Origin of the sequence: Atlantibacter subterraneus (assembly GCF_007570865.1) — a bacterium.
Lineage (GTDB): Bacteria > Pseudomonadota > Gammaproteobacteria > Enterobacterales > Enterobacteriaceae > Atlantibacter > Atlantibacter subterraneus.
In genome coordinates this window covers 749,731-1,087,888 of record NZ_VLPS01000001.1, presented here as the reverse complement: position 1 = coordinate 1,087,888, position 338,158 = coordinate 749,731, and the positions used below count along the sequence as shown (strand labels likewise).

Below are 338,158 nucleotides of genomic sequence, written 5' to 3'. Positions count from 1 at the left end.
GGGGCCGCCGCGAGCGGCGTTCAAATTTGCTCCCGGCAAATTTGTCCTCGGCTTATCGCGTCCGGCTTCGGGTCGGGCGCGATGCTACATCCTGTAGCTCGCACCCTCTGGCGGCATCCATGCCGCCAGCCCCGGCCTCCCGCGAACGCCTCGGCGATTTCGATGGGGAGGAAAACCCCCGCGATACGTTCAGGTTTTCAATGAAACCAATATGTCGCTGACAGTTTTTAAATAGAACTCACAGCGACAAAGATATGTCAGTAAAAAATAAAAATCTCAAAGTTGGGGTAGTTGAGTCCGGCATCAAAATCGCCGAGGCGTAATTGACGAGCCAGGTCAGGCCCGCAGGGATGCGGGGCTGAGGTCGTGAGCTACAGGATGTAGCATCACGACCGACCTGAAGCGAGGAGATGGAGCCGAGGGCAGCGGCGAAGCCGCCGATTTTGCTGGCCGGGAGCGGGGATTGCAAAGGGGAGTGCGGAACTCCCCTTTGCCCGTTCGCGTACTACGGAGTTACGTTGAGCCACGAACGCCTGGCGAACGGAACAACGCCACCGAACGGAACCCTTCCACCGAGCAGCCCCAAATAGAACAATCTCACTGAAACATTCCCCTTCAGCTCCCCCACATCTATGTCATAGTGTCCCCACAACAACAACCAGGAAGACGACAATGCAAACGATTGATTTCTACATGATTGACGCGTTCAGCAATAAAACCTTCGGCGGAAACGCGGCGGCGGTGTGTCCCTTAACCGAATGGCTACCCGACGAAACGCTATTACAGATGGCGAAACAGCATAACCAGTCGGAAACCGCCTACTTTGTCCGCACCGATACCGGCTTTGAGCTGCGCTGGTTTACCACCCAGTACGAAATCAACCTGTGCGGCCACGCCACGCTTGCCGCCGCGCATGTGATTTTTGAATATCTCGATTACCCGGATACAGAAATTAAATTCTCCACCCGCTTTGTCGGCGAACTCACCGTGACCCGTAAAGGGGAGTGGCTGACCCTCGATTTCCCGGCCTGGCAAACCGAATCCGCCGACGCGCCGGATTTGCTGTTTGAAAAGCTCGGTATCGACCGCAGCGAGGTAAAAGAAACCCGCGTGGCCCGCGACTGGCTGGTGGTGATGAACGATCCACAGCGTCTGCAAGCGTTAACGCCGGATATTCACGGTCTCGCGCCGCTGGGGAAAATGGTTTGCATCACCGCTCAGGGTGAACATGACGATTTTGTCAGCCGCTTTTTCTGCCCCGGCGAGGCGGTGGCGGAGGACCCGGTCACCGGATCTACCCACAGCATGTTAATCCCGTACTGGGCCGAAAAGCTGGGTAAAACCGAGATGCTGGCGCATCAGGTATCGGCGCGCGGCGGGGAATTGCGCTGCCAGTTGCACGGTGACCGGGTGCTGATTGGCGGTAGGGCGACGACCTATTTGATTGGCAAAGTGATGCTGCGCTAGAACATAATATCCTGTCCCTGGTTTACAGGGACAGGGAACGACATTATCGCGCCAGGATTGTGGCGCTTTTCTCAATATCGATCATGTTGTTTTCACTCCATAACCGACACTGATTTCTACCGTTTTGCTTACCGAAATACATGGCTTTATCGGCGCGATCGATAATCGCCTGCAGTTCATCGCCTTCCCGCACCGTTGTGGTTCCACAGGTGACCGTAATTTTGATTGCCTTGCCGGGAATAATAAAATCATGCGTCCTGACGATATTCATTATACGCAGCATCACTGCGGTAAAATCACTGTAATTCTGGCATTCCTGCAGGACAATAAACTCTTCACCACCGAATCGATAACATCTGTCTACCATCCTGACATTTGAAGCCAGCAGTTGACCTAATTCTTTGAGAATAATATCCCCAACGTTATGCCCCCAGGTATCGTTAACCGCTTTAAAATAATCGATATCGATAAGCGACAGATAAAACGTAGAGCCTTTAAGATGGCGCAAATTCGCTATCCGGGAAAAATCCTTATACAGCAGCTGCCTGAGCGGTAAACCCGTTAATGTGTCGTAGCAATTGCGCAGTGAAATCAGCTCGGTTTTATACCTGTCCGTGGCTTCAAGAAAATGTATTTGCGCATGAAAATAATTATTGAGCTTTTCGCGTAGCGCCCGCGGATTGCCTATGCAGTGAATGACTTCACGCATGGCGTCATGCATGATTTCATGGGTGGCTTCAATGGCCAGTAACGCCGCGGTATTTTCTTCGGATGACGTAAGTTGCAAACGAAGCCAGTGACCAAAAGCGCAAATCTCATGGGATTTGGGGTCGGTAAAACTGTTATCCATTCGGTCATCAAATAAAGAAAATTCGATCAGCTTATTTGCCCATGCGAAATGATCGCGTATCGCCTGGTTAAGCGTGATGAGTTCAATATCGATTTCCGAAATCATTGCTTTTTGCAACATATGAATGTCTTCTGAAAAATGGGAAGGCGGATGATATTTAATCAGCCCAGATATTTCTTGGTAAGAAATGCTGTAAAAAAAGACAAATTTATTAATCGAGTTAACAGATTAACCCGTTTGTAATAATAAAGGTGCAATACAAGGTAAAATAACGTTTTAAAATTGTAAATTAAGAGGCGTAATAACATGCCCCAGCCATCTTCGCCAGGGCAGGAAACGTTAATCGCACCGGGGCAGCAGATCGATAAACGCATCTAACTGGCGCGAGCGGGTACCGCGCCGCCAGATAAGCCAGGTATTCAGCCAGCGCCATTTTTCCGCCAGCGGCCAGGCCTCAACCTGATGATGCCCCGGCATACTCTCCAGCATACTGCGCGGCATGAGCGCCAGCCCCGCGCCTGCCACTACGCAGGCCAGCATGCCATGGTAAGACTCCATTTCGTGGATTTTGCCCGGCATGGCGTGATCGGCATTAAACCAGCTCTCAAAGTGCCGCCGGTACGAACAGTTGGCGCGAAAGGCGTAGATGCTCGCGCCGTTGATTTCCCGCGCCCGGCTCACTTTGTGATGCCCAACGGCGGCAACCAGCATCATTTCTTCCCGGTAAACCGGTAATCCGTCCAGCGACGGGTGCAGCACCGGGCCGTCAACGAACGCGGCGCTGAGCGTGCCTTCCAGCACGCCGTCAATCATGGTGCCGGAGGGGCCGGTGGCGAGATCGAACTGAATGCGCGGATAGCGTTGGTTATAGGTTGCCAGCACGCCGGGAATACGCACGGCGGCGGTGCTTTCCAGCGAACCCAGCGAAAACACGCCCTGTGGCTCGTCACCGGAGACCACGCTGCGCGCCTCGCTCACCAGGTCGAGAATTTTTTTACTGTACTCCAGGAAGCTGTAACCGGCAGGGGCCAGGCGCAGGCGCTGATTTTCCCGGATAAACAGCTCCACCCCTAAATCGTCTTCAAGCTGACGCAGGCGGGTAGTGAGATTCGAGGGCACGCGGTGCACTTTACGGGCGGCGGCGGTGATGCTGCCGGTTTCCGCCACGGCGTTGAACATTTCAAGCTGCGTCAGATCCATAGTTTTCTCGTATCAAGAATGGGATGGTTAATATTATTCACTTTTCATAAATAGCATCCCGACCCACACTGAAGCAATGTTTCACTGCAAAAGAGAATAGCGATGACCGCCAATCCCCAGACTCACGCGATAACCGTAGACCCAACCACCGGCCAGACCCTGGCGGCCTGGCCCTTTACGAGCGCGCCGCAGCGCGAGGCGATCCTGGCCCGCAGCGCAGCGGCGTATCGCGAATGGCGAACGCTGCCCTGCGAACAGCGCGCCCAGCGGCTACGTGATTTTGGCGCGGCGCTGCGCCAGCGTGGCGAGGAGATGGCGCAGCTGATGACCCGCGAAATGGGCAAGCCGATTCGCCAGGCGCGCGCTGAAGTGGCCAAATCCGCCGCGCTGTGCGACTGGTATGCGCAACACGGTCCGGCAATGCTGGCGGCGGAACCGACTCAGGTGCCTGATGCGGTGATTGAATACCGGCCCATTGGCACTATCCTGGCGGTGATGCCCTGGAACTTCCCGCTGTGGCAGGTGCTGCGCGGCATGGTGCCGATCCTGTTGGCGGGTAACGGCTATCTGTTAAAACACGCGCCGTCGGTGATGGGCTGCGCGCAGTTGATTGCGGAGATCGCCCGCGCGGCGGGGCTCCCGGAGGGCGTATTCAGCGTGATTAACGCCACGAATGAAGACGTGGGCGAGTTAATTCGCGATCCGCGCATCGCGGCGGTCACCGTGACCGGAAGCGGTCGCGCGGGCGCGGCGATTGGCGCGCAGGCCGGGGCGGCGCTGAAAAAATGTGTGCTGGAGCTGGGCGGTTCGGATCCTTTTATCGTGCTCAACGATGCCGATCTTGACGAAGCGGTTAACGCTGCGGTCGCGGGGCGCTATCAGAATACCGGACAGGTGTGCGCAGCGGCCAAGCGCTTTATCGTCGAAGCCGGGATTGCGCCGCGCTTTACCGCGCTGTTTGTCGAGCGCGCGGCGGCGCTGCGGATGGGCGATCCGCAGGATGAAGAAACGTATATCGGGCCAATGGCTCGGGCAGATCTGCGTGATGAACTGCACCGCCAGGTTGAAGCCTCACTTGCGCAGGGCGCAACGCTGCTGCTGGGCGGTGAAAAACCGGCGGGCGAGGGGAATTTCTATCCGCCGACGGTGCTGGGCAATGTCACCCCGCACATGACCGCGTTTCGCGAAGAGCTGTTTGGCCCGGTGGCGGCTATCACGGTGGCCGAGGATGCGGAACACGCGCTGGCGTTAGCTAATGACAGTGAATACGGGTTAAGCGCCACGATCTACACTGCCGATGAGCAGCGCGCCCGCTGGTTTGCCGGCCAGCTGGAATGCGGCGGGGTGTTTATTAACGGTTACAGCGCATCGGATGCCCGGGTAGCGTTTGGTGGCGTGAAGAAAAGCGGCTTTGGCCGCGAATTATCTCACTTTGGCCTGCATGAGTTCTGCAACGCCCAGACCGTATGGCGCAACCGCAAAGGATGATTGTCATCTAAGTGCAATGATTCTGTCATTTTCGCTCAGTAGACTCGCGGCGTTAACGGTTTTTACTGAAGAAAATCATGAATCTAAGTGAAATTTTCCGCAAGCTGACCCGTCCGTTCAGCCGGGTCCAGTTCCGCTTACTGAGCGCGATCCTGTGTGCGATCGCGCTTTTCTCCGCACTGCAAATTTTATCGACCTTAATGCTCTCCTCGCTGCTCCATGATACCGAACGGGATCTGGCGCGCCGGGAGCAGCTTCAGCAACAGCAGTCCTGGATGGAACAGGCAAGGGTATCGCTGCTGAGGGCCAGCGATTTGCTCAACCGCGCGGGCGTCTATTTTATGCAGGATGCCGCCACCGGCTCCGAGGGGAGTTGGCAGAGCCTGATGGATGAAGCGCAGCAGGCGTTAAGCCATTCCCATCAGGCGTTTGTTCGCTATCGGCAACACGCCGCGCCTCAGGACGAGAGCCTGTTAGCCAGCTACCAGGCGTTTTATCAGGCGCTTAAAGAGCAGGCGGACGGGCTGGTCGCCACTAACAGCATCGACGCCTTTTTCAGCGTGCCGGTTCAGGCGTTCCAGGCGGATTTTAATCTGCGCTGGGCGGAGTATCAGAGCCAGATAGAGACCCGTAACGCGCAACACAGCCAGCAACTGCTGGCCGGATTAGCCACGGCGCAGAAAAGTTTTATCGCCGCGCTGGGGATGTTACTGGTGATAGCCGTTGCCGTATGGCTTGGCATGTCCGCGTGGGTGATCACGCCGCTGCGTAAGTTAATCCATCATCTGCACCGGCTGGCGGCAGGGGATCTGTCCACCGCCACCCCGGTTACCCTGACCCGCAATCGCGAGATGCGCGAGCTGAACGCCAGTATCAACACCATGCAGCAGGGGCTGCTGAAACTGGTACAGGAAATGCGCGCCGTTACCGGGGCGGTGGCAGATACCGTGGACAACCTTGCCCGGGATAACGATGCGCTGTCGAATCAGGCGCAGCGCCAGGCCCAGGAGCTGGAGCGCGTGACCAGTCACATTCACGCCCTGGAATCCCACGTGGAGCAGAACACCGAATACGCCCGGGTTGCCAATCAGCGTGCCGACAGCGCGCGCGAGGTGGCGGCAGGCGGGGAACAGATGATGCAAATGGTGAATCATTCGATGCAGGATATCGTTTCCCGCGCCGGAGAGATGCGCGGGATTGTCGCCATGATCAACAGCGTGGCGTTTCAGACCAATATTCTGGCGCTGAATGCAGCGATTGAAGCGGCTCATGCCGGAGAGCACGGACGCGGGTTCGCCATCGTCGCCCGGGAGGTCGGATTACTGGCGCGCAAAAGCAGCCATTCCACCCAGACCATCGAGCAGTTGATCCACCATTCGCTACAGGGGATCGAACAGGGTTCCGGCGCGGTCTCCCGCCTTGAGAATACCCTTGAGCAGATTATGTCGCTGGTGGGCAACCTCACCGGCTTGCTCAGCGAAATTTCCGGCGCGACGCTGAATCAGGGGGAACGCATTCACCGCGTCACCCATCGCATCAGCAGCTTAAATCAGGTGGTGACGGAAACCGGTAGTCTGGTGGCGCAGATGAGCCAGGCGTCGGGCCAGCTGGGACAAGAGTCGAAGCGGCTTCGCGCGGCGGTGGCGCGTTTCCGCCTTCCTGCCTGACTCTGGTATACTCCCGGCGATTTTTACCCGGCGCAGGGAGAGGGAAAGTGGCTTTAGTATTAGATAATTCGGTGCTCGACGCTATTCTGGCGCAGGTCAGGCCATTGCTCGGCCAGGGAAAGGTGGCCAACTACATTCCGGCGCTGGCGGAAGTCCCGGCCAATAAGCTGGGGATTGCGATTTGCACCGTGGACGGCGGCTGTTTTACCTCCGGCGATGCCCTTGAGCGTTTCTCTATCCAGTCGATTTCTAAGGTGCTCAGCCTGGTACTGGCGATGGATCGCTATGAAGGGGACGAAATCTGGCGGCGCGTGGGGAAAGATCCCTCCGGTCAGCCGTTCAATTCGCTGGTACAGCTGGAACTGGAACAGGGCATTCCGCGCAATCCGTTTATCAACGCCGGAGCGCTGGTGGTGTGCGATATGCTGCAAAGCCGGCTGAGCGCGCCGCGCCAGAGAATGCTGGAGTTTGTGCGGATGCTGTCAGGAGTAAGTGATATTAGCTATGACGCCCGCGTCGCCCGTTCCGAGTTTGAGCACTCGGCGCGCAATGCCGCTATCGCCTATCTGATGAAGTCGTTTGGTAATTTTGATAACGACGTGATTGGCGTACTGCAAAACTATTTTCACTACTGCGCGCTGAAAATGAGCTGCCTGGAGCTGGCGAAAACCTTTTTATTCCTGGCGAATCAGGGCAGGCTGCCTGACGGCGATCGTCCGGTTATCAGCCCCCTGCAAACCCGGCAAATTAACGCCCTGATGGCGACCAGCGGGTTATATGAAAACGCCGGCGAGTTTGCCTGGCGCGTGGGGATGCCGGGGAAATCCGGCGTCGGCGGCGGTATTGTGGCGATAGTGCCTCACGAGATGTCGATTGCGGTATGGAGCCCGGAACTGGATGGCGCGGGGAACTCGCTTGCCGGTATCGCGGTGCTGGAAATCCTCGCGCAAAATATTGGCCGCTCTATTTTTTAATAGGATGTATTCTTTTTGTTAATCGCTGGTTTGCAGTAAACTCACAGCAATCACATTAGTTTTTATCCCTGTGGGACTTATTCAAACCGGCGGAATGTATGACTGAACCCGTTCAACCGTTTTTTCGGCCTGAAAGAACGCTGATTAATGCTTTCGGCATCATCATTCTGACGTCGCTGTTTTATTTCTTTGGCGCGATGCTGCGCCTTATCGACGAACTCTCGCTGTTCTGGCCGCTGAATGCGGTGATGGCCGGGGTATTCGCCCGCTATGCCTTTCTGAATCGTCCGCACTATTACCTGCTGAGCTATGCCGCCATGCTGGTGTATGACGCTATTACGACTAACTGGGGCGTGGCGTCGCTGGCGATTAATCTTTCCAATATGGTGTTTATCGTTACCTTCGCCATGCTGATGCAGCGCGATGCCAGCCAGGTTAAAGGCGACGAAAGGCCGCCGCTTAACGTGCTGAAACTGTTTCTCTACTGCCTGATCGCCTCGGCGCTGTGCGCGCTGGTGGGAACGCTGGCGTCTATTGGCATCGATAAATACAAACTGTGGCCGCTGTTTGCCGACTGGTTTAGCGAGCAGTTCTCAACCGGGGTGCTGATTTTGCCCTGGGTGCTCACCGTGCGCTGGCCGCGCAGTAAAACCCTGGTTAGCCCCGATATGCTGTGGCCGTTTATGGCGGTGGTAGCTTCTGTAGGCGCGTCGGTGCTGATTGGCGGAGCGGGGAGCCTGGCGTTTCCGCTGGCGGCGCTGATCTGGTGCGCCATTCGCTACTCGCTGCCGGTCACCTGTCTGGTCATGCTGATCACCGGCGTCGCGGAAATCGTGCTGGTGGGTAATTCCACCATCCAGTTCAATACCGCCGCGCCGCTGGAGACCGCACAGCTTTTCTCTGCCCGTTTGGGGATCGCGATTATGGCGCTCTGTCCGCTGATGGTCTCGACCAGCGTCGCCTCGATTAACGCCCTGATGCTCCAGGTCGCGCGCCGCGCCAACTATGACTATCTTACCGGCGCATTATCCCGTTCCGGCCTGCTGGAAACCCTGAAAAAGCCGCCGTTCGCGGACACGCGCTACGGCTCCCTGTGCGTGATGCTGATTGATATCGACTACTTTAAGCGCATCAACGACAGCTATGGGCATGAGTGCGGCGACGCGGTGCTGACCGCGTTTGGTGAACGCGCAATCCGCGCCGTGGGGACGAAAGGGCTGGTGGCGCGTATGGGCGGTGAAGAGTTTGTGGTGGTGTGTCCTGGCGTGTCGTTAAAAGAGGGGCTGGAGCTGGCCGAGCTGTTGCGACAGCGTATTGCCGACTATCCGTTTAACTGGCAGGAGAAAACCCTGTCTATCACTATCAGTATTGGGCTGAGTCACCAGGCCTGTATTGAGCCCGGCGTGATCGACGCCTTTACCCGTCTGATGCCGGTCGCCGATCGCCATCTTTATCGCTCTAAACAGAGCGGGCGTAATCAGGTAACCTCGACGTCAGACGTTGGATTAGGGTCAGGTAAAGTTATTTCCGAAACAATATAGCAGGCTGCCATTATTGGTAGTTGCTATATTTATTTAAATATGGTTTATCAATCTGATGATTTTATTAATAAAAATACTTGCTACACAAAAATAACATTTATAAGATGTTGTAGAGTTTATTTCGGAAAAGCCGCGTAATGCCACTGAGTGAATATATCAATAATCGTGATGGCGTTGCCGGTCTGAAATTTATCCGCCGCATGTATTTCATGCGCATGTTAGGCACATTCCTCTGCTTTATTCCCATCTTCTCTGTTTTATCTGAACAACATCACTCTCACGGCTGGCTGATACTGCTGAGCGCGAATGCCTTTATCTGGCCGAGCGTGGCCTTTTTACTGGCTCGCCGCGCCCGTCAGCCGCTGATTGTTGAACATCGCAGCCTGGTGCTGGATGCCGCTGCGGGGGGATTCTGGATCGCCATGATGTCTGCTAATCCGCTGCCTTCGGTCACTATTGCGGCCATTCTGCTGTCCGATCGTCTGGCTGCCGGTGGAGTGGAACTGCTGCGCAAAGCCGCCGGGGCGCTGATTATCGGGTTTCTGGCCTGCTGGATAGCGCGCGGTATGTCGTTCGAGCCGGAAATCAGCCAGCGCACGGCGTACGCCACGCTGCCGCTTATCGCTATCTATGTGCTGGCGGTAAGCGCGCTGACCGATTCTATCGCCATTAAGCTGCGGCAAAAAAGCGACGAGCTGGGACGCATCGCCATGATGGATCCGCTGCTGGATATCGCTAACCGCCGCCTGCTGGAGCCGCGCATTCATCATGAGCTGAATAAGATCCATCAACGCCATCGGTTGTCGGCGCTGATGTTTATCGACATCGACGATTTTAAAGACGTTAATGACCATTATGGGCATAAGGTCGGTGATTCTATGCTGGCGGCGGTGGCGGAAATTCTGCGCCGCTATACTCGTCAGCAGGATACCCCGGCACGGCTGGGCGGCGACGAATTTGTGGTGCTGCTGCCAAACACCTCTGTTGAGGAAGCTACCGCTATCGGCCATGTGATTATGGAACAGGCGGCTCTTCTGCAGGCCGATCACGGTATTCCTTATCACTGCTCATTAAGTATCGGTATCGCCTTTGCTACCCGTGAGATGACCTCCGCCACCGAATGGCTTAAAGCCGCGGATGACGCCCTGTATACCGCCAAACGTGACGGAAAAAATCGCATTTTTGCCTGTTGAGCCCGCCGCTTGCCGTTTGTTTTAAAAAGCCTTTCTCTAAAATTATTTTAGTCCTGCATAAAATTTTTGAATACTTTGGCCCAGTTTGATCAAAACGGGGTTTTAGATTTATACGTTTCTGTTAGGTTAGGGTGGCTAATGATTAGGTTGACTGATAATTAAATCCACCAAGGAACCTATTGTGAAAACGTTAAATCGTCGCGATTTTCCCGGCGCGCAGTATCCAGAACGTATTATCCAGTTCGGTGAAGGGAACTTTTTACGCGCTTTTGTTGACTGGCAAGTTGATCTCCTTAACGAACACACCGATCTGAACGCCGGTGTGGTCATCGTACGTCCTATCGACAGCGATTTCCCGCCGTCGCTGAGTACTCAGGACGGACTGTACACCACCATCATCCGCGGCCTGAACGAGCAGGGCGAGGCGGTTAGCGATGCGCGTTTGATTCGCTCTGTGAATCGCGAAATCAACGTCTATCGCGAATACGACGCGTACCTGGCGCTGGCGCACAATCCGGATATTCGCTTCGTGTTCTCTAACACCACCGAAGCGGGTATTAGCTACCACGCGGGGGATAAATTTGCGGATGCGCCAGCGGTAAGCTATCCGGCGAAACTAACGCGTCTGCTGTTCGAGCGTTTCTCCCATTTCCACGGTGCCACCGATAAAGGTTGGATCATCATTCCTTGCGAACTGATCGACTATAACGGCGATGCGTTGCAGGAGCTGGTGCTGCGCTATGCCCAGGAGTGGGAACTGGGCGCGGAATTCGTGGCCTGGCTGAATACTGCGAACACCTTCTGCTCTACGCTGGTGGACCGTATCGTGACTGGTTATCCGCGTGACGAAGTCGCCAGCCTCGAAGCGGAGCTTGGATATCACGATAGCTTCCTGGATACCGCCGAGCATTTCTACCTGTTCGTGATCCAGGGGCCGAAATCCCTCGCTCAGGAGCTGCGCCTCGACAAGCTGGCGCTGAACGTGCTGATCGTTGACGACATTAAGCCGTATAAAGAGCGCAAAGTCGCCATTCTGAACGGCGCGCATACCGCGCTGGTGCCGGTGGCTTATCAGGCGGGTATCGATACCGTGGGCGAAGCGATGAACGATGCCGACGTCTGCGCGTTCGTTGAAAAAGCGATTGCCGAAGAGATCATCCCGGTGCTGGATTTACCGGCGGATGAACTGGCGTCATTTGCTAAAGCGGTGGTAGGGCGCTTCCGCAACCCGTACATCAAACATCAGCTGCTGTCGATTGCCCTGAACGGCATGACCAAGTTCCGCACCCGTATTCTGCCGCAGCTGCTGGCTGGCCAGAAAGCGAGTGGGGCATTACCGGCGCGTCTGACTTTTGCTTTGGCGGCGCTGATCGCTTTCTATCGCGGTGAGCGTGACGGTGTCACTTATCCGTTACAGGATGATGCGCACTGGCTGGAGCGTTATCAGCAGTGGTGGGGTGCGGTAAACGCTAATACCATGCCGGTACGCGAGCTGGTTGAGAAGGTGTTGTCTGACAGCGAGCACTGGGGCCAGAATCTGAATCAGGTTGCCGGATTGACTGATAAAGTCGCGGCGGACCTGGAGCAGATCCTGTCGGTGGGCATGCGTGCCGCCGTTAAACCGCTCTGCTAAGTCGTAATGAACCTGGCTACGGCCAGGTTTGTTTTGAACTGGCATTAGTTACAACATACATTAAGGCGATATTGGTATCGCAAAACTTTAGCCATCGCGTTGTTGAGCCTTGCAGAACGAAAAAGGGCCGATGAGCCGAATAATCTCGCTATTCGGCTCACGAAATGAGGCGAATAAGGCGTGTATTCGGCTTAATCCCCGAAAGCAATCTGATAGCGGGTATTGCGCCCGCCGCCGGGCAGTCGGTTGAGGGCTTTCTGCTGTTCCGGACTGATATCCAGCGTGGCGGGCCGTTGCCAGAAGCGCGACTTCATCAGCGTGCGCTGGATAGCATCCAGCGCGTGATCGAGCGTGGCATCCAGGATTTCTAAAAACCAGACCAGCCAGGGCGTAATATCCAGCGGGCCTTTTTGCGGAAAAAAAAACTATTCGGCTCAGTTTATGAGCCGAATATAAAAGCAGTGCCAATTTTTTCAACCAGGAGTGCAATTTTAACGAGGTTCAACAGGAAAACGCCTCACGGGGAGGCGTTGACCGGTTAGATTTAGATAAAGCTGAACAGTCTCAGAATGTAATCCAGAATCAGCGACGGAATAGTGAAATCCGGGTCGGCGAAGGTGACGCCGTTTGCACCGAGCTGGGAGAAAATCGGCAGGGTCAACGCAGGCAGTACGCACAGCAGCAGGCCGTTGATGCTGCTGGCAATCACCGCGCCACGGAAACCGCCGGTAGCGTTACCGAAAATCGCCGCCGCGCCGCCGGTGATAAAGCTCGCCATAATCCCCGGAACGATGATCGGCAGGCCGATGAACGGGAAAATCACGATGCAAATCAACTCGACCATAAAGCTAATCAGGAAGCCGATTAAGGTGGCGTTCGGCGCTTTGGTAAACAGCACCATCACGTCTACCGCAGGCACAGCGCCAGGAGCAAACACCCGGGCAAAGCCTTTAAACGCCGGTACGATTTCGGCAGTAAACAGATTCACACCCGCTTTGGCCAGATACAAGCCGCAGGCGAAGATAGCAGACTGCTCAAGGATAAAAATCACCACGTTTTTATCGCCAGCGCCAGCACCGTAAACCATGGTCATCGCGTCTTTAATTTGCGGCTGAGAAGCGAAAATGCAGGAGATCAGCAGCAGCACCAGCATGGTCAACAGGGTGGCAATGTTCGGCTCACGAATAAAATCGAATTTATTACTGATATTCAGGTGCTCGGTATCGGTGTTTTTATTCCCGAACCATTTACCCATAAAAGAGCCGATCACATAGGAAGATATCGCTGCATGGGAAATAGCATATTCATCGGAACCGATAATTTCGCGACTAAAGCGGTTAAGAATAAAAGGGGAGATCGCCATATAGCAACCGATAAACAGCGAGGCGATAATCACCATTTGATAATTGCTGAAGCCGAACTGCATTAATACCGCCGTCAGGGCAAAAGCCATAAACAGCACCAGGTGCAATGACAGATAGATAAATTTAAAACGCGTAAAGCGGGCCAGCAGGATATTTAAAATCATCGAGAACAGCAGAATCAACGCAGCCGTCGCGCCAAGCTTATCAATGGTCGCCGCCATGATGGCCTCGTTGCTGGGAACGACGCCGACGATATCAAAAGCCTTAGAGAACAGGGCGCTAAACGCGGTCAGCACTTTCATCAGAATGCCGCCGCCGACCTTTATCATTGTAAAACCGATAAACGAAAGGAATGTACCGGTTATTAATCGTGAAATGGAAGCCTTTTGAAATAACAAACCCAGAAATGCCACAATCGCTATTATTACTGCGGGTGTTTTCACTAACCCTAATAATATGTCCATCTTCTTTATCCCACCTGGAGCTATTTTTTCTATGCCCGAAAAGGCGCGTTTGTATGGAAAGGTAAACTAAAGCGTAGTTATGTTAGCACCCGGATTTAAGCGTTATCTGATAGCTACATCACAAAAGAAACAATGTTCTTTTTGTTTTGAAATGCAGTTTCATTATTGTGGTTGTGGATTGGTTAAATAGCGCGGAGAATTGTGTTAATTAACTGTGACTACCATTCTAGCCAGCAGTAAAAATAGGATTTTTCATTTTATTTAAAACAAAAAAAGCGGAGGAATCCTCCGCCGCCGTGAAAATTCTTATTTCTGATGGAACGGGGAGATACGCAGTAGGGTGTTATCTTTAAAAAAATAGTGATGGGCCAATGCCGCAACGGCATGCAGGCCAATCAACCAGTAACCCAGCGGCGCAAGGACCACATGCCAGTGGCTCAGGGTCGTCGAAAGTGCCATATCAGGCAGCGGCGCAACCGGCATAGTCACGCCGAACAACCACCAGTCGCGACCGCGAAAATAGCGCGACGCAATGCCGATGAGGGGTAAAGCGATAAACAGCAAATAAATCGCGCTGTGTGTCAGGTGCGCCAGACCGGTTTGCCAGCGTGGCGGAGCAGGGTGAATCGGCGGCGTGCGGTGCCGCAAACGCAGCCACAGGCGCAGGCACATCACAATCAGCACCAGCGTACCCGCGCTGAAATGGGTGACGATCAGCGTAAATCCCTGCCAGGAGCCGCGCTGGGCAAAACCGCGCAACTCCATGGCGGCGTAAGCGATGGTCAGCAATAGCAGCGTTAGCCAGTGGAGAAAAATTTGTGATGAAGTGAATTTATGGTGCATGGAGAGTCCAGAACAATTAAACCAGCCCATAAGCTAACGTAAAACGCAGCAATAATTAACGCGATGATAAGTGTGGGATTTTTGCAGCGGGCCTGAATTAAGACCCGCCTGAACAGAGATTAATGCCCGGAAACCAGATTAGCCGCCGCGTCCGGTTTATCGTGTACAGCAAAACGGTCGATCTGGCTGCGCGTGGCCTCGCTCATCCCGATAATTTCCACGTCTGCGCCCGCGCGACGGAACTTCATCACCACCTTATCGAGCGCGCCCACGGCGGTGATATCCCAGAAATGAGCATGACGCACGTCAATCACTACCTTTTTCAGCGGCTCGCGCAGGTCGAAACGCTCAACGAAGCGGTCGGCAGAAGCAAAAAAGATCTGGCCGTGTACCTGATAACTACGCGTCTCGCCCTCACGCGTGCTCTCAACGTTCATATAGCGCGCTACCTTCGTAGCAAAGTTCAGCGCCGCGATCAGCACGCCGGTAAACACGCCAAACGCCAGGTTATGGGTTGCGACCACGACCGCGACCGTTGCCAGCATCACCACGCTGGTTGACGGTGGATGGGAGCGCAAGTTGAGGATCGAGCGCCACGAGAAGGTGCCAATGGACACCATAATCATCACCGCCACCAGCGCTGCCATCGGAATGCGCGATACCCACTGATTTAAAAATACCACCAGCACCAGCAGCACCAGGCCTGCGGTCAGCGTAGAGAGCCGCCCGCGCGCGCCGGATTTTACGTTAATCACCGACTGGCCGATCATCGCGCAGCCCGCCATCCCGCCGATCATTGAGGTGCAGATATTGGCGATGCCCTGGGCTTTACACTCGCGATTCTTATCGCTGAGCGTGTCGGTCATATCATCCACAATAGTCGCGGTCATCATCGATTCCAGCAGGCCCACGGCGGCCAGACCGGCGGAGTACGGCAGAATGATCCACAGAGTTTGTAGCGTAAACGGCACATCCGGGATCAAAAACACCGGCAGGCTGTCCGGCAGTTGGCCCATATCGCCAACGGTACGTACGTCCAGATTGAGCCACAGGGAAATGGCGGTAATTACAAGGATGCAGACCAGAGGCGAGGGGATGGTCTTATTGATGCGCGGCCAGAGATAGATAATCGCCAGCCCGCCAGCGGTTAACGCGTATACGTGCCAGGTCACATTGGTCAGTTCCGGCAATTGCGCCATAAAAATCAGGATCGCCAGCGCGTTAACAAAGCCGGTAACCACCGAGCGGGAGACAAAACGCATCAGGCTGCCGAGCTTTAAATAACCGGCCAGTAGCTGGAACACGCCGGTCAGCGCCGAGGCCGCCAGCAGGTATTGTAATCCGTGCTCCTTCACCAGCGTCACCATCAGCAGCGCCATCGCGCCGGTTGCCGAAGAGATCATTGCCGGACGCCCGCCGAAAAAGGCGATCACCACGGTGATACAGAAGGCGGAATAGAGACCGACTTTCGGGTCGACCCCCGCGATAATGGAAAAGGCAATGGATTCCGGGATCAGGGCCAGCGCCACAACAATACCCGCCAGGATGTCGCCACGGACATTACCCAGCCAGTCCTTACGCGTCGAGGACAGCAACATAGTGATTTCTCAATGGTTAGTGATTAACAATTTTACGCAACGCAAAGCAACGCGCATCCGCAGGCGGGATGTGGTTGAGGCACCGAGGGTGTTATTCAGTGCAGAGAGTTAAGGGGTAACTCAGGGCGGCGTAAGCAACATGATGGTGTCATTAACTGATGATTTGTGAAGCCTGTCACTATAGATGAAAAGAATAAGAGTTCAACCTTACATCTTTAAGGGTTATATGACTGAGTGCAACGTGATGGCCTGGCGATCGCACTGTATCAGGCACTCGCCGCAGCCATTGCAGCCGTCGGCGTCGGCCTTCGGCAGGCCGGATTCGCCAACAGAGCAGGCCCGCTGCGGGCAAACTTCCACACAGCGATCGCATCCCCGCGCGCCGTGGATGCAGGCATCAGTAAAAACAGGGCGCAGACGGGTATCGAAGCGCGGCTGCGGCTGTAACGCCCCGGTCGGGCACGCCTGAATGCACGCCGCGCAGCCGTCGCAGCTGGCGTATTCGATCGCCAGCTGCGGGAAACCCTCCTGATGGGTAATCAGGACGCCCATCGGGCAAGCCTGAACGCACTGCTGGCATTTATCGCACTGGGCAAAAAATTGCGCCGTGGTCAGCGCGCCGGGCGGCAGCGGCCACGGCGGTAAAGCGGCAGGCGGTGGCGCTACGTTTCGTGACGCTGTCACAAACGCCCGGAACAGTCCGCGACGGCTGACGTGGCGGTGGGACATATATTGCTGGTAGTAGCGCTCGGTTTTATTCATTAGAAAAAAATCCGTGATTCTACCGGGTTAAGCCCCAGCTGCTGTTGAACGTCCTGCAAATACAGCGCCGCTACCTGCGCCAGCCGGGCGTAAAACGGGCTGACGTGGTTATGCTGCATGAGTTCAAGATAGCGCGGTGCCCAGGGCAACAGGAATTGTTCCAGCAACGCCGTGGCGGCTTGCGGATTATCGCGCTCGATAAACGCGGAGCTGGCCAGCAGCATCAGGCCAAACTGATCTTCCGGCTCCTGGTGCTGGCCGTCAAACGCCAGGCCGTGATGACGTAAAAACCCACGGTAGCGGGCCGTGGTTTCGCCCATCAGCAGGTTATCTTTTTCCAGATAGACCGAGCCCCAGGGCGGCGCGACCATTTCTCCCTGGCCTTCAAACAGCACGGAATACTGCCAGCCGAGTTCTTCATCATCGTCCATGGGCCAGGCTTCACACAGTTGAGTGATGGTGTGCGGATCGCGCCAGGCATACAGCGACGGCAGGGTTGGCAGGCATTCAATCAGCGCCTTAACCTCAGGGCGCTGCGGCGAGTAGTAAAACAGCGCGCCAAGAATACGCGGCAGTACAGCGGCAGAAGACATAGATCATTCCTTATTAATACAGCAATCGGGCAGGCCGCAGCCTGCCCGACAGGGCGTTACATTGGCAACGTCCAGAGATTGTAAAACGCGATACGGCCAATCAGTTCCGCCGCAATCACCACGCCAGCGCTGGCGAACAGCAGCGCCTGGCCGCTTCTGGCACGGATATACACCAGCGCGCCCAACGCGCCCGCCGCCAGCAGCACAGCCTGGGCGGTAAACCAGTCAGACTGCGCCGCTGCCAGCGGGGCGTCGGCCAGCAGAATGGTGGACAGATAGCCAGGCCGCAGACAGAAACTGGCGATAATCCCGACGATGCTGACTATCAGCCCCAGACGGCGCACGCCCAGCGCTGCTGCCAGCGCGCCGCCGCCAATCAGCGGCGTCAGCAGCATCACGACGGTGGTCCAGGAGGAGCTCCAGGTGGTCACCGTCGGCAACTGGTAGATGCGCGGAATGGCGAAAACAAACACCACGCCAATCGCCGCCGCCAGCCAGGCCAGCGAGATAAACAGCTTACGCGCCCCGCGATCCAGCAGCAGGCCCAGCGCCGCAATACCGGCGACGGTACCAAACACCGCTGAGAGCACGATTTCGTTGCTCATCGGCGAATGCCCGACGCGGAACAGCATATTCATGGCGCGCAGCGGCTGCCCGACGTGGAAAATGCCCATTACCACGCCCAGGCCGAACAGGCACACCGCGGCGAACAGGCCGATTGCCAGACGGCGCGGCTCGATATGGCCCAGCGCGCCGCCGATCAGCAGCACAATGAACGCGCCGACCGCGCTCTGCGTCAGAACGGTAAAGAAAACCAGCGGTAACTCATGCATGACGCACCTCCCGTAAATTCTGAATCGCGCCTTCCGTATCGCCGGTTGGCCGCGCTTTCGGATGCGGTTTCACCACCAGATTGGGATGGGTAAAGCCGGCAGACGGCAGCGGGGCGATCTGGTTTTCCACGCCATATTTCTGGCGCAGTTCGTCAATCGGCCCAAAATCCAGCGCGCGCTGCGGGCAGGAATCCACGCAAATCGGACGCAGATTCTTTTCCAGCCGATCCAGACAGCCGTCGCATTTGCGCATCACTTTCGCTTTGGCATCAAACTGCGGCGCACCGTACGGGCAGCGCATTTCACAGTAGCGGCAGCCCACGCAGATGGAATCGTCCACCAGAACCAGCCCGTCTTCTTCGCGCTTGTGCATCGCCCCGGTCGGGCAGCCCGCTACGCAGGTCGGTTGATCGCAATGGTTGCAGGCAATCGACAGGTAGTAGCTAAAGGTGTCGTTGTGCCAGCTATCGCCTTCCTGCACCCAGCTGCCGCCGCCGTACTCATACACCCGGCGCAGCTTCGGTCCCACATCTAAATCTTTGTTGTCCTTACAGCTCACCTGGCAGGTTTTACAGCCCGAGCAGCGCGAGGAGTCAACGTAAAAGCCATACTGTTTCATTTTTATTCACTCCTTAAGCGCGTTTAATCTCAACCAGGTTGGTGTGCTGCGGGTTGCCTTTCGCCAGCGGCGACGGCAGATGGCTGGTCAGCGAGTTAATACAGCCGCCCACGTCAACACCTTCGTTGTTAAGACGCGTCCACGCGCCCTGTGGCATCGCCGCCACGCCCGGCAGAATGCGGTTAGTCACCTTGCAGGGGATCTCCACCACGCCGCGATCGTTAAACACGTGCACGATATCCCCGGAAGCGAGCTGCCGCGCGCGGGCGTCAATCGGGTTAAGCCACACTTCATCCGGTACCGCTTCATGCAGCGCCAGCACGTTGGTGTAGGTAGAGTGGGTATGGCCTTTGGTGTGGAAGCCGCTCAGCTGTAGCGGGTACTTCGCCGTCAGTTCTTTATTCAGGTGCGACTCTTTCACCACGCAGAACTCCGGCACCGCCGGGATGCGATCGCCTTCCGGCAGGGTCCATTTCTGCGCCAGGTCCGCCAGCGCCTGGGAGTAGATTTCGATCTTGCCGGACGGCGTCTCCAGCGGATGGGCTGCGGCATCTTCACGAAAATCGATAAACGCGATGCTCTGGCGTTCGGTGGCGATTTTCTGGTCGATGATCCCTTTGTTTTTGGCGACCGACCATTCCGGCAGATAGGGGCGTTTTTCGCGGATCTGCTGATAATGATATTCCGCCCACTGGGCCTGGGTGCGCCCTTCGGTGTACTGCTCGCGCAGCCCCAGATGCCCGGCGATATCGGCGCAGATGTCATAAGTGCTGCGCACTTCCCACATTGGCGTGATGGTTTTTTGCAGGGCGATCATATAGTTGTGGGAACCCGCCGCATAGGAGCTGTCCACCAGATCTTCCGCTTCCAGATAGCTGGTTTCCGGCAGCAGCAGATCGGCGTATTTAGCGCTCGGCGTCATATGGTTTTCAATCACGATGATGGTTTCGCACAGCGATTCATCGGCGAGGATTTTACGGGTGCGGTTGATATCGCCATGCTGGTTCAGCAACGCGTTACCGGCCTGATTGAAAAACAGCTTAATCCCGACGCTGAGCTTCTCGACGCCTTTCACGCCCATGGTGGTGGCGGTCATTTTTTCCGGATTGAGGATCGCATCGGTCCACAGATAGCAGGGGATCGAGGCTTTAACCGGGTTGGTGCCGGTAGGCAGCAGCGGCACGCCGTATGGGGTGCCATAAGGCCAGTTGCCGTTATTGGTGCCCGGTAATCCAAAATGACCGGTGATCGCGGGTAGCGTCTGGATAGCGCGTACCGTTTGCTCGCCGTTGGCGTGGCGCTGCGGGCCCCAACCCTGGCCGATGTAACAGGCGCGCGCCGCCGCGATTTCCCGTGCCAGCTGTTTGATGCGCGTCGCCGGGATCCCGGTGATTTGCGCCGCCCATTCCGGCGTTTTCTCAATGCCGTCGTCGCCGGTGCCCATCACATAGTCTTTATAACTGGCGTTAGGCGCAGCGTTTTCCGGCAGCGTGGAACGGTCAAAGCCGACGCAGTACTGATTAACCAGCGCTTCGTCGATCAGCTGTTCACTAATCAGCGTATGGGCCAGACCGGCCACCAGCGCGGCGTCGGTGGTAGGGCGGATCGGCAGCCATTCGGCGTGCTCGGTGATCACCGAATCGGTATAGCGTGGGTCGATAATCACCACTCTGGCTTTTGAGGCTTCCAGTGCCCGGCGCAGCTCTTCAACCTGACCACCGCCTGACATGCGCGTTTCCGACAGATTCATGCCGAAAAACACCACCAGATCGGAATGGGCAATTTGCGAGAAATGGCTGCCGACGTATTTACCGTGGGTATACGGCGTGGCGCTGGCAATTTGTGCTGTGGAGTAAGTGTTATGGTAGTTGAGATAGCCGCCGGTGAGATTTAACAGGCGTTTCCAGGCGGGCGTTCCCTGGGTGTGATAATAGGCCCCGGACTGATAGTTGTAATAAATGGCTTCGCGACCATATTTTTCGGTTACGCGTTTAAGTTCCGCCGCAATAAACGCGGTGGCTTCTTCCCAACTAATACGCTTGAATTTGCCTTCGCCGCGTTTACCGACCCGCTTCATGGGATATTTAATGCGATCCGGGCTGTACACGCGCCAGCGATTGGAGCGCCCGCGTAAACAGGGGCGAATCTGGTGTTGGCCAAATACCGCATCATCAATCGCGTCTTCGGGTTCGATACGCACAATGCGATCGTCTTTAACGATCACCTTTAGCGCGCAGCGGCTGCCGCAGTTAACCAGGCAGGCACTGTGGCGCACGGTTTCACCACTGTTTACCGTGGCTGCTTGCGGTGCCGCCAGCGCGCTTGATGAAAATGGCAAAGAAATCGCGTTGCTTAACGCAACGGCAGAACCAATTTTTGCGGCGGTTGTGACAGTCTCCCGCCGTGAGATTTGCGTATTTAAAATCTCATGTAGTCTTTTTTTCATTATAAGTACCCTCATTGCATCCAAAGGGGACCTTAATTTGTATAAGACTTTTCCAGGTTGATTATGATCAAGGGGTATATATTTATAACACTTATGAATTAGAAACTGTGAAGTGACAAAATGGAGATGTAAAAAATTCCATTTAAGATAATGATATATTTAATGAAAATGCAACATCCTTATTAAGGGTGTTATTATTAGAATCCGTATTTATAGAAAATGAACTATTAAAACCGGCTAATTAAATCCGCTGCAGGCAAAATTAATTCATTTCAGAATAGGGTGATCAATGCCCGGCAAAATAATCTGCCGGGCAGAGTGATTACACCGCGTTACGCACCGGCATAACTCGTAAATAAAGTAGTGTCGCCAGGCAAATTACCGCACCGGCAATAAACGTCGAGGCCGAACCGGAAAACTCCCACAGTATGCCCGCACCGGTACTGGCGAGCAGTAACGCCACGCCGCTGACCAGGCTGAACATGCCAAACGCCGTGCCGCGTAAGTCAGCAGGCGAAGCGGCGGCGATCATGGCGGCCAGCAGGCCCTGGGTCATTCCCATATGAATGCCCCACAGCGCGACGCCAATTAAAACGCCTGCCCAGTGGGTGCTGAGCGCCAGCACGATATCTGCCAGGATCAGCACCACCAGACCCCATTGCAACAGCTGGCTGTGGCTCATGGCGTCAGAGAGTTTGCCGAACGGGTAAGCGGTAACCGAATAGAGCAGGTTCATCGCCACCATCACCAGCGGGATCAGCGCCAGCGGAATATCCACCTCCAGCGCTTTCAGGACCAGAAACGCTTCGCTGAAGCGGGCAAGGGTAAAAATCCCGCCCAGGGCAATCACCCACCAGGTGGCGTTACCGAGCCGGCGCAAATTTGCGCGGCTAATCGGGTTAGCGCGTTTATGGGTTACCGGCGTTTTCGGCTCGTGAAGCCCGAAAAACAGCAGCGCAACGGCCATTACGCCGGGGATCACCGCCACCCAGAAAATGGCGCGAAAATCGTCGTGCCACAGAAACATCAACCCTACCGCCAGCAGCGGACCCAGAAAGGCACCGATAGTATCTAACGACTGGCGCAGCCCGTAAGCCGCGCCGCGCAGTTCTGGCGGGGTGACGTCGGCCACCAGCGCATCCCTCGGCGCGCCGCGAATGCCCTTACCGAGCCGGTCCGTCAGCCGCGCGGTGAGGATCATCCCGGAGGTGGTGGCGATAGCAAACAGCGGTTTGCTCAGCGCACCGAGGCCATAGCCCATCAGCGCCAGCCCTTTGCGTTTACCCAGCCAGTCGCTAATCACGCCGGAAAAGACTTTCACCATCAGCGCCGTGGCCTCGGCCAATCCTTCAATCAGCCCGATAACCACTACGCTGGCCCCCAGCGTGGTCGCCATAAACAGCGGCAGCAGGCTGTGGATCATTTCGGAAGAGACATCCATCAGCAGGCTGACGCCGCCAACTACCCAAACGCCGGAAGGAATGCGTCGTAACGTTGTAAATCGGGAAAACATGCGGGCTCCGCGCATTGCGCCGTGAATTAATCCAGAGTGTGTTCGATAATATACACTTCATTGATATAAGAGGCTTTACCTGAAAGGAGGCGTGACATGGCGCAAAGCACCAACTGGTTCGATCGCGGCGGGGACAATTACGCGCGCTTTCGCCCGGAATATCCGCCTGAGCTGGTTGATTATCTGGCAAGCGTGGCCCCGGACCGCCAGCGCGCCCTGGACGTGGGTTGCGGTACCGGGCAATTAACCCGGCTGCTCGCTGATACCTTTGATGAGGTGGTGGGCATCGATCCCAGCGAAAGCCAGATTGCCAACGTCGCGCCGCATCCGAAGATCCGCTACCACTCTGCGCCTGCGGAAAAGCTGCCGGACAATCTGGCGAATTTCAGCCTGATAACCGTTGCCCAGGCCGCGCACTGGTTCAAACTGGACGCGTTTTACCCGCAGGTGCGCCGCGTGACCGTGCCGGGGGCGATTATCGCGCTCATCAGCTACGGGATTATGGAGCTGGACGACATGTTAAACGATCGGTTCCGCCAGTTTTATGACGGTGAAATTGGCCCGTACTGGCCGCCGGAGCGCCGCCTGGTGGATGAAGGCTACCGCACGCTGGAATTCCCGTTCGACGAGCTTTCACCGCCGCCGCTGGACATTCAGGTGGAATGGGATTTCGCGGCCTTTGTTGGCTATATCTCCACCTGGTCAGCGGTGAGAAAAGCCACGGAAGCCGGAGAACAGGCGCGCGTCGAGCGTTTTTTTAGCGAATTTGCAACCCTGTGGGGCGATACGGCGCAAGCCAGAACCATCACCTGGCCAATTGCGATGCGGGTAGGGCGAGTGTGAGAGCACGCGGCGCGAGCAGGCACGCCGCGTGAGTAAAATCAGTTTGCCGCCGCCGGGTCGGTAATCGGTTTATTGACCATAAAGAAATAAACCAGCGACGCCATAAACGCGATAACCGACGACGCGACCAGCGCCAGGGTAAAGGAGCCGGTGCTGTCGAGGATCATCCCGGTGATGATTGGCGCAAACGAGCCGCCAATAAATCCGCCGAAGTTCTGGATACCGCTGACGGAGGTCACCAGGCGGGACGGTACCGACACCAGAATCAGGCCCCAGGCGGAGGTGCCCGCAAAGTGGATGGAAAACAGCGCCATGCTGATGCAGGCTACCGCGGTAAAGGTACTGTCGGTATAGGCGGCAGGCAGGGTGAAGCCCGCAGCGCACAGCAGCCCTAAGCAGATCATCCATTTGCGGCTTTTCATTTTATCCGCGCCGCGCTTCATCACCCAGTCCGCGACCACGCCGTTAACCAGCATCCCCGCCGCGCCGAACAGGAACGGGATCGCCGCGACCCAGCCGGTTTTCTCCAGGCTTAATCCACGGGACATTTCCAGGTACGACGGCAGCCAGGTCAGGAACAGCCAGACCATATAGCCCACGCCGTTAAAGCCGATAATCATCCCCCACATCGACTTTTGCTTAAACAGCCCGGCCCAGTCTTTCAGGGTAACTTTCTCTTTACTGGACGGCGGCGTTTCTTCCTCCAGATGGGCGATATCTTCCGGGGAAAGATTGGCATCTTCGCGGTTGCGGTAGAACATCATCCACAGGATCGACAGGATAATGCCCGCCACCCCAATGATGATGAACATTGCGCGCCAGCCAAAGGCCAGCATCAGGGCAATCAGCAACGGCGGTGCCAGCGCCTGGGCGAGGGTAGACGACATGTTGACAATCCCCATCGGCACCCCGCGTTTACGGATGTTGTACCAGTCGTTGACCACCTTAACGCCGGTAGGCAGATGGGGCGCTTCGCCAATCCCCAGCACCACGCGGGCGACGATCATTTGGCTGAATGAGCCGACAAAGCCCAGCGCGGTCTGAGCGGCAGACCACAGGAAAATACCGAACCCATAAACCCGTTTCACGCCGAAGCGTTCCATCACCATGCCAATCGGCAGCTGGCATAATGCGTAGCCAAAGGAAAATACCGACAGCAATAAACCCATTTCGGTCGCCGTGAGGCCCATTTCCTCACGAATCGTGGTATTGGCAATAGACAGCGAGGTTCTGTCGAGGAAATTAATAATACCCGCCACGAGCAAAAACAATAATGCCATAATTTGCAAACGCTTCAGGCGAGAGCTTGCTTGAGTAGACATAAATGTTCCTTTAATAATTGTAAGTACGCCATCACCACGCAGAATAATGGCGTTATTATTAGATATCAGGATTAATCGTTAATTTCGAAAATCAATTCGATCTCAACGGGCGTGTCAAAAGGTAAAGCATTAGTACCGATAGCAGAGCGCGCATGGCGGCCACTTTCACCGAATATTGCGATTAACAGATCCGACGCGCTATTCATGACATAGGGCTGCTGTTTAAAATCATCGGCGCTCTGTACAAATCCCAGCATTTTCACGCAACCGGCGATCCGGTTCAGATCGCCAAGATAAGCTTTCAGCGAAGTCAGAATATTCACGATGCACTGGCGCGCGGCCTCCTGGCCCTGTTCGATGGTTAAATCCTTGCCCAGCGTGCCGGTATAAATTAATTCACCATTAACCCGGCAATCATTCCCGGAGGTATACAGTAAATTGCCGGTTTGTTTTACCGGGATATACGAAAATTTAGGTGCAGTAGGCTCGCCGAGTGTAATACCCAGCTCTGCTAAGCGAGCGTCAATGGTCATAGTGTTTTCCTGTTGGGTTATTTCAATAGATCCAGCGTCAGTGATAAATAAATTTCCGCCGCCTGGTGTAATTCCTCAATCCGTACAAACTCATCTTTAACGTGCGCCTGTGCTAAATCGCCCGGGCCCATAATAATGGTCGGAATATGCTGCCCCACCGAGAAGAATGGCGCTTCGCAGGTAGCCTCGAAAATGGTTTTTTTGGCGCTGCCAGTGACCTGATTAACCGCTTCGCACGCGCGTTCTACCAGCGGGTGATTTTCATCAATCGCCGAGGCGGGGATAAACAGGTAGTTTTCCAGCGAATAATCCCGTTCGGTCTGCAACCCAACGCCTGACAGCGCGGTGCTCAGGCTGCTGTTGATGTCGTGGCGCGTTTCGCCCGGCAACACCCGACGGTCGATTTCAATATGGCACGACGCCGGAACGATATTTGGCGCGCTGCCGCCGCTGATGGTGGTGACCAGCATCGAGGCGTTGCCCAGCAGGTCGTGCTGTTTCTGCTTAACCCGCTGGCACTCCTGCACCAGTTCCGGCAGCAGACGGGCCATTTTATCGATGGCGCTGTCTGGCTCGCGCACTTTCGCGGCGTGCCCGGCGGTGCCGAAGGTGGTCAACCGGGTGCGGCTGACGCCTTTGTGGGCGATGCAGATTTCAAGGGACGTCGGCTCGCCGATAATGGCGTAATCGGCTTCAACGCCCTGCGCCAGGAAGTGCTCCATGCCCAGATTGACGCGCTCTTCATCCACGTTAAACAGCAGGGTTAACTCGCCATTGAAGGCGTAACCGTGGCGCTGGATCAGAATGGCGGCAAACATCATCGCCGCCACGCCGGATTTCATATCCGCCGCGCCGCGTCCGATAATGCGGTCATCTTCAATTACCGCGGCGAACGGCTCCACCGACCAGCCCTCGCCACACGGCACCACATCGGTATGGCCATTGAGGATCACGCGTTTTCCGGGCTGTTGCCCTTTAATCCGCGCAATCACGTTTGGCCTGCCTGGCACCACGTCCTGGAGCTCTGTCTCAATGCCTTCTTTCTGCAAAACGTCGGCAATAAAATGCGCGACGGCGTTTTCATTTCCCGGCGGGTTTTCCGAAGGATGCTGAATCAGGCTGCAAAGGAGCGTAACAAGCTCCTGCCGTTCATCAGCAGTTAATTGTTTTATGGTCATAAAAATACCCAGTTCAGGTTTTAATAACTTTTTCCACGCGCGTCGATGGTAATCGTTTCGCGGTATTCTCCATTGCGGAAGGCGTATATTTCATCCACCAGATTCGCCACCACGCAGCAGTGGTTGGGAATAATATGGATCTGCTGGCCGATATTCAGCGCGGTTTCTTCCGGGTCGTAGCGTAAATAACCGTGCTCTTCATTCAGCTTCACCAGTTGCATTTCCGGGTATTCCTGAATATGCCCATAAGAGCCTGCCACGCTGGATAAATCCGAGGTCAGAGATTTGGTCCCGGCATCAATGGTGGCGTAGCCGGGCAGGGGAATACTGACTACGGTGGCGCAAATTGTCAGGGCGCAATCTTCCGGGGTATAAATACCGCCGTTGATGGCGTTCATATCACCGAAAATAAAATTCCCGGCGCGTGATTCGCTAATGCCGTTTAACTCATCGGCGTAAAAAGAGGACAGCGTGGAGCCGCCGGATAAAATTTCAATTGAAAAGCCGTTGGCATTTAACAGGTCCCGGCTGTTAATCAGCAGAGCCGCTTCTTCGCGGGCCGCCCGGCGAATATCCGCTTCCTGATGGTATTGATAGATCGTGCCCGCGTAGGTAAATACGCCCTTTATATTCAGGCCGGGTAGGGCTGCAACCTGCTTTGCAAAATCCAGCAACTGGTCAGGCTGAATACCTTCACGATGCGCACCAAAATCAATGGCGATATCGACGTTAAATTGCAGATCGTTTTTCACCGCCGCCTGTGAAAGCCCCTCGGCACCGGCAAGACTATCAATAATGGTGCGAATGTTGATCTGACGGGCCAGCTCGGCAAACCGCTGGCATTTATCTTCGCCGATCAGCGGATAGGCCAGCAGAATCGAGGTGATCCCGCCTTTTGCCATTACTTCCGCCTCGGATAACTTGGCGCAGGTAATTCCGCTTGCGCCAAGCTGCTGTTCCAGCTTCGCCAGCCGCACCGACTTATGGGTCTTAATATGCGGCCAGTGCTGAATATTATTTCGGGCCAGCCCGGATACCATGGCGTTAATATTTTTTTCCATGATATCCATGTCCAGCGCGACATAAGGTGTGGTGTACATTTAGCCTCCTGAGTTTTCGCCCTCGCCAGGCGGAGTATCCCCTCTGATTTCGCCGAGATAGGCATAGAGGGTGTATTTCGAAATATTCAGAAACTCACAAATCTTTTCCCCGGACTTTTTAATCAGAAACACCCCCTTGTCGTCGAAAAACTTAATGGCGTCGAGTTTGTCCTGACGGGTCATATTGTTCACCGGAACGCTGATTAACGTGGTGCATTCCGCGATCAGATAATCCAGCAGTTCGTTGACGTCCTTAACAAACACTTCATTGACTTCTTCCGGGCGCGCAGGCGCGCTATCGGGGCGGCCCGCCATTTTGTTGAGCATTTTCTCGGCCTGCAAAATGTCGCTGATATCAAGGTTGATACACAGCGCGCCAATGACTTTATTACTGCTGTTGCGGAAATAGACCGAGGTAGAACGCAGGGTTTTACCATCGCGCGTTTGGGTGAAATAGTTATGGCGGTCGCCGTTAACGTCGGTGCCACGCAGCACTTCCAGCCCCAGGTTGCTGCTCGGATCGCCTTTTTTACGCCCGGTCACATGACCATTAATAATGGCGATGATGCTGCTCTCCAGTCCCTGGGAGTGATCGTGAAGAACCACTTCGCAGTTTTCGCCAAACTGCCCGGCGATGCCTTCCATCATCGGGATGATGAAATCGAGATTCTCTTTGATGTTTTCCATATCAACCTAAAATTTAGTTAGCTAACAAAACTTTTTGTATTGTATAGCGACAAGTGTGGGTGTTAAACAACCGTTAAATGAGCAAAAAGCGATCGGGATCACGCAAAAAACTCACTTTTTGTTTGGTGACAAACTTTTTGTTTGGGGGTGGGGTGCAGCAAGGCGCTGAGGCAGCAAACAGAGAATGATTGAAGTATTCCCATTTTCCGCATAACCAAATGTAGTTTTTCTATTTTAATTCCCCGCCGGTTTGGTGTTAAAAAATTATTGTTATTAACGCGTTAGCAAAGCCAATGAGGTTGAATTTTCTCGCCGTTATTTTTGCGTCCAGCGAGGCGGCGAAGCTATTTAAAAAAACTGGGGAATAAAATGAAAGCACTGGTTTTACGGGAACATGGCGACAACGATAAATTTACTTTAGAGCATGATTTTCCGGACCCGCAACCCGGCGAGGGCGATGTGATTATTGCCGTCAAGGCAGCGTCATTAAATTATCACGATATATTTACCCGTCGCGGTATGCCGGGCATTAATTTGCCGTTTCCGATAATTATCGGCCTCGATGTGGCCGGTGAAATTATTTCCGTTGGCAGCAAGGTCCAGGGCTGGAATATCGGCGACCGCGTGGTGGTTGATCCCATTGACCGAATTAATGGCGGCCTGATTGGTGAAACCACCCACGGCGGGCTGGCGGAGCGCTGTCGCGTACCGGCGCATCAACTGATTCGCCTGCCGGATAGCGTCAGCTATGCCGACGCCGCCGCCTTACCGGTGGCATATGGCACCGCCTGGCGCATGATGCAAAGCATTGGGCGCATCCAGCCCGGCGAGAAAGTATTGATTTTAGGAGCCAGCGGCGGCGTGGGCGTGTGCTGCGTGCAGCTGGCGAAACTGGCGGGTGCGACCGTGATCGCCTGTGCCGGTAGCGAGCAAAAAGCCGAACGCCTGAAGGCGCTGGGCGCGGATGACGTGATCCTCTACCAGAACGACGATTTTGTGAAAGCCGTCTGGCAGCGCTATGGCAAACCGGTGCGCCGTCGCGGCAGCGCGGAGCCGGGCGGGGTGGATGTCGTCGTGAACTTCACCGGCGGCGACACCTGGGTGAAATCCCTGCGGGTGCTGCGCGTCGGGGGACGCGTACTGACCTGCGGCGCAACCGCCGGGTTTAATCCACCGGAAGACCTGCGCTATATCTGGACCTATGAGCTGCAAATCCTCGGCTCCAACGGCTGGGAGCGCGAAGATTTGCACGCCCTGCTGGACGCCGTCGAATCGCAGCAGCTCAAAGTGATTATCGACCGCCAGTGGCCGCTGGAGCAGGGTGCGCAGGCGCTGGCCTCGCTGGAGCAGCGCCAGGTGGTGGGTAAGGTGGTGGTGGCATGAGCAAATTACTCAATCAGGATGACTTAGCTACTATTTTTGCCGCCTCGCCGTTTATTCACTGGCTGAACCTCAGCGTCACCGCCATCGACTACGACGCCCAGACGCTGGAAGTCAGCGTGCCGATGCGCCCGGAATTCGAGCGGAAAGCCGGTAGCGGGCAGTGGCACGGCGGCCCGCTGGCGTCAATTATCGACACCGTGGGGGATTTCGCTCTCGGGATGCTGTTAGGCCAGGGATTACCGACCATTAATTTCCGCGTCGATTATCTGCGCCCCGCCATTGATACCGAGCTTCAGGTGGTTGCCCGCGTCAGACGGGCAGGGCGCAGCGTGGGTGTTGCCGATGTCGACGTGTTTAATCAGAGCGGGCAGCTGGTCGCCATTGGCCGCGCCAGTTATGCCACGCAGTTAACGACTCCAGAGAAATCATCATGACAATTAACCAACAACGACGCCAGCTGTTAACCCTCGCTGCAGGCGGGGCTGCGCTCGGCGTGGCGGCGAAAATCAGCGGGTTTAGCCTGATCACCCGCGCCATTGCGGCCACCGAAAGCGGCGGCGTGCCGAAACGCGGCGGCACCCTGGTGATTTCCTGGGGCGGGCTGGAGCCCCAGGCATTACTGGTGCCGGGCGGCGGCGGCTCTTCGCCGTTCCAGACCTCGACCAAGATCCTCGAACGCCTGCTAAAACTTGACGATAAACTGGTATTCCAGCCCGCGCTGGCCGAAAGCGTTACGCCGTCTGAAGACTTCAAAACCTATACCATTGCGCTGCGCCAGGGCGTCACCTGGCATGACGGCCAGCCGTTCACCGCCGATGACGTGGTGTTCAACGCCACCGAACACTGGAAAGCTATTTCCGCCGGGATCGCGCTTAAAGCGCTGGAAAAAGCCGAAGCCGTTGACCCGCATACCGTGAAGCTCACCTTCTCGGTGCCGGTCCCGGAATTCTTCCTGAAGTCCACCCTGGCCGGGCAATACCAACTGGTACTGCCGAAACACCTGTACGCCGGGCAGCCGATCCTGACCAACCCGCTCAACAACCGCCCGGTGGGCACCGGCCCGTGGAAGTACGGCAACTGGGTGCGCGGCAGCTATGTGGAATATGCGCGTAATGAAAAATACTGGGGCGCTGGCCAGCCGTATCTCGACAAACTGATTATCCGTTGGTGGGGCGATGCGGCCTCGCGCACGGCGGCGCTGGAAGCTGGCGAGATGCAGGTGGGCTATTCCAACCCGGTTCCGGCGCGGGATATCGATCGGCTGGTGAAAAGCGGCAACATCACGCTGGATACGCGCGGCTACGAAAACTGCGCCTGGGCCGTGACGGTGGAGTTCAACCAGCGTCGCGAGCACGTAAAGCGCCGGGAAGTACGCCAGGCGATCCTGCACGCCATTGACCGGGAATTTATCCTCAACACGATCTATTTTGGGCGCGGCAAACCCGCCGTTGCGCCGATTTTCAGCAGTAATCCGGTGTTTTTCACCGCCGATGTACCGACATACGCCTTTGACCCGGATAAAGCGAAGCAACTGTTGGATCAAGCCGGGCTGCCGGAAAAAGACGGCAAGCGTTTCACGGTGAATCTGCTGGCTGCCGCCTGGTTTGAAGAAAACGCCAAACTCGGCCAGTACCTGAAACAGGCGCTGGAAGACATCGGTATTGAAGTGAAGCTGGATTCAGTGGATCGCGCCACCGCGCTCAAGCGTATCTACACCGATTACAACTACGACATCGCCATTTCTAACTTTACCGCCCCGGTGGAGCCGGTGCCGGTAGTGACCCAGTTCTACACCTCGGACGGCATTGTTAAAGGCGGCGCATTCCGCAACGCCACCGGCTACCAGAGCCCGGAGATGGACCAACTGGTGGCGGCAATCACCATCGAAACCGACGAAGCGAAGCGTAAGGCGCTGGTTCAGCAGTTTGCCCGCCTCGCCAGCACTGATGTGCCGATTGTGCCGCTGATTGAAATGCAGTCGTACACGCTGGCGCGCAAGGAAGTTCATAACTTCACTACCGACGCGAATGTGCAGGGCACCGCGCTGAACGATATCTGGCTGGCGGGGTGATGTGATGCTGAGACTGATCCTGCGGCGTGTCCTGCAGGGCATTCCGCTGCTGTTCGGCGTGATTGTGATTAACTTCGCGCTGATGAATCTGGTGCCCGGCTCGTTGCTGGATGTGATGACGGCGGAGCAGCAGGTCACCGACCCGCAAATGATCGAGCGGTTGCGCCATCTGTACGGGCTGGACCAGCCGGTGCTGACCCAACTGCTTAACTACCTGTGGTCGGTGTGCCAGCTCGATCTGGGGTTCTCGTTTCGCCAGAACATGCCGGTGTTTGACGTGATTATGGCCCATCTCCCGGCCACACTGATCCTGATGCTGGCCAGCATTGCGCTGGCGGTGCTGGTTGGCGTCGGTGCCGGGGTGCTGGCGGCCATCCGCGTCAACAGCGTCTGGGACACGCTGATCTCAACACTGGCGGTGGTGTGCTTTGCAGCGCCCAGTTTCTGGCTCGGCATCATGCTGATTATTTTGTTTTCGGTGAAGTTAGGCTGGTTTCCGGTGGGCGGAATGGCGTCGATTGGCGTGACGTTGTCACCCTGGGGGCAGGCGCTGGATATTCTCCATCACCTGGCGCTACCGGCGATCACCCTCGGGCTGTTTTATGCCGCCACCTACGCCCGGGTGATGCGCGCCTCGATGCTGGAAGTGGCACAGATGGACTACGTGCGTACCGCGCAGGCCAAAGGGCTGAGCCGCGCCGCCGTGGTCGTGCGCCACACCTTACGCAACGCGCTGCTGCCGGTGGTGACGCTGTTGGGATTGCAGCTCGGCACCGTGCTGGGCGGCAGTATCGTCATCGAAGCCGTGTTTAGCTGGCCCGGCCTCGGGCAGGTGCTGCTTGATAGCGTGATGAGCCGTAACTATCCGCTGATCCTCGGCATTCTGGTGCTCAGCGCGCTGCTGGTTATCGTGATTAATATCATTGTCGACGTCACTTACTCACGGCTGGATCCGCGTGTCAGGAGCAACGCATGAGTGAAAATCTGGCAAGTTTGCGGCGTTCAATGCGCATTCCGTTACCGCACTGGCTGCGGCAGTTTTTGCGCCATCCCGGGGCGGTGTGCGGCGCGCTGATTGTGCTGTTGATGGTGGTGATGGCGCTCACCGCCGGGATTTTTTATCCCAAAGATCCGCTACGGATTGTGGCAATGCCGGAAATCTGGCCGTTTACCGACTGGCGCTATCCGCTGGGTACCGATTCGCTAGGGCGCGATATTGCGGCACTGATTGTTCACGGCGCGCGGGCGACATTACTGATTGGTCTGGCCGCCAGTCTGGCTGCGACGCTGATTGGCGTCAGTATCGGGGCCGCTGCCGCCTGGTTTGGCGGCTGGGTGGATGAAACCCTGATGCGCATCGCGGAGCTGTTTCAGGTGATCCCCAACGTGGTGTTTGTGCTGACGGTAGTCTCGGTTCTGGGGCCGCATATGGGCAATATCATTATTGCCGTGGCGCTGGTTTCCTGGCAGCCCATTGCCCGCTTGACCCGTGCGGAGTTCCTCTCGTGGCGCGACCGCGAATTTGTATTGGCCTGCCGCGCCAGCGGGATGGCGGACCACCAAATCGTAGTAAAAGAGATCCTGCCCAACGTGCTGCCGCCAGTGATCGTGATGGCCTCGCTGGTTATCGCCGGGGCGATTCTTTATGAATCGGTGGTGTCATTCCTCGGGCTCGGCGACCCGAACCTCGCCAGCTGGGGACGGTTGGTTGGGGAAGGGCGCACGCTGATCCGCTCCTCCTGGTATATCTGCGCAGTGCCCGGCGTGGCGATCATGCTGGCGGTACTGGCGCTGAACCTGGTAGGTGATGGGCTTAACGATGCCCTCAACCCGAAACTCAGGGAGCGTGAATAATGGCGCTACTGTCAGTGAATAACCTTAGCGTGACGCTGCGCAGCGGCGGCAGGGACGTCACAGCACTGAACCAGGTGTCGTTTGATCTGCATGCCGGAGAAACCCTGGCGCTGGTTGGCGAATCGGGATGCGGTAAGTCTATGACCGCGCTGGCGATTATGGGCCTGCTGAACAGCCGTTCGCCGCGCATTTCCCAGGGGCAAATCCTGTTCGAAGGCCGTGACCTCATGCAGCTCAGTAACCGCCAGTATCAACAGGTGCGGGGAAGGGATATCGCCATGATATTCCAGGATGCCATGAGCGCCCTGAACCCGGTGAAAACCATTGGCGACCAGCTGATGGAAGTGCTGCGCCTGCATTTGGGCCTGAACCGTCGGGACGCATTTCCACGGGCGGTGGCGCTGCTGGAACGGGTAAAAATCCCCGATGCGGCGCGGCGGATGGGTGATTATCCCCATCAGCTTTCCGGCGGCATGTCCCAGCGGGTCATGATCGCCATGGCGATTGCCTGCCAGCCGCAGGTGCTGATTGCCGATGAGCCGACCACCGCGCTGGACGTCACGATTCAGGCGCAGATCCTGCAACTGCTGCGCGATATCCAGCGGGAGTCCGGGATGGCGCTGCTGCTGATTACCCACGATCTTGGAGTTGTAGCCGCCATGGCGCAACGCGTGGCCGTGATGTACGCCGGGCGCATTGTCGAACAGGCCGACGTGCTGGCCCTGTTTGAACAACCGGGTCATCCCTATACCCGGGGGCTGCTGCGTTCTACACCGAAAAGCGGCCAGCCCGGCGAGCGGCTGTACGCCATTCCGGGCCGGGTGCCGCCGCTTGCCGCGCTGCCGTCAGGCTGTGCGTTTCGCAATCGCTGCCCGCTGGCCTGCGAGGCCTGTAGCGAACGGGTGCCGCCTCTTAATGCACTTGCGCCTGACCATCGCGCGGCCTGCCTGATTACCGCCCCGGAAAATTATACTGAGGAATACCATGAACACGCTTCTTGAGGCTGAAGGCTTATCGGTCCGTTATCCGGTGAAAGGAGGATGGGTGCACGCGGTGACAGAAGTCGATCTGCAACTGCGCGCCGGGGAGACCGTCGGCCTGGTGGGGGAATCCGGCTGCGGTAAGTCAACGCTCGGCAAAGCCCTGATGCGGCTGATCCCGGCGCAAGGCCAGCTGCGGCTCAACGGCGACGATGTACTGTCGCGTCAGGGTCGCCAGCTGCTGCCTTTCCGTCGCCACGTCCAGATGATGTTTCAGGATCCGCAGGGTTCGCTCAATCCGCGCCAGCGCGTCGGGACATCTATTGCCAGGCCGCTGGAGGTAGCGGGGTGGTCACGCGACGCCATTCAGGTGCGCATCGCCGAACTGCTGGAAGTGGTAGGGCTGCCCGCATCGGCGGCAACGCGCTTCCCTCACGAGTTTTCCGGCGGCCAGCGCCAGCGCATCGGTATCGCCAGGGCGCTGGCGCTGGAACCGAGCATTGTGATCTGCGACGAGCCGGTTTCGGCGCTGGACGTGTCGGTACGCGCGCAGGTGATCAACCTGATGCGCGATATCCAGCAGCAGTCCCACGTGGCGTATCTGTTTATTTCCCACGATCTGTCGGTGGTGGAGTATATCGCCCACCGGGTGATGGTGATGTACCTGGGCCGGGTGGTGGAGAGCGGCCCGACGGCGCAAATCTGGGCCGCGCCCGCGCATCCTTATACTCAGGCTCTGCTGGCCGCCGCGCCGGTGGCCGATCCGCGTCATCCGCGCGGAGAATGCCTGCTGGAAGGCGAACTGCCCAGCCCGCTTGCGCCGCCGTCCGGCTGCGCCTTTCATACCCGTTGTCCTTATGCGCAGCCGCTGTGCCAACAGCAGCGGCCGCCGCTGCAATCCCTTACTTCTGAGCGACAGGTGGCCTGTCATTTTCATCTGAGCTGACGTCGGAGCATATTCATGAGTCAAACACTTCGTAACCTGGGCGATCTGACCGATCGCGCTTTACCCCAGTCGCGGCTGGCGATTATCGACCTGCGCGAACCGGAACACCCGCGCGAATACACTCATCAGCAGATTGACGAGCTGGCCGGCGGCGTGGCGCATTATCTTCAGCAGCGCGGCTACCCGAGGGGCAGCGCTATCGGCATCGCTGCACTGAACCGCGCCGAATATCTGGCGGCGTACTTTGGCATTATGCGCGCGGGCCTGGTCGCGGTACCGCTTAATATCAAAGTGCCGCAGGAGACGCTGCACTACTTTATTGAGGACGCCGCAATCCAGCTGGTTTTTGCCGATCAGGCCCGTGGCGAACTGCTGAAGGACAGGGTGGCGGTGGTAGATTTTGATGGCGATTTCAGCCAGATCGTTACCCCGCAGGCGTTTGAAGCCGTGATCCCCGAAAAAGACGAACTGGCGATGATGCTGTATACCTCGGGCAGTACCGGGCGACCGAAAGGCGTGCCGCTAACGCATTACGGCCAGTACTGGGCGCTGGACGTGACGCGGGTCGGCGGCGTGGAGCCGGATGATGCCCAGTCGCGCTATATTGTCGCCCAACCACTGTTCCATATGAATGGTCTGTTCCTGGCGAAACGGGTGTTTGCCAGCAATGGATTGCTGGTCGTGCTGCCGTCCTTCAGCATCGATAGCTATCTGCACGCGCTGGCGCATTACCGCATTAATATCGTCACCGCCGTGCCGACCATGTTTGCCCGCCTGCTGCGCGACCCTGATATCAATCGCTATGATTTAAGTGCGTTACGAAAAGTGATGCTGGGCTCCGCGCCGATCACTCTCGGGCTGCTCAACCGAATAAAAGCGGCGTTTCCCGGCGTGGAGATCACTCACGGCTACGGCACCACCGAGGCGGGACCGGCGGTATTTGGCCCACATCCCGATGGATTGCCGACGCCGCCGCTGTCGCTGGGTTATCCGCTGGCGGCGGGCGAGCTGAAATTTGCCGACGGCCATAGCGGGGATGAAGGCGTACTGATGATGCGCAACCCGGCGGTCACGCCTGGCTACCATCGTCTGCCGGAGAAAAGCGCTCAGGTGTTGCAGGATGGCTGGTACTACAGCGGCGACGTGATGCGCCGCGACGAGAACGGCTTCTATTTCTTTATTGGTCGCGCGGACGATATGTTTGTTTGCTCCGGGGAGAATATCTATCCGGGCGAGGTGGAAAAACTGCTCGAATCCCATCCTGCGGTACGCCAGGCCAGCGTGGTCCCGCTGCCGGATGAAGAACGCAGCCAGGTGCCGGTGGCGTTTGTGGTATTGCAGGAAGGCGAAAGCGTAACCCGGGAAGCGCTGAAGCAGCACACTCTGGCGCACGGCCCGGCGTATCAGCATCCGCGACGCATCGCGTTTCTGGCGGAGTTGCCCTGGGCGGCGACCAATAAAGTGGACCGCCAGTCGCTGCGCCTGCTGGCGAGTACGCTGGAGCAGGAACAACGCTGGGAAGCGTAAATGAAAAGGCGGGATAATTATCCCGCTTTTTCATTGGTTAGCGATGGAAACGTAGCGCTACGTTAAAGGCGCGTTCAGGTTCGACAATGATGGCATCCGGCTCCTCGCGGAAAGGGATATCTCCATGCTGCAAACTGGCTTTCACCTGTGCTAAATCTGCCGTCAAAAAACTCAGGCCCGCCATGCGCGGCGTGCCGTTGTAATCTTCCGGCAACGCGCCGAAACGGCGGCGGGCATACTCTTCAGAGGCGATTCGCACCGTCGCTTTACCAGCTTTGAGAACCAGCGCACCGTCATGGGTGGCCTGAAAGCGCTCCTCGCCAAACAACCGGCTGTAAACCAGCGCCGAACCGGCAGGATCCTGGGCGACAATCACAAACTCGCTGATGTGTTTCACTCCGTTCGGATGTTCTTGCCAGGCTGGTTGCCAGACGGCGTGCGGCGTTTGATGTTGGCAGAAGAAACTGCGGCCATTGGGGATCAGGGACGGACGCAGGCGCACCGTTTTGAATCGCGCTTCCGTTTGCTGGCCATCGGGCAGACGGACCGGGCGATGAAACGCGGCAGGCGGTTCGCCATCCAGCCCTTGCTGTACCAGGTGGGTAAACTCATCATCCGCGCTCTGGGTTTTCCATACCAGGCCCGTCAGACCGAGCGGCGCTTCCCAGAGATCTTTACGCTTATCGCCACGGCCAGGCTCAAAACCGAGCAGCTCAAGGTAGTTTTCATCAAAAATCGCTAAATGGTTGCTGGAGCCGAGGGTATGGTGGCCGCGCTCTGAGAGCTGGAAACCCAGGCGACGGTACAATGCGCTGGCATCATCAAGCTGGCTGGCGACATTAATCACCACGTGGTCGAGTACGGGAACGGGAAACGTCATGACGAATATCCTTTTTCTCAAAGGCCAGCCACCGCGCTCAGGGCGCGGGGGGCGAGTTGGGTGAAGTAATTAACCGCCGGTTCGATCAGACTTTCATCGGGATCGAACGCCGGATGGTGCAGGCCCGCATCGCTGGCGCTGCCTACATTAATGAAAACGCCCGGTACGTGGTGTAAGTAAAAAGCGAAATCTTCGCCGCCCATTTGCGGTGAGGCGAGGGCAGTGCGATAGCCGCTGCGCTGGGCCAGTTCAAGGGCAAACTCGGCCCACTGCGGGGTGTTAATCAGCGCCGGCGGCCCGGCAATCCACTCCAGATCGGCATTTGCGCCAAAGCCAGAGGCGATGCCCTGGATCAGCGTGCGGATCTTCTCCGGTACCGCGTCACGAATGCCGGCGTCGTGGGTGCGCACGGTGCCTTCCAGTTCAATGTTGTGCGGCAGCACGTTCCAGGTATTGCCCGCGGTGAAACGCGTTACGCTGACGATCACCGAATCCAGCGAGCTGAACATGCGCGAAGGCAGGGTTTGCAGCGCCGTGACAATCTGGCTGCCGATCACAATGGTATCCACGCCATCATGTGGACGCGCGGCGTGAGCGCCTTTACCCTGAATGCGGATAACGAAGCGCTCGACATTGGCATACAGCGCGCCGCCGCAGGTGCGAAATTCGCCCAGCGGCAGGTCCGGTGCGTTGTGCATCCCAAAAATTGCCTGTACGCCATCCAGCGCGCCAGCATCAATTAACTGCTGTGCGCCATTAAAGGTTTCTTCGGCGGGCTGGAACAGAATTCGCACCCGGCCAGGCAGACGCGCTTCCTGCTGCTTCAGACGATGAGCTACGCCGAGCATAACGGTGGTATGGACGTCATGACCGCAAGCATGCATCACGCCGGGGGTTTGCGATGCCCACGGGCGCTGAGTTTTTTCGTCGATGGGCAAGGCGTCGATATCCGCGCGCAGCGCGATAAGCGGCTCGCCTTGGCCAATTTCTGCAACCACGCCGGTTTTCAGTTTCAGGGGCAGTAACCGAATATTGCCTTGCTGGAGCCAGCGGGTGATGCGTTGTGTGGTGGCAAATTCCTGGTTGGAGAGTTCCGGGTTCTGATGCAATTCACGTCGCCAGTTAATCAGTTGCTCGGTGCCGTACAGGTGCATGATGATGAATTCCTTTGTTATTAGATCTCATCAATCATCCAGTGTGCGTCTGGCTGCGTGAACTAACGATTTATGGAAAGCTTATCCGGAAAGAAGAAATACAGGCTGGGATTTGAAATGGTGTGGTGGCGTTGATTAGCTGGGACAATGTAGCGTGGCGAAATGGCAGATTTTATCGGGTTCTATGTTGGTGCGCATAATGTATATTATGTTAAATTGAATTTATACCTGTTGCCGGCGGTTCTCAGGCGGCCCGGCATCAATCCTCTGCTCTGTCCCCTGTTGCTGCATTACCGTTGGGCAATAAAAAACCCGCCTTTGTGGCGGGCTTGCTTTGGGTTTGTTAAATCATCCATGTCCACAAAGTCAAATGCCATCAATCGCGCTTGCTTGCATCTCTGGTTTGCTCCGATGTCCCGAAATGACGGGTGTCGCCGCGACCATGCTCACCTGAACCCTTAACCCGCTTAAGCTGAATAACTTCACCGCTCTGCCAGGCGTTGGCACCTTCGGCGACTGGATGCGCCACGATATCTGTTCGTTGCTGTTTGATGACGTGAGTGTTCACATCAAATCGTCGATCCCGGTCGGCCAATAGTTGTGGATCCAACTGCCCTTCCCCGGTAAAGCCCATCATCAGCGCCGGAATACCGAGCGGCAGCGTTTTATCCCGGTCAGTGTGCCAGGTATGCCAGGTCTTGCCGTAGGTATTCACAATTTTGCTCATCAGGGCTTTATCCGCCGCCGCAGGCAATCCGGGTGCAATGAGACTTCCGGATTTCACTTCATACTGATGACTGTGCCACAGCTTTTTTTCTTCCGCGGGTAGCGTGTTAAACAGGCGTTCGCTGATAATGTACTCTACGCCCATTAACCGGGCATCTTTGGTATTACCGTCGTAAATCACGGCCTGCATAACGTCTTCGTTGAGTACTGTTACATAGTGATGGGCTTCCATTTGGCCATTTTTGTCACCGTTGTAAAAATGAAAGCCGTCAAGATAGGTGCTGATCGCCTCCACCGGCGGACGGGATTGAATAAGCTGAGCACCGGTTTCCAGCGTGCGCATTCCAGAAGACGTTTTCTCACCGGGAATGGGAGTTTCAGGAGGCGTATTATTGGCACCACAGCCCGCTAAGGACAGGCTGGTTATCAGTACAATCAATGTAGGTTTCATGAATTTATCCCATAAAAGTCGCTTTACTGAACGTAGTACACTCCCGCGCTGCCGCCAGAAGAATTTTTACCAACCAGGCAACTAACGTCGTTTTCAGTTACGCCATAACGTGATAAAACTATTATAATGTGTGTTATCTCCTTAAAAGCCCATTAACACCTATTATTATGGATTTATACTTAAAGAAACCCAGCGAAATCGTCAAATTGCTTTGCGAACGGTTACGTCAACAACGCATTACCCTGCAAATGACCCAATCGGAAGTGGCGGCAAGAGCAGGCGTGGGCGTCAATACGGTATCTAACATGGAGTCCGGTAAAAATATCGGCTTCGAAAGCCTGGTGCGGGTCGCGATGGTGCTGGGGCGTGTTCATGAGCTGGAGCAACTGTTTCAACCGCACCTTGAAAGCCTTGACGATCTGCGCCGCTATGAAGAGAGCCTTAACCGTCAGCGTATAAAGAAAAGGAGCCAGGATGCCGAATAGCGTCGAGGTTTATTATCAGGGATGGGGCGAAAGATGGCTTTGGGGGACGCTGGCAATTACAACCGCCCTTACCGGCCGCCCCTTGATTATGTTCGAGTACAGCCAGGCCGCGATGGAAAAAGGACTGGAACTCTCCCTTCTCTCTCTGCCGTTAAACGGGCCTCGTTTGCGGCGCGATTTTCCTGCACATCAGCTTGGTCTGCCGGGCCCGGTTTACGATTCACTTCCTGACGGCTGGGGAATGTTGCTGATGGATCGCCTGTTCAGGCAGCGAGGCTTAAACCCTGCACGAATTAGCTCGCTCGAAAGGCTCACCTATATTGGCGAGAATGCAATGGGGGCGATGTCTTTTGTTCCGGTTCAGCCGGAAGCGTTAACCGCGACGCAAGATATTCCCTTAAGCCAGCTGGCTAGCGAAGTGCAGGAAGTTCTTGATGGTGAAGGCGGAGAATTCTTGTCCAGATTGCTACAAATGGGCGGTTCACCACAGGGCGCACGCCCGAAAGCGCTGTTATACCGTGATAACACCACTGGCCGCTTCACCACTGCATCAACTGAAGGACTGGAGCCCTGGCTGATTAAATTCCCTGCCAGACACGAACATCCAGAAGTATGCGCCATTGAAAGGGTCTATGCCCATTGTTTACGCCAGTGCGGCATCGACACATCGGACAGTGAATACTTTGAACTGCCTGGCGGGCAGTCCGCATTTGCCACTCGCCGGTTTGACAGAGAACAGGGAATGCGGGTCCCGATGCAAAGCCTGGCGGCCTTTACCGGGGCCAACTATCAGGTAGCGGGTTCGCTGGATTACATTAATTTTTTACGTGCCACGCGGGTCTGCACAAATGATGTACGTGAAACCGCGCGCGCCTTTGAGCGCGTGGTGTTCAACGTCATCTTTAATAACCGGGACGACCATCCTAAAAACTTCGCTTACCGAATGTCATCAACCGGCGCGTGGCAACTGGCCCCTGCTTTCGATGTTACCTGGTGCGACGGGCCCGGTGGATATCATCAGATGGATGTGATGGGTGAAGCATTAGATATTCAACGGAAACATCTTCTGGCGCTCGGTACTCAGGAGGCCGATCTCACTGAATCAGAAATCCGCCGGATCGTTGAACGCATTTCTGAAGTTGCTCAAGCGTTTTCAGCCATAGCCGAAACTATCCTGCCAGGCCAAATCACCGCCGATACGCTGCGTTATATCCAGTCTCAGTTGAACAGCAATATCAACCGGCTGCGATAAGCTGCCGTTGCGCTTAAGTCAGGTATATACTTACTCGCCATGGCTGGTTTCGTACAGCCTTAAGCCACGTTAATGACGATTAGAATAAAGGGAGTGTCTCATCATCAATACTCGTCGCTTTCCCCGTTTCGCGAGCGCAAAAATCATTGCCGCCGCGCTGTTTCTTACCAGTTGTTCCTCAGAACCGCCGAAGTCACTGGTGACGCCATTGCCGCCGGTGGCAAAACACCCGCTGCCGGATAAGCCAGGGCAAAACTCGCAGCCGATGCGCGGCGTGTGGCTGGCGACCGTGTCTCGCCTCGACTGGCCGCCGGTGAACTCGGTTAATCTCAGCCCTGACGCGCGGATCCGTCAGCAAAAACAGGCATTGACCAGCAAGCTGGATAATCTGAAAAGCATGGGCATCAATACGGTGTTCTTTCAGGTTAAACCCGATGCTACTGCGCTGTGGCCATCAAAAATCCTGCCATGGTCAGATATGCTGACTGGCGAAATCGGTAAAGATCCCGGTTACGATCCGCTTCAGTTCATTCTCGATGAAGCGCATCAGCGCGGCATGAAGGTGCACGCGTGGTTTAACCCTTATCGGGTGTCGACCAATATCCGCAGTTCAACAGTAAATGAGCTTAACCGCACCCTGCCCTTAAATCCTGCCAGTATTTTTGTCCTGCATCGCGACTGGATACGCACCTCGGGCGACCGGTTTGTGCTCGACCCCGGCATTCCGGAGGCCCGCGACTGGATCACCAGTATCGTGGCGGAAGTGGTTGCGCGCTATCCGGTGGACGGCGTGCAGTTCGATGACTATTTCTATACCGAAACGCCCGCCTCCACCCTGAACGATAACCAGACCTGGCGACAGTATGGTCAGGGCTTTGCGTCGAAGGCGGACTGGCGGCGGCATAACACGGCGCAGCTTATCGAGCAGGTTTCCCGCACCATTAAGCAGCTGAACCCGAACGTCGAGTTTGGCGTCAGCCCTGCGGGCGTGTGGCGTAACCGCTCGCACGATCCTGCCGGTTCTGATACCCGCGGCGCAGCGGCTTATGATGAGTCATTCGCCGATACCCGTCTGTGGGTGCAAAAAGGCTGGCTGGATTATATCGCTCCGCAGATTTACTGGCCTTTCGCCCGCGATGCGGCCCGCTACGGGGTGCTGGCGAAATGGTGGTCCGACGTGGTTAAACCGACCAACACCCGCCTGTATATTGGCGTTGCGCTGTATAAAGTGGGCGAACCGTCAAAAAACGAGCCGGACTGGATGGTACAAGGCGGCGTACCGGAGCTAAAAAAACAGCTCGATATGAACGAATCTGACCCGCATATCCACGGCACAATTCTGTTCAGGGAAGCCTATCTGGAACAACCGCAAACGCGCCAGGCCGTTGATTATCTCAAACATCGCTGGAGCAGCCGCTGATTTTCCCTCTCTGGAGTGAGCCCAAAAAACGGCTCACTCTGCCCTTTCTTACCTGCTTAACGAATAAGGTACTGAGCTAACGTTCAGTTATTTGTTAGTGTCATGCTGTATGTTGTAACTAATGCTATATTACTTCTGCCAGACGACGAATGCCTTCTTTTAACGCTTCAGGCGGATGGTTCGCATAGCCGAGCAGTATCCCTTCCCGAGACATTGGCCGCTGGCAATAGCGATCAAAAGTCTGTATGCCCATCCCCAGCTGCTGCGCCTTTTCCTGTACTGTCTGAGCCGTCAGTCCACCAGCTAACCAACACACCATATGTACGCCGGAATCCGTGGGATGTACCGTCATCTGCTGTGGGAAATAGTGTTCGATTGCGGCCACCAGCGCGGATTTACGTTCATAACAGGCTTTGCGGATCCGCCGCACATGGGCGGCGTAGTGTCCTTCTTCAATAAACCGCGCCAATACCGCCTGTTCGAGATAGCCATTGCAGAGGTCGGCGTAATAGCGGGTGGTAATAAAACGGTCGCGTAACGCCCGGGGAACCACTAAAAACCCTACCCGGAACGCCGGGTACATCATTTTAGAGAAGGTGCCGGCGTAGATGACTCGCTGATGCGCATCCAGCCCCTGCAATGCCGGCAATGGCCGCGCTGCATAGCGAAACTCGCTGTTGTAATCATCCTCGAATATCCATGCATTATGCGAATGCGCCCACTCCAGCAGCGTCAGACGCCTCGGCAGGCTAAGCGTCCCGCTTAACGGAAACTGGTGCGACGGTGCGGTATACACCAGCTTTGCCTGAGGGTAATGCTGAATGCCGTCGTCGATATCCATACCATCGCTATCGACCCTGACCGGGCAGACCGTTGCGCCCACAGAGGCGAAGACTCCGCGCGCGCCGTTATAACCCGGATCGTCCAGCCAGACTTCATCCCCCGCGGTTAATAAGGAGCGAGCGGCGATATCCAGCGCCTGCTGGATACCATTAACGATAATCACCTGATCCTCCTGGCAATTAACGCCCCGGGATGCCTGGATATAGCGGGTGATTGCCCGACGCAGCGGCAGGTAGCCATACGGGCTGGTGTGTAAACTCAGTTCCCGTCGAGATTGCCGCCATACCCGGCCAAGCAACCTTCCCCACAGATCATGGGGGAAGAGATCGGTACAGCCTACCCCAACCGCAAAAAGCCGCTCCATTCCGCCGTCGCTGACCGGCGTGTGTTCCCCGTGAGTTACCGTGTTCCGGGGCACTCTCGGAAAATGTTCGTTAGTTAGCCGATCCGGAATACTGCGGGCAACAAACGTCCCTGCCCCTTTGCGGGTCTCAAGATATCCTTCATCCATTAACCGATCGAATCCGGCAATCACCGAGTTACGGGAAATCGCCATCATTTCCGCCATGGCGCGGCTTGAGGGGATCTTCGAGCCGCCAGCAAGCCGTCCGTCAAGGATGGCATTACGCAACGCATGATAGACCTGGTCTTTAATGACGCCTTTTTCCAGCAATAGCTCGTGAAACACCGGAGCGACCGTTTTTTTCATGGCGAAGCTCATATAGATAAAAGTGGATCTGTTAAAAATACAAAAAGTGTCACTTATTTGGAACCACAATCGCCATTAACATAGCCGTTATCACAGCAATGAAATAAAAGGATAACCATGAATAACCCGCAAAATTCCCGCGTCACGATTGAGCCTGTTACCCAGCAGGACTACACCGACTGGCTCCCGCTATGGAAAAACTATCAGGTGTTTTATCGCGTCGATATTTCAGAGGATGTCACTCGCCTGACGTGGAGCCGCTTTCTCAATCCGATTGAGCCGATATTCGGCGCAGTGGCCAAATGCGATGGCAAAGTCGTCGGTCTGGTCCACTATCTGTTCCATCGTTCTACCTGGGCAGACACGGATTACTGCTATCTGGAGGATTTATTTGTCAGCGAAGAGGTTCGCGGTAAGCAGATTGGCAAGCAGCTTATTGAGTATGTGCAGCAGCAGGCCCGCAAGCGCCACTCTGCCCATCTCTACTGGCATACTCATGAAACCAACCTGCGCGGCCAGCGGTTGTATGACTGGGTCGCCAGGAAAAGCGGCATGATTGAATATCGTATGCCGGTGAGATAATGAAAAACCCGGCGCAGTAAGCCGGGTTTGTTGTCATGCGATACCGATTTTTGAGGCGTGCCTGTGCTGTAGGGCACGCAAATCCCCGGTGGTATCAACATCATCAATGATGCCCCGGTCGCTCAGCGCGAGGGGTAAAACCTCGCCGCGCTTATGCGCGATTTGCACGATGCTGCCAGCCCCCTTATCCCCCTGCAATGCACTCAATACCTTCAAGTAACTGCGATGAAACCCCACCGGATGACCGTGATGCGACTGATAATACGGCACCACGACCGGCTTTTCGTTTAGCGCCAGCGCAACCCGCCGCAACGAATCGGGCCGAATAAGCGGTAAATCCCCCGGCAGGATCAGCCACCCGGAGGCATCCGTCGTCGCCGTTACGCCCAGGGCGATAGACTCTCCCATACCGCCGGTTCCGCCTGGCGGCCTGACGAGATGCCACGGCAAACCCGCAGTTTTCACCGCCTCCAGCACGTGCCCCAGCACCGTTTTGCCATCAAACAGCGCATCCAGCTTATGTTCTTGACCGCCGGAATCACGAAACCGCTGCCCTTTTCCGGCGGCGAGAATAATCACCACCGGCGGCGTGGTAATACCCTCAAACGGCATGGCGCGCCGCCGCCACGTCGGCCAGCACCGAAAGCGCCAGCGAATGGGCATCGCGGGCTTTCGGGAAGATGCCGATGGGTGCTTTAATTCGCGCGATATCCTGCTGGCTCCAGCCGGCCTCAACCAGCGCCGCTACCCGCTTTTCATGGGTACGACGGCTGCCCAGCGCGCCGATATAAAACGGCTGAGCCGCCAACGCGGCCTGCAATAGCGGCAGCTCGCGATGCAGATCGTGATAAAGCAGCAGTACAGCCGTATCAGCATCAAACATCTTGGAATTGAAACTGTCGCAGGTATGCACGTCGAACCCTGCGGCCTGCGCCATCCGGGCCGTCACCTGAGCCTCCAGTGAATGTCCTGGTATCATCACCCGCACGCACGGGCGATAGTTCACCACAAAATCCTCGCCGTGCCAGCCAGTTGGCTGATGCTGGCTACTGGCCAGAGTTTGTGATCCCGGGCTATAGCGCAGCCCCCTCGTTTGACGCTGCTCCAGACTGTTAAGCACCGCCAGTAGCGGCTGCACCGCGCGTAAAATATGAACGGTCAGCGTAATTCCTCCGCCGCACGGCAGCACAATATCGAAATACGGCGAACCTTCACCATACACCACCGTGCGATCCTCCCCGTCGAGCATGGCTTCCAGCGCCTCCCAGGCGACCGCAGACTCCACGCAGCCGCCGGAGACAAAGCCGCAATACTGCCCATCCCCGCGAACCGCCATCTGCGCGCCCAGCGGACGCGCCGCGCCGCCACGGATCTCCACCAGGGTCACCAGCGCCGCCGTCATCCCTGCCGTCAGGGCATCGGCGGCGAAGCGCAGGATCTCCCGGCTATCGTCGGTTAAAAACGCCTGCTCGGGATTGAGCAGGCCAGGTTCAATCAAAGACGCGTGTTGCAACACGGTTCACCATCCTTACACCAGCTCGGGCAGGCCTTTCAGCAGCTTATCCAGCGTGATGGGATAATCACGCACCCTGACGCCCGTGGCGTTATAGATGGCATTGGCGATAGCCGCGCTGACGCCGCAAATCCCCAGTTCGCCCACGCCTTTGGCTTTCATCGGCGAGGAGATCGGGTCGGTTTCATCAAGGAATATCACCTCCTGACGCGGAACATCGGCATGAACCGGCACTTCATAGGCCGCCATATCGTGGTTAACGAAATAGCCCAGCCGGGTATCAATGGCTAACTCCTCCATCAGCGCCGCGCCAAGCCCCATGGTCATCGCGCCAATCACCTGGCTACGCGCGGTTTTCGGGTTAAGAATGCGGCCCGCCGCGCAAACCGCCAGCATTCGGCGCACGCGCACTTCGCAGGTCGCCCTGTCCACGCCCACTTCGATGAAATGCCCGGCAAAAGTGGACTGCTGATATTTTTTATCGAGATCGCCAAACTCAATGCTGTCTTCGGCACTCAGCGCCCCGGCATCGGTGAGCGCGACGCTGCGATCCCCTTCGCGAATCTGCCCTTCGGCAAACTCTGCCGTATCGGGATTGAAGCCCAGCTTGTTCGCGACCGCTTCGCGCAGCTTCACGCAGGCCGCATAGACGCCTGCGGTCGAGCTGTTTGCGCCCCACTGCCCGCCAGATCCGGCGGAAATCGGGAAGGCCGAGTCGCCGAGTTTAACCACTACTTTGTCCAGCGGCACGCCCATCATCTCCGCCGCAGTCTGGGCAATGATGGTATAGCTACCGGTACCGATATCGGTCATATCCGTCTCCACCGTTACCCCGCCCTGCGGATCCAGATGCACTCGCGCGCCGGATTTCATCACCAGATTGTTACGAAAGCCCGCCGCCATCCCCATGCCCACCAGCCAGCGGCCTTCACGTACCTGGCCAGGCTTCGGGTTACGCTGGCTCCAGCCGAAATGCTCCGCGCCCTGGCGCAGGCACTCCACCAACTGGCGCTGCGAGAACTTGCGCTGCGGATCGGCGGGGTCCACCTGGGTATCGTTGAGTATGCGAAACGCCACCGGGTCCATCCCCAGCTTTTCAGCCATCTCGTCAATGGCGATTTCCAGCACCATCATGCCCGGCGCTTCGCCAGGGGCGCGCATGGCGTTGCCCTCTGGTAAATCGAGCTTCGCCAGCCGTAACCCGGTCAGCCGGTTGGCCCCGGCATACAGAAACTCGGTCTGGTTGGTGGCGGTCTCCGTCGGCCCGCCCGGCACGTTGCCGTTCCAGCTTTCATGGGCGATGGCGGTGATTTTCCCCTCTTTATCCGCGCCGATGCGCACCAGCTGGATGGTCGCTGGTCGATGGGTCGTATTGTTGGGGATCAGCGGCCGGATGAGCATTACTTTCACCGGGCGCTTGATGGCCCGCGCGCCAAGGGCCGCCAGCAGCGCATCGCTGCGCAAAAACAGTTTGCCGCCAAAGCCGCCGCCGATATACGGCGAACGCACATGGACATTTTCTTCGGGAATATTCAGGGTCTTCGCCAGATCGGTCTGACACCAGTTGATCATCTGATTAGAGGTCCAGAGTGTCAGCTTATCGCCCTCCCACGCTGCCATCGATGCATGCGGCTCCATCGCCATATGGCTCTGATCCGGCGTGGTATAGGTGGCGTCAAACTTGACCTCAGCGGACGCGAAGGCGCTGTCGAATTCGCCCACTTTTTTATCCGGGGTATCTTCCGGTGGCGTAGTGACGGAGGGCTTTTCCTCTGCCAGATCGTAAGCGCCGCGCTCGCGCTGGTATTCCACCTGAACCAGTTCCGCTGCCGCCCGCGCCTGTTCAAAGGTTTCGGCCACTACCACGGCAATCGCCTGGTGATAATGTTCAATCTTCGGGCCGCCGAGCAGCGTGGCGGCATTCTTTTCGCCTTTGCCCAGCTTCCCGGCATTCTCAGCGGTGATCACCGCCAGCACGCCCGGGGCCTTTTTCGCGGCCTGGACATTCATTGAGGTTATACGCCCTTTGGCGATAGCGGAACCGACCACATAGCCATAGGCCGCATTGGGGGCTTCATCATGCCATTCATAGGCATAAGGCGCGGTGCCGGTAGTTTTTAGCGGGCCATCGATACGATCGTGCGCGCGGCCAACCACCTTAAGCTGGTCGATAGGGTTATCCTGAGCCGGATTTTCAAATTTCATCAGCTTATGCCCTCGCTTCCGTCAGTACCGAGGCGAGCGTGCGCTTCGCCAGGATCAGCTTGTATTCGTTTTCAGCAGTGGGTTGTGCGCTGGCAAACAGCGTGTCGTAAACCGCCTGTGCACCGTGAGTTAACTGCGCATCGGCCTCTTCCATTCGCCACGGCTTATGGGCCACGCCGCCCAGCGCCACGCGACCGGTGCCATCGGCTTGCACCACCGCCGCCACTGAGACCAGAGCAAACGCATAGGAGGCGCGATCGCGCACTTTACGGTAGATATGGGTTCCGCCGAGCGGCGCAGGCAGCGTCACGGCGGTGATCAACTCTCCGCCAGTCAGCACGGTTTCCAGGTGCGGCGTTTTGCCCGGCGCGCGATAAAACTCCGCCAGCGGGATTTTTCGTTCGCTGCCGTCCGGCTTCACCGTTTCGACTACCGCATCCAGCAACCGCATGGCCACCGCCATATCGCTGGGATGGGTGGCGATACAAGCTTCGCTGGCCCCCACAACAGCATGCTGGCGGCTAAAGCCTTCCAGCGCGGCGCACCCGCTGCCCGGCAGGCGTTTATTACAGGGCTGGTTGGTATCGTAAAAATAGGGGCACCGGGTGCGTTGCAGCAGATTTCCCGCCGTGGTCGCCCGGTTGCGCAACTGACCAGACGCCCCGGCCAGCAGCGCGCGCGATAGTACCGCGTAATCGCGCCGTACCCGTTGGTCCGCCGCCAGATCGGTGTTGCGCACTAGCGCGCCGATGCGCAAGCCCCCTTCCGGGGTCGGTTCGATATTATCCAGCCCCAGCCCGTTAACGTCGATAAGATGGGTTGGGGTTTCGATTTCCAGCTTCATCAGGTCGAGCAGATTAGTGCCGCCCGCGATAAATTTGGCACCGGTATGTCCCTGGGCGCTGGACGCCGCTTCGCCAGGGGTATTCACGCGCTGATAGGTAAACGCCTTCATGATTTCTGCCCTCCGGCGACATCCTCAATCGCAGCGAGAATGTTGGAATAGGCCCCGCAGCGGCAGATGTTACCGCTCATCCGCTCGCGGATTTCATCGGCGTCCATCGACGGCGGCGAAACTAAATCCAGCGTGACGTGGCTCGGGATCCCCGCTTTGATCTCCTCCAGCATCGCTACCGACGAGCAGATTTGCCCAGGCGTACAGTAACCGCACTGGTAGCCGTCGTGTTTGACGAACGCCGCCTGCATCGGATGCAAATTATCTGGCGTACCCAGCCCCTCAATGGTGGTGATGTCGGCATCCTGATGCATCACCGCCAGCGTCAGGCAGGAATTAACGCGTCGACCGTCGACAATCACAGTACAGGCACCGCACTGACCGTGGTCGCAGCCCTTCTTGGTGCCGGTGAGATGCAGATTTTCGCGCAGCGCATCCAGCAAGGTGGTGCGGGTATCCACATCCAGCTCCCGGACTTCGCCATTAACGGTAAAGCGCACTGCAGTGATTTCCGGCGGCGGCGTAACCGGCGGTTCGCTGGCCAGCGCCACGCCCGAAGGCACCGCCGCTGTTGCAGCCGTCGCCGCACCAACTTTTAAAAGATCACGCCGCGTGAGGTTAAAATGATGGCGATCGTCGTCAGAATGGGCTTGTGGCTCGTTATTGCCTTGGTTGCTCATACCAGGCCTCCAGTAATAAAAAAATAAACGGGTAAGAATGGGCGCTTACCGCAATTGTTTTGGAAGTTTTTGAACATTAAGCATAGTCAGCACTGGCGGCAGGATTATTCTTAAATCCTGATAGCCCTGATAAGCAACGCGAATGAATAAGGAGATAAACGTGGATATCGATATGGCGAACTTTACCCCGCTGGCGAGTTTGATCGGCGGATTGCTGATCGGCGGCGCGGCGTGGGTATTAATTGTGTTTTGTGGACGTATTGCCGGGATCAGCGGCATTCTGGGCGGAGTGTTAAACCTGAAAACCCCGGATAAAGGCTGGCGGCTGGCGTTTCTGGCGGGATTATTGCTCGCGCCGTGGCTGTACCGGCTGGTTGCCCCGCTCCCGGTCATTACCGTCGCCACGCCATGGTGGCTACTGATACTCGCCGGTCTGCTGGTGGGTATCGGCACCCGCTACGCTTCCGGCTGCACCAGCGGGCACGGCGTCTGCGGATTGTCGCGGCTGTCGCGCCGTTCGCTGGCGGCCACCGCCACCTTTATGGGCGTGGCGTTTGTCACCGTCTGGCTAACCGGCTTGTGGCGTTAAGGAGAGCAACATGAATATTATCGTTTCCCTGCTCGCCGGGCTGATTTTCGGTATCGGCCTGATTGTCAGCGGCATGGCCGACCCCGCGAAAGTGCTGGGCTTTCTGGATATCACCCGTCTCTGGGACCCGTCGCTGGCATTCGTGATGGGCGGCGCAATCGGCGTCGGCTTCTTTGCCTTTCGGAGCGCGAAAAAGCGCGCGCGGCCCGTCTGCGCAACGGAAATGCAGCTGCCAAATTCCCAACAAATTGATAAACGGCTGATTGGCGGCTCGGTGCTGTTTGGCGTTGGCTGGGGGCTGGCGGGGATCTGCCCCGGCCCAGGCCTGGTCCTGCTCGGCGCGGGGATCGGCAAGGGCATGGTGTTCGTGGCGGCGATGATTGCCGGAATGCTAATTTTCCAGTGGCTTGAAAACCGAGGTAAATAGCAGCGGCTTGACCTCACTTCCCGCAAAGCGCAGCATGAAAACGCACACAACCTATAACGGAGAACAATAATGCAGACAGGGTTACGTTTTCAGGCGGCAAAGCTTCAGGAGTTTGTCGAGGCGCTGCTGGGCTATGCGGGCAGTGAGCCGCAGGAGGCGCGGCTGGTGGCCGATCATCTGGTATCCGCCAACCTGGCGGGCCACGATTCCCACGGCGTAGGGATGATCCCCAGCTATATCCGCTCGCTGGCGCAGGGCTATTTACAGCTCAATCAACATGCCAGCGTGGTGAAAGACGCCGGTGCGGTGGTTACGCTGGAAGGTAACGCCGCTTTCGGCCAGGTAGCGGCGCATGAGGCCATCCAGTTGGGCATTGAAAAAGCGCGCCAGTTCGGGCTGGCCGCCGTGGCGTTGCATAACTCCCACCATATAGGCCGGATTGGCTACTGGGCAGAAAAATGCGCGGCGGCAGGATTTATTTCCATTCACTTTGTGAATGTGGTTGGCGACCCGATGGTCGCGCCGTTCGGCGGCAAAGACAGCCGTTTCGGCACTAATCCGCTGTGCGTGGTGTTCCCACGCAAGGATGCGCCACCGCTGCTGCTGGATTACGCCACCAGCGCCATAGCCTTTGGCAAAACCCGCGTCGCCTGGCATAAAGGCGAGCCGGTGGCGGATGGCTGTTTGATTGATGAACAGGGTCTGCCGACCAACGATCCGGCGGTAATGCACGTCGCGCCGCTGGGTTCCCTGCTTACCTTTGCCCAGCATAAGGGCTACGCGCTGGCGGCAATGTGCGAAATCCTCGGCGGCGCGCTGTCGGGCGGCAAAACCACCCATCAGGAGACGCTTCAGGCGAGCGTGGACGCCATCTTCAACTGCATGACCACGATTATCCTCAACCCGGAACTGTTCGACGCCCCGGATATGCAGCAGCAAACCGATGCGTTTGTGGAGTGGGTAAAACAGTCACCGCACGATCCGGCGCAGCCGGTGCAGGTGCCGGGTGAATGGGAAATGCATAACCGCGAAACGCGCCTCGCCCAGGGCATCCCGCTGGATGAAAGCAGCTGGAACGCCATTTGCCAGGCGGCGCGCGAGGCGGGCATGCCGGACGCGGAGCTGGCGCGGTTTAAGGCGCAGCTGGCGTAAATATTTCAGGCCCGTCCGGGCCTGTTACTCCATTGCCCGCATCTTCCCCACCAGCTCGGCGATATTCACCGCCATCATCTTTTCCATCACCCTGGCGCGATGCACTTCCACCGTCCTTAGCGCCACGTTGAGCCGTCCGGCGATTTCACGGTTCATCAGGCCCTGCACGATAAACTGGGCGATTTCCCGCTCTTTCGGCGTCAGGCTCTCATAACACTGGCGAATACAACGGCGCTCACAGGCCACAGCGGAAATTGCCTGCGCCCGTTCAATCGCCGCGACCAGCGCTTCAGCGGATACCGGTTTTTGCAGGAAATCCACCGCGCCGCGCTTCATTTGCTCTACCGCGACCGGCAAATCGCCGTGCCCGGTGAGAAAAATCACCGCCAGCGTGCTGTGTCGCTTAAGCAGTTCACCGTACAGCCCGTGGCCGTCGAGATGCGGCATCCGCAAATCGAGCAGCGCCACGCCCTGTTCATGCAGCGCGGCCTGCGCCAGAAACGTCTGGCTCTCGTTCCAGCTCTGAACGCGATACCCAAACCCTTCCAGCAAAAACTGACAGGCTTCGGTTACGGCGACATCATCATCGACCAGATGAACAACAGACATCAGGCATCCTCAGATTCAGTAATGGGTAATTGCAGTACCACCCGCAGCCCGGTTTTACCGTCTGGCGCGGGATGATTATCCAGCGTAATTTCGCCGTAAGCATCGCGGATCAGCCGCTGGCAAATTGCCAGCCCCAGCCCCATGCCGTCGGGTTTGGTGGTGTTGAAAGGCCGAAAGGCATGGAGCAGCTGTTTGTCCTCTATTCCACCCGCATTGTCCTGCACTACAAGCCCGCCCTCCTGTTCGGTTAGCCAGACGGCGCTGGCTCCCGCCTGCGCGGCGTTAAGAATCAGGTTAGCGAGCAGCTGATCCAGCACCATCGGCGGCAACGTCAGAGTCAGGGAGACCGGTAGCTGGTTAAACAGCGCCAGCGTTGGATAATGTTGCCCGAGCCGCAGCAGATCCGTGACACGCTGGGCCGTTTCCCTTACGGGAACCCTAACCGACTCGCGTTCATCGGCATCAAACGCCGATGGCTGTTGCACCCAGTGACGAAGATTACGCAGCGTCTCGCCGCCGCGCTGGGCCTGGGCGTCAATATGCTCCAGCGCCGGGATCAGAAAATGGTTTTCATCGGTTTTACGCAGCCGCACCAGGCAACCCTGGGAATAATGGCGAATGGCCGATAGCGGCTGGTTGAGTTCGTGGGCAAACCCCGATGCCATCTCGCCCAGCACGCTGAGCTGACGGGCATTCTCCAGCGCTTTCTCCTGCTGGCGCAGCGTTTCGCTGGCTTTTGCCAGCTGTCGCCCGCGTCGGCGCACCAGCAGGGCGATCCAGATGTGATTGACCGTCAACAACAGCAGGACCAGTATCGAGACGCCGACCGCAAACTGATTCTGCATCAGCCAGCTACGCACGTCCTGCCACAGCCGCCGCTGTTCCGGGTGCTGGTTCACCGCCCGCAGCAGGCTCTCGACATCGCTGGTAGAGACCGGCGCCCCCCAGAGGAACGGTGGCTGCTGGTTATTGAGTAACGCGCGGGCCACGTTATCCGCCAGCGCGTTATCGACGTCCGGCAGTGCGGCAAACGACCAGTTTGGGTACAGTGGCGTACTGGTGACGCACGGCGCGGCAACCGGATTCACCATCAACGGGCGAAATGCGGTTTTATCAATTAAGCCCTCGGCATCCATCTGTTCCAGCAAGCATACCGGGACAATCGCCGCCTGGATGGCTTTCTCGCGCAGCAGATAGAGCAACGCGTCGCCGGGAAAGCCAGTGAAGCGCAGCCTGAAATCTTTCTCGGGCTGGATACCGCGATCGGCCAGCGCTTTATACCCGGTGAGATAACCGCCGAAAGCCAGCGGATCGATAGCGCCGACAGTTTTATTAGTCAGATCCTGAGGATCCTGTAAGTTACTTTCACGGTTCACCAGGATAACGCTGCCAATAATGTTGTTGCCATCCCGGGTACGCAGCGACGCCAGCCAGCGCAAATGGTAGTGGCTGTTAAGCTGGACAAACTGCGCCGGATTGGTAACCACAAACTGGATGGATTTTTGATTCACCGCCTCGCGCATCTGACTGAGATCGAGCGGCTGAATGCGAAAATGCTCGCCCGGCACCTGCTGATTCAGGGAATCGGCCAGCGGCTGCCAGTGCCGCAGGGTCGCGGCATCACCGCGCATCGCCAGCACGCCGATAGTCCATTCCCCGGCCACGGCCAGCGAGCCGAAACCGAGGCAAAAAATCAGTAATAACGCCCTTTTCACACCGTCTCCCACCACGTCAGATTGCGTTAGATCAACAACCCGCCGGGAATGTGGTTTACCACAATAGTCCCTGCCCCTCGCCCATTTTTACACTGTAAATCATACAGATTGTTTATTCATCACGCTGTTAACAACACTGTGACGCATGGATTGTAACGGCGTCCACGGAGATATGTATGGATATCAGTAAACGCATTTTTCTCACACAGCTGGGGGTGACGGCGGCGGCAGGCGCAGCCACCCTTCCGCTGGCGCAGGCCAAACTCTCTTTCAGCCCGACGCGCCGGGAAGGGTCCGCCGACCACCGCTATGCCATGTTGATCGATTTACGCCGCTGTATCGGCTGCCAGTCCTGCACCGTCAGTTGCGCGATTGAGAACCAGACGCCGCAGGGCGAGTTCCGTACCACGGTGAACCAGTACCAGGTTCGACGGGAAAACAGTGACGTTGTCACCAATGTGTTACTGCCGCGCCTGTGCAACCACTGCGATAACCCGCCCTGCGTGCCGGTTTGCCCGGTGCAGGCCACCTTCCAGCGCGAGGACGGCATTGTGGTGATTGATAACCAGCGCTGCGTCGGCTGCGCTTACTGCGTCCAGGCCTGTCCCTATGACGCGCGCTTTATCAACCATGACACCCAGACCGCCGATAAATGCACCTTCTGCGTTCACCGTCTGGAAGCGGGATTGCTGCCCGCCTGCGTGGAGTCCTGCGTTGGCGGCGCGCGCATTATCGGCGATTTGCACAATCCGCAAAGCCGTCTGCGCCAGCTGCTTGATGAGCATAAGGACGCGATCCGGGTGCTGAAACCGGACGATAACACCTCGCCGCAGGTGTTTTATCTGGGCCTCGACGAGGCGTTTGTTTCCCCGCTGATGGGCCGCAGCCAGCCCGCGCTGTGGCAGGAGGTGTAAATGTCGCCGCTTATGATTAATGAAGTGCTCGCCCATCCGCAGGACGTGAGCTGGCTCCCCTGGGCAGTGCAGTATTTCTTCTTTATCGGCATTGCGGCCTGCTCGGCGCTACTGGCCTGCGGATTGCGAGGTCGCCATGCCGCGCTGGAACGGCTGACGCTGCTGATCGGCCTGACCTGCGCCATCGCCGCCCCGCTGGCGCTGACGGCCGATCTCCATCAAACCGCCCGGGTGTGGCACTTCTACGCCTGGCCGACGCCGTGGTCGTGGATGCCCTGGGGCGCGCTGTTTTTACCGCTGTTTACCGGCTTTATCGGCCTGTGGTTTATCGCCGCGACCATAGAAAACATTTACGGCAAAACGTTCGCCTGGACACGCTGGATGTCGTATGCCTGCGCGCTGACCGCGATTGGCCTGCTGCTGTACACCGGGCGCGAAGTGTCGGTGGTGCACGCCCGCCCGATCTGGTTCAGCTGGTGGTTCCCGCTGGCGATGTTCCTGAGCGCGTTCCAGACCCTGCTGGCGCTGCTGATTGCCGCTACCCGCACGCCACCATTGCAACAGAAGCTGGCACGCGGCCTGCTGGTTACCCTGGGGTTATTGGGCATCACGGTAGCGATGTGGATTTCCGGCGATACCTTGTCCGGCGCGGCGCTGCGCCACTGGCTGGCGTGGCCCCAGGCACAAACGCTGGCCACCGGTTGGGCGGCACTGTGGTTGTTAACCATCATCGCGGCACTGTTTGCTGTTACGCGTCCGCTACCGCTGGCGGGTGGCATCCTGATTGCTCTGGCGTCGATGGCGCTTAGCTGGCTGATACGCTGGACCTTACTCATCGAGGGGCAAACCCTCCCGAAATATAACGCGCTGTTTAATCCTTACTCGCTGCCGATGGGTACCGACGGGCTGCTGGCGATTGTCGGCACCTTCGGGCTATGGATGGCGTTGCTTATCATCGCGCGTGAAATTGTGAATGGCTTAATGCGGAGAAATCATCATGCCTGAATTAACCCGTCGTCAGTGGCTTAAAGTGGGGCTGGTACTCGGAGGGGTTGGCGCGTTTGGGCTGAGCTACCGGGACGTGATCAAAAGAACCTTTGACGGGCTGGTCAACGGCACATCCGGCAAAGTGACGCTACACCGCATCTACGGTAACGCGCTGATCCCGGAAGGCCATGCCGCTCCGGGCTGGCAGGCCAATCCGCAGCAGGCGGTGTCGATGACCCAGTGCTTCGGCTGCTGGACCCAGTGCGGTATCCGGGTGCGCGTCGATCGGCAAACCGACAAGGTGATCCGCATCGCCGGTAATCCGTATCATCCGCTCTCCCAGGAGCAGCACGTTGACGCCAAAATCCCGGTAGCCCAGGCACTGGCGCAAATGGGCGGCGAAAGCGGTCTCGACGCCCGCTCCACCGTCTGTTCCCGTGGCGCGACCACCCTGGAGGCGCTGTACAGCCCGCTGCGCATCCTCGAGCCGATGAAGCGCGTCGGGAAACGCGGCGAAGGCAAATGGCAGCGCATCAGTTTCGAGCAGCTGATTGCCGAAGTGGTGGACGGCGGCGATCTGTTTGGCGAAGGGCATGTCGACGGTTTACGCGCCATTCGCGATCTGCAAACCCCTATCGACCCGGCGCATCCGGGTTTGGGTCCCAGGGCCAACCAGCTGCTGGTTACCAATACCAGCGATGACGGGCGCGATGCCTTTATGCGCCGCTTCGCCCAGAACAGTTTCGGCAGTAAAAACTTTGGGGCGCACGGGGCGTACTGCGGGTTGTCGTACCGCGCCGGGTCGGGCGCATTGATGAACGATCTCGATAAAAACCCGCACGTAAAGCCCGACTGGGAACACGTGGAGTTTGCGCTGTTTATGGGCACCTCCCCGGCGCAGTCCGGCAACCCGTTTAAGCGCCAGGCCAGCCAGTTGGCCACTGCGCGGCTGCGGGATAACTTCAGCTACGTGGTGGTGGCCCCTGCGCTACCGCTTACCACGGTGATGGCCGACCCGCGCGGCCAGTGGCTGCCGGTAGTACCGGGCGCGGATTCAGCGCTGGCGATGGGCATGATCCGCTGGATTATCGACAATCAGCGCGCTAACGAAAGCTATCTTTCCCTGCCGGGCGCGGCGGCGATGCAGCAGGCGGGTGAAAAGAGCTGGACCAACGCCACCCATCTGGTGATTGCCAGCGACGATCATCCCCAGGCCGGGCAACACCTTACCGCCGCGCTGCTGAACGGCGGCGGCGACAGCGTGCTGGTGGTCGATCAAACGGGTGAACTGGTGCCGGCGGAAAGCTGCCCTGCCGCCACGCTGTGGGTTTCCCGCACCCTGACCTTGCAGGATGGCAGCGAGGTAACGGTGAAAAGCGCGTATCAACTGTTAAAAGAGAGCGCCGGGAAACTGTCGCTGGAAGAATACAGCCGCCAGTGCGGCGTGCCGGTGGCGCGGATCGAACAGCTGGCGGATGCCTTTACCCGCCACGGGCGCAAAGCGGCGGTGATTACTCACGGCGGGATGATGTCCGGCAACGGCTTCTATAATGCCTGGGCGGTGATGATGCTTAACGCGCTGATCGGCAACCTTAGCCTGGAAGGCGGCGTGTTTGTCGGCGGCGGCAAGTTTAACGGCGTCACCGACGGGCCGCGCTATAACCTGGCAAGCTTCCCCGGCATGGTCAAACCCAAAGGGCTGAACATTGGCCGCAGCAAAGCGGCTTATGAAAGCTCCGATGAATACCGTCAGAAAGTCGCCGCCGGGCAGTCGCCGTGGCCCGCCAAAGCACCGTGGTATCCGTTTGTGGCCGGTCAGCTTACCGAACTGCTGCCCTCGGCGCTCAACGGCTACCCTTACCCACTGAAGGCGTGGATTTCCAATATGACCAACCCGGTATACGGCATCGCCGGGTTCCGGGCCGTGGCGGAAGAACAGCTGAAAGACCCGGCGCGGCTGCCGCTGTTTATCGCCATCGACGCATTTATTAATGAAACCACCGCCCTGGCGGATTATCTGATGCCGGATACCCATAACTTTGAAAGCTGGGGATTCAGCGCCCCCTGGGCGGGCGTCGCCAGTAAAGCCACCACCGCGCGCTGGCCGGTGGTTAATCCCGCGACCGCCCGCACCGCCCAGGGCGAACCGATTTCCATGGAGGCGTTTTGCATCGCCGTGGCGCATCGCATCGGCCTGCCCGGCTTCGGGGATAACGCCATGCAGGACAGCGACGGCAACGCCCTGGCCATTCATCACGCCAGTGATTATTACCTGCGGGTGGCAGCCAACATCGCCTGGGCCGGGAAAGCTCCCGCGCCCGCCGCCAGTGACGAGGATATCCGTCTGACCGGCGTCGACCGGCTGATGCCCGCCATCAACCAGACGCTTAAACCGGACGAAGCCCGGCGGGTGGCGTTTATCTTTACCCGCGGCGGACGGTTCGCGCCGCATCAGTCGGGGCGGGAAAACGGCGGCATCGGTAACCGCTGGGATAAACCGCTGCAAATCTGGAACGCCGAGGTGGCGAAGCATCGCCACGCCATAACCGGCGAACGCTACAGCGGCTGTCCGGCCTGGTATCCGGCGCGGTTGTCCGACGGCAAAGCGCTGGACGAGGTATATCAGCCCGACGCCTGGCCGTTGAAGATGATTTCGTTTAAGTCCAACGTGATGAGCAGTTCTACCATCGTGATCCCGCGCCTGCATCACGTGAAGCCGGTGAATCTGGTGGCGCTTAATCCGCAGGACGGCAAGCGCTTTGGCGTGAAGCACGGCGATGAAGTGCGCATTACCACGCCGGGTGGCAGCACTACCGCGCGTATTAGCCTGCTGGAAGGCGTAATGCCCGGCGTGATTGCCATCGAGCACGGCTATGGCCACCGGGAAATGGGTGCCAGTCAGCACACGCTGGACGGCGAACCGCTGGCGGTCGCGCCGCAAAATGGTTCCGGAATCAATCAGAACGATTTGGGCTTCGCCGACCCGACCCGCACGGTGCCGAACAGCTGGCTGGACTGGGTATCCGGCTCGGCGGTGCGCCAGGGATTACCGGCGAAGATAGAGCGCATTTAAAAATCTGCGCCGCTGTGCAATACAGCGGCGTATCTCTGAAGATGTGTATACAGGCGCGCATTGGCGCATAAGGTTATTGGGCTATTCCAAACTCAGCAATTAACTCATCAACAAAGCTTCGTAGTTTAATCGTCGGGTTACGTAATGATGGATACAGAACATGCATAGGGCGCGCTGGCCCCTGATACTCCTGCAATACAGGAATGAGTCGCCCCGCTTTGATTTCGCTACTGAGAACAGACTCTGGGCCAAGTGTAATCCCTAAGCCCGCTCTGGCTGCATGCAACAGCGCTTTCCAGTCATTGCAACGAAAACGGCCATCAATTATCACTTCTTCACTCTTACCATTGCGAGTAAAACGCCAACGGCATTGGGTTGCAGCCGTCCAACTGGCATAAATGAGGCAATCATGTTTTGCTAATTCTTGTACGTTAGCGGGAGTCCCTCGCTTCGCCAGATAATCCGGCGAAGCGCAGGCTATCAATCGATAAGGCGCTAATGGTCGGGCTATCAGAGAAGAGTCTTCTAACTCGCCTATTCTGATCATGACTTCGATTCCCTTCTCAAGAGGATCGATAAAGCGATCGCTCAGAGACAAATCAATGCTCATGTCTGGGTAAGCGGATAAAAAACGCGTAACAAACTGAGGCAGGCAAAAAGTACCAAACGTGACGGGCGCACTGACCTTGAGTGTCCCTCTGGGTTGAGTATGCATATCAAAGGCTAATGAATCTGCCGCCTCTACTTCAGCCAGCACAATTTTGCATCTGTCGTAATACCCCCGGCCAACATCTGTGAGGCTCTGTCGTCGTGTGGTGCGATTGAGCAGCACGATGCCCAACTGGGTTTCTAATGATGCAATATGTTTGGCGACCATTTGCGGTGACATTTGTAACGCGTCAGCAGCAGCGGCAAAGGAACCCAGATCGGTTGCCTTAACAAAAACACGCATACTTGTCAGTTTATCCATCATTGCCCACTGTGAGTTGTTAGTTAAGCTAATAAAACACTATTTATCCTTCTTATGGAGAGAATCATACTCTCTTTATCGGTCAAACCATGGAGAGTAAAAATGAAAATTGGCATTATCGGTGCAGGATTTGTAGGGCGCACCATCGGAAAACTGGCCACATCATTGGGCCATCAGGTGATGTTGAGTAATTCACGAGGCCCTCAATCTCTGTTTAGCTTACCTCATGCAACAGGGTGTCAGATTGGCACCGTTGAGGACGCTATCGCATTTAGTGATATCACGGTCGTTGCGATTCCATTATCTGCCTTGTATAGCGTACCTGTTGAGCCACTGGCCGGGAAAATTGTTGTTGATGCAAACAATTATTATCCTGAACGGGATGGTCATATCGCTGAGTTAGATAATCACTCTACTACCACCAGTGAACTGCTTGCCGAACATTTGCCATCGTCATATATCGTCAAGGCATTCAATGCCATTACGATGAACGATCTCGAAACGGATGGACTTCCGCCAGGAACACCAAACCGGCGGGCACTTCCCATTGCAGGTGATGACCCGGAAAGTAAAGCTATTGTTGCGACTTTACTGGATGAATTTGGTTTTGATGTGTGTGATACAGGCCCCCTTTCCGAGGGCTGGCGTTTTGAGCGCGACAGACCGGTATATTGTGTAAGTCACAATCTCAAACAGTTGATGGATGAAATGGCGAACACGGTGCGCGACAATAGGTAATACGCTTGTAAACCGTATCCGCTTATGCCACAAAGGGTGCTTTAATGAATTCCATTCATTAACTCTTGCGCCGCTTTACAGGCGTGCGTCGGGCGTTAATCGTAAGCGGAGCCAGCGATGGTTTATACTGGCTCCAACACCTCCCTCCAGGACATTCCCTTGCTCAAAGAGAACTTTAACGATCTGATTGCCTTTCTGGTGGTGGCGCAGGAGCGCAGTTTTACACGCGCCGCCGCTAAGCTCGGTCTGTCGCAGTCAGCCCTGAGCCACTCGATGCGCGGGCTGGAAGAGCGGATGGGTATGCCCGGCATCCACATCCATGCATAAAACCGGGATGGTGTTATGAACGCAGCTCATTAATCGCCGCTAGCTGGATTTCAGTCCTGCCGAGGTCATCAACAAACGCAATACCATACTCACCGCACCGAGCGCCAGGATGCTGGCGGCCCATATCACCACCAGCCAGACAATCTGGCTCAGTTTGCTTTGCCGTTTTTCCATCAGTGATAGCCCTCCCCGTGGCGCACTTTGCCGCGAAACACGTAATAGCTCCAGAAGGTATACGCGAGGATCACCGGGATAATCAGCAGCGCGCCCACCAGCATAAAGCCCTGGCTGGCTGGCGGCGCGGCGGCTTCCCACAGCGAGATATCCGGCGGGATGATGTTTGGCCAGATGCTGATCCCCAGCCCGCTAAAGCCGAGGAACACCAGCGCCAGGGTCAGGATAAACGCCGTGGCGTGGTGGCCTGGCCGCGAGACGGTTTTCCACAGCGCCAGGCTGCAAATCAGCACCAGCACGGGCACCGGCAGGAAGAACCACAGATTAGGCAGCGAGAACCAGCGCTGGGCGATATCGTCATGGGTAAGCGGCGTCCAGGCGCTGACAATCGCCATCACAATTAACAGCATGATTAACAGCGGCGGCGTCAGCTGGCGCATCCGGGTAAACAGCGGATCTTCGCTTTTCATGATCAGCCAGGTGGCGGCCAGCAGCGCGTAGGTCACCACCAGCCCCAGCCCGCAGAACAGATTAAACGCGGTTAACCAGTCCAGCGCGCCGCCAGCGAAGGTGCGCCCTTCCACCGGAAAGCCGTTAATCACCGCGCCGACGATAATACCCTGGCAAAATGTCGCCAGGATCGAGCCGGCCAGAAAGGCCACGTCCCACCAGGGGCGGTGCGATTCGGTGGCTTTAAAGCGAAACTCAAACGCCACACCGCGGAAAATCAGGCCGATCAGCATCAGGGTAATCGGAATGGTCAGAGCATCGGCAATCACCGCGTAGGCCAGCGGAAATGCGCCGAACAGCCCGGCACCGCCCAGCACCAGCCAGGTTTCATTGCCGTCCCAAACCGGCGCGACGCTGTTGACCATCACGTCACGATCGTGCGGGTCGCGGATAAACGGAAACAGCACGCCAATCCCCAGGTCGAAGCCGTCCATCACGATGTACATCAGCGTCGAGAAAACAATAATGACGAACCACACTACCGACAGGTCGATATTCATTATCTTTTCTCCTCTTCCAGACGCTCGCCCACGGCGGAAATGGGCCGCGCAGGTCGGCCATCGGTTTTCGACGACAGATCGTCTTCGGGCTGCGGGCCCACTTTAATCAGCCGGATCAGGTACAGATACCCGACGCCAAACACCAGGCTATACACCACGATAAACACCAGCAGGCTGATCGACATTTGCAGATCGCTATGGGCCGAGACCGCATCCCGGGTGCGCATCAGCCCATATACCACCCACGGCTGACGCCCCACCTCGGTGGTCACCCAGCCGGCCAGAATGGCGATTAAGCCCGATGGCCCCATCCACAGCGCAAAGTGAAGAAATGGCCGTGACTGGTACAGCCGCCCGCGCCAGCGCAACCACAGGCTCGCGAGCCCCAGTCCAATCATCAGCAGGCCCATCCCGACCATCAGGCGGAACGACCAGAACACGATGGTGGAATTAGGCCGCTCGTCTTTGGGGAAATCTTTCAGCGCCGGGACCTGTTGGTCGAGACTGTGAGTGAGGATCAGGCTACCGAGCGCCGGGATTTCCAGCCCGTAGCGGGTGCGCTCCTGCTCCATATCCGGCCAGCCCACCAGCAGCAGCGGCGTCGGCTCGCCGGGCGGGTTTTCCCAGTGCCCTTCAATGGCGGCGATTTTTGCGGGCTGGTGCTTGAGCGTATTCAGGCCATGCATATCGCCGATCACCGCCTGAACAGGTGCCACCAGCAGCGCCATCCACAGCGCCATGGAGAACATTTTGCGCACCGCCGGGGTATCGTTGCCTTTCAGCAGGTGCCAGGCGGCGGACGCGCCGACGAACATCGCACTGCTTAAAAAGGCCGCCACCGACATATGGAACAGCCGATAAGGAAACGACGGGTTAAAGATCACTGCGAACCAGTCGGCAGGCACCACCTGGCCGTTGATAATTTCATGGCCCTGCGGCGTGTGCATCCAGCTATTGGATGCGAGGATCCAGAAAGTGGACATCAGCGTGCCCAGCGCCACCATGCAGGTTGAGAAAAAGTGCAGCCCGGGGCCGACTTTGTTCCAGCCGAACAGCATCACGCCGAGGAAACCGGCTTCGAGGAAGAACGCGGTCAGCACTTCATACGTCAGCAGCGGGCCGGTAATGCTCCCGGCGAACTGCGAAAATCCGCTCCAGTTAGTGCCGAACTGATAGGCCATCACCAGACCGGACACCACCCCCATACCGAAGTTAACGGCAAAAATTTTCAGCCAGAATTTATACAGCGAGCGCCACAGCGGATTGTGGGTCTTCAGCCACATCCCTTCCAGCACCACCAGATAGCTGGCCAGCCCAATGGTGATCGCCGGAAAAATAATGTGAAAGGATACGGTGAAGGCAAACTGTATCCTGGCAAGAATAAACGCGTCTAAACCAAACATGGCTGCCTCATCATCGACAAACCGGTATTAAACCAACCGGCAGTAAGTTATTTAACGCCTTGAGTATAGACGCAGAAAATGAAGATAACGGATAAGCCTGAGCAGGCAGAGAAAATAGCGGCGGGCGTTGCAGGAATTATTTTCTGATTGATGACGACTTGCACAGAGCGCCCCGCCAGCCACAAGGCAAGAACGCAGTGTCTGCGCAAATATATTTATCGGCCAGAGTGACAGGAATGGATAAATAGAGTGCTCTGTCGCTTCGTTAATAACCGCCCTGTTGCGTGGCGCTAAATTCAACTTAATTCGCAGCGGCAGCGTGTTGCCGGGAAAATAACCAAAAATAAAAATCGGGGATTATAAAATCCTCTCGGGCTGGCCATCATTAAGTGCCTGATGTAATTGCCGCAGGGTAATCAACGTCAGTTCGCCGAGCGCGCGATAAAAGCCCTGCGGATGGGCGTTGTTCAGCGCCTGTAGGTACAGCGGCAGCCACGTCAGGAAATGCTGGCTCAACAGTTCCAGCAATGCCCTGGGCTGGTTGGCCATCGCCAGCCATGACGCCTGAAACAGCATCAGCCCGATATGATCCGCCGGTTCCGGATGATCGGTATTCAGCGTGATGCGCTGCTGGTTAAGAAAATCCCTCAGCCGCAGCGTGGAGTCGCCCTGTAAAACGTGTTCCGGATCGAGCCATACCGATCCCCACGGCGGCGCGGGCAAACTTGCCGGGCCGACGAACTGCCACTGCCACTGTTGCTGGAGCAACGCCCTGTCCCGCTGCGCCAGCTCAGGTTGCAGAGCGACGATGTCAGCGCGCTGCGCGGGCCAGAGTTCCGGCCAGTCCGGCGTCTGGAAAAATTCGCCTATGGGCGTAAACGCGTCTGACTGCGGCGCGGTACGGTACGCGCTCGCCAGCAGGTTCAGCAACTGGGCCCAGTGGGCTAAATCCGCTTTCATGATGATTCCTTATCGCATGCCGATGGTGTGTTGTCGGCAAAATGGGCAGGTGGAGCGTTCAGCAGTCCAGGCGCTAAACAGCTGGCCACAGGTGTCGCAACGCTGTTGAATTACCGGTAGACGCTGCCCGGCATGGTTGTTAAGCGCCTTTACGCTGTGAATGGCGTCCGGGAAACAGACCGCCGTACACTGGCCGCAGCCGGTGCAGCGGGCGTTATCCAGCGCGATATGGTCGGCCTCCAGGCGAATCGCCTGTTCCGGGCAGATACGCCCACAGGCACCACACAGGTAGCACAGGTCGACGTTAAAATTAATTGAATACTGATTAACGAAAGTGACAGCGTCACGCAGCGCGCGGCGACCCGCTGGCACCGACCCGCTGTCAGTGTCGTTAGCCATTCTCAGCCACTGGCGACGCCCGGTATTCACCGGATTCGCCGCTGGCTGCGCCAGCCGCCATACCGGCTGCTCGAGCGCGCTGAGCGTAAGATTAAGTTCGGCAATCGCCCGCAGCCACCCTTCATCCGGCGTATCCAGCTCAATGGCCCGAATGCCGTAGTGAAAATGCCACATCAGCAGCTCGTCAACGCAGGCTGGCTGGGCGCTGAGCGGCGCGGTCAGGCGATCCTGATGCCAGTGACGTTTAACCGGGTGGATATTTTCCAGGGCGTCGGTTGGGCAGGCAAACAGGCAGCGACCGCACTGATTGCACTGGGCTTCATCGATAACGATGTTGTCTTCAGTCAGCGAGATGGCAGCCAGTGGGCAGGCGTCAATACAGGCCCGACAGGGGTTTTTCTTTACCTTCCGGCGAACGCATAACAACCCTGCGCCAGGCGGCGCAGGGTTGAGATTTAACGACAGCAGCGACATATCAACTCAGGCTAAAAAAGGCATAGCGCGCCATGATCTCCGCCACCACCAGCAATACGCTGCCGGTCATGGCGATACCACGGACGATGCGCGGCTGGCGCAGGGAAAGCGCAAACAGCGCCGCCCCCACCGCCATCAGGCACCACGCGGCGATACGCACGCCAGCCAGCGCATCAAAAGCCGCCAGCGCCTGCAGCGGGAACGTGACAACGTCACTCGCGTATGCCTGCGCCAGGAAGCTCATATACGCCGGTTGTTCTACCAGGCGTGCCGCCACGGCGACCACCACCGCGGCCACCGCCAGCTTCGCGAGGTCGCGCATTTCACCGTTACGCCCATGCGGCACCAGCATCAGCATCACCAGCACCGCGCCGAGGATCAGCACCGAGCCGTAGAACATAAAGAAAGTGTTAATGTGCATCCAGGTGACGACCGACGCGCTGATATAGATATTGCTCATGCAATACACATCCACCAGCCCGATAAGCCCCGCCAGCAGCACCAGTAACGGCACGACACGTTTAGCGAATAGCGCCAGCAGCGTCGTAATGCCAAGCACGCCCAGATACAGCGCGGCAAAGACGATTTCACGGCTCAGCCAGGAGCTGGCGATATGGCGCAGCGAATTAAACGCGTTGAGCGGATAACCCAGATGCGCCACCGATGCGATCAGCCCCACGCCGCCCATTACACAGCTGGCAACCAGCGCCACGCGCAGCGGCTGGCTGTTTGCCTGGCGGTTAAAGGCGTTAACGGCGGTGAACAGCGTCAGACCCACCGACGCCTGCACCAGCAGAGTAAAAATCAATAATGGCCATTCATGCATAATTAGTTACTTCCCTTCTCAGCGCCCTGATGCGGTTTCACCACCAGGTTCGGGTGGGTGATCGCCGAATCCGGCAGTCCCTGGACGTCACACAGCGTGCCGTACTGCTTACGCAGTTCATCAATCGGGCCGAACTTAATCGCGCCCAGCGGACAGGTCGCCACGCAAATCGGATCTTCGCCTTTTGCCTGCAAATCGACGCAGAAATCGCACTTCGACATCTGCCCGGCTTCTTTATCAAACTGCGGCGCGCCGTAAGGGCACGACCAGGCGCAGTAGCCGCAGCCGATGCATTTATTGGTATCGACCCGCACGATGCCGTCGCCCGGACGCTTATGCATCGCCGTGGTCGGGCAGTTTTTGGTGCAGATCGGGTCCGCGCAGTGGTTGCAGGAAATCGACAAGGTGTAGGCGTAGACGTTGTTTTCCAGCCCGCCGCTGCCGGTCGGGGTAAATCCGCCGCCGTTGACTTCATATACCCGGCGGAAACGACGGCCCGGCTCCAGATTATTTTTGTCCTTACAGGCAACCTGGCAGGCTTTGCACCCGGAGCAGCGCGACGAATCGATATAAAAACCCAGTTGCTTATCGCTTACCGGGGGAAACTCCATGTATTGGCTCATGCTTTCTCAACCTCAACCAGCATAGTTTGATGCGAATTCCCTTTTGCCAGGGGGGTGATGCGGGTGGAACTCAGCACGTTGGCGCAGCCGCCGCGATCCACGCCCGACGCGTCCGGCTGCCACCAGGCACCTGCCTGAAGCGCCACTACGCCGGGGATAATGCGCGGCGTCACTTCCGCGGGCACCATGCTGATGCCGCGATCGTTATGGATGCGCACGTTGTCGCCCTGCGCGATACCACGACGGGCGGCATCCTGCGGGTTAATCCACAGTTTCTGGGTCTGGGCTTCCTGCAACCACGGGTTAGCGTACTGCGTGGAGTTGGCGCGGTTCTTCCCTTTCCAGGTGATCAGCTGTAGCGGATATTTCCCGGTCAGCGCATCCTGCGGCCCTTCATGCGCGGGCACGTAGTGGGACAACGCCGGAATTTCCGGGTTGTTCATGTCGTACAGCCGTTTCGAGAAGATTTCGATTTTCCCGGACGGGGTCTTAAACGGATTGTTCTGCGGGTCGCGGATGTTATCGGCGAACGCCACGTACGGCTCGCTCTTGAACAGGTGACGGCGCTGAACCTGCAACTGCGCAAAGCTCGGCATATTTTCCGCTGGCATCGCGGCGCGCGTGGTTTCGACAATATGTTCGATCCACTGTTTTTCATCGCGCCCTTCGCTGAAGGCTTGCTCCACGCCCAGTTTCGCGGCGACTTCACGCAGCCACTCGTAGTCTGAACGGCGCTCAAATTCCGGCTCGACCAGTTTTTCTGACAGGATCACGTAGTTGCCGGTGCCCCAGGTTTCGCCGATGTTCCAGCGCTCCATAAAGCTGGTTTCCGGCAGCAGCAGATCGGCATATCTGGCGCTGGGCGTCAGGTACAGATCGCTGGCGACGATAAACTCGATTTTCGACTCGTCTTCCAGCAGCTTCGCCGCCTTATTGATGTCCGGGTTCTGGTTCGCCAGGTAGTTACCCGCCAGGGTAAACAGCATACGGATATTGCTGTCTAGCTTGTCAGCTCCTTTCAGACCCTGCTCCGGCGTCACTTTGCTGGCGTCTTCCGCCGCCTGCATCCAGTTCATCACCGAAATTTTCGCCGCGATCGGGTTTTCAATGCTTTCCGGCTCGCTCATAAATTTGCGGTTACCGATACCGCCGTAGCCTGCCGCCCAGCTGCCTTTTTTACCGACGTTGCCGGTGATGGTGGCCAGCAGCGTAGAGCCGCGCGCGGTGCGCTCGCCGCAGATATGGCGCTGCGGCCCCCAGCCCTGGATCAGCGCCGCCGGTTTGGCGGTCGCGTATTCCCGCGCCAGCTGGCGAATGGTATTGGCCGGTACTTTGGTGATTGGCTCTGCCCACTCCGGGGTTTTTGCCACGCCATCTTTCGCGCCGGTCAGGTACGCCACCAGTGATTCGTTGGCCGGGACGCCTTCCGGCATGCTGGCTTCGTCAAAACCGAGGGTATAACAGGCAATAAAATCTTTATCGTGCAGATTCTCAGTGATGATGACGTACATCATCGCGTCCATCAGCGCGTTATCGGTGGTGGGCAGCAGCGGGATCCACTGATCCGCCAGCGAAGCGACGGTATCGGAATAACGCGGATCGATAACGATAAAGCGCGTGCCGTTGCGTTTCATCTGCTGGAAGTAGTGATTGGCATGGCCAAAGATGGTTTCGTTGGTGTTGTGGCCCCACAAAATTACCAGCGGGGTTTCCAGCAGCGTATCCAGCGAGCTACCGGTGGCGGGCGTGCCGTAGGTATACGGCGTGGCGGCAGCGGTGTTGCCCATACTCACGGAGTGATAGTACTCAAGGTAGCCGCCGGTCAGGTTCAGCAGGCGGCGCACCATTTTATCCCCGGAGAAGGTGCCGCCGCTGACAGCGGTGCCGACGTGTACGTAGCGCGAGGCCGGGCCATATTTGGCCGTGATCCGCTTCAGATTGTCGGCAATGAGCGTGGTAGCCTCATCCCAGCTGATTTTTTCAAACTTCCCTTCGCCGCGCTTGCCGACGCGCTTCATCGGGTATTTCAGGCGGTCCGGATGATAGACAAATTTACGGTAGCCGCGCCCGCGAATACAGGCGCGCATAATCGGCATCGCCTCGTCCAGTTCACCGTCCGGCAATGTGGTGATGCGCGTAACAATACCCTGATCGACGTGGGCGCGAATATCGCATTTGCCGCCGCAGTCGAAAGTGCTACAGGTGGGCACCACGCGCCCGGTGTCCTGCTCAGCAGCGGGTGATGCAGAGGGGGTTGGCGTTTCGGTTGCCGCAGAAACAAACTGCGGCACCACCAGGGGTACGGCTGCCAGTGCGGCGCTGGCCTGGATAAAGCGACGACGGCTAACCGTCGTTATTCCGCTTTCGTCTTCCATGATTGGCATGACATCACTCTCTTCATTGGCATTGAGAAAGTGTGTATTTTTGGAGAGCCATGCGGCAGGAAGTTTGATGTAACGCAGCAAATAACGGATTAACGGAAATTAAGAGGTATTTTTCGGAATGGAATGATAATTCTTATTAACTAAATTAGGATTTTATTCTGAATGTTAACAAATCAACCCCTAACCCGTGTCCGTTTGTGTTGGTGTGCAACCAAACGATCGCACTCAACACCGCGCTTAGCGGGCAACGATTTTACAGTTCCAGTGCGCGTCCGCCGCATTCTGGTTAGCGGCAATCTCCAGCGACAGCGTGGCGTTTTTAACGTAGGTAATGCTGTATTCCAGCACCACATCATCGGGATTGCGTGCGATACGTTCGATTTTGAACAGTGCCTCACCCGGCTCACAGCCCAGCAGGCGCGCCAGGCGCGGATCGCAGACCACCGGCGCAAAGTTTTCCCGGGCGTGGGTCGGCGAATAACCAAAGGCTTCGCGCAGTTGGGAGTAGAGCGTGCCTTCATCATCAATATGGCTGAGATCGTTATAAAAGCGGCTATTCAACCAGCTCAGGGAATGGCCAACGATGCGGTCGCCCTGCAGCATACGCCGCTCCAGCCGCATCAGCTGGCTACCGACCTCCAGCCCCATCTGCCGGGCAACATCGTGGTCCGCCATGGTTGCCAGCAGGGAAATCACCTCAGCCTGGACCGGCTGAGGCGTGCCGAAGGCCACCAGCACATCCGGTAGATCGGTATAGTGCTTGAGCAGCGCGTCGCGGTTGATGAACGTGCCCTTCCCCTGCTCGCGATACACCATCCCGCCGCTGACCAGTGAATCGATCGCCTGCTTAATGGTGCCGCGCGCCACATTAAACTCATCGGCCAGGATCAACTCGCCGGGCAGCCTGTCGGTATAGGTACACGACAAAATACGCTGCAAAATGATGTTTTTGATTTTGAGATAAAGCGGGAGTCCATCAGACTCGAACATACGGTTGCTCCACTCAGAGGTAGAAGATTCGGCTCCGGTAAGCGTCCATTATATCCCGATTTATCTGCTGATTGCCGTCTATGTTTGCGCTGGCAAGGATCGGCGGCTCCACGCCGTTTTCCTGCATCAGCTCGCACAAGCGCAGCACCAGGCTGTTGGCGATGGTCGCCCCCATAATGGTCGACAGCGGCGCGGCTTTCTGCGCCAGGCCCGGCAGGCTAACCGCCGCGTCGCCGTAGTCGCACTGGTTATCCAGCGTGATGTCCGCTGTCCCGGCCAGCAGTTTGCCGCTGGAGTGGCGCGAGGTAACGCGCTTCGCGGTTTCCAGGCTGGTAATGGCGATCACCGTCGCACCGCAGGCTTTGGCCGCCAGCGCCACGTCGAGGGTGATGGCGTTGCGCCCCGAGACCGAATGGATAATCAGCGTGTCCCCCGCCTCCAGCGGGGAGCTTTCCACCATCACTTTCCCCAGCCCTTCGACATTTTCTACTGCGCTGGTGAGCGTAAGCGGGCGCACGTTGAGCATCAGCGCCGGGGAAAACAGCGGGTTGACGATTGCCAGGCCGCCTGCGCGATAGCTCATCTCCTCCGCCAGAATCCCGGCGTGGCTGGCGCCAAACACAAACAGATTGCGGCCCTTCAGCACCGTGTCGAGCATCGCCCGGGCGGCGCGGTCGAGCGTCTCCTGCTGCGCCGCCAGCTGGGCCAGTTTTTGCTGGATCTGCTCAAAATAAGCGTTAACTGCCTGACTCATGGTGATCTCCCTCAGAACGTCAGCAGACGGGTTAAGGCGCTAATCAGCGGCGACAGTACGAACATATCGCTGTCTCCGGCCCACAGCGCGGTATCCGGCACGGTGTTATTGATGAAGTAGCTGACGCAGAAGTATTGGCCCCAGGCCACCACCGTCGAGGTGATAAAGCCCGCCAGCAGCGCGCCCTTATAGCCGCCCGTGACGTTGCCAAATACACCGGCGGTGCCCGCATGGAAGAAAATCACGATCATGCTGGGGATAAACACGTAGCCGGTGTAATGCCCGATCAGCGTCAGCCACAGCAGCGAGCCGACAAATGCCCCCACAAAACCCAGCACCACCGCGTTCGGCGCGAAGTTAAACAGGATCGGGCAGTCCAGCGCGGGGCGCGCGCCGGGAACCAGTCGCGAGCCGATGCCGTTAAACGCCGGCACCATTTCACCGATAAACATCCGCACACCGAGCAGCACCACCGCAATCCCGCCGGTAAACATCAGCGACTGCTTGAGGGCGTAGATGTAAAAACTTAAATCGCCGGACTGCGCCAGGATCTCCGCCGCTTTCGGGGTGCCTTTGATTTGCAGAATAAAGGTGCCGATAAAGAACAGCAGCGTCATTGTCAGGGCGGTCACCACGTTAGAATCACGCAGGAAGCCGAGCTTTTTCGGCACCTGGATATCTTCCGAACTGATGCTGTTGCGGGAAAACAGTTTGCCGAAAATCGCCCCCAGCAGCGCCACCGACGCCGAGGTATGGCCGAGCGCAATATTGTCGTTGCCGGTAATTTTGCGCACCCACGGCTGCACCAGCGCCGGTTGCAGCGTCCAGTACAGGCCCATGATCACGGTGAGCATTAACGTTAACTGCCAGCCGGAGATCGCCGGGTTGCTGTTAACCATCACGCCCGCGAAGATCATGGTGGTCCAGAACATCATGTGCCCGGTCAGGTAGATATACTTAAAGCGCGTCAGGCGCGCCAGCAGCAGGTTGAAGGCGAACCCGCCCGCGATAGCGATGGTGACGCTGCTGCCGTAGCGCTCGCTGAACTTCACCTGGCCGATAATGTTGGTCAGATTCATGGAGCTTAAGCCGAACACTTCGGTCCAGATTGGCTGGAAGATCAGCAGCGCGGAGACGATAATCCCCGCCCCGGCACCAATAATCAAAAAGCCTAAAATCCCCTTCAGGGTGCCGGAGACAATATCCGCCAGCGGTTTGTTTTGCAGCACCAGCCCGAGCAGCACGATCAGGCCAATCAGGATGGACGCTTCGCCGAAGATATTGACGGTGATCCAACGCAGTACGCCGATAAATTCGTTCATGGTCTTACCCCTGAGTAAGAATGCCTGCGTTAACCAGCGCCTGGGTGATTTCGTTGGTGTCGATGTAGTTATTCACCACCACCACCGGGCAGGATAAATGCTGTAAATTGCCCACCAGCTCGGCGTTGGTGATCACCAGATCGGCATTCGCCGACGCGGCGGCGGAGACGTCCATATGCTCGACGTTCGCTTCCACGCCGTGCTTTTTCAGCACCGTTTCCACGTTCATACGTAAAATTAAGCTCGACCCCATTCCCAAACCGCAGACAGTGAGTATTTTCATTGTTATTTCTCCAGACGGACGTAGTGGTTTATTCCGCATCGATCATCAGACGGTAAATCTGCTGCGCATCATGGGAATTCATTAAGGTTTGCAGGTTTTCCTCATCACCCAGCAGGGTGACGATTTTTTGAATTAACTGAATATGCTGATCGCTGTTGGTGGCGGACAGCCCCAGCACCAGCTGCACCGGGTCGTTTTCCGCGTGGCCAAACTCCACCGGCTCGCGCAGCCGCACCAGGCTGATTTGCGGCGCAATCGCCCCGTTCTCTGGCCGCGCGTGGGGCATCGCCAGCCCCGGCGCAATCACAAAATAGGGGCCGAACTGGTGATAGCTGTCGATCATCGCCTGGGTGTACTGCTCGCTACAGGCTCCGGCGGCGCACAGCGCATCCCCGGATTTACGAATCGCCTCGTCGGCAGACGTGGCCGGGTAATCCAGATGGATTGCGTTTGGGCTAATCATTGCGCCTCCCTGATTATGCGCGTGATGGACGCTAAGGTGGTTTCCAGCGCCTGTTGAACAAAGGCCTCGCCTTTTTCCGCGCTGGCGCAGCGCGGGTCGCCGAGCACCGAGTAATCGGAAAACGCGGTCCAGGGCTCAGGGCGGTAGCGGAAATCTTCCGGAAACGCGGGGTAATGCTCGCGGGCCTGGGTCATATCCACCGCCTCCGGCGCGAGCGCCAGCATTAATGACGTTTCAATTTCATCGGCATGCATATAGCCAGGATAGGCCACCGCCGATTCGCGCAGCTTCGCCACGCAGCCGTCCATCCCCGCCCAGCTGTAACTCAGCAGCGTAATGCCCTCCTCGCGAAGCTGGCGGGCCGCCGCTTTGATGGCGTCGAAATTGCCGTAATGGGCGTTGATCACCGCCGTGGTGGTAATGCCGTAGCCCGCCATATTGCGTGCCAGGCTGACCAGCAGATCCCCCAGCAGCGCGTTGCCGATATCAATCGCCCCGGCGTGACCGCGCAGCGACCACACCTGGCTGTAGGAGATCACCGGCAGGGTGATGGCATCCTCGCCCAGCGCGCTGTCCAGCCGTTCGCAAAAGCGTTCTGCTAACAGGTTATCGGTATCCAGCGGCAGGTGATCGCCGTGCGGCTCCACCGCCCCCAGCGGCAGCAGCGCGATTCTGGCCCTGGGAAGGGCCGCTTTCGCCTGCTGCTCGTTAAGCTGATGCAGTTTCATAGGCTGCCTTAACCAAAGCTGAAGTAGCGCGCCGGGTTTTCGACGAAGAAATCATGCAGCAGCGCTTCGCCGTCAAAACCCGCTTCCCGCGCTTCTTCAAGAAACCGTGGGCGCCAGTCCGCCAGGATAAATTTCAATCCCAGCCCGCCTTTTCCATAATGGGCGCTCATGCTTTTGCGGGCGAAATCGCCGCCGATCAGGATCTGTTTTTGATACCCCTTCTTGCACAGCGCCAGAATGGCCTCGGTGCGGACGTGCTCGGGGAAATATTTGATCCGGCTGATACCGTCAAACGAGATAAATGCCCCGGTGTTGGCAAGTTGACGGTGTAGCCAGGGATCGGGATTGCGATCCATATGTGCAAAGCAGATGCGGGACAAATCAAGGCCCAGTTGTTTAAAAATCGCGGCCTGCTCCAGGGCCATGGTGCCCATTTCCGTATGGCTGTGCATCGGCGCGTGGGTGGCCTGTTGGGCGCGCACCACCACTTCCATGGTTTTACGCTCCAGCGGCGAAATGGCGTTATAACCAGTGCCGCACTTCACCATCCCGGCGCGGTATGCGGTGCCGTCGATACCGTCGGTTACTTCCCGGCTGACGTGTTCAACCAGCGCATCGAGGGGGGTGTTGGCAATCCAGTCGGCGAAGGTCTGATCGGTGCCCGGACGCTTCGAGCTCCACAGGAAGCCTTTATTAAACCCGGCGGTGGCTATGATTTGCACCTGCTGACGGCTGGCAATCTCCGCCACCACCTCAACGTGACGGCCATAGTCCGGCGCGGTAGCGTCATAAATCGACTTCCCGCCTGCGGCGCGGAAGTCTGCCAGTTCGCGTTCGGAAGCGGCTTTATCGTCGAGCAGCAGATCCTCTTCGTTGCGCTCCTGCCAGTACGGCGGGATGCAGTAAAGATGGTCGTGACTGTAGGTCACCCCGAGCTGCTGCGGTGCGATGTCACCGGTGAGTGTGCGAATAAACCCCATACGATACGCCCTGTTATCAGTGAGTTGGTGTATTCAACTTAGAACTTGTCTACCTGACTGGTCAAGTGATCATGGTCGCAAAACAACCAGCAAAAAGCGTATTGCTGCGAGGCATCGCACAGTTTCATAGGAAATGTTGATAAGTCGTGAAAAGTGACTGCAAAGATTGCGAGCGCGTGGGAGTAAAAACAAGCCACGGAAATTGGGCGGTATGGGCAGGGAAAGTTAACCGGGAATGCGGCAGGTGCATCCCCGGTTGGCAGCGTTAATCCAAATCAGCGCCGTTGCTGGATATGACTTTCGTATACCAGTAAAACGATTTTTTGCGGGTGCGCGCCAGGGTACCCGCGCCGCTGTCGTCGCGATCGACGTAGACAAAACCGTAGCGTTTGCTCATCTCCCCGGTGGACGCCGACACCAGATCGATGCAGCCCCAGGTGGTATAGCCGATGACCGGAATGCCGTCCTGAATGGCTTCCCCCATGGCTTTGATGTGCTCGCGCAGGTAGCTGATGCGGTAATCATCGTTGATTTCGCCCTGCGGGTTGAACTCGTCTTTCGCGCCCAGACCGTTTTCCACCAGGAACAGCGGCTTCTGGTAGCGGTCGTACATCATATTCATGGTGATACGCAGCCCCAGCGGATCGATACCCCAGCCCCATTCGCTGGCCTGTATATGCGGGTTCTTCAGGGACTTCACCACGTTGGCGGCGCTGCTGTTGCCATCGTTCATATCGGCAGAGGCGCAGCGTGAGGCGTAATAGCTGAACGAGACAAAATCCACGGTGTTTTTGAGGATCTCATTATCGCCCGGCTCGCTGATGATATTGATGCCCTTCTCTCTGAACATCCGCGCCGCATAGGACGGGTACGCCCCGCGCGCCTGCACGTCGATAAAGAACAGGTTTTCGCGGTCTTTCTCCAGCGCCGCCCATACGTCTTCCGGCTTGCAGGACCACGGATAGAAATTGCCGCCCGCCAGCATACAGCCAACCTGGTTTGCCGGGTTCACCTCATGGGCGATTTGGGTGGCCAGCGCGCTGGCCACCAGTTCGTGGTGCGCCGCCTGATATTTCACCTGCTCTTTGTTGTCGCTTTCGTCGAACACCAGCCCGGCTCCGGAGAACGGGCTGTGCAGCAGGATGTTGATCTCATTAAAGGTCAGCCAGTATTTAACCAGCCCGTCAAACGCTTCAAAACAGGTGCGCGCGTAGCGGGTAAAGAATTTAATCATTTTGCGGTTGCGCCACGAGCCGTACTCACGCACCAGATGCATCGGCACGTCAAAATGGCACAGCGTCACCAGCGGCTCGATACCGTATTTTTTGCACTCGGCGAACATGTCGCGATAAAACGCGATGCCTGCGGCGTTAGGCGTCAGCTCGTCGCCCTGGGGGTAAATCCGGCTCCAGGCGATGGAGGTGCGAAACACCGTAAAGCCCATTTCCGCCATCAGGGCGATATCTTCCTTATAGCGATGATAAAAATCGATCGCCTGGTGGCTGGGGTAAAACTCATCCTCGCGCAGGGTAAAACGCGGTTCGAGGCCGAGTTTGACCGCCATCCGCTGACTGCCGTGGGGGATCATATCCACGGTGGTCAGCCCCTTACCGCCTTCAAGGTAAGCGCCTTCCGCCTGGTTGGCGGCCAGTGCGCCGCCCCATAAAAAACCGTCCGGAAACTGTGAAACTGCCATTACGCACGACTCCCTGAATTAATTAACTTTTACTGCCGGTTCAATCTGCGGGTTGGCAGACGCGGGTTGTTCGGCTTCCGCCGACTTTTCTACCGGGATATCTTCAAAGCCCAGCAGCAGCGTCACGAAGAAAGAGATCACCACCGACAGGATCATCACGCCCACCACCCAGGCAATACTCATCGGATTGGCCGGGTCAAAGAACTGGACGCTGGTGAACAGCCCCGGCGACGCCATGGAATGGCTGGCCAGCCCGCCGATACCCGCCACCGCGCCGCAAATAAAGCCGGTGATTAAGCAGGCGATCAGCGGACGCTTAAGGCGCAGCGCCACGCCGTACAGCGCCGGTTCGGAGATCCCGGCGACAATAGCGGACGCCGCTGCGGCCAGCGCCGTCTGGCGCAGTTCCGGGTTTTTGGTACGCCAGGCCACCGCCAGCGACGAACCGCCCAGCGACAGGTTGGCACCGATTTCCGACGGCATCACCATGCCCTCTTTGCCGGTTTCGGCGATGGTCTGAATAATGGTGGGGGTAAACACGCGGTGCATCCCGGTCATTACCAGCAACGGCCAGATAGCGCCCATAATCGCCACCGACAGCCAGCCCAGATGGCTGTGAATGGTGTACACCAGTTTAGAAATCCCGCTGCCGATCCAGATGCCTACCGGGCCGATAAACATAATCGCGATCGGCGCGGCAATCAGCACAATCAGCATTGGTTTAAGGAAGTTTTTGGTGACCGCCGGGGTAATTCTGTCGACCCAGCGTTCGATGTACGACAGTATCCAAGTCATGCACAGTGCCGGGATCACGGTGTAGGTGTATTTCACCGCCGTGACCGTCAGGCCCATAAATTCAACGTGCTGGCCCTGGGCGGCTTTCGCCATTAAGTCGATAAAGTTCGGGTGTACCAGCACGCCTGCGATGGCAATCGCCAGCGACATGTTGGTTTTGAATTTCAGCGCCGCCGAGGCCGCGACCATGATCGGCAGGAAGAAGAACGCGCCGTCGCCGATGGTGTTGAGGATAATCAGCGTTGAGGAGCCCTTTTCAAACACGCCGGTCATGTCGAGGATCATCGCCAGCAGTTTCAGCATCGAGCCGCCGATAATCGCCGGGATTAACGGCGACATGGTGCCGATCAGCGCATCGAGAATGCCCGCGCCGATGCGACGCAGGGTGAGTTTATTTTTCTGCGGCAATGCCTTATGCGCGACTGCGCCTTCCGGCAGCAGTTTCAGCACTTCGGCGTAGGCCTGAGACACGGTGTTGCCGATGATCACCTGGCACTGGGTATCGTTGTTCACCACCCCCAGCACGCCGCTGATGCTTTTCAGTTTTGCGATGTCCGCCGCGCTATCGTCTTTCAGCACGAAGCGCAGACGGGTCATGCAGTGCGTCACCGACGCGATATTGTCCGCACCGCCAATGGCATCCACTATCGAGCGGGATACTGCTGCATAATTTTTTGACATGACTGATTCTCGCGTAATGCCCTGCCGTCTTTTTATCGCCGTGCTTGTTGGCCGACAAAATCAGCGCATTTATCCGGGTAAGGTCATTACTTTCATAGGGTTAGATAATAACTTCATGAAAAGCCGTTTTCAGTGAAACAGCATAGGTAACCGGTTCCACATAAGGGTGGTTAAATCAGGTGTTGTTTTCAACACAAAAATAAAAACGATTTTGAATCTGTGATTCAGATCGCCGAAAACCACGCGTATGGGCCGCTGGTTGGTAAAAACTGCCGCTGCCATTCGGTTAAAACTGTGTAGAATGGCTGGCGTACTCACCGTCCGGGATCGATTCATGTCTACAATGCAGGAAGTGGCGAAAAAAGCTGGCGTATCAAAGGCGACAGTGTCGCGGGTACTCTCTGGCAAGGGCTATACCAGTGAAGAAACCAAAGAGCTGGTGTACAAAGCGATTGAGGAAACCGGCTATCGCCCTAACCTGCTGGCGCGCAATCTGGCGACCAGTAAATCGCAATGCATCGGCCTGGTGGTGACTAACACCCTGTATACCGGCAGCTACTTTAGCGAACTGCTCTCCCAGGCGGCGAAAAGGCTCGAAGCCAACGGGCGACAGCTGATTCTGGTTGATGGTAAGCACAGCGCCGAAGAAGAAAAAGCCGCCATTGATTTCCTGCTCGACCTGCGCTGTGACGCCATCATCATCTACCCGCGTTTTCTCAACGTCGACGAGATGGACGCCATCGTTGAAAAGCATAAGCAGCCGATTATGGTGATGAACCGCAAGCTGCGTAAGCATCACAGCCACTGCATCTGCTGCGACCACCACGGCGCAAGTTTTATGGCCACCACACATCTGATTGAACGCGGGCACCGCGATATCGCGTTTATCACCGGCTCGATGGACTCCCCGACGGCGATTGACCGTCTGGCGGGTTATAAAGCGGCGCTGACCGCCAGTGGGTTGCCGGTGCGCGATGCGCTGATTGCGTTTGGCAAGTGGTCCCCGGCCAGCGGCGCGGAAGCGGCGGAGAAATTGCTGAGCGCAACGTTACCCTTTAGCGGGCTGGTGGTCAGTAACGATGATATGGCGATTGGCGCGATGAAAACCCTGAACAGTGCCGGGCTGACGGTGCCGGGGGATGTCTCGATTATCGGCTTCGATAACATTGCCACTGCGCCGTTCCTGCAGCCTGCGCTGTCGAGCATTAAAGATCCGGTCAGCGAGATGATTAACGAAGTGATCGAGCGGCTGATTTCGATGCTGGACGGCGGATATCTGTCGACCAAAAGCCTGTTTTCTTCGCGGCTGCTGGAGCGTGATTCGGTGCAGGACGGGCCGCATCGCTAAAAACCCGTCCTGCTACAGGACGGGTGATTTACGATTAACCTGTTTTACGCGTTGAACTTGCCATATGGCGCTGCTGCAATAACACCAGCCGCTCCATATAAGCCACGTCTTTTGGTTCCAGGCAGAATGCCGCTTCGACCCAGTCTTCAGTGATTTCCATCAGTTCCGCGCGCGGCAGGCTCAGCACCCGCTGCCGGGTACGCAGCATGGCCCTGACGCCGTTCAGCTTAAGCGCCAGCGAATCAATAAACGTGCGGGTCGCTACGGTTCCCTGCCCCGGTTCAAACAACACGTCCACCAGCCCCTGCTGCTCATGCCACTGTGCGGTATGAGCCTCGCCCTTGTAGATCAATTCTTCTGCGAGCCTCATGCCCGAGCGCCGCGCCACCAGGGAATAAGCCCCCATACCGGGGAATAAATTAAAGGCGATTTCCGGGAAGCCGAGCCGGACATCATGCTGCGCCAGAATGAAATGGTGCGCCAGCGCGGCTTCGAACCCACCGCCCAGCGCGCTGCCTTCCACCATGGCGAGGCTGATCGCGCCCGTGTCAAACCCACGAGACGCAGCGTGAACACAGTCGACGCAGGCGCGCGCATAGGCCCGTAACGCCTCCCGACGGCCATTTTTTATCGCCTCGACAAAAAACGCTAAGTCGCCCCCGGCATTGTACAAACCAGCAACCAGCGATCCGGTTACCCAGAAATTAACCGCAAACCCGGTTTTCTGAACCAGATATTGCAGATTCATTATTTCCTCGATTAACTGATGATTAAACGAAGGCCGGGGCTGCGCATTTAACATCATCCAGATGGTTTTGCGTTTTTCCTCATACCAGGCCGAGAGTTGAGTGTATTGCGCGCTATTAGTAAATAAACGGCAATCGGGATGAGTAATAATCGTCATAGTCTTTCCTTATTTTACGTTGTGCGAAAATCGCAGGGGAAGACTACTTCAGGGCAATTATTTGCTGTACCGGAATGATACAAATTTCCATTAAACGTGACTCGCCCGCAAAATAAATTACTGGCATCAGGCAACATCAAATTATTACACTCATTAAACAGGCCTCAAGTTTTTTAAATTAAAAATCTGCCATTGACAGATAATTACACCAGTATCTAAAAATGAAGATAACAAAAAGTTGAGTTGAAAAAACTCACACCTTTACCAAACAAAATGCCTGCTTTACTAATTATTAAGCACAAAATATTGCCATTCATGCTAATGCCCTACGTTGTAGCGGCATCGCGATAAAACCACTCATTTGCTTTTGTTTTTTGGCTGATTGTAATCGCATTGAGAAAACTTATAATAAATCAGCGCTATGTAAGGCGGAGTTTTACTTAAAAACGAACATCAGGCACATTCACTCGATAGCGTGTCGGCATTTATTCTGGATCGGTAAAATGGATTTACTATGGATGAATTATTAATCAAAGTTTTTATTTGTACTGAAAACTACTACCTGTATAAAGGGGTGGTATGTTCTCTATCGGAGCGCCTGAACTGCCACTTCGTTTGGATCAAAGACATTGACAGCAATAAAACCCAACTGTTACAGGAAATACAACCGCAGGATATCGTCATCCTTCTCACAGAAACAAACGTTATTGATTTTTATTTTTTAATTAATCTTTGCAAGTGCAATTGCAAGGTGATTATGGCAAGCAGTGAGCAAAACTGGTTGCTTAACATCATGTTCAATTTTGTGATGATGAACTGCAAATTTTACCTGAGCGATCTGTTACTGGCGATACACTCAAAAAACAAAAATTGCTATTATGCTCAATACCCTCGCTTTACTCGGCAAGAAAAAAAAGTGTTGTTCTATACGTCTAAAGGCCACTCAGTCAGCGATATGAGCAAATATCTTGATATATCGGAGAAAACGATTTATCAACATCAACGCAATGCGCTCAATAAAATTGGCATGACTAAACCGCGCAATGTGGTAGGTTTGCCTAAAAACTTTATTGAATTTTTATTTCATAAACACAACTAAATTTATTCAACACAGTACCTCGAGATAATCACCGTTGACAATGGTATTGTCCTCCAGATATAGCGCGTCGATAAGGTGCCGATATTTAATAACGTCCTGCACGCTGTGCATCCCCAGTTTTTTGATTGCCGACATTCTTTGGTTATATAAAGTTTTAAAATGCCCCTTATAAAACTTACTGGTTTCTTTGACCCCGCGCCCTGTTAAAACATTCGAAATAGCAAAAATTTCTGCCGGTGAGAGATCGCCGGTTGTTTTTGCGTATCGATTCTTTTTCTGTAAAAAGCAACGCTTAACAAATAACGGATTAATGCATCCTGTATCAACATACTCCTTTAACTGAAGGCGCAGCAAGTATAAGCTATCCAGCCCATCCAACAGATTGTAGATGTTTAATTTATTGGTACAAAGATGCATAAAATTGTTAAGGACATCACAAACGACAATAACATTTCTTTTGGAAATATTATTTTTCTCAATACCCGTCACTAAAAATTGCGCGATCTGTTCGGGAACCGAGACCAATCGGTCGTGAATATAAATAATGAGCGAGCAAATACGGTTATGATGGAATTCGCGCCAGCTAATAAATTCCATTACGCTGGAAAAGCCAATGATTTCAAAGGGAGTGCCAGCTTGCTCATAGAGTGAAATCATCCCCATTCTGCTATGGAAACACTCATCAATAATAATATTGACAGGTTTTCCATCGACCGGTTGCGGTTGCACCGCAGGTGTTAAGGAGAGTGTCATAATTTTTCCTGGTGATAAAAGAGCGCCTGAATTAGACAGGCAATTACAGGCGCTAAGGGGGGCTACTTCTTACTGCTATTTTTCTTATTTGCTGCGGGACTTTCGGTTACGTCCTTCTTAGGCACTTCCTGAGGTTGTGCTTGCGGTTTGACGGAATTAATTACCGTCACATCGGAAAAGTAATCTTTACCTAAAATTTTGCCATTGCCAAACCATGGCACGCCTTTAGCAGTAAACATCACATTCCCAGCCTGCTGGGTTAATACGTCGCCCGCCTCGTTAGCCACAGTAAAGCTGTTTAACGATACGTTCACCGGCATTAACGGTTTGGCGACGCCGCTTTTATAGAAAACCGTAATTTTGCGCAGATATTCCGGTGCGTAGTTATAAACCACGCTGGCGATACGCTGCTGGTAATCGGCCCAGTATTTGTTTTTCTCGCCCTGAATGTTTTCCGCGATTACGGCATACATCTGCGCGGTGGCCTGTACCACGGCCATTTTTACCTGCGCGTCGTTCAGGAACTGGGGTTGATTAAATACCACCTGTTCGGTTTGCGGTTTGGTTTCTTCTTTCTTGTCAGATTTCCAGAAACTCCAGCCGGAAGCTTTTTTCTCAGTATCAGCTTTTGCATTACTCTGCTGTTTAGAGAAGTAGATCCCGTTGTTAACCGGCTCAAATACTGACGTTGCCAGATAAACTGCGCAGGTCATTTGCTGCTGTTCTTTATCACCATTTATGAGCAGAGATGCCACGCTACCGCTTTTTGGCAGCTTCGTGGTATCAACGCCCTGCTGTTTTAACAGAGTGTTGACTTCCTGCTGAGTTTTATCTCCCCGCGCCAGGGCGCATATTTGTTGCATGGCGAAATCATTTCGCTGACCGTTAATTGTTGGCGCGATGGCCTGCAATGTATCGGTGATCATATTGTATGCCGGAACGCTAATGGTTTTAACCGGCAGATCCTGTGGAGCGGCTACAGCCTGGTCAACCGCCAGGAGAAGAAGACCGCCTACGGCGGTCTTAATTACGTGTGACACGGACATGACTTATTTACCTGAATTAATATCTACTACATCAAGCGTCATACGGCGGTTAGGTGCCAGACACTCAATTACAGCTGGAGATTTTTTGCCCGGGCAATTTACGCGCGGCATTGCATCACCCATTCCGCGAGTTTCAATAATTGAAACCGGAATGCCGTTCTGAACCAGCATATCTTTAACGGATTCGGCACGCGCTAAAGAGAGCTGCTGATTTTTCATCGGATTGCCGATGCGATCGGTATGACCCGTTACCACAACGTGTTTACCTTCCAGCGATTCGCTTTTCAGTTCATTCGCCAGTTGGGTTACGTGAGACACGCCTTCCGCGCTCAGTGCCGCACTGGCAAAGGCAAACAGGCTGGAGCCGCTCAGTTCTTTGTGAACCGGTGCTTTAACCTGCGGTACGGCTGGCGCTTTCAGACGTGACAGGCAATCTTCCGGCATAAAATAGAAACTCTGCGCGGTCATATCAGTATCAAATAACACTTTATACTGACAGGTTAATACGGTTTTATCCGGCTGCGTGAAATGGAAAATATAATCCCACTCTTTCACACGAATCGCGCCCTCTTTAAAGTGCGGCACACCGATTAATTCGTAGACCTGTGCTTTGGTTAAACCCGGACGCATTTGTTTCAGGTTATCAAGATTAACGAAGCTGCCCTCGTCTCTTACTGCGCTGGATTGTTCGGGGAATACCGGGTTAGCGGTTTTGCCCTGGGAATCCACATCGCTAATAGAGTGAGTACAAGCGGATAATAACGTCATGCCACCTACAACCAGCGCCAGACGAGCCAATTTAAAATAGTTCATAGTCAATTCTCTAAAAAAAGGGGTAACAGTCCCCGGTTATTACCGGGGACAGGATTAATGTGATAATTAGAACTGGTAGCCTACGCCAACCGCCGCGCCGACATCGCCCTGGCTGTTGGTGGTACCAGCAATCTTCGTTACCCACTTGCCGTTATCGGAGATAGTGGACACACCCAGTGCAATTGCAGACTCACCCTGGTAAGTACCGCCCGCCAGGCCAACCATGCTGGCACCTGGCTGGTACGGTTGCGGCAAGCCCGCTGTCGCCATCGCACCGGCAATACCCGCGCTCAACTTATCTTTCTGGTCATCAACCATGTTTTTCAGATCGTTGAACTTCTTGTTGGTGTACTGATAAGAGTTGTTTACACCCTGTTTCAGCTGGCCAACGTTAGCAGCATCGGTGTCCGCCGTACCGGCAGCAACGTTAGTGACCTGACGTTCATTACCGGCAGAGCCCATCGAGACACTGTTATCACGATCGGTAACCGAGTTGTAACCCAGCGCAACAGAGTTGTTATGGGTAGACTTCGAGTTAGCTCCGATAGAGGTGCTGTAATCCCCGCTGGCAATCGCGCCCGCACCACCGGCAGTTGAATCTTTACCGGTCGGCGTTGGTTTCGGCAGATCGCTGGTGTTATTCACCTGGAACATACCGTCAGTGCCGTTAGAGATATTGGTCACGTGCTGATCAACCTGATCCAACTGGTACTTGTTCACTGCGTCGCTCGGGTCAACGCCGTTGGCAACGTTAGTGATGGTGGTACCACCAGTATGGGTAGAGTTGTCGTAGGTATCCCCGCCCATAATGACTTTGTTGTAGTTCACGGAACCGTCAACGTTGGTTTCGTACTTCACGCTACCCTGATCCAAGTTGTAGACATCACCGGAGATCTTCTCGATGGACTGGTTGGTCGCGTACAGCTCGGAACCGTTCACTGCGTCGGTGCTGTCAGCCGTGATACGGCCCGCCGCGACGTTAGTGATAGTACGTTCGTTGCCTTCGCTGCCTACGCTCACCGTGCTGGTTGGGTTATTACCCGCCACAGCATAGGTATCACCGTTAATGGTTACGCTGGTGGTGGCGACCGCTGCCTGAGTAACCGAGCCTGCGCCCAATGCCACATCGTTAGCATTGTTAGCAATAGCGCCAGTACCCATGGCCACGCTGTTGTCACCCAGGGTTTGAGCACCCTGACCAATCGCCGCACTGCCTGCGCCAGTGGATTTAGCTTCATCGCCCATGGCGATGGAGCCGTTACCCAGAGACTGCGCATTCGGTCCTACTGCAATAGAGTCCATGCCGGTTGCCACGGAATCCGCTTTTTCGGAGGTCGCGTGGAAGTATTTGGTCCCGTTGTTATAGATGTTGGTGGTCGCGTCAGTCAGTTGCTGAACGTTCACCGCATCCCCCATATCAATACCGTAAGCAACGTTCTTAATACGGGTACCGCCGGTTTTGGTGATGCTGTTGTAAGTATCGCCACCCATGGTAACGCTGTTGTAGTTCACAGAACCGTCAACGTTCACATCATATTTCACGGAACCTTTATCCAGCACTTCAATAGCGGAGTTGGTTGCGTAGAGTTGTGAACCGTTAATCGCATCGGTGCTGTCGCTAGTGATACGTCCCGCAGCCACATTGGTAATGGTGCGTTCTTTACCACGGCTACCCACAGAAACGGTGCTCAGCGGATCAACACCGGCAAAGTGATAGCCCAGGCCGTTGATGGTCACGCTGCTGGTGCCAACCGCCGCTTCGGTAACAGAGCCAGCGCCCAGCGCGATATCATTCGCGTGGTTAGACACGGCGCCCATACCGATGGCTACGGAATCCAGCCCTACAGCCTGAGAGTCATCCCCGGTTGAATTGGCGTGGAAGTACTTGGTACCCGTGGTGTAGATGTTGTTGATGGTGTTATTAGTTTCAGTCAACTGCGAGAAGTTAACCGCATCGCTCGGAGCCACACCGTCCGCCACGTTAGTGATGGTGGTGCCGCCGATGTGCGTCTCGTTGTTGTAGGTGTCCCCACCCATGGTCACGCTGTTGTAGTTAACGGTTTTGGAGCCGTCCGCATTAATGATCACATCATATTTCACCGCGCCTTTATCCAGCGTATCGATAGCTGAGTTGGTGGCGAACAGTTGTGAACCGTTAATCGCGTCAGTGCTGTCTGCCAGGATACGACCCGCTGCCACGTTGGTGATGGTGCGCTCGTTACCCAGGCTACCCACGGAGACGGTACTCAACGGATTTACACCCGCAAAGGCATAATCTTTATCGTTGATTTTTACGCTGGCGGTAGCCACAGCAACATCAGTTACGGAACCAGAACCCAATGCCACGTCACCATCATTGAGAGACTGTGCGTCACGACCCAGCGCCAGGCTGTTCAGGCCTTTTGAACGGGCGTTGTAACCCACCGCCGTGCTGCCCTGACCGTTGGCAAACGCGTCCAGTAATGGCAGATCTGCATCGTTGGTACGAACATAGCGAATGCCGCGACCGTTGATTATGGTGTAATCCTCGGTCTGATCGCCCGCGAAGTGATTCACGGTGTTGGTGATATTGGTAACGTTGTTGTTAGTTTCCGTCAGCTGAGAGAAGTTAACCGCATCGCTAGGCGCTTTACCGTCCGCCACGTTAGTGATGGTGGTGCCGCCGATATGAGTGGAGTTGTCGTAGGTATCCCCGCCCATGGTCACGTTGTTGTAGTTAACGGTTTTGGAACCGTCCGGGTTTACGATCTCGTCATATTTCACAGCGCGATCGTCAAGAACGGTGGTTTTTTGCGACAGTGCAGAGAGCTGCGCGACGTTAACCGCGTCAGAATCTTCCGTACCTGCTGCAACACCGGTGATTTGACGGAATTTGCCGGTTTCCGCATCGCCCACGCTGACCGCACCCAGAGTGCTGGTTGTGGCATTAATTGCCAGAGCCGCAGCTTCCGAGATACCTTCAGGTAAATAGCCAGCTTTATCCGCAGCGGTTTTCGCTACCGACCCGGTACCCAGCGCAACGCCACCGGCGATGTTTGCTTTTGCTCCGTAACCCAAAGCGGTAGCATCAGCAGCATCAGTAGAAGCCGTCGCACCAACAGCAGTAGAACGGTCACCATTAACGGTAGTGCCGGAACCAATAGCAGTACCCATTAAGGAATGCGCGCGCGCCCATTCGCCGAAGGATGAAGAACCCGCATCAGCTTCAGCGCCATTACCAACGGCAGTAGACGTAGTAGATCCATTTTCCGCAAAGCGACTGTTCAGCGACTTAGCATTGTGACCAATTGCTACACCGCCATCGGCAGCCGGTTGGCCATCAGCGACAGTAACTGATGCGTTTTCACCCATCGACACGCCGAAAGCAATTTTAGTTTGCGCATTTGGACCAATAGCAATACCTGAAGTCCAGACCGGAACATCAACAGTCGCATTGGTGCCTAAAGCAATCGCATCACGCCCGGCTGCCGCTTTGGCAGCACTACCCATTGCAATAGAACCGCTACCGGTAGCAGAAGCCCCTACGCCAGCAGCAAGCGCATTGACACCTGTCGCGCCGTCGTTGTAGTAGTTTGCGCCGATTACGCCGTTATCGTTCACGCTGTAGTAACGGGTTTTCGCAGCTTCGACCGTTTCTTCCAGTTGGTCGACGTTAACCGCGTCGTCACCTTCAACACCGTAAGCCACGTTAGTGATAGTGGTACCGCCAGTATGGGTGGAGTTGTCGTAGGTATCGCCGCCCAGGGTTACGCTGTTGTAGTTAACGGTTTTGGAACCGTCCGCATTGATGATCACATCATATTTCACCGCGCCTTTATCCAGCGTATCGATAGCTGAGTTGGTGGCGAACAGTTGTGAACCGTTAATCGCGTCAGTGCTGTCTGCCAGGATACGCCCCGCCGCCACATTGGTGATGGTGCGCTCTTTACCCACGCTGCCCACAGAGACGGTGCTCAACGGATTAACACCGGCAAAGGCATAATCCTTATCGTTGATTTTTACGCCAGCAGTGGCCACAGCAACATCAGTTACGGAACCAGAACCCAATGCCACATCACCATTATTGATAGACTGTGCGTCACGACCCAGCGCCAGGCTGTTCAGGCCTTTTGAACGGGCGTTGTAACCCACCGCCGTGCTGCCCTGACCGTTGGCGAAGGCATCCAGTACCGGCAGACCTTTGTCATTGGTACGAACATAACGAATCCCGCGACCATTGATTTCGGTATAGGAATCGCTCTGATCGCCCGCGAAGTGATTCACAGTGTTGGTGATATTGGTGACGTTTTCGTTAGTTTCCCACAGTTGGCTACCGTTGATGGCATCCATACTGGTGGAAGATATGTCGCCAGCAGCGATATTTCTTGCTTTTTTACCGCCACCATTGATGCCACCAGTGGTCATACTTGGGCCGCCAGCCACAGTCACACCATCGGCTGCAACGGTAGTGGTGTTGGTACCATCGGTAGCAATGATAGTGTTGAATACCGGGTTATCCGCCATCTGAATATTCAGGTTGCCGGATGCATCCACCACGGTGTTCATATTCTTGTCAGAATAGGTACCTGCTGTGGTTTTACCGCCTTTAATGGTCATGGTGCTGCCGAGAACTTTTGCCGTGGTGCCCGTGTTACCGGCAAAGTTCAGCGGGGTGTCGGCCAGATCTTTCAGCTGGCTGCCGTTGATGGCATCCATACTGGTGGAAGAAATGGTGCCCGGAGCCACGTTGGTGATTTTCTTACCGCCAGCGTTAATGCCGGTAGTAGTTACGCTCGGGCCACCCGTTACGGTCAAGCCGTTCGCCGCCATTGTGGTTGTGTTGGTACCATCGGTAGCCACCACGCTGGTAAACACCGGATTATCCGCCATCTGAATATTCAGGTTACCGGATGCATCCACCACAGTGTTCATATTCTTGTCAGAATAGGTACCTGCTGTGGTTTTACCGCCTTTAATGGTCATGGTGCTGCCAAGAACTTTTGCCGTGGAGCCTGTGTTACCGGCAAAGTTCAGCGGGGTGTCAGCCAGATCTTTCAGCTGGCTGCCGTTGATGGCATCCGTACTGGTGGAAGAAATGGTGCCCGGAGCCACGTTGGTGATTTTCTTACCGCCAGCGTTAACACCAGCCGTAGTAACGCTCGGGCCGCCCGTAATGACCAGACCAGAATTATCCAGCTTGCTGTTACCGGTCGTTACGCTACCTGTAGCGGTTAGATCCAGATTTTTGTTCAACTGGACATTTACCACACCGGCATCAGTCGCACCGGCTTGTGCTACGGCAATATTGGTATCGCCTTTAAAGGTGACTTTGCCATTAGGTCCAATGTTTGCCGTATTGCCAGCCGCGTCTGTCACGTTCCAACCTGAGGTGGCCAGGCCTTCAACGGACTTCAGTTGCGCGACGTTGACTGCATCATTATCCATTGTGCCTGCGGCAACGCTGGTGATCTGACGGCTACCAATATCTACTGCACCGCGAGTGGAAGTAGTGGCTGCGATCGCTGCTTTCTGTGCTGAAGATGCTTCGGAAGGAGCATAGCCCGCAGAACCTGCACCGCGTGAAGAATTCGAAAATGAACCAATTGCTACGCCATCCACAGCGGAAACTGAGGATGCATTACCTATTGATACTGAGTTTGTTGAATTAGCTTTAGAGTTGGTGCCAACTGCTATACCTGAATTTCCCACTGCACTGGACAAATAACCCAATGCAACGCTACCTTCCGAAGAAGCGTTAGCATAGGCCCCTATAGCCGACGAGCTCCAGCCAGTAGAGTTTGTATAGTCACCTAAGGCCACAGAACTTGATCCTGTTGCGATAGCATGAGGCCCCAATGCTGCCGACCAGTTACCCGCTGCCTTAGAATCTAAACCGATAGCAACAGCATGAACCCCTTTTGCCTGAGCCGCGGTCCCCAAAGCAATGGAACCACCAGCTTGGGTGTTAGCGGGGTTAGTTGCGCTGGTATATAAAGATCCATCACCTGCAATAGCATTTTCACCAATCGCCAGGTTAGCCCCCATTGACCATGCATTTGGAACTGCTGCTGCAATTGTTCCACCACCGATAGCAATGTTGCCACCTACTGCACTGTCATTACCCCCCGCCGCCGTATACGCTCGGGCATCTTCAACTGGCGTCATTGAAAGCGCAACCGCGCCAATAACACCTGCCGCCGTCGCGCTTAAACCGGTGCGCCCCACTTTCCCTTTCCCTTTCGCTTTCGCGAATTCGCTGACCGCAACCCACGCCTGCAAAGCGGGATTCCAGACAATCCGATAAATTTTATTCATATCAAACTCCTGCCATTCCTTTCGGAAAAGCCATTTCCTTATTTACTTTGATGGGTAAGCTTGTTTAACGAGGCGCATTCGCGATCGATAAACGGTCGTTCAAGCGAGACGCTATTAAGCTTGCTGAGATTGTCGTTAAACAGTTGCTTTGCTGACGCGCTGTTATGCTTAACGTTTTGCAGGTATCCCCCTGCAAAGAAGGTTGCTTCCGCCCGCGCGTCCTGCTGCTGCGCTGCGTCGGCATTAAATGCGGATACCGCGCTAAACACGCTATCCACGGTCTCTCGCCCGGCGTATAACCCGGCGATGGATTTTTCGAAGGGAAGATGCCAGGTTTGCGAATACACCAGGCGTTTTAATTCCTTGTTTAATTCTTTATCGCTACCTTTCCACTGTTTAGCGGTTAGCCATAAATCCCAAAGTTGCGCATATTCTCTGTCGCGCACACTTGAGCTATTTTTTATATTCGCAAAGGCTTTTTGCGCCTCGGAATATTGCCCCAGCGCAACCAGATTAACGGCGGCAGGCACGGCACTGATGGCGGCATATTCAGTATTGCCCAGACGTTCGTAACCCTTTTGGGCTTCACGGTTACGCCCAGCAAAAAAATCATTAATCGCTTGAGCATAAATAGCTTTCGTATCGATAACCTGTGTTACCGATGGTTTATTACTGGTTTGATCTGAAGCTAACGCGCAATGACTAAATATTGCCAGTGAGCTCACCAGCATTACGCTTAACGCCTTCTTCACGCAGCCATAGGGCGAGCGGAGAGAAGGCACTGTATTAAATGCCTTATTCATATAATCAAATACCTGTCAGAAGAAAATAGTGCTCCACATGATTTTTTAAAAAATCATGGCGTGCGTATTCAATCCGTTTCAGCGACAAGGTCGCAAAAAGATAAAGCCAAATGGTTGTGCTAACGTATTAATGTCTATTCTGATGCCAAACCCGCTTATGCGATGCTCTTATCATCTATATATTCAGAACTCTTTTTATAATAAAGCGGCGTAATATCACGATGCTCAATGACATATCCTTTACCTTTTACGTAATGGATAAAGCCCTCAGGAATACCCAACAAGCTCAATTTTTTATTTAAGCCGTTAAGCACCTGCCACAAACGTTGCGTTGATGGACTGAGATCGTGATCTTCCCAGATTTTTTTTAGCAACTCGTCCTTGGATACCTCTTTCTGGCGCGCATGGCTCAACAGATAAAGAAATAAATTCATCATGGTGTCGTTAAAGTAAATCGTCCCAAAGATGAGATTCTTTTCTGCGCCGCTTGCAGATAAGCGATAAAGACATCTATTCTCAATATCGAAGTGAATGTCTCTGCCGATCAGGAAGCCATAAAGTTGATAGTTCATAACAGTTTTCCCTGGTGTATTAATCCAGTAAAGGTGTTCAAGCCTACTCAATTAAAACCTCACTTTTTATTGGGCGATTATAGATCCCGAACATTCAGTTTCAATACAGGCGGTAATATCTGTAACCCCTCCCTTTCATATGCTTTTTTTGCGCACTTCCCCTTGACCTTTCAGTCTGTCCAGTTAAAAAAACCACCCGCCACTATCCCTATAGTGAAAAACACTAAATTTCGTCATTATCGTCGTCATCAACCGTTACTAACGAAATAAGCGCTTCTTGCAGTTTTTAAAACTTATATTTGTTTTAAGCATTTGTTTTTGCCAGTAAACACCTCCTGATTATCGGTAAAAATCTTATGCAACCGGTTTGATGGGTTTGCTTGCTCAGCGTGTTAAGGTCCCGCCAGCATTACAATCACCTTGTTTCCAGATACCTGTTGGCGTCTCAACGACTATAAAGTTAGCCATCGAGTCGACGAGCACACCCTAACGTTAACGGGAATATTCCGTGAGTGAAGTTATTTGATTTAAACTGAATCACACCTAACCCATTGATAAATAATAATTTAAATTACCAGGGCTGATTGCTGCATATTTGCAAACCGTTCAAATCTCATAACTACATGATTTTTATATTAAAAAAATCTTATTCAGATTTTTACCCGATATTGAATCTGACGCTTTTGTTAGCTATGCTCAAAGTAATTTTTTATTTAGAAATATACAGTTATGAGTGATAACGCCATTTATATCATTAATGATAAAGTGATCTTCACGCCGGACAGTAACACTCTCTGTCCCGTTAATGACAACACTAAGCCTGTTGTTCTGCATACCCCAAGCAGCCAGTGTTTGCTTCTGTTATTGCAAAACAATAATCAGGTGGTGAGCCAAAAGGTTTTATTCGAAGAGATATGGGAAAAGAATGGCGCACTGGTTACGCCCAATACGCTTTATCAGAATATTGCCTTAATCAGAAAGGCATTTAAATCGGCAGGACTGGAAGAAGAAGTCATTAAGACCATTCCTAAACAAGGTGTAAAAATAGCGGCGCGCCTGATTGTTAATACCCAAAAAGAGTTAGGCGATTTAACGGAATTTGAAAACAATCCCCATTCTCATTTAACCTCCACATTAAAAGCAGCGCCGCCCTTTTCTCTTGAACCCTTTACGGTTGAAGAACACAAACCAGAAAATCGTTTAACCTCTTCCCCCTCTGTTTTACACAAGCTGATTCGCAATAAATTTTTTTTCTTTATCCTGCCTGGCCTGATAAGCGTTTTTTTTGTTTACTGGCTTTGTGTATTTTATGGCTCTCAGGGGCATGGCAATGCATTTTTCAAGGATTATATGGACATCGGTAAGATAAATAATTGCCAGGTGTTTTCGTCCTACCATGGCGTAGACATTAGCAAAGCCAAATTTGAAACCATGGCAAGGTTAAGTGGCATGACCTGTCAACCGGGCGAAATGGCCTGGCTTACTTTTAATCGCCAGTACGAAATGAGTATGTTGATAAAATGTGATAAACAGATTGCCGATAAAAATGCGGTTTGCCAGAATTTCTTGTACGAAGAGGCTTCAGACAATGAAAATTAATGTGTCAAAAGCGCTCTGGGGCGTGGCAGCGTTATTAGGCGCAATAACCGGATTCCTGGCTCTGGAAGCCCATTACCAACAAACCCATTTTTCCTGCCAGAATAAAATCACTGTTTTTAACCAGAATGGCGCACTGGTAAGTGATAATGCCTTCGAATTTGAGGGGCAGCTTGGAAAATACAGTGCTACCGGAAAATTTAGTCGTCGCGATCGGGATGAGCAAACCGTTAACAATACCTTCGGATTTTACTTCTGGAACGTAGATAAAAAATTAGTCATTGTCGCCAATGAAGAGAGTCATCATTCTCCTGCCTACGATCGCATTCCGCTTTTTCTCCCTGACGTGATTTTTCACCGGGATATGGCTATCGCGTTAACGCTGATAAAAATTAACCCTGAAGCCTACCTGTTTTTACGCAATGATGCCCCGGTATTCTTCTGCAAAAAAACCGGTTAGCGATTTATATAATTTTCTGAAAAATTAACCTTAAGTTTCATGTGACAATTCATCAGGCTAAAATCGTTGCCCTAATCCCGTTAACGTAAAGCGAAGGGTTGAAAATGGATACGCGCCCTCCCCGCTGTGCGCAGTTATTGCTTTGCCTGTATCAGTCAGGTGATTTCACCTTGTTAAGTCATGAAACTCAAATCGCGCTTCAGGAAGTACATCGGTTTGATGCCGGAAAGCCGCCCTATTTACTGCGCTTGCAGCTCGGCGCGGATATTCAGTTTATCGGGATGACCTACGGCAAGCAGGAGTTGCAGAACGTGGCGATTGAGATGCTGATCTGTAAGGAAAACCATCAGCTGGTTTATTTACTCAGGCAGGCAAAAATTTTGATGGAAGACATTCGGGCATAAAAAAAGCGCACCGGCGTTAGCCGGTGCGCATAGGTATTAGTACAAACCCATCGGCTTACTGTCAAAGCTCACCAGGATGTTCTTCACCTGCTGGTAATTATTGAGCGCCATTTTGTGGGTTTCACGGCCAATACCGGAGTTTTTATAGCCGCCAAACGCCGCATGCGCCGGATACAGGTGGTAGCAGTTAGTCCAGACGCGGCCCGCTTTAATCGCTCGTCCCATACGCCAGGCGCGGTTGATGTCGCGGGTCCAGACCCCTGCGCCAAGGCCAAACTGGGTATCGTTCGCCAGCGCGATGGCCTCCGCTTCATCCTTAAAGGTGGTGATGCCGATCACCGGCCCAAAGATTTCCTCCTGGAAGCTGCGCATCTGGTTGTTGCCTTTGATCAGCGTCGGCTGGATGTAATAACCGGTCTCCAGCGCGTCGCCGTGCCCGACGCGCTCACCGCCGGTGAGGATTTCACCGCCTTCTTCACGGGCAATCGAGATATACGACAGGATCTTGTCGTACTGTTCTTCAGATGCCTGCGCGCCAATCATGGTGTCGGTATCGAACGGGTCGCCTTTGCGGATGGTTTCCATTTTGGCGAGTACTTTTTCGATAAACTGCGGGTAAATGGATTCCTGAATCAACGCGCGTGACGGGCAGGTACAGACTTCACCCTGGTTAAAGAAGCCCAGCACCACGCCTTCTACCGCTTTATCGATAAAATCCTGGTCGCCGTTCATCACGTCCTCGAAGTAGATGTTTGGCGATTTACCGCCCAGTTCGACGGTGCTGGGGATAATGTTTTCCGCCGCGCAGGAAAGTATATGGCGGCCAATCGGCGTCGAGCCGGTAAAGGCGATTTTCTCGATGCGTTTGCTGCGCGCCAGCGCTTCGCCCGCTTCTTCACCAAAGCCGTGCACCACGTTGACCACGCCTTCCGGCAGCAGATCGCCAATGGTTTCCATCAGTACGCAGATGCTGAGCGGTGTCTGTTCTGCCGGTTTCAGCACCACGCAGTTACCCGCCGCCAGCGCCGGAGCCAGTTTCCAGGCCGCCATCAGGATCGGGAAGTTCCACGGAATAATCTGGCCGACCACGCCCAGCGGTTCATAGATGTGATACGCCACGGTGGTGTTGTCGATTTCCGCCGCGGTGCCTTCCTGGGCGCGAATACAGCCTGCGAAGTAGCGGAAATGATCCACCGCCAGCGGCAGGTCTGCGCCTAAGGTTTCACGAATCGGTTTGCCATTATCCCAGCTTTCGGTCAGGGCCAGTTTTTCCAGGTTCTCTTCAATACGATCGGCAATCGCCAGCAGCACGTTGGAACGCGCCTGAACGCTGGTTTTACCCCACGCGTCTGCGGCGGCATGGGCGGCGTCGAGCGCCCGCTCAATGTCCTGCGCGTCGGAACGCGGGAACTCCGCCACCACTTTGCCCGTTACCGGCGTGGTATCAGAAAAGTACTTGCCTGCAACCGGCTCAACAAATTTACCGCCAATATAGTTGCCGTAACGCTCACGGAAAGTGACTTTTGCGCCTGGCTGGTCAGGATGGGCATATTTCATTGTAATGTCCTCTGATTATGATGGTGTAGGGTAAGGCCCATGTTCATAAGCAGTTCTTATGCCAATATTTATGCCGCCGCGTTTAAAATATTTACCCTTTTAGATTCAATAAATTACCTACGTGAGTGACACACAGTGTTTCACCCTGTCGCGGAATTGTGTCGCGTATCGCAACAGGTGAGACACTTTGATGCTACATATATGCAACACTCACGACACGGAGAGGATAATGCCACGCAGAATCGGATCACATCATGTCGACGTCAGCGCCACTCGCCTGGTGCTCCCCGGTCTGGTTAGCGAGTCCTGGCAGCGTTCCGCGCGCCTTGGCCTGCGGCGGGACGATGAAGCAGCACCCGTGCTTCCTCTTGCCGATCTGAAGAATGCCCGTGAGCAAAACCCGTGGATTTCCCGCCTGCTGCAACCGCAGCTCAGCACCCTGCTGCCGTCTCTGAAAAACAGCCCGTCGATTATTGTGATGTCCGATGCGCAAGGCCTGGTGCTGGATACGCTCGGCAATCAGGATTTCCTGCATAAAGCCCAGCGCTTCGCCCTGCTGCCCGGTAGTTTATGGGGCGAGCAGGCGCGCGGCACTAACGCCATTGGCACCGCGCTGGCAATCGGTGATTTCTGCGAAGTGGCGGGCGAACAACATTTCCTCAATCACAACGCCGGGCTGTATTGCGCCGCCACGCCGGTTTACGGCCCTGACGGAAAAATCGCTGGCGTGCTGGATTTATCGACCCCGGCAACTCATCCGGGACGTGACGCCGTCATGCTTATCCGCCGCGCCGTGGCGAATATCGAGCATGACTGGGCCTGCAATATGCTGAACAAAGACCGCTGGCTGCTGCGTTTACATACGGAGCACGATCCGGAAAACGAGATGATTATGGTGTTTAGCGATGAAGTATTGCTCGGTGCCAACCGGCGGGCGATGCAGGAATTTGGCCTGTCGTCTGCAAGTATCGGCAGCGTGGCATGGCGTTCGTTATTTACCCACCGGCCCGATCGGCACCCCGCACCGGTAGAAGCGCTAAACCAGCGCCGCTATCTGGCGCGCCAGCAGACCCATCACAGCGCGCGCGTCACCGTGCCGCCGATGCAGGAGCCGGTCCATCCGCAGGCGTTGCGGCTGCTGAATGCCGGAATTGCACTGTGTATCACCGGGGAAACCGGTAGTGGTAAAGAGCATCTTTGCCGCGCCCTGCATCAGCAAAGCCACTGGCGCAGCGGGCCGTTTGTCGCCATTAACTGCGCCGCCGTACCGGAAAACCTGATTGAGTCAGAGCTGTTTGGCTATGTGCCCGGCGCATTTACCGGCGCGAACCCCAAAGGTTACGAGGGCAAACTGCGTGAAGCCAATAACGGCGTGCTGTTTCTCGATGAGATCGGGGATATGCCGCTGGCGATGCAAACCCGCCTGCTGCGAGTGCTACAGGAAAAATGCGTCACGCCGCTGGGCGGCAATGGCCGTCATAACGTTAATTTCGCGCTGGTGTGCGCCACCCACCGCGATCTCCAGCAGTGCGTGGATCAAGGCAGCTTCCGGGAAGATTTGCTGTACCGGATCCAGGAGTTTCAGCTGCGTCTGCCGCCGCTGCGCGAGAAGCCCGATCTCGCCGCGTTTATCCTTACGCTCTGGGAACAGTTAGGTGGCGTGAAGCGGCAAATTGCCTTATCGGATAATCTGCTCAATACCCTCTCCCGCCTGCCCTGGCCGGGCAACGTCCGCCAACTGCTGAGTTTCCTGAAAGTGCTGCTGGCGCTCTACGATAACGGCGATGTTATTGAAGAAGAAACTCTGCCGGAAGGCGTGGTATGCCCTGGATTACGGGCTGTGCCTGCGCTCAGCGCCGTTCCGCCGCCGCCGGATGAGCTGGCAGCGCTGCGGGAAGCCAACGGCAATATGGCCCAGGCCGCCCGCCAGCTGGGGATTTCGCGCAGCACCCTGTATCGCCGGTTAGAGCGGCGCAGCGTCAGTTAAGCGAACGGCAAGGCTTCATCAGCCCATCCGGTAATGCCGCCAGGCATGACCTTCACATAACGTCCCATCCCGGCGAGCTTTAACGCCGCCCGATCCGCCCCATTGCAGTGCGGACCGGCGCAATACACCACAAACAGCGTGTCCTGCGGCCATTCAGCCATGCGCGCGGGCGTCATGTCCCGATGAGGCAAAAAGATCGCGCCCGGCAGATGACGACGTGCAAATGTCGTTTCGTTTCCTACCACGTGCAGTAAAACAAAATCCTGCTGCCCGTCGCGAATGGCGGCGTAAACATCCGCACAGTCGGTCTCGAAGGCTAAACGCTGTTGATAGTGGGCAACTACCTGTTGCGGCTGGGCGGGCGGAAATTCAGTAACGTAGCGCATTGGTGTGACTCCTGTTTTGTGTTAACAATACTCTAACTTTCACCCTGCCAAATGGCTGCGCCCAGACGTGACAGAAATCGCCAGGATCATGACATGTTGAAAACCTCCCTCTCCCATCCGCTGGTTGTTGTGCTGGCTTATGACGGTTTATGTACCTTTGAATTCGGCGTCGCGGTTGAAATATTCGGGCTGCCGCGCCCGGAGCTTGGGGAAAACTGGTATCGCTTTGCCGTTGCGTCCGTCGATGGCGGCGAACTGCGCGCCACCGGCGGGGTTCGGGTGGTTGCGGATGGTGATTTATCGTTAATCGCCGAGGCCGGTACGGTGATGGTGCCGGGCTGGCGCGGCGTGGACGAGCCGGTTCCCGAGGCGTTGTGCGAGCAGCTACGCGCCGCGCATGAGCGGGGTTGTCGAATTATGTCGATTTGTTCCGGCGTGTTTGTGCTGGCCGCCGCCGGATTGCTGGATGGCCGCCAGGCAACCACCCACTGGCGCTATCTTGACGCACTCCAGCAGCGCTATCCGGCAATCGAAGTGGTCCCTGATGTGCTGTACATCGATGAGGGTAATTTACTGACCTCCGCAGGCAGCGCGGCGGGCATCGATTTGTGTTTGCATCTGGTACGGCGCGATTTCGGCCAGGAGACGGCGAACAGCGTGGCGCGGCGTTTAGTGGTACAACCCCACCGCGACGGCGCGCAGTCGCAAAGTATCGTCCGGCCCGTGCCGGTTGCGCGGGAGAGCAAGCGGCTGGGATTACTGTTTGATTATCTGCACCAGCAGCTGGCAGAAAGCCATAGCGTGGCGTCGCTGGCAAGCCGCGCCGGCATGAGCCCGAGAACCTTCCTGCGCCGTTTCCAGGACGCCACCGGCACCACGCCTGCGCGTTGGCTACTGAACGAACGGCTGGTGCGCGCCCGGACGATGCTGGAAAAGACCCGGCTGTCGCTGGACCACATTGCCGCTCAGGTCGGTTTCGGCAGCGCAAGCACTCTGCGCTATCACTTTCAGCAACACTTTTCCGTTTCGCCTGCGGCTTATCGTAAAAGTTTTACCTGATCGTCGCGTTATCTTCACACAGTTCTGCTTTTGTTTAGGTTGGGTGCGGTATTCTCTCTGCACTCGGTTGAGGTTCTTTTTTTAAACAAAGTGAGGTTTTAACAGCAAATAAATGGAGGTCCACCATGCTGGGCAATATGAACGTTTTTATGGCAGTACTGGGTATTATTCTTTTTTCCGGTTTTCTTGCCGCTTATTTCAGCCACAAATGGGATGACTGATGAACGGAGATAGTCCCTTCCAGAGAAAGGCCCCTCGTTGATATGCACACCGAGGGGCCTTTTGCTTTTGCGTCTTATTAGTTGCGAAAAAAAGAGCGAAAAAAAACCGCCGGAACCCGACGGTTAAATGCTTGCATGGATAGATCTTTGAAATTCGTAGTCTGCGCGCAGTTCTCAATGGCAAAGAGAACGCCGGAATACCCTTTGAACTTATCAGTTACTTGCTCAACGGCGAGTAAACGAAGCGCGTAAAAATCAGTGAAAACGCGTCCAGCACAGGATCAGCAGCCAGGCGCTGAGACTCCAGCACCCTACCGCGGCGATGAGCGCGAACGGCACCCGCATCATGCCGGTGAAATACCACAGCGAGGCGAGATAGATAAAGTAAGGAATAATCGACCACATGCCGAAAATAATGGTGGTGCGTAATGCTTCGACCCCACGTTCGGTGGCCACAATATAGTGCGCAATCAGCGCGAAGGTGGGAAATAACGGAATAAGCCCGGCGATATAGTAATTTTTCGTGCGCGACAGGATCGCAATCAACACCACAATCAGCGCGCCCAGCGCCGCTTTAATCAATAAGCCCATTTTCCCTCCCCAAGGTCACCCGGCAGCATACGCAGCGAAGCGAAGCCATAGCAACCTTTCGCGGATGAAAATTTTTCAGGCCCATATCCGCGTTTATGGTTGTCTTATCTATAGTTATCAGATAACTCCACACGGCAAGGACATGCGCTATGCGAATTTCAAAAAGTCATCTGCGGACCATTCTGAACAAACTGGAAGACCTTTATCCGCTACCTATGGAAGCGGAAGACTATGCCGATCTGGCGGCATCGTTAGGCGATGAAATGACCCTCGACGGGCATCTGCTGTATCTGCAGGAGAAAGGGTTTATCCACATTACCATGAACTACAATGTTGCCCAGCGCGCCTGGCGCATCAATTCGCAGGAAACCCGCATCAGCGCCGAGGGGCTGGATTATCTTGAGGATCAGCGCAGCATTTAGCGATGCGGATTGAGCGGAGCCATGGTCAGGCTGTAGTAGTCGCGCAGCGCACGCTCAAGACCCTGACGTGTCATGGTGATATGGGTGCGGTGGCCGGGGCGCGTCAGGCGATACTCTTTATCTTTCGTGACGATGGTGACCCGGTACCAATCGCCACGATAATAAATCCAGTTCATATCATGCATTTTACGTATAGACAGTGCGTTATGTATACCAGCCATTATTCGGTAAAACCGAGATATGACGGGTAAAATAGCCATAACTATTTTGTGCTATCTACGTATAACGTTAGACGTACAGCGACACTTCCCCGGCAGGACGTGTTTTAAAGCGGCGATGCACCCAGAGATACTGTTCCGGCGCGCGCAAGATTTCATGCTCGATAATCCGGTTGGTAAACGCCGCCGCTTCTGCTTCGTTGGTAGGATAGTTTTCGATTTCCGGCGAGATATACAGGCGATAGCCGCTGTTATCCGCCCTGCGCACCATGGTGACCGTCAGCAACGCCGAGCGCGATAAGCGCGACAGCACGAAGGTGCCATTGGTGGTGGCAACATCTTTCACCGCGAAAAACGGTGCGAAGCTGCTGCCTTTGATGCCGTAATCCTGGTCTGGCGCAAACCAGACCGACTCACCTTTCTTCAGCGCGCTGACCATGCCTTTGAGATTGCGGCGATCGATCATCGCTTTGTTAGAGCGCATTCGCCCTTTAGTCTGCACCCACTCCATCATCGCATTGTTATGTGGCCGGTAGGTCGCCATCATAGGCTGACAGATACCCATGATTCGCCCGCCCAGTTCCAGCGACATAAAGTGTACGCCCACGACCATCACGCCGCGCTGCTGTGCGGCGGCACGCTGCAGGTTTTCCATGCCTTCTACATCAAAATATTTGCGCACCCGGCGATCTGACCAAAACCACGCTATTCCGGTTTCCAGCAGGGCCATACCCAACGACTTGAAATTTTCCGCGACCAGACGCTCCGTATCTGCTGGCGTGTTATTGGGAAAACATAGCTGAATATTTTTACGAGCAATGGCTTCGCGACGCTTTAAAAATGGCCGCGATAATCTACCTGCATTAAAACCAATCGCACGGATGATGGGAAAAGGGAGTTGAACCAGTAACCATAAACAGCCGAGTCCAAACCACGTTAGCCAATACTTCGGCTGCAAAAATTGGTTTTTAAAACCTGAAAACTTAAACATAGAGAGCCTTAAGCGAGCCTTCTGTGAGGCCGCCAGTCAAAAATAATTTTTTGCGCTGCTTGCTTAGGCACCGTTTTAACAAATAATTCATTTTTTAATGTCAATTTAAGGCAAAACAGCGGGGAAATATGTTACAGAAGATATTTTTCAATAAAATCAACAAAATGAATAAATCCTTAAGGTAAATCACTCATTTCAGACAAATGATTTAATCCCTTTCTGAAAATTTCTTCTGAGAACGGCAGTATATTCCTTTACCCATTTCATATCCATTTTATCGAGTTTAAAGATATTCTTAATTGCGAGTCACTTTCTGGTGTTTATTTTTTACGCCTTTTTAACCGTTGAACCTTAATAAAATATTAAGTTGGTAACTTTTGGTACAGGTAGCGTTGAACCGTCAGCTAGCCTCGTATCCAGATCGCCTGAAGTAAAAAAGCTACCGGCAAAGGTAGCTTTATCTGTATGTTTACGCGCTGGAATTCAACTACGACAGCCCGCGGTTTTTCAGCATTGGTTCAATCGCGGGATCGTGCCCGCGCCACTCCCGGTATAGCGCTTCTAAATCACAGCTGTTGCCACGGGATAAAATTGCCTCACGGAAACGCTGGCCGTTCCCGGCGGTGAGTCCACCCTGTTCGATAAACCACTGGTAACCATCATCCGCCAGCATTTGGGTCCACAGGTAGGCGTAATACCCTGCCGCATAACCGCCACCAAAAATATGCGCGAAATAGCTGCTGCGATAGCGCGGCGGTACGGCTTCCATCCACACCTTTTCCCGTTCCAGCGTCTGGCGCTCAAATGCCGCCACGCTCTCCTGCGGCTCATCAACCCGACGGGTATGCCAGTTCATATCCAGCAGCGCCGCTGCCAGCAGTTCGGTCATGTCATAACCTTTATTAAACTGCGCGGCGCGGAACAAGCTCTGTTTAAGTGCGTCAGGCATGGGTTCCCCATGCTGGTGATGGCGCGCATAGTTGGCGAAAACCTCTGGATGACTGGCCCAGTGTTCATTAATTTGCGAGGGGAACTCAACAAAGTCGCGCGGCGTATTGGTACCGGAAAGCGTGGCAAAACGCTGCTGCGCAAACAAACCGTGCAGAGTATGGCCAAATTCGTGGAACAATGTGATCACATCATCCCACGAGATAAGCGCGGGCTGGCCATGCGCGGGCTTCTGGTAGTTACAGACGTTGTAGATTACCGGTAGGTTACCCAGCAGTGTGGATTGCTCGACAAAATTACCCATCCATGCGCCGCCGCTTTTACTGTCACGCGCGAAGAAATCGCCATAGAACAGCGCCAGACCGGCACCGTTATTGTCGAAAATTTCCCATACCCGCACATCCGGGTGGTAAACCGGGATATCAGCGCGCGGCACAAACTTCAGGCCAAACAGTTTGCTGGCAGTCCAAAACACACCGTCGTTCAATACGCGATCCAGTTCGAAGTATTCCCGCAGCTGGTTTTCATCCAGCGCGAATTTTTCGCGCCGCACCTGCTCTGCATAAAACGCCCAGTCCCAGGCTTTGGCCTGAAAACCGCCCTGCTGCTTGTCAATACAGGCCTGGATATCCGCCAGCTCTTGCTGCGCCCGCGCCGTAGCGGCAGGGACGATATTACGCATAAAGCCCAGCGCGGCGTCCGGGGTTTTTGCCATCTGGCTGCTCACGCTCCAGGAGGCATAATTTTCAAAGCCTAACAACGCGGCTTTTTGGGCCCGCAATGACACCAATTTTGTGACAATGTCACGTGTATCGTTAGCGTCATTCTTTTCCGTACGAGACCAGCCAGCGTTAAACAGCGCTTCGCGGGTATGGCGATTTTCCAGGGTCTGAAGCGCCGGTTGCTGAGTGGTATTGAGCAGCGCCAGCCACCAGCGCCCTTCCAGTCCTTTATCTGCCGCAGCCTGAGCCGCAGCCTGAATGTCCGCCTCCGTCAGGCCTTTTAACTGGCTGACATCGCTAATCTCCAGCCCGCCCGATTTCGCCGCCGCCAGTAAGTGCTGGTTAAACTGGCTGGTTAACCGGGCCAGCGACTGGTTGATCGCTTTAAGCGCTTCTTTTTGTTCTGGCGCTAACGTCGCGCCCGCGAGCATAAAGTTTTGCCATATCACTTCGATCAGGCGTAGCGCTTCGGCATCCGGTGCCATCTCATGGCGCTGCTGGTAGACGGCATCCAGGCGGCTGAACAGCACCGGATTGAGGTAAATTTCATCCGCCAGCGCCGCCAGCTCGGCGGAAAACTCTTCATCCAGCTGCTGCAGATAGTCATTGGTATGGGCCGAGGTCATAGCGAAAAACACGTTCACTACCCGGCTGAGCATCTGACCGCTAAGCTCCAGCGCCAGATAGGTATTATCGAAACTGGGCGATTCAACAAATGACGCGATTTCCGCGATCTCCTCGCGTTTTAACCTCAGCGCTTCGTCAAAGGCCGGACGGTAGTGTTCATCACGAATTTCATCGAACGGCGGTGCCTGATAAGGCTTCAGGCTAACGCTGAAAAAGGGGTTTGATTGCTGCATAACGCACTCCCGCAGGAACTCTGGCAAAACTCAAGCTTATGCAACCCCTTGCCTGGCCGCAATAACTTCTGGCTATCGATGCCCTTACCACAACCTTGCTGCGCATGCTAAGGTAATAAACACTTCGAAAAGCGTTGAGGAACAGCGAGATGATTATTCTGGTTACTGGAGCTACCGCCGGATTCGGCGAATGCATTACCCGTCGTTTTATTCAAAATGGTCATAAGGTGATTGCCACCGGGCGTCGCCAGGAACGCTTGCAGGAGCTGAAAGACGAGCTGGGCGACAATCTGTACACCGCGCAGCTGGACGTGCGCAACCGCGCCGCTATTGAAGAGATGATCGCTCATCTGCCGCAGGAATGGCGTGCGATTGACGTGCTGGTGAACAACGCCGGGCTGGCGCTGGGCATGGAGCCGGCGCATAAGGCCAGCGTTGAAGACTGGGAAAACATGATCGATACCAATAATAAAGGCCTGGTCTATATGACTCGCGCCGTGCTGCCGGGCATGGTGGAACGCAATCGCGGCCATATTATTAATATCGGCTCTACCGCGGGCAACTGGCCTTATGCGGGTGGCAACGTTTACGGCGCAACGAAAGCTTTTGTACGTCAATTCAGCCTGAACCTGCGTACCGATCTGCACGGCACGGCGATCCGCGTGACCGATATCGAGCCAGGCCTGGTGGGCGGCACTGAGTTTTCTAACGTGCGCTTTAAAGGCGACGATGAGAAAGCCGACAAAACCTACCAGAACGCCAACCCGCTGACGCCGGATGATGTGACCGAAGCGGTGTGGTGGGTCGCCACCCTGCCTGCGCATGTCAACATTAATACTCTGGAAATGATGCCGGTCAGCCAGACCTATGCTGGATTAAGCGTTCATCGCGGATCCTGATGCTAAGCTGCTGCCCGGCCTCGCGCCGGGTGGCAGATCCGTGTTAGAGTGACCAGGTTACCTGCAAACGAAGCGCATACCGATGGCCGTTGAAACCCTGTTAAACCCCACCCAGCCTGTTAACCAGCAAATCTACCGTATTTTGCGCAGCGATATTGTTCACTGCCTGATCCCGCCGGGTACCCCGCTGTCGGAAAAAGAAGTTTCGGTACGGTTTGACGTTTCCCGCCAGCCGGTACGCGAAGCCTTTATCAAGCTGGCGGAAAACGGTCTGATTCAGATCCGCCCACAGCGCGGCAGCTACGTGAATAAGATTTCACTGGCGCAGGTGCGCAACGGCTGTTTCGTGCGCCAGGCGATTGAATGCGCGGTAGTGCGCCGCGCTGCCGGGATGATCACCACTGAACAGCTTTATCAGCTGGAGCAGAACCTTAATCAGCAGCGCACCGCCATCGAGCGTAAGCAGATTAATGACTTCTTCGAGCTCGACGACGCCTTTCATCAGAAACTGGCCGATATCGCCGAATGCCAGCTGGCATGGGATACCATCGAAAATATCAAGGCCACCATTGACCGGGTGCGCTATATGAGCCTCGACCACGTGTCGCCGCCGGAGATGCTGCTGGAACAACACTTGAATATTTTCAACGCGCTGGAGCAGCATGATGCGGATGGCGTCGATCTCGCCATGACCCGCCACTTGCAGGAGATCAGCGAGTCGGTTCAGCTTATCAAACAGGAAAATCGCGACTGGTTCAGCGACGACGCCTGAGCGTGACATTCATCACACAAATCCGTTTTTTTTGATCGGCATTAAGGTTTTCGCTGCGGTGATTTTTAAAATATTCACCGTCTGAATTTTCATTCTGTTCAGGAGAAAACCACCATGATGACGTATGATCGTAACCGAAACCCTATCACTGAAGGCAGCCGGGTCATGATTAATGGCACCGGCCATACTGGCGTTATCCGCGCTATACATAGTGACGGAATGACCGCTGCCGATGTGCGCCGCCAGCAGACGGTAGAAGTAGAAGGTTATGAAGGCAAAGTTGCGCCGGTTGAGTTAATTCGGCTTGGTATGCACTAAGTGGTGAGAATGCCGCCCCTGGCGGCATTCATTATGCTTCAATCAATTCTCGATTTAACAATCAATAAATAGCTCATCGCGCCGGCAAACGTCACGCAAGCCGCAATGACCAATGCCAGATTAAAAGAGTGCGTGGTATCAACAATCCACCCGGTTACTATTGGCGCAAAAGACGCAAAGACAAAGCTGCCGAAGTTTTGAATTGCCGCCACTGAAGCAACTTTAGTTTCAGCAACCAAAACCTGAACCAAACCCCACGCAGACGTACCCGCAAAATGAACACAAAACAGCGCCATTGAAATAAATGCCACCGCCTGCATTGGCGTAGAGGATTGCACGACCAGCAGGGTGCCCAACGCTGACAGAATTAAACCCACCACAATGACGGCCTTTCGGGTTTTTGCCAGATCGTAACCCGCTTTGGCAAAGCTATCGACCACGATACCGCTAATCCACATGCCTACGGCAGCGGCAAGAAAGGGAATGGCAGCGACCCAACCGGTTTTTGCCAGGCTAAATCCCTGCTGCGCTTGTAAATAGCCCGGTAGCCAGGCGATATACAGCCAGCCGGTATAATTGACGCCTGCAAAACCTAAAATCATTCCCCAGGTGGTGCGGTATTTAAAGAGAGAAATCCATTCACTGAATTGCAGCTGTGGTCGTGGTTTTACCGGTGCCGACAAATAGTCGCGCTCAACGGGCTGGAGTGAAAACTGGCCGCGGTTGCGATACCACGCATACCAGCAGATGCCGACGAGGACTCCGGCAATACCGATGGTTACAAACATAACGCGCCATCCCCAGGCAAGTTGCATCACAACCAGTACTGGCGGCGCAATCGCTTGTCCGATGACGGTTGAGGAATTAAAAATCCCCAGCGCGGTTCCCCTTTCTTTTTGAATGTACCAGTCAGTAATAGATTTAACGCCCGCAGGCATAAACGGCGCTTCGCCAATCCCTAAGCCAATGCGCAGCATAATAAAATGACTGAATGAATTAACTATCCCGGTTAACCCCTGCATCAGCGACCAAAATATGACCCCTGCGCCAAGCACAACTCGTGGACCGTAGCGATCCAATAAAATGCCTGAGGGTAACTGTGCAAAACCATAGGAAAGAGAAAAAGCAGATAACAACACGCCAAATTCGGTGGCAGATAAGCCTAACTCACCGCGGATCGCCTCGCCCGCCACGCTTAAAGAGGAACGGTCTAAAAAATTAACGACACCCGCCATAAAAAGCAAAAATAAAGTAACCCTCTGAATTTTAGCAATTCTTTCCGGCTTGTTTATTGCTGACGAAGATATTACTTTCGTATTCATATCATACTCCGGTGTTTAACGGATAATAGATAAAATAAACATCGGATATAGTTATAAGCTTAGCTCGCGATAAATATACTAAAACAATCAATAATGAATTATTTTAGGAATAACTTTATGAGTGGCATTTGACATTGTAATTAACCACACTCTAATAAATTAACCCAGGCAAACATCACGCTTGCCCGGAATTTATTTATTAAATTTAATTAAACGACTGCGCTTTAATTTTCTATAACATAGCCGCGTATTTTCCAACGGCTGCCCTGGCCCCTTGTTCCAGTAACGCTAAATAGGCTTCCGTCACGCCTTTAACAAACGCCGGGTTTTGCGGCAAGTCGTGGCCAAATATCGCCGAAAGCTCAAGCAATGCCGTCACCCGCGCTTCGCCCTGCTCGCTCTGCGCCACTTTGGCCGCAATTTCGGCTTTAAGCGGATCGCTGATTTCAATGGCTTCGCCCTGCTCGTCGACGCCATGCACATAGCGCATCCAGCCTGCCACGCCCAGCGCCAGCAGCGACCAACCGGAGCCGTTCGCCAGATGCCAGCGGATTGAATCCAGCATCCGCTGCGGCAGTTTCTGGCTGCCGTCCATGGCGATTTGCCAGGTGCGGTGCGCCAGCGCAGTGTTCTCATAGCGGGCGATAAGGCTGTCGGCATAGCGGGCTAAATCCACGCCCTTGACCTTAAGCGTCGGGGCCTGTTCGTTCAGCATCAGCGCCCGCGCGGTGGCGCGGAAGTTGGCATCTTCCATACAGACGTTTATCAGCGGATAACCCGCCAGATAACCCAGATACGCAAGGAATGAGTGGCTGCCGTTGAGCATCCGCAGCTTCATCTCTTCAAACGGCAGCACGTCATGCACCAGCTCCGCGCCCGCTTTTTCCCATTCCGGGCGACCGGCGACAAAGTTATCTTCAATCACCCACTGCCGGAACGGCTCACAGGCCACTGCCACCGGATCGTTAACGCCGGTCTGCTCAGCGATGCGTTGTAAGGTTTCCGGGGTAACCGCCGGAACGATGCGATCCACCATAGTGGACGGGAACGTCACTTCGCTTTCAATCCAGCTCGCCAGCGCGGGGTCAATCTGGCGGGCATAGGCCAGCACCACATTGCGCGTGACGTGGCCGTTTTCCGGCATATTGTCGCAGGACATGACGCTGAAGCCGCGCAGGCCAGCCGCTTTACGCCGCGCCAGGGCGGCCACGATAACCCCCACGGCGGAAACCGGCTGCTGCGGTTGTTTTAAATCCGCCGCAATTAACGGATGCTCAAGCATCAGTTGCCCGGTGGCCGGAGAGTGGCAGTAGCCTTTCTCGGTGATGGTCAGCGACACAATCGCGATTTGTGGCTGGCACATGACGTCAAGCACGGCTTCCAGGCCATCAACCTGCGCATGCAGCGCCTGGTTAACCACCCCCACTACACGCGTGGTCCAGCCGTCAGCGGACATTTCCGCCACGGTATATAAGCGCGCCTGCTGATTGAGATCGGCGATTTGCTGCTCGCCGCCGATCAGGTTAACTTCGCAGTAACCCCAGTCGCTGTGGTGATCGGTCGCCAGGATATCGGCGTACACCGCCTGATGGGCGCGGTGGAAAGCCCCAAAGCCAAGATGGACGCAGCGGGTCACCAGCGTGCTGCGGTCATATTGCGGAGAAGGTAACGTTCTGTTTTCCATGATTAACTCACTGTAAATGCATTTAAAAGCCCCCCTTTTCAGGAGGGCTGGTTGTTAGCTGTCTCTTGAAACGCGCAGTTCGGCGGGTTTCAGGTGTGATGCCGATTCGTCGTTGCACCACAATTCTTCGTAACGATAACCGGTGAGATCCTCGACCACGCTGCGAGTCTCTGGCTGAACATCGCTTTTCGCGCCGTGGGCTTTCAGGCGCTCCACTTCATCAACAAAAATCTTATGGGTGCGCTTGTTCAGGCGGAAGGTTAACGCTTGCCACAGGGCAATCAGCAGCAGTCCCGCCGTACCGATGAACAGCAGTGAAGCGATGGTGTTTACCGCGCTCTCCGGCTGTATCTGGCTGCCTTTCACAAAGCCGCCGCTCTGCAACAGTAAACCCACGATAAAGGTCGCAATCGCCACCGTGGTTTTACGGGAGAAGGTCATCACGGCGGCAAACAGCCCTTCACGACGCTGACGGGTGATCATCTCGTCGATGTCCGGAATAAACGGGAACACGTTCCATGGCGTAAATTCCAGTACGCAACGCCCTACCTGATACACCGCTGCCAGCACCACTAACAGCAGCACTTTATTGTCGGTCGGGAACTGATACACCAGGAACAAGCCGAACAGGCACAGCATCATCACCGTATAAGCGAACACATACAGGCGCGACGGGCCATATTTAATGATCGCCACACCCGCCAGCAGGGTTACCGGCAGCCCGACGATACTCATCGACAGCAGCGTCCCGGCCAGGGATGACGAAACCTGCAGGCAGTACACGCAGAAGAAGACAAACACGGTGTTATAGACATCTTTGGCGGTAAAGGAGAACAGATAGATCGCCAGATGTTTTCTGAACGCGCGGACTTTCAGAGTTGAGCCATAATCGCGGAATAAGTTGCCCAGCTGAGCCAGTTTTTCCTTAGCGGTTTTCGCTTCGCTGGGGCGCTCCAGTTCCGCCAGCATTTCCGGCGTTAATTCACGCTCCCAGGTGACTTTCCAGGAAATAAACACGCACACCATAAACAGTACCGCAAACACCACGCCGTTGATCAGATAGGCATTTGCATTATGCTCGCCGAAGAAACCAATCAGCAGCCCCGGAATAAAGGTTGCCAGGAAAGTGCCGGTGGCCGAAAAGAACATACGGCAGGTGGATAATTTTGTGCGTGAGTTAAAGTCCTTGGTCATTTCCGACGGCAGAGTTTCCCATGGAATAAGCACCATCGCCGCGATAATTTCAAAGGCCAGATAAACTGCCAGATAAAATCCGTAAGTCATGCCGTTGAGCCAGAGTAAAGAGTAAACCAGCATCAACGGCGCGCCAATTAATAAGAAGAAGCGGCGGCGGCCAAATTTCTTGCCTAAATAGTTTTTATAAAAATGGTCGGTAAAGCTGCCCATAAACAGACTGACAATCGCATCGACAATACGGGCGATGGCCACAATAGAGGCGGCTTCAACCGGCGATAGCCCGACAAACGTGGTATAGAAGAAAAGAAGCCAGGCACCAATTACGGTAAAGGCCCCGCCACCCATAATATCGGTTACACCATACCCAATACTGACGGGTATGGTGATTTGCTTTTTAGACTGAGACATGGACTATCCTCAATAGGGTCAGAGAGATTAGAATCGGAAATAATTTTTAGCGTTATCGTGACAAATATTTATTATTAGATTTGATAATATTTTTGGATTATCAGGCACTTCTCCACGCTCAACCCATCCGCCGACCAGATTACACAAAATCCGCCGGAAATAGTCATGGCGTGTATAGGAGATAAAACTACGGGAATCCGTGAGCATACCGACGAAATTCATCAGCAGTCCCTGATCGGCCAGGCTGTTTAGCTGGCTTTCCATGCCCCGCCGCGTGTCGTTAAACCACCAGCCGGAACCAAACTGGACAGGTGATTTCACGCCGTCACTGGCGGACTGGAAGTTGGCGATTGTCGTGGCGACAATATCGTTATAAATCGGATTCAGGTTATACAGAATGGTTTTTGGCAGCGCATTATTACGCGCCATGCTATCCAGTAAACCGTTCAATCCCTGCGCCAAGTGGCACTGATCGGCAATGGAGTCAAAACCGGTATTGATGCCGATTTTTTGCTTCATTAACGTGTTGTTGCTGCGGATCGCACCAAAGTGGATCTGCATGGCCCACTGCCGCTGTTTGTAATGCCCGGCCAGCATTACAAAGATTGCGCTCATCAGTGCCGCGTTCTCTTGCTGGCTTAAGGCTTCGCCGCTGCATTTTTTAGTGAATAATTTATCCACTTCACTTGCCGTCGCGGCGTGGTAATGAATTTCAACCGGGCCATGATCGGAAATACGGCAACCCACGTCATGGAAATAATCAATACGATTTTCCATTGCCCGTGACAGATCGGCAAAGCGCTGAATATTAATGCCGGTCAACGCCGCCAGTTTCCCGATAAATAACAGGAACTGCTGTGGGTTTTCTTCAAAGATTTCATCCGGGCGAAATGTTGGCAGTACCCGGGTTTTAAAATCAGCCTCATCGCGCAACAGACGATGGTATTCCAGCGAGTCCAGCGGCGAGTCGGTGGTGCAAATTACCTCGACGTTGGAACGGGAAATAAGCGCCCGGGGTTTAAAATCGTCCTGCAATAAATATTGATTGCAGGCGTTCATGATTTCGCGCCAGTTGCTGGAATCGAGATTTTCTTCAATGCCGAAATAGTAATCCAGCTCCAGATGCGTCCAGTGATAAAGCGGATTACCAAAGCAGGATTCGACTGTTTCAGCCCAGGCCTGAAATTTCTCTTCCGACGAGGCGCTACCGGTAATTTTCTCTTCACTGACGCCGTTGGCGCGCATTGCGCGCCATTTATAATGATCGCCCGCCAGCCATAATTGGGTGATGTCCTGAAAGGATTTATTTTCATAAATCTCTTTTGCATCAAGGTGACAATGGTAATCGATAACCGGCAAATCCTTTGCCAGTTCACGATACAATTTGCGCCCTGATTCATTATTAATCATAAAACTATCATTTATAAATTTCATGACTGCTCTCCATTCCTGAGCATGGATTGAATTAATCGTCAGGGCTTACCAGTTCCACAACGTGCCGTCTTCAAGACGGGCTACCGGCAAATAGGCAGGCTCGTAGGGATATTTCGCCGCCAGTTTTTCATCAAATTCGATGCCCAGACCCGGCTTGTCGCCCGGATGCATATAGCCATTATCAAAGGTCCAGTTGTGCGGGAATACTTCAAGCATCTGCTCGGAATAGCCCATATATTCCTGTACCCCGAAGTTAGGCACCCACAGGTCGAAATGCAGCGCCGCCGCCATGCAGACCGGCGAGAGATCCGACGGGCCGTGAGAACCGGTACGCACCTGGTACAGGGAGGCGAAATCGGCAATTCGGCGCATGCCGGTGATGCCGCCCGCGTGGGTAATGGTGGTGCGGATATAATCGATCAGCTGTTCTTCGATGAGCTGCTTGCAGTCCCAGATGCTGTTGAACACTTCGCCCACCGCGATTGGCGTGACGGTGTGCTGGCGGATCAGGCGGAAGCATTCCTGGTTTTCGGCTGGAGTGGGGTCTTCCATCCAGAACAGACGGTGCTGCTCTACGCTCTTGCCGAAGCGCGCGGCTTCGATTGGCGTCAGGCGATGGTGCATATCGTGCAGCAAGTGTTCATTAAAGCCGAACTTGCTGCGTACCGCTTCAAACAGTTTCGGGGTGAAGTCGAGATATTTTTCGGTTGACCACAACTGTTCTTCCGGCCAATCGCCTTTGGTCGCCGGCTCGTAGGCCAGACCTTTCCCCTTCGCCATCCCGTAGGTGGTTTTCATACCCGGCACGCCGCACTGTACGCGGATGGCCTTAAAGCCCATCTCTTTATGGCGGGCGTAGTCTTCCAGCACTTCGTCGATGCTGTGGCCGGTGGTGTGGCAATAAACCATCACTCCTTCCCGGGATGCGCCGCCCAGCAGCTGATACAGCGGCATATTGGCGGCTTTGGCTTTGATGTCCCACAGCGCCATGTCGATGGCGGAAATGGCCGACATGGTTACCGGGCCGCGACGCCAGTACGCGCCCTTATAGAAAAACTGCCAGATATCTTCGATGCGGTGCGCATCACGTCCCACCAGCTGCGGGCACAGATGATCTTTCAGATATGACGCTACGGACAGCTCGCGGCCATTGAGCGTGGCATCCCCTAACCCGGTTAATCCGCTGTCGGTAGTGATTTTTAAGGTGACAAAGTTGCGCCCAGGACAGGTCACAAAAACTTCAGCACTGACGATCTTCATGGTTTTTCCTTACAACGTGAACGGCATGTATTAAGTTGCCTTCAATTTACGCAACTGAGCTACTACCATACAAGTATGAAGATCGTAAAAGTATGAGTGCAGTCACAAACAGTTTGGTGACCTGCTTATTTTTTCAGCGAAATTGGGTTATGCGCGGCCCCAGCCCACGACGATGATCAGCATGCCGCACAGGGCGATCCCCGCCCCGAGCCAGTCATAAACGCTGAGTTTGACGCCGTCCACCACCCGCAACCACAGCAGCGCGGTCATCACATAGACGCCGCCGTAAGCCGCATAAACGCGGCCACTTGCTGCAGGATGCAGGGTCAACAGCCAGACAAATACCGCCAGCGACAGCCCCGCGGGCAACAACAGCCAGATGCTCGCGCCGCGCCGCAGCCACAGCCAGGGAAGAAAGCAGCCAATAATTTCAGCCAGCGCGGTGGCGAAAAACAGCAGGGTTGTTTTGATCATGTTGAAGGAAAATCCTGATAATAGCGTTTGAGTGTGCTGCTCTGTTACGCGGCAATGGTATAATAAAAAGCGTCGGGACACCGATATGTACTGTTCAACCAGAAAGGAAACCAGGATGAAAAACCTCCTTAGCAAATCTGCAGTGCTGATGTTGCTGGCTGGTGTGTTTACCATCGCTTCGCCGCTCCATGCGCAGACCGACAGGCTGATCATCGAATCCGGTGACAGCGCGCAATCCCGCCAGAACGCGGCGATGGATAAAGAGCAATGGAATGACACGCGCTCGCTGCGCCAGAAAGTGAATAAACGCGCAGAAAAAGAGTGGGATAAAGCGGACGTCGCTTTCGACGCCCAGGATAAATGCCAGCAAAGCGCCAATTTAAACGCTTACTGGGAACCGAACACCCTTCGCTGCCTGGATCGTCGCACAGGCCGCCAGATTACGCCGTAATACTCAGGGCTCCCACGGGGGCCCTTGTTTCACCTGCTTAAAAAGGATTTACCATGCCCAGCGAGTATTCCGTCAAACTTCGTCCGCTTGAGCGGGAAGATTTGCGCTTCGTTCACCAGCTTGATAACAACGCCAGCGTGATGCGCTACTGGTTCGAAGAACCCTACGAAGCCTTCGTGGAGCTTTCCGATCTGTATGACAAGCATATCCACGACCAGAGCGAGCGGCGCTTTGTGGTAGAGTGCGACGGCGATAAGGCCGGATTAGTGGAGCTGGTGGAGATTAACCACGTTCACCGCCGCGCCGAGTTTCAAATCATCATCTCTCCGGAGCATCAGGGCAAAGGCCTGGCGTCGCGTGCAGCTAAACTGGCGATGGATTACGGCTTTACGGTGCTGAATCTCTATAAACTGTACTTAATCGTCGATAAAGAGAACGTCAAAGCCATCCATATCTATCGCAAGCTAGGCTTTACGGTAGAGGGCGAACTGGTACATGAGTTCTTTATTAACGGCGAATACCGCAACACCATCCGGATGTGCATTTTCCAGCATCAATACCTGGCGGAACACAAAACCCAGGGCAGTATTTTAAAGCCTACCGCGCAGTAAGCCCTTCCCGCGGCGTGGCCGCGGGTTCAGTAGTATTCAATGGTGTTTTTGATGGTGAAATGCTGTAGCGAGGGTGGCGTGACGCTCTCATCGGTAATATCCAGCGTGCAGCTTACCGGATTAAAATAGCTATCGTATTTACAGGCCTGCTTAGCGCGCGCGATGGCTTTATCGTTGAGCGTACTGACCGACTGATAATCGAGTTTCTTGCGCTTATCGGTGGGCGCTTTGGCCTCCACCGCCAGCGTCGAAGCCTTCGCCTGGGTCTTTTTGCCCAGCGGATAACCTTCTTCATCGTACCGGTAGTTTATGGTGGTCTCTTTACCGCGTGCCGCCACCACGAACCCGTTATCATCGGTATCATACAGCAACCCGATAGCCGGTAATTCAGCCAGCTGGCATTTGCCCTGGAGCTTTACCCGCTTTTCACCGGAGTTGGCTTCAAGATAATAGTTTGCGTCCAGTACCAGCGCTGCGCCGGTATTGGCATCCAGATCGTGAAACTCCAGGGAATCGAAGCACCCTTCTTCCGATAGCGTCGCGCTAATGCGACGGGTCACTTCACCCTTGTCATTGAGCAGCGTCTGGCTGAAGTCCTTGACCGGCCCGCGCAGCGGATCAAAATCAAACTCATTCGAAAAACTTGCCATTTCAGGCGTATAGGCAATCGGCCCTTGCGAATTATCACAGCCGCTGAGGGCTGCCGTTAACGCTATTATCAGGATCTGTGGCTTCACGCGTGGGCTTCCTCCCGTCTGAAAACAACGCTTATGATATAAGCAAATACAGAGATTTACACTATGGCTGCTATGCTTAGACCTGAGCCCTACCAAAAAGGAGGCTGATATGAAGCGTTTATCCTGGATTAGCGCCTGTTTGTTAATTTCCGCAGCACCGGCGTTTGCCGCGCCTGAGTCGTGCGAACGGGTGAAAGCCGACATTCAGCAGCGAATCATTAATAATGGCGTTCCGGAAACCAGCTTTAGCTTAACGATTGTGCCTGGCGATCAGGTTGATCAGGTGGATGCGCAGGTGGTGGGACATTGCGCCAACGACACGCACAAAATCCTCTATACCCGCACCAGCAGCGGTAACGCGCCGGGCAACCCGCCAGCGGCGCAGGATGGCTCGCAGAACGAGCCGCAGTAACGCCCTTCCTCCGGCCTGGTGCCGGAGGAATACGCTTAACTCAAATCGATATTTTTACTGCCGAACAGCCATGTCAGAATAAACCCGGACAGATAAGCCACCAGCAAGCCCGCCGCATATACCGCCATTCCGGCGTAAATGCCGCTGCCCGAGGTCATTAGCGGCAGCGCCACCAGCCCCGACGGACCAAACACGGTATTCAGCCCCACCGGCAGCCCCATCCAGGCCACCAACCCAATAAAGAATCCGCCGCAGGCCCCGCCGAGACAGGCGGTGATAAACGGCTTCACGCGCGGCAGCGTTACGCCATAAATCAGCGGCTCGCCGATGCCCAGGATACCCGGAATAATCGCGCCTTTAATTTGGGTACGCAGCAGCGCCTCTTTATTGGCACGCGCGTATAACGCCAGCGCCGCCCCAACCTGTCCGCCCCCGGCCATCGCCAGAATGGTAAACAGCGAGTTGAAGCCCTGCGCTTCCATCAGCGCGAAATAGACTGGCACAAATCCCTGATGCACGCCGAACATCACCGCCAACAGGAACAGCCCTGCCAGCACCGCCGAACCAAACGGGTTGCCGTTTAGGTGCAGGAACAGCCAGGACATACCGCTGAACAGATAACCGCCCACCGGCATAATCACGATAAAGGTCACCGCGCCCATAATCAGCAGCGTCACGGCGGAGGTTAAGATCATATCCAGATTGGCAGGCATAATGCTGCGCACCCGCTTCTCCACCCACGCACCAAGGATAGCGGCAATCAGCACGCCGATGATGTTGCCGCGCGGATCGATGCTGTGGCCAAAGAACGAAGAGATGCCGGAATAGAAGCCCACGGTAGCGTCAGGGTTGTAGCCGAGCACAAACAGCGCTGCGATAATCGCCCCGTTGACGCCCGATCCGCCAAACGCTTTTTGCGCGTTGTAGCCAATCAGGATGCTCAGAAAGGTAAACATCCCTTTGCTGAACACTTTCATATAGCTGATGGTTTCAACCAGCGTGCCGTTGGGTGACGGTTTGCCCAGCACGAAGATTTGCTCGGCCAGCGTTGCGAATCCCAGCAGCAACCCCACGGCGATAAAACCCGGGATCAGCGGCGTAAAAATGGTGGCGAACTTCGCCAAAAACTTCTGTACGCTGCTGGTCTGCTTGCCCTTTAGCTGCTGCTTTTTCTGCGCCGCGATGGCTTCCAGGCTCTGGCTCTCGCTGACGGTTTCGACGGGCGTACTTTCCAGATAGTGATTCATCATTTCCGCTGCCGCCTGGGCTTTACCGGGCCCGAGTACGATCTGGAACTGCTCATCGCTTTCAATCACGCCCAGCACGCCAGGAATCTGGCGAATCGCTGCGACGTCGGCACGGCTATCGTCGCGCAACGTCAGCCGCAGCCGGGTCATGCAGTTGCCGCATTGCGCCACGTTTGCGCCACCGCCAACCGCGTCAGTAATTCGCGCTATCATCTCGCTGGTTATTTTTGCCATTTTTTTTCCTTTACGCGTTGTGTAACGCCAGGCGAATAAATCCGTTATTTTGTTCCAGCACCGCGCCAGCCTGCGCGGCGTCAAGGCCCGTCAGCACCATTACAATGGCGGTTTTACAATGGCGGTTGCACTGCTGGAGCGCCGCCTGCGCCGTATCGCGATCGCAATCGGTGGCATCCATAACGATAGAAATCTGCCGTTCAATCAGCTTGGCGTTAGTGGCTTCCACATCCACCATCAGATTGCTGTAAACCTTGCCGCTGCGGATCATCGCTCCGGTGGTGATCATATTCAGCACCAGTTTCTGGGCGGTGCCCGCTTTCAGACGGGTCGAACCGGTGACCACTTCAGGGCCAACAGCGGGCGTAATTGCGATATCCGCCAGCGCCGCCATTTCACTTTGCGGATTGCAGCTCACCACCGCAACGCTGGCATTCAGCGATTTCGCCCAGGCCATCGCGCCTAAAACGTAAGGCGTTCTGCCGCTCGCCGCGAGGCCCACCAGCACATCTTTCGCGCTGAAGTTCAGCGCTTTCAAATCCGCTGCGCCCTGCTCGCGATTATCCTCAACATTCTCCACCGCGCTTAAAATGGCTTTATGGCCGCCCGCGATAATCCCTACAACCTGCTCGGGCCGGGTGCCGAACGTCGGCGGGCATTCGCTGGCATCCAGAATGCCGAGGCGGCCAGACGTGCCTGCGCCGATATAAATCAACCGCCCGCCCTCAGCAAACGCCTGCGCCACGCGGTCCACCAGTTGGGCGATTTGCGGCAGATAAGGCGTAATCGCCTCCGGCACGCGGCGGTCTTCGTTATTGATCACGGTCAGCATCTCCAGCGTGGAGAGCGTATCAATGTTGTTGCTCGCCGGGTTGCGGCGTTCGGTTATCAGATTGCTTAAATCAATATTCATAGCGGCCTCGCAATGCAAAGATGTGTGCAGTATAAGGAATATTTTATTCCTTTGCTGTGAAAGTTGTCACGTGAGATACGCGTTATGTAAGTCAAATCGTCACAGCGGGTTGGCGAAATGTCACGATGACACCAATTAAATAATTGAACTAAAATGATTTAATTAGATTTATCATGAAGGGGATTCTAATTATGCGAAGGAATTTTTTATTATTACTTTACCCGGGCGCGTCGCATGACCCGCGTCGCGCCCTTTAACCCTATTACTGCGTAGCGACTGCGCCGCCCTCATGGCGCGTTTCGCGCTTATTTACCGTCGACACCGCCCCGGCATCTGCTGGCGGGGCGTTATTACCCCAGGTACCCCGCACGTAATTGGTGACATCGCGGATCTGCTGGTCGTTAAGCGTGCCGCGATAGGCTGGCATTTTGTAAGAAACATTGCCCCAGGTGGTGGGCGTTTCAGCCCCTTCGACAATGACCCTGATCAGCGAGCTGGGATCTTCCGCCTGCACCATGCGGTTGTTAACCAACGACGGGACATTATCGTCGGTGCCTTTACCCTGCGCGCCATGACAGGTGGAGCAATAACGCAGATAAACCGTTTTACCCGCATCGGACTGCCCCGCGTGCGGATTCGCTTTCGTCTGGCGCGTTGGCGCGTCAGCTTTCAGGCTGAGAAGGTACTGCGCAATAGCATCGGCATCCGGTTTAGTCAGGTATTGCGTGCTTTGCGTGACCACTTCGCTCATCGACCCGGAAATCGCGGCGTGCTTGCTGCGTCCGATCAACAACAGCGAGGCTAACTCCTCCGCCGACAGGTCAAGCCCGCGTAACGACGGCGCATACCAGCCGTCAATGGTTTCCCCACTGAGAAACGCGGCATCGCTGTCGTCATAGGCTTTTTCCTGCATCGCGAAACCACGCGGCGTATGGCAGGCACCGCAGTGTCCCGGCCCGGAGACCAGATAAGCGCCGCGTTTCAGGGCGTCCGATGCGTTTGTTGAGGCTGTTTGCGGCGAATCGGTAAAAAAGGCATTCCAGATATGCAGCGGCCAGCGCGCGGAGAGTAGCCAGGGGATATCAGATTCCCGGTTAGCCGTCGCCGCCGGCGGCACGTCCTGCATCATATAGTCATACAGCGCGCGCAAATCCGGATCGGAAAGTTTGGCATAAGAAGGATACGGCATTGCCGGATAGAGCGGATGCCCGTCTTTTGCTATTCCCTGGCGGAGCGCCTTTTCGAAATCAGCATAACTGTAGCTGCCGATGCCGTGGGTTTTGTCAGGGGTAATATTCGTGGAGTAGATATCGCCGAGCGGCGTCGGGAACGCTTTGCCGCCCGCCATCGGCGCGCCGCCGGCGGCGGTATGACAGGCTATACAGTCCGACACGCGCGCAACGTATTCTCCCTCAGGATGGGCCGCAAGGCTGGCGGTGGAAACCATCAGTCCGGTGACAATCAGTAAGTTACGCATGATTTCACCCCATCGCCTTAAGTTCGTTAACGGCTCGCCAGGCCTGATCGATAGCCGTGTGGGCATAGGCGTCCCAGTCGGCGTCGGCATTCGCGATAGCGATGCGGCCGACAGGCTGGCGGGCCCGTTCGACAATGGTCGGCATCTCCTCCATATCGTCAAACAGCGCCGTCGCGTAATAGGCGTAGCCATGCGCCCAGCGGTTAACCGTGATCCCCGCGATATCCCGCTGGTGATCGAAACCCGCGCCGCCCAGCATCTCCTGCAACTGGTCACGCACCATCTTTTCATGCTCCTCAAACGCGGTGCCCAGCAAAAATGCGCGCCCTTTGTGAAATTGCTCGCGCGCGGTCATATTGCTGCCGGGATAGGTCGGCACATACACCATATGCAGCACCATCGGATCGTCGGGCGATGCGGAATGCTGATAGCCGCCAAGACTGACCGGATAGTCGAGTTTCACGCGGCTGTACGGGGCGGCGGGCGAATAAAATTCGTGAATGCCGAGCTGCTGAAAAGCCCGCCAGTTCCTGACCACCACGTTGGTATACACCAGCGGCGCTTTCACATTCAGGCGCAGATCGGCTTTCTGCTGCGCCGGCGTTTCCGGCACGATAAACGGGATCATCATGTTATAGCCCGCCATCACCGCGTTACGGCCCACTACCCGGTGCGGTTTACCGTCGCGTAAATAGGTCACCGCCACGCCTTCCGGAGTGTTGGCGGCATTCACGACGCTGCTGCTGAGCCGAATACGCGTCGGGTTTTCCGGCCTGTCCAGCGCGGCATAGTCGAGACGCGCTTTAATAGAATCCTCCATGGTCGCGCCAGGCAACGCGTCCGGAATTAAATACTTCACCAGCAGGCGCGCCAGCCCGGCGTTGCCATCCGGGAAGTGATACACATAAGGTTCCTCCAGATCGGCGAGCGCTTCGCCGTCCAGCGGCGGTAGCCCCATCGCCTCCATGCCCGGCAGTGCGCAGGCGCGGGCATCGCTACAGGTGATCCCTTCAATGCCGATAGCGAAAAAATCATTGGATCGCTGCTGGAAATAGAGCACCGCCATGGGGCTTAAGCCCACTTTAGTGGAAAGAAACTCGCGGTAGCTGTGGGTATCCAGCCACTCGCTTTTCTGTTCCACCGTCATGCCCGCCAGGTAGTCGGAAGGAGTAACGTGCAGATCGATCAGCGCTTTGCGGTCCGCGTCACTCAGGGGAAAGTCGTTAATGAACGCGTCGATTGGCCGGCCATTAAGCCGGTCGTGAGGAATGTCGTCAGAAACCGCCCGTCCGGGGTCGCCGCTGACGATTTTTGTTACGCCAAAGTTCTTTTTGTCAAAAAACACGCCGCGGCTCATGTTGTGGTCGGGGTAAAAGTTGACGTCAAATCCCTGCTTCATGCGGGTAACGCTGATCCCCACGTCGGCCAGTAATTTATTCGCCTCGTCGCTGAAGTTATTGGCGGGCGACTGGAATGACTCGCTGCCGCCATAGGCAATCAGCGTTTTGCCATCGACGGTAAATTCGTTGCGTTTGGCGTGGCCGCCAAAATCGTCGTGGTTATCCAGCACCAGAATTTTGCTCTGTTTACCCATCTGCTGCTGCCAGAAGCAAGCGGCGGCCAGACCGCTGATCCCGCCGCCGACAATCACCAGATCCCATGTCTCTTCTGTCGGTAAACCGTCAATGGCAAAGCGTTGCTGTTCACGGCCCACCGCATGCGCCGTCTCAAATGAACCGGGGTGGTTGCCGCGTAAACCCGTTAATGCCGGGGGGTAGTAATCATCCTGAATTAACGCGCTGTTTTTACCGTTCGCCCGCGCCCAGTCCAGGGGCGTAAGCCCGGCGGCGATAGCGATCGCCACGCCGTTAAGAAAATCACGTCTGGTAATTGCCATAGAAAACCCTGTTTGCTTTCAGTATTACGCGCAAAACCGCGTTACGGTTTTGCGCCGTTTTTATAATCGGTGTGTCGTTATCACCCTGCCGCGGCGGCCTGCCGGGCAGAAAGATTGAGGAAGTGGTCAGCAAAGCACGGCGACCTGCGCCGGAAATTCTTTTTGCGCAATAACCACATACAAACTGATAATCACCAGGTTTAGTTCATCACCGCTTCGTTTGCGCAACAAAGAGTTAAAATTTAGATCCCAAGCGATTAATGAACAGGGCTTATGTGACAACGTCACAAGTCGCTTGCCGTTTTTAAGACAATTCTTTACCGTCCCGCTCACACCAGTCAGTAAAAGGCCAGAATCAAGGTTTTGCTGCCAAACCCTCTCTGCCTGAAAGGGTTACAAACTGGAATCATTCCCGACGCATTGCTATAGCTCTTAACAGCCTGACAACACAAGGCATAACAATTCGATAAAGCGCGCTCAGGGAGACACACCGCAATGTATAAAAACCTCGCACTTCGCGCAGTGATGGCGCTACTTGCGCTTATCGTCGTGGCAGGCTTAATCGCCTGGGGCGTCGGTATGGAAACCATCAGGGCACGTCAGGTCGATTTACTTTATCTCGGGAAGCAGCATTTGATCCTGGTGTTCAGCTCGATGGCGCTGGCGCTGGCCGTGGGCATCCCCAGCGGCATTTTGCTTAGCCGTCCTGCCGCCCGTCGGTTCGCTGAATACGTCATGCAAATCTTCAACGTCGGGAATACCTTGCCGCCGCTGGCGGTACTGGCGCTGGCGATGGTGATTATCGGCATCGGCGATCGTCCGGCGATTATTGCGTTATTCCTCGCCTCACTGCTGCCTATCGTGCGCAACACTTACGCCGGGCTGTGCTCGGTCCCCGCCTCATTAATTGAAGCCGCTAAAGGCATCGGGATGACGCGCTGGCAACAGTTGCGCCAGGTCGAGCTACCTAACGCCTGGCCGGTGATGCTGTCCGGTATCCGTATCGCCACGGCGATTAACGTCGGGACTGCGCCGCTGGCGTTCCTGATTGGTGCCAGCAGCTACGGCGAACTGATTTTCCCCGGCATCTATCTGAACGATTTTCCGACGCTGATTCTGGGTGCAGCCGCCACGGCGCTGTTCGCCATGATTCTGGATCTGGCGCTGGCGGGTCTGGGCCGCCTGATGAGCCCGCACACCGCCTGATAATAATAACAAGGAGCGAACCATGAAATTTTTGTCCCGCCTGCTTGCCGCCTTCACGGCAACGGCCCTGCTCGCCAGCGCGGCGCAGGCCGCGCCGATTGTGCTGGCGACCAAGGGCTTTACCGAACAGCACATCCTTTCCGCTATGACCACGATGTATCTGCAAAAGAAAGGCTTCCAGGTCCAGCCGAAAACCAATATTGCGGCGGTCATTTCCCGTAATGCGATGGTCAATAACCAGATTGATATCACCTGGGAATACACCGGCACGTCGCTGATTATTTTTAACAAAATCGATAAGCGCATGACCCCGCAGGAGTCCTATGACACGGTCAAACGCCTTGACGCCAAACTCGGACTGGTGTGGCTGAAACCGGCGGATATGAACAATACCTATGCATTCGCCATGCAGCGTGAGCGGGCGGAAAAAGAAGGCATTACCACCCTGTCACAGATGGTGGAACGGATGGACTATCTGCGCGAGCATGACCCGAAAAATAACTGGTTGCTGGGCCTCGACCTGGAGTTCGCCGGGCGCAGCGACGGCATGAAGCCGCTGCAACAGACTTACAACATGCATCTGGAACGCCCGCAGATCCGCCAGATGGACCCGGGCCTGGTGTACAACGCCATCCGCGACGGGTTTGTCGATGCCGGGCTGATTTACACCACCGACGGGCGGGTCAAAGGCTTTGACCTGAAAGTGCTGGAGGATGACAAAGGTTTTTTCCCCAGCTACGCGGTCACGCCGGTAGTGCGTAAACCGATCCTTGATGCCAATCCGGGCCTCGACGACGCGCTGAACACCCTTTCCGGCCTGCTGAATAACGATGTGATTTCCACACTCAACGCCAAGGTGGATATCGACCATGAATCGCCCCAGAAAGTGGCGCGCGAATTTCTGCAACAGCACAAGCTGCTTTAAGGAGGCGACCCGATGGAGACGATTCATTACATGATGGATAACGCCGGGTATATCGGCGAGCTGACCCTTCAGCATTTGTGGCTGGTTGGGCTGGCGGTAGGCATGGCGATTGTGATTGGCGTGCCGCTGGGCGTGCTGATTGTGCGCCATAAATGGCTGGCGACCCCGGTACTTGGTATCGCCACCGTGATGTTGACCATTCCGTCCATCGCGCTGTTCGGCCTGATGATCCCGCTGTTTTCGCTGATCGGTCAGGGTATTGGCGCGGTGCCCGCCGTTACGGCGGTATTTCTTTACTCGCTGCTGCCGATTGTGCGCAACACCCACACCGCGCTGGAGAGCCTGCCGCCGGGGCTGCGTGAAGCCGGGCGCGGCATCGGCATGACCTTCTGGCAGCGCCTGCGTTGGGTGGAAATCCCGATCGCCCTGCCGGTGATCTTCGGCGGCATTCGCACCGCGGTGGTGATGAACATCGGCGTAATGGCGATTGCGGCGGTGATCGGCGCGGGTGGCCTGGGATTGCTATTGCTTAACGGCATCGGCGGCAGCGACATCCGTATGCTGATCGCAGGTGCGGTAATGATTTGCCTGTTGGCGATTGTACTTGACTGGATGCTGCACCGTTTACAAGTGCTGCTGACTCCGAAGGGGATACGATAATGATAAAACTGGAAAACCTCACCAAACAGTTCACACAGAAAAACGGCCAGACCTTTAAAGCCGTGGATAACGTTAATCTCAACGTGCCGGAAGGCGAGATGTGCGTGCTGCTCGGCCCTTCCGGCTGCGGCAAAACCACCACGCTGAAAATGATTAACCGGCTTATCGCCCCCAGCAGCGGCACTATTCTGATTAACGGTAAAGACACTCAAGAGATGGATACCGTGACGCTGCGCCGCAACATTGGCTATGTGATCCAGCAAATTGGTTTGTTCCCGAATATGACCATCGAGGAGAACATCACCGTAGTGCCACGTATGCTGGGCTGGGATAAAGCCCGCTATCAGGCGCGCGCGGCGGAGTTGATGGACATGGTGGCGCTGGACCCGAAAAAATTCCTCCACCGCTACCCCAAAGAGATGTCCGGCGGGCAGCAGCAGCGTATCGGCGTGATCCGCGCCCTGGCGGCGGATCCGCCGGTGCTGCTGATGGATGAGCCTTTCGGCGCGGTCGACCCGATTAACCGTGAAGTGATCCAGAACCAGTTTCTGGAAATGCAGCGCCAGCTTAAAAAGACCGTGATGCTGGTGAGCCATGATATTGATGAAGCGCTGAAGCTGGGCGACCGCATCGCGGTGTTCCGCCAGGGGCGCATCGTGCAGTGCGCCAGCCCGGACGAACTGCTGGCGAAACCGGCCAATGAGTTTGTTGGCTCGTTTGTCGGCCAGGACCGCACCCTGAAGCGTCTGCTACTGGTGCAGGCTGGCGACGTGACCGACCAGCAGCCGACCATCACGGTGCAGGCGTCGACGCCGCTATCAGAAGCCTTCGCAATTATGGATGACAACGATCAGCGCTCGGTCACCGTGGTGGACGGCGATTCCAAACCGATTGGTTTCGTGAAACGCCGGGAAGCGCGCGGTGCGACGGGCGTTTGTGGCGATATCCTGCACCCGTTCCGTATCACCGGCAAGGCGGAGGACAACCTGCGCGTGGTGCTGTCGCGCCTGTATGAGCACAACACGGTATGGATGCCGATTGTCGATGAGGATGGGCGCTACAGCGGAGAGATTTCGCAAGATTATATCGCCGACTATTTGAGTTCAGGGCGAACCCGTCGGGCGTTGAATATTCACGGGGAATAAACAGAAAAGGGATACTCACGTATCCCTTTTTCTTATCAGGCGCTCAGCTGGATATGCGCCGCAGGTAGCTGGATGTAACGGGCCAGATCGCGCTGCTCGGCGCGCGGCAAATACGGCAACTCACCCATTAACGGTGCCGGGATTTTTTTACTCAGCACCTCAATGATTTCCGCGTAGTGCGCCAGGCCCGGATTGATACGGTTTGCCACCCAACCCACCAGCGGCAACCCGTCGCTGGCGATCGCCTGAGCGGTCAGCAGGGCGTGGTTGATACACCCTTCCTGAATCCCCACCACCATCACCACCGGTAGCTGTTCCTGAACGACCCACTCCGACAGCGGCCGCAAATCGTTCATCAGGCTGCGCCAGCCGCCTGTGCCCTCCACTACCACGTGATCGGCCTGGGCGCTGAGCTGGCTCAGCGTATCGGTCAACAGGGGATAATTGATGGGGAAACTGTGCGCCACGCTGCTTTCATCTTCGCTCAGCGCAATCGGATTGATCGTTGAATAAGGCAATGCCAGAGTGGACACGCTTTGCAACACCAGGGCGTCTTTATTGCGTAACCCCTCCGGCGTCTCTTTACTGCTTTTGGCGACAGGTTTAAAACCCACTACGCTTTTCCCTTCCGCCGCCAGGGCCTGAAGCAGCGCACGGGAAACGACCGTTTTACCAACAGCTGTATCTGTACCCGTTACAAAGAAACGCTTAAACATCACAAACTCCAGGTTATGCTCTTAAAATATATTGATTCGGAATAATTCAATATCGAAAGTCTAAGAGAAGACATCTGGAGTCAGCTTGAGATAGCGCAATTTTTAGTGGATTATGAAAATTTGTTAACCCTGCAACAGACGAATCAACAGCGATCCCGTATACATCGCGTCTTTGACCAGCGCCGCACCTGCCATGGTGCCCTGATTGGTAAACTGCGTGCTCTCCACTACCGTATTGCGACTGTAAGCTGGTAGCGCCTGCTGGCGAATGCAGTCGGCGATGGCCGGAAACAAAATATCCGACGCCCGGTTGAGCGGCGAACCAATCAAGATTTTCTGCGGATTAAACAGGTTAACCATGATCGCCAGAATGCGACCAACGTTGGTCCCTACCCCGACGATAATATCCCGCGCCAGCAAATCGCCTTTAAGCGCCGCTTCGCATAGCGTATCCACATTCAGCGGCTGGCCATGCAGCATCGATCCCATAGACTGGTTCATGCGCTGCTGCGCCAGCTCCAGCACGCTATCGATGCTGGCGATGGTTTCCAGACAGCCGTGGTTGCCGCAGTAACAGCGTTTGCCATACGGATCGACCTGGGTATGGCCGATCTCCACCAGGCTGCTGCTGCCCGCGTGAAGTAATCGCCCGTCAGTGACCACGCCCGCGCCGACGTTATGGTCGATCACCACCTGAATCACGTCCCGCGCGCCGCGCGATGCACCAAACAGCGATTCCGCCATGGTCCAGGCGCTGATGTCGTGCTGAATAAACACCGGCACCCCGGTGCGGTTTTCCAGCGCCGGGCCGAGGGGCATTTCCTGCACGTCATAAAACGGCATGCGATGCACCACACCGTTTTCAGTATCGATAATCCCCGGGAGCGTAATGGCGATAGCCGTCAGCCGTTCGAGCTTTTGCTGATGGCGAATAAAAAATTGATCGATATGGGCGATGATGCGCTCCAGCAACGGCTGCTGGTCCTGCTGCGGCAGCGCCAGTTGCTCTTCCACTACCAGTTTGCTGCTGAGATCGCGTAGCGCAAGGTTGATTTCCCCACGATTAATGCGCACCGACAAATAGTGCCAGGCTTCGGTTTCCACCATCAATCCCACCGCCGGACGCCCACGGCTGCCCGGCTCCTGGATTTCGGTTTCCTGCACCAGATGCGCTTCAATCATTTCGCGGACGATTTTAGTGATACTGGCAGGCGCCAGCTGCGCCAGACGCGAAAGGTCAATACGGGACACCGGGCCAAGTTGGTCTATCAGACGATACACCACACCGGCATTCGTCTGTTTAATCTGATCAATATGGCCCGGTTGACTATCAGCAACCACTGCAATCTCCCTTTATTTTCGGGCTTCGAAATAAACTTACGCTATGGTGAAGCACATCAATACGAGCCGTCAAATTTTTAGTCATGGTTGTGATTTACAGCACGTTTTAACGTGGCGTTGCGCTGTTTTTGCGCACGCTGAGCGCGTCGTTGAGTAATTGCATAAACCGCAGAGCGGCGGCGCTTTTCTCGTGATGTTTCGACCAAACCAGCCACATTTCTGAGACAGCATCGGCTTCGGTTATCGGCAACCAGCGCATTTCATTCAGTTGAATGCGCTGGAACGACGCCGGTAGGATTGATACGCCCAGTCCGGCAGCTACCAGGCCGATAATGGTCATCGCCTCGCCCACCTCCTGGGCAATCAGCGGCTGGACATCAAAACGGTGCAGCAAGCCGAGAATATCGTCATACAGCCCGGTGCCGACGTGGGGGTCGAAAAACACAAACGGCTGATCTGCCAGCTCGCGCAGTGAAATCGTGGGCCTGGCCGCCAGCGGGTTTTCGCGGTGCACCATTGCCATCAGCGGTTCGCGCAAAATCAGCTGCCAGTCTAGGGTGTCCGGTAAATGGGTATTGCGCATCAATCCCAGCTCCAGCTCCCCCTCATTCAGCGGCGCGATTTGCGCCCGGGTGTTGATTTCCAGGGTCTGTAAATGCACGTCCGGGTAGCCCCGGCGAAACTGCGACAGGCTATCGGAAATCGGTTTGATAAACGGCGCGGATGAAGTAAAGCCGATGCGCAGCTCGCCGGTCTCACCCTGATGCAGCCGCGCCGCGCGCACCGCCGCCGCCTCGACCTGGCTTAAAATCTGGCGGCTGTCGGCCAGAAACTGCGCCCCTGCCGCCGTCAGGCTGACGCTGCGATTAGTGCGCGCCAGCAGCTTCGCCCCGACCTGCGCTTCCAGAATTTGAATTTGCTGGCTGAGCGGCGGCTGGGAAATATTCAGCCGCGCCGCCGCCCGGCCAAAGTGGAGTTCTTCCGCCACCGCCACGAAATAACGCAAATGCCGCAGTTCAATATTCATATTTAATACATATCATTTGAGATTATTAATATATTAGACAGAATATTTGGCACTTTCTACTCTGTTAATAGTCTGTTCCGTTATCCACAAGGATCTGTTTTGAGCCGTACATCCACCGTCTCGTCTGATTCGGCTGTTCAGCCAGACGTCATTAACGCACCCCAGCCCACTTCATTTATTACCCGCGGTACGCCGCAGTTTATGCGCGTGACGCTGGCGCTGTTCTCAGCCGGTCTGGCGACCTTCGCCCTGCTGTATTGTGTGCAGCCGATCCTGCCGGTGCTGTCCCATGAATTCGGGGTATCTCCGGCCAGCAGCAGTATTTCGCTCTCTGTCGCCACCGGATTAATGGCGCTGGGGCTGCTGTTTACCGGGCCGCTTTCCGATGCCATCGGGCGTAAAAACGTGATGGTTACCGCCCTGCTGCTGGCCTCCTGCTGTACGCTGCTCTCCACCCAGATGACCAGCTGGCACGGCATTTTGATCATGCGCGCGCTGATTGGCCTGTCGCTGAGCGGCGTGGCGGCGGTGGGCATGACCTATTTAAGCGAAGAGATCCACCCGAGCTTTGTGGCGTTTTCCATGGGGCTGTACATCAGCGGTAACTCCATCGGCGGGATGAGCGGACGCCTGCTGAGCGGCGTGATCACCGATTTCTTCGACTGGCGCGTGGCGGTAGGCGCGATCGGCTGTTTTGCGCTGGCGGCGGCGCTGATGTTCTGGAAAATCCTGCCCGCCTCGCGCCATTTCCGCCCCGCCTCGCTGCGGCCCAAAAGCCTGTTTATCAACTTCCGTCTGCACTGCCGGGACGACGGCCTGCCGCTGCTGTTCGCGGTGGGTTTCCTGCTGATGGGCGCGTTCGTGACGCTGTTTAACTACATCGGCTACCGTCTGATGCTCTCGCCGTGGCATCTCAGCCAGGCGGTAGTGGGCCTGCTTTCCGTGGCCTACCTCACCGGTACCTGGAGTTCGCCGAAAGCCGGCGCGCTGTCGGTGCGCTACGGGCGCGGCCCGGTGATGGTCAGCTTTACCGGCATTATGCTGCTCGGGCTGCTGTTAACCCTGCTGCCATCGTTGTGGGCGATCTTTGCCGGGATGCTGCTGTTTTCAGCGGGATTCTTTGGTGCCCATTCGGTTGCCAGCAGTTGGATCGGCCACCGCGCGAAACGCGCCAAAGGCCAGGCCTCGTCGCTGTATCTGTTTAGCTATTACGTGGGCTCCAGCGTGGCCGGTACGCTCGGCGGCGTGTTCTGGCACCGCTACGGCTGGAACGGCGTCGGCGGATTTATCGCCCTGCTGCTGTTGCTGGCGATCCTGACCGGTTGGCGGCTGCACCACCGCGCGCACTGATTTCCGGGCCTCGTGTTTCCGCCCCGGTAGTGGTACTTTTCACACTACGCTCCACCTGCACACGAGGCTTTATGGAAAATACTCATTATCAAAAACTTACCAAAACCTTTGCTCGCCTGTCCCGCTTCTCCCACCTCTCCGCCATTGCCGGTTGGGATATGTTCGCCATGATGCCGCCCAACGGCAGCAAAGCGCGTTCCGAAGCGTTAGCGGAAATGAGCGTGCTGTGCCACCAAATCCTTACCAGCCAGGAAGTGGCGCGGGCGCTGTCCGACGCGGAGCAGGAGGATTTAAACGATCTGGAACGCGCCAACCTGCGCGAAATGACCCGCCAGTATCAGCAAGCGGCGCTGCTGCCGGAGTCGCTGGTCGAGGCGAAATCCCTGGCGGGCAGCCGCTGCGAACACGCCTGGCGCACTCAGCGCCCGAATAACGACTGGCAAGGCTTTGCGGAAAACCTCAAACAGGTGGTGAAGTACAGCCGCGAAGAGGCGGCGCTGCGTGCCGCGCAGCGAGGCGGTTCACGCTATGACGCCCTGCTGGATATCTACGAGCCGGATATGACCAGCGCGCGTCTCGATGCCCTGTTCGGCGATTTGAAAAGCTGGCTGCCGGATTTATTGGCTCGCGCCACCGAGAAACAGGCGCAGAAAACCCTGATTGCCCCGCAAGGCCCGTTCCCCACCGCGCAGCAGCGCGAGTTAGGGCTGGATGCCATGAAGCTGCTGGGATTTGATTTTGACGGCGGTCGGCTGGACGTCAGCGCCCATCCGTTTTGCGGCGGCGTGCCGGAGGACGTGCGCATCACCACGCGCTATAACGAAAACGAACTGTTCAGCGCCCTGTTCGGCGTGATCCATGAAACCGGCCACGCCCGCTACGAACAAAACCTGCCGCGCGAGTGGCTGGGCCAGCCAGTGGCCCTGGCGCGTTCTACCGCGCTGCATGAGTCGCAAAGCCTGTTTTTCGAAATGCAATTAGGGCGTAGCGAAGCGTTTCTTACCCGCCTGTTGCCGCACATCACCGCGCGTTTTGGCAATCAGCCTGCGTTTGAGCGCGATAACTACATCGCATGGAACCAGCGCGTTAAGCCGGGCTACATTCGCGTGGATGCCGATGAAGTGAGCTATCCGGCGCACGTGGTGCTGCGTTATGAAATTGAGCGGGCGCTGATTGAAGGCGAAATCGAAGTCGATGATATCCCGGCGCTGTGGGACGAAAAAATGCAGCACTGGCTGGGGCTGACGACCAAAGACGATTACCGCAACGGCTGTATGCAGGATATTCACTGGACCGACGGCGGATTCGGCTACTTCCCGTCCTATACCTTAGGCGCGATGTACGCTGCCCAACTGTTTCACGCCGCCCGCCGGGCGCTGCCGTCCCTCGAGCGGGACATCGCCAACGGCGACTTCACGGCGCTGTTCGACTGGCTGCGCCAGAACATCTGGCAGCACGGCAGCCGCTTTAACACGGCGCAGCTGGTGATCAACGCCACCGGCGAAGATCTCAATCCGCACTACTTCAGGAAGCATCTGGAAACGCGCTATTTGTAAAACGCCGCGCCGGGTTAACGCCCGGCGCTGTACATTGCGTTACACGCCGTTACCACTGCCTCACGGAACCTCTGCATTATCAGCACTATAGTGCCCCCATCGCTTATCGTAAAAGGCAGGTTCAGATGCGCCGTTATCTGTTCGAGATCCTTTTTGTCTCTCTCATTCTGTGCGCCATGGTATCGGCCTCGTTCTACTGGTAAAACCCCGTAGCATGCTGATTTTATTCCCTCTTTATAACCAGCCCGTCTATAATCAACATCAATGGGTTTACTTTAATAATCATAATTGCCCCACCAGAGAGTGATATGCGCAAAACCGTTGTGTTAATTCTGGGAACCGTTTTTCTGAGCGTTTTTCCTGCCCATGCGGACGTCGGCGAGCCGCCGGAAGCCACCGCTAACGAGGTTAAGACGCTGTTTTTCGGTCATGACGACCGGCAGCGCATCACCGATCCGACGCAATCGCCGTGGGACGCCATCGGCCAACTGGAGACCGAAAGCGGCAACCTGTGCACCGCGACGCTGATCTCTTCGCATCTGGCGCTCACCGCCGGGCATTGCCTGCTGGCCCCGCCGCGCGGCAAGCTCGATAAGCCGGTGGCGCTGCGTTTTGTGTCTCTCAAGGGCAAATGGCGTTACGAAATTCACGGTATTGAAGGCCGCGTGGAATCGAATCTGGGCAGGCGACTTAAGGCCGACGGCGACGGCTGGATCGTCCCACCCTCCGCTGCACCGGATGATTTTGGTTTGATTGTGTTGCGTAACCCGCCTTCGGCGATTACCCCGCTGCCGCTGTTTGCCGGCGACCGGACGGACCTCACCGCCGCGCTTAAAACCGCTGACCGTAAAGTCACCCAGGCGGGTTATCCGGAAGATCATCTGGATAATCTATACAGCCATCAGGACTGTATTGTTACCGGCTGGGCGCAGAAATCGGTGCTGTCGCATCAGTGCGATACCCTGCCCGGCGATAGCGGTTCCCCGCTGATGCTCAATACCGAAAACGGCTGGCAGTTGATTGGTGTACAAAGTTCGGCACCCGCGGCCAAAGACCGCTGGCGCGCGGATAACCGCGCCATCTCGGTCACCGGTTTTCGGGAGAAGCTGGAACAGCTGGCCCAATAGCGGTCGCGACGGCGCGGTTCACAACGTCAGGCGAGTTTAATCAATACCATTCCCACCAGCAGCAGGGCTAAACCGGCCCAGCCTTTGCGGTTAAGGCGCTGGCCGAACAGGATCCAGCCCGCCGCGACGGTGGCGGCGATGCCGAATCCGCCCCACAGGGCGTAAGCCACGGAAAGCTCGATGCCCTTTACCGCCTGCCCGAGGGCGCTAAACGCGGCCAGCACCGCCACCAGTGAAAACACGCCATACAGCGGGCGGCGAAAACCGTCAGAGAATTTCAAAAAGATGTTAGCGGCGATTTCCAGCACAATCGCCAGAACCAGCCACGCGCCGTGGATCCATTCAAACTGCGACATGGGAACCCCCGACCTGCGGCTTTTTCACTTTGCGGGTGCCCGATTTAATCAATACGATCCCCGCGACCAGCGTGGCTAAACCCGCCACTTTTACCATCGACAGGCTTTCATCAAATAACCAGACGCTGAACACCGTAATAATTAAAATACCGATGCCTTCCCACAGAGCATAGGCCACCCCAAGGGCGATACGCTTAACCGAAAACGACAGAAAAATATAAGACAGGCTGATCATCACCAGCATAAAAATAAACGCGGTGGAACTTCCGCTCTGGCTGGCCCATTTTAACGACAGCGTTCCGGTAATTTCGGCAATAATCGCCAGACCTAATAAAGCCCAATAAAACATGATTTTTCCCCTGCATGAGAAAATAATTCACCACAGCCTGCCGCGCCACATTTTCATGGCGGCAAACCGATAAAATAGAGCTGAGAGCGTGGCTACGCGGTGCGCAGACGCCAGAGTTCACATGCAGGGACTAAAGCGCGTTGCGCCAGTGCTGTTCACCAAATTGATGACAAGAAAGGGGGAATACGTGTGGGGATAACAATAACGTCCTGAACAGATTGTCCATAATTTTCCAACTTATCCGCGGTATTGCTTCTCTTCGTTGCGGATGAAAATTGTCCTCGGTAGTTAAACACGCTGGAATTAAACCATAGCCGTTGGGTTTACTCAATCTCTTTTCAATTCTTTACTGAGACTTTGCTTATCACGCTATTTTTTCGCCGCAGGTAAATTTTATTTTCTTTTTTCATCGCGCCCTGCTATTGATACCGCCGGACATTTTCCGCGTTAAATAAATAATAAGGAATAAAAATGACAACTACCCTGAACAGGCTCCAACAACGTTACCCTCAGGCAGCGATTTGGGGATTTGGCGATTCGCCACAGATGGCCGACGAGCTCGCCGCGCTGGTAATACAGGGACGCAAGCGCGCCAGCTGCAGTGCGCTGGTCTCTTATCTTAAAGAGCCGATATTGCCCGGCAGCTACAACATCATTCTTAACGGACGCGACGAGCCGGTATGCGTGATCCGCACCACCGTGCTACGGGTGGTGCGCTACGGCGACGTGACCGCCGAGCTGGCGAGCCGTGAAGGCGAAGGCGACCTCAGTCTGGCTTACTGGCAAGGCTCACATCAGGCTTTCTTCGAACGTGAAGGTACCTGGGCGCCGGAGATGGAACTGGTGTTCGAAGAGTTCGAGCTGGTAGAAGTGGTTTAACGCAGCGCGTCCAGCCCGTAATGCGCAATCAGCGTTTGCAGCGGGGCGAACAGCGGCGACGGCAGCGCATCCGGGGAAAACCACTGCCAGCCGTCGCACTTTTCCGGCTCGCGGCATTCAGGCTCGCCCTGCGCATCGCGGCTCACCATAAACAGCGTGATGTAGTGTTTACCCACCTCGTGAAACACGTCGCTGACAAACCGCCCCGGTTCAAGTTGCTCCAGCGTTAGCCCGGTTTCTTCGGCGGTTTCCCGGCATGCGCAGGCTTCCGGGGTTTCGCCATACTCCAGATGCCCGCCGGGCGCGGACCATGTCGCCGCGCCGTGGCTGCCCTTGCGCCGCCCTAACAGCAGTTTTCCATCCCGAAAAATCAATACTCCAACGCCAATTTGCGGTGACATAAATGCTCCTTTGTTACTGCCCCCAGACCGCTCGCACAGTAAAAGGTTTTCGGCAACGCTTCAAGTACCGGGTCCAACCTTAAGTCTCTTAAGCTTTTCCTAATTTTACTTTGGCATCCTGCACGCATTGAAATGACTGGATGCCCTGCTATGCCCTTCCCGCGCCTGAAAAGACCGACCCTGAGTCGGATTGCGTTTATCAGCCTGTTTTCGGCCTATATCGCACTGTTTTTAAATTTCGCTTTTTACCATCAGGTATTGAGCGTGTTTCCGTTGACCTCACCGCGCAATATTCTGGTGTTTATCACCATGCCGCTGGTGATTTTTTGCGTAGTCAGCAGTGTGGCGATCGTGGCCTCGCTGGTAAAACTGGACCGGCTGGTGATTGCGCTGTTTATTCTGGTCAGTGCCTCGGCGCAATATTTTATCCTGACCTACGGCATCGTCATGGACCGTTCGATGATCGCCAATATGCTCGACACCACCGCCTCCGAAACCTTTGCCCTGCTTACGCCGCAGCTCGCGCTGACGCTGGTGTTTTCCGGCGTGCTGATGGCGATGCTGGCGTTCTGGGTGCGGGTAAAAGAGGCCGCGTCCTGGCGTCGGTTTGCCCATCGCGCCCTGAGCCTGATCGGCTGCGCCGCCGTGGTGGTGGTGGTGGCGCTGCTGTTTTATAAAGATTACGCTTCGCTGTTTCGCAATAACAAAGAGCTGGTGAAGGCGATCAACCCGTCCAATACCGTGGCCGCTGGCTGGTCGTGGTACGTGCATAACCGGGAAGACAACCTGCCGCTGGTGAAAATCGGTGAGGATGCAACGCAAAACCCGCTGATGCGCCAGGGCAAGAAAAACCTGACCATCTTAGTCCTCGGGGAAACCTCCCGGGCGGATAATTTCTCGTTAGGCGGCTACGCCCGGCAAACCAATCCTCAGCTGGCGCAGCGCAACGTGGTCTACTTCCCACATACCACCTCCTGCGGCACCGCCACCGCCGTCTCCGTGCCCTGCATGTTTTCCAATATGCCGCGCGCTCGCTACGACGAGGCGCTGGCCCATCATCAGGAAGGCATGTTAGACATCATCCAGCGCGCCGGTATTCAGGTGTTGTGGAATGAAAACGACGGCGGCTGCAAAGGCGCATGCGATCGCGTTCCCCATCAGGATATGACTAAACTGAACCTGCCCGGCCAGTGTATTGATGGCGAATGCTATGACGAGGTGCTGTTCCACGGGCTGGATGAGTATATCGACAAGCTGACCGGCGACGGCGTGATTGTTCTGCATACCATCGGCAGCCATGGGCCGACCTACTTTAACCGCTATCCGGCGCAGTTCCGTAAATTTACCCCGACCTGCGACACGAACCAGATCCAGACCTGTACGGCGGAACAGTTAACCAATACCTACGACAACACGCTGTTATACGTAGATTATGTGGTGTCGAAAGCGATCGATATTCTGAAAGCGCACCAGGATAAATTCACCACCAGCCTGGTTTATCTCTCCGATCACGGCGAGTCGCTGGGCGAAGACGGCGTCTATTTGCACGGTCTACCCTACCGCATCGCACCGGCAACCCAGAAACATGTACCGATGCTGTTATGGTTATCCGACGACTATCAAAAACGCTATTCTGTGGATCGGGATTGCCTGAATAAACGCGCCGCACAGGACGCCTCACAGGATAATTTATTTTCGACCATGCTGGGGCTGACGGGCACCCAAACCAAAGAGTATATTCCGTCCGACGATCTGGTGGCGACGTGCAGGGGGACAACGCGATGAAAATATTAGTAGTAGAAGACGATGCGCTGCTGCTACAGGGGCTGCTGATGGCGCTTCAGGGCGAAGGTTACGCCTGTGACGGCGTCTCCACAGCCCGGGCGGCGGAGGCCAGTCTGCTGGCCGGGCAATACAGCCTGATGATCCTCGATCTTGGCCTGCCCGACGAGGACGGTTTGCACGTGCTGTTACGCCTGCGTCGCCAGAAAATGATGCTGCCGGTGTTAATTTTGACGGCGCGCGACTCGGTGAACGAGCGCATCGCCGGGCTGGACGCCGGTGCCGATGATTACCTGATCAAGCCCTTCGCGCTGGACGAACTGCTGGCGCGCATTCGCGCCCTGATCCGCCGCCACGCCAACCAGGCAGACAATACCCTGGCGGTGGGTAATCTGACGCTGGATATGACCCACCGAACCGCCAGACTTGACGGCGTGCAGGTGGAACTGACGCCGAAAGAGTACGCCATTCTGTGCCGTTTGATGCTGAAAGCGGGCCACCCGGTACACCGGGAAATCCTCTATAACGACATCTACAATTGGGACAATGAGCCCTCTACCAACACCCTTGAAGTGCATATCCACAATCTGCGCGACAAAATCGGCAAAGCAACGATCCGCACCGTGCGCGGCTTCGGCTATGCGCTCATCAAGCCAGGCGAGGAAAGCGAACCACTATGAGGGCATTGATTACCCGGCTGGGCAGCCACCGCACGCTACGCTTTCGCCTGTTGCTGGCGATCGGCCTGATTCTGGTGGTGTGCCAGGCCATTAGCGTGGTGTGGCTGTGGCACGAAAGTAAAGAGCAGATCTCGTTTCTGGTGGACGAGGCGCTGCATAACCGCAACAACCAGTGGCACATTGAAAAAGAGATTGTCGAAGCGGTGGCCAGCCTGGCGCTGCCCAGCCTGGTGATGATTTCCCTGGCGCTGCTGCTCTGTTTCCAGGCAGTGAAATGGATCACCCGCCCGCTTCAGGAGCTCCAGCGCCATCTCGACAGCCGCAGTGAAGATAACCTTGAACCCATCGGCTACCTCAGTTCGGTACGGGAAATCGACGCGGTGACACACGCCATTAATCATCTTGTGTCACGATTGACCGTCACGCTTGAGCGCGAGCGGCTGTTCACCGCCGATGTCGCTCATGAACTGCGCACCCCGCTAGCCGGGCTGCGGCTACATCTGGAACTGATCGAAAAGGCGCATCACGTGGATGTAAAACCGCTATTACAGCGTCTCGATCAAATGACGCAAAGCGTATCCCAACTGCTGCAACTGGCGCGGGTCGGGCAATCCTTCGCTTCCGGCGATTATCAGCAGGTGCCGTTACTGGCCGAGGTGATTGAACCGATGCGGGGGGAATTCGAGGCTATGCTGCACACCCGCCATCAGCGGCTGCAGGTTGTCGCCCCTCAGGACGTCACCGTGCGCGGCGACGCGACGCTACTGCGCGCCATGCTGCGTAATCTGGTGGAAAACGCCCATCGCTACAGCCCGGAAAACACCAACGTGTTTATTCGCGTGGAAACCGCCCCGCATCCGCTGCTGGTGGTGGAAGATGAAGGGCCGGGCATTGACGAAACTAAAAGCGGCGAACTCAGCAAAGCCTTTGTGCGTATGGACCGCCGCTACGGGGGGATTGGCCTGGGGTTAAGCATCGTTACCCGTATCGTCCAGTTGCATCAGGCGCAGTTTATCCTTGATAACCGCAGCCCTGGCCCGGGCTGCCGGGCGCGGGTGCGGTTTCTGTGATAAAGGTTATGTTGTATTCTTGCCAAAATGCCTGAAATTGAACCAATAATGGAGGCTGACTGAAAATGACGATGGTATTTATCCCTGCGCTTAGACGATGTCTGGAATGAAGGGTTAATGTACAAGAAAAATAAATGTCTGTGAAAATGATAGAGGAAGTAGCTACAGCCGAAGGCAATTAAATGGAGGTGTGATGTTTATTCCGGAATTTACAAATGAAGAAAGCGGTGAGTTTATCCTTGTAGCCAACCACAGCCTGACATCCGCAGAATCTATTCAATTCAGCATTAAATATAATCTCGCCAGAATATCCTACGGAAAGTCCCAGCTTCCACCCCACATTCAAACCTGTCGGGTTGTCTATGACATTAGAGGGCAATCAATCCCTGACGCAGTCCTGGCCCAAATCAACCGGGCGCTTGAACAGGTAGCTCATGTAGAGTTTAAACGCTGATGGGACTCCAGTTAATTGTAAAAGCAGACCGTAAGAGGATTGAAAAAGCTTTAGGGCCGCTTATGTCGAATTATGAGGTTTTCCCGGTAGCAGAAGGCCTGTTTGGTATTTCAATACCTGAGCAAAGTATCTCGTCGGTAGGTGAAGACGTTATTTTACTTAAGCTTGAGCAACTGGAGTATTTTGACCTCTGGCAAGGAGCCTGGAAAAAACCCAGGCGACGCTGGTTCTGGTGAAGTGCAGCTTAGAGCGAGGAGCGGACATAAGTTTTACTTAACGGGGTTTGACGGTCAATGATGTAAAAAACCACGCTAAGGATATATCTGTCTGAGTTATCTATTGCTTTTATGAAAAATACGGGGAGCAGTTATACTCCCTGTTTTTCTAAAATTAGATCAGACTCATAAATGCTTTCAGTTGCCTGCCTTCTGGATCTGCGAGATCATTAAGTATTCCAAAATGGTCTGCGCCAGGCACAAGAATATGGCTGAAATGCTCCCCGTTATTTGCACACACTTCAGCATACGCAGCAGACTGACGCTTAAACTCTGGTAAATCCGCCCCTCCTGCCGATATCAGCGTTGGCGCTCCTTTATCTACGTGTAATAACGGACTGTAATCACTGACTTCCCTGGAACTTAATTCCAGTTTATTTTGTAGCCAGCACAGACTTATTGGTTCCAGGTCAACGATGGGACTTATTATATGCACGCCTTTTACAGAGGGATGTGAACGGTACATTGCCGCAAGATGGCCTCCAGCCGAATGTCCGCTCAGATAAACTGGACTGTCAGCGATGCCAAGTTTATCCCTGTCTGCCGCCAGATGTTCAATGAGCATTCTGATTTCCGCAACTATCTGTGTCATCGTGGCGCCGGGAGCCAGTGAGTATTCAGCCAGCACAACATTCATATTTTTTGCAATCGGGCCATCAGCAATGAACGCATGTTCTTCTTTACTACCACTACTCCAGTAACCTCCATGTATGAATACATAAGTTGGTGCATGCGGTATCCCGCATGAAAGGAAATCATATTGATTTCCTGTTTCTTTTCCGTATCGCAGGTTACGGCACCAGTTGTAGCGCGAATATGCCAGTCGGCTTCTTTCTGCAAAATTGTTCAGAAGTGCGGGAAAATTTTCAACAACCGCGGCTACGTTGTAAGCCTTATCCAGCTCGAACTGTTCCATTTGTCTGTAAACAAAATTATTCATTTTTCTTTTTCCTGGCTGACAGCGTTAATGTTATTCGGATGACTTTAGTCTTTTCTTTATTCTGAAATAAGTAGGTCTTGATATACCCGTTTTTTCCGATACGAGTTTAAACGACCCCCCGCCCGATCATCTTCAGGGCAGAGGCTGTCGCCGGATGTTGTTTTCTGCCAAACCGGATACCAGAAGCCATCTTCACGCACACCGGTCTTTTTCAGTTCAGCCACTGGAGCGTAAGCTTCTGGTGGCTGGTTGATACCCTGGCATAGTCCAGTAACGCCATTTCAGTCTCACAAATCGTTTTTGATACAAAATGGTATCATAATGCATAAATTACGATTTCTGATACTCGTTTCTGATCCGGTTTTGACAGGTATCAAATATCATAATATCTGATACATTCATAAAGATTATGGAACAATGAACCACGAAGGAATATACGTCATTATAAACGATAGGTCTTTATAATTAGTTCCAAAATAAGCACTTTTGAAATCCACTTCTGACACAAAGGGTTTGCTTCGAGCGAAAAGCGGATATAACAAGCTTAATTTTTCAACTTAACTGCATCATCCAACGATGAATATGAATCAATTGATTAAACTTATTTCGGATTGAACCATCAATATTATCGTTAATTATTAATGGGGACCATATTGTTAAATGAGGGGAAACTGGCATGGTACGGACAAGAACACTACCATTTTTGTTTACTATCGTAACATCCTGCATATTTCTCCGTTTATAATCACGTTCTTTATCTAAGCAATTTAAAGCTTCATTTAAAATACGCTTCCATTCCCCATGAGTCAGCTCATTGAGGTTAAATTCCCTGCCGCCTATATATTTCTCTCTAATTTCAGGTCTGGAAGTCACCTGCCAGGCATCTCGATAAAAAGCCATGCTAATTTCGTCTTTAGAATCTAATTCTTGCATTATACTTAGCAACCCAGGGGCTGCCAACTCTGATTTAATAAGCTTAGCTATAGGCCAATCTTTGTATTTTTTACCTTCAAGATTAACACCCATACGGATGTTATTTTTTTGCGTACACACAGAAATATTCCATTGAACGCCTTCATTTCCATCGCTCATGCCAAAAAATGGTTTATTGAGCTGGCCAAAAGCCCTTCCTTTCACACCCAGAATTTCGCAAAAAGACTGTAATATCTCTGCATACTCAGCAGAACCATGTCTGGACAGATATCGCTGATTATTTTTAACTTTATGGTCCGGGTTAATTATTGATAAGGATTTTGATTCCGACTCGATAATTATTTTTATCTCATCCTGAGACTCGAAAATTGACATTACTGCTTTGTATGCATCATCTGCGCGTAAATTAAAAAACTCTCTTCTTTTTTGCCGCAATGGACTTAACTTATCGTGAATTAATCGTTCTAGTTTTTTACAATCACTAACAAAAATAGAGTGAGAAACTGCCCAAATAAAATCACCTGTTGAGCTTTTATTTATCTCATCACATCGAGAGGTTGGATCTCTGGTCGTCATTCCAATTTTACATACAGGTAAGTCAATATCAGAAACCTCCAATATGTATACGTATCCATTCGTTTCGCCAGTCATATTTACCATCTTAATTTTTTATCAATATATTCTTATTATGACGTGGTAAAAAATAATAATCAATTACCATATATTTTAAATACACCCATCGAGAGTTTGATAGCTAGGGTCCGCTTCTGGCACAAAGCGGACATCTCCAGCCTCAACCCACTCAACTCCACAACCTATATTTCGATGTGGCACTGGCCCCTTATCACCACATCAAATCATCAGGCACTTTGAAATCAGCATACGGATCGTCCTCATCCTGCTCTTCCTGGCTTAGCCCGCTATTAAGTACGATGCTGTCTGCATCGCGCTGCGCGATTTTGTCCGCTACGCTGGCGGGAATAATGGCGTAGTCAAATGTATCCTTGCCATCAACAGCCAGACGCGCAATAGCAAGGCGGCCATTGATCAACTGCGCCTGCGTCGTCTTATCCACCACCACTTTTTTAATCAAATTACTGTCGGTGAAATTAAACTCAATATTGCCTTTCGCAACGGTGATGCGGTTCATTTCAATCAGCTGCTTCACCTGCGCTTTATATTCTTTCGATAACGCAGCCTGCTTTTGTTGTTCGCTGAGCTGTTTGTCTCGCTCAAGCTGCGCTTTCTTATTCTCTTCAACGGCCTCGCGGGCTTCGCGCGCCTGAACGCGTGATTTTTTTGCCGTGCGCTGGACTTTAGCCATTTTTTTGCTGGTCACTAAACCCGCTTTCAGCATCTGCTCTTGTAAGGTAAGTTTTGTCATCGTCGTCTCTACGCTCGCCCGTTATCCAATCCCGATTATTTTAATTTAAGCATTTTCACTGTGGCATCGATATCGATCTCATCTTCAGAAAAGATGTGCGTCGAGCCCTGGAAGGTGGTGATAGCCAGCTTTTTCAGCGAGCGCATTTCACCCGGCTTTGCGGTGGATTTAGGTCGGATGCTGCTCATTAATGCGCCGACGGAAAGCACCGCATTCTCTTTATCGATACGGGTCTCGGCAGGCACTTCTTCGCTGTAAACCAGATAAGATTTGATCGACGTCAGCTTCAGGCGCTCGCCCGCGATAAAGATGTATTTGCTTTCCGGGACCACTTTCACCGCATAGGCTGACAGGCCCTTATTGTTGGTGGTGGGTTCGAAGGTCACCGCGGCGTCTTTTTTAATCAGTTCCGGGTTGGCGACCTTAATCACATGAAAATAGCGGTTGTCGCCGTTCTCATCTTTGATAAATCCAAAACCTTTATCTTTAAACCACGTTGTGATCTTTCCGTTCATCGCCATTACCGCCTGATTAATCTGTTAGCTACTTAATTTTTGCAGCGCGAAGTGTAAAGCACAATGTCGGCACAGTCTACGCGGGTACGACCGGGTTTACTTCCCGACGAACCACAGTTTGCCTTTGCCCTCTTTACGAAACGTGTCGATTGCCAACTTCAGCGCTTCATTGTTGGCCCGGAGGGCACTGTTAGCAAGACCTGGTATACGCTGTGATGCTGTTTTGCGAGAAGTATTCCGGATTCCTTTCACATTGCGGCATCCACAGCAAAACATCTTGCCGCTTATAAGCGATAGCAGTATCTTTCCCCCGCACCTGCAAAATCAGGCGCCAGGATTAGCCTCCTGAAAATCATACTGGCGACACACTTTTTTGTGTCGTGCGTACGGCTGTACCTCTATGGTGGGCCGGACGGGGGCGTCGCGAGACGCGCCGGTATCCAGTATGGCCGGTAAGGCTAACCCTGTTCGGTTCCACCACCCGTGAGATTAGCCTCTCCAGTGGTGGTTTAAATATTACATACTGGAGGCTGCCCTTATGGCTACTATCCCTACCCATACTCATCCCTCATCTGAAAGAACGGCGAAAACTCAACGCCGCTACACTGTCGGCTATCTGCCTAATCACGGTGATACCAGTACGCCAACCATTACGCTCTCCGGCAAATGGTTGCGTGAAGCCGGGTTCGATACCGGTAGAGGAATTTCAGTGCATATCGCCGGGGATTGTATTGTGTTAATTCCGGATAACGATGAGGCGCAGGCGCTGCGCGAAGAACTTAAAGAAGTAAAAGCAACGGTGAAGGATATGCGACAGAAATTATCAGTTTTGCTCTAAGCACTCAGGTTGCCACTACGTAGACAAGCAAAACCCGCTTAGCGAGCGGGTTTTGTGATTGTGCGCAAATTAGGTACAAAATCGAACGAAGCATATGGCAATATTCAATGCTTCTGTTTCAAGCATTATTATTGATTACCACTCACTTTAAGCGAAGAATAACCAACAGTACTGACGAGGATCACATTATTGCGTTGCAATAGCCAAAAACAATTGAAAATAAATAACAGATGAACGACATTAACCAAATAATTTAATTAGGGATAATTGAGATGAATCGACTGCTAAATATTGGGTTTATTAAAATTGGATACTGGGAACTTCTGGATGGACAATTGAACTACACTATGACGGAGACATTCTGTGATGTCTGTAACAACCTTTACGCATTTGTCTGTGATGGACAAGTAAAGTATATTGGTAAAACTACAAGACTTCTAAACAAAAGGATGTATCATTATAAAAACCCCGGTCAGTCTCAATCCACAAATATAAAAAACAACGCCTATATTTGTGAAGCCTTGTTGAAAAACAACGCTGTAGATATACTTGTTTTGCCTGATAATGGTCTGATGCATTATGGACAGTTTCATCTCAACCTTGCTGCGGGGCTTGAAGATAGCATCATAAAAACAATCAATCCAGACTGGAATGGAAATTCAAAAAATTTAATGGACGATAAACATCAAAACATCGAATTAGATAATCATTTCCATGGTAATGAGTGTGACGTTAATTGTGTGACATCTCAATCTAAAGATCATAGCTTCAATATGGCCCCCACTTATTGGAAACGAGGTTTTTTTAATGTTTCTGTTTCTTCATCGGATGAATTCTCTCATGACGGTGACAACCTTACGATCGTCAATCATGACGGAACAGTAATACTAACAGCGTTAATCAATAGAACAGCAAATAAATCCAAAACCCCAAGAATAATGGGAGGTGTTGGATTAAGGGAATTTTTTCAAGAAAATTATAAAATTGACGATATTATTAGCTACAGAATGCTTTCCAAAAATACTATGCAATTAAATTGAACCAGTAAAATTCATATTAGCTCTTACTTGTGAAGCTTTTTAGCTTTTCATTATTCCTATGATACCCATAGTCTACTCCTGTTCTAAATGGATATATGCTTTTAACACTCAAGACACATCTACATTTATTATAATATATGGCATGGGTATATGATATCATTGACTAATTTTTTAAATTATTAAACCTTCCGCAGTTAACTCATAACTGGCTACTCTCCGACTACCCGTAACTCCGATAACCTCGTCGTGTACGCCGGTGACAGCATTTCGCGCTTCATCGCCCAGCTTTTCTGGATCCCCTGCCCGGCAAACCACAGTTTTCCTTTACCCTGCTTATGCACCTCATCAATCACCGACATCAGCGCCGCGCTGTTCGCCCACGGGGTATACTCATCAAACAAGTTTAACTGTGCCACGCCGAGACTGTAAAAATCACTCAGCATCACGCCTGCTTTCAGATACCGGCAGTTGCTGCGCCAGATACGGTCCAGCGCAGTCACCGCCATTTTGATGATGTCGCGGGTATCGTTAGTCGGGGTTGGCAGCACGCTGAGCCCCTGGTTGGCGTAATACTCTTCATCAATAGCGTGCGGGCTGGTGCGGATAAATACTGAAACCTGGCGGCAAAACTGGTGCTCTTCGCGCAGCTTTTGCGCCGCGCGCTCTGCGTATGAACAGACCGCCTGGCGCATGTCTTCATACTCCGTCACCCGGTAGCCAAACGAGCGGCTGCAAATAATCTGCTGTTTCGCCGGAACAAACTCCTCCATGGCGAGACAGGATTCACCGCGCAGCTCCCGCACGGTGCGCTCCAGCACCACGCTGAAATGCTTGCGGATAAGCCAGGCGGGGCATTCGGCTAAATCCCGGGCAGTATTGATGTCCATGGCGCGTAGCTGCTTGCTTAAGCGCCGCCCCACGCCCCAGACCTCTTCAACGGGAATATACGCCAGCGCGTTGTGCTGACGTTCAGGACTGGAAATATCCAGCACGCCGCCAGTGCTTTTCCAGCGCTTGGCGGCGTAATTCGCCAGTTTCGCCAGCGTCTTGGTGCGCCCTATTCCCACGCCCACCTGGAGATGCGCCTCCTGGCGGATCCGCTGCTGGACCTGATGGCCAAACGACTCCAGCGACTGATAGCTGGCGATGCCTCGCACATCCAGAAAGGCTTCATCAATGGAGTAAATTTCCGTGGCGGGTGCCATCTCCTCCAGAATACTCATTACCCGATGGCTCATATCGGCGTACAGGGCATAGTTAGAGCTGAATACCGCCACGTTATGTCGCTCAAACAGCGCTCTCTGCTTAAAGTACGGCGCGGCCATCGAAACCCCTATCGCCTTTGCCTGAACGTTGCGCGCAATAACGCAGCCATCGTTATTACTCAGCACCACCACCGGTCGCGCCCATAAATCAGGGCGGAAAACAGCCTCGCAGGAGGCGTAAAAGCTGTTGACGTCAACCAGCGCAAACATGGTCGTCGGCGCTTAAATCGTCTTGTGCCGCAGCGAGCAGGAGATTCTGCGCGTGGTCGCTGTGTGTGTAATCAATCAATTGCATGATGAATATATTAAGTAACTGTATATTTATACAGTATCGCTGATTCTGCGTAAGGCTCAAGACATCAGAAATAAAAATATTTATCTTGCGGATATTTCTGATGATTTTTTGTACTAAAGAGCGCAAAGTAAACTCAGGCGTTACGTATTACTGTTTCTCAGGCGGAGTCTTTATTGATGCAAGTCAGTCCAATCATCATCCTTCAGGTGGGTACGCCGCCGGAGGAGATGCTCGCAGTTCATGATGATGTGCCGGTGTGGTTTTGCCATGCGTTGCAGGTGCCCGTGGGTGCCGTTGAAGTGGTACGCGTGTTTGAGGGCGAGCCGCTGCCGCAACCCGATCCGCGCCGGATGGCGATTATTACCGGCTCGTGGGCGATGGTGACGGAGCGCCTGCCGTGGAGTGAAGCCATGGCGGAGTGGATCCGCGAAGCGATGCGCATCCATATGCCGCTGTTCGGCGTCTGCTACGGCCACCAGCTTATGGCCTATGCCCTCGGCGGGCGCGTGGATTACCATCCCCAGGGGCGTGAAGCGGGTAACCAGCAAATCACCCTGACGCCGGAAGCCCAACAAGACCCGCTGCTCAACACCTTTCCGCAGACTTTTACCGCGCACTTAACTCACATGCAGACCGTGGTGGAACTGCCGCCGGGCGCTTCTGCGCTGGCGTACTCCAGCCACGATCCGCATCAGATTGTGCGCTACGGGCCGAATGCGGTATCCACCCAGTTCCATCCGGAATTTACGCCGGGCATTTCGTCGGCGCTGATGCAGTTCCGCGCTGACGTGCTGCGCAGCGAAGGCCGCGATCTGGATGCCATGCTCAGTGAAGTTCGCGATGCCCCGGAGGCCCGCAACGTGCTGCGCTTTTTCATCCAGCAGACCTGCGGCCACCCGAGTCAGGATATTTTCGACGAACCGAGCGTGCTGCATTATTAAAACCTTCCGGCAATAAAAAACGCGCTGTACCGACAGCGCGTTTTTTATTCAGCTGCGCTTTTTCTTTAATACCCAGCTCACCACGCCGAAGATCTGCAACTGCGAATCATCGGTAAAGGTGATTGGTCGATAAGCCGGATTGGTCGGCACCAGTTGCGGCACCGGGCGCAGGCGCAGCAGCTTCACGGTAAAATCGCCATCCACGGCGGCGACAACCACATCGCCATGCTGCGGGGTTAACGCGCTGTCCACCACCAGTAAATCCCCATCGGAGATGCCCTCTCCCGTCATCGAATCCCCCGAGGCCTTAAGAAAATAGGTCGCGCTGGGGTGCTGAATGCATAACGCCGCAATATCAATACGGGTTTCTACGTAATCCTGCGCCGGAGAGGGAAAGCCGCACGGCACGTACTCCAGAAAGAGCGGTAAATATTCGGGGCGAGTCGCTTCGCTTAAGGGAATTAATCTGTTCATTTTTAGTTAGACCCAACATCACTGTGTTTATATACAGTATTATTGTTTTTGCGCAGCCGACAACGCCATTTTGGCCGCTTCGCCGCAGTGCCTTGAAAAGTGGAGAGATTTTATTTTTTAATCAGCAGGAAACGTGACAGCGTGACAGCGTGACAGAAGAATAAAAAATGACCGCCTGCACAGGCAGGCGGTCAGGGTTAAGGGATCAGAAAGTGTAGCGGTAAGAAATCCCGACCTGCTGGCCGGTGTTATGGCTGGAGGCATCCAGGCTATAGCCTACGCCCCAGGTCATATTGCCCTTTTGCATTTTCACGCCCAGCTTGCCTTCGAACGCGGTTTTATCCATGACTTCAGCCGAGATGCGGTCTGAAGCCGGGATCCCCGTCGCCCGGACTTTGCTGGTTACATCGGTATCTCCCGAGGTAAACACCACCGACATATCCGCATCGGTGCTCAGCGCCCAACCGGAATCCATCGCCCAGGTTTTATTCAGCCGCACCCCAACCGGGAACTGCCAGATATCCTGACGGGTTTTATCGGTTTTAAACACGCCTTCACCGCCTGATGCACGGGTGGTGAAGCCGTCCGTGGTGAGCTGGTTATAACGCGCGCCCACATGCGGGATGATATTCAACACCGAGGCGTCAATCACATACTCGCCGTTCAGGCCGACGGTCAGTACCGAAGTATCCACGTTATCGGCTTTCAACTTGCCGCCCATCCCCGCCCAGCCGGGTAAATGCTGGGACAGATCGTGGCTGCCTGCGCTGTATCCCACGTCCGCCGTCAGGTTAAATGCCTCGTTGCGCCAGTTTTGATACAGCGAGACGCCGGTAAAGTTGAAATCATCGCGAGTGGCGTTGAAATCGCCGTCAGAGTCGGTTTTGCCTTTTCCGGTATTGACCGCCACGCCGGTGCGCAGGTTGCCGTTTGCCAGGGCATAGTCTTTATCCACCCCGACGATCACGCCCCAGAAATCGGTGTCGTAACCATAACGGGTGTTCCCGGCGCTAAAATCGTCGCTCTGCTGATTACCGTACAGAGCCTGAACCCATACGCCCGCATCCTGGGCGGTATCCAGATCCGGCGCGGCGTTGCGATCGTAAATAGCATTGTTCACGGCTTTATTCACCGCCAGGCTGCTGCTTTGTACCCCACCCGCCACCGCCAGTTGCGCGGCGCTGTTCAACGTTTTCACCACGTCGCTGACGCTGGCGCTCGGCGCTTCAATCGCGCGGGAGAGCATACGCACGCCGGCATCCGGGCTGTTCACCGCGTTGGCGTTGTCGTTCATCATCCGATCCAGCGCATTGCTGACCATAACGCCCGGCAACACCTCGCTGGCGCGTTTAGCGGTGGTGGTGACGTTCACGCCGTCCTCCGTCGGGCTGAGCGTCGCCTGTAACAGTTTGTTGGCGATCAGGTTAGCGTCGCGCCAGCCGTTGCCCGCGAAATCCAGGCTGGTAAAGCCGTCGGCGATGGCATAGGTGCGGTTCGCCTGGGCATCGGCAATATACAGCTTCGCGCTGTCCGCCACGCTCAGCGTACCGCTGCTGGCGGTTAGCGCCACGTTACCGTTGGTGGTCGACGCGCTGTTCACCATCAACAGCGACTGCTCACCGAAGATGGCGGCGTTAGCCGTGGCATCGCGCTGCGCCGCCGGAACGTCTGCGGTGAGGCTGCCGTCGATACGCAATCCGCCCTGCCCGGCCACCAGCGTTTGCGGGGCCAGCACCGCCAACGCTGCGGTCGCGTCCTGCCCCCAGACCAGACTGCTGGCAGCGAAATCACGATTTACGCTATCGACATCGCTGCCGCCCAGCATCAGTAGCGAGTTCTGGCCTGCGGTCAGGCGACCATTAACCTGATTACCGCCCAGCGCTACGCGGGAAGCGTCGCTCAGCGTCGCGCCATCCTGCCAGGCCGGGTCGATAAACAGCGCGGCCCCCTGCAAATCTACGCTGTCAGCGGTTAGCACCCCGGCGGCGCTGGCGTCACCGACGGTGATACGCGCGTCGCTACCGGCGGTTAACGAACCGGCGTTGACTGTCCCGGCCACCGCCATCTGTCCTTGATCCTGAATCGCCACGTCCGCCGTTAGCGTGGCGTTTTGATTAACGTTCAGCTCACCACGGCTAATCACGCCGGTGCCCGTCACGGTGTGATGGCCTGCGGCAACGTTCATTACCCCTGCGCTTTCGACGTTGATAACGCCATCCAGAGTAGATTCAGTGGCCCCGGTTGCCATCGATCCCAGATTCAGCATCCCCTGATTCACGTTTACGGTTACATTACTGGCCGCAACGCCAGACGAGGTAATCAACGGGCCGCCAAGCGCGCCGGTCAAGGTCAACGCCTGGTTGCCTTCAATGACTACCGCAGGATTACCGACACCGTTGAGCTGCAACTGTGCCGCGCCAAAACCGTTCGCCACGTGTTGAGAATCAGCATCAGAAGGGGTACCTCCAACCTGAATACGGTTTTTATCCGCCGTGACCGCCACGTTGGCCAGCACTGCGCCGGTCATCGCCGCGTCATTCAGCGTGGTGGTGCCGGTGGCCTGGTCGCCGTCCATCAGCGTCCCCATCATCACCAGCGAATAGCCGTTCTGGCCCGCCAGCAGATCGTGCACCGATTTAACGTAATCAAGGCGATAAGCGCTGTCGTTTAATGCCAGTACGCTGTCGTTAAAGGCGATACGCGAGCCGGAGAGCGTCAGGCTATCCGCAGAGGCGGTTTCTGCCGAGGCCGACTGGGTAAACAACTGCGCCGAGTGGGTTTCCAGTACGCTGTTATTCAGGGTCAGCGACGAGGCGTCGCCAAGCGTCAGCGTGTCGGCAATCAGCTTACTGGCGCTGAACGCGAGATTGCCCTGGGTGAGATTCACCGGCGCAACCACGCTGCCTCCGCTCACCGTCAGCTGCTGGCCAACGTTGGCATCGCTGAAACCGCCCTCCATCACCAGGTTGCCGTTCAGGTTCAAGGCGTTAAAGCCGCTGAATTTTCCGCCGTTAAACTGCTGAATAGAAGCGCCGAGGTTTAGCACGCTGCTGCCGTTGCCGTAGAGGTTGCCCTGCACTTGCGCGTTATCCAGCCAGATGGCCGCGTTCTGTAGCGTGCCGTTGTTGAGGATTACGTCGCCGGTCACCAGGCTGTTATCGGTAATATGCAGCGCCAGATCGCCTTTTCCGCCGCTGGCGTTAATATTCCCGTCCACCACGCTATCGGCCAACGCGACCTGGATATCTTTAGCATTGCGGAGCGTTAAATTCCCTGAGAGTTGGCTGGAAGTAAAAGTACTGCTAATAAGATCGGCACCGGCGAGATCGCTATTTCCGGTCACCGTAGAATCGTTAACGTTTAAAAACGTTTGTTTGGCATTAATTAAAGAGAGCGCATTTTTATTGGTGTCAGTAGTGGCTGTCGCGCTGCTGCCATCCAGCGAGACCCGTGTGGTGCCGCCGGAGCCGCTGACGGCTAACGTGCCGAACAGGTCGCTTTGTTCTACCTGAACGGTATTGGTATTCGCTGAAGAAGTGAGCCCTGACAGATTAATGGCGGTTTTGGTGGCGTTTGCCGCGTTGCGGCTATCAATAACGCTGTTTTTCAGCGCTACTGTATTATCACCCAGGCCATTATAAATCAGGATCCCGCCTTGATTAATCTCACTGTCGGTCAGTTCAATATTATGGCTGCCTGCGCCGCCGGTAAAAATACCGCCGTTGAGTTGGCTATTATTGGTGATTTCAATTTCCTGATTGCCTTTATCTGCACTATCCAGATAAATGGCGTAACCTTTGGCGTAGGCTTTTCCTCGGGTATTTCGGTCGTAATCTTTTGTTGGGTCGGCACCGTTCAGTGTCGAATGATCAACGATAATATGGCTGTGGGTGGTAGAGCCTCCCGCTTCCAGCCAGTCCACCGAAGCATCATTGACCAGGGTAATATTGACCGAACCGCCCTTACTGGCGTTGATATAAAAGCCATCCAGTTTGGCCCCATCAACCAGTAAGCTTTGTAGATCGTTATCGCCACGGGAAGCGCCGCCAGCGGCGGTATACAGGTTTTGCGCTTTGGCATTGCCGTCAATAATGGCGTTTTGCGAAGGGACTGTAAAATACCAGGCTTTGGCAGGCGTATAGTTGCCGTAGAGCGTCATATCATTTTCAACCAGCCCGCATACTCCATTTCCGCTGGTAGATACGCACTCGCTGGCATAGCTGGAACTGGCCATAACCATGCTACCGGTAAAAATAATGGCCATACTTTGTGCGACAGGTGTTAACTGGAAATACTTTCTCATGATCAAGCTCCTTTTGTGAGAATAAAAAAACCAGCAAAGCGTTTACAATTTCTTATCGGCGCGCTTTGCTTTTAATAACAATAACAAATTTCCTGAATTACCTTGTTAAGACCAAAGACCCTCCACAAGGAAAATTCTTATTAGTAATTACAATTTCTTGTTTTTGTACGCATTTAGTTACCAATAAAAAAATCAACCGCACGTTATGTCGCTATTTGGATAAGATTAATCCTATACTCATAGAATATTTTCTGAATTGCAAATTGCTGGTCCAGGATGGAATATTCCTGGTAAGTTTCCCTTGAAGGATGTGGGTATGATTATCGTTGTAACGAACTGTGGATTATTTAAAAACGGATTTGAAAGCTTTCAGGAAAGTTACATCTGTGATTGCACTTCATTTTCCCGGGTTGAATACGTTACGCAAATAGGCAAAGCCTCTTTTCAAAAATATGCGCAGGTCAAAGCTATTATTGTTGATTATGAGCAGCAGGACATCTCATTATTAATCGCATTAATGGAAATAAAGTCTGTTGATCCTGAACTGACGCTGATATTGATGACCCGCGAAGCCCGCTTTTCAAATACTATTGAAAATATTCTGATCAATACCGTTGCTGATTATGCGTTGAACTGTACCGACTCCCTGAGAAAACTGGAGCGGATACTCCGGGAGCTGCACGGTTGCACACAGCATAAAACCATCGTTAAAAATACCGCCTGGTACCGCATCGAAAAGGCCTCGAACCTGACCCGTAAAGAAGAAGTGGTGCTGCCGTATATTGTCTCGGGGAAAAATAACAAAGAGATTTCACGCTACCTGAATTTATCTCAGAAAACAGTCAGTTGCCATCGGCGAAGCATTTATGAAAAATTCAAAGTGAATAATTTGATTGGTCTGTACAACACCTTTTGCTATACGAAATAGCCGTTAACCGGGTCGGATTATGTCTACCTCACAATATATAGAGCAAGCGTTGCAGCACTGTTTTTTAGCGTTATATCACCAAAACGGCGAAACCCATTCCACGGCGGCGTATTCGGCGCTTTTCGCCACCCTCAGTGAACAGGATGTGCCCGCCTGCCAGCGCAAATATTACCGGGATTTAAAACAGACCTTTCTGGCGGCCATCAGCCTTATTGAGCAGAACCTGGCGCAACAGGGCAATGAGCTGTTTATCGGTAAGCTCCGGCAAAAGATGCTGATTCAGCTGCTGGAGTTTTATAAGCAAACCTGCGGCTGGCTGGCGGTAGAGGAGTACATTGCTTCGCGCAATACTCTCCTCTACCACCACGCGCACTGCGAGTAATCAGGCGGGTAGCCGCTGTTCCAGCACCGCGTCAATCACCTCCAGCGCGCCGCTGTGATTCAGCGATCCGGTGGCGTATTTGGCGATCTTTTTCACTTCCGGCGCGGCATTGTCCATGGCGAAGGAGTACCCCGCCAGTTGCAGCATTTCAATATCGTTGCCGCTGTCGCCCACCGCCACGCATTCGCTGGGGTTGATATCCCAGCGCGCCATCAGGCGCTGTAAGCCGCTGGCCTTGTGTGACCCGGGAATGATCAAATCCACAAAACCGAAACCGCTGGTTACGGGCTTAACGATACCGTCCAGCGAATGGTGCAGGCTGTCCACCAGCGCCGGGATCGCGTCATCATGCAAATTCAGTGAGAATTTAAAGATCACATCGTCAATGGCGTACAGATCGTCCACCGGCTTCAGGCGGTGATAGTGTTTCGACATCAAATCGATAAACGCCTGCGGCGCGCCGGTGCGGTAATAAGCGCTTTCCAGCCCGCAGACCACGAAGTTAATGCCGTCGAATTCGCCGAGTTCATCCACCACTTTGTGGAACTGAGCGGTGGTCAGCTCACCGTGATGAACGCGCTGCCCCTGGTCATAAACCAGCGCGCCGTTTTCCGCAACGAACGAGATGTCGTGACAAATCTCAGGGAAGAATGAAATAAGCTGGTAGTACTGGTTGCCGCTGGCGACCACAAACTTGATGCCCTTCTCCTTCAGCGCGTGGTACTGCCGTTGAAACCTTTCCCGATCGTAATCCTTTTTCTCGTTGAGAAAGGTGCCATCCATATCCACCGCGATGAGCTTAATCTTCATACAACCTCATTAAATCAGTACAACTTAAGGGCGATATGCTAACACCCTTTAATCAAAGAACCATATGGAATGGACATATTCATACTTATCGCAAATGAATTTACGACTGTTCCAGCCGCGCCATCACCGCCCGCAGCGCCTCACGGCTCACCCCATGCACTGGGTGCGATAAGGCAAGCCCGCACTCCTCCACCAGGCAATCATACAGCGCATCGGCATTGGGTAATTCTTCCGTAGCGGCAGGATGGCCGGGCACACGCCGGGTGACGCGCCGGTTAAGCAGCGTGATTTTGCCGCCGTCGGGGCGCATCAACGCCAGCAGCAAATGATGCCGGAAATGCGAGTCCGGCCAGCGGGAGACAAAATGGTTCGCCATCAGATAATCCGCCGGATACTGGTGTGCCAGGTCGAAGCGGTACAGCGCCTGCCAGCCTTCGTCGTTGCGCGTCTCCAGAGAGTAATCGTCGTCGTTCCGGATCAGCCGGTAGCTGCCGTGCGGCGTGTTTTGCACCGCATCCGGGGTAAACGCAATCGGCGTCGATAGCGTCTGGCCGCCGAAGCCCACGTCTGCCAGCCACTGGGCATCATCAAGGGTGATCAGCGACAGCCGATGGGTGCGCGGCGGCATCTCCGGTGGATTAGCCAGCACCACCCGCGCCCCCAGATCCTGCACCGCGAATCCCAGCTCGCGCAGCGCGCGGGTAAAGACGCCGTTCTGCTCGTAGCAGTAGCCGCCGCGTCGGGCGCTAAGCAGTTTGTCAGCGAGATGCGCGTCATCCAGCAAAATGGGCCGTTCCAGCAACACGTCAAGATTTTCGAAGGGGATATGGCAGGTGTGCAGTAAATGCAGCTGTTTTAACGTCGCGTAATCCGCGCGCGCCTCACCGCGAAAGCCGATGCGCGCAAAGTAATCATCAATAAAGGCCATAACCGGGTTCCTGTAAAAATACCCTACAGTTATAGCCTTTAATAACCATTTCCTGTTTCGGTTTGTGCGATTTCAGGGATCTTCTGGCGCAATCAGGATCGCGCGGATATCGTTAACGTTGGTCAGCGTCGGGCCGGTGATCACCAACGCCTGCTGCGCGGCAAAGTAGCTGTAGCTGTCATGGGCGTCGAGGAATGCGCTGGCATCCGGCCCGCGCGTCAGGGTATCTGGCCCGATAATCGCACCGGCGGCGTCCTCAGTGCCGTCAATACCGTCGCTGTCCCCGGCGATGGCCCAAATCCCCGCCTCGCCTTTGAGCGCCACCGCCAGGCTGAGCAAAAACTCGCAATTGCGCCCGCCGCGCCCGCCCTCGCTGCTGCCCAGCGTCACGGTGGTTTCTCCGCCGCTCAGCAGGATCGCAGGCGGCTTCACCGGTAAGCCGTGGCGCTTCACCGAACGGGCGATCCCGGCCATCATGATGCCCATCTGGGCGCTTTCGCCCTCCAGCGCATCGCCGAGGATCAGCGGCGTATAGCCGAGCTTTTCAGCCATCTGCGCCGCCGCCTGTAGTGCCGAGTGCGGCGTGGCGATCGTTCGCACCTCGCTGCGGATATCACTTTCCCGCACCGGCTCGCGCGGCTGGTCCAGTACCTGCCGCACCGCCTCCGGCACCGGGATCTGATAGCGCGCCAGAATCGCCTGCGCCTGCGCCGCCGAACTGTTATCCGCGACCGTCGGGCCAGAGGCGATATCGCCGGGGTCATCCCCCGGCACATCGCTGATCGCCAGCGTCACTACCCGCGCCGGATACGCCGCTTTCGCCAGCCGCCCGCCCTTGATATCCGACAGCTGCTTGCGCACCACGTTGATTTCGTGGATGGTCGCCCCGCTGCGCAACAGCGATTTGGTGAGCGCCTGCTTATCCGCCAGGGTTATGCCAGACCGGGGCAGCGCCAGCAGCGCCGATCCGCCGCCGGACATCAGCGCAATCACGCAGTCGTCCGGTCCCAGGTCCTTTACGCTTTCCAGCGCCAGCATCGACGCCATTTCGCTCATGCAGTCCGATACCGGATGGGCCGCTTCAATAATCCGGATACGCTGGCACGCCACCGCATGGCCGTAACGCGTCACTACCACGCCGCTCAGCGCCACGTCCGGCCAGGCGGATTCCAGCACCGCCGCCATGGCGGCGCTGGCCTTGCCCGCGCCGACCACCACACAGCGTCCGCCAGGCTTTTCCGGCAGCGCCTGACGCAGCGCGTCGCTCGGGTCGGCCCGCTGGATCGCCGCCTGGAAAATCTCCCGCAGTTCGCCACGGTATTGTGCATCCTGAGAGATTGCCATAGCCCCTCCGTTAACTTTCCAGAATGGCGTGGATTACCGCGTCGGTCACCTGACGGGTGTTAGCGCTGCCGCCGACGTCCGGCGTCTTAATGCCCGCCGCACAGACCTGATCTACCGCGCTCAGCAGCAGCGCCGCTGCGTCGGCTTCGCCGAGGTGTTCCAGCATCTGCGCCGCGGTCCAGAAGCTGGCTACCGGGTTAGCGATGCCCTTGCCGGTGATGTCAAACGCCGAGCCGTGGATCGGTTCGAACATCGACGGGAAACGGCGTTCCGGGTCGATATTGGCGGTCGGCGCAACGCCCAGGCTGCCTGCCAGCGCCCCCGCCAGATCCGACAGGATATCGGCGTGCAGGTTGGTGGCGACGATGGTATCGAGAGACTGCGGATGCAGCGTCATGCGCACCGTCATGGCGTCCACCAGCATTTTGTCCCAGCTGACGTCCGGAAATTCCGCCGCCACTTCCGCCGCGATTTCATCCCACATCACCATGCCGTGGCGCTGAGCGTTGGATTTGGTCACCACGGTCAGCAATTTGCGCGGGCGCGACTGCGCCAGACGGAAGGCGTAGCGCATAATGCGCGTTACGCCGACGCGGGTGAAAATCGCCACTTCGGTGCCGACTTCTTCCGGCAATCCCCGGTGGGCGCGTCCGCCGTTGCCGGAATATTCCCCTTCCGAGTTTTCCCGCACGATCACCCAGTCCAGCGCGCCCGGCCCGGCGTGGCGCAACGGCGACTCAATCCCCGGCAGGATGCGGGTTGGACGCACGTTGGCATACTGATCGAATCCCTGGCAGATCGGCAGACGCAGCCCCCAGAGGGTAATATGGTCCGGCACGTCCGGTGCGCCCACCGCGCCGAAGTAGATGGCGTCAAACGCCTTAAGCTGTGCCAGGCCGTCTTCCGGCATCATCACCCCGTGGGCTTTGTAATAATCCGAGCCCCACTCAAAGGTCTGGAAGGAGAAACGCAGCGTGCCGAGGCGTTTTTCCAGCGCTTTTAGCACATCGATCCCGGCGGAGATCACTTCCGGGCCGATACCGTCAGCGGGAATAGCGGCGATTGAGTAATTTTTCATATTGAGTTCCTTTGGAATGCGTTGTTAAACGTGCGTCGCCGACGCGGCGGCCGCAGCCTTTTTGTTCATGGATGAGAGCAGTAATACCGTGAGCGAAGAGAGCACCAGCAGACCGGCGACAAACCACAAACCCCAGGTGTAACTGCCGCTGTGTTCTTTGATGACGCCAATCATGAATGGACCGACAAAGCCGCCCAGATTGCCGATGGAGTTAATGGTGGCGATGCCCGCCGCCGCCGCCGGGCCGGAGAGAAACAGCGTCGGCATACTCCACAGCGGCGGTTTGGAGGCGCTAATGCCGCAGTTGACGATGGTCAGCGCCAGGATCACGGTGACCACCGTGGTAGCGCTTCCGGCAAACAGCAGACCGCAGGCCGCCAGCAGGCAGGCACCGATCACATGCCACGGGCGTTCATTGGTGCGGTCAGAATGACGCGCCCAGACCACCATCGCCATGACCGCAATCACGGCAGGAACGGCGTTCAGCAGGCCGACAGTCATCGAGGAAATCCCCAGGGTTTTGATGATCTGCGGCGACCAGATGCCGAGGGTATACAGCCCGGCGGAGGTGCCGAAGTAGACCAATGCCAGGGCCAGCACACGCGGATCGAGCAGCCCTTTCAGCACACTGTGCTGGGCAGTGGCCTGCTTGCGGGACTGTTCGGCGGCGAGGGTCGCCATCAGCCAGTTGCGCTCTTCGTCATCCAGCCATTTAGCTTTTTCTGGTTTATCGGTCAGCCAGAACAGCACCACCACGCCAAACACCACGGCGGGCAGGGCTTCCAGCACAAACATCCACTGCCATCCCCGGAAGCCCATCAGGCCGTTCATCTCCAGCAGTGCGGCGGAGATCGGCGAACCCAGGGCAGTAGAAATCGGCGCGGCAGCCATAAAAATCGCCGTCACCTGGGCGCGGCGCTGGGCCGGGAACCAGTAGCTGAGATAGAGAATAATGCCGGGGAAAAAGCCCGCTTCCGCCACGCCGAGCAGGAAACGCAGGGTGTAGAAGCTGGTGGTGCCCTGTACAAACGCCATCGCGCCGGAGACCAGCCCCCAGGTGATCATCACCCTGGCAATCCAGATACGCGCCCCGACTTTATGCAGGATCAGGTTGGACGGGACTTCAAACAGAAAATAGCCGAGGAAGAAAATCCCTGCCCCGAGGCCAAATACCGTGGGGGAAAAGCCGAGATCGTCGTTCATGGTCAGCGCCGCGAAACCGATATTGACGCGGTCGAGGAAGGCAATGAAATAGAGCAGCATGATGAAGGGTACGATGCGCCAGGTGATTTTGCGCAAGACCCGTTGTTCGAGTTTGCAGGTCATGTGAGGTGATCCTCTTTCGTTATGTAGGGTACGCAGTTCGTGACTGCTGTTAACGATTATGCAAACTTTTGTTGATGTATCATTCACATGGGTTTATACAAAAAAATGCAATAATCGCTGCGGGGATCAACATGGAGCTGCATCAACTTCGGTGCTTTTTGGTGGTAGCGGAAACGCTGCACTTCGGGCAGGCGGCACAGCGTCTGGATATGCTGCCCTCGGCGCTGGGTCGCCATATCCGTTTACTGGAGGAATCGCTTGGCACCCGGCTGTTTACCCGCTCGACCCGCAAAGTGGCCCTGACGCCGGACGGCACGCAGCTGCGCGATGACGCCAGAAAGCTGCTGGCCCAGGCCGACGCCATCGCCATGCAGTTTCGCCATCGCGCCCGGTACAGAGCCGCGCTGCTGCGCATCGGCACCATCGACAGCGCCGCCACCGGCCTGCTGCCGCCGCTGCTGCACGCGTTTCGCAAAGCGCATCCCGATGCCGAAGTGCAGCTGATGGAAGACAAAACGGTTCATCTGCTGCCGAAACTGAAAAGCGGACGGCTGGATCTGATTTTTATCAGGCCGCCCGCGCGGCTGGACGAGGAGTTTGCCCAGCAGTTTTTACTGTATGAGGATATTGTGGTGGCGGTGCCGTCGCGGCACCCATTTGCGCTGCGCCAGTCGCTGATGATTGAGGATTTAGCCAACCAGCCGATGATCGTCCCCGAGCGCCGCTCGCGCCCGCACAGTTACGATCTCACCATGAATCTGTTCCACGATGCCGGGTTAACGGTGCATATTTCGCAGGTGGCCGATGAGAAGCAGACCATCATCAACCTGGTGTCGGCGGAATTAGGGCTGGCGATTGTCCCGCAGTGGAGCAGCCGGATTTCTCTGCCGGACGTGTCGTTTGTGCCGCTGAACGTTGACGCCCGCTCAACACGCCAGGGCTTGCCGCTGGCCGCCGTCTGGCTGCGTTCGGCAAGCGACCCGTTACGCGATGCGATGCTGGAGGTGCTTAATTCACATCGGGAGTTTTATTCCCGACCCGGGACGGTTTGAGGCCGAGGCGTCTATTTTTTCTGATCATTGAGAAGTGCGTAAAGTCACCTGTTAATGCTTGAGAGATATGCGATTTCTTTTTTTAACAGCCGATATAACTCATCCTGCATCTTACTTAATTGGTTGTTTTCGTCACTAAGCATCTTCCCCTTCTCCATTAAAATAAGATCGCTAAAGGAGCCAGCGCCTCCAAACTGGTTTTTAATTTCATGAAGAGTATATTCGTAATTTTCTTTAAGCCTTTCACTAAAATCCAGGAATAATAGCCCCCAAACGCTTTCATTATTAGCCAGTAAAAGTGTGCTGATACGCATCAGCAATGCCTGAATTTCGTCTTTCACTTTATAGCTCCTGAATGTAAGATTTTTACTCCCGGAATATCCCATGGGGCCGGGATAACGACTTGTTCTGTTCCCCCCGCATACAGATCCGTTTGATAACTCACCTGACCAACATAGATTTTGGTACCTTCTGGAATGCTTATAACATGGTAGCTATCCAGAGGAGATTGCTTTCCGTCAGGCCATACGGGTAGGAGAGCTTTATCCATCCGAGTCTGAATTATTCCTTGCGGCGTTTCATAACTAAAAAATCTGCCAAGTTGCACCGAATGCGTCCCACCTCTAAAAAAAACGGTATCATCTGTTAATCTTATCTCCTTATAAACTCCACCTGAAAAGGTTTCCGCAAGCCATTCGTTCAAAGGCCCAGGATTGATTGCTGAATATTCTCCCTCCACCTTTCCAAGTACATGAAGTTTATTTAATTGGGAAAGATGGCTAACCATTTCTGCTCGACTAACCCCCAGCGCAGAAACCAGCGACACGCCAGCAATAATACCCCCCTTAACCTGATCATTCATCACCTGATCATAACCAGCAGGCGCATCACCCCCCAGTTGTTTAGCAGTTTTCCTATACCCTTCAATATTGCCATTGTAAATACCGCCAGCAGCAAGCAACCTTCCAACGCCTTTGCTATTAAGGGTGCGATTTTTGTTTGCCGGTGAAGGTACAAACAAATTATTATAGTCAACGGGTAGAGCCAGGTAACTAAATTCTGTATTAGCAACAATATTTTTACAGAGAATATAATCGTACTGAACACTAACAGATTCACTATGCAAGTCATTAAAATTAAAATTGTGGAATAACTTAACAACCGAAGCATTGCGAAGCTCAATAAAATAATATTTTTCCCATCTTCCAGCCTTATCTATTCTGTAAAAATAAAACTGCATAAAAAGCAACTCGTTGTTATTAATGGCGTTGCATAGTAAAGGCGTGCTCTTATCGACAAGTTTGCAAAAACTGAGCGTCTGAAGATTGCAGCCTTTTCCTGTACTAGTGATTTTATTTGCTAGCGAAAATGCTAAGATTTCGCCTTCATGCCCGGCTCGCCAGTAATTACCTACTGAGGCGGAAGTACTGCAACCTGCGGAAATTAATCCCTGTCGTTGCCCTGTGATATTAAGATAGATGGCACAACTCATACATCCTTCATCCTTGTTATTCTAGTCCATTCAACTCAACAACATTTAATAACAACGTGCTTTGTAAATCAAAAAAAAACCTGTATATAAATAGAGTTTGGAGAATGTTCAATAAAAAGGCGGTTATTTTGACTACGTGTTTATTTAATATTAACCGCTCATATATGGTGAGATATCGCTTGCCGCCGTCTGGCTGCGTTCGGCAAGCGACCCGTTACGCGATGCGATGCTGGAGGTGCTTAATTCACATCGCGAGTTTTATTCCCGACCCGGGACGCTTTAAGCCCCAAACGTTTCGCAAGCCGGTGCAAATTCGCCACGTCAATGTCCAGCGCCCGGGCGCAGGCGGCCCAGTTATTGTTGGTTTGCGCCAGGGTGCGGCGAATAAGCTGGCTCTGAAACGCGTCGGTGGCATCACGCAGCGCCAGATTTTCTTCCGGAAGTTCCACAGGCTGCACGGGTGAGCTTTCCAGGCCCGGCGTGAGCGCGAAATGGCTGGCTTCGAGGATCAGTTCATCGCTGTTTTGCGTGGCGCCCGCCAGTAAAATCGCCCTGTGGATCGCGTGCTCCAGCTCTCGCACGTTGCCCGGCCAGTCGTAAGCGCGGATATGCGTAAGCGCGCTGGCGCTCAGCACCACGCTGCCCAACCCCAGCCGCGCCCTGGACTGCTCGCAAAAGAAGCCCGCCAGTACCACTTTGTCGTCGCCGCGCTCGCGTAAGGCCGGAACCACCAGCGGGAACACGCTGAGCCGATGATACAGGTCGGCACGAAAGCGCCCTTCCATCACCTCCTCTTTCAGGTCACGGTTAGTGGCTGCTAACACGCGCACGTCAACCCGCAAACTGCGATCGTCGCCGACGCGCTGAATATCGCCATATTGCAACACGCGCAGCAATTTTGCCTGTAACGGCAGGGAAAGCTCGCCGATCTCATCTAAAAACAGCGTACCGTGATCCGCCATTTCAAACTTCCCGCTGCGGTTGCTGATCGCCCCGGTAAATGCCCCTTTTACGTGACCGAACAGCTCGCTTTCCGCCACGGATTCTGGCAGGGCCGCGCAGTTAAGATACACCAGCGGATTGGCGGCGCGGGCCGATCCTTCATGGATAGCGCGCGCCACCAGCTCTTTACCGGTGCCGGTTTCGCCGCTGATCAGTACGTTAAGATCTGACGGCGCGACAATATCAATTGCCTTCTTTAGCGCCACCATCGGCGCGCACAGGCCGATCATCTCCGTCCCCGAGGCGTTGCCAGTGTGGGCGGCGGTGGCGGCAGGCAGCGGGTTATTTTTTTCCAGCTGTTCGATCAGCAACGCATTATCCAGCGCGCCAGCGGCAAGCACCGCAATCAGTCGCAGCTCTTCGTCGCTGAAGTTATCGAATTGGGTAGGATCCATGCCGTCGAGGGTAAGTGCGCCGATCAGGGTTTGCCCGGCAAACAGCGGCAGGCCGATGCAGGCATGGACTTTCAGGCTTTCATGGCCGGGGATCAGGCCGTCATACGGATCCGGCAGGGTGCTGTCCGCCGGGAAGCGCACAATATCTCCGGCACGGGCGATGGCCTCCAGACGCGGATGCTCATTAAGGGCGAAACGCCTGCCGGGCACGTCCGGGGACAGTCCATCAATCGCCAGTGGGCGGAAATGCTGGGCTTCATAACGCAGCAGCGCCGAGGCATCGCACTGCAACACATCCCGTAAGGTGCTGATTAAACGCTGGAAACGATCCTGATGGCTGATGCCCTGTTGAAGCTGAATGGCAATGGTCGCGAGAAGATTGATGGACAGGCTCATAGCGGGCGCCTCATAGATAGTCATTATGACTGCATTTTGTCATATTGACCACGGTTATAAAAGGCGCGAAAAATTGCCCACCACGGCGGGCAATCTCTTTACTACATACTGTAACCGGGTTTCTTCGCCAGAGTATCCAGCTTCGGCGCGATTTCGGTATCCCATACCTGCGCTTTCCAGTTATCCGGCTGGACCTGTTCCAGCGCCACGCTCACCGAGGTCGGTTTGCTGTCGAGATGTTTCATCACCACGTTAGCGATATCGTCGGCAAACGCCTGGCGCTGCTCTTCGGTTAAGTCACGTGGGAAAAATTTAATATCTACATGCGGCATGGAAACACTCCTGAGGAAAGGGAACAAACATCCTGCCCTGTTTTATCCGCTATGACAAAAGATTATTTGCCCGCAACACGTGCTGTAACTCGGGCCGCTCACAGACCCGGTCGGCCAGCGCATTAAGCTTCGGCGTCTCGGCGGCGAACCAGTCCGGGCGTGGCCGCCAGATGCGGATCGCTGGCCAGTAGGCGTCAATCAGCGTCAGCCGCTCGCCAAACGCGTAAGGCGCGTGATGCAGTTGGGTTTCCAGCCAGCGCCACAGCGTTTCGCGATAGCGGTTGGTGCTGTCGGTCAGCGACGCCGGGCTTTCCGCCACCCAACGCTCCGGATAATCGCCATAGGTAAAGGTGGGATAGACGTTCGCCACCAGCCAGACCAGCAGCCGCCAGAACTGCTGACGCGGTTTACTGCCCGGCTCCGGCGCAAATTGCGGATGCCGGTCCAGCAGCCACAGGGCGATGGCGGCGCTTTCGGTCATGATTTCACCGTCGTCCAGCTCCAGCGTCGGCACCTGGCACAGCGGATTTAACCGCGCAAGCCTGTCCCGCTGCGGGCCGGGCTGGTCGAAGCCCTCAATATTAATAAACTGGTAAGGTTCCCCCACCATCGTCAGCATAATTTCACTGATTGCCGAGCCCCAGCCCGGCGCGCCGTAAAGGTCCATCGTCACCTCCTGAGTTTTCTTTCAGTGTAATAACTATTAAGACATTTACCCGGATTATTGCTCTGCCCTGAAACGAGTCAGTAGTGGGATCTATCAGGTTATTCTCACTTTTTCGCGTTTTTTAATCTTCGTCACGCTTAGCCCACTGCGCGGATTTGCCGCCACGCTGAATTCCGGTAGGATGCTGCGCCGGAAAGTCGCCTCACCCAAAACATAACAGAGGCATCGACAACTTTTTTCAGGACAGGAACACAGGAAAACATGACCACCAACAAAGATCATGCGGCCGAACATCGGGCCGCCAAACGACGCTGGCTCAATTCCCATGAAGAGGGCTACCACAAAGCAATGGGCAACCGTCAGCTCCAGATGATCGCCATCGGCGGCGCTATCGGCACCGGGCTGTTTTTAGGCGCGGGCGCGCGTTTGCAGATGGCCGGGCCGTCGCTGGCGCTGGTTTATCTGGTATGCGGGATTTTCTCGTTTTTCATTTTGCGCGCGCTGGGCGAACTGGTCCTGCATCGCCCTTCCAGCGGCAGCTTTGTCTCTTACGCCCGCGAGTTTCTCGGCGAGAAAGCGGCGTTCGTGGCGGGCTGGATGTATTTCATTAACTGGGCGATGACCGGTATCGTCGATATCACCGCGGTTGCGCTGTATATGCACTACTGGGGCGCGTTCGGCGATGTTCCGCAGTGGGTATTCGCGCTGGCGGCGCTGGCGATTGTCGGCACCATGAACATGATCGGCGTTAAGTGGTTCGCCGAAATGGAGTTCTGGTTCGCGCTGGTTAAAGTACTGGCGATTGTGGCGTTTCTGGTGGTGGGTACGATTTTTCTCGGCACCGGCAAACCGCTGGACGGCAATGCCACCGGCTTTCATTTGATCACCGATAACGGCGGCTTCTTCCCGCACGGCCTGCTGCCCGCGCTGGTGCTGGTGCAGGGCGTGGTGTTTGCCTTCGCCTCTATCGAACTGGTCGGCACCGCCGCGGGCGAGTGTAAAGATCCGGAAAAAACCGTGCCGAAGGCGATTAACAGTGTGATCTGGCGTATCGGCCTGTTCTACGTCGGCTCGGTGGTGCTGCTGGTGCTGCTGCTGCCGTGGATGGCTTACCAGCCGGGCCAGAGCCCGTTCGTCACCTTCTTCTCTAAGCTCGGCGTACCGTACATCGGCAGCGTGATGAATATCGTGGTGCTGACGGCAGCGCTCTCCAGCCTCAACTCCGGGCTCTATTCTACGGGCCGTATTCTGCGTTCGATGTCGATGGGCGGTTCCGCACCGCGCTTTATGTCAAAGATGAGCAAACAGCAGGTGCCTTACGCCGGCATTCTCGCCACTCTATGCATCTACGTATTCGGCGTGGTGCTGAACTATCTGGTACCAAGCCAGGTGTTTGAGATCGTGCTGAATATGGCGTCGCTGGGCATTATCGCCTCCTGGGCATTTATCGTGGTGTGCCAGATGCGCCTGCGTAAAGCCATCCGCGAAGGCAAAGCTGAGAAAGTCAGCTTCAGAATGCCGGGCGCGCCGGTCACCTCATGGCTGACCCTGCTGTTCCTGCTTAGCGTGCTGGTGCTGATGGCGTTTGATTACCCGAACGGCACCTGGACCATCGGCTCGATTCCGGTTCTGTGCCTGCTGCTGATCGCTGGCTGGTACGCGGTGCGCAAGCGTGTGAATGAGATTCACAGCACTGCGCCCGTTGAACCCCACGCCGAGGCCGGGCAGCCGCTGGTCGAACATCTCTCCCGTTAATCCACATCACGCCGGGGCTCGCCCCGGCGTTTTTGTTTCCCATTGAAATCCTCGCAAAAAGCGCTAATTTTCATTGCCTGACCTCGGGGTTCTGGGCAACGATAGCAGCATTATTTTAATAACGTATTCAGGAGGAATCGATGAGACCATTTGGGGTATCGATAACTGCATTAGCGCTGTGCGCCACAAGCGCCGGGGTTTTGGCAGCGGATGGCGTAGCGTTTAGCCATAAGAACTGGGAAGTGGTCTGTGATAACACCCTCACCTGCCGCGCGGCGGGCTATGGTCCGGAAGAAGGCAGCGGCGGCTCGGTGCTGCTTACCCGTGAAGCGGGCCCCGGCACGGCGGTACAGGGGCGCGTAATGCTGGCGGATATTGAAGAAAACGATTCCCCGGAGACCGTCGAATTAACGCTGTTTATCGATAATCAGACAATGGGAACGGTCGCCCCCGGCCCGGACGGCGACTGGGAGCTCACCCAACAGCAAACCGATGCCCTGATCGGCGCGGTAAAAGGCAGCGGCGTCGCGGAGTTTCGCGGCGGCAAAGCGCCGTTTATCCTCTCTGGCGAGGGCGCGAACGCGGTATTGCTGAAAATGGACGATGTGCAAAAACGCGTTAATACCCCTGCGGCGCTGATTAAAAAAGGCAACAAGCCGGAAAACAGCGTGCCTGCCGCCCCGGCGATGCCGGTGATTGTGGCAGCGGCTACGCTGGACGCAGCGGAAAAGCCGCTGGATGAAGCGCAAACCGCTGTCATTCGCCCCCTGCTGCAGGCCAGCGTCAGCGCGGATGATTGCGAACGGCTCTATCCCGATGAGGAAAACGCGCCTGAAGCCATTTCACTCACGCCGCTGGATGACAAACACGTGTTGCTTTCTACCCTGTGCTGGCGCGCCGCCTATAACGAAGGCTACGGCTACTGGGTGATGGACGCGGCACTGAAAGGCAAACCGGAAATAGTGACCAATTCCGGCACCAGCTATGTGAAAGGGATTATCGATATGGCGCAGAAAGGCCGGGGTCTGGGTGACTGTTGGGGTAATGAAAGCTGGGTGTGGGACGGTAAAACCTTCCAGCTCAGCAGCAGCTACACCACCGGCATGTGTCGCTATTTACGCGCTGGCGGCACCTGGGTTCTGCCCACTTTCGTGACTGACGTTAAAAAAGCCGATAACGCCCTCTAACCTTGCTGTGCGGGCGCGGTTCCTCCGCCGCGCCCGCCGCTTTGCGAATCTTCCCAGAAATCCCCTGTCACCTGACCCACCGCACAGGCTGTCTATACTTGGTGCTTATGCCTGATTTATGGGAGGAGAAATGGCGTATCTGGCACAACTTAATTTCGTCACCGTTTTAATGTCGACGGCGTTCTGGATCAACCTGGCTATCGTCGTAGCCGTCACGCTGATTGTTTACTGGATCATTAACCGGTTACTGGCTTTCGCCTATAAGACCATTCAAAACTGGCGTAACGGCCATCCCGGCAGCGGCGATCTGCGGTTTATCATTTTCGACATGCTGCAAAAAACCAGCAAAATCCTGATCCTGGTGACCGCCTTTCTGTTCAGCCTGCGTTTCGCCGCCCTGCCGGACCGGCTGTTTTCGACTATTTCCCAGGCCTGGTTCCTGGTGATTGCTATCCAGATGGCCATCTGGCTGGACCAGGGCGTCCAGTCCTGGATGCGCCATTTGCTGCGCGACCCTGACGCCAACCGCAACCCGGTGACGCTGGTGATCCTCGGGATGATCCTGCGGGTGCTGGTGTGGTCAATGATGTTTCTGTCGATACTGGCAAACGCCGGCGTTGATATCACCGCGCTGGTCGCAAGCCTGGGGGTGGGCGGTATCGCCATCGCCCTGGCGGTACAAACCGTATTGAGCGACGTGTTCGCCTCGCTGTCGATTGGCTTTGATAAGCCATTTGAAATCGGCGATTTCGTGGTGTTTAACGACGTGGCGGGCAATATTGAGCATATCGGCCTGAAAACCACCCGTATTCGTAGCCTGAGTGGCGAGCAGATTGTCTGCGCCAACGCTAATCTGCTCCAGCAGACCATCCACAACTACAAGCGGATGCAGACCCGCCGCATTGTGTTTACCTTTGGCGTCGCCAGTACCACCCCGCCGGAAAAGCTGCGCATTATCGGCGACATGGTGAAAGAGATTATTAACGACGTTGGTAATACCCGCTTCGACCGCGCCCACTTTCTGTCATTCGATCAGGATCGGCTGACGTTTGAAGTGGTCCATATCGTGGCGACCGCCGACTATAACAAGTACATGGATATCCAGCAGGAGATTAACATTCGTATCATTGAACAGTTGAATGACAATGATATCGAACTGGCGCTACCAAGCCTGGTGATGCGCGCGCCGGTACAGGTCAAACGCGCCGCTCCGGCGCAGAACGCGGCCTAAGCACTGGCTCACGCCGCCTGGATACCGGGCGGCGTTTTCCCCCTCTATCCGCTATTGGTGCAGCTTGTCGTTTCGTCTTATCAATGCTAAGCGTTAGATAAAAAAATTTTAAGGATCGTTATGACGACTCAACGTTTAGGGCAAGCGGTAGTCATTGGCGCGGTAATGATTTTTGGCCTGACCTATGGCCTGAGCGCGCCCCTTATTTCTTTACGTCTGCATACCGAAGGCTATGACGAGTGGTTTATCGGCCTTAACGCCGCCATGCATGCCGTGGGCGTGTTTGCCGTGGCTCCGTTTCTTCCGGCGCTGTGTCAGCGCTACACCCCTGGCGCGCTAATCACCCGTTCGCTGTTCGCAATCCTGGTTTTGCTGTGCCTGTTTCCGTTCGTGCCGCTGCTCGGCTGGTTTGCGCTGCGCTTTTTACTGGGCGTGTTCAGCGAAATCATTCTGGTGGTCACCGAAACCTGGCTGAACCACACCACCGTCGAGCAGGCACGGGCCAAAACCCTCGCCTGGTATACCGCCAGCCTGTCGCTGGGCTACGCCATCGGGCCGCTGTTGCTGCTGATTGCGCCAGGCGATATTCCGTTTTACCTCGGCGGCGGCCTGGCACTGCTCAGCGCACTGATCCTCTGGACCAGCGCCCCGCCCAGCCCGCCGCTGGCGGAAGATAAAGTCAGCGGGATTTTGCGCTACGTCTGGATGGCACCGCTGGCGATGGCAGCCACCGCGCTGAATGCCGCGCTGGAAGCCGCCGGGCTGAATCTGCTGGTGGTGTACGCCATGCAAATGGGCTGGAGCGAACAGGCGGCCACCGAATTGCTGGCGGTCCTGATGGTCGGCGCAATTGTGCTGCAACTACCGGTGGGCTGGCTGGCGGATAAATATGATCGCCATAAGCTGCTGCTGGGCTGCGCCGCGCTGTCTACCGTCGGCGCGCTGCTGTGGCCGCTGGCGCTAAACGTGCCGTTCCTCGCCTGGCTGCTGATGTTTTTCTGGGGCGGCGTGTTTGTCGCGATCTATACGCTGATTATCACCCAGGTGGGATCGCGCTTTACCGGCGTGCATCTGGCGGGCGTTTACGCGGCGATGTCGATTATGTGGGGCGTCGGCGCGTTGATTGGCCCAGGCCTCGGCGGGATCGCCATGAGCGCTTTTACCCACGGCCTGCCGTATCTGGCGGCGCTGCTGTGCGGGCTGTTTTTTCTCTGGGCACTGTGGGTACACAAAAGTGAAAACGGTGGGGCCTGACCCCACCGCTCGGCTTACAGGGCGATGCGGATCACATCGTCCGGGCTGGTGGCTTCCTGCTTGCGGCTGGAAGGCTGTTTGACGCTGACGTACAGCGTTTTACCGTCCGGTGACAGCGCCAGGCTGTTGGGATGAACCGGGGTGTCGATGGTTTTCACCACTTTGTAGCTTTTCGCGTCGATCACGCTTACCGTGCCCGCCTGACGATGGGTCACGTAGGCTTCATTGCGCGCCGGGTTAAACAGCACCGCCAGTGACGCAGGCGCATCGATTTTCGCCAGCACGTTTCCGTCGCGGGTATCTACCGCCAGCACCTGCGGCTGTTTGGAATCGGTGATAAACGCGCGGTGGTTCGCCGGGTCCAGACTGATGTTCAGGAAGAAATGCTCTTTCCCGTCATCCAGCACTTTCTTACGCAGCACCTGCTTATTGTTGGTGGTATCGAAGGCGATCAGCTCGCCGTCGGCGTTGGTGGTGTAAACCCGTTTCGCGTCCCTATCCAGCGCCAGCCCGGTGCTGAATTTGCCGGTGCCGGTCAGCGTGGTGCGCAGCTTCATGGTCGCGCCGTCAATCACCCAAATCACGCTGTCTTCGCTCAGTCCGGTGACATAAACGGTATTGGTCGCTTCATCTACCACCAGCTGGCGGGTGTGCATCGGCTTAACCGTTTCGCTGCGCTGGCGGTTATCCAGCACGATGCGGCCTTTCACTTCACCAGTTTTGGCGTCAATCGCCGTCACCGCGCTGTTCACGGTGTTGCCGAACCACAGGGTATCGGTTTTGGTGTTGATGGCGGCACCAAACGGCTTGAGATCGTTGTGAATGCGCTGTTTCACTTCCAGAGTGGCCGGGTCGAGTTTATAGACCACGCCGCCTTTATCCAGCGAACGACTCTGGGACGTCGCCACATACAGCGCCTGCTCTGCCGGACTGTAGGCCATTTCATACGCCCCCTTGTCGACTGGCTTACGCAGCAGTTCATCTGCGGCGTGGCTGGTGAACGTGGCGAACGATGTGCTAAACAGCAGCGCGCCGAGCAGTGCGCGGCGTGCAGACAGATGACGAAATTCCATAACAACTCCCTTTTTACGTAGAAATGGCGGCGTCACATTGCATCCAGAAAAGCGGCCATGATTTTTCACGGCTCTGATTTTGGTGAGAATAATAATCATTATTTTTACAAAAAGGGAACAATTTTGCGTAACTGCCTGGCATTTGCCCACTACACTTCAATTGTTAACGATAAGTGCTGTTAATGTTTTCAACTTATTTACAAATAACCTAACATTTTGGCGCATTTACTTTTAATTGGTTAAGGCATGACTATTTTTCGCGCGTTTCTCCCTCTGCCGGTAGTATTACTGCCCGCAATTTTTTCCCCCCTGACGGCCCTTGCCGCAGAAAATGAACAAACGATGGTGGTCACCGCCTCCCCCGGCCCGGTCTCTGAACTGGATACGCCGGCGGCGGTCAGCGTGGTGACGGGTGACGATCTGCGCCACGCCGCGCCGCAGATCAACCTGTCGGAAAACCTTGGCAGCGTGCCGGGGTTACAGATCCAAAACCGCCAGAACTACGCGCAGGATTTGCAACTGTCGATTCGCGGCTTTGGCTCCCGCTCAACCTACGGCGTGCGCGGCATTCGCCTGTACGTGGACGGCATCCCGGCCACCATGCCGGACGGTCAGGGCCAGACCTCAAACATCGATTTAAACAGCGTGGCGAGCGTGGAAGTGCTGCGCGGGCCGTTTTCCGCACTGTATGGCAACGCCTCCGGCGGCGTGATTGACGTGAAAACCGAAACCGGCGAAGCGCCGCCGACGCTGGAAGCCAGCAGCTATTACGGCAGTTTCGGCACCTGGCGCTACGGCCTGAAAGCCAGCGGCGCGGTGGGCGACGGCACTCAACCGGGCGACGTCAACTACACCGTCTCCTCGACCCGCTTCACCACCCACGGCTACCGCGATCACAGCGGCGCGCGTAAAAACCTCGCCAATGCCAAACTGGGCGTGCGGGTTGACGACGCCAGTACCCTGACTCTGTTGCTGAACAGCGTGGATATTCACGCCAACGATCCTGGCGGGCTGTCGTATAGCGAATGGCGGGATAACCCGCGCCAGTCGCCGCGCGGCGATCAGTACAATACCCGCAAATCCATTAAACAGACCCAGGCGGGCCTTAATTATCAGCGGGCGATGAGCGCCAGCGACGATCTCAGCGTCACGGCCTACGCGGGCGAGCGGGAAACCACGCAGTACCAGTCGATCCCCATGGGGCCGCAGTTAAATCCGACCCATCCTGGCGGCGTGATCCAGCTTAACCGCCACTATCAGGGCATCGACAGCCGCTGGACCCACCGCGACGCGCTGTGGACGCTGCCGGTCAACGTCACCCTGGGACTTAACTACGAAAACATGAGCGAGAAGCGCAAAGGCTACGAAAACTTCGTGCTGGAGAATGGCGCGCCGGTGTATGGCGAAAAAGGCGCAACCCGACGCGACGAGCGCAACCTGATGTGGAACCTCGATCCCTATTTGCAGTCGAGCTGGCAGTTGACCGACCAACTGACGCTGGATGCCGGGGTGCGCTACAGCTCGATCTGGTTTGACGCCAACGATCATTACATCACCGCCGCCAACGGCGATGACAGCGGCGACGCCAGCTACCACAAATGGTTACCGGCGGGGGCGCTCAAGTATAGCGTCACCGACGCCTGGAACGTCTATCTGTCAGCGGGCCGCGGCTTCGAAACGCCGACCATCAACGAGCTCTCCTACCGCTCCGGCGGGCAGAACGGGCTGAATCTGGCGCTGAAACCCTCCACCAGCGATACCGTGGAACTGGGCAGCAAAACCCGCATCGGCAACGGGCTGTTCAGCGCCGCACTGTTCCAGACCGATACCGATAATGAGATCGTGGTGGATGCCAGCAGCGGCGGGCGTACCACGTATAAAAACGCCGGAAAAACCCGGCGCCAGGGGCTGGAACTGGCCCTCGATCAGCAGTTCGCTTACGACTGGAAGCTAAAAATGGCCTGGACCTGGCTGGACGCCACCTACCGCAGCAACGCCTGCGGCGCGACGGACTGCAATGGCAACCGGATGCCGGGCATCGCGCGCAATATGGGTTACACGTCGTTCGGCTATCAACCGGAACAGGGCTGGTACGCGGGCGCAGACGTGCGCTATATGGGCGATATCATGGCGGATGACGAGAACAGCGCCAAAGCGCCCTCGTACACCGTCGCTGGCCTGAATACCGGGTATAAATTCCTGTATCAGCGCTGGGCGCTGGATCTGTTTGGCCGGGTAGATAACCTGTTTGATAAAAGCTATGTCGGCTCGGTGATCGTCAACGAGAGCAACGGGCGCTACTACGAGCCCGCGCCGGGCAGGAATTATGGCGTGGGGATGGCGGTAAGCTATCGGTTCGATTAATAAAAAAATGGCCCTTAACCTGGAAGCCTGTTTACAAGCTCACCGGCAAGGGCCATCAAAAAGCGCGCACAGTTCATTCCAGTAGCGCAAGCGTATTGTGCGGCGAAACGCGTTACGGCTTGCGATACCAGGCAGGGTCGATATTGCCGAAATCAATGCCATACAGATGTCCGGTTGGGATAAAGGATTCCATCACGCGCCCGCTATCGGGGGCGTGTTGTGCAACAGAGGCGGGAACAAAGGCGGCTTTCAGCGCGCGCCCGAGGCGGTTCAGGATGGTTTGCATATGACCTCACAGGAAAACGGCGTTGACTGAACTCAGTAAAACGCCGTCTGCGCTGGAGGGGAACTAAAAAGGTTTTCTTTGGTTAGTTGAAAATTGGCTAACCCATCGATTGATAGTAAAAACGGCCCACTAAATCATTCGCATCCTCAATCACCTGATGAACGGCGCGCACGCAGCGTTCAGCATCCCGTAATTCGAGAGAATCGATTAATTCGTGGTAGTCATACTGGCATTGCTCGATTTCGGGCAGTTGTGGGTACAGGAAATTGAAACAGGGCCCAACCTGTACCCAAAGTTGCTCAATCAGATTATTGAGCGTCGGCATTTGCGCCAGCTTATAGAGCTCAAAGCGGAAAATCCGGTTGGCCACCAGGGTTTGCTCCACTTCGCCACTCTGTTTCGCCTGGGCAAAATCTTCCCAGAGTTTACGTAACTTAATGACATCCTCTGCGGTCATTTTTTCCAGCGCTTTTTCGACAGCGAGCCCTTCCAGATTCTTACGAATCAGATTAATTTCCCTGAAGCGCTCCTCGCTTATTTCCGGCACTAAAAAGGCCTGGGCCGGCGTCGCGACTAACGCACCGGATGAAACCAGCCTCAACAAGGCTTCGCGCACCGGGGTAATACTGGTCCCCAGCTGTTCAGCGAGGTCTTTTGTGACAAGACGCGAACCAGGCTTCAAACTACCAATGATCAACGCATTCTTTAATCTCACCTCCACTTGCGTGGTTAAACTCATCCGTTGCGCCCTTTCCAGATCAAGCATGGTATTTCCTGCCTCACTCTATGATGTCATTTTCCTGTTACTGCCCTTCAGGCACCGTTTACTCAGGCCTGGGTAATTAATAGCCTTATAGTTTTCAGGTGCTCGTAAAGAAAATAGCGATATTTAGATAAGATGCCAGCAAAATCGTTAAGAAATGCTAATTGAATTCTTGTTAAGAAGCACGACTAAATATACGCACAATGCATCACTTTCATTAATAAAGTGACAATCGTTAGGTGGGCCAAGCTCCAGGCAGTCGCCCTGATGCATTTCGTGGCGCACATCGCCCTCTAAAAACACCAGTTCGCCCTGCTGCAGCCAGATAAGCTGACGGGTAAAGGCATACGCCGAGGCGGGCATGGGAATATCGCTGCCGGCAGGCAGTTCGACCTGCACCAAATCAAGCGGGAAATCATTTTGCGGGGAAATATGGCGGCGCAGATAACTGCTCTGCGGATCGCGCCACAGCGGTTGGTCCTCATAACGCAGCAACCGCCCGGCGGGTGCCTCGGCCCGGGCGATAAGCGTCGACATGCTGATGCCGAACGCGCCCGAAAGCCGCGCCAGCATGGTCGCCGTCGGGCTGCTCTCGCCGCGTTCGATTTTATGGATCATGGCGCGGGAAACCCCGGCACGCTGGGCCAAATCGCTTAACGACCAGCCGCGTGATTCGCGCTCGAGGCGGATTCTGCCACTGATCCGTTGATTTAATGTGTCGATTATATTATTCATAGCGTACCAATATAGTGAACACCCCTCTGAGGTTCAACCATGAAGATTCGCCGCGCCCGCGCAGAAGACTGTGAAGCCATTGCCGGTATCTACAACTACGCCGTTTTACATACTGCGGCTATCTGGAATGACCGCACGGTGGATACTGAAAACCGCCTCGCCTGGTTCTATCAGCGCGGCAACGCGGGCTACCCGGTGCTGGTGGCTGAAGAGAACGGCATGATTATCGGCTACGCCTCGTTTGGCGACTGGCGAGCGTTTGAAGGCTTTCGCCACACGGTAGAGCATTCGGTGTATGTCCATCCGGATCATCACGGAAAAGGCATCGGCAAAGCCCTGATGCTGGCGCTGATTGACGAGGCGCGCGCCTGCCATAAGCACGTGATGGTAGCGGGAATCGAATCAGAAAACGCGGCGTCCATCGCGCTGCATCATAAGCTGGGCTTTACTATTAGCGCAAAAATGCCCCAGGTCGGCACCAAGTTCGGGCGCTGGCTGGATCTGACCTTTATGCAGCTCCAGCTCGACGACCGCAACGAGCCGGATCTCCCGGCATGAACAGTTCCCTGACCCTGCTGTTTTTAACCGCCGCAGGGATCGGCCTGGTGGTGCAGAACACCATTATGGTGCGCATTACCCAGTCCGCCTCGACGATCCTGATCGCCATGCTGCTGAACTCGCTGGTGGGGATTGTGCTGTTTACCGGCATTCTGCTGGCGCGCAACGGCCTCGCCGGGGTGCAGGAGCTGTTCGCCACCGTGCGCTGGTGGACGTTAATCCCCGGCCTGCTGGGTTCGTTTTTCGTGTTCGCCAGTATTACCGGTTATCAGAACGTCGGCGCGGCCACCACCATTGCAGTGCTGGTCGCCAGCCAGTTAATCGGCGGGCTGGTGATGGATATCGCCCGCAGCCACGGTGTGCCGCTGCGGGCGATGATTGGGCCAGCCATCGGCGCGGTGCTGCTGGTGATCGGCGCCTGGCTGGTGGCAAGAAGGCAGTTTTAGAGAATGGTCCCGCCGCGCGTCAACTGATCGAGACGCGCTTTTTCCGCCTGCTGACGCTCCTGCGCCTGATGATGCCCGTGATGGGCGATGGCGGTGCGTAACCGCTGCTGCTGTTGATAACGCTCCTCGCGGCTCAGCTCGCTATCGTCGCTCAGCTCAATCAGCAATTCATTCATTGGCGCTATTACGCTTTGCGCAATCGCCGCATCGACGCGGCTTATCACTTCATCCAGATGAGACATCGCCCCTCCTTATGTGGTTTTGCTAAATCTTAGCGCGCCCGCACAGTACAAACCAGGCCATTTACCTCAGGCGTTTCAATGCCCCGATAATTCATAGGTTTTCGCTTTTCTTCTGCCGTTTGCTTGCCGCCGGGCGCGGTAAAGTAGACAAGTAAAAGAAGATGGGCAGGAACAACACGTGGCAAAAACTCTCTTACGCAGCGGAAATCTGGATGACTTCCAGGCTGTCGGCGATAACGGGCAATCCGTTTTTGACTCTGCGCTGCAAATTCGTGAAACCCTGCGCCTGCGCAAGCAGCCGCTGGTGGATTATCTCGCTATTCCGCAGCGTAACGACGACGGCGATCGCGTGGACTGGTATGCGCCGCTGGAAGGTAAAGCCACTTCCTGGTTGGCCGCCAGCGACGCCCAGCGTAAACAGGCGCGCCGCCTGCTGGAAAGCGCCCTCGCCAGCGCCAGCGCGTTAAGCCAGCGCTGCCGCCAGAGCGATAAAACCGCGCTGGCCCACTTTGGCGCGCTGCTGGAAAAAGCGCTTCAGTTCCCGGCAGCCAATCACGTCTGGCTGGTGGACGGCAAACCGGTGGTCACTTTCTGGGGCTTCGTCAGTATTAATGAAGGCTTGCGTGACGATATTCTGGCCTGCCTGAATGACGTGGAGCCCGCGCCGCCGGTGATTGAAACCCTGCCTGCCGAAGAGCCTGAAGTGCCGATGGTTAAACCCCAGTTGAGCGAACCCGACGCTCCGCTACTGATGCCCACGCCCGAGCCAACTGCGATGCCGGTTATCGCACCCGTCAGTGAACCGGCCCCGCAGGTTCAACCTGCCCCCGCCGCGCCTGCGCCAACCCGCCGGAAATCCGTCTGGCTGCTGCCGGTTGCCGCCGCGGTGATTGCCGCCATTGCGGGCCCGGTGCTGTGGACCAGCCTGCAAAACCCGAGCGCGCCTGCCGTTGCCGCCGCGCCAAAAGCGGTTGAAGACAAAATCGCCGCTGTGCGTGCGCTGGAAAACCCAACGCCGGTAGTGGCGGAAGTTAAACCCGCGCCGGTGGTTGAAGCCCCGCCGCTGCCGCTGGTGCAGGCGAGTATTTCGCAGCCAGAACCGGTGGTGACGCCGCCTGCCCCTGCGCAACCAGAAGACCCCCGGAACGCCATGCTGATGGACGCCGATCAGATCAAAATCGGTTCGACCCGCTTCCTGAACGGCAGCTGGCGGGTTCAGGTGGAATCCCGCGATCCCATCACCGGCAAGCCGCCGTCGCTGCGTTACGACATCAAAAACAACAAAGGCAGCGTGCGCGTCACCCACGGCGACAATATCGTCTGCCGTGGCGAAGTGTTCTCCGGCCTGCACAGCAGCGGTGAGTTGATGATCAAAACCCGCGGCAACGCGCGTTGCACCGACGGCTCGCGCTTCCCGCTGCCGGAAATCACCTGTAAATCGGGAGAGGGCAACGTCGCTCAGTGTACGGCGCGTTATGACGAGAACACCCTGCTTCCCCTGACGTTTAAGAAAGCGAGCGCCTGATCCTATGCTGGCAAACCTGTGCGATTACCAACAGAACGTAGCCCTGATTGAAAACAGCGGCGTGCAGTTCCTCGATTTCGGCCTGACGCCGCAAGAGCCGCTGCACGGTGGCCGCTTTGTGCGTAAAACCGCTAACGGCCCGCTGCTGCGCCTCGACTACCTGGCCGCCAGCGATAAATACGCGCTCCCTGCCCGCGACGGCGGCGTGGCGGAAGTGGTAAAACCGGAAAGCGCCCATCTGCTGAGCTATTCGCTGAGCGTGCTGGACGGCGTCTGGCTGCCGGTGCCGGTGCTGCGTTTCAATCCGCCGCGCACCTTCACAACCGGGCCGGATAACTGGGCGCGAGTGCAAATCCGCCGTCTGGATGAGCCGGACAGCGCCGGAAACACCCACCGCGTGACCTTCGCGTTCGATACCCATCTCAGCGACGAGGACACCGCCTCGCTGCTGGCCCCTTCCCGGTATGACGTGCGCAACGGCAGCCGTTTCGCCCTCGCCTGGCGCGATGACGAAGTGGGCGATTTTCTCGATCACACCTGGGTTGACGGTTGGCTGCGGGAGAGTTTTACCCACTACCTCGCCACCCGTGAAAGCCGCACCCAGGGCGACAGCGCCAAAGCGCTAAAAAACTTTGAATACCAGGCACACTGGCTGAACCTGCTGACCATGCTGGGCGAACAGTTACAGGTGCCGGAGATTAAAATCGTCACCGAAACCCTGGGCACCGCCGCCATTAATGTCGATTTGATTCTTGATGTCGGCAACACCCACACCTGCGGCGTGATCATCGAAGATCACGGTGAAGCCAACGACGGGCTGCGCCAGACCATGGAGCTTCAGGTGCGTTCGCTAAGCGAACCGCAGTTTCTTAACTCGCCGCTGTTTACCAGCCGCCTTGAGTTCTCTCAGGCCCGCTTCGGCAAACAGCATTTCTCGGTGGAAAGCGGCCGCGACGATGCCTTTGTCTGGCCGTCTATCGTGCGCGTCGGCGATGAAGCCCGCAAGCTCGCCACCGAGCGGCTGGGCAGCGAGGGCCACAGCGGCATCTCCAGCCCGCGCCGCTACTTATGGGACGAAACCCCGTCCAGCCAGGCGTGGCGCTTTAGCCTGCTGACGCCAAAAACCCAGCGCGAACCGCTGGCGACCGCCTGGCCGCTGATGAACCTGATGAACGACGACGGCGAACCGCTGTGGAAACTGCCCGCCGATGAGCGCCTGCCGGTGTTCTCGCCGCAGTACAGCCGCAGCTCGCTGATGACCCAGATGCTGTGCGAACTGCTGGCTCAGGCGCTGGTGCAGATCAACAGCGTTGCCAGCCGCCAGCGTATGGGCTTCAGCAATTCGCCGCGCCATCTGCGTAACCTGATCCTCACCCTGCCGTCCGCCATGCCGGGCCAGGAGCGGGAGATCTTTCGCCGCCGGATGCAGGAAGCCATCGCCCTGGTGTGGAAAGCGCTGGGCTGGCATCCGCAGGATGAAGACTTTGCCAGCGAGCAGGGCAAACGCCAGAGCCGCGTTCCGGTACCGAATATCCATATGGAGTGGGATGAAGCCAGCTGCGGCCAGCTGGTGTGGCTGTATAACGAAGCCATGGTGCATTTTCGCGGCCAGACGGAAGCCTGTTTTAACAGCTTTGCCCGCAGCGACCGCCTGCCGGAACCGGGCGAAGCGCCGGGCCGCACCCTGCGCGTCGCCTCGATTGACATCGGCGGCGGCACGACCGATATGGCGATTACCCGCTACAGCCTCGACGATGGCATCGGTAGCAACGTCAAAATTTCCCCAACGCTGCTGTTCCGCGAAGGGTTTAAAGTGGCAGGCGACGATCTGCTGCTGGATATTATTCAGCGCTGCGTGCTGCCTGCGCTACAGGCCGACCTGCAAAAAGCGGGCGTGGCGGATGCCGCCGCGCTGCTGGGGTCGCTGTTCGGCGATTCCGGACGCATGGACACCCAGGCCATTCTGCGCCAGCAAACCACCCTGCAACTGCTGATGCCGCTGGGCCACGCGATATTGCAGGCCTGGGAGCAAAGCGATCCGGCGGATGAACTGGCGGGTTTGTACGCCAGCGTCGGCGATCTGCTGAGCAAGCGCCCGAGCGTTAACGTCCTGAACTATCTGAATCAGGCAATCGTCCTGGCGCTGCCCGCCGACGCCAGCGGTTACGACCTGTTCGCCGCGCCGCTGCAAATCCGCTTCAGCGAACTTCAGGAGCAGATTTTTGCCGGTAAATTCTCACTGTGCGCCCCGCTGCACGCGCTGTGCGAAGTGATTTCCCACTACCGCTGCGACGTGCTGCTGGTCACCGGGCGTCCGGGCTGTTTGCCGGGCGTCCAGGCGCTGATCCGCCATCTGCAACCGGTGCCGGTCAGCCGCATGGTGTGGCTGGAAAATTACGAAGTTCACGAGTGGTATCCGTTCAGCAAACAGGGCCGCGTCGGCAATCCGAAATCCACCGCCGCCGTTGGCGCGATGCTGTGCGCCCTCGCCCTCGATCTGCGCCTGCCGCGCTTTAACTTTAAGGCGGCAGACATCGGCGCGTATTCCACGGTGCGCTACCTCGGCGTACTGGACAACGAGGCCAATACGCTGCGCGATGAGAATATCTGGTATCGGGATATCGACCTCGATAACCCTGGCGAAAAGCTCAATGCCAGACTGCATTTCCCGCTGCGCGGCAACGTCACGCTCGGTTTTCGCCAGTTAGATAACGCCCGCTGGCCCGCCACGCCGCTGTATACCGTGGCGGTCAACTCCACTTCGCTGGCAAAAGCCATCGCCGGGGATGGCGTGCTCAACGTTCGCCTGGCGCTGCACGGCGAAAAATCGCGCCCGCCGGAAGGTTTTACCCTGGCGGAAGCCTGGCTTTCCGACGGCAGCAAAGTGCCGGTGGATCAACTGACCTTCAAACTGAATACCCTGGCGGACCGTCGCAGCAGCGGCAGCCACTACTGGATTGATAGCGGGAGTGTGTACCTCAAATGTCTGTAACTTCCTCACTTCCGGCGCTGGAAAACTGGCTGGCGCAGGCGCGTCAGCGTTCGGCACTGCTGGATGCCCAGGCCAGCGCGCTGCAACTCACCCTCGCCCGGTTGAACGCCAGCGCCTTCGCCCTGCAAAACCAGGCCGCGTCAAAACGCACCCTCGCGCTGTGCGGCGCAGGCCAGGCCAGCAAAGCCTTTTTGCTGAGCGCGTTTTGCGGCGGCGAACAGGGCCGGCTGCCGGTTACGCCGGGCAAACATCTTGATTACCTGGCGCATATCAATCCTGGCCATAACGCCACCGCCATGGCGCTGCGTTTTAGCGCGGGCGCGGCGCTGAGCGACGCGTTTCCGCTGACCTTACGTCTGCTGAGCGAAGCGGAACTGGTGACGCTGTTTATTGAACACTATCATCATCAGCCGAATCCGCGCGGCGTGGACGACGCGCTGCTGCGCAAGCGGCTGGATGAGCTACAGCCGCTGCGCCAGCCGCTGGCCGACAGCGCCATCAGCACCGCCAGCCTGGCCGTGGTAATTGAAACCTTTACCCGCCGTGCCGGTATGCGCACCCGCAGCGTACAGATGGAAACCTGGCACCGCTTTGCGTCGCTGATCCCGCATCTCGGCCTCAGCGAACGCAGCCAGCTGTACGCGCTGCTGTGGGGCGATCAGCGCGAGTTCACCGCGCAGTGGCTGGGTCTGGCGGAAACCCTGCAACTGCTGGGTTTCCACCGCAGCATCGCCGCGCCGCTCAGCCTGCTGGTCGACAATTTCTCCCTGCCTGAAGAAGGCTTCTTGCTGTGCGAGCATCAGGACAGCGCCACCGCCCGGGACGTGCTGGTATGCGCCATCAACGGCGACGCCCTGCAACCGGCGCTCAGCGTGGCGGTGAGCCAGCTGGCGCTGCTGTGCGCTGAGCTGAAGCTGCCGCTGGAAAGCCCGTGCGCGTTGGGGGATGTGGATCTGCTCGACCTGCCGGCCCCGGCATTTTCTGGTGGTGCGCCGCTGTGGCAGACCAAACGCGCATTTTTGCTGGACTGCTACCGCCAGCAGGCGGCTATCGATCTGCTGGTGATGTGCGGCGCGACGCCGGACCGCGTCTCGACACCCGCCATTGCCCGCACCCTGCTGCGCTGGGCGCAGGAAACGCACCCGGTACAGGACGATACGCTGCCGGGCCTGGTGTGGGCGATCACCCCCGGCGATGCGCGATTCAGCGGCGAACAGCATCTGGATGACGGCGTGCAGCGGTTGCTGGGCAAACCGGGGCAGCGCTGGGGTACGCTTCAGGCGCTGGATAACCGCAGCCTGCCGCGACTGCTGGAATGGATGCAGGAAGCGCTGAGCGAACAACGGCGCGCGCAGCGTCTCGCGGCGCAACAGCAGCGCCTGCGCCAGGCCCTGAAGGAGGCCTTTGCCCCTTATCATGACAATAACACCACCGCCGTCGATGCCGAGCAGGCGATCCGCGCGCTGCAACGCCAGGCGGCGCGGCACGGCGATATCCTGGCGGCGCTGCTGCCGCCGGTCGCCACGCTACAGGCGCTGTGCGACACGCCGGATAGCGCGCCGGTAACCCATGCGCAGGGACTGTTCGATCGGCATATCGATCTGTTCGCCGAGCCACAGACGGATGATTCATCAGCAACTGCGACCCAGGATTCGCTTGCCACCCGGACGCATCAGCTGTGGGTTAACCATGTGCGCCTGTGGAGCCAACAGCCGGAGCAGGCGCGCCTGCTGGATCTGGAGCCTGCGGTACTGGCCTGGCTGGTGGAAACCCTGATTGTTACCAGCTATCGGCTGCGGCTGGATGTGCAGCTCGATGCCATTGCCCGTGAAGAAGGCGTCTGCGGCGCGCTGCTGTATGCCGGGTTGGGGAACTTTATTACCTGGCTGGGCGTGAATGATTTGCCGCCGGACGCACGCCCTGCCAGCCGGGTAAATACCGGCAAACCGGTCTTTGCGCCGCAGCCGGGCTGTAATACGCGATTGACCAAACTCAGCGAACAGCCTGCTCATGCCGCAACCGGCTACGTCTATGACTGGCTGGTGATGCTGTACCATCAGGCACGCGGGAATCAGGGTTATCAGCACCCGGAAGCGGTAAAAAACCAGGACCGGGAGGCGTTAGAAAAACTGATTTCCTGACGTGGATAATCAAAAAGCCAGACGCTTTCACGTCTGGCTTTTTTGTTTACGTCAGGCGACTACCACGCCAGCCATTCACCGCCTCTGGCACTGCTGGCCTTTACCGTCTCAATAAACTTCATCCCGGCGATACCGGCATCAATGCCCGGCAGCAGCGGCGCATCGCATTCGCCGCGAATCAGCTGCGCAGCCTCGCGATAAATCTGCGCGAAACCTTCCAGATACCCTTCCGGATGCCCGGCGGGCGTGCGGCACAGCGCGCGGGTTTCATCGCGGTTGTCTGGTCCGTTACGCGTGACAGTGTAACTGCTCGCCCCTTGCGGGTGGATCACCAGCTGTTCGGGATGTTGCTGGTGGAAGCTCAGGCTGGCGCGACTGCCGATAATCCGCAGCCGCAAATCGTTGAGATAGCCGCCTGCCACCTGGCTTGCCAGCAGTCGCCCATGCGCGCCGTTGGCGTAGCGCATATCGGCCACCACTTCGTCGTCCAGCCGTCGGCCCTCAACGCGGGTCATCAGCTCGCCGCGCAGAGAAACCGGCTCCATCCCGCTGACAAAGGCCGCCAGTTGCCAGGCGTGGGTACCAATATCGCCAATCGCGCCCGCCCCGGCGAGCGCCGGATCGCCACGCCAGCGCGCCTGTTTATTGTCGGTCTCTTCGAGTCGTTCGCTGAGCCACCCTTGCAGGTACTCCACTTCGATACGCCGGATATCGCCCAGCTCGCCCGCTGCAACCCGCGCCCTGGCTTCACGCACCATCGGCAAGGCGCTGTAATTATGGGTAAGGATAAACCGGCAGCCGCTGTCGCGGACTGTTTTCGCCAGCGCCCGGCCCTCGTCCAGGCTGATGCCGAGCGGCTTATCGCAGATGACATGAATGCCGCGTTCAAGAAACGCCTGCGCCACCGGCACGTGCAGATGGTTAGGGGTGACGATCGACACCACATCAATGCCGTCCTCTCGCGCCGCTTCGCGCTCCGCCATCTCCTGCCAGCTGGCATAGCTGCGATCCGGGGCGATAAACAGCGCCGCGCCGGAGCGCGCCGCCACGTCAGCACGCGATGAAAATGCCCCGGCAACCAGCTCAAACTGGTCGTCGAGCCGCGCGGCGATGCGGTGGACCGCACCGATAAATGCCCCTTCGCCGCCGCCCACCATGCCTAATCGTAAACGACGCGTCATGAGCCCTCCGCTAAACCGAGCATCTGGCGAATGGCCGTGCGATCGCTGTTACGCAGCGCAAAGTCATCAAACGCGTGGTCGGCGACGTGAATAATATGATCGGAGATAAATTTCGCCCCTTCCCGCGCGCCGGTCTCGCCGTTTTTCAGGCAGCACTCCCATTCCAGCGTCGCCCAGCCGGGGTAATCGTACTGCGCCAGCTTGCTGAAGATGCCTTTGAAATCCACCTGACCGTCGCCCAGCGAACGGAAACGACCGGGGCGATCGACCCACGCCTGATAGCCGCCGTAGACGCCGCTCTGTGCGCTGGGGGTAAATTCGGCGTCTTTAACGTGGAACGCCCGGATGCGCTCATGCCAGAAGTCGATAAAGCCGAGGTAATCCATCTGCTGGAGCACCATATGGCTGGGGTCAAACAGGATGTTGCAGCGCGGATGGTTGCCGGTCAGCTCGAGAAAGCGCCCAAACGTTGCGCCGTCGTGGAGATCTTCGCCGGGATGCAGTTCATAACACAGGTCTACGCCCGCCTCGTCGAAACTGTCGAGGATCGGCGTCCAGCGCTGGGCCAGAGTGGTAAAGGCTTCGTCGATTAATGCGACGTTGCGCGGCGGCCAGGGGTAAAAATAGGGCCAGGCCAGCGCGCCAGAAAAGGTTGCGTGGGCTTGCAAACCCAGCTGCTGCGAGGCTTTGGCGGCGTTTTTTAGCTGCTGCACCGCCCACTGCTGGCGTCCGGCGCGATCGCTGTGCAGCGCTTCAGGCGCAAATCCGGCGAACGCCTGTTCGTAAGCCGGATGTACGGCCACCAGTTGGCCCTGTAAATGGGTCGACAGTTCGCTGATGACCAGGCCGACATCCGCCAGCTTGCCGCGCACTTCATCGCAGTAAGTTTTACTGGTGGCGGCCTGGTCGAGATCGAAAATATGCGGCAGATGGGTGGGGATTTGCACCGCCTTGTAGCCCAGCCCTGCCGCCCAGGCGGCTAAGGTTTCCAACTTATTAAACGGCGGCGCGTCGCCAATAAACTGGGACAAAAACAGGGATGGTCCCTTCAGGGTTTTCATTGATACACCTCCTTAATTAATACCGTTCGCTGCTCGCGTACCGCCCGATCCGCCGCCAGCACCACCGCCAGGCTGTCTATCGCCTGGCGCAGATGGGCGTCAAGCGGCGCATCGCTGGCAATCGCGTGGGCAAAAAACTGTTGTTCCCGACGGCACAGCTCGTAGTGATCGGGCTCGTCGTCAGTGTCGATCCACTCATCGTCCTGAACGAACCGGCCCTGAGCGTCCAGCCCGGCATGATGCAAACGCAGGGATTCGGTACGGGTATGGGCCTCGACGTTCGCCGACTGGCCTTCGCCGCCCGCCTCGCGCGCCACGATGGACGCCGAACCGTTGGGGCCAATCACGTCTTTTACAAAGAACGCGGTCTGGCTCATCATCGGCCCCCAGCCCGCCTCGTACCAGCCAACCGAACCGTCGCTGAAACGCACCTGCAATTGGCCGTAGTTGTACTGCTGTTCGGGGATCTCCTCAGAAAGCCGCACGCCAATGGCGCTCACCGATTCCGGCGTACTTTGGGTCATCTGGCACATCACGTCCAGATAGTGCACCCCGCAATCGACAATCGGCGAAAGCGACTGCATCAGCGCCTTGTGGGTTTGCCAGGCCTCGCCCGCGCTTTGCTGGTTAAGGTTCATGCGCATCACCAGCGGCTTGCCGAGCGTGTGGCTGAGCTCGATAAAACGCTGCCACACCGGATGCTGGCGCAAAATATAGCCTACCACCACTTTTTTACCGGCGCGGGCGGCGGCATCCACCACCCGCTGCGCGCCGCTCACCGTGGTGGCGAGCGGTTTTTCGATAAACAGATGGCAACCACTGTTCAGCGCGTCAATAGCCAGTTGCTCATGGCTGTCAGGCCAGGTGGCGATACACACCGCGTCGGGCCGGGCGTCGCTCAGCGCCTCTGCGAGCGTGTCATACAGCGCCGGATCGCCGGTGAGTTTTTCCCGCAGGCGCGCTTTGGAATCGCCGCGCGCCACCAGTCCGCACAGGGTGAATTCCGGCATGGCGTCCAGGGCCAGCGCGTGCGCGCTGCCCATGTTGCCGCACCCGACCACCACAATGCGCAGCGGTTTAGCCATGCTGTTTCTCCTCACGGTAGTTGAAGGTGAAGAAGAAGATGGCGGCAATGATCACCGCCGCGATAGCCGGCAACCACCAGAAGTCCTGCCACTGGGCCAGCGCTTCTGCGCCCTCGGCAGTGACCGAACGGTTGAACACCGCGCCGCTGATTTGCGAACCGATCAGCATCCCCAGCCCGTAGGTGAACAGCACCAGCAAACTTTGAGCCTGGCCTTTAACTTTGTTGCCCGCCACTTTATCGGTATAGATAAAGCCAATCACGAAGAAGAAGTCGTAGCAGACGCCGTGCAGAATGATGCCGATGTAGATCATCCAACGGGTCTCTTCATTGATGCTCAGAGCAAACATGGCGTAGCGCAGGAACCACGCCAGCATCCCGATCAGCAGCATCATTTTGATGCCCAGCGCCCGGAAGAAGAACGGGATCAGCAGCATAAACAGCAGCTCGGACATCTGGCCAAACGCCATCACTCCGCTGACGTTCTCAAAGCCGAGGGCGGAAATAAACGGCGCGGCGTAGGCGTAATAGGCAGCCAGCGGAATGGAGATCAATGTGGCGCAGATAATAAATACCAGGAAGTGGCGCTGTTTCAGCAACGCGAACGCGTCGGCGCACATCAGGTCGCGCATCGACAGCGGCTTGCCGCGATCCGGCGCGGGCGTGTGCGGCAGCGTAAAGCTATAAATCCCCAGGATCACCGAGGCGACCGCCGCCAGCGTGAAGATGCCGGTGCTGTCAGACAGCCCGGTTGCGCCAACGATCAGGCCCGCGACAATCCAGCCGATGGTGCCGAAGGCGCGAACAATCGGGAAGCCCTTCTCACTGTTGCTCAGGCTGTGGAACGCCACGTTGTTGCTCAGCGCAATGGTCGGCATGTAGCACAGCATATAGGCGAAGATGATCCACAGCAGCCCGCTCTGCCCGCTTTCAAACAGCGTCGGCAGCCACCACAGCAGCGCTGCGCCAATCAGGTGCAGGATGCCCAGCACCTTTTGCGAGGCGAAGAAGCGGTCCACCAGCATCCCCAGCAGGAACGGCGACAGAATCGAGGCAATCGGCCCGGTGGAGAACGCATCGCCAATCAGCGCGCCCAGGCCGTACTTTGACATCACGATCCCCAGGGTGACGTACCAGGCCCCCCAGACGAAAAACTCAAGAAACATCATGAGTGACAAGCGCGGTATCACCCACTTGTGGGTGGCGACCTGTGCGCCGACGGCGGATTGAGAAGACATAGCATCCTCCAGAGAGTAGTTGAGGTAAGTGGAACGTCCTTGTAATCGATTACATGTTATACTGAGGTAAAATGTAATCGATTTCAGAAAGCTTCTCCAATCCGGGGAACGGCTTTTTGGTATGATTGACGCAATTCTGCAAGGCGCTTCACAGTTCAAGGATAAGCATGTCGATCGATAAAGTGGCGCGAGTCGCCGGCGTTTCAACTGCCACCGTTTCCCGGGTGCTGAACGGCAATCCCGGCGTGAAGCCCCTTACCCGCGAAAAGGTACTGGCCGCCATCGCCACCTGCGACTATCAGCCCAACCTGCTGGCGCGCCAGCTGCGCACTTCGCGCAGCAATATGCTGCTGGTGCTGGTGTCGAGCATCCTGAACCCCTTCTGCGCGGGCGTGGTGCGCGGCATCGAAGAAGAAGCCGAGAAAAACGGCTATCACATCCTGTTGTGTAATTCTGAATCGCGCCTAAATCGTGAATCGGCCTACCTGCGTTTGCTGAGCGGCAAAGTGGTGGATGGCGTGATCACTATGGACGCCATCAGCTGTTTGCCAGGGCTGACTACCCTAATCGGCGACTCGCCGTGGGTGCAGTGCGGCGAAGGCGATCCGGGATATAACGCTTCATCGGTGACCATTGATAATGGCCTGGCCGCCAAAGCGGCGGTGGATTATCTGGTGGAGCAAGGTTATCAGCGCATCGCCATGATCAACGGCGACGTGCGCTATCTGTACGCCTCCCAGCGCGAAGCGGGCTATCGCGAAGCCTGTGAAGGCCGCTGGCAGCAGGTGGTGTACACCGAGAGTCTGGAGTATCAGGCCGGGTTTCAGGCGATGGAGCAACTGCTGGCGCTGCCGGATAAACCCGACGCGGTGTTTGCTATTTCCGATTCGCTGGCGGGCGGCGCGCTGGCCTGCGCTCATCAGCGCGGGCTGAAGGTGCCGGAACAATTAGCGATTGTCGGGTTTGACGGCATTCCGTTTGGCGAGATCACCACCCCACCGCTGACGACCATCGCCCAGCCGATTCATCAGTTGGGCGTGCGTAGCGTGCAGTTACTGCTGGAGCGGATCGATAATCCGGCAATGACGCCGGTGTATGAAATGCTTCCCTGGTCGTTGGTGCAACGTGGTTCAGCGTAAGCGGCCCGCTGACAGCAGGCCTTTACGGATTATTGTTTTTGAAAGCGGTGCGCCACAATGTGCGCCGTTTTGCCTTTTTTCTCCAGCGTACCGCTGATGCCCACCAGCTCATCCGGGCTGGCCTGGCGATCTTTCGCCACTTCCGGCGGGATCACCACTTCCACTTCCCCGGTACGATCGCGTAATACATAGCGGTGATTATCCGACTGTTCGATCAGATTACCGCGCAGCGAAACGGACGCTCCGTCGTGCATCGCCATCGCCTGCTTTATCGTCATCGAACGGGCATCTTCCATACCGCGATAGCCGTCGGTTTGGTCATGCGCGGGCGGCGGCGCTTTGTCCTGCTTCAGCACATCGCCCTGCTGGGCCTGTGCGCCAAAACCCACTAACGCCAGGAAAAGAATACCGTGAATCGCTTTCATCATGCTCTCCCGTCATTTTTATGTGATACCTAAGCCTGGCATACTCCCGTTAAGTTGACGGCGCGAAAATACTATATTGATGAATTTCAGGATTATTCTTTGCATTATTACCGCTGCGCTTTACTGCTACTGATGAGTTATGGAATACCCGTCAAACTCTCCTACACTTATTAAGCGTTGCGTTAAATCCTATCGGGAATCGCTCATTCTGTTAAAAATGAACAGGTTGAATTATGTCAAAACCCGCCTCGGTGCAAAATAACATCCCGGTCAAAGAGAGCAGTAAATGGCTGGCCTTTGAATATATCATGCAAAAGTATGGCGGCGTGGCGCTGGTTATCATTGTTTGCCTGGGGCTGCTGGGGTTATTTTCTGATGGGGTATTAAGTTCTAAACGCGTCAGCGATCCGTCCCACGCGTTAAGCGTGGAATATGAAAAAGTGGGCCGTATTGACAGCGATATGAATATTAAAATCGAAACGGCGGCGACGGGAGAAAACGTTACGCTGGTGCTCAGCGGCGATCTGATGGAAGCCAACGAAATCAAATCGCTCTACCCGGCAGCAGAACGGATGACCAGCCACAACGGCGAGCTGGTTTTACACTATCGCGCCAGCGCGACGCCCGGCCCGCTTGCCGTCTGGCTGGGCGTAACGCCTCGTCAGGTTGGCGACCATCAATATACCCTGCGGTCCGGCGACAAGACGCTGACCTTCAGTCAGTTTATTCTCCCCTAACGAGGCGCCTGGTATGGAAACGGTACTGAGAGCGGTCAGCGTTTATATTGTGCTGCTGATCGTGTTTAAAATCGCCGGTCGCCGCACTCTGCTGCAAATGACCAATTTCGATCTGATTTTAATTTTGATTATCAGTGAAGCCACCCAGCAGGCGTTATTAGGCAACGATTTTTCGGTGGTTGGCGCATCGCTAACCATTATTACCCTCATCTGCGCCGATATTATTTTTGGCATTCTGAAAAAATACGTACCCGGCGTCGATAATATGATCGACGGCGTCCCGGTTATTTTAGTCGCCGACGGTATCCCCAATCAGAAAAAACTGAAAATGACCGATATCAGCGTTGATGATGTGATGGTGGCGGCCCGTTGTAATCAGGGCATTATCGATATCAAAGATATTAAGTTTGCTATTCTTGAAAAGAATGGCCAGATATCCATCATCCCTTATCAATAAAACAGAGTGTCTACTATGGATCAGGAACAATTAATTCAACAAGCTGACGAGCTGGGAAAACTATTTATTGCCAAAAAACTGCGCCTGACCACGGCAGAGTCCTGTACCGGCGGGCAACTGGCCGTGGCGCTGTGTGCGGCGGAAAATACCCCGGATTTTTATAGCTGCGGTTTTATCACCTTCAATGACGATGCGAAAAGCAACCTGGTGAACGTCAGGCCAGAAACCCTTGCCCGCTACACCGCCGTGAGCCAGCAGACGGTGGAAGAGATGGTGGCCGGTGCCATTGCGCGATCGGGGGAAGATATCGGTGTGGCGATCAGCGGCTACGCCGGGCCGGACGGCGGCCCCGACGGGACGCCCGCCGGAACGGTATGGTTTGCCTGGGGACATGCGGAGAATATTAAAACCGCGGTAAAACGCTTTGAGGGCGACAGCGTTTCAGTGCTTCAGCAGGCGGTGGTGTACGCGATTTCAATGCTAAAAGAGTACGTTACGCATAGCGAAAGATAAGCGAAAACACCGGGATTTGTTCCCGGTGTGCATTCTCAGGCCACTTTCTGCGCCTGTTCCACCGGGCTTACCAGCGTCCGGCTGTGCGAGCCATCCACCGCCACCGCGCGCTCTCCTTCCACCGTAACGCGACGCACCAGCCGCGGCTGATTGCCATAGTCATTTACCGCGTAATGCTGGGTGGTACGGTTATCCCAGATCGCCACATCGTCCTGCTGCCACTGCCAGCGCACGGTGTTTTCCAGCCGGGTGATGCGATTTTGCAGCAGTTCGAAAATCTTCGCCGATTCTTTACTGCTGAAGCCCACCAGCCGCTTAAAGAAATGCCCCAGCAGTAGCGCCCGTTCGCCCGAGACCGGATGGACATGCACCAGCGGATGCTCTGCTTCCCAGACCGAGGAGACAAACACCTTTTGGTGATGCTCCAGCCGGTGGGCTTCAGTCACCGTGCGCTCCGCGCCGTAATCGTAGTCGTTGCTGTGCACCGCGCGCAGCGACTCGGCAAAGCGCTTGAGCGCTTCCGGCAACTGTTCATAGGCCGCTGCGGTATTGGCCCATACCGTATCGCCGCCGTACGCCGGTATGGTCACCCCGCGCAGGATTGAGATTTTCGGGAAGGCGTCAACAAACGTCACATCGGTATGCCACGAGTCGGCGCGCCCGCCGCCTTTTGAGGCATCCAGTTCAAACAGTTTGCTGTTACCCGGCGCAGGTACGGTGGGATGAGGCACGATTTTGCCGAATCGCGCGCCGAATGCCTGATGGGTTTCATCCGTCAAATGCTGCTGCTGGCGAAAGAACAGCACCTTATATTTGATTAACGCCGCTTCAATTTGGGCGAACAGCGCATCATCCAGATCCGGGGATAAACGCACGCCCCTGACTTCAGCGCCAATATTTCCCGCTACCGGGTGAATGTCTAATAATGAAAGCTCGTGACCGAAAGCGTTTACCGACGTACTCATGGGATGTTCCTCAATAGTGAGCGGAAACATCACCTTAAAGAGCGGGGCTGACGGACCAAACTAATTTATCCGCATGTCCATTGCCAGATTGCGCAAATGCCTTTACCCCACCCGTCGTGTCCAGGCCACAAATTCACGCACCAAATCCGGCGAATGTTCCAGAATTTCTTATCATTAAAGACTCAGGGTGCAGGAGCGCATTATGTTTTCAGGACTTAATCAAGACGAAACCAAAAAGCTCGCGGCGCTGGATCTGCTGCGCCGGGATGATACGCCACGCGATCGGATTTTAGGCGAATTCGCGCGTCTGGCGAGTACGGTGATGGGCGTTTCTGGCTGCTTTGTGACGATTTTTGATCCTAAGTTTCAGTACATCAAATACGCCCAAAACATCACTCTGCCCGAGAAAATTCCGGTGGAGCAGTCGATGTGCCAACACTCGGTTTACGCCTGCGAATCGATTATTTGCCCCGATGCCCGTCAGGATAACCGCTTTCATCACCATCCGCTGGTGCAGAGCGGCGCGGCAATATTCTACGCTGCCTCGCCGCTCAAAACCCGTGATGACTTTGTACTGGGTACGCTCTGCGTCACCGAACAGTACCCGGTAAAACCTTCCCAGGAAAAGATCGACCAGTTCCTGCATATCGCCTCCCTGGCCAGCGCATATCTGGAGGCCTGGTATTCGGTCGGGCAGATCGATACGTTAACCGGCCTGCCCAACCGGCAGAATTTACTCAATGAGCTGGAAAGAATTGTGCAGTCGAAAACTACCGAGCTGCATACGTTGCTGATATTCGACTGCATTGAGATCCCCAGGCTGTATGAGCTGTCGCGCTATTTGGGGGTTGCCGCCGTAGAAACCATGCTGCGCAACTTTGGCGCGCTGTTGCGGCTGCGGCTCGATCTGAGCAGGACCATCCCGCTCTATTCCTTCGCTACCGGGCGCTTCGCGGTGCTGGTCAAGGCCAATCAGGCCAGCGCGATTGTGGAGAAAGCCGAGCGCATGCCGCCTACGCTGGCGAGCATTACCGGCGATATTGAGCTGCAACTGCAAACCCACACTGGCTACGCGCTGTTTTGCCCCTCCCAGACCAATGGGCAGGAGGTGTTCCGCCACGTTATCAGCGCGCTGCATGAGGCCATTCGTCAGGGTGTGCCGGTGAAAGCCTTCGACCCGGTGCTGGATCGCAAACGCAACGACGACTTTAAGCTGCTGTACGACATCGGCGAAGCGATCAAAGCGCCTAATCAGCTCTATCTGGTGTATCAGCCGAAAATTTCGTTGCACACTGGAGAAACCATCGGTGCGGAAGCGCTACTGCGCTGGGACCACCCGACGCGCGGCAACATTCCCCCTTCCACCATCGTCGCGCTGGTGGAAAGAACCACGCTGATGAGGGATATCACCCAGTGGGTGATTCGGGAAACCATCCGCCAGACTTTACTCTGGCGTAAAAGCGGCGTTTATCTGCCGATCTCGATTAACGTCACGGTGAGCGATTTCTCCGTTCCCGGCTTCGCCAGCGATCTGGAGCGACAGGTGCACAAAGCCGGGCTGGCCTGCGAGGATTTCCGCATCGAATGTCTGGAAACCGATAAAGTGCTGGAAAGCGACGTGGCGCTGATGGAGCTGGATCTACTCAAGGCGAAGGGATTTTTAATTTTGCTCGACGACTTCGGCGCGGGGTACAGCAATATTAATTATCTGCGGCGGATCCCCATCGATATTATCAAGCTGGACCGCTCATTAATCAGCCAGATCACCACGGACGAGGCCAGCCTGGTGATTGTGCGCAACGTTATCGTGATGCTGAAAGAGCTGGATTATCAGGTGCTGGCGGAGGGGGTGGAAGATATCGCGACGGCGCGGATACTGAAGGCGTTTGGCTGCGATGAGGTACAGGGATTTTATTTTTCCCGGCCGCTGTTGCCGGAGAGGATCCCGGAGTGGATGGGGACAACGGGGTTGTTGGAGGGGTTGGAGTCTTAGTTTGGGGGGGTGTTCCGGTCGGGGGGATGGTTCCGTTCGGGTGAGTTGTTCCGTTCGGTGGCGTTGTTCCGTTCGCCAGGCGTTCGTGGCTCAACGTGACTCCGTAGCACGCGAACGGGCAAAGGGGGATTCCGCATCCCCCTTTGCAATCCCCGCTCCCGGCCAGCAAAATCGCCGCTACGCGGTTCCCTCGGCTCCATCTCCTCGCTTCAGGTCGGTCGTGATGCTACATCCTGTAGCTCACGACCTCAGCCAGCATCCATGCTGGCTGACCTGGCTCGTCAATTCCGCCTCGGCGATTTTGATGCCGGACTCAACTACCCCAACTTTGAGATTTTTATTTTTTACTGAGATGCTTTTGTCGCTGTGAGTTTTATTTAAAAACTGTCAGCGACATATTGGTTTCATTAAAAACCTGAACGTATCGCGGGGGTTTTCACTCCCCATCGAAATCGCCGAGGCGTTCGCGGGAGGCCGGGGCTGGCGGCATGGATGCCGCCAGAGGGTGCGAGCTACAGGATGTAGCATCGCGCCCGACCCGGAGCCGGACGCGATAAGCCGAGGGGACCGCGCAGCGGCGATTTCGCGTGGGGGAGCCGGGGGTGTCGGGGGCGCGGCGGCTGAGCGCCCCCGACCCGTTCGCGTACACTGGCGCCAAAGACTGACTCGAAAGCCAATGCGAACGGAACAACACCACTGAACGGAACAACACCCCCGAACGGAACATTTCCACCGACCGGAACAACTCCACAGAACGGAACAATCCCCCCTATAACGAAGCCCCCCCACACATCACCATCTCCTGCCCGGTTATCGCCCCCGCCTCCGGCTGCAACAAAAACCCCACCAGCGCCGCCACTTCTTGCGGTTTAATCAGCCTGCCAATCGGCGGCATCACAGGCGTTGACGCTTCACGCCCCGGTTGTGTCAGCATCGGCGTTTCCGTCGCGCCGGGCGCAACCACGTTGGCGGTAATGCCGCGCGGCGCGAGCTCCATCGCCCAGGAGCGCACCATCCCCACCAGCGCCGCTTTGGTCGCCACGTACTGCGATCGGTTGGCCGCGCCGCGCGAGGTGCGGCTGCCGATGACGATAATCCGCCCGCCCGCGTCCATGCGCGGCGCAAAGTGGTTAATCAGTATTTCCGCCGCATGAACGTGCAATGTCCACAGCCGCTGGCTCGTTTCGCTGTCCAGCGCCCCGAGTGGCGCGGCGGCCATCATTCCCGACGCGTGGATAATCGCCTGCGGCGCGTCCAGTCGCTTCAGCGTTTCCCGCAGTGCCTCAGCATTCATCAAATCCACGCTGACGCTCTTAAAACGCGGGTTGCCCCGCGTCACGATCCGGCGGCTCAGCCCGGTGACGGTCCAGCCCTGCTCCAGTAAAAGCCCGGTAATGGCTTCGCCAATCCCCGAGCTGGCTCCTGTTACGATGGCGTGCGGCATATCAACCCTCCAGTAAGGCTTTCGGGATCTTGAATACCGCTTTTCTCACCACCGACGGCGCATTCACCGCACACAGCGCCTGATGCGGTTCCCCCGGCATAAATACCGCGAAATCACCGGGATTTAGCGTCATCGCTACGCTGCCGGGAGCCTGAGACGTGATAAACAGATCCGGTTTACGCTGCTCGTCGTCCGGCTGGGCTGTGCTGACCATTCCGGCGTACATCTTCTCTTCCCCCTCAAGGATCACCTGAATATCCGCCCACTGATGGTGATATTCGGTGTGGCGCAGCTCGCGCGGCTGGGTCGCTGCCGGGCCGATATTGCAGAACCACGCTGCGCCCTCCGGCTGCCAGCGCCCGTCCTCACGCGCCTGCAGTGCCGCGAGGCTACAGGCCGGGTCGGTAAGGATTGCCCGCAGCGCGGCGGGCAGCCCTGCCAGCGGCAGGGCGTTAAGATTGCCGATAATCATACGCGGCGTCCTTTCACCCACTCAGGCGAAACGCGAACGTATTTGATCGCCTGGCGGAAGTAGGTATAAGCGATATGCAGATCCCCCTCCGCGCCCTGCTTGATGCTCGGGTAGGAAAACTCGCGGTTGAGTTTTTCCTGGGAGTTGTTGGTCATGCAATAGCCGTCGCCCTCATCCAGATGACGCTGCCACGGCCAGGTTTTACCGCCATCGGCAGAGATCGCCACCGTCATCGGCGCACGCGGCGCGCCCCAGAACGCCGAGCGCCCTTCTTTCACTTCCGGCTCCTTGCGTCCGTCGCCGTCGTCAATTTCATCGTACAGCGAGGCGCGGCGCTCGGAGGCTCCGGCGGCGCTCATGTGGTTGAACACCAGCGCCAGCTCGCCGCTTTCCAGAGTCGTCACCTGTATGGACGAGTTGTTGTTCGGCAGTGGCGTGGGTTCCGGCACCGACCAGCTTTCGCCGTTATCTACCGACTGGCTGTAGTAGATATTATCTGCCCACCGGCTGCGGAACAGCGCCACCAGCGTACCGTCCTTCAGCGGCGTGATGTTCATATGCACGCAGCCCAGGCTATTGGGCACCGCCACATCACGCCAGGTTTTGCCCTGGTCGGACGAAATCTTCACCGCGCTGATGTCATCATTGCCGACCCACTTCTCCCCCGGCTGGGTGCGGCAGTAGAACACCGGCAGCAGCCAGTTGCCGTTTTCCAGCACCGTGACCGGCTGGCGGATAAAGGTGCCGGGTTTATCCAGCAGCGTGGCGATATCGCCCCAGGTTTTGCCCAGGTCACTCGACTGGCGATAGCGCACAATAGCGGTATCCTGATTACCGGAAACCTGCGCGGTCCACATCAGCCACAGCACGTTGTCCGGGGCCAGGAACAGCACCGGGTTCTGCTCGGAACGGGTCGGATCGTCAGAAAGCTTTACCGCCTCGCTCCATGTCTGGCTGCCCGGCGCTAAACGCGAGCTCCAGACCGAAATATCGGCAATCCCTTCCTGTGTACCGCCGAACCACACGCACATCAGGCTACCATCCGGCAACGGCAGTACGTTGGCGGCATGGTTTTGTGGGCATTCGGACGGCAACATCGCAGTGACAACACCACTATCCTGTTCCAGGGGGCGTACTACGCCATCACGGGTTACGGTTACGGTCATGTCAGGCTCCATTATTTTCTACAGAAGTGGTCATTTTTGCGTTATCGGCTTTGTTCGGGATCAGGCGGTCCAGCAGCATAATCACCGCAGGGGTCACCAGCGCGATATACATATTGTTGATACCAAACGGGTCGCCCATCAGATACCAGACGGAGGTCATCACGCAGGCACCAATCAGACCCGCATTCGCGCCCCGGGCGCTCTTAAAGAACGGCGCGTAGAAGGCAATTACGGCAACAACCGAAATCGACAGGCGGATAGCACGGGTGAAGAACGACAGTTTCAGGACTTCCGGCACCAGCAGCACGAAAATCAGCGGCAGGAAGCCAATCAGCAGCGACAACCAGCGGGTGGCTTTAAACTCCTGCTCCGGGGTCGGCTTGCGGTACGGCACGTAGAAGTCTTTAACAATTAGCGAGGCAATCGCCAGGGCAACGGTACTGACGCTGACAAAAATAGAGGCAACAAGTGACGTTGTCACCAATCCGGCCAGCCACGGACTCATATCCTGGAGGAATACCGGCAGCGCATACAGGCTATTGATTTCCGGGTGCAGGTACTTCGCGGCTACGCCGATGGCGGCAATCGCCAGCGCGATAGGCATACAGAAGAAAAAGGCAACCCAGGTGGCGCGTTTAGCGGATTTCACGTCTTTGGTGGATGAGATTGCCTGAATCACAAACTGGGTACAGAAGATGGAACCAATAGTGCCGATCAGCCACGCGAGAATCGTTGTCGCGCCAATATTACCGTCCCACGTCCAGTAATAAGCGGGCATCTGCTCAATCATCGGGGTAAAACCGCCGGTCTGTGACAGCGCGAAGCCTAAAATCACCAGTACGCCGAAGTATTTCAGGGCGCTGTGCAGCATGGTCACCAGCGCCATGCCCTTCAGCCCGCCAAACGCGAAATAGAAGGTACTGACAACGGCGGTAATAAAGGCCGCCACCGGCAGGTTCACTTTCAGCACCGTGGAAATTGCTGCCGCGCCGCTCACGTAGTTACCCACGTTCACCAGCAACAGCGCGTAAATCATGATGATGGAAATAATGTTTTTGGTGCTGGTGCCGTACTTCTCGGCAATCGCGCCGGAGATGGTGATTTTGCCGGTGTTATAAATGCGCTTCACCAGGATCCAGCCAAACAGCGGGAAACCGATGGCCGCACCAATTACTGACCAGGAGGCAGCGAAACCGTCTTCAAACGCCGCCTGGGCGGTGCCGATGGTCGATTTCGCGCCGATAAATTCAGACATCAACAGGATACCGACGACAAAGGCAGGCATCGCACGGGAGCCTTCCATAAAATCGCCGCTATTTTTACTGCGTAAACGGAACGTAAGCCAGGAGGTAAAAAGAATATAGGCAATGACTATTCCGACAATTATCAGGGTATCTTCAGCGGAAAAATGGTTCATACAGGCCTCTCTTTAGGGCGTACAAATCCCGGGCACATAACGTACCCAGTTTTCTTATTGATGACCAGGATGCGCGTTACTGGAGGTATTGCGTCACAATCTGGCGGATCTGCTGCTGTTGTTGTTCAGTAAAGTGCACCGCGTAGCGGCTTTCGCCGACGTCATGCCCGAGTATTTGCAGCGCTTTTTTCACTGCCGCCGGGGAGAACGCGACTTTATACAAATCGGTGCGCAAACCGGTGACGCTCTCCTGTGCCAGGAAGGAGCCTGCGATATCGCCAGCATTGAAGCGCGACCAGATAGCGTTGATCTGTTTCGGCGCAACGTTCGCCAGCCCGGAGATGCAGGCGGAGCAGCCGTCAACAAAGCCCTGGTGGATTAACGAATCCGGGCCGTTGAGCACGTCGAAGTTGTCGAACTCTTTCACCGCATTCAGGAAACCGCTCAGGCTTTCGTAACTGCCCGCGCTGTCTTTGATGCCGATGATGTTCGGATGCGCCGCCAGCTGGCGCACGGTTTGCGGCTCCAGGGTGTTGCCGGTGCGCGCCGGAATGTTGTAGAGAAAAATCGGCACGCTGAGCGCATCGGCAATCGCCGTGTAGTGCGCAATTAGCTCGTCCTGCTTCAGCGGGACGAAATACGGGGTGATCACCGATACGGCATCCACGCCCAGTTTTTCAATCTGCTTGCCGAGGCGAATGGTTTCGCGGGTGGAGATCTCGCCGATATGCGCCACTACGTTAGCCCGCCCCGCCACTTCCGCCACGCAGGTTTCGGTCACGGCGATTTTTTCCTGCTCGTTAAGCACAAAAAATTCACCGTTGGTACCGCCGCAGAAGATGCCGTTACCGGCGTCGAGCTGGCGGTTGATCTGACGCTTCAACGCGTTGAGGTTAAGCGCCCCATCCGCGTCGAACGGCGTGACGATCGCCGTCAGTACCCCTTTGATATCGTTACTCATGACTCGCTCCATGAAGATTAATTTTGTGGAAAAAGGGTTTGATAGATTTTTTGCACGTCGTCGTGGCTGACCACGCAGGGCGCGTTATTCATCAGGCGTTTGACGTTCAACGCCGCATCGCTTAAGGACGGGATGTCATCACGCGGTACGCCCAGGGATTCGAGGTTGTCCGGCAGGTTAAGACGCTGCACCAGTGCCGCCAGGTACGCCACCAGCGCGTGGGATTTTTCCTCGTCGCTCAGGCTCTGATCGGCATCCGGGATCAAATCCCACACCCGGGCGAATTTTTCTACCGCATGGGGGCGCACCACGCGCATGCAGGGTGCCAGCAGGATGGCATTCGCCACGCCGTGCGGCAGATGGTATTTACCGCCCAGCGGATAAGAGAGCGCGTGTACCAGATGCGTGCCCGCGTGGGTAATCGCCGCGCCGCCGTAATAAGAGGCCCAGAGCATTTCGAGACGCGCGTTAAGGTTGGTCGGCTCGTTCACCGCCACGTCGATATTGCGCAGCAGTTTATACAGGCCGGTAAGCGCCACGTTATCGCTGACCGGGTTGGCAATGGTCGAGGTAAAGCACTCAATCAAATGGCACAGCGCGTCGATACCCGTGGAGGACGCGATATGCGCGGGCATGCTGGTAGTCAGTTCGGGCAGCAGCGCCACATAGTCCGGCAGCAGCACCGGCGAGATAATGCCGACTTTGGTATTTTGCTCAGGAATAGCCAGAATCGCGTTCGGCGTAGCTTCTGAACCGGTGCCTGCGGTAGCGGGGATCAATAAAGAAGCAACGCGATGGGTCGGTTTCTCACCGGCCAGCAGCGCGTCGAGGCCAGGAGAGCGGCTGTCGCACAGTACGGAAAGCAGTTTCGCCACGTCCAGCACGCTGCCACCGCCGATACCCACCACCAGATCGATATCCCGATCGGGCAGCTCGCCCAACAGTTTATTGACGTCATGCTGGCTGGGTTCCGGCGGTACGCTGTCAATTACATGGATACGGCGGCCTTCGGCGTCGATCAGCGCAACGATCTGGCGCGTCGCATCAAGTTTAATGATGTTGCTGTCTGACACCAGCAACACGCTCTGCTTGCCTGCTAAAACTGGCGCAATCGCGGGGATCGCCCCGGCACCGCTAATCAACGTACTATTAATAGTAACCACAACCCTCTCCTGTCTTGTTGGTCTGGTGATTAATTTCAATCACCACTTCATAACTCATTGGTGATTGCATGCCTAATTTTATAATTTAAACCCATGGTGAATAAATTGATCTTGCTCACATATAATCAACTGTGATTGAATATAATCATAAACCAACGACGACAGATCCCGGAGCAGTTATGAACGGACAAGGTTTACCAGGCCGCATTCTCGTCATGGCAGATGACTTTACCGGTGCGAATGACGCGGGCGTCAGCCTGGCGCAGGGTGGGATTACCGTCGATGTGATGCTGCAATCAAGCTATCAACGCGATGGACGCGCCACGGCGCTGGTGCTTAACAGCGACAGTCGGGCGCTGCCGCAAAACGCCGCGCGTGAGCGAATTTCATCATTAATACATTCTGCGCTTAAACAGCAAACGCCTGCGTGGATGATTAAAAAGATTGATTCCACGCTCAGGGGCAATCCCGGTGCGGAAACCGAGGCCATGATGATGGCAACGGGCGCAACGGTGGCGCTTGTCGCCCCGGCCTTCCCTGCGGCGGGCAGGCTCACGCGTAACGGAGAGTGTCTGGTGCACGGCCAGCGGTTAACGGATACCGAATTTGCCAGCGACCCGAAAACGCCGGTGCTGAGCGCTGATGTGCGGGAAGTGTTCCAGTCACAGAGCGGGATGGCGGCTTTATATGTCGACCTTACCACGCTGCGCGCCGGGGATTTACCGGCGCTTATCGCCGGGTACCCGACGCCGCTGATGGTAATGATCGACAGCGAAACCGATGACGATCTGGACGCCGTTATCGACGCCGCGCGCCAACTCTCGACGCCGCCGCTGTTGGTGGGTTCCGCCGGGTTGTGCGATGCCCTGGCGCGCCATCTCGCGCCGGTTCGCCGCAAACGCGTGCTGGCGGTGGTGGGGTCGATGAGTGAAATGGCGCAAAAGCAAATTCACCATCTGCATCAGCACCCCGAGGTCAGCCAGGTGTTTATCAACATTGACGATGTGTTCACCGGCGACGCGCAAAACTATCGCATGGCCATCAGCGAGGCGCTGAACGGCGGCCGGCATTGCCTGGTGCACACCTGCCCGGATCACGCCGCTCGCCATCAAATCACCGCGCTGTGCGAGAAATGGCAGATTTCCCGCAGCGAACTGGGGGAAAAGATCAGCGCCTTTTTAGGCGAACTGACCCGCGAGGTGATTAACCAGAGCGAACCCGATGCGCTGTATCTGTCGGGAGGCGACGTGGCTATCGCGGTGTCGCGCGCGCTGGGCGCCAGCGGGTTTCGAATCACAGGCCGTGTGGCGCAGTGCGTGCCCTACGGCAACTTTCTGGGTTGCGGCTGGCATAAGCCGGTAATGACCAAAGCGGGCGGTTTCGGCGATGAAACCACCCTGCTTAGGGTTTTGCATTTTATCGAGGAGAACGCGAGTGTCTAATATCATTGCTGTAACCATGGGTGACCCGGCAGGGATTGGCCCGGAAATTATCATCAAATCCCTGGCTGAAGGTGAGCTGGCAGGCGCGCCGGTAGTCGTGGTCGGCTGCGCCAAAACCTTTGAGCGTATCCTGGCGTTGGGCATCGTCCCGGCGATCCAGCTACGGGTTATCGACAGCGTGGCAGACGCGCAGTTTGCGCCTGGCGTGCTCAACGTGATCGACGAACCCCTCGATAACCCGCAGGCGTTACAGCCGGGCGTGGTTCAGGCCCAGGCGGGCGACCTGGCGTATCGCTGCATTAAGCGCGCGACCGATCTGGCGATGTCCGGCGACGTAAAAGCCATCGCCACCGCGCCGCTGAATAAAGAAGCGCTGCATCTGGGCGGGCATCATTATCCGGGGCATACCGAACTGCTGGCGAAACTGACGAATACGCAGGATTACGCCATGGTGCTGTACACCGATAAGCTCAAGGTGATCCACATCACTACCCATATTGCGCTGCGCAAGTTCCTCGATACGCTAAACCAGGACCGGATTAAAACGGTGATTAGCGTGGCGGATGATTTCCTCAAGCGCGTCGGCTATGAGAATCCGCGTATTGCAGTGGCGGGGGTAAACCCACACGCCGGAGAAAACGGCCTGTTTGGTGATGAAGAGATCAAAATCGTCGGCCCGGCGGTTGAAGCTATGAAAGCGGAAGGATTTAACGTCACCGGCCCTTGCCCGCCGGACACGGTATTTATGCAGTGCCATGAAGGCATGTATGACATGGTGGTGGCGATGTATCACGATCAGGGCCACATTCCGCTTAAATTACTGGGCTTCTATGACGGGGTAAATATTACGGCGGGGCTGCCGTTTATCCGGACTTCCGCCGATCACGGCACAGCATTTGATATTGCCTGGACAGGTAAAGCCAAGTCTGAGAGCATGGCGGTTTCTATCCAACTCGCCATGCAAATAACCCGGGAATAAGATGAAGGGATATAACCGTCTGGAAAAGATTATGGACTATCTTAAGGGCCATAATCTTGTCACGGTTGATCAACTGGTAGCGGCGACCGAGGCGTCGCCCGCTACGATCCGCCGCGATCTGATAAAGCTCGATCAGGAAGGGGTAATCAGCCGGACCCACGGCGGTGTGACCCTGAATCGTTTTATTCCCACCCAGCCCACCACGCTGGAAAAATCCCAACAGCATCTGGCCGAAAAACAGGCGATTGCCGAGCAGGCCGCCAGCTTCGTTAAAGCCGGTGATTCGGTGGTGCTGGACGCCGGGACCACCATGATTGAACTGGCACGCTACCTGACTCATCTGCCGCTGCGGGTGATCACCAGCGATTTGCATATCGCGTTGTTTCTATCCGAATTTAAGCAGATTGAAGTGACCATTATCGGCGGGCGCATCGACGACAGCAGCCAGTCCTGCATCGGCGAGCATGGCCGCCATTTCCTGCATAAAGTCTGGCCGGATATCGCCTTTGTCAGCTGTAACGGCTGGGATATCGAAAAAGGCATCACCTCGCCCACCGAAGAGAAAGCCGCGCTGAAACGCGATTTAATTGCCAATGCCACCCGCCGGGTATTATTAGCCGACAGCTCTAAATATGGCGCGTGGTCTTTATTTAACGTCGCCAACCTAAACTCGCTAACGGATATTGTCACCGATGCGGGGATCTCACCGGAAGCGCGAGAGAAAATTATCCAGCTAAATGTCAATTTTACGGTGGCTGAATAGCGGTACGCTAACTTTTTAGCCCATAAAAAAGCCTCGCAATTGCGAGGCTTTGGCATTTAATCAGCTCTGACGACATCAGCTATTTATTTATGCAGGTTGCCAGAAATTTGTGCAGGCTGCACCCGAAATGCCACGTTATCTAACGTCACCATGGCAGATTTGCAAAAAATACATTTTGCGCCAAATGGGTTTTGCTCCGAGACGTCAAAATGCGAAGTGCGATACTGAGAACCATGACAGCAAGGGCAGCGGAAATGAATATGTAACATAATAAGAAATTCCTCACAGCGCCGCAGCGCTGACAGTGACCAGCCACTGCGCTCCCTGTTCTTCGTCTACTTGTTTTTTTGAGTATGACGGCAGGAGAAGCAATGCCAGGTAAAAATTAACAGTTACCGTAACGGCTGTTTTTCAGTTTTAAGCCTGATAAATCAGGATAGTCCATCCGGTAACGCTTTGTTCGATCGGTGCCAGAATATTTTATTTATTTTGACCGTCAGATTTTTTTGGCTGACGTGCTCTACACAAGCTTTATGAGGTAAGAAAAGAAAAAACTCAAAAGGAAATATCTGAAAGATATGAGTGATGAGAATGACTTAAAAACCGCGAAAATAATGAAATCTATTGACCGACCATTCATTAACGCATGTTCCACCCCTTTAAGCAAGAGCTAATCACTTAATTCACTTTTCACTAAAAATTGTCGCAGCAGTAAAAAGCGTGTAAGGTTGCCTGCCATTTCTACAGGAAAGAACCTATGACCGAACGGAAAAACGTTAAAAAAGCCCGCAATTATCTTGTTACCTGCCAGTGCCCTAAGTGCGAAAAAAACTCTGAACACAGCTTCACGCGCGTACAAAAAGGCTCAACCCTCATCTGCCCGCATTGTAATCAACTTTTCCAACCCGCTAAAAACGTCGCCGCATAACGCCTGCGCAATGAATAAACCCGCAGGGATAAACGGTGTTATCCCGGCGGGTTTGAGCAAACTAGTGCTTAATCATCACGTGGCGAACTATGGTGTAATCCTCTAAGCCATACACCGACATATCCTTCCCGTAGCCAGAAAGTTTCTGCCCGCCGTGCGGCATTTCGCTGACCAGCATAAAGTGGGTGTTTACCCAGGTGCAGCCATACTGCAAACGGGCGCTTAAGCGATGGGCGCGGCCTACGTCCTGGGTCCAGACCGATGACGCCAGCCCGTACTGGGAATCGTTGGCCCACGCCAGCGCTTGCGCTTCATCGCTAAATTCGGTCACGCTGATGACCGGGCCGAACACTTCGCGCTGCACAATGGCGTCATCCTGCTTCGCCCCGGCCAGTACCGTAGGCTTGAAGAAATAGCCGGGGCCATCGACTTTCTCGCCGCCGGTCACCACGTTGATATGGCCCAGCGCTTTGGCGTCATTCACCGCCTGGGTGACGCGCTCCAGATGGGCCTGCGAGCTGAGCGGGCCGAGCTCGGTGGTTTCATCATCCGGCGCGCCGTACTTCAGGCTGCCCACCGCGTCGCCAAGTTTTTCCACCAGTCTGGCGTAAATGCCCGACTGGGCGTAAATGCGACAGGCGGCGGTACAGTCCTGCCCCGCGTTGTAAAAGCCGAAAGTGCGAATGCCTTCAACCACCGCATCGAGATCCGCGTCGTCAAACACCAGTACCGGTGCTTTACCGCCCAGTTCCATATGGGTGCGCTTCAGGGTGCTGGCGGTGCGGCCCACAATGTGCGCGCCGGTGGCGATAGAGCCGGTCAACGACACCATGCGCACTTTTTCATGCCCGGTTAACGGGTCTCCGACGTTTTTGCCGGTGCCGAACAGCACGTTTAACACGCCCGCCGGGAAGATATCTTTCGCCAGCTCCGCCAGTTTAAAGGCGGTGAGCGGCGTGATTTCCGACGGTTTGATCACCACGCAGTTGCCCGCCGCCAGCGCCGGGCCGAGTTTCCAGGCCGCCATCATCAGCGGATAGTTCCACGGCGCGATAGAAGCCACCACCCCCACCGGGTCCCGGCGGATCATCGAGGTGTGACCCGGCAGATATTCGCCCGCCGCCAGGCCGTTCAGGCAGCGTGCCGCCCCGGCGAAAAAGCGGAACACGTCCACCACCGCCGGGATCTCGTCATTCAGCACGCAGTGATATGGCTTGCCGCAGTTAAGGGATTCGAGTTTCGCGAAGGTTTCAGCGTTTTGCTCAATCACGTCCGCCAGTTTCAGCAGCGCTTCGGCGCGTTCTTTCGGCGAGGTTTGCCCCCACTGGTCGAACGCGGCGTCGGCGGCTTCTACGGCGTCGTTCACCTGCTGCGCCGTGGCTTCGGGGATTTCCAGCAGCACTTCACCCGTCGCCGGGTTGTAAACCGGCAGGCGCTCGCCGTTGCCGTCTACCAGTTGTCCATTGATCAATAATTGACTCTGCATAGCCTGCCTCATCGATATCGAATTTTATTTACCGCTACCGGCGACCATTTCGCCATCGCGCGTTAGCCACCAGGCCCCGAGGATCGGGATGGTGGTGACCAGCATCACGCAAAGCGCCACCACGTTGGTGACGGGCACATCGCGCGGTCTTCCGAGCTGGTTGAGCAACCACAGCGGCAGCGTGCGTTCATGCCCCGCCGTGAAAGTGGTGACGATAATTTCGTCAAACGACAGCGCAAACGCCAGCATCCCGCCCGCCAGCAGCGCCGAACCGAGATTCGGCATGATCACATAGCGGAAGGTCTGCCAGCCGTCCGCGCCCAAATCCATGGATGCTTCAATCAGGCTGTACGAGGTGCGCCGGAACCGGGCGATCACGTTGTTGAACACCACCACCACGCAAAACGTGGCGTGGCCCACCACGATGGTCAGGAAACCGGGTTCCAGATCCACCGTTTTAAAGGCGGTCAACAGCGCGATACCGGTGATGATCCCCGGCAGCGCAATCGGCAGCAGCAACAGCAGCGAGATGGCGTTCTTACCAAAGAAATCACGTCGCCAGAGCGCTGCTGCAGCAAGCGTGCCAAGTACCAGCGCCAGCGCGGTGGCGAGGGAGGCAATCTTCACCGATAGCATCACCGCGTCCAGGATATCGCCGCGCTGCGCCGCCACGCTAAACCACTTCAGGGTGAAACCCTGCGGTGGAAAACTAAAGGCCGCATCCTCGGTATTAAAAGCATAGGTGCCAATGACGAAAAGCGGCCAGTGGAGGAACACAATCGCGCCCCAGGCGGCGATTTTGAGCCAAATTGGTGCGCGTTCAGAGTGCATCGAAGGCTCCCAGGCGTTTCACGATCGCCAGATAAATTGCAATTAACACGATCGGCACCAGCGTAAACGCTGCCGCCATCGGCATATTGCCGATCGCCCCCTGCTGGGAATAGACCATATTGCCGATGAAATACCCCGGCGGGCCAACCAGCTGCGGCACGATAAAATCGCCCAGCGTCAGAGAGAAGGTGAAGATTGAGCCCGCCGCCACGCCCGGGATGGCGAGGGGTAAGATCACGAAACGAAACGTTTGGGTCGGCGTGGCCCCTAAATCCGCCGAGGCCTGCAGCAGCGACGGTGGCAAACGTTCCAGCGCCGCCTGAATCGGCAGGATCATAAAAGGCAGCCAGATATAGACGAACACCAGGAAACGCCCAAATCCGGAGGTAGACAGCGTGTTGCCGCCCACCAGCGGCAGGGTTAAAAACGCCGCCAGCGCGCCGTCTAATCCCATATGTTGCAGGAACCACTGCGCCACGCCGTCCTTCGCCAGCAACAGCGTCCAGGCATAGGCCTTGACGATATAGCTGGCCCACATCGGCAGCATCACGGCGATATAAAAGAAAGCTTTCATTTTGCCGTGCACATAGCGCGCCATGTAATAGGCAATCGGGAACGCCACCACCGCGCTGGCGAGGGTCACAACAATCGCCATCGTCACGGTACGCACGATGATGTCGTAGTTCGCCGGCTGGAACAGGGCTTGCAGGTTAGCCAGGGTCAAATCCGACGTCACCGACATGGTGAAGTCGTCAAAGGTGTAGAAGCCTTGCCACAGCAGGGTCAGCAGCGATCCTAAATAGACCACGCCGAACCACATCAGCGGCGGCAGCAGCAATAACAGCAGCCACAGCGTCGGGCGCGCCCAGAAGAAGGCGGTAACGCGACGCAGCAGGCCGGGCTGTTGGGTGGGTTGCGGGAGCGTCATATCCATGTCATCCCTCCGCGTGCAATGGGATCATCGCGTCACGGGACCAGGAGGCCAACACTGGCTGACCGATACGAAACGCGCCGTCAGGCTGGGCATCATAAAGGTTTGCCTGGCTGACCAGCAGTCGACCGCCGTCGTCGAGCCGCAGTTCAAGACGCGTCGCCGCCCCCTGATACTGGATCTCCTGCACGGTGCCCTGTACCTGAACATCGCCCGGCTGATTCAGCACGATATGTTCCGGACGCAGGGAAAACGCCCCGCTACCGCCCCATAGCCGCTGCGCCTGGTCAGCGGTCAGCACGTTAGAGGTGCCGACAAAACCGGCGACAAACGGGGTGCGCGGGCGCATATACAGTTCGCGCGGCGAATCCACCTGCTCGATACGGCCATTATTAAACACCGCCACCCGGTCAGACATCGACAGCGCTTCGCCCTGATCGTGGGTGACGAAAATAAAGGTGATGCCCAACTCGCGCTGGAGTTTTTTCAGTTCGCCCTGCATCTGCTCGCGCAGCTTCAGATCCAGCGCACCGAGCGGTTCATCCAGCAGCAGCACGCGCGGCTGATTGACCAGCGCGCGGGCGATGGCGACACGCTGGCGCTGGCCGCCGGAGAGCTGTGACGGCTTACGGGCGTGCGTAAACCCAAGCGCCACCTGGTCAAGCGCCTGGGCCGCTTTCGCCAGCCGCGTCTTTTTATCGACGCCCTTGACCATCAGCCCATAGGCCACGTTTTCCAGCACCGACATATGCGGGAACAGCGCGTAGTCCTGGAACACGGTATTCACATCGCGCTGCCAGGGCGGCAGGTCGCGCGCTTCCTGGCCGAAGATGCGGATCGAGCCTGACGACAGCTGTTCAAAACCAGCAATGAGCCGCAGACAGGTGGTTTTGCCGGAGCCGGACGGCCCCAGCATGGAGAAAAACTCGCCATCGTTGATCTTGATGGTGACGTCATCCACCGCCCGCACGTCTCCGTACAGGCGGCTGACATTAATGAACTCTACTGCGTACGACATGATAACCCCGCTTAGCGTCCGCCCATGATGGCGATATAGTCCTGCGTCCAGCGGCTGTACGGAACGAACTTCCCACCGTTGGCAACCGGGGTTTTCCAGAACACGATCTTATCGAAATAGTCGAAACCGTTGGTTGCACAGCCTTTATCACCCAGCAGCTGGCTGGCTTTACACCCTTCCACCACCGCAGGCAGCGAGCCAAACCAGGCGGCCACGTCGCCCTGCACTTTCGGAGTCAGCGACCAGTTCATCCACTTGTAGGCGCAGACCGGGTGTTTTGCCTGAGCGTGCAGCATGGTGGTATCGGCCCAGCCGGTAACGCCCTCTTTCGGGAACACGGTGGCGATAGGCTGGCCTTCGGCTTTCAGGGCGTTGGCCTGATACGGCCAGGCGCTGGAGGCAACCACGCCTTCGTTTTTGAAATCGCTCATCTGAACGGTGGTGTCGTGCCAGTAGCGATGCACCAGCTGATGCTGATCGCGCAGCACTTTCAGTACCGCCTGGTACTGCTCTTCGGTGAGCTGGTACGGATCGTTGATTTTTAACTCCGGCTGCGCGGTTTTCAGATACAGCGCGGCGTCGGCGATATAAATCGGCCCATCATAGGCCTGTACGCGGCCCTGGTTGGATTTACCGTCAGCCAAATCCTGCTTCACAAACAGCACGGCCCAGCTATCCGGCGGGGTGGTAAAGGTTTTGGTGTTGTACATCAGCAGGTTTGGGCCCCATTGATACGGCGTGCCGTACACTTTGCCGTCGACGTTAAACCATTCGCCCTTCACCAGCCGCGGGTCGACGTTTTTCCAGTTGGCAATTTTGCTGGTATCGACAGGCTGAACGCGTTTGCCCATGATCAGGCGCAGCGAAGCATCGCCGGAGGCGGTCACCAGGTCGTAGCCGCCTTTCGCCATCAGGCTGACCATCTCATCAGAGGTGGCGGCGGTTTTCACGTTCACTTCGCAGCCGGTCTCTTTCTCGAACTGGGTTACCCAGTCGTACTGTTTATCGGTTTGACCGCGTTCGATGTATCCCGGCCAGGCGATAATATCCAGTCGCCCTTCCCCTTTAGCATCGCTGTCGGCAGCCTGAGCGGTAAGCACGGTCAGGCACAGCGCACTCAATGTGCTCAGCGCAAATTTTTTATTCATAAACCAGTACTCCTGTCTGAAGTCGTATCAGGCAGCCTTGCCGTAAAATTATGTCCCAATAAAAAAATAGCCTTCGCCTTAAAACCATTCCTGTTAATTGCCAGGAATTTATTAAGGATGTGACAAACCGCGCACTATTTCATGCAAATTCCGTGAAAGCATTTTTAGAGTGTAGACAGGGAGTTAGCTTTTTTTGTAGATATCAACATTTCCTATGACGGTTATTTTTTAGATTCCTGAAAATAACCATCATTAAACCAGAACGATATTGTTAATCGCTGAAAATAAGTTATTCAGCAAAAGAGAAAATAATCACTCAATATGCATAAATCATTATTCAGCGCTTTGTTTTGATAATTCACCGATTAACGCGCCGAGCGTTTTTACCGCCTGCTCTTCTCTGTCGCCCCACGCCCAGGAGGCGTTAAAGCGAAAATAGCTGTCGTAAATGCGCTCGGTGGTAAACATTTTGCCCGGCGCGATGCTGATTTTATGGGCCAGCGCCCGTTCGCTAAGCTGCCCGGCATTCAGCCCTTCAGGTAATTCTATCCATAAGAAATAGCCGCTTTCGCTGCGGTGGATTTTGACTTCCGGCGGTAAATGGCGGCACAGCGCCTGCCATGCCTGCTGCTTGCGCTGCGCCAGTTCACGCCTGAGACGACGCAGATAGTTGTCATAACGCCGGGAGGCCAGATAGTCCACCAGCGCCAGCTGCATTGGCGAACTGGTGGAGAGTGTGCTCATTAACTGTAGCTGCTGGATCCGCCGGGCGTGGCGGCCTGCGGCCACCCAGCCGATGCGAAAGCCCGCCACCAGGCATTTGGAAAAAGACGAGCAGTGCAGCACCTGGCTTTGGGTATCCCATGCCAGCGCAGGCAGCGGTTTTTCCCGCCCGTAGTACAGCTCGCTGTAGACATCGTCTTCGATCAGCGCCACGTTATGACGCGTCAGCAGCGCTACCAGCTGCGCTTTCTTTTCCGGGCTGAGGGTGAAGCCCAGCGGATTCTGGCTGTTGGTCATCAGCCAGCAGGCTTTCACCGGGTACTCATTCAGCGCCTGTTCGAGGGCGGCCAGATCGATACCGCTTTCCGGGGTGGTTGCCACCGACAGCGCTTTTAAACGCAGCCGCTCCAGCGCCTGTAGCGCGCCGTAAAAACAGGGATTCTCAACAATCACCCAGTCGCCCGGTTCCGTCACAGCCTGGAGGCTGAGGTTGAGCGCCTCCAGCGCCCCGGCGGTGATCACGATTTCATCCGGCGAGACGTTAATCCCCTGCTGGGCATAGCGCCGGGCGATGGCGTGGCGCAGCGCTTCATTGCCCGGCGGCAGATTGTCGATCACGCTCATGGCGGTGGCGGTTTTACTGACGTTCGCCAGCGAGCGGTTGAGCTGAGCCAGCGGGAACAAACGCGGATCGGGAAACGCTGAGCCAAACGGCACCACGCTGGCGTCGCAGCTGGCCTGTAAGACGTCGAAAATATAAGTATTGATATCAACCGCTTCATTGCGCATCACCTGGGCGGCGGGCGCGCGGGACGGCGTGGTCGGGCGCGGTGCAACGTAATAGCCGGACTGCGGGCGCGCCACAATCACGCCCTGGCTTTCCAGGGTCTGGTAGGCGTGGCTGACGGTCATAAAACTGATGTCGCCGCTGGCGCACTGTTCGCGCAGGGAGGGAAGCCGGTCGCCCGGTTGCCAGACGCCTAATTCAATTTGATCGATAATCTGCTGCGCCAGCCGCTGGTATTTCTTCATGGTCCCTCCCGTTTGTGGCAGGAGTATAACAATATCGCAACCCTCTGCGAGCGGCAGCAAAAGCGATTAACAACTTATTCGGCTGCCACTAACAGAAAAGGCGTTTTTTACTGAGAACAATCCTGAACATTTTTACGGTCAATGATTCGCATTGATATATCATGTTCCAGGGATACACTGCGCTTCAGGTAAGTAAAACACTCCAACGGAACGCGATTCATGAAAAAATTGATTGCCAGCTCACTGTTATGTTGTTTCCTCGCCGCGCCGGCTCTGGCTGCGGATAAAGTCACCACGGTACCGGTACAGTTCGCCAAAGGCACGTCCAGCGCCCAGATGAAAGGCACTTTTGCCGGGTACGACAGCATCAACTACACCGTTACGGCAAAACAGGGCCAGCAGATGACGGTGAAAATTGCTGGCAGCAATAATGCCAACTTCAACGTGTTTGGCCCAGGCGCAACGCCGGGCGCTGCGGAGGCGTTAGGTTCCGGCTACGTCGGCGGTGACTGGACTGCAAAACTGCCAGCCAGCGGTAAGTATACCGTTCAGGTCTTCCAGACCCGCGCCACTGCCCGTAAAGGCAGCAAAGTGCCGCATACGCTGACCGTAAGCGTTAAATAAGTTTATTGCGGCTGGGAAACCAGCCGCATGCTTCAGGATTGCCACTCCGCCGGGAGGGTAATCATCTTTTCGTTGAGTTCCGACAGATTGCTGACGCCCAGCAGGATCATGGTCTGGCGAATCTCTTCCTGATAGATATCAATCACCCGATCGACCCCCTTCTCGCCACCCGCCGCGACACCCCAAACCCAGCTGCGCCCGAGCGTAACCGCATCTGCGCCCATGCACAGCGCTTTGATGACGTCCACGCCGGAGCGGATCCCGCCGTCGAGGAAAATTTCGCACCTGTCCCCGACCGCCGCCTTTAACGCCGGTAAACAGCTCACCGCGCTTTTCGTTGAATCGAGCTGCCTGCCGCCGTGATTGCTGACGATAATCCCATCCACACCGCAGTTGACCGCGTTCAGCGCATCCTCCACCGTCAGGATCCCTTTGATATAGAGCTTTTTCGGCCAGCGTTCGCGCAGCTTTTTTAAATCCTCCCAGGTCGCGGAGAGATTCGACAGCTCCTTATTAATAAATTCGCTGTGCGATAATGCGCTATTCCCTTCAGCAATCCCGACGAAATTACGAAAGCCAATGGGATCGCCGGAGGTAATGTCCATTAGCCAGCGCGGTTTGGTCATCGCCTCAAAGGCATTGCGAAAGGTAATCTTTGGGGGAATCGACATCCCGTTACGCAAATCGCGTAACCGGTTAGCGTTTAGCGGGACATCAATTGTTAATACGATGGCGTCGCACTCGGCCTTTGCCGCCCGCTCAATTAACCCGTCAACGATTTCTTTATTGCGCCATAAATAGAGTTGAAACCATAACGGCCCCTGGGCCACCTGCTTAATATCCTCAATGGAATAAGACGACGAGGTGCTGATGGTATAAACCAGGCCGCGTTTCCCGGCGGATTTTACCGCTGAGACTTCACCTTTATTTCCCACCACGCGCACCAGCCCTGCCGGACCGAGAATAATCGGCAGTGGAAAATCCCGCCCACAAAAGTGAGCGGAGGGATCCTGTTTTGAAACATCCACCAGCGAGCGCGGATTAAAAAATACGCGCTGAAAATCGCTTTCGTTATGGCGCAGCGTAATTTCATGCCCCGCGCCGCCGTCGACAAAATCAAAGATCATTTTTGGCACATTGCGTTTTGCCATCAGGCGCATATCGGCAATGCTCGGCACCTGTTCTATTTTGCTTTTGCCGTCTCGTTTAAAAAGCGATGACGCCAGTAGCTTATACGTCTCCAGTGACATAACTTATTCCTCGCTGAGCACTAACTTTTTCTCATAATTAATTAACAGGCTACACACCAGGTAGCACAGCCCGCAGGCGGCAAACAGGATCAGCGCTGCGAAATAAGAACCGGTCATGCTGACCACCACGCCAGTGACCAGGGGAATAATGATCCCGCCAACGTTAGAGAACATATTCATCATCCCGCCCAGGATACCCGCCTGGCTGCGCACGGTCAGGGTGCCCGGCAGCGACCAGTACAGCCCCAGGAAGCGACCAAAGAACAGCGTCACCGCCAGCAGCACAATGGCGGCGTTGGCGCTTTCCACAAAGGCCACCGCGAAAATCGCCATGGTAGCGATGGCCGCCGAGATGCCGAGCAGCGTGCGCATTACCACGTTCTGGCGATAGCCGCGACGCAAACCTTTTTGCGCCAGCCAGCCGGCAAAGTTCTCGCCGAAGAAACCGGAAATATAGATAAAGAACGACGCGCTGGCTAAGCCATGAATATCGAGGCCGCGTGCCTGGAATAAATAGAGCGGGCCGAAGGTTAATAATCCGTAGAACAGCATATTAGCGGTCATAAAACCAACGGCCATAAACCAGAACGTGCGGTGTTTAAGGAAATTAGCCGGTTTGCCAATCAAGGTTTTTTGTTCTTCCTGGCTGTCTTCTTTGCGGTGCTCTTCGGCAATATATTGCGCTTCCAGTTCATTGACTTTCGGGTGCTGTTCCGGCTTATCGCGAATATAGCGATGGATCACGAAGCCTGCCCCGGCAGTAATAATCGCCACCGCAATAAAGGATTCGCGCCAGCCGCCTAATAAGCTAATCAGCCCGGCAACAATTAAACTGCCAAATGCCGCGCCCAGCGTGGAGGAGGAATCCATTAATACCGCGCCCCGCGCGCGATCTTTTAACGGTAGCCACAGCGCCGCCAGTTTTGCCCCGGTAGGATATTGCGGTGCCTCCGTTGCCCCTAATCCCAGCCGGGCGATCAGCATCATGGTGAAATTCAGCGCCAGCCCTGTCGCTAACTGGCACACCGACCACAGCGTCACCGCCCAGGTTAATATCCGCCGCGGCCCGATTTTATCCGCCAGCCAACCGCCGGGAATTTGAAATAACGCGTAGGTCCAGAAAAACGAGCTTAATAATAGCCCCTGCATTTGCGGGCTTAAATCGAACTCTTTCGCGATAAGCGGCATCCCGATAGAGAGAGAAATACGATCGATATAACTTAGCGCCCCGACAAAAAGTAACAGAACAAATGTTTGCCAACGCACTTTGGTCATTTTGGTGGTATTCGCAATGCTGATTGGGTTTTCCATACACGCACCGTTCATATGTTCATTAAGTGAGCATTTAGTTAAGCAGAGCGCGTAGAAATTAACCAGTGATCACAATCACGTAAACGATCATTAACCGTTATTTTCCAAATTACACAATTTATCGTGATCATAATCACTAAATATCAGTCGAAATTTAAGTTCTTATGATTTCATTTTGAACTTATGAACAACATTATTTTAACCTTTGCACGTTTGCGTCAGTGATTTTGATTAAGTTATGTAGAAATACCCGTGCGGTAACCATAACAAATTGTAAAAATAGCCATACCCTAACAACTGTTATACCTAAATACTCCGCCACTGTTTCTAATAATCCGCCTCGTCTGGGCCTATTCTCCCGCCAGAGCTATTGTCAGGAGCCAGACATGTTTGATTTGGATGCGTTTCACCTGGCGCGAATACAGTTCGCGTTTACCGTTTCTTTTCACATCATCTTCCCGGCCATCACCATCGGGCTCGCCAGCTATCTGGCGGTGCTGGAAGGTATGTGGCTGAAAACTAAAAACCCGGTATGGCGTTCGCTGTACCACTTCTGGTCAAAAATTTTCGCCGTTAACTTCGGAATGGGCGTGGTGTCGGGGCTGGTGATGGCCTATCAGTTCGGCACTAACTGGAGCGGATTTTCCCAGTTCGCGGGCAGTATTACCGGCCCGTTGCTCACGTATGAAGTGCTGACCGCGTTCTTCCTCGAAGCCGGTTTTCTCGGCGTGATGCTGTTCGGATGGAACAAGGTCGGGCCGGGGCTGCACTTTTTCTCGACCTGTATGGTGGCGCTGGGCACGCTGATGTCCACCTTCTGGATCCTGGCCTCGAATAGCTGGATGCAGACGCCGCAGGGGCACGAAATCATTAACGGCCAGGTGGTGCCGGTGGACTGGTTTGCGGTGATCTTCAACCCGTCCTTCCCCTACCGTCTGTTCCATATGACCATCGCCGCGTTTTTGAGCAGCGCCCTGTTTGTCGGCGCATCGGCGGCCTGGCATCTGCTGCGCGGCAACAACACCCCCGCCATTCGCACCATGTTTTCAATGGCGCTGTGGATGACGCTTATCGTCGCGCCGATTCAGGCGCTGGTGGGCGATATGCATGGGCTGAATACGCTTAAGCATCAGCCGGCGAAAATCGCCGCCATTGAAGGCCACTGGGAAAACCCACCCGGCGAGCCAACGCCGCTGCTGCTGTTCGGCTGGCCGGATATGGAGCAGGAGCGCACCCGCTATGGGCTGGCGATCCCGGCGCTCGGCAGCCTGATTCTGACCCACAGTCTGGATAAGCAGGTTCCGGCCCTTAAAGAGTTCCCCAAAGCCGACCGCCCTAACTCGCCGATTGTGTTCTGGTCGTTCCGCATTATGGCCGGGCTGGGCATGTTGATGCTGCTGCTCGGGGCGCTGGCAGTCTGGCTGCGCTACAAACAGCGGCTGTACACCTCACGCCCGTTCCTGCGTTTTGCGCTGTGGATGGGACCCTCGGGATTAATCGCCATTCTCGCGGGTTGGGTGACCACCGAAGTGGGCCGCCAGCCCTGGGTGGTGTATGGCCTGCAACGTACCGAGGATGCGGTTTCGGCTCACGGCACGCTGCATATGAGCATCAGCCTGCTGGCGTTTTTCGTGGTGTATATGTCGGTATTCGGCGTTGGGTACAGCTACATGGTGCGGCTAATTAAGAAAGGCCCACAGCCCGAGGACGCGCTGCCGCCGGTCAACGGCACGCCTGCACGACCGCTCTCCGCCGCCAGTCAAACCACCTCCGGGGAGGCCGTATGATGTTTGATTTCGCGATTATCTGGTTTGTGATTATCGTTTTCGCCACCCTGATGTACATCGTTATGGACGGGTTCGATCTGGGGATTGGCATTCTGTTTCCGTTTATCCGCGATAACGACGATCGCGACGTGATGGTCAACAGTGTCGCCCCGGTGTGGGACGGCAACGAAACCTGGCTGGTGCTGGGCGGAGCCGGGCTGTTCGGCGCATTTCCGCTGGCCTACGCGGTGATTGTTGATGCGCTGACCATTCCGCTGTCATTGATGCTGATTGGGCTGATTTTTCGCGGCGTGGCGTTCGAATTCCGTTTCAAAGCCACGCCGGGCCACCGCCCGTTCTGGGATAAAGCCTTTATGGCCGGTTCGATTCTGGCGACCTTCTGCCAGGGCGTGGTAGTCGGGGCGGTGGTCAGCGGGTTTGAGGTCACCGGGCGCGCCTTCAGCGGTTCAACGCTGGGCTGGCTGACGGCGTTCAATCTGTTCTGCGGTATAGGTTTAGTGGTGGCCTACGCTCTGCTCGGCGCGACCTGGCTGGTGATGAAAAGCGAAAACCCGCTCGAACAGCGGATGCGCGCCCTGACCCGCCCGCTGCTGCTGGCGCTACTGGCGATTATTGCCGGGATCAGTCTCTGGACGCCGCTGGCCCATGCGGATATCGCCGCGCGCTGGTTTAGCCTGCCCAATCTGTTCTGGCTGCTGCCGGTGCCGCTGCTGGTCGCCGCCTTCAGTTTCTGGCTGTGGCGCAGCGTGATGGACAACCGCCGCCATACGCTGCCGTTTGTCCTGACGCTGGGGCTGATTTTCCTCGGCTTTAGCGGGCTTGGGATCAGCATCTGGCCGCAGATCATTCCGCCGCATATCAGCATCTGGCAGGCCGCCGCGCCCGCCTCCAGCCTCAGCTTTATGCTGATTGGCGCGCTGCTGATTATTCCGGTTATTTTGATTTACACCTTCTGGAGCTACTACGTATTTCGCGGCAAGGTGCAGCACGGTGAGGGGTATCACTGATGAAAACCATACTCTGGTCGAAACGCCTGTTCTGGCTGGCAGTGATTTGGGGCGGCAGCGTGTTGACGCTGGCGGCGGTGGGGCTGTTTTTCCGGGTGATTATGGCGGCGGCCGGGTTTAAATCCCACTAGATCGCGCTGTCAATCAGGGACAACCTCAACCCAATGGCAACCAACACGCTTCTTCGTGAGACTTTGCAAAACTGACGCAGGATTTGCAGGCTTTTAATATTCGCAATAATAACCCTACGTTATTATTGCGAAATTAGCGCCACCCGTGAACCGGAGCAACCTGATGATAAAGAAGCTGATAAGCGCCCTGCTGTTATGCGCGGCGCTTTTTTCTGGCCAGAGCGCGGCACAGCGCAACGGACATGTTTTCTATAAAGTACAAAACGCAGATACCACGCTGCGCCATTGTGCAGACAGCGATGAAATAAGAAGCGCCGCCGAAGAGGCAGCGCTGGATGTGCGGGAACATCATTACTGGGCTAAATCCCGCAAACCGGGGACGCACCAGAATTAACGGCTCACACTGAGAACAGCCCGCGCAGGTGATGCGGCTCGCTACGCTGATACTGCGGGGCAACGGCGATTTTACTGCCGAGCTTCGCCGCCGCATGCCACGGCCAGCGCGGGTTAAACAGGATCCCACGCGCCAGGGCGATAAACTCCGCCTGTCCGGTGGCGATAATCGCTTCCGCCTGCTCCGGTTCGGTGATCAGCCCCACGGCGATAACCGGCGTCTTGACCTGCTGCTGGATCTGCTGGGCGAACGGCACCTGATAGTTCGGGCTAATGGCGATCTGCTGCGCGGGGGACAGCCCGCCAGAGGAGACGTGAATATAGGCGCTACCGCGTTCTTCCAGCGCTTTCGCCAGCTGAATCGAGCTGTCGATATCCCAGCCGCCTTCTGCCCAGTCGGTGGCGGAGATGCGCACGCCCACCGGCAGCGACACGGCGGCTTTTACTTCATCAAAGATCTCCAGCACCAGCCGGATGCGGTTCTCCAGGCTGCCGCCGTAATTGTCCGTGCGCTGGTTCGACAGCGGCGACAGGAACTGGTGCAGCAGGTAGCCGTGGGCGGCATGCAGTTCGATCAGGTCAAAACCCGCCTTTTGCGAACGGCGCGCCCCGTCAACGAACGCCTGTTTAATTCGGGCGATATCTTCTGCGCTCATGGCCTTTGGCGCGCGGTATTCACCAAACGCCAGCGCCGACGGCGCGAGAGTTTCCCAGCCGCCTTCGCTATCCGACAACGTTTTACCGCCCTTCCACGGCGCGTCCACCGAGGCTTTGCGGCCCGCGTGGCCTAACTGAATGCCGAGCTTAATCGGCGACCAGCGGCGGATTTTCTCGACTTCCTGCTGCAATGCATCACCCAGCTCATCGCTCCAGATGCCTAAATCCCACGGCGAAATGCGCCCTTCCGGCGTCACCGACGTGGCTTCAATAATCAGCAGCCCGGCCCCTGACTGCGCCAGCGTGCCCAGATGCACGCTGTGCCAGCTGGTCGGCGCGCCGTTGTCGGCGGAATACTGGCACATTGGCGCGATAATAATGCGGTTGCTCAGGGCAAGCTCGCCAAGATGACCCGCAGAAAACAGATGACTCATCACAAACCTCCAGGGATGGTAATTCCAGTAAATTTAACGCTGCCGTCCAGTATAGAAAGGAACTGTCTGACTCTGTTGGCGATTTTTGCGGGTAAAGCCAGCCGCGTTTAATATCCGGTTACCGGGTGTTTCCGGAAAACGCATAATATTTACGAATATAGAGACGTTTGTAGAAAAAGTTGCTTGATTTTCCACCAGGCAAACGCGTTACAATTATGCCTTCGCGCTGATGGCCAGACAGGCCGGGGCGAGTCAGGGTGAATTATCAGATTATTTCCCCATGCAGTGAAAATGCAGCGAAATTAATGAATTTATTACCCATTTGCATCCATGATGCGTCAGTTGTACCGGCCTTTGCGCCCTGAGTTCTTGCCGCTTACCGGCCCGACAAATCCATTTGCTAAACTTAAGAGTAATGCTTTCAAAAAAAGCGACTCTGGAGGTTGTTATTAGTATGCTTAATCAGACATCTCGACTCACATATTCGGAATCAGAAGCTTACGACGAAAACGTTCGGTATGAGTTCGATCCCTGTGAGCTCAAGCTGGATGAGATGGTCGAAGCGGAACCGCTGCCCGAACTGATCGAAGGCATGCCCGCTCCGGATGCGCTGACCCCGGCGGATCGTTATCTGGAGCTGTATGAAAACGTGCAGTCTTCGCGTATTTTCCCGGACAGCAAAACTTTTGCCGACTGCGCGCCCAAAATGACGCCGCTGGCGATTTTACTTAACTATCGTCGTGCCAAACGCTATCCGGGTTTTAACCTCGAAAAATTCGTGCACGATCACTTTCATCTGCCGAAAGACTACAGCAAAGAGTATATTTCCGACCCGGATCGCAGCCTGAAAGACCATATTGACAGCCTGTGGCCGGTACTGACACGCGAGCCGCAGGAGCATATTGAGTTCTCCTCGCTGCTGCCGTTGCCCCAGTCGTACATTGTTCCGGGGGGGCGATTTCGCGAGACCTACTACTGGGACTCCTATTACACCATGCTGGGGCTGGCCGAAAGCGGCCGTAACGATCTGCTGCGCTGCATGGCGGATAACTTCGCGTGGATGATCGAAAATTACGGTCATATCCCGAACGGCAACCGCACGTATTATCTCAGCCGCTCGCAGCCGCCGGTGTTTGCGCTGATGGTCGAGCTGTTTGAAGAGGATGGCGTGCGCGGCGCGCGGCGCTATCTGGACCATCTGCTGATGGAATACGCTTTCTGGATGGACGGCGCGGATAATCTGGATTTCAACCAGGCCTATCGCCGCGCGGTAAAAATGCCGGACGGCGCGCTGCTCAACCGCTACTGGGACGACCGTGATACGCCGCGCGATGAATCCTGGTATGAGGACGTGGAAACCGCCAAACTGTCGGGCCGACCGGCCAGCGAAGTGTACCGCGACCTGCGCGCGGGCGCGGAATCGGGCTGGGACTACTCCACCCGCTGGCTGCGCGATGCGGACCGCCTGGCGAGCATTCGCACCACCCAGTTTATTCCGGTGGATTTAAACGCGTTTCTCTACAAGCTGGAAACCGCGATTTCCAATATCGCCGGTCTCAAGCAGGACGCCCTGATGGCGGCCCGCTTCCGGGAAAAAGCGCTGGCGCGCCGCAGCGCCATGAACCGCTACCTGTGGGATGAGGCCACCGGCACCTTCCGCGATTACGACTGGCGGCGCGAATGCCTGGCGTCGTTCTCTGCCGCCTGCGTGGTACCGCTGTATGTCGGGCTGGCAACGCACGAGCAGGCGCAGAAAATCGCCGTCAACGTGCGCGAGCGCCTGTTGACGCCGGGCGGCATTCTGGCGACCGATGTGGAAAGCGACCAGCAGTGGGACAAACCCAACGGCTGGGCACCGCTCCAGTGGATGGCGATCCAGGGTCTCAAAAACTACAGCGAAGATTCACTGGCAGACATTATTGCCCATAACTGGCTGCGCACCGTTAAGCGCGTGTATATGGAGCAAAATAAGCTGGTGGAGAAATACCACATCGCCGATTACGCACCGCAGTTGGGTGGCGGGGGTGAGTATCCGTTGCAGGACGGGTTTGGCTGGACCAACGGGGTTACTCGCCGGTTAATCAGCCTGTACGGGGAATCGTAATACGCCAGCGCCGCCTTTCAGGCGGCGCTGCTGTTTCAGGCTTTGCGGCCCGGAACGGTTTTTAACAGCTCTTCCGGGCTGATGGACGCCACCACGCCGCTGCCCGGCAGCGGCATCTTCAGAATGTGATTTTTGATTTTGCCGATAACGTGCATTTCGCACGGGCGGCAGTCAAATTTCAGCGTCAGCACTTCATCGCCGTGGATCAGCTGCATCGGCGTGGCCTTCCAGCTCTTTATCGACCCCTTCGCCTGTTTGGGGCACAGATTAAAGGCAAACCGCAGGCAGTGTTTCGTGATCATCACCGGCACATCGCCCTTTTCCTGATGCGCTTCAAACGCCGCGTCGATCAGCTGCACGCCGTAGCGGTGGTAAAACTCGCGCGCTTTATGGTTATAAACGTTGGCCAGGAAGCTTAAATGGCTGTCCGGGTAGACCGGCGCAGGCTCGCTCACCGCTTTGCGGGTTGCGCGCTGATACGCCGCCAGACGGGCTTCATCCAGCGCTTCGCTGGTTTCACGGCGCAGCTGGTTAAGCAGGCTATTCGGCACAAACAGCGCGCCCGGCAAATTGATGGTTACCGCCCGGGCGTAATACATCGTCTGACCGAGTTTTGTGACACCGTCACGCAGGCTGTTGTAGGCTTTTTCCGGGTTATTGGCTTCGCTGAATTCGCCGTCGAGGGTGCGCGTAACGCTGACGCCCTCTTCGGAGGTCATGGTCAGGATAAGCTGCTCCTGCCAGCCGCCCAGCTCGATATCCACCGCCACCCGGCGCTCGCTGGAGGTTTTCAGCAGCGCCTGCTGCCAGTTGTGATCCAGATTGCGGTTCAACGGATGGTGCGGACGCAGGGTTTTCAGGGCCTCCGGCATGTCGTTCGGCCAGACGCGATAGCGGCGCTCGGCGAGTTTTTCCACGGTATTGGCGCGGAAACCGACCACTTCACGCTTCACCAGCACGTTCAGCCCGTCGCCGTTTGACAGCGGCTCGCTGACGTCGACATCAAGGTGGTCTTTCGCCACTTTCATCACTTCGCCTACCGGCAGGCCGATAAATTTTGGTGAATCAAACGCGCCGATATCAATCTTTCGCGCGTTAACAAAATAGTCGGTACTGCCGCGATGGAAGGTTTTATCCGGGGATGGCACAAAGAAGTGCTGGGTCACGCCCGCCGACGCGCGCGCCAGATCGCCGCGCTGCTCCATCACTTCATCCAGCAGTTGACGATAATAAGCCGTGATGTTTTTCACGTAGCTCATATCTTTGTAGCGCCCTTCGATTTTGAAGGAGCGTACGCCCGCGTCGACCAGCGCTGCCAGGTTGGCGCTCTGATCGTTGTCTTTCATTGACAGCAGGTGTTTTTCATACGCTACCACGCGGCCCTGATCGTCTTTCAGGGTGTACGGCAAACGGCAGGCCTGGGAGCAGTCGCCGCGGTTGGCGCTACGGCCCGTCTGGGCATGGGAGATGTTGCACTGCCCGGAATAGGCCACGCACAGCGCGCCGTGAATAAAGAACTCAATGGTGGCGTCGACGCTGTCGTGAATAGCTTTAATCTGGTTGAGGTTCAGCTCGCGCGCCAGCACGATTTGCGAGAACCCAACGTCGGAGAGAAACTTCGCCTTTTCCACGCTGCGGATATCGCACTGGGTGCTGGCATGCAGCTCAATCGGCGGGATATCCAGTTCCAGCACGCCCATGTCCTGAACAATCAGCGCATCGACGCCCGCCTGCCACAGTTGGTGAATCAGCGCTTGCGCCGGTTCCAGTTCATCATCATGAAGAATGGTGTTGAGCGTCACGAAGATCTTCGCGCCGTAGCGATGGGCAAACGGCACCAGCTCGGCGATATCGCGCAGGCTGTTGCTGGCGTTGTGGCGCGCGCCAAAGCCCGGACCACCGATATACACCGCGTCGGCGCCATGAAGGATCGCTTCACGGGCGATGGCGGTGTCGCGTGCCGGGCTCAGAAGTTCAAGATGATGGGAGTGCAGGCGCATGTTTTGTCGTTATCCAGTATTTGAAATGGCGGCTATTGTAGTCACAAGGCAGGCAGATCAGAAGTACTACCTGTCTTTTGCCATTCTGCGGCAATGCTTCGCGTTTTTTGTTGGTTTGGCGAGGGGGCTAATCGCGTTAAGGTGAAGCCGTATTCCTTCTTGTATCAGATACCCATATCGTCGTGTGGTTATATTGTTCGTTATTACTACCGCAAGCTCGCTTGCGGTATTTTTTTATATCCGCGCGTAATGGATTAACGAATGGAAGCGCACCGGTTCAGCGGTCTGGTTGCGGTAGGCATGCGTCTGGTCGGCGTGGAAGCGCTGTCCCTCTCCCGCCGTCAGCGTTTGCCATTCTCCCTGTAGCCGCAACTGCAACTCGCCGCTAATTACTACGACGTGTTCAATAGCGCCGAGTTCGTGGGCCGTGGATTCGCTCATTGCGCCAGGGGCCAGGGTGACCACCAGCAGATCAAAACCGAGGTGTTCATCAAACGGGAACAGCGGTTCGGCGGTCATGCCCTGATGGGCGTCGTAAATGGGCCGTTCGCTGGCCTCGGATGGGCCGATAAACGCCGAAAACGGCACGTTAAACCCGGTGGCGATTTTCCACAGCGTCGCCACCGTCGGGCTGGATTCCTGGCGTTCGATCTGCCCCAGCATCGCTTTTGATACCCCGGTCTGGTCGGCGGCCTGGGTTAAGCTCCAGCCACGCGCCTGGCGCAGCGCTTTCAGCGTATCGCTAAGATGGGCGGCAATATCCATGACGTATCCCAATGGTTAAAAACCTCAGTTTAACTGCTTGTGCGTTATAGCGCACAGTGTTATTTTCCGTGGACGCTATAACGCACAACGGAACCACACCATGCGTCAACTCTCTTTCCCCACGTTACTGGCCGGGCTGGTCGCGGTGCTGGTGGGCTACGCCAGCTCTGCGGCAATCATCTGGCAGGCTGCGGCTGCGGCAGGTGCCAGCGCGCAACAGATCGCCGGCTGGATGACCGCGCTGGGTATCGCCATGGGCGTCAGTACCCTGGGGCTGTCGCTGTGGTATCGCGCTCCGGTACTGACCGCCTGGTCGACGCCGGGCGCGGCGCTGCTCGCCACCAGCCTGCATGGCGTGACGATGAATGAAGCGATCGGCGTGTTTATCTTTGCCTCCGCGCTGATTGTGCTGTGCGGCGTTACCGGCCTGTTTGCCCGGCTAATGAAACTGATCCCCCACAGCCTGGCGGCCGCGATGCTGGCCGGAATTCTGCTGCGTTTTGGTCTCGACGCTTTCGCCACCCTGCCCGCTAACGCTTTGCTGTGCGGCGTGATGCTGATTGCCTGGCTTATTGCTAAAGCGATTGCGCCGCGCTACGCCATTGTCGCAACGCTGGTTGCCGGGCTGGCAATTTGCCTGGTCACCGGGCAGTTTCACCCCAGCCAGGCGGATATCACCCCGGCGCTACCCGGCTTCACCCTACCGCACTTCACGCTGCAAAGTTTACTCGGCATCGGGCTGCCGTTTTTCCTGGTGACCATGGCGTCGCAAAATGCGCCAGGCGTAGCAACGTTAAAGGCGTCGGGTTATCAGGTGCCGGTGTCCCCGCTGATGACGGTGACCGGGTTAATTGCGCTGGTGATGGCACCTTTTGGCGTGTTCTCGGTATGTATCGCCGCGATCACGGCGGCGATTTGCCAGAGCCCGGACGCGCATCCAGACAAGCATAAACGCTGGCTGGCCGCTGCGGCGGCGGGCGGCTTTTATCTGCTGGCTGGAGTTTTCGGCGGCGCAATCACCGCGCTGATGACGGCGCTGCCGCTGGCGTGGATCCAGATGCTGGCGGGCCTGGCGCTGCTGAGCACCATCGGCGGCAGTCTGCAGCAGGCGCTCACTCATGAAACCGAGCGCGACGCCGCGATTGTGACATTTTTAATTACCGCGTCGGGTATTACGCTGGGCGGAATTGGCTCGGCATTCTGGGGGTTAATTGGCGGTGGGATATGTTATGCGGTGCTGGGAATGGCGCGAGGCTGGCGAAAATAGCGCTTAAGGCATTCAATGACGTTAAAACGGGGGGAGCGAACTCCCCCAATTTAATTACTGCTTTTTGGTGACATCAAACATTTTGGCATCGGCCGCCATATCGTCGATAACCTGTTTAAGGTTCTCGAAAGCCATTGGGGTGCTTTCATTGTTCAGGTCTTTGCCTTCACCTTTACGCACCACTTTAAATACTGGCTTTTTGGTCGCGGCATCAATCAACTCGCCTTCGAAATAAAGGTTGGTATCCATGGTGCGATGCCCGGTGGCCATCTGCGTCCCGGCTACTAACAGCGCAACCGGCACCACTTCATAGAACTGCAAACCTTCGCTGCTGCTGTCAACACCGGTGATCGCGCCGCGGAAAATCAGGCTGCGCGGTCCTGGGGTGGCGACCAGCGGCTTACGCTCTGCGGCAGCCGCTTTCATCTGCTGATTCGTGTAATTAAGCAGTTGCGTTAGAACCTTCTCACCAATCTGGGTGGTGGGTTTAGGAATCGGGTAATACACAATCGGGTTATATACGATGCTGTCGTAATTGTTCGGATTAAAATCAGGTGCAACCCAACGCATCACGGTTTTGCCGGTGGAAGAAGTTGTTTCCTGTAAGCCGGAGTAGTCTTTCAAAAATCCGGAGTATTTTTCCGGTGAGGTTACTTTTGACGCGCAGCCCGCAAGCGCGAGCGCTGCACAAAGCACCGAAGCCTTAACAAATAAAGAGGTTCTCATTTTTTGCACCTGTAATTGCACATAAGCAGACAAGTTATAGCAAAGCCAGCAAACCGAAGTGAGGCATAAATAGCTATCTGAGAAAAAAAAGATTTTATCTGTGCAAATTTAAAGCAGCGGTATTTTTAACGCAAATGAAATGGAATTTAATATGTTAAAAATTAATTAGCACAATAAGCAATTAGCAGAAAATAAATAGCTGGCGCGTGGCGTCCGCGCCAGCGGCTTATTAAGGCTTACGCGCCAGTAAGGTGGCAAAACGTAATTTAATGCGGTTGCCTGCTTCATCGGTACGGTGCAGTTCGCCAGGCTCTTCGTTGTATTTTACGATGTCCCAACCGGCGTAATGGCCGCTCAACTCGCCCTCGCGGAATGCAAACGGGAAGCCGACGGTGCACGGGAAGTCTTCGGTATCCATCGCCGCGACAATCAGGTTGTAACCCCCGCTTTTGGTGCAACGCTGCATATTGTCAATCAGCCCTGCGATGGTGGTCGGCTCAAGGAACATCATCACCACGGTGGAAAGAATGAAATCATATTCACCGTCAAATTTCAGGCTATTCAGATCGCGCACGTCGCTTTGCAGATTATTCAGCCCTTCCGCTTCTGCAACGCGTTGCAGATTGGCGATGCTCATCGGGTTTTTGTCCCAGGCGGTGACGTCAAACCCGTTGGCCGCCAGATACAGGCTGTTACGGCCATTGCCGCAGCCCAGATCCAGCACCCGGCCAGGGGTCAGGTAAGGCATGGCAGCGATGACTTCAGAATGGGTGCGGGTTAAGCCATATTTGTCGGTGAAATAATTTTCATCACGAATGGTCATAGTGATTCCTTAGAAGTATGAGAAACAGAAGTACGAATCAATAATTTGCCCTGGCACAACAAAATCAGCGTGCGGATAAGCAGCAGGCCGATAAGCACGTTACTGCAGACGAACAGCGGTAACGCCAAAAAATCAAAAATGCCGCCCGGGACGGCGTGCCCGAGATGCAGCGCGGTGGTGGCGAGCGCCGACAGGCCGAACGAAAAGCTCCAGAAGGTGGGATTAAACGGCTGGGCCATATACCACGGTGCCAGGCGGATCATAAACAGCGCCTGCAACAGGCCGTAGCCGAACAGCATTTTGGCAAACATATCCGCCTCGCCGCCGTTAACGCTTAACAGCGCGCTACAGGCCACCAGCGCCGGGGCCATCTGAATCCCCAGCGAGGTGCGCACCGGCGTGGGCATCTCACCCGCGCTGCGCAGGCGGTGCAAAATCGCCGGTTCCAGGCTCAGCCATGACAATACCCCGGCACCTAAAAAAAGTATCCCCAGATCGTGAAAACCCAGCGCGCCGCAGGCCATGGTGCTGATGAAGTTATTGGCGACCGTGGGCAAATAGAGCCCCGGCGTGGTGGCTTCATGGGGATGCTTCCCGCGCCACAGCCCGGCGTTTTGCCAGGCGGCGTACAGCAGTTGGCTCACCGCGCCGATGCTGAACAGCCCCACCGCCAGCGGGCGCACCCACGGAGCCAGACCGATCGACACCAGCATGGTGGTGGCGGGAAACAGGCTGACGTAACTGCTCATCAGCGGATGCAGAATCTCCGCTTTCACCGTCTGCGGATGAGCAATAAGACGCCAGATAAACGCCACCGCCAGCAAAAACCATATCAGCGTCGCCAGCGCGATCAGCCCCTCGCCGGGCCACGGCGATACCGGCCAGATAGTTGCCGCGTAACGCCAGGAAAAACCGATCCCGATGGTGCCAAGCACCATGCCGAAATATCCGGCAGGCAGATTGAGAATGGAGGATGATTCGCTGGCCGATTGCCAGGCAATGGTTTTGCTCATTTTGTTTAAAGTTTAAAAATATATTTAAGATGCATTTTATGGGAGTCGTGGCCGAATTACCATAACCCGCAGGGTCCAAAAAAATTTGCTACGGTTAGTCCATGCGCACAACGGAGCCAGCAGCATGGAAAAATACCGGTTAACGGACGCCGCCAGAACGGTTGAATATCAGGAAAATGGCGTCACTCACAAATTTACCCTGCGCCAGATAGAAGCGCTGCGCGACTTCAGCGATATCAAAGCGGGAACCCTGGGCGGCTGGATAGAAGAAGAAAGCAATCTCAGCCAGCATGGCGACTGCTGGATTTACGATCATAACAGCGCGGTTTTCGCCGGGGCGGTCATCAGCGGCGACGCGCGCGTTACCCAGCCCTGCACCATTAGCCATGGCGCATCGCTTACCGATTGCTGCTGGGCAGATCGCGCGGACATCAGCCACGGCGCGGCGATTTATGACCGCGCCATGATCCAGGCGTCTCAGGTGCGCGGCGAGTGCCGGGTTTTTGGCGATGCGCGGGTCATGCATCAAAGCCAGGTGATTGCTGCCGTGGGGTTAACCGAAGATCGCGACCAGCGGCTGCAAATCTACGATAACGCCACGATTAACGCGTCGCGCATCGTTCATCAGGCGCAAATTTATGGCCAGGCGCTGGTAAACCATGCGTTTATTGAGCACCGCGCCGCGGTTTATGAAGGCGCGATTCTGGAAGGCAATGACGAAAACAACGTCTGGGTCTGCGACTGCGCGCAAATCTACGGTAAAGCGCGCATCGTTGCCGGTGACGAAATCGACCAGTGCCCGACCATCCGCTACAGCTCGCAGGTATTCGGCAATGCGGTGATTGAAGGCGACTGTGTGCTGAAGCATCACGTCCACGTGTTCGACGACGCGGTGATTACCGGCGGTCCGGTACAGCTCGACGATCGGATAAAAATAAGCGGTCAGGCGCGGGTCACCGGCAACGTATTGATCGAAAACCAGGTGACGGTAACGGATAACGCCGTGATTGAAGCCTTTAACGGCGATCCGCTGCATATCCGCGGCGCGAAAATGATTAACGGTGATGAATACATTACCCGCACGCCGGTGATTGGGGCGATTTAACGTCCCTTTTGCTCACGGCTTATCGATAATCCGCGCGTAGATATTCTGATCGTGAAACGCGCCGTTGAGATACTCCGCCTGCTTCAGGCAGCCTTCGAGAGTGAAGCCGTTGCGTAGCGCGACCTGGTTGCTGGCATGATTGGTGACGATGCATTTAATCACGAAGCGGCGCACGCTGCCTTCGCTGGCGTAATACTGCATCATCGCCTGTAACGCCTGAGAAATAATGCCCTGCCCCTGTAAATCTTCATCCAGCCAGTAGCCGATATAAGCGGCTTTGTTGGTCGGCTCGATCTGATTAAAAGAGATCACGCCGCACACTGCGTCATGACGCAAAATCATAAACATTTTGGCGTAGCCGCGATGGTGCAACTGGTAATTACCCTGCACGGTGCGGCGGATATCGTTGCTGCTGTTTACCGACTTTGGCCAGTCCATCGCCTGCTGGAGATAATCTTTATTACGCTCGACCAGTTGATACAGCGGCTCAATAAACGGATCGTTCACCGAGTGCAGTTTCAGGGTGTCGTTGATGATAATGATGTCGTCATGCCAGTCAGCGGGATTTTGCACGCGGGGTCTCCGGTTAAGTTTTTTATTAGCATAACGTAAAAAGGGGAGCCATCGCTCCCCTCAACATTTGCCAGCCCCGTTAGCGCATCTGGCGATCGTCAATGTAGTTACGTTTATCCGGCGCGGGCGGGAAGTACTGATACAGCCAGGTTTCGCTGATGGTTTCGCCCTGGCAGCGCAGGAACATGCGCATTTCTACCGGTTCCGTCGAATCGGACGTCGGGTGCCAGTCGAACAGAATGCGGTAGCCGTCAAACGGTTCGACATACAGAATTTCAATCTGCTTCGCTTCGCCGCTGGATAGCGTAATCACCGGCTCGATGCCCTTCGGCGCGGCTTCTTTGAGATTGCCGCCAATAAAATCAATGGCGAAACGGCGCGACCAGGTGGTCGGGAAATGCTCGCCTGGTGCCCAGCCTTCCGGGAAGCTGCCCATCCCGGTGCGGGTGGCAAGAATATTCGCCAGCGGCGAGCGGACCGGCGGCTCGCCGCTCCAGTACAGCTTGTATTTGAAATTGAGCTGATCGCCCGCTTTCACCGGCTTTTCCGGCTGCCAGAAGCAGACGATGTTATCCAGCGTTTCCCCGGTGGTGGGGATCTCCATCAGGCCAACGGTGCCTTTGCCCCATTTGCTGGTCGGTTCGACCCACAGGCTCGGGCGTTTGTTGTACCAGCCCATGATGTCCTGATAGCTCTCGAAGTTGCGGTCGGTTTGCACCAGCCCAAAGCCTTTCGGGTTGTTGTCGGTAAAGGCATTAAACTGCAGGCGCTGCGGGTTATTCAGCGGACGGCATACCCATTCGCCGTTGCCGCGCCACATCGCGAGGCGGTCGGAGTCGTGAATTTGCGGATGGATGGTATCGCACATCCGGCGTTCGTTGGTGCCGCAGGCGAACATACTGGTCATCGGGGCGATCCCGACCTGTTTGATGTCCTTACGGGCGAACAGGCGGTTTTCAACGTCCATCACTACCCGCTTCTCTTCACAGTGGATAATGAATTTGTAGGCACCGGTAACGCTCGGGCTGTCGAGCAGCGCATACACCACAAAGGTGGTGTCGTCGGCTTTCGGGGTTTCAAACCAGAAGGCCGTGAAATCCGGGAACTCTTCCGGCGTGTCGGTGAAGGTGTCTACCGCCAGACCGCGCGCGGAAAGGCCGTACTGGTAGGTGCTGTCTACGGCGCGGAAATAGCTCGCGCCCAGGAACGACACGATATCGCGGCGCGCCAGTTCCGGGGCCTTAAAGGCGCGGAAACCGGCGAAGCCAAGATCAGACTGGCCCACCAGCTGTTTGGTGTCGACGCCCGCATCGTGATATTTGAACAGCTCAGGGCGGAAGTGGATTTCACGCGCCTGATGCGAGGAAGGATCCAGGGAGAACATACGCACGCGGCGGCGGAAGCCCATACCGACGTGGAAGAACTGCACGTCCAGCTCGCGGCCAGGAATGTTATTCCACAGGGAATGTTCCGCGTCGTACTGAATGCTGTTATAGGCCTGCGGGGTCAGGGTCGCCAGGGTATCCGGCAGCGGACGCGGCGCACCGCCCCAGGGCTTTTTCGCTAAATCGCCCGCCATGGATTGCAGAACGTCAAAATCAAATGCGCGCGACAGACCGTCGGCGATATCCGACTCTTGCGCCCATGCGGTGTTGGAAAACAGAGTCATCAGACCCGGAGTACCGCAAGCGGCGGCAAGTGCCATTGAGGCTTTAATAAAACGTCTGCGATTCATGCCTGATAACGCGTCCTTTTGGAGTCAAAGTGTACTGTGACGCACGGCGTCAACAGCGGCAATTTATTGTATTTGTTACGACCGCTCACTCTAGTCAAAATTCATTTTGAAGCCAATAGCTTTCCACGCGCGCCATCACGCTTGCCGAAAGGAAAAACGCGTTATCTTGCGCCATGTAAAGAAAGGTCAATTTTCAGAAAAAATAAGCTGTTGTTATTTGGTCATTTCGCAGCATCTCATCATAGCGGTTTGCACGTTTTGACAAATCGCTTTCTGTTTCGCTGGCGGGGATAAACAGAATCATCTGAAGCGTGATTTTGCACGTCCGCACATAACGCAAATATATCCTTTGGCGGGCTTGCCAGGCGGCAAAAGACGGGGTAGTTTCTGCGTCGCGCCTGGGGTGGGATTACCCTCTCCCTGGTGTATATGCCTTTATTCCTCTCGTTGAGAGGGCCCGGTACCACAATAAAAAATACCGGGCGGACACCAAATTATATTAATGATGATAGCTTGTGGTGGCCCGGCGTTGCCGGGTTCTCTTCAAACGTCCAGCGGCATAAAAAAACCCCGTTTCGCGAGAAATCGGGGTTTTTACTTTTCAGGGGAAGCGGTTATTTGACGCTAACGTCGATCCCCGGGAAGTATTGCGCAGCCAGTTTGGTGATAGTGCCATCGGCGCGCACTTTATCAATCGCCGCGTCCAGCTGTTTTTTGGTTTCCGCATCGCCTTTGCGCAGGCCGAACCCGATGCCGCTGCCGAGGATCTTATCGTCAACCACTGGTTTGCCGATAAAGCCAAAGCCTTTACCCTGCGGTTTGCTCAGGAAGCCGCCCTGGCCGGCCGCCGACATCACCAGCGTGGCGTCGATACGGCCATTCACCAGATCGCCCCACGCCAGGTTCTGATCTTTATAGGAAACCACTTCCACGCCCTGCTTTTCCCAGTGCTCTTTGGCATAGGTTTCCTGGATAGAGCCTTGCAGTACGCCGATGGTTTTGCCCTTCAGCGCGTCTGCGGTGGCGTCCAGCGCGCTGCCTTCTTTACCCACCAGCTGAGAAGGAATGCGGTAGATCGGCTGGGTAAAGTCGATGCTCTGACGGCGCTGTTCAGTGATGTTCATTGCCGAGTTGATGGCATCGAATTTCTTCGCCACCAGGCCCGGGATCAGAGTATCAAACGAGGTTTCAACCCAGCTGCATTTCAGGCTGGCGGCCTGGCAGATGGCTTTACCCAGTTCGATATCAAATCCTTCCAGTTCGCCCTGTGAGTTACGGCTTTCAAACGGCGGATATTCCGCTTCCAGGCCATAGCGCAGCTCGGTCGCCGCCAGAGAAGAGAACGATGAAACCATCCCCAGAGCCAGACACAGCATTTTCATTTTATTCATTGTGTTCCCCTTCTTAGCGTGGCTTAACCTGGCAGAGCGCCTGCGCCCCTGCCCGTAACGTCGCTTCATCTTTGGCAAAAGAGAGGCGAATCAATTTATTATCGGTTCCGTCGGTGTAGAACGCCGACAGCGGAATCGTTGCTACACCATAATCCACGATCAGCCGTTTCACCATCTCGCCGTCGCTTTCATCGCTGAAATGTTCATAGCTCGCCAGCAGGAAGAACGATCCGGCGCTCGGCAGCAGTGTAAACGGCGATTCCGCCAGCAGCGTTTGCATTAAATCGCGTTTGCGCTGGTAAAATTCGCCCAGCGACAGGTAGCGCGCCGGGTCGCTCATATAGTCGGCGAAGGCGTACTGCATCGGCGTATCGGCGGAAAACATCAGGAACTGATGCACTTTAATCACTTCATCCATCAGTGCCGCCGGTGCCAGGCAATAGCCCACGCGCCAGCCGGTGACGTGAAAAGTTTTGCCGAACGAGGAGATAATCACGCTGCGCTCCGCCAGCGCCGGATGGGTCGCCATACCGTGGTGCTTCAGCCCGTCAAACACGATGTGTTCGTACACTTCATCAGACAAAATGACGATATCGGTATTGCGGGTGATCGCGGCGAGCTTCTCCAGATCGTCGCGGCTGAACACCTGGCCGCTCGGGTTATGCGGCGTGTTGACGATAATCATCCGGGTGCGCGGCGTAATCGCGGCCTGCACTTCATCCCAGTCCACGGCGAAATCCGGCACCGTGAGCTTGATGGCAACCGGCGTCGCGCCCTGCAACCGGACAATCGGCGCATAGCTGTCGAACGACGGTTCGAAATAAATGACTTCATCCCCCGGATGCACCAGCCCGCTGATGGCGCAGTAAATCCCTTCGCTGGCGCTGGCGGTGATCAGCACTTCGCTGTCGGCGTCGTAGTTGGCGCCGTACAGCGCCGCGACTTTTTCAGCGATTAGCGTTTTGAGAGTGACCAGCCCGGTCATCGGCGCGTACTGGTTGCGGTTGGCTTCCATCGCCCGGGTGACCCCGGCAATCAACTGCGGATCGCACGGAAAATTAGGCGCACCCTGAGAAAGATTAATCGCCTGGTGTTGGGCGGAAAGCTGGCCAATCACGGTAAAAATGGTGGTGCCGACATCGGGCAGTTTGGAGCGTAATTGTACCGGCGTGTGATGGGACATAATGGTTCCTTTCTCGTTTTGAGTGCATAACTATTCAAACCGCAGCGCGATAGCTCTACAACCGATTTGTTGTCATAATAGCCATGCAAAAATTGCATAGCTCAGGATTTCAGGGAGTCGTTATGACGCGCCGCACTCTTCCATTAAATGCGCTTGAGGCGTTTCTGGTCACCGCCCGCCACCTTAATCTCACCCACGCGGCGCGTACGCTGTATCTGACCCAGGGCGCGGTAAGCCGTAAAATCGCCGCGCTGGAAAGCTGGTTCGGCTTTGCGCTGTTTGAGCGCCACGCGCGCGGTCTGCGGCTGACGCCACAGGGCAGCGCCCTGCTGCCGGAACTGCAAAGCGCGTGGGAACAGCTAATGACCACCGCCGAGCAGGCGCGCCAGCAGCACAACGTCATCCGCCTGAAAGCCCCGACCTGCGCCATCCGCTGGCTGGTGCCAAAGCTGATGCAGCTGGAAAAAACGCTCAGCGACGTGCAGGTAACGCTCACCACCACCACCGATCATGACGTCAATTTCAAAACCGAGCCCTACGACGCGGCGATTATTTTCGGCGCGCACAAAACCCAGGGTTTTTTGCTGTTTGACGAGGCGTTAACGCCGGTGCTCAGCCCTGCGCTCACCACTGAACCTCCCGCTGCGCTGGACGCGCTGGCACCGTTGACGTTTTTGCATCCCACCCGGGATAAAACCGACTGGTCGCTGTGGCTGGCCCAGCAGGCGTCACCGCGCCCGGCTATGCGTAAAAATCAACACTTCGATACCATGGATTTAGCCATTAGCGCGGCGATCCAGGGTTTTGGCGTGGCGATTGCCGATGAGCGGCTGGTGGCGGAGGATTTACGCGCTGGCCGGCTGATCCGGCCATTCCCGCAGAGCGTGAAAACCGGGGCCAGCTACCGTCTGGTACTGCGCGATGCGCCGCTGGAGAGCGAACCGATGGCAGCGTTTGTCGCGCAGTTGCTTACTCCAGACTGACGTGATAGCGCCTGATCCTTCCGGGGATGTAAAGCGCGTTTACAGCAAACCGCAACGGCGTTTGCTGCGATCGGACGCTTCCTGATACAGCGCAAATTCATCCTGCACCGGGCAGCCCAGCGCCTCTTCGAACGCATCGCGGCTGGCGTTGCCGTGGCTGCGCCCGCGCGCTTCATCGCCCAGGTTAGACTGGAAAATCCCTGCCGCGCTGACTGGCAGAAAATCTTCATAAATAATTGGCTGGGCGGTGATCCAACCGCGCTCAATCAGCGCCTGCGGGTCGTCGCCGGGATTGATCTGCTTACGGTGGGTTTCCCCAACCGGCGTCAGGCGATAGCGGAAATAGGCCAGCCCCTGATGGCGCAGCAGCATGTCGCTGTCGGGAAACGCCCGGAACACCTCCTGCAAATGGAGCTGATGGGTCAGGTTATCACTGCCACTGCCCGCCTCGCCCAGCAGTTTGTCATACAGCGCCCGGCCCTTCGGGGTCAGCGCAATGCCGCGCTGTTCGATTTCGCCGAAACGGGCAGTATGGGTACCGTGATGCTCGCCGTTAAACATAATCGGCTCTTCCAGCGCTTTAAAGCTGGTCTGGCGCAGCAGGATGGGGATCTCCCGGCGCGGCGGGCCTTCGATAATCATCTTCGGTTCGATGCCGTATTCCGGCATCAGCGACTGGACGCGGTCGATATCCAGCGTGCGCGGCGTCAGGTGGTTGATGTGACAGCCGCGAAACGACACCACATCGGCAATCAGCCGATGGGCCTTGTTCAGCGCCTGATAGGTTTCGCTATCGACGGTGGCATGGCTGTGCCAGCGGAAGGTTTCCAGCGCTTCCCGGACAAACTCTTTCGCCTGTTTGTCATCCAGCCCGCCCTGCGCATCACAGATATCCAGCAGCTCGCGGCAGCGCGGCGTGAAAATATCCCGGGCGGCGAGAATGCGGGCGGCTTTCTGGCGCAGTTTCTGATCCTCGATCAGTTCGAGGCGCAGCAGCGAGGTAAACACGCGAAACGGGTTGCGTTGCAGCGCGGTATCGTCGATGGGGCGAAATGCCGTGGAGTGTACCGGTACGCCCGCCTGAGAAAGATCGTAATAACCCACCGGATACATGCCCAGCACCGCGAACACCCGGCGCAGCGTGGATAACTCCTCCGCCGTTCCGACCCGGATTGCCCCGTGGCGCTCCACATTCAGGCGCGCCAGTTCGTCGGCATTGACCAGTTGTTCATGCAGTTGCGGATTATTTTCCAGCACCGCCAGGTTCACATCCGCCACCAGCTCAAGCAGCGTGCCGTACTGGGGTACCTCTTTCTGGTACATCGCTGACATAGCCTGCGAAAATTGTTCCCGAATCTCATCTGCCGTGATGCTGTTCGCCATGATGTCATTTCTCCAGTGAATATTGCTGAGATTGTAGGAAACGACGGAATACGTTGACGGGAAGAATGTGGAATCTGTGATCTCAGGCCAGGGTGATGATTTTATAAGCCGAACGCCGGATTTGATCTTCAGACAACTCCTGGGCAAATACCCAATAATTAGCATATATCCGCGTTGTTTTGTTAATTTAAATGCCGTAATGTTAATTATTATTTGCTATCAAGTTATCAAAATCACACAACTTTTCTTGTCACGGATCACGTTTCGTTTTTAACATCGCTTATGGAAAAAAACGGTTTGTTCAGTCAGCGCATTCGTTTGCGCCATTTACATACATTCGTCGCCGTCGCTCAACAGGGAACGCTGGGGCGTGCGGCAGAAACCCTTAACTTAAGCCAGCCTGCCTTATCAAAAACGCTCAATGAACTTGAGCAACTCACGGGAGAGCGCCTGTTCGATCGCGGCCGCCTGGGCGCGCAGCTGACGCTGGTGGGCGAGCAGTTCCTCACCCACGCCATTAAAGTGCTGGATGCGCTAAACCACGCCGGGCAGTCCCTGTCGCGCAAAGAAGAACAATCCAAAGACGTAGTGCGCATCGGCGCGCTGCCTACCGCCGCGCTGGGCATTCTGCCTGCGGTGATCGGCCCGTTTCACAAGCAGCAAACCAACCTGACCCTCCAGGTCGCTACCATGAATAACCCGATGCTGCTGTCGGGCCTGAAATCCGGCGAGCTGGATTTAGGCATTGGGCGCATGTCCGACCCGGAAATGATGACCGGGCTTAATTATGAGCTGCTGTTTCTGGAGTCGATGAAGCTGGTGGTGCGCCCTAATCACCCGCTGTTAGCCGATACCATTACCCTGAGCCGGGTGCTGGAGTGGCCGGTGGTGATCTCCCCGAAAGGCACCGCGCCGCGTCAGCACGCCGACGCACTGCTGGCGAGCCAGAACTGCAAGCTGCCGAACTCCTGCATTGAGACGCTCTCCGCATCGCTGTCGCGCCAGCTAACCGTGGATTACGACTACGTGTGGTTTGTGCCGTCCGGCGCGGTGAAAGAGGATTTGCGCCAGAACACCCTGATCGCCCTGCCCATCGCCAACCCCGGCGTGGGTGAACCCATCGGCATTCTGACCCGCGTCGATAAACCGCTCTCGGCGGGCGCGCAGTTGCTGTTAGCCTCGATCAGAAAATCCATGCCGCTGTAAGCACCGGCGGGAATAATTAAGCGCATAAAGTGATAACCGCCGTTTCTCCGGGCGTCCATAATGAGGGCACGATTCAGACCCGGAGAAACCTATGCCAACCCTGTATGACCCCGTAAAAATCGGCGCGCTTGCGCTGAAAAACCGCATCGTAATGGCCCCGTTGACCCGCATGCGTGCGGTAGACGATCGCGCGCCCGGCCCGCTGACCAAAGAATATTACGTCCAGCGCGCCAGCGCCGGGCTGATCTTCACCGAAGCCACTTCGGTTACGCCACAGGGCGTCGGCTACCCCAATACGCCGGGCATCTGGTCGGAAAAACAGGTGCAGGCGTGGAAAGAGATCGTCGATGCGGTGCATGCGGCGGACGGTAAAATCGTCAGTCAGCTCTGGCACGTGGGCCGCGTTTCCGACCCGATATTCCTCGACGGCGAACTGCCGGTCGCCCCCAGCGCCATCGCGCCGGAAGGTCATGTCACCACCGTGCGCCCCCAGCGCCCGTATGAAACCCCGCGCGCGCTGGAAACCGAAGAGATCCCGGCCATCGTGGCGGATTTTGTGCGTGCGGCACAAAACGCCAAACGCGCCGGGTTCGACGGCGTGGAAATCCATGCCGCCAACGGTTATCTGTTCGATCAGTTCCTGCATGACGGCTCCAACAAGCGTACCGATCGCTACGGCGGCAGCATTGAAAATCGCGCCCGCTTTTTGCTGGAAGCCGTGGACGCGGTGCTTGACGTCTGGCCCGCCGACCGGCTGGGCGTGCATCTGAATTTGATGTCCAACTCCTATTCCATGGAAGACAGTAACCCGCTGGCGCTGTTCAGCTACGTGGCGGAACAGCTCAGCCTGCGCAATGTGGCCTATATCTTCGCCCGCGAATCGCAGGACTTCCCCGGTCGCGTGGGGCCACAGGTGAAACAGAAGTTCACCGGCGCGTGGATTGCCAATGAAGGGCTGACCCGGCAGTCGGCGGAAGCGCTGATTGAACGTGGCGACGCGGATGCCGCCGCGTTCGGCAAACTGTATATCGCTAACCCCGACCTGGTGGCGCGTTTTAGCCAGCAAGGGCCGTTTAACGAGCTGAATAACGCCACTATCTATGCACCTGGCGCAACGGGATATACCGATTATCCGCCGTTAGGTTAATCACATATAAAGAGAGCGGCTTTTTTGCCGCTCTCTTTTTACCGTCTTACCGTCAGGGGATGAGTAAGATTTTCGCGGATGACACCCGCTGAAACTCCAGGTCATCAAACGCCAGCTGTCCGTCCAGCAGCTCTCGCTGTTCTATCCAGCCCAGCGTGCCAAATGCGCCCTGCTCCAGCATCGACAGCGTTAAGTGAAAATCTTCCATGGTGTAGGTGTAGGTGCCCAGCAGCGTGATCTCCCCAAGGGTGATTTTGCGCATATCAATTTCGCTGTCCCAGTCCTGCAAACCGATATGCATCACCACGCCGCCCGGCTTGACGGTTTTGATCGCCAGCTTGCGGGTGATGGCGGACCCCACCGCGTCAATCACCACCTGACGGCTGGATTCATCAATCGCCTGCTCGATGGGGCTCACGCACTCGCAGCCGGTATACTGCTGCGCGGTGTTGGCGCGCAGCGGGTTGGTTTCTGCCAGGGTGATTTGTCGGCATCCCCAGGCCCGCAGCACCAGCACCGTCAGCAGACCGATAGCCCCGCCGCCGATCACCAGCACTCTGGCATCGGCCAGCGGCATCTGCATCGCCTGCTGCGTCAGGCGCAGGGCGTGCACCACGGTAGCGGCGGGTTCGGTGATTGCCGCGTCCTGCAAGGATAATCCATCAGGCAGCGCCACCACCGAGGCCGCAGGGATCGCTATGTATTCGGCGAACGCGCCCGGCCAGTCCATGCCGATCATATGGCGGTCGCTGCACAGGTTGTCGCGCCCTTCCCGGCAGTAATCGCATTGCCCGCAGGTGATCAGCGGATTGGCGGTGACCCGCTGGCCCGGCGTAAAGCGCGGCGACTGGCTTTCGACGATTTCGCCAGACAGCTCATGCCCCAGCACCAGCCCTGGCTGGCGGCGCGGATCTTTGCCGTGAAAGGCGTGCATATCCGAGCCGCAAATCCCGGCGGCGGCAATGCGGATCACCACCTGGTCACCGCCTTCCGGCAGTTGCGGATAAGGCCGCTCCTGAATCTCAACGCCCAGCGGGCGGGTATAGACAAGTGCTTTCATGCATCCTCACTTAATCATTACGGATTGGGCGATCGCCACACGGCCCGCGCCGTGGGTGCGTCGCCACAGATACACCGCGCAGGCGGCGCTGATCAGGCCGATAACCAGCACGTAGGCGCAGATGAGCCACGGCTCGCCGCCCAGCGATTCAGAGAACAGGGTCGCCAGCACCGGCGTTAAGCCCCCGGCGAAGACGCCGGAAATCTGGTAGGCAAACGAAATGCCGGTATAGCGCACCGACGCGTCGAAACACTCCGAATAGACCGACGACATGGTGCCAAACACCGCCGCATGGAAAATCCCGAACGGCACGATGATCGCTGCCCACACCAGCCAGATTTGATCCGCGTTGTAATGCATAATCGCAAAAGCCGGGAAGGCCGACAGCCCGGACAGCGCCGCTCCCATGGCGTAGACCCGCGCCCGTCCCCAGCGGTCCGCCATGTAGCCCCAGAACGGAATAAAGAAGCTCATCACAAAGGCGCTGCCGAGTATCGCCACAATCGCCTGGTCGCGCGGAATGTCCAGGGTCTGCGTCAGGTAAGTCAGTGAAAACACCCCAAAGATGTTAAAGAACACCCCGTCGATCAGGCGCATCCCCATGCAGGTGAATACCAGCCGGGTATGGGTGCGGAACAATTCCACCAGCGGGATACGCTTCGGCGCATCTTTTTGCTTTTCTTTGGCTTTCAGGAAGTCCTCGGTTTCCGCCACGTTTTTACGGATGTAGGTGCCGATAATCACAAACACCCCGCTGAGCAGGAACGGCACGCGCCAGCCCCAGGACATAAAGTCCTCATCGGAGAGCGTGAACGACGCCAGGCCAATCGCGCCGGAGGCCAGCAGCAGCCCGAGAGACATGCCGACCTGGGGAATACTGGCGAAGAACGCGCGGTTCTTTTCCGGGGCCGATTCATAGGTCATCAGCACCGCACCGCCCCATTCGCCGCCGAGGCCGATGCCCTGAATCATGCGACAGGCAATCAGTAAACACGGTGCCCACAGGCCAATCTGCTGATAGCTGGGTATCAGCCCTATCACCACCGTCGCGCCGCCCATGATCACCAGCGTCAGGATCAGCATATTTTTGCGGCCCAGGGTGTCGCCGAAGTGGCCGAAAATAATCGCCCCGAGGGGCCGGGTCAAAAAGCCGATGGCGAACACGCCGTAGGAAAGCAGCGTGGTGATAAACGGATCGCCTTCCGGGAAATAGAGTTTGTTAAACACCATCCCGGCGACGGTGCCGTAGAGAAAGAAGTCATACCATTCAATGGTCGAACCGAACAGGCTGGACACCGTAACGCGTCGCAGGTTACCGGCAGCGGGTTTTTGCATGATGTGTTCCTCTGCGCTGAATAGAAGAGATCAAATGGCGCTATATCCGCCGTCGACCATCAGGGTTTGCCCGGTGATATAGGCGCTGGCGTTGCTGGCGAGAAACAGCGTCACGCCAAACAGATCTTCCATCTCGCCGTTGCGCCCCAGACAGGTGTGCTGCGCGTGACGTTCACGCAGCGCGTCGTCAGCAAATACCGGCCCGGTTAACGCGGTGGGGAAAAAGCCCGGCCCAATGGCGTTGCACGTGACGCCGTCACGCCCCCAGCGTTGCGCGATGGCCCGCGTTAGCTGCACCACGCCGCCCTTGCCTGCGCCGTAGGGCGCGCTGTTGGCAAACGCTCGCGTCGACTGAAGCGAGGCAATATTAATAATCCGCCCCCAGCGCCGCCGGGCCATGCCCGGGGCCAGCGCCTGGGTCAGGAAAAACGGCGCTTTGAGATGCAGCGCCAGCTGTTGGTCCCACGCCGACTCGCTGACCTCTTCAAACGGCTGGCGCAAATTGACGCCCGCCGCGTTGACCAGGATATCCACCGCGCCGCAGGCCGCCGCCAGTTTGTCGATATCCGCTTTTTGGGTGATATCCGCGCACAGGTAACTGGCGCGCCCACCCGCGGCTGACAGGCGCTGGACGGTTTCGGCCAGTTGGCCTTCGCGCCGGGCGGCGATAATCACCGTCGCCCCGGACTGCGCCAGCGCTTCGGCCATCGCTGCGCCGATCCCGCTACCGCCGCCGGTGACCAGCGCGGTTTTGCCGGTCAAATCAAACAGAGCTGAAGGTTGCATAGTAATTCCTCAACGGGTGACCGGGACGCCGGTCAGGAAAGACTCGCCGGCGAAATATTTCTCCAGCCGAACTTCTGCGGTACGGGCATGCGCTTCCATGCCTTCCAGCCGCGAGATGCGCGCCGTGGTCTCGGCGATTTGCGGCACCGCTTCCCGTGACATCTGCTGCCAGGTGAGGGTTTTCAGGAATTTGTGCACCGACAGGCCGCCGGAATAGCGCGCCGCGCCTTTGGTCGGCAGGACGTGGTTAGGGCCGCTGCACTTGTCGCCGAACGCCACGGTGGTCTCTTCGCCGAGGAACAGCGAGCCGTAGCAGCTCAGGTTATCGCGCCACCAGTTGAGATCGCTGGCGTGGACTTCAAGGTGCTCGGAGGCGTAGCGGTCGGAAATCTCCACCACTTCTTCACGGGTGTCGCAGACAATCACTTCGCCGTAATCGCGCCAGGCGCAGCTGGCGGCATCGCGGGCCACCGGCGGGAGCTGGTCGATAAGCTGCGGGACGCGTTCCAGCACCTCTTGCGCCAGGGCGTGGGAGGTGGTGAACAGCCAGGCGGGGGATTCATGCCCGTGCTCGGCCTGGCCGACCAGATCGCTGGCGACGATATGGGCGTCGGCAGTGTCGTCGGCGATCACCGCCACTTCCGACGGCCCGGCAAACACGTCAATCCCCACCTGACCAAACAGCGTGCGCTTGGCTTCCGCGACGAATTTGTTGCCCGGCCCGACGACTACATCAGCAGGCTTACCGGTAAACAGCCCCCACGCCATCGAAGCAATGGCCTGCACGCCACCCAGCGTCATAATGGTGTGCGCTCCTGCGCGGTGAAACGCATACAGCACGCAAGGATGAATCGACTGCCCTAAATAGGGGCTGGAGCAGGCAATAATGTTTTTCACGCCTGCTGCTTTGGCGGTCGCTACGCCCATATAGGCGGAGGCAATGTGGGCGTAGCGGCCTGCGGGCGCGTAGCAGCCGACAGTGGTGACCGGCAGCACTTTTTGACCCGCCACCAGCCCGGAAGGTAACGTGACTTCAAAATCCTTCACCGATTCACGCTGGGCGCAGGCAAAGGTATAAACCTGCTCGATGGCGTAATCGATATCGCGACGCACATCGCCGGGCACTTCGCGGATTTGGGTGGCGATCTGTTCCGGGGTCAACATGATGTCACCCGACCAGTTATCGAGTTTACTGGCGTAGCGACGCACCGCCTCTTCACCCTGCTCTTTAATGGTGGCGAGCATCTCATCCACCACGCGACGCGCTTCAAACGTGTTGGACTCCGGTGTTTTACTCGCTTTCTTTAACCAGTTACTGGACATATGTCTCTCCACGGATTGTTTAAGGGGCCGGATCGAACGGCTAAGCGTTATTCCTGTGTCATATACATGACTAACGTTATCTATAGTGACCCGCGCCGCGAACTGCAAAAAGCAATCGAACAAAAAGTGATCGCGATCGCCTCTGTTCCCCAGAACTCTTGTAGCGATCACATTTTTTTCACATCTTAAAGCCCTTATTAAATAAAGTATTATTAATCATCGATTTAAACGATTAACCCTTTTCCCTGTCAGCAGCCTGCGGGCGATACCCCGCTATTCGTGAGCCGGATCTCAAAAAACCGCCATCAGAGGAAAATAAATTTGCCCCTTTAAAGTCATTTAATATATGTCATATACATGAGTTGATTTAATGTGCACTAAACGGAGGCGAACATGAGTATCGATTTTGTTGTACACGATGACGGTGATTCAGTAGGCGTGGTGGTCATAGAGGGCGTCGAAGCCGGACAGAAGCTGACCGGCTGGATTATGGACCAGAACAAGACCATTGAATTTGAAGTGAAAAATGACATCCCTATCGGCCATAAGCTGGCGATCCGCGATCTCGCCGTCAATGATTCAGTCATTAAATATGGCGAAGACATTGGCCGCGTGGTCTCGGCAATCAAGCAAGGCGAACATCTGCATGTACACAACGTGAAAACCAAAAGGTGGTAATGATGGAAATCAAAGGACGTCAGTTTGCAGGTTATCGCCGTGAAAATGGCCGGGTCGGTATCCGCAACCATGTGATTGTGCTGCCGGTGGACGATATCTCCAACGCGGCGGCAGAAGCGGTCGCGAACAACATTAAAGGCACCATCGCCCTGCCGCATCCTTACGGGCGTTTGCAGTTTGGCGAAGATCTGGAGCTGCACTTTCGCACCCTGATTGGCACCGGCTGCAACCCTAACGTGGCGGCGGTGATCGTCATCGGCATCGAGCCGGGCTGGACCCAACGCGTGGTGGATGGCATTAAAGCCACCGGCAAACCGGTCGCCGGTTTCTGGATTGAGCAGAACGGCGATCACAACACCATCTGCAATGCATCGCGTAAAGCGCGCGAGTTTTCGCAATATGCCTCTGAACTCCAGCGCGAAATGTGCGATATCAGCGAGCTGTGGGTTTCCACCAAGTGCGGCGAATCGGATACCACCTCCGGCTGCGGTGCCAACCCTGCCGTGGGCAACCTGTTCGACCGGTTGTATGAGAATGGCAACACCCTGCTGTTCGGTGAAACCTCAGAGCTGACCGGCGGCGAGCATCTGGTGGCGGCGCGCTGCGCTAATAACGATGTGCGCCAGAAATTCCAGTTTATGTTCGACCGCTACAGCGCGATGATCGACCGCTGGAAAACCAGCGATCTGTCCGAGTCGCAGCCGACGAAAGGGAATATCGAAGGCGGGCTGACCACCATCGAAGAGAAAGCGCTCGGCAACATCCAGAAAATCGGCAAGAAATGCCGGGTGGACGGCGTGCTGGATAAAGCCGAAATGCCCACCGGGCCGGGGCTGTGGTTTATGGACTCCTCCTCCGCCGCCGCCGAAATGGTGACGCTGTGCGCCGCCGGGGGTTATGTAGCGCACTTCTTCCCCACCGGCCAGGGCAACGTGATCGGCAACCCGATCCTCCCGGTGATCAAGGTGTGCGCCAATCCGCGCACCGTGCGCACCATGTCGGAACACATTGATGTGGATGTCTCGGCGATTTTACGCCGCGAAATGAATCTCGACGGCGCGGGGGATGCGCTGCTGGAGAGCCTGTTGCGCACCGCCAATGGCCGCCTGACCGCCGCTGAAGCGCTGGGGCACCGGGAGTTTGTTCTGACCCGTATTTTCGAAAGCGCCTGACCCTCTGCCCGCCGTCCCGGCGGGTCTCTCTTTACGCTTGCCTGCGGCGCCGTTCGGGCGCCGATTCTCACGCGAGGATATCCAGATGCGATTGCTCAAGCACCTCTACGTCCAGGTTTTAATCGGCCTGGTCGCCGGGGTCGCTGTGGGGTACGCCTTTCCTGATTTTGCTGTTCAGATGAAACCCCTCGGCGACACCTTTATTCGTCTTATTAAAATGATCGTGACCTTAGTGATTTTTTGTACCGTGGCGATTGGCATCGCCCGTATGGAAAGCCTGAAACAGGTGGGCAAAGTCGGCGGCAAAACGCTGATTTACTTTGAAGTGGTCACCACCCTGGCGCTGGTAATTGGCATGGTGGTGGCCGATGTGATGAAGCCCGGCGCAGGCATGAACGTTGACGCCAGCAAGCTGGACGGCAGCGCCGTGAATCATTACGTCAATGCCAGCGAGCACAGCAAAGGCTTTATGGAGCAGATCATTCCCGATTCGGTGATCGGCGCGTTCGCCCAGGGCAATCTGCTCCAGGTGCTGCTGTTCTCGGTGCTGTTCGGCGTGGCGCTGTCGCTGGCATCCCAGCGCAGCGCGTTTATCACCAAAACCATCGAGCAGTGCGGCGAGGTGCTGATGCGCATCGTCGAACTGATTATGCGCCTTGCGCCGCTCGGCGCGTTCGGGGCGATTGCCTTCACCGTGGGGAAATATGGCCTGACCTCGCTGCAGCATCTCGGGATGCTGATCGTCTGCCTGTATATCACCAGTTTTTTGTTTATCGGTGGCGTGCTGGGGCTGATCTGCAAGCTGGTTGGGGTGAGTTTGTGGCGGCTGATCCTCTATTTCCGTGAAGAACTGCTGATCGTACTGGGCACCTCGACCACCGAATCGGTGCTGCCCCGGCTGATGGTCAAAATGGAAAAACTGGGCTGCGACCGCGCCATCGTGGGGCTGGTGCTGCCGACCGGCTACTCCTTTAATCTGGACGGCGCGGCGATTTATTTGACCATGACGGCGCTGTTTATCGCCCAGGCGACCAATACCGATCTCACCCTGTGGCAGCAAATCAGCCTGCTGCTGATATTACTGTTGACCTCAAAAGGCGGCGCGGGGGTGGCGGGCGCGGCGCTGATTGCGCTTACCGCGACGCTGGCGACCCACAATATTATCCCGCTGGCGGGGATTACTCTGGTGCTGGGTATCGACCGCATTTTGAACGAGATGCGCGCCGTGACCAATATGATCGGTAACGTGGTGGCGACGCTGGTGATCGCCCGCTGGGAGCAAAAACTCGATCTGGCGACGGCCCGGGAGCAGCTGCGCATCGGCCCCGGAAAAATCACCCTGCCGCAGGATGCGCTGATCCCCGAGCCTGACGAAAGGAGCCTGCCGTGAGCGATCTTGTCTCCGTTAGCGTGGCGCAGCTGGATGCCCTTGCCCGCCAGGCGTTAGTGAAAACCGGCGTCACGGCGCAGGCCGCCGACGCTACCTGTCAGGCGCTGATGGCGGCGGAACGTGCGGGCATTGCCTCGCACGGTTTTGCGCGGCTGCCGTTTTATCTCGATCAATTGACCAGCGGCAAACTCAACCCGGCAGCGCGCCCGGCCATCACCCAGCGCGGCGCGGTGCTGAACGTGGATGCCGACGCCGGGCTGGCGTTCCCTGCCGTGCAGGCCGGGCTGGAGCGCGGCCTGGCGCTGGCGGAGGAATCGGGCGTGGTGGTGGTGGCGATTGGCCGATCGCACCATTTCGGCATGGCGGGATACTATGTCGAGCAGGCGGCGCGGCGCGGGATGCTGTGCCTGGCCTTTAGCAACGGCCCGGCGGCGATGGCCCCGTGGGGCGGCCAGACGCCGCTGTTCGGCACCAATCCCATCGCCTTCGCTTCGCCGCGCATGGATGACGAGCCGCTGGTGATCGACCTGTCACTCTCTGAGGTAGCGCGCGGGAAAATCATGATAGCCAGCCAGCAGCAGCAGGCGATCCCACTGGGCTGGGCGCTCGATCGCCACGGCGAGCCCACCGCCGATCCCGATGCCGCGCTGGCGGGCAGTATGGCCCCGACCGGCGGCGCGAAGGGAGCCGCGCTGGCGCTGATGGTGGAGCTGTTAACGGCGGGCTTAACCGGCAGCAACTACGGCTTCCAGGCCAGTTCGTTTTTCACCGCTGAAGGCGAACCGCCGCTGATTGCGCAGCTGGTGCTGCTGTTTAACCCGGCGTTTTTCCCGCCGGGTTATCTGCAACACAGCGAGCAGTTATTCAGCGCGATGCTGGCGCAGCCTGGGGTGCGCTTGCCGGGCGAGCGGCGGCGGGAAGTCGCCAGGCAAAACAGCAATACGCTGCTGATGCCCGGCGCGCTGGTGGAACAGTTGCGGATCAGAGCTGGTTAAAGTACGCGTGATGCCGGGTGAGTACCGTGGAAACGCGGTACTCCACCGGCTTATCCTGGAAATCCCGCGCAATGCGGTAAACCCGCAGCAGCGCCTCGCCTTCTTCCGCTTCCAGATGCAGCACCTCATCCGGCCCCGCATTCACCGCTTTGATCTGCTCGTGCGCATTTGCCACGGTACAGGCGAATTTCTGCTGGTAAAGCTGGTAAAGCGTATTGGGCAGAATTTCCGGGTCGCGATCGAGGCCGGGAAACAGTGCAGCGTCCACGTAAACGTGCTCAAGGATCGCCGGTGCGCCATCCAGGTCGCGCACCCGCCAGATATGGATCACTTTGCTACCCGGCGCGATATCCAGCGCGGCGGCCTCTTCCTGGGACGCAGCGCGCAGATGGCGCGCCAGCACCCGCGACAGCGGCAGCGAACGCTCGCCGTTCTCCCGCAGGATATTAAAGAAGCGAAACAGCGCGCTGTCTGAGTCGTGGGCCGCCACCACGGTGCCTTTACCCTGATAGCGGATCACCACGTTATTGCTGACCAGTTCGTTGAGTGCCTTGCGTAAGGTGCCAATACTGACGTTATACGCCTCGGCAAGGCTGGCCTCGCTGGGGATATAGGTGCCCGCTGGCCACTCGCCGGAGGCGATCCTTTCCAGCAACAGCTGGCTGATTTGCAGATAGAGCGGCTGAAAAACGGCTGACTTCATTTCAGCAGAGGGTGAAATGTCCTGATTCATGCGTACCTTCCTCCCGGAACGAGTCCTTCAACATCAAGTTAGAATTACTATGACATATAGAGGAGTGGCTGACATCTTTTGCGGTGAAATTTCGTGAAGATGTGGCGGTTTTTAAGCAGTTTTTTGGTAATCATTCATTTTAATTTAGTTGATGACGGGAATTAAGTTTCGTTTAAGCGCAGCTCGTTGCAACCGCGTGGTCATGCTTATCATTTGATATACATCAATTTTTATAAAAATTCATTTTTCAGAAAACTACTGCACAGCGCCTTCATGCTGCGGTTCAGCGCGCTCTGCACTGGCATACCGGTTATTTCGATTAATTATAACGATATAATAAATTTTTCTTTTCCCCGGTTATGCTCCATGCTCAGTCCTATACATGAGAAGGGAGTGAGACATGGCCGAGATTACCAGCACGCACCATCGCTACGACGTTAAACGCTTTATACCCGGCCTGGCGCTGACGGCGGTCATTGCGTTTGCCACCGCCTGGATCGGCAATATTCCCGCCGTCTCGGGGCTGGGGCTCGGCGCATTAACCCTGGCGATTATTGTCGGCATTGTGCTGGGGAATACCCTTTATCCCGCGGCGCATCCGCTTTGCGATGAAGGGGTGCAGTTTGCCAAACAGAAGCTGCTGCGCCTCGGCATTATCCTCTACGGCTTCCGCCTGACGTTTCAGCAGGTGATGGACGTCGGATTAAGCGGCGTGGCGATTGATATCGTGATGCTTAGCAGCACTTTTCTGCTGGCGACCTTTATCGGCGCACGGTTGATGAACCTCGATTTGAAAACCGCCTGGCTTATCGGCGCGGGCAGCAGCATCTGCGGCGCGGCGGCGGTGCTGGCAACCGCCCCGGTGGTAAAAGCCGAATCTTCAAAAGTCGCGGTAGCCGTCGCCACCGTGGTGATCTTCGGCACCATTGGCATCTTTCTCTATCCGCTAATCTGGCATGAGGTCGCCAGCCACTATCCGGCTGTCACGGCGACACAGTTTGGCGTCTATACCGGCTCAACCATGCACGAAGTCGCTCAGGTGGTCGCGGCAGGCCACGCGGTCAGCCCGGAAACCGAAAGCGCGGCGGTGATTGCCAAAATGCTGCGGGTGATGATGCTGGCCCCGTTTCTGCTGCTGTTAAGTATTGCGGTCAGCCGTCATGTAGGACACGACGGTACGCGTAAGCAACCCATCGTGTTCCCGTGGTTCGCCCTGATGTTTATCCTGGTCGCGCTGTTTAACTCCTTCCATCTACTGCCCGCGCAATGGGTGGCGACGATCAACGCGCTGGATAACGTACTGCTGGCGATGGCGATGGCGGCACTGGGCCTGACCACCCGCATCAGCCAGTTGATGAAAGCGGGACTGAAGCCGTTCCTGCTGGGCCTGATCCTGTTTGGCTGGCTGATTATTGGCGGCGGCGCGATCAACCTGGCGATCCACAGCTGGATCGGCTGACGCCGGAATACAGACATAAAAAAACCCGCGAGCTGCGGGTTTTTTATTCTATCGCGCTTAAAACGTTTCCCAGTTATCGCCGTGGGCCACCGCCGGGCGGTTAAAGGTATGCGCTGGCGGAGCGCTATCCGCTTTGGCGCTTTCCCGCGTCCTTTCAGCATGGGATGAGAGACGGAAAATGCCCACCGCATCGGTAAGCCGCGCCGCCTGCTCTTCCAGCGCCAGCGCCGCCGCGGACGCCTCTTCCACCAGCGAGGCGTTTTGCTGGGTCACGTTATCCATCTCTGAGACCGCCTGGGCGACCTGCTGAATACCACGGCTCTGCTCGTCCGACGCGGCAGCAATTTCCTGCATCAGGTCAGTTACGCGCTGCACCGCCTCAACGATGCCCTGCATCGTTTGCCCTGCCGCCACCACTTCGCTGGAGCCTTTATCCACCAGGCTTACCGAGTTCTGGATCAGCCCTTCAATCTCTTTCGCCGCCTGAGCGCTGCGGCTGGCAAGCGTACGAACTTCGCTCGCCACCACCGCAAAACCTCGGCCCTGCTCGCCGGCACGAGCCGCTTCCACGGCGGCGTTAAGCGCCAGGATGTTAGTCTGGAACGCGATGCTGTTAATCACGGCGGTGATTTCCGAGATTTTCTTCGAGCTGGTGGAGATATTGCCCATGGTGGTTACCACGCCGGAGACCATACGCCCGCCCGCGCTGGCTTTGTCAGAGGCGTCGTTAGCCAGTTTGCTGGCGTGGTGGGCGTTTTCGGCGTTCTGTTTCACCGTGGCGGTGAGCTGCTCCATGCTGGCGGCGGTTTGCTCCAGCGCCGACGCCTGCTCTTCGGTACGGGAAGAGAGATCGGTGTTGCCTGCCGAGATCTCGCTGGTGCCCTGATAAATAGCCTCTGCGCCGGTGCGCACCGTACCCACGGTTTGCGCCAGCGAATGCTGCATTTTTTGCAGGTTGTGGCTGAGTACGCCGATTTCGCTGCGGCCCGCGGCTTCCGGGGCCACGGTTAAATCGCCGCTGGCGATGTGCTCAATCCGGTTGGCCGCGCGGCGCAGCGGTAAAATCACGATGCCGCGCAGCGCCACAAAGGTGATGATGGTCATTAACACCGCGATGCTCAGCGCCGCGATCATCGCCATCACGCCCCAGGTGGTGCGGGTTTCCGCCGCCACGCCCAGCGCTTTGGCGCGCTCCATACGAATGGCGATGGCCTTCAGCAACATCTCGTTATACGCGCTGTCCAGCCCGCGCGCCTGCTCATTTTCATGTTTGATGATGGCTTCGAACATGCCGTTTTTGGCAAATTTCACCATCGGCTGCATACCCTGCATATAGGCGTCGAAGCGGGCTTTGAGTTCGCCGTCCAGCGCTTCGTCTTCCGGGGTTTTTACCCGGCGTGCCATATAGCTGTCGAACCCTTCCTGGGCCTGCTTAAGGCGTTTTTCCGCGTCGGCGACGTTGCGTTTCAGATCGTCCATTTCCGCTACGCGGCTGGCGGCTCCGGCGTTAATCAGGTTGATTCGCGCGGTGCGCAGATGGTTAGAACTGTTGGAGAGCCCCATACGCACCTGGATCTCTTCGGTGACGTCATGAAGCGCGGTGTTGCTCTGTACCATGAAATAACTTGCTAAGCCGACGCTCGTCGCGAAGAGCACCAGAATACCACCGAGAATAAAGCTAAAGAGCGGGACTAAACGGATGTGATGCCAGAAACTCACAGTTGCAGGTTTATCGTTTTTTGTGTTGTGTGTCGTCATAACAGTCTTCCTGGGACAAGGATATGCTCGTCAGATAGTCATCGGCATAAACCCGGGTTTCGATTACCCCAGAAAACGTCAGATCGGTCACAAATCAGAATAAAGATAAATTACGGCCAGCGACAGGACGCCACTGGCCGGAGGAATTACCGATCGCCGAAGTGAATAACGGTACGGATCGATTTGCCTTCGTGCATTAAATCAAAGGCTTCGTTGATCTGCTCCAGCGGCAGACGGTGGGTGATAAACGGGTCGAGGCGGATTTTGCCGACCATCGCGTCTTCCACCATTCCCGGCAGCTGGCTGCGCCCTTTGACGCCACCAAACGCCGAACCGCGCCATACGCGGCCTGTGACCAGCTGGAACGGACGGGTGCGGATTTCCTGGCCCGCGCCCGCCACGCCGATAATCACGCTTTCGCCCCAGCCTTTGTGGCAGCATTCCAGCGCGGCGCGCATCACGTTGACGTTGCCGATACACTCGAAGCTGAAATCCACGCCGCCGTCGGTGAGTTCAACAATCACGTCCTGGACAGGTTTGTCGTAATCATTCGGGTTAACGAAATCGGTGGCACCCATTTCGCCCGCCAGCTTGAATTTCTCCGGGTTGGTATCCACGGCGATGATGCGGCCCGCTTTGGCCTGTACCGCGCCCTGGATCACCGCCAGGCCAATACCGCCCAGCCCGAATACCGCGACGCTGTCGCCCTCTTTCACTTTGGCGGTGTTGTGTACCGCGCCGATGCCGGTGGTGACGCCGCAGCCCAGCAGGCACACTTTATCCAGCGGCGCTTGCGGGTTGACTTTCGCCAGCGAGATTTCCGCGCAAACGGTGTATTCGCTGAAGGTGCTGGTGCCCATATAGTGATAAATCGGCTCGCCTTTGTAGGAGAAACGGGTGGTGCCGTCCGGCATCAGGCCTTTGCCCTGGGTGGCGCGTACCGCCTGGCAGAGGTTGGTTTTGCCGGATTTACAGAACTTACACTCACCGCATTCAGCGGTATAAAGCGGAATAACGTGATCGCCCGGTTTCAGGCTGGTCACGCCCTCACCCACTTCCACCACAATTCCGCCGCCCTCATGGCCCAGTACCGCCGGGAAAACGCCTTCCGGATCGTCGCCCGACAGGGTAAACGCATCGGTATGACACACCCCGGTGTGGGTAATTTTGACCAGCACTTCGCCTTTCTGAGGCGGCGCGACATCAATTTCCACAATCTCCAGCGGCTTGCCAGGGCCAAATGCGACGGCTGCACGTGATTTCATATCGTCTCTTCCGTTGTTGTGAGTCGTGACTCTTATTTTAGATAAGCGCGCAATAAATGACCGATTTCATCCATCCGCTGCGCGCGTTGTTCGCGAGTGGTTTCGCCGTTGACCAACTCGTCGTTGAGATGGATTTCCACCATCTCGCCCATTAAACCGTTGGCCGCTCCGCGCACGGCGGCGATTTGCTGGAGGATAGCAATGCAAGGCTCACCCGCTTCCAGCGCGCGCTCCAGCGCCTCAACCTGACCCCGGATCCGCCGGACCCGTGTCAGTACGCGTTTTTTATCTTCAGGGGAATGGGGCATGGTCGCCTCCTGTATACTATAGGGGGGTATAGTAACAGGATCGGCAAGTGGTTGTAAAATTTATGTTTATATTTATATTCAGGGGGTTAGGCGATATACGTTAAGGACATAAAGAGACATAAGCGGCCATATTAATGCCCCCAAACATGCCCCAAGGAACGATTTTGCCCCCAAATTTGCCCCCCAAATCTTTATCATTCTGATCCGCAGAATTTTCAGGCGGCGGTCAAAAAAGAGACATTTGTCATTACTTAAACCATTCGTTCAAAGGTGATATGATTTTGCGCCGCGCATCATTTCCATATCCCGTCCTATGTTAATTTTTATATGCCTGGTTTCTATAGTTTCCAGGTCATCTCTGTGCCAAATGCGGATATTGCTAATAATAGTTTGGCCCTCAACTGTTGAGCAGCACCCTGACATTCACTTTGTGTGTTAATGTGTGGCGATTTAGTGATGCTTTTGGCTGGTACCGTAATGTCTCAAATGAATCTCCACATTCTGAACGCGCAGAAGAAACTCACCGCTCACTGTGAATGGCTTCAAATAAACCTGACTGATACCTACGAACAAGCCAAAAGGTTAATGCCGATTCATTCACTGGATGTGGTGGTTAAAGCCGGGAAGTTTGTCATCCCGGAAAAAGGGCATCTTGGTTTTTGCCCTGAAGCTGGCGTTATCTATATAACTGTTGATCCTGAAAATTCTGCATTTTGCAAAAATGATGCGCACTCTATTGAACGAATGTTTGCGCATGAACTGCACCATGCAGTTAGGTGGACAGGGCCGGGATATGGCTCAACGTTGGGAGAAGTTATCGTCTCCGAAGGTCTTGCAGGGCATTTTTCGCTTGAGCTTTTTGGTGGTGAACCTGAGCCTTGGGAAAGCCTCCAGTCCGATACTATTCAGCCCTACTATCCACAAATGCTTGAAAACTGGCATCGCACTGATTACGACCATAATGCCTGGTTTTTCGGAACAGGAGATTTGCCCAGGTGGCTGGGATATACCGCAGGGTTCAAACTGATTTCCAGATATCTCGCAGCATCCCCACATTTAAAGGCTTCAATGCTGGCGAATATAAATGCTGATGAATTAAAGGCGTTTATTTGAAAAACAGGTTCCTTATTTCTTACAAACTATGATTGCGCTCATGAGCGGAAGCCGGATGGTCCACTCCTCGCTCAAAGCGGACATTTTAAGCAATTTAGCTTCATTAAATTGCTGATGATTATTTTATTCTGAGCAAATCTTAAAACCGCGTCATATTGCGCGGCGACAGCATGTCCCGTTTCATCTACCGCTGCTGCTGAATTCCCTGCCCCGCAAAAAAAGCGTCCCTTTCCCCCCTTTCGCATCAATTACTTTTGGCGGGCTTCGCCAGGGCCTTCGTTACGAAGGAAAGTTAAATACCGCTAAAGTAATGCTCCATGTTGCCGTTATGTTATACACCTGCGTCCTGAACGCAGGATATCTAATAAAAAGACTAAGGGATTGACGCCCGCGCCCGTGCGGGCTTTTTTTTTAAGCTATTCCTTGCCTTCAAGTGCTCGCTTAATAAACTCAAGCTTGGCTGTCTGCCGACGCATCTCAAGCAGGTGCAGCGCTTCGTACGCTTCAATGCCGACGAGATTTTGTTCCCCTAACGCATCAAGGTCACGCTTCAACATTTCGATTTCATCATGAGTAATCAGTGGTCGCATAGTAGTCCCTCCGGTTAACAGCTTCAGGTAAAGAGGCATGTTAATACGGATATTCAGCCTGATCACTTCACCTTTTCTGATATAAACAGCAAATACTGAGGCAGGCGTAACGCTTTGTTTCAACTAATTATCAAAGGACATTTCATACAGTCGTTGTTGCTCCGCTTCCCGTTGCTGCTGCTCATATTCCGCGCGCATATCCTCCGCCCGCCGCGCCTGCTCAACATTCCACAGACTGTTTACCGGCATTTCGACACGCAGATCGACACAGCGGCCAACTGGAATATCAATCGCGTCGCCGTCGCTGACTCCATCGATTTCATTGCGTGCGAACGGCGGCGCAGTCGGGTGTGTACGGTGATACGTTTTCAGCAGAATGCTGCCGTCTGATTCGATTTCATAATCAACCCAGACCAGGGGGAGTTTGTTTTTGTCGGTTGGCAGTTCAATGCCGCCATCGATGCCACCCCACGCCGGGTCCGAGTTAAAGCCCATTACACCTGAAACACGGTAAACACCAGTGCTGATACGCTCAACCGTAACGCCAGCAGATTCCGCGTTCAGTTCTGCGCTGCCGTCGCCGAAAACTTTCACAACCGGAGATGCTTTTTTCAGGTAGCCATTGCCATCCACTACTACATTGCCCTGGTGATAGAACTCATAGGCAACATTACCCATTGACCAGCCGCCAATTTTGAATTTGCTGTCGGTATCGAGGCCAACAAAACATCCGAAAACTCCGCCCCGTTCAAACTCCATCACCGACGACGCGGCGCTGTTCGCGTTATTACCGATGTTAAATGCCGCCGCTGATGCTGATGTGCGGCTTCCCGCGTAAGCGATCCCCGGCGTGTTACTTGACGACAGGCGAAGCAACATCGAGCCGGCGATGTTGGCATTACCCAGAACAGGGATATTGCCGCCTGCCACGCCCGTGTCGCGCGTTGCCACACTGCCGAGCTGAAGCCCTGTGCGCGCAGCTGCTGGCGTTGTGCCGCCCGTTCCGCCCTGCTCAACCGGTACCGCGCCGCCGGTACCGCGTTGTGCCAGTTTGCCGAGAGCCGGAATAGCGACGGAAACGCCGTTAATGGTCACTGTCACGGTCTGATTTGCTGATGTGCCGGCAAAAGTCTCCCACGCATCGCTGCTCGCGTCGTAGTCCCGAACAAGCTGCGCGATACTTTGCGCAAGACCATCTACAGACAGCGCGTCAGTGGTAAGGATTGCGTACTTCGTGCCAGCCGCGAGCCAGGGATTTGCTGCTGCGGTGAGGGTCAGTGCGGTCGGGCTGTTCACAGCTGCAATCTGGAAAATCTGGGGCGGACTGGTCAGCGCTATCAACGTCTGACCAGGCCGGATTTGGTTAGCAGCTGCTGTGAAATTTGTACCGGTGCCTGTTACACCTGCACCTGCAATCGCAATAGTACCTGCGCTATAGATCATATTTACTCCATAAAAAACCCGCCGGATGGCGGGTTAGTGATGAGACAAAAAATCAGTCGTACGCGGCTGTGTTAATCGCGGTCAATACAATCCCGGCATTGCTGCCTCCTGCCGGGCTTCCCTGGCCAATCTGATTGCTGACAGCATTAATGCGGGTGTTAACGCCATCGAACCGGCAGCCCGTATATGCCATAACGCTGATAATGACCGGCTGGCCCTGGACCATTGTTTGCCACAACGACATCCCCAGCGTGGCAGGTGCAACCGCCCAGGAGCCGGCAAGCGTCTGGTCAATATTGGTTCCTCCGCCTGCTCCCGGCGTGCCTACTGTGACCAGGTCAGACAGTACGCGGCTTTCATTGGTCAGCACCAGTTTCCCGGCGGCGTCCCAGATGGCAAAGCCCCAGGCGGGCAATGACTGAGGAAATATTGCAAAAATATACGCGGTCAGTGTGTGCGGAGTATTTGCAGCCCCTACCGGGGTGGTAGATGATACCCGAATGACGCCGCCAACCCGTCCGGCGTGCGTATAGGTTGGTGCACTGGTGTTTGATATCCGGCAAAATGCGATTGCCGGATAGCCGGGGTCGATCGGTATTTCTGCAACCGCCACGCCATTACTTCCGGAGTTCACCACCACTTTACGGTATAAGCAGAACGGCGTTGACTGCGGTGTAACAAACGGATTGCCGTTGTCCAGCAGTATCATTGCCCCGTAATCAGCCATCTATGCTTTCTCCATAAAAACGACCAATTCACAGGCAGAAGCCGGGTAATTGCCGGGCCCGATTTCGCTGGCTGGCGAAAGCGAAATGGTATTTCCCGATGCCACAATTTGTCTTCCAACTTTTGTGCCGCCGTTATCAAGCGAAACCACATAGCCGAGCTTAAACCCGGCGGGCACCGGGAATGACCAGGATCCGCTGGCCTGTCCCTCAGCCAGCGACACCATGCCGACGACCGAAACCGGCTTAATGCCATAGTTATTGGGAATACCGTTAACGTCCCACGTCTGAATGCCCCAGACCATCAGAATACCCCCGTCAGCCTGCCGATCTGCACACGCAGCCTGTTTTGATCGCGAATGCTGATCGTTGTGTTTGTCTGTCTCATTGCCCCTTCTCCGTCGCTACCGTTATTCTCGACGCTACCGTTCTTATCCCATCGCCAGCCCACCAGGCCAGCCTGATAATTATTCGACTGAATGAAATTACCGATTTTGGCGTTACTGATGGTGCCATCCTGAATGAACGTATCGCGGATAAAGGTCTGCCCGTTCTGAATAACAAACGGCAGCGTAACGGCGGCGCCAGCCTGGCTCATCACCGCAAACCGATCGGCAAGGAAAATCACCTGGCTCTGCATCCCCGCGGGCGTGTTTTGAACGCCCAGCCCCATACCCGCCGCGTACTGCACGCCATTCGAATCGACAGCGACTTTAATGCTGTACATCGCGGTGAGGTTGCCAGCCACATCAGCTACCGCCTGGGCATTAGTAGTGATGGCAGCAGACTGCCCGTTTACAGTTACCGAGAGGGAATTAATCTTCGTTGCTGACGCCTGCGTGAAGTTAGCCAGGGTCTCGGTCAGATCGGTCGCGTTGGAGATGTTGCCGCCAGCCGAAGCATCCAGCGTCACAAGTGCGCGGGCGACAGACTGGCTGGCATCAGCGATGGTGGTATCGATACGGTCAATGCTGGCGCTGTTCCCGGCGTTCGTTGCTGTCTGCCGCCGCCGACTGCTCACTTGAGCCAGACTGTTCTGAATTACAGCGATAGCTGAGTTTTTAACACCACCCGTCATGCCATCCATCGCTGCTGACGTCTCGTCGATCTTCACCGCTGCCGCCGCCAGACCGTCGGTATTCTGCTGTATCGCCAGCGCCTGTTGTTCGAGGTCGTCAGCGTTCTGTTGAATTTCCTGTGCCATTACCTGAACCCTGGCGCTGGTTTCAACAGCGTTTTCGACAATATCTTTGAACAGTTCTGTTTCCTGAATCTCCTCTAATACAGCATCAGTAATATCGCTGAAGTCATCTGTCGGCTTACCCGAGGCCTCTACGAAAGCAGACACACCAAACGCATTACGTGTTCGCACATAAACGTAGTAGGTATGGTCAAATTTAAGCCGCTGGATAGTCCACTGATGCCCACGACCTAAAAATTGCGTCAGGTTTTCGATATCGCCGGTAACAGGCGTTACGCCCGCATACCAGAACTCAAACGACGTATCCGTGGTGGCTGTAACCGACATAACCGGTACCAGCGTTGCCTGCAACGGTCCGGGTATCCACTGAACGGAGTTAGGCGGTCGCGGCGCACCTATAATCATACTGATCTGGGTTTCCGCCCCTTTCATCCCGTTCTCGTTGCGACCACGTACCCCAAGTATGTAATTCCCTGCAATGAGCCCGTATAAGTCATAGCGAAACTGGTCGGTTTCATACTGCGCAACTACAGCGCCGCTTTCGTTATAAACATACAGTTCGAACACCAGCTTTTTGGTGGTGGTGGCGGTTTCCCAGGTCGCCGTCACCTGCACGGTTTCGCTGTTGGTATTCAGGATGCGAAGGTTTTCGATGTTCGGCACCCGGTAGCCATTCAGGGTATCGGTCGGCATTTCAAAAACCGCACCCTCGTCCACGATGGCCTGTTTGTTCGGGTCATGCTGCCCCGCCGTGATGCTGTAAACCGAGTTATTTTCCGTTTCGGCAATGCTCAGAATGCGGAAAAGGCGGATCGATATTTCACTGATGGAGATTGCAAACACAGTGCCGTCACGCACCCAGGCAGGAACGCTGCGCAGGGTAATGACGCGCCCGGACACGCTCAGGATGGGGTATTTCAAAAACTTTCCGTTGCTGCCCATAAGTGACATGTTGTCGCCTGGCGAAACCAGACTGGAAACATCGGCATCAACGGTTATGTTCGCGCCGGAGTGCGAGACAATACGCCCGCCCAGCCGCGTACCGGCATAGTCGTTATCCATGATTTCCACGACATCGCCGGGCGTGAAGGCGATTGCATCCCGGGCCATCTGGAAAGTTAGCCGACTGCTCTCACGCTTTGCAGTTTCCAGCAGCCATTTCCCGGCTCGCCAGGCCTGCCCGCGTGAAGTGCAGCCGAATGCCTCCAGTGTTGTCTCGTTATAGTTCCCGAGCGCGATCATGGCATCGTCGGAAACATACTCCTTCACCTGCTCCCAGCCGTTATCCGGATCGGTCCAGGACACCACCACCGCGTTGTATTTCTCGGCCCGTTTAACCGAGCTGCGGCTGAATTTCCCGTCGACAACATTCGCATTGGTAATGGTGGCAACCGGGTCCTGAGGTGTATCCAGCATGACCGTGAGGCGCAGGCCATCCCAGAGGGCGATACCCCGGAACATCCCGGCTATTTTATCCAGGATGTCGCGGGCGCTGACCTGCTCGGTGATGTAGGCGTTCAGCGTCATACGCGACTCTTTACCGCCGTAGCCGTCATTCACCGGCTGATCGCAATACTGTGAAAGGATATAAAGCGCGCCGTCGTCGACATCGATATAGCCCGCACGCCGGGCCAGGCCGAAGCGCGTGTTTTTCACCAGTTCGCGAAAGAGCCAGGCCGGGTTGTTCGTCCACGCTTTTTTGAATCCGCCAGTCCACAACCCCGAATAGGTTCTGGCAATCGGGTCGTAGTTGTCAGGAACGTCCACAATCAGGCCGCGCAGGTGATAGGTGCGGCTTGGGGTGTCCCTGTACTGGTCACGATCAATCACTGCACCGGCAATAGCCGAAAACGGGTAGTTCAGGTTGTCGTCAGTAATCTGGCTGTAGCTGTTCCAGATAGTACCGTTGGACAGCAGGTCGCTGTTGCTGTCAGGCGTGATGCGGCGAACGCGGATATCGAAGGGTTTCGTTGCCGGTGCCTCGATTACGTGCGCCTCCAGATATTCGCCAGAGATTTTATTTGGTCCAATCGTGACGGTTTTTTGCAGTGTGAACGCGCCACCGGCAACACGGGTTTCGATCACCATCGTCACGGAGGTGTTCTTCTGGTTCCCTTTCGTATCCTGCTCGACCAGGCCCGTCACACCGATATTCAGCCGCACGCGCGTGACGTCCTGATCGGTGATGGTGCGGACCAGTGGCGTATTGAAAGTGACCTCGGTATTAACGATGCTGGTCGCCTCAATGGCGGAAAAGCCGTTAATGGGGTCCTGAAATTCCGAGCCGGGGCGCCAGGCCACGCTCACGCCGTTCACGCTGACGTTGCCGGCAGAATCGGTGATGGGCGTTTTATTCAGCATGAAAGAAGAAAGGTGCGACTGGTCAACCGGTCCGTAAATCGGACCTTCACTGATGAGATCCAGCACGCGGTAAAACTGTTTTGATTTGAGGTTATCGTCGAGAAGTTTGGGAGTCGATGCCTTGCCGCCGCCTGATGACATATTTCCGCCTTAGCTTATTGATTCTGTCCAGTCCTGGTTGTTTGTGGTGTCGATACCGAGGGAAATGACGTTAGAGCCACACATCATCTCGCCCAGCAGGATCGGCACTGGCCGCCCCTGTCCGGCGCGGTTCTCCGCACTGGTGAACGAGTTGTTTGTGATGGTGTTGTTTTCCGCCGCCTCGGCTGAGGTTTTGGTTTTCATGTTGCGGGACATGTAAACGCTGTAGGCAATGGAGGCAACGCTTACCGCCACTGCGATCCACGCGGCGGCGGCCGCGGTAATTGCCCCTTCAACCACCGGGACAAACAGCACGCTTGAACCCTCATCCAGCCGCCTGTCCAGGTGCCAGCGCATCGAATCTGCGGCAACGTCTTCCCCGGCAATCCGGACGCGCACCCGCGACCTGAGGAAGTCTTTTTTGAATTCCGGACACTGGGCCAGCAGTAACCTCAGCCCCTGCGCGGGGGTATCGACGTTTAATGTGACCTGGCGGAAATGTCTGCGGAAATGCCCCGCAAATCTAAAGATGAGCACCGGTGATGTCTCCAGATGGAATGGGTTTGTTTCATGTAAGCCATGCGGAAGGGTTCACGCCTGCTGAGGTGCCCGGCGTGGTCGTGGTGAAGCACCATGTTATCTTCCAGCAGGATCATCGCATGGCACGGGTCGGCACCCGGGAACGGCTGGCGGATAATCACATCGCCGGGTACGGCCTCGCTGGCGGAAATCTGGTGGAAACCGTTGGCCGCCAGGTTTTTCAGGTAGAGATTCTCGCCCCGCAACCACCAGCCGTCAGTCCGCGTAAAATCCGGCAGGTCGATGCCGCACAGGTGATACGCATCGCGAAACAGCGTGTAGCAGTCTGTCACGCCATGCTCAAACCGGCGGCCCAGCAGGTGCGGTACCGGTCGAAATTTTCGCAGCTCGCCGTCACACGCCAGCCACCAGGGCAGGCCTGTCATAACCTGAATGGTGCGGTCAGCACCTGACAGCACCGGTACCGGCTGAGGATGTGAGTGAAATACCGCCGTGACCTCCCCCGTCTCCTCTGCTGCCAGCCAGTCAGCGTCGCTGATGCGGAAATGGTGAGCCGGATCGGGATGAACGTTACGGCACGGGTACAGGCGGGTATTGTTGATAATCAGCGCGCACACTTCATCCTGCGACGAGGCCGCATACTCGAGTAATTCCTGCATCAGGAAACCTTCTGTGAGCCGGGGAAGCTGCTAATTGGCATGGGGTACGGGCGCGGGTACCGGAATCGGCAACCTGTGCGGCGGTGAGAGCACTTATCCAGCGCCGGGTTGCTGGTCGGGTTGTCCCGTTCATCGGCGACCGGCGGTCCGTCGTAATTGCAGCCGGTACCGCGATAAACCCACTGGCAGACATCCGCCAGAATAGTCCGCGCCGGGATAATGGCGTTGTCGCAGTCCACCGGCGTTGCGAGAGAATAAGTCACCTGTTCAGATGTCTCTTCAGTCATCTCTTCGACAACGTAACGGGATACCGCCTCCATGGTGGGATCGGCATCCGGGTTACCGTTGGGAAAGTTAACCGCGTCCAGATACTTCACCGGCACCTGGCGACGGGTGATCACCACGCCCAGCAGGTCGTCGAAATCATGGTTCATCCCAAAAATCATACCCGTGACGTTCGCGACGGCCATGGCCGGGCGCGCATACGTGCCCTCGTTCCGGCTCTCGAAGCCTTCGACGGCGATCGGATACGCGGGATAGGCATTACCGCGCCAGATAACGTTGTTGTAAAAGCCGTTGGTGCCGGAGTGAAAACGTTCCAGGTTCCCGCCGTAAGGCCGGAGGTCGAGTTCAAACAGATCGATAAAAGCGCCAACTCCGGCATCAACGCTTTCGATAATTAGCTCTGGTGGAATGTCGCGCACGAAAATCTCCCATAAAAAAACCACCCGGAGGTAGCTACTGTTCGAATATCAGGATGTTAAAAAGTGCTAACTGTAGTTAGGCTGGAATTTCCATATTAAAAAGGAGGTTTTATGTCCGGACTGGTAAATCCTAAAGACTCACCTGAAGAATCGGCATATGCATTGTTGATTGAACTGGTCAGGGCGCAGAGAGTACCCGTTTATTCAGGCGGGAATATTACTGCTTTGCTATCCATATATGACCAGGCGGTACAACATTTCAAAAAAGAAGATGAAGAGAGAAATTAATTTTCATTACACAGTTTAATGAAACTCTCACGAACGGATTCGGCAATTTCCCTGGCTTTATCCGTTCGTTTTCCTTCATCCCATGTCACCATTCCTTCAAGCTCCCGGGAAAGAGTTTTCGCCGCCTCTTCGATCAAACATTCCGGCAATTCTGCAAATTTCATAACTATTTCCTTATCGAGGTACCTGTTCAAATGTGGCCGTCAGTTCATAGAGCGGCCCGGTCTTTGTCATATTCCAGGAGCGGCAGACAAACAGCTCCTGCACTCCTGTATCCGATGGTGTCCAGTAGAACGACTCCACCGCCATGCGTGCTGTCAGAAACGCCTCGGCCTGCTTCGCCGGGTTCACGCGGCAAGATCCATTAACGCCGCGAAACGTCAGCGAGTATTTAGCCATCAGCGGGTTAATGCCTTTCTTCTGGCGTTGCTCGTAACCGTCACCGAGTTTGACGACAGCAACGTTAGGGGTGCGTTCGGCGCTGTAGCCGCGTTGAGGTTTCCAGATGAAGATTTCAGGCATATCTGCTCCTTGTTAACTTAACCAGCCCCGACCACTCATGTATCCTACAATCAGTGTTAATAGAGGAAAGAGGAGCCACAGGAGCCATGAATAATGCTCAATAAAATCAGCCATATTTCACCTCTGTTTGGTTTGTTATCTCCGGCAATAGGGATTGTGACTTTCTTTATTGGCAGAAAACTTGGCAAGCGCGATGCTTACCGAAATGAACGCAATAAAGCCGCCGAGCCGGTATATATCGGCGTACTGTCGCATATAGAGAAAATATCGCAGCGGATGAACGTCAGGATTCCTGTCACCCAAAAACAAGTAGATACTCTCTGCTGGCACTCCCGCAGCACTGAAGCGGAAAAAATTCAGACAGCCTGGAAAGAATACAAAACCGTTGAATTAATGGCTGGTGATGAGTATTCGTCAGACCCTGGATTCACCGACTACGACTATTTCGTTGAGGTTGCGAAGAAATTTGCAAAACTTGTCGAAAAGAAATGACTTACCGCTTGTTTCGCGGCTGAATTAATCCGCCAGGACGTGAAGCCTGGTCGCTTATTTGGAATAATGCGACCCGCTTCATCATCCCTTCCATCTGCTTTATAGTGGCATCGTCGATACCGCCGGTAGTGTTGATTTCAAATGTGATGTGCTGAACAACGCCACCCCCGCCTGCTTTATCTGCTGGAATGATCTTCCCTGACTTGTTCGGCATGAATATCTGCTGACCTCCGGTAGTCTGGAATACCTCAGACCGCCCATCCTCGTTAATGCGGTAGGCGTTGCCAGCAGACACTGTGCCTCCATAACGGCGACCGCCAGCAAGCGCCAGCCCCTTGGCTGCAAGCATTGAACCAGCATACGCTGATTGCCCCACCGCAGCAGCACTGCCGTACGTCGCTATTGAAGCGCTCATAGCAGCTGGTGCCCATGCAGCTGCGGCAGCTGAAGCCTGTGCTGTAGTTGCCGCCAAAGATGCCGCTGCCGCAGCCTGGCCCATGAGTTGACTTTTAGCCCATTCGATCCCCATCTGGACAAAGCTGCCCACCACGCTGTTTAAAATCGTGGTGCCGATGTTGGCGAAGGATTCCCGCAGGCTTTGAGTGCCGTTTATCAGGCCGGTGATGGCGCTGGTTGCCCCACCCTGTAAGGAGTCTACGGCAGCGCCAATCATGCTGTTAATCTGGCTTTGCTGCTGCCACTCTTCCCACATGGCCGCCATGCGCCGCTGGTGATACTGTTCTTCGATGCTGGCCCGTAACGCTTCGGCTTCCGCGATCTTTTGCGGATAAAGGGTTACGTACTCATTGAGCTGCGCCATCTGATCCTGATAGGTGTTATCCACTGCGGCAACCGGCGACACCTGCCCCTGCAGACTGGTTAAATTCTGGCTGGCCTGAATGCGCTTTTTTTCTTCCTCCGCAGCGGCCTTTATCGCCTGCTGACTTCTCCAGATTGCGTCGGCCTGCTGCTCCGCCTTAACGATTTGCGCGTCAGTCGCTTTATTTCCCAGCGCCATAACCGCATCGTACTTCGCCAGTTCGAGCGAGCCGTCAGCGTAGCCGGTATTCAGGCGATCAAGTACCGATTGCTGTCGTGCCAGCGCCTGAATCGCATCGTCAACAGAGGTTGATTTCGCTTCTTTGTTTGCTGCCTTCCGGGCGCTAGTTACTCGCTCGGTTTCTGCATACATGTCTTGCAGCGTCCCGACGAGTTTGTCGCTCTTAGCGATCCCGGCATCTTCGGCATCATACTGCGCCTGCAATTTAGCCCGGGCCTCTCCCTCCAGTTTTGAAAGTGCGAGGCGGCGTTCGGCGTTCTGAATGAGTTTCTTCGCTTCGGGGGAGTCTTCCGGTTCCGCAGGTTGTATATTCCCAACGTTAGCCGCTTTTTTGTCGAGTTTATCCAGTACTTCGATTGTTGAAGCCATCGCAATAATAGCGCTTTGGCTTGCTCCAGGGATTACATTCTTGAGGTTATTTTCAAGGATCGCGAAGGCTGCATCGGACTCCCTCGCTTTCTGGTTAAGCTGCTCTTGAATAAGAGCCTGCTTTTCCAGAGTGGAGCGCAGTGTATTTGATGTGTCATTAACATCAGCAGTTTTCGCATTCAGCTCGCGAAGTGATTGTGTAACCCTTCTTTGGGCATCTTCAATCACCTGCAGCGGCGCGCCGGATTCGCGCAATCCTTCGAGTTGTCGTTGGTATTCTTCTAAATTTTTGCGTGCACTATCCTGCTCTTTTACTTGGTCTTTAAACTGTTCGTTAAGAGCTTCAATAGACGTGGCAGTGTTGTCCAGAGTTTTTCTGAGCTGGATTTGGTCCATCTCCTTCATTCTGGATATTACATCGTCCAGAGAACTTGCAAAGTTGATTGCTTCTTCTTTTGCCTGTTTTGTTGTTTGCCACCAGTACAGCAGAGCTCCGGCGGCTATCATCACAACACCCGCAGTGCCGCCAATTAACGAGAAAGCATTACGCAGCAACCCCATACTTACCGAGGCAGCACTCGTTGCAGCTGCGGCTCGGGTCGATGCCGCCGCCTGGGCTAACTCTGCCTCTGCATATGCGAGAGAGGTAGTTGTCGCTTTGGTTTTCGCAGCAATCAACCCCTCCAGCGCAAAGGTTTCAGCCGCAGTACCTTTCGCTACGTTATATTCTGCCTGGGCCAGATTAAGTGCCGAAATAGCCGCCTCTTTATCAGCAAATGTCCGACGCTGCGTGGCATTTGCTGAGAAGAGAGCAGCCTGAGCCGCCTGATTTTCGGCGGTTATCATCTGGCGGTTTGCAGCGATGTGCTGAACTTTACTGGCTATGCCGCTTTTTAAAGCGCCAGCATATCGTCCAGCCAGTACAAGCGCGAAAGCCTTTGCGGCAATGGTTGCTGTATCAATAAAGCCCGCCATTTCTTCGGAATCTCGCCCGAACTCCAGAATGGTGTCTGCGGCAGCGATAAGGCCGTTGGTAAAAGTTTGTAGCGCTCCCGTCTGACCTTCGATTGCCACCAAAACTTCGGTAAAAGCCGTTTTCATCCTCACGCCAGCATCGGTAAGGTTGTTGGACATTCCAGCCGCCGCTGCGGCGTTGTCGTCAAGAGATTGCCGCAGTCCTTCACTAAGGTCTGAAGCTGTGAGTTTGCCTGCTGCGCCCAGCGCACGTACTTCGGCGGAGGTTTTTGTACTGGCGGTGGCAATATCATTGATTACCGTTGGTATGGCGGTAGTGATGGACTCCCATTGATCAGCGGAGACTTTACCTGTGTTTATCGCTTTGGTGAATGCGCTGATGGCTGACTCTGCGCGATCTGCGCTGGCCGCATTCTTTACGAACGCATAAGACATTGAGTCCTGAACATCGATAGCCTGTTCAGTGGAATAACCCATACTGCGCAGACCGTCGGCACTTCGAATATACAACTCCTGTGCTTCTGCTAAAGATCTGTAAGTCCCGTTAGCCGTATTAAGCAAGCGCTTCTGAACGCTTTCAAATTCAGCCTGACTTGATGTCGCCATCTGAACGCGCTCGGCCATCTCCTGATAGCTCTGCACCATTTTTGCCATTTCTCGCAGTGCGCCAGCAGCAAAAATTAACTTTAAGGTTGCAGCGAGTTTGGAAAGTGTCGTGTTCAGATTATCTGCTGATTCATCCGTATCATCAAAATTACCTTGGAGATCATTTGTCATATCGACAACATTGCGTCCAGCGGTAAGAAGCTGAGCGGTATCGGCGCGGATGATATAAACAATCTCACCTACATTTTCGGACATATGTATTTTCTCCGGGCAATAAAAAACCCCGCCGAGGCGGGGCTGATAGTATTAGAAGTGTTATATTTTATCTGTAATAAAATACTGCAAATACCTTAACTTATTTATTAAGTTGCTTTCTCCAGCCTCAGATTCTTTTGCATTTGAAAGAAGGGTGATATCAAAGTCGCTAATTTGTTTATTATCTATGTTTACAGATTTAATTCTGTAACTAGCGTTACCAGCATCACCCAATATTGCGTATAAACAATATGTCGTACCGCTTAAGCTGACCCCGTAAGAGTTTTGAGCTTCTTGCTGTATAGTTACGTTAGCCTGCCTGTAAGGTATTTCGCCTGACAAAATATCATTTCTGAGACTTTCCTCTTTAAAGTCTTTGACGCCAAGTTCTGGAAGGCCTATCACCATTTTTATTTGTGAAGAATTCATTTTATAACTACCAGGAGACTTCATTGCACCTCTGGTAATATCACTACAGAGCTTTATCAAACCAGCCTGCTCAGATTTTACATCTGGAACGAGAAGTATAGTTGCAAGTGTTATAACAAACACCGCACAAATCGCACCTATAATAATTTTGATTTTCTTCACATCCCTATTCCCATTGGTAAAAGTTACCCTAATGCTAACAGGGGAGCGCGGCAGCGCAACGGGCAGGACTGATTTTTTGATCTCACACAGAGAACCCCCTTCCCGTCAATGGTTCAGGGGCTGAAAAGGGTTTTAATACAGGCTGGCCACGTAATTATTTACTGGTTCAGGAAGCAAATCCTGAGGATGATCCCCTCCGAAAGTGGCCCATTTACTACTACCATTCAGGATGGTTGAGGCAATTACTTTCGATGTTGCAGCATTGAACACTGTTACCTTGATCTCAATTTTATCCGGGATGCCGGACCATTCAGTTGCTCTGTCTTCCCAGTGTAAAATTTGAGGGACCACATAATACCCCTCAGACAGAGGGTTATGCTTTTGCAGGCACGCCAGCTCGTTGCACTGAGAAACAATGACAGCATTATCGGTATAGCGGGAAAAAGCTGATCTGACCGCTTGCGCCGTTGCTTCGCCTGAACCAGCATAAGATTTCCCTTCGTAACTCCCATCAGCAGAACCAGAAATCACGACTGGCTTACTTTTCATCAGGAGTTCCGTGCTCTTCGTGACTTCAACAGCTTTGTATTTTGAAGAACAGCCAGCAAGAAGAATGATACCCGCCATTACCATCAGAACTTTATTCATAATTATCCTTAACTTAAATTTAAGACTGCCACATATCCCTCTGATTCTGAGTTAGGGGTTTCTTGTTCTCAATGATTTTTATCATCGATTAGTGCAGCCCGTTGCGCTGAGCGTCAAGCGCAAACATCTTTTCTGCCCAGTCCATAGCCTCATCGTAATGTTGTTCGGTCGGGATTTTTGCGGCTTCCTTCGGTGGGTATTTTGCATTCATCGCGGCGCGAAAGCTGGTCATGGTCATGTTCCAGGCATCCGACTCGCTCATGCCCAGGTGTGCCACCGCCAGATAAACGAAAGACCGGGCATCGAATTTCCCTGAGTATTCCCCCTCACCTTTGCTGGCGGCTTCCTGCGGCTGGTCGCCCACCACCCCATGGCGAATAAGGTGGCGCGCCAGCTGGATAATGTGTGATACCGGCAGCAGGCCGGGGCGATACGAAAGCTTGCCTTTCGGTGTCACTGAACAGACACCAATAACCTGGCGGAGATCATCATCGCAGGCCGCCTGTACCACCTTTGCCGCAGTAACAACCATGTCGGCGAAACAGCGCGCCTGGATACTGCGGATCACTTCAACATCGCTGATCCGGTGTTCAGGATAATGTCCGCCGTGCACCGTCACGAACGCCCCGACAATCTCTTCCGGCGTGCCGATGCGCGACATCGCAAGAAACGAAGGGTTGAGGAATATTCTGCGGCCACCGGCGCGGATCTCCGCCTGGCCGATATCGGTAATTGCCTGCATAAAACCTCAAAGGGGCTTTCGCCCCTGTCAGTTAAGACACGTTGACCACAACCGTTGCCGGGCTCGTGGTGACGGTACCGGCGGTGGGCGATGAAACCTGGCAGGTATAAGAGCCGGCATCCCCTGCCACCGCGCTGGCTTTGGTGTAGGTGGCCGCCGTGGCGCCGCTGATATCCGTGCCGTTCTTCTTCCACTGATACGTCAGCGCTGAACCATCAGTCACGGTCGCCGCTGTGGTAAGTGTCAGCGTGCTGCCGGTGGTAATGGTGCGGTTCTGCGGCTGGGAGGTGATGTTAATGACCGCGCCGACGTCGCGCACATCCACCAGCCCGGCACTGGAGGCTTCAATCGACCACGTGGCCACGTCATCATGTGGTGATTCATCCTGCCAGCTCGTTACCAGGAACGGGCCTTCAGTGATATCGAACGGCGAGATGATTTTCAGCCACACATAGGGCTGGTTGCTGGTTTCTCCGGGCGGGTTATAAACATGGCGCTTCATTTCCTTCTGGCCGTAGATGGCTTCCTTGCGGCTTACGCCGTCACCGGAGAAGGATACGTTTTTATACGTCACCAGATTTTCCTGGGTATACGCCGCGCTCTGGTCAGCCGTGGCGTCTGCGGTTTCCCATTCAACGCCGGTTGTTTTGCCACGCATCATGCCGAGGCGCTTATACTGGCTCAGCGTGGGCTGAACCTCCGGGCAACCAATCGCAAAATAAACAACGACGTCGCGCCCCGTGAATGCACCTGATTCACAAGTCATATGTGTTACTCCGTATTATCGGGAAATAATGGTCTGGAAGTTAATTTCGAAGGCGCAGCGGCCCTCTTCGGTGCGGAAGGCAGGAACGCCCCCGACTGGCTGCATTGAGATGATGCATTCGGTGTGGTAGTCATCAAGCATGGCCTGGCGGATGGCATCGGCGGTGTTCTCCACCGCGTCGACGTCGGCGTCGTTCTGCCCGGACAGCAGGATGAAGCGGAAATAGTCACGGGTGATGGCCTCTTCTGCCGCGCCACCGCCCTGCTGCTGGATAACGAGATAGCGGTCGTTCTGTGAATCTTCCACTTCGACCCAGAACCGCTTTTGTACACGGTAGCCGGTATCAAAGCCGTGGCTCTGCAGCCAGGCACGTAACGCGTCAAAAACCTCGCTTCGCATCATAATTTGTAGCCTCGTTTAATAGTGGCTTTGATGTCGGCTATGCCGTCGCGCTCAAACCCTTTACGCAGGAAATCTGGCTCAGCGTCCGGGTCCCAGTAATTACCGCTGCCATCCGGGCGCGGCTTGCCTTTTAACGTGCCACCGGCTGCATTCACCCGCGCAGCATAGTTCGCGGTATAGCCGACCCGTCCGGTCATTCCGCCCGGCTCTGGCTTCAGTTCGCGATACATGCTGTTCACCAGCGTGGAGGTATGAATGGGGGTGATCTGCGCTGCATAACCGGAGCCGACGATCATGACTTCGGTGATCACCTTTTCTGTCACTGCCCCGGCGATATTTCCAATCACGTTACCCATGTTTAACTGAACACGTTTGATACCTTTAACGGGCATAGCGTTGTCTCCTGGGGTTATCAGGCACCGAGCGAGTTACGATTAGATGTCAGGATTTTGTAGTCGGGTTCCTCGTCGAAAAACGACATATCCCACATCTTGACTGCCCGGATCACATCACCTTTCGCTTTTACCGGGTCTGGCTCAGCGGTTGTGTCACCCACAGCGACATAGTCGTTACGCAGCGGTTTACGGACATCTGCGCCGTTGTGCTTCAGCTCGGTGGAGATAATCAGGTTGGTGGTGAATTCGGTACCGGCATCATCGATCGCCTGTTCCTGGTTTACCTCCCACGTGCAGTCGATAAGATACGGCGTGCCGGTTAGCCAGGTGCCTTTCCAGTCATCGTATGTACGCGGGTAAATGGTCGCGAGGTTGGTATATACCCAGTTCGCTGTCGCGCTCATGGCTCCTCCCAGCGGATCACTTCTGGTTTCCCGGCGGCAACCTCACGGCAAAAGATGAACCATTCACCGTTACCTTTGATGTAGCCGGTGGCCTTCCTGCCGCTGTCTGTCATCACCCAGACCTTAACGAACGGCTCCGGCAGTCGCTGCTTCACCGATACCCAGGCCATTACCGGCCCCCGTTGCACATGCAGCCGCCCTTACCAACCCAAATCCCCGCGAATGCTGGCGCAGTCGTCGGATCAGGGGGAATAAGCGCTGTGGCGCAACCGTGTTTGTCCAGCCCGCGCAGCAGGCTCAGCGCGCCTTTCCAGCGGTCAGAAAACGACTGGTACCGGAATGAACGCGAAGCGCCGTTTGGCGCGGTCTGGCTGGAAAGGTATTTATCACCCTGCCCGAGCCCCATCAGCGCCAGCAGGTAAAGCTGGATAAGCAGCGCTGTCGATGCCGGATAATGAAGTGCCAGGCATTCCTCAATGCCGTTGGCCTGGTCAATCAGCGCCGCCAGTACAAAGTCGGGTAAAGCGATGCCCTGCCCGGTCAGGTACTGCTGTGCCTGTTCCTGTGAGACCATGACAGACTCCTGAAAAAAGACGCCCCGCCGGAACGGGGCATAAAAAAACCGCTTTCGCGGCGGTTATTCAGCAGGGAACAGGTTTTCAAGCTCGCCAGGCGGCAGCAGCTCCGAAAGCTTTTCCGCACCCAGGTTGCCTTTGAACTCGATCCCCAGTTCTTTCAGACGTTCAGCAATGATTTCTTTTCGGGATTTCACATCAGTGCCCGCCCCCGGTGTTGCCGGGGTAAGTTCACCGCCCGCTTCCCCCTGCATCAGGCGAAGATGAGATTCCAGCGCAGGATGAATTTTATCCAGAACCAGCACATCACCCACTTTAACGCCATGCCAGCCACGTACGACTTCAAACTTCGGCATAGATTCTCCTTAGTCCAGGTCAGCGCCGTAGACAACGCCGGACAGGCCATCGTCATCCCGCTTAATCTGCAAACCTTCTGCAGACATAATCTGGAAGTTGTAGTTGCTCTGCGGCATCGGACGAGGCAACGGAACCACACCAACCGCCATCCCCACTAACGGCGTGATCACATCCTGACGACGTTCATACGCCAGGAATTCATTACCGGTTAGTGCATAGGTCTGGCGGATATCTTTCACCGGCATAAATTTGCGGATGGCGTCCAGGACATTGCCGCTGATAACGGCGTTCGCGCCGCTGCCGACTTCAATGGTGTACGGCTTTGACAGATTCGCCATGATTTCAGCACTCAGCCACAACACATCGTACGCAGTGACTTTGTTAGCGCGGGCGGTAATGCCAAACGCCCCGGTTGGCCCGAAGAACTCCAGAAGCTGCGCCGGCGTTGCCGTCGTCAGGTCGATGTTTACACCGCCAGCACCGGAACCGAGGTTAATCTTGGCGGTGTTACGATGGTTGCGCATGCCCTGTGCCGGATAGTTCTGAACCTGAATGGTCGGGTTACCGTCGAGATAGCCTTTAACGCGACGTTTATGGAACTTGCGCATCTTCGCCAGCTGCGAATCAAGCACCAGGTCAATACCGACGGTATTGAGGCCCGCAGCAAGACGCCAGTTCACACCATAACCTGCGGTGTAAACCGGGATTGGGTCACCGTCGCTGCCGTATTCGGTGTGGTCAAAAGAAAACGGAGGCTGGCCGTCCAGACTAACCTGCACATCATCGGCGATGTCACCAACGACGTTATACAGCTTGGCTGTTTTGCCAATAGGCAATACCGTCTGTACACCCATCAGGTCGTTGACGATTTCCATCCCGATTTCCTGATCGCGCAGCTGGATGACCTGTCGGTCGATTTCGGCCCAGAATTCACGACCGAGACCGTCACCAGCCAGGGCATTCGCCGCCAGCATTTCAGGTGTCATAAGATTACGGTTTACCGCCATCATGGCGCGGTGCTGGGCATCCCACATGTTACGGTTAGCCCACAGCTCATTCCAGTGCGTGCGCAGGCGGCTGTTCGTCGCCAGTGTTTCAGCAGAAAAATACATTGATGCTCTCCTTAGGCAACGGTCACGCTGGAAGCGCGCGCGCGTATGCGGATGAAGTCAACTGCCGTGGTGGTGACGTCATCCTGGCAGTAGCCGATGACCTGATAGGTACCCGCAGCGGTAGGCACGGCAACAGCCTGACCTGCAACAACCGTAATTGGCTGGTCTTTTTTATAGGCACCTGCAGGGACACGAACAGCGAATTCGCGTCCCTCTTCCAGGTAATTACCCACACCCGAATGACCGGATGGGATCGGATCGGTAATGCCCAGACCTTCGTGATAAGCGCAATCCAGCACATACATGCGTCCAACGGGCGCAGAAGCCTGCGCAAAAAGATCGCTGGCATTGATAACAACAAACGTCCCCGGATTCAGGGACGCGGCAAGTTTTCGGGTTTCCGTCTTGTAGAGCGATTCCCCGTCGATATTAACGCGACGATAACGTGGCATTGGCGTTTCCCTTATTTGAAGTAAGTGGCCGGATCAGGTGCGCCGGTTTCGGTTTGCGCCTGCGCGGAGTTAGTGCCCAGTGGTGCGGCTTCGCCCAGGTTTTTGAACATCGCATCCAGTGCGTCACCTGACAGCGCGTTCGCAACAATCTCGCCGTGAACTTTCGCAACCGCCGCGCGCTTCGTTGCTTCTTCGGCACGGGAGTTAGCGGTCAGGGTCTCAGCGAGCTGCTGCTGGTTAGTCTGAATTGCTGCAATGCTTTCGCTCAGTGGCTTAATGGTCGCGTCGTTATTAGCGGCGATGGCCTCACCAACGATTTTGCGAAGCAGTTCAGTATCTTCAGTGGTTAAAGGCATGTCGCCCTCCGTTTGATGGTTGGTTGCAGGCTTATCCTGCGGTGTGAAAAGGGATTTAACTTTGTTGGCCACGACGGTGACCCACGACTCCTGGCGGGCAACCGGCGTTCCGGTGTCGTCGAAGGTGATTTTTCCGCCCTCTGACGTGTAGCCGAACACCTGGGCGCTGCCGCCGTTGCGGATAATCACCACCTGCGACCCGGTGAAGTCAGCCACCCAGGCATATTCGTTCTCGCCGGGGGCGAATCGGGCCTTGGCTGCACGGTCGAGGCGCTGTTCACGCTCCCGGAAGGATTCGCCCACCAGCGCACCAGAGTTGGCTTTTAGTGGTGTGGCCAGGTCAGCATTCACCATCAGGCCAACGCCCTGCTCGGGTGTGGCAGCGCCGACTTCATGTAACAGAATGGCGTCGTGATCCATGCCGTGGATTTTTGCCACCCACTCAGCACCCAGCGCCGTCTGTTCTTCATTGGGTTCGAGCTGGTCAAGAAACACCGCCACACTGGTGTGAATTGGCGGTACGTCCTCGCCGCGCTCAATGGCTGCCACGCGCTCGAGGAGTTCCCGTCCACCTTCAGATTCGCTGGCCTTGTTCACATCCACCCATTTCTCCAGGTAGATACGATTCCCGGCTTTTTTAACGTTGCGGTTCCACGCGCCGATAAACCCGACATTTAGCCCTTCAGGTGAGAAAGCCGATACAAACTGGCCGTTTACCTGCGGATGACCGAGCGGTGCCAGCGTCCCCTCGAGGCCCGCATAGTGCGCGTCGATTTCAGTGGCAGAATAGAGACCGCCGTTCATGACGACATTGGCCGGCAGCGTGTAACTGGGCAGGATCAGATGATCGCGCCCGTTGTGCACCTCCCGGCGAATAGACTTGCTGTTCACCCGCGTGGTGACGTTGATTTGCATTGGCATAATGATTTCTCGCGGTTAAGTGGCTTTATGGTGACCGCAGTCGCAATGTGAATGATTGGCGATGAGTCCGGCTTTCTGCGCTTTCTCCAGGCGCTTTTTAGCCATATCAATAACGTTCGGATTAAGCGGTATGCCGCTGGCATCCACCAGCACCGCGACCTGCGTGCATTTGCAGTTGCTCGCTATTATTCCATTAGCTATCATAAGGCCTGATATCTCTTCGAGATCGTAAACATGACCTTTAAAGAAATACCTCTCGACACTGACAACATCGTCAATCTCTATAAGTCCGGGTTCTCTGAGCAGGCCATCTCTAAAGTAATTGGAGTTTCCCGCGGTGCCGTTAAACGACGACTTCAGGCTGCCGGGATTGAGCGTAGAGGAAAAAGCACCGCCGCCATCAACAGGTATGCAATTGCCACTCCTGAAGAAAGACGGTTGGTGACTGCCGCCGCCCTCAACGTCAGGAGAGGACAAGTCGATTCCGACGAGGTCAGAGAACGACGCTCCCTGAACCAACGCGCTGATAGAGTCGGCATGTTTGAGAGCGAAATAATCGAGCATCTTGCTCACATGGGTGTCACATGCAACGGGCAGTTGCCAATTGGACCTTACAATGTGGACCTCTCCATCGCAGGAACTACCGTCGCCGTAGAAATCTACAGCACTCACCCCTCTAAAGATCGAATGACCAGACTCCACCAAAGAGCTAAAGACATCCTGAATTGCGGATACTCCATGCTGGTCGTGCAAATCACCTACCCCAATCGTATTTTCGACATTGCTGCCGTATGCGAAAAGATTGTCTCTTTCCGTGACTTCGTTGGCAGCAATCAGTCCCCTGTCGGTCATTACGGGGTGATTAGGGGTAACGGTAAGGTTGCGACCGCTACGAGTCACAAGCTTAACAACCATCCCCTCGTAATAGCTTTTTGAGCCAGCCACAAACCTGCCTTGCACTTCCGTGTCGGGCAGATAGCAGTTGATCGCGTTACCGTCGATGCTGTACCAGTCACGCACCTCTTCTGTGGTGTACAGGTGCCCGTGGCGAAGCGCATGCTTGCGGCGCGTTGTCGGGCTGAACGCTGACAGATGCATAAGCCGGGTTGTAATGCCGTACTCCGCCTCTGCATCATCCGTTTCATCCCACCGGGCGCGGCGTAGCGCTGTTGGAATTTCCGTGCGGGCAATACGCTTAGCCCGGCTGAGTTCAATCCCGGTCTGGCTGGTGAGGCGCTTCGCGATTTCCCTTGGGTTCTGTCCCCGCCCCATACCGTCGGTAAGAATGCGCGCCATGTCCGATTTCATCCGCGCGCTGAGGTTTTTCATCTCCTCAAACACCCGGGTTCTCACCAGCAGCAGGCGGCGCTGGTAGGTGTCGCTCAGCAATAACTGCTGAAGACTTTCACGCCCGGCGGCATAGACCGGCGACTGCTGCGTCAGGCTGGCAAATTCCTGGGCCGTGCCGCGCTGATATCCCTGCCTGACATAATCCCGCCAGAACCAGAAATCGGTCTCGCTGCCACCAAAGAGGATTTCATCAACAATCACCGAGGCGTTGCTGAGAAGCATTGATAACAGTGAGGTGTCCAGGTCGAATGTGTAGCGAAGGTTTACAGCGGGCGATGCGGGAATACGGTCGAGAATGTCCTGGTAAGCTTTGGCAATACGCTTTATCCGTTTGCCGAACTCGTTAATCGCACCGCGCTCGAGGCGGTCTGCACCGGTGGGATCGTTAAGGTTTCCCGGCAGAATCGGAGGTTTCGTTTTCCTCTTCTTCATCGTCTTCCCCCAGAGGTGCAGGCGAGCCCTCATACCCGGCAGCGACGCGGATTTCTTCTCCCGTGAAGGGCTGTTCACCGGTGGCGATCGAGGCGCTGTTAATTTCCGCCATCGTTTTGGCTGCGGCCAGCTTCTCGGCGTCAGTGCTGGCATTCAGGTCATCCCAGATAACCGTCTTCTGCGGCACCGGATCGAGAATGCCCAGCATCACCAGCTTGTCACACAGGTCTTCAATGTCGAAAGACAGGTCGCCGCGCCGGGACTGACAGCGCGCGTTGAAGTATCGCTGGTCTTCGGTACTGGCACGTTCGCCCGTCTGCATGCCAACGAGGATTTTGGTGGGGATGTCCAGGGCTGCGGCAGCCGTCTGCAGGTTTACGTCATAAGTCGGGCCGGGGTCGGCTACCGTGGTTACCAGCGGTGTGACAGCTGCGCTCTGTGTCGTCAGTAGCGCATCATTACCCCGGTTAACCTCAACCGCGACTTCATTAAATTTTTCCTGGAGCTCCGCAACATTTACGCCATATAGCGATGCCAGATTGTTGAAGTCGATTTCTTTATCGAAGTTGATGCTCAGCTGACGCGCGGCGTTCTTCAGGAATGATTCACCTGAACCGCCTTCCACCTTCTCCAGGCTGACGAAAGCGTTATAGGCAGGCTCCAGGAAACCAATAGCGTCGGGAGAATAATCACCCAGGATAAAAACGCGATCCGGATGAACGTCCACGCGCCGGATGGCGCCGTTCGCCAGTTGCTCGATGTACTGCCACATTTTCGGCTGGCCGTAAGTGCGGGAGTTAAGACCTGTATCCCAGTCCTTAACCTTAATTGTTCCCGCCCAGGCAACGGTAATTTTCTCCAGTCCCCGCCCTCTGGTTACAGGCAGGTTCCAGTCTTTGCCGTCCCGTACATGCAGCAGAATGCCGGAGTAACGCCCCACCAGCCGCCGTAAATCGGCATCGGCAAACGAACGCCAGAAGCGATGCGTTAACACAGTCTTTGCCTTCCGTTCCCAGGCTGTTTCCTTGCGGGTCTCGTCCTGCTCATCGCCTTCGATAATTTCCGGGTTGCTTTGCCAGCACGCGCCGATCAGCTTTTTGACCGCGCCATGGGCAATACCGCCACGCCGGTACAGGCTGTAGAGGTCATCGAAGGTAATGTCGTCTTTGAATCCGTACTCGCACCACGCTGTACTGCGCTTTGAATCCAGTCCCATGGTTGGATTGGCGGCCATCATACGGGCGCGCGCAAGCCTGGCATCGTTCAACGCATGGTTGACAGCCAGCTGAAGATTTTTATTCATGCAGGGTCCGTAAATTATCTGAGGCGTTTCGGGATCATCATGCCAATTGCCTGCGCCCCGCCGAGTTCGGTCAGCGCATACACAGCGGCATCCAGCCGGTCGGGTGACTTTTTGGCGGTGGCGGGCACGTATTCCATTAGCTGGTTTTCCAGTAGATAGAGATTGCCGTGATGAGCTACGCGCCCCTGTTCGTAGAGCGCGGATATCGGTTCGGCGCGGGCGAATTTACCTTTATTGGCATGAACACGAATAATGCGGCCTTTGAACCCGGCGTTACGCAGTGTTTCCTCCGCCATATCGCCGCCCTGGTTCGTTTCGATGACAATCGCATCAGCACCATGCTCTTCGTAGGCCCACATAGCCTTTTTAGCCCAGCCAGCCGGTGAGTATTTGGCGCTGTAATCGCCATCCACAGAGAACTGTTTTTTATCACCAGCACCGTATGCGCTGGCGGCCACAATCCCGGTTTCGTCGCTTTCATCGCTGTTCGTGGCCTGCGGGTCAATCGCGATAACCGTACGAACCTTATCAAAGCGGATCTGCAGATCGCGCGCGGCGCTAATCATCGCCTCAGTCCACAGTGCGCCCTCTGCGTTAAATTTGCGGGGCTTCTGCATGTACTGCGCCTCAGCAGTTCGCCGGTGCGAGAACAACGACACGCGATGCGATTCGTTGTGCTTGAACGGCCAGAGCCAGCCATCAGGCAGGCCGTGCTCAATCGGGATAGCGTGAGTGTTTTCCGGGTATTGCGCCGAATACGCCTGGCTGTTATCGATAATCACAGGCAGATTAAGGTGGTGCCACTTTTCACCGGAGCCACCGCGCAGCAGGTATCCACTGAGGTCGTGGTAGTGGATGCGCTGCATAATCACAATCATCGGCGTCGTTTCTACAGCCAGACGTGATTTGATGGTTTCGTTAAAGCGGTTATTCACACCATCGCGTACTGTCTCACTGTAGGCATCATCAGGCTTTACCGGGTCATCAATAATCAGCGCACCCTGCCAGCCAGGCTCCATGTGTCCGGCACGAAAACCGGTAACCTGCCCGGCAGCTGACGACGCGTAAACCCCACCACCGTATTCGTTCCACCACATCGCCTTACTGTCGGCGTCGTCACGCAGCGCCATCGGCCACATTGACTGGTAGGCCTGGGATTTGACCATGCCGCGTGCAGTCGATGAGTTCAGTAGCGCCAGCTGGTGGGAGTATGACAGGTGCATAAACCGGGCGCGCCGGTTCAGCGCCAGCCCCCGTCCCATCATGTTAATGGTAGCCAGCTCGGTTTTGGTGTAACCAGGTGGAACGTTAATGACAAGCCGTTTTATCTCGCCATCTATAACTCGGTTCAGCGTCTGCTGAATAACTTTGTGATGTGGTGCGACAATCATCTTGCCGCCGGTGCGCTGCTTGAAGAAGTAGCGGGCGTAATACAGTCCATCCTCTTCACATTCGACCTTACGGGCAAATGCCTTTTGCTCAGCAGTCGTCATCCTCCATCATCTCCTGCCTTGCGGATTTGTATTCCTCTTTGCTCATGGTGATCGTCTGGATAGCGCCACCGTTCGGCCCGGAATGCTCGAATTTATGTTTGTTGGTGTAAGCATCACCACACTCTTTTGCAGCCTGCTCAATCAGTGACGCTGCCAGCGCCATATTCCGCATTGTCTCGGCCTTCGTCATCATTCGGTCGAGCGCACGCAGCCGGTACGCCTTGTTGGCGATCGGGATGTCGGCGATCTCGTTCTGGAAACGGGTGCGGGTGGCGTTGAACATTTCCACCCATCGGGCGGCTAACGCCTTGCCGCTGGCCTTCGTGGGGTCGTAGGCTTCGACCTGCTGGCGGGTAATTTTTACCTGAAATTCTGCCTGGACAGACTCAACAACCTGAGAGGGGCTACCGAAGCACGCAAGCGACTGAACTATATAGGCTTTTACATCATTTTTTAGAGCCGCCATAATTCACCATTCGTCCAGGTCAGTCCAGGTAATCAAGCCAGTTTCAGCAAGCAGGTTCCACATGCTCTGGCGATATTGAGATGGGCCACTTCCGCAGGCCTGTTTGCTGCGTTAACCAACTGTTGCACATCGTGACTGGCACCGTAGCGGCGAACGACGCCAATGAACTCTTCCACATCGTGGCCGCGCAGTTTCAGTTTGGGTAATCCACTGTCCCGGTAGAACTTCGGCGCGCCGAATTCATCGGTTTCCTGTGCAATGTGGTACAGCTCATGCTCTACCAGCGCGCAGAACTCCAGATCGGAACATTGGGCGCAGTAATCGGCAGCCAGGGTGATAATGAAATCCGGGATGCGTCCGAACCATTCGTACATCTGCTGTTCCATTCGGGCCTTTTGCCAGCCACCAGCGCGCATCATTACCTCTTCGCACTGGCCCAGTACTGCGCGCCCCTTCTTCGCGAATGCATTCGAAGCCCACATGAATACGATGTCAGCTTCCAGTAAATGAAAATGGTCAGGGTTATGCAGGGTACCTTCTTCGCTCAGTATCGCGGCATGTATCCACTCGTGGACACCCTCTGCCGGCACAAGGCGGATGTAAGGTTTGAAGTCCGGATTATCGATAAACATGGGCGGTGGGTATGGCCGCTGCTGGATCTCATCCGAGGCCGGTTTTGCCATAATTCCTCTGTTTTTTGTTGGTGGGCATTAGTAAGTTAAAATGCTGATGCACTCGCGATAGCAAATCTCCAGCTTGCCGGTGAATGACACTTATTTAATGAAAGGAAATAATTATGAGCATGCCACACCCGATAGCTAACACCCTTTTGTTTCAGATGATGACCCAGTCAAAAGATATCAAGCTTGCAGCTATTTATGCTTTAGGCGAAGGCAAATGCCAAGCGGAGAACATTGCCCAGGAATTACATAAACTGAGCCAAAGCGATGATATAGACATTAGAATCGCAGCCATTAAGGCGCTTGGTCGGTTCTATCGATAAATACTATGATTCCGTCATTACGATGGATCTGCTCATGGTAATGACAATTAAAAAACCCCGCTATTGCGAGGCTAACTTGAGTCAAAACTTGAAACTACGAAACGGGATTAGGCTGATATTTCATAATGGCCCACTCGATATCTGAGAGCGACGGCTCGACAATCGGAAATCCAATCCAGTAATTTTTACCACTGAATGATCGATATTCTAAAATTGAGAAAACGGCTTCGCGATGGCGCGGATCGTTTTCTTCAGGGGTGTAGTAATAACGATGCACCCCATCTGCCACTTTTCTTACTTCACCGTTCCACCCCTCACCGAACAGCATAACGTCACGCATAAAGCTTCTCGTTTGTAGGTATCCTTTAACGTCATTATAACAGGGACTCAGTGAATGCCTGCTGTAATGTCCAGCGTGATGGCAATAAAAACCGCCCGTAGGCGGTTAGTTTTTGTTATGGCTGTTTATCACCAGATTCAGGTGCTGAGCCAGTATCGTCTTTCTTGTCTCTACCGGTTTGCCCTGGCTGGTCGTTTTTGACGTTATCAGGAACAGGACTGTAATCAGGATGGTCCCCTTCGACTGGGCGATCGGTCATACAAACCTCCTTTCTGGTTAGGAAGTCTTAAGTGTAGACAATCGGTGAGCCTTATCTGCGGAAAGGGAGATAATCATCTTTATGCATATATAAAATAAGTTATAAATTTATTACGGCTTCGCTTATGGGAGATATCTCATATCAGTGCAGCGGCGCGTTGCTAAGTTTAAAAGGTAACGAAATGCATTTGCATACCCTCTGAAGAATCTGGATTTCCTTCCGTCTGAGGGTTTTTTTTCGAAATCATTTCAATAAACCAGGATTTCTCCTAATCAGCCCACTTACTCTTGTTAACGAAAAGTTAACGGTCATGCTCAGGTTTCCTGCAACAACAGGAGCTGAAAAACGAACGCAAGCTCTTTGCCATTGAGAAAAGAATAAGAGTACGAAGTACTGTCAGCTCTACTCCGACTCGCCCTCCAACCCGAGGGCTTTTTTTATTCCCACAGCATCGCACATAATCCTGCAAAACATCCGCTTGATCAGGCGCAACGTTTTTTTGCATCCATGGGTAAAATCACTCCCGCTGACTCTTTTCTGAGCCATACTTTCATTAACACATCTTCCCTTTTTGGATCGTCCAACAGAGGAGGAATGTATGCAGGTAGTGAGTAAAAAGTGTGTTGTATCTTCCCGGGATTTAGATTTCCTTGCCTACAGCTTTGCCCGGATGCGTTTCCATGGTCGACATCTGTGTACTGATGCGATAACCGGTAACATGGATGAAGACTGCAGGATGTGGTTTCTGAAGCGTTATGACTTTTACTTTGAACAGCTAAATGAAAAGGAGCTGACTGAGTAACCATAAACCGGGTAGCAAAAGCTGCCCGGTATGCAGCCTTAAAGCAACGCGTTATACCAAGCCTGCCAGCGATATGTGTTGATCCGCAACTGGCGCAAACACTCCGCCGTCTCGATGTCTGCCTGCAAATCCTCATCGCTGTTTGCCCCGGCATTACTTGCCCTGCACGGTTCCTGCATCAAATCCGCTGATGGAGTTGGCAGCGTCGATGGCACGCTGGCGCAGCCGCACAGACTCATCATCAAAATCACACCTGGTACGATCCGGAGACTGAACATATTTCACCACGTCGCGGGTTATGGTTCGGTAGATGACCTTGCCTTCATCGATGGCCTGAGCCGCTTTCCGCTCAACAGGCTGAATAGCCTTTTCTGCTTTGGCGCGCTTATCGGCGGCGAGCGTGTTAATGTGATCTGCGTGAGCGCTCCAGCCGAAGCGCCAACTGAGCAGGCCTGTGATACAACAGAGCACGGCACATAGACCAATCACGTAGCGGATCTTCATTTATCGAGTCCCCAGCACGCCAGGGCGCTTTCCTGATCCCGTCGCTCCACTTGCCCGTAACAGCCGTTCTTCTGACCTTTAGTTAAGCGGCAGTCTTTCCCGCCGTCGCGGATCCACCAGCGAATGGCTTCGCACGCTCCTTTACGGTCACCAGCATTAATGCGCTTGTAGAACGTCGACGGGAAGCATTTGCCCGGACCAACGTTATACGGACAGAAGGAAGCGATACCGGCTTTCTGTGGCTCGGTCAGTGGAACGCTAATATTTCTTTCCACCCACGCCAGCGCTTTGTCGCGCTCAACAGCATTTACCTGGTCACATTTAGCCTGCGTTAACTTCATTCCCTGTCGCACTGACTTCCCATCCACCTGCGTAGCGCCACGGCAAATTGTCCAGATTCCTGAACCATCGCGGTAGGCAATAAGGCTGCTGCCTTCTTTCTCGTCGAGGAACTGATCGAGGATCACAGGGGCAGACGCACCGGCCAGAATAAGTCCAAGCACAGCGGCGCTAAGCTTATTTCTCGATGCCATTTTATTTATCCTGCGGTTGCATTACCGCGTCGATGTCCTGAACGATTTTTGCCGCTTCAGGAATGCTGTTAACGTCACCACGGGCATATGCGGTTTTGAGGATATCGGTACGCTTACGCTCCTCTTCAATAACTGCCATGTTGCGCCTGTTATTGGAGCGATAAGTCAACCAAGTAAATAACGCGGTCACCACCGCGCCCAGTGCAAACAGTGTGTCCTGTAATGTCAGCATGGACAGAAACCCTGTTATGGCGCTCCAGAAATATGACCAGAATCCATTGCTTGTATTCATACGGTACATGCTCGTCACCTCGCTATTTGTGCGGGTGCTGTGAGTAGTCGAAGGTTCAGGCCACGGACACTCGGTTTAGGGCGTGATGGGGGTTGATTGTCCGGGCCTGAAAATAAAAAAGGCCGCCCGAAGGCAGCCTGTTTGAAGTTTGAATATTCGATATCTTACGCTGGTGGATGTAATGGGCCTTCAAGTACTTTAGCTTCGCCATCAATCGCAACAGCTTCATCCGCATTAGCAAAATGCCAGACTCCACGAATCTTTTTACCGGTCACGTAATCCCGGGCCTCTTCATGGGAGTAATAAGCGATCAGCTTTTTCCCGGCATAAAGAACCCAGTAGAACCCCTCTTCCATCCTGCCTCCTGAAGTAACGTTCACAACAGCCAGACGCTGGAATTATAGGTAAGCATTGCTAATCAGAAGCGTGAGAGTGATCGATTAAATACTAAATACAAACCTGCTAATTAACTTCTGTTTAGCAAAGCGGTCAGTGCAGCATATCGCGCTTAATAACCTCTTCCGGAAGAGGTGTTGCCGCAAGGTTGGGAAGATCCGCCTGGGCAAACTCTAGCTGTATAAAGCGTAACTCTGACATACGTACTTCGGCTCCATTCATGTACCTTGCATAACGGGTACCCTCAGAGTCTGTTACATCAGAGACCAGAACTGGATAAAGTTTTTCCAGTCCGGATGGCTGGATGTGCTTGATAAGCATCGGAATTGGATAGAAGGTACGGGGAGTTCGCATTGGAATGCCTGATAAAGGATAGGTACCTGAGCCTAGCACTTATCCCATGAATAGATAGTTTTTATCTATAAAAACTTATCAATTAATAAGAAATACCTAAATAAAAAATCTTTATCAAATTTTACGAAATTATGCTGCTCGAAAAGCAACCGAGCTGATAGTCATAAACGCTCGCGTGGATCAAAGCCCTGGATGCACTGCAGAAAAACCCCTCTCTGATATTTCTGCGCCATCAGCACATAAAAAAAGACCTGCTCGGACGAACAGGTCATATCAGGTAGAACATCTCTCGACGGCGCCAGGTGCCTCCCGGTGAAACGCTGACTGGATGCATCGTTTCGCATGCTTAATCAATTACAGATTATCCAGTAATGCCCCTCCGCTCAGGGGGATTCGCCATCATTTTTTATTTTAATGACTGTCAAAGAATGCTCTTTAATCGTAGTGCCCGCTTCGATGATTTCAACTCTGATAGTTCATATTTAGCCACTCTGCAGACATGATCACAAACCGGCAAAATGGGTTCCGCGTCACTCCCCGCACTTTGTCTTATTAGCGTAGGGAGTCCATAAAGTAAAAAACCCCGCCGCAGCGAGGTTCTTAATCTGGTTAACGTCACGGGCGTAATATCCCATCGTTGAGACGAGATTAGCCAAATTCCGCCACGTTTGCAACATGCTAATTTAATGCGTCACCCTGCTTAAAACACTTTGTGCGAGCGATTCCTCAATGTGACACTGCTCAACGAGTCGATCGAACAACAATTTATAGTTTCGCCGCCAGGTGGTTTCTGTTACTCCGAGCGCCTTAAATACCTCCGTATCTTTAAGCCGGGGGAAGCCGCGCCCTTTGCATCTGGGGCACTGTTTGTAAACCGGCACCCCCTGTAGCTGTGATTTCTTTTTATCGAGCACTTCGCCACGTCCACGGCAACGGCATTCGTTCTTCACCTTTCCTTTCCCGTTACAGGGCTGGCAAATCACCCGCACCTGTTCGCGTACCGGTTTCCATTCTTCCCAGTCGGAAGGTGAGATCCCTTTTGTGGTCCTCACCCACTTCGGCGGTTTGCCGTCAGGCCAGGTAACCTTGTTGGTAAAGACCTCTGCATCAATAAACCCCTCCCCAGCACAGCTCTGGCATGTCACCAGACTTGCCGCGCTCAGTGAATAGTCGCGGAATACAAAACCAGCCAGAATTCGCAGGAAGTTTTCTCGCTCTGCTGCCGTCATTTTCTGAAGCGACTGGTTACGGCTGGCGCGCCGTTCTGCCAGTCGGGTTAAAAACGCAATGATGTTATCCGGTGCCAGCACCCCTGCTTTGGCGAGATACAGTTCGATACCGACAGATGCTTTTGAATTCGCCAGGCCCAGCGCGGCCATCACATCGGTTATTGAAAGTGCGTCGCCGCTCGTCCCACATGAAACGGTGCCGGGAACCATTGATTTCGGCGCAAAGTACTTCGGTAATGACTCCAGGTTCATCCGGCAATCCTCATTGTTTTGATATAGTTTTTTAGAATTCGGTAATCCGTTAACACCGAACCGCGAAAGCGGCAGATGCGAAGACGTTTCCAGCGCAGCCGTAGATGATCGGCAAAGTAGTTTTCAAATCTCACCGTTTTCCCTCTCTCGTTGCGAACCAGTCCCGTGCGTAGCCGAACGCCAGCAGGGCGGCCCAGCCGATCTGGTAATAATTTTCGATAGTCATGCGGACTCCTGCTGTTTCAGTTCTTTGAGCTTTGCGCGGTACTCATCGCGGATACGGTTGTAGTCGTCACGACCCCACTTCGGCAATTCGTGCTGCCCCATCAGTGCATCAAAGCGCGCCTGCCCTATCTTCAGGATGAGCGCCGGGCGATAGTTGATAAGATTTCCTGACAGGTGGTTATTGCAGGGGGCACACTGCCGATGGCAGTTGTCTTCGTTGAAGCGCAATTCCGGATTCGCCCCGGTCGTGCGGAAGTGGCCGGCATGATACTGACCGTCGTGATACCGCCCGCAGCTGATGCACGGGAGGTGTCGATCGCGGCACCGGATGAATTCGTTAAAAGCCTGCTGGGCCTGTCTGATGAAATAGCTGAGCGGCTTAACTGCCTTTCGCCGTTCCGCCTGGCGTGCACGCTGCTCTTTCTCCTCTTCGCGCTGGCGCTTCTTCTCAGCACGCATAGCATCGGCCTGGTTCTTTGCGGTCTGCTCTTTGCCTACAGCGCTGGCGCATTCGAATGAGCAAACGACCTGCTCGTTCCGTACCGGGTGAAACCACTCCCTGCAGTGGATGCATTTTCGACGAGGTTTTTTAGCCATATTCACCCCGCAAAATTCATCAGTTGCGCGGCGGCGTTCTCGGCCTCACGCTGGTCGCGAAACACGCGGGACAGGATCCAGCGCCACAGCACATCCAGCGCGGCCCGGTAGAGCTGCTGGAACTCGGTCTCGTCCATGCTGGCAAATGAAATGCTTCGGGGGTGTTTACGGAGGGTGCCGTCAGGCAACTGGATAGTGTCGAAATGCCCGGCCTCAATGGTTACCCAGGCACGATAGGCATCGAAAGATTTGCAGAGGCTGATGCCGTTGGTAATGCGGCGGCTGGCTACCTGTTCCAGGTACTGCTCAGCGGCATCCATTAGCGCGCTTTCGTTCCCGCCAAAGGCGGCAAGGTATCTGGCGTAACCGTTAACAAGTTTGCGTTCGTTGGACGAGATGGCGCCGCCGGCAGGCTCCCAGTAATCAAAGCCCAGATTAAGTAGCGCGAAGAACTTACGGTGAAAGGCGGGGTTTCGAACCTGTTTAAAGTCAGCGGCCAGTATGGCCCCGAGCTTACATTTTGAATGCAGAAAATCGCTGGTCTCAGGCGTAGCCGGGATCAGGATTCCAGATGATTGCTTGATTAATTGCAAGTGCGCCATGGTGTTCACTCCGTGGCGCTTTGCTGCTCCGATTCCGCTGTTCAGGCGGAAAGTAGATTATGGCAGTCTCGGCTTGCGAAGGTCAATAAAACCAGCCTCGACAGCCATTTCCAAAAATTCACTCATAGTGAGCAGGTGCTGCTTTTCACGTACCCTTTCCAGGCTCGTGATCCGTCCCTCTTCACAATTGACAACGAACCGGCCTCCCTGTCTGATTATGTCTACCGCTTCGGCGATGTCTAAATCCACAAAATCCCCCTGAGCGACATACAGACGCAATTGACGAAAAATCAGCAGCCGCGCATGGATGATTTGTGATTTGTCAAAGGACTGCAGGCTGCAATAAAAAACACTCAGTAGAACCACTCGTCAGCACTTTCCCAGGTTTCCTGCAGAATATTAGCAACCTCGTCTTTATCGCCTCCGATAACACTGAGCCCGTCATTAGGTGCCCGGCGAACGGTGAGCTTGCACCCTTCGAAGCGTTTGTTTAATCGTTTTAAAAGCTCGTTTTCCAGCGCCGGGATCGCGCCATCAGGCAGTTTTTTTGTACGTTCGATAGTGACTTCAACCTTCATGATCATCCCTCTCATAAAAACACTGTATAAATAAACAGTACACCCATACGGGAGATTGATCAACTTGATAAGCGCGCAAATTGCGACGCAGGTTTGAAAAGTTAAGTTGGTGTAACCCATTGAATAAAAAAGCCACTGTTTTAGTGGCTTCGGGTTTAACTCTCAGGCCGCCTCTTCACTGATGCGGCACAATTCAGGGAGATTTGCTCTTACCAGCGCCTCAGCAAACGGCGGCGGTAACGCGTTGCCGCAGCAAGTGCCATACTTGACTTTTGAAGTGGCATAAAACAACCCACTTTTTTGTAGTTGATATGGGTATGAATTACATGCAAAAATATAAGGTTAACCTTACATAGCAGAGGTAATGCATGCTTGAAACAGTCGTTAAAAATTGCGCAAAAATCGAAAAACTACTGCGCGCAAGAGGCGCGGAAGGCAATGGCCTCAAAGAACTAAGTACTTCTATTAACTGGAGGCTCACTGATTCAATTGTCAAAAAACTTGCATTTATTACACATCTTCGCAACAAAATGATTCATGAAGCTTATATATGTAGCCCAAAAGAGTTTAGCAAATTTGAGATATTTTCCCTCGATGCGATTTCATACCTAGAAGGGTCCAAATTTGAGTACGCCAGTCGTCCCAATTGCGATGCTGAAGAATGCTCAATAGACGACTTAGATACAATGATGAAACAACTTGAGCGTTCGATGAGTGAACTAAAAAAAATTCTTCCAAATGGACCAACTGTTGAAGAAATTGTTGAAAACGTCAAACAGGCCGAAATGAAAAGAGAGAAAGAAAATTCAGAATACACACAACCAAAACCAAATACAGATAATGCGGATTGTAAAAGCACCATTAAACTTGAAACACTTACTATATCCCCTGCTGAAGGTGCTCTCGTTGCCGCCATTGGTGCATTAGCTGCTGGATACTATTTTCTCAAAAAGTAATACTTTTTATAACAAGCCCTCATAGAACGAGGGCTAAATTTTTAAAAGAAAAGTATGAATTATCGAGATATCATTTTCTTAAGCCACATACGATTGATGTGATGTTTCAGGCGACGCTGGTGATGCGCCGGCAGATCACCGGCGCTTTCTACCTGTGAATAGACCATACCGACTTCAGCGGGCCAGACGGTTTCCGGCACATCCACCAGCAGCATGCTTTCCAGTTCAACAATGCGGTGTGTTGCGTACTGCAATAAATTATCAGGCTCAGTCATGCCGCACCCGCATTAACCGGCTCACCCGGCAGCTTCTGGTTGGCGCTGACCAGCAAATCCTCCAGCCTGCTGAATAATCCACGCAGACGCTGAATCTCCGAATCCTGCGCCAGCCTGTAACTGGCCTCGTTGATTGCTCGCGTCAGCTGATAAACCGTTGCGTCAGCGGGTAAACCCAGCACTTCAGCCAGGTCTGCCTGAGCCGAATTAAGGCTTTCAGCCTGTCGCTCCATTTGCTCGCGCTGCCAGCGAGCTTCCTGCTCTGTCTGCTGGAAAACTTCAGCACGGCGCTTTTCCTGATTTTGAATAGCCGATTCGAGGCGAGCTTTAGCGTTGTAAGCCTGCGATACCAAGCTTGCAATCTCATTGCCATGTCGCTGCGCCAGCCGTCTTTCATCAACATACACAGGAGCACTGCGCATCATAAGCCGGGTACGCTCGGTTTCGCGGCGGATACCGTCGATGACCAGCTTTATCCAGGCATCGCGCGGGAGATTGTCGAGTGATCGCATGGTCGGGCCTTTCAGGGTATGCCATCCGCTCTCTTTACGAACCATCAATCCACAGCCCTCCGGGATATCAGACTTTTTCAGCATTCCCTCGGGAACCGCAAAGACTACCGCGCTGGCGTACGCAAAATATTTCGTGTATTTACCGGCAGTGACGTCGGCGCGGAAGTCGGAAACGCTGACTTTGATTTCGTAAACAACCGGGCAAAATTTGCTGAATGAGCATGGGATCGCGTAAACATCCGGGCGCGCTGTACCGCTCGGACCGAGCTGCATATCTTCCCATACAATCCGCGCAGTGTTCTGCCGCAGGTTCTCAGCCAGATCGTGAGCTAATGCATTATGTTTCCAGTTCACGCTACGCCTCCTTCGGTTTTCTCTTCATGGCGCTGCTTAAGATAAGACTCAGCCAGTTCCTGAGCTTTGGCGTAAACCTTTACCTGCCGGTCAAAATATCCGCCCTTCTGACATTCAGCGTGTATAGCCGCCATCGCTGCTGCAAATTCGATAACGCCCTGTTTGCGGACTTCTGCCAGGAAGGAGTCAGTGACTGGGGTTTCTGGAACGGACATTGCATCCAGCACAGCACGGATGACATCTGTATCATTTTCAACCCATGACCATTCGCTAGTATCATTCCAGTCGTGGTCCAGGATGGCGGTTTCCGTGAATGCCTCAACTGCCTCTTCTGGAATTACGTCTGGCTTAAATGATGATTTCAGCGCCAATTTCTCCGCCGCCAGCGCACCCCGCCCGGCTTTCAGCTTTTCGATTGCCAGAACCACATCATCAACGTTGTCTTCCCCGGTAGCCTTTTGCATAGCCGTTTCCCACTCGATTTCTGCGTTCATGGCGGTTGCCCGTTCTGCACAGGCAGTACGCGCCGCAGCAAGCGCATAGTCCAGCCGCCCCGCCAGTTCGGTCAGCAGTTGCGCTGTCTCCGAGTCTTTAAACTTAGCGACCACGTAGGTAGCGCGAATTAACTGCTTATGAGTCATTTCTTTCATGCGCGGGCACTCCCGAAGATTTTATGTAAGTGATAGCCCTGCCAGTTCTGGCGGCATACTGACGCTACGGACGGCGCTGCAGGTTTAGATTTATATGCCCTGGGTGAGCTAACTTTTGCCTGCCAGCGCTGAACAAGTCGGTATTCAGGGTGTGCTGGTTTACCAATGTTCTTCACGATGCCAAGACGAACCAGCCGCCCCAGAATTGCGTGGGTGTGTTTGTTGGTCCAACCGAGCTGTCGTTCCAGCCGACGTGGCGTGGCGGTTTTCTCCTGTTTGAGAAAGGTGATTATTGCAATCTGATCTTTGCTGCGCATGGTTAAGCCCTCCCGCCTTTAAGCCCAAACTTCGCCCGGATTTCCTGAATTTTCGCCATCCCCTGCTCACGCGTAACAGGTTTGCTGCCCAGTACAGGCAGACGAGCAACCGGCTCAGGAATGACTTCACCAGCGCGAATGCGTTTCACCATTTTCGCCAGCTCTTCACCGGCTTTGCGGTTAAGTTCCATGTCAGTGAGCCCGTATGAGCGCATCTGTTGGTACAGGGTTGTGACCAGCCAGTAGCTGGCGCGGTATTTCACGGTGCGTGGGGTGATGTCGTTGTCAGGCCACGGATACGACTCGGCATCGTTGTAACGGCTGCGGTTGCGGCAGTACTCGTAAACCAGCTTTACCAGCTCGTTCTGGTCAGGCAGACCCACGGCGGCGCTTTCCTCGGCGCGGCACCATGCCACGAACTGACCGGGCGACGGCAAAAACGGTTTTTCCTGTTGGCGAGCAATACGCATACCTGCGTCAACCTGGGCGAAGCTGGTGATCCCGTTTTCCGCAAAAGCCAGCAGCCACTGGCGCCGCAGTTCGTCGAAATCACTCTGTTCACGGAATCCTGCCATTGCAGCCGGGAACGCGGCGCGCAGCTGTCTAAACAACTCGTTGAATACCTGGGCGACATGCTCCTGGCGAGATTGGGATTGCTGCTCCGGCATACCCATCGCAACGCGGCGCATTTGCTCACGGTCGAAATTCCGCATCTCGGTACCAATGTTTTTCATGGCAGCAGGCCCTCCGCCCAGTCTGTGTTATCGAAATCCAGCGGCGTTGCGCTGGCGCGGGAGTTTTTCGGTTTACGTGCGCGTTGCGTGGTCAGCGTGTCCCAGTGCTTGCGAAGGCCGGACGGGCTCAGGATGTTGCTGTCCCAGAAATCGTCCTCGCTGGCCCACACGAGCAGCTCACAAATCTCGCGGTGGGTCCGACGGTCAATCATGCGCATCAGGCGAACAGTGTTTGCCCATTCAACCCATTTCGGTTCTGAAAGGCTGGCATTGACCACCAGGAGTTTCTGGTAAATCCAGCGCGCGGCTTTGAGGTCGTCAGCCGTTCCCCAAGATTTGCCTGACGGGGTGTAAATTCCGTCAGTGGCTTCGGGGTGACGAGAGAGAAATTTTTCAGTGGCGTCGTTACGGGATTCGTCAGAATTCCGAAACGAAGATCTTTTAATGTTTTTATTATTGTTATTACCTTGTTGTTCATGATTCGCGGGTTTATGCGCGGCTATTTGCGCGGGCTTATTCGCGGCATCACCATCCAAACCCGCGCCGTTACTGAGTTTGTTATGCTCGGGGTAATGCTCGCCGTTATGCTCGGCTTTATGCGCGGGCAAATTGTCTATTTTTTGAGCGTACAGTGCATAATTTGTGATAGTGATCACCGTGCCTTTCCGACGTTCACCGGCGGTGGAAATCATGCCTTCTTTCTCAAAAAATGAGAGCATCCGATCCACCGCATGGCGGCTCGCTGGCTCTCCGTTACGGTCGCACAGATTCAGCCCCAGATCGGCTGAGGTGGTCACCAGTTGTCCGGTTTGCAGTGGCCATTGACGCCCCTTAAAACTCGCTGTGTACGGCTGTCGGGCGGCGTTCAGCAGAAGGTTGTCCCACAGCGTTCGCAGGAAAACATCTTTAGACCAGGGTTGTTTAAGCACACTCCGGTACAACGGGATGAATCCGGTCTTCTGGTTTTCCATCCGGTTGCTCCTGGCGGCGGAATGCGCCGCAAAATTGGCGTAGGCGACATTCGACATAGCTATGCCTCCCGCGCCTGGTAATTTAAAATGGTGTTTGTCATAATGACCTCGCAATCGCTTCCAGTTATTGCACCCGAAGGCCGTTGCTGTTCCACCAGCACGGTCTTCACCCTTTCAGAACAGCCCCCGCTGTTCGGTGCGCTTAACGCGCTTTTCTTCGAACCTGTCGGCTGAGGTTGTTTGTTTCTCTGCCCACAACTTCGCATGTCGTAAAACATCATCGAAAATTTTCCCTTTGCGGCTTGCCTGAGACATGCGCCGGTATAAGTCCACGGCCTGGAATGCCCCCCCTGAGCCACCGGCACCGGAAAACCCAGGCGGATAAGCTCTTCGCGTACGTGCTTCTCGATAAACTGCTCATGGTTCATAAGCGGCCCCGGTTACATGACGCCCAGCATCGACGTGACCATTGTCATCAACGGACCGACCTGCTCGGGCATCAGACGAAACAACGACGCGATCCCCTCGCTAACCTCTTTCATCTTCTGATGTTCAGGCGCTTTCATCAGCACGGCCTGCTTGGCTTCCGCGCACTCTTTTATCGCCGTCGCTACGCGCGAAAGGATGTCTTCCTGAGGAATAAGCCGCGTACGAAACTCGAGCGGAAGAACATTCAGAATTGCAGGGGTTAACTCGCAAATGTTGTCGCGAGCGTAAGCGGTATCGCCGTCCAGCCAGCGGAATAGCTTTTGGCGCTGACGGTTGATTTCGGCCGGGAACTCCAGGCCGCCGCCGCTGAGTTGATATTCCTCAACAATCAGCCCGGCCACCACGTCCTGGTTATCGATCGCAGCCGCCCATGCACGAACAGCCGCACGAAGCTGCTGGTGGGTAAACTCCGGCTTCGCCTGAGAACGATTTATCATCGTTACCGGAATTGTTCCGGTACTCTGTTGAAATTGAAGTGATTGCATTTACTGCTCCTTAGGTGCTGCTTCGTTAACCGCCGCCTTACAAGACCGCGGAGTAAATTCCGGCCAAATGTGAACCCATTCACTTGGCAAGCAATCAGCCCGAGTAACCATGCCGTCCGTATAACGTTCAATCTCTATGGCGCGGCGAGGAGAAATTGGTGCCGAGCTGGAGGCCATCTGGGACAGAAAGGACATTGAGATCCCCAGCTTTTTGGCAAGCCATTTAGCGTTACCACGTTGCTGAGAAAGGTAATCTTTGAGTTGCATATACTCTCCTTCTAAGGTGTGAAAATGAGTTTACTAATTACTAAACCTTATAGTCAAGTATTTGCTTGTTTAGAATTTACTAATCAAAATGCGCTAATGACCAAAGCAGAAGTAAGAAGAATGCAGCTCAAGGCGTGGTTCGCCGATAAATCGCTGCCAGAAAAAGAGAAGAGCTATTTATCCCAGTTGATAAATGGTAAGAGCTCCTTTGGGGAAAGAGCGGCCAGAAGAATCGAAAACGACTACGGCATGCCATCGGGATATTTAGATGAGGATGGTGGGCAAGGCGATAAACGGCCTAATGAAGTGGTACTGACTTCTGATGAACTTCAACTAATCAAATATTACCGTAGCTTTCCTGACTCCACTAAAAAAGAGATGCTAATAGAGTTTGAAAGTATGTACGAGAAGTTCAATAAACTCTTCAAAGAGCTTCTAGCCTCACGTAAGTAAGTAAAACCTCTCAATATAACCGCCTTATGGGCGGTTTTTTTATACCTATCAGTCTCATTCAAAACTAAAAAACCTTAAATCTTAATTGTTTAGCGTCAACTAAACGAAAAATGTTTATCAAACACTTTACACAAACGTTTAGTAATGAGTAAACTTCCAGCATCAACAACGCGCTGCGTTGCTCCGATAAACGTTCCGCCAGCCGGGCGATAACGGCAGAGGATGAGATGGTTAATCAACACTACGGAACGATGCACATCATTCGCCAGTGCGTGGTTCCGGGAATGCTGGCAAAGCACGACGGGCACACCTGGAATGTGTCAGCGGTTCGCGGCAAATACGTGTACCTGCGCACCATGCGCGGCGCCACACGTATCAACGATTGTCTTGTGGAAGTTTTACTGAATGGCTGGGGTGATCCGATGATCCACGGACAGGAAACTACCGGCGCGAAATGCGCCTACTGCAAAAGCCCTCTTCAGCCAGGCGACGAAGTGAAAAGCACCCTGCTTTTACTGCGCGGTAACATGCTTACCCGCGAAGAACGGCAGTACTGCTCCAGGCAGTGCGCCGAGCACGACCAGATGGCTCACGAGCCATAAACGCAAAAACCCGCCGAAGCGGGCCTTACGTCCGGTAACACCGACCAAAGCATACCGGAATTTTTCACCTAAACCGAAGGCGGCTCTTGCAAGCGCCGGGGATCTTACAACCCAAAGGAGCTCAGACGCAATGAACACCTATGCGTTTCTCATTAAGGCAAAAGCGAAGTCAGGAGCAAAAAACCTGTTTTGCTGGCTCTCTGCCAAATCCGACTCACGCGCCCAGCGTGAAATCGAGAACATCCTGGAAGACGCCGAAATTGAAACTGGACGCGGCGCGGATTACCAGCTTCCGGTCCGTACGAACTGGCTTGTTGTTGACGACCTGCCCGCCGAAGGCGTTTTGGATGATACCTGGTGCGATCGTTATGAACTCGGCGACGACGGTATTTCCTGGAGCAAAATCACCAAAGAAGCTAAATCCGTGAATATCCAGGACGAGCGCGCGCAGCTGGAGGAAACAGCCGGAGGTAATGAATCAGGGCTTCAGGAACGCGCCGCTTCACACCAGTCATACACATTCGAACAGCGTGTACTGGGTACATGGCTTTTCGGCCTGTTTGATGAGCTGAGCGCTGAGCAAAAAGGTGAAATTACTCGCCTAAGCATGGATATGGACGCTACCTATCCCCAAAACGTATTGCTGGCCTGTCGCAGTCATGACCTTCGCCAGCTTCAGCATGTTTTCCCGGAAACCCTGGCTGACCTGCTCGCTGAGACAAAATCTGTCTGGCCTCTGGACGGTAAAGCTCCTCAGTTAGCGCATCTTGTCGGCTTTTTTGGCGAGTGGATTAACGCTCACAATAATGCATGTGATACCGGTGGACATGGCAATCACCAGGTTCGTAGCGATGTAACAGCCAAATGGCAAAAGAAAAGCGGAACCGTAGTTACCCAACGCACTGATGTGGGAACAAACGCTGGCGGCGGCATCGTGACCGATCGCAGCCAGGACTACACGCATACCCTGGATACGCTTGATTACGAGATCGCAGCCGCGACCCTGCCAATGGATTTCGATATTTACAACATCCCCGTATCCATTCACCGCCGCGCCAGAGAAATCATTGAGAAAAAAGAAAGCCCGTTCAGGGAATGGTCAGCCGCGCTGCGCAAAACAGCGGGTATCCTGGACTATTCACGCGCTGCTATTTTTGCCTTGATCCGTGGCGCCGCCGAGAACGTCCATCATTTCCCGGTCAGCCTGCAAACCTACATCAGCGCAAACCTGAAAGAACACCAGCATGACAAGCCAGATGCTGCAACTGTAGAGGCTGCGCAATTCAGCCGTGAAACCCTGGATAAACAACTGGCTGCTGGCCGCGGCGAATATGTCGAGGGTATCAGCGACCCGGCGGATCCGAAATGGGATAAAACGCCGCGTAAAAATTTCTGTACTCACGAAGAGAATCTGCAGCGCGTCCGGGAAGAAGGGACGCGCCGCCGGGCTGAAGAAGCAGCCGCACAGCCAAAGGTCGAAAGCCTCGGCGCTGGTGTGTTCTCTATCGAGGGGCTGACCGGTAACACTCCGATTAATCCGGACAACGGCCCGGTAATGGGTGACGCCACTTATCAGGAAATGGCCGAAGGCCTGCGAGAAGAACTGGAGATTACCGAAGATGTGCAGATGGAAACGGCTGTCAGTAACGAAATCCCGGTTGGTACTCCGGTTTCAACAGGCGAAAGCGCTAATGAAGATCATCCGCAGGCAGATGCCGTGAACGCTGCCGAAGTTTTTGCCGCTGGCTGCCCGGCCCTCGCAGCCGCCGCTGAACAGCAATCTGAACAACAAAATATTCCTGAAAATATTTCGGACACTGAAGAAGAGCCAGTAATCGAGTATCCCGCGTTCTTCGAACCAGGCCGTTATGAAGGGTTGCCGAACAACGTTTACCACACCGCGAACGGCATCAGTTCCACCATGGTGAAAGATGCCCGCGTATCACTGATGTATTACAACGCGCGCCACGTCGCCAAAACTATCCCGCGCGAAGGCTCCAAAGTGCTGGATATGGGTAACCTGGTGCATGCGCTGGCGCTGCAGCCGGAAAACCTCGACGAAGAGTTCAGCGTGGAGCCGGTGATCCCCGAGGGGGCATTCACCACCGCTGCGACCCTACGAGCCTTTATCGACGAACATAACGCCAGCTTACCGTCGCTGCTAAGCACTGAAGATATCAAAGCGCTGCTGGAAGAGCGCAACGCCACCCTACCCGCGCAGGTACCGATGGGCGGTAGCCTGGAAGAAACAGCGCAGAGCTATATGACGCTGCCAGCTGAGTTCCAGCGTATCGCGGCGGACCAGAAGCAGACCGCTGTCGCGATGAAGGCCTGCATCAAGGAGTACAACGCCACCCTGCCCGCGCCGGTGAAAACCAGCGGCAGTCGTGATGCGATGCTCGAGCAACTGGCGATCATTAATCCTGACCTGGTGGCGCAGGAAGCGCAGAAACCGGCACCGCTGAAAGTGTCCGGAACCAAAGCGGAGATGATCCAGGCTGTGAAGTCCATTAAGCCTGATGCGGTATTTGCTGACGAACTGCTGGATGCGTGGCGCGATAACCCGGGCGACAAGATTCTGGTGACTCACCAGCAGATGGAAACAGCGCTGGCCATTCAGAAAGCCCTGCATGAGCATCCGACCGCCGGGAAACTGCTGCTGCACCCTGACCGCGCTGTTGAGACGAGCTATTTCGGTATCGACGAAGAGACCGGCCTGGAAATCCGCGTGCGCCCGGACCTGGAAATCGACATCGACGGCGTGCGGGTCGGCGCTGACCTGAAAACCATCAGCATGTGGAACGTAAAGCAGTCCGGCCTGCGCGCCCGCCTGCACCGTGAAATCATCGACCGCGATTATCACCTGAGCGCGGCCATGTATATGCAGACCGCTGCCCTGGACCAATTCTTCTGGATTTTCGTCAACAAAGACGAGGGCTACCACTGGATCGCTATCGTCGAAGCCAGCGAAGAGCTGATTGAGCTGGGGATGCTGGAGTATCGCCAGACCATGAACCGCATCGCAAACGCGTTCGACACTGGCGAGTGGCCTGCGCCGATCACCGAAGACTACACCGACGAACTGAACGACTTCGACCTGCGCCGCCTTGAAGCGCTGCGCACTCAGGCATAAGGGGAATGACGATGGAAAACATGAATATCGTGAACGCTGAGCAACAGACACCAAACACCATTTCAGCGAGCAATGCCATTTTCAATGTGCAGGCGTTAACCCAGCTGCAGGCCGTTGCCGGTTTGATGGCGCAGGCCGCCGTTACGGTTCCTGAACATCTTCGCGGTAACCCAGCCGACTGCATGGCCATCATCATGCAGGCCATGCAGTGGGGCATGAACCCTTACGCTGTGGCGCAGAAAACGCACCTGGTCAACGGCGTACTGGGTTACGAAGCGCAGCTGGTCAACGCGGTGATCTCCAGCTCAAACGCAATCGTGGGCCGCTTCCACTATGAGTACGAAGGCGACTGGTCGAAATGCGCCAGCAGCCGTGAAGAGATCGTAAAGAAGCCAGCGAAAGGCGGCGGGACGTACGACAAGAAAGAAATGGTACGCGGCTGGTCCAGCGCCGACGAACAGGGCCTGTCGGTTCGCGTGGGTGCGGTCATCCGCGGCGAGAGTGAAATCACCTGGGGAGAACCGGTCTTCCTTTCCAGCGTGATTACCCGCAATTCGCCGCTGTGGATATCAAACCCGAAACAGCAGATCGCTTACCTGGCACTGAAGTACTGGGCGCGTCTCTACTGCCCAGCGGTTGTTCTCGGCGTGTATACGCCTGATGAGGTGGAGCAGCGCACCGAGAAAGAGATAAACCCGGCGCCAGCGCGGGTAAGTCTGGCTGAAATCTCAGGTGACAACGTAACAACCACCACCAGCGCGCGGGAATCCACGGTTAACGTCGACGCCATTGCAGACGAATTCCGGGACCGCATTGAAGCTGCCGAAGACGTCGATGGTGCGAAAGCGGTACGTGTAGATATCGAATCCGCAAAAGCCACCCTGGGTTCCACACTGTTCACTGAGCTGAAAAACAAAGCCGTGAAGCGCTATTACCTGATGGACGCGCGCAACAAAGTCGAAGCAGCGATCAACTCCCTGCCGCAGCCGGATGAACCGGATGCAGATCAGCGATTCCTGGCCGTTGAGAAAACACTGACGGCGGCGAAACGTCATCTGGGCGATGAACTGTACGAGAAGTTCAGCATCACGCTGCTGGATATGAAACCTGAGTATGTCGGCTAAGGGAGGCGGGAGGGTTCGCCCTCCCGGTTAATGATGAGACTAATCAATCGCAGCAAATCATCACCAATTGCACGGCAGGCATGTAATGCAGCGCTGGCAGAACACGTAACCAGATTCGGCGATTACGGTCCTCAGAAAACAAAATCCACCTATACGGTGGCTGTACAGGGAACAAAAGTGATTGTGGAAGTGGTTAACCGCAAATCCAGCTATGTAGCCACGGCAATGACAGGCATGCGGCGGTTGCGGGCCGTCGTCTGTTGATATCGATTTATCAACTCACTGCGGCGGGCGTGGATATACTCATGTCTGCCGCCATGGAGCAACTATGGCACAGGTTATTTTTAACGAAGAATGGGTTGTCGAGTTAAAACTGGCCGAAAAAACCGGCCTGAGTAACCGGCAGATCAAAGAGCATCGACATGGAACATGGGTGGAAGGTGTTCACTTCAAAAAAGTCACAATGACAGGAAAAGAAACCAAACGAGGGATCATCTGGTACAACTATCCGCGCATCAATCAGCTGGTACAGGAATCGTAATGAATTACCCAACGGGTGTTGAAATACATAACGGAAAAATTCGTATCACCTTCACCTTCCGTGGCAAGCGTTGTCGTGAGGTACTGAAGGGTTGGGTAGTCAATAATGCCAATATCAGAAAAGCCGGCAGCCTGCGGGCGCTGATCATGAGCGAGATCCAGCTGGGCGAGTTCGATTACGCGCTTCGTTTTCCAGAATCAAATGCGGTTAAAAAATTTACTTCCACACGTGTAGCAAAAACATGGGGAGAGTTAGTCGCACTCTGGTTGGGTGCAAAAGAAGAAGATATCTCAAAGAATACTATGGCACGCGTTCTCGCCCAGCTAAAGACAATGAACAGGATTATCGGCGAGATGACACCTATAGCCGATATCACACACAGCGACATGATGAACTACCGCAAAGAACTACTGCGGGGAGAAACTTTTTACGCAGATGGCCACAAAAGAAAGAAAATCGGTCGCAGTGTTAACACGGTCAATGACTACATATCCCTGACCTGTCAAATTCTTCGTTATGCCCACAGGAGCAAATTCATACAAGATAAGCCGTTCGAGTACATTCCCAAGCTACATAAAGATCGCACCAAACCAGACCCTCTTCTCAGAGATGAATATGCCGCACTCATACTGGCGATAACCGGACAGGATCGAAATATGTGGCAGTTCGCCATTAATTCAGGCCTGCGTCACGGGGAAATTGCGGCGCTTGCATGGGACGATGTTGATTTAAATGCAGGCACGGTTCATATCAGGAGAAACCTGACAGGCCGGGGCGATTTTGTTCCGCCTAAAACACTCGCAGGTGATCGCATCATCACCCTACTCGCCCCTGCTCTTGAAGCTCTGAAAGCCCAGTATTCAGTTACCGGCAGCTTAGCGATTACAGAGATAGTTCAGCATTTCAGGGAGTATGGAAAAACCGAGATCCAAAATCACCGTTTCGTTTTCGTACCGGGTTTGCGTTACGGTCAGCCAGGCAAGTATTTCTCCACTCAGTCCATAAGCGACCGGTGGGATGTATCAGTGAATAAAAGCGGCATCCGCAGAAGAACGCCTTACCAGACCCGGCATACTTTTGCGTGCTGGGCGTTGTCTGCGGGTGCAAACCCTACGTTTATCGCCAGCCAGCTCGGGCATGAAGATGCGCAAATGGTCTATCGCGTCTATTCATCCTGGATTAAAGAATTCGACGGGGATCAGGTCGAGATGCTGAATGGAAAATTGGCAACCGCCCCCATTACGCCCCTGAAAAGCATTAAATGATTAAATAACCTTTAATAATCAATTATTTATGAAAATATTTTGATACTATAGGGGGGTATAGTAACAGGATCGGCAAATGATTGTAAGGTTTATGTTTTTGTTGGGATTCAGGGGGTTAGAATGCGTTTAGTTACGACATCAGTGGTTATTTAAGGCCGCCAGGTGAAATTTCACTCCATGCTTAAAATGATAATTGCTTAACTTTAGAGACTACTGACACGATACTCAGTCATCTGAACTTACCAGGGAAAACACATGTTCTCGTTTTTAAATACGCTTAACCGGCTGATTAACAGCCAGCAGTCGGAACAGGAACCGCAAAAATACACAGACCAGCAATTGATTGGGTGGGCGACGGGTTGCATGCTCGAAGGGCTACCGGATAACTTCTATCAGGCCAGGCTGTTATGCACCCGAAAGCCCGATCCCGAAAACCCTGATGGCTGGATAGTCAACGTTAATCACGATGTGATGTTAAACGCTGACTCTGAGTACCAGCGCTTTCAGCCTGCCGACGATCTTTACCCTGTTCAGTGCGTTGAAACCCTGCTTGAGGGCAAAGAATGGCACGAGGCAACCCTGACATTTAATACGGTAACTGCTTCGTTTAAATGGAAATAGAAACCAGAGAGTCGATTTCGTGCCAGGCGCGATCCTTCGCAATGTTTGCGCCACACAGCCTGTCGAACGGCTGCATGGGTCAATTCCCGTTATTAACACGTAGAGTGAGTGTCAGAACCGTATACCTGCCGATAACCGGTTTACTTACCTGATTGCGTCGACATCTGCTGGGCGGACTTTAAGTGCTGCTCAACGACGGGTATGTGCGCATCGGCCAGAGCTTTCACATCGGGATCCTTGATATTTTGAGCATCACTCTTCAGTTTCGAGAGCACCATTTCGTGATCTTTAGTACCTGCATTTTCCATATACATCTTGTCAAAGGCGTCGCCAGTCTGCTGTTCAAGCTTCGCAGCCATATCTTTGTGCATGGCGTCCGGCTCAGTCGGCAGAGACACCCCTTTTTGCTGAGCAACCGCCTGAACTTTGCTTAAAGCGCCACCGTGGTCTTCGATCATCTTCTGGGCGAAGGTTTTGACTTCGCTGCTTTGAGCCTTTTGCAGCGCGATTCTGGCGGCGGCAACTTCATTGATATTGGCCTGCGCCATGTCCTTTAACGCTTTTTCGTCGCCAGCGCTGAGTCTGGCGTTCGAGGCGGTCTGGCCTGCGGTGCTATTCTGCGCGGCGTTAGTCTGCTTCTGGGCCTGCACGCTGACGGTACTGAACATCGCTGCTATTGCCGATATGGCTAGCAGACTTTTCAAGGTCTTACGCTTTTGCATTTTGCTCTCCTGGTCGTCATGGATGAGGTTAGTGCCAGATAATCAACCGTGTGCGGTTTCGTATGAAAATGTCAACGGTTATGGTCAGTATAGTGGTCGACAGCAGATTAAGTGATGGACCTCACGAAAAACGGCAGGAAATGACGAAAACGCAGGGCGTTAAATCGCTGAAAATGTTGGTCAGGACAGATCGTGCAGCGCTTTACCGCAAGGTTTTCCGAGGGAAAAATCACTGAATACGACCTCAAGCCCCTGCCTTTCTGGCGTACACGCCATGACGCCAACAAAACGCTTTTGGCGATGAGGCCAGTGACACAATCGCAGCAGCGGCCACGTTATACCGTCAGTGGAATACTGGATCCGTAACGCCTCGTTTTCCAGGTTCGCGCGCATCCAGAATGTGCCCGGATCCCCCGGGAACAGGCCGGTTGCCCAGTCTGATGTGCCACGCGTCACCACGCTGCCGATGGCGGGTTGCTCGTCATTAAACTCGATGCCTGCCTTTACCCAGTGTTCTTCATCATCCAGAATGAAGATGCCAGCCTGGTCATAAAGATGGGTGAACTCAGCCATGACTTTTACCTGAAGGAAAAATTCCTCTTCGACATAAAATCCATATGCGTGACCGCTATGCCTCTGAAAACCGTAATAAGTCCGCATCCAGAAATCCGTGTTAGCGTGTGTTGTCACGCGCAGGTTTCCATTTTCAAAACCATACTCGTCGGGTGGATTAAGCCAGCTACCGCCCTCTGCCTGTAGTGAATCAATGACATTCATCCGTTTTCTCCTCGTATCACGTTATTTATTGTAGCCGTCAAAGGCGTCTTACCGGGATCCCGACTCCGTACCGCGTTTCCTACAAAAAAAGGCAGTTGTACGTCATATAGCAGACTCCCTATCCTGCCATGAGTTGTTTATCAAACCGCACAGGAAGAGTTATGAATACTTTCAGCATTATCGCCATCCCGTTTTTTGTCACGGCCGTTGTAATGCTGACCCTGGGCTTGACCAGGAAGAATCGTGCTTTCTTTATCGTCGGCGGTGTTTTTATGGTCTCAACGGTGGTGAATGCGGTGATCGGTATGGCGCTGTGAAAAAACGGCTCGTCATTCCATTTTAACACCCAGAGAAGTGATCTCGACCTGTTTTGTAAAGGTAGCTTTTCGCCATAGACTTTAAATAGACTTTTCATTGACAGGAACAATTCCATTATTCCTGTCAATAGCATAAAGAATTATTCCTGACTCGAAAATCTGTTACAGTAATTAACCAGTTTCCTGAGAAAATAGTAGCCAAAAAATAGTCCCCCAACGAATCAATCCGCGAGTTTTTATTGGAATATCTTTATATATCAACACGTAATACAAGTAAAAATATCGTCATAAATTTTAAAATTTAGTTTAAGGTGATTTTTTTAAGATTTTTATTAGACAAGGTTATTTCGTTTGCTAATATTGAATTGCAGTTGCAAGAGGCAGTTGTATAAATGCAAACACACACAGGAGTAGTATATTCGCATGGAATGGGTTGTAGAAAAGCAGTTAGTTTGCCCCTCGACTGGTACATTTTTTGCACGAGTATCAAGTACCAGAAACTTGAAACTCATTTTGTGGTATAAAGGCAGTTATTTTATACGCACCGGAAACACCCTCAATACAGGTTATTTCGGCATTAATATTAACGGTCGCGCCAGAAACATCGAAATTATTCACGCCTTTCCGTTTAATCCCGTACTCTGGAATACGTTTAAATCAACAATGCGTTGTCCGGGCAATGATGCCCTTCTTTCTTGCGAATGTAGCCGCGCTGAGAGTTGTTTATTTAAAATATGTCCTTACGGTATCAGACCTGTTAAAAGTTAACTCTCACTGTCACCGAATATAAAAATTACAGTCAGTGCGCACGAATTAATAATGAAGCGAATAAAAACGCTTCATTATTAACTATTAACATTTATTCAAAAAATATTGGCGTAGTATTCTGCCCGTTACGTCTGAGCGTCCGTTATTTCGAAACACGGGTTCTGGAAATGGGCTTGTGCTGTTTTTCCTGCCCTAAACCATAATTTTTAACCGGGCGTACGATATTCTGCGGGCCCGGTTTGTCTGATGTTAGCTACGCGGCGCGAGTGCTTCCTGAATCGCATCCGCCAATGGGCCGATCTCTCTAGCTACCGACTGTAAATCGTATTCCGTACGCGCCCCAGAAATCCCGTTGCCCGCGCCCACAGCGGATTTCGCAATTTCGAGTGCGGCCGCAACGGCGAGCAGACGCTGTTTGTTTTGTACTGCATCAGTATCGTCAAAATACCCTTCTAACACCATGATCTCCTTTTATATCAATCAAAATGTCAGCATACTCCACGGTATCAGCGGAACGAAGTCATATTCAGAAAATCTATGGATAAGCCCGCAGGAGATCATCAATCACGATCTCCTCGCACGCGAGCCGTGTTTTACCAGCCGCAGACCTCATGTTCATCTTCGGTATCGTAAGCCCGCACGGTGTTAACCAACTCTTTAACCACCTCGGCGGCCACATCCGGCACCAGCAGGGCCATCGGCGTTTCGGTTTCATAATCCACCGACACGCCATTGCTGTTATTGGTTACCGTTACGGTATAGGTTGCTTTGCCCATCATTGACTCCTTATTTTTTCACGTTGCGCAGTTTTGCGCCCTCTAACAGCACCTCAGGGGCGACGAAAAAGTCGACGTTAAACCAGGTGTCGTCAGTCAGTAGTTCGATGTAATGCCATTTTTCCGGCGGGAAAACGCCAAACTCACCGGCGTTGATTACGCGTTCGCTATCCGGATCCGGGCATTCGCCATCGGCGAATCCGTAGTATTTCACTGCGCCCTGCATTACCGATAAGCGAGGATAGACGCCCGGACGCGTGCCGGTATCGAGATGGCGTTTGAAGATGCCCGCGGGCGCGGAGTCTTTGTTCCAGAAAGGCGTGGAGCGGGTGTGAATACAATTGGCTGGAATGCGCAGCATAATGTCCCCTTAGAGAATCGCGGAAAGCGTTAACGCTATTTAACCACGTTGCGTCAGGGGGCATTTTTCAAAATGTGCAGTTAAAATGCAACTTTATTTTAAGGCCGTTTGCCGGGCATCATGCGCAGCAGCGTATTGTCCTTCCAGACGTAGTGATGAAACAGCGCCGCCGCGGCATGCAGGGCTAGCACGAGGTAGCCCAGCCGGGCGATAAGTTCGTGATAATCCGCCAGCGTATCAGCGAAATCCTCATCCGGCTCTGCCGCCACGGGCATCGCAATGCCAAAAGCCACCCACTCACTGCCGCCATAGTATTTCATGGTGACGCCCAGCAGCGGCAGCGCGAGGTAAATAACATAAATCAGCAAATGCACCAGATGGGAAAGCCCGATAAACAGCGGATGCGGCCTGGGCGTAATGGGCGGCGCGGCGTAATTAATGCGCAGCGCCAGCCGTATCGCCATTAATACAAAGATTGTGATGCCGCAGCTGAAGTGAACAGACGCCACAATCGGGCGGATGCTGCGTGGAAATTCGCTGCGCAACTCCATTGCCGTATAGGCAACGATCACCAACAGAAAAACCAGCCAGTGCAGTGTAATTTGCAGTGAGGTGTATTTTGAGCGCATCGCGAAAACCCCAACAGTGATCCCTGTTTAAGCGTAGCCGCAAGGCTCTGGCGTGGCGAAAAAAAACGGCCCGCGAGGGGCCGTTGTGAATTATTCGTTGATGTCGGGATGCTGCTGCACCAGGCGCTGGCGCTTCTCCTGAAGATCTGCGATTTCCTGATCGATATCTTCGATTTTTTGCTCGATGTTATCGTGGTGCTCCTGAAGGATTTCACGCGCTTCCTGGATGTCCGAGGCCGCTGGCGTCGCGCCTTTCAGCGGACGGTTGGCAGTTTCTTTCATCGTCAGGCCGGTAATCAGACCAATCACCGCAATCACCATCAGGTAATAGGCGGGCATCATTAAATCGTTAGAGGTTTCCACCAGCCATGCCGCCAGGGTCGGCGTCAGGCCCGCGACCAGTACCGAAATATTAAACGCGCTCGCCAGGGCGCTGTAGCGGATGTGGGTCGGGAACATCGCCGGCAGCGTGGAGGCCATCACGCCAGTAAAGGCGTTAAGGATCACCGCCAGCATCAGCAGTCCCGCAAAAATCAGCCCGATAACGTTGCTGTTAATCAGAATAAATGCCGGAATAGCCAGCAGCAGTAGCGCCACGCTACCGAAAATCACGAACGGGCGACGGCCAAAACGGTCGCTCAACAGGCCCATAATCGGCTGCACAAACAGCATCCCGATCATGATGGCGATAATAATCAGCACGCCGTGATCTTCAGAATAATGCAGGTTGTGGGACAAGTAGCTCGGCATATAGGTGAGCAACATGTAGTAGGTCACGTTGGTGGTGATCACCACGCCGATACAGGTCAACAGGCTGCGCCAGTGTTTGGTGGCGATCTCTTTAAACGAGACTTTTGGCCCATCGCGCAGACCGTCGCGATCGCCCTGCTCCAGCTTATCGACATGCTGCTGGAACGCCGGGGTTTCTTCCAGCGCGTGGCGTAAATACAGCCCGATGATACCCAGCGGCAGCGCCAGGAAGAACGGGATACGCCAGCCCCACTCAAGGAATTTCTCTTCGCCAATCATCGCGGAGAGCATCACCACCACGCCCGCGCCCAGCACGAACCCGGCGATAGAGCCAAAGTCCAGCCAACTGCCCATAAAACCGCGCTTGCGGTCCGGGGAGTATTCAGCCACGAAGATCGACGCGCCGGTGTATTCACCGCCTACCGAGAAGCCCTGTGCCATTTTACACAGCAGCAGCAATACCGGTGCCCAGATGCCTATCGAGGCATACGAGGGTATCAGCCCGATACAGAAGGTACTGACCGACATAATAACGATGGTGATAGCGAGGATTTTCTGGCGACCATATTTATCGCCCAGCATCCCGAAGAACAGACCGCCAAGCGGGCGGATCAGAAACGGTACCGAGAAGGTGGCAAGCGCGGCGATCATCTGAACGCTGGGATCGGCACCTGGAAAGAAGACTTTACCGAGAGCATAGGCAACGAAGCCGTAAACCCCAAAATCGAACCATTCCATGGCATTACCCAGGGAGGCCGCCGTTATCGCTTTACGAAGCCGCGAGTCATCAATGATCGTGACATCGGAGAGCGATATCGGCTCAATTTTTTTCCTTTTAAGTTTCATAGTCATCCTCTAAAAAACACCGTAGCGACAGCAGATCGCACGCAAGTAGCCCAGTCTGAGCAGAGCGTGGTTTCACTAAGCGGCGAAATAAAAGTTAGAAACAGGGTTGCCCCTTTGAAAGCGTAGCAGGTTTGTTATTTCAGCATGATGAAGTAATAAGCAATCGCGCTGTGTGTGTGTCAGGTATTGCTGTAACAACTTATTTACCTTATCAGGGATGTAAATAGTGATCAACTTCACATAATCTGAAGTTATCGATCGGCTGAAAGGTATTTACAGTTTTTGTAAACGAATGATTACAAAGCCAAAGCCGGAAAAGCGACTGCGCCGGGACAGACCCGGCGTCAGGGAAAGAGAGACTCAGCGGGTCAGTACCGCATTAAGCGAAGGGTCGTTACGCAGCGTTTGCCAGGCGGCTAAAACGCGCTCGGGAATATCCACCGCCGCTATAAATCCACGGCCATTAGGCCCATAACCGTCTTTATCGTTTCGCAGCCGGGGGATCTCGCCAACAATCAGCGAAAGATAGCGATCTACCGACCACAACCCTTCCCCGGCAACAAAACGCGTTTCGCGCGGCGTGTTGGTGAGCGTCGGCACTATCCCCGGCACGTTAAACCATTCGACCTGACGTTCAGCGTCGCGCCAGACGCGGGCGAACGTCGCCGCAGTGCGGCGCTGCATGGTCGGATCCTGCACCAGGATCGCCTGACGCGGCAGTAAGTGAAGCGCGTGCATCATGTCGCGGCTAAAGGCCGCGTTTTCACCGCAGTTAGTGGATTTATCCTCCACCAGCAGTTTATCGGCGGGGATGTTCCAGAACCGGCCAGCGATATCCGCCAGAATTGCCGCTTCGCTGCGCCCGGTGGTAGGCAGCAGGTTGTAGCGCGGATGGCGGGCCACGGCGGCATACAAAAACGGCGTGGAATGGCCGATGCCACCGCTGATCAGCAGCGGGACCTGGCGCGCAGCGGCTTCCCGGCACGCCGCGTCGATAGCCGGGATCGCCGCATTGCCTGCCAGCACCACCAGGCCGATATCTTTCGCATCCGCCAGCGCAGCGCTGTCATCCTGCGCCAGCCACTCTCCCAGCGTATTCGCAGCGTCAATCAGTTCGGGAGATAAAGGAGGAAATGGCGTCATCGTTAGGCACTCCATGTTAAAAACCAGCGACCAGTGTATCGTCGGCCTGTGAGAGTTGCAGGGAGAAGGATCCGAAAGGCTGCTTGTTAGCAGCCTTGTCAGTTATCCGATGGCAGATGAATGGTTAACGTCACCTGATCCAGCACGCCTTCAACCAGCGCCTGAGCGTTTTCGAACGGGCTGACGCGGGCAATGCCGTTGAGGCGTTTATCGATCAGCAGCGTCGCCAGACCGTGCAGATAGGCCCAGGCGACGGTGACGCGCATTGCCGCCGCGTCATTCATGGCAATTTGCCCATCGCCCGCCTGCGGCGCAACGCTGCACGCCATCATAAACATGGCGCGGCGCATGGCGGAAAGCAGGTTTTGATTAGACAGGCTGATAATCTCGTTACGAAACATCAGCCCAAACAGCTGGGGATGTTCTGCGGCGAAGTGAACATAGGTTTTCGCCATTGCGCGCCGCCGCGCCTCATTATCTGTACAACTTTCTGAAGCATCATACAGCGCTGCCGCCAGGCGTTGATACCCCCGGGCCGCCAGTTCGCTGAGCAGATTTGCCAGATCCCCGAAGTGATGCTTCGGCGCAGTGTGCGACACCTGCGCTTCCCGCGCAATGGCGCGCAGCCCTACGCCCGCCAACCCGTCGCGTACCAGCACGCGCTCGGCGGCTTCCAGTACCGCCTCCGGTAAACTGCCGTGGTGATAGGGGCGTTTCTCTTCCGACATACAGGCTCCTTAGCTGCGCCAAATCTTACCATTGTAAAAATAACCTTTCCCGGCTAAACCGCCCATCAATGCCACCGCATTACGTCGCTTTGTAAAACGGAGGATGGACAATGGAAAAGTGCGCCAATTTACGGCATTATTCTGCGCCTTTAAGGCTCCGGCACGTTTAACGATAAAATCAGGTATTCACGCGTTATGAAAACCCGTTACACCTTAATCGCCCTTGCAGCGCTGCTCACGCTTAGCGGGTGCAGCACCCCTTCCCAGCTCCGCGCCCAGTATGACGTGGATTGCAACCAAAAATCTGACGGCGATCAGAAAGCCTTTGATACCTGTTACAACCAGTCAAAAAACGCGATTCGCCAGCGGATGAATTTCGTTAACCCGCTTGGCGCAGCGGAGCTGGCGCAGATCCTCGAGAAACTCGATGCCCAGAAAGCGGCCTTCAAACCGAAGCCTAAACCTAAACCGCTGACCGGCGAAGAGTATCAAAAGCTGGTGGTGGCTGAATTAAATAAACGCCTTAACGCCGGGCAGGCTCTCTATTCTGGCCAGGCCTGTGACGTGTTGATGAGCATCAACGCCGACGGCACCATTGATGAGATTGAAGGCACTCCGGCACTGCCGCGCGCGCAGGCCGCCGCCGCCAGCGTCGCTATGGCTGATGCCAGTATCGACGCCGCCCTCGCTAACGGGCCGTCCAGCGACGAAAACGCCGCCACGCCTATCGCGCCGCCGGAAATCCAGCAGCAAAACGGCGGTTCGCTGTGCACTGCGTTTATCAACACCGCCAAAGCCAGCCCGCTGCCGAAACCGCCGCTGGCCAAAGGCGAAAGCAGTTTCCCGGTCTCCTTCACCTATGAAGATGACGCAAAGCCGCAGAGTTAACCGACAAAAAAGGCTGCACATCCTGTGCAGCCTTTTTGTTTATGATGCGCCGACCTGCTCCATCGCCTGCAGCACGCGCTTATCGGATATCGGATACGGCGTCCCGAGCTGCTGGGCGAAGTAGCTGACCCGCAACTCCTCAATCATCCAGCGGATCGCGGTGACTTCGTCGTCATCACGACGCGCGGCAGGCAGTTTGTTCAGCCACTGCTGCCACGCCTGTTGCACCGCTTCCACTTTCAGCATCTGGGCGCGATCGCGATGCGGATCGATAGCCAGCTTCTCAAGGCGTTTTTCGATGGCCTGCAAATAGCGCAGGGTATCGCCGAGGCGCTGATAACCGTTGCCGGTTACGAAGCCGCGATACACCAGCCCGCTCATCTGGGCTTTGATATCCGACAGCCCCAGCGCCATGGTCATATCCACCCGCCCCTTGAGCCGCTTGTTGATGTTAAACACCGCCGTCAGGATCTGTTCCACCTGTTTAGCGATATCCACCACCGTATCGTTAAGCTCAGCACGCACTTTTTCGTGCAACTGGGCAAAGCCCTCTTCGGTCCACACCGGCCCGCCGTGTTCGGCAATCAGTTTATCGACGCCGCAGGAGATGCAGTCGTCGATCAGATCCAGCACTTTACCGTAGGGGTTGAAGTAAAGCCCCAGCTTGGCTTTGTTGGGCAATTTCTCGTGCAAATACTTGATCGGCGATGGGATATTCAACAACAGCAAACGCCGCAGCCCGCGCCACATGGCGTTCTGCTGATCCTGCGGGTTATCAAACAGTTTGATGCCCACGCTCTCTTTTTCATCTACCAGCGCAGGCCAGGCCTTGACCTGGTAGCCGCCGCGCTTCTGCTGGTAATGGTCCGGTAGCGTGCCGAAACTCCAGATATGCAGCCCGCTTTGCTCGATACCGTCATCCGCCACGGCGGAGAGCGTTTCCTGCACTTTATCCTTCAGACTACCCTTCAGCGCGGTGAGATCTTTGCCTTCGTTGAGCTTGCGGTTCTTTTCGTCCACCACCCGGAAGGTCATTTTCAGGTGATCGGGCACCTGTTCCCACTGCCACGCCTCGCGGTCAACGGTGACGCCGGTCATGCGGCGCAGCTCGCGCTCCAGCGATTCCAGCAGCGGCAGCTCCAGCGGCGTGGCGCGGCCTAAGAAGGCTTCAGCATAGTTTGGCGCAGGCACAAAGTTACGGCGTAACGGCTTGGGCAGCGATTTAATCAGCGCGATAATCAGCTCGCGGCGCATCCCCGGCACCTGCCATTCAAAACCGGCGTCTTCTACCTGATTGAGCAGCGGCAGCGGAATATGCACCGTCACCCCGTCGGCGTCGCCGCCCGGCTCAAACTGATAGCTGAGTCGCAGCTTAAGATTGCCCTGATGCCAGAAGTTTGGATAGTCCAGCTTGCTGACCTTCTCCGCGCCCTCTTTAATCAGCATGCTCTTTTCGAAATTGAGCAGATCCGGGTTCTCTTTACTGGCTTTTTTCCACCAGCTGTCGAAATGCCGGGCCGAAATCACCTCATGGCCGATGCGCTGGTCGTAAAACTCGAACAGCGATTCATCATCCACCAGGATGTCGCGACGGCGCGATTTGTGCTCCAGCTCTTCCACTTCGGCCCGCAGCTTCTGGTTATCCCGGAAAAAAGCGTGACGGGTTTGCCAGTCGCCTTCCACCAGCGCGTGGCGGATAAACAGTTCGCGGCACAGCGCCGGGTCGATCTGGCTGTAATTCACCTTACGCGCCGCAACAATCGGCAGCCCGTAAACCGTGACTTTTTCCGTGGCCATCACCGCGCCCTGCGCCCGCTCCCAGTGCGGTTCACTGTAGCTGCGCTTCAGCAGGTGCTGGGCGACCGGCTCAATCCACTCGGGATCGATGCGCGCGGCAATTCGCCCCCACAGGCGGCTGGTTTCCACCAGTTCGGCGACAATCGTCCATTTCGGCGGCTTCTTAAACAGCCCGGAACCGGGGAAGATCGAGAACCGGGCGTTGCGCGCGCCGGTAAACTCCTGCTTGTCAGTATCCTTCATGCCGATATGCGACAGCAGGCCGGTGAGCAGCGCGGTGTGGATTTCGCGGTACTCCGCCGGTTCGCTGTTCACCGGAATACCCAGCTCTTTCACCACCTGGCGCAGCTGGGTATAGATATCCTGCCACTCGCGCACCCGCAGATAGTTCAGGTAATCGGCCCGGCACAGGCGGCGGAACTGGTTCGACGACAGCGCTTTTTGCTGCTCGCCGAGGTAGTTCCACAGGTTCACAAACGCCAGGAAATCCGATTCTTTGTCGTGGAAGCGGCGGTGTTTCTCATCGGACGCCTGCTGCTTATCCATGGGTCGCTCGCGCGGATCCTGAATCGACAGCGCCGAGGTGATAATCATCGCCTCGCGCACGCAGCCCAGCTTCTGGGCTTCCAGCACCATGCGCGCCAGACGCGGGTCCACCGGCAGCTGCGACAGCTGGCGGCCCTGCGGGGTGAGTTTATAAACCGATGCCTGTTCGTCGGTGGTAATCGCCCCCAGCTCTTCCAGCAGGCGCACGCCGTCCTGGATGTTGCGCTTGTCCGGCGCTTCAACAAACGGAAACGCGGCGATGTCGCCAAGCCCCAGCGCGGTCATCTGCAAAATAACCGACGCCAGGTTGGTGCGCAGGATTTCCGGATCGGTAAATTCCGGGCGCGACAGGAAATCGTCTTCCGAATAGAGACGGATACAGATCCCTTCCGACACGCGGCCGCAGCGGCCTTTACGCTGATTGGCGGAGGCCTGCGACACCGGCTCAATCGGCAGACGCTGCACTTTCGTGCGGTAGCTGTAGCGGCTGATGCGCGCCTGGCCCGGATCGATGACGTATTTAATGCCCGGCACGGTCAGCGAGGTTTCCGCCACGTTGGTCGCCAGCACGATGCGCCGCCCGGTATGGGACTGGAAAATCCGGTTTTGCTCGCTGTTGGACAAGCGAGCGTAAAGCGGCAGCACTTCAGTGTGCGGCAGATTCAGCTTGTTCAGGCCATCGGCGGTATCGCGGATTTCCCGCTCGCCGCTCATAAAGATCAGAATATCGCCGGGCGCTTCGTGGCTTAGCTCATCAACGGCATCAAAAATCGCCTGCAGCTGATCGCGCTCGGTATCGTCGGCGTCTTCGACAATGGGGCGATAGCGCACTTCCACCGGATAGGTGCGCCCGGAGACTTCAATAATCGGCGCATGATTAAAGTGGCGCGAAAAGCGTTCCGGATCGATGGTCGCCGAGGTGATAATCACCTTGAGATCCGGACGACGCGGCAGCAGCTCTTTCAGATAGCCGAGCAGGAAATCGATGTTCAGGCTGCGTTCGTGCGCCTCATCAATAATCAGCGTGTCGTACTGCATCAGCAGCCGGTCCTGCTGGATTTCCGCCAGCAGGATCCCGTCGGTCATCAGTTTGACCTGGGTGGATTCGCTGACGTGATCGCTGAACCGCACCTTATAGCCCACCGCGCCGCCCGGCTCGGTTTTCAGCTCATCGGCAATACGGTTCGCCACGGTACGCGCCGCCAGACGGCGCGGCTGGGTATGGCCGATGAGCCCGGTAATACCGCGCCCCAGCTCCATACAAATTTTCGGCAGCTGGGTGGTTTTCCCCGAGCCGGTTTCCCCGGCGACAATCACTACCTGGTTATCGCGAATAGCGGCCAGGATGTCGTCTTTTTTCTGGCTGACCGGCAGATTATCCGGGTAGGTAATCTCAGGGCGTGCGGCAAGGCGCAGCTGAACTTTCCCTGCCGCTTCGTTAATTTGCTGATCCAGCTCGGCAAAAATGGCCTGCTGGGCATCAGGATTTTTCACTTTTTTCGCGCCATGCAGACGGCGCGCGAAACGCTGGCGATCTTTCAGCATCAGCGTATCAAGGCGCGCCATCAGCGCGTTCAGATTCAGTTTTTTGGTTTCCATGGTGCTTTTAAACGTTAGGTGCACAAGGTGTTAAGGCGTCGAGCGCGATGCGGCGTAGAGTACCACATCGCTCAATCCCACGCCTTGTTCAATAAATTCGAACATAGGAATCGATATATTGCGCTATCACTGCAATCGGATTGTGAATAAAGTGTTTTCAAGCAAGGGGCACACCCCCGATCACTAAATAAAAGGAACCACCCATGAGCAAAGTATTAGTTCTCAAATCAAGCATTTTGGCAGGGTATTCACAGTCTAACCAGTTGTCTGATTATTTTGTCGACCAGTGGCGCGAGCAGCACAGCGCGGATGAAATCACCGTGCGCGACCTGGCGGCAAACCCGATCCCGGTACTGGATGGTGAACTGGTTGGCGCGCTGCGTCCGAGCGATGCCCCGCTGACCCCGCGTCAACAGGACGCGCTGGCGCTGTCTGATGAACTGATTGCCGAGCTGAAAGCCCATGATGTGATTGTTATTGCGGCACCGATGTACAATTTCAACATCCCGACCCAGCTGAAAAACTATTTTGACCTGGTGGCCCGCGCGGGTGTGACCTTCCGTTATACCGAAAAAGGGCCGGAAGGGCTGATTACCGGTAAACGTGCGATTGTGCTGTCCAGCCGTGGCGGTATCCATAAAGACACCCCGACCGACCTGATTGCGCCGTACCTGAGCCTGTTCCTTGGTTTTATCGGCATCACTGATGTGAACTTCGTGTTCGCGGAAGGCATTGCCTACGGTCCGGAAGTGGCGACCAAAGCGCAGACTGACGCCAAAGCGGCGATTGATAGCCTGGTTGCAGCCTAAGTTTCAACCCTGAATAGCTGAAGAGTGGGCCACGCGCCCACTTTTTTTATGGCTACACCACTTCCCAGGGCGTCTCGTCCAGAGTAATCACCAGCGCATCCCCGTCCCGCTGATACGCCACCGTATATTGATGCTCATCATGCATATTGCGATCGCAGCACGGTTCAAAATAGTGCGTCAGGCAGCGGAAGGTGAACTGGCTGTCGTCGAGGCTGACGATTTCAAACGATTCCGGCTGATAGGCGTAGCGACGATCGCCGGGAAATTCCGACATCACGAAGCGCTCGAAAATCCCCGCATGGCGCGTAATAAGCTGGATAAGCTGCTGTTTGTCCAGCGCATCGATACCTTCCAGCGGCAGGCGAAAAGTGTGTTGTTCCATGACGGCTCTCCATCAAATTGAGAATACCAGCGTAGCATTTCAGGCCAGCGCCGGAGACTACCCGTCCGGGGTAGCCAGCTAACGCTGTGTGCGATCAGGCTTCAATATATCGCTGCGATCGTTAAGCAGCGTCTCTACCTCTTTATCCGCTTTAATATTGATGTCGTGCTCGATTTTTACGTTCATATTGATGGTGATCGGCTCTTTCGGGGCCGCCACCTCGATGCGCGGCGTGCAGCCGCTGAGCACCGGAAACAGCAGCGCCAGCCCGGTTGCTAACATCACTCTCATTGGGGTTCCTCACAGGTTTCGCCGGTTTTGCACTCGCCAGCCGGCAAACTTGCATGTTGTTCAAGCCAGGCCTGAAGATTGTCGCCAAACCGCAAGCTGCGCCACAGAGTAAAGAGATTCTCTTCATGCTGATAGTTCAACTTCACGGTGTTACTTTTGCCATCGACGCGGCTGGTGCCCTGGAGTTCAGCATGCAGCGTCAGTACCCCGAGGTTGGTCAGATTCAGTCGCGTCCAGGAGCGGGAAATTTCCATATAGCGCAGCCAGTTGATGCCGACGCCCGCCGCCATATTATCTTTGACGATGGCATCCGCCATATCCTTGTCCAGCCGCAGCGTCATCGGGCCGGGGTTGGTCAGCCAGCCGTCTTTGATGATCCATTCTGGATTATCCAGCCACAGCGGCAGCGCGCCGTTCACGCGTCCGGACAGGGTAAACTGTTTCGGGTTCACCGCCGTAATCAGCTCGCTGGAGGAGATGTTGTTTACCCGCAGCAGCGCCGCATCGCGCTGAGGCATCCGCAGCTGCTGCATACTGATATTGCCGCCCAGCACGTCAACGCTGACATTGCTGAGGATCAGCGGCTGCTGTTCGCTCCACGGATACCAGCCTTGCAGATCCGCCGTGAGATGCTGCGCGACAACCTGATTTTCTACGCTGCCGATCCGCAGCCTCACCGGACCGCGGGTGCCGAGTTGCCAGGTCGAGTCGCTGAAGCGGAACGGCAGCACAAAATCGACGCCGTCAAATTTGTTATCCGGCATCCAGGCGCTTCCGCCCTTGAGAACGCCGTGCCCGCCCGCTTCGAAACCCTGCTCCGCCGCCGCTGAGAACGCGATTTGGGCGTAGAAACTGCCGTCGCGCAGCGCCATTTTCCAGTCAGGCGGGATCAGCGGCTGGAACACCGCCAGCGGCTGCGCGGGCCACCACGCCTGGCCGCGCAGGCGAAGGCCATCCCAGCGGCCATTGACCTGCACCGGGCCAATCTTATCGGCATGCAGATCGCCTTTGAACTGAAATGAGGTCGGGTCGCTGCCCTGAACGCTGAAGTTAAGCCGCGACGGCGGCAGGACGCTGCCGCCGGTAAAGGTGGTTTCACCGGCGTCGAGGGTCAATGCGCCTTCAAACAGCGGATGCGCCGCGTCGCGCACCCAGCGCACCGGCTTATTCATCGCCAGGCGCGGCGCGTTGATGCGCATCGAGCCGTATTGCAGCTTATCAAACCCGGTAGAGAGCGTATTTAGCGTGATGGTGCTGTCGCGCCATTCGCCGGTGCCCTTCACGTCCCAGCGCGCCTGCATCGGCGTAAAGCCGCCCTCGCCCCAGTAGCGCCACTGCCACAGGCCGCTGTCGGGTAAAAAGTCGCTCGCCTGGCCGTCGAGGTGCAGTTCAAAGTCGCCCATTTGATGTTCATGGGCGCGTAAAATAGCCTGTAGTCTGCCGTCCACGCCGGTCGAGGCGACTTTAACCCCCGCCAGCGGCCAGCGAATTTCATCAATATTCAGCGAGTCGATCACCCGCCCGCGCGAACGCAGCAGCGCGCCCGGCGCGAAGCGCAGCTGCGGGTCGAGCAGCGGGCCGCTCAGCACCCCCGGCAGCACCGCATAGAAAATCATCTGATCCTGTTTGGCTTCTCCGGTGAGCTGCACCGGCATGGCGCTCTCCGTGAGGCTCAGTTTACCAGGGCCAAAATTAAGCACCGCGTTGCCTTTCCCGGCGGCCCCCTGGGTCACCACGTTTAGCCGCCCGCTGATGAGCGCCGCGTCCAGCCCCTGCTGCCAGTTATCGGCATTAATAGCCAGCCGGCCGCTCAGCGGTATCCCCTCCAGCGCCCAGTGCCAGCGCCCGTCGCTGATAGCGAGCCGATCGGCAGTGACGGTCCAGGGCAGATCGAGCAGCGGATCGGGATCGTCCGGGGCGCTAATCAGCAGTTGGCCGCGGTTTTGCTCCCACTCCAGCTCGGCATCCGCCAACGGCAGCGGCCCCGGCAGATGCACTCGGGTGCTGAGGTGCCCCTGGGTCGGCAAGCCGTCCGGCAGCAGGCCCAGCGTCACTTCGCCCGCCAGCGACAGCGGCGCCTGCCCTTCAATGGCCTGCAGGGAGAATGATTTGATGGTGGCGGTTTGCCCGTCGATTTGCGCGGCCAGAGCAACGGCATCCCCCCGATAACGGATGGTCTGGCGCGTCGGGGTCAGACCAACCTGTAATTCCCCGGCAAACTGCTGCCAGGGCGATAAGGTGAATTTTTTGATCGTCAGCCAGCTGTAAGGCAGCATCGCCTGCCATTCAGCCAGGGTGCGCGGCGCGGCAGGGTTCTCTTCCCCGGCGGGAAGCTGGTTAAAACAGGCGCTGTTGAGGTCGAGCGCGTCGACGTCAAGCTTCCAGCGGCTGGGATGGCTGAGCGTGGCGTGAGTGACTTTCGCCAGCTCGCAATCCCCCGCCAGATAGCTGAGATGGGGGATCACCACGCTGTTGCGCGTAATGCGCGGGCTTTCCTCCAGCGCAATGCGGGTGCCCGGCGGCAGCCAAATCCCTACCAGCCCCGGCAGCCAGTGCGCCACCGTTAACAGCAGCGCCAGCGGCAGCAGAACCAGCAGCAGCGCAAGGGCGATAAGAGCTCGGTATTTACCCCTCATGGGTGATTAATATCCTGATATTGATAGAGATTTAAACGGGCTATCCCGCGCATTGTGCCATTTTTGCCCGCCAGGGTGAACCTGGCCGTTGATTTAAGCGTAGTTGGCCTAAAATTATTGATAACCCTGACTTTCATATCAGATTTTTTAGACTTTGTAAGAAAATTTGAATCATGCTAACGTGATCACAGAAAATCACTGGAGAATGTCTTATGAAACTGGCCGTGTATAGCACAAAACAGTATGACAAGAAGTATCTACAGCATGTTAACCAGGAATATGGTTACGATCTCGAATTTTATGACTTCCTGCTCACTGAGAAGACCGCTAAAACCGCGCACGGCTGCGACGGTGTATGCGTTTTCGTCAACGACGACGGCAGCCGCCCGGTGCTTGAAGAGCTGAAAAAACAGGGCGTTAAGTTTATCGCCCTGCGCTGCGCCGGGTTTAACAACGTCGATTTAGATGCCGCCAAAGAGCTGGGGCTGCGCGTGGTACGGGTCCCGGCCTACTCCCCGGAAGCCGTTGCCGAACACGCCATCGGCATGATGATGTGCCTCAACCGCCGCATTCACCGCGCCTATCAGCGCACGCGCGATGCCAACTTCTCTCTGGAAGGGTTAACCGGTTTTACCATGCACGGTAAAACCGCCGGGATTATCGGCACCGGGAAAATCGGCGTCGCCACGCTGCGGATTTTAAAAGGCTTCGGGATGCGCCTGCTGGCGTTCGATCCGTATCCGAGCGCAGCGGCGCTGGATATCGGCGTGGAATACGTCGATTTACCGACGCTGTTCTCCCATTCGGATGTGATCTCTCTGCACTGCCCGCTCACGCCGGAAAACTACCACCTGTTAAACCAGGCGGCGTTCGATCAGATGAAAAATGGCGTGATGATCATCAACACCAGCCGCGGCGGGTTGATTGACTCGCAGGCCGCCATTGACGCCCTGAAGAATCAGAAAATCGGTTCGCTGGGCATGGACGTGTATGAGAACGAGCGCGATCTGTTCTTCGAAGATAAATCCAACGACGTGATTCAGGATGACGTCTTCCGCCGCCTGTCCGCCTGCCATAACGTGCTGTTTACCGGCCATCAGGCGTTCCTGACCGAAGAAGCGCTGATCAGCATTTCTGAAACCACGCTGGATAATTTGCGCCAGCTGGAAAACGGCGGCGAATGCCCGAACGCGTTGGTGTAACCTTTTAAGATAATCCTCAATGATTACGCGCACATGACGTGGCACACTCAGCGCGTAATCATTGATGGCGTAAATACTTATGGAGGAGTTATGAAGAAATTAACTTGTTTAGCACTCGGCATCGCCCTGCTTGCCGGCTGTGCGCAATCCGCCAGCGACGCACTGTCCGCGAAAGACCTTGAGCATCGCCGCTACGTGCTGGAAAGCGTGGACGGTAAACCGCTTACCGCAAGCCAGCGCCAGCTGGACATCAGCTTCGGCGAGAAGCTGCACGTTGCGGGCAGCATGTGCAACCGCTTTATGGGCCAGGGCAAACTGGACGGCAACGTGCTGAAAGTGGACGGTATGGCTTCCACCCGGATGCTTTGCGCCGAGCCTGAACTTAACCAGCTGGATAACCTGATCGGCGAACTGCTGACCACTGGCGCGACGGTAGACGTCAAGCCGCAGTCGCTGACGTTAAAAAATCAGCAACATACTCTGATTTATAAGCAGGCCGACTGGGTCTATTAATAGCTGGCGCAGCTGCCGGAGGCTAAAGCGGCTTCGCTACAGCGTTTGCCGTTGGGTAGCGCGCACATGCCGATTAACGAACCGTCCAGCTGTCGTGCTGAGAGCGCTGCGCCGCCCACCATCGCGCAGTTCGCCTCGCCGGAGCTGGACATCGCGGCTTTCATTCCTGGCGCTACGTGCGCCGCCGTTGCCTGTTGAACCGGTTCATTACTGCACGCGGACAAAAAAAGTGCCGCACACCCCACTAAAAACGCTGCACGCATGACGCTCCCCTCATTAATAAACAGCAAAACCCCTGCAATATAGGCGAGCCAACGCCGCCACGTCGAGAGCCCCCTCGCCACTTTCGGCGTCTGGACACATTTTTTAGCACTTTTGTGGCTAATCGCGTCTGAAACGACCAGAAGATATATCGAGGACACAAAAGCGAAAATGGCCCGGGCGGCGCTTTGCTAGACTTAATAGATTATTTCAGGACTCCACGTTGAGGGAGTTTATTTAATTTTGCGCAATGTAAGGGTGTCGAATGATCACAATTGACGGTAACGGCGCGGTCGCCTCGGTGGCGTTTCGCGCCAGCGAGGTGATTGCTATCTACCCTATTACCCCCAGTTCCACCATGGCGGAGCAGGCCGACGACTGGGCGGGCAACGGGGTGACAAACGTCTGGGGCGATGTCCCGCGCGTGGTGGAAATGCAGTCCGAGGCCGGGGCGATCGCCACGGTACACGGCGCGCTGCAAACCGGCGCGCTGTCAACGTCGTTCACCTCCTCGCAGGGATTATTACTGATGATCCCGACCCTGTATAAACTTGCCGGACAGCTCACCCCGTTTGTGCTGCACGTGGCGGCACGCACCGTTGCGACCCACGCGCTGTCGATTTTTGGCGATCATTCCGACGTGATGGCAGTACGCCAGACCGGCTGCGCGATGCTGTGCGCCAGCAGCGTTCAGGAAGCGCAGGATTTCGCCCTGATTACCCATATCGCCACCCTGAAAAGCCGGGTGCCGTTTATTCATTTCTTTGATGGTTTCCGCACCTCCCACGAAATCAACAAAATCGTCCCGCTCTCTAACGAGACGCTGCTCAGCCTGCTGCCTCAGGAGGAAATTGACGCCCACCGCGCAAGAGCGCTGAACCCGGAACATCCGGTGATCCGCGGCACCTCCGCCAACCCGGATACCTGGTTCCAGTCCCGGGAAGCCACCAACCCGTGGTATGACGCGGTGTACGACCACGTTCAGCAGGCGATGGACGACTTCGCGGCGGCAACCGGTCGCCAGTACCGGCCTTTTGACTATTACGGCCACCCTGAAGCGGAGCGCGTTATCGTGCTGATGGGCTCCGCGATTGGCACTTGTGAAGAAGTGGTGGACGAGCTGCTGACGCGCGGCGAGAAAGTCGGCGTGCTGAAAGTCCGGCTGTTCCGCCCGTTCAACGCCAGCCAGATGCTGGATGCGCTGCCGCAAAGCGTGCGTCATATCGCCGTGCTGGATCGCACCAAAGAGCCCGGCGCGCTGGCGGAGCCGCTGTATCTTGACGTGATGACCAGCCTGGCGGAAGCCTTCAGCCGCGGCGAGCGCGAAACGCTGCCGCGCGTGATTGGTGGCCGTTATGGGCTGTCATCGAAAGAGTTCGGCCCGGACTGCGCGCTGGCGGTATTTGAAGAGCTGCGCCAGGCGAAGCCAAAATCGCGCTTTACGGTGGGAATTTATGACGACGTCACCAATCTCTCGCTGCCGCTGCCGGAAAACACCCTGCCGTCTCACGCCAAACTGGAAGCGCTGTTCTACGGTTTAGGCAGCGACGGCAGCGTGTCGGCCACCAAAAACAATATCAAAATTATCGGTAACGCCACGCCGTGGTACGCCCAGGGCTATTTTGTCTATGACTCCAAAAAGGCCGGTGGCCTGACGGTTTCCCATTTGCGCGTCAGTGAAAAGCCGATTAATTCCGCCTATCTGGTGGATAAAGCCGATTTCGTCGGCTGCCACCAGTTGCAGTTTATCGATAAATACCAGATGGCCGAGCGGCTGAAACCCGGCGGCATTTTCCTGCTCAACACGCCGTACAGCGCCGAAGAGGTGTGGGATCGTCTGCCGCGGGATGTGCAGGCGGTGCTGAACCAGAAACAGGCGCGGTTCTTTATCATCAACGCCCAGAAAATCGCCCGCGAATGCCAGTTGGGCGCGCGTATCAACACGGTGATGCAGATGGCGTTTTTCCATCTGACCCACATTCTGCCGGGCGACAGCGCCCTGCAACAGCTTCAGGGCGCGATCGCTAAAAGCTACAGCAGTAAAGGCCAGGAGCTGGTGGAGCGTAACTGGCAGGCGCTGGCGCTGGCGCGGGAATCGATTTCCGCGGTGCCATTACAGCCGGTGAACAGCCAGAGCGCCAACCGCCCGCCGGTGGTCTCCGACGCCGCGCCGGATTTCGTCAAAACCGTGACTGCCGCAATGCTGGCGGGCCTTGGCGACGCGCTACCGGTGTCTGCCCTGCCGCCGGACGGCACCTGGCCGGTGGGCACTACCCGCTGGGAAAAACGCAATATCGCCGAAGAGATCCCGATCTGGAAACCGGAGCTGTGTACCCAGTGTAACCACTGCGTCGCCGCCTGCCCGCACTCGGCGATCCGCGCCAAAGTGGTCTCGCCCGAAGACATGGAGAACGCGCCCGACGCCCTGCAATCGCTGGACGTGAAATCCCGTGACATGCGTGGTCAGAAATATGTTTTACAAGTTGCGCCAGAAGACTGCACCGGCTGTAACCTGTGCGTGGAAGTTTGCCCGGCGAAAGACCGTCAGAACCCGGAAATCAAGGCCATCAATATGATGTCGCGCCTTGAGCATGTGGAAGAAGAGAAAGCGAATTACGACTTCTTCCTCGATCTGCCGGAAATTGACCGCAGCAAGCTGGAACGCATCGATATTCGTACCTCGCAGCTGATTACCCCGCTGTTTGAATACTCGGGTGCCTGTTCCGGCTGCGGTGAAACGCCGTATATCAAGCTGCTGACCCAGCTGTACGGCGACCGGTTGCTGATTGCCAACGCCACCGGCTGCTCGTCGATTTACGGCGGTAACCTGCCCTCCACGCCGTATACCACCGACGCCAACGGGCGCGGCCCGGCCTGGGCCAACTCGCTGTTTGAAGATAATGCCGAATTTGGTCTCGGTTTCCGTTTAACCGTGGATCAACACCGGGCACGCGTGATGCGCCTGCTGGAGCAGTTTGCCGATAAGATCCCGGCGGAACTCAACGCGCAGTTGCGCGCCGAAGCCACGCCGGAGGTGCGCCGTGAACAGGTCGCCCAGCTGCGCCAGCATCTTGCCGGTGAAGCCAGCGCCGATGCGCGTCAGCTACTGACCGATGCCGACGCACTGGTGGAAAAATCCATCTGGCTGATTGGCGGCGACGGTTGGGCCTACGATATCGGCTTCGGCGGCCTCGACCACGTGCTGAGCCTGACCGAGAACGTCAATATTCTGGTGCTGGATACCCAGTGTTATTCCAATACCGGCGGCCAGGCGTCGAAAGCCACTCCGCTCGGCGCGGTGACTAAATTTGGCGAGCACGGCAAGCGTAAAGCGCGTAAAGATCTCGGCGTCAGCATGATGATGTACGGGCACGTTTATGTGGCGCAGATTTCGCTGGGCGCTCAGCTTAACCAGACGGTGAAAGCGATTCAGGAGGCGGAGTCCTATCCCGGTCCGTCGCTGATTATCGCCTACAGCCCCTGCGAGGAGCACGGCTACGATCTGGCGCTCAGCCACGATCAGATGCGTCAGCTTACGGCGACCGGCTTCTGGCCGCTGTACCGCTTCGACCCACGCCGCGCCGATGAAGGCAAACTGCCGCTGGCGCTGGACTCCCGTCCGCCATCAGACGCGCTAGCCGAAACGCTGCTCAACGAGCAACGCTTCCGCAGGCTCAATTCGCAGCAGCCGGAGGTGGCGGAACAGCTGTGGAAAGACGCTACGGCGGATCTGCAAAAACGCTATGATTTCCTGGCGCAAATGGCCGGTAAAGCCGAGAAAGCCAGCAGCGAGTAAGCTGGCGTTATCAACAAAAATCCCCGCTTTTTGAGCGGGGATTTTTTTATCTGGCGAAAGTTACTTCAGCAGTCGCACTTTGCAGGACTTGCCTTTGATTTTCCCCTGCTGGAGCTGCTTCCAGGCGTGACGGGCTACTGACTGGCGCACCGCCACGTAGGCGTGCATCGGATGCATATCGATTTTGCCGATGTCCGCGCCATCCAGCCCCATATCGCCGGTGAGCGCGCCGAGAATATCCCCCGGACGCATTTTGGCTTTTTTCCCGCCGTCGATGCACAGCGTCGCCATTTCCGCTTCCAGCGGTTTGACATTATTGCCGATGGCCGGCTCGCGCCAGTCCAGCGACAGGCCCAGCATTTCAGAGAGAATGGTCGCGCGCTGCGCCTCTTCCGGCGCGCACAGGCTCACCGCCAGCCCGCTCTGCCCGGCACGTGCGGTACGACCAATGCGGTGGACGTGAACTTCCGGGTCCCAGGAGAGTTCATAGTTGATCACCATCTCCAGCGATTTGATATCCAGCCCGCGCGCCGCAACGTCGGTCGCCACCAGCACCCGGCTGCTGCCGTTGGCAAAGCGCACCAGCGTCTGGTCGCGGTCGCGCTGTTCCATATCGCCATGCAGCGCCAGCGCGCTCTGGCTGTGCTCATTCAGCGCGTCGCACACCTCCTGACAGTCCTTTTTGGTGTTGCAGAACACCACGCAGGAGGCAGGCTGATGCTTGCTCAGCAGGCTCAACAGCAGCGGGATTTTTTGTCGGCGCGAGGCTTCATAAAACTGCTGCTCGACGGCGGGCAGTTCGTCCACGCTGTCGATTTCAATGTGCTCGGCGTTGCGCTGAACGCGGCTGCTGATGGCGGCGATAGATTCCGGCCAGGTGGCGGAAAACAGCAGCGTCTGGCGCTGCGCCGGCGCATGGCGGATCACATCGTCAATGGCATCGCTAAAGCCCATATCAAGCATGCGATCGGCTTCATCCAGCACCAGGGTTTTGAGTGCTTCCAGCGACACGGTGCCCTTTTCCAGATGATCGAGCAGACGCCCCGGCGTGGCGACGATGATATGCGGAGCATGTTGTAATGAATCGCGCTGCGCCCCGAACGGCTGGCCGCCGCACAGCGTCAGCACTTTGATATTCGGCAGATAACGCGCCAGGCGGCGCAGCTCTTTCGCCACCTGATCCGCCAGCTCACGCGTTGGGCACAGCACCAGCGACTGGGTAATAAACTGGCTGGCGTCAATATGCTGGAGCAGGCCCAGCCCAAACGCCGCCGTCTTGCCGCTGCCGGTTTTGGCCTGGGCGCGCACGTCTTTTCCCGCGAGAATGGCCGGTAACGCCGCCGCCTGGACCGGGGTCATGGTGTGGTAGCCCAGCTCGTTAAGATTGGCGAGCAGTTCGGCAGGCAAAGCGTTTAAGGTTGAAAAAGCAGTCACGGTCATCTCTCTGAATACAAGCGGGCCGCTATGCTAGCAGATTCGCGAGGCGCGGTCATTTCGCCGTCAAAAACAATCAGGCCCGATAATCGGGCCTGATTGTTATTGCGCTTTAAACGGGTCTTTTTCATCGTCTTCGCTGTCGTCGCGCTTGCGGGGAATTTCCCCCTGCTTATTGGGCGCGTCTTTCACCTGACGCTCATCCTCTTCATAAGCGTTACCCGCATTCGGCGCGACCTCAGGTAGCCCTTTGCTTACTTCACCTTCTTTATTACGCTCTTCATTGGTTTTGTCAGACATCGTTTTCTCCCGGGTTGTGTCATCTGTTAAGTGTAGACGATGAGAGAATGTGAGGTTATTCAGGTCATTTGCACGTGCGGCAATTTCCGGACAGTAATCTAACGAAACGAAGCGTCATATAACAAGAAATAGCCGAATGGCGCGCAATGACGCGCGCCCTGGTTTAGCGCGTTATGCCGCCATGCTTCTGCATGCCTCGGCGCACTCGCGGCAGGCCTGCGCGCAGTGCTGGCAGTGGTCGTGTTGATGCTGACCACATTCCCCGGCGCAGGCCTGGCATACGTCGGCGCACACCTGGCAAAGCTGGCGCGCATGCTCGCTTTCGAGGGTCATAAACTGCGCGGCCAGGCGGCAAATCGCCGCGCACTGCATATCCAGACCAATACAGCCGCGCATCATGTCGATATCCGGCTCCTGCAGGCAGGACGCCGCGCAGTGGTCGCACGCTTCAGCGCATTGGTAACAGGCGGTGATACAGGCTTTCAGATTGTGTTGCATGCTTCTCTCCTGTTGTTGGTTAGGGACTGTTAAGTCTGCACACAATCTGCGGTTATGCCAGGCATGATGCGAAATCCTGCTGGCAATCGCCGTCGTAATCCGTACCATACACGCCACGCAACGCTATGCGACTGAAGCAACGGATACGGAGGCACTCCGTATCGTCCCTGAATCAACCGGTCACGCCAACTATGCAAGATAACCAGCAGATTGATAAAAAAACGCAATACAATTTGAACAAACTCCAGAAGCGCCTGCGCCGTAACGTCGGCGAAGCCATTGCCGATTTCAATATGATCGAAGACGGCGACCGGATTATGGTTTGCCTGTCGGGCGGCAAAGACAGCTACACCATGCTGGAGATTTTGCGCAATCTGCAACAAAGCGCACCGATTAGCTTCAGCCTGGTGGCGGTTAACCTCGACCAGAAACAGCCAGGTTTCCCGGAGCACGTGCTGCCGCAATATCTGGAAAGCATCGGCGTTGAGTACAAAATCGTCGAAGAAAACACCTATGGGATCGTTAAAGATAAAATCCCGGAAGGCAAAACCACCTGTTCGCTCTGCTCCCGTCTGCGGCGCGGTATTTTGTATCGTACCGCCACGGAACTGGGTGCCACTAAAATCGCCCTCGGCCATCACCGTGACGACATCCTGCAAACCCTGTTCCTGAATATGTTCTACGGCGGGAAGATGAAAGGCATGCCGCCGAAGCTGATGAGCGATGACGGCAAACATATCGTCATCCGTCCGCTGGCCTACTGCCGCGAAAAAGACATCGAGCGCTTTGCCGAAGCGAAAGCGTATCCGATTATTCCGTGCAATCTGTGCGGCTCGCAGCCTAACCTTCAGCGCCAGGTGATCGCCGATATGCTGCGCGACTGGGATAAACGCTACCCGGGGCGCATTGAGACCATGTTCAGCGCCATGCAAAACGTGGTGCCGTCGCACCTCAGCGATATCAACCTGTTTGACTTTAAAGCCATCACTCACGGTAGCGACGTGGTGGACGGCGGCGATCTGGCATTTGACCGCGATGAGATTCCGATGCAACCGGTGGGCTGGCAGCCGGAAGAGGATGAACAACTGGATATCAGTAATCGACTGGATATCGTCGAAGTGAAATAAGCAAATCGCCCTCTGTTACGAGGGCGTTTTTTTAGCGCTGCGGCGGCGCGGCCAGGATTGGACCCGGATCGGGCGTGGGTTCAGGGATGGGCTGAGGCCGCGGAATCGGGTCCGGGACCGGAACGGGATCGGTAGGAACCGGGTCGCTCATGGTGTTGATCATCATTACCTCCGGAAGTGGCTGTACTCCTTAAGCGTAGATGCCCCTTTCCGGCTGGCAAAAAAAAAGCCGACTGATTAGAGTCGGCGTCGTACGAATTAAATTGTGCTATGCAGTAATTCAAAAAAGGAAGTAAGACAATATGGAGCGCAACGCCCATCGCTTGACGTTGCATTCACCTGCAAGAGAGAGTTTGCCCGCAGTAGGCGCTTTTTTTATTGACTTCGCTCAATAAGAAACGCTTTAAAAGGTTCCAATATTGTTAAAAATGTGAATTTTTACAGCCATTTACTGCGATGCAACCACCAGGTAACACCGCCAATCAGCACCACTAACATCAGGCAAAACAGGCTAAAACCTAACCGCCAGTCGCCGCCTGGAATACCGCCCAGGTTAACGCCGAACAAACCGGTCAAAAAGGTGCTGGGTAAAAACACCATTGCCATCAGCGACATGGTATAGGTCCGGCGCGCCAGCGACTCCTGCATCACCTGGGCGATTTCATCGGCCATGATGGCGGTACGTGAAATACAGGCGTCGATTTCATCCAGCCCTCGCCCCAGCCGGTCGGCGATATCCTGCATTCTGCGGCGATGATCGTCGGTCATCCACGGCAAACGCTCGCTGGCCAGCCGCGCATACACGTCGCGCTGCGGTGCCATATAGCGGCGCATTACAATCAGCTGTTTGCGTAATAGCGCCAGAAAACCGCGCGGCGGGATCTGCTGATCCAGCAGATTGTCTTCCAGATCGATGATCTTATCGTGCAACTCTTCAATAAATTCGCTGGCGTGATCGGTTAGCGCGTCGCAGATGTCCACCAGCCAGCTGCCGCCGTCCGTCGGCCCGGTGCCGTCGTTGAGATCCTGAACGACGTCGTCCAGCGCCAGCACTTTACGCTGGCGGGTGGAAACAATCAGCCGCTCGTCCATATACAGGCGCATCGCCACCAGCTGGTCCGGGCGTTCGTCGGTACTGCCGTTAATGCAGCGCAGCGTGATCAGCGTACCGTCTCCCATGCGGGTCACGCGCGGGCGGGTGCTTTCTCCTGCCAGAGCATCGCGCACGGTATTTGGCAGCAGCGGCGTGGTCGCCAGCCATTGCGCGCTTTCGGAGTGGGTATAGTTGAGATGCAGCCAGCAAGGATGCTCTTTATCAATGGTGTCGTCGTTTTCCAGCGGCTTAACCCCGCCTTTTCCATCCAGTATCCATGCAAATACCGCATCCGGTACATTCAGTTCCGATCCCTTTATCGCCTGCACGTGAGCCTCCTGAGTTGACCGGGCAATGGTGTCAGTCTAGCCTTCTGCCTCCGGCTGGCAAGAGGCTGCCCGGTGATGCCATACCGTTTGCTCATAACGAAAGCAAACGGTTAACATATGTAATAAAAATCGCCTAATCCAATGAAATAAATTCTTTTATTTTCTTTTACCAGGAGCTTTGAGTGACTGATAAACAGCCACGCTGCCTCAATTTTGAACTTCACGCCGCAGAAATGCGCCGCCAGGCGATTACCGTCAGCGCAAGCTGGTTTCTGTGGGTAAACATCCTGTTTTCGCTATTTATACTGGGGCGTAACTACTTTTCGCCGGAGCATCTGGTCGCCGTGCTGCATCATCCTCACCATGTGCTGGAAAGCGCAATGGTGCTGGTACTCGCCGCCTCGTCCAGCGTGCTGTTTATTTTACGCATGGCACCCGATCGCGAAGCGGTCTGGCTGAGCCAGTTAGCTAAAGGCACGGTGTTATTTTTAAGCCTGGCCTGGGCTATTTCTTTCTATGTGTTTATCGCCAGCGGCGATATGCGGGTTATTTTTCCGCTGGCAGGGTTGCTGCTGTTCACTGCACTGATTTCGCTCTATTTCGATGCGCGCGTGCTGCTCACGTTTATTGTGCCCATCTGGCTATCGATTCTGGTCAGCGCCTTTGTTTACGACCAAAGCCCCACCGCGCTTAATGCGGTACTGTGGCTGCTGCTGGCGGCGCTGCTGGAATCGGGCCGCCGGATGCTCAACAGCTGGTTTCTGCTGGCGCTGCGGCGCGGTCAGGAAAAACGTGATTTGATTAAGCAACTGGAAACCCTGGCGAGCTACGATCCGCTAACCGGCATCGCTAACCGGCGCAATTTTCAGCAACAACTGGATAACGCCATCCATGAAGCCAGCCAGACCGGCGGAGAACTGGCGATGATCATGGTGGACGTCGATCACTTTAAACGCTTCAACGACCATTATGGCCACCAGGCAGGAGATATCTGCCTGAAAGAAGTGGCGAATCAGCTGAAAAGCGCGGTACGCAAACGGGGCGACAGCGTGGCGCGTCTGGGCGGTGAAGAGTTTGCGATCCTGTTGCCCGGCGGCGGCAGCGAGGCCGCACACCGGGTGGCGCGTCGGCTGGCATGGCGGCTGGAAAACCTGGCGATTAAACATGCCGCCTCGCCGGTGAGTCAGCACGTTACGGTAAGCCAGGGGATTTCCGTCTGGAAACCCGATATGTCAGGTACAGTATTTATCGCTCAGGCCGACGCGGCGCTCTATCAGGCCAAAGAGAGCGGACGTAATCGCTGGAATGAATATGATGTTGCGCGCGATAAAGACTAACGCAACTGGCTGTCTTTAGAGCCACGGCGGTTGTAGCCTGAGAAGCGTTGCTTTTCCGCATCCGCCTTTTGTTGGCAATTGATGCACAGCCGAACGCCAGGCACCGCTTTTTGGCGGGCTTCAGGAATCGGCTCGCCGCACTCTTCGCAGTGCGTCAGGCTTTCTCCCGAAGTTAAATCCTGGCGCGCGCGTGAAATCGCGTCTTCAATGGTACTGTCTATCTGTTGTTGAACTGCATCATCATTAGCCCAACCCGATGCCATCACCGCCTCCTCAAGCGTTACGCTTAATAGTCGTGTTTACAGTCGTCAGCTGCCGATCGATTTTCCATACCGCCTCACAGACCAGTAAGTATATCGGGTTTCCGGGATTTGCCTTTAAGCATGGGCTGAAAGTATCAGCGCACACCATCCGCCACGCTAATTAGCTGGCGATGATGTTTCATTCCCGGCATCAGTTGTTCAGGCAGCGCGATGAGCCTGTCGCCCGCCTCTTCCAGCGCGGAATCCATTGACGGAATAACGGAAAGCATTGGATAATTATATATCGACTATTTTGTATCATGGTAATGACCGATGGCTGAGAAAGTCAATATAACGACCGAACAAGGTGCCGATGTTTCGCAGGTGAATCAGGCCGTGGCAAGCCGCATTAAGGCGTATCGCAAAGAGAAAAAACTGTCTCTCGATGAGCTTTCACGTCGCGCCACGGTGAGCAAAGGCATGTTGGTGGAAATCGAAAAAGGCAGCGCTAATCCCAGCATCGCCATTCTGTGCAAATTGTCCGCCGCGCTGGGCGTATCGGTGGCGGATATCGTCAACGTCTCCAGCGAACCGGCGATCCATGTCATCGACGCGGAGAAAATCCCGGTTCTCTGGGAAGGCACTAACGGCGGCAACGCGCGTCTGCTGGCAGGAACTGCGGGTCCGACGATGATTGAACTGTGGCGCTGGGTGCTGGAGCCGGGCGAGGCCTTTACTTCCCCGGGGCACCCTGTGGGCACCTTTGAACTGTTTCACGTTGAAGAAGGCGTATTGACCTTAACCGTGGGGGAAAACGTTAGCGTGTTGCAGAGCGGCAGCTCCGCGGTGGCAAAAACCGAAGCCGCGCATCGCTACGCTAACGAACACAGTACCCGTCTGGTATTCACCATGACGGTGGCAGAATTTCACCACTAACCGAGGCCAAACAAATGAGCCTGTTTCTCAGCAGTTTTATTTTTGAAAAGAAAGAGTATGACGATGAGTTTTACCAGCTTGATGCGCTGATTGAATCCTACACCCTTTCGTTACCAGGATTTATTGGCATGGAAAGCGTGACGGACACGGCCAGCGGGAAAACCATCAATAACTACTACTGGCACAATCGCGAAGACATGGACAAGCTAATGACCGAAATCAGCCATAAAAAAGCCAAAGGCCAGAGCCAGAAATGGATTAAAGGTTATCAGGTCATCGTGGCCGAAATTCAGGGCGCGCATAACGCCAGGCTTGATCATCCCCTCGCGGCATTCCCTTTACCTTACCTCCCCTCGCGCTGAATAAAAAAGGCCGCTCTACGCGAGCGGCCCATACCTGGTGTTGACAACAATCAGTGGTGCAACATCTCATCCACCACCTGCTCTTTGGTGAGCTGGTACGGGTAATAGGTCGGCCAGTTGTCCATCTCTTCCAGCAGCGCTTCCTGGGACGTGTTGCCCATAAAGATGTGGTAATGCGTGGACTTACGCGGCGCGATGATGTGATCGCTGAACTGAACGAATTTCGGTGCCTGGCTGCTGGCGTCTTTACACTCAAACAGATAGCGCACGCCTTTTTTGCCGGATTTATAGGTCAGGATCTTATGTCCGGCGTAATCGTATTTACAGGCGTTGACTTTGTCGCCGACATGGAATTCCATCACGCCGTTTTCGATGCCGATCATTTCCACATCAGTGACATACCCTTTACGGTAGTACTCCTTAATTTCCCCGGCGGTTTTGGTCTTGTCCTTTTCGGCTTTCTTCCTGAAGACCGGGTCCAGATCGCCACTCTGCAAATACGGGTAAACCGACTGCCAGACACCGTCCCAGTCGGACAGATTACGGTCTTTTACGTCTTTATTATCAAACACGCCCCCGGCGGCTTTCTGCTCCATCTCAGACAGCGGCTTGCCGTGTGAATGCCCATGTGCCAGCGCGTGCCCGCTCAAAACAAGCGCGCCCAGCGCCACAGCGATTTTAGAAAATTGACCTGCCAAAATACGTCCCTCTTACATTCCCAGAAAAAGTTATAATATAACATAACATGTTTTTGGGTGATGAAAAGAGCCTGGCGCGAGTTTTTCGCGCCGGCAGTGTATGAGAGAAAGGAAAAGAGAGAGGAAACTAGTGTTTAATCAGGTACATCGTGCGGGTATAAGCCACGTCTTCCGGGTTATTGATCGGATAGCCTTTAACCCAGGGCTTGATTAAACGTCCGTTGGTGTATTGATAAATCGGCGCAATCGGCGCTTTTTCAGCGATGATTTTTTCCGCCTGGTTGTAATCGCTGTTACGCGCTTGCAAAGTATTTTCACGGCTGGCCTGCTCCAGCACTTTGTCATATGCCGGATCGTTGAAACGCGAGATATTGCCGCTGTGGGTCGAGGTCAACAGGGAAAGGAAGGTCGACGGCTCGTTATAATCCCCTACCCAGGAGGCGCGGATCACATCGAAATTGCCGGTATTGCGGCTATCGATGTACGTTTTCCATTCCTGGTTTTGCAGCTTCACGTCTACTCCGAGATTCTTTTTCCACATCGAGGCCACCGCAATAGCGATTTTCTGGTGGTTTTCAGAGGTGTTATACAGCAGCGTCAGTTTAAGCGGCTTGTTCGGGCCGTAGCCAGCGGCCTGAAGCAGGGTTTTAGCCTGCGCGTTCAGCTCCTGCTGGCTCATCTCCTCAAACATCGACGGCGTTGGTTTGAAGTCCGCCGTGACGTCCGGCGTGAATCGCCAGGCCGGTTTCTCCCCGGTGCCGAGCACTTTTTCCGCCATAATGCGCCGATCGATGGTCATACTCAGCGCCAGCCTGACGCGCTGATCCGCCGTCGGGCCTTTCTGGGTATTAAACGCATAGTAATAGGTGCCAAGCTGCGGCGGCGTATACACCTGGCCGGGAATATCCTTCAGCAGCTTCTGATACATGTTTTTCGGGAAGGATTCAGTGATGTCGATATCACCCGCCAGATAGCGTTTAGTCGCGGCGGACTCCTGGTTAATCGGGATAAACGTGACTTTGCTAATCACCGTTTTGCCGTTGTCCCAGTAGTTTTTATTCGGCGTCGCCACCAGCTTTTCGTTCACTACCCGCTCGGTCAGAGTGTACGCGCCGTTACCCACCAGATTGCCAGGCTTAGTCCATTCGCCGCCCCACTTTTCAATGGCGGCTTTCGGGGTGGGATAGAGTGAGAAGTTGGCCGTCAGGTTCGGGAAATACGGCACCGGCTTGTCCAGCTCCACCCGCAACGTAGCGGCGTCGGGCGCAGACACGCCCAGTTTGTCGGCAGGCATTTTGCCATCGATAATCGCCTGGGCGTTAGTGATGCCCGCCAGCGCGGCGAACCAGGCAAAAGGCGAGGTGTTTTTAGGGTCGACCAGCCGTTGCCAGCTGTACACGAAATCCTGCGCGGTAACTGGCGTACCGTCGGACCAGCGGGCATCGCTGCGCAGGCTGAAGGTCCAGACGCGATTGTCGCTACTCTGCCATTTGGTGGCTACGCCCGGCGTCAGTTCGCCCTTCTCGTTCTGGTTAACCAGCCCTTCAAACAGATCGCGGATCACCTGAATTTCCGGCAGCCCCACCGCCTTAACCGGATCCAGCGAGGCCGGTTCATCTTTGATATGGCGCACCAGTTCCTGTTTCTCCGCCAGCACCGTGCCCTGCGGAACGTCCGCCGCAACGGCAGGTGTTAAGGCACTCCCCGCCAGTAACACGCCAGTTGCGATACGCACCGGAAATTTCATTCCAACCCCCTAAACTCAACGATACCGACGCGTCTTTACAGGCGGCCAGCTGATTATTAATTGGCGTTAATTATTTGTTTTGACGTAATGAAATGCAAACGCCGACGGTGATTTATCTTCAGAAATGTGGACAGGCGCAGGCAGTTGATTTCCCGGCGCTTTTGCTCAACACTCATCTCATCACCCCTTCAAGGAAAGATAGCTATGACGACGTTACGCCCTCGCTCGCAGCGCGGCCATTTCCCTCCTGGCGCGGAACGCTACGGAAAAAGCGTATTAGGCGCGCCGCTGCTGTGGTTCCCGGCCCCGGAGGCCAGTGAAAATGCCGGACTGATCCTGGCGGGTACCCACGGCGATGAAAACGCCGCCGTGGTGACGCTCTCCTGCGCCCTGCGCGCCCTGGAGCCGAAACATCGTCAGCATCATGTGGTGCTGGCGGTTAATCCCGACGGTTGCCAGCTTGGCTTACGCGCCAATGCGCACGGTGTGGATTTAAACCGCAACTTTCCGGCGGCTAACTGGAAGGCGGGCGACACGGTGTATCGCTGGAACAGCGCGGCGGATAAGCGCGATGTGGTGTTATCTACCGGCGATAAACCCGGTTCAGAGCCGGAAACCGTGGCGCTGTGCCAGCTGATCCATCAGATTGCGCCACGCTGGGTAGTGTCGTTTCACGATCCGCTGGCCTGCATTGAAGATCCGGGCAGCAGCGCCCTCGGGCAGTGGCTGGCGCAGGCGTTCGATTTACCGCTGGTCACCAGCGTCGGCTACGCCACTCCCGGCTCCTTCGGCAGCTGGTGCGCAGACATCAATCTGCCCTGCATCACCGCCGAATTCCCGCCCATTTCCGCCGACGACGCCAGCGAGCGCTATCTTGACGCCATGACGGCGCTGCTGCACTGGCAGCCTTACAGGTGAATTGCCCCGGTTGAGAAATTAAGCGCCGGCTCCACGTCCACCGCCAGCCACGTGGGGCCGTCGAGATCGGCGAAACGCGCCTGCACGCTTAGCGGCAGGGCGGCGCTGATGGCCCGGGAGGTGCACAGCATGCAGCCGAGCATCACTTCAAAACCCTGTTCCCGCGCCGCCTCGCTTAACAGCAGCGCCTCGGTCAGGCCGCCGGTTTTATCCAGCTTGATATTGACCATCTCATAACGCCGCGCCAGCCCCGCCAGCGATGCCCGGGTGTGGCAACTTTCATCGGCGCAGATCGGCAGCGAATGGATAAAATTCTCCAGCTGGCTGTCTTCCGCCGCTGGCAGCGGCTGCTCCAGCATCGCCACGCCCAGATCCGCCAGCAGCTGGCAGCGCGCCGCCAGGCCATCGGCGGACCAGGATTCGTTAGCATCAACAATCAGCGTCGCGTTGGGTACAGCAGCGCGGATCGCCACCATCCGTTCGGTAATCAACCGATCGTCGAGCTTGATTTTCAGCAGCCGCGCGCCTTTGTCCCACAGTACCGCCGCCGAACTCGCCATCTGCTCCGGCGTGCCGATACTGACGGTTTGCGCGGTCAGGACAAATTCCGGCAGCGTGACGCCCAGCAGCCCGCTCAGCGGTTTCCCTGCCCGGCGCGCCTCAAGATCCCACAGCGCGCAGTCCAGCGCGTTGCGCGCTGCACCGGCGGGGAGCAGCGTCTGGAGCGACTCGCGGCTGGCACCGGCTTCCAGCGGTTCCACCACGGTCATGATTTGCGCCATTACTGATTCAACACTCTCGCCATAGCGCGGATAAGGGGTACATTCCCCCACGCCCTTCACGCCGTCCTGCTCGATTTCCACCACCACAACCACCGCTTCATTGCGCGTCCCGCGTGAAATAACGAACGGCGAATGCAGGGGCCAGGATTCCTGATAGACCTTTACGCTGCGCATTTATTTAGCCTCTCCAATGGTTTGCTCCATTATAGCGAGCGAATTTACCGGCCGCCGAATCAGTTTTTTATATTCAACGCTTGCATGATGGCATACACTGTCGGCGACGTTAACTATATGTAAACAGGAAGATAACTATGTCACAAATCGTTCATTTTCAGGGCAATCCGGTATCCGTAGTCGGTCAGATCCCGGCGCAAGGTAGCAAAGCACAGCCCTTCAGCCTGGTGGCAAAAGATCTGTCTGACGTTACGCTTGGCCAATTCGCCGGCAAACGTAAGGTCCTGAATATTTTCCCGAGCATTGATACCGGCGTGTGCGCTGCGTCAGTGCGTAAATTCAACCAGCTGGCGACCAGCGTAGATAACACCGTGGTGCTGTGCATCTCCGCTGACCTGCCGTTCGCCCAGTCGCGCTTCTGCGGTGCGGAAGGCCTGAGCAACGTCGTCACCCTGTCCACCCTGCGCAACCCGCAATTCCAGCAGGATTACGGCGTGGGCATTGAAGAAGGCGCGCTGAAAGGCCTGACCGCTCGCGCAGTGGTAGTGATCAACGAGCAGGACGAAGTGGTATTCAGCGAACTGGTGAATGAAATCACCCACGAGCCGAACTACGACGCCGCTCTGGAAGCACTGAAATAAACAAAAGGGGGCGTTAAGCCCCCTTCTCTGTTATTTA

Annotated in this window: 339 protein-coding genes and 1 pseudogene; 125 read left to right on the top strand and 215 right to left on the bottom strand. The window is 55.6% G+C overall.

Annotated features, from left to right (window positions below; translation table 11 throughout):
• Window positions 1–672: 672 nt before the first annotated feature.
• Window positions 673–1,467, top strand: a complete 795-nt coding sequence (locus FND52_RS05245) for a PhzF family phenazine biosynthesis protein (RefSeq protein ID WP_144129811.1) — start codon at window positions 673–675, stop codon at window positions 1,465–1,467.
• Window positions 1,468–1,510: 43 nt separating this feature from the next.
• Here the strand turns inward: FND52_RS05245 and FND52_RS05240 are convergent, their stop codons facing one another.
• Together FND52_RS05240 and ptrR are read right to left on the bottom strand one after the other, a co-directional pair.
• Window positions 1,511–2,437, bottom strand: coding sequence for a diguanylate cyclase (locus FND52_RS05240; RefSeq protein WP_144129809.1), 927 nt, complete (start codon window positions 2,435–2,437; stop codon window positions 1,511–1,513).
• Between the two features lie 219 nt (window positions 2,438–2,656).
• Window positions 2,657–3,517 carry a putrescine utilization regulator PtrR gene (gene ptrR, locus FND52_RS05235; RefSeq protein WP_125293345.1) on the bottom strand — a complete coding sequence of 287 codons (861 nt, stop codon included), beginning with the start codon at window positions 3,515–3,517 and terminating at the stop codon, window positions 2,657–2,659.
• A 102-nt stretch (window positions 3,518–3,619) separates the two neighbouring features.
• Between ptrR and FND52_RS05230 the strand changes: the two genes are divergently transcribed.
• The 6 genes from FND52_RS05230 (at window position 3,620) to FND52_RS05205 (ending at window position 12,013) form a co-directional block, all read left to right on the top strand.
• The gene (locus FND52_RS05230) at window positions 3,620–5,005 is read left to right on the top strand and encodes an aldehyde dehydrogenase family protein (RefSeq protein WP_144129807.1); all 1,386 of its coding nucleotides are present in this window, start codon (window positions 3,620–3,622) and stop codon (window positions 5,003–5,005) included.
• A 77-nt stretch (window positions 5,006–5,082) separates the two neighbouring features.
• On the top strand, window positions 5,083–6,672 hold the full coding sequence (locus FND52_RS05225) for a methyl-accepting chemotaxis protein (protein ID WP_144129805.1): 1,590 nt from the start codon (window positions 5,083–5,085) through the stop codon (window positions 6,670–6,672).
• 47 nt (window positions 6,673–6,719) lie between these two features.
• Complete coding sequence (gene glsB / locus FND52_RS05220; protein ID WP_144129803.1) at window positions 6,720–7,646, top strand: glutaminase B; 927 nt, start codon at window positions 6,720–6,722, stop codon at window positions 7,644–7,646.
• 98 nt (window positions 7,647–7,744) lie between these two features.
• On the top strand, window positions 7,745–9,187 hold the full coding sequence (locus tag FND52_RS05215) for a GGDEF domain-containing protein (RefSeq protein ID WP_144129801.1): 1,443 nt from the start codon (window positions 7,745–7,747) through the stop codon (window positions 9,185–9,187).
• Between the two features lie 200 nt (window positions 9,188–9,387).
• Window positions 9,388–10,380 carry a sensor domain-containing diguanylate cyclase gene (locus FND52_RS05210; protein WP_144129870.1) on the top strand — a complete coding sequence of 331 codons (993 nt, stop codon included), beginning with the start codon at window positions 9,388–9,390 and terminating at the stop codon, window positions 10,378–10,380.
• Between the two features lie 181 nt (window positions 10,381–10,561).
• Window positions 10,562–12,013 (top strand): tagaturonate reductase, encoded by a 1,452-nt coding sequence (locus FND52_RS05205; RefSeq protein WP_125293340.1) that lies wholly within the window; start codon window positions 10,562–10,564, stop codon window positions 12,011–12,013.
• Between the two features lie 191 nt (window positions 12,014–12,204).
• Here FND52_RS05205 and FND52_RS22020 read toward each other — a convergent pair whose 3' ends face one another.
• From FND52_RS22020 to FND52_RS05155, 10 genes are all read right to left on the bottom strand, one after another.
• The gene (locus tag FND52_RS22020) at window positions 12,205–12,327 is read right to left on the bottom strand and encodes a hypothetical protein (RefSeq protein ID WP_280114058.1); all 123 of its coding nucleotides are present in this window, start codon (window positions 12,325–12,327) and stop codon (window positions 12,205–12,207) included.
• A 230-nt stretch (window positions 12,328–12,557) separates the two neighbouring features.
• The gene (locus tag FND52_RS05195) at window positions 12,558–13,841 is read right to left on the bottom strand and encodes a PTS ascorbate transporter subunit IIC (RefSeq protein WP_144129799.1); all 1,284 of its coding nucleotides are present in this window, start codon (window positions 13,839–13,841) and stop codon (window positions 12,558–12,560) included.
• A gap of 306 nt (window positions 13,842–14,147) precedes the next feature.
• Window positions 14,148–14,684 (bottom strand): cytochrome b561, encoded by a 537-nt coding sequence (cybB, locus tag FND52_RS05190; protein ID WP_144129797.1) that lies wholly within the window; start codon window positions 14,682–14,684, stop codon window positions 14,148–14,150.
• Window positions 14,685–14,803: 119 nt separating this feature from the next.
• Complete coding sequence (locus FND52_RS05185) at window positions 14,804–16,282, bottom strand: SulP family inorganic anion transporter (protein ID WP_144129795.1); 1,479 nt, start codon at window positions 16,280–16,282, stop codon at window positions 14,804–14,806.
• A 222-nt stretch (window positions 16,283–16,504) separates the two neighbouring features.
• Complete coding sequence (locus FND52_RS05180) at window positions 16,505–17,044, bottom strand: 4Fe-4S dicluster domain-containing protein (protein ID WP_144129794.1); 540 nt, start codon at window positions 17,042–17,044, stop codon at window positions 16,505–16,507.
• Window positions 17,044–17,637, bottom strand: coding sequence for a TorD/DmsD family molecular chaperone (locus FND52_RS05175; protein WP_144129792.1), 594 nt, complete (start codon window positions 17,635–17,637; stop codon window positions 17,044–17,046). The genes FND52_RS05180 and FND52_RS05175 overlap by 1 nt, the downstream gene beginning before the upstream one ends.
• Before the next feature lie 56 nt (window positions 17,638–17,693).
• Window positions 17,694–18,470 (bottom strand): dimethyl sulfoxide reductase anchor subunit family protein, encoded by a 777-nt coding sequence (locus FND52_RS05170; RefSeq protein ID WP_144129790.1) that lies wholly within the window; start codon window positions 18,468–18,470, stop codon window positions 17,694–17,696.
• Entirely contained in the window at window positions 18,463–19,089 is a 627-nt protein-coding gene (locus FND52_RS05165) for a DMSO/selenate family reductase complex B subunit (protein ID WP_125293333.1), read from the bottom strand. The genes FND52_RS05170 and FND52_RS05165 overlap by 8 nt, the downstream gene beginning before the upstream one ends.
• 13 nt (window positions 19,090–19,102) lie before the next feature.
• Window positions 19,103–21,535 (bottom strand): DMSO/selenate family reductase complex A subunit, encoded by a 2,433-nt coding sequence (locus FND52_RS05160; RefSeq protein ID WP_144129788.1) that lies wholly within the window; start codon window positions 21,533–21,535, stop codon window positions 19,103–19,105.
• A 322-nt stretch (window positions 21,536–21,857) separates the two neighbouring features.
• The gene (locus FND52_RS05155) at window positions 21,858–23,048 is read right to left on the bottom strand and encodes an MFS transporter (RefSeq protein WP_125293330.1); all 1,191 of its coding nucleotides are present in this window, start codon (window positions 23,046–23,048) and stop codon (window positions 21,858–21,860) included.
• Window positions 23,049–23,144: 96 nt separating this feature from the next.
• Between FND52_RS05155 and FND52_RS05150 the strand changes: the two genes are divergently transcribed.
• Entirely contained in the window at window positions 23,145–23,891 is a 747-nt protein-coding gene (locus tag FND52_RS05150; RefSeq protein ID WP_144129786.1) for a class I SAM-dependent methyltransferase, read from the top strand.
• Window positions 23,892–23,929: 38 nt separating this feature from the next.
• Here FND52_RS05150 and FND52_RS05145 read toward each other — a convergent pair whose 3' ends face one another.
• From FND52_RS05145 to FND52_RS05125, 5 genes are all read right to left on the bottom strand, one after another.
• Window positions 23,930–25,213 carry an MFS transporter gene (locus tag FND52_RS05145; RefSeq protein WP_125293328.1) on the bottom strand — a complete coding sequence of 428 codons (1,284 nt, stop codon included), beginning with the start codon at window positions 25,211–25,213 and terminating at the stop codon, window positions 23,930–23,932.
• A gap of 71 nt (window positions 25,214–25,284) precedes the next feature.
• Window positions 25,285–25,746, bottom strand: coding sequence for a RidA family protein (locus FND52_RS05140; protein WP_125293327.1), 462 nt, complete (start codon window positions 25,744–25,746; stop codon window positions 25,285–25,287).
• A gap of 17 nt (window positions 25,747–25,763) precedes the next feature.
• A complete protein-coding gene (locus tag FND52_RS05135; protein WP_144129784.1) occupies window positions 25,764–26,924 on the bottom strand; it encodes a M20 family metallopeptidase in 1,161 nt (386 codons plus the stop codon).
• 20 nt (window positions 26,925–26,944) lie between these two features.
• The gene (locus FND52_RS05130; RefSeq protein WP_144129782.1) at window positions 26,945–28,024 is read right to left on the bottom strand and encodes an alanine racemase; all 1,080 of its coding nucleotides are present in this window, start codon (window positions 28,022–28,024) and stop codon (window positions 26,945–26,947) included.
• Window positions 28,025–28,711, bottom strand: a complete 687-nt coding sequence (locus tag FND52_RS05125; protein ID WP_125293324.1) for a helix-turn-helix transcriptional regulator — start codon at window positions 28,709–28,711, stop codon at window positions 28,025–28,027.
• A 369-nt stretch (window positions 28,712–29,080) separates the two neighbouring features.
• Here FND52_RS05125 and FND52_RS05120 point away from each other — a divergent pair, with 369 nt between their 5' ends.
• Genes FND52_RS05120 through FND52_RS05085 form a run of 8 tightly spaced genes read left to right on the top strand, consistent with a single transcriptional unit; the run spans window position 29,081 to window position 37,472 of the window.
• Window positions 29,081–30,094 carry a zinc-binding dehydrogenase gene (locus FND52_RS05120; RefSeq protein ID WP_144129780.1) on the top strand — a complete coding sequence of 338 codons (1,014 nt, stop codon included), beginning with the start codon at window positions 29,081–29,083 and terminating at the stop codon, window positions 30,092–30,094.
• Entirely contained in the window at window positions 30,091–30,528 is a 438-nt protein-coding gene (locus FND52_RS05115) for a PaaI family thioesterase (protein ID WP_144129778.1), read from the top strand. The genes FND52_RS05120 and FND52_RS05115 overlap by 4 nt, the downstream gene beginning before the upstream one ends.
• Window positions 30,525–32,165 carry an ABC transporter substrate-binding protein gene (locus FND52_RS05110; protein ID WP_144129776.1) on the top strand — a complete coding sequence of 547 codons (1,641 nt, stop codon included), beginning with the start codon at window positions 30,525–30,527 and terminating at the stop codon, window positions 32,163–32,165. Before FND52_RS05115 ends, FND52_RS05110 begins: the two co-directional genes overlap by 4 nt.
• Window positions 32,166–32,169: 4 nt before the next feature.
• A complete protein-coding gene (locus tag FND52_RS05105; protein ID WP_144129774.1) occupies window positions 32,170–33,141 on the top strand; it encodes an ABC transporter permease in 972 nt (323 codons plus the stop codon).
• A complete protein-coding gene (locus FND52_RS05100) occupies window positions 33,138–34,019 on the top strand; it encodes an ABC transporter permease (RefSeq protein ID WP_144129773.1) in 882 nt (293 codons plus the stop codon). The genes FND52_RS05105 and FND52_RS05100 overlap by 4 nt, the downstream gene beginning before the upstream one ends.
• Complete coding sequence (locus tag FND52_RS05095; protein WP_144129771.1) at window positions 34,019–35,020, top strand: ABC transporter ATP-binding protein; 1,002 nt, start codon at window positions 34,019–34,021, stop codon at window positions 35,018–35,020. Before FND52_RS05100 ends, FND52_RS05095 begins: the two co-directional genes overlap by 1 nt.
• Window positions 35,004–35,945, top strand: a complete 942-nt coding sequence (locus tag FND52_RS05090; RefSeq protein WP_144129769.1) for an ABC transporter ATP-binding protein — start codon at window positions 35,004–35,006, stop codon at window positions 35,943–35,945. Before FND52_RS05095 ends, FND52_RS05090 begins: the two co-directional genes overlap by 17 nt.
• A 15-nt stretch (window positions 35,946–35,960) precedes the next feature.
• Window positions 35,961–37,472: a class I adenylate-forming enzyme family protein gene (locus tag FND52_RS05085; RefSeq protein WP_144129767.1), complete on the top strand. Its 1,512-nt coding sequence runs from the start codon at window positions 35,961–35,963 to the stop codon at window positions 37,470–37,472.
• Between the two features lie 37 nt (window positions 37,473–37,509).
• On the opposite strand, the gene FND52_RS05080 is transcribed toward FND52_RS05085, so the two are convergent.
• The 3 genes from FND52_RS05080 to FND52_RS05070 all read right to left on the bottom strand — a co-directional run bounded on the left by FND52_RS05080 (window position 37,510) and on the right by FND52_RS05070 (window position 40,683).
• Window positions 37,510–38,352: a VOC family protein gene (locus FND52_RS05080; protein WP_144129765.1), complete on the bottom strand. Its 843-nt coding sequence runs from the start codon at window positions 38,350–38,352 to the stop codon at window positions 37,510–37,512.
• A 17-nt stretch (window positions 38,353–38,369) separates the two neighbouring features.
• Complete coding sequence (locus tag FND52_RS05075) at window positions 38,370–39,506, bottom strand: amidohydrolase (RefSeq protein WP_144129763.1); 1,137 nt, start codon at window positions 39,504–39,506, stop codon at window positions 38,370–38,372.
• A 376-nt stretch (window positions 39,507–39,882) separates the two neighbouring features.
• A complete protein-coding gene (locus FND52_RS05070) occupies window positions 39,883–40,683 on the bottom strand; it encodes an OBAP family protein (protein WP_144129761.1) in 801 nt (266 codons plus the stop codon).
• 167 nt (window positions 40,684–40,850) lie between these two features.
• On the opposite strand from FND52_RS05070, the gene FND52_RS05065 reads away from it, so the two are divergent.
• From FND52_RS05065 to FND52_RS05055, 3 genes are all read left to right on the top strand, one after another.
• On the top strand, window positions 40,851–41,168 hold the full coding sequence (locus tag FND52_RS05065; protein ID WP_167509326.1) for a helix-turn-helix domain-containing protein: 318 nt from the start codon (window positions 40,851–40,853) through the stop codon (window positions 41,166–41,168).
• The gene (locus FND52_RS05060; protein ID WP_144129759.1) at window positions 41,158–42,420 is read left to right on the top strand and encodes a type II toxin-antitoxin system HipA family toxin; all 1,263 of its coding nucleotides are present in this window, start codon (window positions 41,158–41,160) and stop codon (window positions 42,418–42,420) included. The genes FND52_RS05065 and FND52_RS05060 overlap by 11 nt, the downstream gene beginning before the upstream one ends.
• Window positions 42,421–42,520: 100 nt before the next feature.
• Window positions 42,521–43,840: a glycoside hydrolase family 10-like protein gene (locus tag FND52_RS05055; protein ID WP_208737485.1), complete on the top strand. Its 1,320-nt coding sequence runs from the start codon at window positions 42,521–42,523 to the stop codon at window positions 43,838–43,840.
• 124 nt (window positions 43,841–43,964) lie between these two features.
• Here FND52_RS05055 and pdxR read toward each other — a convergent pair whose 3' ends face one another.
• The gene (pdxR, locus tag FND52_RS05050) at window positions 43,965–45,392 is read right to left on the bottom strand and encodes a MocR-like pyridoxine biosynthesis transcription factor PdxR (RefSeq protein ID WP_144129755.1); all 1,428 of its coding nucleotides are present in this window, start codon (window positions 45,390–45,392) and stop codon (window positions 43,965–43,967) included.
• A 117-nt stretch (window positions 45,393–45,509) separates the two neighbouring features.
• Between pdxR and FND52_RS05045 the strand changes: the two genes are divergently transcribed.
• On the top strand, window positions 45,510–45,974 hold the full coding sequence (locus FND52_RS05045) for a GNAT family N-acetyltransferase (RefSeq protein WP_144129753.1): 465 nt from the start codon (window positions 45,510–45,512) through the stop codon (window positions 45,972–45,974).
• Between the two features lie 33 nt (window positions 45,975–46,007).
• Here FND52_RS05045 and FND52_RS05040 read toward each other — a convergent pair whose 3' ends face one another.
• Genes FND52_RS05040 through paoA form a run of 5 tightly spaced genes read right to left on the bottom strand, consistent with a single transcriptional unit; the run spans window position 46,008 to window position 51,327 of the window.
• The gene (locus FND52_RS05040; RefSeq protein WP_144129751.1) at window positions 46,008–46,586 is read right to left on the bottom strand and encodes a nucleotidyltransferase family protein; all 579 of its coding nucleotides are present in this window, start codon (window positions 46,584–46,586) and stop codon (window positions 46,008–46,010) included.
• On the bottom strand, window positions 46,576–47,490 hold the full coding sequence (locus FND52_RS05035; protein ID WP_244290541.1) for an XdhC family protein: 915 nt from the start codon (window positions 47,488–47,490) through the stop codon (window positions 46,576–46,578). Before FND52_RS05035 ends, FND52_RS05040 begins: the two co-directional genes overlap by 11 nt.
• 12 nt (window positions 47,491–47,502) lie before the next feature.
• Window positions 47,503–49,692, bottom strand: coding sequence for an aldehyde oxidoreductase molybdenum-binding subunit PaoC (gene paoC, locus FND52_RS05030; protein WP_144129749.1), 2,190 nt, complete (start codon window positions 49,690–49,692; stop codon window positions 47,503–47,505).
• A gap of 4 nt (window positions 49,693–49,696) precedes the next feature.
• The gene (locus FND52_RS05025; protein WP_144129748.1) at window positions 49,697–50,647 is read right to left on the bottom strand and encodes an FAD binding domain-containing protein; all 951 of its coding nucleotides are present in this window, start codon (window positions 50,645–50,647) and stop codon (window positions 49,697–49,699) included.
• Window positions 50,644–51,327 (bottom strand): aldehyde dehydrogenase iron-sulfur subunit PaoA, encoded by a 684-nt coding sequence (gene paoA, locus FND52_RS05020; RefSeq protein WP_144129746.1) that lies wholly within the window; start codon window positions 51,325–51,327, stop codon window positions 50,644–50,646. The genes FND52_RS05025 and paoA overlap by 4 nt, the downstream gene beginning before the upstream one ends.
• Window positions 51,328–51,487: 160 nt before the next feature.
• On the opposite strand from paoA, the gene FND52_RS05015 reads away from it, so the two are divergent.
• The 3 genes from FND52_RS05015 (at window position 51,488) to FND52_RS05005 (ending at window position 53,495) form a co-directional block, all read left to right on the top strand.
• A complete protein-coding gene (locus FND52_RS05015) occupies window positions 51,488–51,916 on the top strand; it encodes a YeeE/YedE family protein (RefSeq protein ID WP_144129865.1) in 429 nt (142 codons plus the stop codon).
• 10 nt (window positions 51,917–51,926) lie between these two features.
• A complete protein-coding gene (locus FND52_RS05010) occupies window positions 51,927–52,343 on the top strand; it encodes a DUF6691 family protein (RefSeq protein ID WP_144129744.1) in 417 nt (138 codons plus the stop codon).
• A 69-nt stretch (window positions 52,344–52,412) separates the two neighbouring features.
• Window positions 52,413–53,495, top strand: coding sequence for a malate/lactate/ureidoglycolate dehydrogenase (locus tag FND52_RS05005; RefSeq protein ID WP_144129742.1), 1,083 nt, complete (start codon window positions 52,413–52,415; stop codon window positions 53,493–53,495).
• 24 nt (window positions 53,496–53,519) lie between these two features.
• Here FND52_RS05005 and ttrR read toward each other — a convergent pair whose 3' ends face one another.
• Entirely contained in the window at window positions 53,520–54,104 is a 585-nt protein-coding gene (ttrR, locus tag FND52_RS05000; protein ID WP_144129740.1) for a tetrathionate respiration response regulator TtrR, read from the bottom strand.
• Window positions 54,104–55,834 (bottom strand): tetrathionate respiration histidine kinase TtrS, encoded by a 1,731-nt coding sequence (ttrS, locus tag FND52_RS04995; RefSeq protein WP_425277900.1) that lies wholly within the window; start codon window positions 55,832–55,834, stop codon window positions 54,104–54,106. The genes ttrR and ttrS overlap by 1 nt, the downstream gene beginning before the upstream one ends.
• 161 nt (window positions 55,835–55,995) lie before the next feature.
• Here ttrS and ttrB point away from each other — a divergent pair, with 161 nt between their 5' ends.
• From ttrB to ttrA, 3 genes are read left to right on the top strand one after another with little or no spacing between them, the layout of a single operon-like run.
• A complete protein-coding gene (gene ttrB / locus FND52_RS04990) occupies window positions 55,996–56,733 on the top strand; it encodes a tetrathionate reductase subunit TtrB (RefSeq protein WP_144129738.1) in 738 nt (245 codons plus the stop codon).
• Window positions 56,734–57,738 carry a tetrathionate reductase subunit TtrC gene (gene ttrC / locus FND52_RS04985; RefSeq protein ID WP_144129736.1) on the top strand — a complete coding sequence of 335 codons (1,005 nt, stop codon included), beginning with the start codon at window positions 56,734–56,736 and terminating at the stop codon, window positions 57,736–57,738.
• Window positions 57,731–60,793: a tetrathionate reductase subunit TtrA gene (gene ttrA / locus FND52_RS04980; RefSeq protein WP_144129734.1), complete on the top strand. Its 3,063-nt coding sequence runs from the start codon at window positions 57,731–57,733 to the stop codon at window positions 60,791–60,793. Before ttrC ends, ttrA begins: the two co-directional genes overlap by 8 nt.
• Window positions 60,794–60,866: 73 nt before the next feature.
• Here ttrA and FND52_RS04975 read toward each other — a convergent pair whose 3' ends face one another.
• On the bottom strand, window positions 60,867–61,763 hold the full coding sequence (locus FND52_RS04975) for a LysR family transcriptional regulator (protein ID WP_144129861.1): 897 nt from the start codon (window positions 61,761–61,763) through the stop codon (window positions 60,867–60,869).
• 102 nt (window positions 61,764–61,865) lie between these two features.
• Here FND52_RS04975 and FND52_RS04970 point away from each other — a divergent pair, with 102 nt between their 5' ends.
• Window positions 61,866–62,501: an NADPH-dependent F420 reductase gene (locus tag FND52_RS04970; RefSeq protein ID WP_144129732.1), complete on the top strand. Its 636-nt coding sequence runs from the start codon at window positions 61,866–61,868 to the stop codon at window positions 62,499–62,501.
• Between the two features lie 159 nt (window positions 62,502–62,660).
• Window positions 62,661–62,798 (top strand): annotated as a pseudogene (locus tag FND52_RS04965) (LysR family transcriptional regulator); the annotation flags it as partial.
• A gap of 69 nt (window positions 62,799–62,867) precedes the next feature.
• On the opposite strand, the gene FND52_RS04960 reads toward FND52_RS04965, so the two are convergent.
• The 17 genes from FND52_RS04960 to ascF all read right to left on the bottom strand — a co-directional run bounded on the left by FND52_RS04960 (window position 62,868) and on the right by ascF (window position 79,773).
• The gene (locus FND52_RS04960; protein WP_125293293.1) at window positions 62,868–63,002 is read right to left on the bottom strand and encodes a DUF2474 domain-containing protein; all 135 of its coding nucleotides are present in this window, start codon (window positions 63,000–63,002) and stop codon (window positions 62,868–62,870) included.
• Window positions 63,002–64,012, bottom strand: a complete 1,011-nt coding sequence (gene cydB, locus FND52_RS04955; RefSeq protein ID WP_125293292.1) for a cytochrome d ubiquinol oxidase subunit II — start codon at window positions 64,010–64,012, stop codon at window positions 63,002–63,004. Before cydB (FND52_RS04955) ends, FND52_RS04960 begins: the two co-directional genes overlap by 1 nt.
• Complete coding sequence (locus FND52_RS04950; protein WP_144129730.1) at window positions 64,012–65,415, bottom strand: cytochrome ubiquinol oxidase subunit I; 1,404 nt, start codon at window positions 65,413–65,415, stop codon at window positions 64,012–64,014. Before FND52_RS04950 ends, cydB (FND52_RS04955) begins: the two co-directional genes overlap by 1 nt.
• 357 nt (window positions 65,416–65,772) lie before the next feature.
• Window positions 65,773–66,375 (bottom strand): Tat proofreading chaperone DmsD, encoded by a 603-nt coding sequence (dmsD, locus tag FND52_RS04945; protein ID WP_144129728.1) that lies wholly within the window; start codon window positions 66,373–66,375, stop codon window positions 65,773–65,775.
• A 9-nt stretch (window positions 66,376–66,384) separates the two neighbouring features.
• Window positions 66,385–67,248 carry a 4Fe-4S binding protein gene (locus tag FND52_RS04940; protein WP_144129726.1) on the bottom strand — a complete coding sequence of 288 codons (864 nt, stop codon included), beginning with the start codon at window positions 67,246–67,248 and terminating at the stop codon, window positions 66,385–66,387.
• A gap of 1 nt (window position 67,249) precedes the next feature.
• Window positions 67,250–68,074 (bottom strand): dimethyl sulfoxide reductase anchor subunit family protein, encoded by an 825-nt coding sequence (locus FND52_RS04935; protein ID WP_144129724.1) that lies wholly within the window; start codon window positions 68,072–68,074, stop codon window positions 67,250–67,252.
• Between the two features lie 2 nt (window positions 68,075–68,076).
• Complete coding sequence (locus tag FND52_RS04930) at window positions 68,077–68,697, bottom strand: DMSO/selenate family reductase complex B subunit (RefSeq protein ID WP_144129722.1); 621 nt, start codon at window positions 68,695–68,697, stop codon at window positions 68,077–68,079.
• A complete protein-coding gene (locus FND52_RS04925; RefSeq protein WP_144129720.1) occupies window positions 68,694–71,081 on the bottom strand; it encodes a DMSO/selenate family reductase complex A subunit in 2,388 nt (795 codons plus the stop codon). Before FND52_RS04925 ends, FND52_RS04930 begins: the two co-directional genes overlap by 4 nt.
• Window positions 71,082–71,318: 237 nt before the next feature.
• The gene (locus tag FND52_RS04920) at window positions 71,319–72,071 is read right to left on the bottom strand and encodes a GntR family transcriptional regulator (RefSeq protein ID WP_144129718.1); all 753 of its coding nucleotides are present in this window, start codon (window positions 72,069–72,071) and stop codon (window positions 71,319–71,321) included.
• Window positions 72,072–72,084: 13 nt separating this feature from the next.
• The gene (locus FND52_RS04915; protein ID WP_144129716.1) at window positions 72,085–72,825 is read right to left on the bottom strand and encodes a sugar isomerase domain-containing protein; all 741 of its coding nucleotides are present in this window, start codon (window positions 72,823–72,825) and stop codon (window positions 72,085–72,087) included.
• Between the two features lie 11 nt (window positions 72,826–72,836).
• Window positions 72,837–74,147, bottom strand: a complete 1,311-nt coding sequence (locus FND52_RS04910; protein ID WP_125293283.1) for a PTS ascorbate transporter subunit IIC — start codon at window positions 74,145–74,147, stop codon at window positions 72,837–72,839.
• 4 nt (window positions 74,148–74,151) lie between these two features.
• Window positions 74,152–74,430, bottom strand: a complete 279-nt coding sequence (locus tag FND52_RS04905; protein WP_125293282.1) for a PTS sugar transporter subunit IIB — start codon at window positions 74,428–74,430, stop codon at window positions 74,152–74,154.
• 28 nt (window positions 74,431–74,458) lie between these two features.
• On the bottom strand, window positions 74,459–74,893 hold the full coding sequence (locus tag FND52_RS04900) for a PTS sugar transporter subunit IIA (protein WP_125293281.1): 435 nt from the start codon (window positions 74,891–74,893) through the stop codon (window positions 74,459–74,461).
• Window positions 74,890–75,621 (bottom strand): creatininase family protein, encoded by a 732-nt coding sequence (locus FND52_RS04895; RefSeq protein ID WP_144129714.1) that lies wholly within the window; start codon window positions 75,619–75,621, stop codon window positions 74,890–74,892. The genes FND52_RS04900 and FND52_RS04895 overlap by 4 nt, the downstream gene beginning before the upstream one ends.
• 8 nt (window positions 75,622–75,629) lie before the next feature.
• On the bottom strand, window positions 75,630–76,601 hold the full coding sequence (locus FND52_RS04890; RefSeq protein ID WP_144129712.1) for a phosphotriesterase family protein: 972 nt from the start codon (window positions 76,599–76,601) through the stop codon (window positions 75,630–75,632).
• A gap of 265 nt (window positions 76,602–76,866) precedes the next feature.
• The gene (locus tag FND52_RS04885; RefSeq protein WP_144129710.1) at window positions 76,867–78,297 is read right to left on the bottom strand and encodes a 6-phospho-beta-glucosidase; all 1,431 of its coding nucleotides are present in this window, start codon (window positions 78,295–78,297) and stop codon (window positions 76,867–76,869) included.
• Window positions 78,298–78,315: 18 nt separating this feature from the next.
• A complete protein-coding gene (ascF, locus tag FND52_RS04880; RefSeq protein WP_125293277.1) occupies window positions 78,316–79,773 on the bottom strand; it encodes a PTS cellobiose/arbutin/salicin transporter subunit IIBC in 1,458 nt (485 codons plus the stop codon).
• Between the two features lie 334 nt (window positions 79,774–80,107).
• On the opposite strand from ascF, the gene FND52_RS04875 reads away from it, so the two are divergent.
• Complete coding sequence (locus FND52_RS04875; RefSeq protein ID WP_144129708.1) at window positions 80,108–81,121, top strand: LacI family DNA-binding transcriptional regulator; 1,014 nt, start codon at window positions 80,108–80,110, stop codon at window positions 81,119–81,121.
• Between the two features lie 34 nt (window positions 81,122–81,155).
• On the opposite strand, the gene FND52_RS04870 is transcribed toward FND52_RS04875, so the two are convergent.
• Window positions 81,156–82,025: a crotonase/enoyl-CoA hydratase family protein gene (locus FND52_RS04870; RefSeq protein ID WP_125293275.1), complete on the bottom strand. Its 870-nt coding sequence runs from the start codon at window positions 82,023–82,025 to the stop codon at window positions 81,156–81,158.
• 514 nt (window positions 82,026–82,539) lie between these two features.
• Between FND52_RS04870 and FND52_RS04865 the strand changes: the two genes are divergently transcribed.
• Window positions 82,540–83,124 (top strand): helix-turn-helix domain-containing protein, encoded by a 585-nt coding sequence (locus FND52_RS04865; protein ID WP_144129706.1) that lies wholly within the window; start codon window positions 82,540–82,542, stop codon window positions 83,122–83,124.
• Window positions 83,125–83,130: 6 nt separating this feature from the next.
• Here FND52_RS04865 and FND52_RS04860 read toward each other — a convergent pair whose 3' ends face one another.
• The 6 genes from FND52_RS04860 to FND52_RS04835 all read right to left on the bottom strand — a co-directional run bounded on the left by FND52_RS04860 (window position 83,131) and on the right by FND52_RS04835 (window position 93,405).
• The gene (locus FND52_RS04860) at window positions 83,131–83,877 is read right to left on the bottom strand and encodes a hypothetical protein (RefSeq protein WP_144129704.1); all 747 of its coding nucleotides are present in this window, start codon (window positions 83,875–83,877) and stop codon (window positions 83,131–83,133) included.
• Between the two features lie 62 nt (window positions 83,878–83,939).
• Window positions 83,940–84,923, bottom strand: a complete 984-nt coding sequence (locus FND52_RS04855) for a hypothetical protein (protein ID WP_144129702.1) — start codon at window positions 84,921–84,923, stop codon at window positions 83,940–83,942.
• Between the two features lie 3 nt (window positions 84,924–84,926).
• Entirely contained in the window at window positions 84,927–85,736 is an 810-nt protein-coding gene (locus tag FND52_RS04850) for an OmpA family protein (protein WP_144129700.1), read from the bottom strand.
• Window positions 85,737–85,802: 66 nt separating this feature from the next.
• Window positions 85,803–92,030, bottom strand: a complete 6,228-nt coding sequence (locus FND52_RS04845; RefSeq protein ID WP_144129699.1) for a YadA-like family protein — start codon at window positions 92,028–92,030, stop codon at window positions 85,803–85,805.
• 38 nt (window positions 92,031–92,068) lie between these two features.
• Window positions 92,069–92,833, bottom strand: a complete 765-nt coding sequence (locus FND52_RS04840; protein WP_144129697.1) for a hypothetical protein — start codon at window positions 92,831–92,833, stop codon at window positions 92,069–92,071.
• A 155-nt stretch (window positions 92,834–92,988) separates the two neighbouring features.
• Complete coding sequence (locus FND52_RS04835) at window positions 92,989–93,405, bottom strand: winged helix-turn-helix domain-containing protein (RefSeq protein ID WP_144129695.1); 417 nt, start codon at window positions 93,403–93,405, stop codon at window positions 92,989–92,991.
• A 729-nt stretch (window positions 93,406–94,134) separates the two neighbouring features.
• Here FND52_RS04835 and FND52_RS04830 point away from each other — a divergent pair.
• The 3 genes from FND52_RS04830 (at window position 94,135) to FND52_RS04820 (ending at window position 95,865) form a co-directional block, all read left to right on the top strand.
• Entirely contained in the window at window positions 94,135–95,004 is an 870-nt protein-coding gene (locus tag FND52_RS04830; RefSeq protein WP_144129693.1) for a winged helix-turn-helix domain-containing protein, read from the top strand.
• Window positions 94,994–95,461 carry a hypothetical protein gene (locus tag FND52_RS04825; RefSeq protein ID WP_151605054.1) on the top strand — a complete coding sequence of 156 codons (468 nt, stop codon included), beginning with the start codon at window positions 94,994–94,996 and terminating at the stop codon, window positions 95,459–95,461. Before FND52_RS04830 ends, FND52_RS04825 begins: the two co-directional genes overlap by 11 nt.
• Window positions 95,462–95,565: 104 nt before the next feature.
• Window positions 95,566–95,865: a hypothetical protein gene (locus FND52_RS04820; protein ID WP_144129689.1), complete on the top strand. Its 300-nt coding sequence runs from the start codon at window positions 95,566–95,568 to the stop codon at window positions 95,863–95,865.
• A 36-nt stretch (window positions 95,866–95,901) separates the two neighbouring features.
• Here the strand turns inward: FND52_RS04820 and exaC are convergent, their stop codons facing one another.
• The gene (gene exaC, locus FND52_RS04815) at window positions 95,902–97,422 is read right to left on the bottom strand and encodes an acetaldehyde dehydrogenase ExaC (RefSeq protein ID WP_125295272.1); all 1,521 of its coding nucleotides are present in this window, start codon (window positions 97,420–97,422) and stop codon (window positions 95,902–95,904) included.
• Window positions 97,423–97,651: 229 nt separating this feature from the next.
• Here exaC and FND52_RS04810 point away from each other — a divergent pair, with 229 nt between their 5' ends.
• Window positions 97,652–99,409 (top strand): sigma-54-dependent Fis family transcriptional regulator, encoded by a 1,758-nt coding sequence (locus FND52_RS04810; RefSeq protein WP_144129687.1) that lies wholly within the window; start codon window positions 97,652–97,654, stop codon window positions 99,407–99,409.
• On the opposite strand, the gene FND52_RS04805 is transcribed toward FND52_RS04810, so the two are convergent.
• The gene (locus tag FND52_RS04805; RefSeq protein ID WP_144129685.1) at window positions 99,406–99,795 is read right to left on the bottom strand and encodes a rhodanese-like domain-containing protein; all 390 of its coding nucleotides are present in this window, start codon (window positions 99,793–99,795) and stop codon (window positions 99,406–99,408) included. The genes FND52_RS04810 and FND52_RS04805 overlap by 4 nt on opposite strands.
• 93 nt (window positions 99,796–99,888) lie before the next feature.
• On the opposite strand from FND52_RS04805, the gene ftrA reads away from it, so the two are divergent.
• Together ftrA and mgtS are read left to right on the top strand one after the other, a co-directional pair.
• Window positions 99,889–100,854 (top strand): transcriptional regulator FtrA, encoded by a 966-nt coding sequence (gene ftrA, locus FND52_RS04800; protein WP_144129683.1) that lies wholly within the window; start codon window positions 99,889–99,891, stop codon window positions 100,852–100,854.
• 125 nt (window positions 100,855–100,979) lie between these two features.
• A complete protein-coding gene (gene mgtS / locus FND52_RS04795) occupies window positions 100,980–101,075 on the top strand; it encodes a protein MgtS (protein WP_000901367.1) in 96 nt (31 codons plus the stop codon).
• A gap of 255 nt (window positions 101,076–101,330) precedes the next feature.
• Here mgtS and FND52_RS04790 read toward each other — a convergent pair whose 3' ends face one another.
• A complete protein-coding gene (locus FND52_RS04790; RefSeq protein ID WP_125295268.1) occupies window positions 101,331–101,666 on the bottom strand; it encodes a GlpM family protein in 336 nt (111 codons plus the stop codon).
• A gap of 149 nt (window positions 101,667–101,815) precedes the next feature.
• Between FND52_RS04790 and FND52_RS04785 the strand changes: the two genes are divergently transcribed.
• A complete protein-coding gene (locus FND52_RS04785) occupies window positions 101,816–102,088 on the top strand; it encodes a hypothetical protein (RefSeq protein WP_125295267.1) in 273 nt (90 codons plus the stop codon).
• On the opposite strand, the gene FND52_RS04780 is transcribed toward FND52_RS04785, so the two are convergent.
• The 3 genes from FND52_RS04780 to dcp all read right to left on the bottom strand — a co-directional run bounded on the left by FND52_RS04780 (window position 102,085) and on the right by dcp (window position 105,827).
• Complete coding sequence (locus FND52_RS04780; RefSeq protein WP_125295266.1) at window positions 102,085–102,264, bottom strand: hypothetical protein; 180 nt, start codon at window positions 102,262–102,264, stop codon at window positions 102,085–102,087. The two genes, FND52_RS04785 and FND52_RS04780, sit on opposite strands and share 4 nt — an antisense overlap.
• A gap of 112 nt (window positions 102,265–102,376) precedes the next feature.
• Window positions 102,377–103,297, bottom strand: a complete 921-nt coding sequence (lpxP, locus tag FND52_RS04775) for a kdo(2)-lipid IV(A) palmitoleoyltransferase (protein WP_144129681.1) — start codon at window positions 103,295–103,297, stop codon at window positions 102,377–102,379.
• A gap of 487 nt (window positions 103,298–103,784) precedes the next feature.
• Window positions 103,785–105,827 carry a peptidyl-dipeptidase Dcp gene (gene dcp / locus FND52_RS04770; protein WP_144129679.1) on the bottom strand — a complete coding sequence of 681 codons (2,043 nt, stop codon included), beginning with the start codon at window positions 105,825–105,827 and terminating at the stop codon, window positions 103,785–103,787.
• A gap of 149 nt (window positions 105,828–105,976) precedes the next feature.
• Here dcp and ydfG point away from each other — a divergent pair, with 149 nt between their 5' ends.
• From ydfG to ydfZ, 3 genes are all read left to right on the top strand, one after another.
• Window positions 105,977–106,726, top strand: a complete 750-nt coding sequence (gene ydfG, locus FND52_RS04765) for a bifunctional NADP-dependent 3-hydroxy acid dehydrogenase/3-hydroxypropionate dehydrogenase YdfG (protein ID WP_144129677.1) — start codon at window positions 105,977–105,979, stop codon at window positions 106,724–106,726.
• A gap of 82 nt (window positions 106,727–106,808) precedes the next feature.
• The gene (locus tag FND52_RS04760) at window positions 106,809–107,498 is read left to right on the top strand and encodes a GntR family transcriptional regulator (RefSeq protein WP_125295262.1); all 690 of its coding nucleotides are present in this window, start codon (window positions 106,809–106,811) and stop codon (window positions 107,496–107,498) included.
• A gap of 114 nt (window positions 107,499–107,612) precedes the next feature.
• Complete coding sequence (gene ydfZ, locus FND52_RS04755) at window positions 107,613–107,816, top strand: putative selenium delivery protein YdfZ (RefSeq protein WP_125295261.1); 204 nt, start codon at window positions 107,613–107,615, stop codon at window positions 107,814–107,816.
• Window positions 107,817–107,854: 38 nt separating this feature from the next.
• Here ydfZ and FND52_RS04750 read toward each other — a convergent pair whose 3' ends face one another.
• The 6 genes from FND52_RS04750 to FND52_RS04725 all read right to left on the bottom strand — a co-directional run bounded on the left by FND52_RS04750 (window position 107,855) and on the right by FND52_RS04725 (window position 115,595).
• Complete coding sequence (locus FND52_RS04750; RefSeq protein WP_144129675.1) at window positions 107,855–109,138, bottom strand: MFS transporter; 1,284 nt, start codon at window positions 109,136–109,138, stop codon at window positions 107,855–107,857.
• 232 nt (window positions 109,139–109,370) lie between these two features.
• Window positions 109,371–110,822, bottom strand: coding sequence for a mannitol dehydrogenase family protein (locus FND52_RS04745; protein ID WP_144129673.1), 1,452 nt, complete (start codon window positions 110,820–110,822; stop codon window positions 109,371–109,373).
• A 54-nt stretch (window positions 110,823–110,876) separates the two neighbouring features.
• The gene (locus FND52_RS04740; protein ID WP_125295258.1) at window positions 110,877–112,427 is read right to left on the bottom strand and encodes an MFS transporter; all 1,551 of its coding nucleotides are present in this window, start codon (window positions 112,425–112,427) and stop codon (window positions 110,877–110,879) included.
• A 27-nt stretch (window positions 112,428–112,454) separates the two neighbouring features.
• Window positions 112,455–113,861: a glucuronate isomerase gene (uxaC, locus tag FND52_RS04735; protein ID WP_144129671.1), complete on the bottom strand. Its 1,407-nt coding sequence runs from the start codon at window positions 113,859–113,861 to the stop codon at window positions 112,455–112,457.
• A gap of 45 nt (window positions 113,862–113,906) precedes the next feature.
• Complete coding sequence (gene rspA / locus FND52_RS04730; RefSeq protein WP_125295256.1) at window positions 113,907–115,121, bottom strand: starvation-sensing protein RspA; 1,215 nt, start codon at window positions 115,119–115,121, stop codon at window positions 113,907–113,909.
• Between the two features lie 147 nt (window positions 115,122–115,268).
• Entirely contained in the window at window positions 115,269–115,595 is a 327-nt protein-coding gene (locus FND52_RS04725; protein ID WP_144129669.1) for a YnfA family protein, read from the bottom strand.
• 115 nt (window positions 115,596–115,710) lie between these two features.
• Between FND52_RS04725 and FND52_RS04720 the strand changes: the two genes are divergently transcribed.
• On the top strand, window positions 115,711–116,046 hold the full coding sequence (locus FND52_RS04720) for a DUF1283 family protein (RefSeq protein WP_144129668.1): 336 nt from the start codon (window positions 115,711–115,713) through the stop codon (window positions 116,044–116,046).
• 53 nt (window positions 116,047–116,099) lie between these two features.
• Entirely contained in the window at window positions 116,100–116,657 is a 558-nt protein-coding gene (gene speG / locus FND52_RS04715; protein ID WP_125295253.1) for a spermidine N1-acetyltransferase, read from the top strand.
• 26 nt (window positions 116,658–116,683) lie between these two features.
• Here speG and FND52_RS04710 read toward each other — a convergent pair whose 3' ends face one another.
• Window positions 116,684–117,394: a YnfC family lipoprotein gene (locus FND52_RS04710; RefSeq protein ID WP_125295252.1), complete on the bottom strand. Its 711-nt coding sequence runs from the start codon at window positions 117,392–117,394 to the stop codon at window positions 116,684–116,686.
• Window positions 117,395–117,503: 109 nt separating this feature from the next.
• Between FND52_RS04710 and FND52_RS04705 the strand changes: the two genes are divergently transcribed.
• Window positions 117,504–117,806, top strand: a complete 303-nt coding sequence (locus tag FND52_RS04705) for a DUF1161 domain-containing protein (protein ID WP_144129666.1) — start codon at window positions 117,504–117,506, stop codon at window positions 117,804–117,806.
• Window positions 117,807–117,841: 35 nt separating this feature from the next.
• On the opposite strand, the gene murP is transcribed toward FND52_RS04705, so the two are convergent.
• The 4 genes from murP to FND52_RS04685 form a co-directional block, all read right to left on the bottom strand.
• Window positions 117,842–119,287: a PTS N-acetylmuramic acid transporter subunit IIBC gene (gene murP, locus FND52_RS04700; protein WP_144129664.1), complete on the bottom strand. Its 1,446-nt coding sequence runs from the start codon at window positions 119,285–119,287 to the stop codon at window positions 117,842–117,844.
• Window positions 119,288–119,297: 10 nt separating this feature from the next.
• Complete coding sequence (murQ, locus tag FND52_RS04695) at window positions 119,298–120,200, bottom strand: N-acetylmuramic acid 6-phosphate etherase (RefSeq protein WP_144129662.1); 903 nt, start codon at window positions 120,198–120,200, stop codon at window positions 119,298–119,300.
• 262 nt (window positions 120,201–120,462) lie between these two features.
• The gene (locus tag FND52_RS04690) at window positions 120,463–121,677 is read right to left on the bottom strand and encodes a c-type cytochrome (protein WP_144129660.1); all 1,215 of its coding nucleotides are present in this window, start codon (window positions 121,675–121,677) and stop codon (window positions 120,463–120,465) included.
• Between the two features lie 4 nt (window positions 121,678–121,681).
• On the bottom strand, window positions 121,682–123,574 hold the full coding sequence (locus tag FND52_RS04685) for a flavin monoamine oxidase family protein (RefSeq protein WP_144129658.1): 1,893 nt from the start codon (window positions 123,572–123,574) through the stop codon (window positions 121,682–121,684).
• Window positions 123,575–124,099: 525 nt separating this feature from the next.
• Between FND52_RS04685 and osmY the strand changes: the two genes are divergently transcribed.
• The 4 genes from osmY to osmV are packed head-to-tail and all read left to right on the top strand — an operon-like array spanning window position 124,100 to window position 127,510.
• A complete protein-coding gene (osmY, locus tag FND52_RS04680) occupies window positions 124,100–124,780 on the top strand; it encodes an osmoprotectant ABC transporter permease OsmY (protein ID WP_376739528.1) in 681 nt (226 codons plus the stop codon).
• Window positions 124,781–124,802: 22 nt separating this feature from the next.
• Entirely contained in the window at window positions 124,803–125,705 is a 903-nt protein-coding gene (gene osmX, locus FND52_RS04675) for an osmoprotectant ABC transporter substrate-binding protein OsmX (protein ID WP_144129656.1), read from the top strand.
• Between the two features lie 12 nt (window positions 125,706–125,717).
• Window positions 125,718–126,365 carry an osmoprotectant ABC transporter permease OsmW gene (gene osmW, locus FND52_RS04670; RefSeq protein ID WP_144129654.1) on the top strand — a complete coding sequence of 216 codons (648 nt, stop codon included), beginning with the start codon at window positions 125,718–125,720 and terminating at the stop codon, window positions 126,363–126,365.
• Window positions 126,365–127,510 (top strand): osmoprotectant ABC transporter ATP-binding protein OsmV, encoded by a 1,146-nt coding sequence (osmV, locus tag FND52_RS04665; protein ID WP_125295243.1) that lies wholly within the window; start codon window positions 126,365–126,367, stop codon window positions 127,508–127,510. Before osmW ends, osmV begins: the two co-directional genes overlap by 1 nt.
• Window positions 127,511–127,545: 35 nt before the next feature.
• On the opposite strand, the gene bioD is transcribed toward osmV, so the two are convergent.
• The 3 genes from bioD to FND52_RS04650 all read right to left on the bottom strand — a co-directional run bounded on the left by bioD (window position 127,546) and on the right by FND52_RS04650 (window position 130,594).
• Entirely contained in the window at window positions 127,546–128,226 is a 681-nt protein-coding gene (gene bioD / locus FND52_RS04660) for a dethiobiotin synthase (RefSeq protein ID WP_125295242.1), read from the bottom strand.
• Window positions 128,227–128,349: 123 nt separating this feature from the next.
• Window positions 128,350–129,567: a sugar metabolism global transcriptional regulator Mlc gene (gene mlc, locus FND52_RS04655; RefSeq protein WP_125295241.1), complete on the bottom strand. Its 1,218-nt coding sequence runs from the start codon at window positions 129,565–129,567 to the stop codon at window positions 128,350–128,352.
• Between the two features lie 106 nt (window positions 129,568–129,673).
• On the bottom strand, window positions 129,674–130,594 hold the full coding sequence (locus tag FND52_RS04650) for a LysR family transcriptional regulator (protein ID WP_144129652.1): 921 nt from the start codon (window positions 130,592–130,594) through the stop codon (window positions 129,674–129,676).
• 99 nt (window positions 130,595–130,693) lie between these two features.
• On the opposite strand from FND52_RS04650, the gene FND52_RS04645 reads away from it, so the two are divergent.
• From FND52_RS04645 to FND52_RS04635, 4 genes are all read left to right on the top strand, one after another.
• Window positions 130,694–131,944, top strand: coding sequence for an MFS transporter (locus tag FND52_RS04645; protein WP_125295239.1), 1,251 nt, complete (start codon window positions 130,694–130,696; stop codon window positions 131,942–131,944).
• A gap of 71 nt (window positions 131,945–132,015) precedes the next feature.
• A complete protein-coding gene (locus tag FND52_RS04640; RefSeq protein WP_144129650.1) occupies window positions 132,016–133,500 on the top strand; it encodes a carboxypeptidase M32 in 1,485 nt (494 codons plus the stop codon).
• Window positions 133,501–133,625: 125 nt separating this feature from the next.
• Window positions 133,626–133,703 carry a small membrane protein YdgU gene (gene ydgU, locus FND52_RS22150; RefSeq protein WP_455708647.1) on the top strand — a complete coding sequence of 26 codons (78 nt, stop codon included), beginning with the start codon at window positions 133,626–133,628 and terminating at the stop codon, window positions 133,701–133,703.
• Between the two features lie 105 nt (window positions 133,704–133,808).
• Window positions 133,809–134,627 carry a trypsin-like serine peptidase gene (locus FND52_RS04635; protein ID WP_144129648.1) on the top strand — a complete coding sequence of 273 codons (819 nt, stop codon included), beginning with the start codon at window positions 133,809–133,811 and terminating at the stop codon, window positions 134,625–134,627.
• A gap of 26 nt (window positions 134,628–134,653) precedes the next feature.
• Here FND52_RS04635 and mdtI read toward each other — a convergent pair whose 3' ends face one another.
• The 3 genes from mdtI to FND52_RS22145 all read right to left on the bottom strand — a co-directional run bounded on the left by mdtI (window position 134,654) and on the right by FND52_RS22145 (window position 135,558).
• Window positions 134,654–134,983 (bottom strand): multidrug/spermidine efflux SMR transporter subunit MdtI, encoded by a 330-nt coding sequence (mdtI, locus tag FND52_RS04630; RefSeq protein ID WP_125295236.1) that lies wholly within the window; start codon window positions 134,981–134,983, stop codon window positions 134,654–134,656.
• Entirely contained in the window at window positions 134,970–135,335 is a 366-nt protein-coding gene (mdtJ, locus tag FND52_RS04625) for a multidrug/spermidine efflux SMR transporter subunit MdtJ (protein WP_167509333.1), read from the bottom strand. The genes mdtI and mdtJ overlap by 14 nt, the downstream gene beginning before the upstream one ends.
• 127 nt (window positions 135,336–135,462) lie before the next feature.
• Complete coding sequence (locus tag FND52_RS22145; protein ID WP_482762625.1) at window positions 135,463–135,558, bottom strand: protein YdgV; 96 nt, start codon at window positions 135,556–135,558, stop codon at window positions 135,463–135,465.
• 245 nt (window positions 135,559–135,803) lie between these two features.
• Between FND52_RS22145 and FND52_RS04620 the strand changes: the two genes are divergently transcribed.
• Window positions 135,804–136,211 carry an ASCH domain-containing protein gene (locus FND52_RS04620; RefSeq protein ID WP_125295234.1) on the top strand — a complete coding sequence of 136 codons (408 nt, stop codon included), beginning with the start codon at window positions 135,804–135,806 and terminating at the stop codon, window positions 136,209–136,211.
• Here the strand turns inward: FND52_RS04620 and FND52_RS04615 are convergent.
• Window positions 136,208–136,612, bottom strand: a complete 405-nt coding sequence (locus FND52_RS04615; protein WP_125295233.1) for a nucleotide triphosphate diphosphatase NUDT15 — start codon at window positions 136,610–136,612, stop codon at window positions 136,208–136,210. The two genes, FND52_RS04620 and FND52_RS04615, sit on opposite strands and share 4 nt — an antisense overlap.
• A gap of 150 nt (window positions 136,613–136,762) precedes the next feature.
• Here FND52_RS04615 and eptA point away from each other — a divergent pair, with 150 nt between their 5' ends.
• From eptA to FND52_RS04590, 5 genes are all read left to right on the top strand, one after another.
• Window positions 136,763–138,397, top strand: a complete 1,635-nt coding sequence (gene eptA / locus FND52_RS04610) for a phosphoethanolamine transferase EptA (protein ID WP_144129646.1) — start codon at window positions 136,763–136,765, stop codon at window positions 138,395–138,397.
• On the top strand, window positions 138,394–139,074 hold the full coding sequence (pmrA, locus tag FND52_RS04605; protein ID WP_144129644.1) for a two-component system response regulator PmrA: 681 nt from the start codon (window positions 138,394–138,396) through the stop codon (window positions 139,072–139,074). The genes eptA and pmrA overlap by 4 nt, the downstream gene beginning before the upstream one ends.
• Window positions 139,071–140,144 carry a two-component system sensor histidine kinase PmrB gene (pmrB, locus tag FND52_RS04600; protein ID WP_144129642.1) on the top strand — a complete coding sequence of 358 codons (1,074 nt, stop codon included), beginning with the start codon at window positions 139,071–139,073 and terminating at the stop codon, window positions 140,142–140,144. Before pmrA ends, pmrB begins: the two co-directional genes overlap by 4 nt.
• 193 nt (window positions 140,145–140,337) lie before the next feature.
• The gene (locus FND52_RS04595; protein ID WP_144129640.1) at window positions 140,338–140,598 is read left to right on the top strand and encodes a hypothetical protein; all 261 of its coding nucleotides are present in this window, start codon (window positions 140,338–140,340) and stop codon (window positions 140,596–140,598) included.
• On the top strand, window positions 140,598–140,834 hold the full coding sequence (locus FND52_RS04590; RefSeq protein ID WP_144129638.1) for a hypothetical protein: 237 nt from the start codon (window positions 140,598–140,600) through the stop codon (window positions 140,832–140,834). The genes FND52_RS04595 and FND52_RS04590 overlap by 1 nt, the downstream gene beginning before the upstream one ends.
• A gap of 154 nt (window positions 140,835–140,988) precedes the next feature.
• Here the strand turns inward: FND52_RS04590 and FND52_RS04585 are convergent, their stop codons facing one another.
• From FND52_RS04585 to FND52_RS04565, 5 genes are all read right to left on the bottom strand, one after another.
• Window positions 140,989–141,813, bottom strand: a complete 825-nt coding sequence (locus FND52_RS04585; RefSeq protein WP_208737471.1) for an alpha/beta hydrolase — start codon at window positions 141,811–141,813, stop codon at window positions 140,989–140,991.
• A gap of 56 nt (window positions 141,814–141,869) precedes the next feature.
• A complete protein-coding gene (locus FND52_RS04580) occupies window positions 141,870–142,037 on the bottom strand; it encodes a hypothetical protein (RefSeq protein ID WP_167509325.1) in 168 nt (55 codons plus the stop codon).
• Window positions 142,038–142,365: 328 nt separating this feature from the next.
• Window positions 142,366–143,397 carry a GIY-YIG nuclease family protein gene (locus tag FND52_RS04575; RefSeq protein WP_144129636.1) on the bottom strand — a complete coding sequence of 344 codons (1,032 nt, stop codon included), beginning with the start codon at window positions 143,395–143,397 and terminating at the stop codon, window positions 142,366–142,368.
• Window positions 143,398–143,590: 193 nt separating this feature from the next.
• Window positions 143,591–144,130 (bottom strand): DUF2058 domain-containing protein, encoded by a 540-nt coding sequence (locus tag FND52_RS04570; RefSeq protein ID WP_144129634.1) that lies wholly within the window; start codon window positions 144,128–144,130, stop codon window positions 143,591–143,593.
• Between the two features lie 35 nt (window positions 144,131–144,165).
• Window positions 144,166–144,651, bottom strand: a complete 486-nt coding sequence (locus FND52_RS04565) for a cold-shock protein (protein ID WP_144129632.1) — start codon at window positions 144,649–144,651, stop codon at window positions 144,166–144,168.
• Window positions 144,652–145,183: 532 nt separating this feature from the next.
• Here FND52_RS04565 and FND52_RS04555 point away from each other — a divergent pair.
• Entirely contained in the window at window positions 145,184–145,483 is a 300-nt protein-coding gene (locus tag FND52_RS04555; protein ID WP_144129630.1) for a SymE family type I addiction module toxin, read from the top strand.
• Window positions 145,484–145,755: 272 nt separating this feature from the next.
• Entirely contained in the window at window positions 145,756–146,523 is a 768-nt protein-coding gene (locus FND52_RS04550; RefSeq protein ID WP_144129628.1) for a GIY-YIG nuclease family protein, read from the top strand.
• Between the two features lie 209 nt (window positions 146,524–146,732).
• Here the strand turns inward: FND52_RS04550 and umuC are convergent, their stop codons facing one another.
• A complete protein-coding gene (gene umuC, locus FND52_RS04545) occupies window positions 146,733–147,998 on the bottom strand; it encodes a translesion error-prone DNA polymerase V subunit UmuC (protein WP_144129626.1) in 1,266 nt (421 codons plus the stop codon).
• A gap of 261 nt (window positions 147,999–148,259) precedes the next feature.
• On the opposite strand from umuC, the gene FND52_RS04540 reads away from it, so the two are divergent.
• Window positions 148,260–149,024 carry a glutamine amidotransferase gene (locus tag FND52_RS04540; protein ID WP_125295224.1) on the top strand — a complete coding sequence of 255 codons (765 nt, stop codon included), beginning with the start codon at window positions 148,260–148,262 and terminating at the stop codon, window positions 149,022–149,024.
• Between the two features lie 48 nt (window positions 149,025–149,072).
• Here FND52_RS04540 and umuD read toward each other — a convergent pair whose 3' ends face one another.
• Together umuD and FND52_RS04530 are read right to left on the bottom strand one after the other, a co-directional pair.
• Window positions 149,073–149,498 (bottom strand): translesion error-prone DNA polymerase V autoproteolytic subunit, encoded by a 426-nt coding sequence (umuD, locus tag FND52_RS04535; RefSeq protein WP_144129624.1) that lies wholly within the window; start codon window positions 149,496–149,498, stop codon window positions 149,073–149,075.
• Between the two features lie 205 nt (window positions 149,499–149,703).
• Complete coding sequence (locus tag FND52_RS04530; RefSeq protein ID WP_144129622.1) at window positions 149,704–153,801, bottom strand: autotransporter outer membrane beta-barrel domain-containing protein; 4,098 nt, start codon at window positions 153,799–153,801, stop codon at window positions 149,704–149,706.
• Between the two features lie 316 nt (window positions 153,802–154,117).
• On the opposite strand from FND52_RS04530, the gene FND52_RS04525 reads away from it, so the two are divergent.
• Together FND52_RS04525 and FND52_RS04520 are read left to right on the top strand one after the other, a co-directional pair.
• A complete protein-coding gene (locus FND52_RS04525) occupies window positions 154,118–154,729 on the top strand; it encodes a LuxR C-terminal-related transcriptional regulator (RefSeq protein ID WP_125295221.1) in 612 nt (203 codons plus the stop codon).
• A 19-nt stretch (window positions 154,730–154,748) separates the two neighbouring features.
• Window positions 154,749–155,111 (top strand): hypothetical protein, encoded by a 363-nt coding sequence (locus FND52_RS04520; RefSeq protein WP_144129620.1) that lies wholly within the window; start codon window positions 154,749–154,751, stop codon window positions 155,109–155,111.
• On the opposite strand, the gene FND52_RS04515 is transcribed toward FND52_RS04520, so the two are convergent.
• The 5 genes from FND52_RS04515 to FND52_RS04495 all read right to left on the bottom strand — a co-directional run bounded on the left by FND52_RS04515 (window position 155,112) and on the right by FND52_RS04495 (window position 160,597).
• Window positions 155,112–155,921 carry a Cof-type HAD-IIB family hydrolase gene (locus FND52_RS04515; RefSeq protein WP_144129618.1) on the bottom strand — a complete coding sequence of 270 codons (810 nt, stop codon included), beginning with the start codon at window positions 155,919–155,921 and terminating at the stop codon, window positions 155,112–155,114.
• A 100-nt stretch (window positions 155,922–156,021) separates the two neighbouring features.
• Window positions 156,022–156,849 (bottom strand): arylamine N-acetyltransferase, encoded by an 828-nt coding sequence (locus tag FND52_RS04510; protein WP_144129616.1) that lies wholly within the window; start codon window positions 156,847–156,849, stop codon window positions 156,022–156,024.
• Between the two features lie 72 nt (window positions 156,850–156,921).
• On the bottom strand, window positions 156,922–158,193 hold the full coding sequence (locus FND52_RS04505) for a glycerate kinase type-2 family protein (protein WP_144129614.1): 1,272 nt from the start codon (window positions 158,191–158,193) through the stop codon (window positions 156,922–156,924).
• A gap of 10 nt (window positions 158,194–158,203) precedes the next feature.
• Window positions 158,204–159,271 carry a tartrate dehydrogenase gene (locus FND52_RS04500; protein ID WP_144129612.1) on the bottom strand — a complete coding sequence of 356 codons (1,068 nt, stop codon included), beginning with the start codon at window positions 159,269–159,271 and terminating at the stop codon, window positions 158,204–158,206.
• A 24-nt stretch (window positions 159,272–159,295) separates the two neighbouring features.
• Entirely contained in the window at window positions 159,296–160,597 is a 1,302-nt protein-coding gene (locus FND52_RS04495) for an MFS transporter (protein ID WP_125295215.1), read from the bottom strand.
• A 131-nt stretch (window positions 160,598–160,728) separates the two neighbouring features.
• Here FND52_RS04495 and FND52_RS04490 point away from each other — a divergent pair, with 131 nt between their 5' ends.
• Window positions 160,729–161,649, top strand: coding sequence for a LysR family transcriptional regulator (locus FND52_RS04490; RefSeq protein WP_144129610.1), 921 nt, complete (start codon window positions 160,729–160,731; stop codon window positions 161,647–161,649).
• Window positions 161,650–161,693: 44 nt separating this feature from the next.
• On the opposite strand, the gene FND52_RS04485 is transcribed toward FND52_RS04490, so the two are convergent.
• The 5 genes from FND52_RS04485 to FND52_RS04465 all read right to left on the bottom strand — a co-directional run bounded on the left by FND52_RS04485 (window position 161,694) and on the right by FND52_RS04465 (window position 165,933).
• Window positions 161,694–161,990, bottom strand: a complete 297-nt coding sequence (locus FND52_RS04485) for a DUF6966 domain-containing protein (RefSeq protein WP_144129609.1) — start codon at window positions 161,988–161,990, stop codon at window positions 161,694–161,696.
• Window positions 161,987–163,141 carry a type VI secretion system tube protein TssD gene (gene tssD / locus FND52_RS04480; RefSeq protein ID WP_144129606.1) on the bottom strand — a complete coding sequence of 385 codons (1,155 nt, stop codon included), beginning with the start codon at window positions 163,139–163,141 and terminating at the stop codon, window positions 161,987–161,989. The genes FND52_RS04485 and tssD overlap by 4 nt, the downstream gene beginning before the upstream one ends.
• Before the next feature lie 239 nt (window positions 163,142–163,380).
• Window positions 163,381–164,934, bottom strand: coding sequence for a nitric oxide reductase transcriptional regulator NorR (norR, locus tag FND52_RS04475; RefSeq protein ID WP_144129604.1), 1,554 nt, complete (start codon window positions 164,932–164,934; stop codon window positions 163,381–163,383).
• A 101-nt stretch (window positions 164,935–165,035) separates the two neighbouring features.
• Window positions 165,036–165,266, bottom strand: coding sequence for a tautomerase PptA (pptA, locus tag FND52_RS04470; protein ID WP_144129602.1), 231 nt, complete (start codon window positions 165,264–165,266; stop codon window positions 165,036–165,038).
• 49 nt (window positions 165,267–165,315) lie between these two features.
• Entirely contained in the window at window positions 165,316–165,933 is a 618-nt protein-coding gene (locus FND52_RS04465; protein WP_144129600.1) for a glutathione S-transferase family protein, read from the bottom strand.
• Window positions 165,934–166,194: 261 nt separating this feature from the next.
• Here FND52_RS04465 and ansP point away from each other — a divergent pair, with 261 nt between their 5' ends.
• The 4 genes from ansP (at window position 166,195) to FND52_RS04445 (ending at window position 171,360) form a co-directional block, all read left to right on the top strand.
• Window positions 166,195–167,688 carry an L-asparagine permease gene (ansP, locus tag FND52_RS04460; RefSeq protein WP_125295204.1) on the top strand — a complete coding sequence of 498 codons (1,494 nt, stop codon included), beginning with the start codon at window positions 166,195–166,197 and terminating at the stop codon, window positions 167,686–167,688.
• Window positions 167,689–167,828: 140 nt separating this feature from the next.
• Window positions 167,829–168,875 carry a DUF1176 domain-containing protein gene (locus FND52_RS04455; protein WP_144129598.1) on the top strand — a complete coding sequence of 349 codons (1,047 nt, stop codon included), beginning with the start codon at window positions 167,829–167,831 and terminating at the stop codon, window positions 168,873–168,875.
• Window positions 168,876–169,005: 130 nt separating this feature from the next.
• Window positions 169,006–170,106 carry a mechanosensitive ion channel family protein gene (locus tag FND52_RS04450; RefSeq protein WP_144129596.1) on the top strand — a complete coding sequence of 367 codons (1,101 nt, stop codon included), beginning with the start codon at window positions 169,006–169,008 and terminating at the stop codon, window positions 170,104–170,106.
• Between the two features lie 120 nt (window positions 170,107–170,226).
• Window positions 170,227–171,360: an MFS transporter gene (locus tag FND52_RS04445; RefSeq protein WP_144129594.1), complete on the top strand. Its 1,134-nt coding sequence runs from the start codon at window positions 170,227–170,229 to the stop codon at window positions 171,358–171,360.
• A 14-nt stretch (window positions 171,361–171,374) separates the two neighbouring features.
• Here FND52_RS04445 and yncE read toward each other — a convergent pair whose 3' ends face one another.
• Window positions 171,375–172,433, bottom strand: coding sequence for a 7-bladed beta-propeller protein YncE (gene yncE, locus FND52_RS04440; protein WP_144129592.1), 1,059 nt, complete (start codon window positions 172,431–172,433; stop codon window positions 171,375–171,377).
• A 246-nt stretch (window positions 172,434–172,679) separates the two neighbouring features.
• Here yncE and pqqU point away from each other — a divergent pair, with 246 nt between their 5' ends.
• Complete coding sequence (pqqU, locus tag FND52_RS04435) at window positions 172,680–174,797, top strand: TonB-dependent receptor PqqU (protein WP_144129590.1); 2,118 nt, start codon at window positions 172,680–172,682, stop codon at window positions 174,795–174,797.
• A 112-nt stretch (window positions 174,798–174,909) separates the two neighbouring features.
• Here pqqU and FND52_RS21805 read toward each other — a convergent pair whose 3' ends face one another.
• From FND52_RS21805 to FND52_RS04425, 3 genes are all read right to left on the bottom strand, one after another.
• Window positions 174,910–175,083, bottom strand: coding sequence for a hypothetical protein (locus FND52_RS21805; protein ID WP_167509324.1), 174 nt, complete (start codon window positions 175,081–175,083; stop codon window positions 174,910–174,912).
• A 97-nt stretch (window positions 175,084–175,180) separates the two neighbouring features.
• Window positions 175,181–175,849, bottom strand: coding sequence for a GntR family transcriptional regulator (locus tag FND52_RS04430; protein ID WP_144129588.1), 669 nt, complete (start codon window positions 175,847–175,849; stop codon window positions 175,181–175,183).
• A 147-nt stretch (window positions 175,850–175,996) separates the two neighbouring features.
• Window positions 175,997–176,581: a helix-turn-helix domain-containing protein gene (locus tag FND52_RS04425; RefSeq protein WP_125295197.1), complete on the bottom strand. Its 585-nt coding sequence runs from the start codon at window positions 176,579–176,581 to the stop codon at window positions 175,997–175,999.
• 39 nt (window positions 176,582–176,620) lie between these two features.
• On the opposite strand from FND52_RS04425, the gene FND52_RS04420 reads away from it, so the two are divergent.
• Both FND52_RS04420 and FND52_RS04415 read left to right on the top strand, forming a co-directional pair.
• Window positions 176,621–177,139, top strand: coding sequence for a GNAT family N-acetyltransferase (locus FND52_RS04420; protein ID WP_125295196.1), 519 nt, complete (start codon window positions 176,621–176,623; stop codon window positions 177,137–177,139).
• Complete coding sequence (locus FND52_RS04415; RefSeq protein WP_125295195.1) at window positions 177,136–177,585, top strand: DMT family transporter; 450 nt, start codon at window positions 177,136–177,138, stop codon at window positions 177,583–177,585. Before FND52_RS04420 ends, FND52_RS04415 begins: the two co-directional genes overlap by 4 nt.
• On the opposite strand, the gene FND52_RS04410 is transcribed toward FND52_RS04415, so the two are convergent.
• Window positions 177,582–177,827 (bottom strand): DUF2526 family protein, encoded by a 246-nt coding sequence (locus tag FND52_RS04410; RefSeq protein WP_144129586.1) that lies wholly within the window; start codon window positions 177,825–177,827, stop codon window positions 177,582–177,584. The two genes, FND52_RS04415 and FND52_RS04410, sit on opposite strands and share 4 nt — an antisense overlap.
• Before the next feature lie 178 nt (window positions 177,828–178,005).
• Here FND52_RS04410 and FND52_RS04405 point away from each other — a divergent pair, with 178 nt between their 5' ends.
• From FND52_RS04405 to FND52_RS04395, 3 genes are read left to right on the top strand one after another with little or no spacing between them, the layout of a single operon-like run.
• Window positions 178,006–179,352: an SrfA family protein gene (locus FND52_RS04405; protein ID WP_144129584.1), complete on the top strand. Its 1,347-nt coding sequence runs from the start codon at window positions 178,006–178,008 to the stop codon at window positions 179,350–179,352.
• A 4-nt stretch (window positions 179,353–179,356) separates the two neighbouring features.
• Window positions 179,357–182,344: a virulence factor SrfB gene (locus FND52_RS04400; protein ID WP_144129582.1), complete on the top strand. Its 2,988-nt coding sequence runs from the start codon at window positions 179,357–179,359 to the stop codon at window positions 182,342–182,344.
• On the top strand, window positions 182,335–184,485 hold the full coding sequence (locus FND52_RS04395) for a virulence factor SrfC family protein (protein WP_144129580.1): 2,151 nt from the start codon (window positions 182,335–182,337) through the stop codon (window positions 184,483–184,485). The genes FND52_RS04400 and FND52_RS04395 overlap by 10 nt, the downstream gene beginning before the upstream one ends.
• A 59-nt stretch (window positions 184,486–184,544) precedes the next feature.
• Here FND52_RS04395 and FND52_RS04390 read toward each other — a convergent pair whose 3' ends face one another.
• From FND52_RS04390 to FND52_RS04375, 4 genes are read right to left on the bottom strand one after another with little or no spacing between them, the layout of a single operon-like run.
• Window positions 184,545–185,666: a Gfo/Idh/MocA family protein gene (locus FND52_RS04390; RefSeq protein ID WP_144129578.1), complete on the bottom strand. Its 1,122-nt coding sequence runs from the start codon at window positions 185,664–185,666 to the stop codon at window positions 184,545–184,547.
• On the bottom strand, window positions 185,663–186,727 hold the full coding sequence (locus FND52_RS04385; RefSeq protein WP_144129576.1) for a sugar phosphate isomerase/epimerase family protein: 1,065 nt from the start codon (window positions 186,725–186,727) through the stop codon (window positions 185,663–185,665). Before FND52_RS04385 ends, FND52_RS04390 begins: the two co-directional genes overlap by 4 nt.
• Window positions 186,724–187,812, bottom strand: a complete 1,089-nt coding sequence (locus FND52_RS04380) for a Gfo/Idh/MocA family protein (protein ID WP_144129574.1) — start codon at window positions 187,810–187,812, stop codon at window positions 186,724–186,726. The genes FND52_RS04385 and FND52_RS04380 overlap by 4 nt, the downstream gene beginning before the upstream one ends.
• Window positions 187,805–189,049, bottom strand: coding sequence for an MFS transporter (locus FND52_RS04375; protein WP_144129572.1), 1,245 nt, complete (start codon window positions 189,047–189,049; stop codon window positions 187,805–187,807). The genes FND52_RS04380 and FND52_RS04375 overlap by 8 nt, the downstream gene beginning before the upstream one ends.
• Before the next feature lie 167 nt (window positions 189,050–189,216).
• On the opposite strand from FND52_RS04375, the gene FND52_RS04370 reads away from it, so the two are divergent.
• Window positions 189,217–190,188 (top strand): LacI family DNA-binding transcriptional regulator, encoded by a 972-nt coding sequence (locus tag FND52_RS04370; RefSeq protein ID WP_144129571.1) that lies wholly within the window; start codon window positions 189,217–189,219, stop codon window positions 190,186–190,188.
• A 29-nt stretch (window positions 190,189–190,217) separates the two neighbouring features.
• Here the strand turns inward: FND52_RS04370 and FND52_RS04365 are convergent, their stop codons facing one another.
• Window positions 190,218–190,613 (bottom strand): NirD/YgiW/YdeI family stress tolerance protein, encoded by a 396-nt coding sequence (locus FND52_RS04365; protein WP_244290538.1) that lies wholly within the window; start codon window positions 190,611–190,613, stop codon window positions 190,218–190,220.
• Between the two features lie 233 nt (window positions 190,614–190,846).
• Between FND52_RS04365 and FND52_RS04360 the strand changes: the two genes are divergently transcribed.
• The 3 genes from FND52_RS04360 to FND52_RS04350 are packed head-to-tail and all read left to right on the top strand — an operon-like array spanning window position 190,847 to window position 192,320.
• Complete coding sequence (locus FND52_RS04360) at window positions 190,847–191,350, top strand: hypothetical protein (RefSeq protein ID WP_144129569.1); 504 nt, start codon at window positions 190,847–190,849, stop codon at window positions 191,348–191,350.
• Between the two features lie 13 nt (window positions 191,351–191,363).
• Window positions 191,364–191,807, top strand: coding sequence for a DUF421 domain-containing protein (locus tag FND52_RS04355; protein ID WP_125295180.1), 444 nt, complete (start codon window positions 191,364–191,366; stop codon window positions 191,805–191,807).
• Window positions 191,808–191,822: 15 nt separating this feature from the next.
• The gene (locus FND52_RS04350) at window positions 191,823–192,320 is read left to right on the top strand and encodes a 2-oxo-tetronate isomerase (RefSeq protein ID WP_125295179.1); all 498 of its coding nucleotides are present in this window, start codon (window positions 191,823–191,825) and stop codon (window positions 192,318–192,320) included.
• Between the two features lie 35 nt (window positions 192,321–192,355).
• Here the strand turns inward: FND52_RS04350 and FND52_RS04345 are convergent, their stop codons facing one another.
• Window positions 192,356–193,285 carry a TauD/TfdA dioxygenase family protein gene (locus FND52_RS04345; RefSeq protein ID WP_144129566.1) on the bottom strand — a complete coding sequence of 310 codons (930 nt, stop codon included), beginning with the start codon at window positions 193,283–193,285 and terminating at the stop codon, window positions 192,356–192,358.
• Window positions 193,286–193,487: 202 nt separating this feature from the next.
• On the opposite strand from FND52_RS04345, the gene FND52_RS04340 reads away from it, so the two are divergent.
• Window positions 193,488–195,278, top strand: a complete 1,791-nt coding sequence (locus FND52_RS04340) for a sensor domain-containing phosphodiesterase (protein ID WP_144129565.1) — start codon at window positions 193,488–193,490, stop codon at window positions 195,276–195,278.
• 769 nt (window positions 195,279–196,047) lie between these two features.
• On the opposite strand, the gene FND52_RS04330 is transcribed toward FND52_RS04340, so the two are convergent.
• The 6 genes from FND52_RS04330 to FND52_RS04305 all read right to left on the bottom strand — a co-directional run bounded on the left by FND52_RS04330 (window position 196,048) and on the right by FND52_RS04305 (window position 201,901).
• Window positions 196,048–196,722, bottom strand: a complete 675-nt coding sequence (locus FND52_RS04330; RefSeq protein WP_144129563.1) for an SDR family NAD(P)-dependent oxidoreductase — start codon at window positions 196,720–196,722, stop codon at window positions 196,048–196,050.
• A gap of 1 nt (window position 196,723) precedes the next feature.
• Entirely contained in the window at window positions 196,724–197,194 is a 471-nt protein-coding gene (locus tag FND52_RS04325) for a NanQ anomerase/TabA/YiaL family protein (protein WP_144129561.1), read from the bottom strand.
• Window positions 197,191–198,360, bottom strand: coding sequence for a sialidase family protein (locus FND52_RS04320; protein ID WP_144129559.1), 1,170 nt, complete (start codon window positions 198,358–198,360; stop codon window positions 197,191–197,193). Before FND52_RS04320 ends, FND52_RS04325 begins: the two co-directional genes overlap by 4 nt.
• A 1-nt stretch (window position 198,361) precedes the next feature.
• Window positions 198,362–199,777 (bottom strand): sodium:solute symporter family protein, encoded by a 1,416-nt coding sequence (locus FND52_RS04315; protein ID WP_144129557.1) that lies wholly within the window; start codon window positions 199,775–199,777, stop codon window positions 198,362–198,364.
• Between the two features lie 76 nt (window positions 199,778–199,853).
• The gene (locus tag FND52_RS04310) at window positions 199,854–200,738 is read right to left on the bottom strand and encodes a dihydrodipicolinate synthase family protein (protein ID WP_144129556.1); all 885 of its coding nucleotides are present in this window, start codon (window positions 200,736–200,738) and stop codon (window positions 199,854–199,856) included.
• A gap of 17 nt (window positions 200,739–200,755) precedes the next feature.
• The gene (locus tag FND52_RS04305) at window positions 200,756–201,901 is read right to left on the bottom strand and encodes an iron-containing alcohol dehydrogenase (protein WP_144129554.1); all 1,146 of its coding nucleotides are present in this window, start codon (window positions 201,899–201,901) and stop codon (window positions 200,756–200,758) included.
• A 179-nt stretch (window positions 201,902–202,080) separates the two neighbouring features.
• On the opposite strand from FND52_RS04305, the gene dtnK reads away from it, so the two are divergent.
• From dtnK to FND52_RS04290, 3 genes are read left to right on the top strand one after another with little or no spacing between them, the layout of a single operon-like run.
• Window positions 202,081–203,343 carry a D-threonate kinase gene (gene dtnK / locus FND52_RS04300; RefSeq protein ID WP_144129553.1) on the top strand — a complete coding sequence of 421 codons (1,263 nt, stop codon included), beginning with the start codon at window positions 202,081–202,083 and terminating at the stop codon, window positions 203,341–203,343.
• Window positions 203,336–204,322 carry a D-threonate 4-phosphate dehydrogenase gene (locus FND52_RS04295; RefSeq protein ID WP_144129551.1) on the top strand — a complete coding sequence of 329 codons (987 nt, stop codon included), beginning with the start codon at window positions 203,336–203,338 and terminating at the stop codon, window positions 204,320–204,322. Before dtnK ends, FND52_RS04295 begins: the two co-directional genes overlap by 8 nt.
• Window position 204,323: 1 nt before the next feature.
• Window positions 204,324–205,085, top strand: coding sequence for a DeoR/GlpR family DNA-binding transcription regulator (locus tag FND52_RS04290; protein WP_144129549.1), 762 nt, complete (start codon window positions 204,324–204,326; stop codon window positions 205,083–205,085).
• An 83-nt stretch (window positions 205,086–205,168) separates the two neighbouring features.
• Here FND52_RS04290 and ymcF read toward each other — a convergent pair whose 3' ends face one another.
• Window positions 205,169–205,357 carry a cold shock small protein YmcF gene (gene ymcF, locus FND52_RS21910; protein ID WP_125294494.1) on the bottom strand — a complete coding sequence of 63 codons (189 nt, stop codon included), beginning with the start codon at window positions 205,355–205,357 and terminating at the stop codon, window positions 205,169–205,171.
• A gap of 485 nt (window positions 205,358–205,842) precedes the next feature.
• Between ymcF and FND52_RS21905 the strand changes: the two genes are divergently transcribed.
• The gene (locus tag FND52_RS21905; RefSeq protein ID WP_220265733.1) at window positions 205,843–206,013 is read left to right on the top strand and encodes a YnfU family zinc-binding protein; all 171 of its coding nucleotides are present in this window, start codon (window positions 205,843–205,845) and stop codon (window positions 206,011–206,013) included.
• Window positions 206,014–206,074: 61 nt separating this feature from the next.
• On the opposite strand, the gene patD is transcribed toward FND52_RS21905, so the two are convergent.
• The 6 genes from patD to FND52_RS04255 all read right to left on the bottom strand — a co-directional run bounded on the left by patD (window position 206,075) and on the right by FND52_RS04255 (window position 213,182).
• Window positions 206,075–207,499 carry an aminobutyraldehyde dehydrogenase gene (gene patD / locus FND52_RS04280; RefSeq protein ID WP_125294484.1) on the bottom strand — a complete coding sequence of 475 codons (1,425 nt, stop codon included), beginning with the start codon at window positions 207,497–207,499 and terminating at the stop codon, window positions 206,075–206,077.
• A 24-nt stretch (window positions 207,500–207,523) separates the two neighbouring features.
• Window positions 207,524–208,330 carry an ABC transporter permease gene (locus FND52_RS04275; RefSeq protein ID WP_144129547.1) on the bottom strand — a complete coding sequence of 269 codons (807 nt, stop codon included), beginning with the start codon at window positions 208,328–208,330 and terminating at the stop codon, window positions 207,524–207,526.
• Window positions 208,320–209,258, bottom strand: a complete 939-nt coding sequence (locus tag FND52_RS04270; RefSeq protein ID WP_376749893.1) for an ABC transporter permease — start codon at window positions 209,256–209,258, stop codon at window positions 208,320–208,322. The genes FND52_RS04275 and FND52_RS04270 overlap by 11 nt, the downstream gene beginning before the upstream one ends.
• A 7-nt stretch (window positions 209,259–209,265) precedes the next feature.
• Entirely contained in the window at window positions 209,266–210,279 is a 1,014-nt protein-coding gene (locus FND52_RS04265) for an ABC transporter ATP-binding protein (protein ID WP_125294481.1), read from the bottom strand.
• Between the two features lie 11 nt (window positions 210,280–210,290).
• On the bottom strand, window positions 210,291–211,427 hold the full coding sequence (ydcS, locus tag FND52_RS04260) for a putative ABC transporter substrate-binding protein YdcS (RefSeq protein WP_125294480.1): 1,137 nt from the start codon (window positions 211,425–211,427) through the stop codon (window positions 210,291–210,293).
• A gap of 333 nt (window positions 211,428–211,760) precedes the next feature.
• The gene (locus tag FND52_RS04255) at window positions 211,761–213,182 is read right to left on the bottom strand and encodes an aminotransferase-like domain-containing protein (RefSeq protein ID WP_144129543.1); all 1,422 of its coding nucleotides are present in this window, start codon (window positions 213,180–213,182) and stop codon (window positions 211,761–211,763) included.
• Window positions 213,183–213,401: 219 nt separating this feature from the next.
• Between FND52_RS04255 and FND52_RS04250 the strand changes: the two genes are divergently transcribed.
• Complete coding sequence (locus FND52_RS04250; protein ID WP_125294478.1) at window positions 213,402–213,806, top strand: g-type lysozyme inhibitor; 405 nt, start codon at window positions 213,402–213,404, stop codon at window positions 213,804–213,806.
• A gap of 32 nt (window positions 213,807–213,838) precedes the next feature.
• Here FND52_RS04250 and FND52_RS04245 read toward each other — a convergent pair whose 3' ends face one another.
• Together FND52_RS04245 and FND52_RS04240 are read right to left on the bottom strand one after the other, a co-directional pair.
• Window positions 213,839–215,056 (bottom strand): alpha-hydroxy acid oxidase, encoded by a 1,218-nt coding sequence (locus tag FND52_RS04245; RefSeq protein ID WP_144129541.1) that lies wholly within the window; start codon window positions 215,054–215,056, stop codon window positions 213,839–213,841.
• A 3-nt stretch (window positions 215,057–215,059) separates the two neighbouring features.
• A complete protein-coding gene (locus tag FND52_RS04240; protein WP_125294476.1) occupies window positions 215,060–216,367 on the bottom strand; it encodes an MFS transporter in 1,308 nt (435 codons plus the stop codon).
• Window positions 216,368–216,753: 386 nt separating this feature from the next.
• Between FND52_RS04240 and FND52_RS04235 the strand changes: the two genes are divergently transcribed.
• The 4 genes from FND52_RS04235 (at window position 216,754) to FND52_RS04220 (ending at window position 219,686) form a co-directional block, all read left to right on the top strand.
• Window positions 216,754–218,154 carry a cytochrome ubiquinol oxidase subunit I gene (locus FND52_RS04235; RefSeq protein ID WP_144129539.1) on the top strand — a complete coding sequence of 467 codons (1,401 nt, stop codon included), beginning with the start codon at window positions 216,754–216,756 and terminating at the stop codon, window positions 218,152–218,154.
• A complete protein-coding gene (cydB, locus tag FND52_RS04230; protein ID WP_144129537.1) occupies window positions 218,151–219,161 on the top strand; it encodes a cytochrome d ubiquinol oxidase subunit II in 1,011 nt (336 codons plus the stop codon). Before FND52_RS04235 ends, cydB (FND52_RS04230) begins: the two co-directional genes overlap by 4 nt.
• A complete protein-coding gene (locus tag FND52_RS04225) occupies window positions 219,161–219,292 on the top strand; it encodes a DUF2474 domain-containing protein (protein WP_125294473.1) in 132 nt (43 codons plus the stop codon). Before cydB (FND52_RS04230) ends, FND52_RS04225 begins: the two co-directional genes overlap by 1 nt.
• 163 nt (window positions 219,293–219,455) lie before the next feature.
• Window positions 219,456–219,686 carry a DUF2554 family protein gene (locus FND52_RS04220; protein ID WP_144129535.1) on the top strand — a complete coding sequence of 77 codons (231 nt, stop codon included), beginning with the start codon at window positions 219,456–219,458 and terminating at the stop codon, window positions 219,684–219,686.
• A gap of 4 nt (window positions 219,687–219,690) precedes the next feature.
• Here the strand turns inward: FND52_RS04220 and FND52_RS04215 are convergent, their stop codons facing one another.
• A complete protein-coding gene (locus FND52_RS04215; protein ID WP_144129533.1) occupies window positions 219,691–220,776 on the bottom strand; it encodes an NADH:flavin oxidoreductase/NADH oxidase in 1,086 nt (361 codons plus the stop codon).
• Window positions 220,777–221,230: 454 nt separating this feature from the next.
• On the opposite strand from FND52_RS04215, the gene treF reads away from it, so the two are divergent.
• Complete coding sequence (gene treF / locus FND52_RS04210; RefSeq protein WP_125294470.1) at window positions 221,231–222,880, top strand: alpha,alpha-trehalase TreF; 1,650 nt, start codon at window positions 221,231–221,233, stop codon at window positions 222,878–222,880.
• A 35-nt stretch (window positions 222,881–222,915) separates the two neighbouring features.
• Here treF and FND52_RS04205 read toward each other — a convergent pair whose 3' ends face one another.
• Both FND52_RS04205 and FND52_RS04200 read right to left on the bottom strand, forming a co-directional pair.
• The gene (locus FND52_RS04205; protein WP_144129531.1) at window positions 222,916–224,880 is read right to left on the bottom strand and encodes a peptidase U32 family protein; all 1,965 of its coding nucleotides are present in this window, start codon (window positions 224,878–224,880) and stop codon (window positions 222,916–222,918) included.
• A 234-nt stretch (window positions 224,881–225,114) separates the two neighbouring features.
• A complete protein-coding gene (locus tag FND52_RS04200; RefSeq protein ID WP_144129529.1) occupies window positions 225,115–225,645 on the bottom strand; it encodes a helix-turn-helix domain-containing protein in 531 nt (176 codons plus the stop codon).
• A gap of 100 nt (window positions 225,646–225,745) precedes the next feature.
• On the opposite strand from FND52_RS04200, the gene FND52_RS04195 reads away from it, so the two are divergent.
• Window positions 225,746–226,912 (top strand): benzoate/H(+) symporter BenE family transporter, encoded by a 1,167-nt coding sequence (locus FND52_RS04195; protein WP_144129528.1) that lies wholly within the window; start codon window positions 225,746–225,748, stop codon window positions 226,910–226,912.
• 54 nt (window positions 226,913–226,966) lie between these two features.
• On the opposite strand, the gene FND52_RS04190 is transcribed toward FND52_RS04195, so the two are convergent.
• From FND52_RS04190 to tehA, 3 genes are all read right to left on the bottom strand, one after another.
• Window positions 226,967–227,638, bottom strand: a complete 672-nt coding sequence (locus FND52_RS04190) for a DUF3313 domain-containing protein (protein WP_144129526.1) — start codon at window positions 227,636–227,638, stop codon at window positions 226,967–226,969.
• A gap of 229 nt (window positions 227,639–227,867) precedes the next feature.
• Entirely contained in the window at window positions 227,868–228,461 is a 594-nt protein-coding gene (tehB, locus tag FND52_RS04185) for a tellurite resistance methyltransferase TehB (RefSeq protein ID WP_125294465.1), read from the bottom strand.
• Window positions 228,458–229,474: a dicarboxylate transporter/tellurite-resistance protein TehA gene (gene tehA, locus FND52_RS04180; RefSeq protein ID WP_144129524.1), complete on the bottom strand. Its 1,017-nt coding sequence runs from the start codon at window positions 229,472–229,474 to the stop codon at window positions 228,458–228,460. The genes tehB and tehA overlap by 4 nt, the downstream gene beginning before the upstream one ends.
• A gap of 124 nt (window positions 229,475–229,598) precedes the next feature.
• On the opposite strand from tehA, the gene ydcK reads away from it, so the two are divergent.
• Window positions 229,599–230,579, top strand: a complete 981-nt coding sequence (gene ydcK, locus FND52_RS04175) for a YdcK family protein (RefSeq protein WP_144129522.1) — start codon at window positions 229,599–229,601, stop codon at window positions 230,577–230,579.
• Between the two features lie 12 nt (window positions 230,580–230,591).
• On the opposite strand, the gene rimL is transcribed toward ydcK, so the two are convergent.
• From rimL to FND52_RS04155, 4 genes are all read right to left on the bottom strand, one after another.
• Entirely contained in the window at window positions 230,592–231,152 is a 561-nt protein-coding gene (gene rimL, locus FND52_RS04170) for a 50S ribosomal protein L7/L12-serine acetyltransferase (RefSeq protein ID WP_125294462.1), read from the bottom strand.
• A 79-nt stretch (window positions 231,153–231,231) separates the two neighbouring features.
• On the bottom strand, window positions 231,232–232,887 hold the full coding sequence (locus tag FND52_RS04165) for a glucan biosynthesis protein D (protein WP_144129520.1): 1,656 nt from the start codon (window positions 232,885–232,887) through the stop codon (window positions 231,232–231,234).
• A gap of 614 nt (window positions 232,888–233,501) precedes the next feature.
• Entirely contained in the window at window positions 233,502–234,278 is a 777-nt protein-coding gene (locus FND52_RS04160; RefSeq protein WP_125294460.1) for an ABC transporter substrate-binding protein, read from the bottom strand.
• A 13-nt stretch (window positions 234,279–234,291) separates the two neighbouring features.
• Entirely contained in the window at window positions 234,292–235,461 is a 1,170-nt protein-coding gene (locus FND52_RS04155) for a pyridoxal phosphate-dependent aminotransferase (RefSeq protein WP_144129518.1), read from the bottom strand.
• Window positions 235,462–235,583: 122 nt separating this feature from the next.
• Here FND52_RS04155 and FND52_RS04150 point away from each other — a divergent pair, with 122 nt between their 5' ends.
• On the top strand, window positions 235,584–236,444 hold the full coding sequence (locus FND52_RS04150; RefSeq protein WP_144129516.1) for a LysR substrate-binding domain-containing protein: 861 nt from the start codon (window positions 235,584–235,586) through the stop codon (window positions 236,442–236,444).
• A gap of 39 nt (window positions 236,445–236,483) precedes the next feature.
• On the opposite strand, the gene hglS is transcribed toward FND52_RS04150, so the two are convergent.
• On the bottom strand, window positions 236,484–237,827 hold the full coding sequence (hglS, locus tag FND52_RS04145) for a 2-oxoadipate dioxygenase/decarboxylase HglS (RefSeq protein ID WP_144129514.1): 1,344 nt from the start codon (window positions 237,825–237,827) through the stop codon (window positions 236,484–236,486).
• Window positions 237,828–238,109: 282 nt separating this feature from the next.
• On the opposite strand from hglS, the gene FND52_RS04140 reads away from it, so the two are divergent.
• Both FND52_RS04140 and FND52_RS04135 read left to right on the top strand, forming a co-directional pair.
• Window positions 238,110–239,033: a LysR substrate-binding domain-containing protein gene (locus FND52_RS04140; RefSeq protein WP_208737469.1), complete on the top strand. Its 924-nt coding sequence runs from the start codon at window positions 238,110–238,112 to the stop codon at window positions 239,031–239,033.
• Between the two features lie 91 nt (window positions 239,034–239,124).
• Window positions 239,125–240,180, top strand: a complete 1,056-nt coding sequence (locus tag FND52_RS04135) for an alkene reductase (protein ID WP_144129513.1) — start codon at window positions 239,125–239,127, stop codon at window positions 240,178–240,180.
• Window positions 240,181–240,232: 52 nt separating this feature from the next.
• Here FND52_RS04135 and FND52_RS04130 read toward each other — a convergent pair whose 3' ends face one another.
• From FND52_RS04130 to hpsN, 4 genes are read right to left on the bottom strand one after another with little or no spacing between them, the layout of a single operon-like run.
• Window positions 240,233–241,240 carry an alcohol dehydrogenase catalytic domain-containing protein gene (locus FND52_RS04130; protein ID WP_144129511.1) on the bottom strand — a complete coding sequence of 336 codons (1,008 nt, stop codon included), beginning with the start codon at window positions 241,238–241,240 and terminating at the stop codon, window positions 240,233–240,235.
• A 6-nt stretch (window positions 241,241–241,246) separates the two neighbouring features.
• Complete coding sequence (locus tag FND52_RS04125; protein WP_125294453.1) at window positions 241,247–242,575, bottom strand: MFS transporter; 1,329 nt, start codon at window positions 242,573–242,575, stop codon at window positions 241,247–241,249.
• 30 nt (window positions 242,576–242,605) lie between these two features.
• Window positions 242,606–243,361, bottom strand: coding sequence for an SDR family NAD(P)-dependent oxidoreductase (locus tag FND52_RS04120; RefSeq protein WP_144129509.1), 756 nt, complete (start codon window positions 243,359–243,361; stop codon window positions 242,606–242,608).
• Window positions 243,362–243,370: 9 nt separating this feature from the next.
• Window positions 243,371–244,684 (bottom strand): sulfopropanediol 3-dehydrogenase, encoded by a 1,314-nt coding sequence (gene hpsN, locus FND52_RS04115; protein ID WP_144129507.1) that lies wholly within the window; start codon window positions 244,682–244,684, stop codon window positions 243,371–243,373.
• Between the two features lie 393 nt (window positions 244,685–245,077).
• Here hpsN and FND52_RS04110 point away from each other — a divergent pair, with 393 nt between their 5' ends.
• The 4 genes from FND52_RS04110 (at window position 245,078) to FND52_RS04095 (ending at window position 248,919) form a co-directional block, all read left to right on the top strand.
• Window positions 245,078–245,362: a UxaA family hydrolase gene (locus tag FND52_RS04110; RefSeq protein WP_144129505.1), complete on the top strand. Its 285-nt coding sequence runs from the start codon at window positions 245,078–245,080 to the stop codon at window positions 245,360–245,362.
• Window positions 245,363–245,364: 2 nt separating this feature from the next.
• On the top strand, window positions 245,365–246,534 hold the full coding sequence (locus tag FND52_RS04105; protein WP_144129852.1) for a UxaA family hydrolase: 1,170 nt from the start codon (window positions 245,365–245,367) through the stop codon (window positions 246,532–246,534).
• A gap of 85 nt (window positions 246,535–246,619) precedes the next feature.
• On the top strand, window positions 246,620–247,924 hold the full coding sequence (gene dctA / locus FND52_RS04100; RefSeq protein ID WP_144129503.1) for a C4-dicarboxylate transporter DctA: 1,305 nt from the start codon (window positions 246,620–246,622) through the stop codon (window positions 247,922–247,924).
• Window positions 247,921–248,919 (top strand): Ldh family oxidoreductase, encoded by a 999-nt coding sequence (locus FND52_RS04095; RefSeq protein WP_208737467.1) that lies wholly within the window; start codon window positions 247,921–247,923, stop codon window positions 248,917–248,919. Before dctA ends, FND52_RS04095 begins: the two co-directional genes overlap by 4 nt.
• On the opposite strand, the gene FND52_RS04090 is transcribed toward FND52_RS04095, so the two are convergent.
• Window positions 248,906–249,652 carry a GntR family transcriptional regulator gene (locus FND52_RS04090; protein ID WP_144129502.1) on the bottom strand — a complete coding sequence of 249 codons (747 nt, stop codon included), beginning with the start codon at window positions 249,650–249,652 and terminating at the stop codon, window positions 248,906–248,908. The two genes, FND52_RS04095 and FND52_RS04090, sit on opposite strands and share 14 nt — an antisense overlap.
• A gap of 400 nt (window positions 249,653–250,052) precedes the next feature.
• Here FND52_RS04090 and FND52_RS04085 point away from each other — a divergent pair, with 400 nt between their 5' ends.
• Complete coding sequence (locus tag FND52_RS04085) at window positions 250,053–251,111, top strand: YeiH family protein (RefSeq protein ID WP_125294445.1); 1,059 nt, start codon at window positions 250,053–250,055, stop codon at window positions 251,109–251,111.
• A 57-nt stretch (window positions 251,112–251,168) separates the two neighbouring features.
• Here the strand turns inward: FND52_RS04085 and FND52_RS04080 are convergent, their stop codons facing one another.
• The 3 genes from FND52_RS04080 to FND52_RS04070 form a co-directional block, all read right to left on the bottom strand.
• Complete coding sequence (locus tag FND52_RS04080) at window positions 251,169–252,869, bottom strand: methyl-accepting chemotaxis protein (protein WP_144129500.1); 1,701 nt, start codon at window positions 252,867–252,869, stop codon at window positions 251,169–251,171.
• 146 nt (window positions 252,870–253,015) lie between these two features.
• Window positions 253,016–254,134 (bottom strand): S-(hydroxymethyl)glutathione dehydrogenase/class III alcohol dehydrogenase, encoded by a 1,119-nt coding sequence (locus FND52_RS04075; protein WP_144129498.1) that lies wholly within the window; start codon window positions 254,132–254,134, stop codon window positions 253,016–253,018.
• A gap of 32 nt (window positions 254,135–254,166) precedes the next feature.
• Window positions 254,167–254,442, bottom strand: coding sequence for a metal/formaldehyde-sensitive transcriptional repressor (locus FND52_RS04070; protein ID WP_002437846.1), 276 nt, complete (start codon window positions 254,440–254,442; stop codon window positions 254,167–254,169).
• Between the two features lie 477 nt (window positions 254,443–254,919).
• On the opposite strand from FND52_RS04070, the gene FND52_RS04065 reads away from it, so the two are divergent.
• Window positions 254,920–255,555: a DUF2268 domain-containing putative Zn-dependent protease gene (locus FND52_RS04065; protein ID WP_144129496.1), complete on the top strand. Its 636-nt coding sequence runs from the start codon at window positions 254,920–254,922 to the stop codon at window positions 255,553–255,555.
• Window positions 255,556–255,971: 416 nt separating this feature from the next.
• Here the strand turns inward: FND52_RS04065 and FND52_RS21800 are convergent, their stop codons facing one another.
• The 8 genes from FND52_RS21800 to FND52_RS04030 form a co-directional block, all read right to left on the bottom strand.
• On the bottom strand, window positions 255,972–256,145 hold the full coding sequence (locus FND52_RS21800) for a hypothetical protein (protein ID WP_167509323.1): 174 nt from the start codon (window positions 256,143–256,145) through the stop codon (window positions 255,972–255,974).
• Window positions 256,146–256,268: 123 nt separating this feature from the next.
• On the bottom strand, window positions 256,269–257,588 hold the full coding sequence (locus FND52_RS04060; protein WP_208737465.1) for a phage tail fiber protein: 1,320 nt from the start codon (window positions 257,586–257,588) through the stop codon (window positions 256,269–256,271).
• A 52-nt stretch (window positions 257,589–257,640) separates the two neighbouring features.
• A complete protein-coding gene (locus tag FND52_RS04055) occupies window positions 257,641–258,315 on the bottom strand; it encodes a hypothetical protein (RefSeq protein ID WP_144129494.1) in 675 nt (224 codons plus the stop codon).
• Window positions 258,316–258,618, bottom strand: coding sequence for a hypothetical protein (locus FND52_RS04050; RefSeq protein WP_144129492.1), 303 nt, complete (start codon window positions 258,616–258,618; stop codon window positions 258,316–258,318).
• Window positions 258,618–262,016 (bottom strand): TipJ family phage tail tip protein, encoded by a 3,399-nt coding sequence (locus tag FND52_RS04045; protein WP_244290537.1) that lies wholly within the window; start codon window positions 262,014–262,016, stop codon window positions 258,618–258,620. Before FND52_RS04045 ends, FND52_RS04050 begins: the two co-directional genes overlap by 1 nt.
• 9 nt (window positions 262,017–262,025) lie before the next feature.
• Window positions 262,026–262,553, bottom strand: a complete 528-nt coding sequence (locus tag FND52_RS04040; protein ID WP_144129490.1) for a tail assembly protein — start codon at window positions 262,551–262,553, stop codon at window positions 262,026–262,028.
• The gene (locus tag FND52_RS04035) at window positions 262,496–263,215 is read right to left on the bottom strand and encodes a C40 family peptidase (protein WP_144129488.1); all 720 of its coding nucleotides are present in this window, start codon (window positions 263,213–263,215) and stop codon (window positions 262,496–262,498) included. The genes FND52_RS04040 and FND52_RS04035 overlap by 58 nt, the downstream gene beginning before the upstream one ends.
• Window positions 263,215–263,919 carry a phage minor tail protein L gene (locus FND52_RS04030; RefSeq protein WP_144129486.1) on the bottom strand — a complete coding sequence of 235 codons (705 nt, stop codon included), beginning with the start codon at window positions 263,917–263,919 and terminating at the stop codon, window positions 263,215–263,217. The genes FND52_RS04035 and FND52_RS04030 overlap by 1 nt, the downstream gene beginning before the upstream one ends.
• A gap of 111 nt (window positions 263,920–264,030) precedes the next feature.
• Between FND52_RS04030 and FND52_RS04025 the strand changes: the two genes are divergently transcribed.
• Window positions 264,031–264,207: an ATP-NAD kinase gene (locus FND52_RS04025; RefSeq protein ID WP_144129484.1), complete on the top strand. Its 177-nt coding sequence runs from the start codon at window positions 264,031–264,033 to the stop codon at window positions 264,205–264,207.
• Here the strand turns inward: FND52_RS04025 and FND52_RS21795 are convergent.
• Both FND52_RS21795 and FND52_RS04020 read right to left on the bottom strand, forming a co-directional pair.
• A complete protein-coding gene (locus FND52_RS21795; RefSeq protein WP_167509322.1) occupies window positions 264,204–264,371 on the bottom strand; it encodes a hypothetical protein in 168 nt (55 codons plus the stop codon). The genes FND52_RS04025 and FND52_RS21795 overlap by 4 nt on opposite strands.
• 10 nt (window positions 264,372–264,381) lie before the next feature.
• Window positions 264,382–264,729 (bottom strand): phage tail protein, encoded by a 348-nt coding sequence (locus FND52_RS04020; RefSeq protein WP_144129482.1) that lies wholly within the window; start codon window positions 264,727–264,729, stop codon window positions 264,382–264,384.
• Window positions 264,730–264,822: 93 nt separating this feature from the next.
• Between FND52_RS04020 and FND52_RS04015 the strand changes: the two genes are divergently transcribed.
• Entirely contained in the window at window positions 264,823–265,221 is a 399-nt protein-coding gene (locus FND52_RS04015; RefSeq protein WP_125293500.1) for a hypothetical protein, read from the top strand.
• A gap of 1 nt (window position 265,222) precedes the next feature.
• On the opposite strand, the gene FND52_RS04010 is transcribed toward FND52_RS04015, so the two are convergent.
• The 19 genes from FND52_RS04010 to FND52_RS03925 all read right to left on the bottom strand — a co-directional run bounded on the left by FND52_RS04010 (window position 265,223) and on the right by FND52_RS03925 (window position 281,934).
• Entirely contained in the window at window positions 265,223–268,486 is a 3,264-nt protein-coding gene (locus tag FND52_RS04010; protein ID WP_144129480.1) for a tape measure protein, read from the bottom strand.
• Window positions 268,487–268,546: 60 nt separating this feature from the next.
• The gene (locus FND52_RS04005) at window positions 268,547–269,077 is read right to left on the bottom strand and encodes a hypothetical protein (protein WP_144129478.1); all 531 of its coding nucleotides are present in this window, start codon (window positions 269,075–269,077) and stop codon (window positions 268,547–268,549) included.
• 132 nt (window positions 269,078–269,209) lie between these two features.
• Complete coding sequence (locus FND52_RS04000) at window positions 269,210–269,725, bottom strand: DUF4823 domain-containing protein (protein WP_144129477.1); 516 nt, start codon at window positions 269,723–269,725, stop codon at window positions 269,210–269,212.
• 88 nt (window positions 269,726–269,813) lie between these two features.
• Window positions 269,814–270,467, bottom strand: a complete 654-nt coding sequence (locus FND52_RS03995) for a DUF6246 family protein (protein ID WP_144129475.1) — start codon at window positions 270,465–270,467, stop codon at window positions 269,814–269,816.
• A 31-nt stretch (window positions 270,468–270,498) separates the two neighbouring features.
• Window positions 270,499–271,233 carry an immunoglobulin domain-containing protein gene (locus tag FND52_RS03990; protein ID WP_144129473.1) on the bottom strand — a complete coding sequence of 245 codons (735 nt, stop codon included), beginning with the start codon at window positions 271,231–271,233 and terminating at the stop codon, window positions 270,499–270,501.
• Between the two features lie 15 nt (window positions 271,234–271,248).
• A complete protein-coding gene (locus FND52_RS03985; RefSeq protein WP_144129471.1) occupies window positions 271,249–271,635 on the bottom strand; it encodes a phage tail termination protein in 387 nt (128 codons plus the stop codon).
• The gene (locus tag FND52_RS03980; RefSeq protein ID WP_125293507.1) at window positions 271,632–272,027 is read right to left on the bottom strand and encodes a hypothetical protein; all 396 of its coding nucleotides are present in this window, start codon (window positions 272,025–272,027) and stop codon (window positions 271,632–271,634) included. The genes FND52_RS03985 and FND52_RS03980 overlap by 4 nt, the downstream gene beginning before the upstream one ends.
• A gap of 20 nt (window positions 272,028–272,047) precedes the next feature.
• Window positions 272,048–272,434, bottom strand: a complete 387-nt coding sequence (locus FND52_RS03975) for a hypothetical protein (protein WP_144129469.1) — start codon at window positions 272,432–272,434, stop codon at window positions 272,048–272,050.
• Window positions 272,431–272,604 carry a hypothetical protein gene (locus FND52_RS21790; protein WP_167509321.1) on the bottom strand — a complete coding sequence of 58 codons (174 nt, stop codon included), beginning with the start codon at window positions 272,602–272,604 and terminating at the stop codon, window positions 272,431–272,433. The genes FND52_RS03975 and FND52_RS21790 overlap by 4 nt, the downstream gene beginning before the upstream one ends.
• Entirely contained in the window at window positions 272,604–273,008 is a 405-nt protein-coding gene (locus tag FND52_RS03970) for a DUF7370 family protein (protein ID WP_144129467.1), read from the bottom strand. Before FND52_RS03970 ends, FND52_RS21790 begins: the two co-directional genes overlap by 1 nt.
• 63 nt (window positions 273,009–273,071) lie before the next feature.
• Complete coding sequence (locus FND52_RS03965; RefSeq protein WP_144129465.1) at window positions 273,072–273,365, bottom strand: hypothetical protein; 294 nt, start codon at window positions 273,363–273,365, stop codon at window positions 273,072–273,074.
• A gap of 9 nt (window positions 273,366–273,374) precedes the next feature.
• Window positions 273,375–274,478, bottom strand: coding sequence for a major capsid protein (locus tag FND52_RS03960; RefSeq protein WP_144129463.1), 1,104 nt, complete (start codon window positions 274,476–274,478; stop codon window positions 273,375–273,377).
• Between the two features lie 11 nt (window positions 274,479–274,489).
• Window positions 274,490–274,930: a hypothetical protein gene (locus tag FND52_RS03955; protein ID WP_144129461.1), complete on the bottom strand. Its 441-nt coding sequence runs from the start codon at window positions 274,928–274,930 to the stop codon at window positions 274,490–274,492.
• Between the two features lie 11 nt (window positions 274,931–274,941).
• Window positions 274,942–276,207 carry a hypothetical protein gene (locus FND52_RS03950; protein ID WP_144129460.1) on the bottom strand — a complete coding sequence of 422 codons (1,266 nt, stop codon included), beginning with the start codon at window positions 276,205–276,207 and terminating at the stop codon, window positions 274,942–274,944.
• Window positions 276,208–276,222: 15 nt separating this feature from the next.
• A complete protein-coding gene (locus FND52_RS03945; protein WP_144129458.1) occupies window positions 276,223–277,989 on the bottom strand; it encodes a phage minor head protein in 1,767 nt (588 codons plus the stop codon).
• Window positions 277,943–279,292: an anti-CBASS protein Acb1 family protein gene (locus FND52_RS03940; RefSeq protein ID WP_144129456.1), complete on the bottom strand. Its 1,350-nt coding sequence runs from the start codon at window positions 279,290–279,292 to the stop codon at window positions 277,943–277,945. Before FND52_RS03940 ends, FND52_RS03945 begins: the two co-directional genes overlap by 47 nt.
• A gap of 14 nt (window positions 279,293–279,306) precedes the next feature.
• Window positions 279,307–280,785 (bottom strand): phage terminase large subunit family protein, encoded by a 1,479-nt coding sequence (locus FND52_RS03935; RefSeq protein WP_144129454.1) that lies wholly within the window; start codon window positions 280,783–280,785, stop codon window positions 279,307–279,309.
• Window positions 280,772–281,251: a DUF2280 domain-containing protein gene (locus FND52_RS03930; RefSeq protein WP_144129452.1), complete on the bottom strand. Its 480-nt coding sequence runs from the start codon at window positions 281,249–281,251 to the stop codon at window positions 280,772–280,774. The genes FND52_RS03935 and FND52_RS03930 overlap by 14 nt, the downstream gene beginning before the upstream one ends.
• Before the next feature lie 32 nt (window positions 281,252–281,283).
• Window positions 281,284–281,934 (bottom strand): putative metallopeptidase, encoded by a 651-nt coding sequence (locus tag FND52_RS03925; protein WP_144129450.1) that lies wholly within the window; start codon window positions 281,932–281,934, stop codon window positions 281,284–281,286.
• A 113-nt stretch (window positions 281,935–282,047) separates the two neighbouring features.
• Between FND52_RS03925 and FND52_RS03920 the strand changes: the two genes are divergently transcribed.
• Complete coding sequence (locus FND52_RS03920) at window positions 282,048–282,254, top strand: HEAT repeat domain-containing protein (RefSeq protein ID WP_144129448.1); 207 nt, start codon at window positions 282,048–282,050, stop codon at window positions 282,252–282,254.
• Window positions 282,255–282,348: 94 nt separating this feature from the next.
• Here the strand turns inward: FND52_RS03920 and FND52_RS03915 are convergent, their stop codons facing one another.
• A complete protein-coding gene (locus tag FND52_RS03915) occupies window positions 282,349–282,594 on the bottom strand; it encodes a hypothetical protein (protein WP_144129446.1) in 246 nt (81 codons plus the stop codon).
• Between the two features lie 115 nt (window positions 282,595–282,709).
• A complete protein-coding gene (locus FND52_RS21785) occupies window positions 282,710–282,853 on the bottom strand; it encodes a hypothetical protein (protein ID WP_167509320.1) in 144 nt (47 codons plus the stop codon).
• Window positions 282,854–283,451: 598 nt separating this feature from the next.
• Between FND52_RS21785 and FND52_RS03910 the strand changes: the two genes are divergently transcribed.
• Entirely contained in the window at window positions 283,452–283,655 is a 204-nt protein-coding gene (locus FND52_RS03910) for a glycogen synthesis protein GlgS (RefSeq protein ID WP_144129444.1), read from the top strand.
• Window positions 283,656–283,808: 153 nt separating this feature from the next.
• Here FND52_RS03910 and FND52_RS03905 read toward each other — a convergent pair whose 3' ends face one another.
• The 11 genes from FND52_RS03905 to FND52_RS03855 form a co-directional block, all read right to left on the bottom strand.
• Window positions 283,809–284,159, bottom strand: coding sequence for a hypothetical protein (locus FND52_RS03905; protein ID WP_144129442.1), 351 nt, complete (start codon window positions 284,157–284,159; stop codon window positions 283,809–283,811).
• Window positions 284,156–284,692 carry a lysozyme gene (locus FND52_RS03900; RefSeq protein ID WP_144129440.1) on the bottom strand — a complete coding sequence of 179 codons (537 nt, stop codon included), beginning with the start codon at window positions 284,690–284,692 and terminating at the stop codon, window positions 284,156–284,158. The genes FND52_RS03905 and FND52_RS03900 overlap by 4 nt, the downstream gene beginning before the upstream one ends.
• A gap of 1 nt (window position 284,693) precedes the next feature.
• Entirely contained in the window at window positions 284,694–284,993 is a 300-nt protein-coding gene (locus tag FND52_RS03895; RefSeq protein WP_244290536.1) for an SHOCT domain-containing protein, read from the bottom strand.
• Between the two features lie 155 nt (window positions 284,994–285,148).
• On the bottom strand, window positions 285,149–285,340 hold the full coding sequence (locus FND52_RS03890; protein WP_144129439.1) for a hypothetical protein: 192 nt from the start codon (window positions 285,338–285,340) through the stop codon (window positions 285,149–285,151).
• A gap of 133 nt (window positions 285,341–285,473) precedes the next feature.
• Window positions 285,474–285,734: a hypothetical protein gene (locus tag FND52_RS03885; protein ID WP_144129437.1), complete on the bottom strand. Its 261-nt coding sequence runs from the start codon at window positions 285,732–285,734 to the stop codon at window positions 285,474–285,476.
• A gap of 683 nt (window positions 285,735–286,417) precedes the next feature.
• The gene (locus tag FND52_RS03880) at window positions 286,418–287,215 is read right to left on the bottom strand and encodes an antitermination protein Q (protein WP_144129435.1); all 798 of its coding nucleotides are present in this window, start codon (window positions 287,213–287,215) and stop codon (window positions 286,418–286,420) included.
• Window positions 287,212–287,349 (bottom strand): YlcG family protein, encoded by a 138-nt coding sequence (locus FND52_RS03875; protein ID WP_144129433.1) that lies wholly within the window; start codon window positions 287,347–287,349, stop codon window positions 287,212–287,214. The genes FND52_RS03880 and FND52_RS03875 overlap by 4 nt, the downstream gene beginning before the upstream one ends.
• An 88-nt stretch (window positions 287,350–287,437) precedes the next feature.
• Complete coding sequence (locus FND52_RS03870; RefSeq protein ID WP_144129431.1) at window positions 287,438–288,037, bottom strand: recombination protein NinG; 600 nt, start codon at window positions 288,035–288,037, stop codon at window positions 287,438–287,440.
• 2 nt (window positions 288,038–288,039) lie between these two features.
• On the bottom strand, window positions 288,040–288,639 hold the full coding sequence (locus FND52_RS03865) for a DUF1367 family protein (protein WP_144129429.1): 600 nt from the start codon (window positions 288,637–288,639) through the stop codon (window positions 288,040–288,042).
• A 57-nt stretch (window positions 288,640–288,696) separates the two neighbouring features.
• Window positions 288,697–289,005, bottom strand: coding sequence for a hypothetical protein (locus FND52_RS03860; RefSeq protein WP_244290535.1), 309 nt, complete (start codon window positions 289,003–289,005; stop codon window positions 288,697–288,699).
• Window positions 288,993–289,217: a DinI-like family protein gene (locus tag FND52_RS03855; RefSeq protein WP_125293528.1), complete on the bottom strand. Its 225-nt coding sequence runs from the start codon at window positions 289,215–289,217 to the stop codon at window positions 288,993–288,995. The genes FND52_RS03860 and FND52_RS03855 overlap by 13 nt, the downstream gene beginning before the upstream one ends.
• Before the next feature lie 368 nt (window positions 289,218–289,585).
• On the opposite strand from FND52_RS03855, the gene FND52_RS03850 reads away from it, so the two are divergent.
• Window positions 289,586–290,173, top strand: coding sequence for a hypothetical protein (locus FND52_RS03850; RefSeq protein WP_144129427.1), 588 nt, complete (start codon window positions 289,586–289,588; stop codon window positions 290,171–290,173).
• 59 nt (window positions 290,174–290,232) lie between these two features.
• Here the strand turns inward: FND52_RS03850 and FND52_RS03845 are convergent, their stop codons facing one another.
• From FND52_RS03845 to FND52_RS03810, 9 genes are read right to left on the bottom strand one after another with little or no spacing between them, the layout of a single operon-like run.
• Window positions 290,233–290,448, bottom strand: a complete 216-nt coding sequence (locus tag FND52_RS03845; protein ID WP_144129425.1) for a hypothetical protein — start codon at window positions 290,446–290,448, stop codon at window positions 290,233–290,235.
• Window positions 290,445–291,314: an MmcB family DNA repair protein gene (locus tag FND52_RS03840; RefSeq protein WP_144129423.1), complete on the bottom strand. Its 870-nt coding sequence runs from the start codon at window positions 291,312–291,314 to the stop codon at window positions 290,445–290,447. Before FND52_RS03840 ends, FND52_RS03845 begins: the two co-directional genes overlap by 4 nt.
• Entirely contained in the window at window positions 291,311–291,964 is a 654-nt protein-coding gene (locus FND52_RS03835; protein ID WP_144129422.1) for a hypothetical protein, read from the bottom strand. The genes FND52_RS03840 and FND52_RS03835 overlap by 4 nt, the downstream gene beginning before the upstream one ends.
• Window positions 291,961–292,281, bottom strand: a complete 321-nt coding sequence (locus tag FND52_RS03830) for a hypothetical protein (protein ID WP_144129420.1) — start codon at window positions 292,279–292,281, stop codon at window positions 291,961–291,963. The genes FND52_RS03835 and FND52_RS03830 overlap by 4 nt, the downstream gene beginning before the upstream one ends.
• Window positions 292,282–292,283: 2 nt before the next feature.
• A complete protein-coding gene (locus FND52_RS03825; protein WP_144129418.1) occupies window positions 292,284–293,015 on the bottom strand; it encodes a replication protein P in 732 nt (243 codons plus the stop codon).
• Window positions 293,012–293,986: a replication protein gene (locus tag FND52_RS03820; RefSeq protein WP_144129845.1), complete on the bottom strand. Its 975-nt coding sequence runs from the start codon at window positions 293,984–293,986 to the stop codon at window positions 293,012–293,014. The genes FND52_RS03825 and FND52_RS03820 overlap by 4 nt, the downstream gene beginning before the upstream one ends.
• A 59-nt stretch (window positions 293,987–294,045) precedes the next feature.
• Window positions 294,046–294,414, bottom strand: coding sequence for a hypothetical protein (locus tag FND52_RS21780; RefSeq protein WP_167509308.1), 369 nt, complete (start codon window positions 294,412–294,414; stop codon window positions 294,046–294,048).
• A 12-nt stretch (window positions 294,415–294,426) separates the two neighbouring features.
• A complete protein-coding gene (locus tag FND52_RS03815; RefSeq protein WP_144129416.1) occupies window positions 294,427–294,960 on the bottom strand; it encodes a toxin YdaT domain-containing protein in 534 nt (177 codons plus the stop codon).
• Window positions 294,961–295,227 carry a transcriptional regulator gene (locus tag FND52_RS03810; protein ID WP_144129414.1) on the bottom strand — a complete coding sequence of 89 codons (267 nt, stop codon included), beginning with the start codon at window positions 295,225–295,227 and terminating at the stop codon, window positions 294,961–294,963.
• A 24-nt stretch (window positions 295,228–295,251) separates the two neighbouring features.
• Here FND52_RS03810 and FND52_RS03805 point away from each other — a divergent pair, with 24 nt between their 5' ends.
• From FND52_RS03805 to FND52_RS03770, 8 genes are all read left to right on the top strand, one after another.
• Window positions 295,252–295,680 (top strand): hypothetical protein, encoded by a 429-nt coding sequence (locus FND52_RS03805; RefSeq protein ID WP_144129412.1) that lies wholly within the window; start codon window positions 295,252–295,254, stop codon window positions 295,678–295,680.
• Between the two features lie 227 nt (window positions 295,681–295,907).
• Complete coding sequence (locus tag FND52_RS22075; protein ID WP_425277899.1) at window positions 295,908–296,282, top strand: YdaE family protein; 375 nt, start codon at window positions 295,908–295,910, stop codon at window positions 296,280–296,282.
• A gap of 130 nt (window positions 296,283–296,412) precedes the next feature.
• Entirely contained in the window at window positions 296,413–299,415 is a 3,003-nt protein-coding gene (locus FND52_RS03795; RefSeq protein WP_144129410.1) for a RecE family exodeoxyribonuclease, read from the top strand.
• An 11-nt stretch (window positions 299,416–299,426) separates the two neighbouring features.
• On the top strand, window positions 299,427–300,539 hold the full coding sequence (locus FND52_RS03790; RefSeq protein WP_144129408.1) for a RecT family recombinase: 1,113 nt from the start codon (window positions 299,427–299,429) through the stop codon (window positions 300,537–300,539).
• Window positions 300,540–300,572: 33 nt separating this feature from the next.
• Window positions 300,573–300,803 carry a DUF4060 family protein gene (locus tag FND52_RS03785; RefSeq protein WP_144129843.1) on the top strand — a complete coding sequence of 77 codons (231 nt, stop codon included), beginning with the start codon at window positions 300,573–300,575 and terminating at the stop codon, window positions 300,801–300,803.
• A gap of 64 nt (window positions 300,804–300,867) precedes the next feature.
• Window positions 300,868–301,080 carry an excisionase family protein gene (gene xisR, locus FND52_RS03780; protein WP_144129407.1) on the top strand — a complete coding sequence of 71 codons (213 nt, stop codon included), beginning with the start codon at window positions 300,868–300,870 and terminating at the stop codon, window positions 301,078–301,080.
• Entirely contained in the window at window positions 301,080–302,345 is a 1,266-nt protein-coding gene (locus FND52_RS03775) for a tyrosine-type recombinase/integrase (protein WP_144129405.1), read from the top strand. The genes xisR and FND52_RS03775 overlap by 1 nt, the downstream gene beginning before the upstream one ends.
• A 255-nt stretch (window positions 302,346–302,600) precedes the next feature.
• Window positions 302,601–302,966, top strand: coding sequence for a hypothetical protein (locus FND52_RS03770; RefSeq protein ID WP_144129404.1), 366 nt, complete (start codon window positions 302,601–302,603; stop codon window positions 302,964–302,966).
• Between the two features lie 140 nt (window positions 302,967–303,106).
• On the opposite strand, the gene FND52_RS03765 is transcribed toward FND52_RS03770, so the two are convergent.
• Complete coding sequence (locus FND52_RS03765) at window positions 303,107–303,688, bottom strand: DUF4142 domain-containing protein (protein WP_144129402.1); 582 nt, start codon at window positions 303,686–303,688, stop codon at window positions 303,107–303,109.
• Window positions 303,689–303,868: 180 nt separating this feature from the next.
• Window positions 303,869–304,465, bottom strand: a complete 597-nt coding sequence (locus FND52_RS03760; protein WP_125294440.1) for a DUF1349 domain-containing protein — start codon at window positions 304,463–304,465, stop codon at window positions 303,869–303,871.
• A 161-nt stretch (window positions 304,466–304,626) separates the two neighbouring features.
• On the opposite strand from FND52_RS03760, the gene FND52_RS21775 reads away from it, so the two are divergent.
• Window positions 304,627–304,782 (top strand): hypothetical protein, encoded by a 156-nt coding sequence (locus FND52_RS21775; protein ID WP_167509319.1) that lies wholly within the window; start codon window positions 304,627–304,629, stop codon window positions 304,780–304,782.
• Window positions 304,783–305,205: 423 nt separating this feature from the next.
• Window positions 305,206–305,550 (top strand): anti-adapter protein iraM, encoded by a 345-nt coding sequence (locus tag FND52_RS03755; RefSeq protein WP_144129400.1) that lies wholly within the window; start codon window positions 305,206–305,208, stop codon window positions 305,548–305,550.
• Between the two features lie 249 nt (window positions 305,551–305,799).
• Here FND52_RS03755 and FND52_RS03750 read toward each other — a convergent pair whose 3' ends face one another.
• From FND52_RS03750 to FND52_RS03720, 7 genes are all read right to left on the bottom strand, one after another.
• On the bottom strand, window positions 305,800–306,012 hold the full coding sequence (locus FND52_RS03750; RefSeq protein WP_125294438.1) for a hypothetical protein: 213 nt from the start codon (window positions 306,010–306,012) through the stop codon (window positions 305,800–305,802).
• Between the two features lie 131 nt (window positions 306,013–306,143).
• A complete protein-coding gene (locus tag FND52_RS03745) occupies window positions 306,144–306,326 on the bottom strand; it encodes a DUF1869 domain-containing protein (protein WP_125294437.1) in 183 nt (60 codons plus the stop codon).
• A gap of 10 nt (window positions 306,327–306,336) precedes the next feature.
• Window positions 306,337–306,687 (bottom strand): TehB family protein, encoded by a 351-nt coding sequence (locus FND52_RS03740; RefSeq protein WP_125294436.1) that lies wholly within the window; start codon window positions 306,685–306,687, stop codon window positions 306,337–306,339.
• 98 nt (window positions 306,688–306,785) lie between these two features.
• Window positions 306,786–307,316 (bottom strand): cytochrome b561, encoded by a 531-nt coding sequence (cybB, locus tag FND52_RS03735; protein WP_144129398.1) that lies wholly within the window; start codon window positions 307,314–307,316, stop codon window positions 306,786–306,788.
• A 90-nt stretch (window positions 307,317–307,406) separates the two neighbouring features.
• Window positions 307,407–308,912: a glycine betaine/L-proline transporter ProP gene (proP, locus tag FND52_RS03730; RefSeq protein WP_125294434.1), complete on the bottom strand. Its 1,506-nt coding sequence runs from the start codon at window positions 308,910–308,912 to the stop codon at window positions 307,407–307,409.
• A 360-nt stretch (window positions 308,913–309,272) separates the two neighbouring features.
• Window positions 309,273–310,055 (bottom strand): YdcF family protein, encoded by a 783-nt coding sequence (locus FND52_RS03725; protein ID WP_144129396.1) that lies wholly within the window; start codon window positions 310,053–310,055, stop codon window positions 309,273–309,275.
• 98 nt (window positions 310,056–310,153) lie between these two features.
• A complete protein-coding gene (locus tag FND52_RS03720) occupies window positions 310,154–310,783 on the bottom strand; it encodes a TetR/AcrR family transcriptional regulator (protein ID WP_144129394.1) in 630 nt (209 codons plus the stop codon).
• Between the two features lie 195 nt (window positions 310,784–310,978).
• Between FND52_RS03720 and FND52_RS03715 the strand changes: the two genes are divergently transcribed.
• Complete coding sequence (locus tag FND52_RS03715; protein WP_144129392.1) at window positions 310,979–311,671, top strand: hypothetical protein; 693 nt, start codon at window positions 310,979–310,981, stop codon at window positions 311,669–311,671.
• A 39-nt stretch (window positions 311,672–311,710) separates the two neighbouring features.
• Here the strand turns inward: FND52_RS03715 and hrpA are convergent, their stop codons facing one another.
• Window positions 311,711–315,613 (bottom strand): ATP-dependent RNA helicase HrpA, encoded by a 3,903-nt coding sequence (gene hrpA / locus FND52_RS03710; protein ID WP_144129390.1) that lies wholly within the window; start codon window positions 315,611–315,613, stop codon window positions 311,711–311,713.
• 203 nt (window positions 315,614–315,816) lie between these two features.
• Between hrpA and azoR the strand changes: the two genes are divergently transcribed.
• Window positions 315,817–316,422, top strand: a complete 606-nt coding sequence (gene azoR, locus FND52_RS03705; protein WP_125294429.1) for an FMN-dependent NADH-azoreductase — start codon at window positions 315,817–315,819, stop codon at window positions 316,420–316,422.
• 52 nt (window positions 316,423–316,474) lie between these two features.
• Here azoR and FND52_RS03700 read toward each other — a convergent pair whose 3' ends face one another.
• From FND52_RS03700 to FND52_RS03690, 3 genes are all read right to left on the bottom strand, one after another.
• A complete protein-coding gene (locus FND52_RS03700) occupies window positions 316,475–316,804 on the bottom strand; it encodes a hypothetical protein (RefSeq protein WP_144129388.1) in 330 nt (109 codons plus the stop codon).
• Between the two features lie 78 nt (window positions 316,805–316,882).
• Entirely contained in the window at window positions 316,883–317,095 is a 213-nt protein-coding gene (locus FND52_RS03695; protein WP_144129386.1) for a YnbE family lipoprotein, read from the bottom strand.
• A complete protein-coding gene (locus FND52_RS03690; protein ID WP_144129384.1) occupies window positions 317,092–319,731 on the bottom strand; it encodes a YdbH family protein in 2,640 nt (879 codons plus the stop codon). The genes FND52_RS03695 and FND52_RS03690 overlap by 4 nt, the downstream gene beginning before the upstream one ends.
• Window positions 319,732–319,943: 212 nt before the next feature.
• Here FND52_RS03690 and FND52_RS03685 point away from each other — a divergent pair, with 212 nt between their 5' ends.
• The gene (locus tag FND52_RS03685; RefSeq protein WP_144129382.1) at window positions 319,944–320,933 is read left to right on the top strand and encodes a 2-hydroxyacid dehydrogenase; all 990 of its coding nucleotides are present in this window, start codon (window positions 319,944–319,946) and stop codon (window positions 320,931–320,933) included.
• A gap of 90 nt (window positions 320,934–321,023) precedes the next feature.
• Window positions 321,024–321,446 (top strand): heat shock protein HslJ, encoded by a 423-nt coding sequence (hslJ, locus tag FND52_RS03680; protein ID WP_144129380.1) that lies wholly within the window; start codon window positions 321,024–321,026, stop codon window positions 321,444–321,446.
• On the opposite strand, the gene FND52_RS03675 is transcribed toward hslJ, so the two are convergent.
• Entirely contained in the window at window positions 321,443–321,709 is a 267-nt protein-coding gene (locus FND52_RS03675; protein ID WP_125294415.1) for a putative hemolysin, read from the bottom strand. The two genes, hslJ and FND52_RS03675, sit on opposite strands and share 4 nt — an antisense overlap.
• A 263-nt stretch (window positions 321,710–321,972) precedes the next feature.
• Here FND52_RS03675 and nifJ point away from each other — a divergent pair, with 263 nt between their 5' ends.
• A complete protein-coding gene (nifJ, locus tag FND52_RS03670; RefSeq protein WP_144129378.1) occupies window positions 321,973–325,503 on the top strand; it encodes a pyruvate:ferredoxin (flavodoxin) oxidoreductase in 3,531 nt (1,176 codons plus the stop codon).
• A 60-nt stretch (window positions 325,504–325,563) separates the two neighbouring features.
• On the opposite strand, the gene dbpA is transcribed toward nifJ, so the two are convergent.
• From dbpA to FND52_RS03655, 3 genes are all read right to left on the bottom strand, one after another.
• Window positions 325,564–326,937, bottom strand: a complete 1,374-nt coding sequence (gene dbpA, locus FND52_RS03665; protein WP_144129376.1) for an ATP-dependent RNA helicase DbpA — start codon at window positions 326,935–326,937, stop codon at window positions 325,564–325,566.
• A gap of 102 nt (window positions 326,938–327,039) precedes the next feature.
• Complete coding sequence (locus FND52_RS03660; protein ID WP_144129375.1) at window positions 327,040–327,237, bottom strand: hypothetical protein; 198 nt, start codon at window positions 327,235–327,237, stop codon at window positions 327,040–327,042.
• 171 nt (window positions 327,238–327,408) lie between these two features.
• Entirely contained in the window at window positions 327,409–327,735 is a 327-nt protein-coding gene (locus tag FND52_RS03655; RefSeq protein WP_144129373.1) for a four-helix bundle copper-binding protein, read from the bottom strand.
• Window positions 327,736–327,926: 191 nt separating this feature from the next.
• Here FND52_RS03655 and ttcA point away from each other — a divergent pair, with 191 nt between their 5' ends.
• Window positions 327,927–328,862 carry a tRNA 2-thiocytidine(32) synthetase TtcA gene (gene ttcA, locus FND52_RS03650; protein ID WP_144129371.1) on the top strand — a complete coding sequence of 312 codons (936 nt, stop codon included), beginning with the start codon at window positions 327,927–327,929 and terminating at the stop codon, window positions 328,860–328,862.
• 31 nt (window positions 328,863–328,893) lie between these two features.
• Here the strand turns inward: ttcA and ynaL are convergent, their stop codons facing one another.
• Together ynaL and zntB are read right to left on the bottom strand one after the other, a co-directional pair.
• Window positions 328,894–329,028, bottom strand: a complete 135-nt coding sequence (gene ynaL / locus FND52_RS22070) for a proline-rich small protein YnaL (protein ID WP_270915801.1) — start codon at window positions 329,026–329,028, stop codon at window positions 328,894–328,896.
• Between the two features lie 272 nt (window positions 329,029–329,300).
• Window positions 329,301–330,284 (bottom strand): zinc transporter ZntB, encoded by a 984-nt coding sequence (gene zntB / locus FND52_RS03645; protein ID WP_125294410.1) that lies wholly within the window; start codon window positions 330,282–330,284, stop codon window positions 329,301–329,303.
• A gap of 182 nt (window positions 330,285–330,466) precedes the next feature.
• Here zntB and FND52_RS03640 point away from each other — a divergent pair, with 182 nt between their 5' ends.
• Complete coding sequence (locus tag FND52_RS03640; protein ID WP_144129370.1) at window positions 330,467–331,621, top strand: GGDEF domain-containing protein; 1,155 nt, start codon at window positions 330,467–330,469, stop codon at window positions 331,619–331,621.
• Here the strand turns inward: FND52_RS03640 and FND52_RS03635 are convergent.
• Both FND52_RS03635 and FND52_RS22010 read right to left on the bottom strand, forming a co-directional pair.
• Window positions 331,618–331,884: a DksA/TraR family C4-type zinc finger protein gene (locus FND52_RS03635; RefSeq protein ID WP_125294408.1), complete on the bottom strand. Its 267-nt coding sequence runs from the start codon at window positions 331,882–331,884 to the stop codon at window positions 331,618–331,620. The two genes, FND52_RS03640 and FND52_RS03635, sit on opposite strands and share 4 nt — an antisense overlap.
• A 134-nt stretch (window positions 331,885–332,018) precedes the next feature.
• Complete coding sequence (locus FND52_RS22010) at window positions 332,019–332,153, bottom strand: hypothetical protein (protein WP_280114056.1); 135 nt, start codon at window positions 332,151–332,153, stop codon at window positions 332,019–332,021.
• A 43-nt stretch (window positions 332,154–332,196) separates the two neighbouring features.
• On the opposite strand from FND52_RS22010, the gene FND52_RS03630 reads away from it, so the two are divergent.
• Both FND52_RS03630 and FND52_RS03625 read left to right on the top strand, forming a co-directional pair.
• Entirely contained in the window at window positions 332,197–332,799 is a 603-nt protein-coding gene (locus FND52_RS03630) for an XRE family transcriptional regulator (RefSeq protein WP_144129368.1), read from the top strand.
• A gap of 14 nt (window positions 332,800–332,813) precedes the next feature.
• Entirely contained in the window at window positions 332,814–333,161 is a 348-nt protein-coding gene (locus tag FND52_RS03625) for a hypothetical protein (RefSeq protein WP_144129366.1), read from the top strand.
• Window positions 333,162–333,211: 50 nt separating this feature from the next.
• On the opposite strand, the gene zinT is transcribed toward FND52_RS03625, so the two are convergent.
• Both zinT and FND52_RS03615 read right to left on the bottom strand, forming a co-directional pair.
• Window positions 333,212–333,859 carry a metal-binding protein ZinT gene (gene zinT / locus FND52_RS03620; RefSeq protein ID WP_144129364.1) on the bottom strand — a complete coding sequence of 216 codons (648 nt, stop codon included), beginning with the start codon at window positions 333,857–333,859 and terminating at the stop codon, window positions 333,212–333,214.
• Window positions 333,860–333,986: 127 nt separating this feature from the next.
• A complete protein-coding gene (locus FND52_RS03615; protein WP_144129362.1) occupies window positions 333,987–335,606 on the bottom strand; it encodes a peptide ABC transporter substrate-binding protein in 1,620 nt (539 codons plus the stop codon).
• A 204-nt stretch (window positions 335,607–335,810) separates the two neighbouring features.
• Between FND52_RS03615 and mpaA the strand changes: the two genes are divergently transcribed.
• Window positions 335,811–336,524, top strand: a complete 714-nt coding sequence (gene mpaA, locus FND52_RS03610) for a murein tripeptide amidase MpaA (RefSeq protein WP_144129360.1) — start codon at window positions 335,811–335,813, stop codon at window positions 336,522–336,524.
• Here the strand turns inward: mpaA and ycjG are convergent.
• Window positions 336,515–337,480: an L-Ala-D/L-Glu epimerase gene (ycjG, locus tag FND52_RS03605; RefSeq protein ID WP_144129358.1), complete on the bottom strand. Its 966-nt coding sequence runs from the start codon at window positions 337,478–337,480 to the stop codon at window positions 336,515–336,517. The genes mpaA and ycjG overlap by 10 nt on opposite strands.
• A 137-nt stretch (window positions 337,481–337,617) precedes the next feature.
• On the opposite strand from ycjG, the gene tpx reads away from it, so the two are divergent.
• Window positions 337,618–338,121 carry a thiol peroxidase gene (tpx, locus tag FND52_RS03600; protein ID WP_125294401.1) on the top strand — a complete coding sequence of 168 codons (504 nt, stop codon included), beginning with the start codon at window positions 337,618–337,620 and terminating at the stop codon, window positions 338,119–338,121.
• The last annotated feature ends 37 nt before the right edge of the window (window positions 338,122–338,158 follow it).

What these genes read in the sequence shown, in the direction of transcription:
- FND52_RS05245 (WP_144129811.1), top strand. Translation starts at nt 673, where the DNA reads ATGCAAACGATTGATTTCTACATGATTGACGCGTTCAGCAATAAAACC.
- FND52_RS05240 (WP_144129809.1), bottom strand. Translation starts at nt 2,437, where the DNA reads ATGTTGCAAAAAGCAATGATTTCGGAAATCGATATTGAACTCATCACG.
- ptrR (WP_125293345.1), bottom strand. Translation starts at nt 3,517, where the DNA reads ATGGATCTGACGCAGCTTGAAATGTTCAACGCCGTGGCGGAAACCGGC.
- FND52_RS05230 (WP_144129807.1), top strand. Translation starts at nt 3,620, where the DNA reads ATGACCGCCAATCCCCAGACTCACGCGATAACCGTAGACCCAACCACC.
- FND52_RS05225 (WP_144129805.1), top strand. Translation starts at nt 5,083, where the DNA reads ATGAATCTAAGTGAAATTTTCCGCAAGCTGACCCGTCCGTTCAGCCGG.
- FND52_RS05215 (WP_144129801.1), top strand. Translation starts at nt 7,745, where the DNA reads ATGACTGAACCCGTTCAACCGTTTTTTCGGCCTGAAAGAACGCTGATT.
- FND52_RS05210 (WP_144129870.1), top strand. Translation starts at nt 9,388, where the DNA reads ATGTATTTCATGCGCATGTTAGGCACATTCCTCTGCTTTATTCCCATC.
- FND52_RS22020 (WP_280114058.1), bottom strand. Translation starts at nt 12,327, where the DNA reads ATGAAGTCGCGCTTCTGGCAACGGCCCGCCACGCTGGATATCAGTCCG.
- FND52_RS05195 (WP_144129799.1), bottom strand. Translation starts at nt 13,841, where the DNA reads ATGGACATATTATTAGGGTTAGTGAAAACACCCGCAGTAATAATAGCG.
- cybB (WP_144129797.1), bottom strand. Translation starts at nt 14,684, where the DNA reads ATGCACCATAAATTCACTTCATCACAAATTTTTCTCCACTGGCTAACG.
- FND52_RS05185 (WP_144129795.1), bottom strand. Translation starts at nt 16,282, where the DNA reads ATGTTGCTGTCCTCGACGCGTAAGGACTGGCTGGGTAATGTCCGTGGC.
- FND52_RS05180 (WP_144129794.1), bottom strand. Translation starts at nt 17,044, where the DNA reads ATGAATAAAACCGAGCGCTACTACCAGCAATATATGTCCCACCGCCAC.
- FND52_RS05175 (WP_144129792.1), bottom strand. Translation starts at nt 17,637, where the DNA reads ATGTCTTCTGCCGCTGTACTGCCGCGTATTCTTGGCGCGCTGTTTTAC.
- FND52_RS05170 (WP_144129790.1), bottom strand. Translation starts at nt 18,470, where the DNA reads ATGCATGAGTTACCGCTGGTTTTCTTTACCGTTCTGACGCAGAGCGCG.
- FND52_RS05165 (WP_125293333.1), bottom strand. Translation starts at nt 19,089, where the DNA reads ATGAAACAGTATGGCTTTTACGTTGACTCCTCGCGCTGCTCGGGCTGT.
- FND52_RS05160 (WP_144129788.1), bottom strand. Translation starts at nt 21,535, where the DNA reads ATGAAAAAAAGACTACATGAGATTTTAAATACGCAAATCTCACGGCGG.
- FND52_RS05155 (WP_125293330.1), bottom strand. Translation starts at nt 23,048, where the DNA reads ATGTTTTCCCGATTTACAACGTTACGACGCATTCCTTCCGGCGTTTGG.
- FND52_RS05150 (WP_144129786.1), top strand. Translation starts at nt 23,145, where the DNA reads ATGGCGCAAAGCACCAACTGGTTCGATCGCGGCGGGGACAATTACGCG.
- FND52_RS05145 (WP_125293328.1), bottom strand. Translation starts at nt 25,213, where the DNA reads ATGTCTACTCAAGCAAGCTCTCGCCTGAAGCGTTTGCAAATTATGGCA.
- FND52_RS05140 (WP_125293327.1), bottom strand. Translation starts at nt 25,746, where the DNA reads ATGACCATTGACGCTCGCTTAGCAGAGCTGGGTATTACACTCGGCGAG.
- FND52_RS05135 (WP_144129784.1), bottom strand. Translation starts at nt 26,924, where the DNA reads ATGACCATAAAACAATTAACTGCTGATGAACGGCAGGAGCTTGTTACG.
- FND52_RS05130 (WP_144129782.1), bottom strand. Translation starts at nt 28,024, where the DNA reads ATGTACACCACACCTTATGTCGCGCTGGACATGGATATCATGGAAAAA.
- FND52_RS05125 (WP_125293324.1), bottom strand. Translation starts at nt 28,711, where the DNA reads ATGGAAAACATCAAAGAGAATCTCGATTTCATCATCCCGATGATGGAA.
- FND52_RS05120 (WP_144129780.1), top strand. Translation starts at nt 29,081, where the DNA reads ATGAAAGCACTGGTTTTACGGGAACATGGCGACAACGATAAATTTACT.
- FND52_RS05115 (WP_144129778.1), top strand. Translation starts at nt 30,091, where the DNA reads ATGAGCAAATTACTCAATCAGGATGACTTAGCTACTATTTTTGCCGCC.
- FND52_RS05110 (WP_144129776.1), top strand. Translation starts at nt 30,525, where the DNA reads ATGACAATTAACCAACAACGACGCCAGCTGTTAACCCTCGCTGCAGGC.
- FND52_RS05105 (WP_144129774.1), top strand. Translation starts at nt 32,170, where the DNA reads ATGCTGAGACTGATCCTGCGGCGTGTCCTGCAGGGCATTCCGCTGCTG.
- FND52_RS05100 (WP_144129773.1), top strand. Translation starts at nt 33,138, where the DNA reads ATGAGTGAAAATCTGGCAAGTTTGCGGCGTTCAATGCGCATTCCGTTA.
- FND52_RS05095 (WP_144129771.1), top strand. Translation starts at nt 34,019, where the DNA reads ATGGCGCTACTGTCAGTGAATAACCTTAGCGTGACGCTGCGCAGCGGC.
- FND52_RS05090 (WP_144129769.1), top strand. Translation starts at nt 35,004, where the DNA reads ATGAACACGCTTCTTGAGGCTGAAGGCTTATCGGTCCGTTATCCGGTG.
- FND52_RS05085 (WP_144129767.1), top strand. Translation starts at nt 35,961, where the DNA reads ATGAGTCAAACACTTCGTAACCTGGGCGATCTGACCGATCGCGCTTTA.
- FND52_RS05080 (WP_144129765.1), bottom strand. Translation starts at nt 38,352, where the DNA reads ATGACGTTTCCCGTTCCCGTACTCGACCACGTGGTGATTAATGTCGCC.
- FND52_RS05075 (WP_144129763.1), bottom strand. Translation starts at nt 39,506, where the DNA reads ATGCACCTGTACGGCACCGAGCAACTGATTAACTGGCGACGTGAATTG.
- FND52_RS05070 (WP_144129761.1), bottom strand. Translation starts at nt 40,683, where the DNA reads ATGAAACCTACATTGATTGTACTGATAACCAGCCTGTCCTTAGCGGGC.
- FND52_RS05065 (WP_167509326.1), top strand. Translation starts at nt 40,851, where the DNA reads ATGGATTTATACTTAAAGAAACCCAGCGAAATCGTCAAATTGCTTTGC.
- FND52_RS05060 (WP_144129759.1), top strand. Translation starts at nt 41,158, where the DNA reads ATGCCGAATAGCGTCGAGGTTTATTATCAGGGATGGGGCGAAAGATGG.
- pdxR (WP_144129755.1), bottom strand. Translation starts at nt 45,392, where the DNA reads ATGAAAAAAACGGTCGCTCCGGTGTTTCACGAGCTATTGCTGGAAAAA.
- FND52_RS05045 (WP_144129753.1), top strand. Translation starts at nt 45,510, where the DNA reads ATGAATAACCCGCAAAATTCCCGCGTCACGATTGAGCCTGTTACCCAG.
- FND52_RS05040 (WP_144129751.1), bottom strand. Translation starts at nt 46,586, where the DNA reads ATGCCGTTTGAGGGTATTACCACGCCGCCGGTGGTGATTATTCTCGCC.
- paoC (WP_144129749.1), bottom strand. Translation starts at nt 49,692, where the DNA reads ATGAAATTTGAAAATCCGGCTCAGGATAACCCTATCGACCAGCTTAAG.
- FND52_RS05025 (WP_144129748.1), bottom strand. Translation starts at nt 50,647, where the DNA reads ATGAAGGCGTTTACCTATCAGCGCGTGAATACCCCTGGCGAAGCGGCG.
- paoA (WP_144129746.1), bottom strand. Translation starts at nt 51,327, where the DNA reads ATGAGCAACCAAGGCAATAACGAGCCACAAGCCCATTCTGACGACGAT.
- FND52_RS05010 (WP_144129744.1), top strand. Translation starts at nt 51,927, where the DNA reads ATGAATATTATCGTTTCCCTGCTCGCCGGGCTGATTTTCGGTATCGGC.
- FND52_RS05005 (WP_144129742.1), top strand. Translation starts at nt 52,413, where the DNA reads ATGCAGACAGGGTTACGTTTTCAGGCGGCAAAGCTTCAGGAGTTTGTC.
- ttrR (WP_144129740.1), bottom strand. Translation starts at nt 54,104, where the DNA reads ATGTCTGTTGTTCATCTGGTCGATGATGATGTCGCCGTAACCGAAGCC.
- ttrB (WP_144129738.1), top strand. Translation starts at nt 55,996, where the DNA reads ATGGATATCAGTAAACGCATTTTTCTCACACAGCTGGGGGTGACGGCG.
- ttrC (WP_144129736.1), top strand. Translation starts at nt 56,734, where the DNA reads ATGTCGCCGCTTATGATTAATGAAGTGCTCGCCCATCCGCAGGACGTG.
- ttrA (WP_144129734.1), top strand. Translation starts at nt 57,731, where the DNA reads ATGCCTGAATTAACCCGTCGTCAGTGGCTTAAAGTGGGGCTGGTACTC.
- FND52_RS04975 (WP_144129861.1), bottom strand. Translation starts at nt 61,763, where the DNA reads ATGGATAAACTGACAAGTATGCGTGTTTTTGTTAAGGCAACCGATCTG.
- FND52_RS04970 (WP_144129732.1), top strand. Translation starts at nt 61,866, where the DNA reads ATGAAAATTGGCATTATCGGTGCAGGATTTGTAGGGCGCACCATCGGA.
- FND52_RS04960 (WP_125293293.1), bottom strand. Translation starts at nt 63,002, where the DNA reads ATGGAAAAACGGCAAAGCAAACTGAGCCAGATTGTCTGGCTGGTGGTG.
- cydB (WP_125293292.1), bottom strand. Translation starts at nt 64,012, where the DNA reads ATGAATATCGACCTGTCGGTAGTGTGGTTCGTCATTATTGTTTTCTCG.
- FND52_RS04950 (WP_144129730.1), bottom strand. Translation starts at nt 65,415, where the DNA reads ATGTTTGGTTTAGACGCGTTTATTCTTGCCAGGATACAGTTTGCCTTC.
- dmsD (WP_144129728.1), bottom strand. Translation starts at nt 66,375, where the DNA reads ATGAAAGCGGATTTAGCCCACTGGGCCCAGTTGCTGAACCTGCTGGCG.
- FND52_RS04940 (WP_144129726.1), bottom strand. Translation starts at nt 67,248, where the DNA reads ATGTCGCTGCTGTCGTTAAATCTCAACCCTGCGCCGCCTGGCGCAGGG.
- FND52_RS04935 (WP_144129724.1), bottom strand. Translation starts at nt 68,074, where the DNA reads ATGCATGAATGGCCATTATTGATTTTTACTCTGCTGGTGCAGGCGTCG.
- FND52_RS04930 (WP_144129722.1), bottom strand. Translation starts at nt 68,697, where the DNA reads ATGAGCCAATACATGGAGTTTCCCCCGGTAAGCGATAAGCAACTGGGT.
- FND52_RS04925 (WP_144129720.1), bottom strand. Translation starts at nt 71,081, where the DNA reads ATGCCAATCATGGAAGACGAAAGCGGAATAACGACGGTTAGCCGTCGT.
- FND52_RS04920 (WP_144129718.1), bottom strand. Translation starts at nt 72,071, where the DNA reads ATGTTCGAGTCTGATGGACTCCCGCTTTATCTCAAAATCAAAAACATC.
- FND52_RS04915 (WP_144129716.1), bottom strand. Translation starts at nt 72,825, where the DNA reads ATGAGTCAGGCAGTTAACGCTTATTTTGAGCAGATCCAGCAAAAACTG.
- FND52_RS04910 (WP_125293283.1), bottom strand. Translation starts at nt 74,147, where the DNA reads ATGAACGAATTTATCGGCGTACTGCGTTGGATCACCGTCAATATCTTC.
- FND52_RS04905 (WP_125293282.1), bottom strand. Translation starts at nt 74,430, where the DNA reads ATGAAAATACTCACTGTCTGCGGTTTGGGAATGGGGTCGAGCTTAATT.
- FND52_RS04900 (WP_125293281.1), bottom strand. Translation starts at nt 74,893, where the DNA reads ATGATTAGCCCAAACGCAATCCATCTGGATTACCCGGCCACGTCTGCC.
- FND52_RS04895 (WP_144129714.1), bottom strand. Translation starts at nt 75,621, where the DNA reads ATGAAACTGCATCAGCTTAACGAGCAGCAGGCGAAAGCGGCCCTTCCC.
- FND52_RS04890 (WP_144129712.1), bottom strand. Translation starts at nt 76,601, where the DNA reads ATGGGGTTTATTCGCACACTCACCGGTGACATCGCACCGCAGCAGCTC.
- FND52_RS04885 (WP_144129710.1), bottom strand. Translation starts at nt 78,297, where the DNA reads ATGGCAGTTTCACAGTTTCCGGACGGTTTTTTATGGGGCGGCGCACTG.
- ascF (WP_125293277.1), bottom strand. Translation starts at nt 79,773, where the DNA reads ATGTCAAAAAATTATGCAGCAGTATCCCGCTCGATAGTGGATGCCATT.
- FND52_RS04875 (WP_144129708.1), top strand. Translation starts at nt 80,108, where the DNA reads ATGTCTACAATGCAGGAAGTGGCGAAAAAAGCTGGCGTATCAAAGGCG.
- FND52_RS04870 (WP_125293275.1), bottom strand. Translation starts at nt 82,025, where the DNA reads ATGACGATTATTACTCATCCCGATTGCCGTTTATTTACTAATAGCGCG.
- FND52_RS04865 (WP_144129706.1), top strand. Translation starts at nt 82,540, where the DNA reads ATGGATGAATTATTAATCAAAGTTTTTATTTGTACTGAAAACTACTAC.
- FND52_RS04860 (WP_144129704.1), bottom strand. Translation starts at nt 83,877, where the DNA reads ATGACACTCTCCTTAACACCTGCGGTGCAACCGCAACCGGTCGATGGA.
- FND52_RS04855 (WP_144129702.1), bottom strand. Translation starts at nt 84,923, where the DNA reads ATGTCCGTGTCACACGTAATTAAGACCGCCGTAGGCGGTCTTCTTCTC.
- FND52_RS04850 (WP_144129700.1), bottom strand. Translation starts at nt 85,736, where the DNA reads ATGAACTATTTTAAATTGGCTCGTCTGGCGCTGGTTGTAGGTGGCATG.
- FND52_RS04845 (WP_144129699.1), bottom strand. Translation starts at nt 92,030, where the DNA reads ATGAATAAAATTTATCGGATTGTCTGGAATCCCGCTTTGCAGGCGTGG.
- FND52_RS04840 (WP_144129697.1), bottom strand. Translation starts at nt 92,833, where the DNA reads ATGAATAAGGCATTTAATACAGTGCCTTCTCTCCGCTCGCCCTATGGC.
- FND52_RS04835 (WP_144129695.1), bottom strand. Translation starts at nt 93,405, where the DNA reads ATGAACTATCAACTTTATGGCTTCCTGATCGGCAGAGACATTCACTTC.
- FND52_RS04830 (WP_144129693.1), top strand. Translation starts at nt 94,135, where the DNA reads ATGAGTGATAACGCCATTTATATCATTAATGATAAAGTGATCTTCACG.
- FND52_RS04825 (WP_151605054.1), top strand. Translation starts at nt 94,994, where the DNA reads ATGAAAATTAATGTGTCAAAAGCGCTCTGGGGCGTGGCAGCGTTATTA.
- FND52_RS04820 (WP_144129689.1), top strand. Translation starts at nt 95,566, where the DNA reads ATGGATACGCGCCCTCCCCGCTGTGCGCAGTTATTGCTTTGCCTGTAT.
- exaC (WP_125295272.1), bottom strand. Translation starts at nt 97,422, where the DNA reads ATGAAATATGCCCATCCTGACCAGCCAGGCGCAAAAGTCACTTTCCGT.
- FND52_RS04810 (WP_144129687.1), top strand. Translation starts at nt 97,652, where the DNA reads ATGCCACGCAGAATCGGATCACATCATGTCGACGTCAGCGCCACTCGC.
- FND52_RS04805 (WP_144129685.1), bottom strand. Translation starts at nt 99,795, where the DNA reads ATGCGCTACGTTACTGAATTTCCGCCCGCCCAGCCGCAACAGGTAGTT.
- ftrA (WP_144129683.1), top strand. Translation starts at nt 99,889, where the DNA reads ATGTTGAAAACCTCCCTCTCCCATCCGCTGGTTGTTGTGCTGGCTTAT.
- mgtS (WP_000901367.1), top strand. Translation starts at nt 100,980, where the DNA reads ATGCTGGGCAATATGAACGTTTTTATGGCAGTACTGGGTATTATTCTT.
- FND52_RS04790 (WP_125295268.1), bottom strand. Translation starts at nt 101,666, where the DNA reads ATGGGCTTATTGATTAAAGCGGCGCTGGGCGCGCTGATTGTGGTGTTG.
- FND52_RS04785 (WP_125295267.1), top strand. Translation starts at nt 101,816, where the DNA reads ATGCGAATTTCAAAAAGTCATCTGCGGACCATTCTGAACAAACTGGAA.
- FND52_RS04780 (WP_125295266.1), bottom strand. Translation starts at nt 102,264, where the DNA reads ATGAACTGGATTTATTATCGTGGCGATTGGTACCGGGTCACCATCGTC.
- lpxP (WP_144129681.1), bottom strand. Translation starts at nt 103,297, where the DNA reads ATGTTTAAGTTTTCAGGTTTTAAAAACCAATTTTTGCAGCCGAAGTAT.
- dcp (WP_144129679.1), bottom strand. Translation starts at nt 105,827, where the DNA reads ATGCAGCAATCAAACCCCTTTTTCAGCGTTAGCCTGAAGCCTTATCAG.
- ydfG (WP_144129677.1), top strand. Translation starts at nt 105,977, where the DNA reads ATGATTATTCTGGTTACTGGAGCTACCGCCGGATTCGGCGAATGCATT.
- FND52_RS04760 (WP_125295262.1), top strand. Translation starts at nt 106,809, where the DNA reads ATGGCCGTTGAAACCCTGTTAAACCCCACCCAGCCTGTTAACCAGCAA.
- ydfZ (WP_125295261.1), top strand. Translation starts at nt 107,613, where the DNA reads ATGATGACGTATGATCGTAACCGAAACCCTATCACTGAAGGCAGCCGG.
- FND52_RS04750 (WP_144129675.1), bottom strand. Translation starts at nt 109,138, where the DNA reads ATGAATACGAAAGTAATATCTTCGTCAGCAATAAACAAGCCGGAAAGA.
- FND52_RS04745 (WP_144129673.1), bottom strand. Translation starts at nt 110,822, where the DNA reads ATGGAAAACAGAACGTTACCTTCTCCGCAATATGACCGCAGCACGCTG.
- FND52_RS04740 (WP_125295258.1), bottom strand. Translation starts at nt 112,427, where the DNA reads ATGTCTCAGTCTAAAAAGCAAATCACCATACCCGTCAGTATTGGGTAT.
- uxaC (WP_144129671.1), bottom strand. Translation starts at nt 113,861, where the DNA reads ATGAAATTTATAAATGATAGTTTTATGATTAATAATGAATCAGGGCGC.
- rspA (WP_125295256.1), bottom strand. Translation starts at nt 115,121, where the DNA reads ATGAAGATCGTCAGTGCTGAAGTTTTTGTGACCTGTCCTGGGCGCAAC.
- FND52_RS04725 (WP_144129669.1), bottom strand. Translation starts at nt 115,595, where the DNA reads ATGATCAAAACAACCCTGCTGTTTTTCGCCACCGCGCTGGCTGAAATT.
- FND52_RS04720 (WP_144129668.1), top strand. Translation starts at nt 115,711, where the DNA reads ATGAAAAACCTCCTTAGCAAATCTGCAGTGCTGATGTTGCTGGCTGGT.
- speG (WP_125295253.1), top strand. Translation starts at nt 116,100, where the DNA reads ATGCCCAGCGAGTATTCCGTCAAACTTCGTCCGCTTGAGCGGGAAGAT.
- FND52_RS04705 (WP_144129666.1), top strand. Translation starts at nt 117,504, where the DNA reads ATGAAGCGTTTATCCTGGATTAGCGCCTGTTTGTTAATTTCCGCAGCA.
- murP (WP_144129664.1), bottom strand. Translation starts at nt 119,287, where the DNA reads ATGGCAAAAATAACCAGCGAGATGATAGCGCGAATTACTGACGCGGTT.
- murQ (WP_144129662.1), bottom strand. Translation starts at nt 120,200, where the DNA reads ATGAATATTGATTTAAGCAATCTGATAACCGAACGCCGCAACCCGGCG.
- FND52_RS04690 (WP_144129660.1), bottom strand. Translation starts at nt 121,677, where the DNA reads ATGCGTAACTTACTGATTGTCACCGGACTGATGGTTTCCACCGCCAGC.
- FND52_RS04685 (WP_144129658.1), bottom strand. Translation starts at nt 123,574, where the DNA reads ATGGCAATTACCAGACGTGATTTTCTTAACGGCGTGGCGATCGCTATC.
- osmY (WP_376739528.1), top strand. Translation starts at nt 124,100, where the DNA reads ATGGCGCTACTTGCGCTTATCGTCGTGGCAGGCTTAATCGCCTGGGGC.
- osmX (WP_144129656.1), top strand. Translation starts at nt 124,803, where the DNA reads ATGAAATTTTTGTCCCGCCTGCTTGCCGCCTTCACGGCAACGGCCCTG.
- osmW (WP_144129654.1), top strand. Translation starts at nt 125,718, where the DNA reads ATGGAGACGATTCATTACATGATGGATAACGCCGGGTATATCGGCGAG.
- osmV (WP_125295243.1), top strand. Translation starts at nt 126,365, where the DNA reads ATGATAAAACTGGAAAACCTCACCAAACAGTTCACACAGAAAAACGGC.
- bioD (WP_125295242.1), bottom strand. Translation starts at nt 128,226, where the DNA reads ATGTTTAAGCGTTTCTTTGTAACGGGTACAGATACAGCTGTTGGTAAA.
- FND52_RS04650 (WP_144129652.1), bottom strand. Translation starts at nt 130,594, where the DNA reads ATGAATATTGAACTGCGGCATTTGCGTTATTTCGTGGCGGTGGCGGAA.
- FND52_RS04640 (WP_144129650.1), top strand. Translation starts at nt 132,016, where the DNA reads ATGGAAAATACTCATTATCAAAAACTTACCAAAACCTTTGCTCGCCTG.
- ydgU (WP_455708647.1), top strand. Translation starts at nt 133,626, where the DNA reads ATGCGCCGTTATCTGTTCGAGATCCTTTTTGTCTCTCTCATTCTGTGC.
- FND52_RS04635 (WP_144129648.1), top strand. Translation starts at nt 133,809, where the DNA reads ATGCGCAAAACCGTTGTGTTAATTCTGGGAACCGTTTTTCTGAGCGTT.
- mdtI (WP_125295236.1), bottom strand. Translation starts at nt 134,983, where the DNA reads ATGTCGCAGTTTGAATGGATCCACGGCGCGTGGCTGGTTCTGGCGATT.
- FND52_RS22145 (WP_482762625.1), bottom strand. Translation starts at nt 135,558, where the DNA reads ATGGACAATCTGTTCAGGACGTTATTGTTATCCCCACACGTATTCCCC.
- FND52_RS04620 (WP_125295234.1), top strand. Translation starts at nt 135,804, where the DNA reads ATGACAACTACCCTGAACAGGCTCCAACAACGTTACCCTCAGGCAGCG.
- FND52_RS04615 (WP_125295233.1), bottom strand. Translation starts at nt 136,612, where the DNA reads ATGTCACCGCAAATTGGCGTTGGAGTATTGATTTTTCGGGATGGAAAA.
- eptA (WP_144129646.1), top strand. Translation starts at nt 136,763, where the DNA reads ATGCCCTTCCCGCGCCTGAAAAGACCGACCCTGAGTCGGATTGCGTTT.
- pmrA (WP_144129644.1), top strand. Translation starts at nt 138,394, where the DNA reads ATGAAAATATTAGTAGTAGAAGACGATGCGCTGCTGCTACAGGGGCTG.
- pmrB (WP_144129642.1), top strand. Translation starts at nt 139,071, where the DNA reads ATGAGGGCATTGATTACCCGGCTGGGCAGCCACCGCACGCTACGCTTT.
- FND52_RS04595 (WP_144129640.1), top strand. Translation starts at nt 140,338, where the DNA reads ATGTTTATTCCGGAATTTACAAATGAAGAAAGCGGTGAGTTTATCCTT.
- FND52_RS04590 (WP_144129638.1), top strand. Translation starts at nt 140,598, where the DNA reads ATGGGACTCCAGTTAATTGTAAAAGCAGACCGTAAGAGGATTGAAAAA.
- FND52_RS04585 (WP_208737471.1), bottom strand. Translation starts at nt 141,813, where the DNA reads ATGAATAATTTTGTTTACAGACAAATGGAACAGTTCGAGCTGGATAAG.
- FND52_RS04575 (WP_144129636.1), bottom strand. Translation starts at nt 143,397, where the DNA reads ATGACTGGCGAAACGAATGGATACGTATACATATTGGAGGTTTCTGAT.
- FND52_RS04570 (WP_144129634.1), bottom strand. Translation starts at nt 144,130, where the DNA reads ATGACAAAACTTACCTTACAAGAGCAGATGCTGAAAGCGGGTTTAGTG.
- FND52_RS04565 (WP_144129632.1), bottom strand. Translation starts at nt 144,651, where the DNA reads ATGGCGATGAACGGAAAGATCACAACGTGGTTTAAAGATAAAGGTTTT.
- FND52_RS04555 (WP_144129630.1), top strand. Translation starts at nt 145,184, where the DNA reads ATGGCTACTATCCCTACCCATACTCATCCCTCATCTGAAAGAACGGCG.
- FND52_RS04550 (WP_144129628.1), top strand. Translation starts at nt 145,756, where the DNA reads ATGAATCGACTGCTAAATATTGGGTTTATTAAAATTGGATACTGGGAA.
- umuC (WP_144129626.1), bottom strand. Translation starts at nt 147,998, where the DNA reads ATGTTTGCGCTGGTTGACGTCAACAGCTTTTACGCCTCCTGCGAGGCT.
- FND52_RS04540 (WP_125295224.1), top strand. Translation starts at nt 148,260, where the DNA reads ATGCAAGTCAGTCCAATCATCATCCTTCAGGTGGGTACGCCGCCGGAG.
- umuD (WP_144129624.1), bottom strand. Translation starts at nt 149,498, where the DNA reads ATGAACAGATTAATTCCCTTAAGCGAAGCGACTCGCCCCGAATATTTA.
- FND52_RS04530 (WP_144129622.1), bottom strand. Translation starts at nt 153,801, where the DNA reads ATGAGAAAGTATTTCCAGTTAACACCTGTCGCACAAAGTATGGCCATT.
- FND52_RS04525 (WP_125295221.1), top strand. Translation starts at nt 154,118, where the DNA reads ATGATTATCGTTGTAACGAACTGTGGATTATTTAAAAACGGATTTGAA.
- FND52_RS04520 (WP_144129620.1), top strand. Translation starts at nt 154,749, where the DNA reads ATGTCTACCTCACAATATATAGAGCAAGCGTTGCAGCACTGTTTTTTA.
- FND52_RS04515 (WP_144129618.1), bottom strand. Translation starts at nt 155,921, where the DNA reads ATGAAGATTAAGCTCATCGCGGTGGATATGGATGGCACCTTTCTCAAC.
- FND52_RS04510 (WP_144129616.1), bottom strand. Translation starts at nt 156,849, where the DNA reads ATGGCCTTTATTGATGATTACTTTGCGCGCATCGGCTTTCGCGGTGAG.
- FND52_RS04505 (WP_144129614.1), bottom strand. Translation starts at nt 158,193, where the DNA reads ATGGCAATCTCTCAGGATGCACAATACCGTGGCGAACTGCGGGAGATT.
- FND52_RS04500 (WP_144129612.1), bottom strand. Translation starts at nt 159,271, where the DNA reads ATGAAAAATTACTCAATCGCCGCTATTCCCGCTGACGGTATCGGCCCG.
- FND52_RS04495 (WP_125295215.1), bottom strand. Translation starts at nt 160,597, where the DNA reads ATGACCTGCAAACTCGAACAACGGGTCTTGCGCAAAATCACCTGGCGC.
- FND52_RS04490 (WP_144129610.1), top strand. Translation starts at nt 160,729, where the DNA reads ATGGAGCTGCATCAACTTCGGTGCTTTTTGGTGGTAGCGGAAACGCTG.
- tssD (WP_144129606.1), bottom strand. Translation starts at nt 163,141, where the DNA reads ATGAGTTGTGCCATCTATCTTAATATCACAGGGCAACGACAGGGATTA.
- norR (WP_144129604.1), bottom strand. Translation starts at nt 164,934, where the DNA reads ATGAGCCTGTCCATCAATCTTCTCGCGACCATTGCCATTCAGCTTCAA.
- pptA (WP_144129602.1), bottom strand. Translation starts at nt 165,266, where the DNA reads ATGCCGCATGTAGATATTAAATTTTTCCCACGTGACTTAACCGAAGAG.
- FND52_RS04465 (WP_144129600.1), bottom strand. Translation starts at nt 165,933, where the DNA reads ATGGACCTTTACGGCGCGCCGGGCTGGGGCTCGGCAATCAGTGAAATT.
- ansP (WP_125295204.1), top strand. Translation starts at nt 166,195, where the DNA reads ATGACCACCAACAAAGATCATGCGGCCGAACATCGGGCCGCCAAACGA.
- FND52_RS04455 (WP_144129598.1), top strand. Translation starts at nt 167,829, where the DNA reads ATGAGACCATTTGGGGTATCGATAACTGCATTAGCGCTGTGCGCCACA.
- FND52_RS04450 (WP_144129596.1), top strand. Translation starts at nt 169,006, where the DNA reads ATGGCGTATCTGGCACAACTTAATTTCGTCACCGTTTTAATGTCGACG.
- FND52_RS04445 (WP_144129594.1), top strand. Translation starts at nt 170,227, where the DNA reads ATGACGACTCAACGTTTAGGGCAAGCGGTAGTCATTGGCGCGGTAATG.
- yncE (WP_144129592.1), bottom strand. Translation starts at nt 172,433, where the DNA reads ATGGAATTTCGTCATCTGTCTGCACGCCGCGCACTGCTCGGCGCGCTG.
- pqqU (WP_144129590.1), top strand. Translation starts at nt 172,680, where the DNA reads ATGACTATTTTTCGCGCGTTTCTCCCTCTGCCGGTAGTATTACTGCCC.
- FND52_RS21805 (WP_167509324.1), bottom strand. Translation starts at nt 175,083, where the DNA reads ATGCAAACCATCCTGAACCGCCTCGGGCGCGCGCTGAAAGCCGCCTTT.
- FND52_RS04430 (WP_144129588.1), bottom strand. Translation starts at nt 175,849, where the DNA reads ATGCTTGATCTGGAAAGGGCGCAACGGATGAGTTTAACCACGCAAGTG.
- FND52_RS04425 (WP_125295197.1), bottom strand. Translation starts at nt 176,581, where the DNA reads ATGAATAATATAATCGACACATTAAATCAACGGATCAGTGGCAGAATC.
- FND52_RS04420 (WP_125295196.1), top strand. Translation starts at nt 176,621, where the DNA reads ATGAAGATTCGCCGCGCCCGCGCAGAAGACTGTGAAGCCATTGCCGGT.
- FND52_RS04415 (WP_125295195.1), top strand. Translation starts at nt 177,136, where the DNA reads ATGAACAGTTCCCTGACCCTGCTGTTTTTAACCGCCGCAGGGATCGGC.
- FND52_RS04410 (WP_144129586.1), bottom strand. Translation starts at nt 177,827, where the DNA reads ATGTCTCATCTGGATGAAGTGATAAGCCGCGTCGATGCGGCGATTGCG.
- FND52_RS04400 (WP_144129582.1), top strand. Translation starts at nt 179,357, where the DNA reads ATGCTGGCAAACCTGTGCGATTACCAACAGAACGTAGCCCTGATTGAA.
- FND52_RS04395 (WP_144129580.1), top strand. Translation starts at nt 182,335, where the DNA reads ATGTCTGTAACTTCCTCACTTCCGGCGCTGGAAAACTGGCTGGCGCAG.
- FND52_RS04390 (WP_144129578.1), bottom strand. Translation starts at nt 185,666, where the DNA reads ATGACGCGTCGTTTACGATTAGGCATGGTGGGCGGCGGCGAAGGGGCA.
- FND52_RS04385 (WP_144129576.1), bottom strand. Translation starts at nt 186,727, where the DNA reads ATGAAAACCCTGAAGGGACCATCCCTGTTTTTGTCCCAGTTTATTGGC.
- FND52_RS04380 (WP_144129574.1), bottom strand. Translation starts at nt 187,812, where the DNA reads ATGGCTAAACCGCTGCGCATTGTGGTGGTCGGGTGCGGCAACATGGGC.
- FND52_RS04375 (WP_144129572.1), bottom strand. Translation starts at nt 189,049, where the DNA reads ATGTCTTCTCAATCCGCCGTCGGCGCACAGGTCGCCACCCACAAGTGG.
- FND52_RS04370 (WP_144129571.1), top strand. Translation starts at nt 189,217, where the DNA reads ATGTCGATCGATAAAGTGGCGCGAGTCGCCGGCGTTTCAACTGCCACC.
- FND52_RS04365 (WP_244290538.1), bottom strand. Translation starts at nt 190,613, where the DNA reads ATGAAAGCGATTCACGGTATTCTTTTCCTGGCGTTAGTGGGTTTTGGC.
- FND52_RS04360 (WP_144129569.1), top strand. Translation starts at nt 190,847, where the DNA reads ATGTCAAAACCCGCCTCGGTGCAAAATAACATCCCGGTCAAAGAGAGC.
- FND52_RS04355 (WP_125295180.1), top strand. Translation starts at nt 191,364, where the DNA reads ATGGAAACGGTACTGAGAGCGGTCAGCGTTTATATTGTGCTGCTGATC.
- FND52_RS04350 (WP_125295179.1), top strand. Translation starts at nt 191,823, where the DNA reads ATGGATCAGGAACAATTAATTCAACAAGCTGACGAGCTGGGAAAACTA.
- FND52_RS04345 (WP_144129566.1), bottom strand. Translation starts at nt 193,285, where the DNA reads ATGAGTACGTCGGTAAACGCTTTCGGTCACGAGCTTTCATTATTAGAC.
- FND52_RS04340 (WP_144129565.1), top strand. Translation starts at nt 193,488, where the DNA reads ATGTTTTCAGGACTTAATCAAGACGAAACCAAAAAGCTCGCGGCGCTG.
- FND52_RS04330 (WP_144129563.1), bottom strand. Translation starts at nt 196,722, where the DNA reads ATGCCGCACGCCATCGTAACAGGAGCCAGCTCGGGGATTGGCGAAGCC.
- FND52_RS04325 (WP_144129561.1), bottom strand. Translation starts at nt 197,194, where the DNA reads ATGATTATCGGCAATCTTAACGCCCTGCCGCTGGCAGGGCTGCCCGCC.
- FND52_RS04320 (WP_144129559.1), bottom strand. Translation starts at nt 198,360, where the DNA reads ATGACCGTAACCGTAACCCGTGATGGCGTAGTACGCCCCCTGGAACAG.
- FND52_RS04315 (WP_144129557.1), bottom strand. Translation starts at nt 199,777, where the DNA reads ATGAACCATTTTTCCGCTGAAGATACCCTGATAATTGTCGGAATAGTC.
- FND52_RS04310 (WP_144129556.1), bottom strand. Translation starts at nt 200,738, where the DNA reads ATGAGTAACGATATCAAAGGGGTACTGACGGCGATCGTCACGCCGTTC.
- dtnK (WP_144129553.1), top strand. Translation starts at nt 202,081, where the DNA reads ATGAACGGACAAGGTTTACCAGGCCGCATTCTCGTCATGGCAGATGAC.
- FND52_RS04290 (WP_144129549.1), top strand. Translation starts at nt 204,324, where the DNA reads ATGAAGGGATATAACCGTCTGGAAAAGATTATGGACTATCTTAAGGGC.
- FND52_RS21905 (WP_220265733.1), top strand. Translation starts at nt 205,843, where the DNA reads ATGACCGAACGGAAAAACGTTAAAAAAGCCCGCAATTATCTTGTTACC.
- patD (WP_125294484.1), bottom strand. Translation starts at nt 207,499, where the DNA reads ATGCAGAGTCAATTATTGATCAATGGACAACTGGTAGACGGCAACGGC.
- FND52_RS04275 (WP_144129547.1), bottom strand. Translation starts at nt 208,330, where the DNA reads ATGCACTCTGAACGCGCACCAATTTGGCTCAAAATCGCCGCCTGGGGC.
- FND52_RS04270 (WP_376749893.1), bottom strand. Translation starts at nt 209,258, where the DNA reads ATGACGCTCCCGCAACCCACCCAACAGCCCGGCCTGCTGCGTCGCGTT.
- FND52_RS04265 (WP_125294481.1), bottom strand. Translation starts at nt 210,279, where the DNA reads ATGTCGTACGCAGTAGAGTTCATTAATGTCAGCCGCCTGTACGGAGAC.
- ydcS (WP_125294480.1), bottom strand. Translation starts at nt 211,427, where the DNA reads ATGAATAAAAAATTTGCGCTGAGCACATTGAGTGCGCTGTGCCTGACC.
- FND52_RS04255 (WP_144129543.1), bottom strand. Translation starts at nt 213,182, where the DNA reads ATGAAGAAATACCAGCGGCTGGCGCAGCAGATTATCGATCAAATTGAA.
- FND52_RS04250 (WP_125294478.1), top strand. Translation starts at nt 213,402, where the DNA reads ATGAAAAAATTGATTGCCAGCTCACTGTTATGTTGTTTCCTCGCCGCG.
- FND52_RS04245 (WP_144129541.1), bottom strand. Translation starts at nt 215,056, where the DNA reads ATGTCACTGGAGACGTATAAGCTACTGGCGTCATCGCTTTTTAAACGA.
- FND52_RS04240 (WP_125294476.1), bottom strand. Translation starts at nt 216,367, where the DNA reads ATGGAAAACCCAATCAGCATTGCGAATACCACCAAAATGACCAAAGTG.
- FND52_RS04235 (WP_144129539.1), top strand. Translation starts at nt 216,754, where the DNA reads ATGTTTGATTTGGATGCGTTTCACCTGGCGCGAATACAGTTCGCGTTT.
- cydB (WP_144129537.1), top strand. Translation starts at nt 218,151, where the DNA reads ATGATGTTTGATTTCGCGATTATCTGGTTTGTGATTATCGTTTTCGCC.
- FND52_RS04225 (WP_125294473.1), top strand. Translation starts at nt 219,161, where the DNA reads ATGAAAACCATACTCTGGTCGAAACGCCTGTTCTGGCTGGCAGTGATT.
- FND52_RS04220 (WP_144129535.1), top strand. Translation starts at nt 219,456, where the DNA reads ATGATAAAGAAGCTGATAAGCGCCCTGCTGTTATGCGCGGCGCTTTTT.
- FND52_RS04215 (WP_144129533.1), bottom strand. Translation starts at nt 220,776, where the DNA reads ATGAGTCATCTGTTTTCTGCGGGTCATCTTGGCGAGCTTGCCCTGAGC.
- treF (WP_125294470.1), top strand. Translation starts at nt 221,231, where the DNA reads ATGCTTAATCAGACATCTCGACTCACATATTCGGAATCAGAAGCTTAC.
- FND52_RS04205 (WP_144129531.1), bottom strand. Translation starts at nt 224,880, where the DNA reads ATGCGCCTGCACTCCCATCATCTTGAACTTCTGAGCCCGGCACGCGAC.
- FND52_RS04200 (WP_144129529.1), bottom strand. Translation starts at nt 225,645, where the DNA reads ATGGATATTGCCGCCCATCTTAGCGATACGCTGAAAGCGCTGCGCCAG.
- FND52_RS04195 (WP_144129528.1), top strand. Translation starts at nt 225,746, where the DNA reads ATGCGTCAACTCTCTTTCCCCACGTTACTGGCCGGGCTGGTCGCGGTG.
- FND52_RS04190 (WP_144129526.1), bottom strand. Translation starts at nt 227,638, where the DNA reads ATGAGAACCTCTTTATTTGTTAAGGCTTCGGTGCTTTGTGCAGCGCTC.
- tehB (WP_125294465.1), bottom strand. Translation starts at nt 228,461, where the DNA reads ATGACCATTCGTGATGAAAATTATTTCACCGACAAATATGGCTTAACC.
- tehA (WP_144129524.1), bottom strand. Translation starts at nt 229,474, where the DNA reads ATGAGCAAAACCATTGCCTGGCAATCGGCCAGCGAATCATCCTCCATT.
- ydcK (WP_144129522.1), top strand. Translation starts at nt 229,599, where the DNA reads ATGGAAAAATACCGGTTAACGGACGCCGCCAGAACGGTTGAATATCAG.
- FND52_RS04165 (WP_144129520.1), bottom strand. Translation starts at nt 232,887, where the DNA reads ATGAATCGCAGACGTTTTATTAAAGCCTCAATGGCACTTGCCGCCGCT.
- FND52_RS04160 (WP_125294460.1), bottom strand. Translation starts at nt 234,278, where the DNA reads ATGAATAAAATGAAAATGCTGTGTCTGGCTCTGGGGATGGTTTCATCG.
- FND52_RS04155 (WP_144129518.1), bottom strand. Translation starts at nt 235,461, where the DNA reads ATGTCCCATCACACGCCGGTACAATTACGCTCCAAACTGCCCGATGTC.
- FND52_RS04150 (WP_144129516.1), top strand. Translation starts at nt 235,584, where the DNA reads ATGACGCGCCGCACTCTTCCATTAAATGCGCTTGAGGCGTTTCTGGTC.
- hglS (WP_144129514.1), bottom strand. Translation starts at nt 237,827, where the DNA reads ATGGCGAACAGCATCACGGCAGATGAGATTCGGGAACAATTTTCGCAG.
- FND52_RS04140 (WP_208737469.1), top strand. Translation starts at nt 238,110, where the DNA reads ATGGAAAAAAACGGTTTGTTCAGTCAGCGCATTCGTTTGCGCCATTTA.
- FND52_RS04135 (WP_144129513.1), top strand. Translation starts at nt 239,125, where the DNA reads ATGCCAACCCTGTATGACCCCGTAAAAATCGGCGCGCTTGCGCTGAAA.
- FND52_RS04130 (WP_144129511.1), bottom strand. Translation starts at nt 241,240, where the DNA reads ATGAAAGCACTTGTCTATACCCGCCCGCTGGGCGTTGAGATTCAGGAG.
- FND52_RS04125 (WP_125294453.1), bottom strand. Translation starts at nt 242,575, where the DNA reads ATGCAAAAACCCGCTGCCGGTAACCTGCGACGCGTTACGGTGTCCAGC.
- FND52_RS04120 (WP_144129509.1), bottom strand. Translation starts at nt 243,361, where the DNA reads ATGCAACCTTCAGCTCTGTTTGATTTGACCGGCAAAACCGCGCTGGTC.
- hpsN (WP_144129507.1), bottom strand. Translation starts at nt 244,684, where the DNA reads ATGTCCAGTAACTGGTTAAAGAAAGCGAGTAAAACACCGGAGTCCAAC.
- FND52_RS04110 (WP_144129505.1), top strand. Translation starts at nt 245,078, where the DNA reads ATGAGTATCGATTTTGTTGTACACGATGACGGTGATTCAGTAGGCGTG.
- FND52_RS04105 (WP_144129852.1), top strand. Translation starts at nt 245,365, where the DNA reads ATGGAAATCAAAGGACGTCAGTTTGCAGGTTATCGCCGTGAAAATGGC.
- dctA (WP_144129503.1), top strand. Translation starts at nt 246,620, where the DNA reads ATGCGATTGCTCAAGCACCTCTACGTCCAGGTTTTAATCGGCCTGGTC.
- FND52_RS04090 (WP_144129502.1), bottom strand. Translation starts at nt 249,652, where the DNA reads ATGAATCAGGACATTTCACCCTCTGCTGAAATGAAGTCAGCCGTTTTT.
- FND52_RS04085 (WP_125294445.1), top strand. Translation starts at nt 250,053, where the DNA reads ATGGCCGAGATTACCAGCACGCACCATCGCTACGACGTTAAACGCTTT.
- FND52_RS04080 (WP_144129500.1), bottom strand. Translation starts at nt 252,869, where the DNA reads ATGACGACACACAACACAAAAAACGATAAACCTGCAACTGTGAGTTTC.
- FND52_RS04075 (WP_144129498.1), bottom strand. Translation starts at nt 254,134, where the DNA reads ATGAAATCACGTGCAGCCGTCGCATTTGGCCCTGGCAAGCCGCTGGAG.
- FND52_RS04070 (WP_002437846.1), bottom strand. Translation starts at nt 254,442, where the DNA reads ATGCCCCATTCCCCTGAAGATAAAAAACGCGTACTGACACGGGTCCGG.
- FND52_RS04065 (WP_144129496.1), top strand. Translation starts at nt 254,920, where the DNA reads ATGTCTCAAATGAATCTCCACATTCTGAACGCGCAGAAGAAACTCACC.
- FND52_RS21800 (WP_167509323.1), bottom strand. Translation starts at nt 256,145, where the DNA reads ATGCGACCACTGATTACTCATGATGAAATCGAAATGTTGAAGCGTGAC.
- FND52_RS04060 (WP_208737465.1), bottom strand. Translation starts at nt 257,588, where the DNA reads ATGATCTATAGCGCAGGTACTATTGCGATTGCAGGTGCAGGTGTAACA.
- FND52_RS04055 (WP_144129494.1), bottom strand. Translation starts at nt 258,315, where the DNA reads ATGGCTGATTACGGGGCAATGATACTGCTGGACAACGGCAATCCGTTT.
- FND52_RS04050 (WP_144129492.1), bottom strand. Translation starts at nt 258,618, where the DNA reads ATGGTCTGGGGCATTCAGACGTGGGACGTTAACGGTATTCCCAATAAC.
- FND52_RS04045 (WP_244290537.1), bottom strand. Translation starts at nt 262,016, where the DNA reads ATGTCATCAGGCGGCGGCAAGGCATCGACTCCCAAACTTCTCGACGAT.
- FND52_RS04035 (WP_144129488.1), bottom strand. Translation starts at nt 263,215, where the DNA reads ATGCAGGAATTACTCGAGTATGCGGCCTCGTCGCAGGATGAAGTGTGC.
- FND52_RS04025 (WP_144129484.1), top strand. Translation starts at nt 264,031, where the DNA reads ATGTCCGGACTGGTAAATCCTAAAGACTCACCTGAAGAATCGGCATAT.
- FND52_RS21795 (WP_167509322.1), bottom strand. Translation starts at nt 264,371, where the DNA reads ATGAAATTTGCAGAATTGCCGGAATGTTTGATCGAAGAGGCGGCGAAA.
- FND52_RS04020 (WP_144129482.1), bottom strand. Translation starts at nt 264,729, where the DNA reads ATGCCTGAAATCTTCATCTGGAAACCTCAACGCGGCTACAGCGCCGAA.
- FND52_RS04015 (WP_125293500.1), top strand. Translation starts at nt 264,823, where the DNA reads ATGCTCAATAAAATCAGCCATATTTCACCTCTGTTTGGTTTGTTATCT.
- FND52_RS04010 (WP_144129480.1), bottom strand. Translation starts at nt 268,486, where the DNA reads ATGTCCGAAAATGTAGGTGAGATTGTTTATATCATCCGCGCCGATACC.
- FND52_RS04000 (WP_144129477.1), bottom strand. Translation starts at nt 269,725, where the DNA reads ATGAATAAAGTTCTGATGGTAATGGCGGGTATCATTCTTCTTGCTGGC.
- FND52_RS03995 (WP_144129475.1), bottom strand. Translation starts at nt 270,467, where the DNA reads ATGCAGGCAATTACCGATATCGGCCAGGCGGAGATCCGCGCCGGTGGC.
- FND52_RS03990 (WP_144129473.1), bottom strand. Translation starts at nt 271,233, where the DNA reads ATGACTTGTGAATCAGGTGCATTCACGGGGCGCGACGTCGTTGTTTAT.
- FND52_RS03985 (WP_144129471.1), bottom strand. Translation starts at nt 271,635, where the DNA reads ATGATGCGAAGCGAGGTTTTTGACGCGTTACGTGCCTGGCTGCAGAGC.
- FND52_RS03980 (WP_125293507.1), bottom strand. Translation starts at nt 272,027, where the DNA reads ATGCCCGTTAAAGGTATCAAACGTGTTCAGTTAAACATGGGTAACGTG.
- FND52_RS03975 (WP_144129469.1), bottom strand. Translation starts at nt 272,434, where the DNA reads ATGAGCGCGACAGCGAACTGGGTATATACCAACCTCGCGACCATTTAC.
- FND52_RS21790 (WP_167509321.1), bottom strand. Translation starts at nt 272,604, where the DNA reads ATGGCCTGGGTATCGGTGAAGCAGCGACTGCCGGAGCCGTTCGTTAAG.
- FND52_RS03970 (WP_144129467.1), bottom strand. Translation starts at nt 273,008, where the DNA reads ATGGTCTCACAGGAACAGGCACAGCAGTACCTGACCGGGCAGGGCATC.
- FND52_RS03965 (WP_144129465.1), bottom strand. Translation starts at nt 273,365, where the DNA reads ATGCCGAAGTTTGAAGTCGTACGTGGCTGGCATGGCGTTAAAGTGGGT.
- FND52_RS03960 (WP_144129463.1), bottom strand. Translation starts at nt 274,478, where the DNA reads ATGTATTTTTCTGCTGAAACACTGGCGACGAACAGCCGCCTGCGCACG.
- FND52_RS03955 (WP_144129461.1), bottom strand. Translation starts at nt 274,930, where the DNA reads ATGCCACGTTATCGTCGCGTTAATATCGACGGGGAATCGCTCTACAAG.
- FND52_RS03950 (WP_144129460.1), bottom strand. Translation starts at nt 276,207, where the DNA reads ATGCCAATGCAAATCAACGTCACCACGCGGGTGAACAGCAAGTCTATT.
- FND52_RS03945 (WP_144129458.1), bottom strand. Translation starts at nt 277,989, where the DNA reads ATGAAGAAGAGGAAAACGAAACCTCCGATTCTGCCGGGAAACCTTAAC.
- FND52_RS03940 (WP_144129456.1), bottom strand. Translation starts at nt 279,292, where the DNA reads ATGAATAAAAATCTTCAGCTGGCTGTCAACCATGCGTTGAACGATGCC.
- FND52_RS03935 (WP_144129454.1), bottom strand. Translation starts at nt 280,785, where the DNA reads ATGACGACTGCTGAGCAAAAGGCATTTGCCCGTAAGGTCGAATGTGAA.
- FND52_RS03930 (WP_144129452.1), bottom strand. Translation starts at nt 281,251, where the DNA reads ATGGCGGCTCTAAAAAATGATGTAAAAGCCTATATAGTTCAGTCGCTT.
- FND52_RS03925 (WP_144129450.1), bottom strand. Translation starts at nt 281,934, where the DNA reads ATGGCAAAACCGGCCTCGGATGAGATCCAGCAGCGGCCATACCCACCG.
- FND52_RS03920 (WP_144129448.1), top strand. Translation starts at nt 282,048, where the DNA reads ATGAGCATGCCACACCCGATAGCTAACACCCTTTTGTTTCAGATGATG.
- FND52_RS03915 (WP_144129446.1), bottom strand. Translation starts at nt 282,594, where the DNA reads ATGCGTGACGTTATGCTGTTCGGTGAGGGGTGGAACGGTGAAGTAAGA.
- FND52_RS21785 (WP_167509320.1), bottom strand. Translation starts at nt 282,853, where the DNA reads ATGACCGATCGCCCAGTCGAAGGGGACCATCCTGATTACAGTCCTGTT.
- FND52_RS03910 (WP_144129444.1), top strand. Translation starts at nt 283,452, where the DNA reads ATGCAGGTAGTGAGTAAAAAGTGTGTTGTATCTTCCCGGGATTTAGAT.
- FND52_RS03905 (WP_144129442.1), bottom strand. Translation starts at nt 284,159, where the DNA reads ATGAAGATCCGCTACGTGATTGGTCTATGTGCCGTGCTCTGTTGTATC.
- FND52_RS03900 (WP_144129440.1), bottom strand. Translation starts at nt 284,692, where the DNA reads ATGGCATCGAGAAATAAGCTTAGCGCCGCTGTGCTTGGACTTATTCTG.
- FND52_RS03895 (WP_244290536.1), bottom strand. Translation starts at nt 284,993, where the DNA reads ATGTACCGTATGAATACAAGCAATGGATTCTGGTCATATTTCTGGAGC.
- FND52_RS03890 (WP_144129439.1), bottom strand. Translation starts at nt 285,340, where the DNA reads ATGGAAGAGGGGTTCTACTGGGTTCTTTATGCCGGGAAAAAGCTGATC.
- FND52_RS03885 (WP_144129437.1), bottom strand. Translation starts at nt 285,734, where the DNA reads ATGCGAACTCCCCGTACCTTCTATCCAATTCCGATGCTTATCAAGCAC.
- FND52_RS03880 (WP_144129435.1), bottom strand. Translation starts at nt 287,215, where the DNA reads ATGAACCTGGAGTCATTACCGAAGTACTTTGCGCCGAAATCAATGGTT.
- FND52_RS03870 (WP_144129431.1), bottom strand. Translation starts at nt 288,037, where the DNA reads ATGGCTAAAAAACCTCGTCGAAAATGCATCCACTGCAGGGAGTGGTTT.
- FND52_RS03865 (WP_144129429.1), bottom strand. Translation starts at nt 288,639, where the DNA reads ATGGCGCACTTGCAATTAATCAAGCAATCATCTGGAATCCTGATCCCG.
- FND52_RS03855 (WP_125293528.1), bottom strand. Translation starts at nt 289,217, where the DNA reads ATGAAGGTTGAAGTCACTATCGAACGTACAAAAAAACTGCCTGATGGC.
- FND52_RS03850 (WP_144129427.1), top strand. Translation starts at nt 289,586, where the DNA reads ATGCTTGAAACAGTCGTTAAAAATTGCGCAAAAATCGAAAAACTACTG.
- FND52_RS03845 (WP_144129425.1), bottom strand. Translation starts at nt 290,448, where the DNA reads ATGACTGAGCCTGATAATTTATTGCAGTACGCAACACACCGCATTGTT.
- FND52_RS03835 (WP_144129422.1), bottom strand. Translation starts at nt 291,964, where the DNA reads ATGAAAGAAATGACTCATAAGCAGTTAATTCGCGCTACCTACGTGGTC.
- FND52_RS03830 (WP_144129420.1), bottom strand. Translation starts at nt 292,281, where the DNA reads ATGCGCAGCAAAGATCAGATTGCAATAATCACCTTTCTCAAACAGGAG.
- FND52_RS03825 (WP_144129418.1), bottom strand. Translation starts at nt 293,015, where the DNA reads ATGAAAAACATTGGTACCGAGATGCGGAATTTCGACCGTGAGCAAATG.
- FND52_RS03820 (WP_144129845.1), bottom strand. Translation starts at nt 293,986, where the DNA reads ATGGAAAACCAGAAGACCGGATTCATCCCGTTGTACCGGAGTGTGCTT.
- FND52_RS21780 (WP_167509308.1), bottom strand. Translation starts at nt 294,414, where the DNA reads ATGAACCATGAGCAGTTTATCGAGAAGCACGTACGCGAAGAGCTTATC.
- FND52_RS03815 (WP_144129416.1), bottom strand. Translation starts at nt 294,960, where the DNA reads ATGCAATCACTTCAATTTCAACAGAGTACCGGAACAATTCCGGTAACG.
- FND52_RS03810 (WP_144129414.1), bottom strand. Translation starts at nt 295,227, where the DNA reads ATGCAACTCAAAGATTACCTTTCTCAGCAACGTGGTAACGCTAAATGG.
- FND52_RS03805 (WP_144129412.1), top strand. Translation starts at nt 295,252, where the DNA reads ATGAGTTTACTAATTACTAAACCTTATAGTCAAGTATTTGCTTGTTTA.
- FND52_RS22075 (WP_425277899.1), top strand. Translation starts at nt 295,908, where the DNA reads ATGGTTAATCAACACTACGGAACGATGCACATCATTCGCCAGTGCGTG.
- FND52_RS03795 (WP_144129410.1), top strand. Translation starts at nt 296,413, where the DNA reads ATGAACACCTATGCGTTTCTCATTAAGGCAAAAGCGAAGTCAGGAGCA.
- FND52_RS03790 (WP_144129408.1), top strand. Translation starts at nt 299,427, where the DNA reads ATGGAAAACATGAATATCGTGAACGCTGAGCAACAGACACCAAACACC.
- FND52_RS03785 (WP_144129843.1), top strand. Translation starts at nt 300,573, where the DNA reads ATGAGACTAATCAATCGCAGCAAATCATCACCAATTGCACGGCAGGCA.
- xisR (WP_144129407.1), top strand. Translation starts at nt 300,868, where the DNA reads ATGGCACAGGTTATTTTTAACGAAGAATGGGTTGTCGAGTTAAAACTG.
- FND52_RS03775 (WP_144129405.1), top strand. Translation starts at nt 301,080, where the DNA reads ATGAATTACCCAACGGGTGTTGAAATACATAACGGAAAAATTCGTATC.
- FND52_RS03770 (WP_144129404.1), top strand. Translation starts at nt 302,601, where the DNA reads ATGTTCTCGTTTTTAAATACGCTTAACCGGCTGATTAACAGCCAGCAG.
- FND52_RS03765 (WP_144129402.1), bottom strand. Translation starts at nt 303,688, where the DNA reads ATGCAAAAGCGTAAGACCTTGAAAAGTCTGCTAGCCATATCGGCAATA.
- FND52_RS03760 (WP_125294440.1), bottom strand. Translation starts at nt 304,465, where the DNA reads ATGAATGTCATTGATTCACTACAGGCAGAGGGCGGTAGCTGGCTTAAT.
- FND52_RS21775 (WP_167509319.1), top strand. Translation starts at nt 304,627, where the DNA reads ATGAATACTTTCAGCATTATCGCCATCCCGTTTTTTGTCACGGCCGTT.
- FND52_RS03755 (WP_144129400.1), top strand. Translation starts at nt 305,206, where the DNA reads ATGGAATGGGTTGTAGAAAAGCAGTTAGTTTGCCCCTCGACTGGTACA.
- FND52_RS03750 (WP_125294438.1), bottom strand. Translation starts at nt 306,012, where the DNA reads ATGGTGTTAGAAGGGTATTTTGACGATACTGATGCAGTACAAAACAAA.
- FND52_RS03745 (WP_125294437.1), bottom strand. Translation starts at nt 306,326, where the DNA reads ATGGGCAAAGCAACCTATACCGTAACGGTAACCAATAACAGCAATGGC.
- FND52_RS03740 (WP_125294436.1), bottom strand. Translation starts at nt 306,687, where the DNA reads ATGCTGCGCATTCCAGCCAATTGTATTCACACCCGCTCCACGCCTTTC.
- cybB (WP_144129398.1), bottom strand. Translation starts at nt 307,316, where the DNA reads ATGCGCTCAAAATACACCTCACTGCAAATTACACTGCACTGGCTGGTT.
- proP (WP_125294434.1), bottom strand. Translation starts at nt 308,912, where the DNA reads ATGAAACTTAAAAGGAAAAAAATTGAGCCGATATCGCTCTCCGATGTC.
- FND52_RS03725 (WP_144129396.1), bottom strand. Translation starts at nt 310,055, where the DNA reads ATGACGCCATTTCCTCCTTTATCTCCCGAACTGATTGACGCTGCGAAT.
- FND52_RS03720 (WP_144129394.1), bottom strand. Translation starts at nt 310,783, where the DNA reads ATGTCGGAAGAGAAACGCCCCTATCACCACGGCAGTTTACCGGAGGCG.
- FND52_RS03715 (WP_144129392.1), top strand. Translation starts at nt 310,979, where the DNA reads ATGAAAACCCGTTACACCTTAATCGCCCTTGCAGCGCTGCTCACGCTT.
- hrpA (WP_144129390.1), bottom strand. Translation starts at nt 315,613, where the DNA reads ATGGAAACCAAAAAACTGAATCTGAACGCGCTGATGGCGCGCCTTGAT.
- azoR (WP_125294429.1), top strand. Translation starts at nt 315,817, where the DNA reads ATGAGCAAAGTATTAGTTCTCAAATCAAGCATTTTGGCAGGGTATTCA.
- FND52_RS03700 (WP_144129388.1), bottom strand. Translation starts at nt 316,804, where the DNA reads ATGGAACAACACACTTTTCGCCTGCCGCTGGAAGGTATCGATGCGCTG.
- FND52_RS03695 (WP_144129386.1), bottom strand. Translation starts at nt 317,095, where the DNA reads ATGAGAGTGATGTTAGCAACCGGGCTGGCGCTGCTGTTTCCGGTGCTC.
- FND52_RS03690 (WP_144129384.1), bottom strand. Translation starts at nt 319,731, where the DNA reads ATGAGGGGTAAATACCGAGCTCTTATCGCCCTTGCGCTGCTGCTGGTT.
- FND52_RS03685 (WP_144129382.1), top strand. Translation starts at nt 319,944, where the DNA reads ATGAAACTGGCCGTGTATAGCACAAAACAGTATGACAAGAAGTATCTA.
- hslJ (WP_144129380.1), top strand. Translation starts at nt 321,024, where the DNA reads ATGAAGAAATTAACTTGTTTAGCACTCGGCATCGCCCTGCTTGCCGGC.
- FND52_RS03675 (WP_125294415.1), bottom strand. Translation starts at nt 321,709, where the DNA reads ATGCGTGCAGCGTTTTTAGTGGGGTGTGCGGCACTTTTTTTGTCCGCG.
- nifJ (WP_144129378.1), top strand. Translation starts at nt 321,973, where the DNA reads ATGATCACAATTGACGGTAACGGCGCGGTCGCCTCGGTGGCGTTTCGC.
- FND52_RS03660 (WP_144129375.1), bottom strand. Translation starts at nt 327,237, where the DNA reads ATGTCTGACAAAACCAATGAAGAGCGTAATAAAGAAGGTGAAGTAAGC.
- FND52_RS03655 (WP_144129373.1), bottom strand. Translation starts at nt 327,735, where the DNA reads ATGCAACACAATCTGAAAGCCTGTATCACCGCCTGTTACCAATGCGCT.
- ttcA (WP_144129371.1), top strand. Translation starts at nt 327,927, where the DNA reads ATGCAAGATAACCAGCAGATTGATAAAAAAACGCAATACAATTTGAAC.
- ynaL (WP_270915801.1), bottom strand. Translation starts at nt 329,028, where the DNA reads ATGATGATCAACACCATGAGCGACCCGGTTCCTACCGATCCCGTTCCG.
- FND52_RS03635 (WP_125294408.1), bottom strand. Translation starts at nt 331,884, where the DNA reads ATGGCATCGGGTTGGGCTAATGATGATGCAGTTCAACAACAGATAGAC.
- FND52_RS22010 (WP_280114056.1), bottom strand. Translation starts at nt 332,153, where the DNA reads ATGCTTTCCGTTATTCCGTCAATGGATTCCGCGCTGGAAGAGGCGGGC.
- FND52_RS03630 (WP_144129368.1), top strand. Translation starts at nt 332,197, where the DNA reads ATGGCTGAGAAAGTCAATATAACGACCGAACAAGGTGCCGATGTTTCG.
- FND52_RS03625 (WP_144129366.1), top strand. Translation starts at nt 332,814, where the DNA reads ATGAGCCTGTTTCTCAGCAGTTTTATTTTTGAAAAGAAAGAGTATGAC.
- FND52_RS03615 (WP_144129362.1), bottom strand. Translation starts at nt 335,606, where the DNA reads ATGAAATTTCCGGTGCGTATCGCAACTGGCGTGTTACTGGCGGGGAGT.
- mpaA (WP_144129360.1), top strand. Translation starts at nt 335,811, where the DNA reads ATGACGACGTTACGCCCTCGCTCGCAGCGCGGCCATTTCCCTCCTGGC.
- ycjG (WP_144129358.1), bottom strand. Translation starts at nt 337,480, where the DNA reads ATGCGCAGCGTAAAGGTCTATCAGGAATCCTGGCCCCTGCATTCGCCG.
- tpx (WP_125294401.1), top strand. Translation starts at nt 337,618, where the DNA reads ATGTCACAAATCGTTCATTTTCAGGGCAATCCGGTATCCGTAGTCGGT.